This window comes from Pseudarthrobacter sp. CCNWLW207 (genome assembly GCF_037203945.1).
Lineage (GTDB): Bacteria > Actinomycetota > Actinomycetes > Actinomycetales > Micrococcaceae > Arthrobacter.
Map to the genome: position 1 here is coordinate 1 of NZ_JBBCBS010000006.1, position 384,458 is coordinate 384,458.

At 65.0% G+C, this 384,458-nt stretch carries 350 protein-coding genes, 1 tRNA gene and 2 pseudogenes; 201 read left to right on the forward strand and 152 right to left on the reverse strand.

Annotated elements, in window-relative coordinates; genetic code table 11:
* Positions 1-385: 385 nt before the first annotated feature.
* The 4 genes from V9L17_RS11515 to V9L17_RS11530 all read left to right on the forward strand — a co-directional run bounded on the left by V9L17_RS11515 (position 386) and on the right by V9L17_RS11530 (position 5,254).
* Positions 386-1,954, forward strand: coding sequence for an NCS1 family nucleobase:cation symporter-1 (locus V9L17_RS11515; protein WP_337351531.1), 1,569 nt, complete (start codon positions 386-388; stop codon positions 1,952-1,954).
* A gap of 32 nt (positions 1,955-1,986) precedes the next feature.
* A complete protein-coding gene (locus V9L17_RS11520; RefSeq protein ID WP_337351532.1) occupies positions 1,987-2,730 on the forward strand; it encodes an aspartate/glutamate racemase family protein in 744 nt (247 codons plus the stop codon).
* 27 nt (positions 2,731-2,757) lie between these two features.
* Positions 2,758-3,525, forward strand: a complete 768-nt coding sequence (locus V9L17_RS11525) for an SDR family oxidoreductase (RefSeq protein WP_337351533.1) — start codon at positions 2,758-2,760, stop codon at positions 3,523-3,525.
* A gap of 220 nt (positions 3,526-3,745) precedes the next feature.
* On the forward strand, positions 3,746-5,254 hold the full coding sequence (locus tag V9L17_RS11530; protein WP_337345953.1) for a cation:dicarboxylate symporter family transporter: 1,509 nt from the start codon (positions 3,746-3,748) through the stop codon (positions 5,252-5,254).
* A 90-nt stretch (positions 5,255-5,344) separates the two neighbouring features.
* Here V9L17_RS11530 and V9L17_RS11535 read toward each other — a convergent pair whose 3' ends face one another.
* The 3 genes from V9L17_RS11535 to V9L17_RS11545 all read right to left on the reverse strand — a co-directional run bounded on the left by V9L17_RS11535 (position 5,345) and on the right by V9L17_RS11545 (position 8,415).
* Positions 5,345-5,722, reverse strand: coding sequence for a sterol carrier family protein (locus V9L17_RS11535; RefSeq protein ID WP_337345954.1), 378 nt, complete (start codon positions 5,720-5,722; stop codon positions 5,345-5,347).
* Positions 5,723-5,761: 39 nt separating this feature from the next.
* Positions 5,762-6,778 (reverse strand): asparaginase, encoded by a 1,017-nt coding sequence (locus V9L17_RS11540; protein ID WP_337345955.1) that lies wholly within the window; start codon positions 6,776-6,778, stop codon positions 5,762-5,764.
* Positions 6,779-6,843: 65 nt separating this feature from the next.
* Positions 6,844-8,415, reverse strand: coding sequence for a molybdopterin-dependent oxidoreductase (locus tag V9L17_RS11545; RefSeq protein ID WP_337351534.1), 1,572 nt, complete (start codon positions 8,413-8,415; stop codon positions 6,844-6,846).
* 103 nt (positions 8,416-8,518) lie between these two features.
* On the opposite strand from V9L17_RS11545, the gene purD reads away from it, so the two are divergent.
* Positions 8,519-9,835: a phosphoribosylamine--glycine ligase gene (gene purD / locus V9L17_RS11550; protein ID WP_337351766.1), complete on the forward strand. Its 1,317-nt coding sequence runs from the start codon at positions 8,519-8,521 to the stop codon at positions 9,833-9,835.
* Between the two features lies 1 nt (position 9,836).
* Positions 9,837-10,790 (forward strand): phosphoribosylaminoimidazolesuccinocarboxamide synthase, encoded by a 954-nt coding sequence (locus tag V9L17_RS11555; protein WP_337351535.1) that lies wholly within the window; start codon positions 9,837-9,839, stop codon positions 10,788-10,790.
* Positions 10,791-10,886: 96 nt separating this feature from the next.
* Here the strand turns inward: V9L17_RS11555 and V9L17_RS11560 are convergent, their stop codons facing one another.
* A complete protein-coding gene (locus V9L17_RS11560) occupies positions 10,887-12,161 on the reverse strand; it encodes a helix-turn-helix domain-containing protein (RefSeq protein ID WP_337345959.1) in 1,275 nt (424 codons plus the stop codon).
* 132 nt (positions 12,162-12,293) lie between these two features.
* Between V9L17_RS11560 and V9L17_RS11565 the strand changes: the two genes are divergently transcribed.
* Entirely contained in the window at positions 12,294-12,512 is a 219-nt protein-coding gene (locus V9L17_RS11565) for a hypothetical protein (protein ID WP_337345960.1), read from the forward strand.
* A 203-nt stretch (positions 12,513-12,715) separates the two neighbouring features.
* On the opposite strand, the gene V9L17_RS11570 is transcribed toward V9L17_RS11565, so the two are convergent.
* The 6 genes from V9L17_RS11570 to V9L17_RS11595 form a co-directional block, all read right to left on the reverse strand.
* A tRNA-Pro gene (locus tag V9L17_RS11570) sits at positions 12,716-12,792 on the reverse strand.
* Positions 12,793-12,868: 76 nt separating this feature from the next.
* Complete coding sequence (locus tag V9L17_RS11575; RefSeq protein WP_337351536.1) at positions 12,869-13,585, reverse strand: GntR family transcriptional regulator; 717 nt, start codon at positions 13,583-13,585, stop codon at positions 12,869-12,871.
* Positions 13,586-13,689: 104 nt separating this feature from the next.
* The gene (locus tag V9L17_RS11580; protein ID WP_337345962.1) at positions 13,690-15,558 is read right to left on the reverse strand and encodes an ABC transporter ATP-binding protein; all 1,869 of its coding nucleotides are present in this window, start codon (positions 15,556-15,558) and stop codon (positions 13,690-13,692) included.
* A complete protein-coding gene (locus tag V9L17_RS11585) occupies positions 15,555-17,375 on the reverse strand; it encodes an ABC transporter ATP-binding protein (RefSeq protein WP_337345963.1) in 1,821 nt (606 codons plus the stop codon). Before V9L17_RS11585 ends, V9L17_RS11580 begins: the two co-directional genes overlap by 4 nt.
* A gap of 144 nt (positions 17,376-17,519) precedes the next feature.
* On the reverse strand, positions 17,520-18,467 hold the full coding sequence (locus V9L17_RS11590) for a metallophosphoesterase (RefSeq protein WP_337351537.1): 948 nt from the start codon (positions 18,465-18,467) through the stop codon (positions 17,520-17,522).
* Positions 18,468-18,473: 6 nt separating this feature from the next.
* Complete coding sequence (locus tag V9L17_RS11595; RefSeq protein ID WP_337351538.1) at positions 18,474-20,741, reverse strand: transglycosylase domain-containing protein; 2,268 nt, start codon at positions 20,739-20,741, stop codon at positions 18,474-18,476.
* A gap of 37 nt (positions 20,742-20,778) precedes the next feature.
* Here V9L17_RS11595 and V9L17_RS11600 point away from each other — a divergent pair, with 37 nt between their 5' ends.
* Genes V9L17_RS11600 through V9L17_RS11610 form a run of 3 tightly spaced genes read left to right on the forward strand, consistent with a single transcriptional unit; the run spans position 20,779 to position 22,397 of the window.
* Positions 20,779-20,934, forward strand: coding sequence for a DUF4177 domain-containing protein (locus V9L17_RS11600; protein ID WP_011693223.1), 156 nt, complete (start codon positions 20,779-20,781; stop codon positions 20,932-20,934).
* Position 20,935: 1 nt separating this feature from the next.
* Positions 20,936-21,469, forward strand: coding sequence for a RidA family protein (locus V9L17_RS11605; protein ID WP_337345966.1), 534 nt, complete (start codon positions 20,936-20,938; stop codon positions 21,467-21,469).
* A 16-nt stretch (positions 21,470-21,485) separates the two neighbouring features.
* Positions 21,486-22,397, forward strand: coding sequence for an NUDIX hydrolase (locus tag V9L17_RS11610; RefSeq protein ID WP_337345967.1), 912 nt, complete (start codon positions 21,486-21,488; stop codon positions 22,395-22,397).
* 6 nt (positions 22,398-22,403) lie between these two features.
* On the opposite strand, the gene V9L17_RS11615 is transcribed toward V9L17_RS11610, so the two are convergent.
* On the reverse strand, positions 22,404-22,601 hold the full coding sequence (locus V9L17_RS11615; protein ID WP_337351539.1) for a hypothetical protein: 198 nt from the start codon (positions 22,599-22,601) through the stop codon (positions 22,404-22,406).
* Positions 22,602-22,837: 236 nt separating this feature from the next.
* Positions 22,838-23,515 carry a Crp/Fnr family transcriptional regulator gene (locus V9L17_RS11620; protein ID WP_131135058.1) on the reverse strand — a complete coding sequence of 226 codons (678 nt, stop codon included), beginning with the start codon at positions 23,513-23,515 and terminating at the stop codon, positions 22,838-22,840.
* A gap of 274 nt (positions 23,516-23,789) precedes the next feature.
* On the opposite strand from V9L17_RS11620, the gene V9L17_RS11625 reads away from it, so the two are divergent.
* Entirely contained in the window at positions 23,790-24,974 is a 1,185-nt protein-coding gene (locus V9L17_RS11625) for a MarP family serine protease (protein ID WP_337351540.1), read from the forward strand.
* Between the two features lie 24 nt (positions 24,975-24,998).
* Here V9L17_RS11625 and V9L17_RS11630 read toward each other — a convergent pair whose 3' ends face one another.
* The 6 genes from V9L17_RS11630 to V9L17_RS11655 all read right to left on the reverse strand — a co-directional run bounded on the left by V9L17_RS11630 (position 24,999) and on the right by V9L17_RS11655 (position 32,282).
* On the reverse strand, positions 24,999-26,009 hold the full coding sequence (locus tag V9L17_RS11630; protein WP_337351541.1) for a DUF2332 domain-containing protein: 1,011 nt from the start codon (positions 26,007-26,009) through the stop codon (positions 24,999-25,001).
* A gap of 2 nt (positions 26,010-26,011) precedes the next feature.
* Complete coding sequence (gene aroQ, locus V9L17_RS11635; RefSeq protein ID WP_337351542.1) at positions 26,012-26,494, reverse strand: type II 3-dehydroquinate dehydratase; 483 nt, start codon at positions 26,492-26,494, stop codon at positions 26,012-26,014.
* Positions 26,495-26,645: 151 nt separating this feature from the next.
* On the reverse strand, positions 26,646-28,841 hold the full coding sequence (locus V9L17_RS11640) for an alpha-galactosidase (protein ID WP_337351543.1): 2,196 nt from the start codon (positions 28,839-28,841) through the stop codon (positions 26,646-26,648).
* Positions 28,842-29,009: 168 nt separating this feature from the next.
* Positions 29,010-30,353, reverse strand: a complete 1,344-nt coding sequence (locus V9L17_RS11645; RefSeq protein WP_337351544.1) for an ABC transporter substrate-binding protein — start codon at positions 30,351-30,353, stop codon at positions 29,010-29,012.
* A gap of 51 nt (positions 30,354-30,404) precedes the next feature.
* Positions 30,405-31,331: a carbohydrate ABC transporter permease gene (locus V9L17_RS11650; RefSeq protein WP_337351545.1), complete on the reverse strand. Its 927-nt coding sequence runs from the start codon at positions 31,329-31,331 to the stop codon at positions 30,405-30,407.
* A gap of 9 nt (positions 31,332-31,340) precedes the next feature.
* Positions 31,341-32,282 carry a carbohydrate ABC transporter permease gene (locus tag V9L17_RS11655; RefSeq protein ID WP_436478137.1) on the reverse strand — a complete coding sequence of 314 codons (942 nt, stop codon included), beginning with the start codon at positions 32,280-32,282 and terminating at the stop codon, positions 31,341-31,343.
* A 212-nt stretch (positions 32,283-32,494) separates the two neighbouring features.
* On the opposite strand from V9L17_RS11655, the gene V9L17_RS11660 reads away from it, so the two are divergent.
* Together V9L17_RS11660 and V9L17_RS11665 are read left to right on the forward strand one after the other, a co-directional pair.
* Positions 32,495-33,697: a Gfo/Idh/MocA family protein gene (locus tag V9L17_RS11660; protein ID WP_337345975.1), complete on the forward strand. Its 1,203-nt coding sequence runs from the start codon at positions 32,495-32,497 to the stop codon at positions 33,695-33,697.
* Between the two features lie 14 nt (positions 33,698-33,711).
* Complete coding sequence (locus V9L17_RS11665; protein WP_337351546.1) at positions 33,712-34,731, forward strand: LacI family DNA-binding transcriptional regulator; 1,020 nt, start codon at positions 33,712-33,714, stop codon at positions 34,729-34,731.
* 10 nt (positions 34,732-34,741) lie between these two features.
* Here V9L17_RS11665 and V9L17_RS11670 read toward each other — a convergent pair whose 3' ends face one another.
* Both V9L17_RS11670 and acs read right to left on the reverse strand, forming a co-directional pair.
* Positions 34,742-35,527 (reverse strand): DeoR/GlpR family DNA-binding transcription regulator, encoded by a 786-nt coding sequence (locus V9L17_RS11670; protein WP_337351547.1) that lies wholly within the window; start codon positions 35,525-35,527, stop codon positions 34,742-34,744.
* Positions 35,528-35,703: 176 nt separating this feature from the next.
* Complete coding sequence (gene acs, locus V9L17_RS11675; RefSeq protein WP_337351768.1) at positions 35,704-37,725, reverse strand: acetate--CoA ligase; 2,022 nt, start codon at positions 37,723-37,725, stop codon at positions 35,704-35,706.
* A gap of 416 nt (positions 37,726-38,141) precedes the next feature.
* Here acs and V9L17_RS11680 point away from each other — a divergent pair, with 416 nt between their 5' ends.
* The 3 genes from V9L17_RS11680 to V9L17_RS11690 all read left to right on the forward strand — a co-directional run bounded on the left by V9L17_RS11680 (position 38,142) and on the right by V9L17_RS11690 (position 41,076).
* On the forward strand, positions 38,142-39,527 hold the full coding sequence (locus V9L17_RS11680) for a hypothetical protein (RefSeq protein ID WP_337351548.1): 1,386 nt from the start codon (positions 38,142-38,144) through the stop codon (positions 39,525-39,527).
* A gap of 107 nt (positions 39,528-39,634) precedes the next feature.
* Positions 39,635-40,402: an endonuclease III gene (gene nth / locus V9L17_RS11685; RefSeq protein WP_337351769.1), complete on the forward strand. Its 768-nt coding sequence runs from the start codon at positions 39,635-39,637 to the stop codon at positions 40,400-40,402.
* Positions 40,399-41,076, forward strand: a complete 678-nt coding sequence (locus V9L17_RS11690; RefSeq protein WP_337351549.1) for an NUDIX hydrolase — start codon at positions 40,399-40,401, stop codon at positions 41,074-41,076. Before nth ends, V9L17_RS11690 begins: the two co-directional genes overlap by 4 nt.
* A gap of 31 nt (positions 41,077-41,107) precedes the next feature.
* Here V9L17_RS11690 and V9L17_RS11695 read toward each other — a convergent pair whose 3' ends face one another.
* Positions 41,108-41,302 carry a YegP family protein gene (locus V9L17_RS11695; RefSeq protein WP_337345980.1) on the reverse strand — a complete coding sequence of 65 codons (195 nt, stop codon included), beginning with the start codon at positions 41,300-41,302 and terminating at the stop codon, positions 41,108-41,110.
* A 208-nt stretch (positions 41,303-41,510) separates the two neighbouring features.
* Positions 41,511-43,229 carry a bifunctional 3'-5' exonuclease/DNA polymerase gene (locus V9L17_RS11700; RefSeq protein ID WP_337351550.1) on the reverse strand — a complete coding sequence of 573 codons (1,719 nt, stop codon included), beginning with the start codon at positions 43,227-43,229 and terminating at the stop codon, positions 41,511-41,513.
* Between the two features lie 151 nt (positions 43,230-43,380).
* Here V9L17_RS11700 and ssd point away from each other — a divergent pair, with 151 nt between their 5' ends.
* From ssd to V9L17_RS11735, 7 genes are all read left to right on the forward strand, one after another.
* Positions 43,381-44,583 (forward strand): septum site-determining protein Ssd, encoded by a 1,203-nt coding sequence (gene ssd / locus V9L17_RS11705; RefSeq protein ID WP_337351551.1) that lies wholly within the window; start codon positions 43,381-43,383, stop codon positions 44,581-44,583.
* A 140-nt stretch (positions 44,584-44,723) separates the two neighbouring features.
* Positions 44,724-45,887 carry a TadA family conjugal transfer-associated ATPase gene (locus tag V9L17_RS11710; protein WP_337351770.1) on the forward strand — a complete coding sequence of 388 codons (1,164 nt, stop codon included), beginning with the start codon at positions 44,724-44,726 and terminating at the stop codon, positions 45,885-45,887.
* Positions 45,884-46,741 (forward strand): type II secretion system F family protein, encoded by an 858-nt coding sequence (locus V9L17_RS11715; RefSeq protein WP_337351552.1) that lies wholly within the window; start codon positions 45,884-45,886, stop codon positions 46,739-46,741. Before V9L17_RS11710 ends, V9L17_RS11715 begins: the two co-directional genes overlap by 4 nt.
* On the forward strand, positions 46,738-47,415 hold the full coding sequence (locus tag V9L17_RS11720) for a type II secretion system F family protein (RefSeq protein ID WP_337351553.1): 678 nt from the start codon (positions 46,738-46,740) through the stop codon (positions 47,413-47,415). The genes V9L17_RS11715 and V9L17_RS11720 overlap by 4 nt, the downstream gene beginning before the upstream one ends.
* A 252-nt stretch (positions 47,416-47,667) precedes the next feature.
* The gene (locus V9L17_RS11725) at positions 47,668-48,006 is read left to right on the forward strand and encodes a DUF4244 domain-containing protein (RefSeq protein ID WP_337351554.1); all 339 of its coding nucleotides are present in this window, start codon (positions 47,668-47,670) and stop codon (positions 48,004-48,006) included.
* The gene (locus V9L17_RS11730; protein WP_337351555.1) at positions 48,003-48,698 is read left to right on the forward strand and encodes a TadE family type IV pilus minor pilin; all 696 of its coding nucleotides are present in this window, start codon (positions 48,003-48,005) and stop codon (positions 48,696-48,698) included. Before V9L17_RS11725 ends, V9L17_RS11730 begins: the two co-directional genes overlap by 4 nt.
* Positions 48,695-49,054 carry an Rv3654c family TadE-like protein gene (locus V9L17_RS11735; protein ID WP_337351556.1) on the forward strand — a complete coding sequence of 120 codons (360 nt, stop codon included), beginning with the start codon at positions 48,695-48,697 and terminating at the stop codon, positions 49,052-49,054. Before V9L17_RS11730 ends, V9L17_RS11735 begins: the two co-directional genes overlap by 4 nt.
* A 136-nt stretch (positions 49,055-49,190) precedes the next feature.
* On the opposite strand, the gene V9L17_RS11740 is transcribed toward V9L17_RS11735, so the two are convergent.
* Complete coding sequence (locus V9L17_RS11740) at positions 49,191-51,554, reverse strand: DEAD/DEAH box helicase (protein ID WP_337351557.1); 2,364 nt, start codon at positions 51,552-51,554, stop codon at positions 49,191-49,193.
* 28 nt (positions 51,555-51,582) lie between these two features.
* Positions 51,583-52,275, reverse strand: a complete 693-nt coding sequence (locus V9L17_RS11745) for a GNAT family N-acetyltransferase (protein WP_337351558.1) — start codon at positions 52,273-52,275, stop codon at positions 51,583-51,585.
* A 95-nt stretch (positions 52,276-52,370) separates the two neighbouring features.
* Here V9L17_RS11745 and V9L17_RS11750 point away from each other — a divergent pair, with 95 nt between their 5' ends.
* The gene (locus tag V9L17_RS11750) at positions 52,371-52,838 is read left to right on the forward strand and encodes a hypothetical protein (RefSeq protein WP_337351559.1); all 468 of its coding nucleotides are present in this window, start codon (positions 52,371-52,373) and stop codon (positions 52,836-52,838) included.
* A 44-nt stretch (positions 52,839-52,882) separates the two neighbouring features.
* Positions 52,883-53,776, forward strand: a complete 894-nt coding sequence (trhO, locus tag V9L17_RS11755) for an oxygen-dependent tRNA uridine(34) hydroxylase TrhO (RefSeq protein WP_337351560.1) — start codon at positions 52,883-52,885, stop codon at positions 53,774-53,776.
* Between the two features lie 35 nt (positions 53,777-53,811).
* Here the strand turns inward: trhO and V9L17_RS11760 are convergent, their stop codons facing one another.
* The 4 genes from V9L17_RS11760 to srmL all read right to left on the reverse strand — a co-directional run bounded on the left by V9L17_RS11760 (position 53,812) and on the right by srmL (position 56,803).
* Positions 53,812-54,417, reverse strand: coding sequence for a hypothetical protein (locus V9L17_RS11760; protein WP_337351561.1), 606 nt, complete (start codon positions 54,415-54,417; stop codon positions 53,812-53,814).
* A 97-nt stretch (positions 54,418-54,514) separates the two neighbouring features.
* On the reverse strand, positions 54,515-55,114 hold the full coding sequence (locus V9L17_RS11765) for a hypothetical protein (protein ID WP_337345993.1): 600 nt from the start codon (positions 55,112-55,114) through the stop codon (positions 54,515-54,517).
* Between the two features lie 60 nt (positions 55,115-55,174).
* On the reverse strand, positions 55,175-55,612 hold the full coding sequence (locus V9L17_RS11770) for a hypothetical protein (protein ID WP_337345994.1): 438 nt from the start codon (positions 55,610-55,612) through the stop codon (positions 55,175-55,177).
* Positions 55,613-55,645: 33 nt separating this feature from the next.
* Positions 55,646-56,803, reverse strand: a complete 1,158-nt coding sequence (gene srmL / locus V9L17_RS11775; RefSeq protein WP_337351562.1) for a PheS-related mystery ligase SrmL — start codon at positions 56,801-56,803, stop codon at positions 55,646-55,648.
* 291 nt (positions 56,804-57,094) lie between these two features.
* Between srmL and V9L17_RS11780 the strand changes: the two genes are divergently transcribed.
* The 7 genes from V9L17_RS11780 to proC all read left to right on the forward strand — a co-directional run bounded on the left by V9L17_RS11780 (position 57,095) and on the right by proC (position 65,873).
* Complete coding sequence (locus V9L17_RS11780; protein WP_337351563.1) at positions 57,095-57,874, forward strand: MerR family transcriptional regulator; 780 nt, start codon at positions 57,095-57,097, stop codon at positions 57,872-57,874.
* Between the two features lie 35 nt (positions 57,875-57,909).
* Complete coding sequence (locus V9L17_RS11785; protein WP_337351564.1) at positions 57,910-59,580, forward strand: DUF7059 domain-containing protein; 1,671 nt, start codon at positions 57,910-57,912, stop codon at positions 59,578-59,580.
* Between the two features lie 82 nt (positions 59,581-59,662).
* Positions 59,663-60,304 (forward strand): ArsR/SmtB family transcription factor, encoded by a 642-nt coding sequence (locus tag V9L17_RS11790; RefSeq protein WP_337351565.1) that lies wholly within the window; start codon positions 59,663-59,665, stop codon positions 60,302-60,304.
* A 132-nt stretch (positions 60,305-60,436) separates the two neighbouring features.
* Positions 60,437-63,166, forward strand: coding sequence for a type I DNA topoisomerase (gene topA, locus V9L17_RS11795; protein WP_337351566.1), 2,730 nt, complete (start codon positions 60,437-60,439; stop codon positions 63,164-63,166).
* A 46-nt stretch (positions 63,167-63,212) separates the two neighbouring features.
* Complete coding sequence (locus V9L17_RS11800) at positions 63,213-63,665, forward strand: SseB family protein (RefSeq protein WP_337346000.1); 453 nt, start codon at positions 63,213-63,215, stop codon at positions 63,663-63,665.
* Positions 63,666-63,718: 53 nt separating this feature from the next.
* Entirely contained in the window at positions 63,719-64,735 is a 1,017-nt protein-coding gene (locus V9L17_RS11805) for a Ppx/GppA phosphatase family protein (protein WP_337346001.1), read from the forward strand.
* A 304-nt stretch (positions 64,736-65,039) separates the two neighbouring features.
* Positions 65,040-65,873, forward strand: a complete 834-nt coding sequence (proC, locus tag V9L17_RS11810) for a pyrroline-5-carboxylate reductase (RefSeq protein WP_337351567.1) — start codon at positions 65,040-65,042, stop codon at positions 65,871-65,873.
* 54 nt (positions 65,874-65,927) lie between these two features.
* Here the strand turns inward: proC and V9L17_RS11815 are convergent, their stop codons facing one another.
* Positions 65,928-66,614, reverse strand: a complete 687-nt coding sequence (locus V9L17_RS11815; RefSeq protein WP_131135094.1) for a potassium channel family protein — start codon at positions 66,612-66,614, stop codon at positions 65,928-65,930.
* Positions 66,607-68,040, reverse strand: coding sequence for a TrkH family potassium uptake protein (locus V9L17_RS11820; protein WP_337351568.1), 1,434 nt, complete (start codon positions 68,038-68,040; stop codon positions 66,607-66,609). Before V9L17_RS11820 ends, V9L17_RS11815 begins: the two co-directional genes overlap by 8 nt.
* A 104-nt stretch (positions 68,041-68,144) precedes the next feature.
* Between V9L17_RS11820 and V9L17_RS11825 the strand changes: the two genes are divergently transcribed.
* A complete protein-coding gene (locus V9L17_RS11825) occupies positions 68,145-69,356 on the forward strand; it encodes an acetoin utilization protein AcuC (protein ID WP_337351569.1) in 1,212 nt (403 codons plus the stop codon).
* A 12-nt stretch (positions 69,357-69,368) separates the two neighbouring features.
* Here V9L17_RS11825 and V9L17_RS11830 read toward each other — a convergent pair whose 3' ends face one another.
* The gene (locus tag V9L17_RS11830) at positions 69,369-69,872 is read right to left on the reverse strand and encodes a hypothetical protein (RefSeq protein WP_337351771.1); all 504 of its coding nucleotides are present in this window, start codon (positions 69,870-69,872) and stop codon (positions 69,369-69,371) included.
* A gap of 155 nt (positions 69,873-70,027) precedes the next feature.
* Here V9L17_RS11830 and V9L17_RS11835 point away from each other — a divergent pair, with 155 nt between their 5' ends.
* Positions 70,028-70,573, forward strand: coding sequence for an ArsR/SmtB family transcription factor (locus V9L17_RS11835; protein WP_337351570.1), 546 nt, complete (start codon positions 70,028-70,030; stop codon positions 70,571-70,573).
* 28 nt (positions 70,574-70,601) lie between these two features.
* Here the strand turns inward: V9L17_RS11835 and V9L17_RS11840 are convergent, their stop codons facing one another.
* Positions 70,602-71,936, reverse strand: coding sequence for an alpha-hydroxy acid oxidase (locus tag V9L17_RS11840; RefSeq protein WP_337351571.1), 1,335 nt, complete (start codon positions 71,934-71,936; stop codon positions 70,602-70,604).
* Positions 71,937-72,050: 114 nt separating this feature from the next.
* On the opposite strand from V9L17_RS11840, the gene V9L17_RS11845 reads away from it, so the two are divergent.
* Complete coding sequence (locus V9L17_RS11845) at positions 72,051-72,740, forward strand: FadR/GntR family transcriptional regulator (protein WP_337346008.1); 690 nt, start codon at positions 72,051-72,053, stop codon at positions 72,738-72,740.
* 7 nt (positions 72,741-72,747) lie between these two features.
* On the opposite strand, the gene V9L17_RS11850 is transcribed toward V9L17_RS11845, so the two are convergent.
* Positions 72,748-73,782 (reverse strand): LacI family DNA-binding transcriptional regulator, encoded by a 1,035-nt coding sequence (locus tag V9L17_RS11850; protein WP_337346009.1) that lies wholly within the window; start codon positions 73,780-73,782, stop codon positions 72,748-72,750.
* A 342-nt stretch (positions 73,783-74,124) separates the two neighbouring features.
* Between V9L17_RS11850 and V9L17_RS11855 the strand changes: the two genes are divergently transcribed.
* The 5 genes from V9L17_RS11855 to V9L17_RS11875 are packed head-to-tail and all read left to right on the forward strand — an operon-like array spanning position 74,125 to position 80,127.
* Positions 74,125-75,609, forward strand: a complete 1,485-nt coding sequence (locus V9L17_RS11855; RefSeq protein WP_337346010.1) for a Gfo/Idh/MocA family oxidoreductase — start codon at positions 74,125-74,127, stop codon at positions 75,607-75,609.
* A 32-nt stretch (positions 75,610-75,641) separates the two neighbouring features.
* Positions 75,642-76,610 carry an NAD-dependent epimerase/dehydratase family protein gene (locus V9L17_RS11860; RefSeq protein WP_337346011.1) on the forward strand — a complete coding sequence of 323 codons (969 nt, stop codon included), beginning with the start codon at positions 75,642-75,644 and terminating at the stop codon, positions 76,608-76,610.
* Positions 76,607-77,512, forward strand: coding sequence for a 5-dehydro-4-deoxyglucarate dehydratase (locus V9L17_RS11865; RefSeq protein WP_337351572.1), 906 nt, complete (start codon positions 76,607-76,609; stop codon positions 77,510-77,512). Before V9L17_RS11860 ends, V9L17_RS11865 begins: the two co-directional genes overlap by 4 nt.
* Positions 77,512-78,621: a mandelate racemase/muconate lactonizing enzyme family protein gene (locus V9L17_RS11870; RefSeq protein WP_337346013.1), complete on the forward strand. Its 1,110-nt coding sequence runs from the start codon at positions 77,512-77,514 to the stop codon at positions 78,619-78,621. Before V9L17_RS11865 ends, V9L17_RS11870 begins: the two co-directional genes overlap by 1 nt.
* A 54-nt stretch (positions 78,622-78,675) precedes the next feature.
* Positions 78,676-80,127, forward strand: coding sequence for an aldehyde dehydrogenase (NADP(+)) (locus V9L17_RS11875; RefSeq protein WP_337346014.1), 1,452 nt, complete (start codon positions 78,676-78,678; stop codon positions 80,125-80,127).
* Positions 80,128-80,255: 128 nt separating this feature from the next.
* Here V9L17_RS11875 and V9L17_RS11880 read toward each other — a convergent pair whose 3' ends face one another.
* From V9L17_RS11880 to V9L17_RS11895, 4 genes are read right to left on the reverse strand one after another with little or no spacing between them, the layout of a single operon-like run.
* Complete coding sequence (locus tag V9L17_RS11880) at positions 80,256-81,395, reverse strand: M24 family metallopeptidase (RefSeq protein ID WP_337346015.1); 1,140 nt, start codon at positions 81,393-81,395, stop codon at positions 80,256-80,258.
* The gene (locus V9L17_RS11885) at positions 81,392-83,515 is read right to left on the reverse strand and encodes a DUF6807 family protein (protein WP_337346016.1); all 2,124 of its coding nucleotides are present in this window, start codon (positions 83,513-83,515) and stop codon (positions 81,392-81,394) included. The genes V9L17_RS11880 and V9L17_RS11885 overlap by 4 nt, the downstream gene beginning before the upstream one ends.
* Entirely contained in the window at positions 83,512-84,702 is a 1,191-nt protein-coding gene (locus V9L17_RS11890) for an acetylxylan esterase (RefSeq protein ID WP_337351573.1), read from the reverse strand. Before V9L17_RS11890 ends, V9L17_RS11885 begins: the two co-directional genes overlap by 4 nt.
* A gap of 46 nt (positions 84,703-84,748) precedes the next feature.
* Positions 84,749-86,044, reverse strand: a complete 1,296-nt coding sequence (locus V9L17_RS11895; RefSeq protein WP_337346018.1) for an ABC transporter substrate-binding protein — start codon at positions 86,042-86,044, stop codon at positions 84,749-84,751.
* A gap of 369 nt (positions 86,045-86,413) precedes the next feature.
* On the opposite strand from V9L17_RS11895, the gene V9L17_RS11900 reads away from it, so the two are divergent.
* The 3 genes from V9L17_RS11900 (at position 86,414) to V9L17_RS11910 (ending at position 89,944) form a co-directional block, all read left to right on the forward strand.
* The gene (locus V9L17_RS11900) at positions 86,414-87,358 is read left to right on the forward strand and encodes a carbohydrate ABC transporter permease (protein WP_337346020.1); all 945 of its coding nucleotides are present in this window, start codon (positions 86,414-86,416) and stop codon (positions 87,356-87,358) included.
* A complete protein-coding gene (locus V9L17_RS11905; RefSeq protein WP_337346021.1) occupies positions 87,348-88,289 on the forward strand; it encodes a carbohydrate ABC transporter permease in 942 nt (313 codons plus the stop codon). Before V9L17_RS11900 ends, V9L17_RS11905 begins: the two co-directional genes overlap by 11 nt.
* Before the next feature lie 293 nt (positions 88,290-88,582).
* Positions 88,583-89,944, forward strand: a complete 1,362-nt coding sequence (locus V9L17_RS11910) for an ABC transporter substrate-binding protein (protein WP_337346022.1) — start codon at positions 88,583-88,585, stop codon at positions 89,942-89,944.
* Positions 89,945-90,004: 60 nt separating this feature from the next.
* Here the strand turns inward: V9L17_RS11910 and V9L17_RS11915 are convergent, their stop codons facing one another.
* The 3 genes from V9L17_RS11915 to V9L17_RS11925 form a co-directional block, all read right to left on the reverse strand.
* On the reverse strand, positions 90,005-90,589 hold the full coding sequence (locus V9L17_RS11915; protein ID WP_337351574.1) for a GNAT family N-acetyltransferase: 585 nt from the start codon (positions 90,587-90,589) through the stop codon (positions 90,005-90,007).
* 150 nt (positions 90,590-90,739) lie between these two features.
* Positions 90,740-92,629: an HNH endonuclease signature motif containing protein gene (locus V9L17_RS11920; protein ID WP_337346024.1), complete on the reverse strand. Its 1,890-nt coding sequence runs from the start codon at positions 92,627-92,629 to the stop codon at positions 90,740-90,742.
* 66 nt (positions 92,630-92,695) lie between these two features.
* On the reverse strand, positions 92,696-94,711 hold the full coding sequence (locus V9L17_RS11925; protein WP_337346025.1) for a beta-galactosidase: 2,016 nt from the start codon (positions 94,709-94,711) through the stop codon (positions 92,696-92,698).
* 178 nt (positions 94,712-94,889) lie between these two features.
* Here V9L17_RS11925 and V9L17_RS11930 point away from each other — a divergent pair, with 178 nt between their 5' ends.
* Genes V9L17_RS11930 through V9L17_RS11950 form a run of 5 tightly spaced genes read left to right on the forward strand, consistent with a single transcriptional unit; the run spans position 94,890 to position 100,101 of the window.
* Complete coding sequence (locus V9L17_RS11930; protein ID WP_337346026.1) at positions 94,890-96,179, forward strand: ABC transporter substrate-binding protein; 1,290 nt, start codon at positions 94,890-94,892, stop codon at positions 96,177-96,179.
* Between the two features lie 47 nt (positions 96,180-96,226).
* Positions 96,227-97,180 carry a carbohydrate ABC transporter permease gene (locus tag V9L17_RS11935; protein WP_337346027.1) on the forward strand — a complete coding sequence of 318 codons (954 nt, stop codon included), beginning with the start codon at positions 96,227-96,229 and terminating at the stop codon, positions 97,178-97,180.
* Positions 97,177-98,094, forward strand: a complete 918-nt coding sequence (locus V9L17_RS11940) for a carbohydrate ABC transporter permease (RefSeq protein WP_337346028.1) — start codon at positions 97,177-97,179, stop codon at positions 98,092-98,094. Before V9L17_RS11935 ends, V9L17_RS11940 begins: the two co-directional genes overlap by 4 nt.
* An 8-nt stretch (positions 98,095-98,102) precedes the next feature.
* Positions 98,103-98,795: a Poxvirus protein I5 gene (locus V9L17_RS11945; RefSeq protein WP_337351575.1), complete on the forward strand. Its 693-nt coding sequence runs from the start codon at positions 98,103-98,105 to the stop codon at positions 98,793-98,795.
* Positions 98,796-98,835: 40 nt separating this feature from the next.
* Positions 98,836-100,101: an MFS transporter gene (locus V9L17_RS11950; RefSeq protein ID WP_337346030.1), complete on the forward strand. Its 1,266-nt coding sequence runs from the start codon at positions 98,836-98,838 to the stop codon at positions 100,099-100,101.
* A 40-nt stretch (positions 100,102-100,141) separates the two neighbouring features.
* Here V9L17_RS11950 and V9L17_RS11955 read toward each other — a convergent pair whose 3' ends face one another.
* Positions 100,142-103,612, reverse strand: coding sequence for a family 78 glycoside hydrolase catalytic domain (locus tag V9L17_RS11955; RefSeq protein ID WP_337351576.1), 3,471 nt, complete (start codon positions 103,610-103,612; stop codon positions 100,142-100,144).
* Positions 103,612-104,871, reverse strand: coding sequence for a Gfo/Idh/MocA family protein (locus V9L17_RS11960; RefSeq protein ID WP_337346032.1), 1,260 nt, complete (start codon positions 104,869-104,871; stop codon positions 103,612-103,614). Before V9L17_RS11960 ends, V9L17_RS11955 begins: the two co-directional genes overlap by 1 nt.
* Positions 104,872-105,207: 336 nt before the next feature.
* Here V9L17_RS11960 and V9L17_RS11965 point away from each other — a divergent pair, with 336 nt between their 5' ends.
* The 6 genes from V9L17_RS11965 (at position 105,208) to V9L17_RS11990 (ending at position 110,962) form a co-directional block, all read left to right on the forward strand.
* Positions 105,208-105,927, forward strand: a complete 720-nt coding sequence (locus V9L17_RS11965; protein WP_337351577.1) for a YesL family protein — start codon at positions 105,208-105,210, stop codon at positions 105,925-105,927.
* Between the two features lie 215 nt (positions 105,928-106,142).
* Positions 106,143-107,672 carry an extracellular solute-binding protein gene (locus V9L17_RS11970; protein WP_337351578.1) on the forward strand — a complete coding sequence of 510 codons (1,530 nt, stop codon included), beginning with the start codon at positions 106,143-106,145 and terminating at the stop codon, positions 107,670-107,672.
* Positions 107,673-108,647 carry an ABC transporter permease gene (locus V9L17_RS11975; protein ID WP_337351579.1) on the forward strand — a complete coding sequence of 325 codons (975 nt, stop codon included), beginning with the start codon at positions 107,673-107,675 and terminating at the stop codon, positions 108,645-108,647.
* Entirely contained in the window at positions 108,647-109,519 is an 873-nt protein-coding gene (locus tag V9L17_RS11980; protein ID WP_337346036.1) for a carbohydrate ABC transporter permease, read from the forward strand. Before V9L17_RS11975 ends, V9L17_RS11980 begins: the two co-directional genes overlap by 1 nt.
* Before the next feature lie 42 nt (positions 109,520-109,561).
* Positions 109,562-110,290 carry a rhamnogalacturonan acetylesterase gene (locus V9L17_RS11985; protein ID WP_337351580.1) on the forward strand — a complete coding sequence of 243 codons (729 nt, stop codon included), beginning with the start codon at positions 109,562-109,564 and terminating at the stop codon, positions 110,288-110,290.
* Positions 110,291-110,962: a DUF1961 family protein gene (locus V9L17_RS11990; protein WP_337351581.1), complete on the forward strand. Its 672-nt coding sequence runs from the start codon at positions 110,291-110,293 to the stop codon at positions 110,960-110,962.
* Here V9L17_RS11990 and V9L17_RS11995 read toward each other — a convergent pair.
* The 4 genes from V9L17_RS11995 to V9L17_RS12010 all read right to left on the reverse strand — a co-directional run bounded on the left by V9L17_RS11995 (position 110,959) and on the right by V9L17_RS12010 (position 113,155).
* Complete coding sequence (locus V9L17_RS11995) at positions 110,959-111,417, reverse strand: GNAT family N-acetyltransferase (RefSeq protein WP_337351582.1); 459 nt, start codon at positions 111,415-111,417, stop codon at positions 110,959-110,961. The genes V9L17_RS11990 and V9L17_RS11995 overlap by 4 nt on opposite strands.
* Before the next feature lie 53 nt (positions 111,418-111,470).
* Complete coding sequence (locus V9L17_RS12000; RefSeq protein ID WP_337351772.1) at positions 111,471-111,956, reverse strand: GNAT family N-acetyltransferase; 486 nt, start codon at positions 111,954-111,956, stop codon at positions 111,471-111,473.
* A 35-nt stretch (positions 111,957-111,991) separates the two neighbouring features.
* Complete coding sequence (locus tag V9L17_RS12005; RefSeq protein WP_337351583.1) at positions 111,992-112,342, reverse strand: ArsR/SmtB family transcription factor; 351 nt, start codon at positions 112,340-112,342, stop codon at positions 111,992-111,994.
* A gap of 72 nt (positions 112,343-112,414) precedes the next feature.
* A complete protein-coding gene (locus V9L17_RS12010) occupies positions 112,415-113,155 on the reverse strand; it encodes an MIP/aquaporin family protein (protein WP_337346040.1) in 741 nt (246 codons plus the stop codon).
* A 45-nt stretch (positions 113,156-113,200) separates the two neighbouring features.
* Here V9L17_RS12010 and V9L17_RS12015 point away from each other — a divergent pair, with 45 nt between their 5' ends.
* The 7 genes from V9L17_RS12015 (at position 113,201) to V9L17_RS12045 (ending at position 118,677) form a co-directional block, all read left to right on the forward strand.
* Complete coding sequence (locus V9L17_RS12015; RefSeq protein ID WP_337346041.1) at positions 113,201-113,872, forward strand: arsenate reductase/protein-tyrosine-phosphatase family protein; 672 nt, start codon at positions 113,201-113,203, stop codon at positions 113,870-113,872.
* 100 nt (positions 113,873-113,972) lie between these two features.
* Entirely contained in the window at positions 113,973-114,395 is a 423-nt protein-coding gene (locus V9L17_RS12020; protein ID WP_337351584.1) for an arsenate reductase ArsC, read from the forward strand.
* A gap of 28 nt (positions 114,396-114,423) precedes the next feature.
* A complete protein-coding gene (gene trxB, locus V9L17_RS12025; protein WP_337351585.1) occupies positions 114,424-115,413 on the forward strand; it encodes a thioredoxin-disulfide reductase in 990 nt (329 codons plus the stop codon).
* A gap of 206 nt (positions 115,414-115,619) precedes the next feature.
* A complete protein-coding gene (locus V9L17_RS12030) occupies positions 115,620-117,002 on the forward strand; it encodes an FAD-dependent oxidoreductase (RefSeq protein ID WP_337351586.1) in 1,383 nt (460 codons plus the stop codon).
* A 38-nt stretch (positions 117,003-117,040) separates the two neighbouring features.
* Complete coding sequence (locus V9L17_RS12035; RefSeq protein WP_337351587.1) at positions 117,041-117,700, forward strand: arsenate reductase ArsC; 660 nt, start codon at positions 117,041-117,043, stop codon at positions 117,698-117,700.
* Positions 117,697-118,131, forward strand: a complete 435-nt coding sequence (locus V9L17_RS12040; protein WP_337346046.1) for an arsenate-mycothiol transferase ArsC — start codon at positions 117,697-117,699, stop codon at positions 118,129-118,131. The genes V9L17_RS12035 and V9L17_RS12040 overlap by 4 nt, the downstream gene beginning before the upstream one ends.
* A gap of 42 nt (positions 118,132-118,173) precedes the next feature.
* The gene (locus V9L17_RS12045; RefSeq protein WP_337351588.1) at positions 118,174-118,677 is read left to right on the forward strand and encodes a universal stress protein; all 504 of its coding nucleotides are present in this window, start codon (positions 118,174-118,176) and stop codon (positions 118,675-118,677) included.
* A 24-nt stretch (positions 118,678-118,701) separates the two neighbouring features.
* On the opposite strand, the gene V9L17_RS12050 is transcribed toward V9L17_RS12045, so the two are convergent.
* From V9L17_RS12050 to V9L17_RS12060, 3 genes are all read right to left on the reverse strand, one after another.
* On the reverse strand, positions 118,702-120,096 hold the full coding sequence (locus tag V9L17_RS12050) for an FAD-binding oxidoreductase (RefSeq protein ID WP_337351589.1): 1,395 nt from the start codon (positions 120,094-120,096) through the stop codon (positions 118,702-118,704).
* A gap of 110 nt (positions 120,097-120,206) precedes the next feature.
* The gene (locus V9L17_RS12055; RefSeq protein WP_337351773.1) at positions 120,207-120,599 is read right to left on the reverse strand and encodes an iron chaperone; all 393 of its coding nucleotides are present in this window, start codon (positions 120,597-120,599) and stop codon (positions 120,207-120,209) included.
* A gap of 154 nt (positions 120,600-120,753) precedes the next feature.
* A complete protein-coding gene (locus tag V9L17_RS12060) occupies positions 120,754-121,779 on the reverse strand; it encodes a LacI family DNA-binding transcriptional regulator (protein ID WP_337346281.1) in 1,026 nt (341 codons plus the stop codon).
* 151 nt (positions 121,780-121,930) lie between these two features.
* Here V9L17_RS12060 and V9L17_RS12065 point away from each other — a divergent pair, with 151 nt between their 5' ends.
* The 9 genes from V9L17_RS12065 (at position 121,931) to V9L17_RS12105 (ending at position 132,974) form a co-directional block, all read left to right on the forward strand.
* Positions 121,931-122,278 carry an L-rhamnose mutarotase gene (locus V9L17_RS12065; protein WP_337351590.1) on the forward strand — a complete coding sequence of 116 codons (348 nt, stop codon included), beginning with the start codon at positions 121,931-121,933 and terminating at the stop codon, positions 122,276-122,278.
* 78 nt (positions 122,279-122,356) lie between these two features.
* Complete coding sequence (rhaI, locus tag V9L17_RS12070; RefSeq protein ID WP_337351591.1) at positions 122,357-123,523, forward strand: L-rhamnose isomerase; 1,167 nt, start codon at positions 122,357-122,359, stop codon at positions 123,521-123,523.
* A 2-nt stretch (positions 123,524-123,525) separates the two neighbouring features.
* Positions 123,526-125,577, forward strand: coding sequence for a bifunctional aldolase/short-chain dehydrogenase (locus V9L17_RS12075; RefSeq protein WP_337351592.1), 2,052 nt, complete (start codon positions 123,526-123,528; stop codon positions 125,575-125,577).
* Positions 125,574-127,097: a rhamnulokinase gene (locus V9L17_RS12080; protein WP_337351593.1), complete on the forward strand. Its 1,524-nt coding sequence runs from the start codon at positions 125,574-125,576 to the stop codon at positions 127,095-127,097. Before V9L17_RS12075 ends, V9L17_RS12080 begins: the two co-directional genes overlap by 4 nt.
* Positions 127,098-127,281: 184 nt before the next feature.
* Complete coding sequence (locus V9L17_RS12085; protein WP_337351594.1) at positions 127,282-129,831, forward strand: glycoside hydrolase family 95 protein; 2,550 nt, start codon at positions 127,282-127,284, stop codon at positions 129,829-129,831.
* Between the two features lie 51 nt (positions 129,832-129,882).
* Positions 129,883-130,902 (forward strand): acetylxylan esterase, encoded by a 1,020-nt coding sequence (locus tag V9L17_RS12090; RefSeq protein WP_337351595.1) that lies wholly within the window; start codon positions 129,883-129,885, stop codon positions 130,900-130,902.
* 309 nt (positions 130,903-131,211) lie between these two features.
* Complete coding sequence (locus V9L17_RS12095; protein ID WP_337351596.1) at positions 131,212-132,369, forward strand: 3-deoxy-7-phosphoheptulonate synthase; 1,158 nt, start codon at positions 131,212-131,214, stop codon at positions 132,367-132,369.
* A gap of 142 nt (positions 132,370-132,511) precedes the next feature.
* The gene (locus V9L17_RS12100) at positions 132,512-132,724 is read left to right on the forward strand and encodes a helix-turn-helix domain-containing protein (RefSeq protein ID WP_058931377.1); all 213 of its coding nucleotides are present in this window, start codon (positions 132,512-132,514) and stop codon (positions 132,722-132,724) included.
* 151 nt (positions 132,725-132,875) lie between these two features.
* Positions 132,876-132,974 carry a 30S ribosomal protein bS22 gene (locus V9L17_RS12105; RefSeq protein WP_003792170.1) on the forward strand — a complete coding sequence of 33 codons (99 nt, stop codon included), beginning with the start codon at positions 132,876-132,878 and terminating at the stop codon, positions 132,972-132,974.
* A gap of 122 nt (positions 132,975-133,096) precedes the next feature.
* Here the strand turns inward: V9L17_RS12105 and V9L17_RS12110 are convergent, their stop codons facing one another.
* Positions 133,097-133,915, reverse strand: coding sequence for an HAD family hydrolase (locus V9L17_RS12110; protein ID WP_337346056.1), 819 nt, complete (start codon positions 133,913-133,915; stop codon positions 133,097-133,099).
* An 89-nt stretch (positions 133,916-134,004) separates the two neighbouring features.
* Here V9L17_RS12110 and V9L17_RS12115 point away from each other — a divergent pair, with 89 nt between their 5' ends.
* Together V9L17_RS12115 and V9L17_RS12120 are read left to right on the forward strand one after the other, a co-directional pair.
* Complete coding sequence (locus V9L17_RS12115; RefSeq protein WP_337351597.1) at positions 134,005-134,259, forward strand: glutaredoxin family protein; 255 nt, start codon at positions 134,005-134,007, stop codon at positions 134,257-134,259.
* An 88-nt stretch (positions 134,260-134,347) separates the two neighbouring features.
* Positions 134,348-135,067, forward strand: coding sequence for a redox-sensing transcriptional repressor Rex (locus V9L17_RS12120; protein WP_337351598.1), 720 nt, complete (start codon positions 134,348-134,350; stop codon positions 135,065-135,067).
* An 86-nt stretch (positions 135,068-135,153) separates the two neighbouring features.
* On the opposite strand, the gene V9L17_RS12125 is transcribed toward V9L17_RS12120, so the two are convergent.
* The 3 genes from V9L17_RS12125 to V9L17_RS12135 form a co-directional block, all read right to left on the reverse strand.
* Positions 135,154-135,999: a Yip1 family protein gene (locus V9L17_RS12125; protein WP_337346059.1), complete on the reverse strand. Its 846-nt coding sequence runs from the start codon at positions 135,997-135,999 to the stop codon at positions 135,154-135,156.
* A 231-nt stretch (positions 136,000-136,230) separates the two neighbouring features.
* Positions 136,231-136,908, reverse strand: coding sequence for a hypothetical protein (locus V9L17_RS12130; RefSeq protein ID WP_337351599.1), 678 nt, complete (start codon positions 136,906-136,908; stop codon positions 136,231-136,233).
* Positions 136,909-137,125: 217 nt separating this feature from the next.
* The gene (locus tag V9L17_RS12135) at positions 137,126-137,674 is read right to left on the reverse strand and encodes a YceI family protein (protein WP_337351600.1); all 549 of its coding nucleotides are present in this window, start codon (positions 137,672-137,674) and stop codon (positions 137,126-137,128) included.
* A 202-nt stretch (positions 137,675-137,876) separates the two neighbouring features.
* On the opposite strand from V9L17_RS12135, the gene V9L17_RS12140 reads away from it, so the two are divergent.
* From V9L17_RS12140 to V9L17_RS12185, 10 genes are all read left to right on the forward strand, one after another.
* Positions 137,877-138,557 (forward strand): histidine phosphatase family protein, encoded by a 681-nt coding sequence (locus V9L17_RS12140; protein ID WP_337351601.1) that lies wholly within the window; start codon positions 137,877-137,879, stop codon positions 138,555-138,557.
* Positions 138,558-138,637: 80 nt separating this feature from the next.
* A complete protein-coding gene (locus V9L17_RS12145; RefSeq protein WP_337346282.1) occupies positions 138,638-139,216 on the forward strand; it encodes a TlpA family protein disulfide reductase in 579 nt (192 codons plus the stop codon).
* A 15-nt stretch (positions 139,217-139,231) separates the two neighbouring features.
* Positions 139,232-139,987, forward strand: coding sequence for a cytochrome c biogenesis CcdA family protein (locus tag V9L17_RS12150; protein WP_337346063.1), 756 nt, complete (start codon positions 139,232-139,234; stop codon positions 139,985-139,987).
* On the forward strand, positions 139,987-141,756 hold the full coding sequence (gene resB / locus V9L17_RS12155; protein ID WP_337351602.1) for a cytochrome c biogenesis protein ResB: 1,770 nt from the start codon (positions 139,987-139,989) through the stop codon (positions 141,754-141,756). Before V9L17_RS12150 ends, resB begins: the two co-directional genes overlap by 1 nt.
* Entirely contained in the window at positions 141,756-142,871 is a 1,116-nt protein-coding gene (ccsB, locus tag V9L17_RS12160) for a c-type cytochrome biogenesis protein CcsB (protein WP_337351603.1), read from the forward strand. The genes resB and ccsB overlap by 1 nt, the downstream gene beginning before the upstream one ends.
* A 156-nt stretch (positions 142,872-143,027) precedes the next feature.
* Positions 143,028-145,109, forward strand: a complete 2,082-nt coding sequence (locus V9L17_RS12165) for an Hsp70 family protein (protein WP_337351604.1) — start codon at positions 143,028-143,030, stop codon at positions 145,107-145,109.
* 174 nt (positions 145,110-145,283) lie between these two features.
* Complete coding sequence (locus tag V9L17_RS12170; protein WP_337351605.1) at positions 145,284-147,269, forward strand: LuxR C-terminal-related transcriptional regulator; 1,986 nt, start codon at positions 145,284-145,286, stop codon at positions 147,267-147,269.
* 164 nt (positions 147,270-147,433) lie between these two features.
* Positions 147,434-148,606: an IniB N-terminal domain-containing protein gene (locus V9L17_RS12175; RefSeq protein ID WP_337351606.1), complete on the forward strand. Its 1,173-nt coding sequence runs from the start codon at positions 147,434-147,436 to the stop codon at positions 148,604-148,606.
* A gap of 141 nt (positions 148,607-148,747) precedes the next feature.
* Positions 148,748-150,778 carry a dynamin family protein gene (locus V9L17_RS12180; RefSeq protein WP_337351774.1) on the forward strand — a complete coding sequence of 677 codons (2,031 nt, stop codon included), beginning with the start codon at positions 148,748-148,750 and terminating at the stop codon, positions 150,776-150,778.
* Positions 150,778-152,256, forward strand: a complete 1,479-nt coding sequence (locus V9L17_RS12185; RefSeq protein WP_337351607.1) for a dynamin family protein — start codon at positions 150,778-150,780, stop codon at positions 152,254-152,256. The genes V9L17_RS12180 and V9L17_RS12185 overlap by 1 nt, the downstream gene beginning before the upstream one ends.
* 18 nt (positions 152,257-152,274) lie before the next feature.
* Here V9L17_RS12185 and V9L17_RS12190 read toward each other — a convergent pair whose 3' ends face one another.
* Positions 152,275-152,781 carry a hypothetical protein gene (locus V9L17_RS12190; protein ID WP_337351608.1) on the reverse strand — a complete coding sequence of 169 codons (507 nt, stop codon included), beginning with the start codon at positions 152,779-152,781 and terminating at the stop codon, positions 152,275-152,277.
* Positions 152,782-152,981: 200 nt separating this feature from the next.
* Positions 152,982-153,446 carry a PLD nuclease N-terminal domain-containing protein gene (locus tag V9L17_RS12195; RefSeq protein ID WP_337351609.1) on the reverse strand — a complete coding sequence of 155 codons (465 nt, stop codon included), beginning with the start codon at positions 153,444-153,446 and terminating at the stop codon, positions 152,982-152,984.
* 60 nt (positions 153,447-153,506) lie between these two features.
* Here V9L17_RS12195 and V9L17_RS12200 point away from each other — a divergent pair, with 60 nt between their 5' ends.
* Entirely contained in the window at positions 153,507-153,860 is a 354-nt protein-coding gene (locus V9L17_RS12200) for a DUF4229 domain-containing protein (RefSeq protein ID WP_337351610.1), read from the forward strand.
* On the opposite strand, the gene V9L17_RS12205 is transcribed toward V9L17_RS12200, so the two are convergent.
* The 4 genes from V9L17_RS12205 to V9L17_RS12220 form a co-directional block, all read right to left on the reverse strand.
* Positions 153,857-154,738 (reverse strand): 1,4-dihydroxy-2-naphthoate polyprenyltransferase, encoded by an 882-nt coding sequence (locus V9L17_RS12205; RefSeq protein ID WP_337346073.1) that lies wholly within the window; start codon positions 154,736-154,738, stop codon positions 153,857-153,859. The genes V9L17_RS12200 and V9L17_RS12205 overlap by 4 nt on opposite strands.
* Before the next feature lie 80 nt (positions 154,739-154,818).
* The gene (locus tag V9L17_RS12210) at positions 154,819-156,027 is read right to left on the reverse strand and encodes an AMP-binding protein (RefSeq protein ID WP_337351611.1); all 1,209 of its coding nucleotides are present in this window, start codon (positions 156,025-156,027) and stop codon (positions 154,819-154,821) included.
* A 12-nt stretch (positions 156,028-156,039) separates the two neighbouring features.
* Positions 156,040-156,993: a 1,4-dihydroxy-2-naphthoyl-CoA synthase gene (locus V9L17_RS12215; protein WP_337351612.1), complete on the reverse strand. Its 954-nt coding sequence runs from the start codon at positions 156,991-156,993 to the stop codon at positions 156,040-156,042.
* Positions 156,994-157,014: 21 nt separating this feature from the next.
* Positions 157,015-157,455, reverse strand: a complete 441-nt coding sequence (locus tag V9L17_RS12220; protein WP_337351613.1) for a VOC family protein — start codon at positions 157,453-157,455, stop codon at positions 157,015-157,017.
* A gap of 238 nt (positions 157,456-157,693) precedes the next feature.
* Between V9L17_RS12220 and V9L17_RS12225 the strand changes: the two genes are divergently transcribed.
* From V9L17_RS12225 to V9L17_RS12240, 4 genes are read left to right on the forward strand one after another with little or no spacing between them, the layout of a single operon-like run.
* Complete coding sequence (locus V9L17_RS12225) at positions 157,694-158,968, forward strand: ABC transporter substrate-binding protein (protein ID WP_337351614.1); 1,275 nt, start codon at positions 157,694-157,696, stop codon at positions 158,966-158,968.
* Positions 158,969-158,971: 3 nt separating this feature from the next.
* Complete coding sequence (locus V9L17_RS12230) at positions 158,972-159,916, forward strand: carbohydrate ABC transporter permease (RefSeq protein WP_337346078.1); 945 nt, start codon at positions 158,972-158,974, stop codon at positions 159,914-159,916.
* A 3-nt stretch (positions 159,917-159,919) separates the two neighbouring features.
* Positions 159,920-160,837: a carbohydrate ABC transporter permease gene (locus tag V9L17_RS12235; protein ID WP_337346079.1), complete on the forward strand. Its 918-nt coding sequence runs from the start codon at positions 159,920-159,922 to the stop codon at positions 160,835-160,837.
* A 12-nt stretch (positions 160,838-160,849) separates the two neighbouring features.
* Positions 160,850-162,661 carry a hypothetical protein gene (locus V9L17_RS12240; RefSeq protein WP_337351615.1) on the forward strand — a complete coding sequence of 604 codons (1,812 nt, stop codon included), beginning with the start codon at positions 160,850-160,852 and terminating at the stop codon, positions 162,659-162,661.
* Here V9L17_RS12240 and V9L17_RS12245 read toward each other — a convergent pair.
* Positions 162,658-163,419, reverse strand: a complete 762-nt coding sequence (locus V9L17_RS12245) for a CPBP family intramembrane glutamic endopeptidase (RefSeq protein ID WP_337351616.1) — start codon at positions 163,417-163,419, stop codon at positions 162,658-162,660. The two genes, V9L17_RS12240 and V9L17_RS12245, sit on opposite strands and share 4 nt — an antisense overlap.
* A gap of 150 nt (positions 163,420-163,569) precedes the next feature.
* Between V9L17_RS12245 and V9L17_RS12250 the strand changes: the two genes are divergently transcribed.
* The 9 genes from V9L17_RS12250 (at position 163,570) to V9L17_RS12290 (ending at position 174,643) form a co-directional block, all read left to right on the forward strand.
* Positions 163,570-164,583 (forward strand): metal ABC transporter substrate-binding protein, encoded by a 1,014-nt coding sequence (locus V9L17_RS12250; protein WP_337351617.1) that lies wholly within the window; start codon positions 163,570-163,572, stop codon positions 164,581-164,583.
* Positions 164,580-165,413, forward strand: a complete 834-nt coding sequence (locus tag V9L17_RS12255) for a metal ABC transporter ATP-binding protein (protein ID WP_337351618.1) — start codon at positions 164,580-164,582, stop codon at positions 165,411-165,413. The genes V9L17_RS12250 and V9L17_RS12255 overlap by 4 nt, the downstream gene beginning before the upstream one ends.
* A 3-nt stretch (positions 165,414-165,416) precedes the next feature.
* Complete coding sequence (locus V9L17_RS12260; RefSeq protein WP_337351619.1) at positions 165,417-166,292, forward strand: metal ABC transporter permease; 876 nt, start codon at positions 165,417-165,419, stop codon at positions 166,290-166,292.
* A 268-nt stretch (positions 166,293-166,560) separates the two neighbouring features.
* Entirely contained in the window at positions 166,561-168,240 is a 1,680-nt protein-coding gene (locus V9L17_RS12265) for an ABC-F family ATP-binding cassette domain-containing protein (RefSeq protein WP_337351620.1), read from the forward strand.
* A gap of 238 nt (positions 168,241-168,478) precedes the next feature.
* Positions 168,479-168,826 (forward strand): molybdopterin oxidoreductase, encoded by a 348-nt coding sequence (locus tag V9L17_RS12270; protein WP_337351621.1) that lies wholly within the window; start codon positions 168,479-168,481, stop codon positions 168,824-168,826.
* Positions 168,826-171,342, forward strand: coding sequence for a nitrite reductase large subunit NirB (nirB, locus tag V9L17_RS12275; protein ID WP_337351622.1), 2,517 nt, complete (start codon positions 168,826-168,828; stop codon positions 171,340-171,342). The genes V9L17_RS12270 and nirB overlap by 1 nt, the downstream gene beginning before the upstream one ends.
* Positions 171,339-171,680, forward strand: coding sequence for a Rieske (2Fe-2S) protein (locus V9L17_RS12280; protein ID WP_337351623.1), 342 nt, complete (start codon positions 171,339-171,341; stop codon positions 171,678-171,680). Before nirB ends, V9L17_RS12280 begins: the two co-directional genes overlap by 4 nt.
* A gap of 180 nt (positions 171,681-171,860) precedes the next feature.
* The gene (locus V9L17_RS12285) at positions 171,861-173,321 is read left to right on the forward strand and encodes an amino acid permease (protein ID WP_337351624.1); all 1,461 of its coding nucleotides are present in this window, start codon (positions 171,861-171,863) and stop codon (positions 173,319-173,321) included.
* A 251-nt stretch (positions 173,322-173,572) separates the two neighbouring features.
* Positions 173,573-174,643, forward strand: coding sequence for a DNA polymerase IV (locus V9L17_RS12290; RefSeq protein WP_337351625.1), 1,071 nt, complete (start codon positions 173,573-173,575; stop codon positions 174,641-174,643).
* Between the two features lie 117 nt (positions 174,644-174,760).
* Here V9L17_RS12290 and V9L17_RS12295 read toward each other — a convergent pair whose 3' ends face one another.
* Positions 174,761-174,937: a CsbD family protein gene (locus V9L17_RS12295; RefSeq protein ID WP_337346091.1), complete on the reverse strand. Its 177-nt coding sequence runs from the start codon at positions 174,935-174,937 to the stop codon at positions 174,761-174,763.
* A 133-nt stretch (positions 174,938-175,070) separates the two neighbouring features.
* On the opposite strand from V9L17_RS12295, the gene V9L17_RS12300 reads away from it, so the two are divergent.
* The 6 genes from V9L17_RS12300 to V9L17_RS12325 all read left to right on the forward strand — a co-directional run bounded on the left by V9L17_RS12300 (position 175,071) and on the right by V9L17_RS12325 (position 179,856).
* Positions 175,071-175,529 (forward strand): SRPBCC family protein, encoded by a 459-nt coding sequence (locus V9L17_RS12300; RefSeq protein WP_337351626.1) that lies wholly within the window; start codon positions 175,071-175,073, stop codon positions 175,527-175,529.
* A complete protein-coding gene (locus tag V9L17_RS12305; protein WP_337351627.1) occupies positions 175,529-176,191 on the forward strand; it encodes a pentapeptide repeat-containing protein in 663 nt (220 codons plus the stop codon). The genes V9L17_RS12300 and V9L17_RS12305 overlap by 1 nt, the downstream gene beginning before the upstream one ends.
* 133 nt (positions 176,192-176,324) lie before the next feature.
* Positions 176,325-177,554, forward strand: coding sequence for a thiolase family protein (locus V9L17_RS12310; RefSeq protein WP_337351628.1), 1,230 nt, complete (start codon positions 176,325-176,327; stop codon positions 177,552-177,554).
* On the forward strand, positions 177,554-178,348 hold the full coding sequence (locus V9L17_RS12315) for an enoyl-CoA hydratase/isomerase family protein (protein ID WP_337351629.1): 795 nt from the start codon (positions 177,554-177,556) through the stop codon (positions 178,346-178,348). The genes V9L17_RS12310 and V9L17_RS12315 overlap by 1 nt, the downstream gene beginning before the upstream one ends.
* 2 nt (positions 178,349-178,350) lie before the next feature.
* Complete coding sequence (locus V9L17_RS12320; protein WP_337351630.1) at positions 178,351-179,211, forward strand: 3-hydroxyacyl-CoA dehydrogenase family protein; 861 nt, start codon at positions 178,351-178,353, stop codon at positions 179,209-179,211.
* A 36-nt stretch (positions 179,212-179,247) separates the two neighbouring features.
* Positions 179,248-179,856 (forward strand): GNAT family N-acetyltransferase, encoded by a 609-nt coding sequence (locus V9L17_RS12325; protein WP_337351631.1) that lies wholly within the window; start codon positions 179,248-179,250, stop codon positions 179,854-179,856.
* A 24-nt stretch (positions 179,857-179,880) separates the two neighbouring features.
* On the opposite strand, the gene V9L17_RS12330 is transcribed toward V9L17_RS12325, so the two are convergent.
* A complete protein-coding gene (locus tag V9L17_RS12330) occupies positions 179,881-180,708 on the reverse strand; it encodes an SGNH/GDSL hydrolase family protein (protein ID WP_337351632.1) in 828 nt (275 codons plus the stop codon).
* 155 nt (positions 180,709-180,863) lie between these two features.
* Between V9L17_RS12330 and V9L17_RS12335 the strand changes: the two genes are divergently transcribed.
* On the forward strand, positions 180,864-181,583 hold the full coding sequence (locus V9L17_RS12335) for a tyrosine-protein phosphatase (RefSeq protein WP_337351633.1): 720 nt from the start codon (positions 180,864-180,866) through the stop codon (positions 181,581-181,583).
* 26 nt (positions 181,584-181,609) lie between these two features.
* Positions 181,610-183,490, forward strand: a complete 1,881-nt coding sequence (locus V9L17_RS12340) for a S1 family peptidase (protein WP_337351634.1) — start codon at positions 181,610-181,612, stop codon at positions 183,488-183,490.
* A gap of 64 nt (positions 183,491-183,554) precedes the next feature.
* On the opposite strand, the gene V9L17_RS12345 is transcribed toward V9L17_RS12340, so the two are convergent.
* The gene (locus tag V9L17_RS12345) at positions 183,555-184,001 is read right to left on the reverse strand and encodes a PaaI family thioesterase (RefSeq protein ID WP_337346101.1); all 447 of its coding nucleotides are present in this window, start codon (positions 183,999-184,001) and stop codon (positions 183,555-183,557) included.
* Between the two features lie 138 nt (positions 184,002-184,139).
* Between V9L17_RS12345 and paaZ the strand changes: the two genes are divergently transcribed.
* Both paaZ and V9L17_RS12355 read left to right on the forward strand, forming a co-directional pair.
* The gene (gene paaZ / locus V9L17_RS12350; RefSeq protein WP_337351635.1) at positions 184,140-186,248 is read left to right on the forward strand and encodes a phenylacetic acid degradation bifunctional protein PaaZ; all 2,109 of its coding nucleotides are present in this window, start codon (positions 184,140-184,142) and stop codon (positions 186,246-186,248) included.
* 156 nt (positions 186,249-186,404) lie between these two features.
* Positions 186,405-186,812: a VOC family protein gene (locus tag V9L17_RS12355; RefSeq protein WP_337346103.1), complete on the forward strand. Its 408-nt coding sequence runs from the start codon at positions 186,405-186,407 to the stop codon at positions 186,810-186,812.
* A 102-nt stretch (positions 186,813-186,914) separates the two neighbouring features.
* Here the strand turns inward: V9L17_RS12355 and V9L17_RS12360 are convergent, their stop codons facing one another.
* From V9L17_RS12360 to V9L17_RS12380, 5 genes are all read right to left on the reverse strand, one after another.
* On the reverse strand, positions 186,915-188,027 hold the full coding sequence (locus V9L17_RS12360; RefSeq protein WP_337351636.1) for a S1C family serine protease: 1,113 nt from the start codon (positions 188,025-188,027) through the stop codon (positions 186,915-186,917).
* A gap of 81 nt (positions 188,028-188,108) precedes the next feature.
* Positions 188,109-188,993, reverse strand: coding sequence for a DUF427 domain-containing protein (locus V9L17_RS12365; protein WP_337351637.1), 885 nt, complete (start codon positions 188,991-188,993; stop codon positions 188,109-188,111).
* Positions 188,994-189,001: 8 nt separating this feature from the next.
* Positions 189,002-189,625 (reverse strand): TetR/AcrR family transcriptional regulator, encoded by a 624-nt coding sequence (locus V9L17_RS12370; RefSeq protein ID WP_337346106.1) that lies wholly within the window; start codon positions 189,623-189,625, stop codon positions 189,002-189,004.
* A gap of 82 nt (positions 189,626-189,707) precedes the next feature.
* Positions 189,708-191,069: a phenylacetate--CoA ligase PaaK gene (paaK, locus tag V9L17_RS12375; RefSeq protein WP_337351638.1), complete on the reverse strand. Its 1,362-nt coding sequence runs from the start codon at positions 191,067-191,069 to the stop codon at positions 189,708-189,710.
* Between the two features lie 7 nt (positions 191,070-191,076).
* Positions 191,077-191,538: a hotdog fold thioesterase gene (locus V9L17_RS12380; RefSeq protein ID WP_337351639.1), complete on the reverse strand. Its 462-nt coding sequence runs from the start codon at positions 191,536-191,538 to the stop codon at positions 191,077-191,079.
* A 252-nt stretch (positions 191,539-191,790) separates the two neighbouring features.
* Between V9L17_RS12380 and pta the strand changes: the two genes are divergently transcribed.
* Entirely contained in the window at positions 191,791-193,878 is a 2,088-nt protein-coding gene (gene pta, locus V9L17_RS12385; protein ID WP_337351640.1) for a phosphate acetyltransferase, read from the forward strand.
* A gap of 67 nt (positions 193,879-193,945) precedes the next feature.
* On the opposite strand, the gene V9L17_RS12390 is transcribed toward pta, so the two are convergent.
* The 3 genes from V9L17_RS12390 to V9L17_RS12400 form a co-directional block, all read right to left on the reverse strand.
* Positions 193,946-194,206 carry a hypothetical protein gene (locus V9L17_RS12390; protein WP_337351641.1) on the reverse strand — a complete coding sequence of 87 codons (261 nt, stop codon included), beginning with the start codon at positions 194,204-194,206 and terminating at the stop codon, positions 193,946-193,948.
* 96 nt (positions 194,207-194,302) lie between these two features.
* Complete coding sequence (ykgO, locus tag V9L17_RS12395; protein WP_133409460.1) at positions 194,303-194,425, reverse strand: type B 50S ribosomal protein L36; 123 nt, start codon at positions 194,423-194,425, stop codon at positions 194,303-194,305.
* A 49-nt stretch (positions 194,426-194,474) separates the two neighbouring features.
* Positions 194,475-195,608 (reverse strand): GTP-binding protein, encoded by a 1,134-nt coding sequence (locus tag V9L17_RS12400; protein ID WP_337351642.1) that lies wholly within the window; start codon positions 195,606-195,608, stop codon positions 194,475-194,477.
* A 147-nt stretch (positions 195,609-195,755) separates the two neighbouring features.
* Here V9L17_RS12400 and V9L17_RS12405 point away from each other — a divergent pair, with 147 nt between their 5' ends.
* The 3 genes from V9L17_RS12405 (at position 195,756) to V9L17_RS12415 (ending at position 198,790) form a co-directional block, all read left to right on the forward strand.
* Entirely contained in the window at positions 195,756-196,916 is a 1,161-nt protein-coding gene (locus tag V9L17_RS12405; RefSeq protein ID WP_337346112.1) for an acetate kinase, read from the forward strand.
* Positions 196,917-196,923: 7 nt separating this feature from the next.
* Positions 196,924-197,484: a GNAT family N-acetyltransferase gene (locus tag V9L17_RS12410; RefSeq protein ID WP_337351643.1), complete on the forward strand. Its 561-nt coding sequence runs from the start codon at positions 196,924-196,926 to the stop codon at positions 197,482-197,484.
* Between the two features lie 121 nt (positions 197,485-197,605).
* Positions 197,606-198,790 (forward strand): metallophosphoesterase family protein, encoded by a 1,185-nt coding sequence (locus V9L17_RS12415; RefSeq protein ID WP_337351644.1) that lies wholly within the window; start codon positions 197,606-197,608, stop codon positions 198,788-198,790.
* Between the two features lie 83 nt (positions 198,791-198,873).
* Here the strand turns inward: V9L17_RS12415 and V9L17_RS12420 are convergent, their stop codons facing one another.
* The gene (locus V9L17_RS12420) at positions 198,874-200,073 is read right to left on the reverse strand and encodes an NAD(P)/FAD-dependent oxidoreductase (protein WP_337351645.1); all 1,200 of its coding nucleotides are present in this window, start codon (positions 200,071-200,073) and stop codon (positions 198,874-198,876) included.
* Positions 200,074-200,284: 211 nt separating this feature from the next.
* Here V9L17_RS12420 and V9L17_RS12425 point away from each other — a divergent pair, with 211 nt between their 5' ends.
* The gene (locus V9L17_RS12425; RefSeq protein ID WP_337346116.1) at positions 200,285-200,752 is read left to right on the forward strand and encodes an SRPBCC family protein; all 468 of its coding nucleotides are present in this window, start codon (positions 200,285-200,287) and stop codon (positions 200,750-200,752) included.
* A 9-nt stretch (positions 200,753-200,761) separates the two neighbouring features.
* Here V9L17_RS12425 and V9L17_RS12430 read toward each other — a convergent pair whose 3' ends face one another.
* Complete coding sequence (locus V9L17_RS12430) at positions 200,762-202,996, reverse strand: S9 family peptidase (protein WP_337351646.1); 2,235 nt, start codon at positions 202,994-202,996, stop codon at positions 200,762-200,764.
* A gap of 766 nt (positions 202,997-203,762) precedes the next feature.
* Between V9L17_RS12430 and V9L17_RS12435 the strand changes: the two genes are divergently transcribed.
* On the forward strand, positions 203,763-204,185 hold the full coding sequence (locus tag V9L17_RS12435) for an Hsp20/alpha crystallin family protein (RefSeq protein ID WP_337351647.1): 423 nt from the start codon (positions 203,763-203,765) through the stop codon (positions 204,183-204,185).
* Between the two features lie 170 nt (positions 204,186-204,355).
* Here the strand turns inward: V9L17_RS12435 and V9L17_RS12440 are convergent, their stop codons facing one another.
* From V9L17_RS12440 to V9L17_RS12450, 3 genes are all read right to left on the reverse strand, one after another.
* Positions 204,356-205,435 carry an NAD(P)H-hydrate dehydratase gene (locus tag V9L17_RS12440; RefSeq protein ID WP_337351648.1) on the reverse strand — a complete coding sequence of 360 codons (1,080 nt, stop codon included), beginning with the start codon at positions 205,433-205,435 and terminating at the stop codon, positions 204,356-204,358.
* Entirely contained in the window at positions 205,410-206,174 is a 765-nt protein-coding gene (locus tag V9L17_RS12445; RefSeq protein WP_337346284.1) for a histidine phosphatase family protein, read from the reverse strand. The genes V9L17_RS12440 and V9L17_RS12445 overlap by 26 nt, the downstream gene beginning before the upstream one ends.
* A gap of 146 nt (positions 206,175-206,320) precedes the next feature.
* A complete protein-coding gene (locus V9L17_RS12450) occupies positions 206,321-207,997 on the reverse strand; it encodes an alkaline phosphatase D family protein (RefSeq protein WP_337351649.1) in 1,677 nt (558 codons plus the stop codon).
* Positions 207,998-208,158: 161 nt separating this feature from the next.
* On the opposite strand from V9L17_RS12450, the gene V9L17_RS12455 reads away from it, so the two are divergent.
* Positions 208,159-208,578 carry a hypothetical protein gene (locus tag V9L17_RS12455; protein ID WP_337351650.1) on the forward strand — a complete coding sequence of 140 codons (420 nt, stop codon included), beginning with the start codon at positions 208,159-208,161 and terminating at the stop codon, positions 208,576-208,578.
* A gap of 17 nt (positions 208,579-208,595) precedes the next feature.
* Positions 208,596-209,405: an SDR family oxidoreductase gene (locus V9L17_RS12460; RefSeq protein WP_337351651.1), complete on the forward strand. Its 810-nt coding sequence runs from the start codon at positions 208,596-208,598 to the stop codon at positions 209,403-209,405.
* Positions 209,406-209,411: 6 nt separating this feature from the next.
* Here the strand turns inward: V9L17_RS12460 and V9L17_RS12465 are convergent, their stop codons facing one another.
* The 7 genes from V9L17_RS12465 to V9L17_RS12495 form a co-directional block, all read right to left on the reverse strand.
* Complete coding sequence (locus V9L17_RS12465; RefSeq protein ID WP_337346123.1) at positions 209,412-210,542, reverse strand: LCP family protein; 1,131 nt, start codon at positions 210,540-210,542, stop codon at positions 209,412-209,414.
* Between the two features lie 18 nt (positions 210,543-210,560).
* The gene (locus tag V9L17_RS12470) at positions 210,561-211,673 is read right to left on the reverse strand and encodes an LCP family protein (protein WP_337351652.1); all 1,113 of its coding nucleotides are present in this window, start codon (positions 211,671-211,673) and stop codon (positions 210,561-210,563) included.
* Between the two features lie 97 nt (positions 211,674-211,770).
* On the reverse strand, positions 211,771-212,427 hold the full coding sequence (locus tag V9L17_RS12475; protein ID WP_443198033.1) for an arsenate reductase/protein-tyrosine-phosphatase family protein: 657 nt from the start codon (positions 212,425-212,427) through the stop codon (positions 211,771-211,773).
* 204 nt (positions 212,428-212,631) lie between these two features.
* Complete coding sequence (locus V9L17_RS12480; protein ID WP_337351653.1) at positions 212,632-213,255, reverse strand: DUF305 domain-containing protein; 624 nt, start codon at positions 213,253-213,255, stop codon at positions 212,632-212,634.
* A 138-nt stretch (positions 213,256-213,393) separates the two neighbouring features.
* Positions 213,394-213,873 (reverse strand): hypothetical protein, encoded by a 480-nt coding sequence (locus V9L17_RS12485; protein ID WP_337351654.1) that lies wholly within the window; start codon positions 213,871-213,873, stop codon positions 213,394-213,396.
* 25 nt (positions 213,874-213,898) lie between these two features.
* Complete coding sequence (locus V9L17_RS12490; protein WP_337351655.1) at positions 213,899-215,980, reverse strand: heavy metal translocating P-type ATPase; 2,082 nt, start codon at positions 215,978-215,980, stop codon at positions 213,899-213,901.
* 32 nt (positions 215,981-216,012) lie between these two features.
* Entirely contained in the window at positions 216,013-216,321 is a 309-nt protein-coding gene (locus V9L17_RS12495) for a heavy-metal-associated domain-containing protein (RefSeq protein WP_337346129.1), read from the reverse strand.
* A 392-nt stretch (positions 216,322-216,713) separates the two neighbouring features.
* Between V9L17_RS12495 and V9L17_RS12500 the strand changes: the two genes are divergently transcribed.
* The 4 genes from V9L17_RS12500 to V9L17_RS12515 all read left to right on the forward strand — a co-directional run bounded on the left by V9L17_RS12500 (position 216,714) and on the right by V9L17_RS12515 (position 219,705).
* The gene (locus tag V9L17_RS12500; protein ID WP_337351656.1) at positions 216,714-217,385 is read left to right on the forward strand and encodes a PAS and ANTAR domain-containing protein; all 672 of its coding nucleotides are present in this window, start codon (positions 216,714-216,716) and stop codon (positions 217,383-217,385) included.
* Positions 217,386-217,486: 101 nt separating this feature from the next.
* Positions 217,487-217,906, forward strand: a complete 420-nt coding sequence (locus tag V9L17_RS12505) for a YciI family protein (protein WP_337351657.1) — start codon at positions 217,487-217,489, stop codon at positions 217,904-217,906.
* 3 nt (positions 217,907-217,909) lie between these two features.
* Positions 217,910-219,160, forward strand: coding sequence for an RNA polymerase sigma factor (locus V9L17_RS12510; protein ID WP_337351658.1), 1,251 nt, complete (start codon positions 217,910-217,912; stop codon positions 219,158-219,160).
* A gap of 77 nt (positions 219,161-219,237) precedes the next feature.
* On the forward strand, positions 219,238-219,705 hold the full coding sequence (locus V9L17_RS12515; RefSeq protein WP_337346133.1) for an SRPBCC family protein: 468 nt from the start codon (positions 219,238-219,240) through the stop codon (positions 219,703-219,705).
* A 265-nt stretch (positions 219,706-219,970) separates the two neighbouring features.
* Here V9L17_RS12515 and efeB read toward each other — a convergent pair whose 3' ends face one another.
* The 9 genes and pseudogenes from efeB to V9L17_RS12560 all read right to left on the reverse strand — a co-directional run bounded on the left by efeB (position 219,971) and on the right by V9L17_RS12560 (position 229,130).
* The gene (efeB, locus tag V9L17_RS12520) at positions 219,971-221,353 is read right to left on the reverse strand and encodes an iron uptake transporter deferrochelatase/peroxidase subunit (RefSeq protein ID WP_337351659.1); all 1,383 of its coding nucleotides are present in this window, start codon (positions 221,351-221,353) and stop codon (positions 219,971-219,973) included.
* On the reverse strand, positions 221,350-222,510 hold the full coding sequence (efeO, locus tag V9L17_RS12525; protein ID WP_337351660.1) for an iron uptake system protein EfeO: 1,161 nt from the start codon (positions 222,508-222,510) through the stop codon (positions 221,350-221,352). Before efeO ends, efeB begins: the two co-directional genes overlap by 4 nt.
* A gap of 215 nt (positions 222,511-222,725) precedes the next feature.
* A pseudogene (locus V9L17_RS12530) lies at positions 222,726-222,944 on the reverse strand (high-affinity Fe2+/Pb2+ permease); the annotation flags it as partial.
* Between the two features lie 122 nt (positions 222,945-223,066).
* Positions 223,067-223,840: an ANTAR domain-containing protein gene (locus V9L17_RS12535; protein WP_337351661.1), complete on the reverse strand. Its 774-nt coding sequence runs from the start codon at positions 223,838-223,840 to the stop codon at positions 223,067-223,069.
* Positions 223,841-224,004: 164 nt separating this feature from the next.
* The gene (locus V9L17_RS12540; protein ID WP_337346138.1) at positions 224,005-224,406 is read right to left on the reverse strand and encodes a VOC family protein; all 402 of its coding nucleotides are present in this window, start codon (positions 224,404-224,406) and stop codon (positions 224,005-224,007) included.
* Positions 224,407-224,416: 10 nt separating this feature from the next.
* A complete protein-coding gene (locus V9L17_RS12545) occupies positions 224,417-224,902 on the reverse strand; it encodes a helix-turn-helix transcriptional regulator (protein ID WP_337351662.1) in 486 nt (161 codons plus the stop codon).
* Positions 224,903-224,911: 9 nt separating this feature from the next.
* Complete coding sequence (locus V9L17_RS12550; RefSeq protein ID WP_337346140.1) at positions 224,912-225,646, reverse strand: GAF and ANTAR domain-containing protein; 735 nt, start codon at positions 225,644-225,646, stop codon at positions 224,912-224,914.
* Positions 225,647-225,698: 52 nt separating this feature from the next.
* Complete coding sequence (locus V9L17_RS12555; protein WP_337351663.1) at positions 225,699-227,144, reverse strand: TrkH family potassium uptake protein; 1,446 nt, start codon at positions 227,142-227,144, stop codon at positions 225,699-225,701.
* A gap of 3 nt (positions 227,145-227,147) precedes the next feature.
* Positions 227,148-229,130 (reverse strand): amino acid transporter, encoded by a 1,983-nt coding sequence (locus V9L17_RS12560; RefSeq protein WP_337351664.1) that lies wholly within the window; start codon positions 229,128-229,130, stop codon positions 227,148-227,150.
* Positions 229,131-229,355: 225 nt separating this feature from the next.
* Here V9L17_RS12560 and V9L17_RS12565 point away from each other — a divergent pair, with 225 nt between their 5' ends.
* The 5 genes from V9L17_RS12565 (at position 229,356) to V9L17_RS12585 (ending at position 232,665) form a co-directional block, all read left to right on the forward strand.
* Positions 229,356-229,685: a PadR family transcriptional regulator gene (locus V9L17_RS12565; RefSeq protein ID WP_337351665.1), complete on the forward strand. Its 330-nt coding sequence runs from the start codon at positions 229,356-229,358 to the stop codon at positions 229,683-229,685.
* Between the two features lies 1 nt (position 229,686).
* Positions 229,687-230,052: a DUF1048 domain-containing protein gene (locus V9L17_RS12570; RefSeq protein ID WP_337346144.1), complete on the forward strand. Its 366-nt coding sequence runs from the start codon at positions 229,687-229,689 to the stop codon at positions 230,050-230,052.
* The gene (locus tag V9L17_RS12575) at positions 230,049-230,885 is read left to right on the forward strand and encodes an ABC transporter ATP-binding protein (protein ID WP_337351666.1); all 837 of its coding nucleotides are present in this window, start codon (positions 230,049-230,051) and stop codon (positions 230,883-230,885) included. The genes V9L17_RS12570 and V9L17_RS12575 overlap by 4 nt, the downstream gene beginning before the upstream one ends.
* Complete coding sequence (locus V9L17_RS12580) at positions 230,882-231,646, forward strand: ABC transporter permease (protein WP_337346146.1); 765 nt, start codon at positions 230,882-230,884, stop codon at positions 231,644-231,646. Before V9L17_RS12575 ends, V9L17_RS12580 begins: the two co-directional genes overlap by 4 nt.
* Positions 231,647-231,828: 182 nt before the next feature.
* The gene (locus V9L17_RS12585) at positions 231,829-232,665 is read left to right on the forward strand and encodes an alpha/beta fold hydrolase (RefSeq protein WP_337351667.1); all 837 of its coding nucleotides are present in this window, start codon (positions 231,829-231,831) and stop codon (positions 232,663-232,665) included.
* A 43-nt stretch (positions 232,666-232,708) separates the two neighbouring features.
* Here the strand turns inward: V9L17_RS12585 and V9L17_RS12590 are convergent, their stop codons facing one another.
* From V9L17_RS12590 to V9L17_RS12605, 4 genes are all read right to left on the reverse strand, one after another.
* Complete coding sequence (locus V9L17_RS12590) at positions 232,709-233,482, reverse strand: GAF and ANTAR domain-containing protein (RefSeq protein WP_337351668.1); 774 nt, start codon at positions 233,480-233,482, stop codon at positions 232,709-232,711.
* Between the two features lie 76 nt (positions 233,483-233,558).
* Complete coding sequence (locus V9L17_RS12595; protein ID WP_337351669.1) at positions 233,559-233,885, reverse strand: hypothetical protein; 327 nt, start codon at positions 233,883-233,885, stop codon at positions 233,559-233,561.
* 170 nt (positions 233,886-234,055) lie between these two features.
* Positions 234,056-235,069 (reverse strand): WxL protein peptidoglycan domain-containing protein, encoded by a 1,014-nt coding sequence (locus tag V9L17_RS12600; protein ID WP_337351670.1) that lies wholly within the window; start codon positions 235,067-235,069, stop codon positions 234,056-234,058.
* A 104-nt stretch (positions 235,070-235,173) separates the two neighbouring features.
* Positions 235,174-235,752 carry a hypothetical protein gene (locus V9L17_RS12605; RefSeq protein WP_337351671.1) on the reverse strand — a complete coding sequence of 193 codons (579 nt, stop codon included), beginning with the start codon at positions 235,750-235,752 and terminating at the stop codon, positions 235,174-235,176.
* Between the two features lie 379 nt (positions 235,753-236,131).
* On the opposite strand from V9L17_RS12605, the gene V9L17_RS12610 reads away from it, so the two are divergent.
* From V9L17_RS12610 to galU, 10 genes are all read left to right on the forward strand, one after another.
* On the forward strand, positions 236,132-236,563 hold the full coding sequence (locus V9L17_RS12610; protein WP_337351672.1) for a DUF309 domain-containing protein: 432 nt from the start codon (positions 236,132-236,134) through the stop codon (positions 236,561-236,563).
* 123 nt (positions 236,564-236,686) lie between these two features.
* Complete coding sequence (locus V9L17_RS12615) at positions 236,687-237,124, forward strand: VOC family protein (RefSeq protein WP_337351673.1); 438 nt, start codon at positions 236,687-236,689, stop codon at positions 237,122-237,124.
* A gap of 188 nt (positions 237,125-237,312) precedes the next feature.
* Positions 237,313-238,293, forward strand: a complete 981-nt coding sequence (locus tag V9L17_RS12620; protein WP_337351674.1) for a hypothetical protein — start codon at positions 237,313-237,315, stop codon at positions 238,291-238,293.
* Positions 238,294-239,419: 1,126 nt separating this feature from the next.
* Entirely contained in the window at positions 239,420-240,463 is a 1,044-nt protein-coding gene (gene paaA / locus V9L17_RS12625; RefSeq protein ID WP_337351675.1) for a 1,2-phenylacetyl-CoA epoxidase subunit PaaA, read from the forward strand.
* Complete coding sequence (gene paaB, locus V9L17_RS12630) at positions 240,460-240,846, forward strand: 1,2-phenylacetyl-CoA epoxidase subunit PaaB (RefSeq protein WP_337351676.1); 387 nt, start codon at positions 240,460-240,462, stop codon at positions 240,844-240,846. Before paaA ends, paaB begins: the two co-directional genes overlap by 4 nt.
* Before the next feature lie 50 nt (positions 240,847-240,896).
* Positions 240,897-241,805, forward strand: a complete 909-nt coding sequence (gene paaC, locus V9L17_RS12635) for a 1,2-phenylacetyl-CoA epoxidase subunit PaaC (RefSeq protein ID WP_337346285.1) — start codon at positions 240,897-240,899, stop codon at positions 241,803-241,805.
* A gap of 5 nt (positions 241,806-241,810) precedes the next feature.
* Positions 241,811-242,353 carry a 1,2-phenylacetyl-CoA epoxidase subunit PaaD gene (gene paaD / locus V9L17_RS12640; protein WP_337351776.1) on the forward strand — a complete coding sequence of 181 codons (543 nt, stop codon included), beginning with the start codon at positions 241,811-241,813 and terminating at the stop codon, positions 242,351-242,353.
* Positions 242,354-242,362: 9 nt separating this feature from the next.
* The gene (paaE, locus tag V9L17_RS12645; RefSeq protein WP_337346157.1) at positions 242,363-243,604 is read left to right on the forward strand and encodes a 1,2-phenylacetyl-CoA epoxidase subunit PaaE; all 1,242 of its coding nucleotides are present in this window, start codon (positions 242,363-242,365) and stop codon (positions 243,602-243,604) included.
* A 98-nt stretch (positions 243,605-243,702) separates the two neighbouring features.
* A complete protein-coding gene (locus tag V9L17_RS12650; RefSeq protein WP_337351677.1) occupies positions 243,703-244,482 on the forward strand; it encodes an enoyl-CoA hydratase/isomerase family protein in 780 nt (259 codons plus the stop codon).
* A gap of 39 nt (positions 244,483-244,521) precedes the next feature.
* Positions 244,522-245,412 (forward strand): UTP--glucose-1-phosphate uridylyltransferase GalU, encoded by an 891-nt coding sequence (gene galU, locus V9L17_RS12655; RefSeq protein ID WP_337346159.1) that lies wholly within the window; start codon positions 244,522-244,524, stop codon positions 245,410-245,412.
* A 19-nt stretch (positions 245,413-245,431) separates the two neighbouring features.
* On the opposite strand, the gene V9L17_RS12660 is transcribed toward galU, so the two are convergent.
* The 4 genes from V9L17_RS12660 to V9L17_RS12675 all read right to left on the reverse strand — a co-directional run bounded on the left by V9L17_RS12660 (position 245,432) and on the right by V9L17_RS12675 (position 250,271).
* Positions 245,432-245,830 (reverse strand): VanZ family protein, encoded by a 399-nt coding sequence (locus V9L17_RS12660; RefSeq protein ID WP_337351678.1) that lies wholly within the window; start codon positions 245,828-245,830, stop codon positions 245,432-245,434.
* A gap of 327 nt (positions 245,831-246,157) precedes the next feature.
* Positions 246,158-246,754 carry an LPXTG cell wall anchor domain-containing protein gene (locus V9L17_RS12665; RefSeq protein WP_337351679.1) on the reverse strand — a complete coding sequence of 199 codons (597 nt, stop codon included), beginning with the start codon at positions 246,752-246,754 and terminating at the stop codon, positions 246,158-246,160.
* Between the two features lie 181 nt (positions 246,755-246,935).
* On the reverse strand, positions 246,936-248,726 hold the full coding sequence (locus V9L17_RS12670; RefSeq protein WP_337351680.1) for a DUF4012 domain-containing protein: 1,791 nt from the start codon (positions 248,724-248,726) through the stop codon (positions 246,936-246,938).
* A 117-nt stretch (positions 248,727-248,843) separates the two neighbouring features.
* Positions 248,844-250,271 (reverse strand): sugar transferase, encoded by a 1,428-nt coding sequence (locus V9L17_RS12675; RefSeq protein ID WP_337351681.1) that lies wholly within the window; start codon positions 250,269-250,271, stop codon positions 248,844-248,846.
* A 345-nt stretch (positions 250,272-250,616) separates the two neighbouring features.
* Here V9L17_RS12675 and V9L17_RS12680 point away from each other — a divergent pair, with 345 nt between their 5' ends.
* The 6 genes from V9L17_RS12680 (at position 250,617) to V9L17_RS12705 (ending at position 257,792) form a co-directional block, all read left to right on the forward strand.
* A complete protein-coding gene (locus V9L17_RS12680) occupies positions 250,617-251,396 on the forward strand; it encodes a WecB/TagA/CpsF family glycosyltransferase (protein WP_337351682.1) in 780 nt (259 codons plus the stop codon).
* Positions 251,397-251,454: 58 nt separating this feature from the next.
* A complete protein-coding gene (locus tag V9L17_RS12685) occupies positions 251,455-252,663 on the forward strand; it encodes a hypothetical protein (RefSeq protein WP_337351683.1) in 1,209 nt (402 codons plus the stop codon).
* A gap of 545 nt (positions 252,664-253,208) precedes the next feature.
* Positions 253,209-253,745 (forward strand): nitroreductase family protein, encoded by a 537-nt coding sequence (locus V9L17_RS12690; RefSeq protein WP_337351684.1) that lies wholly within the window; start codon positions 253,209-253,211, stop codon positions 253,743-253,745.
* A gap of 182 nt (positions 253,746-253,927) precedes the next feature.
* Positions 253,928-255,106 (forward strand): polysaccharide pyruvyl transferase family protein, encoded by a 1,179-nt coding sequence (locus V9L17_RS12695; RefSeq protein WP_337351685.1) that lies wholly within the window; start codon positions 253,928-253,930, stop codon positions 255,104-255,106.
* A gap of 165 nt (positions 255,107-255,271) precedes the next feature.
* A complete protein-coding gene (locus V9L17_RS12700) occupies positions 255,272-256,621 on the forward strand; it encodes a hypothetical protein (RefSeq protein ID WP_337351686.1) in 1,350 nt (449 codons plus the stop codon).
* Between the two features lie 37 nt (positions 256,622-256,658).
* Positions 256,659-257,792, forward strand: coding sequence for an acyltransferase family protein (locus tag V9L17_RS12705; RefSeq protein ID WP_337351687.1), 1,134 nt, complete (start codon positions 256,659-256,661; stop codon positions 257,790-257,792).
* 22 nt (positions 257,793-257,814) lie between these two features.
* Here the strand turns inward: V9L17_RS12705 and V9L17_RS12710 are convergent, their stop codons facing one another.
* From V9L17_RS12710 to V9L17_RS12735, 4 genes and pseudogenes are all read right to left on the reverse strand, one after another.
* The gene (locus V9L17_RS12710; RefSeq protein WP_337351688.1) at positions 257,815-258,315 is read right to left on the reverse strand and encodes a transposase; all 501 of its coding nucleotides are present in this window, start codon (positions 258,313-258,315) and stop codon (positions 257,815-257,817) included.
* A gap of 33 nt (positions 258,316-258,348) precedes the next feature.
* Positions 258,349-259,443, reverse strand: a pseudogene (locus V9L17_RS21315) (transposase).
* 463 nt (positions 259,444-259,906) lie between these two features.
* Positions 259,907-261,391: a polysaccharide biosynthesis tyrosine autokinase gene (locus V9L17_RS12730; protein ID WP_443198034.1), complete on the reverse strand. Its 1,485-nt coding sequence runs from the start codon at positions 261,389-261,391 to the stop codon at positions 259,907-259,909.
* A gap of 290 nt (positions 261,392-261,681) precedes the next feature.
* Positions 261,682-262,146: an Lrp/AsnC family transcriptional regulator gene (locus tag V9L17_RS12735; RefSeq protein ID WP_337351691.1), complete on the reverse strand. Its 465-nt coding sequence runs from the start codon at positions 262,144-262,146 to the stop codon at positions 261,682-261,684.
* Between the two features lie 160 nt (positions 262,147-262,306).
* Between V9L17_RS12735 and pdhA the strand changes: the two genes are divergently transcribed.
* The 3 genes from pdhA to V9L17_RS12750 are packed head-to-tail and all read left to right on the forward strand — an operon-like array spanning position 262,307 to position 266,141.
* The gene (gene pdhA / locus V9L17_RS12740; RefSeq protein WP_337351692.1) at positions 262,307-263,524 is read left to right on the forward strand and encodes a pyruvate dehydrogenase (acetyl-transferring) E1 component subunit alpha; all 1,218 of its coding nucleotides are present in this window, start codon (positions 262,307-262,309) and stop codon (positions 263,522-263,524) included.
* Entirely contained in the window at positions 263,521-264,633 is a 1,113-nt protein-coding gene (locus V9L17_RS12745; protein ID WP_337351693.1) for an alpha-ketoacid dehydrogenase subunit beta, read from the forward strand. Before pdhA ends, V9L17_RS12745 begins: the two co-directional genes overlap by 4 nt.
* Before the next feature lie 2 nt (positions 264,634-264,635).
* Positions 264,636-266,141, forward strand: coding sequence for a dihydrolipoamide acetyltransferase family protein (locus tag V9L17_RS12750; RefSeq protein ID WP_337351694.1), 1,506 nt, complete (start codon positions 264,636-264,638; stop codon positions 266,139-266,141).
* Positions 266,142-266,231: 90 nt separating this feature from the next.
* Here the strand turns inward: V9L17_RS12750 and V9L17_RS12755 are convergent, their stop codons facing one another.
* Positions 266,232-269,030 carry a hypothetical protein gene (locus V9L17_RS12755; RefSeq protein WP_337351695.1) on the reverse strand — a complete coding sequence of 933 codons (2,799 nt, stop codon included), beginning with the start codon at positions 269,028-269,030 and terminating at the stop codon, positions 266,232-266,234.
* A gap of 790 nt (positions 269,031-269,820) precedes the next feature.
* Between V9L17_RS12755 and V9L17_RS12760 the strand changes: the two genes are divergently transcribed.
* The 5 genes from V9L17_RS12760 to V9L17_RS12780 are packed head-to-tail and all read left to right on the forward strand — an operon-like array spanning position 269,821 to position 282,228.
* On the forward strand, positions 269,821-275,901 hold the full coding sequence (locus tag V9L17_RS12760) for an Ig-like domain-containing protein (protein WP_337351696.1): 6,081 nt from the start codon (positions 269,821-269,823) through the stop codon (positions 275,899-275,901).
* Positions 275,902-275,959: 58 nt separating this feature from the next.
* Positions 275,960-276,931, forward strand: a complete 972-nt coding sequence (locus V9L17_RS12765) for an AAA family ATPase (protein WP_337351697.1) — start codon at positions 275,960-275,962, stop codon at positions 276,929-276,931.
* A gap of 47 nt (positions 276,932-276,978) precedes the next feature.
* On the forward strand, positions 276,979-278,190 hold the full coding sequence (locus tag V9L17_RS12770; RefSeq protein WP_337351698.1) for a DUF58 domain-containing protein: 1,212 nt from the start codon (positions 276,979-276,981) through the stop codon (positions 278,188-278,190).
* The gene (locus V9L17_RS12775; protein ID WP_337351699.1) at positions 278,187-280,601 is read left to right on the forward strand and encodes a transglutaminase-like domain-containing protein; all 2,415 of its coding nucleotides are present in this window, start codon (positions 278,187-278,189) and stop codon (positions 280,599-280,601) included. The genes V9L17_RS12770 and V9L17_RS12775 overlap by 4 nt, the downstream gene beginning before the upstream one ends.
* 1 nt (position 280,602) lies before the next feature.
* Positions 280,603-282,228, forward strand: coding sequence for a serine/threonine-protein kinase (locus V9L17_RS12780; RefSeq protein WP_337351700.1), 1,626 nt, complete (start codon positions 280,603-280,605; stop codon positions 282,226-282,228).
* 18 nt (positions 282,229-282,246) lie between these two features.
* Here V9L17_RS12780 and V9L17_RS12785 read toward each other — a convergent pair whose 3' ends face one another.
* From V9L17_RS12785 to V9L17_RS12795, 3 genes are all read right to left on the reverse strand, one after another.
* The gene (locus V9L17_RS12785; RefSeq protein ID WP_337346181.1) at positions 282,247-283,158 is read right to left on the reverse strand and encodes a hypothetical protein; all 912 of its coding nucleotides are present in this window, start codon (positions 283,156-283,158) and stop codon (positions 282,247-282,249) included.
* Positions 283,159-283,280: 122 nt separating this feature from the next.
* Complete coding sequence (locus V9L17_RS12790) at positions 283,281-284,045, reverse strand: hypothetical protein (protein WP_337346182.1); 765 nt, start codon at positions 284,043-284,045, stop codon at positions 283,281-283,283.
* An 89-nt stretch (positions 284,046-284,134) separates the two neighbouring features.
* On the reverse strand, positions 284,135-284,275 hold the full coding sequence (locus tag V9L17_RS12795) for a hypothetical protein (RefSeq protein WP_337346183.1): 141 nt from the start codon (positions 284,273-284,275) through the stop codon (positions 284,135-284,137).
* A gap of 168 nt (positions 284,276-284,443) precedes the next feature.
* On the opposite strand from V9L17_RS12795, the gene V9L17_RS12800 reads away from it, so the two are divergent.
* Complete coding sequence (locus V9L17_RS12800; RefSeq protein ID WP_337346184.1) at positions 284,444-285,259, forward strand: MBL fold metallo-hydrolase; 816 nt, start codon at positions 284,444-284,446, stop codon at positions 285,257-285,259.
* 62 nt (positions 285,260-285,321) lie between these two features.
* Positions 285,322-286,182, forward strand: coding sequence for a hypothetical protein (locus V9L17_RS12805; protein ID WP_337351701.1), 861 nt, complete (start codon positions 285,322-285,324; stop codon positions 286,180-286,182).
* On the opposite strand, the gene V9L17_RS12810 is transcribed toward V9L17_RS12805, so the two are convergent.
* Positions 286,179-286,793 carry a hypothetical protein gene (locus V9L17_RS12810; RefSeq protein WP_337351702.1) on the reverse strand — a complete coding sequence of 205 codons (615 nt, stop codon included), beginning with the start codon at positions 286,791-286,793 and terminating at the stop codon, positions 286,179-286,181. The two genes, V9L17_RS12805 and V9L17_RS12810, sit on opposite strands and share 4 nt — an antisense overlap.
* A gap of 208 nt (positions 286,794-287,001) precedes the next feature.
* On the opposite strand from V9L17_RS12810, the gene V9L17_RS12815 reads away from it, so the two are divergent.
* From V9L17_RS12815 to V9L17_RS12825, 3 genes are all read left to right on the forward strand, one after another.
* A complete protein-coding gene (locus V9L17_RS12815) occupies positions 287,002-287,145 on the forward strand; it encodes a hypothetical protein (RefSeq protein WP_337346187.1) in 144 nt (47 codons plus the stop codon).
* A gap of 110 nt (positions 287,146-287,255) precedes the next feature.
* Positions 287,256-287,405 (forward strand): hypothetical protein, encoded by a 150-nt coding sequence (locus V9L17_RS12820; RefSeq protein WP_337346188.1) that lies wholly within the window; start codon positions 287,256-287,258, stop codon positions 287,403-287,405.
* Between the two features lie 214 nt (positions 287,406-287,619).
* Positions 287,620-288,987, forward strand: a complete 1,368-nt coding sequence (locus V9L17_RS12825; RefSeq protein WP_337351703.1) for a MinD/ParA family ATP-binding protein — start codon at positions 287,620-287,622, stop codon at positions 288,985-288,987.
* A 599-nt stretch (positions 288,988-289,586) separates the two neighbouring features.
* Here the strand turns inward: V9L17_RS12825 and V9L17_RS12830 are convergent.
* From V9L17_RS12830 to V9L17_RS12840, 3 genes are all read right to left on the reverse strand, one after another.
* The gene (locus V9L17_RS12830) at positions 289,587-289,898 is read right to left on the reverse strand and encodes a hypothetical protein (RefSeq protein WP_337351704.1); all 312 of its coding nucleotides are present in this window, start codon (positions 289,896-289,898) and stop codon (positions 289,587-289,589) included.
* Between the two features lie 156 nt (positions 289,899-290,054).
* The gene (locus V9L17_RS12835; RefSeq protein WP_337351705.1) at positions 290,055-290,468 is read right to left on the reverse strand and encodes an Hpt domain-containing protein; all 414 of its coding nucleotides are present in this window, start codon (positions 290,466-290,468) and stop codon (positions 290,055-290,057) included.
* Positions 290,461-290,586, reverse strand: coding sequence for a hypothetical protein (locus V9L17_RS12840; RefSeq protein ID WP_337351706.1), 126 nt, complete (start codon positions 290,584-290,586; stop codon positions 290,461-290,463). Before V9L17_RS12840 ends, V9L17_RS12835 begins: the two co-directional genes overlap by 8 nt.
* A gap of 467 nt (positions 290,587-291,053) precedes the next feature.
* On the opposite strand from V9L17_RS12840, the gene V9L17_RS12845 reads away from it, so the two are divergent.
* A complete protein-coding gene (locus tag V9L17_RS12845) occupies positions 291,054-291,836 on the forward strand; it encodes a response regulator transcription factor (protein WP_337351707.1) in 783 nt (260 codons plus the stop codon).
* A gap of 36 nt (positions 291,837-291,872) precedes the next feature.
* Here the strand turns inward: V9L17_RS12845 and V9L17_RS12850 are convergent, their stop codons facing one another.
* The 5 genes from V9L17_RS12850 to V9L17_RS12870 form a co-directional block, all read right to left on the reverse strand.
* Positions 291,873-292,334: an Hpt domain-containing protein gene (locus V9L17_RS12850; protein WP_337351708.1), complete on the reverse strand. Its 462-nt coding sequence runs from the start codon at positions 292,332-292,334 to the stop codon at positions 291,873-291,875.
* Positions 292,335-292,429: 95 nt separating this feature from the next.
* Positions 292,430-292,702: a hypothetical protein gene (locus V9L17_RS12855; RefSeq protein ID WP_337351709.1), complete on the reverse strand. Its 273-nt coding sequence runs from the start codon at positions 292,700-292,702 to the stop codon at positions 292,430-292,432.
* Positions 292,703-292,965: 263 nt separating this feature from the next.
* On the reverse strand, positions 292,966-293,583 hold the full coding sequence (locus V9L17_RS12860) for a signal peptidase I (RefSeq protein WP_337351710.1): 618 nt from the start codon (positions 293,581-293,583) through the stop codon (positions 292,966-292,968).
* 7 nt (positions 293,584-293,590) lie between these two features.
* Positions 293,591-294,130, reverse strand: a complete 540-nt coding sequence (locus V9L17_RS12865) for a hypothetical protein (RefSeq protein ID WP_337351711.1) — start codon at positions 294,128-294,130, stop codon at positions 293,591-293,593.
* A gap of 156 nt (positions 294,131-294,286) precedes the next feature.
* Entirely contained in the window at positions 294,287-294,829 is a 543-nt protein-coding gene (locus V9L17_RS12870; RefSeq protein WP_337351712.1) for an alternate-type signal peptide domain-containing protein, read from the reverse strand.
* Positions 294,830-295,156: 327 nt separating this feature from the next.
* Between V9L17_RS12870 and V9L17_RS12875 the strand changes: the two genes are divergently transcribed.
* From V9L17_RS12875 to V9L17_RS12885, 3 genes are read left to right on the forward strand one after another with little or no spacing between them, the layout of a single operon-like run.
* A complete protein-coding gene (locus tag V9L17_RS12875; protein ID WP_337351713.1) occupies positions 295,157-297,631 on the forward strand; it encodes a sensor domain-containing protein in 2,475 nt (824 codons plus the stop codon).
* A 31-nt stretch (positions 297,632-297,662) separates the two neighbouring features.
* Positions 297,663-298,271, forward strand: coding sequence for a TetR/AcrR family transcriptional regulator (locus V9L17_RS12880; protein ID WP_337351714.1), 609 nt, complete (start codon positions 297,663-297,665; stop codon positions 298,269-298,271).
* Positions 298,271-299,518, forward strand: coding sequence for a glycosyltransferase (locus tag V9L17_RS12885; protein ID WP_337351715.1), 1,248 nt, complete (start codon positions 298,271-298,273; stop codon positions 299,516-299,518). Before V9L17_RS12880 ends, V9L17_RS12885 begins: the two co-directional genes overlap by 1 nt.
* Before the next feature lie 250 nt (positions 299,519-299,768).
* Here V9L17_RS12885 and V9L17_RS12890 read toward each other — a convergent pair whose 3' ends face one another.
* The 7 genes from V9L17_RS12890 to V9L17_RS12920 form a co-directional block, all read right to left on the reverse strand.
* The gene (locus tag V9L17_RS12890) at positions 299,769-300,515 is read right to left on the reverse strand and encodes an SDR family oxidoreductase (RefSeq protein ID WP_337351716.1); all 747 of its coding nucleotides are present in this window, start codon (positions 300,513-300,515) and stop codon (positions 299,769-299,771) included.
* Between the two features lie 33 nt (positions 300,516-300,548).
* Positions 300,549-301,895 carry a glycoside hydrolase family 32 protein gene (locus V9L17_RS12895; RefSeq protein ID WP_337351717.1) on the reverse strand — a complete coding sequence of 449 codons (1,347 nt, stop codon included), beginning with the start codon at positions 301,893-301,895 and terminating at the stop codon, positions 300,549-300,551.
* A gap of 28 nt (positions 301,896-301,923) precedes the next feature.
* Positions 301,924-303,288 (reverse strand): DUF2961 domain-containing protein, encoded by a 1,365-nt coding sequence (locus V9L17_RS12900; RefSeq protein WP_337346201.1) that lies wholly within the window; start codon positions 303,286-303,288, stop codon positions 301,924-301,926.
* Between the two features lie 27 nt (positions 303,289-303,315).
* The gene (locus tag V9L17_RS12905; protein ID WP_337351718.1) at positions 303,316-304,221 is read right to left on the reverse strand and encodes a carbohydrate ABC transporter permease; all 906 of its coding nucleotides are present in this window, start codon (positions 304,219-304,221) and stop codon (positions 303,316-303,318) included.
* Positions 304,214-305,170, reverse strand: coding sequence for a carbohydrate ABC transporter permease (locus V9L17_RS12910; RefSeq protein WP_337346203.1), 957 nt, complete (start codon positions 305,168-305,170; stop codon positions 304,214-304,216). The genes V9L17_RS12905 and V9L17_RS12910 overlap by 8 nt, the downstream gene beginning before the upstream one ends.
* Entirely contained in the window at positions 305,167-306,471 is a 1,305-nt protein-coding gene (locus tag V9L17_RS12915; RefSeq protein WP_337351719.1) for an ABC transporter substrate-binding protein, read from the reverse strand. The genes V9L17_RS12910 and V9L17_RS12915 overlap by 4 nt, the downstream gene beginning before the upstream one ends.
* Positions 306,472-306,563: 92 nt before the next feature.
* A complete protein-coding gene (locus V9L17_RS12920) occupies positions 306,564-307,568 on the reverse strand; it encodes a LacI family DNA-binding transcriptional regulator (RefSeq protein WP_337346205.1) in 1,005 nt (334 codons plus the stop codon).
* Positions 307,569-307,789: 221 nt separating this feature from the next.
* On the opposite strand from V9L17_RS12920, the gene V9L17_RS12925 reads away from it, so the two are divergent.
* The gene (locus V9L17_RS12925) at positions 307,790-308,308 is read left to right on the forward strand and encodes a hypothetical protein (protein WP_337351720.1); all 519 of its coding nucleotides are present in this window, start codon (positions 307,790-307,792) and stop codon (positions 308,306-308,308) included.
* On the opposite strand, the gene V9L17_RS12930 is transcribed toward V9L17_RS12925, so the two are convergent.
* Positions 308,305-309,324, reverse strand: a complete 1,020-nt coding sequence (locus V9L17_RS12930) for a LacI family DNA-binding transcriptional regulator (protein ID WP_337351721.1) — start codon at positions 309,322-309,324, stop codon at positions 308,305-308,307. The genes V9L17_RS12925 and V9L17_RS12930 overlap by 4 nt on opposite strands.
* A gap of 371 nt (positions 309,325-309,695) precedes the next feature.
* On the opposite strand from V9L17_RS12930, the gene V9L17_RS12935 reads away from it, so the two are divergent.
* On the forward strand, positions 309,696-309,914 hold the full coding sequence (locus V9L17_RS12935) for a hypothetical protein (RefSeq protein WP_337346208.1): 219 nt from the start codon (positions 309,696-309,698) through the stop codon (positions 309,912-309,914).
* A 90-nt stretch (positions 309,915-310,004) separates the two neighbouring features.
* On the opposite strand, the gene V9L17_RS12940 is transcribed toward V9L17_RS12935, so the two are convergent.
* Together V9L17_RS12940 and V9L17_RS12945 are read right to left on the reverse strand one after the other, a co-directional pair.
* Positions 310,005-310,328, reverse strand: coding sequence for a hypothetical protein (locus V9L17_RS12940; protein ID WP_337346209.1), 324 nt, complete (start codon positions 310,326-310,328; stop codon positions 310,005-310,007).
* 149 nt (positions 310,329-310,477) lie between these two features.
* Complete coding sequence (locus V9L17_RS12945; protein WP_337346210.1) at positions 310,478-310,831, reverse strand: hypothetical protein; 354 nt, start codon at positions 310,829-310,831, stop codon at positions 310,478-310,480.
* 156 nt (positions 310,832-310,987) lie between these two features.
* Here V9L17_RS12945 and V9L17_RS12950 point away from each other — a divergent pair, with 156 nt between their 5' ends.
* The 3 genes from V9L17_RS12950 to V9L17_RS12960 all read left to right on the forward strand — a co-directional run bounded on the left by V9L17_RS12950 (position 310,988) and on the right by V9L17_RS12960 (position 313,538).
* Positions 310,988-312,205 carry an MFS transporter gene (locus tag V9L17_RS12950; RefSeq protein ID WP_337346211.1) on the forward strand — a complete coding sequence of 406 codons (1,218 nt, stop codon included), beginning with the start codon at positions 310,988-310,990 and terminating at the stop codon, positions 312,203-312,205.
* Positions 312,206-312,240: 35 nt separating this feature from the next.
* Entirely contained in the window at positions 312,241-312,939 is a 699-nt protein-coding gene (locus V9L17_RS12955) for an esterase/lipase family protein (RefSeq protein WP_337346212.1), read from the forward strand.
* A 368-nt stretch (positions 312,940-313,307) separates the two neighbouring features.
* Positions 313,308-313,538, forward strand: a complete 231-nt coding sequence (locus V9L17_RS12960; protein ID WP_337346213.1) for a zinc-ribbon domain-containing protein — start codon at positions 313,308-313,310, stop codon at positions 313,536-313,538.
* A 30-nt stretch (positions 313,539-313,568) separates the two neighbouring features.
* Here V9L17_RS12960 and V9L17_RS12965 read toward each other — a convergent pair whose 3' ends face one another.
* The 6 genes from V9L17_RS12965 to V9L17_RS12990 all read right to left on the reverse strand — a co-directional run bounded on the left by V9L17_RS12965 (position 313,569) and on the right by V9L17_RS12990 (position 318,541).
* Entirely contained in the window at positions 313,569-314,015 is a 447-nt protein-coding gene (locus V9L17_RS12965; protein WP_337349942.1) for a hypothetical protein, read from the reverse strand.
* Positions 314,008-314,640 (reverse strand): signal peptidase I, encoded by a 633-nt coding sequence (locus V9L17_RS12970; RefSeq protein WP_337346215.1) that lies wholly within the window; start codon positions 314,638-314,640, stop codon positions 314,008-314,010. Before V9L17_RS12970 ends, V9L17_RS12965 begins: the two co-directional genes overlap by 8 nt.
* Positions 314,641-314,724: 84 nt before the next feature.
* A complete protein-coding gene (locus tag V9L17_RS12975) occupies positions 314,725-315,327 on the reverse strand; it encodes a TasA family protein (RefSeq protein WP_337346216.1) in 603 nt (200 codons plus the stop codon).
* A 461-nt stretch (positions 315,328-315,788) separates the two neighbouring features.
* Complete coding sequence (locus V9L17_RS12980) at positions 315,789-316,697, reverse strand: phosphatase PAP2 family protein (RefSeq protein ID WP_337346217.1); 909 nt, start codon at positions 316,695-316,697, stop codon at positions 315,789-315,791.
* Between the two features lie 117 nt (positions 316,698-316,814).
* Positions 316,815-318,002 (reverse strand): MFS transporter, encoded by a 1,188-nt coding sequence (locus tag V9L17_RS12985; RefSeq protein ID WP_337351722.1) that lies wholly within the window; start codon positions 318,000-318,002, stop codon positions 316,815-316,817.
* Complete coding sequence (locus V9L17_RS12990; RefSeq protein WP_337346219.1) at positions 317,999-318,541, reverse strand: Chromate resistance protein ChrB; 543 nt, start codon at positions 318,539-318,541, stop codon at positions 317,999-318,001. The genes V9L17_RS12985 and V9L17_RS12990 overlap by 4 nt, the downstream gene beginning before the upstream one ends.
* Positions 318,542-318,772: 231 nt before the next feature.
* Here V9L17_RS12990 and V9L17_RS12995 point away from each other — a divergent pair, with 231 nt between their 5' ends.
* From V9L17_RS12995 to V9L17_RS13010, 4 genes are read left to right on the forward strand one after another with little or no spacing between them, the layout of a single operon-like run.
* Positions 318,773-320,191, forward strand: a complete 1,419-nt coding sequence (locus V9L17_RS12995) for an extracellular solute-binding protein (RefSeq protein WP_337346220.1) — start codon at positions 318,773-318,775, stop codon at positions 320,189-320,191.
* A complete protein-coding gene (locus V9L17_RS13000; RefSeq protein ID WP_337351723.1) occupies positions 320,188-321,144 on the forward strand; it encodes a carbohydrate ABC transporter permease in 957 nt (318 codons plus the stop codon). The genes V9L17_RS12995 and V9L17_RS13000 overlap by 4 nt, the downstream gene beginning before the upstream one ends.
* An 8-nt stretch (positions 321,145-321,152) precedes the next feature.
* Positions 321,153-322,037, forward strand: a complete 885-nt coding sequence (locus V9L17_RS13005) for a carbohydrate ABC transporter permease (RefSeq protein WP_337351724.1) — start codon at positions 321,153-321,155, stop codon at positions 322,035-322,037.
* Positions 322,038-322,066: 29 nt separating this feature from the next.
* Entirely contained in the window at positions 322,067-323,521 is a 1,455-nt protein-coding gene (locus V9L17_RS13010) for a glycoside hydrolase family 32 protein (RefSeq protein ID WP_337351725.1), read from the forward strand.
* A 29-nt stretch (positions 323,522-323,550) separates the two neighbouring features.
* Here the strand turns inward: V9L17_RS13010 and V9L17_RS13015 are convergent, their stop codons facing one another.
* From V9L17_RS13015 to V9L17_RS13025, 3 genes are all read right to left on the reverse strand, one after another.
* On the reverse strand, positions 323,551-324,642 hold the full coding sequence (locus V9L17_RS13015; RefSeq protein ID WP_337351726.1) for a LacI family DNA-binding transcriptional regulator: 1,092 nt from the start codon (positions 324,640-324,642) through the stop codon (positions 323,551-323,553).
* Positions 324,643-324,788: 146 nt separating this feature from the next.
* Positions 324,789-325,295 (reverse strand): SRPBCC family protein, encoded by a 507-nt coding sequence (locus V9L17_RS13020; protein ID WP_337351727.1) that lies wholly within the window; start codon positions 325,293-325,295, stop codon positions 324,789-324,791.
* Positions 325,296-325,311: 16 nt separating this feature from the next.
* A complete protein-coding gene (locus V9L17_RS13025; RefSeq protein WP_337351728.1) occupies positions 325,312-325,647 on the reverse strand; it encodes an ArsR/SmtB family transcription factor in 336 nt (111 codons plus the stop codon).
* Positions 325,648-325,740: 93 nt separating this feature from the next.
* On the opposite strand from V9L17_RS13025, the gene V9L17_RS13030 reads away from it, so the two are divergent.
* The 8 genes from V9L17_RS13030 (at position 325,741) to V9L17_RS13065 (ending at position 336,198) form a co-directional block, all read left to right on the forward strand.
* Positions 325,741-326,742 carry an ABC transporter ATP-binding protein gene (locus tag V9L17_RS13030; protein WP_337351729.1) on the forward strand — a complete coding sequence of 334 codons (1,002 nt, stop codon included), beginning with the start codon at positions 325,741-325,743 and terminating at the stop codon, positions 326,740-326,742.
* A gap of 1 nt (position 326,743) precedes the next feature.
* On the forward strand, positions 326,744-328,366 hold the full coding sequence (locus V9L17_RS13035; RefSeq protein WP_337351730.1) for an ABC transporter permease: 1,623 nt from the start codon (positions 326,744-326,746) through the stop codon (positions 328,364-328,366).
* Positions 328,363-328,872 (forward strand): GbsR/MarR family transcriptional regulator, encoded by a 510-nt coding sequence (locus V9L17_RS13040; protein WP_337351731.1) that lies wholly within the window; start codon positions 328,363-328,365, stop codon positions 328,870-328,872. The genes V9L17_RS13035 and V9L17_RS13040 overlap by 4 nt, the downstream gene beginning before the upstream one ends.
* A complete protein-coding gene (locus V9L17_RS13045) occupies positions 328,869-329,885 on the forward strand; it encodes a magnesium and cobalt transport protein CorA (protein WP_337351732.1) in 1,017 nt (338 codons plus the stop codon). Before V9L17_RS13040 ends, V9L17_RS13045 begins: the two co-directional genes overlap by 4 nt.
* Before the next feature lie 39 nt (positions 329,886-329,924).
* Positions 329,925-330,932: an o-succinylbenzoate synthase gene (locus V9L17_RS13050; protein ID WP_337351733.1), complete on the forward strand. Its 1,008-nt coding sequence runs from the start codon at positions 329,925-329,927 to the stop codon at positions 330,930-330,932.
* 159 nt (positions 330,933-331,091) lie between these two features.
* Positions 331,092-333,161, forward strand: a complete 2,070-nt coding sequence (locus V9L17_RS13055; protein WP_337351734.1) for a PhoX family protein — start codon at positions 331,092-331,094, stop codon at positions 333,159-333,161.
* A gap of 135 nt (positions 333,162-333,296) precedes the next feature.
* Complete coding sequence (gene menD / locus V9L17_RS13060; RefSeq protein WP_443198035.1) at positions 333,297-335,057, forward strand: 2-succinyl-5-enolpyruvyl-6-hydroxy-3-cyclohexene-1-carboxylic-acid synthase; 1,761 nt, start codon at positions 333,297-333,299, stop codon at positions 335,055-335,057.
* Between the two features lie 490 nt (positions 335,058-335,547).
* Positions 335,548-336,198 carry a hypothetical protein gene (locus tag V9L17_RS13065; protein ID WP_337351735.1) on the forward strand — a complete coding sequence of 217 codons (651 nt, stop codon included), beginning with the start codon at positions 335,548-335,550 and terminating at the stop codon, positions 336,196-336,198.
* Positions 336,199-336,238: 40 nt separating this feature from the next.
* Here the strand turns inward: V9L17_RS13065 and V9L17_RS13070 are convergent, their stop codons facing one another.
* From V9L17_RS13070 to V9L17_RS13085, 4 genes are all read right to left on the reverse strand, one after another.
* On the reverse strand, positions 336,239-337,042 hold the full coding sequence (locus V9L17_RS13070; protein WP_337346234.1) for an amino acid ABC transporter ATP-binding protein: 804 nt from the start codon (positions 337,040-337,042) through the stop codon (positions 336,239-336,241).
* Positions 337,043-337,053: 11 nt separating this feature from the next.
* Complete coding sequence (locus V9L17_RS13075) at positions 337,054-337,845, reverse strand: amino acid ABC transporter permease (protein ID WP_337351736.1); 792 nt, start codon at positions 337,843-337,845, stop codon at positions 337,054-337,056.
* Between the two features lie 125 nt (positions 337,846-337,970).
* Positions 337,971-338,774 carry an ABC transporter substrate-binding protein gene (locus V9L17_RS13080; protein ID WP_337351737.1) on the reverse strand — a complete coding sequence of 268 codons (804 nt, stop codon included), beginning with the start codon at positions 338,772-338,774 and terminating at the stop codon, positions 337,971-337,973.
* 249 nt (positions 338,775-339,023) lie between these two features.
* Positions 339,024-340,430 carry an isochorismate synthase gene (locus V9L17_RS13085; RefSeq protein ID WP_337351738.1) on the reverse strand — a complete coding sequence of 469 codons (1,407 nt, stop codon included), beginning with the start codon at positions 340,428-340,430 and terminating at the stop codon, positions 339,024-339,026.
* Positions 340,431-340,554: 124 nt separating this feature from the next.
* Between V9L17_RS13085 and V9L17_RS13090 the strand changes: the two genes are divergently transcribed.
* The 4 genes from V9L17_RS13090 (at position 340,555) to V9L17_RS13105 (ending at position 345,074) form a co-directional block, all read left to right on the forward strand.
* The gene (locus V9L17_RS13090) at positions 340,555-341,331 is read left to right on the forward strand and encodes a demethylmenaquinone methyltransferase (RefSeq protein WP_337351739.1); all 777 of its coding nucleotides are present in this window, start codon (positions 340,555-340,557) and stop codon (positions 341,329-341,331) included.
* A gap of 4 nt (positions 341,332-341,335) precedes the next feature.
* On the forward strand, positions 341,336-342,667 hold the full coding sequence (locus V9L17_RS13095; protein ID WP_337351740.1) for a geranylgeranyl reductase family protein: 1,332 nt from the start codon (positions 341,336-341,338) through the stop codon (positions 342,665-342,667).
* Positions 342,664-343,764 (forward strand): polyprenyl synthetase family protein, encoded by a 1,101-nt coding sequence (locus V9L17_RS13100; protein WP_337346240.1) that lies wholly within the window; start codon positions 342,664-342,666, stop codon positions 343,762-343,764. The genes V9L17_RS13095 and V9L17_RS13100 overlap by 4 nt, the downstream gene beginning before the upstream one ends.
* A gap of 473 nt (positions 343,765-344,237) precedes the next feature.
* Entirely contained in the window at positions 344,238-345,074 is an 837-nt protein-coding gene (locus V9L17_RS13105) for a type IV toxin-antitoxin system AbiEi family antitoxin domain-containing protein (protein WP_337351741.1), read from the forward strand.
* Positions 345,075-345,221: 147 nt separating this feature from the next.
* Here the strand turns inward: V9L17_RS13105 and V9L17_RS13110 are convergent, their stop codons facing one another.
* Positions 345,222-345,647 (reverse strand): hypothetical protein, encoded by a 426-nt coding sequence (locus V9L17_RS13110; protein WP_337346241.1) that lies wholly within the window; start codon positions 345,645-345,647, stop codon positions 345,222-345,224.
* A gap of 13 nt (positions 345,648-345,660) precedes the next feature.
* Positions 345,661-346,380 carry a trimeric intracellular cation channel family protein gene (locus V9L17_RS13115; RefSeq protein WP_337346242.1) on the reverse strand — a complete coding sequence of 240 codons (720 nt, stop codon included), beginning with the start codon at positions 346,378-346,380 and terminating at the stop codon, positions 345,661-345,663.
* A gap of 61 nt (positions 346,381-346,441) precedes the next feature.
* Here V9L17_RS13115 and V9L17_RS13120 point away from each other — a divergent pair, with 61 nt between their 5' ends.
* From V9L17_RS13120 to V9L17_RS13175, 12 genes are all read left to right on the forward strand, one after another.
* Positions 346,442-347,197, forward strand: a complete 756-nt coding sequence (locus V9L17_RS13120) for a sirohydrochlorin chelatase (RefSeq protein WP_337351742.1) — start codon at positions 346,442-346,444, stop codon at positions 347,195-347,197.
* 144 nt (positions 347,198-347,341) lie between these two features.
* Positions 347,342-349,087 carry a nitrite/sulfite reductase gene (locus V9L17_RS13125; RefSeq protein ID WP_337351743.1) on the forward strand — a complete coding sequence of 582 codons (1,746 nt, stop codon included), beginning with the start codon at positions 347,342-347,344 and terminating at the stop codon, positions 349,085-349,087.
* The gene (locus V9L17_RS13130; RefSeq protein ID WP_337346245.1) at positions 349,084-349,806 is read left to right on the forward strand and encodes a phosphoadenylyl-sulfate reductase; all 723 of its coding nucleotides are present in this window, start codon (positions 349,084-349,086) and stop codon (positions 349,804-349,806) included. The genes V9L17_RS13125 and V9L17_RS13130 overlap by 4 nt, the downstream gene beginning before the upstream one ends.
* Positions 349,803-350,750: a sulfate adenylyltransferase subunit CysD gene (gene cysD / locus V9L17_RS13135; protein ID WP_337346246.1), complete on the forward strand. Its 948-nt coding sequence runs from the start codon at positions 349,803-349,805 to the stop codon at positions 350,748-350,750. Before V9L17_RS13130 ends, cysD begins: the two co-directional genes overlap by 4 nt.
* Positions 350,751-352,190 (forward strand): sulfate adenylyltransferase subunit 1, encoded by a 1,440-nt coding sequence (locus tag V9L17_RS13140; protein WP_337346247.1) that lies wholly within the window; start codon positions 350,751-350,753, stop codon positions 352,188-352,190. It abuts the gene before it with no gap.
* A gap of 109 nt (positions 352,191-352,299) precedes the next feature.
* A complete protein-coding gene (locus V9L17_RS13145; RefSeq protein ID WP_337351744.1) occupies positions 352,300-353,466 on the forward strand; it encodes an RtcB family protein in 1,167 nt (388 codons plus the stop codon).
* 120 nt (positions 353,467-353,586) lie between these two features.
* The gene (locus V9L17_RS13150; protein ID WP_337351780.1) at positions 353,587-354,717 is read left to right on the forward strand and encodes an ABC transporter substrate-binding protein; all 1,131 of its coding nucleotides are present in this window, start codon (positions 353,587-353,589) and stop codon (positions 354,715-354,717) included.
* Positions 354,718-354,771: 54 nt separating this feature from the next.
* A complete protein-coding gene (locus V9L17_RS13155; RefSeq protein WP_337346249.1) occupies positions 354,772-355,497 on the forward strand; it encodes an ABC transporter ATP-binding protein in 726 nt (241 codons plus the stop codon).
* Positions 355,487-356,452, forward strand: coding sequence for an ABC transporter permease (locus V9L17_RS13160; protein ID WP_337351745.1), 966 nt, complete (start codon positions 355,487-355,489; stop codon positions 356,450-356,452). The genes V9L17_RS13155 and V9L17_RS13160 overlap by 11 nt, the downstream gene beginning before the upstream one ends.
* A 200-nt stretch (positions 356,453-356,652) precedes the next feature.
* Positions 356,653-357,117 carry an SRPBCC family protein gene (locus V9L17_RS13165; RefSeq protein ID WP_337351746.1) on the forward strand — a complete coding sequence of 155 codons (465 nt, stop codon included), beginning with the start codon at positions 356,653-356,655 and terminating at the stop codon, positions 357,115-357,117.
* A 165-nt stretch (positions 357,118-357,282) separates the two neighbouring features.
* A complete protein-coding gene (cobA, locus tag V9L17_RS13170; RefSeq protein ID WP_337346252.1) occupies positions 357,283-358,545 on the forward strand; it encodes a uroporphyrinogen-III C-methyltransferase in 1,263 nt (420 codons plus the stop codon).
* A 98-nt stretch (positions 358,546-358,643) separates the two neighbouring features.
* Entirely contained in the window at positions 358,644-360,110 is a 1,467-nt protein-coding gene (locus tag V9L17_RS13175) for an FAD-dependent oxidoreductase (protein ID WP_337346253.1), read from the forward strand.
* Between the two features lie 110 nt (positions 360,111-360,220).
* Here V9L17_RS13175 and V9L17_RS13180 read toward each other — a convergent pair whose 3' ends face one another.
* Genes V9L17_RS13180 through V9L17_RS13190 form a run of 3 tightly spaced genes read right to left on the reverse strand, consistent with a single transcriptional unit; the run spans position 360,221 to position 361,803 of the window.
* Complete coding sequence (locus V9L17_RS13180; protein ID WP_337351747.1) at positions 360,221-360,661, reverse strand: SRPBCC family protein; 441 nt, start codon at positions 360,659-360,661, stop codon at positions 360,221-360,223.
* 20 nt (positions 360,662-360,681) lie between these two features.
* A complete protein-coding gene (locus V9L17_RS13185) occupies positions 360,682-361,509 on the reverse strand; it encodes a DUF1206 domain-containing protein (protein ID WP_337351748.1) in 828 nt (275 codons plus the stop codon).
* Between the two features lie 3 nt (positions 361,510-361,512).
* The gene (locus tag V9L17_RS13190; protein ID WP_337351749.1) at positions 361,513-361,803 is read right to left on the reverse strand and encodes a hypothetical protein; all 291 of its coding nucleotides are present in this window, start codon (positions 361,801-361,803) and stop codon (positions 361,513-361,515) included.
* Positions 361,804-361,958: 155 nt separating this feature from the next.
* Between V9L17_RS13190 and V9L17_RS13195 the strand changes: the two genes are divergently transcribed.
* The gene (locus tag V9L17_RS13195) at positions 361,959-362,495 is read left to right on the forward strand and encodes a hypothetical protein (protein ID WP_337351750.1); all 537 of its coding nucleotides are present in this window, start codon (positions 361,959-361,961) and stop codon (positions 362,493-362,495) included.
* An 86-nt stretch (positions 362,496-362,581) separates the two neighbouring features.
* On the opposite strand, the gene V9L17_RS13200 is transcribed toward V9L17_RS13195, so the two are convergent.
* From V9L17_RS13200 to V9L17_RS13210, 3 genes are all read right to left on the reverse strand, one after another.
* On the reverse strand, positions 362,582-363,793 hold the full coding sequence (locus tag V9L17_RS13200; protein ID WP_337351751.1) for an AI-2E family transporter: 1,212 nt from the start codon (positions 363,791-363,793) through the stop codon (positions 362,582-362,584).
* 131 nt (positions 363,794-363,924) lie between these two features.
* Entirely contained in the window at positions 363,925-364,605 is a 681-nt protein-coding gene (locus tag V9L17_RS13205; RefSeq protein WP_337351752.1) for a FadR/GntR family transcriptional regulator, read from the reverse strand.
* A 6-nt stretch (positions 364,606-364,611) separates the two neighbouring features.
* Positions 364,612-365,832: an MFS transporter gene (locus V9L17_RS13210; RefSeq protein WP_337351753.1), complete on the reverse strand. Its 1,221-nt coding sequence runs from the start codon at positions 365,830-365,832 to the stop codon at positions 364,612-364,614.
* A 150-nt stretch (positions 365,833-365,982) separates the two neighbouring features.
* Here V9L17_RS13210 and V9L17_RS13215 point away from each other — a divergent pair, with 150 nt between their 5' ends.
* Complete coding sequence (locus V9L17_RS13215) at positions 365,983-367,563, forward strand: CYTH and CHAD domain-containing protein (RefSeq protein WP_337351754.1); 1,581 nt, start codon at positions 365,983-365,985, stop codon at positions 367,561-367,563.
* A gap of 81 nt (positions 367,564-367,644) precedes the next feature.
* On the opposite strand, the gene V9L17_RS13220 is transcribed toward V9L17_RS13215, so the two are convergent.
* Entirely contained in the window at positions 367,645-369,081 is a 1,437-nt protein-coding gene (locus V9L17_RS13220; protein WP_337346261.1) for a PucR family transcriptional regulator, read from the reverse strand.
* 157 nt (positions 369,082-369,238) lie between these two features.
* Here V9L17_RS13220 and V9L17_RS13225 point away from each other — a divergent pair, with 157 nt between their 5' ends.
* Together V9L17_RS13225 and gabT are read left to right on the forward strand one after the other, a co-directional pair.
* A complete protein-coding gene (locus tag V9L17_RS13225; RefSeq protein WP_337351755.1) occupies positions 369,239-370,669 on the forward strand; it encodes a gamma-aminobutyraldehyde dehydrogenase in 1,431 nt (476 codons plus the stop codon).
* A gap of 70 nt (positions 370,670-370,739) precedes the next feature.
* Positions 370,740-372,110 carry a 4-aminobutyrate--2-oxoglutarate transaminase gene (gabT, locus tag V9L17_RS13230; RefSeq protein WP_337351756.1) on the forward strand — a complete coding sequence of 457 codons (1,371 nt, stop codon included), beginning with the start codon at positions 370,740-370,742 and terminating at the stop codon, positions 372,108-372,110.
* A gap of 96 nt (positions 372,111-372,206) precedes the next feature.
* Here the strand turns inward: gabT and rarD are convergent, their stop codons facing one another.
* Positions 372,207-373,154: an EamA family transporter RarD gene (gene rarD, locus V9L17_RS13235; RefSeq protein WP_337351757.1), complete on the reverse strand. Its 948-nt coding sequence runs from the start codon at positions 373,152-373,154 to the stop codon at positions 372,207-372,209.
* A gap of 177 nt (positions 373,155-373,331) precedes the next feature.
* On the opposite strand from rarD, the gene V9L17_RS13240 reads away from it, so the two are divergent.
* From V9L17_RS13240 to V9L17_RS13275, 8 genes are all read left to right on the forward strand, one after another.
* Positions 373,332-374,330 (forward strand): DNA topoisomerase IB, encoded by a 999-nt coding sequence (locus V9L17_RS13240; RefSeq protein WP_337351758.1) that lies wholly within the window; start codon positions 373,332-373,334, stop codon positions 374,328-374,330.
* Positions 374,331-374,460: 130 nt separating this feature from the next.
* A complete protein-coding gene (locus tag V9L17_RS13245) occupies positions 374,461-375,903 on the forward strand; it encodes an FAD-dependent oxidoreductase (protein ID WP_337351759.1) in 1,443 nt (480 codons plus the stop codon).
* Positions 375,904-376,023: 120 nt separating this feature from the next.
* Positions 376,024-377,436 carry a helix-turn-helix domain-containing protein gene (locus V9L17_RS13250; RefSeq protein ID WP_337351760.1) on the forward strand — a complete coding sequence of 471 codons (1,413 nt, stop codon included), beginning with the start codon at positions 376,024-376,026 and terminating at the stop codon, positions 377,434-377,436.
* Positions 377,437-377,567: 131 nt separating this feature from the next.
* Complete coding sequence (gene exaC / locus V9L17_RS13255) at positions 377,568-379,091, forward strand: acetaldehyde dehydrogenase ExaC (protein WP_337351761.1); 1,524 nt, start codon at positions 377,568-377,570, stop codon at positions 379,089-379,091.
* 59 nt (positions 379,092-379,150) lie between these two features.
* Positions 379,151-380,173, forward strand: coding sequence for an alcohol dehydrogenase AdhP (gene adhP / locus V9L17_RS13260; protein WP_337346268.1), 1,023 nt, complete (start codon positions 379,151-379,153; stop codon positions 380,171-380,173).
* Between the two features lie 16 nt (positions 380,174-380,189).
* Positions 380,190-380,639, forward strand: coding sequence for a DUF779 domain-containing protein (locus tag V9L17_RS13265; protein WP_337351762.1), 450 nt, complete (start codon positions 380,190-380,192; stop codon positions 380,637-380,639).
* 175 nt (positions 380,640-380,814) lie between these two features.
* Positions 380,815-382,371 (forward strand): amino acid permease, encoded by a 1,557-nt coding sequence (locus V9L17_RS13270; protein WP_337346270.1) that lies wholly within the window; start codon positions 380,815-380,817, stop codon positions 382,369-382,371.
* Between the two features lie 192 nt (positions 382,372-382,563).
* Positions 382,564-383,169: a TetR/AcrR family transcriptional regulator gene (locus V9L17_RS13275; protein ID WP_337351763.1), complete on the forward strand. Its 606-nt coding sequence runs from the start codon at positions 382,564-382,566 to the stop codon at positions 383,167-383,169.
* Between the two features lie 16 nt (positions 383,170-383,185).
* Here the strand turns inward: V9L17_RS13275 and V9L17_RS13280 are convergent, their stop codons facing one another.
* Together V9L17_RS13280 and V9L17_RS13285 are read right to left on the reverse strand one after the other, a co-directional pair.
* Positions 383,186-383,821 (reverse strand): DUF2461 domain-containing protein, encoded by a 636-nt coding sequence (locus V9L17_RS13280; protein WP_337351764.1) that lies wholly within the window; start codon positions 383,819-383,821, stop codon positions 383,186-383,188.
* Positions 383,822-384,017: 196 nt separating this feature from the next.
* Positions 384,018-384,458 (reverse strand): catalase-related domain-containing protein (locus V9L17_RS13285; protein WP_337351765.1); only part of this gene is annotated, 441 nt, incomplete at its 5' end.

Consider the following 384,458-nt stretch of genomic DNA (forward strand, 5'->3'; position numbering starts at 1 on the left):
TCTTCCGGATCACGATCAGGCAGCTGGTTAGTCAACCCGCTGAGGATATGGGAGGTATCTTCTCCTGCAGCCACGTCAGCCTCGTTTCATCTTTGAATGTAGGGCTTATGTTTTCGTATTGTGAGAAAACAATTTTACGATTCGAGATTATCGAGGGAACCGCGCCATGGTCAACACGACCAGGCCGGGCCCGCTCGCCTTGGGGCGATGGCTGCGCTGCGGACCGATTGTGACCGCTGGCCCAGCCTCCCAGCCTTGACCCGGGGTGATGCAGCTCATACTCTTATTTCACTATTCAATAACTTCATTTCGCGATGTGGAATAACAGCAGAGATCGTCAGATCAGGGGCTCACCACCGCGGAAATCCCAGAACTGGAGATACAGATGCAGACGACCCCACCAGTCGGCGTCGAACCGGCTCCCGCCCCGACAGCGTTGTCGGGCCAGCCGATCCACCCGGCCACCGGCATCGACGTCCTGTGCGAAACCGCAAGCGCCGCCTCCGGCCAGGCCATCAGCCCGAGCCTGTACAACGTGGACCTGGCCCCGACGAAGCGGCAGGGCCGCCGTTGGACCGGCTACAGCATCTTCACCCTGTGGGCGAATGACGTACACAGCCTCGGCAACTACGCGTTCGCCGTCGGACTTTTCTCGCTGGGCCTTGGCGGCTGGCAGATCCTCGCTGCCCTGGCCATCGGCGCCGTCCTGCTCTTCGCGCTGCTGAGCTTCTCAGGATTCATGGGCCAGAAGACCGGCGTGCCCTTCCCCGTCATGAGCCGGATCAGCTTCGGCATCCGCGGCGCCCAGCTCGCCAGCCTGCTGCGCGGGGCGGTGGCCGTCGCCTGGTTCGGCATCCAGACCTTCTTGGCCTCAGTGGTGCTGCGGGTCATGCTCGTGGCCATGGTTCCGTCGCTGCATGAGCTGGACACCAACTCCATCCTCGGCCTGTCCACGCTGGGCTGGATCGCTTTCGTAGCACTGTGGATCGTGCAGCTCGTGATTGTCAGCTTCGGCATGGAGATGATCCGCAAATATGAGGCATTCGCCGGACCCGTCATCCTCCTGACCATGGTGCTCCTCGCGGCCTGGGTCTTCATCGAAGCGAAGGGCGCCATCCAGTGGACGGGTATCCGCGGGCTCGAAGGCGGCGAGATGTGGCGGACCATCTTCGCCGGCGGCGCGCTGTGGGTGGCCATCTACGGCACGTTTGTCCTGAACTTCTGCGACTTCACCCGCTCGGCTGTCTCCAGGAAGTCGATCGTCCGCGGCAACTTCTGGGGTATCCCCATCAACATGCTGCTGTTCGGCGCCATCGTGGTGGTCCTTGCCGGCGGGCAGTACAAAATCAACGGCACCATCATCGAAACGCCGTCGGACATCGTGGAGAGCATCCCCAACACGCTATTCCTGGTGCTGGCGTGCCTCGCCATCCTGATCCTGACCATCGCCGTGAACCTGATGGCCAACTTTGTGGCGCCCGTCTACGCCCTCACCAACCTGTTCCCCAAGCGACTCGACTTCCGGAAGGCCGCCTGGGTGAGCGGCACCATTGGCCTGGTGATCCTGCCGTGGAACCTTTACAACAACCCGCTGGTGATCGTGTACTTCCTGGGCGGGCTCGGTGCACTGCTGGGGCCGCTGTTCGGCGTTGTCATGGCCGACTACTGGCTGCTCCGCCGCGGAAAGGTCAATGTGCCAGAGCTCTACAGCGAAAGCCCGGCAGGAGCGTACTTCTACACGAAGGGGGTCAATCCCAAGGCGATCATCGCGCTGCTCCCGGCGTCCGCCGTCGCGATCCTTATTGCCTTTGTACCAGCGCTGGAAGCCGCGGCGCCGTTTGCCTGGTTCTTCGGCGCGGGCCTGGGCGCCCTGACGTACTACCTGATCACTGACCGCAAGCAGCAGTTCGACGACGTCGACGGCGAACCCATCGCCGTGGCCAGCACGCACTGATTCGCCTTCCACGCTATGAACCACGGAGAGAGATGCGCATCCTCGTTGCCAACGTAAACACCACGCAGTCCATGACCGATTCCATCGCCGCCCAAGCCAGAAGCATCGCCGCGCCCGGCACGGAAATCGTGGGGCTCACGCCCAGGTTCGGTGCGGATTCGTGCGAGGGGAACTTTGAAAGCTACCTTGCTGCGATCGCCGTGATGGACCGGGTCCTCAGCTACCCGGAACCGTTCGACGCCGTCATCCAGGCAGGCTACGGCGAGCACGGCCGGGAGGGCCTTCAGGAACTCCTGGACGTGCCGGTCGTCGACATCACCGAGGCGGCTGCCAGCACTGCGATGTTCCTAGGCCATAAATACTCGGTCATCACCACCCTCGACCGGGCGGTTCCGCTGATCGAGGACCGGCTGAAGCTGGCCGGCCTCGACGCGAGGTGCGCGTCCGTGCGTGCCAGCGGAATGGCCGTCCTGGAACTCGAGGAGGAGCCGGAACGGGCTGTCGAAGCGATCATCGAGCAGGCACTGATCGCGGTCCGGGAAGACAAGGCCGAGGTTATCGTCCTGGGCTGCGGCGGGATGGCCGGGCTGGACGAGGCGATCCGGCTGCGCGCCGGCGTTCCGGTGGTGGACGGTGTGGCCTCGGCGGTCACCATCGCCGAAGGCCTGGTCCGGATGAGGCTGTCCACGTCCAAGGTCCGCACTTATGCGGCGCCGCGGCCAAAGACTGTCATAGGCTGGCCCTTGTTGTCCGGGGCACCCGAGGCTGTGCGCTGACGGCAATTCCCTATGAAAGGCCCCAACATGACTGACTACAGCCCGCCAGTAGAATTCCGGGTCGCCGTCGTCACCGGTGCCGGGTCGGGCATCGGCCGGGCAGTGGCCCGGCTGATGCTCGCCGATGGCTACCGCGTGGCGCTGGCAGGGCGCCGGGAAGCCCAGCTTCGCGAAACTGCGGATGGGCACCGGAACGCGCTTGCGGTGCCCTGCGATGTCACGGTTCCCGACGACGTCGAACGGCTTTTTGAAGCCACCCGCCGGCAGTGGGGGAGAGTGGATGTGCTTTTCAACAATGCCGGCGTGTTCGGGCCCGCGGCGTCCGTTGACGAGATCAGCCTGGCCGACTGGAATGCCACGGTGGCGGTCAACCTTACGGGTTCCATGCTGTGCGCCGCCGCTGCTGTCCGCGCTATGAAGGCGCAGCAGCCGCAGGGTGGGCGGATCATCAACAATGGCTCTATTTCGGCGCATTCGCCCCGGCCACGGACCGTGGCCTACGCCGTGACCAAACATGCCATGACGGGACTGACCAAGAGCATTGAGCTTGACGGCCGCGCTTTTGGCATCACCTGCGGCCAGATCGACATTGGCAATACCGCCACCGAGATCATGGACACCATAGGGGTGGGCTCGGGCGCGCTCCAAGCCGACGGCAGCCGACGGGTTGAGCCCATGTTCCCCGTGGAGGATGCCGCACGCGCGGTCCTGCTTATGGCCAACATGCCGGCGTCGGCCAGCGTGGGCTCCGTGGTCATCACCGCCGCGGGCATGCCTTTCATCGGCCGGGGCTGAGCGCACCTTCTTCTTCTCACCGCTGCGTTTTCGGATATCCGCCGCCGGGCTCCCGGGGGCAGATGCCGGAATTCGTGGCGGCCTTTTTTCGTGCCCACCCGCCTTCCAAAGATTTCGCAATGTGGAAATTGATTTTCCTCTTGCGGAATTATGGGACCGGGGTTACGTTTGAAACAGACCCCGATTTCCGGGGCTGTTCCCGATTGATAGGTACAGATCAATGAAGATCCCAGATTCCGCGGCGCTGAAGGCGAGTTCGGCGCCGTCGAAGAAGAAGCCCCTGTATAGGTCGCTCTTCTTCCAAATTCTGATCGCCGTCGTGGCAGGTGTTCTTATCGGACATTTCTGGCCGAACCTCGGCTCACAGCTGAGGCCTCTCGGTGATGGCTTCATCCAGCTCATCAAAATGATCATCGCGCCGCTGATTTTCCTGGTGATCGTCACGGGCATCTCAGCCGTAGGCGACGTCAAGGCGGTCGGAAGGGTCGGAGTCAAAGCCCTTCTCTACTTCACAGCAGCCACGCTTTTCGCACTGGTTTTCGGCCTGGTGGTAGGAAATATCGTCCAGCCCGGTGCCGGGCTGAACATCGATCCCAGCACCCTCTCCCAGGAAGCGCTGAATGCAAAGACCGGCAACGCCCCGCCGAAGGATGCGGCAGCCTTCATCCTGGATGTCATTCCCACCAGCGTCATCGGCGCCTTCGCCAATAACAGCCTCCTGCAGGTCCTCTTCTTCTCGGTGTTCTTCGGCGCGGCCATCGTGGTCATCGGACGTGAACGCTGCATGCCGGTCATCAGCCTGATGGAGACCGTCCTGGAGCTCATCTTCAAGATCATGTCCTGGATCATGAAGGTGGCACCGATCGGCGCCTTCGGTGCCATGGCGTTCATCATCGGACAGTACGGCCTCGACACCCTCAGCACGTACGCGCTGCTCATCGCCGCCTGCTACGGTGCGGCCATCGTCTTCATTGGACTCCTGTTCCTGGTGGCATGGGGCTTCGCCCGCGTTCCCCTCTGGCAGTTCCTGAAGTACACCCGCGAAGAGTTCCTGCTGGCCCTGGGCACCGCTTCCACCGAGGCCGTGATGCCGCGCATCATGACCAAGCTGACCAACGCCGGCTGTTCCCGCGCCACCACCGGGCTGGTGGTCCCCACCGGTTACTCCTTCAACCTCGACGGCGCCGCGATCTACCTTTCCATCTCCCTGCTCTTCCTGGCGCAGGCGTTCGGGCACAACCTGGACCTCGGCCAGCAGTTGGCCGCACTTGGCGTGCTGCTGCTGACGTCCAAGGGTATGGCAGGCGTCCCCGGGTCATCCTTCCTGGCGCTGTCCGCCACCGCCGCCGCCCTGGGTATCTTCCCCGTGGCCGGCGTCGCCCTCCTTCTCGGCGCTGACCGGCTGATGGACTCCATGCGCGTGGTTGTCAACCTGCTGGGCAACTGCGTGGCCACTTTCGTGGTCTCCAAGTGGGAAGGCCAATTTGACCGCAGCGTGATGGTCCGCGCGTTCCGTGGCGAGATCACCAACCACGACTCCGCGATCATGCTCGGGGTGGAGGAAGTCTTCGAGGACCAGGAGCTTGAGCGGATCAGCGGCGGCCAGGAGCCGTCCCCCAAGTTCCGCGGCGGCCCGAACCCTGGTGACATCCCGGGCTTCCAGATGAGCCGGCCCGGCGCCCACGCCGCCCCGGCCAAGGAGAGCCCAACACCCGCAGTCCACGAATAGCGGCCAACGCCGCCCAGTTCGCAGGCCCCGTCCCGGAAGACCCGGAGCGGGGCCTGCGCTTTAACGGGTTACAGGCCCTGGGCCGACTGGCTACAGCGGCAGGAGGGCGGAGAGGTCCGCCCGCAGCCCGGAGGCCGCCACCCGGCCCGCCGCGACCGCGTCTGCCCAGCTCAACTGGCCAGTGACCATGCCCAGCCAGGTGGCGGCGTCGCACTCTATGACGTTGGGCGGGGTGCCTCGGGTGTGCCGCGGACCCTCTACGCACTGGGTGACGCCGAATGGTGGCACCCGCACCTCCACCGAGTTGCCCGGGGCCCGGGCCGTTACTTCCTCCAGCGTGTATCGCACCGCGGTGGCGGTCACAGCGCGGGGGACAGGAACGTCCGACGCCGACGCGGAACCTTCCCGCCACGCGGCCAGCGCCGCTGTGCCTTCTTCAATGCCAATACGACGGCGCGCTACAGCCATGCGGCCGGCCTCCTTAATGCAGGTGGGGAAGGGAAAACGTCAGTCGAGGAGGGCCGACACGGCCGGTCCCAGCCGAATCCGGCCCACGGGCCGACCGCCGCCCATCACGGGCTCAACCACCTTTTCCAGGACACTGGAGACGCCCGGGATGTCCACTGCCCCGGCGGCGGCGAGCATGGTCAGGCCCACCAGGGACGTGGCACGCAGGTTGCCGTCCAGCATCTTGATGGCCACGGCGACGCCCTGCGGGGTGGCCATCACCAGCACTCCCTCGGCGCCGATCTTGGCGATGATTTCGAGTTCGTCCATCACGATCGTGTTGGCCTCGCCGCGGCCCTGTACAGCCCACGGGTAGTCCAGCATGGAGGTGGTGATGGTGGCGGCCCGGGCATTGGAGTTCTTGTCCCCCGGAGCCTTGGCCAGCAGGGAAAAGGCGCGGGCCAGGCCGGTCAGCGAGACCGCGGCCACCGGAGCCCCACAGCCGTCGATCCCCAAGTGGGCGATCTGTTCCCCGGTATACTCCTCGATCACGCTGCGGACACCCTGCTGGAGCGGATGGTTGGGTTCGAGGTAGCTGTGCGTGTCCCAGCCGTTTTCCGTGCAGGCCCAGAGGAACGCAGCGTGTTTGCCGGAGCAATTGAAGGCTAGCTTGGACTTGCCGCGCTCGGAGCGGACCAGCCAGTTGCGGGCAGTCTCGTCTTGGGGCCACGCGGCCGGACACTGGAGCTGTTCTTCCTTGACTCCGGCAGCCTTGAGCATTCCTTCGACCACGTCCATGTGATCGAGGGATCCCACGTGGCTGGCGCAGGCCAGGGCCACCTGGGCGCCGCGCAAAGGCACACCTGCCTGCATGGACGCCAGGGCTTGCAGCGGCTTGAGCGCGGACCGGGCATAGATGGGGGTGGTGATGTCGCCGAGTTCAGTCACCACGGTGCCGTCGGTGGCCAGGAGTACCGCGGAGCCGATGTGCCGGGATTCCACGAAGCCGCTGCGCTCAACGACGGCCAGTTCGACGGCGGAGTCCACAGTGAAGGTGGCATGCGGGTTGTGCGGCATGTTGCCAGTCTAGGGCCCCTGAAGGGAATGTCCGGGGAAGCCCATGGACGCCCGGGGAATGCCGGCTACTCCACGGTGACCATCACGGACTGCCAGCCGGAGGCACCGTCAGGTACGGGCTCGGCGCGCTGGTCTGTCTGCATCTCGCCAGTTCCATCCGTGGCGCGGACCTTGATGTAGTGCGGTCCCGGGGTGGCTTCCCATGCGTAGGACCACTGGCGCCACGTAATCACGGACGCCTCCGCTGAGAGCGTGGCCTCGGCCCAGTCCCCGTTGTCGATCTGGACCTCAACCTTGGTGATGCCACGGGTCTGCGCCCAGGCGGTGCCTCCGATGGCCACGCGGCCGGCCGGCACCTTGGCGAAGGATTTGGGCACCTCCACCCGGGCCATCGTCTTAATGGGGCCGCGCTCGGACCAGCCGCGCTCCGTCCAGTAGGCCTTGCTGTCCGAAAAACGGGTGACCTCAAGATCCACCACCCACTTTGTGGCCGAGACGAAGCCGTACAGCCCGGGCACCACCATGCGCACCGGATAACCGTGCTCCAGCGGCAGGGGCTCACCGTTCATGCCGATAGCCAGCATGGCGTCGCGGTCGTCCTGCAGCACTTCCAGTGGCGTGGAGGCACTAAAGCCGTCGATCGAGGTGGACAGAACCATATCCGCCCCGTCGGTGGGGCGCGCCCGCTTGAGGACCTCGCGGATGGGCAGCCCCAGCCATTTCGCGTTGCCGGCGAGGTTGCCGCCCACGGGATTGGAGACACAGGTGAGGGTGACGTGCGATTCGATCAGGTCGGCGTCGAGCAGGTCCTGGAAGGTGAGGCGCACCTCTTCCTCCACGAGGCCGTGGACGCGGAGTTCCCAGTCGTCGGCGTTGATCTCCGGAACGCTGAGCGCGGTATCAATCCGGTAGAAGTCCCCGTTGGGGGTGATCCAGGGGGTCACGCCGGCCACGGGGGACTGCACGCCGGCAGGTATGGCCGCTGCCGCCTTCACCGGCGCGGGCAGCTGAAGGGCGTTGCGTGCCTGGGCGATGTTGCTTCGGGCCGCGCCCAGGAGCCTGCCGCCGGTGGCGGCGATGCCGGCGGCCGCTGCCGTGATGCCCGCGGCGGCGAAGAACCTGCGGCGGCTCGTCCCCGGCTCCGCCGTCGGGGTTTCCGACGGCCGAACCGGGGGCCCGGTCCTGACCCGCCACGCCAGTACGATCAGCAGCCGCAGGACCACCAAACCGGCCAGTGTTCCCAGGACGGTGGGGATGGCATCCAGGGGTTTGACGCCGGCGCGGGTCACCACGCTGGCAACGATCACGGTGCCCATCAGCGCAACTCCGGCCACACCCAGTGCCCATTTGCGGTAGGCCACCACGCCCAGCACGCAGGCGAGCAGGAAGATGGTCAGGCCCATCCCCACAAACAGTGCCGCCTTATCGTTGGTGCCGAACGTGGCGATGGCGAAGTCCTTCATCCAAGGCGGCGTGAAGTCGATGAACGTGGACCCCAGGGCAATCACCGGGGTGGCCCGCGCCGTAAAGAACGCACCAATCAGTTCGGCGACGGCAAGTACGACGGCGGCTGCCACGGCACCGGCAAGCGCAGCCATGGCGGTTGGACCCTTGAGCCACTTCAGGAGCTTCTTCATGCCGTTGGTTCGTAGCGGACGGCGTTGGGGATTGTTCCACCGAGGCCCTCGCAGCTGACACAGCTTAGGAGCCTTCCGGGTTCACGAAGTACCCTTGGAGACTGTGAAGGTACTCGTCATCGGCCCCGGAGGCCGCGAACACGCCATTGTCCGCTCCCTGCTCGCCGACCCCAACGTGTCCGAGGTCCATGCAGCTCCCGGCAATGCCGGCATCAGCAAACTGGTCCCCACCCACAACATTGACGGCAATGATCCCGACGCCGTCGCGGCCCTGGCAACCAAGCTGGCCGTCGACCTCGTAGTGGTGGGCCCGGAGGCGCCGCTGGCCGCCGGTGTTTCCGACGCCGTCCGCGAAACCGGCATTCCGGTGTTCGGACCCAGCAAGGCCGCGGCCCAGCTCGAGGCTTCCAAGGCGTTCGCCAAGGAGATCATGGCTGAGGCCGGTGTGCCCACGGCTATGGCCCTGGTGGCCACCAATGCCGAGGAAGCCGCCTCCGCCCTGGACACTTTCGGCGCGCCCTACGTGGTGAAGGACGACGGCCTCGCCGCAGGCAAAGGCGTAGTGGTCACCAAGAACCGCGAAGAGGCCCTCGCGCACGCGCAGACCTGCTTCGACGCCGGCGGCACCGTGGTGATCGAGGAATTCCTGGACGGCCCCGAAGTGTCGCTCTTCGTCCTGTGCGATGGCCGCAACACCGTGGCACTGTCCCCGGCGCAGGACTTCAAGCGCATCTTCGATAACGACGAAGGCCCCAACACCGGCGGCATGGGTGCATACACGCCCCTGGAATGGGCACCCGAAGGCCTGGTGCAGGAAGTCATCGATCGCGTAGCCCAGCCCACGGTCAACGAGATGGCGCACCGCGGCACACCCTTTGTGGGCGTGCTGTTCGTGGGCCTCGCCCTGACATCGCGCGGGACCCGGGTCATCGAATTCAACGTCCGCTTCGGCGATCCCGAGACACAGGCCGTCCTGGCCCGCCTCAAGACCCCCCTCGGTGCGCTGCTGCTGGCAGCCGCCAAGGGCGAACTGGACAAAGCCGAAGAGCTGCGCTGGTCCAAGGACACCGCCGTCGCCGTCGTCGTTGCTTCCGAGAACTACCCGGACACGCCACGCACCGGTGACCGCATCCGGGGGCTCAAGAAGGTGGACGAGCTCGAAGGCGTGCACGTGATCCACGCCGGCACCAAGCTCGACGACGAAGGCAAGGTGATTTCCGCAGGCGGCCGCGTGCTCGCCGTGGTTGCCCTTGGCAGCGACCTCGTGGAGGCCCGCGAAAGGGCGTACGACGGCGTGGAGCTGGTTCAGCTGGAAGGCTCCCAGTTCCGGACGGACATCGGCCGCAAGGCAGCCCGCGGCGAGATCAAGGTGTCCTCCAGCGCCACCGGATCCCTGCCCGTGACGAAAGCGAAGGCTTAGCATGACCGAGAACTCCCCGCAGGAACCAGAGCAGAAGCGCGGCCTCAGCACCGCAACCCTGGACCTCCCCGGCTGGACGCACGTCTACTCGGGCAAGGTCCGTGACCTGTATGAGCCCGCGGACGACTCCATGCGCGAACAGGTGGGCCAGGACTGTGTCCTGGTGGTGGCCAGCGACCGCATCAGCGCCTACGATCACGTCCTGACGAGCGAGATCCCGGACAAGGGCCGGATCCTTACCCAGCTCAGCCTGTGGTGGTTCGACCAGCTCGGCGTGGAGCACCACGTCTTGGCCTCCACCGTGGAAGGCGGGGTTCCCGCTGCGGTGGAAGGCCGCGCCATGATCTGCAAAAAGCTGGATATGTTCCCCGTGGAATGCATCGCCCGTGGATACCTCACCGGTTCCGGCCTGCTGGAGTACCAGGCGTCCGGCACAGTCTGCGCCATCCCCCTGCCCCCGGGCCTGGTGGACGGGTCCCGGCTGGAGCGCGCTATCTTCACGCCGTCAGCGAAGGCCGAGGTGGGCCACCATGACGAGAACATTACCTACGACGCCATGGTGGGCATGGTGGGCGACGACATCGCGGGGCGGCTGAGCGAACTGACCCTGAAGATCTACACCACCGCGGAGAAGATCGCCCGCGAACGGGGCATCATCCTGGCTGATACGAAGGTGGAGTTCGGCTACGACGCCGTGTCCGGCACCATCACCCTGGGCGATGAGGTGCTCACCCCGGATTCCTCCCGGTTCTGGGATGCAGCCACGTACCAGCCCGGCCAGGCGCAGCCATCCTACGACAAGCAGTACGTGCGGGACTGGCTCACGTCAGCCGAATCAGGCTGGGACCGGTCCTCGGACGTTCCCCCGCCCGCGCTACCGGCAGATGTCGTTGCCCGTACACGCAGCCGCTACGTTGAGGCGTACGAAAAGCTCACGGGCCAGGCCTTCGCCTAGGTTTGTTCACTGGCCCGTTCCAGGTGGGCCCGGCTACCGGCTGGGCCCGCTGGGAGCGGGCCTTGCCGGTATTGCCTGCGTTGCTGGACTAGCCGGCTAGCTTGCCTTGCTGGCCTTGGCCGCCTTCGCGGCACGCTGCTGCGCCAGCCGGATCTCCAGGACGGCGTCGAGTGCCTGCTGGACGCGGTCCGATGCGCCAGCCGCGCTGAATGCCTTCTGTGCTTCCTCCAGGTAAACCAAGGCCTCCTCCGACTCGCCAGCGGCTTTCAGCGACTTGCCCAGCAGGAGCGAAACTTCGCCGGCGGTGTGCTTGGCCAGTGCGTCTGATTCGGCGTGGATTTCCCGGAGCTTGCTGATCGCAGCCATGATGTCGCCGGTGAGGTAAAGCCACCGCGCGCGGATGAAGGCCACTTCCAGCTGGTCCGTCTTGTTGCCGCCCACGATGGACAGCGCCAGTTCGGCACGCTCGATGGAGGACAGCGTTTCCGGCTCCACAATTCCCGAGGACAGGCGCACTGCTGCGGATGCCTTGTTGAACCGCGCCCAGAGTTCGATGTCGTTGGCGGGGGAGAGCATCCGGGCAGCGCGTTCGTGGTACTTGATGCCCTCCGCGTAGTCATGCCGCATGAACGCCACATTGCCGATCACCCAGGCCACCTCGCCGGCGAGCTGGGACATGGAGTGCTCGTCCACTTGGTCGTTCATGTCCTGGCAGAACTTCCAGGCCTCGTCCAGCCGGCCGCTCTCTGCCAAGGCCCCGATCAGGGCCCGGTGGGCGCCGATGATGAGGGTGGAACCTTTGGGCAGCTTCGCGCAAAGTTTCACGGCCTCCATGGCGTGATCGACGGCGGTACTCAACTGGCCCTGTCCCTGGCAGATCCCTGCGAGCATCTGCCGGGCACGCACACCCAGACCCACTGACTCGGTGGCCATGGGGTGCTCGAGCAGGTGCTGCATGATCTTCTGGCACTCCTGCCAGTTGCCCTGCTTGATCAGGCACTCGGCCTGCATGTAGGTCATGTTCCACCAGGCGCTGGTGTTCTTGCCTTCCAGCGCTATTTGTGCCGCGGTGGCGGCGTGTGTGGCGGCCAGGGGGTAGTCCCTGAGGTCCCAGGCCTGGCGTGCGTAGAGCCCGGCGAGGACGTATTCGGCGTCGCTGACCGAGATGGGTTGGCTCCAGGCCTCCAGCGCCTTGGGCGCCAGTTCCAGCCTGCGGGCCAGTTCCTCGATAACTTCGGCCGTCGGTTCCCTCCGGCCGGTCTCGAGGAGGGAAATATAGCTGGGGGAATACAGGTCCTTGCCCAGTTCAGCCTGTGTCAGCCCACGTTCGAGACGCTCCGCCCGGAGCTTCTCCCCGAATCCGTTGCCCACGGGATTTCCTCCTAATTCCGGACAGTCTTTGTACTCAATGCTTGACAGTCCCTGTGGAAAACATTTTACAATGTATGTCAACAAGGACAGTGCTGACTTTGTAACGAATCCGACTCGTATTGAGGAACTTATATGTTGAAGAAGATTGCAGCCGCAGCCGTTCTGGCCGGGGCCCTGGCGTTTTCTGCGGCGGCTCCGGCCGTCCTGTCGGCTGGTTCCATTGCTGACACCACGGGGGTATCCGTTGCCGTAGGTAACTGGCCGGATCCCATGTCCAAGAAGACCAAGGACACCAAGGACAGCGACACCACGTACACCACGAACGTGGGCAACTGGCCTGACCCGATGTAATCACTCCTCACCAAAGGGAGGCGAGGCCCCGGACCATGCGAACCATGGTCCGGGGCCATTCCTTTGCCCGCATCACACCCCGGCCTCGATGACACCCCGGCCTCGATGACACAACGCGACGAATGCTTATGACAGAAGGTAACAAATTGGCATCATGGGGGAACAAAAAAGAGGGCCTCCCTGGGGGGAGACCCTCTTTGTTTTGGTCGGGATGACAGGATTTGAACCTGCGACCTCTTCGTCCCGAACGAAGCGCGCTACCAAGCTGCGCTACATCCCGATCCGCTGCAAAAGCAACTTTACAAGGATAGCCGATCCGGGGACCGGATGCGAAATCCGGTTGCTGGCCCGCCGCCTCAGCGCGCGCGCCGGCGGTTGCGCCCTGCAGAGGCGTCCTCGCTGGCCGGAAGGCGTTCGGCCAGGACCGGAAGTGAATCGTGACGCCCGCGCTCCACGTGGGCGGACGCCAGGGCGGCGGCCAGCGCCGGCTGGCCCTCGACGATGGCCTGGACCAGTTCGGCGTGCTCCTGCCACATCTTGGGAGTGTCACGCTCCGGCGTCAGGCGGAAGAGCCACCGCACACGACCGTTCATCAGGCCTGTCATGCGCCGGAGAAGGTGGTGGTCGGAGAGCTTCACGATCTCCTCATGCAGGTCCGAGTTACGTCCGGACGCCTGGACGCCGCTGACCCCGGTGCGGGCAGATTCCAGGGCGTCCAGCAGCGCCGCAGGGCTGGCGCCCTCGGAAACCCTCCGTGCAGCGCATGACGCGGCCAGGGGTTCCAGCTGCAGCCGCAGGTCAAAGACCTCCTGCGCGTCACGGTAGGTGAACGAATGGACGACGGCGCCGCGGCGGGGTTCGGTGGAAATGAAGCCTTCAGCCTCCAGCAGGGGCAGTGCCTCACGCAGGGGAATCCGGGACACTTCAAGGTCTGCGGCCAGTTCCCGTTCGTTCAGTTTTCCGCCGGCCGGCAGTTGGCCGGAGATGATCCTCTCGCGCAGCACCTCGGCAACGCGCTCGGACAATGGCTCCGCGAGGAGTTCAGCCGCGCCGTTTTCCATCTCATCTCCCATGGGGTTCAGGCTATCCCAGCCGGGTCCCCAGCCGGGTCCCCAGCCGGGATCCCCAGCCGGTCCCGGCGGCCCAGAGCCCGGCGTCCGGCACCGGCACCGGCCGGTCAGACCAGCGAGTCCTTCCAGGCGCCGTGGAGGTCGGCGAACCGCCCGCCGCCGCCGATCAGGTCCGCCGGTGTGCCGTCCTCCACCACGCGGCCGTCGTGGACCACCAGCACGCGGTCGGCGGTTTCGACGGTGGACAGCCGGTGCGCGATGATCAGCGCTGTGCGGCCCCCGCCCGCAGCAGCGGAACCGGGGGCACCTGCGGCAGTGCCGGCGTCGGCCGTTGCCTTCAGGAGGCGCGCCAAACCAGTCTGGACGAGCCGCTCCGAAGGGATGTCCAGGGAGGAGGTTGCCTCGTCCAGGATGAGTACCGCCGGCCGGGCCAGGAATGCACGGGCGAAGCTGATGAGCTGGCGCTGGCCTGAGGAGACGCGCCCGCCACGCTTGTTGACGTCGGTGTCGTAGCCCTCGGGCAATTCGGTGATGAACTCGTGGGCTCCGACGGCCCGGGCGGCCTCTTCGATCTCCTCGCGGGAGGCCTCCGGCCGGCCCAGTGCGATGTTGTCCGCCACGGAGCCGCTGAACAGGAACGCCTCCTGGGTCACCATCACAATGTTCCGGCGCAGGTCCGTGGTGCTGAGGTTGCGGAGGTCCACGCCGTCCAGCGTGAGTGAGCCGGCGGAGACGTCGTAGAAACGGGCGATCAGCTTGGCCAGGGTGGACTTGCCGGCGCCCGTCTGGCCCACCAGCGCTACGGTCTGGCCGGCCGGAATGTGCAGGTCCATGGTGGGGATGACCACCGGGCCCTCGCCATAGCGGAACTCCACGCCCTTGAAGTCGACCGTGCCCTTGGCATCCCGCAGCGCCACCGCGTTCTTGGGCGGGCGGACTGTGGGGACCTCCTCCAGCAGGCCGGACACCTTCTCCAGGGCGGCCTGGGCACTCTGGAAGGAGTTGTAGAACATGGCCATCTGGTCCACCGGCTGGAAGAAGCGCTTGGTGGACAGGATCAGGGCCAGCAGCACCCCCACGGCGAGGTCTCCGCCAAGGACCCGGAATCCGCCGAACAACAGGACCGCTGCCACGCAGATGTTGCCGATCAGCACCAGGCCGGGCTGGAAGATTCCGTTGAGGTTGATGGAGCGGACGGTGACCCGCCGGTAGTCCTCGGCCAGCTGGCCGTACTGCTCGGCGTTTTCGCGTTCCTTGCGGAAGGCCTTCACGGCGCGGATCCCGGTCATGGTCTCCACGAAGTGCACGATCAGCCGGGCGGACACCACCCGGGATTCACGGAAGGCGATCTGGGAATGCTTCTGGTACCACCGCGAGAGGAAGTACATGGGCACGCCCGCGGCCAGGACAATCAGCCCGCTCCGCCAGTCCAGGGCGAACACCGTAACGGCGGTGAAGACCATGAACAGCATGCCCGAGGCGAGGGAACTCACGCCCGAATCGAGGAGTTCGCGCAGCGCCTCAAGGTCCGAGGTCTGCCGGGCGATGATCCGGCCCGAGGTGTACTTTTCGTGGAATTCCAGGCTGAGGCGCTGCGTGTGCCGGAAGACCCGCACCCTGAGGTCCAGGAGCATCGCTTGGCTGAGCCGCGCGGTGGAGGTGACGTAAAGGGCCGTCAGCGCGGCGGTTGCTACCGCGGCGGCCAGGTAGCCGACGCCGGTGAGCACCAAGGGGAAGTTGTCGCCTGCCTGCAGGGCGGGCAAAGCGTGGTCGATGCCAAAAGCGATCAGCGCCGGCCCCGCCACGCGGGCGGCCTGGGACAGCACTACCGTGGCGATGGTCAGCCAGAACCTGAGCCGCACCGGACGGATCAGTGACCGCAGCAAGGCGAGCGACCGCCGTCGTACGGCTTTGCTGTCGCTTTTGCTGAGGTGGGCGTTGTCCTCGTTGGCTGTGCCGAACGTTGCAGTGCTCATCGGATGATTTTCCCGGCTTCGACGTTGGCCTCTTCCTCAAGTTCGGACAGTTCCGAATCCAGGTCCCGGGGTTCCTGGTCCAGGCTGGCGATGACATAGCGGTAGTGCGGGTTCTCCGCCAGCAGTTCCGTGTGCGTTCCGACGGCGGCAATGCGACCGTCCTCCAGCAGGGCCACCCGGTCCGCCAACGCCACCGTGGAAGGCCGGTGGGCGACGATCAGCGTGGTGGTGTCCTTCAGCACCGAACGCAGCCGAGCCTCCACCAGCTCTTCGGTGTGCACGTCGAGCGCGGAGAGTGGATCGTCGAGCACCAGGACGCGTGGCCGGGCGGCGATGGCCCGGGCGAGGGCAATCCGCTGACGCTGCCCTCCGGAGAGGCTCAGGCCCTCTTCGCCGATGAGCGTGTCCACGCCTTCCGGGAGGGAGTACGCGAAGTGTGCCTGGGCCACGTCGAGGGCCTCATCCAGTGCTTCCTCGCTTCGGTCCTGCGCGCCGAGCAGCACGTTGTCGCGGACGGAATTTGAGAACAGAGTGGTGTCCTCGAACGCGACACCCACCACGCGGCGGAGCTCCTCGACGTCGAACTCGCGTAGGTCTACGCCGTCAATGCTGATGGAGCCGTCCGTGACGTCGTACAGCCGGGGGACCAGCTGGATCAGGGCGCTCTTACCACTGCCCGTGATACCCACCACGGCCATGGTTTCCCCTGGCAGGACCTCCAGGTTGATGTCCTTGAGGATGGGCCGGTCCGGCGCGTCCTCAAAGGCGAAGGTGGCGTGGTTGAACCGCAAGGCCCCTCGGAGCTCGGAGGGCCGGCGTGGCTCCGGGGGACTGGTGATGGTGTTGGCCGAATCCATCACTTCGAAGTGGCGGTCGACGGCGGTCTTGGCAGTGAGTGCCATGGCGAGCAGCATGCCGGAGAACTCCACCGGGGACGCGATGACGGCGGCAGTGGCGAAGAAGGCAACGAGGGCGCCGATGCTTAGTTGGCCGCTGGCGCACAGCATGACGCCTACCACCAGCCCGGTGCCCAGCGCGAGTTCGGGCAGCAGGGTGACCACCATGGTGAAGGTGGCCTGGTGCCGGGCCTTGGAGATCTCGGTCTGGCGGAGTTCCTCGGCCTGCTCGTTGAAGTTCTCCAGGGCCTCCCGGCTCCGGCCGAACGCCTTGAGGACGCGAATGCCATGAACGGATTCCTCCACCGTGGTGGCGAGGTCGCCGGCCTGGTCCTGGCTGCGCCGCGCCACCTTGCTGAAGCGGGTCCGGAACCGGAAGCCGTAGGCCATGATGGGCACCGCGGCAGCCAGGAAAATGAGGGCCAGTTGCCAGCTCATCGAAAACATGACTGCAATGCCGATGACGACGGTGAGGGTAGTCACCACCAGCATGATGGCGCCGAAGGCCATCCAGCGGCGCAGGAAGTTCAGATCGGTCATGGCACGGGAAAGCAACTGCCCGGAGCCCCACCGGTCATGGAAGGACACGGTCAGGTCCTGCAGGTGCCCGTAAAGGGAGACGCGCATCCTGGTTTCAACGGTAGTTGCCGGGTTGATGACAAACTGCCGGCGCAGGGCCACGAGCACAGCCTCGGCAATGCCCAGGACCAGGATAATGACGGCGGCAATCCAGACGGCGTCCGTGGCGCCGCCGGCCTGGAGCGAGTCGTTGATCAGGACCCGGAGTACCTGGGGGATGGTCAGGGCGACCACACTGGCCAGGAGTGCACAGAGGAGCCCCATGATGAGCCGGGGGATGATCGGCCTGACGTGAGGATAAAGACGGCTAATGGATCTGAAAAATGAAGTCTGCTTGGCCATGCCCGCTTCTCAAGCTCTAAATCGAATGTAGTTTCCCGTAGCAACTACCTTATGCCATGGCGTGATTCGATTCACAGGATTCGTGCGGGCTGGGAACGATTGTCCAGTTATCACGTTCCGCAATGCCGCCCTGAGGCTGGAGAGCTACTCTGGAGCCGTCAGGGTCAGCAGGACGGCCTCGGGCCGGCAGGCGATCCTGATCGGCGCGAAACGCGAGGTGCCGATGCCGCCGGAGACGTTTACCGGAGTCGTGGATCCGTTGCTCTCCCAGTTGTTGAGTCCCTTGGCCCGCCACGTGGGGAGGTCGCAGTTGGAGACCAGCGCGCCATAGCCGGGGATACAGAGCTGTCCGCCATGCGTGTGGCCGGCAAGGAGCAGGTCCGCCCCGTCCTGGGTGAAGTGGTCCAGGACGCGCTGGTAGGGGGCGTGGATAACGGCCACCCGGAGGTGCGCGTTATCGTCCTGGTTCTTGGTTCCGCGGGGCCAGCCGGCGTAACGTTCGCGATTCAGGTGGGGGTCGTCCACGCCGGAGAAGTCGAACCGCATCCCCCTCAGGACTACAGACTGGTTCCGGTTGGTCAGGTCAATCCAACCGCCCATGCCGAACCCGGCCCGAAGCCGCGGCCAGTCCAGTTCGATGTTTTCGCGCTTCACCTTGGACGGACCCAGCAGGTACGACGCCGGGTTCCGCAGGCTCGGAGCGTAGTAGTCGTTCGAGCCGGGGACAAAGACGCCGGGGAACTCGAGCAGCGGCCGGAGCGCCCTAAGCAGCGGGTCTACGGCCTTCACATGGCTGAGGTTGTCTCCCGTGTTCACCACGAGGTCCGGCTCCAGCGATGCCAGCGATTGGAGCCATGCAGCCTTGGTGTCCTGGCCCGGGACAAAATGGATGTCGCTCAGGTGCAGGATGGTGAAGGGCTGATGGCCGGCAGGCAGGATCGGAAGGGTTTCCTCGCGGAGGACGAACTGGTTCTTCTCCCACAATCCGTAGCCGACGGCGGCCAGCCCGGCCGCTGCTCCGGCAGCAGTGGAGACGGCAAAGCCGCGCCCAATGTTCCGGACGCGGCTGGCCAAAGCAGGGCTGACCGCCATAGGTAGCTAGTCCTTCTTTTCGCTGTTGCCCGGACCCGGTGCAGGGGCCGGCGGGGTGGTTGGCTGTGGCGCCGTGGTGGCCGGTGCACTCGGCGTAGTAGTCCGGGCCGGTGTGCCGCTCACCATGTTGGTTGGCGGGGCATTGAACGGGGCGGTGCCGTAGGCAGGGGCTATCTGGAGCATGTACTTGGAGAACATCGGGCCAGCGATCATGTAACCGTCCACTGCCGGGTAGAACTTGCCGTTTACCGTCAGGTTCCGGCCCGGGCGGCTCTGGTCGCCGAAGGGGTCGCCGAACCATGCGGCGGTGGCCAGGCCGGTGGTGTAGCCCACCACCCAGGTGGAGCCGTTGGTGTCGTTGGTGCCGGTCTTGGCTGCCACGGGGAAGTTGGTCCTGGTGGACAGCCGGGGCTGGATCAGCGAACCGGAGCCGCCGTTCAGCACTTCCTGCATGGCGTAGGCGACGCCACGGGCCACTTCGGGTTTGACGGCGTCCTTGCAGTTGGAGGACTGGGCGGGAAGCTGTGCGCCGGTCTGGTCCGTGACGGACGTGATGGCAATGGGCTCGCAGTACTTACCGTCGTTGGCGAACGTGGCAAACGCGGCGGCCATGGTCAGCGGGGCCGTCTGGGTGGAACCGATCAGGTTGGCCAGCGTGGTCATCTTGACCTGCGGGTTGGGGTCCTCAGCCGTGGGCAGGCCGCCGTGGATGCCCACGGCGTCCACGATCTTCTGGATGCCGCACAGGTCAACCTGGGCCGCGGACGCGAACGTTGCCGTGTTGATGGAGTTCATCAGACCGTAGAGGACGGTCATGTTCCGGTAGTAGCCCTCGTCCGAGTTCTGCAGGTCGAAGCTGCCGGGAATCCCGGCGTCATACCAGCCGACCGTGGGGTCCGGGCAGGTGTTCCTCCAGGGGAAGTTCTGCGGATACTTCCGAACCGCCGCGTTGATGTTCGTGTTCATGGACTTGCCCTCGTTGAGCCATTCAGCGAAGGTGAATGGCTTCATGGTGGAACCAGGCTGGGCGCCACCCATGCCGTTGAGGTCGTTGCCGTCCTTGTCCAGTTTGTCCACGTTGAAGTTGATTTGGGTATCGAACTTGCCGTCAGCGGGCAGGAACGAGGTGTTCTGGGCCATGTTGATGATCTTGCCGGTGTTGGGCTGCACCGAGACGATCGCCGAGCCCCACTTGTCCGGGTTGGCGCCGGCCGCCGCGTCGGACTCGGCCTGCGCCGCGTTCTGTGCGTTGGGATCAAGGGTGGTGGTAATGGTCAGGCCGCCGCGGAAGACACTGTTGATGCGCTCCTCGGAGGTGGCGCCGTAGGCAGGGTTGTTCAGCAGCAGGTGCAGGACGTAATCGCAGAAGTAGGGCGCGGTGGCGGCGTAGGCACAGCCCTGGCGGGCGGGGGTGACCTTCGGCTCCACTGGCGTGGCCACGGCGGCGTCGTGGTCGGCCTGCGTGATCTTGCCCTGGCTCAGCATGAGGCCGAGCACCAGGTCGCGGCGCTGCTTGGCGTTGTCCGGGTTGGAGATCGGGTCAAAGGCGGAGGGGCTGTTGACCAGGCCTGCCAGCAGGGCGGCCTGGGGGAGGGTCAGGTCCTTGGCAGTGGTGCTGAAGAAGAATTTGGAGGCGGCTTCAATGCCGTAGGCGTCCCGGTTGAAGAAGACGATGTTGAGGTAGCCCTCAAGGATCTGCTCCTTCGAGAACTCCTTCTCCAGGGCGATGGCCAGCTTCATTTCGCGGAGCTTGTCGCCCACGCCTTTGTTGACGCCGTTGAGCTTGATCTGCTCCTCGTTGCCCTCAGCGGCGAGGTTCGCGTTGAGGACGTTGTTGACATACTGCTGGGTGATGGTGGAGGCACCCTGCTTGTTGCCGCGGGCGGTGCTCACCAGGGCTCGGAGGATACCGGTGGTGTCCACGCCGCCGTGATCGTAGAACCGGCTGTCCTCAACGGCGATGACCGCTTCCTTCATGAAGGGGGAGATCTGGTCCAGGGAGACCTTGGTCCGGTTCTCTTCATAGAGGTTGGCGATGAGGCTGCCATCCGCGGCCAGGATCTTGGTGGACTGGCTGGGCGGGTCTACTTTCAGCTCCGCCGGGAGGGTGTCGAAGAACTCGATCGAACCGCTTGCTGCGCTGCCCGAGACGGCGGCAGCGGGAACCAGCAGGCCAGCCACCAGGACACCGCAAATAGCGCTCACGCCAAGGAAACCTAAAATCTTTCCGAGGGTAGTGGCTGTGTCGAAAATGGGGTTCTTACGAGTCACCATGTTTTCCACTTTACCGGCAAGGACTAGTCTTTCTCTCATGACCAAATGGGAGTACGCGACGATTCCGCTCATTATTCACGCCACCAAGCAGATCCTGGACCAGTGGGGAGAGGACGGCTGGGAGCTCGTCCAGGTCGTCACTGGTCCCGACGGCAACGGCCTTGTTGCCTACCTCAAGAGGGAGAAGCAGTAACGTGAGCACCCCCGCAAACACCACGTCCGGTGCGGAAACTGCGCCGATTTCCGCCGTTGAACAGCGCCTCTCCGAGCTCGGGCTGACGCTTCCAGAGGTGGCCGCTCCCGTGGCCAGCTACGTGCCGGCAGTGATCTCCGGCAACTACGTTTACACCTCCGGTCAGCTGCCGTTTATTAACGGCAAACTCGAAGCTACCGGCAAGGTGTCCACCGGCACCGAAGGATACGCCGACGAAGCCACGGTGTCCCCCGAGGACGCCCAGCGCTTTGCGGCCATTTGCGCCGTCAACGCCCTGGCCGCCGTCAAGAGTGTCATTGGCGATCTTGACCGCATTACCCGGATCGTGAAAGTAGTGGGCTTCGTGTCCTCGGACCCCTCCTTCACCGGCCAGCCGGGTGTCATCAATGGTGCCTCGGACCTGCTGGGACGCGTCCTGGGCGACGCCGGCAAGCACGCCCGTTCCGCCGTCGGCGTTTCAGTGCTGCCGCTCGACTCGCCCGTCGAGGTCGAACTGATCGCTGAATTCAGCTAAGGACCGGTCACCTCTTTTGCCTCAACTCGCCCGACGCCTGTTTGTCCTTCCCCCTGATCTCGAAGGGGCGGCACGAAGCTGGCTCGATCACGGCGAGCGGACGCCACGTGCTGCCCGCTTCGCCTCATCCGTGGTTCTGCTGCGCGATTCACCCACCGGCCTGGAGACCTGGCTCGGCTACCGTCCGGGCTCCTCGCCGCTGGGGGTCCTCGCCTTCCCGGGAGGTTCCCTGGACGCGTCCGACGACGACGCCCTGGGTTGGCTGGGCCCCTCACCCCAGCATTGGGCTGAGCAATTGGGGACGGACGACGTCGGGCTGGCGCGGCGCCACGTGGTGGGCGCCATCCGCGAGCTTTTTGAGGAGACCGGTGTGCTTCTGGCCGGACCCGACCCCACTAGCACGGTGGAGGCCACGTCCACTCCGGAGTGGATGCGGGCACGGGAACTGGTGGCGAACCAGGAGAAGTCGTTCGGCGACGTCCTGGCCAAGCGGGGACTCTCGCTCCGAACGGACCTCCTGAAGCCGCTGGTGAACTGGCGCAGTCCGGACTTCGCGCACCATCGGTTCGACACCCGCTACTTTGCGGCGACCGTACCGATGAACCAGCAGCCCACCCTCCTGGAAAGCAAGGGGGTCTGGGGCCGATGGGTCAATGCAGCCACAGTTATCGCTGATCGGGACACCACAGCACTGGGCGACGAAGTGGGGGTGGAGAACACTGTGGGCCTCACCCTCGGCCAGCTCCTCGTTCCCGGTTCCGAGATCATGCTCGAAAAGATGGCCGCCGCCAACGGCTGCATCGCGTACCTCAGCTATAAGCGCAAGGCCCACGTGTACCAGCCCCGGCTTGTTGAAGAGGACGGCAAGCTCATGCTCGAAGTCGAGGCCGCGAAGACGGTGGCGGGCGACCCCCAGCGGGAGCGCTAGGGTGTTTTAGCGCCGGCCGTGCAACCGGATGGTGGCGTACGGGCGGCTGGGGAGATTACCCGCCGTCCAGGACTCGTCCGAGGGCTCCAGCGGTATCTGGCCACGGCCGTCACGGATCACCAGGGCGACCGTACCGATCATGGCCGCCACACAAGCCCAGCCCAGCAGGATCAACACAACAGCCGTAGCCACAGACATCGCCATGCACCTCGCCACTTAGTTTTACCGCCGTGGCTTGGGCGCGGCGCTGGCTGTGAGAGTGGGTTTGACGGCGCAAAAAGGCCCGAGGTCCGGCATCCGGAAGCGTGCTTCAGAGCGACGAAGGAGCAGCACGCGTGGGCCCACGCCGTCAGGGATCCCCGCGGCCGAGCTTGCGAGGATGGGGGGACGGTGGGGAGGATGCCGGCCTCGGGCCGGACGCTTCTTGGGACTTTGCGGGGTTAGCGGGAGCGCTGGCGGAGGCGCTGCATGTCCAGGATCACTACGGCGCGGGCCTCCAAGCGGAGCCAGCCGCGCTGGACGAATTCGGCCAGGGCCTTGTTAACTGTTTCGCGGGATGCGCCCACCAGTTGGGCCAGTTCTTCCTGGGTGAGTTCGTGCGCCACCAGGACGCCGTCCGTGGCCGGGCGGCCAAAGCGGTCGGCCAGGTCCAGAAGGGCCTTGGCGACGCGGCCGGGAACGTCGGAGAAGACCAGGTCCGAGAGGGAGTCGTTGGTGCGGCGCAGGCGGCGGGCCAGTGCCTGCAGCAGCTGGGCCGAAACCTCGGGGCGGGTGCGGAGCAGTGTGTTCAGACTCTCGTTCTTCAGTCCGGCCAGGCGGGTTTCGGAGACGGCCGTGGCTGTCGCGGTACGCGGGCTCGGATCAAAGAGGGCCATTTCGCCGAAGAGTTCGCCCGGGCCAAGGATGGCCAAGAGGGATTCCCTGCCATCCGGAGACGTGCGGCCCAGCTTCACCTTGCCGGAGACGATGAAGTAGAGCTGGTCACCCTGGTCGCCTTCGCGGAAAACCGAGGCTCCGCGGGAAAGGTCCACCTCGGTCAGCTCGTCCGTCAGCAGACGGAATGCTTCGTCGTCGAGCGTGGCGAAAAGGGGTGCTCGGCGCAGTACCTCGATGTCCATAAAATCTCCTGAATAAAAAGTGTCGGCTGTGGCGCTTGTGCCATTGTTTCAGAATTTTCAACGTTCTGTGACGTACTTGGCAGCCGAAACGCCCTGAAGCGCTGGGCCGGAAGCCGATTTGAGCCGTGCAAGGCAACTGAAGCCGCATTCCTCCGGAGCTTATCCGGAGGATCTGCGGATAATGCGGAAGCAGAATCCGAGCCGGTGGGGACGCACAGAATAATGTCAGCCGACGCCACTAGAATTGGGGTTCAACTGTTTATAAGGAGCCTTAGTGTTTGGCCTGACTGTTCTGGACCTGGTACTGATCCTGGCCCTGCTGTCGTATCTGGGCTACGGCCTGCGCAACGGGTTCCTGGTGACATTGGGCGGAATCGCCGGGTTCGCCGCTGGCGCCGTGGCCGCCTTTTTCGCCGTACCCCTGGTCAGCGGCTTCGTTGATGATTCCGGGTGGAGGCTGACCGCCATCGTAGCCGCCGCCGTCGTCCTGATCGCCGTGGGGCACGGAGCAGGCACCATGATCGGCCGGAAAATCCGCGGCACCGTGCGGATCAGGCCGCTTCGTGCCGTCGACCGGCTGATCGGCGGGGCCGTGAACGTTGCGGTCTCAGCGCTGATCATGTCCATGCTCGCCTTTAGCGTCAGCTCCCTCGGCGTCCCCTTGGTGTCCCAGCAGTTGGCTGAATCGAAAGTCATCCGGTTCATCGACGGCATGACGCCCACCCCGGTCAAAGCCACTATGGCGCAACTGCGTTCAACGGTGATCGGCAACGGCATCCCCACCCTCCTGGAGGGCCTCGATCAGGGCCAGCCGGTGGTAGTGCCCGACGCCAGCACGGACACGCCCGCCCTGAACCGCGCCGCAGAATCAGTCCTTAAAATCGCCGGGACCGCCTTCGAATGCGGCCAGAACCAGACCGGAACCGGATTTGTCGTCTCACCCGGAAGGGTTGTGACCAATGCCCACGTCGTGGCGGGCGTGTCGCAACCCGTTGTGGAGGTCCCTGGCGGCAGTGCCATGCCTGGACGGGTGGTCTATTTCGATACCAGGCACGACCTCGCTGTCCTGGCAGTTGATGGACTTCCCGCCGAGCCGCTGGCCCTGAGCCCGGACCTTCCCAACGGCAGCCCGGCGGCCTTCGCCGGCTATCCGCACGGCGGTCCATTCCTGTCCAAACCGGCCACCGTGCAGGACATCACCACGGTGCTGGTGCCGGACATTTATGGAAACAGCCCAGCACCCGAGGAGATCTACCGGCTCGCTGGGGACATCCAGCCCGGCAACTCGGGCGGGCCGCTGCTGACCACGGAGGGCTTGGTGGCCGGTGTGATCTTTGCCAAGGCGACATCAGACACAGAACTGGGTTTCGCCATCACTATGGATGACCTCAACCCGGTGGCGTCCCAGGCTCCCGGCCTCAGTGCGCCGGTATCCTCCGGGCAGTGCATCCAGAAGTAACAGTGCATCCAGTAGCTGCAAGGGTCAGAGCCACTCCAGGCTTTGGCCGTGCGGGCCGGTGATGGCCACCGGGCTGCCGTTATGAGTCAGCAGGAACCTGCCAAGGATCCGCTGCGCGTCAATCTCGGGGACCACGTTTGAACCGTCCTCCTGGTAAATGACCATGTGCCCCTCGTTGCTGAGCCAATGGACGCCCCGGCTGGCGGCGAGATGCTGCATGGTCCGCCGGAATTCGGTCCGGCCGGCGGCGGTCAGATAACCCATCACCGCGCTGTGGAAGACCACCAGTGCTGCATCGTCCGGCGCCTGTGTGGCGAGTTCCAGCAACCGCTCGTTCAGGTCGCCGGCAACGAGGTGTGGCGGATCCTGCCGGGCGATGGCGACGGCCTGCTGGAGCCGTGCGCGCCGAAACTCCTGCTCCGGCCACACCAGTGCCTCTAGCCACGCGACGTCCCCAGGATCCCCCACGTCCAAGGGATTCAGGTCGATGCCGGCCCGCCACACCACGGACGGGAGCGAGGCCGGCAAAGGTACCGGGCCGGTGGTGGCGCAGTTCAGGATGGGGACCCCGGCCGGGGCTCCAACGTCCGGGCCGGGAGATAACCGCGTGACTGTGGTGCCGTCGTCGTACTCGTAGCCGTACCGGTCCGGGTACAGCACCAGGCCCGCTGAGGCGCCCACCTCCAGCAAAGCCAACGGCTTACCCTCAGCCTCCGAGATGGCCGCCAGCGACGGCAGCAGCGTGGCGCAGCGGCCTGCCTCGTTGGTCTGCGTGGACCGGGAGAGCACAATCCTGCTGACATCGTCCCAGCGGGCGTTGAGGAAGTCGCGGAACTGTTCAAAGGGGCCCGGCACAGCTCCGAGGTACCGGGCGGCGGCAAGGAGCAGGTTGGGCTGGCGTTTGTCATGCGGCCACCGGTCAATGCGGGCGATGATCTCCGGGTCGTCGGCGATCCCCAGAGTCCATTCGGCGTAGCAGGGAGAGGAACCGGGCGCTTCCACGCTGCCAAAATGCCGGTACCACGCGGCGGTCATGGCTACAGCACTTCGGCCAGGTAGTCGATGGCGAGCTTGTAACCGAACACTCCGGCGCCCACGATGACAGCAGCGCAGACGGGGGATAGGAAGGAATGGTGCCGGAACTCCTCGCGCTGGTGCACGTTGGTGATGTGGACCTCGACGGCAGGAAGCTGAACCGCTGCGAGGGCGTCACGCAAGGCCACGGACGTGTGGGTGAAGGCACCGGCGTTCAGCACAATGCCGACGGCGGTGCCGCGGGCTGCGTGGATGGCGTCAAGGAGCACGCCCTCATGGTTGGACTGGACGCATTCCACCGTGAATCCATGGGCCTCAGCGGTGGCACCGGCCAGCTGCTCGACGTCGGCGAGGGTGGAAGTGCCGTACTTTTCCGGCTCTCGGGTTCCCAACAGGTTGAGGTTGGGGCCGTTGATCACGAGGATGGTGCCACGCCCGGCGGTCTTGGTACTGCCGCCTGGGAGGCTCTGATCGGATTCGTTCATGCTGCCAACTTTAGGTGATGACGGCTGGCGACCCGTTGGCGCCAGCCTGAGCGCCGGATTCTGCACCATCATTCGTCCGGTGTGGTTCCACCGTGCCGCCATTCCAGGAGGCGTGGGACTGGGCCAGCAAATGATGGAGCAGAATCCGACACTATAGTGCGGTGAACCTCAGCACGAGGGCATGTTCCGGGTTCAGGATGGGCATCGGCAGGCCCACTTCGGCCAGGAAGCGGCCGCCGGCGACTGCTCCGTCGGCCAGCCATGACGGCGGCCTTACTTGCGTGTAGGTGTGGGCGTAGTCAGCGTCTCCAGGTGTCGGGAAGATGGCCTCCACCCGGTAGGTGCTTTCAGGTTCGAGCCCGGGGATGGTGATGCGGCCGGTCTGCTCAGCGAACGCGGTGCGCGTGCTGACCAGGGCGAACAGAGCCGCCGTTGTGCCCTGTGCAGGTCGGGCCGAATCGGTTCCGGAGGCCACTACGCCGTGCAGGAGCAGGGAGCCGTCGGCAACGTCCGCGCGCACCATGCGCCCGGAGTGGATGAGATCGCGATGTTCTTTGTACAGCCCAATGAAGCGCTTGAGCTCGTCGCGCTGCGCACCCTGCACCTCCCGGACGTCCCACTCCATGCCGAAGTGGCCAAACAAGGCCGTGATGGCACGGAAGGACAGGTCGTGGGTGCGGGCTGTGGTGTGCGAGGTGGTGGGGCCGACGTGGCCACCCACCAGTTCGGGCGGGACCACCAGCCCGGTCCAGCGTTGGATGGTCTGCCGTTCCAGGGCATCGTTGCAGTCCGAGGCCCAGATCCGGTCCGTGCGTTCCAGGATCCCCAGGTCAACGCGGGCGCCGCCGGAGGAACAGCTTTCAATCTCGACCCCGGGATGGGCCTTCTTGAGTTCGTCAAAGAGCCGGTAGGCGGCCAGGGTTTGCTCGTGGACGGAGGAGCGTCCGGCGTGGCCGTGCTCCAGCAGGTCCCGGTTCTGGTCCCATTTGAGGTAGCTGATGTTGTTCTCGCGCAGGAGCGCGTCCACGCGGTCGAAGATGTACTGCCACGCTTCGGGGTTCACGAGGTCGATCACATGCTGGTTCCGCCACTCGATCGGCAGGCGGCCGCCGTCCTTGTGCGATATGGCGGCCGGGCCGACGATCCATTCGGGGTGGGCGCGGGCTATGTCGGAGTCGAGGTTGATCATCTCCGGCTCAACCCAGAGCCCAAATTCCATTCCGCGGGATGTCACGGCGTCGATCAGCGGCGCGAACCCGTCCGGCCACAGCGCCTCGTCCACGTACCAGTCGCCAAGCCCGGCGTTGTCGTGGCGTCGCCCGCGGAACCAGCCGTCGTCGAGGACAAATCGTTCCACCCCGAGCTCGGCGGCGGAATCGGCGAGCTCGATCAGGGTGGGCAGGTTGTGGTCGAAGTAGACAGCTTCCCAGGTGTTGAGCACCACGGGGCGGGGCTTGCCGCCGCCCGCGGCGGGGAGCACGTGGTGGGGGCGGGAGCGGAACCAGCTGTAGAACGCTTCGCTGATGCCGTCCAGGCCGCGGTCGGAGTAGGCGGCGAACAGTGCGGGAGTGGTGTAGCTGGCACCTGGCTCGAGGATCACTTCGGCAGGGCCGAGGAGCTCCGAGCCGCCGATCATGGTGCGGCCGTCGCCGATGCTGTCTGCGAACTGCTCGTGGTTGCCGCTCCAGGCAAGGTGCGTGGCCCAGACCTTCCCGTGGCGGTTGCCGAATCCAGCGGTGCCGGCGGCGAAGAGCAGCGAGGAGTCGTGTCCGGTGCGGCCATGCCGGCCGGCGCGGACCCAGGTGCCTTGCTGGATGGGGCGGCGCTGCGGGTGGCGTTCCCGGCACCAGCGCCCGGTCAGGTCAAGGAGTTCGACGGCGTCCGGGGCCACCGGGAGGACAGTTGCCAGTTCGTCGAGCTGATAGGGCGTGGTGCCGTCGTTGGTGACGGTGTGACGCAGCTCCAGCAGGCCGCCGTCGTGCAATGTCACCGAGGACAGGACGCTGAGGCCGGCCTCGGGATCGGACTGGACGATGGCAGCGGAGTTACCCTCGGCGGTCGTTGTGACGACGCGGAGGCGGGCTGAGAAGTCGAGGCCGGAGACGCCGTCGGCGACGCGGTGACCGCGGAGGGCGGGACGGCCACGCCAGCTGGAGGACGCCTGCGGCAGGAGGCCGGCGGGTACGGTGGCGTCGATGGCGGAGTGCGGGATCGGTTCGCCGAGGATGGCGAGGTCCGGAAGTGGGGCGTCACCCAAATCGGCGCCCCAATGGATAATCTCGGCCTCCCCGCTGTCGAAGCTGATCACCAGGCTGGTGCCGGCGGTACGGAGGTGGAGCGAATCCATAGATATATCTCTTTCGGTAATCATGGTGTGCGTTCACTGACGCAGGACGGTGGTGGTGCTGTGTTGGGTGTGTGGAGTCCGGATGCCGCCGCCGCGATGAGGGAACGGCGGCATCCGGAGCCGATGACTGCGGCCACATCCGCAGGCACGTTTTTTGGTGGACCAGGCCTACTTGAAGAGCGCGTTGACCTGTTCGTTGGCCTGGGTCAGGGAGCTGGCGGGCGCCTTGCCGGACACCACGGCGTCCATGGCGGGCTCCATGATGCCCTTGACCTTGGCTGTGTTATCAGTGATCGGGTACAGGAAAGTGGTCTTGTTCTTGACGTGCTCGGTGAAGGCCGTCACGTCCACACCCTTGGCTTTGAAGGCTTCGGCGGCCTTGTCGGAGGAGGTCTTCAGCGCCGGGAAGACCACGGCCTTCGAGGCCACAACGTCCTGGCAGTCAGCGGAAGCGAGGTACTCCACCCACTTGATGGAGGCGTCCTTCTTCTTGGTGCCTGCCCAGATCGAGTCAGCCAGGCCGTTGAACATGGAGGCGCGCTCGCCTTCCGGACCAACGGGAGTCGGGGCGATGCCCACCTCGATGCCCTTGTAACTGATGTACTGGCCGGTCATCCACGACCCGTGGGCGTTGATGGCAGACTTGCCGGCTGCGAAGGTGTCTGCCATCGCGGCGCCGACCGTGGTCTCCAGCTTGGGCATGTAGCCCTTCTGGGCCAGTCCGGCGAACCAGCCCATGCTTTCCTGGAACTTGGGGTCGTCGTAGTTGTAGTGCGTGCCCCACGGGTTCTTGTCCGTGTGGGACCAGCCCGTGGTGTTGGTGAGGTAGCTCCACTCCGTCTGGCCGGAGGAATCTCCTCCGCCATTGAGGCCCAGGCCGTAGACGGCGACATTGTTCTTGTCGAAGCCGGCCTCGTCGCCGCGCTTGCCGTTCTTGTCAACGGTCAGGTGGGCGATGACCTTTTCGTAGCTTCCGCCATCTTCGGGGTTCCAGGTGAGGTCTTTCATCTGGTCTTCGGTGATGCCGGCGCTGGCGAGCATGGCCTTGTTGTAGAACAGGCCGATGGTGTCCCAGTCCTTCGGCAGGCCGTAGCGCTTGCCGTCCTGGCCGACCCAGAGGTCCGCGAGGCCCTCGTTGTAGGCGGTGAGGTCTACGTTGTCTTTCTCGACAGCGTCGTCGATGGGCAGCAGCTGCTTGTTTGCGGCGAGCTCACCGTAGCGTCCGAGGTGGTTGGTGAAGACGTCCGGGGCTGTGCCGCCGACAAAGCCGTTGGTCAGGGTGCTCCAGTAGTCGTCCCATCCGCGCTGGGTGATCTTGACCTTGATGTCCGGGTTGGCTTTGGTGAAGTCGTCTGCGCACTGCTGGTAAGCGGGCAGCTGGTTGGCGTCCCACAGCCAGTAGCTGATCTCGCCCTTGGCAGACTCTGCCGAGGACGATGAGCCGCCGCCACAGGCGGACAGGGACAGTGCCACGGTTGCGGCGACGGCAACGGCGCCGAGGGTTTTCTTCATGGTTCTACTTTCCGTTCGGGGGATGCGATGGGCTGTTTGGGGTGGGGAAATTTACTTGATGCCGGAGAAGCCGATGGAGTTGACGATCTTCTTGCCGAAGGCGGCGAAGAGGATCAGGACGGGCAGGGCCGAAATGAGGGTGGCGGCCATCAGGCCGGACCAGTCCGGGGCTCCCTGCGGGGACTGTGATTTGAAGACACCGAGGCCCACCTGCAGGACCCGCACGTCATCCTGGGAACCGACCAGCAAAGGCCAGAAGTATTCGTTCCACTGGCCGATGAAGGTGAGCAGTGCGAGGGTGGCGATGGGGGCAGCGGCGTTGGGGAGAACGATCTGGAAGAAGATGCGCAGGTGCTTGGCGCCGTCGAGCATTGCCGCCTCTTCGACTTCCCGGGACATGTTCAGGAAGAACTGGCGCAGGAAGAAGATGGCGAACGGTGTCATAAAGACGTACGGCAGGACCATGCCGAGCATGGTGTTGAGCAGGTCCAGGTTCTTGATGAGCAGGAAGTTCGGCAGGGCCGTGAAGATCGGCGGGACCAGCATGGTGCCGAGGAACAGGCTGAACACCAGGTTCCGTCCCTTCCAGCGCAGCCGGGCAAAGGCGTACGCAGCCATCGAACTGAAGAACACGGCTCCGGCGGTGGTGATGGAGGAGAAGATGATGGAGTTCCGCAGGTAGAGCCAGAAATCGATGGCGGCACCGGAACCGCCTTCCGCGACGGCGTCGGCTGGGCTTTGCAGCCCGAATACCCGCATAAAGGCGCCGAAAGTGAATTCCGCGGGAAGCAGGCTGGCCGAGTTGGAAGCCAGTGCCGAGTTGGTGGACAATGCCGTGCGCAGCACCCAGAGGAAGGGCAGGACGGAGACCGCGATGGCCAGGACCAGGAGGGCCCAGGCACCTGCCCGGCGGGGGTTGAACGGACGACGGCGGCGGGTTGAGGCCGGCAGCGGTGCGCGGCTGGTGGTGGTGGTCATGCGGGGCTCCTAGTCCAGGTCCGACTCGTTGCCCTTGAGGAACTTCATTTGGATGAAGGCCACGAGGGCGAGGATGAGGAAGAGAATGACGGCAATTGCAGATCCGTAGCCGAAGTCCGACTCGGTGAAGGCACGCTGGTAGATGTAGTACTGGATGACGCGGGTTGCGTTGACCGGCCCGCCGGCGGTGGTCACGGCAACGGTGTCAAATACCTGGAACGAGCCGATCACCGTGACAACCAGGACCAGGACCAGCACCGGCCGCAGCAACGGAATGGTGATTTTGCTGAAGGTCTGGAACGGTGACGCGCCGTCGAGTTTGGCCACTTCGTAGACGTGGCCAGGGATGGCCTGGAGCCCGGCGAAGATCAGCAGGGCTGTGTAGCCCATGTGGCGCCACGTGTTGATCAGAGCCTGGGTGGGGATGGCCCACTCCTCGCTTCCGAAGAAGGCGACCCTGGGGAGGCCGGACCATTCGATGAACTGGTTGACCACACCGATCTGGTAGTCGAGCATCCAGAACCACAGCAGCGCCGCGATGACGTTTGACATCAGGTAAGGCAACAGCAGTGCGCCGCGGATGAGCGTGGACTTTGCCACCTGGTGCATCAGGAGGGCCAGGCCCAGGGCCAGGGCGGTCTGGAGGACGATGTTGAGGAAGACGTATTGGCCCGTGACCGCCAGGGAATTCCAGAACAGCGGGTCTTTGGCGATGGCCGTGTAATTGTCCATCCCCACCCATTCCGGGTCACCCAGGATGTTGTACTCCGTGAAGCTCAGGTACACACCGCGGATGGTCGGGACAACGTAGAAGAAGACGAACCCGATCATGGCCGGGGCGATGAAGAGGAGGGCGATCTTGAGGTCGCCCAGCTGGCGGTAGCCGCCGCGCGGCATGGGGGCTCCGGGCTTGGGCGGGGCGGATCTCGTGTGCTTGGCAAGGGTGGTCATCGTCGACCCTTTCCTGACTGTGATGTGGATAACAACTGGTGAGAAATCTACACGAGTAGATTGAATGTGGCAAGAAGTATTTCTTGGCTTATTTGACAGGGATTAATCCAGTCGCTAGCCCATTGACTCGAGTAGATCCCAGTGTAAGACTGGGATTCCTGATGGACAGCGCTTGCCCGGCGCTCCTGCAAGCACCCGTGGAAAGAGGGACAATGGCGTTTTCAATCGGCGTAGTAGGAGCCGGCCAGTTCGGCGGCCAGTTCGCGCACCTCTTCAATCTCCACCCCGGCGTGAGCTCGGTGTATGTGGTGGATGAGCTTCCGGAGCGTGCCGCTGAGGCAGTGGAGCGCTACCACCTGGTGGGGGCAAAGGCGAGCTTCGAGGAACTTCTCGCCTCCGACGTCGATGCCGTGGCAATCTTCACCCAACGCTGGACGCACGGTCCCCTGGTGGAGCAGGCGCTTCGTGCCGGCAAGCACGTCTACTCGGCCGTCCCCATGGCCATTTCCGAGGACGAAATCGCCCGGATCATCGACGCCGTCCGTGAAACCGGCCTGGTTTACATGATGGGGGAGACCAGTTACTACAACCCCGCCACCGTCTACGCACGCAAGCAGCTTGCCGCCGGCCGCTTCGGGCGGATCTTCTACGCCGAAGGGGACTACGTCCACGACATGGATCTAGGGTTCTACGACGCCTACCAGTACAGCGGCGGCGAGCGTTGGAAGGAAACCGCCAGCTACCCACCCATGCTGTACCCCACGCACGCAGTCGGCGGAGTACTCGGCGCCGTCCCCGCCCATGCGGTCAGCGTCAGCTGCGTAGGAGTGAAGGATGACCGCAATGACGGCGTCTTTGACAAAGAAGTCAGCATGTTCGGAAATGACTTCTCCAACGCCACGGCCCTCTTTGAACTCAACGACGGCGGCGTGATGCGCACCAACGAGATGCGCCGGGTGGGCTATCCCTCGCACATCAGGGAGTCCCGGTTCCGGTTCTTCGGTACGGAGGCCAGCTTCGAGCAACTCGCCAAAGTCACAGTGTGGCAGGACAAGGAAAACGTCCACGATATTTCCGAGCAGTTCGAAACCCGTCCCAGCATGTCCCTGGACGACCCGTCCCTGGCGAACGTTGCCCCGGAACTGAGGGACGCGTTTGTCTCCGGGCTCTCGCCAGTCCACGACGCCGAACGGCTCCCTGAGGAGTTCCGCGGCGCACCAAACGGCCACGAGGGCAGCCACCACTTCCTGGTGGACGACTTCGTGACGGCCGTCAACACCGGGACGCTGCCACCTGTCAATGCCTGGGTTGCCGCGCGGTTCACCCTTCCCGGCATTGTGGCCCACGAGTCAGCCCTCCGCGGTGGGGAACGGCTGCCCATCCGTGACTTTGGCGATGCCCCGGAAATTCGATAGCTAGCATTGACATCATGACGATTCCAGCAGTGCAGGCCCCGCGCGGCCCGGTGACGCGCAAGGACGTTGCCCGGTACGCCGGCGTCAGCACCGCCGTCGTCAGCTATGTGGTGAACGGCGGGCCAAAGAAGGTGGCCCCCGTCACCGAAGCGAAGGTCAAGGACGCCATCCGCGTCCTGGGCTACCGCCCCAACGCGGCGGCCCGCGCCCTCAAGCTGGGCTCCAGTGAGACCCTGGGGCTTGTGGTCCCGGACATTTCAAATCCTTTCTTCGCTCTGTTCTCCCACGCGGTGGAGGATGCAGCGGCCGACTTGGGCTATGCCCTGGTGCTGAGCAACTCAGACGGGAACCTCGCCAAGGAGCGGCGAAATATCCGCAACTTGGCTGCCCGGCAGGTGGATGGGGTGCTGTTGGCCAGCGTCCTCTTTGAGCCCGATCTGGAGGTCCTGGAAACGGCAGACATCCCCTCCGTACTGCTGAACCAGGAACGGGATGCCCCCGGTTTCAACAGCATCGGTGTTGATCTCGCAGCCGGCGCCCGGATCGCAGTCCAGCATCTGATCAGCCACGGCCACACCAACATCGGCCTGGCAATGGGTACCAACGTTTCCGACAGCACAGATGGCCGTGAGGTCGGTTGGCGGGAGGCCTTGCAGGAAGCGGGCCTGCCGGAGGGGCCCATCGTGTACAGCTCATTCACTCGGCCCGGCGGTTATGTTGCCGGGCAACGCCTTTTGGCGTCGATCAACCGGCCAACAGCCATCTTTGCCACCTCTGACATGCAGGGGATCGGTCTGTTGCGGGCGATCCATGAGGCTGGCCTCTCGGTGCCGGGCGATATCGCAGTCGCCTCGTTCGACGGTTCCATTGAGGCCGAATACTCATGGCCACCGCTAACTACGGTCGAGCAGCCCGTGGCCGATATGGCAGAGGCCGCCGTGGCCGCCCTCGTGGCCGCCCGACGCGGCGAGAAGCCCCGGCACCGCATCTTCGCTACTAAATTGCACGTCCGCCAGTCCTGCGGCTGTCCCTAGGGAAGTTCGGCTAACCCGCGATCCGAAGCCTGCCGGTCCGCTCGCCCAGGATCCGACGAGCTTCGGGGCTGAGGCCAGCATCGCTGATGACCTCATCGGCCTCGTCCAGGGCCGCTATGGTGCTGATCCCCAGCATTCCCCACTTGGTGTGGTCAGCCAGCACGACGACGTTGCGCGCCGCGGCCACGAAGGCTCGGTCCGTCTCGGCTTCCAGCAGGTTGGGGGTGGTGAAGCCGGCGTCCGCGTCCATGCCGTGCACACCCAGGAACAGCACATCCAGGTGCAGCTGCTTCAGGGCCGCCGTCGCGATGGGCCCAACAAGGGCGTCCGACGGCGTGCGTTCGCCGCCGATGAGGATCACCGTGGAGCCGTAACGGGCAGAGCCGGCGGATGCGCCGTGATGGAACAGGTCCGCGATGCGCACGGAGTTTGTGACCACGGTGATGCGCGGACCGTTGACCAGTTCCTTGGCAAGCGCCCACGTGGTGGTCCCGGCGCTGAGGCCCACTGCCATGCCTTCGTGCACCAGGCTGGCTGCCTCCAGGGCGATGGCCTTTTTCTCGGCCGTCAGCTGGGTGGATTTGAGCTCGAAGCCGGGTTCGTGGGTGCTGACATCACCGGGGATCTTGGCGCCGCCGTGGATCCGCTCCAGCCGGCCGCCCTCCTCCAGCACTTCAATGTCCCGGCGCACGGTCATCAGCGAAACGCCCAACTGCTGCGCCAAGTCGGACACGCGAACAACCCGCTCACGCTGGACGGCGTCCACAATCGCCTGATGTCGAGCAGCGGGAAGCATCTAAAAACCATCCTTAAAGCCAGCGGACAGGGGCTGCACCAAGCATACGGCGACGGCGCCGCCCACAGTGGTGGGAAGCGCCGTCGACGAGGAGCGGGAGTTATCCGGCAGCGCGCGTCAGAGCGAGGAACGAGCAGCGCGCAGAGGATGACTGCCGCTCCTCGCCCTGCCACGCATTACTTCCGCAGGGATGCCGCGATCTGCTTCATGATGGTCGGGTCCGACAGGGTGGTGGCGTCACCTACTTCGCGCCCTTCTGCGACGTCCTTGAGGAGGCGGCGCATGATTTTCCCGGAGCGGGTCTTGGGCAGTTCGGGTACCACGAGGATGGTTTTGGGTTTGGCGATGGGGCCGATTTCCTTGCCCACGTGGTTGCGGAGTTCCTGGACGATGTCATCTCCGGAGTCCACCACGTCGCCGCGGAGGATGACGAACGCGACGACGGCCTGGCCGGTTGTCTCGTCCGCAGCGCCCACCACGGCGGCTTCGGCCACGGACGGATGCGAGACGAGGGCGGATTCGATTTCGGTGGTGGAGAGCCGGTGCCCGGAGACGTTCATGACGTCGTCCACGCGGCCCAGTAGCCAGATGTCGCCGTCCTCATCCTTCTTGGCGCCGTCGCCTGCGAAGTACATGGTCTCGAAGCGGGACCAGTAAGTGTCCTTGAACCGTTCGGGGTCGCCCCAGATGCCGCGGAGCATGGCGGGCCAGGGCTCACGGATGACCAGGAACCCGCCGTGCCCGTTCGGGACGGACTGGCCGAGTTCGTCCACGACGTCCACGGCGATGCCGGGCAGCGGCACCTGTGCCGAGCCGGGCTTGGTGGCAGTGACGCCGGGCAGCGGGGCGATCATCTGGGCGCCGGTTTCGGTCTGCCACCAGGTATCCACGATCGGTGCCTTGTTGGAGCCGATGACGTCGCGGTACCACATCCAGGCCTCGGGGTTGATGGATTCACCCACCGACCCGAGGACCCGGAGGGAGGAGAGGTCGTACTCGTCCGGGATATCCCGGCCCCACTTCATGAACGTGCGGATCGCGGTGGGCGCGGTGTAGAGGATGGACACCTTGTACTTCTCCACGATCTCCCACCACCGGCCCTGGTGCGGGGAGTCCGGGGTGCCTTCGTACATGACCTGGGTGGCGCCATTGATGAGCGGGGCGTAGGCGACGTACGAGTGCCCGGTGACCCAGCCGACGTCGGCCGTGCACCAGTAGACGTCCGTGTCGGGGTGCAGGTCGAAGACTGCCTTGTGGGTGTACGCGCCCTGGGTAAGGTAGCCGCCGGTGGTGTGGAGGATGCCCTTGGGCTTTCCGGTAGTGCCGGAGGTGTACAGGATGAACAAAGGGTGCTCGGAGTCATGCCCGACGGCGGTGTGCTGGGCGGATGCCACACCGACGGTGTCGTCCCACCAGTGGTCGCGGCCCTCGTGCCAGTCCACGTCCTGGCCGTTGCGCTTGACCACTACCACGTTCTGCACGCTGTGGCCGTTGCCGTCACCAGGACGGGACAGGGCGTCGTCGACCGCCGGTTTGAGGGCGCTGGGCTTGCCGCGCCGGTAGGTGCCGTCGGCGGTGACCACCAGCTTGGCTTCGGCGTCGTCGATCCGGGACCGGAGTGCGTCGGCGGAGAACCCGCCGAACACGACAGAATGCACAGCACCGATGCGGGCGCAGGCCAGCAGGGTGATCACGGCTTCGGGGATCATGGGCAGGTAGACGGCCACGCGGTCGCCCTTGGCCACGCCGAGGGATTCGAACGCGTTCGCGGCCTTCTTTACTTCCTCGGTGAGCTGGGCGTAGGTGTAGGTGCGGGTATCGCCGGGTTCGCCTTCGAAGTAGATGGCCACCCGGTCCCCGAGCCCGTTCTCCACGTGCCGGTCCAGGGCGTTATAGGCGGCGTTGACCTCCCCGCCTACGAACCACTTGGCGAAGGGCGGGTTGGACCAGTCCAGGGCCTTATCGAAGTCCTTGGACCAGGTGAGCAGTTCACGGGCCTTCTTGGCCCAAAACGCCGGCCGGTCGGCGTCGGCCTCGGCGTAATCGGCTGCGGTGACCACGGCGTCGGCAGCGAATTCCGGGGTTGGCGCAAACTTGCGGTTCTCGTGCAGCAGATTTTCGAAGGCATCGCCCTGCTGGTCGCTCTGCACGGAAGCTTCGGGAGCGGTGGCGGTGGAGCCGGGAGTGTCCTGGGACATGGTGAACCTCATCATTCATCGACCTTTGCTGCGCGGCATGTGCCGTGGCCCGGGCGGCACCCCACCGCTTTGCGCGGCATTGGGCAACGGCCGGTCACGGACATTCCGCAAAGAGCTGTTCCGAAATCAAGACTAATGCTTGAGTCCGCAGCTGTGTGTGCCCTGTCACAGAGGTGCCCGTGAGCGGCGTTTATTAAGCGGTGAATGGTTTCGCCCACTCGCCGGGGACGCCACGCAGCCAACCCTTCGGCTAGTGATCGCCAAGGCTGTTGGCTAGGCTGAGATTGAATTGTGACTTTCGACGGAACCGTCCGGCCGGGTAACAGCGTTGCGGGTGACCCGGCCGGCAACACCGTTTCAGACGGCACGGTTTGTGGGACCGCAAGGTCCCGTGCCGCCACGCTAAGGAGAACAGAATGAACCAGCAGAGCTTCGGCCAGACAACCGGCCGTGCAACAGCGGCCGGACCTGACGGATCGTCCGGGAGCAGCGCGGGGAAAGGCCAGCCGGAGCCAGCCATCGGGAAGGCCGGCTCCCGGCACCAGGCAGTTCTGGGGCACTTCACAGTCCGTGACCTCACCGTCTTCGCCGCCACCCTCATTCTTTTTGTCACCTCCCTGCTGCCGGTCTTCCTCACCAGGTTCAATCTCTGGAACGTGGGTAACCTGTTCTTCCTCGGGCTGGGAATCGTCCTGCCGCTGATCGTCAGCGCACTCTTTGCGGCCCGCAGGCTTGCGCCCGCCACGAAGGTCCGGATCGGATCGCTGTCCGTCGACCAGTTCGCGTCCGTGGTGGCGTCCTTCGCGGTTGCGTTCTTCTTCCTGTCCGTCGCCGGCGACTACCACCCCGCCCTGCTGGCAGGACTGATCGGCTCCGTCATCCTGTTTGCGGCCACCGTGCTGGGCCGGTTCATTCCGTACTTCGCCAGCGACTTCGAAGGACGCCAGGAGGTCCCGGCCCACGTGGTGGCCCGCGAGTCTGCCGTTCCGCTGCCTAAACCGCGCATGCCCAAGGCCCCGAAGGAACCCACTGCCCCGGAGGAAGCTAAGCCTGTGTCAGGCGCTTCACCGGACAAGGATCATGCCGCTGTGCCCGGTGCCGCCGCTGGTGCAACAGGATTTTCCACCGGTCCGGCTGCTGCAGCCGGTTCTTCGGCTGTTTCCAGTTCCATTGGACACACAGGACCCCAGACGGTGACGACGCCGGGCACCTCGCCATACGCGCCTGTACAGCCGTCCCTGCAGGAGGCGCAGCCAGCACAGCAGGTGCCGCAGCCAGCACAGCAGGTGCCGGCGCCCGCGCAGAAAGCACAGCCTGTGCAGTCCCGCGCCGCCGATACGGCAGCCGTCTCGTCGGCCCCGGAGGTATCCGAATGGCCTTCAGAAGGTGACTTTGGGCCCCCAACCCAGGCAGCCGACGTCGTACCTCCCGCAGTGGTTGCCGCAGCAGATGAGGCCCACGGGAGCGATACCCCGGCGGTCACGCCGGCCCGCCAGGCGTCCGATCCCATTCCAGCCACGGCCGTCCACCCGCAGGTTCGCAAGGAAGAGCCCATCGGCGCCACGGTGGATCCGGCAAGCCGCCCCGAGGAATCCGAGGAGCACCCCGTCCACGAGGCCTTCTGGTTCGCCGTCGCACAGCACCGGACGGCCGTTGATCCCCGGACCGGTGCCCCCGCCTTCGTCATTGAGCCGGGCGGCTGGGTCCTGGCACTCGAGGATCGGGGCCACGAGTTCCTGGTCCAGCACACCGACGGCCGCGTGGGCGTGCTGCGCGACCTGAGCAACATCGAGCGCGGTTAGCCGGCCCGGTGGCCACTTCACGTACTTCAAGGAACGGCGCGGCCCGGGGGGCTGCGCCGGGGCCAGCGGCGCCGGCGTCCGGACCCAAGGTCTCGAACGAGTCCCTCCTGGCCCTGAAGCGCCGCGCGCGGCGCATCAACAAGGCTCTGGCTGAGAAGTACCCCTACGCTCACGCGGAGCTCGATTTCCGGAGCCCCTTTGAGCTGCTTGTGGCCACTGTCCTGTCCGCGCAGACCACCGACGTCACCGTCAACCAGATCACCCCGGTGCTGTTCGCCAAGTACCCCGACGCCCGCGCAATGGCCGAGGCAGACCCGGCCGTCATGGAAGAAATCATCAAACCCACCGGGTTCTTCCGGGCAAAAACCCGGAGCCTGATCGCGCTGGGCACGCGCCTGGTGGATGAATACAACGGTGTGGTGCCGTCCAGGCTTGAGGACCTCGTGACCCTCCCGGGGGTGGGTCGCAAGACGGCGAACGTGGTGCTGGGCAATGCCTTTGGTGTCCCAGGCATCACGGTGGACACGCACTTCGGGCGCCTGGCACGCCGCTTTGGCTGGACCGCCTCCGAGGATCCCGTCCAGATCGAATTCGACGTCGGCGAGCTGTTCGAACCCAGGGACTGGACTATGCTCTCGCACCGTGTGGTCTTCCACGGGCGGCGGGTCTGCCATTCGCGGAAGCCGGCCTGCGGGGCCTGCCCGGTGGCCAATTGGTGCCCCAGCTACGGCCTGGGCGAGACCGACCCCGCGAAAGCCGCCAAACTGCTGAAATACGAGCTTGCTCCCGGCAGCGAACAGCTGCTCGCCCAGTTGCTGGCAGAGACGCACCGCGCCGCGGAAATCCGGATGGAATCACAGAAACGGGTTCCGTGAGCGCACGTGAGGACCTGATCCACCTCGTACAGCGGACCGAAGCAGGCAACGCCCCCGAACCCGATGCCCTCTGGGCAGCGCTGACTGTGGATGAACGCATTGCGCGCAAGGCGGCCGTACTGATGCTCTTCGGTGTTTTGGACACCGTCCCCGCATCGTCCGGCAAGCCCCTCGCCCCGGCCGACCTCGACGTCCTGCTGCTGGAGCGCGCACACACCCTGGAGTCGCACCCCGGCCAGGTCGCGTTTCCAGGTGGCAGCATCGATCCCGGTGAAACGCCAGTGGAGGCGGCGCTGCGCGAAGCCGAGGAAGAAACCGGCTTGGACTCCGGAGGGGTGGAAGTCCTTGGCACGCTGCAGGAACTCGGGCTGGCACGCAGCAACTTCCTCGTGACGCCGGTGCTGGCCTGGTGGGCCTCGCCGTCGCCGGTGCGGGTGGTGGACTACGGGGAATCCGCACAGGTTTTCCGGATCCCGGTCCGGGACCTGCTGGACCCGGACAACCGGGTCATGTCCACCGTCAGCCGCGGCGGGCACACGTTCAATAGCCCGGCCTTCACCGTCAACGGAGTGGTGGTGTGGGGCTTCACAGGCATTGTGCTCAACGGGCTCTTTGAGCAGTTGGGCTGGGCCGTCCCTTGGGACCGGTCCCGCCTGCACAACATCATGATCTGACCGGCGCCACCCTTGCCGCCGGTCAGATCGACTAAGACTGGGGCTGCTGCCGGAGATCCACCACGATTCCGGTAGCTGCATTCTCGCGGACGGCCTTGATGCCCTCGAGCAATGCTCCAACGTGCCTGAAATTCGGCGAAACCGCCACAATGTTGCCGTCAGCGTCGGTGAGACGGAGCCTGTAGGCCTCGTCACCCACGCGATGTATTTCGAACCTGCCCGCCATGTGCCGGACCTCCCCTGGGAATGCATCTTTGCATGTAGTGCTTGACCCGCCTGCTTGAGTCAGTTAATTGACTGTAACGCCGCTCACAGGGCATGGGCCAACTACTCCCGGGTAGGTTACTCCGCGGGGCGCGCTGTGACGGTTCCGTGGCCTGTGACTGGAGGTGCGGCCACCAGGCCGCTAAGGTGCCGGAATTCCGTTGGGCGGCCTACTTGGCGTTGTCGTAGGAGTCCACCACGGCCACGCTGACCGGGAACTCCACCGGGATGGACCCGAACAAAAGCTCCTTGGCGGCGCTGGCCGCGTCTTCAATTGCCGCGATGCACCCGTTGACCTGAGCTTCAGGCGCATGGACCATCACCTCGTCGTGCAGGAAGAACACCAGCTCCGCGTGTCCGAAGCCTTCCGCGCGCATGGCTCGCAGCCGCCGTCGTAATTCCGCGAGCCAGCAGGCTGCCCAGTCCGCCGCCGACCCCTGCACCACGAAGTTCCGGGTGAACCGGCCGCGGGAGCGGGCGATCGATTCGGCGCGGCGCTGTTCCTCTGCCGTGCTGGATTGCTGGCTCTGGAACCACTGCCGTGAGGGTGGCGGGCTGCTGCGGCCCAGCCTGGTGGTGACCGTCCCGCCGGCTTCACCGTCCCGCGCCGCCTGTTCCACGAAGCCCACGGCGCGCGGATAGGTCTTCGCCAGCTGGGGCATCAGCCGCCCGGATTCGCCCGTGGTGGCACCGTAGATGGCGCCGAGGAGGGCCACCTTGGCTTTTGCGCGGTCACCGCCGAATCCTTGGGCGGCGATGCCGGCGTACAGATCCTTGTCCCGCGCAGCCTCGGCCATTTTGGCATCCTGCGCCAGTGCGACCAGGACGCGGGGCTCCAGCTGGGAAGCATCCGCCACAATGAGCTTGTAGCCCGGATCGGCATGCACCGCGCCGCGGATCTGCCGCGGAATCTGGAGCGCCCCGCCGCCGCGCGATGCCCAGCGGCCCGAGACAACCCCGCCCACTACGTACTCAGGCCGGAACCGCCCATTGTCCACCCATGCGTCCAGCCAGGTCCAGCCGTTAGCGGTGTGCAGGCGGGAGAGCTTCTTGTAGGCCAGCAGCGGTTCAATGGCGGGGTGGCTGGATTCCTTCAGCTCCCACTGCCGTGTGCTCTTGACTTCGATGCCGTTACGGTGCAGGGCGCGCATCAGTTCCTGCGGCGAATCCGGATTCAGCCCGGGTGCGCTGAGCAGGCCCCGCAGCTCGGTGTTGAGGGCTTCGAGCTTGGCCGGACGGTGGCCGGATGGCGGGCGCGGCCCCAAGTAATCGGTGAGGATATTCTCGTGCAGGTCCTCCCGCCAAGGGACGCCGGCATGCTGCATTTCGGCGGCGATCATCGCGGCGGCGGATTCGGCGGCGAGGAGGAGCTGGAGCCGTTTGGGGCGGTTCTCACCGGGGGTTGCGGCCGCCAGGGCTGCCTGCTGGGCGGCGTATTCGGCCCGGAGTTCCTCGGCTGTGTGCCTGGGCGCTGCGCCGTGGCCCAGGTCTTCGAACAACGCGCCCTGCTCTGCGGGCGGTGCGGGCGGCTGGAGGGCCCGGGGAGGCTGGAGGTCCTCCTCCGGCGTGATTTTTTCGGCGTTTTGGGCGTAGCCCGTGTGCGCCGTGAACTCGGAACAGGCGAGGATGTTGCCGCAAAGACTGAGGTCGTAACAGCGGTCCAGCTCGACGCCGGACGCCAACAGGGCGGGGTACCAGTCCTGGGTGCGGTGCCAGATCCAACGTGGCGGCGGACCGCCGTTCGGCCGGCTTTCGAGGTGACGTACGACGGCGGCGAGCTCGGCCGTGCCGATCACGCGCGGTTCCGGGGTGTTGGGGTGAGGGTCTCCAGCCTGGGTGAGTTCCTGGAGGGCTGCGCCTTGGGGGTGGGCGGCGAGCAGCAGGTACATACGACAATTCTGCCCTGTCGCGGGGCTGCACTTTTGCCGGGTGTCCTGTTGCCGCCCGCGGTTGTCCTCCACAGGGGCCTTCAGCGCGCGTTTGTCCACATAAGGCCGATCACTGGTTACGGTTTTGCGCGCGGCCCATGAGAGTTGCCCTATGAGCAGGCATCAGCAAGCACCGGCACCGTCAGGTTCGGCCAGCGCCGTCACGGCCGCACGGCGCAAGGCAGCGGGGGAGCGGGCCGGGCCGGACGGCCACGCGGCCCCTGTCCGCGGCCCCGCTCCGGACGCATGGCTGCCGGAGGAGGCTGCGGAGGTTCTGCTCGTGACTGGATTCGACTTTCTGCAAGGTGAGGTGGAGCGCATCGTCGCGGCCGCAGGCGCCCGGCTGAGGGTGGTGGCCGGTGTCGTAGAGGCTGCCAGGTACTGGGATTCCTCCTCTGCCGTACTCGTCGGCAGCGATGTCCGCGAACTGCCGCCCAGGCGTCGGGCTCCCGCTGTGTTGGTGGGCCTTAGCGGAGAAGGCGACAGCCTGTGGCACCTGGCGGCGGCCCTCGGCGCGGAACGTGTAGCCGTCCTGCCCGATGCCGCGGCTTGGCTGGCCGAGTACCTCAGCAGGTCACGTTCGCCGCAGGCCGGAGGCCTGGTGCTCGGCGTCACCGGCGGATGCGGCGGGGCGGGGGCAACCACAGCAGCCGTCTGGATCGCCCAGGCGGCCGCCGGAATGGGCGTTCGCGTGCTTCTGGTGGACGGTGACCCGTGGGGCGGGGGCCTTGAGCTGGCACTGGCTGCCGAGGAACTGCCGGGACTCCGTTGGCCGGACTTGTCCGAGGCAAGCGGCAGCATCGATCCCGGTCAGCTGGCGGATTCCCTTCCCGTAACAGGTGGTTTCTCCTTCCTGTCCTGGCCCGGGAGCCGGGACCGTCCCGCGCCTGTGGACGCCGCAGCCACCGGCGGAGTTGTCGATGCCGCCCGGCGCGGCTACGAGCTGGTGGTGGTGGACATCGGCCGCGGCGCCGAGCCGTTGCACACCTTCGCCTGGGACTGTGACCGGATCCTGGTGGTGCTCCCTGCCCAGCTGAAGGCTGCGGTGGCTTCAGCCCGCCTGCTTCAGGAGCTTCCGCCCGTGGAGGCTGCCCTCCTGGTCCGCGGAAAACCCGGCGCGGCCCTGGACAGTGCACTGATCTCCGATGCCGTCGGGCTGCCCGTCCACGGCCGGGTCCCTGACCTCCGCGGCGTCACGGGCGCATCAGAGAGCGGACGCCTCCTTGAGCTGGGCAAACGCCGCAGCGTGAGGCACTTTGCTGCCTCTGTCCTGGACCTGCTCGACGGCGAACTCGCAGCAGGCGGTTTGGCGTGAGCGGGCCGTCCTCCTTTTCTGCTGCGTCCGCTGCGTCCGCCGCGTCCAGAGCATCCGCCGCAGCACCCGCGGTCGCACGGCGCCAGGCACGCGTCCGGAATTCACGGGTCCTCGATTCACGGGCCGGCGTCTCCCGGGGACTGGACTCAGGCCTGCTGGAGTCGGTCCGCGAATCAGTGATGGCGGAGTCGGGGCCGTTGACGGCTTCCCGGGTGGCCGCAGCTGTCCAGGCCACCGGGAAAATGCTGGGAACGGCAGGCGCCCTCGCCGCCGCGGAACGGATCAGCGCCGAGCTCAACGGCCTGGGCCCGCTTCAGGAGCTCACCCGGGACCCGGCCGTGACGGACATTTTGGTCAACGCACCCGACTCCGTGTGGCTGGACCGGGGAAACGGGCTGGAACGCTCTGCTGTGGCCTTCGCCAGTGAGAGCCAGGTGCGGGCATTGGCGTCCAGGCTGGTCGCGGCCGGCGGGCGGCGCCTTGACGACGGCTCGCCCTGTGTGGACGTCAGGCTCGACGGCGGCTACCGCGTCCACGCGGTCCTCCCGCCGATCTCCACAGCGGGCACCCTGTTGAGCGTCCGCATCCGGCGGGAGCAGGTGTTCACTATGGACGAGTTGCGGTCCGGTGGCATGTTCGACGAGACCGTCCAGGAAGTACTGGAACGCGTGGTGGAGCACCGGCTGAGCTTCCTCATCAGCGGCGCCACCGGCTCAGGCAAGACCACGCTGCTGTCCACGATGCTCGGCCTGTGCTCCCCCCACGAGCGCATGGTCCTGATCGAGGACGCCTCCGAGCTGAACCCCGTACACCCGCACATTGTTTCCCTGGAGTCCCGACACGGAAACCTCGAAGGCAGCGGGGAAGTGGACCTGGGCGAGCTGGTCCGCCAGGCGCTACGGATGCGGCCCGACAGGCTGGTGGTAGGCGAATGCCGCGGCGCCGAAGTGCGGGAACTGCTGACCGCGATGAACACCGGCCACTCCGGCGGCGGTGGAACAATTCACGCGAACACAGCTACAGCCGTCCCTGCCCGCCTGACTGCACTTGGGGCGCTGGCCGGGCTGGGGCAGGATGCGGTACGGCTTCAGGCATCCAGCGCCCTCGACGTTGTCATCCACGTGGACAGGCAGCCCCGGGGACGTCGGGTGGCGTGCATCGGCCTGATGGCAGAGAACCAGGGCGTCCTAACCGTCCTTCCTGCCCTGGAGATACGTCACGGAGAAGCCACTCCGGGCCCGGCGTGGCGCCTGTTGGCCAGCCGGCTGGGGCTGGATGAACCCCACACCGGAACCCCGGCGTGACTGCCCTCCTTGCCGGCTGCCTCTTCCTGGCTGTGTGGCTGTTCCTGCGGCCGGCCCGGACTGCAGCAGCCCGGTTCCACCGTGCCGTAGGCCGCGCTTCCGGCGGGGCTGCGAGTGGCGCAGTTGTGTTCAGGGTCCGCGGCCGTGCAACGTCAGCAAGCGATTTTTACGCAGGCCGCGGTGCGCTGGCGGGGCTCATGCGTCGGAAAAGCAAGACCCCGGGCAGTATCTCGATGACCCTTCTTGTTCAGCAGCTGGCGGCGCTGCTCACAGGTGGCAGGGTCCCGGCGCGGCTCTGGGACGAGCTGTGGTCCCTGTACTCCGCGCAGCCGGATCCTGCCCGTCTCGGTGGCAATGAAGCGGGTGCTTGCCAGGGCCCCGGCCTCAACCCAGGCTCCGTTGCCGTGCTCGGTACGGCACGCGCAGCCGCCTTGCGCGGCGCGCCGGTGTCAGACGCCATCAGGAGTGCTGTCCCCGTGGCCTTTGGGCGCGCAGGAGGCAGGGAACCACAAATCTGGGTCCAGCTCGCCGCATGCTTTGACATGGCTGAGGCCAGTGGTTGCCCGCTCGCTGACGTGATGACTCGGTTTGCCGCCCAACTGGAGGTTGAGGACGACGCCGAAGCGGCCCGCCAGACGGCACTGGCCGGTCCCAGGGCAACGGTGAGCCTGTTGACCTGGCTTCCACTGATGGGACTTGGGCTGGGCACCGCCTTGGGAGTGGACCCGGTGGCCATTCTGGTAGGGACACCTCTGGGCCTGGCCTCCTTGGCGGCCGGACTGGTCCTCACCGTCGCCGGCCGGATCTGGTCCGCCAGGCTGGTCCGGGCGGCCGCCGGAGCGGGCGTGTCATGACCGATTTTTTGCCGGCCGCTGTGGTGCTGGGATGCCTGGCCGCCGCGGCGGTCCTGGCATTCGCCGGGCCGGGGCGTGCTGGGAAACGGCTCAGGAGCCTCGGCCCGGTGGCCGGAACGGGACCGCGCCCGGCGGCTTTGGACGGACGAGGAAGTGAACGCGTCGAGAACGGCGGCAATTCGGGTGGAATGACGGGCGGCGGCAGGCCCCGGGAAGGCTCCTTCAGCTCCGTTGGCGGCAGCGATGGCTTGCGGGATACCGCCATGATGCTGGAACTGGTGGCCGCCATGCTGGACGCCGGCTCCGGAGTGGGACGTTCACTGGAACTCGTGGCCGCGGCAGCTTCCCCGGCGTACCGCCTTTCGCTACAGCCCGTCGTCTCTGCGCTCGCCATTGGGGCGGACTGGGGAACGGCCTGGCGCAGTTCGCAAGCCCACCTGCCGGAGATCCTGGAAATGCGGGATGCACTGGGATTCGCCGCACTGACCGGCGCCCCGTCCTCGGCCATCCTCTATGCCCAGGCGGCAAGGATCCGGCGTGAGCGCTTCCGCGCCGCAGAGAAACGCGCGGCGTCGCTCGGCGTGAAACTGGTCATTCCCCTCGGCCTGTGCTCCCTGCCCGCTTTCATCTGCCTTGGAGTTGTTCCAGTCCTCCTCGCACTGGTGCCCTCCTGAACGCCCAGCCTTTCCGGCCATCGCACCCTCCCGGCACGACAGGGCTTCGTCCTATCCTGCCGGACGATCGTCTTTTGAACCGTCACTCATTGTGCTCCCGGCCTGGTGGCGCCAGTCGGAACCTTTCCTCCACAACGGGGACACTCTCTTGCTTATCCACTTAGGGCAGCCGGTCCCTTACCGGCGCCGTCCCGGCCCGGAAGAGTCGGAAGTGCCGGCAACCGGGCCGGACAACCTGAAGGGAAAAACACCATGTTGATGAACAAAAGCTCTGCCGTTGATGCCACGGAACACAGGGTCTCGGCCGACGAAATCACTGTCGAGGCGGGGCCCGCGGCACAGGAGCCGGGTACCGGGGCCGAGGTGACCAGCAACGTCGTTGAGCTTTTCCCGGGTGCCGGGAGGGGCAGGGGATACCGCCGCCGCCGCATGCGCCACCTCGGATCGGACGCGGGCATGGCTACCGCCGAGTACGCCATCGCCACACTCGCAGCCGTGGGATTCGCCGGTCTGCTGGTGTTCATCCTGCGGAGTGACGAAGTGCGTGGCTTCTTGCTGAACCTTATCCGTACGGCGCTGGCCTTGCCATGACCGGCGTAGGGCCCCGGTTCCGGCCCGACCCCTGGTTCGGCTGCTGCCTCCCTGGCCCGGGGAACTCCCGGGGTGCAGTGACTGCGGAATTTGCCGTAGCGCTCCCGGCCGTGCTGCTGCTCTTGGCGCTCCTATTGGCGGGTGCAGCCGCGGGGGCCACCCAACTGCGGCTTGAAGAGGCAGCGCTTGCCGGCGCCAGGGCACTCGCCCGCGGCGAAAGTCCGGCAGCGGCCGAAGCGATCGTGAGGCGGCTGGCCGGGGCTTCGGCCACAGCGGCCATTGTTGCCGACGGCGAATGGGTCAGCGTCACCATCGCCGACAGAGTGGCTGGACCGCTGGGATCAATGGTGCCGTGGACATTAACTGCCCGTGCTTCGGCCCGGAACGAAACGGCGGGCTCCCGTGGGTCGGATACGCCTGGTCCGGCTGCAAGGGGGAGGACTATTCGGGACGTGATTGCGGGAGGGTCAACTTCACGGGACGTGATCGCATCTGGGCCGCCGCCTACGGGGGATGTGATCTCAGGAGGGTCGACTTTACGGGACGTGATCGCACTTGGGCGGCCTGCAGGGGAGGCGATCGCACTTGGGCGGCCTGCAGGGGAGGCGATCGCACCAGTGCCGCCTCCACGGGCCCCTGACAGGCCAAGGCCTCTCTGGCACAAGCCGCGTTGGTTGGCGGATATGGCATGAGCCGGAGCTTCCTGGACCAGCCTGAGCGCGGATCCGGAACGGTCCTGGCAGCCGGGCTGGCGCTGGTGGTGATCATGGCCATGGCATTGGTGCTATTGCTGGCCCAGTCCGCGGTGATGGCCAGCAGGGCCGCAGCAGCGGCGGACCTTGCCGCTTTGGCCGCGGCCGACGCCCTCCGCGGCCTCGTGGTGGGGGAGCCGTGCGTAGTGGCCGAGCAAGTGGCCAGCCGGAACGCCGCCAGAGTGGTCAGCTGCAGCGAAGGCGCGGGCCAGACCATCGAAGTGAGGACCGAACTCATCGCAAGGACCATGCTTGGGACGGCCACCGGCCGCGCGAGGGCGGGGCCGCCGCCCTAGAACTGCCGGAGGACCCAACGTTTGGAGTACTCACAGCCCCGAATGCTCACGATCCCGAAAGCTCACAACCCCGAAAGCTCACCCTTGAGGGCCCGGCGGTTGGGCGCTCCACGGCGAACGGCTACGGCGAGAAGGGCTACACGGGGAGGGAAAGCGACTCGCTGGCGTCCTTGAGCAGGACATCGATGAGAGTGATCGCAGCCGTCTTGTCCAGCGGATTGTTCTTGTTCCCGCATTTGGGAGACTGCACGCACGACGGGCAGCCGGCCTCGCATTCGCAGGCTTCGATGGCGTCCCGGGTGGCGGAGAGCCACACCTTGGCCTTGTCGAAGCCGCGTTCAGCGAAGCCTGCACCGCCGGGGTGCCCGTCATAAACAAAAATGGTGGGCACGCCGGTATCGGCGTGGATGGCAGTGGAAACCCCGCCGATATCCCAGCGGTCGCTGGAAGCCACCAGCGGCAGGAGCCCGATGGCGGCGTGTTCGGCAGCGTGGAGGGCGCCAGGGAACTGCGCCTCGATGAGCCCGGCACCGGTCAGGGAGCGGTTGTCCACAACGAACCAGACGGCCTTGGTGAACAGGTCCCGGGCTCCCAGCTCCAGGGGCTCCTCACCCAGGATTTCATTCGAGATCAGTGCTTTCCGCTGGAAGGAGACCACCTGCGTTGTCACTTTCACATCGCCGAAGTGCACGGCCACGTCGCCCCACTGAGCGGTGCGCAGCGTCTCCAGCACTTCGATTTGGGTCACGTCACGGGCGGTTGTGTAGTAATCGGGATTTGCCCGCCGGACAATCACGCAGTGCTCATCCTCGTTCAGGTCCTCCACCACGTAACTGTCACCCTGATGGACGTACACGGCTCCGGTGTGTGCTTGGTAGTGCGTTTGCGGGGAGTCCATCGTTCCCAGAAGGGAGCCGGTGTCCGCGTCGACAATGCTCACTGGGCCGCCACCATCGGCTCGAAGGTTCACCATGGCGGCGGCGCTTTGCGAGTGCGTCCAGAACCAGCCTGCGGGCCGGCGCCGCAGATAGCCCTGGGTCACTAGCTGACCCAGCAGTTTCTCCGCCGTGCCGCCGAAGAGGCCTAGCTCGGACACACCCAGTGGCAGCTCCGCCGCCGCAGCGCACAGGTGCGGCCCCAACACGTAAGGGTTGGAAGGATCGAAAACCGTGGCTTCAACCGAAACATCAAAAATTGCCTCGGGATGGTTCACCAGGTAGGTGTCCAGTGGGTCGTCGCTTGCCACAAAAGCGGCAATGGCGTCCTGGCCCGCGCGGCCAGCCCGGCCGATCTGCTGGAACAGGGAGGCTCTGGTGCCCGGCCAGCCCGCCACCAGCACCGCATCCAGTCCCGAAATGTCGATCCCGAGCTCCAGCGCGGAGGTGCTCGAGACTCCCAGGAGTTCTCCGGACCGGAGGGCCATCTCCAGGGCGCGCCGTTCTTCGGGCAGGTAGCCGGAGCGGTACGCCGCCACACGCTGCGGCAGGCTGGGGTCCACCTCGTCCAGGAGGCGTTTCGTGATCGAGGAGATGGTCTCCGCGCCACGCCGGGACTTGATGAAGGCGATGGTCCGGATCCGTGCCGAGACGAGGTTTGCCAGCAGGTCCGCCGTTTCGGCAACAGCGGTCCGGCGCTCCCTGGCGCCGTTCTCACCCTTGAGTTCCGTCAGCGCCGGCTCCCAGAATGCCACGGTGGTGGCGCCGTGCGGGGAACAGTCCTGGTCGACGGCTCGGACCGGGGCCCCGATCAACCGCCCAAAGGACGTCCCCGGCTCCGACGCGGTGGCGGAAGCGGCGATAAACACAGGCTCGGGCTGGGAGGTTCCAGCACCGTAGTACGCACAAACTCGGCGCAACCTCCGCATCAGGTTGGCCACGTGGGAGCCGAACACGCCCCGGTAACTGTGGGCTTCGTCCACGATCACGTACCGCAGCCGCCGGAAGAAGCTTGCCCACCAGGCATGGTTGGGCAGGATCCCGAAGTGGAGCATGTCCGGGTTCGCGAGAATCACGTTCGCATGGTCACGGATCCAGCGGCGGGACGCGGGGTCGGTGTCGCCGTCATAGGTTTCAGCCCTGACGGTGGGCAGCTTCAGGGAGCGGATGGCAGCCAATTGGTCGGCCGCCAGGGCCTTGGTGGGGGAGAGGTAGAGCGTCACGGCGCCGTCGTCGTGGATTTTTCCGGGCTCGGACAGGACCCGGAGTTCGGAGCGGTGGATGGCATCCAGTGCCGGCAGCTGGTACGCCAGCGATTTCCCGGAGGCTGTGCCGGTGGCTATAACAACGTGTTCGCCGCCATGGGCAAGGTCGGCGGCCTCAACCTGGTGCCGGTAGGGTTCATGAATCCCCAAGGAGCCATAAGCTGCCACCAAGTCCGGATGAGCCCAGTCCGGCCACGGCGCATGGACAGCCTTCCGCGCAGGAATCGTACGGACATGACGCAGCTGTTCCGGGTCCGGGCCGCGGCCCAGTAAGGGAATCAGGGAGTCATGGGGGATCACCCACAACATTCTGTCACTCGGGGAAAAATTACCCGACCGACAAGTCAGCCCCTTCATTCGACCTGGACAACATCAGGACCCGGCACACGTTGGACCAGCCCAGGTGCGAATACAGTTTCTGCCCATCACGCGAGGCGAGCAGCAGGCCATTCTCCACGTCATGCTCGAACGCCTGCGCCGCCAGCGCCTTCATGATGAAGCTGCCCAGGCCGCGCCGCTGGAAGGCCGGTTCGGTCACGATCTTGTCGAAAACCGCGGTGTCGCCCACTACGAATACCCTGCCGCTGGCGGCAACCCTCTCACCGGAACGGACCACGGCGTGGTGCACCCGATCCAGTTCGGACGTTGACAGGGAGAGATCGTCATCTGAGAGCCAGGGATCCTCGGCGTCCTGGGTCTCCATGTCCACGATCATCATGGTTTGGGAGTCGGAGGTCACGTTCAGGCCGTGTTTTTGCGCCAGGTTTGTGTAGCGCGCGACGTCGTTCGTCAGGACGGTCAGGATCCTCGCCGGAGCTTCGACCGTCTTGGCCACCAAAGCCGCAAACTCATCGTCCGACGGATCGTGGGCGAAGTATTCCCAGTCCCCGGTGGTGTCTTTTCTCAGGGCCGCAGGAAACCTCCCTTCGGTGGCAGTCTGGTAGCCCCGGCAGCCGGCCCAGCCGGCAACCCAGACTTCAAGAAGGTGTGTGATGTCTTCAACCAAGGCGTCCGGACTCATGTGATGAGAGTATTCCAGCGCTGTCACAAGTAACAGGGGGTGCAGTACCCCGATATGACTTGCTTATGCAATTGTGATGAGACAACACTGACCGGATGCTGCCGGAAAATGACCACCCCACCTCGTCAAGGCTGCCACTGTCCGTGCTCGTGTGCATCGGCGCGACCATCGCAATTGTGGGGAGCGCCCGGTACTGGGAAGCAGCCACCGGCCTCAGCTACTGGGCCTGGCTTGCCTGCGGGATCATGCCGCTGGTCGCTGGCGCCCTTATCCACCGGAAACTGAAGCGGCCTGTGGACTTCCTGGGATCCCGCCCGGATCCGGAAGGCGTGGAACGGCCAGGACTGGACGGACTGCTGGCGGCGCTGGTCCTTTTCCTGGTGCCGTATCTTGTGGGAGGCGGGGCCGCAGCCGTCGCAGCCAGCAGCGGGGCCCACACCTTCGCCGTCTCTGCGTCGGCAACCGCGGTGAGCTTCGCCGTCGTCGTTCTCTGTTACCGGGTGGCCGAAACCGCACTGAACAGGCGTGATGCCGCATTGGCAGCCCGGCAAGGCAACCCCTAAGCTCCGGAACGGCCTGGCGCGGTGAAGCCAGTACCCTTAAATACGTGGCTTTGAACCGAATTGTGCTCTTTTATGGCTTTACTCCGCTCGCTGATCCGGACGCAGTGCGGCTCTGGCAGCGCGCCCTCTGCGAGAAGCTGGGGCTGACCGGACGCATCCTGATCTCCAAAGACGGCATCAACGCCACCGTGGGTGGCGAGATCGGCGCGGTCAAGCAGTATGTGAAGACCACCCGCGAGTACAAAGGCTTCCACGACATCGACGTTAAGTGGTCCGACGGCGGTGCGGACGATTTCCCCCGCCTGAGCGTGAAGGTCAGGGACGAGATCGTCTCCTTCGGCGCCCCCGGCGAGCTAAAAGTGGATGAAAAGGGCGTGGTGGGCGGCGGCACCCACCTAAAGCCGGAGGAACTGCACGAACTTGTCGAAACCAGGAAGCAGGCAGGGGACGACGTCGTGTTCTTCGATGGCCGGAACGCCTTCGAAGCCCAGATTGGCCGTTTCAAGGACGCGATTGTTCCTGACGTAGCAACCACCCACGACTTCATCAAGGAACTCGACTCCGGCAAGTATGACGAACTTAAGGACAAGCCAGTGGTCACTTACTGCACCGGCGGCATCCGGTGCGAGGTGCTCTCCAGCCTGATGGTGAACCGCGGCTTCAAAGAGGTGTACCAGCTCGACGGCGGCATCGTCCGCTATGGCGAAACGTTCAAGGACCAGGGCCTCTGGGAAGGCTCGCTTTACGTCTTCGACAAGCGCATGCACCTGGAGTTCAGCGAGGACGCCAAGACCATCGGTGAATGCGTCCGCTGCGCCGCCCCCACCAGCAAGTTCGAGAACTGCTCAAACCCGAGCTGCCGCACGCTGACCCTGTATTGCGCCGAATGTGCCGCCAGCCCGGAGACGCTCCGCTGCCCCGAGGGCTGCACTGCCTGAAACTCACTGCCTGAAGCTGCACCGCCCGAAGATGCTCAGCCCGGAGCGCCAAGCCGGGTCAGCCGATACGCATAGTTGGCCAGCGACCTGGGCTCGACCCGGAAACTGAGGGCTGAATCTTTGGACAGGTAGATCACGTTCTCCCGGGTGGAACCGCAGCGCAGGCTGAGCTCCACCAGGGTGAACTCGTCGCTGCGGACGGTAAAGGTAACCCGCCGTTGGCTCCGGCACACCAAAGCCAGGGCATACGTTCCGGCAGGGAGCCCCGCCGCAGTATCGGACTTGATTTCGCCTCCGGTGAGGATGCCGAAATCCGTGTGGACTACCGGCCGCTCGGTGTAAGGAAGTTCCTCCTCCACCCAGTCCTCCAGTTCGGCTTCGGTGACCGGCTCATTGCGCAGCGGATCCCTTGGGAAGCTCTGGTCCGTGATGGCCGGAGCGGGGACGGAATCGGGCGGCCGCCAGCCTTCGTCGTAGGTGTATTCGCAGCCGGTCAGTGAAGCGGCCGCCATCAGAGCGGCTGAAGCCCACAGCACGACGGCGGCCCTCGCCCGGGTGCGCAGTGGCGCCTTCCGGGGCGGGTTGGGGCCCGGAAGAGATTCCGCATTTTGGCGAGGCGGCGCCCCCTGCATCGCGGGCATACTCTGACTCTAGGCCCAGCCCAACCGGTAAGCCAGAGGCCCCATCGGGCCAAACCGGGACAAGCTGCGGCGGCGGTGCCCAGCCGGGTCCTGGACGTCAGTTCCGCGGCACGCCTGGGGACAGTTTACGTTCCAGGGGAGCCTCCAATCGGGCGGCGCCGCCAACGAGGCCGTCGCCAATCGGCTCAAGTGCCGCCGAAACCTCGCCGGCCTGGAGCTGAACCACGGCGTTGTAGGGCGTTCCGCATTCCAGGGTCTGCGTGAGGAGCACCGCCCCGTCCTGGCGGATGGTAAGTGTAGCCCCCGGCCCTTCCACACAGGCGGCGTGGACCGGGTAATTGCCAGCGTCCGGTACAAGGCCCATGCTGCTGATGCCGGATCCTCCCCGCATCCCACCTGCAAAGCCAAAGAAATGCGTGTCTGGTTGGGGACCCATGAGGGCATCAACTTCCGCCATCAGCTCCGACTGGCGTGCGGCTTCCTCCTCGCTGATGCCTGTCAGCGGAGGAACGGACGGCGCCGCAGATGAGCTGGCCTCCGGCAGGGGGTCAGTACCGGCGTACTCGCACCCGCCCAGCATGGCCATGGCCAACAGCGCTCCCATGGCCACGTTGACGCCCCGCAGGGCGGGCCCTTGCGCCTTACCTCGCCGCAACGTGGATCTGTTACCAACGGACGTTCCCCCAAGAAGTGCCATGGCCCGAGCCTACTGATGCACGCGGCGGCCGCAAGTCACACGGACGCCGGCTCCCCAAAACTAGCCGGCGGACACCAGCTGGTAGGCGTAGAGCAGAGGTGCGTCAACGCTTGAGGCGCTCAGTTCCAACGGACCGTCTTGGGCAAGGGTGAGCTTCACGGACTCCCGCGTGCCGTAACAGGCCGCTCCGAGGTCGGCCAGTTCCTTGCCCCCGGACCGCACCGCGAGGAAGGCCTTGCCGCCGCCCTCGCAGACCAGCGTCAGGGTGTAACTGCCGGCAGGAACTTTCTCGGTACGGTCCACCGGCTGGGCGTTGAGGATCTTTCCGGCGTCCTCAGCCACAACGCGGCTGGCCGACGGGAGGGCAGTGGCCTTCCAGGCCGGCACATCCGCGTTCTCCACCGAAAGCTGCTGAGCGCAGCCGGAAGCGCCCAGCACGACGGCGGCGGCGGCCGCCGCGGAAAGGGCACGCGGAAAGGATGGAGGAAGAACAGCCATACCTCCAACTTACCCGGCGGGCCGAGGCCATCCTTACCCCGCAATCAGCTCCAGGGCCTCGCCGCGGTGCAACGCCAGGTAGACCCTGTCCCGCAGCACGTTGGCCTCCCGGTCAGTCAGCGTCCGGTCCAGTGGCTGCAGCACCAGCCGCAGCAGTACGTTGACTTGCCCGGCACCCATCCTGAGGCGTTCGACGGCGGCCGGCGGCAGCTCCGCCGTCGTGGTCACCGCCACCACCTCCAGGGCCGCCAGGACGTCGGCGTCTGGCCCCAGGGCGGTACGGGCGAGGTCGCCCAGGAGTTCGACGTCGGCATCGGCTCCGGAGTCCAGCACGAGGGAGAGGTCGCGCCGGATTTCGGGCAGGGCAGAGACGGGACGGTACGGAGATAGGTCCAGCATTTGAGACTGGACCTCCGGCTCCCCGGACCGCAGCAGCCGGATGTCCGTGATCCCCTTCCGCAGCATCAGCGCCCGGTCCAGCCCCATGCCCAGGGCCAGGCCTGCCCAGCGCCGTGGGTCCAGGCCGGAACCGCGGAGCACCGGAGCGGCCACCAGCCCGCACTCCGCGAGTTCGAGCCATTCCCGGCGGCCATCGGGCTGGGTCACGAGCACGTCCAGCTGCCGGCCCGCCGCCGTATAGCTGTGCCTTGCCGGCGTGGCGCGCCACTGCACGTCAGGGTGCAGGGGCGCCGGAAGGACCGCCTCCACCACTGCGGCCATCATGGCCTCGAGGTCTGAAGTCCCCAGTAGCCCGCGCGCCTTGAGCCGCCACAGGTCCAGTTGGTGCGGGGCGCCCACGTGCGTGCGGTCAATCGCATCACGGCGGTAGACGAGTCCGGGCAGGACGTGGAGTTCGTCGTAGTGCCCCAGCTCGCCCCGGAGCGAATCCAGCAGTGCCGGAATGCCCGCTGAAGTGTGGCTTCGGAGCATCACCGTAGGGCTGACGTGGCGGGAATAGCGCGAATTCCGGGTGACGTCGTCAGGCGAGTATCCCAGCCGGTCGTAATTGTCAGCGGTGGCCACGAGGGGGTTGAGCCGGTGGGTCCGGGACGGCACGGCCCACAGCCGCTCCAGCGCCGCGACGACGTCGGCCAGGAGCAGTTGCATGGCGTGCGGGCCGGACGCGGGATCGGACAGGTCACGCAGGGAAAGGGCAGAGTTGAGTTGGGCCAGGGAAAGGTAGTTCTTCATGTCGGGGGTCCTTGATGCATCAGATACGGGAGGGGGAGTACACCCTCAGCCGCTGCGCCGGACGGACCCCGGCAGCGTCAGGCGCGCGATGGGAAGCCCGTGCGGCCAATGAACGGCCGAGGGCTGATAAATCGCTGCTGCGTTTGCATGGGTCCATGATACGCCGCACGCCCAAAGCCCTTGACCTTGACGCTACGTCAACCTCTATCGTCGAAGTAATCAGCCACGGAGGCGCACGGAGGCCCATGGAAGCCAACGGAAGCCCACGGAAGTCACGGAAAGGAGGACGCCATGGACTGGTCCATCCAGGACATCGCCCGGATCGCCGGCACCACCAGCAGGACACTTCGGCACTATGACGACATCGGCCTGCTCAAGCCCAGCCGCACCGGGCACAACGGCTACCGCTACTACAACCAGGATGCGCTCGTGCAGCTCCAGCGCATCCTGCTCCTCCGCGGACTGGGGCTGGGCCTTCCGGTCATCAGCCAAGTGCTCGACGACGAAGCAGACGCAGCCAAGGCGCTCACCGGGCACCTCGAATGGCTGAAGCAGGAACAGGACAGGCTGGCGCGGCAGATCGCGTCGGTCACCCAAACCATCGAAGCAGTGAAAGGAGGTGGCGAAATCATGGCAGAAGACATGTTCAACGGTTTCGACCACACGCAGTACAAGGACGAAGTCGAAGAACGCTGGGGCAAGGATGCCTATGCCAAGGGGGACTCCTGGTGGCGCGGCATGAGTACCAGCGAGAAGGCCGCATGGAAGCAGCGCTCGCAGAAACTGGGCGAGGACTGGATTGCTGCCGCACAGGCCGGCGTAGCCCCGGACAGTACTGAGGCGCAGGCGATCGCGAAGCGGCACGTCGAATGGCTGACCGGTATCCCGGGCACCCCCGCGGCGGACGCCCGCGGCAAGGGAGAGGCGGGCAAGGATGACGTCAAGGCCTACGTCACCGGTCTCGGTGAGATGTACGTGGCCGACCCCCGGTTTGCCAAGAATTACGGCGGGACGGAGGGGGCCAGCTTCGTCCGTGACACGCTGAAGATCTACGCGGAGCAGAACCTGTAAACGTCAGCGTGGGGGCCTGCCAATAGACTTGACCGGTGACTGACTCCACCCTTTTCCTAGCCGGCAACACCCCCGAGGCCCCGCGCAGCGACCTCCCCGGCCTGTTGACCACTCTCGCCGCGGATCTCCGCAGCGTGGGGTACACGCTCGACGGCGTGGCCGGGCTGGTGGGCGAGTCGGCCTACCTCGCGCTGAACCGGGACCAGCTCATCCCGGCGCTGCTGGCGACCGAAACTGCCGCGCAAGGTGACCCCGCCGGTGGCGGATCAACAGACGCGGCCCTTGCCGCCGTCGTACGCCTTTGGCTGCTGGCGGAGCCGCAGACACGGGCAACGCTCGACGCCGCCCTGCCAGGGATCCGCGCCGCGGGCCTCGTGGAGCTGGGGCTGGCTGAGCCCGTGCCCGGCTCTGGCCAGTCCGGCTCTGGGGAGCCAGCTGCGGACCTGCTCCAGGCCAAGGCCGATCTGCGCCCGTACGGCTGGGAAGGCGCCGAACTCTGGGTGGCCAGCGACCTCGCCGCGCACCAGCAGGCCGGCGTGCTGCGGCACGACCACGTACTGGGGATCGGGCAGGCCTCCACCACTTTGGTGCAGACCACCATCCGCCGCCAGGTCGCCAAGGCCCTGGACCTGGGAACTGGCTGCGGCATCCAGTCCTTCCACCTACTGCACCATGCCGAGCACGTCACGGCCACGGACATCTCAGAGCGGGCACTGGCCTTCACCCGCTTCAACCTGCTCCTGAACGCCGAGGCGCTGCGCCTGGACCCGGACCGGCTCGAGGACCGCGTCAGCCTGCGGCGGGGGTCGTTGCTGGAGCCGGTGGCCGGGGAGGAGTTCGAGTTGGTGGTGTCCAACCCGCCGTTTGTCATCACGCCCCGGACTCTTGGCGAGGACGCATCCGGACAGTTCACATACCGGGACGGCGGGCTACCGGGCGACGACATTGTAGCCTCGCTCGTCAGGGCACTTCCCTCGGTCCTCGCCCCGGGCGGAACAGCCCAGCTTTTAGGCAATTGGGAAGTCCCGGCGGGCTCGCAGTGGCAGGAAAGGCCGCAAAGCTGGGCTGGTTCGGACGTGGATGCCTGGTTCATCCAGCGGGAGCTGGTGGCGCCGGAGCAGTATGCCGAAACCTGGCTGCAGGACGCTTCCGAATCCCGCGACCGGCAGCACTACCGGGACGCCTACGCCGCCTACCTTGCAGATTTCGCGTCGCGGAACGTGGCTGGCATCGGCTTCGGCATGGTCTGGTTGCGCCGGCCCCTCAACTCGGAACCGCACTCCGCGGTCATCAGCCGGTTCGAGGAAATCACGTACCCCATCGAACAACCCATCGGCCCCCACCTGGGCGCCGCCGTCGAACGTGCAGACTGGCTGGCTGCCAACAGCCTGGAGGACGCGCACCTGCTGGTCGCGGACGATGTCACGGAGGAACGCCACCAGCGCCCCGGAGCCGAGCACCCGGGCGTGATCCTGCTCCGCCAAGGCGCCGGGCTGCGCCGGACCAACCTGCTAAGCACGGAACTTGCCGGATTCGTGTCCGCGTGCGACGGCGACCTGACCGTGGGACAGATCGCGGGCGCCTTGGAGGCCCTCCTGGGCGGCAGCCTGTCAGGAGAGGACGGGTTCGACGCCGGCGCGTTCCACAGTGGGCTGCTCGCCGATGTGGCGAACCTGGTGCGGGACGGCTTCCTGCTGCCCGCCTGACCTTCGCCTGGACGAGTGAAGTCACCGGCGCCGATATCAAACGGTTCCTTCACAGCTGGAGGACGCTGGATACACTGGAGCCGTGAATACGGAACCTGCAGGCAGCCGCGCCCGCCTGGAGAAAAAGGTGGAAATCACCGATCCAAGGGCGATCCGGGCCCTGGCCCATGCCGCCCGGCTGGAGGTCATTTCCGAGCTGTATTCCACCCAGGTCAGCCGGACGGCCACCGAACTGGCCGCGCAGACAGGCCTGACTCCCAGCGCCATGAGCTACCACCTGCGCGCCCTGCAGAAATGGGGCATTGTGGTCCCGGCGCCCACCGAGGGGGATGCCCGGGAACGGCGCTGGAAGGCTGCCGGCACAGACTTCGCCATCAACTCCGGTGGGGGAGCGGCCAGCCCGGTCGTTGACCTTGAGCTGGATGCGTTCCGCCGCCGCGCTGCCGCGTATGCCAGGACGCGGGATGAGCGCCGCCGCGCCGGCGCACCTGCCGAGGCCCCCACCGCCGTCGTGCTTGCCAGCGAACTGCTTTACCTCACCCGCGAGCAGCAGGCCGATCTGACCCGGCGCCTGTTCGCCCTGCTCGGTGAATACGAACTGGACGATCCACACCGGATCCCCGAAGGAGCCGAGCGGATGGCCGCTATGTGGTCGCTGATCCCGGACGACCGGACGGTAGCTCGGATGGCCCCTGAAGTTGCATCCGGACCTGCGGAAACGTAGGAAAGCCGAGGCTCGGGACCGCACTTGGAGGGCGCACGTTTTTCACGCCGAATGCGCACGATTGTCCAAAATATGGTGAACTAGGCCAATATGGGCTCATCTGCCCGAGCAACCTTTTTCTGTAGGAGCACCGTGCCAAGCAAGGCCAAAACCGGCAAGAAACTCGTGATTGTGGAGTCTCCGGCCAAGAGCAAGACCATCGCCAAGTACCTCGGCGAGGGCTTCATCGTAGAGGCCTCCATCGGTCACATCCGCGACCTGCCGCAGCCGTCTGAGCTCCCCGCAGAACTGAAGAAGACCTCGGTCGGCAAGTTTGCCGTCGACATCGAAAACGACTTCAAGCCGTACTACGTGGTGTCGGCCGACAAGAAGAAAAAGGTCGCCGAGCTCAAGGCCCAGCTCAAAGATGCTGACGCTCTTTATCTCGCAACCGATGGGGACCGCGAGGGCGAGGCCATCGCGTGGCACCTGCTGGAAGTGCTCAAGCCCAAGGTCCCCGTGTACCGGATGACCTTCGGAGAAATCACCAAGGAAGCCATCCACCGCGCCATGGACAACCTGCGCGATGTTGACGCCGCCCTGGTGGACGCCCAGGAAACCCGACGCGTGCTGGACCGCCTCTATGGCTACGAGATTTCCCCGGTCCTCTGGCGCAAGGTGGCCCGCGGCCTGTCCGCCGGCCGTGTGCAGTCCGTAGTCACCCGGATGGTGGTGGACCGCGAACGCGAACGCATGGCGTTCAAAGCAGCTTCCTACTGGGACCTGACAGGCCAGTTCGGCGCCGGATCCGCCTCGTTCAAGGCGAAACTTGCCGCTGTAGACGGCGCCAAGGTGGCCAGCGGCCGGGACTTCAACGACGACGGCGTGCTCACCGCCCGCAACGCCGTTCACCTGAACGAGGAACTCGCTACGTCGTTGGCAGCGGGCCTGCAGGACGCGGACTTCCTGGTCCGCTCCGTGGAAACCAAGCCGTACACCCGCCGTCCGGCCGCGCCGTTCACCACTTCCACGCTGCAGCAGGAGGCCGGCCGTAAGCTGCGCTTCTCCTCCAAGAGCACCATGCAGATCGCCCAGCGCCTGTATGAAAACGGCTACATCACCTATATGCGTACCGACTCCTCGGCGCTGAGCGATGAAGCCGTAACGGCCGCCCGCCGGCAGGCCTCCGAACTGTACGGCCCGGAATACATCCCGGCGTCACCCCGCGTCTACTCCAGCAAGGCCGCGAACGCGCAGGAAGCCCACGAGGCCATCCGCCCCGCCGGTGACTCCTTCCGCACCCCGGCGCAGGTGGCCAAGCAGCTTTCCGGCGACGAATTCCGCCTGTACGAACTGATCTGGAAGCGTACCGTCGCATCCCAGATGGGCGACGCCAAGGGCTCCACTGCCACCATCCGCCTCGGCGCAGTGGCCACCGACGGGCGGGACGCAGAGTTCTCCGCCTCCGGCACCGTCATCACCTTCCCCGGCTTCCTGGCCGCCTACGAGGAAGGTAAGGACGAAAGCCGCGGCGACGACGACACCGAAGAAGCCCGCCGGCTGCCCAATGTGGCCAAGGGCGACTCTCTCTCGGCGTCAGAAATCGTCGCCGTGGGCCACGAAACCTCGCCGCCGCCGCGCTTCACTGAAGCGTCGTTGACGGCCGAGCTGGAGAAGAAGGGTATCGGCCGCCCGTCGACCTATGCCTCCACCATCTCCACCATCCAGGACCGCGGCTACGTCCGGAAGCAGGGCTCGGCCCTGGTGCCCAGCTGGATCGCCTTCTCGGTGATCCGCCTGCTGGAACAGCACTTCACCGACTACGTTGACTACGAATTCACCGCAGACATGGAAGGCGACCTGGACAAGATCGCCAATGGCCAGGCTGTTGGGTCAGCCTGGCTCAAGCACTTCTACTACGGTGAAGACGCCGACCCGGGCCTGCTGAGCATCGTCAACAACCTTGGCGAGATCGATGCCCGCGAGATCAACTCCATTCCCATCACGGACCAGATCACGCTGCGGGTTGGCAAGTTCGGCCCCTACCTGGAGAGCACCACCCCCACCGTGGACGCCAAGACCGGCGAAATCGTGGAGTCTTCCCGCGCCAACGTCCCCGAGGACCTGGCTCCTGACGAACTGACGGCAGCCAAGGCCATCGAGCTGATGGAGACGGCTGCGCCGGAAGAACGCGTGCTGGGTGCGGACCCGCACACCGGGCACACCGTGGTGGCCAAGAACGGCCGGTATGGCGCCTACGTCACCGAAATTATCCCGGAGATGACCGACGAACAGTTGGCCAACCAGCCCGTGGAGTACTACAAGAACGGCAAGCCCAAGCCACCGAAGAAGCCCGTCAAGGCTAAGCCGCGCACCGGTTCCCTGTTCGCTTCGATGACCGTGGACTCCGTCACCCTGGACGAGGCGCTCCAGCTGATGAGCCTGCCCCGGGTCCTGGGCGAGGACGCCGAAGGAAACCTTATTACGGTGCAGAACGGCCGCTTTGGCCCGTACCTGAAGAAGGGCACTGACTCCCGTTCCATCGGGTCGGAAGAGGAAATCTTCACCATCACGCTGGAGCAGGCCCTGGAGATTTACTCCCAGCCCAAGCAGCGCGGTGCCCGTGCCGCTGTGCCGCCGCTGGCCGAGTTCGGTCCGGACCCGGTATCGGAAAAGAACATTGTGGTGAAGGAAGGCCGGTTCGGCCCGTACATCACCGACGGCATCACCAACATCACCGTTCCGCGCGCCACGTCCTTGGAGGAGCTGACGCGGGAACAGGCTGTGGAACTGCTCGCCGAGAAGCGCGCCAAGGGTCCGGTCAAGCGCACGACGACGGCCCGCAAGGCCCCGGCGAAGAAGAAGGCCGCCGCCAAGAAGTAGCAATCGGTGGTTTGCGGTGCCGGGCACAACGTGGTCGAGTAGATACATGACTGAACAGCCCGGCACCGCCGACACCACGCCCCTGAACGACCTCGAAGAGAAGCTCGCCCAGGGCGGACAGCCTGAGGCCAGCCCGGTGGACGTTATCCTGTCGTTCCTCAACAGCGAGGTCTACGTTGTCAGCACCGAGGGCATCGAAGGAGAGGACTCCCAGGTGGAGCCGCTCGTGCTGGCCAATGCCGACGGCGACCCCGTCCTGGCGGTTTTCTCCCACCCCAGCAGGGTAGACGAGCAGTACCTGGCCGCGGCCCCGAATATCCTCGGAACCCAGGGCGCGGCCATCATCGCCAACATCGGGGAGGAGCTGGGGATGGTCATCAACCCCGGCGCTGCATTCGGCTTCGAGATCAACCCCGAGGGTGTGGCCAACATCAAGCGCGACTTCAAGCGGGCCGATGAGCTCCCGGACGGCGCCCCGGCGGATCCCAGCGCCAACTGACATGTTCCCGCTCCGTTTATAACCGACGGGCAGTGCGGGTGAATAATGGCAGGATGCGGCTAGGCGTCCTCGATATCGGGTCCAACACTGTCCACCTCCTTTTGGTCGACGCCCACCCTGGCGCGCGCCCCGTACCTTTTGCTTCGCACAAGCGGCCGCTCTCCCTGGTCCAGTACCTGGATGCCGATGGCAACATCACCGATGCCGGGCAGCACGAACTGACCGAGTTTGTTCTGGAAGCCTGGGAGTTTGCGGCCAAGCACAAGGCCGAGGACCTGCTGGCCTTTTGTACGTCGGCCATCCGCGAAGCCACCAACGGCCCGGAAGTACTGGCCCGGGTCAAGCACGAAACCACCGTGACCCTGGAGGAGCTGACGGGCAGTGAAGAGGCGTCCATGACGTTCTTCGCTGTCCGCCGCTGGTACGGCTGGGGAGCCGGACCAATCCTGAACCTGGACATCGGCGGTGGCTCCTTCGAAATGGCCTTCGGTCAGGACGAGCTGCCGGAGATGGCCACCTCCGTACCCTTGGGAGCCAGCAGGCTTACGCGGGATTGGCTGGCTGAGGATCCGCCGTCGGCCAAGAGCGTGAAGGAACTGCGCCGGTACATCCGTGCAACCCTCAAGCCCGCGGTCCGCCAGTTCGACGGACTGGGGCGTGCCAACCTCGTCGCGGGGACATCCAAGACCTTCCGGTCACTGGCCAGGATTGCCGGTGCGGCGCCCAGCATCGCCGGCCCCTACGTCAAACGCGAACTCAACGGGACGGACCTCGGCGTCTGGGCGCAGCGCATCTCGGCCATGAAAACCGAGGACCGGCTGCACCTGCCTGGCGTCTCCGAGGCCCGGGCCAACCAGTTGCTCGCCGGGGCGCTCGTGGCGGAGGCCGCGCTGGAACTGTTCAAATTCAAGAAGATTCGGATCTGCCCGTGGGCCTTGCGTGAAGGCCTGATCCTGCGGCGGCTGGACCAGCTGGTGTTTGCCGGGCCGCTGGAGCCGGCTCCGCACGTCAGCGCGCCCCAGGTAGGCGCCCCGTACATCGGGGATCCCCAGGCAGCTGTGCCCCTCTGAGTGTGCTTTTGCGCCCATGCGAAATGACTTCCGGCTCGAACGCCCCTTAACGCGAAAGCACCGGCGCCCGCAGCAGGAAAATGGGGGAAAACCTGCTGCGGACCACCGGTGCCTCGGGCAAACATCCCCATGCTTGCCGCATCACTCGCACCCTCAATGAGGTAATAACTACGTTAGGGCGCCAACTTGTGAAGTTCCTGCGCCGAACATGGGAGCCGCCTGTGAATCGCCGAGGGCGAGTTCCGCCGTCGTCCGTTCACTTGCAGTTTCGGCAGCGCAGGGTTCGAACTGCAATGATGGATCCATGAGCAACCGAATCGCATTCCTTGGCTGTGGGTCCATGAACGAAGCCATCCTGGGTGGCCTGATTGACGGCGGCGCCGACCCCGCTGACATCGTGGCAACAGTCCGGCGGGCTGAACGGGCGGCCGAACTGGCGGCCCGCCACCATGGAATCACCGCCATCGCGGGCGAAGAGGAACCGGAAAATAACAAGCAGGCTGCGAAGAGGTCCGACGTCGTCATCCTGGGAACCAAGCCGGTGGGCATCGCGGACCTCGCACGGGAGATCAGCGGATCGCTGTCGCCACAGACCATCGTGATCAGCGTGGCAGCCGGCGTATCCCTGGCGCAGCTGGAAGCGGCGCTGCCGACGGGGCAGCCGGTCATCCGGACCATGCCCAACGTTCCTGCCAAGTTGGGGCGCGGTGTGGTGTCGGTGTCCGCGGGAACCAACTGCTCACCAGAGCAGCTCCAGCTGGCTAAGGAGATCCTCAAACCGGCCGGCACCGTTGTAGAGGTGCCCGAGGAACAGGTGGATGCATTGTCGGCGATCAGCGGCTCCGGCCCTGCATATGCTTTCTACCTGGCCGAAGCAATGGCCGCTGCCGGGGTGGAGCTGGGCCTGGATCCGGAGTTGTCCTTGCTGCTGGCCCGGGAGACCGTGGCAGGCGCCGGTTTCATGCTGGCCGAGCCTGGCGCTGATCCCTCAGCCCTGCGTAAGTCTGTGACCAGCCCCAACGGCACCACCGAACGTGCCATTGCCACTTTTGACGAGCGCGGCATACCGGAAATCATCGCCGCCGGTGCCCGCGCGGCCGCGGACCGCGCCGCGGAGATCACCAAACAACTCAGCTAGTCCCACCCGCAGGGTTCCCTGGCCGAGCTTGCGAGGATAGGGAGCGGTTGGGGATTACGGCCGCGCGGCGAACCGTTCCAGCAGGTCCACGTGGCCGGACACGATCAGCATGTCGCGGGCGGAAACCTTGGTCTCCGGCCGGGCATAGGTGAAGTCCTCGCCCGGTGACTTCACGCCCACGATCGTGACCCCGTACTTGGAGCGGACCTTGGACTCATCCAGGGTGAAGCCGACTGTTTCGCGCGGCGGGTACATCTTGACGATGGCGAAGTCGTCGTCAAACTCGATGAAGTCCAGCATCCGGCCGGAGACCAGGTGTGCGGCGCGGACGCCGGCGTCAGCCTCTGGGTAGATCACGTGGTTGGCGCCGATCCTGGTGAGGATCTTGCCGTGCGACGGGGTGATCGCCTTGACCCATAGGTGTTCGATGCCCAGGTCCACCAGGTTCACCGTGATCAGCACTGAGGACTCGATGGACGTCCCCACACCCACCACGGCCGAGCTGAACTCCTGCGCGCCGAGCTGGCGCAGCGCATCAATGTTGGTGGCATCGGCTTCCACCACGTGCGTCAGGAGCGGCGCCCATTTCTGAACCAGGGTGCGGTCCCGTTCGATGGCCAGCACTTCGCGGCCCTGCTTGACCAGCTGCTCCGCCGTGGAGGAGCCGAAGCGGCCCAGGCCGATCACCAGGACCGGGGCGTTGTGGGCGGGCCGGTTGGGCGCGCCTGAGGAATTAGCCAATGATGGGCCTCTCTTCCGGGTAGTGGTACAGCTGGCTGCGCTGGCGCAGGGCCAGGCCAGCTGCAAGCGTAACGGTGCCTACGCGGCCTGCGAACATCAGCGCAGTCAGGACATAAACGCCCGACGGCGGCAGCTCGGCACTGAGGTTGGTGCTTAGTCCCACGGTGGCGAAGGCTGAAATGGTTTCGAAGAGCACACGGTCCAGGGACGCCCCGCTGATCTGCAGGAGCAGGAACGCGGAGACGGACACCAGCGTTGCGCCCGCCACGATCACCGAGATGGCCACCCGCATGGTGCCTTGGGGGATGGTCCGGCCGTAGACCTTGACGTCGGCGTCGCCGCGGGCCTCAGCAATGATGGCAAGGAACATCACGGCGATCGTGGTGACTTTGATGCCGCCCGCCGTGGATGCCGAGCCGCCGCCGGCGAACATCAGCGCGTCCGTCAGCAGCATGGTGGTGGACTCCATGTGGTTCTGGTCCACGAGGTTGAAGCCGCCGGACCTGGTCATGACGGAAGCGAACAGCGCGTGCGTGATCTTGTCGCCGAGGTCCATGTGGCCGATGGTCCGGGCGTTGTCCCACTCCATCAGACCCCATAGAACGGTCCCGGCCGCGAGCAGGATGAAGGAGACCTGGATGGTCAGCTTGGTGTGCAGGTTCCATTTCTTCCAGTTGAGCCCGTTCTGCTGCAGGACCATCACCACGGGGAACCCCAGGCTGCCTAGGAAAACGCCGAGCATGAGGGGGACCAGGATCCACAGGTCGGTCTCGTAGGGCACGATCCCGTCCGAATGCGGGGTGAAGCCGGCGTTGTTGAACGATGAGATGGCATAGAAGATGCCGTGCCACACCGACTGCCAGAACGGCTCGCCGAGTGTCATGAACCGGGGAATCAGTGCCAGGGCCAGGACCCCCTCGATCACCACCGAGGTGGTGATGACGATCCGCAGCAGCGTACCTACCTCGCCGAGGCGGCCGGCGTTGTTCATGGCTTCCTGGGCGATCAGCTTGCCGCGCACACCCAGTTTCTTGCTGACCATCAGGGCCAGCAGCGAGGCGAGGGTCAGTGTTCCCAGGCCGCCCACGAAGACGCCTATCAGGATGACCAGTTGGCCGAAGAACGACCAGTGCACCGCCGTCGAAACAACCGTCAGGCCGGTGACGCAGACGGCTGACACTGCGGTGAACATGGCCTGGTGCAACGGGGTGGCCGCACCGGCGGCTGAGGAGATGGGCAGTGACAGGAGGAACGTAAAGACCAGGCAGACAGCGGCGAACGCGCTCAGGGCAAGCCGGGCAGGGGAGGTGTTGGCGATGTCGTCAATGAAGTCGCGCAGCTGGGTGAAGATCCAGAGGCCTTCGCGCTCCGGTGCGGCGGGGTGCCAGCTGGCCGGGTTCCGGGGCCTCGACTGGCGTTGCGTCATGGGTGGCTTTTCCTCGGTTGAAACTGTTTCCTCCAGTAGTAAACCACTAAAGGTCGCGTAATGGCCGGGCTGGAGGGGCGGCATGCTCAGGTAGCCTGTGATTGATGACATACCTGCCCGGTCTCAGCCAGCCCGCGCCGCCAACGACGGTGGTGTGGAATTCCGCCATGACCGCCTACAATTTTGGCCCGGGGCACCCCATGGCGCCTGAACGGATGGACCTGACCGCCCGCCTGGCGCGGAGCCTGGGCCTGCTGGACCTCCCGCATGTTTCGGTGGCGGCCCCGGAGGTGGCGTCCGACGCCGAGCTGGAGACCGTGCACGCACCGGACTTCGTGGCGGCGGTGCACAAGGTCAGTGACGATCCATCCTCGCCGGACGAATCCCGGGGACTGGGCACCGAGGACGATCCCGCCTTTGCGGGCATGCACGAGGCCGCGGCGCGTTTGGCGGGCGGCTCGCTGCTCGCGGCCACGGCAATCCTGGACGGATCCTCGCTTCACGCGGTGAACTTCGGTGGCGGCCTGCACCACGCCGCCCGCGACCGGGCGAGCGGCTTCTGCATCTATAACGACTCAGCCCTTGCCGTCCAAAGACTGCTGGACGGCGGCATCCGGCGCGTGGCATATATCGACGTCGATGCCCACCATGGTGACGGGACGGAAAGCATCTTCTGGGACGACCCCCGAGTGCTCACCATCTCGCTTCACGAAAGCGGACTCACGCTGTTCCCGGGAACCGGATTCGCAAACGAGGTCGGCGGCCCGCAAGCGGAAGGGAGCGCCGTCAACGTTGCGCTGCCCTCAGGCACCGGAGACGCCGGTTGGCTGCGGGCGTTCCATGCCGTTGTGCCACAACTGGTGGGAGCCTTCGAACCCGAAGTGATCGTAAGCCAGCACGGTTGCGATTCGCACCGCACGGATCCGCTGACCCACCTCAACCTCAGCGTAGACGGCCAGCGCGAGGCCGCGACCGCCGTCGGAAATCTCGCCGCGCGCTACTGCGGCAACCGCTGGATCGCCACCGGCGGCGGCGGGTACAACGTCACGGATGTGGTGCCCCGGTCCTGGAGCCACCTGATCGCCATCGCCGCCGGCCGTCCGGTGCCGCTGCGGACGCCCGTGCCGGAGGACTGGCGCACTTATGTTGATGAGAAGTTCGGCGCCGCAACGCAGGGACTCATGGGGGATGACGTGGAAGTCTGGTGGCGTTCTTGGGAAGTGGGATTCGACCCCAACGACGCCGTGGACCGCTCGGTCATGGCCACCCGCAAGGCCGTTTTCCCGCTGCACGGCCTGGACCCCTGGTTCGACTGACGCCAGTTTTGGTCAGGTAGTTGGCTTCTCCGTCTGGAAAACCACGCCGGCGGCGCCGATCAGCCAGCCGAGCAGCGACAGCGCGAATGCCCCGATCAAGTCCGTGGACGCCGTTCCCTTGATCAGCCAGAGCAGCAGGACCAGCAGTCCCACCGCGAGGTAGACCACCACGGCTGCGACGATCCGTCCGGACAGCCGGGCGGTGACTTCGGACGGATTGAAGGCCATGGCGCCGCCGGGAGCCCCGGGTCCCGAAGGCCGTCGGGCTTCCTGCTCGCGCTCGTCGCGGCGGACTTCGGCGATGGTGAACCCCAGCGCCGACGCCGTCAGCGAACTCAGCGACGTGGCCAGCACGCCGGCCGCCGTGACCAGCGCTCCATTCAGGGGCGGTGCCACGGTCCTGCCGTCCGGTACCCAGAACCCGACGCGCAGCAAAACGGTGCCCCAAACCGCCACAAAGAGGCCCAGAAAAACAAACGCGATGATGTTGAACAGCTGCTGGCGCAGGAAATCCATAGCCACCCACTCCTCATCCCTGAGCGGCTGCCCCTGTTAGGTTGGGGGCAACCGTGGAACCGTTCTAGCACCGCATGGGAGCTTGGGCAATGGCGTTCGGATACGGGCCGAAATAGTTGATGCCTTCCGGCGTATATGTCGCTAGGGTGGGAGGCATGGTGACAGACGACGTATTTGCCGTCATTGCGGAAGCAACCCGGCGCGACATCCTCGTTTCCTTGCGTGCCGGGGATAAGGCCGTAGGGGAGTTGGTGGAGGAACTGGACGCGAGCCAGCCCACTATTTCGAAGCACCTGAAGGTCCTCCGCGAGGCCCAGCTCGTCAGCATGCGCGCGCAGGGCCAGAAGCGTTACTACGCGCTGAACCCAAAGCCCCTGGAGGGGATCGTCAGCTGGCTGGAAACGTTCAACGTCGGTCCGGCAGCCGCCGCTTCAAAATCGCCTGAGGTGCCGGCTTCGGAAGCCGGCAAACAGCATGCCGCCGCTACACCGGTGCCGGACAATGAAGCCGTGGCGGCTGTCCTGGCGCGCGAGGACGCCGAGCTGAGCCCCGCCGTCGTCATTCCGGGCGGTACCGCAGCCCCGCTCAGCGACGACACTGTCCCGCAGCAGATCGGCCGGACTGTGGGCCGCGCCGCCACCAAGGCCGCCGACCTGCTGGCGAACCTGCCGAACCTCCCGAAGTTCGGCCGCAAAAAGTAGCCCCTAATTACCCCGTTGGGCGGGCGGGCTACTTATTGAGCAGGCGCACGTGGTCAGGGGTCAGCTCCGAGATCTTGCTGACACCCAGCAGGGCCATGGTGCGGGCCATGTCCTTCTCCAGGATCTGGAGGGCACGGTCCACGCCGGTCCGGCCGCCGGCCATCAGGCCGTAAAGGTAGGCCCGGCCGATCAACGTGAAGTCCGCGCCCAGGGCCAGGGCCGCGATGATGTCCGCGCCGCTCATGATGCCGGTGTCCAGCATGATGGCCGCATCCGAGTTGTCCTTCGTGAAAGCTTCCTTCACGCCGGGCAGCAGGTGGAACGGGATGGGCGCGCGGTCCAGCTGGCGGCCGCCGTGGTTGGAGAGCACTACGCCGTCGGCGCCGTGGTCCACCACCTTGCGGGCGTCCTCCACGGTCTGGATGCCCTTGACCACGAGCTTGCCCTTCCAGGTCTCACGCAGCCAGTCCAGGTCCTCGAATGTCAGGGTGGGGTCGAACATCGAGTTGATGAGGTCCGCCACAGTGCCGGTGTAGCGGGACAGTGAGGCGAAGGTCAGCGGCTCATGCGTGAGGAAGTTGAACCACCAGGCGGGGCGGTAGGACGCGTCCAGGACCGTCTTGATCGTCAGTGCCGGCGGGATGGTCATGCCGTTGCGGACGTCGCGCAGGCGGGCGCCGGCGACGGCGGTATCCACGGTGACCATGAGGGTGTCGTTGCCCGCCTTGGCGGCGCGCTCGATCAGTTCCAGCGAGCGGTCACGGTCCGTCCACAGGTACAGCTGGAACCAGTTGCGGCCGTTCGGGGCGGCGGCGGCCACGTCCTCGATGGAGGCGGTGCCCATGGTGGAAAGAGTGTAGGGGATGCCTGCGGCTTCTGCTGCCTGGGAGCCCGCGTATTCGCCTTCGGACTGCATCATGCGGGTGAACCCGGTGGGGGCGATGCCTACCGGAAGCCGGGAGGACTTGCCCAGGATTTCAGTGCTTAGGTCGATCTTGGAGACGTTCCGCAGGATGCCGGGCCGGAACTCGATGTCCAGGAAAGCTTCGCGGGCGCGGCGCAGGGTGATCTCGGCTTCGGCGGCACCGTCGGTGTAGTCGAACGGCGCCTGCGGGGTACGGCGTTTGGCGATATCGCGCAGTTCCCAGATGGTGCTGGCGCGCTTGAGCCGGGCTTCCTTGCTGAACTCGGGCTTCTTAAACTGCATCAGCGGCGCCAGGTCCGAGTATTTCGGAATGCGGCGCTTCAGTGCTGCTGGTACAGCCGACGGTGCTGCGGGATGAGGTGTGGATGCAGCCGGGGTATCGGTGGCGTCCGGGGCGGGGGTGGTCTCGGGATTGTTCGGCTGGATCGTGTGGGTCATGGCTTCCTCCGTTGGTGGGCCGGACAGATCGCGGACATGCATTGATGGTCACGCTCGTGTGGTCTAACCACACTCTAGGGCATGTGGTCCAACCACATCAAGTAGGATGGCGGTATGCGTACCCACCAGCTTGTCCTGCACTGGATCGAGGGCCAGCTCTCCGAAGGCAAACTGGCCGTGGGCGGACGGCTGCCCGCCGAACGGACCCTCGCAGAGCAGTTGCAGGTCTCCCGCACCTCAGTGCGCGAGGCGATCCGCATTCTCGAGGCCATGGGGGTAGTCCGGGCCGGCGTCGGTTCCGGTCCGGAGGCCGGCACCGTGGTGATCTCGGATCCGACGGCGGCACTCGGCTCGGCCCTTCGGCTTCACGTGGCCACGCAGCACCTGCCGGTATCCGACATTGTCCAGACGCGTGTCTTGCTGGAATCCTGGGCTGCATCACATGCCCACCCCGACTCTCCGGAGCTCACCGGGGCGGCCCGTCTCCTGGAGGAAATGGATGTCGACGGGATGGCCGTGGATGACTTCCTCGCCCTGGACGTCCGCTTCCACCTTGCCCTGGCCGACGCCGCAGGTAACGCAGTGGTCAGTGCCATGATGGGTTCCCTGCGCGAATCCATTACTGGCTACGCGTCACAGCTCACGGGCAACCTGCCTGACTGGGATGCCACTGCGAAGCGGCTGCGGACGGAGCACCGCGAAATCCTGGAGGCCATCCGGAATAACGACGGCGAACGGGCGGCCAAGCTTGTGGCTGCCCATATCGAGGGCTACTACCGCGAAGCCGGCGTCAGGCGCTCCTGAAACTGCCTCAGCCGTGCGCTGCGGTGCGTGGAGCTTTGGCCGGCCCGCTGCTGGCCCGGATTTCAAGCCGTGGCTGGTAGCGGCTGCCCGGCGCGTCGTTTTCTTCCTTGCGGATGAGCGCACGCATCTGCTGCCAGGCGTGCTGGCCAAGCTCGGTGATGGGCACGGCGGCGGTGGTGAGGGTGGGCGTGGTGTACCGGGCGAACGGGATGTCGTCGAAGCCCGTGACCGAGATGTCGCCGGGCACGTCCACTCCGCGCTCGTGGAGTCCGCTCATCAGGCCCATGGCAACGAGGTCGTTGAACGCCAGAATGCCCGTGGCGCCGCTGTCCAGCACGGCGTCAACTGCTCCGTGCCCGGTATCGAAGTCGGAGCCGCCTTCGAGCATCAGGACCTCCACCTGGGGATGGGCGGCCTTAAAGGCTTCCAGGCCCTGGAGCCTGAGCCCGTTGGATGCGCTGCGCGGCGGACCCGCAAGGAACGCCAGGCGCGTATGGCCGAGTTCCACAAGGTGCCCTGCGAGGTCCTGGACCCCCTGCCCGTAGTCCACCACCAGGCTGGGAACGCCTGAGGCGGCCGTAGTCCTGTTGATCAGCACCAGTGGGTGCAGCGAAGGCACTAGCTCCTCCAGTTCGGCGTCGCTCATGCGCGGCGCGCACAGCACCAGGCCGTCACACCGACGTCGGGCCTCTCCGGCCAGGATTGCTTCCTCGCTGGAGACTTCGAAGGAATCAGCGATCAGGACGCGGTATCCGTCCTGTGCCGCGGCTCGGCTGAGCCCGCGCAGGATGGCCTGGAAGGTGGGGTTGGCGAGGTCCGGGACCACAATGCCAATGGTGTCCGTCTTTCCCAGGGCAAGACTGCGGCCGACCGGGTTCGGCTGGTACTTCAGTTCCGCTGCCGCGGCCCGCACGCGGGCTGCAATCTCCGGGTCGACGGTGAAGTTGCCGTTCATCACCCGCGAAACCGTGGCATGCGAAACGCCGGCCTTGACGGCAACATCCGCGATGCCGATCCTGCCGGTTGCCGATCTCCTGACCATGGTCTGCCTTTCGTAGGTCCCTCGGCCATTCTGCCGCCCGAGGGCTGGCGATGTTTCCGGCAGATGGCGGTGTCGTGAGAAAAAGCATATAACGCCTTCGGAAAGCGATTTCTATGCTGAGCCGGACGATCCGGAAAACCCGCGGAGATGCCGAACGGGGCAGCCACCTAGAAAACGCTTTCCCACAGGGAGGATAATGGTTGACGTGAGCAGGTTGCTCTTGATACAAATCATATAACGCTTCTGAGAAAACGCTTTCTCAGTACTGTCCAGCAACCGGCACATTGCGTCACACGAACGGCCGTCCTCCGGCCGGGTATTAAGCCTTTGAAAGGGACCCTCATGGTCAACACAGCCGAATCGAGTTCTGCTACCGCCGCTCCGCTGACCGGCACCGCCGCCGTTGGCGCCCAGGAATCACTCGCCCGTGAGCCACTTGCCCAGGAGCCCGGTGCGGGAACCAAGGCGCGCATTGCCCTGATCGGTACCGGTGGCCGCTCCGAGATGTATATCCGCGCGATCTTTGGCAAGCACTCTGACACCGCGGAACTCGTAGCGTTCTCCGACGTCAACCCCGGCCGGGTGGAGTTCTACCAGAAGCTCATCCAGGAACTCGGGGCCCCGGGGCCGGTTGCCTCGTTCGACCCCGCGGGGCTGAGCGCTTTCATCCAGGCCAACAACATTGACCGGGTTGTGGTGACCACGCCGGACTACACCCACGCGGACTACATCGTGGAGGCCCTCGAGGCGGGCGCCGACGTCGTCGTCGAAAAGCCACTGACCATCGACGCCGAAGGCTGCCGCCGCATCACCAAAGCCGTGGAAGAGACGGGCCGCAACGTGGTGGTCACGTTCAACTACCGTTACTCACCGCGCAACAGCGCCCTGAAGGAGATCATCCAGAGCGGCGTGATCGGCAAGGTCACCTCCATTGACTTCAGCTGGGTCCTGGACACGGTCCACGGAGCGGACTACTTCCGCCGCTGGCACCGCGAGAAGAAGAATTCCGGCGGCCTGCTGATCCACAAGGCATCGCACCACTTCGACCTCGTTAACTGGTGGATCAATGACGTGCCCGAGCGCGTGTTCGCCTCCGGCGGGCTGAAGTTCTACGGCGACAAGAACGCCGCGGAGCGCGGCTTGGGTCCCCGTCCGGAGCGTGGAACGCCCGACGTCGACAGCCCCGGCTTCGGGGACAAAACAGTCGAAAAGGATCCGTTTGCGCTGGACCTGCGCGACGATGAGCGCCTCAAGGCACTCTTCCTCGACAACGAGCACTACGACGGCTACCGCCGCGACCAGGACGTCTTCACCGGCGGCATCACCATCGAGGACAACCTGGCACTGGTGGTGGAGTACCAGGGCGGGCCACGGCTGAGCTACTCCCTGAACGCCCACAGCCCGTGGGAAGGCTACCGCGTTGCCGTCAACGGCACCGAAGGCCGGGCCGAACTCGAAGTAGTGGAGCGCGCCGCCGTACTCAGCAGCACCGACAAGAAGACCGTGGTTGACCCCAGCGCCACCCCTGTCGAGGAAGAGGACGCCATCCGGCGCAACGGTGAACGCCTGGTGGTCCAGCGCCACTGGGAAGCTGCCTACGAGGTGCCCATTGTCAACGGTGAAGGCGGCCACGGCGGCGGCGACGAGCTCCTCCTTTCAGACCTTTTCAACGGTCCCGGCGAGGACCCGCTGGGCCGTCCCTCCGGCTACCTTGACGGCCTCCGCTCCGTCTCCGTCGGCATCGCCGGCAACCGGTCACTGGAGTCTTCCCTTCCCGTCCGCATCGAGGACCTGGATCTCGGCGCCGACCTCCGCCGCGGCGCCTAGTCCGCTGCCCTGAAATCCTCAAGGAAACGATCATGAGCAGGATCTTTGTCACCGGCGGCTCCGGCCGGCTGGGACGCAGCGTGGTGGCCGGGCTGGCGCAAGCCGGGTACGAGGTCATCTCCGTGGACCGCGACGCCATCCCGTTGGACCAGCTGCCGGCCGGCGTCGTACAGGCAACCGGCGACCTCCTGGTCCCGGGAGAGGCCTTGCGCCTCCTGAAGGAAACCAAGCCCGACGCCGTCATCCACCTCGCGGCGATCGCCGTGCCGTTCAGTGCCCCGGAAGAGGTCATCTTCGCCACCAATACCCGGTTGGCGTTCGCAGTGATCAGCGCCGCCACGGAACTTGGTATCGGCAAGATCATCACGGCCAGCAGCCCCACCGCGCTGGGTTACGGCTGCCCGGCGGGCTGGCTGCCGGACAGTTTCCCGTTGGATGAGCGCACCACGCCCAAGCCGTGGAACGCGTACGCGCTGTCCAAGCTGATCGCCGAGCAGACCGTTCAGATGTTCGCCGCGGCCCAGGGGGAGAAGATCCGCTATGCCGCGTTCCGGCCCTGCTACGTAATCTCCCCGGAGGAGTGGGAAGGTGCGCCCACGCAGCAGGGCCATACCGTGGCCGAGCGCCTGGCGGACCCTGCCCTGTCGGCTCCGGCACTGTTCAACTACGTGGACGCCCGCGACGTCGCCGACTTCCTGGACGTGCTCCTGCAGAAGATGGACTCCATCCCGAACGGGGAAACCTTCTTCGTCGGAGCAGCTGACGCCCTCGCAACGGCGCCACTGGCAGAGCTGATGCCGCGCTTCCTGCCCGGAAGCGAAGCCCTGGCCGCCGGCCTGACCGGCACCAGCCCCGCCTTCTCCATCACCAAAGCCCGCGACCTGCTCGGCTGGGAACCCCAACGCAGCTGGCGGACCGAACTGAAAACCACCACCAACCTCAACGACGAGACAGCCGCCTCGCTGGTCACAGCCGGAGCCGGATCCAAGGAGACACCATGAAATTCGACGGCGTATTGTTTTTTCCCGTCACCCCGTTCACGCCGGAAGGTTTTATCGATGTGGAGCTCCTCAAGGAGCACATCGGCTCGCGGCTTCCCTTCGGGCCCGGCGGCGTTTTTCCCGCTTGCGGGACCGGTGAATTCCATGCCTTGAGCATCGATGAGGTGCGCACCGTGGTGACTGCCGCCGTCGAAGTTGTGGCAGGGAAGGTGCCGGTGGTCGCCGGAGCCGGCGGACCGCTGGGCCACGCCCTGGCCGCTGCCCGCGTGGCGGAGGAAGCCGGTGCCGACGCACTCCTGGTCCTGCCGCCGTACCTTGTCACCGGCCCCACCGACGGCCTGGTGGCGTACATCGAAGCAATTGCTGACGCCAGCAGCCTGCCAGTGATCGTCTACCACCGCGGCAACGCCAAGTTCACTGCTGCCTCCATGGCACACCTCGCAGCCAACCCTAAGGTGATCGGCTTCAAGGACGGCTTGGGAGACGTGGGCCTGGCCCAGGAGATCGTCTCCGCGGTCCGCGCCACCGGACGCGAGGACTTCGCCTTCTTCAACGGCCTGCTGACCGCCGAACTGACCCAGGGCGCTTACCGTGGCCTGGGCATCCCGCTCTACTCTTCGGCCGCGTTCGCCATGGCACCGGAGATCGCCAAGGCGTACTACGACGCCTACATGTCCGGTGACGAGGAGCGCCGCAACGCCCTTCTCGAGGGTTTCTACGCTCCACTGGTGCGGCTCCGTGACCAGACCCCGGGTTTCGGCGTCTCGCTGATCAAGGCGGGCCTGCGCCTGGGCGGCCTGGCTGTTGGGGGCGTCCGCCCGCCGCTGGTGGACCCCACCGAGGAGCAACTGGTCCAGCTGAAGTCCATCCTGGCCAAGGGCTACGAGCTGGCCGGCCGCTGATGAGCGCGCCCGCCGTCGAAAGCGTCCGGACCGCACCGCTCATCACCGGTCTGTCCACGCGGCTCCTGACCGTCCCGCTGCGCCGCAGCTGGGGAGTGGAAGCCCCGGAAAACCACGTGATCGTTACGGAAATCCAGACGGACGACGGCGGTGCGGGGCATGGTTTTTCCTGGACGCCCACCATTGGCCCGCAGGCCGTCAAAGCACTCCTCGACTACGACATCGCACCTTTCGTGACAGGTCTGCCCGCCAACCCCGAGACGGTGTGGGACGCACTGTGGAAGCGGCTGCATGAGGCCGGCGGCGGGGGACTGACCACCATCGCGATGGCCGGCGTCGACCTTGCCCTCTGGGACCTCCAGGCCCGCCGCGCACAGACCTCAGTCACCGGGCTTCTGGGCCAGCGGCAGGAGTCCGCGGAGGTGTACGGCTCCGGGGTGAACCTGCACTACACGCTGGAGGAGCTGGTGGCCCAGGCCGAACGCTGGGTCGCGGCCGGACACCGGGCCGTCAAGATCAAGGTGGGCAAACCCGATATCTGTGAGGACGCCGAACGCGTGGCCGCGGTCCGGACCGTGCTCGGTCCGGACCGCAAGCTCATGATTGACGCCAACCAGCGCTGGGACCTGCCCACAACCTTCAAAGCGTTGGACGTCCTCGCGGAGTTCGGCCTGGAATGGCTCGAGGAACCCATCCGCGCGGACGACCTCTGGGCCTACCGGAGGCTGCGGAAGCACTCGCCCGTCCCCATTGCCCTCGGCGAAAACCTGCACACCATCTACCGGTTCCGCGATTTCATTGAGGCGGAAGCGGTGGACATCATCCAGCCCAACATCATCCGGGTTGGTGGCATCACACCGTTCCGCCGGATCGTGGAACTGGCCCGGACCAACAGCATCCGCGTGATGCCCCACCTGCTGCCGGAACTTTCCGGCCAGCTGGCCCTCACCCTGGCGGAGCCCACGCTGGTGGAAGACGTGGAGGATGCTTCCTTCGAACGGCTGGGCATCCTGGCGGGGCCCTCACCGGTCCGCTTCAGCAACAGCCGCCTGACCCTGACGGATCAGCCGGGCCTTGGCTTCCGCTTCAAGGACACGCCCTCGCCCTGATGCAGATCCTATGACCGCCGATACGACACTTCCCGACGAAATACAGGTACCCCAGTGACTACTGCAACCCTTTCACTTTCCGAACTCACCGCTGCCGCCGCCCGGGCAGCCTCTGTCGCCGCTGCGGCGACGGACAAGGAGCGGGCAGGCTGGCTCAACGCCGTCGCCGACGCGGTTGACGCCAACGTGGCCGAACTGGTGGAGATCGCCGACTCGGAGACCCGGCTCGGCACGGTCCGGCTCACCGGCGAGGTGGCCCGCACGTCCGGACAACTTCGGCTTTTCGCCCGCGTGATCACCGAAGGCTCCTATCTTGAGGCGATCATTGACCATGCGGACCCGTCCGCCACCCCGCCCAAGCCGGACCTGCGCCGAATCCTGCGCCCCATCGGTCCGGTGGCCGTCTTCTCAGCCTCCAACTTTCCGTTCGCGTTCTCCGTTGCCGGCGGCGACACCGCTTCCGCCCTGGCCGTGGGTTGCCCGGTCATCGTCAAGGCCCACTCGGGGCACCTGAAGCTTTCCGAGCGGACGGCCGAGGTGGTCACGGAAGCCCTGCGTTCCGCCGGTGCCCCGGATGGCCTGTTCGCCCTGGTCAGCGGCCGAGAGGTGGGCACCGCGCTGGTGCAGGATCCCGCCATCAAGGCGGTGGGCTTCACGGGCTCCATCCCGGGTGGCCGGGCGCTCTTTGACCTCGCCGTCTCCAGGCCCGATCCCATCCCCTTCTACGGCGAGCTTGGCAGCCTGAACCCGGTGGTCATCACCGCTGCGGCGCTGGCCGAGCGCTCCAGCCAGCTCGCGGCGGGCCTCGCATCCTCGTTCACCATGGGTGCCGGCCAATTCTGCACCAAGCCGGGCCTGGTGTTCATTCCGTCGGGTTCGGGCTTCGCCGCAGAACTCGCAGAGGCCAGCAAGGACAAGCCGACGGCGGCCATGCTCACCACCCGCATCTCCGACGCCTACCCGGATGGCCTGCGCAGCGTGGCCTCGCTGCCCGACGTGACCATCGTCAGCGGCACAGCAGACCAGGACGCCACCCGCGACGGCGCCGCACCAGTGGTCTTCTCCACCTCCGCCGCCAACGTCCTGGAGCGCCCGGACGAACTGCTGGAGGAATGCTTCGGCCCCACCACGCTGCTGATCGAATACGCGAGCCAGGAAGAGCTGTCCGCTGTCCTGGCCAAGGTTCCCGGCAGCCTGACCGCCACGGTCCACGCCCAGCCGGGCGAGGATGTCGCAGAACTCGTGGAGCAGCTGTCCGGCCTCGCTGGCCGTGTCCTTTTCGACGGCTGGCCCACCGGGGTCGCAGTGAACTGGGCCCAGCAGCACGGCGGCCCGTACCCCGCCACCACATCGCTTTTCACCTCGGTAGGCGCGACGGCGGTCCGTCGTTTCCAGCGGCCCGTGGCCTACCAGGATGCTCCGGAAACGGTCCTGCACCCGGCGCTCCGCGAAAGCAACCCGCTGGGAATTCCGCGCCGCGTGGACGGTGAGCTGGTTCTTCCGTAAGAACGCTCTCGCAGATAACGTCGGTTTAAACGAAACGCTCTCTCCGTTGTGAACTGCTCCCCGGAAGTTGGACTGAGAAATTCAGTTCCGACTTCCGGGGAGCAGTTCTATGTGAGAGAGCGTTTTGCCTAGAGCTGCAGCGTGAGGGGGCGCTTGAGCCCGTTGACGGTGGTGGTGGGCCAGCGGTCATCAACGGTCAGGACCTTCATCCCCGACTCGGTGAGCTGGACCGTATCCTCGATCTTCACACCGGGCCCTGACGGGTTCCAGGTGAACGGCTGGTTGAGCACCACGGCGTCGGTGGCGGCGGCGGTGACGCGCGGGTCCCGCCCGGCATAGCCGGCCGGTCCGCCCTGGTGGTGCTGCTCCCACTGCTCCGAGCCGAAGCCGTGGCGGAAGTACGAGGCCTTAATCTCTCCGAAGATGCGGTCAAGCCGGGTGCCGGGGACGGTCGCGTCAAAGATGTCCGCCTCAACGGCAGCGATCCGGGACTCGGCGTCGAGCTCCGCGGGCGTGCCGCCGTCGAACCTTACCCAGCGGGTGATGTTGGCAACCAAGCCATCCCGTCGTGCGCACACCACTGCCATGGCCCGGCGGCCAAGCGGCGCGTGGGTAGCTAGCGGGTGGCGGAAATCGCTTCGCGAACTGCCGTTGCACAAGAGGACCAGCGGCTCCGCGCCGGCGGCCACCACACGGCCGGCGAGGGCGGACGCGAGCTCGAATTCAGTGGTTTCCGGCCGGGCGGTGGACAGCACGTCAGTCATGATGCCCGCCAGTTCCGCGCTGAGGTGGGCGTAGCGGGCGCTCTCGCCGGGGAGCAGCTGCTGCCGGGCAGCCCTCAGCTCGGTAGCCACCGCTGCCTCGGCGAGCGGAGTGCCCGCGCTGCTGCCAGCAGAACGTCCGACGGCGGCAGCGGCCTCGTGCAGGTTCCCGTACCAGGGGACGGTGTGTAGGGAAACTCCCGCCGGGAGTTCCTCGGCAGCTATGCGTCCGGCCTCATTGTTGAACGTGACCAGGTGGTCGCCTGCGCGGTCCACCAGCAGGGCGGCGATGGGATCTCCCGCCAGGCTGATATGCACGCGGCTGCCATCGAGGTACCAGGTCAGCGCGGTGTGGGTGGTCAGCAGGAGCGAGTCCTGGCCCTTCGCGTCGAGGATATCCAGCACGCGCCGTCGTTTGACCTCGCGGTCGGCTGTGGAGGCGGGTGCTGTCCGTTTGCCGGCGGGCGGCGAATGGTGTGGCGCGGGTGTGGCGGTGGTCTGGCTCATGAATTGTCCCCCTGCGTTTTGATCAATGTCTCAATGTCTTCCGTGCCCAAAATTCCGTCGGCGATGAACACGGTGACGCTGCGGCGCACCGGCGTGCCGGGCTGGGCAATCACCGGGGCGTCCCAGGCCAGTGACTGGCCAACACCCGGATAGCCGTCCACCCGGACAAACCACGGATCCGTGGAATCCGCCGCGGCGACGAACACGAGAGTGGCGGTACCGCCGCCCGCAGGTTCGGCCAGCGTGCCGCCGTCGTCAGTTCCCGAACTGAACCTGCCGGACCAGGCGAGCCACGGCGTGACGCTTCCGTGCACGGCGGCCTCACCGGTGCCCGATGGCGTCCAGACCGTTGCCCCGGAGCATTCCGGAAGGCGCCAGAAGAACCCGCCGTAGCCGCCCTGGTGGCGGCCGTTGGAGCCGGGGCTGCCCAGGCTCACCGGGTTATCGCCCGCGGGGGAGAGCGCAAAGTCGAGGCTGAGCTGCCAGGCGGAGGAGCCTGCCAAGGCCCACGTCCAGGTGCGCTGCTCGGTCAGGACGGGAGCGCCGTCGGGCCCGTTCCAGGACAGGGATTCGGCCAGCCGGCCGCCCGCCGGGGACTGTTCGACGGCGGTTCCGCCTTGCGTCTGGTCCGTGCGGACGATGGTGCCATGGTCCGGCCGCCAGACGTATTCGCCGGCTGCCCGGGTGTAGGTACGGCCGCCCCAGAAGTTGACGCCGTCCACGTCCTGCAAAGCCACGCCCACACCCAGGTGCCACACATGGTCCAGCGGCTGATGATCGGTGACGACGGTCCCGCTGAGGGTGCGGACCGGGTGGAGGTAGGGGCGGGGCGAGGAAACGGCGCGGATGTGGCTGCCGTCCTGGTACTCGGCCACAGGCCCACCGGCGAGGTCGAAGGTCTGCACCGGAGGCACACTGCGGGCCCAGGGGACGCCGAGTTCGGCGAACGTCGCCTGGGCCTTGGCCGCGCGCTCGATGAGTTCAGGGATGCCGGTTACTACGGGGTGTGCGTCCTCGCCGGCGCCTTCCCACGTGAGATGCGCGGCGGGAATCTCCTGCGGGTCGGGAGCCGTGCGGATGGCTTCGAGCACGGACGTGAAAGCACCGGTGTCCGGCAGGCTGCACAGCAGGGGAGCGCCGGTGCTGCGGGCATCGAGCAGGTTCTCCAGCAGGTCAGTCCGCCCGAAGGTCTCGCGGCGCTCGCCGGCTGCCGTGGTGGTGACTACCTCGTCCTCCGTGTAGAAGAACATGATGTCCCCCTGAGTGCCGTGGACCGTTACGGAAGGGTTCTGCTGCTCCGGGGCGCAGAGCGTCAGGCCGCACAGCAGGGTCTGCCCGGCCGCGGTGCGGACGCGGATCACGGAGGTGTCGTCGCTCTGGGTGTCATTGGCCCGGTAAAGGTCAGTCTCCACTGATGCGACGTCGGCAACGGTATGCGCGCCGGCCAGATGCAGCCCGGTTGCTACGGCATGCGCCAGGGCATTTGTGGCCACGCCGTCCACAACGTCGGTGCCATCGAGGCTGCGTTTCCCGGCCCAGCGGGACCGCTGGAAGTAGCCCTTGGTCCGCAGCCACATGCCCTGGGCGCTCAAACCGAGGACATCCCCGATCTCGCCGGAAGCGATCGACTCGCGGATCGCGGGCAGGGCCAGGGACCCCAGGCTCTGGAAGCCCACTTGGACCAGCTTTCCCGACGCATTGGCCGCATCCAAAACCTCCTGGAATTGCGCCATGGAAGCGACGGGGGGCTTTTCCACGTATACGTCCGCGCCTGCCGCCAGTGCAGTCAACGCCAGTGGAGCGTGGGTCTGGATCGGCGTGGCCAGGATGACCACATCCGGGGCCGTTCCCGACGCCAGCAACTGCTCCAGGGTGGTGAAGACCGCCACGGAAGCCCCCAGTGTCCCCTCCTGCGGCGGATGCGGATCAGCCACTGCCACCAGTTCGACGGCGTCGGCCGCCTCCAGCCGGGCCAGGTTGGCCAGGTGCCGCTCACCAAAGCCATGGACGCCCACCAGGGCTATCCGCGGACGGTCAGTTGGAGCTGAGTCGGTGCCGGGTTTCGCGGCAGAGTGCGGCGTTGTAGTGCCAGGTGCCGCGAAGGCGGATTGTTGAGTCATCGATGGTCCTCGGTGCCGATGGGAGTGGAAAGGGTTAGATGGTGCTGGGTGGCGGGGCTTTCGGCGCCTAGAGTTCTGGCTAAGTACCTGATGGCTTCATTCTGCATCCTGGCGGTGAAGACGTGACCGCCCGGCCAGAAACTTCCTGTGTAGGCGCCGGGCGGGTGCAGTGACTCCAGTATTAGGTGGGCCTCGCGCATGCCGCTTTCGGGGAAAAGCTGGTCCGTCAGGGCAAACTGCACCAGGAAACCCTCCGCTTCGGATCTTGCGGTGAGTTCCGGCCAGTCGCCCAGTTTCCAGAGCCCCGGCGTCTGGAGCAGCCAGGAGTGGGCGTCCAGGTAGGCGGGCAGGAGTGACTCGAACGTGGCCATCATGCAGGTCACCACGTAGTTCTTGATCCGCGGGCTCAGCGCAGCCAGCGCGAGCGACCGGCCGCCGCCGCCGGAGAAGCCAATGCAGCCCAGCCGCTCCGGATCAACCCCAGGCAGGGAGGCCAGGATCTCCAGTGCCGCGAGGTCGTCATGGGCAACCATTCCTGCCAGGCTGGTGCCCAGCAGGCCAGCGGCCTTGGCCACGGTGTCTTCATGGATGCCTGCGGCGGCGTTGTACAGGTCCGCATCGGTTGGTACGACGCCGTCCTCCCGCCATTGCGACTTCCTCGCGTCCAGCGCTGCGGCCGTTCGCCACGGCGGTACGGAGAGGTCGAACCGGCGGCTGCCCCACGCAAACGTGTCATGGGCCAGCACGGCAAAGCCGGCGCGGGCCACCTCCGTAGCCAGTGCCTGGCCGTCGTAGTGGCCCGCCCGCGCCGCCGCGGCGGAAGGATGGGACTGCGGAAGTTCCACCAGCCGGTCCGCTCCGCCGAACTTGTTTCCGCCGTGGCAATGCAGGGCGAGCACACCCGGCAGGGCACCGGAAGCCCCGTCCGGGCGCACGAGCCAGCCCGTACTGCGGGGGCCGAAGCCCAACTGCCAGCTGAGCTGGGAGGTGGTGACGCCGTCGTACGTTTCCTCCCAGTGGACGGTGACATCGGCCGGAGGGGCGGCGGCGGGGACGCCCAGGGCATCCGCGAGCTCCTGGGCTTCCGGGGTGGCGGCCTGGTGGCGGGGCTGGTGCCGGACATAGCCGGGCCAGTCCTCATAGCCCCCAATGGCGCTGGGCCGCGTGGGCTCCTCTGGTGTAGTCACTGGCCTGCCTGTTGTTCGATAGGGGACTGGTGGGCGTCGGCGGCGGTCAGCCGAGGTTCTGGTTGACCTCGGAAATCATGCCCTTGGCGGCGTCCCGCGGGGAAACCTTACCGAAGAGTACATCTGTATTGAATCGGTTCAAAACTTCGAGCGTTGCGGATGACCCTGCGGGGAACGGCTTCGGCGCTGCAATGTTCAACTCAGCGATCCGATCCAGGTAGGCGGCTTCCTTCTGCTGGGAATCCTTCAGGAGCGGGGTGATGCCGGCTTTCAGTTCGGTGTTGGCGGGCATTCCGCGGTCACTCTTGATCTTCTTGGCTGCATCCATGTTGTTCACCAGGTAGTTGATGAACAATGCCGCTTCCTTGGGGTGGGCCGACCTGGAGGAGATGGCGTACTCCATGGACGAGCGCAGCCAAGCACCCGGTTCCTTGCTTTCACCGGGCATCTTCATCATGACCAGGGGCGAGCCCGAGTAGGAGGTCATCTGGTTGCTCCAGGAGATCTTCATAGCCTGCTTGCCCTGGCCCATCAGGGTCAGTTCAGGCTGTGCGGATCCGTCTTCCACCGTCTGGGAGGCCGACGGCGCCCCGCCGGTTTCCATCAGGTTCTTGTTCAGCTCGAACCACTTGGCCAGCGTGTCCTCGCTGATGCCCATCTTCTTGCCGTCCTCGGTGTAGAGGTCTTCGCCGTTCTGGCGTGCCCACACTGCCAGGAACGAATCGTTGGCCATGGGGGTGGTGCCGAAAGTTCCAGCCGGCGATTTCCTGGTGATTTCCGCGGCGATATCCGCAAAGTCGTCCCAGGTCCAGGTCTCGTCATCCGGGAGTTCCACGCCGGCTTTTTCGAAGACCACGGGATCGATGACCATCGACATTGAGTTCACCCCGGCGGTGATGGTGTACTGCGTGCCGTCGATCTTCCCCAGGTCCACAGTGCCCTCGGCGAACTTGGAGGTGTCCAACTGGTCCTTGACTTTGTCCAAGTCCAGCAGGACGCCGCGGCTGGAGTACTCGCTGGGATAGGAACCGCTCATGGCGAAGACATCGGGGGTGGTGCCGCCAGCGATCTGCGTGGCCATCTTGTCCCAATACGAGCTGAACTCAGTGTTTTCGCCCTGGACCTTGATGGTGGGGTTGGCGGCTTCGAAGTCCTTGATGACTTCCAGGGTGGTCTTGGCGCGGGAGTCGTTCCCCCACCAGGCGAACCGGATGGTGACCGGATCTTCCACGGTGCCCACTTTTCCGGCTTCAGGGTTGCCCCCGCAGCCGGTGAGGACCAACGCGAGTGCCGCCGTCGTTCCGGCGATGCCCAGTAAAGACTTATTGAGACCAAACCGCATTGTTGTGCCCCTCGGGTGTCGAAGTGTGGATAGAGTGATCCTGGTAACAGAAAACGCTTTCTCAAAAGCTAACAAAGGGCTATACAGGAGTCAAGAAACCGTTTACTTTGGTACGGAGCCGCTTTTTACACGTCCCGCCCGGCGGCGGCGGAACCGGACCGCGGAAACAGCCTCAGCCGCTCCGCGCAGCACCCGAAGTCCGCCACCGGAGGCGGGACGCATCCCGATCGCCCCGGCGATCACACCCCCGACGTGGAGGGCCACGATGACCAAAGGAGACCACATGGCCGCTAAACACATCCCTAGGACGCCCCGGCCGGCAGGCTTGCCGGCACCGGCGGTCCTGCTGCGTGAAATGGAGTCGCCGCAATGAGCGCCATCAGTGAACTGAGCTCGATTTCCCGGCGTAAGGGCAAGGCCACTGCCGAAGAGAAGAAGGCCAACGGCCGGGACAATAAGGCCGCCTACATCTTCCTGCTGCCGTGGCTGGTGGGCCTGGTTGCCATCACCATCGGCCCGATGCTGATGTCCTTGTACCTGTCCTTCACGGACTACAACCTCCTCCAGCCGCCGGAATGGGTGGGCCTGGATAATTTCACCCGGATGTTCTCGGACGCCCGGCTGCACAACTCACTTGGCGTGACATTCACCTACGTCCTGGTCGGCGTTCCGCTCCAATTGGCCGTGGCGCTCCTGATCGCGCTGGTCCTGGACAAGGGCCTGCGCGGCCTGCCGTTCTACCGCTCGGTGTTCTACCTGCCGTCCCTCCTGGGCGGCTCGGTGGCTGTCGCTATCCTCTGGAAGCAGATCTTCGGCACCACCGGCCTGGTCAACCAGGTCCTGGCGATGTTCGGCATCCAGGGCCCCGGCTGGATTTCAGACCCCAGCACGGCGCTGGGCTCCATCATCCTGCTGCACGTCTGGACGTTCGGCGCCCCGATGATCATCTTCCTGGCCGGTCTGCGACAGATCCCGGTGATGTACTACGAGGCCGCGAAGGTGGACGGCGCCAGCACTCTTCAGCAGTTCTGGAAGATCACGATGCCAATGCTGAGCCCGATCCTCTTCTTCAACCTGGTCCTGCAGATCATCGGTTCGTTCCAGTCGTTCACCCAGGCGTTCATCGTCTCGGGCGGAAACGGCGGACCTTCCGATTCCACGATGTTCTTCACGCTGTACCTCTACCAAAAGGGCTTCGGCCAGTTCGACATGGGCTACGCCTCGGCCATGGCCTGGTTCCTGCTGGTCATCATCGGTGTGTTCACCGCCATCAACTTCATCGCTTCCAAGTATTGGGTTTTCTATGACGACTAAGCTGCAGACGCTGCCCGCCCCGGACAGGAAGACATCCGGCGCCGGCAAGCCTACGAATCACCGTAAACCCCGGGAATCCCGCGGGACCCTGGCCTTCAGCCGGAAACAGCGGACCAAAGCCCTGGGCAAGCATGCCATCCTGATCCTCGCCGGGGCCCTGATGATCTACCCGCTGCTCTGGATGGTGGTCTCTTCCCTCCGGGCCAACGAGCTGATCTTCCGCGAACCGGGACTCTGGCTCAACAGCCTGGAGATGAGCAACTACACCGACGGCTGGTCAGCCCTGACCCACCCCTTCGGGCACTACATGATCAACTCCGCGATTGTGGTCATTGGCTCCATCCTGGGCAACCTGATCTCCTGCTCGATGGCCGCGTACGCTTTCGCCCGGCTGCAGTTCACCGGCAAGAAGCTCTTCTTCGGCATCATGCTGCTGACCATCATGCTTCCGTTCCACGTGGTCATCGTGCCGCAGTACATCCTGTTCTCCCAGATCGGGTGGGTGAACACCTTCTGGCCGTTGATCGTCCCGAAATTGCTGGCCACCGAGGCGTTCTTTGTCTTCCTGATGGTCCAGTTCATCCGCGGTATTCCAAAGGACCTGGACGAGGCCGCACGCATCGATGGCGCAGGCCACCCCCGCATCTTCCTGCGCGTCATCCTGCCGCTGATGGTGCCGGCACTGGCCACGACCACTATTTTTACGTTCATCTGGACCTGGAACGACTTCTTCGGCGCCCTGATCTATCTCACGGACCCTGATATGTTCACTGTTCCGGTGGCCCTGCGCGCCTTCGTGGATTCGCAGTCCGCCACCAGTTGGGGTTCGCTGTTCGCCATGTCCATCGTGTCCCTGCTGCCGGTCTTCCTGGTCTTCCTCTTCGGCCAGCGGTTCCTGATCAAGGGCATCGCCACCACCGGCATCAAATAGCCCTCACCGGCGGCTGCCTCCTACCAGCCCGTCGCTCGAAACCGACTCGAACCGACGGCCCGTCCCGCCAAGGGGCGGGCCGTCGGCTGTTAGGGGTTGGGGCGCAGGCAGGCAGCCGCTCGTCCCTGCCTACGGAACATTCGACGTCGCGCTTTTCCTTATAGGAGAGGTCCCCAAGAGCTTCCGGGCAACCTCTTGTAATACAAGTATCCAACTTGTAGTATCAGACTTAAGAAAACGCTTCCTCGTTTTCACATCCCCAGCAACAAGATCAAAGAAGATCGGAGTATCCAGTGCCGCTTTTTCCCCGTTCTGAGTCTGCTGCCCGGAACCATTCGGCAGAGACACCCTCCAACGGCGCATACCGCAGGTTCCGCAAGACAGGCGTGGTGGCTGCTGCAGCCGCCGCCGTTCTTGCCCTGAGCGCCTGCGGCGGGGGAGCCGCTCCACAGAGTGCCGACGGCACCGTGGAACTGCGCTTTTCCTGGTGGGGCAGCGACAAACGCGCCCAGCTGACGCAGGCGGCAATCGCTGCCTTCGAGGCCGAGAACCCCAAGATCAAGATCAAGCCCGAGTACGGCGACTGGAGCGGCTACTGGGACAAGTTGGCCACCCAGGTAGCCGCCAACGACGCTCCGGACATCATCCAGATGGACGAAAAGTACATCACCGAGTACTCCAGCCGCGGCGCCCTGCTGGATCTCTCCAAGTACCAGATCGACACGTCGAAGCTGGACGAGGCCGCCCTGAATGCGGGCAAGAGCGAGGATGGACTGACCGGGATTGCTGCAGGCATCAACGCGGCCACGATCATCGCCAACCCCGCCGTGTTCCAGGCCGCCGGTGTGCCGCTTCCGGATGACACGACCTGGACCTGGGAAGACTTCGGCCGCATCTCCGCCGAGCTCACCGAGAAGTCCCCGAAGGGCACGTACGGCTCTGCCGCCTACGGCACGGACGAGGCATCCTTGGGCGTCTGGTTGCGCCAGAACGACAAATCCCTCTACACCTCCGACGGCAAGCTGGGTTTCGAGCCGGCCGATATTGCCCAGTGGTGGGAGTTCCTGAAGGAGCTTAGCGAGAAGAAGGCCGTTCCGTCGGCGTCGGAAGTTGTGGAAGCCGAAGCCGCGCCGCTGGACCAGAGCGGCCTGGCCACCGGCAAGAACGGGCTGGCCTTCTGGTGGTCGAACCAGTTGCCGGCACTCGAGAAAGCGGCTGGAAGCGACCTCCAGATCCTGCGGTTCCCCTCCAAGACCGGGAAGGCTGCCGACACACAGCTCTGGTACAAGGCATCCCAGTTCTGGTCCGCTTCCTCCCGGACCAAGCACCCTGAGGAAACGGCCAAATTCATTGACTTCCTGGCCAACAATGAAAAAGCCGGAGAAGCTCTCTTGGCTGACCGTGGCGTATACCCCAACACAGACGTCCGCGATGCCATTGAATCGAAGCTGACTCCCGCTGACATCAAGGTGGTCAAGTTCATCGACCAGATCAAGGGCGAGCTCGGTGAGGCTCCTGCCGCTCCGCCGAAGGGCGCCGGTGCAATCCAGGAGATCATCAAGCGGTACACCTCAGAGGTCCTCTTCAATAGGCTCTCAACGGATGAGGCCGGCAAGAAAGCCCACGACGAAATGAAGTCGGCAATCAGTAGCTAAAGCGCAGACCCGTCTAGTCCGCACACCGCCGTAAAGGCTCCGGAAGTCCTTTAGCATCCTCTAAGAACGTCCGACGGCGGGTGGCAGCTCCGTCCCGGCAGGAACCACTGGTTCCCTGCCGGGACGGAGCTGCTTATCATAGGCGACGTCTTTTTCCATCACTACGCGCGGCCACGCGCCCAACCCATGCCGGACTTCCTCCCGCACGATCTCCTTCAGACCGTTGGACCAGGCTTCTTCGGGCAATGTCCTGAAGCCAAGGCGCTCATAGTAGGGCGCGTTCCAGGGGACGTCGCTGAAAGTTGTCAACGTCATTCCGTGGAGGCTGCGTGCGGCGGCCCACCGTTCCACATGGTCGATGAGGGCGCTGCCGAGGCCTTTGCGGCTGTGCACCGGGTGGACGCTGACCTGTTCGATGTGGGCCCTGCTGTCAATAACGTCTACGAGGATGTACGCGATGGGATTGTCGGCCGGGTCTGTGGCCACCCAAGCCCTGCCATCGCGCAGGTAGGGCGCCAGATCGCTCTGAGACGGTGGGGCGTCGTCCGCTACGGCGTCCATCCCGAGCCCGCGAAAGAGTACTCCGGCGGCGATCTCAATGTCACGGATTCCGGAGATGTCTTCTGGCTTGGCCTCCCTGATCACCTGTCCAGTATCGCCCAGATGGCCTCTTCTGGGAGGCTCCGGATTTCCTTGGCGTGCGGAATCAGCTTGCCCGGCGTTACATCGACCTGGCGGCTCGACTGCGGGTACAGCCTTACCGGACAGCCTTGATCTGCGTTGGACGTGCGTTGCCTATGTTTGGTGGTGGTTGCGTTGGGGTTTTTGGTGGGGGTCGATGTGGGGTGGGGGGATGAACCAGGGGATGCCGGCTTTAACCTGGATTTGCCATTGTTCTTTGTGGACGAGGTGGTGGTGATGGGTGCAGAGCAGGGTGCCGTTGTCGGTGCTGGTGGATCCGCCGTGTGACCAGTAGGTGATGTGGTGGGCTTCGCACCAGGGCGCAGGGACGTTGCAGCCGGGGAATGCGCAGCCGTGATCGCGGGCGGTGATGGCTTTGCGGATGTGCGGCGGGAAGATCCGGGTGGTGCGGCCGATGTCCAGGATGCGTCCTTCGCTGCCGAGCAGGACGGGGATGATGTCGGCGTCGCAGGCGATTTTGCGGACCGTGGCGGGGGCGGCGGGGCCCGTGAACGCGAACGATCCGGTGCCGGGAATACTGCCGGGATCCGGGGGCCCGGTGCGGGGGACCCTGCCGGTGTCGCGAGTGTTGTGGTGCTTCAGGGTGGGGTTGGTTGGTTGAGGGCGGTAGCGGGGTCCTTGGGTGGTGGCGTGTTCGAGGCGGTCCAGGAGGTCGCGGTAATCGATGGTGACCATAACTTGGGGGCGGAGTCCGCCGGTTGCGGGGAGGGTGCCGGTGGCCAGTGCTGCCTTGCAGGCGCCGACGAGGCCGTCGAGAAGTTGTTGTGGCCGAGTGCGCCGGTCCAGGTCGGGTTGAGGGGCGGCACCGGTATCCCCGTTGTCCCTCTCGTCCGTGGTGCTGCCGGCCCCGCTGTCTGGGGTGCTGGTGGCGTCGCTGCCGCCGGTACCGGTGGTGGTGTGGGGATTGCCTGCCTGGGTGCGGGGGTTGGTGGCGGTGTTCATGACGGTGATGAGGTGTTCGTATTGGTCGGGGGTGGCGAAGATTTCCACATGGTGCAGTCCGCGGCGGGCCTGGCGGAGGAAGGCGCCCTGCCGGTGGCGGAGTTCGTGTTCGGTGGGTTCGGTGCCGTCCTGGTCGATCGCCTCGGTCCAGCGGCGGGCGATTCGGGTGAGGAAGTCGGTGTCGTTTTCTGCGGCGGTGCGGGTTAGGGCGTGTTCCATCCGGGTGGTGGTGTCCGCGGAGGCGTGGTGCCGGACGCGGTCCAGTGCCAGGGTAATGATGGTTGCGGGGCGGGACGCGACGGTCCCTGCTGCGACGGCGGTAGCGAGTTCGGGGCGTTCGGCGGGCTGGGTATCTCCGGTGATCCCGGTCCGGGGCAGCACCGCGGCGGCGAGACTGATCCGGCGGTGGGCTTCGGAGACGCTGATCCGGAGCCGGGCACGCAGGAACTCGGCGGTGTTCTTGCAACCGTCATCGGCCGGCGACACCGGAACAGGCGGAACAGACTGTGCGGTGAAGCCGGCGCGGCCAAAGGTGGCGGGATCGGCCGTGCCATGAGGCCAGGAAGCGTCGGTCTCATCAAGCGTTTCGGTGCCGTTATCCCACCCGGTGATCCAGGAACCGCCGTTCCGGGTCCGTGCGGTTGCTGCGTCGGCGATGGCCTGAGTGCGGGTGCGGTCCACTGCGCCTGCACCCAGGACCTGCAGGTACTCCACCGACCGGGAGAGGTCCTCGACTTGGCTGGCGTACTCGGCGGCTTCCGCGTAGCCCGCCATTGCCAGGAAGCCCGGCCCGGCCGCCGCGGCAGCTTTCACGACGGCGATGGCCTCCGCAAGCGCTGAAGCATCCGGCAGCCCGGCAGGGCTGGGCAGGCACGAAGCAGCTACCTCCGAGGTTGGAACGAACTGCTTGTCGGACCGGGCAGCCCTGATGCTGCCGTCGAACGCCCTGCCCCTGGAAGCGCCCCCAACAGGCGGCTCAGCCCGCGTGAGCAGGGCGGCTGCGCCGCCGTGCCCCACCCGCTGAACCCTAAGAGCTTCCATAGGAATACCCTGCCAAAGGGGTACGACAATCTTGCTGTCACTAGACCGCCAACGAAAAGAAGGGCCTTAGTCCTCCGCGATCACCGCCACGCCACCGCCCTCAATCGTGCCGCCAAATCGGTCTCCGCTGAGCAGGTCCGTTCCAGCGGCCCGGACAGAGGCGGAAGAGCGCGAGTGGTTGATGGCGAAGAGGAAGGAGCTGCCGTCAGCGGCGCGGCGGCGCGTGAGTTCCACCCCGGAATCTGCCTGCGTTAGAGGCGCAACTCCGGATTCAGCCAGCAGCCTGTCCACCACTGACTCGATACCGTCATGGTCGGGGAATGTGGCCAGGTACCACGCAGCCCCGGACCCTACAGCATGCCGGGTCAGCGAGGGCACACCCTCAAGGGGGTAATCGGTGAACGTCTGAAGCGCTTCCGCCCCGGCCAGGTGAAGGTGCTCGCTCCACACGGACGAGACACCGCCGTCGCTCAACTTCAGTTGGGAGTCCGCCAGCAGCGGGTGGAACTCCTCCACACGAATGCCCAGCAGTTCACGGAATGCGCCAGGATAGCCACCCAGCCGGATGTGGTCCTTTTCGTCAACTATCCCGCTGAAGTAGGTCACCAGAACGGTGGCGCCCGAGCGAGCGGCAGCCGCGATGTTGGTGGCCGCGTGGTTGGTGACGGAGTACAGGGTGCAGACGAGGACCAGGTCGTACCCCTCCAGCGAGGCGGAGGGGTGGACGATGTCCACGGAGATCCCGCGCAGGAACAGTGAACGGTGGAATGCGCGCAGGACGTCGAGGTACTTTACGTCTTGGCTTGGCTTGGAGTCGATCTCGCTGGCCCACCATGCCTCGTAATCGAAAACGATGGCAGCCTTGGACTCCACGCGGGAACCCCGGACTGGCGCGAGCCGCTTCAGTGCAGACCCCAGCTCCACCACTTCGCGCCACACCCGCGTATCCCGGCCGCCGTGCGGAACCATGGCCGAGTGGAACTTTTCCGACCCGGCAAAGCTTTGGCGCCATTGGAAGAACATGACGGCATCCGCCCCGCGTGCCACATGCGCCAGGGAGTTGCGCAGCATTTCCCCGGGCATCTTGGGCTGGTTGCGCGGCTGCCAGTTGACGGCCGACGTCGAATGTTCCATCAGGATCCATGGGTCGCCGCTGGCAATACCCCGGGTGAGGTCCGCGCTGAACGCGAGTTCGATCTGGCGCTCGGGATCGGCGGCCACGAGGTAGTGGTCGTTGGCGATGACGTCCAGGTCCTTGGCCCACTCGAAGTAGTCCATCGACTTGGTGGCGCTGGAGGCCATCAGGTTGGTGGTGGCCGGAATGTTGGGAGTGACTTCCCGCAGCACCGCCACCAGCTCGCGGTAGTAGTCCATCAGCGCCCACGAGTTGAAGCGCTGGAAGTCCAGTTGCTGGCCCGGGTTGAGGGTGGAGGGGGCGACGGCGGGCGGCAGGATTTCGTCGAAGGAACCGTAGTTCTGGGACCAGAATGCCGTTCCCCAGGCTGCGTTGAGGGCAGCTATGCTGCCGTAGCGGCGTTCCAGCCAGCTGCGGAACGCGGCGGCGTCCTCCGGGCCGTAGAACTCGGAAACGTGGCAGCCAAGTTCATTGTCTACGTGCCACAGCGCCAAGGCGGGATGGTTCTTGTAGCGTTCGGCGATGATGCGGGTGATACCCGTTGCATAACGGCGGAAAACGGCCGACGACGGCGAGTAGTGCCGCCGGGAGCCCGGTCCCAGCACGGTCCCGTCAGCCGTGACTGGCAGGATCTCGGGGTGCTTGCGGACCAGCCAGGCCGGGGGAGCGGCCGTTGCCGTTGCCAGGGCAACCTTGATCCCGTTGGCGGCGAGGTTGTCCAGGACTTCGTCCAGCCAGCCGAAGTCGTATTCGCCTTCGGCAGGTTCCAGCAGTGCCCAGGAGAAAATTCCAACGCTGAGGAAGGTGACGCCGGCTTCCTTCATCAGCTCCAGGTCTTCCAACCGGACACTGGCGGGCCACTGCTCAGGGTTGTAGTCGCCGCCGTAGGCGATCCCTTCGACAGCGTCCCAGACGCTCGCCGGGCCTGATCGTTCCTGCAAAGTCATGTGACTCCTTTGTCTGATGCTTGGAATAAAACGTACATGAAAACCGATGTTTGGAAAACGCTTGCCCGCTACCAATAATCCGGCTATTGTATCGTTTCAGAAGGTGTGTAAGCCAGCTCACTGCTCGCGTTGTAGATAAATGGGTATGGGCTTACACGGAACGAGCAAGGAGGCTCTCATGATCAACAGAAGGCATTTCCTCACCACCGTGGCCATCGGCACCGCATCTGCCGCTGCACTCGCGGCCTGCGGTACCGGCTCCACAACCGCCGGGGAAACCGGCTCCGCGGAGAACCCCGTCACCATCAACTACACCTGGTGGGGCAACGACGACCGTGCTGAGCGCACCCGTAAGGCCATTGCCCTGTTCGAAGAAAAGAACAAGGACATCAAGGTCAACGGCAACTTCACCGACTTCGCCGGATACTGGCAGAAGCGTGCAACCGAAGCCGCCGGCGGTGGCCTGCCCGACGTCATGCAGTGGGACCTGTCCTACATGCGGGACTACGGCCAGCGTAACCAGCTCCTGGACCTGGGCACGGTCAAGATCAACACGGACGCTTTCGACAAGTCGCTCCTGCCCTCGGGCCAGATCCGTGGCAAGACTTACGGCATTCCCACCAGCACCAACGCCTTTGCCGTGTACTACGACCCCGCCAAGCTCGCCTCACTCGGCATCGCCGAACCGGACGGCACCTGGACCTACAAGGAATACAACGCGTTCCTGGCCGAGGTCGGATCCAAGGGCAACGGCGCGCTCTTCGGCGGCACCGATTACACGTCCGTCTGGTGGATGTTCAACATCTGGCTCCGCCAGAATGACATCGCCGCCTTCACCGATGAGGGCAAGCTTGGCTTCACCAAGGATGACCTGAAGAAATGGTGGAACCTCACCGCCGACCTTCGCGGCACTCCCGCCATCGTTTCCGAGGAACGCACCACCCAGCTCGCTCCGAAGTCCCCGTTCGGCTCGAACGTCACCGCCACTGAGGTCACCTGGGATAACTTCATGGCCGGCTACCTCGCTGACAGCGGCGCCAAGGAGCTCAAGCTCGTACCGGTTCCCTCCGACGATCCGGATAACCTGGGCCTGTTCCTGAAGCCCTCCATGCTGATGGTCGCCAGCGCCAAGACCAAGTACAAGGACGCCGCTGCCCGGTTCATCGACTTCATGGTCAACGACCCCGAGGTTGGCCAGATCTTCAAGACCTCCCGCGGCGTTCCAGCCTCCAAGACCCAGCGCGACGGCACCACCTTTGAGGGCACCGACAAGCTGGTTGTTGACTACGAAAAGTCCATCGAGAAGTACCTCAAGGACGCCCCCGAGCCGCCCATCGTCGGCTTCGGCACGCTGGAAGCTTCCTTCAAGCGCATCAGCTCCGAGCTGAACTACGGCAAGGTCACCGTGGACGGCGCAGCGGACGCGTGGTTCAAGGAAGCCGAAGACCTCATCAAGCAGAACGCCTGAGCAGTTTTATTATCTGCCCTTGCGTTCCCAACTGACGGATTGAACTCGTGACTCAAAGCCCAACCCTGAGCAGGCGTTCGACGCAGTCCGCTCCCTCGCAGCCGCGCAAGTCGCGGCAGCGGGGGGCGGACGCCCGCGCCGGCTACACCTTCCTGCTGCCCTGGCTGCTGGGATTCATCGTCCTGACCATAGGTCCGATGGTTTCCTCGCTGTACCTGTCCTTCACCAACTACAACCTCTTCGATCCGCCCAAGTGGATCGGCCTGGACAACTACACCACCATGTTCCAGGACGAGCGGTTCCTGCAGTCGGTGGGCGTGACCGTCGGCTACGTGGTCTTCGGTACTCCGCTCAAGCTCGCCGCCGCGCTGGCCGTGGCGATGCTGTTGAACAGTGCGCGCAAGGGCCAGGGCTTCTACCGGTCCGCGTTCTACGCCCCGTCCCTGATCGGCGCGTCCGTTTCCATCGCCATCGTCTGGAAGGCGATGTTCGGTGATTCCGGTCCGGTGGACCAGGGCCTGTCCTTCTTCGGGATCAACCTCGGCGGCTGGGTGGGCAACCCGTCCATGACCATGCCGATGTTCATCCTGCTGACCGTCTGGCAGTTCGGTGCCCCGATGGTGATCTTCCTCGCCGGCCTCAAGCAGATCCCGGCTGACCTGTACGAAGCGGCCTCGATGGACGGTGCCGGCCCGGTACGGAAGTTCTTCAACATCACCTGGCCCATGCTCTCCCCGGTGGTCTTCTTCAACCTGCTGATGGAAACCATCCACGCGTTCCAGATCTTCAGCTCGGCCTACATCATTTCCAACGGTGAAGGCGGCCCCGCCGGCTCCACCCTCTTCTACACCCTCTACCTGTACCTGCGCGGCTTCAGCGACTTCCGGATGGGTTATGCCTCGGCGATGGCCTGGCTGCTCCTGATTGTCGTCGGCATCATCACCCTGATCATCTTCCGCACCTCCAAGTCCTGGGTCCACTACAGCGGAGACGCAAAATGACAACCATGGCAACCCCCACCCAGTCCACACCGGACGCGCAGGCGCCGCACTACAACCCCAAGGCCGAATCGGTCGGGACCAAACGCGCCAAGAGCGCAGCCTTCCACATCGTCGCCATCGCCCTCACGGCAATAGTCCTCTATCCGGGCCTGTGGATGATCGCCTCGTCCTTCAAGCCGAACTCCGAAATCGGCGGAACGAACACCTCGCTGTGGTCCAACAACTTCAGCTTCGACAACTTCATCACGGCCATGGATGGAATCGGCGGGGTGACCACCCTGCAGTTCTTCACCAACTCCCTGATCCTGGCCATCGGCGCCGTCGTCGGCACCATCCTCTCCGCGTCCGTCTCCGCGTACGCGTTCGCGAGGATCAAGTTCCCCGGCCGCAGCATCTTCTTCGGCATGATGATCGCCACCCTCCTGCTGCCCTTCCACGTGGTGATCATCCCGCAGTACATCATCTTCAACCAGCTCGGCCTCGTGGACACCTACATCCCGCTGCTGATCGGCAAATTCCTCGCCGCCGACGCGTTCTTCGTCTTCCTCATGGTCCAGTTCATGCGCAACCTCCCGGCCGAACTGGACGAGGCGGCACGCATCGACGGTGCAGGCCACGTGCGGATCTTCACCTCCATCATGCTCCCGCTGATGAAGCCGGCGCTGATCTCCACCTCGATCTTCTCCTTCATCTGGAGCTGGAACGACTTCCTCGGCCCCCTGCTCTACCTGAACACCCCGGAAAAGTACCCGTTGCCCCTGGCCCTGCGCCTGTTCGTGGACCAGACCCAGTCCTCGGACTACGGAGCCATGATCGCCATGTCCGTCCTGGCCCTGCTGCCCGTACTGATCTTCTTCCTGGTGTTCCAGCGCTACATCGTTGAAGGCGTCTCCACCCAAGGCCTCAAGGGCTGATAGAGAATATGAGCACTATGGACAGCACCACACCCGCTTCAGGCCGCAATGAACCAATCCCGGTAAACCGCTTCGCACTGTTTTCCGAGACCCTGCTGGCCGGACTGTTGGTGCTGGTGCTGTCCATTCCGCTTGTCACCATTCCTGCTGCCTACGCGGCCGGTATCGCCCACCTTGAGCGGCACCTCTCCGGGCGGGACGATTCCCTCCGCGGCCTCTGGGGCACCTTCAAGGCTGCCCTGCCCGGCAGCTGGAAACTGGGAATCACGACGGCGGCAGCCGCCGTCGTGATTGTCCTGAACCTGTTGCTCGCAACAGTTGGGCAACTGCCCGGCAGTGCCGTGGTCCTCCCGGCGACGCTCATCCTGGCAACGGCCGGTGCGGTCCTGCTCCTGCGCACCACCGCAGCCTGGTCCGACTTTGCCGGCCCTGCCTCCGCCGCCCGCAACACCCCGGCGGCCCCCGGCGCACCCGCTGAAGCGCCGCCGTCGTCCGCCTCCAAGTCCGCGTCCTGGTCCTCCGCCCTGGAAACCGCGAAGGCCCTGTCGCTCCGCGATTGGACCGGCTCCCTCCTCCTCGTGGCCGCACTGTTCGCCGCCGTTGTTTTCGTGTGGATGCTTGTAGCGCTCTTCGTGGTAGTGCCCGGCACGCTGATCCTGGCTGCGGCGTCGGTAAAAATGCGTTCCACCCGCGTCCAGTAATTCTCTGCCTTTCACCTTTTCCTACCGAGTTGAGTCCGACGTGTCTTCCGACCGCCCCCAGTCCGCAGAGTCCCTTCGTCACCCGAAAGGCCCGGTTCGCTGGTACTTTCCGCTGACGCAGCACAACTACCGCCTCTATATGGGGATGACCCTGGCCGGCAGCATGGGTGTCTGGATGCAGCGCCTGGCCCAGGATTGGCTGGTGCTCCAGCTGACAGGCAGCCCGGCTGCGGTTGGCGTCGCCGTGGCACTGCAGTTCCTGCCCATGCTGATCGTGGGTCCGCTCAGCGGCCTGCTAGTGGATATCTTCCCCAAGCGCCGCGTCATGATGGTCTGCCAGTCCGTGATTGTCCTCCTGGCCGCGGGACTGGCAGCCTCTGCCGCCACCGGCAACATCACCGTATGGATTGTTTATGGAAGCTGCATCGCGCTGGGCATCACCTCCGCGATCGACGGTCCTGCCCGGCAGGTCTTCGTCAATGAAGTAGTGGGCGACGCAGGCCTCCGGCCGGCAATCGGCCTCACCAACGCCATCGGCCAGCTCGGCGCCATGGCCGGGCCAGCTCTGGGCGGGGCGGTCATCGCCTACGCCGGATCCGCGGCGGCCTTCGCGTCGAACGCCTTCCTCGGCCTGCTGGTCCTGGGCATGATTGCCGGTATCCGGCCCGCCCTCCTGCACACGGACGCCCCGGCTGTCCGCGGACACGGCCAGCTCCTGGCCGGGTTCCGGTATGTCCGGGACAGGCCTTCGCTGCTGCTCATTATTGCCCTGGCAGGATTGCTGGGTGCCTTTGGCATGAACGGACCGGTAGTGCTGGCGGCCTTTGCGGAACGTGTGTGGCATAACGGCGTGGAAGGTTTTGGCCTGTTCAATACGGTGAGTGCCGTCGGTGCCCTGGCTGGCGCCCTGCTGGCCGCCCGCCTCCGGACTTTTGGGCGGAAGGGGATCGTGGCCGCTGCTGGCCTGTTTGGCCTGGCGCAACTCGTGGCGGCGCTGATGCCCAACCTGGTTCTCTTTACAGTGATGCTCGTGGTGGTGGGCCTGATGACCCTCCTGTTCCTGACCAGTGCCGCTACTGCCGTCCAACTTGAAGCCGGCCCGGAAGTCCGCGGCCGGGTCATGGCCCTGTACCTGCCGTTGCTGCTCGGCGGCCACGCACTGGGTGGCCTCCTGGCCGGCTGGCTTACTGAACAGTTCGGCGTCCGAACGGGCCTGGTGGTCACCGGCGTCCTGGGCATGTTCTCTGCCCTTGTCATTGGCTTCCTGCTGTGGAGGAATTCACGTCGGACTGGCCCAACTAGGTAGCAGTTGATGTCGTTTTGGACGGTCAAAACGACATCAACTGCTACCTAGTTGGGATGGGGGACGCTGGTGAGGATTCCTTGGCTGGCGTGAACGTCCACGTGCCACTGTGGATCCGGAAGTCACGCGGTGCCTGATTGCCAAGGTCAGCGGTTCCGCCCCCGGCGCCGTGGTGCGCGGGACCGCCTGGACCGGAACGCACGACGGCGGGTCCCGCCGTCGTGCCTTGGATTGCGTAGGTGCCGGCCGGCAGCCGTACGGTCGCCGTGACGCCGGCCGGAACCGTGCATTCGAGCTGCATGCCGGCGGATGTCCGCCGCCAACTGGCAAATACCGCGCCGTTGGGCACTGGGACTCGTCCTTTGGCATGTTCCAGCCGGCAGATCGGCGGTTCGATGAGCACCTCACTGCCTCCGGGTACGGTGACCCGGACGCCTAGCAGGAACTCCAGGATCTCCTTCACCACGGAGGCCGACCAGGCGTGGGACTGGCTGTAGTCGGTGCCGTCGACGAGGTCCCAGGCTTCCCACGTGAAACTTGCGCCCTGCTTGAGGAGCCGCGCCCACCCCGGCTGGTCCGCAGACGTGAGCAGGTCCAGGACCGCGTCGATCTGCCTCTGGGCCAGGAGTGCTCGGACCAGGCGGTGCACGGTCATGGGTCCCTGCCGCATGCCCTGGCCTGCGATCCTTTGCGCATCTGCGGCTGCGTGGGAAGGGTCGGTGATGCCGAGGGACAGCGGGAAGGACGTGGCGTGTTGGGAGGCGTGGGTGCTGGGGGTTCCGTCGGCGTGCAGCCCGTCAACCATCACGCCGTTCACGCGCAGGCGGGTGCGGATGGTTTCCGCGAGGGCGCCGGCGTGGCCGGCGTACCGGACGGCCGCGTCCTCCTGCCCGGCCAGGCTGCACAACCGTGCCGTGGAGATCAGCGCTGAGTAGGCTTGGGCGTTGACGGTGGTTTTGGCGGCGCAGTCCATGTCGTAGCCGAAGCGGCCGGGGGCTGGCCAGTCCACGATGCCGTGCAGGTAGGGGCCGGAGCCGCCGCCGAGGTCGGTGACCAGTCCCGCGGTCGGGCCCTCCGTGGCGAGGTATCGCAGGGCGTAGTCCGCGGTGTTCCGGAGGTGGGGGAGCAGTTCCGATACGAGGGCGAGGTCTGCGGTGCGGTGGTGGTATTCCTCGGCCCATTCGGGCATCATGAGCGAGAAGTCGGGGATGTCCCGTTTGCCGTCACCGTTGGGGTAGACGGCGTTGTAGCGGCCCAGGTCCTCGCTCTCGGTCCAGTAACGGGAGGCGGACCAGCCGAATTCGCGCAGTGCCTGGGCGGTGTAGGCGTGTTCGCCGAACAGGGCCATGGTGGCGTAGGAGATGTTGACGGCGTCGGCCAGGAACTGGCCTTTCTCCCGTGTGGGTGTGTCCACGAACTGTTCCTGGATCCCGTGCAGCGCGGAGTCGCGCAGCAGCCCGAACACCGAGTCCAGGGTTGGGTCGGAGCTGCTGAAGCTTCCCTCGTCCGGGTGCCGTCCGTGGACGACGACGGCGCCCACCCGGGACAGGTCCGAGGCCTCCACGCCGGGGAGTTCCAGATAGCGGAAGCCCAGATGCACGGTGGCGCGGAACTGCTGCAGTCCGTCTGCCTGCGTGTACGGGAAGGACATATCGGTGTTCTGGCTGGCCGTTTTGCCTCGGTCTACCCGGCCGTCCGCGTCCAGGCTGTAGCCGGCCCGGATGATCAGCGTCCGCCCGGACACGCCCGTGAGGAAGTCCACTTCCGGGCGGGCCGGGATGACCTTGCCGAAGTCAGCCACAAGCGTGCCGTCAGTGGCGGTCAAGAAGGACTGCGGGGCGACAAACGTCTCGGACACGGAGGTTCGCCGGGGGTGCAGCGCCGGAAACTGTGGGACCGGGTGGCGGCCGTAGCTCAGGGCCGGTGGCATGTCCTGGCCGGCATCCAGCGTTGCCGCGGCTTGCCCGTCGAAGTGTTCCACGGGATCGCCCTCATCGTTGCGGTAGCCGGCCTGCCGGTACGGCGCCTCGGTGGCCGTCCAGTCCGGGCCGGAGCCGAAGACTTCGCGGCGGCCGTCCGTGTAGTCCACGCTGAGCCGGACCAGCAGGCCGGGCAGGCCAGCGGCCCTGCCTTGGCCGGGGCCATACCAGTGCAGGAGGGCGGTCAGGGGAACCTCGACGGGTTGGTCAAGCGGGGCTGTCTTGTCGGACGGGTATTGCGTTCCGGCAGCTTCGGGCTGTCCCGGTGACTGCAGAGCGAGCAGCGCGGTGATATCGGCGGCGTCGTAATATCCCTCGCCGGGGTAGCCGAAGGAGGTGGTGCTGAGGCAGGGGGTGCCGTTCAGGGCGACCTGCGCGTGATGGCTGGCCGCTGCGAAAAGGCGTGCCCTGGCCACGGTCCCGGTAAGCCGGACCGTGCTGCGGAAGAGGGTCCATTCGTCTGGTTGCCGGTGTGCCGTGGTGCGGGCCCACTGCCCCAGGAACGCGCGGGCCTCGTCAGGGCTGTTGCTGAACTGGTGGTCCAGGAGTACTGCATCGCCAGGAATATCGTCAGTGACGGTGCCGCCAGCGCCAGCTGTATCCGGCCCGGCCGTGATCCGCAGCGAAGCGTACTCGGCCTGGCTACGCGGACCCTGGTGCAGGGCGAAACGGCCCTCAAACCCGGCGGGGAGCGGCTCATTAACGGTGAGCAGCTCAACGCCGTCGAGGGCAACGGTGATAGTGGTGCCGTCGTCGGCCACAGCCAGGTCCTGCCACGTGCCGGGGAACAGGTCCTTGCCGGGCAGCCTGTCCTGGCTGGCCACGGCTCTGCGGTCAAGCTGGGCGCTGGCCAGGACATCGGTAGGCGGAGTGGCGGCGGCGGGGATTTCCCAAGCGGGGGCGCGGCGGAGTACTACGTGGCCCGCGGTGTCCAGTTCCAGTAACAGTCCTGTCCCGGGGCCCGTGCTGCGGAGGAGGAGTCCCGCCCAGCCCATAACCGGCCGGAGGCGGGCTTTCAAGGTGAAACGGCGGACGGGAGGGCATGGAACCGGGAGGAACGGCGAGCCGGCAACGCGGAGTGTGCCTTCCAGGACCTCCAGCGGAGCCTGGCCGCCAGGTGCCCGGTGGATCCAATCGGCACCCCACGCACGGTCCGAAAGTCCGGTGCTGAATGGCTCTGCTTCAGACCATGGCCCGGGATTGCCTCCGGCGTCGCTCACGCGGACCCGCCAGGTGTAATCCGCATCCTCGGCCAGGTCCGGACCGCCATAAGGAACCCCGGATTGGCGGGCCGAGGGAACGGGGCCGGAGAACCAGACTTCGGCCCCGGCAGCATCCTTGACGGCAATTTCGTAGCCGGTTTGGCGGGCCGCGGCGGGATCGGCATCTTGCGGCTGGTTCACCCGCCACCCGAATACCGGCCGCAGGGAAGCAGTGAGGCAGGGGGTCAGGCCGTCAGTCAGCAAGCCGGAAGCCTGCAGTTCGCCTTGACGGGTAAGAGTCGGGGTTGGTTCCTGGACGGGGGAGAGGCCCATCAGGAAGCAGATCCGTACGCCGGAAGTGCCCAGGGAAGTCCGAGTTCGCTGAAGGTTGCGTGCTCTTGTGTGGCACGCTCCAGCGCGTCCTCGATTCCGACGACGACGGCGTGGGCGGCGTCGCCGTCACCTTCCCACTGGACATAGTCAGGGCTGATCAGGGCTGGCTGGGGTGCCGTCCGGATGGCTTCCAGCACCAGCATGAAGGCGCCGCTGTCCACGAGCGGGCTGATCAGTGCTGTGCCTTCGCGGCGGTGGGCGATGAGGTTCTCCGTGAGGTCGTCCCGGCCGAAGACCTGCTCGGTTTCCCCTGAGGGCGTGCGTACAGTGAGGCGGTCCTCGGTGTAGTGGAACACTGCCTCGCCCTGGGAGCCCTGCAACGTCACATACGGTTCCACAGATTCCGTGGCGCAGATAGTGAGCGCACACGTGACGGGCAGTCCCGTGTTGGTGCGGATCCGGATAACGGAGGTGTCGTCGGATTCGATGTCGTTGGCATGGTAGAGGTCCGTTTCCACGGAAGCAACGTCCTCGACCGTGCGGGCGCCGGCGATGCGCAGCGCGGTGGCCACGGCATGTGCCAGGGGATTAGTGGCCACGCCGTCTACCACGTCGACGCCGTCGATGCTTCGTTTCCCGGCCCAGCGGGAGCGCTGGTAGTAGGCCTTGTCGCGGACCCAGCGGCCGGTGGCAGAGATGCCCTGCAGCGTGCCGATGTCTCCGCTGGCCAGTAGTTCCTCAATGGCCTGCAGCGCGTGTGAGCCCAGGCTCTGGAAGCCGATCTGCACGCTCCGGCCTGATGCCCGTGCGGCATCGCAGAGGGTGTTGAAGTCGGCCAGGGACGCCACCGGCGGCTTCTCCAGGTACAGGTCGGCGTTGGCGGTGAGCGCGGCGAGGCCCAGCGGGGCGTGGGTCTGGATGGGGGTGGCCACAATGATCAGTTCCAGGCCTGATGTGGCGGCAAGCAAGTCGGTGAGCCCGGGGAAAACGGCCGCAGTGTCCGGAACGGATCCCGGCGCCGGAGGCTGGGGATCGGCAACCGCAACGAGTTCGACGACGCCGGCAGCCTGCAGTCGCTCAAGGTTGCGCAGGTGATGGGTGCCGAAGCCGTGGACGCCGACCAGCGCCACTCGGGCCGGGCGTAGAGGCCCAGCCGGGGTTTCGGGGCTCCATCGATGGGAGGGGGCAGGCTCGTCGGCCTGGACAGGCTCTTCATTTCGGGACTGTGACTCGGCGGCTGTGCCGGCTGGCTTTCCCATCGGTCTCCTTTTCTGCCCGCAGGCATCAAAACTCAGGTCCGGCGGCAGCATCGGGATGGCGCCGGAGCAGACGTTGCGCCGCTCCCTTCATGCCGGCGTTGGCACGCGGGAACGGGGCCGAAACGCCCTGGCCCTTGCAGGAGGTTTCCCAGCAAGCGCTTTCCAAGATCCAGTGTGGACCACGCCGGGGTGGTGAGTCCAGCAATGTAACGATTCAAAAACTAGCTTGACCTGCCCGGCATGGGGGGTCTAGATTGCGAGAAACCGATTACTCACGTGACGCCCGCCACTCTGGAAGCGTTTCTGCAACGACGGAGAACCGAAGGGAGCTTTGCCATGCTGGCTGGAAATTTCAGTTCACGCGCCTACTCGTTCTTTGACACCCTGCTGTGGATCGCCTGCCTTAACCTGCTGTGGATCCTTTTCACCCTGTTTGGCCTTGGCGTACTCGGGGCCGGACCGGCGACGGCTGCGGCGCAAATCCTGGTCCGGCGGAGGGCCCGGGGAGAAGCAGCGCCGTTGCTCAGGTCCTTTGCCAAGGAGTACTGCGCGAACTTCGTCCGTGCTAACGCGCTGGCGCTGCCCGTCATGGCGGTGGCCTTGGCCCTGGCCATGAACTGGAACTACTCGTCCGGCGGGAGGGACCTGATGTCCCAACTGGTCGCGGCCGGCACATTTGTGGCGGCTATCTTCCTTGCCGGTGCGGCCTGCTACCTCTTCCCCATGTATGCCCGCTACGAACTGCCTCTGGGCCAGTACCTGATGACCTGCTCCCGCTTCGCTATCCGCCATCTGGCGGGCACCGTGATCCTGCTGTTCGTCACGGCTGCGGCTGTCTACGCGAGCCGCGCGTTGCCGGGACTCATCCCGTTCTTCAGTATCGGCGCCTGGCTGTACGTGACCGGCTGGCTGTGCGACCGGTTCTTTGCCGCCAACGACGACTCCGTCGCGGCCCTTGCCCTGGCGGAGGAGGGGGCCGGGAATGCCGGGGCCCGCACGGGTGGCGGCAGCACCGCCGTCGGACATTCCAGGCCCCTGGGGGCACCCGTTGGATGAGCCGCACGCCACCGGGCTGCACCAAAGCGCGGCCTCCTTCGGAAGCCCCCCGGGATGTTGCCCTGCTCAGCGCAGGCAGAGTCCTCGTGAGTTGCAGTGAAACGTATCAAAAGCTGGCCCCAGCCTCACTGGCACCAAGTTACACCTGAACCGCACCAACTGATCCGCCGGGAAAAATCCCGGAACCAACCCCAAAGAAGTGGAAAAGGAACAACATGATCACTAGGAAATTCAGCCTGGCCGCCGCCGTCGTGACCGCCACCGCCCTGACCCTGACCGCGTGCGGTGCCGGGGAAACCCAGTCAGCGGACCTGGCCACCATTAATGTGATGGCTCCGTTCCTGGAAGCGCAGCCGCCCACACCTGATGGGGCCGTGCAGCAAAAACTGGAAGAACTCACCGGCAAGGACGTCAATATCACCTGGACGCCCAACGCCTCCTACGAGGACAAGATGAACATCACGCTGGCGTCCTCCGAGATTCCGCACGTCCTGGTGGTGCAGAGCAAGTCCCCGGGGTTCGTCAAAAACGCCGAGGCGGGGGCATTCTGGGACCTCACCGACAAGCTCGACGCGTACCCCAACCTGAAGTCCACCTTCCCGGAGGTGGAACAGAACGCCAGCATTAACGGCAAGGTCTACGGTGTCTTCCGTGCCCGGAATCCGATCCGCTCGGCCGTGATGTTCCGCCAGGACTGGCTGGACAGACTGGGCTTGGAGGCTCCTAAGACCACCGAGGACCTTTACAAGGTGGCTAAGGCCTTCACTGAACAGGACCCGGACGGCAACGGCCAGGCCGACACCTGGGGCATCACCATCCCGAAGTGGGGTGCCTTGGGCTCCAACAGCCCCTACGACATGATCGAGACCTGGTACGGCGCCGGCAACCGCTGGACCGAGCGGGACGGGAAGCTGATCCCGAGCTTCGAGACCGAAGAGTTCATCGAAGCCAACCGGTTCGTCAAGAAGATGGTGGATGAGAAGCTTATCAACCCTGACTTCGCCACTTTCGATGGCACCAAGTGGAACGAGCCGTTCTTCAACGGCAAGGGTGGGATCATCGTGGACGTCGACTCTCGCGTCAGCGTCCTGATCAACCTGTTCAAGCAGGCCAACCCGAACGACTTCGAGAACAAGGTGGGCTTTGTTGGTGGGCTCGAAGGCCCGGACGGTGAACTGAACACGCACCCCACTGACGGTTACTCCGGCTTCCTGGCCATCCCCAAGACCAGCGTCCGCACCGAGGCTGAGCTGAAGACCGTACTGGAGTTCCTGGACAAGATGAACTCCAAAGACACCGCCGTCCTGCTGAACAACGGGATCGAGGGCGTGAACTTCACCCTCGAAGACGGCAAGGCCGCCACCATCAAGCCTGAGACCCCTGAGGGCAAGGTAGTCAACACCGATATCAAGAGCTACGCCCAGTTGGGAACCAACGTCACGGGCAACAACTTCTACCCGGTCAAGCAGGCTTCCGAGTACGAGCAGGAAGTCTTCGACCGGCGTATTGAGGTCATGGCTGAGGACCTCAAGAGTGCCGTCTACAACCCGGCCGCTGCTTTCGTCTCGCCCACCTACGTGGCCAAGGGTGCGCAGCTGGACAATATCGTGGCGGACGCCCGCATCAAGTACCTGGCCGGCCAGATCGATGAGCAGGGCCTGAAGGACGCCATCAAGCTGTGGAAGACCAGCGGGGGCGACAAGGTCCAGGAAGAAATCAACAAGCTCTGGCAGGACAGCAAGTAAATGTCGGCCCCTGTCATCGACGCCCAGGCCGCGGAGCGGGGGCAGTCCCCTGCCCCCGCTCCGCGGAAGCGCGGCAAGTTTTCGGTCCATTTCGCGCACTACAAGTGGCTGTATCTGTTGCTGCTGCCGGGTGTGGTGTATTTCGCGGTGTTCCGCTACGCCCCGATGTACGGGGTGTCCATCGCGTTCAAGGACTACGTCCCGTTCCTTGGGGTGAACGGCAGCCCTTGGGTGGGGGTCCAGCATTTCCAGGACTTCTTCTCGAACCCTGACTTCGCCCGGTTGCTGGGCAACACCCTGATCCTGGCCTTCCTGAACCTGGGCATCGCCTTCCCTCTGACCATTGTGCTCGCGCTGCTCTTGAACGAGGTCCGGCTCTCCATCCTCAAGCGCACCGTCCAGACCCTGGTCTACATCCCGCATTTCCTGTCCTGGACCATCGTGGCGTCCCTGAGCTTCCTGCTGTTCGCCCTGGACTTCGGGCCGTTGTTCTTGTTCATCAACAACGTGCTGGGCACGGACATTGACTTCCTCTCCGACCCTGCGTGGTTCCGGCCGCTGATTGTGCTGCAGGAGATCTGGAAGAACACCGGCTGGGGGACCATCATCTTCCTCGCAGCCCTGGCCACCGTGGACCAGGACCAGTACGAGGCCGCGATCATCGACGGCGCCGGACGGTTCCGCCGGGTCTGGCACATCACGCTGCCCGGTATCCGCTCCACCATCATCGTGATGCTCATCCTCGCGATCGGGCAGATGCTCAACACCGGCTTCGAGCAGATCTACCTGATGACCAACGCCCTGAACCGCGATGTCGCCGACGTCTTCGACACCTATGTCTACTTCGTGGGCATCACCCAGGGCGCCTACAGCTACTCCACCGCGGTGGGCCTGTTCAAGTCACTGGTGGGCATCGTGCTGATCTTCGGCACCAACGCCCTGGCCAAGCGATTCAACCAGAGCGGACTGTTCTAATGAAGATCCACAACACCACGGGCGGGCGGATCTTCGACGCCGCCAACTATGTGTTCCTGACCCTGATCGGCGTCATCACGCTGCTGCCGTTCGTCTATGTGTTCGCCGGCTCCTTCGCCACCGAAGCCGAAATCACCCGGCGGGCCTTCTTCGTCTGGCCCGAACAGTTCTCCCTGGGCGCCTACGAATACATCTTCTCCACTCCGGCATTCATCCGCGCCCTGGTCACCACAGTCCTGGTCACCGCCGTCGGCACCGTGGTGCAGCTGATCCTGACCGTGACCATGGCCTATCCACTGGCCAAACGGAACCTCCGCGGCCGGCAGCTGATCCTGTCCCTGGTGGTCTTCGCCATGGTCTTCTCCGGCGGCATGATCCCCACCTTCCTGCTGGTCAAGGATCTGGGCCTGCTCAACTCCTACTGGGCGCTGATCCTGCCGGCGGCGATCAACCCGTTCAGCCTGATCATCATCAAGAACTTCTTCCAGGAGCTCCCCGCCGAGCTGGAAGAGTCCGCGAAGATGGACGGCGCCACCGAGGTCGGGATCCTCTGGCGGATCCTGCTCCCGCTCTCCAAACCCGTGCTGGCAACGTTCGCGCTGTTCTACGCCGTGGGGATCTGGAACGACTTCATGTCACCCCTGCTCTACCTGAGTGACAACTCGAAGTGGACCCTGCAGATGTACCTGCGCCAGGTCACCGCCTCCTCGGACCTGCTGGGTACCGGCAACGTGGACCCGAACTACATCCCCCCGGAGCAGGGCATCAAGTTCGCCGTGATCGTGGTGGCCACCCTGCCCATCCTGATCTTCTACCCGTTCCTGCAAAAGCACTTCGCCAAAGGCATGCTGATCGGCTCGGTCAAGGGCTGACCCCGCATCGGAGCGCCGACTCAAACCAACAGAAAGCACAGAATGAAAATCCTGCTCGCCGGAGATTCCACGGTGGCCAACTGTCCCACCCAGGAGTACCCCATGAGTGGCTGGGGGGCGCACCTGCCCCGGCACGTATACTCTTGGGCCGCTGTATACAACTTCGCCAAGGGCGGGGCCAGCACGGAGTCCTTCCGTGAGGAGGGGCTCTGGGGGCAGCTCCTGGAAACCGCCGCTGAGGGCGACCTGGTCCTGATCCAGTTTGGCCACAACGACCAGAAGAAGGTCCATCTCGCAGCCCGGACCGGTTATGCCGCCAACCTGCGCACCATGGTGGCGGAAGTCCGGGCCTTGGGCGCCGTGCCGGTGCTTTGCACCTCCGTGGAGCGCCGGCACTTCCTGGATTCGCCGCCGTCGGCTGCTGTCCTGGAAGAAAGCCTGGAGGACTACCCCGAAGTGGTGCGGGAGATCGCGCTCGAACTGCAACTGCCCGCCGTCGACCTTAACGCCTGGACACGCGGGCTGTACCTGGAGCTGGGGGTTGAGGAGTCGCAGTTCCTGTTCAGCCATTTCGGGCCGGGTGAGCACGCCTTCTGGCCAGCCGGGCTGGCAGACAACACGCACTTCTCCCAACGCGGCGCGTCCCTGGTGGCAGAGGAAGTTGCCACCCAGCTGGGACGGCTCGGCTTCGGCCTCGGACAGCCAGGCTTCGAGGAAAGCTCGACGGCGGGACTGACGGCTGAGGATTTCACGACAGCGGGAAGGGGCTAGGTGGGCGCGGCGCAGGCCGGTGTCGGACTGCTGTACAGCAACCCCCTCGCCGGACCGGCGGACGTTTCGGGCTGGGTGGCGGAAGGGCCGCTGAGCCTGGGCAGCCACAATGGCGCACTTGCGCTGTTTGGTGCGCTGGACGATGAGGAGTTCGGGGACCAGGCGCACTGGACGTTCTGGTGCCCGGAGGAGTTCCCGGACGGCATCCGGATCAGCTGGGAGTTCCTTCCCCTCGCCGAACCTGGCCTTGCCATGCTGTTCTTCTCGGCTGTGGGCCAGGGCGGGCGCGACCTGTTCTCGGCTGACCTGGCGCCGAGGACCGGTTACTACCCGCAGTACCACTCCGGCGATATCGATGCCCTCCACGTCTCCTACTTCCGCCACAAATACGAGTCCGAACGGGCCTTCCGTACCTGCAACCTCCGGAAAAGTGCCGGCTTTGAACTGGTAGCCCAGGGCGCGGATCCGCTGCCGCCCACCGAGGACGCCGTGGATTTCTACCGGCTGCAAGTGGTGAAGGACGGGCCGCTTGTGTCGTTCGCCATCAACGGGCTGCCCCTCTTTGAATGGTCGGACCCGTCCGGAAAAGTGCTGGGCGGCGGCCGCATCGGCTTCCGCCAGATGGCACCGTTGAAGGCCGCCTACCGGAATTTCAGAGTGGAGAAGATCTAGGGCCGCACCGCCTGGATAGCGCGAACCCTGAGTTCCTCTGCTGGTCCGAAGCCAAGCCGCCGATAGAAGCTTTGCGATTCGGAAGAAGGGGAGAGGACCATGCGCGCCGCACGAATGCGCTCAGAGAACTCGATGGATGCGTCCACCAGTCTGCCCCCGACGCCGCCGTTCCGGAAAGCCGGAACTACGTAGACATTGCCCAGATAGACCCAGCACGAAGCTTGCTTGCCGGGCTTGGGCATCCGCTGGAAGACCAGCAAATTAAGCATGCCGATCAACTGGTTATCCTGCTCGGCCACAAAGAACTTCCGCGGGTTCGCTTCCATCCAGTTGAGGTAGGCATCTTCAAAGTGTGGGTCATCGGGAGTGGTTGGATCCTGCTCAGCTGCCCAGGTGGCCCGCAGCGATGCGAGGCCCCTGGAATCGTCGGCCCGGGCTTCACGTATCATCACCATGCGTTGCACGATAGTCGTGCGGGCAGGCAGGAGCGACCACTGACGGGGCCTTCTCAGATGGCGGTTGACCGGCGTTCGATGAGGATTGTGTCGCGCCACTGCCCACTGAGTGGCCCGTGCGCCATCCGTGCGATGCGGTGCCTGCGTCCGACAACGACGTAGCCGTTCGCGAGGTGCAGCTTGAGGCTGGCCTCATTCTCGGGAAAAACGCTGGCCTGGATGGTCCAGATGCCGTCGCGCTCCGTGGATTCCGCCAGGGCCCGGAGCAGCGCTGCCCCCAGGCCGAGTCCGCGTGCAACGGCTGCGACATAAACAGAATGTTCCACCACGCCGGAGTAGGCGGGGCGTGCAGAGACCGGGGAGACGGCAGCCCAGCCAAGGATTCCACCTTCAGCGTTTTCGGCCACGAACCGGTGGCGGAGCAGTCTTGAGTTGTTGAACCGTTCCCAATCGGGCGCCTCTGATTCGAAGGTAGCGTGGCCGGTGGCAATTCCTTCGCTGTAGATCCGCTGGACATCCGGCCAATCGACGTCGCGCATGGGGCGTATCGCCACAGCGGACTGTTCAGGCACAGTCACAGGGTTGCCAGGATTCCGGCCGCCTCTTCCAAGGCCCCCGGTACCAGCGAGTAATAGGCCCACGTGCCACGCTTTTCGCGGTGAAGCAGTCCGGCCTCGACCAGAATCTTCAGATGGTGGGAGACCGTGGGCTGGCCGAGGTCCAATGGATCGGTGAGGTCGCACACGCAGGACTCGCCGGACGATTCAGCCTTCACGATGGACAGCAGCCGCAGCCGGTTCGGATCCGCGAGTGCTTTGAAGACCAGGGCTTTCTGCTTCGCTTCCTCAGCCCCCAGGGCAGGCGTCCCTGCCGGAGCGCAGCAGGAGTCATCGGTGGCCGGCTCAAGTACGGGCAGCAGGTTCATGTACCCATTATGCCCCAATATTGACGGTCATCAATGTAAGAAGGGCAGGGCCTGGTGCCTGGAATTGGCAGGCTATGAACCTGCGGCGCGGGAATCATGCGGAAGCACGACGTCGTCCGCAGCGCGGGCAGCGGAGGGGAAAAGGATGAGGAGAAGGCCAAGTCCGACGGCGGCGCCCACGAGTTGCGCCACGATGAAGCCGGGAACAGAGGGTGGGGCGATGCCGGCGAAGGTGTCGCTGAAGATGCGCCCGACTGTCACGGCCGGGTTCGCGAATGACGTCGAGGACGTAAACCAGTAGGCAGCTCCAATGTAAGCGCCCACCGCGGGGGCAGCAAGGACGCCGCGGGACGTGGCTGCCAGGGCGAAGATCAGCAGGATGAGCCCCGCGGTGGCGACAACTTCAGCCAGCAGATGCCCCGTGCTGACGCGATCCTTGGTGGAGATGGACGTGCCAACGTCAAACATGGCATTAGCCAGCATGCTGCCGGTGATCGCCCCCACGGTCTGGGCAGCTACATACGTACCGAGCTCAGGCAGCGTCAGTCCTGTGCCGCTGCGCCGACCCAGGACCCAGTCCACGAGGGAGACCACAGGGTTGAAGTGTGCACCGCTGACGGGGCCGAGCATCAGAATCAGCACAGTCAGCCCCAGCACGGTGGCAGTGCTGTTCTCCAGGAGTTGCAGGCCGACGTCGCCGGGGGAGAGCTGCTGGGCTGAGATCCCGGAGCCGACCACCACGGCCACAAGCAGGCTGGTGCCGAGCAGCTCGGCGATGGCGCGACGCCAAAGCGGCGGCTGGTGTGAAGTCATGGCAACAGCTTGACGGAAAGAATTCACTCAGTCAAAATTGAATCAATGTCTATTGAGGTGAACGAATTTCGCGAGCGGGTCGCCAAGTATGCCGCCCTTGCCGATCCTGCGCGTCTGCGCATCGTTGACTTGCTCACCCTGGGGGATTTCTCTCCGAAGGAATTGCAGGCAGAGCTGGGGATGCCGTCGAATCTGCTGTCCCACCATCTTCGCGCGCTGGAAGGGGCGGGGCTGGCAACTCGCCACCGCTCCGAGGCTGACAAGCGCCGCAGCTATGTGGGCCTTGCCGCCGGCGCCCTGGAAGGCCTCGTGCCGGGGGCTGGGTACGGCGCCCGCCGAGTGCTGTTCGTCTGCACCCGCAACAGCGCCCGGTCCCAGCTCGCGGCCGCGCTCTGGCGGCAGGTCAGCAAAATTCCGTCGATATCTGCGGGAACTCATCCTGCGGACCGCATCGCACCCGGGGCCATTGAGGTGGCCCGCCGGCACGGCGTGGAACTCGCGGAAGTTCCTCCGCGCCGGTTGGACCAGGTGGCGGAGGAGGGGGACTTCATGGTGACAGTGTGCGATAACGCCCACGAGGAGCTCGTTGGACTCGGTGATGCCCACTGGTCGGTCCCGGATCCGTTGCGCCTCAGCACTGAGAACGCCTTCGAGGACGCCTTCATGGATATCTCCCACCGCGTCAGTGACCTGGCGCCGCGGGTGCTGGCCGCCTGATTCCGCTCGATGCGGCCTTATTCAATCAAATATTGACAATCATCAATGTATGGCCCGATACTCACTGTATCGACGACTATCAATGTTCCAGGAGAACCGCGTGAGCACCGAAACTGCCAAGAAGCCTTCCGTTCTTTTCGTCTGCGTCCACAACGCCGGCCGCTCCCAGATGGCCGCCGCGTTCCTCACCACGCTGGCCAAGGGAGAAATCGAGGTCCGCTCCGCCGGGTCTCAGCCGGCAGACAAGGTCAACCCCGCTGCCGTCGAGGCGATGGCAGAGGTCGGGATAGACATGTCCGCGGAGATCCCCAAGGTCCTCACCACCGAGGCCGTCAAGGAATCGGACGTGGTGATCACCATGGGCTGCGGTGACGAATGTCCCTACTTCCCCGGCAAGCGCTACGAGGACTGGGTCCTGGAGGATCCCGCAGGCCAGGGCGTGGACGCTGTCCGCCCGATCCGCGACGAGATCAAGACCCGCATCGAGGGCCTTATCGATTCCCTCATCCCGGCTGCCAAGTAACCGCGTCCCCGAACCAGGAGGTACCTTCGTGAGCGACACTGCGAACAGGGAACAGCTGATCATCATCGGCTCGGGCCCCGCCGGCTACACGGCCGCCATCTACGCCGCCCGGGCAGGGTTGAAGCCGCTGGTCCTCGCCGGGTCGGTCACCGCCGGCGGTGCCCTGATGAACACCACGGAGGTTGAGAATTTTCCAGGCTTCCCCGGCGGCATCCAGGGGCCTGAACTGATGGACGGGCTGCAGCAGCAGGCGGAGCGCTTCGGCGCGCAGGTAATGTTCGACGACGTCACTGAGGTCACGCTGACCGGTCACCTGAAACGCGTGGTCACCGGCGCCGGCGAGACGCATGAGGCCCCGGCCGTCATCCTCGCCACGGGCTCCGCCTACAAGGAACTCGGCCTGCCGGAAGAGAAGAAGTTCAGCGGCCACGGCGTCTCCTGGTGTGCCACGTGCGACGGGTTCTTCTTCCGCGACCAGGACATCATCGTGGTTGGCGGCGGGGATTCGGCAATGGAAGAAGCGACTTTCCTGACCCGCTTCGGAAAGTCCGTGACCGTCGTCGTACGCAAGGGCGAGCTCCGCGCCTCCCGGATTATGGCCCAGCGGGCCAAGGACAACCCGAAGATCAGCTTTGCCTGGAACTCCGCCATCACCGCCATCCATGGCGATGGCAAGGTCACCGGCGTGACCCTGACCGACACGCGCACTGGCGAAACCCGTGAACAGGCCGCCACCGGCATTTTCGTGGCAATCGGCCATCTGCCACGGACAGAACTCGTGGCCGGCCAGGTGGAGCTTGACGCCGAGGGCTACATCAAGGTCGACTCGCCCACCACGGTCACCAACCTCACCGGCGTGTTCGGCTGTGGGGACGCCGTGGACCACCGTTACCGTCAGGCCATCACCGCAGCCGGAACCGGTTGCGCCGCGGCCCTCGACGCCGAACGCTACCTCGCCGCGCTGGATGACGCGGACAGCATTGCCACTGCGCTGGTGGAGGAACCCACCCACGCTTAGGCCCCAACCCGGGGGAGGAGGTGAGCTGAATGAACACCGGATGCTGCGGCGATGATTGCTGCGACGAAGATCAGGACTGCTGCTGACCTCCCCTCCCTCCACCCAACTAGGTAGCAGCAAGTGTCGTTATGGGCGCTCAAAACGACATCTGCTGCTACCTAGTTGGGAGAAGAACCGTCACACCCACAGATGGAACAGAGGACACCATGGATTTAGCGAAGAACCTTCCCGTTGCAGTGATTGGCGCCGGCCCCGTGGGACTGGCCGCCGCGGCGCACCTGCTCGAGCGCGGCCTCGAGCCGCTGATCTTCGAAGCAGGCCCGACGGCGGGTGCCGCCATCGCGCAATGGCGCCACATCCGGTTGTTCTCACCATGGCGGTTCAACCTCGACGCCGCCGCAGTCCGCCTGCTCGAAGCCGCAGGCTGGGCATCGCCCCGGCCGACGGCCCTTCCCTACGGTGGTGAACTCATCGACCATTACCTGGCGCCGCTGGCAGCTTTGCCGGCGATTTCCTCCCGGCTGCAGACCGGCAGCAGGGTCACCGCCGTGACCCGTGCCGGGATGGACAAGACCCACACGCGCAACCGGGAGGCCACGCCGTTCGTCGTCCGGGTGGAACATGAGGACGGCGAGACCCGCGAGCACACCGTAGCAGCGGTCATTGACGCCTCGGGCACCTGGTCCCGCCGTAACCCGTTGGGCACGTCCGGGCTGCCGGCCGTCGGGGAAGTTACCGCCGCAGATCGGATTTCCTCTCCACTACCGGACGTGACCGGCCGTGACCGTTCAGCGTTCGCTGGACGCCGCGTCCTGGTCGTCGGAGCTGGGCACTCCGCGGCCAACACCCTCATCAGCCTCGCCGACCTGGCTAAGGAAGACCCGGAAACCCGCATTTTATGGGCGGTCCGCGGCGCGTCTGCCGAGAAGGTCTACGGCGGCGGTGACGCCGACGGCCTGCCAGCCCGCGGCCAGCTCGGATCGCGACTGCGCCGCCTCGTCGAGGCAGGAACCATCGAACTCCACACCGGCTTCGGCATAGCTTCCTTCAAAGCACTCGATTCCGCGGTCACCGTCGAAGCCGTCGACGGCCGGACCCTTGACGCAGACGTCGTGGTCCCTTGCACCGGCTTCCGCCCCGATCTGGAGATCCTGCGCGAACTCCGCCTCGACCTGGATCCGGCCGTCGAGGCTCCCAAGGCGCTGGGCCCGCTGATCGACCCTGAATTCCACTCCTGCGGCACCGTCCCTCCGCATGGAGCCAAGCTGCTGGCCCACCCTGACCAGGACTTTTACATCGTAGGAATGAAGTCGTACGGCCGGGCGCCCACGTTCCTGCTGGCCACCGGCTATGAACAGGTGCGGTCCGTCGTCGCAGCCCTCGCCGGAGACCGCGAAGCGGCCGATACAGTCCAGCTCGAACTCCCCGAGACGGGCGTCTGCTCCACCGACGGCGGCACCAGCTGCGACGTCCCGGCTGTCTCCTCCGCAGGCAGTGCCGGCTCGGAGGCAGGCTGTTGTTCCGCCCCCGAACCGGTGCTGGTTGGCTTCCCTACCGGGTTGTCCCATGGACGCTCCGGCAATAACTGAACATCGTCCGTCGGAAACCACCATTTTGGAGTGATGTCATGACCGAACACCGCGAAACCAGCCTGGGCCTGCAGGACAACACTGAGCTCCTGCAGCGGATCAGCAGCCGCCTTGGGGAGAGGTTCGCCGGAGTCTTCGCCGTCGAAACCGTCGAACGCTACGTTTTCGAGTCCTACACCGCACTGGCCCGCACCGCGAAGATCACCACGTACCTGCCCGCCACCACCGAGCATTTCGCCAGCGACCGGCTCAACGCCCTGGCAAAATCCAAGGGCGCCATCACCGCCGAGGTTCCGGAGGCCCTGTTCGTCTGCGTGCAGAACGCCGGACGGTCGCAGATGGCCGCCGCTTTGCTCACGGTTGAAGCAAAGGGCAGGATCCACGTCCGCTCCGCCGGCTCCCTGCCTGCGGCGGAACTTGATCCCGCTGTGGTAACCGTGATGTCCGAGATGGGCCTTGACCTCTCTCAGAACTACCCCAAACCGCTCACCGACGACGTCGTGCGCGCCTCCGACGTGGTGATTACGATGGGCTGCGGAGATTCCTGCCCGATCTATCCCGGAAAGCGGTACGAGGACTGGGACCTTCCCGACCCGGCCGGCCAGCCCCTCCAGGTGGTCAGGGAGATCCGGGACCAGATCCACGACCTGGTCAAAGCCCTGGTCGCCTCACTCACAAAGGAAACCACCCACTCATGACCCAGGAAACGTCCGGCGCGACGAAGACCCCATCCGTGCTCTTTGTCTGCAGCAAGAACGGCGGAAAATCCCAGTTGGCCGCGGGCCTTATGAGTCAATTGGCCGGCGGGTCCATCATTGTCTACTCCGCCGGCACCAAACCCGGCAAGGCCCTGAATCCCCAGGCCGTTGAGTCCCTGACCGAGCTCGGCGTCGATATCACCGGCGAACACCCCAAGCCAGTCACCGATGACGTCCTGGACGCCGTGGATGCCGTCATCGTCCTGGGAACCGAAGCCAAGCTCGAACCCCGCGAAGGGACGCGCTTTGAGGTCTGGGAGACCGATGAACCCTCCGAGCGCGGCATAGAAGGCATGGAACGCATGCGCCTGGTCCGGGACGACATCAAAGCCAGGGTCCAGAAGCTCTATGCGGAGCTCTCCGGGAACTAGCGATGGCCGGCGCGGCGCTGACCCCGAGCCCAGGAACCACCCGTGCCCGATGATGGATGGCCGGAGGGGCCGCTCGTGCTTGGTGTCGGCTGGAATTTTCCGAAGCACCTGGTCCGTTCCGCCGCTGAGCTCGCGGGCGCCCTGGGGTTGCATCTTGTCTGCGCCTTCGTGGACCCAGCCAGTTACCTCACAGAATGGGAGCCTGAAGGCCAACTGACAGCCCTGTCGCTGGACCCGAACGTCAACGAGGAAACCGACTATCCCGCCAACCAGCTGCAAGGGAAACTCGAAATGCTACTCGGGCAGCCGGGGGAGACCTGGTCCTTCCGAGTGCTGAACGGCGACGTTCCCAAGGCACTAAGCCGCTTGGCCGAGAACACAGGAGCATCTTTGATCATCGTGGGCGCCGATAGGCCAGGGTCCTTGGCCTGGGTGGACCGCCTCCTCGAAGGATCAGTGTCCGCGTTCCTTGCCCGCCACCAGCAGCGGCCAGTCCTCGTTGTCCCCGACAGCCGCCCCGCACGTCCGATCCCAAGCGCTTCCTAGGCGGCTTCCGTCAGGAGAAAGGCGTCAGTCCGGCTTGATGTTCTGGTTCAAGGTGAAGAAGTTCGTGGGGTCGTACTTGCGCTTGAGTGCTTTGAGCCGGTCGTACTTCGCTGCGCCATAAGCTTGCCTGACCCGCTCCTCGCCCTCTTCCATCAGGAAGTTCACGTAGACGCTGGTGTGGTGGGGGGCGAGGGCCGACCAATAGTCCCGGGCCCACTGGCGCTCAGCGGCGAAGCCCTCGGCGGTCTTGCTGTTGCCGTTGATGTTGAAGGTGAATCCGGCCTGGCGGCCATTGAACGCGGTGGCACCCTCGTCGATGCGCCCCACCGCGCCGCCCATCTGCCAGAGGGCGATGCTGGTAACCGGCGAGGTGATGCGGCTGCCGTGCTCGACGACGATGTCAATGACGTCGTCGCTGAGCGCTGCGACGTCGCAGGACCTGACGTAGTAGTGCCAGCCGTGGGGGTAGGACGGATCGAATGTTTTCTGATGCTCCAGAAACGGCTTTGGCCGGCAAAGATCGAGAACCGGTGAACCAAATTCCTTGAGCGGCCGCAGGACCCGTTCGCCCTCCTCGACCGGTCCCGCATAGCATGCAGTGACCGCCAGGACGAGCTTGCCCACCAGTTCGGGCGGCACAATCGGAAGCGCCGGCGCCCTGCGCTGCACGGCAATCGTCATGAGTTCATCGGGGCAGTCCGCGAGCCAGTCGCGATAAAACCGCAGCACTTCCGGGGCATCTTCCATCGCCCAGAAGACCGGGCCCGCCATGACGTAGGGGCCCACAGGATTAAGGCGGAACTCGAACTCAGTGACGATGCCGAAGTTCCCGCCGCCGCCCCGCACCCCCCAGAAGAGATCGGAGTTCTGGTCCGCGCTGGCCCTGACCGCCTCGCCGTCAGCGGTGACCATGTCTACGGACAACAGCTGGTCGATGGTGAGTCCGTACTTGCGCATGACCCACCCGATGCCGCCGCCCAGGGTAAGGCCAGCCACTCCCGTATGAGTGACGATCCCGGAAGGAACCGCGAGACCGTACTCCTGCGTCTCGCGGTCGAGTTCACCAAGCAGCACACCGGCCTGGACACGTGCCGTTCGTGCCTCAGGATCTACTCGAATCCCCTTCATCGGCCCGAGATCGATGAGCATGCCGTCGTCGCACACTGACAGGCCAGGGAAGCTGTGACCCCCTCCCCGCACGGCGACGAGAAGATCCTGTGAGCGGGCGAGCCGGAGGGCGGCCCGGATATCTGCAACGCCGGTGCAGCGGGCAATCAAGGCGGGATGGCGATCAATCGATCCGTTCCACACCTTGCGATGCTCGTTGTAACCAGCATCATCCGGACGGACGAGTTCGCCCTGAAAGGATGCCTGCAGCTCGCCGACAGCGCCGTCGTCGATCTTCGCGCCCTGTGCCATGGACTCACGGACCTCTCTCTCCTTCGAGCAGAATCCCACCGTTGGGACGAACTGGCAAGAGAGAACTGAAGCAGCCCATGCAAGCCGCGCGAAGGACCGCCCCTACGTTTCTAGCTGATCGCCTTCTTCATGAGTCTGACGATCATCGCTTCATCGGCGGCGGTGAGTTCGGTCAGTGCGTAGGAAGTGGGCCACATGTTGCCATCGTCCAGGTTCGCGGGGTCGCTAAATCCCAGCGTTGCGTAGCGGGCCTTGAATTTGTCGGCGGGCTGGAAGAAGCAGACCACCTTGCCGTCCTTGGCGTAAGCAGGCATCCCGTACCAGGTTTTCGGCGCGAGTTCCGGTGCGTGTTCCTTGATGATGGCGTGGAGGCGCTCCGCGATGGCCCGATCCGGTTCCGACATTTCGGCGATCTTCGCGAGAACTTCGCCCTCTCCGTCTGCCTTGGCGCTGCGCGCACCCTTTCGCGACTCGGTCTTGAGCTCTTGGGCGCGTTCCTTCATTGCCGCGCGTTCTTCCGCATCGAAGCCTTCGTAGGGCTTGGTGGTGGCTGGTTTTTCCGTCACTTCGGGTTCCTTCCGTCATGGTCTGGTGGGACCCACGCTAGTGTCCGTACGCCTCAGTGGCTTCTCCAGAACTGCTCGAAGTGCTCGCTCCTCAGCCGGCGGTGGACCGCTCCGCCGGTCCGGTGCTTTGACGGACCACCAGTTCCGGAGTAAACACCACGGCGCGGTGCCTGGGATTCTCGGATTCCACTTCTTCGGCCAGTAGTTCAATGGCGGTTCGTCCCAGCGCCTCGGTGGGCTGGCGGATAGAGGAAAGCGGCACCACGGCTGAGACGGCAAAGTCGATGTCGTCGTAGCCGATCAGGGCGATGTCCTCGGGAATCCTCAGCGTGTGCGTCATGGTCAGCGACTGCATCACGCCCAGGGCGAGCAGGTCGTTGGCGCAGAAGATGCCATCCGGCAGGTCTCCGCGCTCCACGAGCATGTTGCCAACGCTCCGGCCGGCCAACACCGTCTGCCCGTCGGAATCAAGGACCTCAAGGGTGGCATCGGGTTCCTCCTTGACCGCCCGCTGGGCGCCTTGCAGGCGGTCGGCTACCTGGCGGATGGAGGTGGGGCCTCCCACAAAGGCGAGCCGACGGCGGCCGGTGTCCAACAGGTGCCGCGCAGCCAGGTAACCGCCGGCGTCGTCGTCCACGGAGACTGAACTGTACTTGCTCTCGTCGGCCAGGCGGTCCACCAGGACGGTGGGCACACCGCGTTCACGGAGCAGGTCCAGCCGGTCGGTAACGTCGCCGACGGGGGAGATGAGGAGGCCTTGGACGCGCTGTTCCTGGAAGAGGTCGATGTAGTTGGATTCGCGGCTGGCGTTGTGGCCACTGTCGCCGAGCAGCACGGCACTGCCAAGGAGCGCCGCGGCGTCTTCGGCGGCGCGCACCACGGATGTGAAGAACGGGTTGCCAACATCGAGGACGATCAGTCCGATGGTGCGGCTCTGGCCGGCGCGCAACTGGCGGGCGGCGTCATTGCGGACGAAGCCCAGCTCGTCGATGGCACGGAGCACACGCTCCTTGGTTCGCTGGGAAACCCTGTCCGGATAGTTCAGGACATTTGAGACCGTGCCCACGGCAACGCTGGCGTGGTTTGCGACGTCCTTGATGCTGGCTGAGCGATTCATCATTCTCCATGGCTTGTATGCCGCGTGCTGCACTTTTCCCGTAGTCCCCGATTGTGGTCTAGAAATTGCTTGACACCTACTTGCCTTCAAGAGTACTTTGAATCGTAACAATGAAACGATTCAAACAACGGAAAGTTCAGGAGAGTCGCAGATGAGGGTGTGTTTTCGCTCCTCGGTCCAGCCGGGACTGATCGACGAGTACCGGCGGCGGCACGCTGCCGTGTGGCCTGAGATGCTCCGTGCCCTGAAGGACGCCGGCTGGAACAACTACTCGCTGTTCCTGGGCGAGGACGGGCTTCTTGTGGGCTACGTGGAATGCGAGGACTTCGACGCCGTCCGGGCTCGGATGGCGCTGACCGAGGTCAACACCCGCTGGCAGGCCGAGATGGCCACTCTGTTCAATAACACGGACCAGGCACCCGACGAAGGGTTCCAGGTCCTCGAAGAAGTCTTCAACCTTGACGACCAGCTGGCGGCAGCGGAGTCCACCGCCCGCTGAACCTCACCGGCCCCAGCAGCGGGGCCGCTGCAACACCATCCAGACCACAGCAACACATAAAACCGGAAAGAACTCATCATGAATGACGTAGCAACGGCGCTGGGCAGGCTCGGGGAGCTTGCCATCGAGGTCCCTTCGTGGGCTTATGGAAATTCAGGCACGCGTTTCAAGGTGTTCGGTACGCCGGGCACGCCGCGGACGGTGCAGGAGAAGATCGCGGACGCCGCGAAGGTGCATGAGCTCACTGGCCTGGCCCCTACTGTGGCGCTGCACATTCCGTGGGACAAGGTGGATGACTACGCCGCCCTGAAGGAGTACGCGGAGGGCCTGGGCGTGGGTCTGGGCACGATCAACTCCAACACGTTCCAGGATGACGAGTACAAATTCGGCTCCCTGACCTCCTCCAACGAGACCGTCCGCCGCCGCGCGATCGCGCACCACCTGGACTGCATAGAGATCATGCACGCCACGGGGTCCAAGGACCTGAAGATCTGGCTGGCGGACGGCACGAACTACCCGGGCCAGGACGACCTCCGCGGCCGCCAGGACCGTTTGGCCGAGTCGCTGCAGGAGATCTACGCGGCCTTGGGCGATGAACAGCGCCTGGTGCTGGAGTACAAGTTCTTCGAACCCGCTTTTTACCACACCGATGTTCCGGACTGGGGCACGTCCTACGCGCAGACCCTTGCCCTGGGCGAGAAGGCTTTCGTTTGCCTGGACACCGGGCACCACGCGCCGGGCACGAACATCGAGTTCATCGTGATGCAGTTGCTGCGCCTGGGCAAGCTGGGTTCCTTTGACTTCAACTCCCGCTTTTATGCCGATGATGACCTGATCGTGGGGGCGGCGGATCCGTTCCAGCTGTTCCGCATCATGTACGAGGTCATCCGCGGCGGCGGCTTCGGCAAAGACTCCGGCGTCGCGCTGATGCTGGACCAGTGCCACAACCTGGAAGAGAAGATCCCGGGCCAGATCCGCTCGGTCCTGAACGTCCAGGAAATGACTGCCCGGGCCCTGCTTGTGGACACTGCAGCCCTGGGCGAGGCCCAGCGCACCGGGGATGTCCTGGCTGCCAACGCCGTGTTCAACGACGCCTTCTACACCGACGTCCGGCCCATCCTGGCCGAATGGCGTGAATCCCGCGGCCTGCCCGCGGACCCGATGGCCGCGTTCAAGGCCAGCGGTTACCAGAAACAGATCAACGAGGACCGCGTCGGCGGCCAGCAAGCCGGATGGGGCGCTTAGGCATGAACATGCAAAACACCAGCAACAAGACTGTTGAAGACCTGATTTCGCGTTCCAACCGCCTGGGCGCGGATAAACGGAACACCAACTTCGCCGGCGGCAACACCTCGGCCAAGGGCGCGGAGAAGGACCCGGTCACGGGCGAGGACGTCCAGCTGCTCTGGGTCAAGGGATCCGGCGGGGACCTCGGCACATTGAAGGCCCAGAACCTCGCGGTGCTGCGCCTGGACCGGCTGAACGCCCTGAAGAACGTCTACCCGGGCGTTGAACGTGAAGATGAGATGGTGGCCGCTTTTGATTACTGCCTGCACGGCAAGGGCGGCGCCGCGCCGTCGATCGATACCGCCATGCATGGCCTGGTGGACGCCGCGCACGTGGACCACCTGCACCCGGATTCCGGGATCGCCATTGCCACCGCGGTGGACGGCGAGGCCCTGACCACGAAGATCTTCGGCAACAAGGTGGTGTGGGTTCCGTGGCGCCGTCCCGGGTTCCAGCTGGGCCTGGACATCGCCGCGATCAAGGACGCCAACCCGCAGGCCATCGGCACCATCCTGGGCGGCCACGGCATCACCGCCTGGGGCGCCACGAGTGAAGAAGCCGAGCAGAACTCGCTGTGGATCATCGAACAGGCCGAGAAGTACATCAAGGACAATGGCAAGGCTGAACCCTTCGGTCCCAAACTCCCGGGCTACGGCGCACTGCCCGAAGCCGAGCGCCGCGCCAAGGCCGCCGCGCTGGCACCGGTGATCCGCGGCCTGGCGTCCACTGACAAGCCGCAGCTGGGGCACTTCAGCGATGACGCCGTCGTCCTTGACTTCCTGGCCGCGGAAGAGCACCCACGCCTGGGTGCGCTGGGTACGTCCTGCCCGGACCACTTCCTGCGCACTAAGGTCAAGCCGCTGATCCTGGACCTGCCGGCGGACGCCTCGGTCGAGGATTCGATCACGCGGCTGCAGGAGCTGCACGCTGACTACCGCGAGGACTACCAGGCCTACTACGACCGCCACGCCACCCCGGAGAGCCCGGCGTTGCGCGGCGCGGACCCGGCCATCGTCCTGGTCCCGGGCGTGGGCATGTTCTCGTACGGTGCGAACAAGCAGACCGCCAGGGTTGCCGGTGAGTTCTACATCAACGCCATCAACGTCATGCGCGGTGCCGAAGCGATCTCCACCTACGCCCCGATCGAGGAATCAGAGAAGTTCCGGATCGAGTACTGGTCGCTGGAGGAAGCCAAGCTGGCACGCCTGCCCAAGCCCAAGTCCCACGCCACCCGCATCGCACTGGTCACGGGTGCGGCGTCGGGCATCGGCAAGGCCATCGCCACCCGCCTCGCCGCGGAAGGCGCCTGCGTGGTCATCGCTGACCTGAACCTGGAGAACGCCCAGGCCGTAGCCGCCGAGCTCGGCGGGCCGGATGTCGCCATCGGGGTCCAGGCCGACGTCACGGACGAGGCCCAGGTCATCGCAGCGATCGACGCCGCGGTGCTGGCCTTCGGCGGGTTGGACCTGGTGGTCAACAACGCCGGCCTGTCGATTTCCAAGCCGCTGCTGGAAACCACCGAGAAGGACTGGGACCTGCAGCACAACGTCATGGCCAAGGGCTCGTTCCTGGTGGCCAAGGCCGCGGCCAGGGTCATGATCGCCCAGGACATGGGCGGGGACGTCATCTACATCTCCTCCAAGAACTCCGTGTTCGCAGGCCCGAACAACATCGCCTACTCCGCCACCAAGGCAGACCAGGCCCACCAGGTCCGGCTCCTCGCGGCCGAACTTGGCGAGTACGGCATCCGCGTCAACGGCATCAACCCCGACGGCGTGGTCCGCGGCTCGGGCATCTTCGCCGGCGGCTGGGGCGCCAAGCGCGCCGCCGTCTACGGCGTGGACGAGCAGGAACTGGGCAAGTACTACGCCCAGCGCACCCTGCTCAAGCGCGAAGTCCTGCCCGAGCACGTGGCCAACGCCGCCGCGGTCCTGACCAGCGCCGAGCTGTCCCACACCACCGGACTCCACATCCCCGTGGACGCCGGAGTGGCAGCAGCCTTCCTCCGATGAGCACACCCGTATCCCGTGCGCAGGGAGGTGTCGACGGCGGCGGTACTTCCGCCCGCGGCGTTTTCGCCGGCAGTGTCTTCGCCGCCGTCGATATTGGCGCTTCCTCCGGCCGGGTCATCCTGGGCCGGATCAAGGACGACGCAGGTCATCCCGGGAGCGCGCGGAGCGTTGAGCTGGAAGTGGTACACCGGTTCCCCAACGGTGTGGTGGAGATGGACGGCGGCCTCCGCTGGGATTTCGACGCCCTGTTCGCTGAGGTACTGGCGGGCCTCTCGGCGGCCGCCACCGTGGCAGCCGTGCAGGACGAAACGATCACGAGCATCGGGATCGACACCTGGGCGGTGGACTACGGCCTGGTCAACAAGGCTGGGGAACTCATCGCCCAGCCGTACAGTTACCGCGATGACCGCAGCCGGGCCGCCGTCGCCCCCGTGCACCGGAAACTGGACCCGGCGCGCCTCTACGGAACCACCGGGCTGCAGTTCCTGCAGTTCAACACCCTCTACCAGCTGGCCGCCGAGCCGGACTTGGCCGGGGTGCAGGCGCTGCTCATCCCGGACCTGATCGCCTACTTCCTCACAGGTCAGCGCCGCACTGAGGCGACCAACGCCTCCACCACCGGCCTGTTCGACGCCGTCGCGGGGGAGTGGGCCACGGAGTTCCTCGCCGCCCTGAGCCTGCCCCGGAAGCTGTTCCCGCCGCTGGTCCAACCGGGCGAAACCGTCGGCACGTTGCTGCCCGGGATCGCCTCACAGATCGGCCTGCCGGCCGGCACCAAGGTGGTGGCCGTCGGCTCGCACGACACCGCCTCCGCCGTCGCCGCCGTGCCCGCCCAGGAGGAGAACTTCGCCTACATCTCCTCCGGCACCTGGTCGCTGGTGGGGCTGGAACTGAAGCACCCGGTCCTCACTGAGGCCAGCCGGGAAGCGAACTTCACGAACGAACGCGGTGTGGACGGCACCATCCGCTACCTTCGGAACATGGGCGGGCTCTGGCTGCTCAGCGAATGCCAGCGGACCTGGGCCGCAGAAGGATTCACCCCGGACCTCCCGGCGCTGCTCACGGCCGCGGCGGCATTGCCCCCGGGCGGGCCGCAGATCAATCCGGACGACTCCTACTTCATCGCCCCGGACAACATGCCCGAACGCATCCGCGCAGCGGTCCGCCGCATCGGGGACATCCTCCCCGACGACCCCGCGGCCATCACCCGCTGCATCATGGACAGCCTCGCCATCGGCTACGCACGCACCATCCGAGACGCCGAGCGCCTCGCCGACCGCACCGTGGACGTGGTCCACGTGGTGGGCGGCGGCTCCCAGAACCGGCTGCTCTGCCAGCTCACGGCCGACGCCACGGGCAAGCCCGTGATCGCCGGACCCGTCGAAGCCACCGCCCTCGGCAACGTCCTGGTCCAGGCCAGGGCAGCCGGGCAGGTCACTGGTGGGCTGAGGGAACTGCGCAGTTTGGTGGGTGGTTCGCATGCGCTGCAGACGTTCAGCCCGGAGCTCTCGAGGCTTTAGGACCTGGTCCGCGACACTGACGCGAACGTACACTTGGGCCTTCCGGGCCGGGGCGTCAAGTGTACGTTCGCGCGCAGGGCGTGGTGCCCGTTTGCGCGTTCCCGCAGGACGCTGGAGCGGCGGCGGGAAATCGCTTGCCCAAACCCCTGTTTTCGTGTGATTTATTCCCCTAGGATCTAATCCCGTGCGTACAGAACATACCCTCGCCTACGATTCCCCGGCTGCGAACTGGCTCGAGGCACTGCCACTGGGAAACGGGCGGCTCGGAGCAATGGTGTTCGGCGGCAGGGCGCTCCCGGAAGGGGCAGCCGGCGGGGCGCGGGAGCATCTCTTCCAGCTGAACGACGGGTCCGCCTGGTCCGGATCGCCGCACAGCCAGGACCTCCAACCACACTTCAGCCGCGAACGGGCCGACCGTATCCTTGCCGAAACCCGGCGGCTGATCCAGGAGGGCGATTTCACCTCTGCCCACGAAACACTGAAAGAACTGCAGCACCGCCATGCGCAGTCCTACTTGCCCTTCGCGGACCTTTTCCTCACCATTGCCCTCTCCGGCGATCAGGGCAGCCCGGCTGCAGCGGACCAGGCAGGCTACAGCCGATCCCTTGACCTGGCCCGCGCCGTCAACTCCACCCGCTACGAAGTGGATGGCCGCACCGTCAGCGTGGAGGCCTTTGCGTCCCACGACCCGTCCGCGCTGGTGATTATGGTGGAAACAGAGGCACCGCAGGGCCTGGACCTGACCCTGCGCCTGGACTCACAGCTGCGCATCCTCCGGCGGACCGGGGCACCCACGGCGGGGCCGTCGTCGACAGGCCTTGAACTGAAGCTTCCCAGCGATGTCCCACCCTCGCACGACGGCGGCGCCGTGGAGTATTCCGACGACGATTCCCTGAGCCTCCAGGGCGCGGTAGTGGCGGCTTGGGAGCATAACGGCACCGAAGCAGCAAGGGACGACGGCGGCCTGGCCGCCATGGGGGCACGCCGCGCCGTCCTGTATGTCACCACGGAGACTACCTTCCGCGGGCTGGGCCGGCAGCCCGAGGGTACAGCGGCAGAGGCGGCGCACGCTGCCCACAAGACCCTCGCCACTGCCATGGCTGCGGGGCCGGAGGCGCTGCTTGCCCACCACGAAAACAGCCACGCGGAGCTCTACGATGCCTGCAGCGTCACCATCAATGGACCGGCTTGGGCGGGCGTCAACACCGCCCAACGCCTGGCCGCAGCCAACACCCACTCTGAAGGGCCCCTCGCCGCGGACCCCGGGCTGGCGGCGCTGCTCTTCAACTACGGGCGCTACCTGCTGATTTCCAGTTCGCGGACCGGGGCGGCGGGAGCACGCGGCGGAACGGCCTGGCGCGGGACGCCGGCCAACCTGCAGGGCATCTGGAACCACCAGCTGCAGGCCCCGTGGAGCTCCAATTTCACCACCAACATCAACCTGCAGATGAATTACTGGGGAGCCGAACCCACAGGTCTCGCTCCGTGCGCCGGGCCCTTGTTCGCACTCATCGAGGCGCTGCAGGAGACCGGCGTGGCCACCGCCAGGGAGTACTACGGCGCCCGCGGCTGGGCGGTGCACCACAATTCGGATATCTGGGGTTACAGCAAGCCCGTGGGCCATGGCTCGCACTCGCCGGAATGGTCGTTCTGGCCGATGGCCGGGCTGTGGCTGGTCCGACACCTGTGGGAGCACCTGCGTTTTGGCGCACCCGACAGCACAAGGCTCGACTCCGCAAAAGCCGACACCGCTGCCGGAGAACGCTTCGCCCGGGACACTGCCTGGCCCGCCATCCGGGGCGCAGCCGAATTCGCGCTGGATCTGCTGCTGGAGTTCCCGGACGGTACCTTGGGCACCAGCCCCTCCACTTCGCCGGAAAACAGTTTCACGGCACCGCGCCCGGACGGTAGCAATGCCCGGGCGGCGGCCGCGGAATCGTCCACCATGGACCTGACGCTGATCCGGGACGTGTTCCTCATGCTGGGCTCCCTCGCCGAGGACCTTGGACTGGAAGCGGACCCGGTACTGGCCGAGGCCAAAGCTGCCCTGTCGCGCCTTCCGGAGCCTGTACCCGGCCGTGGCGGCAGGCTCCGCGAGTGGCTGGCCGACCCGGAAGAGTGGGAGCCGGAACACCGCCACGTCAGTCACCTGTACCTGGCCTACCCCGGGGACACGCCCCTGACGCCGGCCCTCGAAGCCGCTGTGGGTACCAGCCTGGACGGCCGCGGCGACGAATCCACCGGTTGGTCGCTTACCTGGAAAATCCTGCTCCGGGCCCGCCTCCGCCAGCCGGACAAAGTCAGTGACCTCCTCAGGCTGTACTTCCGGGACATGGCAACGGACCGCGGCGGCCAAAGCGGCGGACTGTACCCCAACCTGTTCGGGGCGCACCCGCCCTTCCAGATCGACGGCAACCTCGGCTTTGTGGGCGGCTTGGCAGAATGCCTCGTCCAGAGCCACCGCACCTCGAACGGTATGCCGGAAATCGAGCTGCTGCCGGCGCTGCCCCGGGAACTGCCCGACGGCGCCGCGCACCGCCTCCGCGCACGCCCGGGTGTGGAGGTGGACCTGGAATGGCACGACGGCCAACTGACCGGCGCAGCATTGACCTCCCCGACGGCAAGAGACGTCCTGGTGCGCCATCGTGGGACTGCCCGCGAGCTTCATCTGGAGCCGCATCAGGCAACGATTCTGAACGTGGCGTCCTTTATCCCCGCGGGGGAGCCCGCATGACATACGATTCCCAAAAGTTCCAGCCAAACCAGATCTGACAGGACCTTCAGCATGCCCCTTTTCGACCTCCCCCTTGCCCAGCTCCGCGGCTACACCTCCGAGGTCACGCCGCCGTCCGATTTCCAGGAGTTCTGGGACGCCACCATCGATGAGGCCAGGACCTTCCCGCTCAACGCAGCCTTCGAGCCAGTAGAGAACTACTTGACGGTCATCGACACCTTCGATGTGACCTTCGCCGGATACGCTGGCGCTCCCATCAAAGGCTGGCTGCATCTCCCGGCGAACCGTCCGGCCGGAAGCCAGCTTCCCGTCGTCGTGCAGTACATCGGTTACTCGGGCGGCCGCGGCCTGGTCAACCAGGACACCAAGTGGGCGCAGGCCGGATACGCGCACTTCATCATGGACACCCGGGGCCAGGGCTACGGCGGGACGCTGGGGGAGACGGCGGATCCGCACCCCTCCGCGGGCGAGGTGGCGCACGCCGGCCTGATGACCAGGGGAGCGGGCAGCCGCGAGGACTACTACTACCGCCGCGTTTACGTTGATGCCTTCCGGGCCGTGGAAGCTGCCCAGTCCCATCCGGAGGTGGACTCCACGAGGGTGGTCCTGGCCGGCGTCAGCCAGGGCGGTGGCATTGTGGTGGCCGTCGCCGGGCTCGTGGCAGGACGACTCGACGGCGTCATCGCCGCGTTGCCCGACGTCCCGTTCCTGCAGGACTTCCCGCGCGCCATCGACATCACGCCCCGTGGGCCCTACCCGGAGATCGCTGCTTTCCTGGGCAGGCACCGGGACCGGTACGAGCACATGCTCGCCGTGCTGAACTACTTCGACGGCGTCAACCTGGCCCGTTCAGCCACCGCCCCGGCACTCTACTCGGCCGCGCAGATGGATGACATCTGCCCGCCCTCGACAGTGTTTGCCAGCTTCAACGCCTACGGCTCGGGCACGGCTGACTCCTCGGGCACCGGGGCGGCCAAGGACATCGAGGTTTACCGGTTCAACAACCACGAAGGCGGTCAGGAGTACCACTGGATTAAGCAGCTGCAGTTCCTGCGGAAGCTCGCGGGTTGAGCCGGTGTAAGCGGTAAATACTGAGCTTGTTCGCGGATCCTGACCCTCACGGTTCGGATCCGCGAACAAGCTTGGGAGCCCTGTATTACGGCACGATTTTGCGGCGGCCACCGGGTGCGGTTATGGTCTTGGCTATGACTAACCGTTGGTATGCGTATTTTTCGTTGGCTCTGGAGGGGCCCGCGTCTAACTGACACGCATCCAACTTTCCTTCAGAGCCAGCAGGGCAGAGATGATTCTCTGCCCTTCGCCATTTTCCCGGCGGGCTCTGATCTGGGTCCGCCTTCCTTTCCCGGAACAGGACCCACCATGAGCACCGCAACAGCCGCCACATCCACAGAGCCCTCACCACGCGCCGCCGCGCATGCAGGCGCGCCGGCCGCAAAAACCACGTCGAACTTGCGCGTCAGCGAGTTCACGGCCCTGCCCACTCCCCAGGAGCTCATCGCCGAGCTGCCACTGGACGCCCGGGTGACTGACGTCGTCGAACGCGGACGCGATGAAGTCCGGGCCATCATGGACGGCGTGGACGACCGCCTCCTGGTGATCGTGGGCCCTTGCTCCATCCACGACCCCAAGGCCGGCCTGGAGTACGCCCGCCGGCTGGTCAGCCAGGCCGAGAAGCACAAGGAAGACCTGCTGATCGTTATGCGGACCTACTTCGAGAAGCCCCGGACCACCGTGGGCTGGAAGGGCCTCATCAACGATCCGCGCCTGGATGGCAGCCATGACATGGTGACGGGGCTCCGGACGGCCCGCCAGTTCCTGCAGCAGGTCACCGCCCTTGGACTCCCCACGGCCACGGAGTTCCTGGAACCCATCAGTCCGCAGTACATGGCGGACCTGATCTCCTGGGGCGCGATCGGGGCACGGACCACGGAAAGCCAGATCCACCGCCAGCTGGCCTCGGGCCTTTCCATGCCGATCGGCTTCAAGAACGGGACCGACGGCGATCTGCAGGTTGCCATCGACGCCTGCGGAGCTGCCGCGGCGGCGCAGGCTTTCCTGGGCATCGACGGTGACGGCCGGGCAGCACTGGTGGCCACCGCCGGGAACCCGGACACCCACGTCATCCTCCGAGGCGGTCGCAAGGGGCCCAACTACTCGGCGGCCGACGTCGAAAGCGCTTCCGACAAGCTGGCCGGCAAGGGGCTGAACCCACGACTGGTCGTGGATGCCAGCCACGCCAACAGCGGCAAGAGCCACCACCGCCAGGCCGAAGTTGCACTGGAGATCGGTTCGCAGCTGGAGGATGGCGGACCCTCTGCCGACGCCATCGCCGGCGTAATGCTGGAGAGCTTCCTCGTGGGCGGTGCGCAGAACCTTGACGTCAACGAACACGCCGCCGGACGCTCGGAACTGGTGTACGGCCAGAGTGTCACGGACGCCTGCATGGAATGGGACGTCTCCGTGTCGGTGCTGGACCAGCTCGCCTCGTCGGCACGCAAGCGCCGTACGGGGAAATGATTACCCCCAGTGACTTTCACAATAGCCCCATGAACCTCTAGAGTATCTAGCACATGGTTGGTGGATGGCTCAGCATCGGCACACCGCAATGGCATAAACCTGGGGTCACTGTTGTCCATCCGTCAGCAAAGGAATAAGGGAAATGTCCGCAGAACAGAACTTCTCAAACGCGAAGTTCCTGACCGTGGCCGAAGTGGCCGAGGTCATGCGCGTCTCCAAAATGACCGTGTACCGGCTGGTCCACTCAGGTGAAATGCCCGCAGTGCGCTTCGGCCGTTCCTACCGGGTCCCGGAAAGCGCCGTTGAACAGTATCTTAAAGGCGCCGTTGTGGACGGCCACTCCGAGACCGCCTGAGCGGCCCTGTCAGTGGGTGCCCTGGATAAGCGGTACCCTGTTAAGGAACGTTTTACGTCATTGTAAGAATCTGTCGGTTGTTTCAGTCTGTAGCTCTGTCCACGGACCTTTCCATCAGACAGGTACTGCATCTAGTTTGTGAGGAACTTTCGTGGGTTCAGTTATTAAGAAGCGTCGCAAGCGTATGGCCAAGAAGAAGCACCGCAAGTTGCTTCGCAAGACGCGCCACCAGCGCCGCAATAAGAAGTAGAGATACTTCGAACTGCGTGAAATGCCCGTTGCCTTCCCGGCAGCGGGCATTTTGTTTTGCCCCCACCCAACTAGGTAGCAGCAGATGTCGTTTTGAGGGCCTATAACGACATCTGCTGCTACCTAGATGCGGGGGCCGCGGATGCGGGAGAAGCCGCGCCAGAGGCCGTACACGACGCCGCCGGCTGTGGCGGCTTTAAGGCCCAGGGTGGCGGCGCGGCGGCCGGAGCGGAAGTCATACACCGGCCAGTTATTGTCCCGGGCATGGCGGCGGAGCCTGGCGTCCGGGTTGATGGCGACGGGGTGTCCCACGAGGGTCAGCAGCGGTATGTCGTTGTAGGAGTCGCTGTAGGCCCAGCAGCGCCTGAGGTCCAGTCCCTCGGCGTCAGCAATGCCCTGGACGGCCACAGCCTTCGCAGAGCCGTGCAGGATGTCGCCCACAAGGCGTCCGGTGTACATCCCGTCCGCCACCTCACCGACGGTGCCCAGCGCACCGGTCAGCCCGAGTCGCGTGGCGATGACCGTTGCCACCTCGATGGGGGTGGCCGTGACCAGCCAAACCCGCCGGCCAACCCGCAGGTGCTGTTGGGCCAAGGCTTTTGCTCCCGGCCAGATCCTGGAGGCGATCATCTCGTCATAGACTTCTTCGCCGAGAGCCTTCACGTCCTCAACAGTGATTCCGGCGGCGAGGTTGAGGGCGGAGTCGCGGACCGCATGGACGTCATCCATGTTCTCGCCGCGCGTCACAAACTTGAACTGCTTCCACGCGAATCCGGCGGCCTGGACCAAGGTGAACGCTCCGCGCTGGTGCATCTTGCGTGCCACGTGAAAAAGGCTGGCGCCCTTCATGAGGGTGTTATCGACGTCGAAGAACGCCGCCTCGCCGGTCTGCGGTACCGCAGCCGGCTGTGTGAGAACTGCGACGTACTTCTCCTCGGGCATGTCCCCGAGTCTAGTCAATGCGTGCGGCCCCTCCTGCCGCGTGGCCGTGCGCCGCGCTGTCCGCCACTAAAGGGGGATACGGTTAAACCATGCCAAAACCGCAGGTTGTCCTGATCACCAAAGCCGACTGTCACCTGTGCGCGGACGCGCGCGACGCCGTCGGGCGGGTAACAGCCTCCTTGGGGCTTGAGTGGGCGGAACAGCCCGTGGACCAACTGCCCGAGTTGCGTGACCGCTATGCCGAGGAAATCCCCGTAGTGCTCGTGGACGGCATCCAGCGTGATTTCTGGAAGATCGACGAAGCCCGGCTGGAGCGCGCCCTGCGGCGCGCCATGGCGGAGTAGGGCTGGTTCCGGGCCATGGTTCAGGCTTTGTTGGCAGCAAGCGCAGGGCTCTAGAGTGGAGTCACAACGCGACGCAAGGGAGGGGATAGTGACTTCACTGGATTCATCTCCCCAGTCTGTCCAAGGCGATTCGGTTGCGCCGGGCGTACAGGACGACAAAACCGCTGCCAAGCAGATTCCGCCGGCGGCCGTGGCCAGGCTGACCCTGTACCTTCGGGCGCTTAATACCTTGCTGGCCGAAGGCGTGGAGCGCGTATCCTCGGAGTCGCTGGCGGAATTGTCCGGCGTCAGTTCCGCCACGTTGCGCAAGGACCTCTCGCATGTGGGCTCCTATGGCACGCGGGGCGTCGGCTACGAAGTCCAGTACCTCAGCCGCCACATCGCTGCAGCCCTCGGGCTGACCCACGACTGGAAAGTGGCTATCGTCGGCGCCGGTAACCTGGGCAAGGCGCTCGCCAGGTACGGCGGCTTTGAGTCCCGGGGCTTCGACGTCGTAGCCATCTTTGATGCCGACCAGATGGTGGTGGGCAATGAGGTGGGCTGGCTGCGGGTCAGCGACGTTGCAGACCTCGAAACCGTGCTGCAGCGGACGGGCGCCAACATGGTGGTTCTGGCTTTGCCCGCCGCAGTGGCGCAGGACGTGTGTGACCGCGTCGTCGCCGCCGGCGTCCATAGCATCCTGAGCTTTGCGCCCGTGATGCTCCAGGTGCCCGACACCGTAAACCTCCGCAAGGTGGACATGGCCACCGAACTCCAGATCCTGGCCTACCACGCGCAGCGGGCGCAGACCCCGGGCCAGACCGCCTAGCAATCCTGCGGCTCCGGGATCCACGCCCGCTGGGTGTGGTTTCTATGGTTGGTCAGCGCCGGCATGTCTTCCGGTTGACCGTAAGGCTAGCGGCCGTAGGGGTTTCCCGGCTGGCCGTAGGGGTTGGCGAACGGCTGCTGCTTGCGGAAGTACGGAGCCGCTGCCGGCAGGTACAGCAGGACGATGGCTGCGATGCCCATCAGCGTTCCCAGTGTTCCGATGTTCGGCACCTGGAAGAGCCCAAAGATGGACAGTGCCGCGAATACGGTTCCGAGGATCCGGGCCCAGTTCTTGCCCTTGCGGATGAAGATAGCCACCAATGCGTAGAGCGCGGCTCCGATGATGGCGAAGACCACCAGAGTGCCGGCAATAACGCCCTTGATGTCCTCGTAGGGGATCTCGCCGCCGGCGCCGCCACTTTGCATGGCATCTTCGAAGGTGCTTCGCATCAGCGGGTCATCCAGCTGGCCAACGCCGATCAGCATGCTAATGACGTAAATAACGCCCGAGGCGATCAGGAGCCAGAAGGAAATGTTGACCAGCTGGGGGACTCCGTTGCTGCTCGTAGCCGCCGGCTGTTCGGACGGGTACTGTGCGTACGGAGACTGCCCGTACTGCTGGCCAAATGGCTGCTGGCCGTAGGCCGGGGCCTGCGGCGGGTTCTGACCATACGCCGGCGGGTTCTGGCCGTACTGGGGTGCCGGTGTGCCCGTTTCGCCATACTGTGGGGTGTTTTGGCCGTACTGGGGTGCCGGTGTGCCCGTTTCGCCATACTGTGGGGTGTTTTGGCCGTACTGCGGAGCGTTCTGTCCGTACTGCGGGGCAGGGGGCGTGGGCTGGCCAAACTGCGGTGCGTTCTCGCCGTAGCGCGGAGTGGGGGGCTGGCCGCCGGATTCGGGCTCGTTGGGAGGCTGGACTGGGGGAGTACTCATGAGCGGTCCTTTGCAGGTCGAAGTGCGGATCGGCTGCCGGGATCGGTGCACTGGCCCTACCCCCAGCAAGGCTTACTTCCACCGTACCCCCGGGCGGCTCCGTAGCGGGTCATTCCGGAGAGGTATTCCGGCTTCATTCCGCCTTAGTCGGCGAGAGCGCGAAGCGCTGGGAAGGCCGCAGCCTGGCGGGTACGCCGGCCGCGGCCTTCAGTAAACAACATAACCGGCAGGTCAGGCGCGGCCCTTGACTGCGGTGAACCATGCCTGCGAGTTGGGCAGCCACATCAGAACGGTTGCCCCGGCGCTGATCAGGAAGCCGAGCCAGTTGTTGCCGATCCCATCGCCCACGCTGCCGCCAATGATGGCGAGGACCAGCGAGACACCGGCCACGATGGTGAGGGCCAGCCGGGCCCACTCCCGGCCTTCCTTCATCTTCAGCGCGAGGATAATTTGGGCGACACCGATGGCCAGTGCCACCAGGACCAGGAGGAGGACCAACATGGCCGCCGCGGGGGCAACCGTGAACAGTGCCAGCGCCCCGAAGAGTCCCAGGAGGCCGCCCAACACGCCCAAAATGCCGCCGATGAGCCAGATCCAGTAGGACACCTTGAGTTCGGTGGGCAGCCCTGTGACGTTGAACATGCCGGAGAACCCGCCCGTGGGCAGCACATCGTTGAAGTTTCGGGGGCCGTCAGTCGGCATCTCGAAGTGGAAGCCACCCTGCTGGCCCGGCTGGCTGTGGGGCTGGCCGGGTTGAGCGGGCTGCTGGTAGGCCTGGCCCGGGGCCTGGTATCCCTGTGGTGGCGGCTGGTAACCCTGCGGCGGCTGGTAACCGGCGGGAGGAACGTTGCTGGCAGGCGGCTGGGCGCCCGGCTGCTCAGGCTGCGGTACTTCACTAGGGTTGGTCATGGCTCTCACTGTAGACCGCAGGTTCCCTGTTATCTAGGAGATTTGCGGCGAAATCGCAGGGAACGGCAGGGGTTTTCCACAGGATAGACCTACGGGCACGAACGCCGGACACAGGGCATCCCCCACAGCCGCGGCACTCAGGTACGCCGGTTTAAACGCCACCGCCCGGCAGCTGGACCACTCAGTGGATCCGGCGGCCGGGCGGCAGCAGGCAAAATTATGCAGCGGGCGCGATGAACGCGAGCTCCAGGTTGATGGCAACCTTGTCGCTGACCAGCACGCCGCCGGCTTCCAGCACGGCGTTCCAGGTCAGGCCGAAGTCCTTGCGGCTGATGGTGGTCTCAGCGGAGACGCCGGCGCGGGTGTTACCGAACGGGTCCACGGCCACGCCGTTGAACTCTGTTTCCAGGGCCACCGGGCGGGTGACGCCTTTGATGGTCAGGTCGCCGGTCAGCTCGTAGGTGTTGCCCTTGGCCACCAGGCCGTTGGAAACGAAGGAGATTTCCGGGAACTTCTCCACGTCGAAGAAGTCCTCGCCGCGGACGTGGCCGTCGCGGTTCACATCGCCGGAGTCGAAGCTGGCCGTCTTGATGGTGGCGCTGATCTTGGAGTCCGCCACGTTCTCAGCCAGGTCCAAGGTTGCTGCGGCATCCTTGAACTGGCCGCGGACCTTGCTGATGCCTGCGTGCCGGACAGTGAAGCCGATTTCGCTGTGTGAGTTGTCCAGGGTCCAGGTGCCGGTGGTGATGTCTGCGGGAAGTGACATGGTGTTTCTCCTTGGGAGTGTGTCGGGTAGTACTGGGAATGGTTGACGCTTCATTTGTTGAAGTCTCAACTAACTGCTGCATTCAGTATAAACATGCATTTGCATCTTTTGTTCCCACTTCCGGAACATTTTTTGAGAATCTTCAGTTCTACTGGATGTAGAAGATTTCGGATAGCACGCCATCTTTGAGAAACTGGTAAACATGCCCCAAGCCACTGTCCATCTGCTCCGCCACGGCGAGGTCCATAATCCCGACGGCGTTCTGTACGGCAGGCTGCCCGAATTCCACCTCTCAGAGCTGGGACGGGAAATGGCACAGACGCTCGCCGCGCACTTCAGCGAGCGTGCGGCCCTTGGCGCACGGATTGTCTATCTCGCGGCGTCTCCGCTGACCAGGGCCCAGGAGACAGCAGTGCCCACGGCCGAAGCACTGCACCTTGAAATCCACACGGACGAGCGCATCATTGAGGCCGAGAACTACTTCGAGGGCATGAAGGTCACCAAGGCCGAGCTCCGCAAGCCCAAGCACTGGCCGCATTTGGTCAACCCGCTCAGGCCGTCCTGGGGAGAGCCCTACAAGGCGCAGGCGGCCCGTGTCCGGGCTGCGGTCCAGGATGCCAGGCTCCGCGCCATTGAGCTGGCCGGTGACGACTACGGATCCGATGGGCCCGAGGCCATCATGGTCAGCCACCAGCTTCCCATCTGGGCCACCCGCCTCAGCGCCGAGGGACGTCCCCTGTGGCATGATCCGCGCAAGCGCGAGTGCACGCTGACGTCCATCACCTCCCTGGTGTTCGACGACGACGGCTCCCTCCTGCGCGTTGTGTACAGTGAGCCCGCTGCCGCACTTCTTCCCGGTGCCGCCAGCACCCCGGGGGCCTGACCGTGGCACCCTTCCGTTCCCAGGACACCCGCGCCACCTCCGGCCAGACCGCCTCCGGCCTGGCAACGTCCCGCCGCGCTGTGCTTGCCGCGGGTGGCGCGGCCCTGACCGCCCTGACCCTGGGCCTGTCGGCGTGCGCGCAGGAGGATGCCTTGGCCAAGCAGGCCAAAGCAGGCGACAACAAGAACTATGTTGCCGGGGACGGTTCGGTCACCGAGTTCGCCGCAGCCGACCGCAAGGCCGCCGTCGCCATCAACGGCACGCTCTTCACAGGCACCGCGGTAACCCCCGCCGACTTCCAGGGCAAGGTGACGGTCCTGAACTTCTGGTTTGCAGCCTGCGCACCCTGCCGCGTGGAGGCACCCATCCTGGAGGAGCTGCACCAGGAGTTCAAGGAGCAGGGCGTGCAGTTCCTCGGCGTCAACCTCCGTGATGAAAAAGCCACCGCCGAGGCCTTCGACAAAACATTCAACCTGACCTACCCCAGCTTCGACGACAAGAACGGCGGCGTTCTCCTGGCCGTCTCCGGGCTGGTCCCGCCCGGCGCAGTCCCCACCACTCTGGTCCTCGACAAGCAGGGCCGGGTGGCCTCGCGCGTGCTGGGCGAAATCCAGAAGGGCACCCTCAAAGCCCTCATTACCGCTGCTGTGGCAGAGTAGCGGCGGCTCCGGACCGTGAACAGCCCCTTCGCCGAAGCCATCCTGAACGGCTCGCTCCTGCTTGCCATCCCCGTGGCGCTGCTGGCCGGCCTGGTCTCCTTCCTCTCGCCCTGCGTCCTGCCCCTGGTGCCGGGGTACCTGGGCTACGTCACCGGACTGAGCGGCGTGGACCTGCAAAAGCAGAAGCGCGGCCGGATGCTGGCGGGCATCGGGCTCTTCGTTCTCGGGTTCTCCCTGATTTTTGTGCTTTTGGGCGGTGCCTTTGGCCAGCTGGGCACGCTGATCACGGGCTCGCAGAACGCGTGGATCACCCAGCTCCTGGGCGTCCTGGTGATCATCATGGGCGTGGTGTTCATGGGCGGTTTCGGTTGGCTGCAGCGTGATGCGAAAATCCATGCCAAGCCGCCGGCCGGCCTGTGGGGTGCGCCCTTGCTGGGGATCACGTTCGGGCTGGGTTGGGCCCCGTGCATCGGGCCTACCTACTCCGCCGTGCAGCTCCTGAGCCTGTCAGGCGGTTCTTCCGCCGCCAAGGGTGCCCTCCTGGCCTTTGTGTACAGCCTGGGCCTGGGCATCCCCTTCCTGCTGATTGCCCTGGCGGTTCGCCGCGGCATGGGCGTGATGTCCTTCTTCCGCAAGCACCGGCTGGCCATCCAGCGCACCGGCGGCGGAATCCTGATTGTCCTGGGGCTGCTGATGGCCAGCGGTGTCTGGGGCACCTGGGTCACCGAACTCCAGTACTGGTTCCAAACCGATGTGAAGTTGCCGATCTGATGAGCGAGCGCGTGAAAGCAAACAAGTTGTCTCCGGCCCAGTCCCCGGCCCCCGTGGCCGCCGCCAAGGCCGAGGCAGCCCTGCCTGTCCTCGGGCCCGTGGGGATGCTGCGCTGGGCGTGGACGCAGCTGACCAGCATGAAGACGGCGCTGTTCCTGCTCCTGCTGCTCGCGGTGGCAGCGGTGCCCGGTTCGCTGTTCCCGCAGCGTCCTGCCAACCCGTCCATTGTGACGCAGTACATTAAGGACAACCCGGATTACGGCAAGCTGCTGGACACCCTGCAGCTTTACGATGTCTACTCCTCGGCCTGGTTCTCAGCCATCTACATCCTGCTGTTCATCTCGCTGATCGGCTGTGTCGTCCCACGCGCCATCGCCCATTACAAAGCCATGCGCTCCCAGCCGCCGCGGACCCCCAAACGTCTCTCCCGCCTGCCCGAGTACGGCACGCTGGTGGTTCCCGCCGACGCCGGCCTCCCGGCGTCGGACGCCATCCGCAGCGCCGCCGGGCTGCTGAGGAACCGCGGCTACCGGGTTGAGGTGAGGGACGACGACGGCGCGCGGCCGTCTTTGGGGGCCGAGCGCGGCTTCCTGAAAGAAGTGGGGAACCTGGTGTTCCACACCTCGCTGATAGGCGTCCTGGTCTCCGTGGCCGTCGGCGGCCTGTTCGGCTACAGCGGCCAGCGCATCCTGGTGGAGGGTGACACCTTCGTAAACACCCTGGTGGGTTACGACCAATTCACCCCGGGCACCAACTTCCAGTCCAGCCAACTGCAGCCGTACTCCATCCAACTGGACAAGTTCGCCGTCACGTTCGACCGCGAATCCAGGGGCAAGTTCGGCCAGCCCATCGATTTCACGGCGGATGTCACTACCAAGGAAACACCGGATGCGCCGGCCAAGCAGGAGGTCCTGAAAGTCAACGACCCTGTGACCCTGGGCGGTACCAGTATCTACCTCACAGGCAACGGCTACGCGCCGTTGGTCACGGTGCGTGACGGTGCTGGCAACGTGGCCTTCCAAGGGCCAGTAGTGGGCAGGCTGCAGGGTGAGAACTATTACTCGTCGGTCGTGATCAAGGTTCCTGACGCCAAACCGGACCAGCTTGGCTTCGCCGGCTTCTTCCTGCCCACGGCGTTCAAAACCGAGGAAGGCGTCTCGTTCAGCGGGGACCCTGAACTGATTAACCCGCAGTTGACCCTGAACTCGTTCTACGGGGACCTGGGCCTGGACGACGGCGCGCCGCAAAACGTTTTCGAACTGGACGTCAAGGACCTGACGCCGCTGAACGCCCGCAACCTGGACGCCGGCGGCATCACCCTGGCGCCGGGCATGAGCTACACCCTGCCGGACGGCAAGGGAAGCATCAGTTTCGACGGCGTGAAGCGCTACGTGGGCGTGGACATCCACCACAATCCCGGCCAGCTCTACGCCCTCATCTTCGCGCTGCTTGCCGTGGCAGGCCTCATCATTTCCCTCTATGTCAACCGCCGCCGGGTCTGGGTCCGCACGGGGACCCACGAGGACGGCCGGACCATGGTGGAGTATGGCCTCCTTGCCCGCGGCGAAGACCACCGGCTGGCCGCTGAAGCCGCGGCCATCCGGAAGCTCCTCGCCGAGGAGTGGAAGCTTCCACCATCCGCTGGAGCTACGGAGGACGCCACGGCTGACTCCGCCCGCACCCAGCAAACTCCCAGCCGCCAGGACCATAATGGCGCAGATTCGCTCACCTCCCCAGCTGGCCCCGTCGGGCCGAAAAAGGACCAGTAATGCCCTTCGCCATCAACGAAACCATGGGCCAGTACAGCGAGCTGTTCATGCTGCTCGCTGCAGGCACGTACACCGTTGCCTTCATCGCCTTCGCCTGGGACCTGGCGAAGAGCAGCAAGGCGCTGCGCGCCGTTGACCTCAAGGCGGCCCAGGCGGAGCAGGCACCGAAGATCCCTGTTGGCGCAGGAGTAGGCACTGCCGGCGCCGGGGCTGACAGGGGCGCTGACAGGACCGAGTCGCACCTCGCCGGGCCGGCTGGCAGGGCTGAGCGGCCGACGTCGGCCTCCGCCCGGCAGGCAGGGGGTGCCTCCGGCGCGGGACAGACCGCCGACGCCGACATGCGCTACGCCGCGGAACGGCGCGCCCCGGCGCGGGTCGCCGTCGCCCTGACCATCCTGGGAGTGCTGATCCACGGCGCCGCAGTCATCACCCGTGCCCTGGGCGCGGGACGCGTGCCGTGGGGCAATATGTACGAGTTCCTGACCACCGGTGCGTTTGTGGCCGTGGCTGTGTTCCTGCTGGTGCTGATCCACCGCGACCTGCGGTTCCTGGGCACCTTCGTGGTGGGCCTGGCCGTCATCATGCTGACGGCCGCCACCGTGGCTTACTTCACCCCCGTGGGCCACCTGGTTCCGGCGCTGCAGAGCTACTGGCTGATCATCCACGTCTCCATCGCAGTGCTGTCCTCGGCCCTTTTTACGCTCACGTTCGCCATGTCAGCCCTCCAGTTGGTGCAGGCGCACCGGCAGAAGACCGTAGCTGCCGGTGGCGCGGACAAGCTGGGCTTCATGCGGCTGGTGCCTTCGGCCCTGAGCCTGGAAAACCTCTCCTACCGGATCAACGCCATCGCCTTCATCGGCTGGACGTTCACGCTGATGTTCGGGGCCATCTGGGCGGAGAAGGCCTGGGGCCGGTTCTGGGGCTGGGACACCAAGGAAGTATGGACGTTCGTGATCTGGGTGGTCTACGCCGGCTACTTGCATGCCCGGGCCACCCGGGGCTGGACTGGGACCCGCGCAGCCTGGCTCTCGATCGTCGGCTACCTGTGCGTGATTTTTAACTTCACCATCGTGAACCAATTCTTTAATGGGCTGCATTCCTACTCAGGCCTCTGAACAGGGGTTTCTTCCAACCGCTCCCACGCTGGCCTGTCGATAGTAAATTCGGTGTATCAATAAGGGTTTTGCCATTGAATTGGTGGTGCTACCTTGGTGGAAGCTCGTCTGTGATGAAGCTCGCGGACGGCCTGCTGCGTTTTTTCCGAGGTACTTATGAGCTACGTTCTCGCCATCGATGTCGGGACCAGTTTCACCGCCGCCGCCATTGCCCGTATCGACCTGATTGCTCCGTCTGTTCCGGAGAGCCTCCCGTTGGGGCTCCGCGGAACGTCGGTGCCATCGGTGGTCTACTATCCCGAGGAAGGCCCCATCCTGGTGGGGGAGGCCGCCGAGCGGCGTGGGCTGGATTCCCCCGACCGGGTGGTCAGGGAATTCAAACGCCGGATCGGAGACGACGTCCCGATCGCCGTTGGGGCTCTGTCCCTGCCGGCGGAGGAAGTCTTCGCCACCATGGCCGGCTGGGTGGTTGACCGGGCCGCGGAACGCGAGGGCGAGCCTCCGTCGCAGATCATCCTGTCGCACCCGGCAGCCTGGGGCGGCCACCGGACCGCCATCATCCAGGAAGCCCTCAGTGCCCGGGGACTGCGCGGTGTCACGCTGATAACGGAACCGGAAGCGGCGGCCCTTCATTACGCCTCCCAAGTCAGGGTGGAGGATGGCAGTACCATCGCCGTTTACGACCTGGGCGGTGGCACCTTTGACACGGCCCTCCTCAGGAAGGCCGACGCCGACCGCTTTGAGTTCCTGGGCCGGCCTGAGGGGATCGAAGGCCTGGGCGGCGCCGACTTCGACGCAGCGGTCCTGCGCCACGTCGCGGCGCACACCGGGGAGGCTTTAGCTGCCCTTGACCCCGCCGACCCCGCATCGCTGGCGTCACTGGCCCGGCTCCGCCGTGAGTGCGTGGAAGCCAAGGAAGCGCTCTCGGCCGACAGCGCGGCCAGCATTTCCGTGTTCCTGCCCGGCATCCACCAGCAGGTACGGCTGGTCCGCTCCGAGTTGGAGGCCATGATCGAGGAACCCATCCGTCAGACGGTGGACGCCTTGGAACGTTCCCTCGATGAGCTCGGCCTGGAGGCGGATGACCTCACCGCGGTGCTGCTGATCGGCGGATCCTCGCGTATTCCCCTGGTGGCACAGCTGATTTCGGAACAGCTCGACCGGCCCATCGCCGTGGACGCCGATCCCAAGTCCTCCATTTGCCTGGGGGCCGCGGTGGCAGCAGTCCGCGCCCGGCAGGCGGCGGCTGCGGCCGCTGTTCTACCCGACGAGGCAGTCACCGCCGTTGGCACGGTTCCTTCCTCGACGACGGCCATGACGTTGACAGCTCTGACAAACGTTGAGCCGCACGGTGACAGCAGCCGTGCCAGCTGGTCCCGGAAGTCCGGCTCCGCTTTTGGCTCCTTGGCTGGCACCGCCGCCGCTGCTGCCGGCGTCGGTGCCAGGGGACATGCAGGCACTCACACAGGAGTCCATGGTCCGGCGGCCAGTTCCGGGCCGCATAGTCCGCGGCCATCCGTGCGGCTCACTGCCGTGGCTGCCGCTGCAGCGCTGTTCACGGTCCTGACCGCCACTGCTGCGCAAAGCCCCGAGGGACTGGGAAGCCTGACGGCGATGTTCGCGCCACAGGAGGCAGCCAAGGACTCCAGCGCCGCAGCCGCAGACCCCGGCACGTCAGCGCCTGACGGCACTGGCGGCGGTGCGCAAGGCGATGGCGCAGCGGATGCCACGGGCGACGGACAGGCTCCGATGAGGGGTATTGAGGCCAGCGCCAAGAAGACCAGTGGTAAGTCCGCAAGCACGCAGGGGATCGAGGCAGCGGCATCGCCCACCAGCAAGCCGTCCACCAGCGCATCCTCGCCAAACCTGGACAGTGGTGGAACGGCAGGCGCGGCCGCAGGTTCCGTGATGGGTGGAACAACCGGTACGACGTCCGATCCAACGCAGGGAACCAGCGGCTCCGGAGCGGCCGCCGGGACAACGCCGACTACGAATCCTGACCCCACCACGGACCCGGTTCCTAACCCGACCACCGACCCGCCGGCGCCTGATCCAACGACGGATCCACCTGCGCCGGTGCCGGATCCAACGACGGATCCGCCTGCTCCGGTGCCGGACCCAACGACGGATCCGCCTGCGCCGGTGCCGGACCCAACGACGGATCCGCCTGCGCCGGTGCCGGATCCAACGACGGACCCGCCCGCGGAAGATCCGATTCCGACTGAGCCGGCGGTCTGAGGCATGGTGGCCTATCATCAGCGGTCAGCCAGGGAGCTCCTCCACGGCCACGCAAGCGAGACAAACGTTGCGCCGCCTCACACCTACGGCACGGACGGAGCGGGACCTGAAGGGACGGGTACGCCTCACGTCGGCACCGAACCGCACGCGCTGGCGCCTGGCAGCCCCCAATACATGGCACAGCAGCTTCGCGGTGAGAACGCTGCAGTCCGGGAACTCCTCCTGGCACTGTCCGTCGGATTTTCCCTTCCCGGTCCGCTGCCGGCGGAGCTGGAGCGGAAGGTGGGCGGCGGGGACGTCGAAAGCCTCGATTCCCTCGTGGCCAAGGCCGAAGCCTCCGGGCTCCTCCTGCCGGACGGCACTGTTGTAGGAACGGCTCAGCACGCGCTCCTGACCCTGACACCCACTGCCCGGATCCACGCGCTCCAGCGCGAACTCGTGGGATGCTTCGCTGCCGAAGGCCGTCCGCTGGGCGACTTTGCCCGCGAACTGGCACGCGGCGGACTGGCTGACCTCCGCGTCGCGGCTGAGCTGGAAAAGGCCGCTAACAAGGCACTCGAACACAATCCAGGCCTGGCTGCGGAACTCTACGGCGAGGCGTTGTTGGCAGGCGCCGACGAATTGTCCACCGCCGCCCGCCGGGCTCACGCCGCAGCGGCCACCGGGGACCTGGATACTGCAGCCCGCATTGTCGACGGCGTGCTGGGATGCCCTGACCCACCCGACCTCCTGCTCGCTGTAGACGTCTCGGCTGCCGTATGGGCGCAGCGGGGGATGCTGGGCCGCAGCGCGGACGTCTACGCCTGGCTGGGCCCATCGCGCGTGGGTACATCCGCCCCAGCCGCCGCCGTCGCTATGATCGGCTGCGGCAACCGCGCCGGAGCCGAATCAATGTTCCCCGGCGGTTCCTCGCCGTCGTCGCCCACTCTTTTGGCTGTGGCGCAGGCCCAAACGGCGAAAGGCATTGTGGAGTCACTGGCCGGGGACCCCCATCAGGGGCTGCCGGTGCTGATCCACGCCTCAGACATGCTGAACGCCTCCGGTGCGACAAGTCCGCTGCCGGATACGCCCGGTGCACTTGCAGCCCTGGTGGCCCTGCACAGCGGCGAGCCGCACCTGGCGGAAACCATCGTTCGCGCCGCGGCCGCCGCAGGCCAGGGTGGCGATGCGGCCAAGCCCAGGCTGTTCCTGCTCCAGGCATGGTCGGCCATGCAGCAGGACAACCCGGAGGATGCCCGGCTGGCCATCAACGAAGCCTCAAAAGCGAACCACTGGCCACTGGTCCCGCGGGATGAATTCCTGTGCGCCGCCCTGGAAGTGGGGCTTGCACGCCGCAGCGGCGAAGTGCACGACCTTGTCCTGGCGTGGGAACGGGCACGGGAGGCCATGCTGCACACGTCCGTGGACCTCTACAACCTCCTGCCTTGGGGCGAACTGATGATCACGGCTGCACGGCTGCGGGAGACCAGGCGTGTCTCGCATTACCTTGACGAGGCATGGACGCTGCTGCATGAACTTGGCGACCCTCCACTGTGGGCGGTGCCGTTGCACTGGGCGGGCGTCCAGGCCGCGCTGCTGAACGAAAGCCCGGCAGACCTCGCGCCGCACGCCACGGCACTGGCTCGGGCAGCAGACCACAGCCACCTCGCATGGGTGCTGGCTGCAGCCGGAAAGGCCTGGGTCTCGGTCCTGGCGGCAAATTTCCAAGCCGCCGATGTGGAAGCAGCGGCCCGCGGGCTGAACGCCGTCGGAATGCCCTGGGAGGGTGCGCGGCTTGCCGGGCACGCCGCTGCCCGGGCAGACGAGCGTAAGGACATGGTGCGGTTGTTGTCCTGCGCCCGGGACCTTCATCCGCAGGGCAGTTCAGCCGGCACGGGAGCCTCCGGACCGTCGGAGCCGCGCGGCACTGCCGCCCCCGAGAACAACAACAGCATGCCCCCTGACGGCGGCTCAGGACTGAGTGAGCGCGAGAAGGAAGTGGCACGGCTGGTCCTTGAAGGCAAGACCTACCGCGAAATCGGGGAGGCGATTTACATCTCCCCGAGGACCGCGGAGCACCACATAGCCCGGATGCGCCGCCGGCTCGGCGCCGAAAACCGCTCCGACCTGTTGGTTCGGCTGCGCCTTGCCCTGGGACCGGAAAACCCCCAGCGGGAGTAGCCCCTAGTACCCCTAACGGGACTGCCGCCGATCCCCTAGCAGGGGGTACGACGGTACGGGGAAGTGACCCGATGCCCGGTCTTTGGGTGGGACCGTACGTTTGATTCAAGCCCGGTATCGACGCCGAGCCAGCCACAACTCAGAGAAGATTTGAGGACCATCCAATGCCTACACTCGCAAACGAGCTCGTCCAATTCCTGATGAGCCTTTTTGGAAACCCGCAAGCAGCGCAGGAGTTCCTGGAGGATCCTGAGCGGGCCCTGGACGATGCCGGCCTGGGCCACGTCTGCTCTGCAGATGTTGATGCGGCCATGCCGGTTGTTTTGGACTACGCTCCCATCACCCTCAACCATTCCTCGTTCGACCGGGAGTACAACACCGGCGGCAACGGCGCGGCAACCGGCCATCATGGCGGTGGCGGTGGCGGTGGCGGCCACACTCCTCCGCCTCCCCACAGCGGCGGACACGGTGGTGGCGGACACCACGACCACGACGACCATGCACATGCTGTCCAGCAGCTGCATCATGTAGTCAACAACTACTCCTACACGTCGACTGTGGATGACCGCGACACCATTACCGACCAGTCCGTAAACCAGAACATCTGGGCCGACGGCGACGTCAAGCAGTGGTTCGACAACGACTCGGTTGTGGCTTCCGGCGACCGCGCCATTGCCGCCGGCGATGACGCCGACGTTGAGGACTCCAACAACATCGAGGACTCCTACAACACAGACAACTCCACGGATAACTCGACCGACAACTCCATCAAGGCTGGCGGCGACGTCAACATCGGCAACAAGGAGACGGACATCGAGGACTCCTTCAACACCGACCTGGACGTGGACGTCGAGGATTCCTTCAACGACAACTCGGACAACTCCATCAACGATTCGTACAACGACAACTCTGACAACTCGACAGAGACCGACGTTGAAATCGACGTTGAGGATTCCTTCAACGACAACTCGGATCACTCGACGGACAACTCGGTGGAGATCGAGGACTCCTTCCAGGACAACTCCACTGACGTTGACGTTGAGGTGGAGGATTCGTTCAACACCGACAACTCCGAAACCACTGAAGTCGAGATTGAGGATTCCTTCAACGAGACCGAAACGGATGTTGAGATTGACGACTCCTTCAACGAGACCTCTACCGAGGTGGAGGTCGAACTCGAGGATTCCTTCAACGACAACTCAGAGACCACCGTCGTCGAGGACAACATTGTTGTTGCCGACAACGAGCTTGAGTTCACGGAGGACAACTCAATCAACACCGAGGTGGAGGTCGACGCCGATATCAGCGCCGAGGACGATTCGACAGTCATCCTCTAACGGCTGGTCCCGGGGTACCGGGAGTGCCCGGCAGGCGGCCCAGAACGCCTGCCGGGCACTTCTCGCGGCAACCCCAACGTCCCTATTTTCGAGACTTGAAGCAAAGGACTGGCTGTGGTTGAAACGCAACGCCCCGGGGGTCTGGCAAAGTCGACGGGACCGGCAAGGCCCTCAACGCCCCTTACGGCGGCGCAACTGACAAAACTCGTGGAACAGGGAATCGAGCTCGTCAGTGCCGGAGACCGCGCCGACCTGCGGAAACGCCTGGAGCAGACGTTGCGCAGGCTGCAGGATCCGAATGTCCGCGTGATCGTGGTGGGTGAATTCAAGCAGGGGAAAAGCAAACTCATCAACGCCCTGGTCAACGCTCCGGTCTGCCCTGTCGATGACGACATCGCTACCTCCGTACCCACGGTGGTCCGGCACGGTGATCCGGCCTCAGCCTCCATCCTCCTGCCCCCTGCGGATGCGGAGCCCGGTGACGAAACTGCACTTGAACGGCAGCCCATAAACATCGCTGATCTCGCCACCTACGTTTCCGAGCGCGGAAACCCCGGCAACGCCAAGAAACTCGTGGCCGCCGAAGTGTTCCTGCCCCGCAAGGTGCTGGCTGGGGGCCTCACCGTTGTCGACTCCCCGGGCGTCGGCGGCCTGGGGTCCACGCACACACTGACCACGCTTACGGCGCTGCCCTCGGCAGAGGCCATGCTTCTGGTTTCGGACGCATCGCAGGAATACACAGAACCTGAGATCAGGTTTCTGAAGCAAGCCATGCGGATCACGCCAAGCGTTGTGGGCGTGCTGTCCAAGACTGACCTGTACCCGGAATGGCGGAAGGTTGCCGAGCTTGACCGCGGCCACCTTTCCCGGGTCTCTGTGGACATCCCGCTTTTCCCTATTTCCTCAGATCTCCGCCTGGAAGCCGCCCGGCTGCAGGACGCCGAACTGAACGCCGAATCGGGTTTTCCCGGCCTGATCGGCCACCTCCGGAACGAAATCGTGGGGAAGGCGGAACGGATCCAGCGCCGTGCCGTCAGCCAGGACTTGCTTTCCGTGACCGAAAATCTTCGCCTGTCACTTCAGTCGGAACTGGCCGCGCTGCAGAACCCGGAAGGGACCCCACAGATGATTGCGGGGCTGGAGGCCGCCAAACTCGAAGCCGACGAACTCCGAAAGCGTTCCGCCCGGTGGCAGATCACGCTCAACGACGGCATCGGCGACCTCATCGCAGACATGGAATACGACCTCCGGGACCGGCTGCGGCGGATCCAGCGTGAGGCTGAGGCTGCCATTGACCTGGGCGATCCTGGTCCCACGTGGCCGCAGTTTTCGACGTGGCTGGAGGAATGCGCCGCGGCCGCGATCTCGGACACTTTTGTTTGGACCAGCGAACGCGCACAGTGGCTGGCTGCGCAGGTTGCTGAGCATTTCTCCGAGGACGAGGTTGCTCTTCCCGTCCTGCGCGTTTCCGATACGGGCGACGCCCTGGATCCCGTCGATGACATGCCCGGGCTGGACGATGGGAAGATCAATCCGATGCAGAAGGTGCTGATCGGGATGCGGGGATCGTACGGCGGCGTCCTGATGTTTGGTCTGCTCACCGGCTTGTTCGGGATGGCCCTGATTAATCCGCTCTCTGTCGGGGCCGGACTGCTGTTGGGGCGCAAGGCTTACCGGGAAGACAAGGAAGCAAGGCTCAAGAGGAGGCAGACGGAAGCCAAGGCCCTGGTTCGCCGGCAGTTGGACGACGTCGTGTTTCAGGTGGGCAAGCAGCTCAAGGACCGGCTCCGGCTGGTACAGCGCTCTACCCGCGACCACTTCACCGAAATCGCCGAGGAACATCACCGTTCGCTCTCCGACTCCGTGGCGGCGGCGCAGAAAGCCGCCACCACCTACAAGCTGGAAAAGGAGATGCGGATCCGGGACATCCAGGCAGAGCTTAAGCGCGTTGACGCCCTGCACCGTATCGCAGAATCGGTGGCGGCCGAGTTGTCAGGGGCCGAAGCTGTGGCGAAGGCAACCGCGAAGCCCATGACAGGGCCGGCCGCCAATCCACAGCCCGCCGGCCCTGGGCCAGGGGCTGACCATCCGGACGGAACCCACGACGGCCGTGACGCGGGCGGCCATCGCTTCGGGAGCGGGCAGAGCCCGCACGCGCTGGCGGCTGGCTGATGAGGGAGGCAACCAGCAGGGGAGTGTCAGAGCTGATCCAGGAGGCCCTCACGGTCTACCGGGATGACGCCACTGCGACGGCAGCTTTGGAAGGCTACTCCGCGAGGCTTGCCGAGCCTCTCCGGGTGGCCGTGGCAGGAATGGTGAAGGCGGGCAAGTCCACCCTGCTCAACGCCATCATTGGCGAAGAGATTGCGCCCACCGATACCGGTGAATGCACACGCATTGTGACGTGGTACCGGTACGGGCATACGCCCCGCATCACGCTCTACCCGATGGCGGGTGAGCCGCGCACGCTGCCACTCAAGCGCGTGGACGGGCGTCTGGTGTTCCTCGGCACGGAGCGCGCGGAAGACGTGGAGAAGCTGGTAGTGGAATGGCCCTCCGAGAGCCTCCGGAACGTGACGCTGATAGACACTCCGGGCATTGCTTCCTTGTCCACGGACGTTTCCGCCAGGTCCGCCAGCTTCCTCAGCCCCGCGGAATCAGCCTCCCAAGCTGACGCCGTCATATACCTTATGCGGCATATGCATGCCTCCGACCTCCGGTTCCTGGAATCATTCCGCGATACCGAGGCCGGACGGTCCGGCACCGTCAACGCCGTGGCAGTCCTGTCCCGGGCGGACGAGATCGGCGCGGGAAGGATCGACTCATTGCTCTCTGCCGGGGATATCGCGGAGCGGTATCGCCGGGACCACAGCCTGCGGAAGCTGGCATTGGGGGTGGTCCCGGTGGCGGGGCTCCTGGCACAGAGTGCCCGGACCATGCGCCAGGCAGACTTTGAATCCCTGGCCCTGCTAGCAGGCCTGGACCGCGCGGCCCGGGAGAAACTGTTGCTCTCGGCTGACAGGTTCCTGCGGGCCGGGGTGCCTGAGGGCCTCACTGCTGATGCCAGGGCATCATTGCTGGAGAGGTTCGGACTTTTCGGGATCCGCCTGGGCGTGGTGCTGATCCGGGCCGGCTTCACCGACCCCACCCCCTTGGCCCACGAACTTGCCAGGCGCAGCGGGCTTGACCCGCTGCTGGCCATGCTGGCCTGCCAGTTCCACGCCCGGGCCGACGCCCTGAAGGCGCGGACAGCACTGGTGGGTGTGGAATCCCTGCTTCGTGCGTCGCCGCGTGAGGGCTCGGGACATTTGTTGGCAGTACTGGAACGGCTTCAGGTAAATGCCCATGAGTTCCGCGAGTTGCGGTTGCTCGCCACCCTGCGGACCGCCGGATCTTCACTCGGCCCTGACTGGGCCCTCGAAGCTGAGAGGCTGACCGGTGGCTCCGGCACGGCGGCAGCCCTGCGACTCGGCCTGGAACCGGATGCCACTCCTGAGGAGATCACCGCTGAGGCCCGGGAGTGCCTCCGACGCTGGCGGGTGCTCTCGGAGAACCCTTTGACTGACCGTTCGGGGCAGGAAGTCTGCCGTGTGGTGATGCGCAGCTGCGAGGGTATCGTTGCCGAAAGCGCGGCCCTGCAGCTGAGCTAGGCCCCTGTTGGCAGGAACCTATTCCTGCTTCCGGGATCGGAGCCAGGCATTGCTGGCGGGCGTAAAGAGCAGAACCAAGCCCGCGAATGCCATCAGTAGCTGGGCTCCCCACAGCAGCCAGACGTAGCTGCCGCCATCGCCGTCGGGAACCAGGAACGCCGCCGCCACCAGCGCTGCGCCCACATGGACCAGCAGCAGCGGGATCATCAGCCAACGGACCCAGCCCTGCCGGCCATTGACGATGGCCAGCCCGGCCGCTTCGAGGAGGATTATCAGCAACATTGCGCCCATGCTGGCCCAGAAGACAATGGCCGAAGCAGCACTGAGGGCGTCCGTGTCGCCGCCGGGTGACATCCCGTCCACTACCGCCCGCAGCCGTTCCAGGTGTGAATCTCGCGTCAGGAATGAACCGACGAGGACGGCGAAGCCGGCAACGAAGCTAAACAGCCAGAGCGTCCGGGCCATACGGACGGAGCGGGGTGTCGGTGGCGCCACCACAATGGGCGCAGGCGAGGCGTAGGACAAGCCTGGCCGTGGCGGCGGCGCCGGAGGGCCGGAAGGCCGGGAAGAGGCACGGCTAGCCTCAGGCTGGGCAGGGGTAGGGGCAGGGGCAGGGGTAGGGGCAGGCCAGGAAGGAACGGGGGAAGCAGATGGCTCACCTGACGGGGGTGCGGGCCTGGTGGCCCGCAGTTGCTGTTCTCCGTCGGGGTCATGAGCCATCGGGATTACTTCCGGTCGTCGGTATCGTGCGTGTCCGCATCCCCGCTGCTGGCATCGCCGGCCCCGCCGTTCACGGTTCCCGTGCCAGTGGGCCCGTGGCCGCCGGTGTCCGGACCGGCGCCGGAGGCCCCGCCGTCGGCCTGCCCCTTCGCTTCCAGGTCATCCTTGAGCTTTTTCAGGCGCGCAGCCTCCGCCTGGTTGCGGCGGCGGACTTCGAGGTTGCGGAGGAAGTCGGGGTCGTCGTCGGGAGCGGTGGGGTGACTGTAGCTCTGCCGGACGGGGGGATTGCCCCGGGGACGGCCAATCAGGAGCCACAAAATGGCCCCCAGTACCGGCAGGACAATCATCACGACGATCCAGGCGGGTTTGGAGATGCCCCGGGTGAGGCGTCCGTCAGTGCGGATCACGTCCACCAGGCCATAAACAAAGATGGCAAGTACTGCGACGGCGAGAACCACACGGAAGAGCATGGCATTAAGTCTATCGTCCGGACGGGGCGGGCGTTCAGGGAGGGCGGCTAAACTTGGAAGGTGGCTTTCCTGAAATATTCCCTGATCCGGCTGGCGCTCTTCGCGCCGCTCTTTGTGCTGTTCCTTTTCCTGGGCCTCGGCGCGGTGATGTCCGTCATCTGCGCTGCAGGCATTGCCTTCGCGGTCAGCTACCTGTTCTTCCAGGACCAGCGCGACCAAGCGACTGAAGCGATGCGCCGCAGGTTCTCGGGCAAGGCCAAGCCCCTGCGCACCGCCGGCGAGGTTGACGACGCCCGGGCAGAGGACACCCTGGTGGACGCCAATCCGGACCTCACCATTCGCACCGGCGCCAAGCCGTCCGGCGGCACAGCAGCAGAATCCAAGCCCTCAGAAATCAAGGGCCAGAACAGCTAGAACCCGTGGCTGAGCACCAGTCCCAGTGAGAACAGCAGGCTGTAGCCGAGGTTGATCAGGCCGGTCTGCTTCAGCACCGGGATGAGGCTCTTGCGCTTGCGTCCGTTGATCATCAGCCAGGCGGGCATCAGGCAGGCGGGGATGAGCAGCAGGACGATCAGCATCCATGGGCGGCCCGGGGCCAGGATGATCACCAGCAGGATGGCGACGGCGAGCATCAGGACATAGCTTTCGCGGGCATGCTTGTCACCCAGGCGGACCGCCAGCGTCTTTTTCCCGGCCTGGATGTCAGTGGGGATGTCCCGGACGTTGTTGGCCATCAGCAGGGCACAGGCGATGAGCCCGGTGCCGATGGCGCCGATGATGGACGCGAGGTTGATTTGTCCGGCCTGCGTGTACGTGGTTCCCAGTGTGGCCACCAGGCCAAAGAAAACGAACACAAAGACATCGCCCAGGCCCATGTAACCGTAAGGGTTCTTGCCGCCCGTGTAGCCCCAGGCGGCCATCACGCAGCCCAGCCCCACCAGGATCAGCCACCAGCTCTGGGTGATCACCACCAGCACCAGGCCAACCACCATGGCGGCTGCGAAGGCGCCGAAGGCCGCGTACTTGACGTGTTCGGGGCGTGCAGCACCGGAGCCCACCAGGCGCAGCGGGCCCACACGGTCCTCATCCGTGCCACGGATGCCGTCCGAGTAGTCGTTGGCGTAGTTGACGCCGATCTGCAGGAGTAACGCCACCAGCGCGGCAAGGATCGCGTTGAAGATGAGGAACGAATCCATTTCAAAGGCTGCGGCTGTACCGATCAGCACTGGCGCGATGGCCGCCGGCAGGGTGCGGAGTCGAGCGCCTTGGATCCATTGTGCGGCTGTGGCCACGGTAAGTACCTCGTGTTGGGTCGGGGTTTGGCAAAACGGTGACGCACCTGCCGCAAAGCTCCGGCCGGTGCAGGTCTACTTTACTTTCCCTGGTGCAGGGAGTTGAGCCGGCCGGTCATGGCCAGGCGGTCCGGTTTGCCGTTGGGCAGCATCAGCAGCTCCGGCGCAGTGAACACGGTTTTCGGGGCGAGGAGTCCCAGCGTCCGGTGCCATTCCTGTTCAAGCACGACGGCGGGATCCCCGCCGGGCGCAGCATCGCCACCCGCTGCGGCCGGGATACCAGCCGCAAATCCCGGCGAGAGGGCCACATAGGCGGCCACGGCCTGGCCCCACTCCGCGGACGGTACGCCGGCCACAAAAGCCGCCGTGACGCCGTCGGACTTTTCCAGTTCTTCCTGCACATGCGCGGCGGAGACCTTGACGCCGCCGGTGATGATCACGTCATCGGCACGGCCCAGGATGGTGAGCCGACCGTCGGCATCGAGGCTTCCGAGGTCGCTGGTGCGGTACCAGCGGACGCCGTCCTCCTCGAAGAAAACATCCGCGCTTTGTTCGGGGGCATCCAGGTATCCGGCGGCAATGGTGTCACCGCCCAGCAGGATGTGGCCGTCTTCGGCGATCCGGACCGCAGAACCTTCCAGTGGATAGCCGTCGTAGATGCAGCCCCCGGAGGTTTCCGCGGAGCCGTAAGTGGTGAACACCCGGACGCCGGCCTCGCGTGCCGCGTCCAGGAGTTTGGCCGACGCCGGCGCGCCGCCGAGCAGGATGCCGTTGAAGCGCCGCAGCGCCGCCAAGGTTTCCGGCGACGGGTCCTCCAGGAGCCGCTGGAGCTGGGTGGGCACCAGGGAGGTGTACCGGAGTTTGTCGGTCAGTTCCAGGGCTGCCGCGGTAAAGGCCTCCGGGGTGAATCCATGCGACATGTCCATGACCCAGGGGCGGGTGCCGGCGAACAGCGAGCGAACCAGCACCTGCACGCCGGCCACGTACTGCACGGGCAGGGCGAGGAGCCACTGGCCCTCGCCCTTGAGCGCGAAGGCGGTGGCCATGGAGGAAGCAGCCAGGGCCTCCACCGTGAGGATAGTGGCTTTGGGGGTCCCGGTGGAGCCGGAGGTGCGGACCACTACCACGGCGTCGTCGCAGCCAGGGGTCTCCACATGGCCCACCACCAGGCCGCCGTCGTCGCTCACCGAAAGCTCGACGGCGGGGCCCTCGCCGTGGAGGGCTGCGGCCAGCGCCTTGAGGGCTGGGTCGATGTCTATGGGGCCGATATTCATGGGTCCGATGTTCATGGAGGTCCTGCCTTAGAAGTAGTGCGGGAAACGGGACCAGTCGGGGTCGCGTTTTTCCAGGAACGCCTCTTTGCCCTCCACAGCTTCGTCCGTCATGTACGCCAGGCGCGTGGCTTCCCCCGCGAAGACCTGCTGGCCGGCCAGTCCGTCATCAGCAAGGTTGAACGCGAACTTGAGCATGCGGATGGCCTGCGGGGACTGCCGGGCGATATCCGCGGCGTACTCCAAGGCCACTTCCTCGAGCCGTTCGTGGTCCACGGCTTCATTGACCGCGCCCATCCGGACCATGTCGTCGGCGGTATATTCGCGGGCCAGGAAGAAGATTTCGCGGGCGGTTTTCTGGCCGATCTGGCGGGCCAGCAGCGCCGAGCCGTAGCCGGCGTCGAAACTGCCCACAGTGGCATCGGTCTGCTTGAACTTGCCGTGCTGGCGGGAGGCGATGGTGAGGTCGGAGACGACGTGGAGGGAGTGGCCGCCGCCTGCCGCCCAGCCGTTGACCACCGCGATGACCACTTTGGGCATGGTGCGCATCAGGCGCTGGACTTCCAGGATATGGAGGCGTCCGGCGCGGGCGGGATCGATGGTTTCCTGCGTCTCGCCGTCGGCATAGCGGTACCCGTCCCGGCCCCTGATCCGTTGGTCCCCGCCGGAACAGAACGAGTGCCCGCCGTCCTTGGGGGACGGGCCGTTGCCGGTGAGCAGGACTGTGGCCACGTCCGGGGTCATCCGGGCGTGGTCCATCGCGCGGTAGAGCTCGTCCACGGTGCCGGGGCGGAAGGCGTTGCGGACTTCCGGCCTGTTGAAGGCGATCCGGACGGTGGGCAAGTCCCTGGTGACGGAGCCGTCTGCAGCCCGCTCCACCTGGCGGTGGTACGTCATGTCCTGGAAGTCGTCAAAGCCGGACACGGTGCGCCAGCGGGAAGGATCGAAAACGTCGGACACCTTGGCGGGGAATTGGTTGCTCACCGAACAAGTCTAGTAATCGGCTCAGCTGATGCAGAACTCGTTCCCTTCCGGGTCCGCCATGGTGTGCCAGGAGTGGGGACCCTGGCTGGCGCTCCAGAGGAACGTCGCTCCCCGGGCCTCGAGTGCCTTCCGGGCCTCGTCCTTATCCCGGCCGTCCAGGTCCACGTCCCAGTGCACCCGGTTCTTGACTGTTTTTTCCTCCGGTGCCGTCTGGAACAGGAGGCGCCGTTCCGGTTTGGATGCGTCGAGTTCCTCGGGCGGGCGGATGGCGCAGCCGTCCCGCCAGACGAGTTTGCCTTTGTGGATCAGGGTCTGGTCCTCGGTGGCGAATCCCTGGTCAATCATGGAGCAGATGAAGCCTTCGTCCTGCGGCTCCACTGCCCAGTCAAGGGTCTCGGCCCACCAGTCCGCAAGGGCGTGAGGGTTCTTGCAATCCGTGACAATCTGAATGTTCAGTCCCATGCCTCCAACCTACGACGGCGGCAGGCGGGCTGGTAGGGGGAGGCGCACCCTCTGCATCGCTTCTGCATCGTTGGAAAATGTGCGCACGTTATCTTGACAGATTGTCATGACATGGATCACAGTTGGGTTAGGAAAGGCTTTTCCGAAACGTGGGCAAGGCGGCCATCGAGTCCGCAGCCAACACCTTCCAGCCATGCCCCGCAGGCACGGAACGCATCGTCAGAGACAGGACAGAGCATTGTCAGAGCAGACAAGAATCTCCAGCATCAGCCGCAGGCAGTTCGGATTGACGGCCTTCGGCCTCTCAGCCCTCGCCGTCGGCCTTTCCGCTTGTGGGGGCGGCGGCGGTTCAACTGAAGGCGGAGCAAAAACCCTTCAGCTGGTCCTTTCCGGTGACACCAACCAGGGCGGGGCGTTTGCCGCAGCCGCCGCCAAGTACAAGGAAGCCACCGGCATCACCATCGAGGTGGTGGACGTTCCCACAGCGGACATCACCACCAAGCTCAAGAACGCCGCCACCGCGAACGACCTGCCGGCCCTGGCGCGCGTCACAGGCCTCGATCCGTTGTGGGTCAACCAGCTCCAGGACCTCGCGGACATCGCAAAGTCGCGGAACATCGACCAAAAGTTCCTGCAGGAAGCCCCGGACGGCACCATCCCGGCCATCCCGTCCGACCTCACGGCCGTGGGTCTGTTCGTGAACAAGAGCCTCTTCGAAAAGGCCGGCGTGGCGTTCCCCACTGCCATCGAGGAAGCCTGGACCTGGGATGAGTTCGTTGCAGCCGTCAACGAGGTCCGCGAGAAGGCCGGCGCCAAGTACGGCGTGGTCATGGACCGCTCCGGCCACCGCCTGCGCGCCATGATGTACGAGTTCGGCAGCACTGCCTTCGCCAAGGAAGGCGACAAGTACGCCTGGGACGACGAAGCCGTGGAGACACTCGAGTATTTCCAGAAGATCAACGACGACAAGACCATGCCCAAGTCCGTGTGGCTCAGCGGCGAAGACGGCAACGCCATGTTCAAGAGCGGCCAGGTTGCTGCGTATTACTCCGGCAGCTGGCAGGTTGCCGACTTCAACAAGAACATCAAGGACTTCGAGTGGATGTCCGTGCCGCTGCCCAAGAAGGAAGCCAACGCCACCAACCTAGGCGGCGGCTTCATGATCGCGTTCAAGGACACCGGCGCGGACGAGGAAGCCAAGAAGTTCATCGAGTGGTTCTATGACGACGCCAACTACACCGAGTTCGCCAAGCTCGGCGGTTACCTGCCCGTCAAGTCGGACCTCAAGGTCGAATACCCGTTCCAGCAGGCCTCGTTCGAGCTGTACCAGAAGCAGATCGCCGGCAACGAGGCCAAGGGCGACAACGCCATCAAACGCGTCGTGGCCGAGGCCTATGCCGAGACCCCGTTCTCAGGCGATCCGCTGCGTGAGGAAACCGTCAAGATGCTCGGCGGCAGCCAGGATGCCAAGACCACGGTGGAGAACATCGTGAAGCTCTACAACGGTGCCTGATCGGTGGCTAATCCAACATTGAGCTCCACGGTGACGCCGGGGACGCCCGGCACGGGCGCCGTGCGGAGCAAGTCCCAGCTGAGGCGCCACAACCGCTATGTCATCGCACCCCTGGTGCTGATCGGCGTCAACGTGGTGCTGTTCCTGGTGTTCTTCGTCTGGCCCGGTGCCCTCGGGCTGATCTACTCCTTCACGGATTACCGCGGCGTGGGCAGGCTGAACTTCATCGGCCTGGCCAACTTCCAGAAGCTCTTTGCGGACAGCACGTTCTATGCCGCCCTGAGCCGTACCTTCCTGTACACACTGTTTTCGGTGCCGCTGGTCTACGTATCATCGCTGGGCATTGCGGCGCTGTTGGTCAGTAAGGCAACCAGGGGACGGACTGCCGCGAAGGTGATCATCTTCCTTCCCTGGCTGATCTCCCCGATCGTGGTGGGTGTCATCTGGAAGTGGATGTTCGGCCAGGACTTCGGCTTCGTGAACTTTGTGATCTCGACGCTGGGCGGAGCCCCGGTGCAGTGGTCCAGTAACGGCAACCTGGCCCTGACGGTGGTGATCTTCGCTTCCGCCTGGGGCGGCACAGCCTTCAACATGCTGTTGTTCATCGCGGCGCTGAAGAATATTCCAGAAGCGCTGCTGGAGGCAGCCGAACTGGACGGGGCCAATGCATGGCAAAGGTTCCGGCATGTCACGCTGCCAGGCATCGCGCCGACGTCGTTCATGGTCATCCTGCTCTCCACCATCCATGCCATGAAGGAATTCGCAATGATCCAGGCGCTGACCAACGGCGGGCCGGGCACGGAGAACACGCTGATCGTCCAGTACATCTACAAGACCGGCTTTGAGCAGTCCAAGGTGGGCTACGCCAGTGCCGCGTCCATGGTGCTGATGGTGGTCCTGCTGGCCATTGCGCTCATCCAGTTGCGCTTCAACAAGAAGAAGGGCTGACCCATGGCAACCGCTGCCAACCTGCCCCCCGCCGTGGCGGAAGAATCCGCCCTCGGTGCCGAGAAGGCAGCCGCAGGCGCCATCAAACGGAACGGCCGCGAAGGCCGGACCAAGCTGTCCGCGCCCCTGACCGGGGTGCTATGGCTGATTGTGGCCATCTATGCGCTGCCGCTGCTGTGGTTCATCCTCAGCTCGTTCAAACCGGGCAGTGAACTGTTCAGCTACCCGTTGTCCATGATTCCCCGGGAATGGACGTTCCAGGGCTTCGTTGACGCGTGGGAGCGGGTGGACTTTGCCCGGTACTTCCTGAACACCGCCACCGTGGCGCTGGTGACCACGGTGCTCACCGTGTTCTTCAGTGCGTGCACTGGCTACGCGCTGGCCAAGTACAACAACAAGGGCACCCGGCTCTTCTTCGTCTGCATCCTGGCCACCACAATGCTGCCCACCGAAGTGATCCTGAACCCGACCTTCTCGGTGATCCGTGACCTCGGCCTGTACAACTCGCTCGCCGGAATCATCGTGCCGTCCGTGCTGACGGCAACGGGTGTGTTTATGTTCCGTCAGTTCTTCCTGACCGTTCCGGATGACCTGCTGCATTCGGCCCGAATCGACGGCGCCAGCGAGCTGGCCATCTTCTTCCGCATCATGCTGCCGCTGTCCAGGCCCATCCTGTTCACGCTGGCCATCTTCTCCTTCCAATGGCGCTGGAACGACTACATCTGGCCGCTGATCGTGCTCAACGATCCCAAGTGGTACACCCTCCAGGTGGCGCTGCGGAGCATCGTTGGCGCCGAAAACATCGACTGGCCGGTCCTGCTGGGCGCGTCGGTGATCTCCATCCTGCCGCTGGTCCTCGTGTTTGCCGTGTTCCAGAAGTACGTACTCAACGCCGACGTCTCGGCCGGGCTGAAGGACTAGATGGAGGCCTTTGTGAGGGATGGGATTGAGAGCCAGCCGCCGGCAACTTCCACAGATGCCGTGTTCCTTGACGGCCTGGTGCAGGCTGCGGACACGTACGTTGGCACGCTTCTGACGGCGACCGACGGCGACGTGGCGGCTCTTCCGCATCGCGCCGCCATGAGCCGGCTGCTGGCGTTGGCAACGGTGTACGCGGAGCCGGGCTCCGCCCACCGCGGTGCACCGGCGTTGCCGGACGCCATGGAAGCCTGCGTTGCGCGGCTGGAGCACCTGCAGGGCCCTACCGGCCTGTTCGACGGCACCAACCTCAGCTCACCGCCGGACTCAGCGTTCACCATCAACGACGCCTGCATGGCGCTGGAGATCATTGGCGATGCCGCACTGGCGGGCGTCCGACGGCGGCTGCGCGCCGTCGTCGGACGCATTACCGATGCGCTGGTTACCGGGGGAGTGCACACCCCCAACCACCGGTGGGAGCTGTGCGCGGCGCTGGCACGGATCCACGCCCTGCACGAACGCGAGGGCAGCGCCCGGCCGGACATTGTGGAGCGCATCGGGGAATGGCTGGCTGAGGGCATTGACCAACTGCCGGACGGCATGTACTCCGAGCGGAGCCCGCTGTACGCCACGGCTGTCACCAACCCCTCGCTGCTGGCCATCGCCGACTACGCGGGGCGGCCCGGGCTGCTGGAGCACGTCCGCGGCAACCTGGCGGCGTTCCTGCCCTGGTTCAATCCTGACGGCAGCATCGAGTCGCTGTTTTCGCGGCGCCAGGACCAGTGGAAGACGTTCGACGCAGAGGCATTCCAGTTGCTGTACCGCCGGCTGGCCAACCAGGACGGCCGGTCCGATTTCGCCTCCGCGGCGGCCTGGTTGCAGCAGTTCCCGCTGCTGGAACCGGCCAAGGCGCTGGCCCGGACACGGCTTGACCCGTGGCTGGGGCTGGAGCTTCCTGCTGCCTCCGTCACTGACCTGTCCGGGGATTCGGCTTCCACCGTGTTCGACGGCGGCCTCCCGCCGGTGATGGCGCCGGGCCACGCCGCGCTGGGCAGCTGCGGGATCCACCGGTTCCGCCGAGCCGGAAACGTGGTGACCGTCTTCGGCGGCTGCGACCCCTTGGAGCCCGGCGTGGTGTCCGGGCTCGCCACCAACCCCACATTCCTGCGCCTCGCCCACGGTGACGCGGTACTCACTGACATGAGGCTCTCACGCAGCTTCTTTGACCTTGGGCCGTTCCGCAGCCAGTCGGTCAGCACTGATGCCGGAGCGGTCCGCCTCGCTGAGGAACTGAGGGCGAACTTCTACCTCCCGCTGCCTCCCGAAAAGCACCGCAAGGACGGCATCTACGCCCTGGTCCATGAGGGCCGGTTCAGCGCCAGCATGGACTTCGGAAGCCGCCCCACGGTGGAGCATCGGCTGGCGACGGCCCTCACCATTCGTCCCGGCGTTGGCGCCGAGGGCGACGCCGCGGAGTTGGAATTGGAGTTCGACGGCGCGGACACATCGTTCGCGCTGGAGCTGACTTTCCGCCCTGGCGGCGAGCTGGCCGGAGTGGAGCCCCTGGCCAGCCAGCTCCCTGGCTCAAACACGGGCCAGGGGGCGTTCCAGCTGACCTCGGGCACGGGAACCTACCGGGTGGGGAACGATGTGATCGAGTTCGGTCCGGGCCTTGCTGCGGACCCCGACAACCCGCCGGTGTACAACCCGGGCGAGGCCTACCGCTACCTTGCCGGGACCAATGCCGCGGACGGCGTCAAGGTCTACATCACGGGCCGGACCCAAGGCACCCATCGCTTCACGCTGCGGGGCCGGAGCGTGGTTTAGGGCTGGACCTGCTGGAGCTGCTCGAACAGCTCAGGCGGGATGGCGTAGATGAACACGGCAGCCAACAGGTTCTTGGTGGCGTGCACAAAGTAGGAGAACATCAGGTTCTTCCCGGTCCACACGTAGACGAACACCAGCGTGGCGCCCATGGCCAGGTAGGGAAGCAGGGCGGTGAGCGTGATCGCTTCCTGGCCTGCGATGTGGATGGCGGCGAACAGGAGCACGGAGAGCGCGCAGCACAGCCAGATGTTGAGGCGGCGGCTGAGCTTGCCGATCAGCAGGTGCCGGAAGATGTACTCCTCCACAAAGGGGCCGATCACCACCAGCACGGGAATCATCAGCCAGGCGGGAACCTGTTGCATGAGGGCCTGCAGCCCAGCCTGGTTCGCGGACGTTTGGACCGCCCCGCTGGCCGCCACTACCAGGGCGGTCAGGATCATCATGGCCACCACTGCGGCCGGTACCATCATCAGCGTGAACCACGGACGGGTGGCAAGGACGCGGAGATCGCGGGCCACCACCCGGCGCGCGGCGAACAGCGCCAGTACGCCGATGCTGCCGTAGTAGATGAGGTTGACGCCGTAAGATGCCGCTGCAGGGCTGGGGGCCAGCTGCCGCAGGAATGGCAGGAGCAGGTCTCCCGCCAGGGCGAAGAAAGCCGCCACTGCCACATAAAGGCCCACGGTGCCGAAATCGAGGCCGGTGAACCGGTACAGCTCGGGCTGCGGAGCAGGTGGTCGCCGGTGCGTTGTGGTCATACGTTCAGCCTAACTCCACCCAACTAGGTAGCAGCAGATGTCGTTTTGGCGCCTCAAAACGACATCTGCTGCTACCTAGTTGGGTGGGACGGGGATAGTAGACGGGCGTCACATTGCGGGCCCGGTGCGCCGTCCCGTAGAATGTTCGGCATGCCTAACTTTCTGTTTCGGCGCGCCAAAGTAGCCGCCCGAACTTTCGCCCGGAAATCGGCGGCGTTTCGAGCTGCCGGAGCCTCCGCCGTCGTCCTTTTGTCCCTTTCCCTCGCTGCCTGTGGCGGTGATGCCGGCGGTGGTGCCGCCGGCAACAGCGACGGCGACAAACCGGTGGTCCTGACCACCTTCACCGTGCTGGCCGACATCGCCCGGAACGTGGCGGGGGACAAGCTCACCGTGGAGTCCATTACCAAAGCGGGCGCTGAGATCCACGGCTACGAACCCACCCCCGGCGATATCCGCAAGGCAGCCAAAGCGGACCTCATCCTCGACAACGGGCTGAATCTCGAGGCCTGGTTCGCCCAGTTCGTGGAGGGCCTGGACGTGCCCCACGCAGTGGTGAGCGAGGGTGTGGAGGTTATGTCCATCAGCGAGGACTCGTACCAGGGCAAGCCAAACCCGCACGCCTGGATGTCGCCGGTGAACGTGCAGATCTATGTCGACAACATGGTGAAGGCCTTCAGCGAGCTGGACCCGGACAACGCCGAAGCCTTCAAAGCAAACGGTGACGCCTACAAGACCGGACTGCAGGCTGTGCAGGACGAGATGAAAGCCAGCCTCGCCGGCCTCCCGGAGAACCAGCGCGCACTGGTCACCTGCGAAGGCGCCTTCTCCTACCTTGCCCGCGACGCCGGACTCAAGGAGGTCTACATCTGGGCCGTCAACGCCGAGCAGCAGGCCACACCGCAGCAGATCACCCGGGCCATCGAGTACGTCAAGGCCAACCAGGTTCCCGCTGTCTTCTGCGAATCCACGGTCTCCGACGCCCCCATGCAGCAGGTCGTGGGCGCCACCGGATCCAAGTTCGGCGGCATCCTGTACGTGGACTCGTTGTCTGAGGCCGATGGACCGGTGCCCACGTACCTGGACCTGATCAGGCACGACGCCGACGTCATCACCAAAGCGCTGGCCGGCGCCTCAGCGGGGGCTTCTGCAGGGTCAAAGCCGTGAGTACTCCAGCCATCCTGGTTGACAACGTCACCGTCCACTACGGCGAGGTCCTGGCGCTCGATTCTGCCTCGCTCAGCCTGGATGCCGCCAGGATCTGCGGCCTGATCGGCATGAACGGCTCAGGGAAATCCACGCTGTTCAAAGTGATCATGGGAATGGTAAAGCCCGACGCCGGCAGCGTACTGATCGGCGGACAGTCACCGTCCAAGGCGCGCAAGGAAGGCGGGATCGGGTACGTGCCGCAAAGCGAGGATGTTGACTGGCAGTTCCCGCTGTCCGTCCGCGACGTAGTGATGATGGGGCGCTACGGGCACCAGGGATTCACCCGGCGCCCATCCAAGGCGGACCGCGCCGCCGTCGACGAAGCCCTGGACCGGGTGGAACTGGGCGAGTACGCCGGCCGCCAGATCGGCCAGCTGTCCGGCGGGCAGAAGAAGCGCGCCTTCGTGGCCCGCGGCATCGCCCAGGGTGCCACGATGATGCTCCTGGACGAACCCTTCGCCGGGGTGGACAAGCGGTCCGAAGCAACCATCAGCCGCCTCCTGCGCGAACTTGCCTCGGACGGCTGCACCATCCTGATCTCCACCCACGACCTCCACGCCATGCCGGCCCTCTGCGACGAAGCCGTACTCCTCATGCGCAGGGTCCTGATGCACGGCGCCCCCGAGTTGGTGCTGCAGCCCGAAAACCTGGCCATGGCCTTCGGACTGGACGTGCTGAACCGTGACCTCCCGGAAGCAGATGCCGCTCGCGCTGATGCCGCTCGCGCTGATGCCGCTCGCGCTGATGCCGCTCGCGCTGATGCCGACCGCGCCGAGAACAGGGGCTGACCCATGGACCTTCTGGAACTCCTGCTCGAACCGCTCAGCTACGACTTCATGGTCCGCGCCATCGTCACCACCGCGCTGGCCGCCGTCGTCTGTGCCGTGCTCAGCTGCTGGCTGGTGCTGATCGGCTGGTCCCTCATGGGCGACGCAGTCTCCCACGCGGTGCTGCCCGGCGTCGTACTGGCCTACATCGTAGGGGCACCGTTTGCCCTCGGCGCCCTCGTCTTCGCCCTGATCGCGGTCACCCTGATCGGCGTCGTCCGCAGCACCAGCCGGGTGAAGGAGGACGCCGCCATCGGTATCGTGTTCACCTCTTTGTTCGCCCTGGGCCTGGTGCTCATCTCCGTCACACCCAGCCAGGCGGACCTGAACCACATCATCTTCGGCAACCTCCTGGGCGTCAGCGTCCCGGACCTCATCCAGGTGCTCGTGCTCGGCGTGGTGGCGTTCGCCATCCTGATCCTGAAGCGCCGCGACCTGACCCTTTACGCCTTTGACCCCACCCATGCCCATGCCATCGGGCTGTCCCCGAAGCGGCTTGGCGCGCTGCTCCTGGGGCTGCTGGCACTCACCTCCGTGGTGGCGCTGCAGACCGTGGGCGTCGTGCTGGTCGTGGCCATGCTCATCATTCCCGGAGCCACCGCCTACCTCCTGACAGACCGGTTCAACCGCATGCTCGTCATCGCGCCAGTGGTCTCGGCCGTGTGCTCCATCGCCGGAATCTACTTGAGCTACTACCTGGACACGGCCTCGGGCGCCATGGTGGTGCTGACCCAGGGCGTGGTGTTCGCCGCCGTCTACCTCTTCAGCCCCCGCCAAGGACTGATTGGCACCCGGCTGGCGAAGGCGAGGCGCAGGAAGGCCGTGGCCCTCGCGGTGTAGCTGTCCCCTTTTTGTAATGCCCGACGGCGGCACTCGGCCTGGGTGCCGCCGTCGGGCGCTGTTGTCCTTGTCCGCCATGGAGGGCCTGCTTGACGCCGCGGCGTCGGCCGGGGCAGGCTGGAGCGATGAAGTCCTAACCAACAGCCCGGCCGCGCCCGGGCTGTTCCCCGAAAACCACGGCCGCCGTCGAGCGCTGGATGAATCGAGCTGCCTGAATCGGCCGGTTCAGCCCCGGCGGCCACACTGCGGAACTTTGCGAGGACTTCTCTTGACTGAACACCTGAACCTTTCGGGCGTCTCCCATGGCTACGGCGACCGACAACTCCTGGACAACATCAGCCTGGTCATCAACGCCGGCGAGCACGTCGCGATCGTTGGCGAAAACGGCGCCGGCAAATCCACGCTGCTCCGGATCCTCGCCGGCCTCGAAGCTCCCGATGAGGGCGCAACGGTGATCCAGGGACGGGTGGGCTACCTAGCCCAGACCCACGGCCTGCCTGAAGATTTCACCGTAGGGGCCGCCATTGACGCCTCGCTGGCATCGCTGCGCGCCCTCGAAGCGGAACTCGACCGGCTGGAAGCGGGCCTGGCCGACGCCGGCGACGACGAACTGGAAACCTATGGCAGGCTGCAGACCGAATACCAGCTGCGCGAAGGCTACGCCGCCGAATCCCGGGTTGAGGCCGCTCTGGACCGGCTGGGGCTGGGCGGGCTCGATAGGAGCCGGGTGCTGGGGTCGCTGTCCGGCGGGGAGCAGGAACGCGTGGCGCTGGCCTGCGTCCTGGCCGACCCGGCGGACATCCTGCTACTGGACGAACCCACCAACCACCTCGACGCGCGCGGAACAGCCTGGCTGGAGGATCGGCTGGCGGCCCATCGCGGCACCGTAGTGGTGGTGTCCCACGACCGCGTCCTGCTCCGCAAGGTAGCCGCCACCATCATCGAAGTGGATGCCGAGCGCCAGGCCGTGACCCGCTACGGAAACGGCTACGACGGCTACCTCCGCGAGAAGGCAGCCGAGCGCCAGCGCTGGGTCCAGCAGTACCACTCCTGGATCGATGCCATGGAGTCCGAAAAGCGCCAGGCCGAGACGGTGGCGGGGACCATGGGGTACGGCCGCAAGCGCGACGGCGACAAGATGGGCTTCGACTTCAAGGCCGGCACCTGGCAGAAAGCAGCCAGCAGCCAGGTACGGAACGCCCAGGAACGGCTGCGCCGGCTCGAAGCCAGCCCAGTGGACCGTCCGCCCGTGCCGCTGCGGCTCAACGCCGAGCTGGCTGTCGACTCCGCTGTCCTGTCCGGGGCTTCCGAGGACGGCGAACCAGTGCTCGCGGCCCGTGGCGTGAGCGTGCCCGGCCGGCTGGGAACCACTGACTTCCGCGCTGCCGCAGGCGAGAAGATCCTCATCACCGGACCGAACGGCGCCGGCAAGTCCACCCTGCTCTCCGTACTGGCAGGAACCCTGGAACCCGTTGCAGGCACTGTCAGGCGGCCCGAACGCATCGGCTACCTGCAACAGGAGCTGGAACTGCCCCAGCGGCCCACCCTCCGGCTGTTGCCGGCCTTCGCTGCCGGCCTGGGCGGCAATATCGACGAGCATGCCGAGGCCCTCCTTCGGCTGGGCCTGTTCCGCACCAGCGAGTTCCACGTGCCAGTGGGCAGCCTTTCCGCGGGCCAGCAGCGCAGGCTCGCCCTTGCACGGCTGCTGCTGGGCGGCTACGGCACCCTGATCGTGGACGAACCGACCAACCACCTGGCGCCTGTGCTGGTGGAACAGCTTGAGGCGGCGCTCGCGGACTTCGCCGGGACCCTGGTGATGGTCAGCCACGACCGCGCGCTCCGGGAATGGTTTGCCGGGTGCGCGCGGAAGAGCGAAAAGTCGCGGACAGACGAATCTGGCCGCTGGATCAGGTATTCGATGGACAAGGGCGTGCTTGCTCCGGCCTGAAGGGCGGGCTTCCTGACCAAAATGCGTAACTTTCAGCCGGGCCGCGAAGGAAGTTCCTTGGATTTCCGGGCTACTCCGCCGTCGGAGCCGGCATAAATCACGCATTTTGGCCGGCCTATGGCACGGGAAACGGTGAGGTTTGCGTTAAAGGAAAGTTACGCAGGGACCGGCAGGCGGAAACATCGGCGGCGGAAGATAGGCCCATGCCAGTCTTCCCGCCGGTCGAAAGGATCTGTCCGTGATCACCAAGAACCTTTTCCTGCAGGGCATCTTCCCGTTTGAGGGCACGGGGCTGGAAAAACCTGTCCCGATCCACAGCGAACTCTCCCATTACGTTCCCGACGGCGTCATCAACCAGACGCTCTACTTCAGGGGCGGCAATTCCAGCAGTGAACTGATCACCGTGGTCCTGATGCGGAATGGCGTGCCCATGCGCTATTTCCCCATTGGCGCCAAGAACGATGTCCATGTGCCCCTGCGGGTAGTGGAGGACATCGAAGGCGGCTCGGTGGTGGAGCTGTATCTCGCCGCTCCGGATGGTGTTGGGGGATCCGTGGTGGTGGACCTGGGCATGGTGGAGCACTGATGACCAGCGTGCTGGACCGGCCGCAGGGGAGGCACGCAGGCACCGCGCCGCGCCGTCGGCTGGTGGTTGTTGGCAACGGTATGGCCGGCGCCCGGGCAGTGGAGGAAATCCTGGCCAGGGGCGGCGCGGAGCTGTTCACGATCACCATGTTCGGCGACGAGCCGTACGGCAACTACAACAGGATCATGCTCAGCCACGTCCTCTCCGGGGAGGAAAGCGACGCCGACATCTTCCTGAACGCCCTGTCCTGGTACCGCGAGAACAGCATCACGCTGCACGCAGGCGTCCGCGTGGACCGGATCGACAAGTTCACCAAGCACGTCTTCTCCAACGACGGCAGGGTGACTCCCTACGACACACTCATCATCGCCACGGGGAGCAGATCCCACATGCCGCCGATGGACGGGCTCTATACCCCGGGCGGGTCCGTCAAACACGGCGTTTTCGGATTCCGCACCATTGACGACACGCGGAAGATGGTCCAGCACGCCCAGCAAGATCACCACCGCCGCGCCGTGGTGATCGGCGGCGGCCTGCTGGGACTCGAGGCTGCCTATGGCCTGAAAAGCCACGGGATCGAGGTGGAGGTGGTGCACTCGGGCGGGCATCTCATGAATGCGCAGATGGGGCCCGACGGCGGTGCCATCCTCCGTCGCAGTGTTGAAGCGCTCGGAATCAGGGTGCATACGTCCAGCCGCACCACAGCTGTCCTCGGCACGGACCGGGTAAGCGGCGTCAGCCTTAGGGACAGGGACGACATCGAGTGCGACATGGTGGTGGTGGCCGCCGGGATCCGGCCCAATGTGGACCTGGCCGTCCTGAGCGGCCTGCCGGTGGAACGGGCCATCGTGGTGGATGACCGGCTAAGGGTCCAGGACGAAGACGACATCTACGCCGTGGGGGAGTGCGTCCAGCACCGCGGCGAGGTCTACGGCCTGGTAGCTCCGTTATGGGAACAGGCCGTGGTGCTCGCCAACCACGTGACCGGCGCCGATACGTCGTCGGCGTACCTCGGCTCACGGACCGCCACCAAGCTCAAAGTGGCCGGTGTGGAAGTCGCATCCATGGGGCTGCACGGCCCCGAGCTCGACACGGACGAGCACATTGTGTTCTCTGAGCCCAGCCGTGGTGTCTTCAAGTCCATCGTGGTCCGCGACAACAAGATGGTGGGCGCCACGCTCCTGGGCGACAGCCGGAAGGTGGCCTACCTGACGCAGGCCTATGACCGCGGGCTGCCCCTGCCGGAGGAACGGATCTCCCTGATGTTCGACGTCGGCGGGCCGGGTGGGGACGCAGGTGTGGCAGAGCTCGACGACGGCGCCCAGGTCTGCAACTGCAACGGCGTTTCCAAGGGGGCGCTGGTGGATGTTGTGAAGGGCGGCTGCACCACGGTTTCCGGCGCCATGGACGCCACCCGGGCCGGCAAGGGCTGCGGTTCCTGCAAGCTCCTGGTCAAGCAGGTGGTGGAGTGGGCAGCCGACGGCGCGGTGGAGGAGGACCCTGCCGCAAGCTACTACGTGCCCGGCATCCCGCTGGACAAAGCATCACTGATGGCCGCCATCCGGAAGCAGGGCCTACGCTCCGTCTCCCAAGTATTCGCAGCTCTGGCCCCCGGCAGCGCGGAGGACGCCAAATCCAAAATGGGCCTGGCCTCACTGTTGAAAATGATGCTCGCGGACCAGTACATCGACGAGCGCGACGCCCGCTTCATCAATGATCGCGTGCACGCCAATATCCAGCGGGACGGGACCTTTTCCGTGGTCCCGCAGATGAAGGGCGGCGTGACGTCCGTGCAGCAGCTGCGCCGGATTGCCGACGTCGCCGAGAAGCATAAGGTCCCGCTGATCAAGCTGACGGGCGGGCAGCGGATCGACCTGCTGGGCATCCCCAAGGAGGACCTCCCTCAGGTCTGGGCCGACCTGGACATGCCCTCCGGCTACGCGTACGGCAAGAGCTTCCGCACGGTGAAGACCTGTGTGGGCAAGGATTTCTGCCGCTACGGCACTGGCGACTCCACCAAGCTGGGCATCGAGATCGAGTCCCGGTTCCAGGGCATCGAGTCGCCGGCGAAGCTGAAGCTGGCGGTGTCCGGTTGTCCGCGGAACTGTGCGGAGTCCCTGGTCAAGGATGTGGGTGTGGTGGCTGTGGAAGGCGGCCGCTGGGAACTCTACGTCGGCGGCGCGGCAGGGGCGCATATCCGCAAGGGCGACCTGCTGGCCACCGTAGATGACCCTGAGGATGTCAAGCTGCTGACGGGCAGGTTCATGCAGTACTACCGTGAAAACGCCAACTGGCTGGAACGGACCTACTCCTTTGTGCCGCGGGTGGGCATCGAACACCTCCGCGCAGTGATCGTGGAGGATTCGGAAGGCATAGCGGCGGCCTTGGACGAGGCCATGCAGGCATCTGTGGATAGCTACGTGGACCCGTGGAGCGAGCGCGCGGACCCCCTCACGCCGGGCCAGTTCCGGACCTCCCTGCCGCTCACGGTCCTGCCCCAGGTGCCGGTCCGATGAGCGCCGGCCACAACCTGGGCCCCGTGGACCAAATCCCCTTCGGCGAGGGGCGGGCGTTCGGCATCGATGGCGAGCAGGTGGCGGTTTTCCGGTTGAGGGACGGAACTCTACGTGCCCTGTCCGCTGTCTGCCCCCACCGGGGCGGCCCCATCGCGGACGGAACCATCGACCGTCAAGTGGTCCTTTGCCCGCTGCACCAGCACGCCTTCGACCTTGAAACGGGATGTTCCAGCACTGGCGCCGAACCTCTGCGCGCCTACAGCGTCCATGAGGACTCTGAGCAGAATATTCTTCTGCAAAATCCCGGCAAAGGTGGCAATGGTTCGGCTTATCTGTAGGACGGTGTATCGCTCGTCACTTGCCCCGGTTTGTGTCTTGTAGGATAGAAAGGCCGCGCGAACTTCGACGTACTGTGACTTTCCATACAGAAAATTCCTTCAAACATCACGAAGCCGAATTTTCAGTATGAGAGTCCGCTGCCAAGGTGCCGGCCAATCCCCTACCCACAAGGAATTGTTGTGCCTCAAAGTACCCCCACAGAACTCGTGAGCCCCTCGGCGCAATCCGCCGTCGTCGACTCCACCCTCAGCGCCGAGGGCTACAAAAAATCCCTGAGCGGCCGCCAGGTGACCATGATTGCCATGGGCGGCGCCATCGGCGTCGGCCTCTTTATGGGTGCCGGCGGACGCCTGGCCTCCACAGGCCCGGCACTGATCTTCTCGTACGCCATTGCCGGCGTCATCGCCTACCTGCTGATGCGCGCCCTGGGCGAACTGATCATGTACCGCCAGACGTCGGGCTCCTTCGTCAGCTATGCCGGCGAGATGTTCGGCAAGAGGGGGGCGTACCTCTCCGGCTGGATGTACTTCATCAACTGGGCCATGACCGGCATTGCGGAGCTCATCGCGATCGGACTGTACTTCCAGTTCTTCTTCCCCAACGTGCCTGTTGAACTGTCCGCCATCGCGGCGCTCCTGCTGCTCGTGGGCGTCAACCTGATGAGCGTCAAGGCGTTCGGCGAATTCGAATTCTGGGCCTCCTGCCTCAAGGTCGGTGCCATCGTGATCTTCCTGGCCGTGGGCACCTTCATGGTGGTTACCAACGCGCAGGTGGGCGACGGCAACGCCTCCGTGAACAACCTTTTCGCAGCCGAGGGCGGCATGTTCCCCAAGGGTGCGCTGGTGATGATCCTGGTCCTCAATGCCGTGATCTTCGCGTACAACGGCATCGAGCTGGTCGGCATCACAGCCGGTGAAATGCAGGATCCCGCCAAGGAAGTGCCCAAGGCAATCCGCGCCGTCGTCTTCCGCATCGTGGTGTTCTACGTCGGCTCGGTGACCCTCCTCGCGATGCTGTTGCCCTCGGACCAGTACGTGGCCGGCACCTCGCCGTTCGTTACCGTATTCGGCCAGATGGGCCTTGGCTGGATGGGCGATGTCATGAACATGATCGTCATCACCGCCGCACTGTCCTCCTGCAACTCTGGCCTGTACTCGATCGGCCGGATCTTCCGCACCATGGCCAACAACGGACATGCTCCGGAGTGGCTGACCCGGATGTCCAAAAACCATGTGCCGTACGCCGCCATCCTGGCCATCGGCGCCGTCTACCTCGTGGGTATCCTGCTGAACATCTGGCTGGGCGGCTCACACGCCTTCGACCTCGCGCTCAACTCGGCGTCGATTGGCGTGATCTTCACGTGGGGCGCGATCTTCGCCAGCCAGATCGCGCTTCGCAAGCAGAAGGGCAAGGTTTCCTCCCTGCCCGCCCCGGGCGGAACCTGGAGCAGCTGGGCCGGCCTGGTGGCCCTGCTGGCCATCACCATCCTGATCGGCTTCGACACCATGACCAGCAAATCCGGTGAGGTCTTCCATCTTGGCCTCTGGACCCTGGCCACCATTCCATTCTTCGCGCTGGTCCTGTGGCTGGGCTGGCAGAAGGTTCGGAACAACGAGCCCAAGAACGCCCTCTTCAGCTAGGGCTTTGCACGCAAGCAGTACCTGCGACGGCGGGATCCCCACGGAGGGGGTCCCGCCGTCGTCGTTATTCCCCGTGCGTTCCCGCCCACTTACTTTGTACGACGCGCCCAGGAACCCGGCGCGTCGTGCCTGGTGGACGGGAATCCGGGGGAGTAACTGGGCAGGAGCGCCCAGCAACGGGTGCGGGCTATGCAGGGGCGACGCGGGGAAATGGTGGTGCGGAGCAGCCGATTGGGGGCACACTGGGGCGTGTGATCGAACCGTGGGTACTGCATGTGGACCTTGACCAGTTCATCGCAGCTGTCGAAGTGCTCCGCCGGCCCGAGCTCGCCGGCAAGGCGGTGATCGTTGGCGGCCGCGGTGACCCGACAGAGCGGGCGGTGGTTTCCACGGCCTCCTACGAGGCCAGGGTGTACGGCGTCGGCTCCGGAATGCCGCTGCGCATCGCCGCACGGAAAGTACCTGACGCCGTCATCCTGCCCGTTGACCAGGAAGCCTACCTCGCTGCGTCCGAAGAAGTCATGGCCGTGCTGCGCTCGCAACCGGGGGCAACTGTTCAGGTGCTCGGCTGGGATGAAGCCTTTATTGGCGTGCAGACCGACGATCCGGAGGCATATGCGCGGCAACTGCAGCGCGACGTCCTCGAGGAGACCCGCCTGCACTGCAGTGTCGGCATCGGTGACACCCTGGTCCGGGCCAAAGTAGCGACGTCGTTTGGCAAGCCGGCCGGCGTCTTCCGGCTCACGGAAGAGAACTGGCTCGAAGTGATGGGCAGCCGGCCGACTATCGAGCTGTGGGGCGTGGGAACGAAAGTCTCGCGCCGCCTTGCCACCCTCGGTATCCGGACGGTAGCCGATCTCGCGGCGTCCAAAGACGATGATTTGGTCCCCGAGTTCGGCCCGAAGATGGGCCCTTGGTATGCCCAGCTCGGGCGGGGTGACGGTTCGCGGACCGTCGATGACACACCTTGGGTGGCACGCGGGCATAGCCGGGAAACCACCTTCCAGCGCGATCTGACTGAGCAAGGCCAGGTTGACGACGCCGTCAGGGAGTTGGCGGCGCACGTACTGGAGGATGTCGCTGCTGAAGGGCGGCCGGTGATCGGGCTGACGCTCAAGGTCCGATACGCTCCGTTCCTGACCAAGACGTACGCCCGGAAGATTCCCGAGACCTCGGATCCGGCAGAAGTGCTCGCCCGCGCCCTCGACCTCGTGGCCAAGATCGAGCCGGGCCGTCCCATCCGATTGCTCGGGCTGCGTGCCGAAATGGCGATGCCCGAGGATTCCCGGCAGGGACACACGCCGACGCGCAGCGGCTGGTGACGGGTCCTGCCGTCGATTGCGGGGCGAGGGAGCTGGGGGGAGCAATCGATGGGGGAAGGCACAAAAAAGCGGCGGCGGATCCCCCATGGGAATCCGCCGCCGCGCGCCTATGGCTGACTAGTCGCGCTTGAACTCGTCCTTGATGTCTTCGCCGACCTTCTTCGCGTCGGCCTTGACCTGGTCCTTCTGGCCTTCGGCCTTGAGGCGGTCGTTGTCGGTGGCGTTTCCGGCTGCTTCCTTGGCCTTGCCGCCCATGTCTTCTGCTGCGTTACTGATCTTGTCTCCGAGGCCCATGGTAGTGCCGCCTTTCGTTTCCGATGGATCAAACAATGCCTTTTCACCATAACACGAAGCATGCTTACTATTTCAAGTCGTTGAGATGCCCCGATATCTGTTGATTGTCATTGCCCCCGACTAGGCTCGAACCATGGATCACAGCACCAGCCTTACACAGCACATCCACGCTTCGCCGGAAAAGGTCTGGTCCGTCATTTCGGATATTCCGGGTTCGGCGGCCACCCTGTCCGGCATTGATTCCATCCAAATGCTGAGCGAAGGCCCGTATGGCGAGGGCACGCGCTGGAAGGAAACCCGCACCATGATGGGCAGGTCCGAAACCGTGGAAATGTGGGTGGCCCAGGCTGATCCGCCGCGCAGCACCACGGTCAAGGCCCTGCAGGGCGGCGCTGACTACACCTCCCGGTTCAGCCTGGCGGAGCGCGACGGCGGCACGGACCTGACGCTGACCTTCGGCGCCGACGTCATTAAGCCCACGGTGTTCAGCAAGATATCAATGGCCCTGTTCGGGAAAATCGGCATGAGCATGACGCGCAAGGCGCTGGCCAAGGACCTGGCGGAGATCGCGGCCAAAGCGGAATCGCTCTAGTGGCGGCCAGGCCGCCCAAGGTTACCGGCCCGCGGCTCTCGCCGATTCTCCTTGAGGAACTTACGGACGATCCCGCGCCGGACTTCCAGCGCGGAGTTCGGTACGACGGCGTGCGGTACAGTCGCGCGGCGGCGGACGGTCGCGAGCTCAGCGGCACTGACTTCGCCGAGTGCGAATTCCAAGGCGTCTCGTTCAATGACACGCAGCTGCGCGGCGCCACGTTCCGCGACTGCATCCTGGCCGAGCTGTACGCGCCCGTCTTCACTGCGGCCCGCACCACTTGGCGGGACGTGCGCATCGAAAATCCACGGCTCGGGTCCGCTGAAGTGTACGAAAGCGGGTGGCAGTCCGTCCGGATCGACGGCGGAAAGCTGGACTTCCTGAACCTCCGCGGCGCCAAGCTGATGGATGTCCTGATCACCGACTGCATCATCAATGAACTGGACCTCGGTTCCGCGGCAGTCACCCGGGTAACTCTGAAGAACTGCACCATCGGCACCCTGGACCTCACCGGCGCCAAGTTGAAGGACTTCGACCTCCGCAGCACTGACTTTCGCACCATCAGTGGCCTGGGCAGCCTCTCCGGAGCCATCATCGACGACTACCAGCTCAGCCTCCTGGCCCCGCTCCTGGCGGCCCACCTCGGCCTCGTGGTTCTCTGACCCCTCCGGGGGAGGGTCTTGGTGCCCCTTGCGCGTGCAGTGTAGTCTTTACAGAACGAACGGTCGGTAAGTGGATAGCATCCCCTGAGCCGCCGACGATGACAGTGCCGTTAATCGCGTGAAGGGTGTTTCCATGGCGTCAGCTACCGCAGGACCGCAGGCTTTTCTCGTTGGCGGTGTCCGCACCCCGGTGGGACGATACGGCGGGGCGCTGTCCTCGGTCCGCCCGGACGACCTCGCCGCGCTGGTCATCCGGGACGCGGTTGCCCGGTCCGGCCTGGATCCTGACACCATCGATGAGGTCATCCTGGGCAACGCCAACGGGGCCGGGGAGGAAAACCGCAACGTAGCCAGGATGGCCACTTTGCTGGCAGGACTTCCCCTCCACATCCCGGGGATCACGGTCAACAGGCTGTGTGCATCAGGCCTGAGCGCCATCATCCAGGCCAGCCAGATGATCAAGTCCGGTGCCGCGGACATCGTGATCGCCGGCGGGGTGGAGTCCATGAGCCGTGCGCCGTGGGTCCAGGAGAAGCCGGCTACCGCCTTTGCGAAGCCCGGCCAGATCTTCGACACCTCCATTGGCTGGCGGTTCGTAAATCCCCTGTTCCAAAAGGGCGAGCTGGCGCGCGAGGGCAAGATGACCTACTCCATGCCGGAAACCGCCGAGGAAGTCGCCAGGGTTGACGGCATCACGCGGGACGACGCCGACGCCTTTGCCGTCCGGTCCCACGAACGTTCCCTGGCCGCCATCGCCGCAGGGCGGTTCAAGGACGAGATCGTCCCGGTGACGGTCAAGTCCCGCAAGTCCGAAACCGTTGTGGACACCGATGAAGGCCCCCGCGCCGGCACTACCATGGACGTCCTGGCCGGCCTGCGCCCGGTTGTCCCGGGCGGCTCCGTGGTCACCGCGGGAAACTCCTCCACCCTTAACGACGGCGCCTCGGCCATCATCGTCGCGTCCGAGGCCGCCATCGAGCGGCTGGGCCTGGTACCCCGCGCCCGCATCATCGACGGCGCCTCCGCCGGCTGCGAGCCCGAAATCATGGGCATCGGCCCGGTGCCGGCCACGCAAAAGGTCCTCAAGCGGAGCGGCCTCAGCGTCGGTGACCTGGGCGCCGTCGAACTTAATGAAGCGTTTGCCACGCAGTCGCTGGCCAGCATGCGCCGGCTCGGCCTGGACCCGGAGATTGTGAATAACGACGGCGGCGCCATCAGTTTGGGGCACCCGCTGGGTTCCAGCGGTTCCCGGCTCGCCATCACCCTGCTGGGCCGGATGGAGCGCGAGGACGCCAGGATCGGCCTGGCCACCATGTGCATCGGCGTGGGCCAGGGCACTGCGATGCTGCTGGAGCGCGTGTAATGGCGGCCCAGGACCTAGCGAACGAACACTTCAGTACCCTGCTGGTCGAGGAGCGGGAGGACCGCGTGGTTGTCCTCCTCAACCGCCCCGAGGTGAGAAATGCCATCGACCAGCAGATGGTGGACGAGCTGCACATTATCTGCGCGGCGCTGGAGCAGAATCCCAGGATCCTGGTCATCGCCGGCGTGGACGGAGTCTTTGCCTCCGGGGCGGACATTGCCCAGCTGCGCGAGCGGCGCCGGGATGATGCGCTGCAGGGTATCAACTCCACGATTTTTGTCCGCATTGCCAAGCTGCCCATGCCCGTCATTGCCGCCCTGGATGGCTACTGCCTGGGCGGCGGTGCCGAGCTCGCCTACGCGGCTGATTTCCGGATTGGAACGCCGAGTGTACGGATCGGCAACCCCGAGACAGGGCTCGGCATCCTGGCCGCGGCCGGAGCCAGCTGGCGGCTGAAGGAACTCGTAGGCGAACCCTTGGCCAAGCAGATCCTGCTCGCAGGCCTGGTGCTCCGGGCCGAGGACGCCCTGGCTGCGGGCCTCATCACGGAAATCCATGAGGCGCCGGAACTGATGGCCGCCGCGCACAATCTCGCGGACAGGATCGCCCGCCAGGATCCGCTGGCCGTGCGGATCACCAAGTCCGTGTTCCACGCCCCTGCCGATTCCCATCCGCTGATCGACCAGCTTGCCCAAGGGATTCTTTTTGAATCCCAGGCCAAATTTGACCGCATGCAGGCGTTCCTGGATAAGAAGCTGGACAAGAACCTCGATAAGAAGACAGAGAAGAAATAGCCATGGCCACTTCGAACCTTCCTTCCACCGTCGGCGTCCTCGGCGGCGGCCGCATGGGCGCAGGAATAGCCCATGCCTTCCTCATCAAGGGGGCCAACGTCCTGGTCGTGGAGCGCGATGAAGCCTCCGCCGAAGCCGCCCGTGAGCGGGTGGAATCCGCCGCTGCGAAGAGCATCGAACGCGGTGCCACCGACGGCAACCTGGACGAGATCGTCTCGCGGCTCGCTGTCACGGTGGACTACGACGACTTCGCCGACCGGCAACTAGTGGTCGAGGCCGTGCCCGAAGACTGGGACCTGAAGGTTACCTCGCTCCGCGGCATCGAGGAGCGGCTGGCGGACCATGCCTTCCTGGCCTCCAACACCTCATCGCTCTCGGTCAACGGGCTGGCCCGTGAACTCAAGCGGCCGCAGAATTTCCTCGGACTGCACTTCTTCAACCCCGTCCCCGCCTCCACGCTCATCGAGGTGGTGCTCGGCGAACAGACGTCGCCGGACCTGGCCGCGGCCGCGAAAACGTGGGTCGAGGCACTCGGCAAGACCGCCGTCGTCGTCAATGATGCCCCCGGCTTTGCCTCGTCACGACTTGGCGTGGCTATCGCGCTGGAAGCGATGCGCATGGTGGAGGAGGGCGTGGCCTCCGCGGAGGACATCGACGCCGCCATGGTGCTTGGCTACAAACACCCCACCGGCCCGCTCAAGACCACCGATATCGTGGGGCTCGACGTGCGGCTGGGGATCGCCGAGTACCTGCACTCCACGCTGGGGGAGCGTTTCGCGCCGCCGCAGATCCTCCGGGACAAGGTGGCAAGGGGCGAGCTGGGCCGCAAATCGGGCAAGGGCTTTTTCGACTGGCCCAGCTAAGGCTGCTCTAGCACCGCGTGGGCCTAGGCTGGTGCAGTGAGCTTTCTTGAACCCATCACCCTGACCGGCCGGCACGTCATCCTGGAACCCTTGCGCCCGGCACACCACGACGGCCTGGTGGAGGCGGCACGCGATGGCCAGTTGTGGAAGCTTTGGTACACGTCCGTGCCGACGCCGGAGGAGATGGCCGCTGAGATCCGCCGACGCCTGGGCCTTCAGGAGCAGGGGTCCATGCTGCCGTTCACCACGCGACTGATCGATCCGGCCACCGGCGGACCGGGGCGGATCATTGGCATGACCACCTACATGAATATCGATCCCGGCACACCCCGGGTGGAGATCGGCTCCACGTGGAACGCGGCGTCAGTGCAGGGCACGGGCACCAACGCTGACTCCAAGCTCCTGCTCCTGAGCCATGCTTTCGACGTGCTCGGCTGCCCCGCGGTCGAGTTCCGGACACACTGGCTCAACCACCAGTCCCGGGAGGCGATTGCCCGCCTGGGCGCCAAGCAGGACGGCGTGCTGCGCAACCACTCACGCACCAAGGACGGCGTGCTCCGGGACACCGTGGTGTTCTCGATCCTGGAGCACGAGTGGCCCATGGTCCGGAACGGGCTGGAGCACAGGCTCGCCAAGCGCCGGTAGGGGCGCTCGGCGGGCCGGCTGGCTCTAGTTCAGGACAAATGCGTCCTGGCTGACCAGGGAGGCAAAGTAGCCGTGCCGGTAGCCTTCCGCGGTTGGATGGAAATTCGCCGGATCCCGCAGGTTATCAGGGTTGAAGTTGATCCATGGGTCGGCCGAGCCGACTCCATGTCCAATGAAGGCTCCCGTGACGTCGACGTACTGGACATCGCCGAACTGGGCATTGGTGAAATGAGCGACGCCGGCAATCACGGCGTTGAGTGCACCAGCCAAGGAATTCACTTCGGCGGCTAAGGGGTGACTTGGATCCAAGGGTAAAGGGTATCCCGTAAGGACAATCTTCGCCTCAGGTGCGATCGTATGGATCGTAGTCACCAAGGCCGCCAGCTCCATTGCAAAGCTTCCGTCCGTCAGCATGGTCTCCACACGCGTACGCTCGGCGATGCATTCTTCGGATGTCGGCGCTGGAAGGCATGCGAACAGGAGGCTGGTGGAGTTCAAATCGTTCGCTCCTACGGTGAGCGTGACAATTTCCGCTTCCCGCAGAGCAGCGACGGGAAGATTGGCCAACACCTGGTCCATGGTCCATCCAGAGCACGCGGCGTTGGATGTCAGCTGCACGTCCCGGAGTTTGTCCGCGATGGCCGGATATCCCTTTTGGCTCACGAAACAGTTGAGGTCTCTGTATGGGAGTGCGCCGTGGCCGGACGCATAAGAGTCCCCAAGCGCAACATAGTCCAGCTGCGGTGGCGGTGCCGCGTCCGCCGGAACGGCCGTGAAGCCCAGTGCCATGGCCAGGGTGGCGAGGCCTGCTGCAAAAGCCGGGCGCCGCCGTCGTCCTGTTGGAAGTGTCATTGGTTTCCCCTTAGCTGATCGAATGCACGGGTGAGGTATGTGACACGGTACGCCTGGACGCGGCGGCGGTCACTGGCCCGGAGTACCCTATTTTGCTGGCCCGGCTACCTATTAGGGGACGTGCGGCGTTCGCCGGCGTGTGGTTAGCTGTCCGGATGAAGAAACCTGGCGGACCCCTGGACTGGGACGGGGCTGTGAACGCCTGGCACGTGGCCGGCGCCGTCTACCGGATGGGCCGCCGCGAATGGCTTACAGCGGCCGGCTGGCGTACCGCTTACGACGACGGCGTCCGCACTGTGGTGGACCTCCGTAACTCCCATGAGGCCCGGCGCCGGGACACAGACCCAGCTGTAACGGAAACGGCATGGTCCGGCATACGGATGGTGTCCGCCCCCACCGAAGACCCGGACGATCCGCGGTTCACTGCAGTCTGTGGACCGTACCTGCACGATCCTGCCCACTATGTCCACAATGTCCGGCTGTTCCCGGCGAAATTGGTGGAAGTCTTTCGCGTCATTGCCGAAGCCTCGCCCGCCGGCGGGGTGGTGGTCCACTGTGCAGCGGGCCGGGACCGCAGCGGCATGGTGGCTGCAATGCTGCAGGACCTGGCCGGCGACACGGACGAGCAGATCGCCGCCAGCTACGCCCGGGCTGCCCGCGCCATCAATGAGCGCTACCGCACGCACGGGCCGCCGCACGACCGCGAACGCTACGTTGGGGAAACCGAATTGGCGCCGCTGCTGGAAGAGCGGGGCCACATCGTGGTGGCTTTTGTCCGGGACCTGGCCACAGAGGACTTCCTGCTGCGGCACGGTCTCACCGACGCTGAGCTGACCGCTGTGCGGTCCGTGCTCGGCGCCACGGTGGCTCGATGAAATCTGGACCAAGCCAGGGGGCTGGGATGAAGCGGATTCTTACGCTTGGTGCGGCGGCAGGGCTGTTGCTGGGTTCTGTGATGCTGGCAGACCCTGCTTCGGCAGAATCCACGGAACCGCCCGCGATCGGCGAGGGACTCCAAACCGCAACGCCTTCCACGCCGGCTGTGAGCGGCGCTGGCCTGGCGGACGCCGTGTCCCGCGATTTGGGCCTCACGCCTGGGGAGTTCAACGCCGCGGGTGAGCTCGGCAGGCAGGCCGCAGCAGCCGCTGAGGCCCTCCGCGGAACACCCGGCTACACCGGGACCCGGCTGCACAACGGCCGCATCCTGGTCAGTGGCTCCGGACCTGAACTGGAGGCCCGGGTTTCGGAGCTCACTGCCACCATTCCCGCACTGACCCTTGAGGAACCCGCCCCGGAGAACGCTGTTAGTGCCCCCGGGACCGAGTTGGCGGTCAGTGCGCATCAGCTTTTCCAGGCCTACGTCCGGGAGGTGGGCCCTCAGGGGCTCCAGGCCGTGGCCTACTCCGACGGTCGGTTTGTCATCCGTACAGGCGGAACCAACGCACCCGAATCGACTCCCGAAGGTCCTTCGGCTCCAGCTCCGGATGCCCCGACCGCGGCGCCCGGGAAAGTGTCGGCCGAGGACTTTGTGGCCCGGTTTGCCAATGTGGAGCTCGACGCCGGCACGGACCTTGCGCCGGAAGCGGACGTAGTGGGCGGCCAAGGCTACATCGCCGACACCTGGGAAGTCTGCTCCACCGGGTTCTCGGCGTTCGATCCCGCCGGCCTGCCGTCGGTCCTCACTGCGGGGCACTGTTCGAACGACGATGCCGCGCAGCAGGCCAGCCTGGAGTTTCCGGCCTGGACGCCGGCCGGACCGCTAGGGACGTTCGGGTTCAGCCAGTTCGGCGGCCCCGGCAACACGGGCATCGTCGGCAACGAGGACAACCCTGGCAATGTGGGGACTGACGTGGCCGTGATCGGCTCCATAGCCCCCGGACTCGAACCGCAGCCTGCCGCGAGCACCTGGAACAACCCCTCCCAGACGGGCCCCGACGTCAAGGTCGTCGGCGTCGCCGCGCCCGTGGAGGGGCAGCCGGTCTGCCGCTCAGGACGGACCTCCGCGTGGTCCTGCGGGATCATCGATGAGGTGGGCATCTACGTGGTCCAAGGGCGTTCGGGTAACCTAGCGGACCTGAGGGCGTTCAGCGGGTTCCTGTCCTTCGCGGTCCAGTCCAGTGGTGGCGACTCCGGCGGCCCCTGGCTCAGCGGCAATTACGCCGTGGGCATCCACGCCGCCGGCGAGGGCGCCGGCGCGCCGGTGAACTTCGCGGTGGCCGCCACGCTGCAGGACGCCCTGGCGGTCCTGCCCGGCTACCAGTTGGAACTCTTCCTCAACAAGCCGGCGGTGACGTCACCCGCGCCCGGCAGTACCTACGAACCAGGACAAACCATCACCGGGAACGTGCCTGCCGCCCCTGCGTCGGCCGTGGCCGCAGGGTCCTCTGTCATGATCACCGTTGCCGGGCACAAGCCCGTCGAGGTGCCTCTGGATAATGAGGGGAACTGGCAATTCACGGCCCCCGAAGCCGTGCCCGGTGCGGTTCCCGCAGCGCTCAGCTTTACGGCCGAGACTGTCAATGGGTTCAGCGCTTCCGGGCCCGGTGCCTTCGAATTTGCGCCGCCGAGAGGGGCAACGCGGGACGATTCCGCCGAGGACGTAGCGGCACCCGTCGTCGAACCCCCGGCCGCCAGCCCGCCGGACAGAAACCAATCGGTCACCAACCTCGCGGACACCGGAGCCGACGGCGTGCTGACCGCAACCGGCGCGGCGTTGGCGGCGATCGCCGTCGGCGGTGTCCTGGTGCTGCTGGCCCGGCGCCGGAACTGGCATCCCAACTAGGTAGCAGCAGATGCTGTTTTGAGCCCTCATAACGACATCTGCTGCTACCTAGTTGGGAGGGGGGCTAGTTCTTCCGGTCCATCAGCAGGTTGGTGATGCGCATGGTGCAGAGCCGCTGGCCGGAGCCGTTGGTGATCAGCACTTCGTGCGTGGTGAGCGTACCGCCCAGATGGATGGGCGTGGCCGTGATGGTGATCTGGCCCTCGCGGGCGGAGCGGTGATGGGTGGCGGAGACGTCCACACCTACGGCCGTCTTACCCAGGGTGCTGGCGTGGATGACCGCCGCCCAGGATCCCACGGCCTCGCCCACGGCCAGGGACGCGCCGCCGTGGAGCAGGCCGAAGGACTGCCTGTTGCCTTCCACCGGCATTGTGGCCACCACGCGCTGGACGGATTCCTCCACGATCTTGACGCCCATCTTCTCGTCGAGTTCGCCCAGGGTGATTTTCCAAAGGGTGGCGTCGGTGACCTCAGGGGCCGGGTCGGTGCTGTCCTGGGATGGGGCGGTCATGGCTCTCCTTTGTGGCAATGCTGGAAGTTCTAGTGTGCAGCACGGAACATTCATGTACTGTAGGTATATTACCGAACGTACGGTCAGTAATGATCTGGCCGTTATTGTTTGTCCCCGTGTTGGAAGGACCCGTCAACGATGACCACCACCGCAACAGCTGAAGCCACAGTCGACACTGTAGAGACCGTCCCCAGTTTTGTGCAGGACTCCTGGTGGACTCCCGACGCCGGTTCCACGGCATCCGCCGTTCCCGTCCGGGACGCGAGCACCGGCGAAGTCCTGGCCAAGGTGAGCACGGACGGCCTGGACCTTGCCGCCGTCGTTGATTATGGCCGTACCACCGGCCAGGCGGAACTGGGCAAACTCACCTTCCACCAGCGCGCGCTCAAGCTCAAGGAACTGGCGCAGTACCTGAACGCCCGCCGCGAACACTTCTACATGTTCTCCGCCCAGACAGGCGCCACGAAGATCGACTCGATGATCGATATCGACGGCGGCATCGGCGTGCTGTTTACCTTCGGGTCCAAGGGCCGGCGCGAGTTGCCGAACTCCCAGGTGGTGGTGGACGGTCCCATGGAGGTGCTGTCCAAGGACGGTTCGTTTGTGGGCGAGCACATCTACACACGCATTCCCGGCGTGGCCGTGCAGATCAACGCGTTCAACTTCCCCGTCTGGGGAATGCTGGAGAAACTCGCCCCCGCCTTCATCGCCGGCGTCCCCACCATCGTCAAGCCCGCCACACCAACCGGGTACGTGGCCGCGGCCGTGGTGAAGGCGATCATCGAATCCAACATCCTGCCCAAGGGCTCGCTGCAGCTGATTTCCGGCTCAGTCCGTGGCCTGATGGATGTGCTGGATTACCGCGACCTCGTGGCCTTCACCGGCTCAGCGTCCACGGCGCTCTCGCTGAAATCGCACCCCAACGTGGTCCAGGGCGGGGTCCGCTTCACGTCCGAGACGGACTCACTCAACGCAGCCATCCTCGGCCCCGACGCCGTGGAAGGCACGCCGGAGTTCGACGCCTTCATCAAGTCCGTAGTCACCGAAATGACCGTCAAGGCCGGGCAGAAGTGCACCTCGATCCGCCGGACCATCGTCCCGCAGGAGCTGGTGCCCGCTGTCACCGCCGCAATCGGCAAACGCATCTCCGAACGTGTCGTTCTTGGGGACCCGCGGGCAGACGGCGTCACCATGGGCGCCCTGGCCTCGGTTGAACAGCTCGCCGATGTCCGGGCCGCGGTGCAGTCCATGCTCGACGCCGGCGGCGAGCTGGCGTACGGAACGCTCGATTCGCCGTCGGTCACGTCCGCGGACGGGACCACCGGCGTGGTGGACGGCGGTGCGTTTATGTCGCCAATCCTGCTGAGCTGGGACAACCCCGAAGCGGAGGCAATCCACTCGCTGGAGGCCTTTGGCCCGGTATCCTCCGTGATTGGGTACAAGGATCTGGCCGACGCCGTCCGCCTCGCCGCCCGCGGCGGCGGCTCCCTGGTGGCTTCGGTCTGCACCAACGATCCGTCCGTGGCGCAGGAACTTGTGATGGGGATCGCGGCCCACCACGGCCGTGTCCTGATGCTCAACCGTGAGGACGCCCGCAGCTCCACCGGCCACGGATCCCCGGTCCCGCACCTGGTCCACGGCGGTCCCGGCCGGGCCGGGGGTGGCGAGGAACTGGGCGGCATCCGCTCGGTGATGCACCACATGCAGCGCACCGCCATCCAGGGTTCGCCCAACATGCTCACCGCCGTAACAGGCGTCTGGCACGCCGGCGCTGACCGGAACTTCACCCTTGAGACCGAGGGGGCGCACCCGTTCCGGAAGTCCCTGGAAACGCTGCACATTGGCGACGCCGTCCGCTCCGACCTGCGCCAGGTCACCCTTGAGGACATCACAGCGTTCGCCAACTCCACCGGCGACACCTTCTACGCGCACACCAACCAGGAAGCCGCGGAAGCCAATCCGTTCTTCCCTGGCATCGTGGCGCACGGCTACCTGCTGCTGGCCTGGGGTGCGGGACTGTTCGTGGAACCCGCTCCGGGCCCGGTCCTGGCCAACTACGGGCTGGAGAACCTGCGCTTCATCACCCCTGTTGCCGCCGGAGATTCCATCCGGGTGACCCTCACCGCCAAGAAAATCACCCCGCGTGAGACCGACGAGTACGGCGAGGTTGCCTGGGACGCCGTCCTGACCAACCAGGACGACGACATCGTGGCCACCTACGACGTCCTCACCCTCGTGGAAAAGTAACCCACCCCCGGACGCTCTCTCACTTATTGCAGGTTTTCCCCCAACCCTCTCTCACATGCGAGAGAGGGTTGGGGGTTTACCGACCGGATGTGCGAGAGGGTTTCGGCTCTTTCCGAGCCATCAAGGCGTAAAATTTCCTCCGTAGGAGGTGGCCAAATGAACCTAGCCCTGAGCACAGCCACAACCATCCTGCCAGTCGATGATGCAGCGCGGGCCCACAGTTTCTACACCGAAAAACTGGGACTACCGCACCACGGAATGACAGACGATGGAAGCGAATTACTCGGTACCGACGGCGGCCCGATGCTGCAGTTGATGCCTGTCTCGGACGGAAAGCACTCCGAGCACACCGCCCTCAGCTTCGAGGTGCGCGACATTGAGCGGATCGTCCAGGACATGGAGGCCAAGGGCGTCCGGTTCCAGGATTACGACCTTCCGAACCTGAAGACAGAGAACCACATCTGCACCACGGATTCCGAAAAGTGCGCGTGGTTCATGGACACCGAACACAACATCCTCTGCGTCCACGAGACCTTGGGCACGCAGATGGAGTACCAGCTCTGACCCGTAGGCGGCAACTGCCAGCCGCTTGCCAGACCGCAGGAGGGGCGTCCCAGCGAACGGGGGCTCCCCTTCTGCCTCGTTAAAACACGCCTTGGACGGGCTTTAAGGGGCCACCGGCCGTTCGGTGAGTTCCACCTTGATGTCCAGGCTCTCGTCGCCCCGCTTGACTTTGAATCCCACCGTATCGCCCGGGTTGCGGTTCCTGAGCTCGGCCAGCAGCTTCTCCGGCGCGGCAAGGTCCACGCCTTCCATCGACTCCAGCACATCGCCTGGCCGGATCCCCGCAGTGCCGGCCGGGCCGTCGTCGTCAACGGACAAAACCACGACGCCGGTGCTCGCGTCGATGCCCAGCTGCTCGGCGATCTGCCGGGTCAGTTCGCCCGGGGTGAGCCCCACGTAGGCGTGCTCCGCCGAGCCATCCGCCAGCAACTCCTCGGCCACCTCGACGGCGGTGGCCGCCGGAATGGCGAAGCCCAGCGCCACAGCACCGGACGACGGAGGAATGTAGGCCTCGCTGATGCCCACCACCTCGCCGCGCATGTTAATCAGGGCACCGCCGGAATTGCCGGGGCTGATGGGCGCATCAGTCTGGATCAGGTCCACCAACGACAGGCTGTTCTGTGCGGAGCCGGGGATGGAGCGGTGAAGGCCGGAGATGATCCCTGCGGTGGCCGTGTTTTCGAAGCCAAGCGGCGAACCCAGCACCACGGCCCCTTCACCCACCTTGGGCAGCGAGGTCTGGTAGGTGGGCTTCGGCAGGCCGGTCCGGTCCGCCTGGACGAGCGCAAGGTCAGTCACGGGGTCGGTTGCCTTGACGGTGCCGGAAACGCGCTGGCCATCCGCGAAGGCCACCTCCACCTCGGTTTGGCCGCGGATGACGTGCTCATTGGTGAGGATCAGGCCGTCCTCGGAGTAGACCACCCCGCTGCCCAGGCCGCCGTCGGTGAAGATCGTGACGACGGAGGGGGACAGGTTTTCCACAATCTCGGTAATGCCGCCCGCTACGTCGGGAGCTGCCGGGGCCTCGGCGTTGGGGGTGCTGGTACCGCCAGGGGTTGCGGCGGCAGAAGTGGCCCCGGCTGTGGATTCGCTGGGACCCGGCGGAACGGGTGAGCCTGTGCATGCGGCAACTGCCAGGATGACGGCCGTCAGGATGCACCAGGGCGCTGTCCGGAAACCGGCTGAAGGGCGTGTTGGACTCGCTGACGGCTTCATGGGCAACCTCCCCGGGGACGCTGGCTCTTACCTCCTACGGTAGCCGTGCACAGGACTGGCAGGCCAGTAGTGTCTGCCCCTTCAGTGCGCCCGGGAGGGAGCGTGAGAACCCCCTCCGCCCGCGCCTGTCGGCGGCGTGGACCACGGCGTCACCGGCCGTTCCTGGAGGACGCCGTCCACCGTGATGTCCACCCTCTCGTTATAGAAACTCACCAGCCCGTGGATCTGGCCGGCGTCGCGGAAGGTCCGGTTGTACGCCCACGCGAGGTTCTGCCCATTCTCGGCCGGCGGGTAGGACCAGTAGCTGGCGGTCCCCTTGTAGGGGCACACTGTCCGTTTGGTGCTGGCTTCCATCAGGTCCAGCCGGACGTCGGCCGGAGGAAGGTAATAGCGCACCGGGAGCATCGTCTCGTACAACAGTTGGGCGCCGTTGGTGGCGGCCAGCGTAACGCCGTCGGCTTTGACCTCCACCGTGAGTGAGGACGCCCGGATATCCACCCGGTGGAAGGGGTCGCGGGGATGGCCGATGATCTCCTCATCGTCTTCCAGCCAGTCGAAGGCCTTGAAGTCCAGCACCACATAGCCGGCGAGGTCCGGATCAGCCGGCCGGAAAGCCGCCCGGGGGAGCCTCGCGGCGGAGGTGACGACGTCGAGCTCCTCGCCTGGTGCGGTATGCCTGCCGAAACCGGTGCGCGGATCCAGCGAGGGCGGCGCGTCCAGCATGATCTTCACGCCGAATTCGGGGACGTCGCCGGCCTGATGCTCTGGCGCCGCAAGCTCGGCGCGAAGGTCCGCGACGGGGACCGCAAAGACGGGGGTGATGCGTTGGGGTTCCCAGACCAGGAGGGCGTGGAACGTGTCGACGACGGCGTTCCCGCCTGTCAGGGCCCGGACCCGTTTGGCGGTGGGCTGGTAGCGGAGCTTACCGAACGTGCCGAAGAGCACTTCGGACAGTTTGATGGCCATAACTCATGCTAGGGCTGCGCGTGGAGCCCGTCGAACGCGATGGTGATGACGTCGTCGGCCAGCTTTTCGGGGGAGAGCGAGCCGCCCGGTTTGTACCATTCGACGATCGAGTTGATGGTGCCAAACAGAAGCCGGGTCACCGTGCGCGGGTCGATGTCCTGGCGCAGCGAGCCCTCATCGCGGGCGGCGGAGATGAGCGCGGCCACCTTGTGGTCGAAGGCGCGCCGCCGCTCCAGGGCGTCCCGTTCGATCTCCGTGTTGCCCCGGAGGCGCAGCAGCAGCGTGACAAACGGCAGCCGTTCCACCAGTACGGCCACCGTCTGGCGGAGCACAAATTCAAGCCGCGCGTCGGCGGCGCCGGACTTCGCCTCGGGCCGCTCCAGGATGGCCTCCAGCCCGCCCAGGGCGTGGTCCAGGGCGAGCTTGAGGAGATCGCCTTTGGACGGCACGTGGTGGTAGATCGCTGATTTGGAGATGCCCAGGTTCTCGGCGAGGATGCCCATGGACGTGGCGTCATAGCCGTGCCGGTTGAAAACGTCGACGGCGATGAGCAGGACCGACTGCTGGTCGTAGCCGGGACGGCCGCGTTTGGCGGGGGCTTCGGGGCTGGATACTTCGCTGGTGCTGGGCATAGTGGCTAGTTTCTCATGAACGGTCGGTCAGTCTCGTGAGGTGGGGGCGGCGCGGCCAGGAGCTGCGCCGCCCATCTGGGCCCTAGCCCTTCGGCCGCAGGTCGTAGATCCGGCGCAGCTTGCCGTTGGAACGCTCCAGCGATCCCGGCTCCACCACGTCCACGGCGCACGAAGAACCCACGTGGATCTTGATCTGCTCCTTCAAGGCGCGTGCCGCCGTCGCACTTTGTTCGAGTGTCACGGCGTCACGGCGCTCGATCCGGACCGTCAGCTGGTCCATCCGCTGGCCCTCTGGCCGGGTGAGTTCGAGCTGGAAGTGCGGGCTGAGTTCCGGGATCCGCAGCGCGATTTCCTCAATCTGGGACGGAAACAGGTTCACGCCGCGGAGGATGATCATGTCGTCGCTGCGGCCAGTGATGCGGCCCATCCTGCGGTGCGCGGGGCGGGCGGTGCCGGGCAGAAGCCGGGTGAGGTCCTTAGTGCGGTACCGGATGATCGGCAGTGCTTCCTTGGTCAGCGAGGTGAACACGAGTTCGCCATGTTCACCGTCGCCCAGCACGTTTTCCTTGCCCACCGCGGGGTTGAAGGCGTCGATGATTTCGGGGCGGAAGTGGTCCTCCCAGATGTGGCTGCCGTCCTGCGTCTCCACGGCCTCGCCGGCGACGCCCGGGCCCATCACTTCGGACAACCCGTAGATGTCGCAGGCCTTGATGTTCATGGTGACTTCGAGCTCGTGCCGCATCTCTTCTGTCCACGGCTCAGCGCCGAGGACTGCGTACTTGAGCGACGTGGAGGCGGGGTCGATGCCCATGTGTGCCATGGCGTCGGCGATGGTCAGCAGGTACGTGGGCGTGGCCAGGATGGCATCGGGCTGGAAATCCTGGATGAGCTGGATCTGGCGTTCGGTCTGGCCGCCGGACATGGGAATCACCGTGCAGCCGAGCGCTTCGGCGCCGGCGTGGGCGCCCAGGCCGCCGGTGAACAGGCCATAGCCGTACGCGTTGTGGACCTTCATGCCGGGGCGGACGCCGGAGGCGCGCAGCGAGCGGGCCACGAGTTTGGCCCAGTCGGCCAGGTCCTGCTTGGTGTAGCCGACGACGGTGGGCCGGCCGGTGGTGCCGGAGCTGGCGTGCACGCGGGCCACTTCAGTCTGCGGCACCGCGAACATGCCGAAGGGGTACTCGGCACGCAGGTCTTCCTTGGTGGTGAAGGGGAAGTTGCCGAGGTCGGCCAGCTCGCGCAGGTCAGTGGGGTGGATGCCCGCGTCGTCGAACTTGCGCTTGTACAGCGGTACGCGGTCGTAGGCGTAGGCCACGGTGTGCTTCAGGCGGCTGAGCTGGAGCGCCTCGAGTTCGTCGCGGGAGATGGTTTCCTCGCGGTCCAGGACGGCGTCGGTGGCTGTGGTTGCCTGTGGCATGGGGGTTTCCGGGGCGTGGAGGGTCATGGGTTTCCTACTTCTTGGGGATGGTGCGGCTGCGTCCGCGGAACTCGGCGATGAGTTCACCAAACTGCTGGGGATCGGGCTGCGTGGCGGCGTCGGATGCGAAGATCTGGATGTCGTAGAGCCCGCTGCGGCCCGCGCTGGAGCGGCGGTCGGCGACGGCGGTGATCACTTGGCCGCGGTAGGCCGGCTTGAGGAAGTTGATGTCGACGCCGGCAGCAACGGTGATGCTGTCCGCGTCGCCGGGGCCCGGGTTCACGGGGTTGCAGGCAAGGGCGAAGGCGGTGTCGGCGAAGGCGAAGATCATTCCGCCGTGGGCCATGCCGAACCCGTTGAGCATTTCCTGCCGGAGCGTCATGCGGATGGTGGCGTGGCCGTCGCTGAGGGCGAGGACCTTGATGCCCATCCATTCGGAGGCGTAGTCGTTTTCCAGGATGGGGTGGGTTGCCCCGGAGAGTGTTGCTTCAGCCATGCGTCATTGCCTCCAGCTTTATTTACCGAATGTTCATTAGGTAATCCCATGGAAGGGGTCGGTGTCAAGAGTGGGGCGGTTGCGGTCGTCCCAACTGGGTAGCAGCAGATGTCGTTTTGGGGCGTCAAAACGACATCTGCTGCTACCTAGTTGGGCGGGCACGGAGCAATCGGTGCCGGACGGGGTGCCCGGTGCGGCGCCGGGAGGTGACAGGATGGGAAGACCTGCACCAGCCAAAGCAAAGGGCGGACCATGGCCAAAGGCATCTACGTCAGCGCAACCACTCCGGGGTCGGGCAAGTCGCTCGTGGCCCTGGGCTTGGCGGACACGCTGCACCGGCACGCGGACAGGATCGGCTTCTTTAAACCCGTGGTCCATGGCCCGGACGCGGCAGACGATCCTATGGTGGCCTTGATGAAGTCCCGCTTCCAGCTCGATGACGACCGGTGCCGCGCCGGCCTCACCGGCGCTGAAGTCCGGGCCCTCCTGGCCGAAGGGAAGCGTGCCGACATCGATGCGCGCTGCGTGGAAATCTTCGCCGAAATGTCCCGTCACTGCGATGTGGTGATAGTGGAAGGCACCGACCTCACCGGCCAGGATGCCGCCGTCGAATTTGACCTCAATGCGCGCCTGGCCAACAACCTGGCTGCCCCCGTGGTGGCTGTGGTGGGCGCGAAGGGCCTGAGCGTCGCCGAGACGGCGGCCGCCGTCGAGGTGGCCCGCAAGGAATTGTCCGCGGAAAGGTGCGTGCTGCTGGCCATCATGGTGAACCGTGCGGACCCGGACCTGGTGGACTCGATCGCAGCCGAGGTGAAGCTGGGGGCATCCGGCCGTCCGGTGTACGTCCTTCCGGAGCTCGAGGAAATCGCCCGGCCCACCACGGGCGAGGTGGCCACGGCCCTCGGTGTCCGGCAGATTGCCGGACGCGCCGACATGGAGCGCGACGTGAAGGACATCAAGGTGGCGGCCATGAACGTGGGCAACTTCCTGAATGTGCTGGACGAAGGCGCGCTGGTGATTGTGCCGGGCGACCGGGCGGATGTGATGGTGGCATGCCTCGCCTCGTCCTTCTCTCCCGAGTTCCCGGTGCCCTCCGCGCTCATTCTCACGGGCGGGCTCGCGCCGGACGCCAACATCTATCCGCTGCTGGCGCAGGCTCCGTTCCCCGTCTTCGCCTCGGTGGAGGACACCTATACCACGGCCCGGCGGGTCTCCGAGGTCCGCAGCGAAATCTGGTCCGGGCACAGCCGCAAGGTCGCTTCCGCCCTGGGACTCTGGTCCCGCCGCGTCGATGAGGCCGAACTGGTGGAGCGCCTCCACCTGCCCCGGGCCGAGCGGATGACCCCACTGCGCTTCCTGCACGACCTCATCGAACGAGCCCGGTCACAGCGCCGGCATGTGGTGCTGCCGGAGGGAACCGACGTGCGGATCCTCCGTGCCGCCGAGATCCTGCACCGCCGCGACGTTTGCGACCTTACAGTGCTCGGCCCCGAACCGGAGGTCCGCGAACTGGCCGCCGCCCGCGGCATCGACCTGTCCGGCATCAACATCGTTGACCCGGCCACCTCGGACCTGCGCCAGAAGTTCGCCGAAAAGTACGCGGAACTGCGCGCGCACAAGGGCGTGGACCTGGCGAAGGCGCTGGAGATCATGCAGGACGTCAGCTACTTCGGCACCATGATGGTCCAACTCGGAGTGGTGGACGGCATGGTGTCCGGTGCAGCCCACACCACGGCCCACACCATCCGGCCTGCCCTGGAGTTCGTGAAGACGCGCGAGGGCGTCAAGATTGTGTCCTCGGTGTTCCTGATGCTCATGCCGGACCGGGTACTGGTGTACGGCGATTGTGCGGTCAACCCTGACCCTAACGTGGAGCAGTTGGCGGACATCGCCCTCGCTTCGGCTGAGACAGCCGCGCAATTCGGGGTGGAGCCGCGGGTGGCGATGCTGTCTTACTCCACGGGCGGATCCGGGTCCGGGGAGGCCGTAGACGAAGTCCGGCAGGCCACCGAACTGGTGCGGGAGCGCCGCCCGGACCTCGCCGTCGAAGGCCCCATCCAGTACGACGCAGCCGTGGACGCCTCGATTGCCGAGTCCAAGATGCCCGGTTCCTCGGTGGCCGGGCAGGCCACCGTGTTCATTTTCCCGGACCTCAACACCGGCAACAACACATATAAGGCTGTGCAGCAAAGCTCCGGAGCGGTGGCTGTGGGGCCAGTCCTGCAGGGGCTGCGGAAGCCGGTCAACGACCTCTCCCGCGGCTGCACGGTGGAGGACATCGTCAACACCGTCGCCATCACGGCCATCCAGGCGCAGGCTCCGGTTCCGGCTACGGTTTAGGCGCCCACTTCCTGGGTTAACGCACGACGGCGGCACTCACGTGAGTGCCGCCGTCGTGCGTTATTGGCTAACTGTTTTCGGGCTTGGCGAAGCTTTCCGGGTCCTCCTGCTTGGCGGGCTCGTCGGACAGGCCTTCCGGCGTGAGGTCCAGGTCCTCCAGATCCTTGGGGGGCTCGGGTGCTTCCCCCACCTCTTCCGCCTTGACCTTCCCGGTGTCGTCCAGCGCCGGATTCGCGCCTTCGACGCCGGTGGGATCCTTCGTGCCTGCACCCGTAGTGCTGGTGGTATCAGGCTCGTCGTTGTAGGGCTGAGTGGTGCCGTTCGTCATGGAAGTCCCTCTCTGCGTGGTGCTGCCTGTCCGCCGACTCTAGGCGCCTGCCGCCACGAACGCAACGGCAGGCGCGGGGTGAGTCGGGCTGTGGACTCAGCCCTGACGGGCCTTCATGCGCGGGTTCTTTTTGTTGATCACAAAGGTGCGGCCCCGCCGCCGGACGACCTGGGCGCCGGGGATCTTCTTCAGCGCACGGAGTGAGTTTCTGACCTTCATGGTGATGCTCCTTCTGATTGGGTTGGGGTGGTTAGTCGGGGATCGGAAGTCAGTTCGAGTGCGGTGCCAGGTTCGCTGACGGATCAAGCTGGAACGGGTCGGGCAACCCTGCGAAACCGGCGTCCATTTCGGCGTCCGTGAGTTCGCAGCCCGAGAGCAGCCCGGCGATTTCGGCCGCATTGATTCCGTCGCCGGTCGCTGCGATCACGCTGCAGCGGTCACCGTGCTCCGGGTGCCAGTCCAAGTGGGCGTCCACATAGTTCATGGGATCGGGCTTTGCCCCTGCATTCTGGTCTGCCAGCCACGGGCCGGTGTTCTCCAGCCAGACGCGGGGGCCGATGCCTTGGATGGCGATCCTGCAGCGGGGCGCGGCGGCGATCCACAAGCGGCCGCGCAGCCAGCAGCAGCCTTCCGCCAGGGATGTCAGGGCGTCCCGGAACCGTTCCGGGTGCAGCGGCCGCTCGGCCCGGTGCGTGACGGTGGTGAAGGGCGACGCCGAGACGGCGGCCGGGATCCGCACGGAACCTGGAAGTGTCCTGCATAGTGCCTCCTGGTAGTCGTGGCGGCCGGGGCGGATCTCGCCGGGGTCCGCAACCACGTCCGCATGCGGTGCCAACTCCTGGATCAGCTGGACGCCGCGGCGGCGAACAGCAGGGTCCACCGGAACAAGGGCGGGTTCGGCCAGCAGGACGGTGTCGTTGAAGCTCAGCTCGCCCACCAGGAACTCACCGGGCGTCCGGTGGTCCTCGGGGACCGGGGTGAATCCGGACTCGAACAGAGTGTGGCGGTCCCAAAGATGGTCCTCCAGCGTGTCCGGCGCGCAGGCCAGGACGGCGGAATCGATGGTGACGCTTTCGGGCAGCCCGCGCCGCAGCGCTCCGATGGCCGCTTCGGATGACACTGCCGGTGGGAGCCCGATGATCACGCACTCTTCGCCGCGCTCCAGCAGCCTTTCCACCGTGGGAACCACGTCCAGCCGGACAGTGCAGCTCAGGCAGCCGTGCTCCAAGTGCGTCTCGTCGCGTTCCAGAAGCCCTGCCGGGCTGAACACCCGGCGGATGACCAGGCCGTTTTCCAGGAGGTCGTGGAGGACCACCACGGCCCGGGGATTTGCGGCCGCGGCGGCTTCGCAGGCCTGCTGGCGGCACAGGGCGTCGAGGGAGCTGATCACAGTGAGATGCATGCGATCAGTCTAATGAGAATCATTCTCAAATACAAACCGCGCGAGCAGCTCTGTACCTGGACAAAAACTCGAAGGAGGGGGTGTTCGGGAAGCTAAGGTAGTTGAACCGTCAGGTGCAACCGCCACAGCAAGGCTCAGGAGGCCCCTATGCTCGTGCTCGTCATCAATTCCGGCTCGTCCTCGCTCAAGTACCAGGTCCGCGATGTCGCGGCCGGCAGCGTTCTGGCGGAGGGGCTGATTGAAAAGATCGGCATGGGCAACGGCGGCGACGGAGACGGCGAGATCGAGGGCCCGCGCGACCACGCCGAGGCGCTGGAGCAGGTGGACGCCGCCATCCACCAGGAACTCGGCGACCTCGAACTTGCGGCGGTCGGACACCGCGTGGTGCATGGCGGGGAGCGCTTCGCCGAGCCCGTGCTGATCGACAACGAGATCACCCGCGCCATTGAGCGGCTCAACCCGCTGGCGCCGTTGCACAATCCGGCCAACGTCCTGGGCATCCGCGCCATCACCAAGAAGTGGCCGGACCTGCCGCAGGTTGCCGTCTTCGACACCGCCTTCCACCGCACCTTGCCCGAGCACGCCTGGCGCTACGCCGTTCCGGACGAGCTCTACACCAACCATGGCATCCGCCGCTACGGCTTTCACGGTACCTCGCACGAATACGTGACGCACCAGGCTGCCGCGCTCCTTGGCCTCCCCCTGGAAGAGTTCGACGGCGTCATCGCCCACCTGGGGAACGGCGCCTCCGTCACTGCGATCCGGGGCGGCAAGTCCGTGGATACATCCATGGGCTTCACCCCGCTGGAGGGCCTGGTGATGGGCACCCGCTCGGGAGACCTCGACCCCTCCATCCTGGTGTTCCTCGGCAGGGCAGGCTGGAACCCAGAAGATATCGACACAATGCTCAACCGCGAATCGGGCCTGAAGGGCCTCGCTGGCAACAACGACATGCGCTCGGTGGTGGAAGCTTCCGAGGCCGGCGACGCCAGGGCTGAGACGGCGCTCGCGGTCACGTCCTACCGGCTGGCAAAGTACATCGGCGGGTACCACGTGGCCGTCGGCGGCGCCAAGGCGCTCGTGTTCACGGCAGGCATCGGCGAGAACTCACACCAATTCCGGGCTCTGGTGGCGGAGAAGCTGGGTGCGCTGGGCGTGGAGCTCGACGCCGGCCTGAACAGCCAGCGGTCCAAGGAACCACGGGTGATTTCCACGGCGGAGTCCGCGATTCCGGTGCTGGTGGTTCCCACTGACGAGGAGCGCGCCATCGCGGAGGCGACTGCCGCCGTCGTACGCCCTGCCGGCTGAGCGCAGCATGCCGGACATCACCCTGCCACTCCGTACCGAGAGGCTGGTCCTGCGCCGCTTCGACGGCTCCGACCTGGACGCCTTCCATGCCTACCATTCCCTGCCGGAGACGGCCAGGTTCCTCCCGGGGCCGGCCAAAACGTACACCCAGTCCATGGAACGCGTGGGCAGGTACGCCAACTTCGTCTTTGAAAAGGAAGGGGACTGGGTGTGCCTGGCCATCGAGGCCAAGGGCCAGCCCGGCCTGATGGGTGAAGTGGTGCTCAAATGGCTGCCAGGCCGAGGACAGGCAGAGGTGGGCTGGACGCTTGCGCCGGCAGCGCGGGGCAAGGGCTATGGCACCGAAGCGGCCGCGGCCGTGATGGAGCTGGGGTTCGAGGAACTGGGATTCCACCGGATCGAGGCGCGCCTCGATGAACTCAATACGGCGTCGGCCAGCCTGTGCGAACGGCTTGGCATGCGGCTTGAAGCCCGCTTCGTGGAAAAGTGGCATTACAAGGGCCAGTGGGCCACCGAAGTGGTTTACGCCGTCCTGGCCAACGAGTGGCGCGCCACCCGGTCCCGGTGAGTCCTCCCGGGCCGGGCACTTTGTGTTCACTGCCTGTTTCAGGGCCGGATGCCTCCTTCCCCTACTCTCTCGGCAGTAAGGCGGCGCGATCCTGAGGCCGCCACCCTGACGAGAGGTAGCGATGACTTCAAGCATTAACCAGCCCAAACTCAGCCGTCGGGCGGCCCTGGCGGCTGCCGGAACACTGGGGGCACTGGGAATCACCATATCCGCTGCTGCGGCAAGCGTGGCGGCACCTGGCACGAAGGCGCCGAAGCCCACCTTTGCCTTCCGCCCGGAAGGCAAGTTCAAGGTTGTTCAGTTCAACGACACCCAGGACGATGAACAGACGGACCGTCGCACCATCGAACTCATGGACCGGACCCTGGACGCGGAAAAGCCGGACTTTGTGGTGATCAACGGCGATGTCATCAACGGTGGCTGCGACACCGAACTGGACGTCAAACAGGCACTCAACCACGTGGTCAGGCCCATGGAGAGCCGGCAGATTCCGTGGGCAGTCACCTTCGGCAACCATGACGAAGATTCCGCCCAGCAGACAGGAATGACTGAAGCCAAGATGCTTCAGTTCCTCCAGAGCTACCAGTACAACGTCAATGCCGACTCCACTCCGGGCCTGACCGGTACGTCCAACTCGCAGCTCCTGATTCAATCCTCCCGCTCAAATGCTCCGGCTTTCGGACTGTGGCTCATCGACACCGGCCGGTACGCCCCGGACGCCATCAACGGCCAGGACTTTGAGGGCTACCCGGACTGGGACTGGGTGCGCATGGACCAGGTCAACTGGTACCGGAACCAGTCCATCGCCACAGAGCAGAAATACGGTGCGAAAATTCCATCCCTCATGTGGGGCCACATCGCCCTGCACGAGCACCGCAACATGTGGTTTGCCAGCCTGGACTCCCGGACGGAGGCGGACCACGCCCGGGCCGTGGCGAAGCACAACATTGTCGGCGAGCGGAACGAGGATGAGTGCCCCGGACCCATCAACTCTGGCTTGTTCAACGCCTTCCTTGAACGCGGGGACGTGCTCGGCTACTTTGTGGGGCACGACCACGTCAACACATACGTCGGCAACTACTACGGGGTTCAGCTCGGCTACGCACCGGGAACGGGATTCGGCGCCTACGGACTGCCGGGCGCGGAGCGGAACCGACTCCGCGGTGCGCGCGTCTTCGAACTGGACGAAAACCACCCCGGAATCTACAAGGACACTCGACTTGTCTTCGCGAGCGATTTTGGCATCGACCTGACGGCCAACGACCAACCGATTGTCCCGCTCCCGCTCGATCCGGCGCAAAGCTAACGCCGACGCGTCGCTAGTGGTTGGGCTTGTCGGGCTCCGGGCTGGGCAAGCCGGGTTCGACAAGCTCAACTGCAGATCTGTGCTTAGGCCCGGCCCTTGAGGATCAGGTTCCAGTAGACCCGAGGGAAAACATCGCGGTCCACCACCCAGGAGGCACGGCTTTCCTTCCACGTGGGCACCCTGGGGACGGAGGGCATCGGCCGGTAGTCGGCGTCGAACTCGGCGAACACCACCGTGGAGCGGGACACCGTGAACGGGCAGACCGCGTAGCCGTTGTATTTTTCCGTCAGCGGCGCTCCTCTGCGTGCCGCCACCAGATTCTTCGCAAGGACCCTGGTCTGCTTGCGCAGCGCGCCGCCGCACTTGGAATTGGTGGTGCCCGCAGCGTCGCCGAGCGACCAGACGTTGGGATAGCGCACATGCCGGAGGGTTTCCGGATCCACCTGCACGAAGCCGCCCTCATCGCCCGGGGCTGGCAAGTCCGTGGCCTTGAGCCAGTCCGGCGCCGACTGCGGCGGGACCGCGTTCAGCACGTCATAGCGGAGTTCCTCCGTGGTGCCGGCGGCGTTGTCCCTGATCAGCGCCACCTGTCCCGCCGGATCAACCGAAGCCAACTCGCTGTTCAGGCGCAGCTCGATGCCATATTCGGCGATCTTTCGGTTCAGTTCCTCATCTACGCCTTCAACGCCAAACACGGTGGGGTACGGCTGGTCCATGACTACGCGGATGTCACCGAGGACTCCGTGTTCTTTCCAGTAGTCGCATGCCAGGTACATGGGTTTCTGGGCTGCGCCCGCGCATTTGGCCGGTCCAGACGGCATGGTGAACACGGCAGTCCCTGACTTGAGGCTGCTGAGCAGTGTCCAGGCTTTGGGCGCCAGCTCGAACTCGTAGTGCGAGGCGCCGTGCGGGGAGTGGACCGCGGCCGCGAGTCCGGGCACCCTGTCCCAGTCCAGCTGCAGCCCGGGGCACACCACCAGGTGGCCGTAGGTGATCTCGTCGCCCGAAGCCAACGCCACGGTGGTGTCCGCCGCGTTGATGCCTGTGGCCCCGTCCCGAATCCATTCGACGCCCGGCGGGATGACTGAAGACTGCGCCCGGATCGCCTCACTCGCCTTCGCCCGTCCGCCCGCGATGTGGGAGAACAAAGGTTGGTAAAGGTGGTGGTCTTTGGGTTCGACGACGGCGATGTCAGTGACGCCGTAACGGTGCAGTCGTGCCGCCAGGGAAATGCCGGCGTTGCCGCCGCCAATGATGAGGACGTCGTGGTGCCTGGTGTTCACAGGACGATTCCTTTCCTGGAAAGGCGGGCGCCACCACGTGGCCACCCGCCGTTGCAGCCGGTTAGGCTTCGACCCTACCGGGACGATTCCGGGGCGGGAACCCTTCGGGCCCCTGGCCCTTGACGCGCTCCGGCCGCCGGGCCACACTGGCGCTGTGCCTAGCTGCCGGCCAAGCCGGGCTGGCAACAGGTGTGTCCAAGGAGCGCTCGCCATGCCCGTCGTCGAAGACAGCGTATACATCTCCCGTCCGCCGCAGGACGTCTTCAATTTTGTGTCGAAGAACGAAAACATTCCGGTATGGGATTCGTCGGTCCTGCACGCGGAAACCATCGGCGGTGTTCCCGAAGGCCTGGGCACCCGCGCCCAGGGCACCAGCAAGGTTGTGGGCAGGAAATTCGACTGGACCGCTGAGATTACGGAGTACCAGCCGCCCAGCCGCATTGTGTCCCGGTCGGTGGATGGGCAGCTCGAGTTCACCATCACCACCACCCTGGAACCCGAAGGCGACGGGACCCGGCTCAATTACCGGATCGACGCGGCTTCCGGCCTGGGCGGCATTTTCGGGAAACTTGCCGACCGCCTGGTGGAAAAAGCCCAGGCCAGGACGGTCCGCGCCAACCTTGAGACGTTGGCGGAACTGCTGGCCGAGCATCCCGAACTGGGCCGCAGCGACGCCTGACCGGGGCCGCTAGGAATACTTCAGGCCGGCCCCCGGCAGCAGTTCCGTGGCGCCTACGGAATCGGCGATGAACGCGTAGTCCCACGCTCGTTCACGCCACTGGACGTACCGGCCGGAGGCGCCGCCATGGCCGCCGTCCATCTCGATCTTCATCACGATGGGCTCAGTGCCGGTGGTCTTGTTGCGCAGTTCCTGAACCCACTTGGCCGGCTCCACGTACAGGACGCGGGTGTCGTTGAAGGACGTCACCGCGGCCACCTTGGGGTAGGCCACGTCGCGCACGTTCTCGTAAGGGGAGTACGACCTCATGTAGGCGTACACCTCAGGGTCCGTGATGGGGTTGCCCCACTCCTCCCACTCCAGGGCCGAGAGCGGAAGTTCGGGGTCCAGGATGGTGCTGAGGGCGTCCACGAAGGGCACCTGCGCCACAACCGCGGCATACTTTTCCGGCGCCAGGTTGGCCACAGCTCCCACCAGCAAGCCGCCCGCCGAACCACCCAGCGCCGCGATGCGGGACGGGTCCACCCAGCCAGAGCCAGCCAGCCAGTCGGTAGCGTCCACGAAGTCAGTGAAGGTGTTCATCTTCGTGAGTTTCTTGCCGTCCTCGTACCAGTGCCTGCCCAGTTCGCCGCCGCCGCGGACGTGCGCAATCACAAACACGATGCCGCGGTCCAGCAGCGACAGCCGTGCGATGCCAAAGCCCGGATCCATGCTCAACTCATAGGACCCGTACCCGTAGACCAAGCCAGCCGCCGTCGAATCCTGTTTGATGTCCTTGTGCCGCAGCAGGGACAGCGGGATCCTGGTGCCGTCGGTGGCGGTGGCCCATTCGCGGGTGGCGACGTAGTCGTTGCCGTCGTAGCCGCCCAGCACCGGGCTTTCCTTGCGCAGCAGCAGTTCGCCCGCGGGCTGCGCCGGGGTGGGCAGTACGAAGTCGTACACGCGCGAGGGCGTGAAGTAGGACGTGTACCCCAGACGAATGACCGGGGCCTCGTAGTCCGAACCGCCGACGCCGGCCGTGTACAGCTCTTCGTCGAACGCGGGCTCCACAGGGTCTTCCTGTGCCGGTGTCCCCAGGCCCACCAGCCCCATCACCTGGACGCGTTCGATAGTGTCCTTGCGGATGGAGACGATGAGGTGGGTCGAGGTGACGCCCGCGCCATTGACGCGGACGTCGTCGGAATGCTCGACGACGGTGCTCCAGTGCTGCTCGGCCAGCGGTTTGGCGAGCTCGGCGGGGTCAACCAGCGAAACCATGGAGTTGACGGCGTTCCGGTTGTGGGTGATGACGATGCGCTCTTGCTTTTCGCCGTCAGGGCCGGTGAGCAGGAACGGCTCTGCCTCGTAGAGCACGTGTTCGTCGCGGGAGATCACGGTGGTGAGTGTCGCCGTCGGGTCATTAAAGCGCAGCAGCCGCGTTTCGCTGTATTCGGAGCAGCCAATTCCCAGCACGAGGTGACGCCTGTCAGAGGAGAGCTCAAAGCCCAGCCACATGGCGACGTCGTCCTCCTGGTAAATCACCTCATCGTCGGCGACGGGCGTGCCGAGGACATGGGATTTGACCTGGTACGGGCGCCACGCATCGTCCACCACGGTGTAGAAGATGCGGGTGCCGTCGGGCGAGAAGCTGACGCCGTAGAAGATGTTCTCGATGACGTCGGGCAGGAGTTCTCCGGTGCGGAGATCCTTGATCCGGAGGGTGAAGCGCTCGTCGCCCGCGTTATCCACAGCGTAGGCGTAGAGGTTCCCATCGACGGTGACGGCCGAGCCGCCCACGGAGAAGAATGGCTTGCCTTCGGCTTCAATGTTGCAGTCCAGCAGCACCTCTTCGCCGGGAATTTCGACGCCGGCCTCCACTGCGGGGGGAGTCCAGTCCGCCACGGGGTTACCGGTGTCCTGGGCGCGGACGCGGCACTGGATGCCGTATTCCTTGCCTTCAACCGAGCGGCTGAAATACCACCAGCCGTCCTTCCGGTTCGGGACAGACAAGTCTGTCTCCTGCGTGCGGCCCTTGATTTCCTGGAAGATGGCCTCGCGCAGCGGCTCTTGGTGCGCAGTGATCGCTTCCTGGTAGGCGTTTTCTGCCTTTAGGTGCTCAATGACCTCGGGGGATTCCTTCTCACGCAGCCACTCGTAGTTGTCCACGAACGTGTGGCCATGGTGCGTCCGCTCAATCGGCACCTTCTTGGCAACTGGCGGCGTAAGCGAAGTGGTAGCGGAATCCTGCAGCGGAGTCTGGGTCATTCCTTCAATATATAGACCCCTCCGGGCAATGGGGCGGCCCGTTCGCTACCGGGGGAGCGCCCCACCCAGTTGCCCTATCACCTTTGGTCGCTCTGGGCCCCAAATGGGGACCAAAAGTGATAGAGCAACTGGCTTCTGGAGGGGACAGGGTGGCGGGCGTATCCTGAAACGGCAAAGTCACACCCGCCACGCGTGAGAGGGGAAGCAAATGACCATCCCGCCAGTGCACGAACCTGAGCCATTCCCGCCTGAACCCGGCCCGGACCCCATGAACCCTGACCCCACTTCGCCGGGCCATCCCGGTCCCGCCAGGCCCAGTCCTGTGCCGTCGCCGGAGCCTCCTGGCCCGCTGCCGGTGCCGGATCCGGGACCCGCACCGCTGCGCCCGGATCCCACCCGGAGCTAAGTTACCCGTCGGAACCCCTTGTATTGGGTCGCAACCCAGTGCTAAAACGGCAGTACCGGGAGGATCCGAACGCGTTGTATATCTGCCTCTTCTGGGCGATTTGCCACTAAGGAACGCCACAGCGCCAGATAGCGCATCGGCAGTTGCGGGTGATCCCCTCCGATAATGATGGCCCCCGGCATTGCGCCGGGGGCCATCCCTATGCCCGGACGCCCACTCCTCGAAGCCGGGAAATTTAGGAAAAATTCTTGCCCCAAGTGCTTGCGACTGCTTCCAGCTGGTGCTATAAAAAATCTATATCAGCGAATATAGATCTCGCTGGTATGGATATGTTGGACCATCTCTCAAGAGGAGGTAGCCATGTTGATGCGAACCGATCCATTCCGCGAGCTGGACAGGCTGGCCCAGCAAGTCCTCGGTACGGCAGCACGCCCGGCGGCAATGCCCATGGATGCGTGGCGGGAGGACCAGGAATTCGTGGTGGCCTTTGACCTGCCCGGAGTCGACCTGGACTCGGTAGACCTGGACGTGGAGCGGAATGTCCTGACAGTGAAGGCAGAGCGGCCCGACCCGGCCGGCAAAGACACCGAACTGATCGCCGCCGAGCGCCCGCGCGGTGTCTTCAGCCGCCAGCTGATCCTCGGAGATACCTTGGACGCGGATAACGTCAAGGCATCGTACGACGCCGGTGTCCTGACGCTGCGGATTCCGGTCACCGAAAAGGCCAAGCCGCGCAAGATTGCGATTGAAACCAAGGAGGCCAAGCACGAGATAGCCGCCTAGGTTCACCGATGGCCCGGGAGGTCCGGCCCGCTTAATGTTGACTGCCTTTTTGGGGCGATTAGCCATTCTGTGCACGCCACAGCGCCAGACAGCGCACCGGCAGCGAGCGGCCGCATCTCCCGCAACGATGGCCCCCGGCATTGCGCCGGGGGCCATCCCATGTGCCTGTGCTACGTGGCGAGTTCGACCATCAGTGCGGGCAGTTCGTCGGCGAGTTCGCGGGCCAGGAAGCCCAACGGTCCCAGCCTGCTGGCAAGGCGGTCCGCGGCAGCAGCATGGAGATGGCTGCCCCAGCAGGCTGCTTGGGCATCGCTGGTTCCGCGGGCGCGCAGCCCGGCGATGGCACCGGCCAGGACGTCTCCGCTGCCGGATGTCCCCAGCCCGCCGTAGCCGGTGGTGATCTCCCACAGGTCGGGACCCTCCGGCGTATCGGCTTCCCCTTGCCTGCCCACAGGCCGGGCCACAAATCCCTGACAGCTGACCACCGCCTGATATCGTGCCGCGATGGATGCCACGGCAGGTTCCAGTTCGTCCAGGTCCCGGCCCAGCAGGATTTCGGCCTCGTGGGGGTTCGGGGTCAGGATCAGCCGGCCCCGCCACGGATCCAGGGAATCTTCCAGCCGGGGCAGGCATCCCAGCGCGTAGGCGTCCAGGATGATGGTCGCGTCGCCGCTGACCAGGCCGCGGCCTGCGACGCCGTCGGCATCCTGGTCCAGCAGTGTCCGGAGGAGCTCCTCGGTGAGGTCGATGTCGTCCAGCCCGGGGCCGATCAGGACGGCATCGGCGCCGCCAAGCTCGGAAAGGATGGGCTCCAATCCGGATCCCAACACGGACCCCCGTGCCGTCTCGGGAAGTCCCGTGACGCCTGCTTCGGGAAGGGCCACCGCCAGCTGCATGGCCACGGATTCGGCCACTGCCATGGTCAGCCTTCCGGCGCCGGCCCGGAGCGCGGCAGTGCCGGCCAGCAGCGCGGCGCCGGGGGTGGCCCGGGCGCCGCCGATCACCATGACGGCGCCGCGCGAATACTTGTCCTCACCGGCGGACGGCAGCGGCCAGGCGCGCAGCAGCGAAGGCGTGACCGGCGTGGCCCGCGAACCGTTGGAGCCCGGACCATCAGCCCGCGAACGGTTCGCCCGGGACCCGTTGGATTCCGAAGCCGGCCCCTGGCCGCCCTGCCCCTGGCCGCCCGGCCCCTGGCCGCCCGGCCCCTGGCCGCCCTGCCCCTTACCGCCGCGGGTGGACACTGGCATCCCCGGCATGTTCGGTGACTTCGACGCCCTGGGCGGTGAGGTGGTCCGCCACATTGAAGCTTTCCAGCGTCCACGGGCCCTGTCCCTCGGGGCGGACGTAGCGGGTGATAGACGCGTTCAGGACCGAGGTGCTTGCGGCGAGATCCAGGATTTCTGCTTCGCTCATGCCTTCGAGGATGTAGCGGAAGAGCAGGACCACGGCGTCGTGGCACACCAGGATCACCCGGTGCCCGCTGCCCAGGTTGTTCAGTTCGCTGAGCACGGAGCGCAGCCGCAGGGCCACATCGGCCCAGGACTCGCCGCCCGGGGGACGGTAGTAGAACTTGCCCAGCCACAGCCGGCGCTCGGCCTCATCCGGATGCCACCGGTCCACGCCCTGGCGGGTGAGCATGTCCAGGATGCCCAGTTCACGGTCCCGGAGCCTCTCGTCGGTGCGGACCTTGACCGGCCAGCCAGCGGTTTCCACCGCGATCTCCGCCGTCTGCCTGGCCCGGACATAGGGGGAGGCCACTACGGCGTCGGCCCGGCGGTCCTCGGGAGTTGTGCCCAGCGCCCTGCCTAAGGCGAGTGCCTGGTCCTGGCCGGTGGAGGAGAGTCCGACGTCGGCGTCCCGGGCCGGAACCTCAATGATGTCGGCGCCGGCCAGGCCCGCCTTCGTCGCAGCAACGTTGCCTTCGCTTTCGCCGTGCCGGATCAGGACGAGCTCCACGGCACCGGCCTCCCGCACCGCCTGCGTCATTCCGCTGTTCTCCACGACCAACACCCCGTCCAGTACTCGTAATGCCTGCTGACCGCCGGATGCGGAAAACAGGGACATTACTTGCGGCGTACCCAGATTCGCGGTCGGATAACGCCCGACGGCGGCAGTTAGGTAGGGTGCATGCCCTAACGTTCCGGGGTCAGCACCTTGGAGAACACCACGGCGCCGTTGGCGTTGCGGAGGCTGGCGGTGAACGTGCCGTCCTCGCCGAGCTGGACATGGCCAAAGAACTGGTTCTCGCCGTCGCGCGGCGATTCGCCCGGGAAGCGGCCCGCCTTGGCGAACACCACCTCCGGGCCGAAGGTCCCGTCCATGGCGTTGGGCCCGAAGGACCCGGCGGCGATGGGTCCTGCCACGAACTCCCAGAACGGGTCGAAGTCGGTAAAGGCTGCCCGCTCGGGGGAGTAGTGGTGGGCTGCGCAATAGTGCACATCGGCCGTCAGCCACACGACGTTCCGGACCCGGTTCCGCTTGAAGGCACTGAGGACACCGGCGATCTCAAGTTCGCGACCAAGCGGCGCGCCGGGCTCCCGGTTGGCCAGGCTTTCCTGGTTGACTGTGCCGTCCGGAACGATAATGCCCAGCGGCAGGTCCGCGGCGATCACCTTCCAGGTCGCCTTGGAACTGGATACCTCACGGATCAGCCAGTCCACCTGTTCCTGGCCCAGGATGGAGGTGGCATACGGCTCCTTGCCGTCCGTGTTGGGCGACTTGAAGGTGCGCATGTCCAGGCAGAAAACATCCAGTTGAGGGCCGCGGGTGATCTTCCGGTAGATGCGCGCGGGCTGGTACTGCCCGCCGTCGTCGAACGTTCCCGGCCGCCACAGCGCGGCACCGTCAGCAATCGGCATGTTTTCCTGCCAGGCCTGCCGGCCCCGGGCAGCGAGCGTGTTGACGTCGCGGACGGTGTAGCGGGGGTCGTCCAGGATCTCGCCGGGATACCAGTTGTTGGTGGTTTCGTGGTCGTCCCAGTTGGCGATCAGCGGGACGTCGGCGAGCATGGCGCGGATATTGGTGTCGAGGGAGTTGTAGCGGTGCCGCCCGCGGAATTCGGTGAGGGTTTCGGCCACCTTGGAGACTTCCTCTGTGACCAGGTTCCGCCAAACCTGCCCGTCTTTCTCCACCACGGATTCTGCGATGGGGCCGTCGGCGTAGACAGTGTCGCCGGAGTGGATGAAGAAGTCGGGCCGGGTGCTGTGCATGGCCCGGTAGCCGCGCATCCCGCCGATTTCCTCGTTGATGCCCCAGCCCTGCCCGGCGGTGTCGCCGGTCCACACAAAGCTTTGGGCGGACGACGGCGGGAGGTCGCCGCCGCTGCGTCCCTTACCGTTGGTGCTTCCGGCGTCGGGCGCCGTCCGGAAGGTTCCGGTGATCGTCTCGCCCGCCGCGCCGCCGTCGTCCTCGAAGCTGATTTCCAGGGCGAAGCGTGTGTTGGCGGGGAGGTGGCCGGCGTGGATCTTGGCGGTGAAGTCGGACCCCTGGGTGGCGCGCGGTCCACGGAGGGTTCGTGCGAAGGCTCCGCGGCCGCTCAGCACAGTGCCGCCGTCGTCAACTGCCCTGAGGGTGGCGATCATCCGGCCTGCGGCGGAGGAGCGGGACCAGAGCACGGCGGAGTCCGAGGTGACGTCCCCGGTGGCGATGCCGCTGGGCAGGGTGAGGCGGTTCCTGACAAGGGGGATCCCGGTGCGGAGGGGGCTTCCGGGGACCGGGCCGCTGGCGGCGTTGGCGGCCGCCGGGACTGCGGCCAGGGCTGCGGCGAGGACGGAACCTTTGACAATGGTGCGGCGTGAAATTTCAGTCATGGCATCCACTGTGCACGGGGCTCGAACACGCTCCGTGGAGCCTGGATTAACGCCGGGCATGGGCTGGGTTAACTGATGCCAATCTGTCATCCGCAAACCACTTGACAGGGCGTCACTAACGCGCGCTAATTGTAAGCACACTTATCAAATTGGGGTCTGAGATGCGCAATATAATTCCGAAAGGCACCCTCCGGCAGATGCTTCTGCCGCCCACTTTTGGCCTGCACATGGCCGGGAACGCGGAGTTCACGGTGCTCTCCGTGGAGGTCTGGAGCAGGTGCCTGGTGGTCAATATCCACGTAAAGTCGGCCATCGGCAGGCCGGTTCCCCGCATCACCATCGAAGACCATTGGGGCACTCCGTACAGGTTCCGCGACTCCGCCAGCCTCGGTTCCCGGAACCTGCAGGTCTTCACCCCCTCAGTCCCGTACGGCACCAGGAGCCTGACCATTAGGTCGGTGGACGATGCGGACGCCCGCCTAGTGGTGACTTTCGCCGTCCCGCTGATGCTGGAGGAGGACGAAACGGGCCAGGCGGAGGAAGCTGTTTCAAGGGCATCCCGTTTGCAGCGGCCGGCATAGCGGGCTGAAAGGAAGGCATGGAAGACACCACGCGCTTCGAACCGGCGACGGCGATCGTCACAGGATCCGACTCGGGCATCGGAAGGGCCACTGCGGTGGCCCTTGCCGCGTCCGGGATGGACATTGGCATCACATGGCACACGGACGAAAAGGGTGCCGAAGAGACCGCCGACGAGGTCCGGCGCGCCGGGCGCAACGCCGTCGTCCGCCGGCTGGACACCACTCGTCCGGCACAAGCGGCAGCGGTCCTTGACTCGCTCGCCGAGGAACTGGGCGGCGTGGACGTCTTTGTGAACAACGCCGGGACAGGTGACGGCACTCCGTTCCTGGACCTTGACCTACAGACGTGGAAAACCACGGTGGACACGAACCTCACGGGGGCTTTCGCCTGCCTGCAGGCCGCCGCCCGGCGCATGGTCAAAGCCGGCAGGGGCGGCCGCATCGTGGCGGTCACCAGTGTCCATGAATTCCAGCCGCGCGTGGGCGCCGCTGCCTATGACGCCTCCAAGCACGGCCTGGGCGGACTCATCAAGACCATGGCCCTGGAGCTCGCGGAGTTCGGTATCACTGCCAACAGCGTGGCACCAGGGGAGATCGCAACGCCCATGACGGGCCAGACGGACGAGGATCCTACGACGAAGGACCGTCCCGGCGTTCCGCTCGGCAGGCCGGGGGACGCCCGCGAGGTGGCGGCTGTCATTGCGTTCCTGGCCTCGCCGGCTTCAAGCTACGTGACCGGTGCATCCTGGGCGGTTGACGGCGGCATGCTGCAGATGGGGCCGCAGGCCGGCTCACACATCACCGGCCACGACTGGCGCAAGCCCTGACTGTGCCTAGCGCGCGTACTCGGCGATCCGGCCATCCCGCAGGGCCGTCGCCAGCGCATTGATCCCGCCATAGTCGGGCAGAACCACCGAAGCGCCGCCGATGGTGCCCACGCCCGCGGTGGGAAGCGTGACGAACCCCGCGGCATTGGGGTCGGTGTTGCGCAGCGCGTAGGCCAGGATGGCCACGGACACCGGATCGAAGCCGTGGTCCACCGTGAGGTATCCCCCGGCAAAGTTCACCAAGGCCCGCACCGCGTTGACATCGTTGAGTGCCCCGCCGCTGGTCAGCTTCGCAAGGACGGCCCGGAGGAAGGTCTGCTGGTTGCGGACCCGCTGGTAGTCGCCGTCCACAAAGGCGTAGCGCTCGCGGACGAACTCCAGGGCAGCCTGGCCGTCGAGATGGTTCACGCCGGCGGTGAAGACATGCTGGGTTTCGTGCGTCGACTGGAAAGGTGTGGTGACGTTGACGTCGATCCCGCCCAGCCCGTCCGTCAGGAGCTTGAAGCCGTGGAAGTCCAGCATCACAGTGTGGTCGATGTGGGTGCCCAGCACGGATTCGACCGTCCGCGTCGCCAGGTCGATCCCGCCCACCTCAAGGCTGGTGTTGATCTTTGCCCCGCCGTAACCTGGGATGTCGACCCACAGGTCCCGCATCAGCGAAATAACGTAGAAAGTTCGGCGGTCTGCCGGGACGTGGACCAGCATCAGCGTGTCCGCCCGGTGGTCTGACGAGGCGCCTGTAGCCATAGTGTGGGCGGCCTGTTCCCGGGCGTTGCCGCGGCTGTCACTGCCGATGAGCAGGATGTTCATGGGCACCGGCGGCAGATCGGCGATCGGCTCCGGGGGTGGGGGAGCTGCCGGCGCCGGCGGAGGGGTGGTCTGAGTGGGCGTCGGCGTGGCGGTCTCGCTGGGGGTGGCCGTCTGCGTCACCACGGGCGCCTGGGATTCGGAACCGCTGCGGTTGAAACTGAAGACGGCGACGACGACCCCCGCCACCAGCACCAGTGCCAGGACAGCGGCTATCACCAGCCGCCGTCGTTCGGTCCACGGCAGCTGTGCCGGGTGGGCTGCAGGGTTGGTCCCGCCAGGAACCGAAGGTTCGGGGCTGCTGGGACCGGAACCGGATGGGGTGCTCATCGTTGTGCCTCCATGGCATCAGTTTCCGCCCTCTAGGCCGTTGTGCGCTACATAGTCTCCCAGCGTGTCGGTGGCCATGGCCGCGGAGATAGCGTCGATGGCCGCGAGGTCCGGGAGCACAATCGACTGGCCGTCGGTGGTGGTCCCCGTGCCCCGTGTCGGTAGCGTGAACATCACCATGTCCTCGGGCTGGACATCCTTCAGCTCCCTCGCGAGCCTGATCACGGTGGCCGCATCGAGTCCACTGTCGACGCTGACGAACGGTGACATGGCGCTCACCACGTTGTGGACTTTGAGGGGATTCAGGACCGTGTCCTGGCTGAGGTTCTTTGCCAGGAGGGCCTTGACGAATGCCTGCTGGTTACGCACGCGCTGGTAGTCGCCGTCAGCAAAGGCGTACCGCTCACGGACAAACTCCAAGGCGTGTACACCGTCCAGGGTGTTCGGGCCCGCGGGGAAGGATATCCGGTCGTGGCGGGACACAAATGGCGCCGGGATGTCCACTTCCACCCCGCCCACGGCATCAGTCATCCCCACGAAGCCTTCGAAGTCGATCATGGCGACATGGTCTACGCGCTGGCCAAAGATGGACTCCACGGTGTGGACCATCAGCGGGACGCCGCCGAATGCCAGCGCAGCATTGATCTTGGCGTGGCCGTGGTCCTTGATTCCCACCCAGAGGTCACGCATCAGGGAGATGGAGTAGACCTTGGTGCGGTCCGCGGGAATGTGGACCAGCATGAGGGCATCAGCGCGCTGGTTGGAGGCGGCGCCGGCGGCAGCCTTCTCACTGGAGGCCGCGCGCCTGTCACTGCCCATCACCAGAATGTTCAGGGAGCTGCGGGTGTTCGACGGCGGGGCCCCCGCCGCTGCTGGATTGGCTGCGGTACCGCCTACGGCCGCCCCAGGGATGGACGGCTGCGGTCGGGTGGATTCTGCCGGGAAGGCTTGTTCGATCTTGGTGGTTTCTGAGTCGAAGATCCTGCCGAGATTGAATAGATACGCGTCCTTGAGCATAGGAACGAGGACTGCGAGCAACAGCAGCACCTGGAGAGCAACGATGACGGGACGATGAAGGCGTGCGGCATTGGCGCGGTTGGTCGACCTTGGATCCGCGGCATGGGTGCCCATTTCCGAAAATTAGCACCGGCGATCCGGCGTTACATCGGGGAAATCCGCAGAAAACCCGCACAATCAGCCGCAGTCAGGGACGACGGCGGCAGTCCGGTCAGGCGGGGGCGTTCAGCCGTGCATGGCGCAGGATGGATACGATGGCCGGGGCCAGTTCGTCCTCCATTTGGCGGTAGATGTCCAGGCCACGGCGGTAGGGGTCGATGACGTCGTTCTCTGACGAGTCCGACGGCAGGGACAGGTGCCGGACCGCTGCGGCCCTGGCGGGGAGGCCGCGCCAGACCTCGGCGTTCGCTGCCAGCCGCTTGCCGGCGTCGTGCGTTGCTTCTGTTGGTGTTTCCGCTGTTCCAGGGGCGGTGGCGGCGCGGTCATCCAGGACGTCGAGCATCCGGGCGAACTCGCGGATGGTGAAGGTGCGCTTCAGGACGGACGCGTCCAGCTTCAGGACCTCACCGCGGTGGCCCGACGTCATGGTGAGCACCAGATCCACGCCGCGCAGGATCCTGCTGGTCAGCTGACGGGCGGCGAAACCTTCTGCGTTGCCGCCAAATGCGCGCACGATGTCCGCGGACGGCGGCTGGATGGGATCGCCCACCATGGCATGCGTGCCGGCGCTGGTGACCACAAAACCGCCCGGAACCGCCTGGTCCAAGCCTGCCTGCAGGAGCCGCTCGGCCACGGGGGAACGACAGATGTTGCCCGTACAGACGGTCAGTATTCTCACTTGCGCGGAGGCAGGGTCGGGCAGTTGCAACAGGGGTACTCTTTCCAGCCGGTGCGCCGGACCGGTCGGTCCGCACATTTCAACTTAACACGGGAAGGCGCCGCCGCCGCCGTCGAAACGCTTTCTCACCTTTCGCGACAACTCCAACGATGCTCTATCACTCTTGGTTGCTAAACGTGGCTGGTAGGAACCGGAAGTGATAGAGCATCGCGAGGGAAAGCGGTCAGGCGGTTGTCACACTGCGGCGAGCAACTCCTTCATCTCCTCGATTTCCGCCTGCTGCGAGGTGATGACCGCGTTGGCCAGCTCGATGGTTTTGGTGAACTCGCCGGACTCGACCTCGGTTTGGGCCATGGCGATGGCGCCCTCGTGATGGGCGATCATCTGCGTCAGGAACAGCTTCGCAGCTTCTGTGCCCTGGGCGGCCTTGAGCTTGTCCAGGTCCTCGGCGCTGACCATGCCGGCCATGTCCCCGCCATGCATGGCGTGCCCGGTCATCATGCCGGTGGGCTGGTTCCAATCCTCGAGCCAGTCCGTCATCTGCTCGATTTCGGGAGCCTGCGCCGCCTTGATTCGGGTGGCCAGGGAGGCTACTGAGGCCGGAATGCCAGTTTTCGCCAGCATGATCTCGCTCATTTCCACGGCCTGTGCGTGGTGGGGGATCATCATCTGAGCGAACATGATGTCCGCGGCGTTGTGGTCCGCCGAGGCGTCCGGCATCATGCTGGACATCGGGCTGGAACTGCCATGGTTCACGCCGTGCGACGGCGTAGTGCCGGTGCCAGCGCCGGCGGCGCATCCGGTGAGTGAAAGGGCGGCGGCGAGTGCGGCTGCCACGCCAAGTTTCTGGGTGTTCATGGGAAATCCGTCCTTCAGGTTGTGTTCGGCGCTGGGGGCGCCGGAGTCTTGGCATGCCGCGCAGTTGGCGCGGCGGACGGCCCGATGGTGCACATCGGGCAGGCAGATCGCCGGACTGTGGGCCCGGCGTCGTGCCCTTTACGTCCGGCTGATGGAGAGATCTCCCGGGGACGGGCCATCGGGCAGGTAAGGATAGAACCGCATGGTTTCCACGCCCGAGCTGACCCGTGCGTCCGCAAGCTGCCCCGCGCTGCCCGGTTCGGGGGCAACAAGGGAACCGGCCTTGGCCAGGGGAGTGCAGGCCACGGCCGGGGACTCCGTGCTGCCCAGAGTGCCGCTGCACGCCACGGCGGATGCGCCGTAGGCGGCGGGCTCGCCCCGCACCACGCGGCTGGGTGCGCTATGGCTGTGCCCGCCGTGGGTGTGCGTCATGTGAGCCTGCCCGCCGGGCGTGGCTGTGACGGACGACGGCGGCGCCCCGGCTCCCAGCGTGTGCGCGGCGTGGTTGCCGGTCAGGGTGTGCATCCCCAGGATTCCCGCCACGATGGCCAGGATCCCGGCGAGCAGCACGGCACGCCCCATCAGGGTTGCCAGCCGGCGTCGGGCTGCAACGTTCATGCCGTCGATCCTCCCTGCCTCAGCGTCAACGGACCTGCTCCGGGTTCAGCCTAATCCGACGAAGCAGTTGGGCGTTCAGTGCCACCACAATAGTCGAGGCGGACATCAGGACAGCGGCCGTCGCCGGGGAGAGCACCACCCCGGCGAACGCGAGGACGCCGGCGGCCAGCGGGACGGAAATGATGTTGTAGCCGGTGGCCCAGACCAGGTTCTGCCACATCTTCCGGTAGCTGGCGCGGGAGAGGTCCACCATGGACAGCACGGCCCGGGGATCGTTGCCGGCCAGCACAACGCCTGCCGATTCCATGGCGACGTCGGTGCCCGCCCCGATCGCGATACCCACTTCTGCCCGGGCCAGCGCAGGGGAGTCGTTGACGCCGTCGCCCACCATGGCCACCTTCAGCCCTCGGGCCTGCAGCTCGGCCACTTTCTTGTCCTTGTCCGCCGGCAGGACTTCGGCGAAGACCTCGTCGATGTGCAGCTCGGCCGCCACGGCCTCCGCAACCTGCCGGGCATCGCCGGTAACCATGGCGACCTTGATGCCCCGGTCCTGCAGCGCCGCTACGGCTTGGCGCGATTCGGTTCGGACCGCATCCTCCAGGCTGACGGCCCCCAGGATCCGGTCACCGTCGACAACGTGCAGGACCGCAGCCCCGCGTGCCATCCACCCCGCGGTCGAGGAAGCCACCGAGTCAGGTTCCGAAAGGCCCAGTTCGCGCAGTAGGGCCGGGCCGCCCACCTGGATGGTGCGGCCGTCCACGCTGGCGCGGACTCCTCGTCCGGTCAGGGAAGTGAAGCCGGTGGCGTGCGGGATGTTCAGGTTCCGCTGCCGCGCCGCCCTGACGATGGCACGGGCAACCGGGTGTTCGCTGTCCGCCTCCACGGCGGCGGCGAGCGCAAGCAGCCCGTCCCGGCTGCCGCCGTCGGACGTTGCGATGTCCTTGAGCTCCGGCTCACCCGTGGTGAGCGTTCCGGTTTTGTCGAAGAGGACGACGTCGATGGTGCGCATCCGTTCGAGGGCCATCCGGTTCTTGATCAGCACACCTGCCCGTGCCGCCTGTTCGGTGGAGATCGCGATGACCAGTGGGATCGCCAGGCCGAGGGCGTGCGGGCAGGCAATCACCAGCACCGTGACGGTGCGGGCCACGGCTTCCGGGACGCTGCCAAGCAAGGTCCAGGCAACGAAGGTGAGCACACCCGCTCCAGCGGCAAAGTAGAACAGGAACGCTGCTGCCCGGTCGGCGAGCGCCTGGGCGCGCGAGGAGGATGCCTGGGCCTCCGCCACCAGCCGCTGGATGCCGGCCAGGGCGGTGTTGTCGCCGACGGCGGTCACGCGGACGCGCACGGAGTTGTCGGTGGCCACCGTTCCGGCCACGACAGCGTCGCCTGGCGAGCGGGGCACTGTCTTGGACTCACCTGTGATCATGGACTCATCGAACTCGGCCTGCCCCTCAAGGACCCTGCCGTCAGCAGGTAACCGGGCGCCGGAGCGGACCAGGACGATGTCGCCTTCGCTCAGTTCGGAGACGGGAACGGTCTCGGTGCCGGTGGGGGTTACGCGTTCAGCCTCGTCCGGGAGCAGCGCGGCAAGGGCGTCCAGTGCGCCCTGCGCGGAGCCGAGGGCACGCATTTCAATCCAGTGGCCCAGAAGCATGATGGCCACCAGCAGGGCCAGTTCCCACCAGAAGTCCAGGTCGAAGCCGCCGATGCCCAGCGTGGTGACCCATGAGGCAACAAAAGCAACGCTGATGGCCATGCCGATCAGCAGCATCATGCCAGGGCGCCGGTCTTTCAGTTCCCGCAGCCCGCCCTTCAGGAACGGCTGACCCCCGTAAAGGAAGATCACCGTTCCCAGGACTGGTGGAATCCAGGCGGATCCGGGAAACACGGGCGGCATGTAACCCAGAAGGTGGCCCACCATGGGGCTGAAGTAGACCACGGGGATGGAGAGGGCGAGGGCCATCCAGAACCTGTTTTTGAACATGGCCGTGCTGTGGCCGGCGTGCTGACCGGAGGTGTGGACGGTGTGGGCGTCCTGGGTGCTGTGCCCGGTGGACGCGTGGTTTTCGTGGTGGTGATGTTCGGCGGTGGGGCTGTGGTGTTGCATGATTCCTCCCTGGTGAGGACGCGGTGGCCGGTTCAGCGGCTAATGGTGTACCCGGCAGTGGAAACTGCCTCACGGATCGCGACGGGATCGGCCGATCCGGAAATCAGGAGGCGCGACGTCCCGCCTGCTACCAGTTCAACGGTGGCGGCGGTGACGCCTTCGACGGCGGTCGCGGCCCTCTGCACAGTCTCAACGCAGTGTCCGCAGGTCAGGCCCTCAACGGAGTATTCGGCGTCGGCCGAGTTCCGCTGGGGGTGAGCCGAGGCGCCGGTCGAGCAGCAGCTGCAGCCGACGGCGGAGGTGGCCTGAGGCAGTTCGGTGCGGTTTCCAATACCAGGCATGTCAGTTTCCATTCGTTGCGAAGGTCCAATGGGCGCTGGGGTTGAACGGCTGTGATGGCGGGTGCGGGGCACCGGGCCTGGACATACCACTTCACTGACAACACTGAAAATATACCCCCAGGGGGTATCTGCGTCAACCCTGCCCGCACTTAAAAGGCGGCGGCCGCCGGGTGCCGCGTCCAGCAGGAGGATGCGTTGCTCTATCACTTAGGGTCCTTCTGGGGGCCTTTTGGGGACCACAAGTGATAGAGCAACGGACCGGCGAAGGGAGGAGAGGGTTCGACGGCGGGACGTCACTGTGGGGATACAAACGTCTCAAATGCGGGATTCCTTGCCATAATGGGGTGACCCGCCCAGGGGAGGCGGCCTACGGAACGCCTGGAGGTGCCCAATTGTCGGATTTGAGCAGCCCCTACACGTATTCGAGTGCTTTGGGGACGCGGAATTGCCCAGCCGGAACCTACCACATTGACCTGGTCAGCGGGACCGTGGAGTTTTCTGACGGCCTGTTTGAGCTGCACGGCTACAAGCGGGGCGAGGTGGTGCCCTCTATCGAGCTGATCTTCGCCCACAAGCATCCTGACGACAGGCCGCGGGCCCAGGAAATCATCGCTGAGATCTGCTGCCATGGCGGCCATTTCTCCATCTATCACCGGATCATCGACGCCCACGGACGCCTTCACCAGGTCCTGACTTCCGGCGAGGGGACTGTTGACCCGGCAGGAACGGTCACCACGATCGACGGGATGATGGTGGACCTGACCGCCACCCTCCAGCGGGAGACCGAAGTGGCCGCCCGCGAAGCCGTGGAGCGTGCCACCGCCACCCGCAGCGTCATCGATCAGGCCCGGGGACTGCTGATGGGCAGGCTGGGGATCGGCGCGGAGGAGGCGTTCAAGCTGCTGATCGGCCACAGCAGCCGCAGCAACCTCAAGCTGGCGGTCGTAGCGGCGGAGCTTATGGCCCTGGCAGACGCCAAAGGCACCCTGGACCGGCTGGATGCGGCTGTCCGGACGATCGTGAACGGGAAACCCAAGCGTCAGCGGCGGGACACCCGAAGCTAGCCAAAAGTTTTTCTTCAGTTGTGTCGATCTGCGGTGGTGCCGTTCGACCTATGGGTGAGAAGGTCGAAGGGCGACCTTCCACACTCAAGGAGAAGATTGAAATGGCCAAGTACATGCTGATCATGCGGGCAACCGACGAGTCCCTCGCCAAGTTCACGGACGTCGACTTCACCGAGGCCCTGACCGCCATGGGCAAGTTCAACGACGAACTGATCCGCGCCGGCGTCCTCCTGGCAGCCGAAGGCCTCGATGATCCCAAGGAAGGCGTCGTGGTGGACTTCACCGGCGAGCAGCCGGTAGTCACCGACGGTCCCTACGGCGAGACGAAGGAACTTTTCAACGGCTTCTACCTCCTGGACGTCGCCTCCAAGGAGGAAGCGGTCGAGTGGGCCAAGCGGGCGCCGATGACGGAAGGCAGCAAGACCGAGATCCGGCGCGTGCCCACCATCGACGAATTCCCGCAGGACAACGAATGGATCCAGAAGGAACGCGCCTGGCGCGAGCAGACCGGGCAGCTCTGACCGGTGGGATCCACTGCGGCGAGGGGCGCCGTCGAAGCTGTGTGGCGGATGGAAGCCGCACGAATCGTCGGCGCCCTCGCCCGCTTCACTGGCGATTTCGCCCTCGCCGAAGACCTGGCGCAGGAGGCGCTGGCCGAGGCGCTCGTCTCCTGGTCCGTTAACGGCGTCCCCCACGAACCGACGGGCTGGCTCCTGACCACCGGCCGCCGTCGTGCCATAGATGCCTTCCGGCGCCGCTCCGCAGCGGACGAACGATACGCAATGCTGGCCCGGGACCTGTCCCCGGAGGAACCCGGTCCGGATGCCTTGTTCGACCCTGAAGCCATCGACGACGACGTCCTGGCGCTGATGTTCATCTCCTGCCACCCGGTGCTGTCCAAGGAGGCGCGCATCGCGCTGACCCTGCGCGTGGTGGGCGGGCTGGGGAGCGAGGCCATCGCGAAAGCGTTCCTGGTGCCGGTGGCAACGATCCAGGCCCGCATCACGCGCGCCAAGAAAACCCTGGCCGCCGCCAACGTGCCCTTTGCCGTGCCCGAGCCCCGGGAGCGGGCAGAACGGCTGGGTTCCGTGCTGCAGGTGGTCTACCTCATCTTCACGGAGGGGTCGTTTGCCTCCGGCGGGGACTCGTGGATCCGGCGGGACCTCGCCGGCGAGGCGCAGCGGCTGGCCCGCACGCTGGTGCGGCTCGATCCGCAGCCGGAGGTCTTCGGGCTGCTCGCCCTGATGGAGTTGACCGCCGCCCGCTTTCCCGCCCGCCTGGACAAGTCCGGCCAGCCGGTCCTCCTCGAGGACCAGGACCGGCGGCTATGGGACCAGGCGGCGATCCGGCGCGGACGTGCGGCGCTGGCAAAGTCCGACGGCGGCCGCGGGCTGGGTGCCTATGGCCTGCAGGCGTCCATCGCCGAATGCCATGCGGTTGCGCACTCGGTGGCGGAGACTAGCTGGCCCCGGATCGTTGGACTGTATGAGGCACTCGGCCAGCTCACGCCGTCGCCCATCATTGAACTCAACCGGGCGGTGGCGGTAGCCATGGCGTCCGGCCCGGCCGACGGGCTGGCCCTGGTGGAGGAGATCGCCGGGCGGGGCGAACTCAACGGTTCGCACCTTCTTCCGTCCGTCCGTGGCGAGCTCCTCACCCGGCTGCGCCGCGTCGACGAAGCCCGACACGCCCTGCTGCAGGCCCTGGAGCTGTGCGGGAACGCGGCGGAAAGGGCCGCGCTGGAGCGCAAAATCAGCGCCCTTAGCCCGTCGTGACGCCGGAAGTGCCACCGGGTCGGGGGCGCCGGGGCCGGGCACTCCCGGGCAGGACGGCCCCGCACTATGCTGGCAGCATGTCTACCTATGAAGTGACCCGCAGCGCATTCATTCCGGCTCCGGCCGAGGCAATCTTCCCCCTCATCAACAACTTCCACGAATGGACCCAATGGTCTCCCTGGGAGAAGGTGGACCCCGCCCTGGAACGCCACTATTCCGGCAACGCTGCCGGCGTCGGGGCGAAATACTCCTGGAGCGGCAACCGCAAGGCCGGCAGCGGAAACATGGAAATCGTGGAGTCGACGGAGCCCCGATTGGTCAGGGTCCGGCTCGAGTTCACCAAGCCGTTCAAGGCCGTGAACCCGACCACCTTCACGCTGACCCCGGTCGACGGCGGCACCAACGTGAAGTGGACCATGACGGGCGAGAACAAGGGATTGGCCAAGGTCTTCGCCCTGTTCATGAACATGGACAAGATGGTGGGCGGCGACTTCGAAAAGGGCCTGCAGGCACTCTCGGCAGCGGCGTCCGCGCGTACTCACTAGGGCGGCCTTGTCCCGCATGAGCTGCCGTGGGCCGCATGAGCGGTGTTGGGCGGCACCGTTCATGCGGGCCCGGGCCGCGGAAGCCGGCAACGGTGTTCGGGCTGTGAGGATGCGGACAGTTCGAAGTCCGCGTTCAGTCCTCGTATGGATGGACCGGGAACGCTGAGGCAGCCCTGGAACTCGCCAAGCAGCACCAGGATCTGAACCTGCCGGGCAGCCGAATCGTGGTCCACCAGGACCAGCAGGTCCCCGGAATGCAGGGCGCCTACGTAAAAAGCCCTTCGCCGATGTATCCTCCCGGCTGGACGCCGGGAGGGACCGCTGCCAGGGCCGAGCCGGTGTGTTTGAGGTATTCCACGGCCAGGGTGTCCTGCTTGGCCATGGCCATCTGCATCGGGACGTAGTGCGTGCGGGGATCCCTGACGAAGGCAACGAAGAACAAACCGGCGTCGAGGTGCCCCAGCCCGTCGGAGCCGTCGGTGTAGTTGTAGCCTCGGCGGAGCATCCGGACTCCGTCGTTCTGGTCGGCGTGGGCCATTCGGACGTGAGCGTCCATACCAATCAAGGGTTCGCCGTCCTTGCCTTTAAGGGCAAAATCAGGGGCGCTGAATTCCTTGCCTCCGGATAGCGGGGACCCTTCGGACTTGGTCCGCCCGATCAAGCCCTCCTGTTCGCGGAGCGAGGTGCGGTCCCAGATCTCGATGTGCATACGGATCCGGCGGGCCACCAGGTAGCTGCCGCCCTGCATCCATGCTTCCTCTGGACGGGAGCCTGCACCCGCCCACACGTGTTCGTTCAGCAGGGCTGTATCTTCGGCTTTGATGTTGTTGGTGCCGTCCTTGAATCCGAAAAGGTTGCGTGGGGTCTGCTGGCTCCGGGACGTCGAGGAGGTGCGGCCAAAGCCGAGCTGGGACCAGCGCACCCGGACCGTGCCGAAGCCGATGCGGGCGAGGTTGCGGATGGCGTGGACGGCCACCTGCGGATCGTCCGCGCAGGCCTGAACGACGATATCGCCGCCGCTGCGGTTCGGTTGCAGGTCATCGCCGGGGAAATGTGGCAGGTCGATCAGGGCTTCGGGGCGGCGGCCTTCCAACCCGAAGCGGACTTTGCCGTCCTTTTCGAACAGGCCAGCGCCGAACCCGAAGGTCACAGTGAGCTTTGCAGCGCTGAGGCCTAAGGCTTCGCCAGTGTCCTCCGGCGGCGCGTCGTAGGGGCCGTCCGCCGCGCCGGTGGTGCCAGTTTGGCGGCCTTGGCTCATGGCCTCGGCGGCCGCCGTCCAGTCTCTCAAGAGCCGGATCACGGCGCCGCGGTCGTCCGTGGTGACGTCGAAGGCAGCCATATGCAGGCGGTCCTGAGCCGGTGTGGTGATGCCGGCCTGGATGCTTCCGTGGAACGGCACAACGTCTGCTTCGGCCGGGGTCGGAGCTGTAGCGGGAGCCAAAGCGTCATGGCTGAGCAGGCCTGCGGCCACGCCTGCAATGGCTCCTGCACCGCCTACGCTGGCCAGTGCCAGGAGGCCCCTGCGCGACATGCGCGTCGCCGGCGCCTCACTTTTGGCCGATTCGGCGGCGGAAGTGTCTGCACCGAGTGCGTCCGGTCCGGCAGCGTCTCTTCCCGCCTGGCCCCCGCCGTACGGGCAGCCGCTCACAGAACGACGGCGGCGGTCAGGTTGGACAGCGGCTCACCGAGGGCGTCCACCAGGGCGGCGAGCTTCTGTACCTGCTCCGGGGTTAGCTCGTCGTAGTACATGAAGCCTTCGCCGCGGGCGTGCTGCGTGAGTTCGGCCTGGAGAGCGGCGAACTTCGCCTCCAGCGACGTGGCGAGTGCCGGGTCTTTCTGCTCCAGGACGGGTTTGAGGTTCTCAAAGGCGATCCGGGCGCCGTCCACGTTGGCCTGGAAGTCCCAGAGGTCCGTGTGCGACCAAATTTCCTCTTCACCGGTGACCTTGCCGGTAGCAACTTCGTCCAGCAGTTCCTTGGCGCCGTTGCCCAACTTGTCGGGGGTGAGTTCAACGTTGCGGGTACGGCTGACCAGATCCTCGGTGTCGGCGACCAGTTGGGCGGAGAGCCTTTCGCGTTCGGTTGCACTCAGCGCAGCGAATCCGGCAGGCGGGAAGAGGTCCTTTTCGGCGCGGTGCCAGCCAGTCCATTCCTCGCCCGGCGCAAGGTCTGCCTCTCGGGCATCCAGCTTCGGGTCGAGGTCGCCGAAGGATTCCGCAATGGGTTCGATCCGCTCCCAATGCATCCGGGTGGCGGCGTAGAGGTCCCGGGCCTTGGCGGCATCGCCGGCGGCGTAGGCTGCGGCGAACTCCTTGGTGCCGGCCAGGAGCTGCTCGGCCTGGTCCTTGACGTACGCCATGTACTGGGCCGTCCCAGTGTCCGTGAGGGCCTTGATGCTGGTGTCCACTGCGGGCGTGTCCCCGGATTCGGTGATCTCGAAGGCGGAGCGGATGCCCTCGCCCTGCATGCCCGGCTTGCACGCAGTTATGTACTTGCCGGCGGGTGCAGTGGCCACCAGGTTGCGGGTCAGACCCGGTCCGATGTTCTCCACCTCGCCGATGATGCGCAGGCCGTCTTCGGCGAGGAGGTAGAACTCGGTGACCTGGTCGCCATCGTTCTGGATGGCGAACGTGATGTTGCCGCTCTTGGCGCTCGCGGTGGACAGCGAGCAAACGTCATTGGTGCTGGAAACCTTGATGGGGCCGGTGGCGGCCGGAGCGCTGTTGTTCGTGCAAGCGGCCAGTGCCAGCGGAAGGATAGCTGCGGCCAGCATGTAACGGAAATGCCGGTTGGCGAACTGAGGCATGGGGATATTCCTTTGGGGATGCGGTGGTGTGGAAGGGGAAGGCTAGGATTTTGACGCGAAAGTCGGCGGGCTCTGGGGCTCATCCACCGGGTCATGCGCGCGGTGATCGGTGCGGAGGATGAAAAACATCACCGGCGGGACGTACAGCAGCCAGGTAGTGTCGGGGGAGAAGTTCAAGGTGCCCTTGAGCAGCGTCCCGTACCAGGATGACGGCGGATGGACAGGCTACCGCCGATGGCCTCCTGCGTTTCGAACGTCAGTCCGCGGGGGCCGAAACTGAGGAGGGCCTCGAAGCCCTCGGCAACTCCCACGCCGGCCCACAGCTTGGGGAGCAGATGCGACCGGCCACTCTTGGACAGGTAGGCCATCAGCAGGACGATGATGAGGGTCGCCTCAAGGCCTTCGCGCAGGCCAAACAGATAGTTCGCGGTCATTCGCCAGTGCACCTCGCCTCGTGGAAGCCAAGGTTAGGCTTACCTAAGAAGGAAGAGTACCCAGCTGTGCCAATTAAGCAAAGTTTTTGTGAGCTATTTCCTATTGCAATAGGCGTCAAGCATCAGCTGTCGAAGTGGGGTTCGGGGGCGCCGCCGTAGCCTTCCAGGATTGATTCCGCGAGGAGGCGCAGCTTCACGTTCCGGTGGCTTGAGGCCCTGGCTAGGATGTGGAAGGCTTCGTCGTAGGAGCATCTGTTCTGCCCCATGATCACGCCGCAGGCGATGTCTATCGTCGTGCGGCTGATCAGGGCCGAGCGCAGCTGGTCTGTGAATTCGGACGCCCGCCGCACCTGCGTCGCCAGGCGCAGGCTCCTCGATCCAACATCCCGGAAGGCAAAAGCCTGCGACATGAGCTCAGTGGTGAAGATGTTGGGCTCGGCCGCGAAGAAAGACAATGCGCCCGCATAGCCGTGATTCACCTTCAAGGGAAGGCTCATAGCGCTCAAGTAGCCAGCCGCCTGCAGCCGTTGGCGGTAGTGGGGCCACCGCGGGTCCCGGGATTCGGCGTTGAGGAGGATGGCAACGCTGCCGTCCAGCGATTCCGACGCCGGGCCGTGCGAATGTTCCTGGTCCCACCTGGTGAGCGCCACGGCTGCGTCAGGCGCGCCGGCCGTGACCGGTTTCCGCTTCGGTGCCCGGAGGGTCACCGCACAGTCAAGGACCGCGTCGGCGGCCCTGGTCAGGGCCGCGGCCCCTAGGCCAGCGAGCACGTCCAGTGACGCGGCCTCCGTGGGTGCCACCAGATCGTAAAGGAGATCCGTGCCGTCCCAGCGCCAGTGGGTCGGCAGCTCAAGTTCGTCCGAGCCCCTGCCGGCATGTGTTTGACCATCGTTCACGTGATCGCCCCCATCAAGTGAGAAGGGCCGTCGCTACTGCAGCCAATCCCGAGCCTAGGGGGCTCACAACCGGGGCACACGAGTAGTTAGTACTCATATTTGATTAACCCCGGCACGGAGCGGCCCGGGTCCCGCAATGGGATCCGGGCCGTGTTCCGCCAGTGTCAGCCTTGGTTGATGCGGATCATATTGCCGGAGGGGTCCCGGAACGCGCAGTCACGCGGGCCCCACGGCTGGGCCTTCGGTTCCTGCAGGACCTCGGCCCCTGACGCGCGGAGCCTTTCGAACGTCGCATCGAGATCGTCCGTGTTGAACACCAGCATGGGCATGACGCCCTTGGTGAGGAGCTCCTGGATGGCGTCTCCGTCTGCCTGGGAGCGGCCTGCGTGGGGAGGCGAAAGAACGAGCTCAAGGTCGGGCTGGGCGGCACTTCCAAGGGTGACCCAGCGCTGTCCGTCCGAGCCGACGTCGTTCCGCACTTCAAAGCCAAGCGCGTCGCGGTAGAACGCGAGGGACTCGTCGAGATCGTTGACGGTTACGTGTGCGTATTTCAATGAAATGTTCATGTTTCACACGCTATTGCAGCTGTGGCGCGGGCGCTTCTTCAATCCTGCTCAGTGTTTCCCGTGCCACTCCACTGCCTGCTTTCTTGCTTGCTGCCGACGCCTTGCGGTCCGGCCGCGTGTGTTGTTTGGCGATGCAGTTGGGCATGGCCTTCACTGCGTGGTGTTCCCTGGAGCGGTACTCGCTGGGGGTGATGCCCACGACCTCTGTGAAGCGGGAGCTGAACGAACCCAGCGATGTACAGCCCACCTCCATACAGGCGTCGGTCACGCTGATGCCGGCCCGCAGCAGGGCCATGGCGCGTTCGATCCGCCGTGTCATGAGGTAGTTGTAGGGCGTCTCGCCATAGGCAGCCTTGAACTGGCGCGAGAAGTGCGCCGGCGACATCAGGGCGCCGGCAGCCATGGTTGGCACGTCGAGGGGCCGCGCATATTCGCGATCGATCAGGTCGCGGGCGCGGCGCAGGTGGGCCAGATTGGCCAGCTCCTGCGGTGTCATGCGGTCATTTTACGCGTCGAAGTGGGTGCTGGGCTTGTCGCCGGAGATCTTGATGACCATTTCCTCGGCCACGTCCCGGAGCTTCTGGTTCCGGTGGCTGGAGACGTTGGTCAGGATGGTCATGGCTTCGGCCTGGGTGCAGCGGTTCTGGCCCATGATGATCCCGCAGGCCAGGTTGATGGCTGTCCGCTTCTGCATCGCTGCGCTGAGGTCATCGGCGGCGCCCTGGGCGGTGCCCACTTTCAAGGCGAGGCGGACGGCGCTCCCGGCAAGGTCGGCGAAGCCGGCGGCTTCCTTGATGATGTCGTCAGAGAACACGCTGGTGGAAGTAGCGAAAAAATTCAGGGCGGCGGAAGAGTCTTCGCCGATCTCCAGCGGCACGCCCAGTGCGCTGAGGATGCCCTCGTCATACAGCGCTTTCTGGTAGCGCGGCCAGCGCGGGTCGGTGCGGACATCGCCCAGGAGGGTGGGCCTTTGGGTCTGGAGGGCTGTGATGCAGGGTCCCTCACCTACCTGCTGCTCGATTTTGTCCAGGTGGATGGCCTTGGGGCTGCTTCCGCCAACGGTCCTGGTGTGCTTGACGCGTTTCAGAGTCACGCCACATTCCACGGTTTCACCGGCGTTCCGGCTGATCACGTCGGCGGCGATAGCAGCGAAGCCTCCCAGGAACTCGGCTATTGAATCTGTGCCGATTATCAGGTCCTGGAGTTCAAGGAGGAGGTCGCGCTCCGGCGTAGTGGACATCTCCACAACCTATTCCCATCGGTTAGCGCCCGCAACTGGAAAGGGCTGGGGACTAACCGATGACGGGGCGCTCTTCCGGCAGGCTATAGAGCCTCGGCCGGGAGGAGAGGGCCAGCGCGGACGCTACTGTCACGGTGCCGATCCTGCCGAGGAACATCAGCGCCATGAGGACCCACTCGGCCGACGGCGGGAGGTTGTACGTGATACCGGTGCTCATCCCCACGGTGGCGAACGCGGAGATGGATTCGAAAAGTACCTTCTCCAGGCTGTAGTCCGTCAGCATCAGCAGCGCCAGGGTGCCGCCCACCACCGCGGCGACCCCCAGCAGCGCCACGGACAGAGCTTGGCGCTGCGACGAGGCGCTGATGGAACGGTGGGCGATGGTCACCTCATCCCTGCCGCGCACCTCGTTCCAGATGGAGAACGCCAGCACCAGGAACGTGGTGATCTTGATGCCGCCGGCGGTACCGGCGCTGCCGCCACCGATGAACATCAGGATGTTGGTAACCATCAGTGTCTCAGGAGCCGCGGCACCGTAGTCGATGCTGTTGAAGCCGGCAGTGCGGGGGAAGACGCCGCCGGCCAGTGAACCCAACAGCTTGCCCGTCAGTGACAGGCCGCCCAGGGTCTCGTTTCGCTTCCATTCGAAGGCTCCGAACAAGGCGATGCCGCCGGCGAGTAGCACTAGGGTGCCGTAGATGGTCAGGCGCAGGTGAATGCTCCAATTCCGGGGTTTCACGTCGCCCCGGAGCAGTTGGATGATTACCGGAAACCCCAGGCCGCCGGCAATGATGGCCAGGCAGACGGGGACGATGATCAGGGGGTCTTCGGCGAAGCCAACGAGGTTGTCGCTGTAGAGCGCGAAGCCGGCATTGTTGAAGGCCGACACCGCATGGAAGGAACCGTGCCACAGTGCCGTCAGGGGATTCTGGTCATAGGCCAGCCAAAATCGGACCGTCAGAATAACGGCTGTGACCGCCTCGATGCTGACCATGAGCCTGGCCACCCGCAGCAGCACGTGCCTGACATCGCCCAGGTTCAGGGTGTGCGTTTCGGACTGCGCCACCAGTTGCCCGCGCAGGCCTATGCTCTTACGGACCAACAGTGCCAGCAGCGTCGCCAGGGTCATGATGCCGAAGCCGCCCACCTGGATCAGGAACATGATCACAGCCTGCCCGAACGGCGTCCAGTACGTTGCCGTGTCCACAGTGATAAGCCCTGTTACGCAGACAGCCGACACAGACGTGAACAGGGCGGCCATCAGGGGGTCGCTTACCAGGTCGCTGCCGGTCCGGGCCATCGGAAGCATCAGCAGAGCCGCACCCAGTCCGATGACGGCCAGGAACGCCAGCGGGACCGAACGCACCGGGTGCAGGAGGGCTCGGCGTATGGGGTTATCGCTCCGCGGTTCGGGGATTCGTCCGCCCCTCAGGCCCGGCACTGCAGCGCCGTTCCGGGGTGGCGCCGGCGCGCCGTTCCGGAACCTGCTCAGGGACATGTCCTAGCCCACATGGATGCCAGGACGGCGACTCGGGTCGGGTTCATTTTCCCTGATGATCTCCCGGACCACGGGGGCCGTGTCACCGCGGCCCAGCAGCAGGTAGCGCATCAGGTGTGCCAGGGGGTTGCCTTCCGCCCACTCAAAATAAGCGTGTGGCCGGACTCCCGTGGCGTCGCGGAGGGCCAGCAGGATGGCGGCGATGGCGTTGGGAGCGGCAGGGCTCTCGGCGCGAAGGACGCGGTGTCCGTCCACCTCGATTCCACGCACCTCCAGCACATCACTGAAGCCCGAGGGATCGGTGACGTCGATTTCCAGGAAGATCACATCAGCCGTTCCAGGCACGGGATTGTTCTCACGCTGCTGGGCTTCCTTCGCGCTGTATTCCGCTGCATCGCGGGCCTGCGGGCGGTTGGCGATCAGGTTGATCCGCCCGTCGTAGTCAATCGTGTCGGTGATAAAGCGGCGGGCGTCGTCGTCGAACTCGATTTTATGAACCCTGAGTTCGGTGGTGCGGCTGACCCGGGACACCAGCGAGACCACAATGATGCCCACGATGAACAGCCCGGAGATCGCCAGGCCGTCCGGTTTGGCGATCACGTTGGCGGCCAGTGCGTACAGCAGTATCAGGGTCAGGACAGAGAACCCGACGGCGGCGCTCCGCCTTTTGCTGCGCGCCGCGGAGATGCTGACGGCTACCGCCCCGGAAACCATCATGGCCAGGATCCCGGTGGCATACGCGCCGGCCTGGGCATTGACGTCGGCCTTGAACCCTATGGTGATCAGGATGCTAATGGCGGTGTAGACTAGGACCACCGGCCGCACGGCCCGCGACCAGTCTGGGGCCATGCCGTAGGACGGCAGGTAGCGGGGAACGATGTTGATCAGACCGGCCATGGCGGAGGCGCCGGCGAACCACAGGATCAGGATGCTGCTGACGTCGTAGACGGAACCGAAACCGTTGCCCAGCAGCTCGTGGGCCAGATAGGCAAGGGCGCGGCCGTTGGCTTCACCGCCGGCCTCGAAGGCGTCGGCGGGGATCAGCACCGTGGTCACGAAGCTGCTGCCCAGGAGGTAGACGCTCATGATCAGGGCGGCCGTGGTGAGGAGCTTGCGCGTGTTCCGGACGCGGGCGGCAAGGCGTTCCTCCGCGGTGGCGCCATCGGCCGCGACCAAGGGCATCATGCTGACGCCGGTCTCGAAGCCGGAGAGGCCCAGGACCAGCAGGGGGAAGGCGAGTAGGGCGGGACCGGCGATGTCCCCGAAGCCCATACCGGAGGAGGTGAGCGCGGCGGTCCAGGCGGACAGCGCACCTGGCTGCGTGACGGCGTCGAACATTCCCACGCCGATAATCACGGCGTTGAGCAGCAGGAAGATGGCCACCAAGGGGATGGCGACTGCAACCGCTTCAGAGAAGCCAAGAAGGAACACTCCGCCCAGGATCAGCAGGAGCGCCACGGTGATCAGGACGGCCTGGCCGTCCAAAAAAGGCGGCAAGTAAGGGTTCTCCAGCATGTGGACGGTGGCGTCGGCGGCGGAGAGGGTGATGGTGATGATCCAAGACGTGGCAACGAAGCCGAGCAGGATGAGGACAAAAATCTTTCCCCGCCAGAACGGCAGCAGCTTCTCCAGCATCGCCACCGATCCCTGACCGTGAGGGCTTTCATGCGCGACCCGCCGGTACATCGGCAGCATGCCCAGCAGTGTCAGGCCAACAATGAGCAGGGTGGCAAGCGGGGAGAGCGCCCCGGCGGCGAGGGCGGCGATGCCAGGCAAGTAGGAGAGGGTCGAAAAGTAATCCACTCCCGTGAGGCACATGACCTTCCACCAACTGTGGGCCGGTGCGTGGTCCTCCGCGGCTTCGGGGCCTACCGGCTGGTGGACTGTATGTTCCAGCAGCCACCTGGTCAGCCGGTTTCCAGGGTCGCCGTCCCGCTCCGGATTCGGAACACTGGCGGGGATGCAGAAGCGGGTGGGTGCAGTCAACGGGTTACTTTCTCTACCCGCGCAGGCGGGATCGGCGTGAATAACCAACGGAGCGTAGCACCGGGCCAAGGGCGCCCAGCGGCGGAACCCGGGATCTTAACGCGTTCTTAACGCCGGCCCCACAGCACCTCCAGACGGATCATTTTGAGGCCTTGCACTTCGGCTACTTAGCGCTACTATGTACTAGTAGCTAGTAACACTGAGTAGTGGATGAGAAGGTGTCCGGTGGGTAAGCAAATGACGGAGATGCTCAAGGGGACACTGGAGGGCATTGTTCTTGCCCTCCTGACCGGGAGCCCGGCCTACGGGTACGAAATCACCACGCTGCTCCGGGCGCAGGGGTTCACCGAAATCGCCGAGGGGACCGTGTACGCGCTGCTGGTCAGGATCGAGCAAAAGGGCCTGGTGGACGTCGAGAAGCGGCCCTCCGAGAAAGGGCCGCCGCGCAAGGTGTACACGCTCAACACACAGGGCGAAAAAGAACTGGACGAATTCTGGAAAACATGGAGCTTCTTGTCCGAACGGCTTGAACAGCTCCGCACGGGAGGAAAGTGATATGGCAGCCAAGTGGATCGAGCTGGTGACCGGCTCGCTCGAGCAGAAGAAGCAGTACAAACAGTCCAAGGCGCGGCTGGAAGCCCTGCCCGAGCCCTACCGCGCCGTGGCGACCGCCTTCAACCGGTACTTCATGTACTACGGCGGGGTCACCGAGGGGGACACCATCGTGCAGATGTTCTCGGACCTGGCGGACCTGTGGGAACGCGCTGCCATCGACGGCACGCCAGTGGTGGAGATCGTCGGCGAGGATCCCATCGAGTTCGCCGAGAGCTTCGCTCAGGCCTACGGCGGAAAGCGATGGATCGACAAGGAACGGGCCCGTCTCATCGAGGCGGTCGATAAGGCGAAAGAGGCAGGATCGTGACAACCGCCGCTATCCGGGTGCAGGGCATCGAGAAGTCCTTCAAGGACGTGCACGTCCTGCGCGGTGTGGACTTTGACGTGGCCGCGGGGAGCATCTTCGCGCTGCTCGGTTCGAACGGCGCGGGCAAGACCACGCTGGTGCGGATCCTGTCCACGCTGCTGAAGGCCGACGCCGGCACCGCCATGGTGCACGGCTTCGACGTCACCGCGGAGCCCGGCGACGTGCGCGAGTCGATCAGCCTGACCGGCCAGTTCGCCGCGGTCGATGAAGTACTAACCGGCCGGGAAAACCTCGTGCTCGTAGCCAAATTGCGTCATCTAAAGGACCCGGGGGCGGTCGCCGATGGGCTGCTTGCGCAGTTCAACCTCGCGGATGCGGGTTCCCGCAAGGCGTCGACGTACTCGGGGGGCATGCGACGCCGGCTCGACATCGCGATGAGCCTGATCGGGAACCCGCCGGTCATCTTCCTCGACGAACCAACAACGGGGCTCGACCCCCAGGCTCGCATCGAGGTGTGGCAGACCGTTAAGCGACTCGCCGGCCAGGGCACCACGGTGCTACTGACCACGCAGTATCTCGACGAGGCAGAACAGCTCGCTGACCGCATCGCGATCCTGCACAAGGGCACGATCATCCAGAACGGGACGCTCGCCGAACTCAAGCAACTCCTCCCGCCCGCCAAAGTCGAGTACGTGGAGAAGCAGCCCTCCCTCGAGGACGTCTTCCTCTCCCTCGTCGGTACCACCAGCGAGCGCCCTACCGCCGACGACGGCCCGACCACCGACGGCGGTCACGCTGCCGGCTCGGTCCCAGCACGAAAGGAAGTCCGATGACCGCTCACGTTCTCGGCGACACACGCGTCCTGACCAGCCGCTCGCTGCGCCACATCCTCCGCAGCCCCGACACGATCATCACCACCGCTGTCACCCCGATCGCGCTGATGCTGCTGTTCGTGTACGTCTTCGGCGGTGCGATCAACACCCGATCCGACACGTCGTACATCAACTACATGCTCCCTGGCATCCTGCTCATCACGATCGCGTCCGGAGTCGCGTATACCGCGTACCGGTTGTTCCTGGACATGCAGGGCGGCATTTTCGAACGCTTCCAATCCATGCCGATCGCGAGGTCGAGCGTGCTCTGGGCCCACGTCCTCACCTCCCTGGCCGCGAACCTGGTCTCGGTAGGGCTCGTGATCGGCGTCGCCCTCGTCATGGGGTTCCGCACGGGGGCATCCGTGGCTTCCTGGCTTGCCGTCGCCGGCATCCTGGTCCTGTTCACCCTGGCGCTGACCTGGATCGCCGTGATCGCCGGGCTCTCGGCGAAGACTGTTGACGGCGCGAGTGCGTTCAGCTATCCACTGATCTTCCTGCCGTTCATCAGCTCGGCATTCGCGCCCACCGATTCGATGCCGGGCCCGGTCGCATGGTTCGCTTCGAACCAGCCCGCCACCTCCATCGTGAACACCATCCGGGCCTTATTCGCCGAGGAACCGGTGGGCAGTGACATTTGGATCTCCCTCGCCTGGCTCGTCGGTATCCTGGTTCTCGCCTATGCCTTCGCGACCGCCATTTACCGTCGCAAGATCTCCTAGGGTTTTGTCGGGCAAGCTCCCTGTCAGGCACGACGGCGGTGCCGCCGTCGTGCCCCAGGTTGCAGTGTGGCGTGTGCCTCAATCAGTCCGCGGAAGAATTTGTGCCGGCCGTGCACTGGCTGTGCAGCGGGTGCAATGTCAGGATTGAAGGCAGGCACGCAGAGGCCAGAGGAGGCTCACGGATGACCGATGGGACGACAGCCGCCCGCGAGACCGGATACGCGTCGGTCAATGGGCTCCAGATGTATTACGAGTTGCACGGGGAGGGCGGCACTCCGCTGTTGCTCCTGCACGGCGGGCTATTCGACATCGAGCAGCAGTTCGGTGCGCTGATCCCGAGTTTGTCGGGCGGGCGCCGGGTGATCGCCGCGGACTTCCAAGGGCATGGACGCACTAACGACATCGACCGGCCGCTTGGCACTCACGCCCTGGCGTCTGATGTCATCGGGCTTCTTGAGCACCTCGGTGTCGGCAGCGTGGATGTGTTCGGGTTCAGCGTCGGCGGTGCGGTCGCGCTGGACCTGGCGATCCACCACCCGGAACTTGTGCGCAAGCTCATCGTTTCGTCGGTGTCGTTCCGGCCAGAGGGGGATCGCGGCGGCAACGAGGAAGCTGTCGCGGAGATGACGGTGGACATGATCGCGGGAACCCCAATGGAGGAACGTTACCTCACAGTGTCCCCGCATCCCGATCGCGAGCACTTGCAAGGCCTGCTCGATAAGCTCTCACACTACGGCTCGGGCGAAACCGGATGGAGCGATGATGAGATCCGCGGAATCGCTGCCCCGACGCTCTTCACGGTGGGTGACTGCGACATGGTCAAGCTCGAGCACGCGGTGAAGTTCCTCAAACTGCGAGGGGGAGACGTGAACGGCGACTTCGAGGGCGTGCCCGCTTCGCAGCTCGCGGTATTCCCCGGAACGACGCACTTTTTCGGGCTCGCGCGGACCGACCTCGTGCGCGAGGTAGTTACCACGTTCCTCGACGCTCCCGCGCCCACCGGCTGGGCCGACCGGTAAGGGCGCCGGCCAACAACCCCCGTATCACCCCAGCAAGTCCGCTTTAGGACGCCTTGCTCGCCGTACCTTTGCCGCCCACGGAGTCCACCACGGTGGAGGCCACCTCGCGGAGTTTCACATTGCGGCTGTTGGACGCCCGGGTGAGGATGCTGATGGCCTCGTCCTGGGAGCTGCCGTTCTGCGCCATGACCACGCCCACCGCCATGTCGATGATGGTCCGTGACTGCATCGCTGCCAGGAGGTCCTCGTGTACGCCCTTAAGGTGCGCCATGCTGAGCGCGAGCTGTATGGATCGTGACGCGTTGGCCACGAAATTTTCAGCGGTCAGGACGTCCAGGTCCGAGAATCCGTTGGGTTGTCTGGAATAGAGGTTTGTCACCCCGTGCGCCTCGCCCGCCAGGTTCAAGGGGACGGCAAGTACGGAGCGAACGCCGTTGTCCAGTGCGGCCTCCGTGTAGCGGTGCCACCGTTCCTCGACAAGAAGGTCGGGGATCAGGATGGTGGTGTTCCCATGTAAGGCCGTGAGGCATGGCCCCTCGCCGAAGCCGTTCTGCAGCTCATCCAGGGACGCCGCCCGCGCATCGCTGCTGGCTGCCACCGCGGGCTTTTTCTCCCGCAGTACGGTCACGCCGCAATCAATAATGTTGTCCTGCGTCGAAAGGCACGACGCCGTCATGATGGCCAGTTCGGTGAGGAAAGAAGTGATCTCTGGGCTGTCCAAGACAAGCCCCAAAAGTCTGTGTTCATCCTCGGCCGCTGCCACATGGCCCGCCGTTCGGCCCTCGCCTTTGGTAGCCCCCAGCTGATTGTGGTCCAAAATGTTCCGCCTCCTTCGCCGAAACCAAGTCCCCTTCCGACGTTACCCCCGTCGGAAGGTGGTGGACATCCCTAATTCATGCGGATAACGGCTCCGCGTTAGGGGTTCTGTTCGGCCCTCCCGCTGGGTAGTTACGGGGTGTGCCGCTGCCGGCTGCCGTGTCCTCGCGCCGGATGATCTCCATGGCCTCCGGATCCAGCAGCCTGCGGGTGCCGGTCCGGGCGTCCAGGATCCAGAACAAATCCAGTTTGGGAACGACGTCGGTCACCCGGCCCTCGTGGAAGAGCTTGCCGTTGTGCCACGCCTCGATGTAGTCGCCGGCCTGCAGCCGGTCGGTGTTGACTCGTTCGGTCTGGACCGGTTCGGTGTGGATCCGGCCAGTGCTAATACGTTGAGTTCCCATGTGAGCCGCCTCCAACTCGTTGTGTCCCCGTACGGCCAAGCTTGCCGTGGCGACGTTGCCGGAGTGTTTCGCGGGGATGATTTTCCTGTGTCGTCGACCCGGGGGCGTGCGTGGCCGGCTGTAACCCGGGGCGGGAAACAGGCACATCAGAACTTCGCTGCGAAAAGGGGTTAGAGTCCGGGGACAGTTTCCGGATCTCGGGTTTCGCGTTCTTTTGCGGTGACCTGGGCGATGGCGTGCCGGGCGCGGCGGACAAATCGGGCCGTCCGCCATGCGCCGTAGGTGGCGCCTAGTACAAGGAAAAGCCCGGCGATGAGGAGTGGCCAGGGTGCGTAGGCGATGCTCGTCTCGGAATGCTCTGTGCCCGCTTCGGAGGTGACGGTGGCCGCCGCGGTGCCGGACTGAATTGCGGGTGCCTGTGGCAGGCTGGCGTGAAGTTCGAGCGTGGAGCCGGGCAACATGCCTTCTGGTGTGTCGAACTTAAGCTGGGTGTTCGCTCCGACCCAGCTGCTGACATCGAGCGTGCCGGACGGGTGCAGGATGGTATTGCCGGTGTTGTCCAGGGGCAGGGCGAACGTGACTGTGTCCCCGGTCTTCTCCCAGCTCAGGCCGCCGTGTTTGAGTGTGCTGACAGCGGTGCCTGCGACGTTGAGGTAAATGCGGACTCCCTGGCGCTGGATGACGTCTAGGCGGACGGCTGTGTCTCCTTCCACGGTGGAGGTCTTGCCTTGCACCGGGGGGCTTTGGATGATCAGCCCGCCGGCGTAGTCTCCCGGTGGGGTTTCGGCGGGGACGCTGATCCTGAAGGGGACTCTTAGTTCAGAGTTCGCCGCAAGAGTGATGTGGTCGTTGGCCAGTTGCACCCAGCCGCCCACGCCGGGACGCGGCTCGTCCTGGTTGGCCAGCGCGAAGGCGCCTTGCGGTGTGCTGGTGGCGTCTACGGGATAGTTCAGCAGCGTCACGGCCGTTTCAGTGTGGTTGGTGACGATCGCGGTAGCCTCTAGCGCTGCCCCGGGGTAGAGGGAGATGTGGAAGAAGTCGGATTCGTTCGCAGGCCGAATTCCCAGCGCCCCGTTGTCGACCGCAGCTACCGGTCCGGAACCGGCAAGCAGGCAAAGGGCCAACGCCGCCGTGATCAGTGCAGTGCTCAGGGCCCGGTGGGGCCGGGAAAAGGGAATGGTCATGGAGGGTCCTTAGATCAGCAGCCGCATTGCCCGTTGTTCGGGTAGGGGCGCAACCCGCCGTCCGTTCTCCCCGGGAGAGAACATCCGGCGGGTGCGCAAGGGCTCTAGGAGATGGTGTACGTGAGCGTGGAGACGTAGGGCAGGAGAGCAGTCGACCCAACGGCGCCAAAATAATTCGACCGGTAGGTGTTTGCCGGGACGGCCAGGCTGTAGGTGGGTGTTAGCGCGTAGGTTCCCCTGTTGGCTCCCCCGGACGTAACGAGGGCCTGGGCCGACCCCGACATTGCCAGGGCCGGTGCAGTGATGCCGGCGACAGGGTCGGCGCCCGACCCCGCGGTGACCGTGCCCGGGGTGATGGTCAGGTTGGAAACGGGGATGGTGCGAGCCGTTGTTTCAACGGTTCCGGCCGCGCTGGTGGGGACCGTGGCGGTAACTGACAACGTCCATGCTTGGCCTGTGCCGCGGGAGTCTGAAATGCTCCACGGGGACGAAGATGTTCCCGTGGCGGCTTTGTCTGTTCCGTCGAGTGTCACACCGCTCAGGTTCGCCCCGGACGTTGTGGAGGTCAGGGATCCACCGGAAATGGTGGAATCGACCGTGTCCGCCGTTGCCGCCGGCAGGACCGTAGTGAGCAGGATTCCGGCGGCGGCAAGGACGCCTGCGGCCTTGATGAATTTGCGCATGGGATTTCTCTCCAAAGGTTGTGGGCACGCCAAGAGCACGGCCGCGATGTGGCACGACGAAGTGATTGAGATACGCAAGACCGTGCAGGGTGAAGGTCCAACGGGATAACGAGGATCCGAGGGCGGGTTGAACAACCCGCAGCTTCCCACATCCGGCCCGCAGATAGGCACTGGTCTTGCGTGAGAGCAATAAGGAATTCGTTCTGTAGCCCCCACCATGAACGAACATCACCAAACGATGTGGTGTGTATGTGTCACTGTACGCTAGTCGCCGGCCGGCACTCCGGACAGGGACGGCGGAACAGATGTTCACAGGCGGGTCATAGCATGGGGGTATGAAAGTTGGGATGATCCGGGGACGCTCAGGGCGGAAACTGACATGACCGCTGACAGGGACAGGGATGCTTCACAGCGCCCCCGGCAGGCGCGGCCGCGTGACGCCCTTGGGCGGCCGCTGCCGTACGGAAGCGTCGGCGTCGAACCGGTCTCGGAGGAGCCGCTGCCGCCGGCGCAAACGTTGGTCACGGCTCGGAGCCTGGTGGAGGCTGGCCGGCCCTTCGCCGCCCATGAGGTACTCGAGGCCCGCTGGAAAGCCGGGCCAACCGAAGAACGCAACCTTTGGCAAGGACTCGCCCAAATCTGCGTCGGTCTCACGCACGCCGCCCGGGGCAACAATGTTGGCGCGCTCCGGCTCATCGAGCGCGGCGCGGCCCGACTCGCCGAGTACGGTTCCGGCAGCGGCCCGACCTACGGGCTCGACTTGGAGGCTGTTGTCAATTGTGCACGTGACCGGATGCGCACTGCCCCCTGAACTGACGGCCGCGGTCAGCCGGCATTTTCCTTGGAGGCAAGCCACCGGTTCAGCGCTTCTTGCCCCACACCCAGAACGGACGTGACGCTGGAGCTATGCGGTCGGCCTTGGTAGCTTCAACGCATGGCCATCAAATTTGAGAACGTCGGCATTGCAGTTCGGGACCTCGAAGCAGCCATCGCTTTTTTCACAGATCTCGGTCTTACGGTTGTCGGCCGTGACACCGTCAGCGGCGAGTGGGCCGATACTGCGGTCGGACTTGATGGCAACCACGCGAAAATTGCGATGCTCCAAACCCCCGATGGTCAGGGTCAACTGGAACTCTTCGAATACATCCACCCTGAAGCGATCGAGACGAACCCAACTCGTCCGAACGACATCGGAATGCACCGCGTTGCCTTCTCGGTTGACGACATCGACCAAGCCCTTGAAATAGCTGCGAAGCACGGATGTACTCCGCTGCGCGGCGTGGCGACCTACGGTGACGTCTACAAGCTCACGTATCTCCGCGGACCCAGTGGAATCCTCGTCATGCTCGCTGAGAAACTGACAAAGGACTGACGCCGGGGTCTGGCCGATGAGGGAGGCCTGCGCCCCAACCGCGCAATAACGCCGTAGTAACGGCCAGCGTGAGCCAATAACTAAAGCGACCTTCGCACTTTCTTGTGAACAACGCCGGTCAGAGAATTGAAGATGACGGAAGTCCGCGCTGCAGCAAGGGAATGAGCAGAGGATCCAGGTGAACGCCGGTGAGTTCGCGCAACACTGTGGGACGAAGGCAAACCTCGAAGCTCAGTCATGGGTTTCGCACTTCTGCCACTGGGCGGCTTCGCTCGTCTTCGGGGAAGCGTGATGTAAAAACCGCGAGCGGAGCCGATCTCAGTCACTCGGTTTTACAATGGTTTGCCATTATTGCGCCCCTCACCACCGTTGCCACCGCTTTGGCATTTTGGTTCGGCTGGACCATGACGGCTACTCGGACAGCCTATTTTGGCATTGATCAAAGTATCCTTGGGTATTCCACGGTCGATTATCTCCTGCGCAGTGCAGATGCGCTGATTGTTCCTGCCATTTTTATTCTGCTCATCACGGTTGTATGTGTTGGAATTCATGCGGTGACCGCTGCAATTATCAGGCGGGAAGTTGGTCTTGGGTACGTCCAAATCGGGGCCGTATTCGTGTTGTTGGCCGGGACATTCGTCACCTCGCTTGGAGTCTGGACGATGTTCGAGGATCTTCCCTTTGCCACTCCCTTCCTTTTCGAACCTTCCGCGCTGGGAGGTGGAATCGCAGTCAGCGCCTACGCTTTCTGGGTGCTCCGACGAACGGCCCTCGGCGCGAACACGGTAAGGCGCCTGCCAATGTGGGAAAAGCTCGGCTACGTTGCCGTAGTTCTCCTCGTGGTGGTGGCACTCTTCTGGGCCTGCTCTTCCTATGCGGGAGCCCTTGGCACCGGCAGGTCCCGGGAGTACGCCCAGGATCTGGAGCGGCGTCCAGCGGTGACTGTCTACAGCATGCAGTCGCTCGCGCTGGGATCCTCCGTGACAGAGGAAAAAATCTCAACCCCCGGCTCGAAGTACGGCTTCAAGTACACCGGGCTCAGATTCGTGACACTCAGCTCCGGCAAATACTTCCTGCTGCCAGCGGACTGGTCACGGAGCGCCGGCGTGGCGATCGTTTTGGATGAAAGCTCCGAATACAGGGTTGAGTTCGAGCCGGGAAGGGGATAAGCAGTGCAGCGGAAAATAATAGCCCTAGGAACCAGTTGTCTGATAGCCGTTGCCGCGCTCAGCGCCTGCGTCGCGGAACAGCCGACAAACGGCGAAACATCTGAGCCGGCCGCGGTGGATAACCGCGTCAAAGTGGGCGGAAACAACTGGATATATGAACCTGGGGCTAATGCTGAAGTTGTCAGGGTCGGCGCGGTTGAATCTTTTGAAATTGTCAATGAGACCGATGAGGACATTTCACCTGAAGTTGGATTTGGAAATGTCCTGTTCAGGGAGATCTCGAACGGATGCACAAACATTGTTCTCAAACCTGGCCAGTCCTGCCGGGTTCTTGGAGAGTGGGTGCAAGGGGGTGTCAGAAAAGCAACCTTGGACGTAGCGGTCACCAAGCAGAGTACGCCCGGCGCTACGAAGGAAAAAATCTCCATTCCGCTTGAGGCGACTTCACGTTCGGAGGTGCCAACAGGAAAAACCGTCTCACCTACACCGGCTTCTACCACTGCGTCGCCGTCGCCTTCAGAGACTTCGACAACGGGCACTCCCACACCATCGACCTCGACCTCGGGGACGTCAACACCTTCGAGTTCACCAACGGGGACGTCAACGGGTTCGGCTCCGCTGGGTCAGACGCCGTCTCCAAGCGCAACGCTGGGTGGTCTATAGCGTTGGTGACCCTGGTGCCTGGACAGCGGGAAAATTCGAGCAGCTGGTCAGGCGTGGGCATGGAGGAAGTGCTCGATGCCGTTCTCTCCCAGGGAGAGCCCGGTTTGGGCGAAGTCAGGTAAGTGGCAACCAACCCGAAATTGAGACTTTTTGTGCAGTGACGGCTCAGTCCGCTGCTGTCGCGCGCGCTCCTGCCCAGTTGCTCCCAGGTGGTCGCCATCCTGATGCCGGGACGCGCCGACGTCGTGGCGCGCCTTCGTGAAGGCAGGAAGAGTAACTGGGCGGGGACGTACGACGGCTGCCCGGCAGGCAGTGGGCCGCGTTCCCGGTCAGGGTGTCGCCGGCTCGCAGGAGCAGCATCCACCACGCCCCGCTGCTTGACGCCCTCCAACGCTTCCGCATATCCTGAACGAACGGTCGGTAAATAAATTAGTCCAATGAAGGCCTTTGCATAGGAGCAACCATGGCAGCGCATAATCTGCAGTCAGTGCCCGCTGAACAGTCCCCGGAAGGAACGGCGGCGTCATCCGCAGAAGCAGCACTCGCCCAGCGTGAGGCGGACGGTCAGGCGAACTTTGACCGCGTCATGGCGGAGGATTCCCGCATTGAACCCAAAGACTGGATGCCGGACGCTTACCGCAAGACCCTCCTGCGCCAGATCTCCCAGCACGCCCATTCTGAAATCATCGGCATGCAGCCCGAAGCTAACTGGATTTCGCGAGCCCCCAGCCTGAAGCGCAAGGCCATCCTCATGGCCAAGGTCCAGGACGAGGCCGGCCACGGGCTTTACCTCTACTCCGCCGCCGAGACCCTGGGCCAGCCCCGGGACAAGATGACGGCGGACCTCATCGCCGGCAAGGCCCGTTACTCCTCGATCTTCAACTACCCTGCCCTGACCTGGGCGGACATGGGTGCTATCGGCTGGCTGGTGGACGGCGCCGCCATCTGCAACCAGGTGCCGTTGTGCCGCGCCTCCTACGGCCCCTACGGCCGTGCCATGGTCCGCATCTGCAAGGAAGAGTCCTTCCATCAGCGCCAGGGCTTCGAAATCCTGCTGGAACTCTCCAACGGCACCCCGGAGCAGAAGCAGATGGCCCAGGACGCCGTGAACCGCTGGTACGCCCCGGCGCTGATGATGTTCGGCCCGCCGGACGACGATTCGCCCAACTCCCGCCAGTCCATGGCGTGGAACATCAAGCGCTTCAGCAACGATGAACTCCGCAGCCGTTTCGTGGGAATGATGGTGGAGCAGGTCCGCGTCCTGGGCCTCACGCTCCCGGACAGCAAGATTCGTTTCAACGAGGAAACCAAGAAGTGGGAGCACGGCCCGCTGGACTGGAACGAGTTCAAGGAAGTCCTCGCCGGCCGCGGCCCCTGCAACGCGCAGCGGCTGGAACGCCGCAGGGAAGCGCACGACGACGGCGCTTGGGTCCGCGAGGCAGCAGCCGCCTATGCAGCAAAACAGCACGCAAAACAGTCAATGAAGACGAAGGAATACGCAGCATGAGTCCCCACGGCAACCCGGAAGCCCCGGCCAGCTCCGCCACCGAGATCAACCGGGAGGCTCCGAAAGCGAGCCCTGAGGTCGGGCCCAAGGAAACGGAAACGGGCAACGCTTGGGGCCTGTGGGAGGTCTTCGTCCGGTCAAGCCGCGGGCTGAGCCATGTCCACGCCGGGTCCCTGCACGCGCCGGATGCCGCCATGGCCCTGCGCAACGCCCGCGACCTCTACACCCGCCGCAACGAAGGCGTGTCCATCTGGGTTGTCCCGGCCGATGCCATTGCCGCCAGCGATCCGGACTCCAAGGGCTCGTTCTTTGAGTCCCCGCAGGGCAAGGATTACCGGCACGCCACGTACTACACCAAGAGCGAAGGGGTGAAGCACCTGTGATCCCCACCGGCTCCCACAGCTCGCAAGCTCGCAGCGGGTCCCTCGCCGGCGTGGCCCCAACCACGGAAGGCCACGGCGACATCTCCACCGGCGTCCCCAATGCAGCCGGAGTGGCCGGCGGCGACAGCAACGCCAGCGCCACCCGCATCACGCCCGGCAACGCCCTGCGCCCGGAGGATATTGCCCTTGAGGTCCGCACCGGCCTGGTCAAACCCACCGAGGACGTGGCCGAGTACGCGCTCCGCCTCGGCGACGACGCCCTGATCCTGGCCCAGCGCCTGGGCCACTGGATCTCCCGCGCCCCCGAACTGGAGGAGGACGTGGCCCTGGGCAACATCGCCCTGGACCAGCTGGGCCATGCCCGGAGTTTCCTCACCTACGCCGGCGGCGCCTGGGAGAAGAGTGAGGATGACCTCGCCTACTTCCGGCGCGAGCACGAGTTCCGCTCCGCCCACCTCTTTGAGCAGCCCAACGGCGACTTCGCGGTGACCATCGCCCGGCAGTTCGTGGTGAGTTACTACCAGTTCGAGCTCTACCGCCGGCTCACGGAGTCCACCGATGCAACGCTGGCCGCCATCGCCGCCAAAGCCGTGAAGGAAGTGGACTACCACCGGGACCACAGTGCCCAGTGGATCCTTCGTTTGGCCGGCGGCACAGACGAATCCCGCAAGCGGATCATCCACGGCCTCAAGCTCGTCTGGCCCTACGTCGGCGAACTTTTCGAGGATGACGCCCTGGTGACCCGCCTGGCGGAGGCCGGTGCCGCCGTCGTGCCTTCCTCCATCAGGGAAGACTTTGACCGGCTTATCGGCGGAGTCCTCCAGGAGGCCGGGCTGGAGGTGCCGGACGTTCCGGCAGCACCTGGCGGCGGCCGGTCCGGCAAGCACTCCGAGCACCTGGGCTATGTCCTCGCGGAGATGCAGGTGCTGGCCCGCGAGTATCCCGGAGCAAGCTGGTGACGGTGATGGAAATGTACGTCGCCGGCTTCGAGGCCAAAACCAAGAGCGCCGAGCAAAAGGCGTGGGACATCGCCGCCACGGTGTGTGACCCCGAAATCCCCGTGCTCACCATCGCGGACCTGGGCATCCTCAGGGACGTGAAAATGGTCGACGACGGCGGGATAGTTCCCGCTGTCCAGGTCACCATCACGCCCACGTACTCGGGCTGCCCGGCGATGGACGCCATCCGCGACGACCTGAAGACCGCGTTCGCCAAGGAAGGCTACCCAAGTGTCCATGTGGACCTGGTGCTTGCGCCCGCGTGGACCACTGACTGGATGACGGACGCCGGCAAGGCCAAGCTGCGCGAGTACGGCATCGCCCCGCCCTCCGGCAGGGCTGCGGCCGCCAGGCACGCGGGCCCCATCCGTCTGCAAATGGCCGTCAAATGCCCGCAGTGCTCGTCGCTGAACACCAAGGAACTCACCCGTTTCGGTTCCACCTCCTGCAAGGCGCTGTACGTCTGCCAGGACTGCAAGGAACCGTTCGACTACTTCAAAGTCCTGTAAGGAAGCCCCATGCCTGTTGTCCGCCAGACCGCCGCCGAATCGGCGCAGGCCACCGGCCGCCGTCGTCCGTCCTTCCACACCCTCACCGTGGCGGAGGTGCGCCGGCTCACCGAAGACGCCATCGAGGTCACCTTCGGAGTACCCCAAGAGCTCGCCGGCCAGTTCGACTACCTGCCCGGCCAGTACGTGGCCCTGCGCACTACGCTCCCGGATGAGAACGGCGAGCCGCATGAGGTGCGCCGCAGCTACTCCATCTGCGCTGAGCCGCGCAGCTTCGAGGACGGCAGCAGCGAGATCCGCGTGGCCGTCAAGAAGGACCTGGGCGGCCTGTTTTCCACGTGGGCCAACGCGGAACTGAAGGCCGGCGACACCCTGGAGGTCATGAGCCCCATGGGCGCGTTTGTGTCCAAGCACGGGCGGGATGGCAAACCGGTGGACCAGAACGTCATGAATTCCATGAACCATCCGGAAGATCTGGCTGGGGAAACTGCCTCCATTGGGGGAGGCAGCTTCGTAGCCATTGCGGCCGGATCCGGCATCACCCCGGTTATCGCCATCGCCCGTACGCTGCTGGCCGCGAACCCGGAGACCCGGTTCGACTTGATCTACGCCAACAAGGCCGCCATGGACGTGATGTTCCTGGAGGAACTCGCGGACCTGAAGGACAAGTACCCTCAGCGGCTGGCCATCCACCACGTTCTGTCCCGCGAGCAGCGCATCGCGCCACTGCTGTCCGGCAGGATCGACGCCGAGAAGCTCCAGCAGCTCCTCGGCACCGCCATCCACGCGGACGACGTTGACGAGTGGTTCCTGTGCGGGCCGTTCGAACTGGTGCAGCTGTGCCGGGATACCCTGGCCGAGCGCGGCGTGAAGCCCGAGCATGTCCGGTTCGAGCTGTTCACGTCCGGGAAGCCGGACCGGCCGGAGGGCCACGCCGGCCGTCCCGTGGTGGTGGACGAGTCCAAGGAAACGTACAAGATCACGTTCAAGCTGGACGGGCTGCAGGGCGAGGTGGCCAGCCCCACGCACGCCCGGGAGTCCATCCTCAACGCCGCCCTGCGGGTCCGCCCCGATGTGCCATTCGCGTGCGCCGGGGGAGTGTGCGGCACGTGCCGGGCCAAGGTGGTCACCGGCAGCGTCACCATGGACGAGAACTACGCGCTGGAGCAGGATGAACTGGACAAGGGGTACGTGCTGACCTGCCAGTCTCACCCCACCACCAAGGAAGTCACCGTCGACTTCGACGTCTAAACACTAACGATTGAGTCCGGGGCCACGCCCGCAGGGTTCCCTGGCCGAGCTTGCGAGGATAGGGTGCGGGTGGGGACCCGGACGAACCAAGGAGCCCCATGATTTCCCTCTCCATCAGCAACGGCGTCGCCGAGGTAGTGCTGGATGCGCCGAACAAGCTGAACTCGCTGGACGAGCAGGCGCTCAAAGAGCTGGGCAAGGCGTACGACGACGCCGCTGCCGCCGCCTCGCGCGGTGAGGTCCGGGCGCTGCTCCTCAGGGGAGAGGGCCGGGCCTTCTGTGCGGGCCGGGATATATCGGGCGTATCGCCGGAGAGCGACGACGCGGCCGCGTACCTGGCGGGGCTGGTGCAGCCACTCCTCAAGAAGATGGCCGGCTTCCCGGCGCCGACGTTCGCTGCGGCGCAGGGAGCGTGCCTGGGGGTGGGGTTGGGCCTGCTGCTGGCCACCGACGTGGTGTACGTGGCGGAGAACGCGAAATTCGGATCGCCGTTCGCCAAACTGGGCGCCACGCTGGATTCCGGCGGTCATTGGTACTTTACCGAGCGGCTGGGCATGCACCGGACGCTGGACCTGATTTACACTGCGGAGCTGATGAGCGGCTCGGACGCCGTGGCCCAGGGTCTCTTCAGCCGGGCCATGCCGGCAGATGAACTCTTGGACAACACGCGGGCAATTGTGGCGAAGGTGGCGGTTGGCGCCACCGGCGCCTTCAAAGCAAGCAAGGAACTGGTGGCGCACATCAGGGACCAGCGGCTGGGCCTGTGGGACGCCATGAAAGAGGAAAATGCCGAACAGGCACGGCTCTGTAAAACCGACGATTATGCCGAAGGGTTCAGGGCATTTCAAGAGAAGCGAAACCCAGAGTTTACGGGCTAGCAATTGCTATCCCTAGGCCTTGATTTGTAAGGTTCACCTATGACTATGGGGAAATCTGTGACCAAAGCCGTCATTCCTGCTGCCGGATTGGGAACTCGTTTCCTGCCCGCCACCAAGGCAATGCCGAAGGAAATGCTGCCGGTGGTAGACAGGCCGGCCATCCAGTACGTGGTGGAGGAAGCCGTCAACGCAGGCCTGACCGATCTGCTGATGATCACGGGCCGGAACAAGCGGGCCTTGGAGGACCACTTTGACCGGGAACCCGGCCTGGAAGCCGCACTGGAGAAAAAGGGTGACAAAGAGCGCCTGGCGTCCGTTCAGTACGCCTCCCAGCTGGGCCCCATCCACTACGTCCGCCAGGGTGAAGCAAAAGGCCTGGGGCATGCTGTGCTGTGTGCCAGCCAGCATGTGGGCAACGAGCCCTTCGCGGTCCTGCTGGGTGACGACCTCATCGACGAGGCCGAGTGCCTGCTCACCACCATGATGGAGGTGCAGCAGAAGACCGGCGGTTCGGTCATCGCCCTGATCGAGGTGGACCCCACCCAGATCAGCGCCTACGGTTGCGCCGACATCTCGCCCGTTGAAGGCGAAGAGTTTGTCCGCGTTAAGAGTCTGGTGGAGAAGCCGGCCGCGGGCGAAGCACCGTCCAACCTGGCCGTCATCGGCCGGTACGTGCTCCACCCGTCGGTGTTTGGCGTCCTCGAGAACACAGCGCCGGGCCGCGGCGGAGAGATCCAGCTGACCGACGCCCTGCAGACCCTGGCCGCCGGCGAGGGCGAAGGCTCCGGCGTGTACGGCGTAGTGTTCAAGGGCCGCCGCTACGACACCGGCGACAAGCTCAGCTACCTCAAGGCAGTCATCACCCTCGCCTCAGAGCGTGTGGAGTTCGGCGAGGACCTGAAAACCTGGATGAAGGGCTTCGTCAGCTAGCTGCTGTTCTTTCTGCTCCCTACGGGCCCGCCGCTGACAAAGTGGTGGCCCGTAGGCGTTTAATGACTGCCTTCGCAAGGAGGGCGCCAATTACAGCCCCCCCAGTGTTTGTGACAAGGTCCACGGGACTCGCGAAACGGTGGTCAAGAAACAATAGTTGGCCCACCTCCATGCAACCGGAAACGGTGAGCCCGAATGCCCCGACCTGCCACCAGGATTTCCTCGTGAAGGCCAGAGTTGCCACGAAGCCCACTGGAACAAACAGCAAAACATTTGCGGCGGCTTCGACGAATTTGTAATCGAACCACCTCGGAATCCCGTGGGCGTGAAGGAATCTCAAGAGCCTGGCGAGGTCGCCCTGGAAGGGTTGATCTATGGGACTTGGCCAGAATGCGACGAAGGCGAGCGGGACCAGCATGGCAATGAGGATCCATCGCCATAACCGCTGGGCTTCCAGGTATTTCAAAAAGGCCTCAGGACGTCTTGAGAATGGCTAGAAATGCTGTGCCAAAGGCAGCGGCTGAGAGGAGGCACAGGAGGAGGTAGGGGAGGGCCTGGGGGCCCGGCAGGGGCATGGAGAAGTCGAACTGCCACCGTGTTCTGCGCCAATGTCTCCCCATAGCTCTAATAAATACCACGGACAAAGTCAGTTCGGGAGACGTTCTTGGCTTAAATGCAGAGGGTGGGTGCTTCCCCGGTTTCCCGGAGAACCACCCACCCTCTTTGGTGCTTGTGGGTGTTGCGGTTACGCAGCTACCTCGGTCTTGGCGCGGCGACGAACAACAACTACCGAAGCGGCACCGGCGGCAAGTGCGCCAGCGCCGACGATGGTCCAGAGAACCAGTCCGGAGTCAGCACCGGTGTTAGCCAGGCCAGCACCGCCACCCGTGGTGGCGAGCGGAGCGCCCGAGCTAGCGAACGAGGGATCCACAACAACCGTGACAGGACCGACGGTGACGCCGGAGGTGTTGCCAGTTGCCGTGATGGAGTACGTGCCTGCTGCGCTGATGGAGATCGGGAAGGCAACTGCACCCTGGGCGTCAGCAGTTGCGCTGAACGTCTGCGGTGCCAGGAAGACAGGGATCTTGGCGGAGAAGGAGGTACCGCCGGCGATGTTGGCGCCGGACGCTGCCGGCGGGTTGCCCGGCGTAACGGTGATGGTCAGTGATTCGCCGGCAAGGAAGCCCTGGCCACGGAAGACGAACGTTTCGCCAGGACCAACGGTGCCGTCAGAAACGGCTGCCTGCGGCGGAAGAGGCGGGTAGGTGGCTGCGACTGCCGGCGCTGAGCCGATAAGTGCGATGGAACCAGCCAATGCGAGTGCTGCGAGTGTCTTTTTCATGTGTGTCCCCCCGGAGACGTTTAAGTTTTTTAGATGTACCCGAATTGAGGAGGTTTCCTCGACCGCACGAGACCTGTGCAGAAATGCCGGATAGATATCCCAAAAAGACGTTACCATTCGGCATGTGCTGTGAGCAACGTCAATCCAGTCGGTTTACATAGTGTTAACGCGCCGTCCATAACTACGGCTGGCAGGGCGCAATTTCCGTGTCGAGTATCACATCCTTTACAGCCTGAGCGGTGGGTGTGACAACAAGTTCAGGCTCGGTGTGCTGGACAATCTTACCGAATGTGAATTCCACGGTCCGGCTTTCGCCCGGAGCAAGTCGAACGGCAAGAACGCCCACGGGCCGGTTGCCGTGGAGATAAGGCGCGAACTCAGTCTTTGCGCCGTCCACCTTCGCCGTCTCTACATTTGCCTGGATCGGACCATAGGCCACGATGTTTGTCTGCACAGATCCAGCGGGCACGCCGTAATTCCCGTTCCCGGTCACGTAAGCCGGGAGGGACGTGGCTGCATCAGCCGGAGCTGTGTTCATGCTTGTTATTCGAACGGTCGTCTGTTCGTAGCCATCTTTGGCACATTCCTTCACCAGCTGGACTGTCCGCTTCACGTAGTAGTCCATCTTGGCGCCCGTACCGTCGTTGAAGTAGACGCCGAACTCTGCAGGAGAGACGCTAGGTCCACTCACCGAACCGCTGACTGCATACTTCGCGAGAATCTTCTGCTCTGCCGACGACGCCGACCATACGAGTACTCGCCCTTCAGCTGTTGCCTCCACAACTCCATCCAACAGGGCGCCGGGATCGGCGCTCGAGGTGGAGAACGTTTTGAAGATCTCGCTGGCTATACCGGCAAAGTAAACGTCTTGAAGTTCCGGGAGGGCAATCTCGGAGTAAACGTCCGATAAAAGCGTTTTGACAACATTTGCGCCGCTGAGTTCGGTAGGTAGCGACGGTCCGGCTAGTGCCAGAACCTCTGGATTAGTCAGTTTTACCGGTCCGGTCGCATTCAGAATGTGCTGCAATGCGACCGGATCCATTGACATCACGCCATCGAGGCGTTCGCCGGTCTTTTTTTCCCAGATGGAATGTGCAGCTTTTGCGGCACTTGGAAAGTCTGGCGTCAGGTTCACATCCTGCATGAATTTTCCAATTCGCCCAGAATAGATCTGCTGCTGCTCTAGATCCACCGACACCGGCGGCGCCATCGCTCCCAGCGCTGTGGCGCTGGTCTGCTCGCTGAGACTGAGACGGCCTTCGTCGAACGTCAATACTGCCAGGGCACCTGGTATGCCGCCCGAAGCACGCAGTTCCGCATTGTTCTGGATCATCAGGAGGTAGCGTTTGGGGCCGTCTGCCCCCATCATGGCCGGAATCGCAGTTGACGCGTCGGAGGCGATGCCGAGTTCGGCGCTGAGACCTCTAAGCTCGCTCCGAGCGTTATTTAGCGGTTCAGCGACTTGGGGGAGTAGTCCCTCAACGCTAATGTCGTCGAGACGATTTGACGACTCCTTGACAGCGTGGGCGGCAGACACGACTTTAGGTTCTGCTTCACGGACTGCCGCAATATCGACAGCTCCATCTTGCGGAGTGAGCGTCTCCCAATCCAGTGACTGAAAAACTTCCACGAGCGGTGCAGCCCCAAGTTGAGCCACATCGTCGGCCGCTGTGGCGACTTCCGTGGCTGCCTGAAAGTTAGGTCCTAGCCACGGAATAGCACCCGCGAGTGTCCATAGCGGATCTCCCGCTGTACTGCGCGCCGCTGCCGTGTGAATGCGGAGAGCGTCAACTGTTTCGCTTGCCGCCAAAGGATCCTGGGCCACGATGGCGGCTTTGAGCTCCGGAACTAAACTGATCGCGGATGCTAGCTCTGACTTTAGATCGGTTGCCTTTACGGCTAGCCACGCTGCGCAGCCCACAGCGGACGCCAGAACCAGTGCGCCGGTGAGCAGGACGTAAGTAAGGCGCACGCGTCTGGGTCTGCGCTTATTTCTCTTGCTTTCCCGCGCAGGACTTGACTCAGGAGCATAAGACATGAGTTTGGGGTTCCCTTTCCCGGGGATGATGAGCAGCGACTGTGGTCGTGGTCAGTACGCACCGGTGCTGTGGAAGACAGCTCTTGCGGTGCGCAGAATAATGACTAAGTCGCCCGCGAGGGACCAGTTTTCCACGTAGTAGAGGTCGAGACGTACAGAGTCCTGCCAAGACAGGTTTGAGCGTCCACTGACCTGCCATAGTCCAGTTAAGCCAGGCTTGACCAGGAGCCTTCGTCGTACTTCTTGCTCGTAGGCTTCGACCTCACGTGGAAGAGGAGGGCGTGGGCCCACCAGACTCATCGAGCCCGCAAGGACGTTAAAGAGTTGAGGTAATTCGTCCAGGCTGTATTTGCGAAGAACCGCACCGACTCGGGTCACACGCGGATCATGTTTCATCTTGAAGAGCAATCCGCTGCCTTCGTTTCGATGCTCCAGATCGCGCAGACGCGCTTCGGCGTCTTCCACCATGGAACGGAACTTCAGCATTGCGAACCGGCGCCCTTCAATCCCGACTCGTTCTTGCCTGAAGAATATCGGGCCCTTGCTATCCAACTTGACGAGCACGGCGATGACTGCCATGACTGGCAGAGCCAGGATTAATATGAGGCCGGACGCGGCGACATCGAACAAACGCTTGGCGACCCTCTGGCCGCCTTCCAACGTCGGGGTTGTTACGTGAATCAGTGGCAGGCCAGCGACTTGCTGTGTGTGGATTCTCGGACCAGCTATGTCCGTCAACGCGGGGGCCATGATGAGACCAACGTTGCGCGCAGCCAACTCCCAGCCTAATTCCCGAATTGTTTTGGGATGGAGTTGGACGCCTGCAGATACGGCGACTGCGTCAGCGTTGCATAGGTCAATCGACTGAAGGATCGAGGTCACGCTCGCTTCGTTGCCTACGATCGGTAAGCCAGTGTCTGAATCGTCTGCATTCGATCCCGGCATATGGGCGGCGACGGCCACATAGCCCGCATGCCGGGCTCCCGCCAGGGATTTACTAAGATGCTGGATGGCCCCCGGGCCACCTAGCAGCAACAACCGAGACATACTGTCGCCTCGGCCGCGGTTGACACTCAGGTGTTGTCTGAGGAACCAGCGTGCGAGCAGAAGCCCAATTAGACCGGCTGGCAGCGCCACGCCGACGTAACCCCGAGCGGTGTCAATGCGCAGAGCGTAGGACACTATCGCGACAAGCCCAAAAAGCCAGAGCGAAGCCGCTGCTACCCGCTTGTACTCATCGGGGCCGGCACCTAGGACTCGGCTCTGCCTGCTGTTCCATGCTCCAAGCATCAGCCACCATGCGACGGCAAGGACCACTGATAGCCAGGCGTATGTAAATTCTTGGCCAGAAATCACGAAGCTGGGATCGAGACCAAACCTCACAACGAAGGCTCCAGCCACCGCCCAGACGATGACAAAGGCATCGACGATGCCTAGGATGCGGGACGTCTTTACTCGCCAATCAGAAACCGTGTCCACGCTGCATCCCCAAAATTATTCCCAAGTTGACTAGGTTGTCCGCCGCCAGAATACAGTGGGCGGCAGCGTCAACATAATCGTTCAGGGCATCAAAGTCGATTCAGTATCGACGCATTCGACCGCTACTTGACACGTCGATGTGGCGCTCGCGCATGGCGTCATAATGGACGAAGTCCGGTCACAAACAAGTTACGAGATGCTCCTTCATCGGCTTGGTCGGGATTGATTCTCTCCAGTACCATGGCCATCAGGCTGTCCTACGGCGCGCAGGCCGCGATACCGGCTGGGTGGGCTGCAAAGTCCAAGGTCTCTCAGCGGAACCACTAATTCTCCGGGGGGAGTATTTTGACGAGCATAAATTTCGACGTTGACGAGACTGAAGGCTATCGCCTTAACGGGATGCCGATTTTTACGGACAGCATGGACCGATTGGTTGAAGAAGTAGCAGCCTTGTCGGACGTCAGTGAGCCGGCGCTCATCGTGACTCCAAATGTAGATCAGATACTGATTCTCCAGGAATCTGAACTATTTTCGGAGGCCTTCAGCCATGCATCACTCCGCATTGTGGATGGAATGCCTCTGAAAATATTGGCCAGACTGCTCGGTCAGAAGAACGTGCACCGCAACACCGGCGCTGACCTGCTACCGGCGGTATGCGCATCTCCGTTGTTTTCAGGCAGGTCGATTGTTATTACCGGTGGACGCGACGACGTCTTGGCGGAAGCAGCTGAGAAACTTTCCCGGGATAACCCTCATGCCAAAATAGTTGGCATACCGTTTCCGCTTTTGGACGGGGTTGATGATCCGCGAAGCTTGGACACCATTGAAGCTCTGACGAGCGCGGAGCCTGACGTCGTATTTCTCTGCTTGGGCGCTCCGAAACAGGAAACGTGGTTCATGCACTGGCGATACTCACTTCCACCTGCTGTGTACATCGGCACCGGGGCGGCAGTCGACTTTGCCGCGGGGAGTGTTAGACGTGCTCCGCAGTGGATGCAGAACTCAGGACTTGAGTGGCTGTTCAGACTCTCGGATGATCCGAGTCGTCTTGCCAAGAGATACCTCGTGAGGGGACCGCGTGTTCTTCCGATATTCGTTCGGTCTTTGCTGCCGCGTCGCCGGTAATGGCATTTGGTCTGCAGCCGCACGTTGTGATACTCGACGTGTTTGGTATTGAGCTCCGGTGCTGAATAAGCTGGCGAAGGTTTTCCTAGGCATCCTTACTCAGGGAATTGCGAGTATCGCCACGATGGTCTTGTCCATCATCGTTGCGAGGTCGGTGCCGCAAGCTGATTTCGGTATTTTTGCCATCACCATATCTACCTGGATAGTTGTGGTTGGCTCGATTAGAGCCAGCACAGCCGAAGTTTTTCTCTTTGACCACTCTGTCGGAGAGCGACATCAGGTAAGTATCCGGATTTCCCAGTCTGCCTCGGCTGGTTTGATGCTTTCTTTAATTGCCGCGCTTGGGCTCGTGGCTTTGGGCTTCATAGTGCCCTCGGCCGCTAATGCTTTCGGGATTTTGGCAGTTGGCATCCCCGCCCTCTTTTTACAGGATGCCAATCGCTTTTACCTGATCTCCGAGGGGCGGCAGCTTGTTGCGCTAGCTGTCGACGTAACTTATGTGATCTCGATCGTCCTGACCATGGTGTTTCTGTTCACACCCGGCAGCCTCTCTGGGTTCTTATGGTTGTGGGTCGCCTGCTCATGGGTTGCGGGCGTAAGTGGTGTTGTTCTGGCTCGCTATGGGATCAGTTTGCGGGGGGCGACAGACTGGTTTTCTGGTCAAAGTCGCACGATTGTGCACTTTTTTGGCGATTTTGTAGTAGCAAACGGCGTCGCGAATGCAGCGGTCTATTTTGTGGCGGCATGGGGTTCGCTGGCAGACGCTGCAGCAATCCGCGGGAGCCAGGTCCTGCTCGTCCCGATCCTGCTGGTCATGCGCGGCGCCAGCGTCGCCCTTGGGGGCGAATTGGCCCGTCTTGCCTCGGTCGGCAAGCGTCGGCGTGTCCTGCAAGCCGTAGGTGTTCTTTCACTCGTCCAGGTTGTTGCAGTGGGGGCCGCCGGACTAGTAGTTTCCGTTGTGCCGAACGACATAGTCAGAACGTTGCTCGGGGAAAGTTCAGATGTAACTCTTAGAGTCTTCCCCTTCGCGGCCGCTGCCACTCTGGCCCTGGGACTAGCGACAGTAGCAATGATTGGGCTGAAGGCGGCTGGAGATGTTCGCCAATCCTTGAGCTTAAAATTGATCACTGCCCCGCTAACGTTGGGAATGATGACGGTAGGAGTTTTTACAGATGGTGCAGCTGGTTCCCAGGTTGGATTGGCTGCAGGCGAGAGTTTGCGTACAGCGCTACAGTGGCGTCGCCTGCTCATCTGGCAGAAAAACTAGGCTCGAATCGAATACTGTATACCTTGGACACGCGTGTGGCACTGGTCCTGCAGCACACTGGCGTAGCCCACTCAGAACTCCCACTTCTCAGAACGTGGGCCAATTAACGAATATGGACGGGGGCCCAGATGAAGCGTTACCTCAAGAGTGTCTTGCCAAGGCCAATCATTAGAGCCGCGGGACACTTGTTAGCTCCCATTGAGCATGCAGTCGAATTTTCCATCGACGCTATTCGTTACATGAGGCACAGCTCTCCTCGTGATGGAGTAGTGGGTCGCGGAGATTCAATAAGCAAACTAGAGGCACAAATAACGAAGGATTACCATCGGGTAGAAAAGGGACTGACCCTTCCGAATCCGAGACGGCCGTTCGGCATAGATGTTCATGAGCGTCTCACAACTCTGGTTCCCGAAGCTAGACGCCGGCATCCAGACGCCGCTTACGTAGGCTACGCCGAGGATGCTTTGCGTGCACTTTCTGAATGGAACGAGACCGGGCGCATCGATGACCTTGTGAGCCCTTCCATACCGAATAGTGCCCTTAGGGTGGATCAAGACGAGTTGGAGGAATTCTTCACCACTCGTCGAAGTGTCCGTAATTTTGATCCCGCCAGGTCTGTTGCTAAAGAGCAGTTGGCTCTCGCCACGACATGGGCCCTCAACACTCCGTCTGTATGCAATCGCCAAGCGGGCAGGGTCTATTACTTCACTGAGCAGTCCGACGTTGAGAGAGTCTTGCGGTTGCAAAACGGCAACGCTGGGTTCCGATCCTCCGTCAGCGCGGTCGCCGTAGTTACAGTCGACTCTCGACTCTTCACCGGGGCGACAGAGCGCAACCAACGATGGGTCGATGGCGGTCTTTTTGCCATGACATTGGTTTGGGCCCTCCACGGAGTCGGCTTACAGACTTGCATGCTGAACTGGTCAGCCACTAACAAGAGCAGCCAAAGGTTGCGGCGTGAAACTGGCATCGACGGTCACGAGGATATCGTCGTGCTGATTGCAGTTGGTCACGCGGATCAAGGCCACCGAGTTGCGCGTTCAGAGCGCCGCGGTCTTGAACAAGTTATGAAATTTATCTAGCGGCGGAGCCGATTTCAAGGCCTGCATAAATGCCCCGGTCGTTGGCCTTCCTGCCAGGTCTAAGGAGAGAAATGAACCTGCGAAGTCTCGCTCGAGTTATTAGAGATTCGAAGTTGTATGAATCTGTGGTTAGTAGCACTCTTTATTACCGCCTGCATTGCCTGTCAGACGGAGCCTCATTCATGATCGCGAAGTTGCTGCGATCGTCCTCAGGCTCCATCCAGTCGCCAAGCCACATCATTATGGCCCCGACTGGCGGTGGGAACATCGGCGATCAGGCGCTGATTGAGGCAGCATTTAGAGCACTCAAAGGCAACATCACAGTTGTTGGCACTACGGCAGACTCTTTGACTATCCCTCTTGCCGACCGCGATCGTGTGAAATTTGAATCCGCTAGCGGCTTCATATATCTGCCCCCTGTCTTGCGGTTCGGGAATGCACTCAAGCTTGCTCGATTGATGTCTACCGCAAGAACTTTTAGCGTCGTAGGGGCGGACCTCATGGACGGCGCCTACAATCCCGGTGCATCACTGGCACGTAGCTCAGCGCTATGGCTAGCAGCCAAGCACCACATCCCCAGTGTTCTTCTAGGATGCAGCTGGGCAAACTCAGCCGTCGGCTCCTGCGCTAGTGCCTTGGCGCGTGCTGGCCGCGCTGGTGCGCAATTGAACTTTCGCGATGCCACGTCGCAGGAGCGAGCACTTAACCAAGGCATTGTCACCGCTCTTCTGACTTCGGACATCGTTTTCAGTGACGACACCATGGATGCTCAGCACGGGCTGTCCGCTTTCTGCAAGGCCGCGCGCAAGGAAGGCCGCAACGTGGCGCTGGTGAACGCCAGTGGTCTGGTTGCCAAGAAAGTGCCGCAAACTGAAGAGTACGTAACCATAGTCAACGAACTCCTGCAGAACAACTTCTCGGTGGTTCTTTTGCCGCATGTTTTTAGGGCAACAGGGGATGATCTGGAGCAATGCAGGACGATTCTGGAGATGTTTTCCCCTTCCACCAACGTGACACTGGTCGACTCAATGCTGCCTCCAAGTACGATCAGAAGCCTCTGTCGAGATGCCGATCTAGTCATCACGGGACGCATGCACCTGGCTGTTATGGCTCTGGGCCGTGGGGTAGTTCCAATTACGCTGGGAACTCATGGCAAAGTGGAGGGGCTCTACAGGCATTTTCAAGGTCTTGATTTCTATGTTGATCCACAAGTTGGTTTTGGACACGAAGTAGCGAAGCTGATACCCCGAGCTATGAAACAGAATTCAGAGTGGAAATCCTCGCTCCCTGCCGTAGAGTCGCTTTCGAAGGCAAACTTCAGGCTCCTCACTGATACTGCGCTGCCTGCGCAGGCTTCTTGACGGCTCATGTCGATCTCCGCAACACATCCCACTGGGATTCTACGAAGAGGGAACCGAGGCCAAACTAGGTCTTGGTCAGGGTTAGCATCCTTTTTCCTTGCGTTACTTGGCACTAACATCACCTACGGTGCTCCGGTTGTGCTGAGTACGTTCTTAGACCCTGTAATGACAGCCTTCGTAAGTGTTGCGCTACTCGTTATCGTCACTTTTTCTTTTTTGTTTGCTGATGCGCGACACTTTTTCATGTATTGGCTGCACCTCGTAATACTTCAGAATGTAGTCAGCGGACTTTGGTTTTCTGATGCTGAGGGATCTGTGCCCTTGGTAGTCACGGAGGCCAAAACTATTGCCATTGTTCTGGCTCTAATTTTCCACATTCCGAAGATTGTAAAGATCGCCTCAACCGACAAATTACTTCTTTCGGGAATCGTGGTCTACGCTATTGGGCTTCTGTCGAACATCACCAGCTTTAGTCCTGTTGCTATTGCAACATTGCGTAATTTCACGGTTACCATCGCTGTTCTCTTTGTAGCGCTTGCCTGTTCTGCAAGCACAGAATTGAAAGAACGAGCAAACTTTCTGCGCGTAATTCTCGCTGCCACGACCTTTTGGCTCGTAACGGGGGCAATTGGCGAATTCTTTGTGACAACTGGGGATTGGCGTGACTTTTTCAACGCCGACGCCCTCGGGGGCCTGAACTCACTTTCCGAGACGACCTCACTGTTTGGGGTTGAACTTGCAAGAATAGGTGGCTTTCTTCTTGAACCGGTCAACGCGGGTTACATGGCTGCATCGGTTCTCGTGGTCTTATGGGTGCTGCGCTTCGCAGAAAGAGAAAGACTGCATTCCACAACGGATATTCTTTGCTTCGCAGGGTCCTTGTTCGCGTTGGCGTCTGCAGCGACAAAGAATGGCTTGATGATGTTCTTCATCGCGGCCATCGCCAGGCTCCTTCTTTCTAGATCGATGAGTCCGCGGTTAGTCGTGCTGTGGTCCGGTGCAGCCGCATTCGTAGTAACACTTGGATATGCAACCTTGGTAAAGGGGCCGGCTTACCTTCAAGCCGTGTTCACCAATCCCGTGGCTGCATCGGGTGGCGAGAGCACGAGCATACACATGGCCGGACTCGTTAGTGGATTCCAGAGTCTTATAGCCACACCCTTTGGGCACGGACTCGGAACTGGGGGCAATTTCCTAAAGCTCTTTGACCCGACCGTCACAAGAGTCGCATGGCTGTCTACAGGAAGTGAGAGTGCCTGGGGGACGCTCGCCTATCAGGGTGGCATCCTATGCGTAGCGGGTCTTGTCGTGATTGTCCTTCAAATGGCTAGGTCTCTAGGGCCCGGCTCGACCGTTCTCCTCGCTGTTTGGGCGTCCGCAGCACTCTTCGCGGAATCGTTCTTCGGTCCAATCGCCTCATCGGTACTAATGATTGCTGCGGCTTACGTAGGTGTTCATTCCGAACGGCTGGAGTTAGTTCAACCGACGAAAATGGTTCAAAGATTGCGAAACTAATGAGTTTCTATAACCGTTTATTGAAGGGGGAAATGTTGTGACGCAGCGATTGGGTGAATTCGGAACCGATACGTCGACAAGAAGAAGTTCGGCCCGGTTCAAACACATTGATGCATTGCGCGCACTAGCCGTATTGCTCGTGGCCGTCTCTCATGCCGGACTTGGAACCATTGTGCCGGGGGGTGCCGGTGTAACGATATTTTTTACCATTTCGGGTTTCATCATCACCCACATTCTCATACGTGAAAGAATGCGAACTGGATCTTTTGATCCCCGACAATTCTATATAAAACGAATTCTCAAACTCGCGCCACCCCTATTTGTGGTCATTGTGATACCAACTTTCGTCTACTCTTTTTTTGCGCGAATAGACTGGTACGCTTTTCTAGGCCAGATTTTTTTCTTCTACAACTGGGTCCGCATTTCTGCAGATGGGGCCGTCTTGCCTGGTTCCGGTGTCACATGGAGTTTGGCCATCGAAGAACAGTTCTACATTGGCTTCTCGATATTTTGGATCTTTGCTTCGCGGTTAAATGCCTATATGCGCACCTTGCAGGTCCTAGCCGTGGCGGCCATCGGTTGGGCCTTAGTTACTCGGTTCGTTCTGGCCGCTGCTGGGGCTTCTGAGTATAGAGTTGAGTTTGGGACGGACTCTCGCTTGGACTCTATTGCCTTGGGGATATTGTCAGCCACGATTTACGCTTCTGTGTCGGAGCGCGTTGGAAAAGTGAGTGTATTCGGAGCGCTGACCACCTTCGCGGCCAAGTCTTGGGTGTTTGTATCAGCAGTTTTGCTCTTCCTTGTTGCCACGGCCATTCCGAATGAGTTTTTCAAAGATACCCTTCGTTACTTTTTGCAATCTCTTGCTATCGCTTTAATCCTTATATATGGCATGCAGCGACCGCGAGATATCCTCAGTCGAATATATTCTGGTTTTTGCGAAATGAGGTTCCTGCAGATTATTGGCTTGTCAAGCTACAGTATTTACCTCGTTCATGTACCTCTTTATCATCTTATTGACTGGGTAGACTTAGGGATCGATGGTCCCATCCTGATATCGCTGAAGCTTGTCATCAGCGTGGTGCTGGGCTCGCTAGTTTGGAGAATCCTCGAGGTACCCATTGAGCGATACAAGACGCGGCTGTTTAGCCGAGGAAGGCCGCTTGGCTGAGAATATCTGCCCCAAGTGGCTGTCAATCGTGGATCGCAAGGGTATTTCTCAGCCCGCTCCTTGAAAGTAGGGCATCTAGCTTCCCTCCAGCACGTCTGTTCTCCAGCAAGCCTAGCCAACGCTTGTATCCGGACGATATCGGCTCTTCGCGGTTGGTGGTGATCCACGTCCGAAGTTGTAAACGCTTAGGGGGTCGGCGCTGACGAGGCCGTCCCGGAGCTGGCTGGTGGGTGCATGCCGCGGTGGGAGTTGGCCTATCTCCCTGGACGAGGTACGGCCGGCTACACCAGCTGGTCGGTCCGTCCGCAGCATTGTAATTGTCGGGGTTGCGGTAGCCGCGCGCGGTGCGTTTGATGTGTTTGATGCCGGTGTTGTTGGCCTCGACCTTGCCGGTGGTGGCGCCGGCGACGATGAGGACTTCGATCTCTTTCCACCACCGGCACCCGGTCCGGTAGAGCTTGTTCGTCTCCGGCTTCGCGGCGGCCTCACCAGGGCTTTGAGGTCCACTTTCGCGGCTCTTCACGGTTCGTGGTGAATTTTCTGCCGTGATGAATGTTCATGCCGCTGTTCTGGCGGCAAAGCGCAACAGGATACGCGTTGTGTAGTTGCGTGCGTTGGTGAATCCCCGGCCCGTCCGTTTGATGTGCTTGATCGCGGTGTTGTTGGCTTCCACTTTCGCCGTTTTCGCGCCGGTGACAATGAGAACTTCGATCTCTTTCCACCACCGGCAGACCGTCCGCCAGAGCCGGTTGGTTTCCGGCTGAGTGGCTTGTCCTACCAAGGCCTGCATGCGGTCTTTCTCGGCAGCCGCGTCGGCGCCCAGACCGGGTCGATGGAGCGTCCCCGCCGGCCATGCACCTGCTGGGTTAGCCGCTGCCGGACTTCGGTGAGCATATCGTTGCCGAGCTTGACCAGGTGAAACGCGTCGACCGAGACAGCAGTGCGCGGGAGCCACATCCGCAACGCCTGCGGAACGCCGCTGACGGGCCGATCGCGACGACCTAAACGCCCAGGCGCCACTGGAGCGGCCGGGCGAATAGCCAGTCTCCGACGCCTTCGCTGTCGCGGCCGTCCACGATCCCGAGGACCTGGCCGGTGTCCAGATCCACGATGGTGGTCATCCACGGTTCGTAGCGTTTCCAGACCTTGGTCGCTGGGTCGCGGAAAACCGCACGGACCGGTAGCGGTGTTCATCGATGCCGAGCATCCGCGGTGCCAGGGCGTCAACGTTAGGCAGCGTCAGCGCCGCCGGATCCAAAGCCCGCTGGACCAGCCACCACGAGACACCGAACGAGGAGGCAGCCTCCGCGGCGGCCCTTCCGGAACCGATCACGGCGGCCACGAGGGCGTCGCGGAGCCGGCGGGTAGACCGAGCGCGGCGCGGGACCCGGGCGGTCTCCTCCGCGAATCTCCGCTTGGCCCAGATCACCTCAACCGGGCCAGCGACAGGGATATCGCGCAGACGTTGTGGCCGGCGGGAATGCACGCGGGCGCTGATCACACCACAGGCGGGGCAGCCGGACTCGGCGGTGGCATCGATGCTGATTCGGCGCTGCCCGAAAGTGAGGATCGCAGTGTCTGTGACGCGGTAGTCGGGCAGGTTGAAGATGGCGGTGGCAGCATCGGGGCGCGGGGAAGTAGGCTCGATCAAGGCTCGTAGCTCCTGACTCTTGATGAATGCGTAGAGAACATCCATCACAGCAGGACTTCGAGCCCTTCAGCTTTCAAGACACGGAATCCGTTTCACCACGAACCACGGAGAACCTCTTTGTCACCAGGAAGGTGCAGGCGGGCTGGTTGGTCAGAGAGCAAGTTCCAAGAACTGCTCAGGATCGGGTCACTAGCCGACGCGGCGATCGCGAAGGACCGCCAGCAGGGCCGTGTCGAACAATTCGCCCAGCCGAATCCGAACCGTCTATGGCGAACCTCTCAATGCGGTGCAAGAATTCGAAGGTCTCATCGTCACTGGCGCTACGATTCCGAAGATCGAAACGAACAACATTGCGACCAAGCACATCAAACGGAGCGGAACCTAAAGCTGTTCGCATCAGCCAATCCTCCAGGGGCGTGCAGCGGCTGCTGCCGGTTCGGCAGAATGCCTCAGGCGAGCTTCCCTAGTGTGTGTGGTTCACCCTCTCGGATGGAAAAGACGAGGCGGGTCGCGGTGCAGCAGTATCTGCAGCACGCCCTCGATCATCCGTTTGCCTGCCGTGTCCTGAAAGCGGCATGTCATCCGATTTACGGCCCTTGGACTTGGCGCCGTGGGTCGGGGTTTCGTCGAGATTGTAGTAGCCGTAGGTGTAGGCGTCAGGACCCTTCGCGGGGAGTCGGTTCATGACGACGCCGAAGACGTTGGCACCAACCATCTCAAGGGCTGTGAGGGATTTCTCAAGATCTTGACTTCTAAGCTTGTGAGATCCTACAACGACGACCACGCCTCCGACATGGGGTGAGAGCACCGCAGCGTCCGTGACCGGGAGAAGGGGCGGAGCATCGATAATGACGACGTCGAACGCCCGCTCTAGCTCTGCGAGAAGTGCCGCCATAGCTTGAGATCCGAGGAGTTCGCTCGGATTTGGTGGAATCTGACCAGAAGCAAGCACATATAGATTGTCATCGCCCCAAGCCTGGAGCAGATCATTGACATCAGCCGCGCCTAACAGGGCTGTTGTCAATCCTGCATTCCGGTCCAAACCAAGATAATCGTTGACCATGGGTCGTCGGAGATCTGCGTCGATTAGGCAGACACTTTGTCCCGACTGAGCAAGCGCGATGGCGAGGTTCGTCGCTGTGGTGGTTTTACCTTCGCCCGGAAGGGACGAGGTCATGAGGACGCTATTTGACTTTCCACCAACATTCGCGAATTGGAGGTTGGTGCGAAGCTGGCGAAAGGATTCGGCTCGAGGGCTTTGATGTGCAGCTTGAGTTAGGAGTGGCTTGCGTGTGGCGTCCTGATCGAACGTGATTCCACCAAGCATCGGGAGATCGGTAATTCTTCGGAGGTCGGCTTCGCCACGGACGCGATTGTCCAAAGTGGAGCGCAATACGGCGATGCCTACACCCAGGCCAAGGCCGACAACGACCCCAAGTAGCAGGTTAACTCGCGTATTTGGAGCAAATGGCGCCGACGGTGCAGTCGCAGGTTTGATAACTGAAAGGCTAACCGGTGAAGCCCCACCGTTCTTTGGCGTCTCAAGGGAATCGACTGCCTTTATCATGCTATTGGCCACGGCCTGAGCTATTGCTGCTGCCTGAACAGGGGACGTGTCTTCCACTGCAATGTTGATCAGAACTGTGTTGACGTCGGTCGTGGCCTTCACTTTAGAAGCCAGTTCTTGCGCGGTGGTGTCCAGCCCAAGGGCGTCGATTGCCGGCTGCAACACGATCGGCGAGTCGACAGTCTGGACATAGGACTGCACCCGCGCCTGGCTGAACGTATTGCCCTGAGCCAACTCTTGCACCGTGCCTGAGCTCTGAATCGCAACGAAAAGCTGAGTTTCGCTCCTGTATGTCGGCTTGGCAAGGACCGAGATGGCTCCGCCCATAAAAAGGCAGATGAGGGTAGATGCGGCAATTATGATCCAGTTTCGGCGGAACATGCGCAAGTAGTCTCGTAGGTCCAAAGCCGGGTCCCCCTGGGTTGATTGCCGGGCAGCCGGATTGGCATGCCACCAGAACGGCAATATTCGTACGGTTACGGCCAATACTACCCGTCAATGTGAGCAGGAATTTCAAAAAGACGCAGTGCCACAGATCACTTCGTGTTGCCGAGGATCCTCCACGCGAGGGCGTCTTGGCGCCTGTGTGAAGGGCGCGTAATGAATTGATGTGCTAGTCACGAAGACTGTAATTAGATGTATTGCTTAACCTGAAGGGCATATTGCATCCCCTACCGCGTATCAACGTCCTCAAACACCAGAAACGTCTGCGTATCCAACACTCCCGGCATGGACTGCAGCTGGTCAAAGATGACCCGGCGCAGGTCGATGTTGTCCACAGCCCGCACTAGCAGAATCACATCAAAGTCGCCGCCCACGAGCGCGATGTGGTGCACCTCGGGGATGGCGCAAAGCTGTTCGCGGAGCTCGCGCCACGAATGTTGGCTCACCTTGAGGGTCACATAGGCAGATGACCTCAGCCCCGCCTTGATCGGATCGACCAGCGCCGTGAACTTCGTCAGAACGCCGTCTCCGGTGAGCCTGGCGATCCTGGTGTATGCATGCGCCCGGGAGATATGGACGTTCTCGGCCACCTGGGTGACAGACATCCGGCCGTCCCTGGTCAGCTCCGAAATGATCCTGCGGTCGATGTCGTCCAGCGGCGCTGGTTCCGTACTCGCATCCGATGCTGCCATTCTGTCCACTACCCCTGCCCGTATTCTGCGTCACAATTGCCATTCGTCTTCCAGAGTAGGCCTGCGGGCCGTAGTTCTCCATAATTTCAAAAGAAGCTAGATACGAAACCTGTCCCGGGACGATACTGGGGATGAATAGTGGCTACAGAAGGACGGACCAATGACGATCTCCGCAGACCACACTGCACCGGACCAGGCCAGCAGGGCGCCCGCAGAGGACGCCCTCACAGAAGCTGCCAAAAAGTTCGGCATCACCGCCGAGGACTACATGCTCCCGGCCCGGCACCAGATCCAGATGGTGGACCCGGACGGCCGGCTCAAGCCGGAAGGTGAGCAGGGCACCGAACCCGGCCACGAGTACCCCCTGCCCGGCGACGAGGAACTTCTGGCCTCCTATGAGCAGCTCGTCGTCGGACGCCGGGTCAATGACCAGAACTCTGCACTCGTCCGGCAGGGCCGTATGGCTGTGTACCCCTCCAGCTACGGCCAGGAAGCCTGCCAGGTGGCCGCTGCCCTGTGCCTGTCCGAGGGCGACTGGATGTTCCCCACCTACCGCGACGCTGTCGCGGTGATGGCGCGCGGCGTGGACCCCGTCCAGGTGATGACCATTTTCCGCGGCGACTGGCACGGCGGCTACGACCCCGCCAAGCACAAGGTGGGCATCCAGTGCACCCCCCTGACCACCCAGTTGCTGCACGCCGTCGGCGTCGCCCACGCGGCCAAGCTCCGGGGTGAGGACACTGTGGTGCTGGCCATGTGCGGCGACGGCGCCACCAGCGAAGGCGACTTCCATGAGGCCCTGAACTTCGCCGCCGTCTTCCACCTGCCGGTTGTCTTCTTCGTCCAGAACAACAAGTACGCCATCTCGGTTCCGCTGTCGCACCAGTCCGTAGCGCCGTCGCTCGCGCACAAGGCTGTGGGCTACGGCATGGCCGGCGAACGCGTGGACGGCAATGATGTCGTCGCGCTCCTCGCCGTCCTGGACCGCGCCGTGAAACTCGCCCGGGAAGGTTCCGGGCCGCTACTCGTAGAAGCCAACACCTACCGTATGCAGGCCCACACCAATGCCGACGACGCCACCCGCTACCGGCAGGACAGCGAGGTCGCCGAGTGGCTGGCCAAGGATCCTGTCAATCGGATGCGGACCTACCTGACGCACCGTGGCCTGCTGGACGACCAGGCCGAGGCCCGGATCGCTGAAAAGGCTGAAGCCGTGGCCGCCCAGCTGCGTGAGGGGCTTGGCGAGGACGTCCCGGTTGACCCGCAGGAACTCTTCCGCCACGTCTTCGCCACGCCCACGCCCCAGCTGAAGGAACAGTCCGCCCTGCTCGCCGACGAACTCGCCCGCGACGCATCATCCCAGGAGGCCGCACAATGAGCCCCACCGTCACCACCTCATCCGAGGCGAACGGCAACGTCAGCGCCGCCACCGCCCGCGCCGCAGCTTCAGCCGCAGCCACCGCGGAAGCCGCCGGCCCACAGTCGGTCACCATGGCCAAGGCGCTCAACACTGCGCTGGCAGATGCCATGCAGGCTGATCCCTCCGTTCTGGTCTTCGGTGAGGATGTGGGCACGCTGGGCGGGGTCTTCCGCATCACCGACGGCCTTACCAAGACCTTCGGCGAGCAGCGCTGCTTCGACACCCCGCTGGCCGAGTCCGGCATCGTAGGAATGGCCGTGGGCATGGCCATGAACGGGATGCGCCCGGTGATCGAGATGCAGTTCGACGCCTTCGCCTACCCGGCCTTTGAACAGATCGTCAGCCACGTGGCCAAGATGCACAACCGCACCAAGGGCGCCGTGAAACTGCCCATGGTGATCCGGGTTCCCTACGCCGGCGGTATCGGGGGAGTGGAGCACCACTGCGACTCCTCCGAGTCGTACTACGCTCACACGGCCGGCTTAAAGGTCTTCACCCCGGCCACCGTGGCGGACGGCTACCGGATGCTCCGCGAGGCCATCGACTCGGACGACCCCGTGATGTTCATGGAGCCGAAGAAGTTGTACTGGTCAAAGGACATGGTGGACCTGGAAGACCTCCGGGAACAGCACTCCGCCAATGCGAAGGCGGGCCGGTCCTCGGAGGGCCGCGCCGCCGTTGCCCGTCCGGGCACCGACGCGACGCTGATCGCCTACGGGCCCTCAGTCCCAACGGCGCTCGCCGCTGCCGAGGCAGCCGCCTTGGAGGGACGCTCGCTGGAAGTCATCGACGTGCGCACCATCGTCCCGTTCGACGACGAGACCGTATCCGCATCTGTCCGCAAGACCGGCCGGGCCGTGGTGATCGCGGAGGCCCACGGTTTCGCCTCGGTGTCTTCCGAAATCGTGGCACGGGTGCAGGAACGCTGCTTCCACCACCTGGCAGCCCCCATCCGCCGCGTCACCGGATTCGACATTCCCTATCCGGCACCGAAGCTTGAGAAGTATTACCTGCCCGGCGTGGACCGCATCCTCGACGCCGTCGACGACCTGCAATGGGAGAACTGACCATGAGTGAACCGAAAGTATTCCTGCTCCCGGACCTGGGCGAAGGCCTCACCGAAGCCGAACTCGTCAACTGGCTGGTGTCGGTAGGCGACGAGATCCGCGTGGACCAGCCCATCGCAGAAGTCGAAACAGCCAAGTCGATGGTGGAGGTCCCTTCCCCGTACGCCGGGACTGTTGCTGAGCTACACGGTCAGCCCGGCGAGACACTTGACGTGGGCAAGCCGCTGATCTCCGTGACGCCAGTCGGGGCGGCTTCGGTTGCCGCCGCGGATGATGCCGCCCCCGCCGGACCGGTGGTTGAGCCTGTCGAAACCGAATTGGGAGAAGCCGCCGCTGCCACTGAACCGGCGAACGCGGAGGCAGAGGCGTACCGCGAGGAGGAGAAGGCCGGGTCCGGGAATGTGCTCATTGGGTATGGCACTCCGGGCGGGCACGGCGTTGCACGGCGGATGCGACCGCGGAAGCCCTTGCCGATCTCTGTGGCTGAGCCGGTCACGTCCGTAACGGAGTCTGAGCCTTTGTTGATTGAGCCTGTCGAAATTCCCGACGCGGACCCTTCCCTTCTCCGAACGCGGGTCCCAGGCAGGCTGGGTGCCGTAATTTCTCCGCTGGTTCGGCGTATGGCTCGTGAACACGGCGTCGACCTTGGTGAGGTCCGCGGCTCCGGGGACAGCGGCCTGATCATGCGGCGGGACGTTGAAGCCGCCATCAAAACCCCGGAGCCAGTTACGACTGGTCAGCGAAACAGGAGGCTGGAGGCTGAGCCTGACGAATCCCAAAACCGCGTTGACTCGCGGACTGGGCTGACCATCGCGTCCCGGACTCCTGTCAGGGGCGTGCGCAAGGCTGTGGCTGCGAACATGACACGCAGCCGGTCGGAGATCCCGGAAGCCACTGTGTGGGTGGACGTTGATGCGACCGCCCTTGTGGAGCTTCGCGCCGGCCTTAAAAAGAACGGAGCACATGCCCCTGGCCTTTTGGCCTTCATTGCCCGCTTCGTCACGGCGGGCCTGAAGAAGTATCCGGAGCTGAACACACGCATCGAAACTGCTCCCGATGGATCCCAAGAGATTATTGCGTTTGAGGGAATCAATCTCGGCTTTGCAGCGCAGACAGACCGCGGATTGATGGTGCCGTCGATTCGGACGGCGGAAAGGCTGACCGCACGCCAGCTCGACGCAGAAATCCGACGTCTCACAGACGTCGTTCGCCAAGGGAAGGCGAGCCCGAGCGAACTTGGAAGCGGCACCTTCACGCTGAACAACTACGGAGTGTTTGGAGTAGACGGTTCCGCTGCAATCATCAATTATCCCGAGGTAGCCATTCTTGGTGTCGGCCGGATTATCGACAGGGCGTGGGTTGTCGATGGCGATCTGGCGATTCGCAAGGTCACAGAGCTGACGTTGACATTTGACCACAGAGTTTGTGATGGAGGAACGGCGGGCGGCTTCCTCCGGTTTGTTGCGGACGCAATTGAGAATCCGCACCTCGCGATCATTGACTTTTAGCACACACAAGGCGCAGGTAACCCCTCTGGATCGTGGTCCAGCCCAAGCACAGAGTTCCTGTCAGCAAAGTCTTCCCGGACGGTTCTTCTTTCACGCCAAGTAGGCCTCCGCGGTGAGGTTGTAAAGCGTGAACTGTCCAACGGAGACTGGGCCAACTCCAACTAGCTGAAGCTCTAACTTCAGGCCGGTGACGCCGATGGGGACTGTGAAATCCTTCGTAATCGTCGAAGGCGGTATGTCAATTGCGACGTGCTTGAACTCCAACACTTGGTTTCCAGCCTGATCCTTGATGCTAACGGCGAAGCTGCCACCCCCGCGTGCCAGCAGTGCCTCTACTCTTGCTGAGAAGATTAATCGGTTCCCGGCAACAAATCCCGTTGACACCAGTGGGCCGGTTGTCGTCTGAACGACGGGCACTGTTGCCATTGCTGTGAGCGCATATCCAGCGAAACCGTTGCGAGGCGCCCTGGTGTTCGTCACCTTGGCACTGTCGTAGGACGGAGATGTAACCGCGGTAAAACCTGCCGGGAATTGGGCGTCACCGCTGACGAACGTGCCGTTGGCTACGAGATTTAGGGGATCGCGAGCGGAAGTTACAATGATGGGCGGGGCCGGCTTGATCAAGGGTGCCAGTGTCGCCCACACCTTTTTGCCGATGATCGCATTAGCTTCGCCGTTAGGATGCGTCCCGTCGTACGTGAGGCCGGTTTTCCACATACCTGTATCTGAATCCACTAGTTCGGAGTAGACGTCCACTAGCGGGACGGACTCCCTCGCAGCGAACGAAGCAAGCCATGCGTTATTCTTTGCCCTCTCCGATGCCGCAGACAACGGATACGCGGTTGTGTTTGACGTAGGAGGCCGGACTCCCGGAGAGATCGCCGCCGTCTGGATGAATCTGCAAGTACCGAGGAATGCGGGAGCGGCTGACGGCGCAACGGTGCCGATCAAGCCATACACTCCAGACCCATCACTTGTCTCCTTGTAGACCTTGTACCAGTTGGCTCCTCGTACATGCGTCCAGTACAACCGGACGCAATACGTGGACGTGGGTGTAGTAACTGCCGCGGGTGAGCTCGGAAGCGTTTCTCCGGTCTGAGTTGTCACCGAACCATTGCCGGCCGTAACCACATATCGGTGCGTTCCAGCGGGCAGGCTGCCGGCTGTAGAAGAACAAATTTCCGAAGTCAAAGTAGGGGCAGAGATTGCGGATTGTCCCTGCGGGACCGTATTCACCAGGAAGACGCCGATACCTTTGGCTCTGCATTTTGCTACTGCTTCGGTCACATAATCGATCATGTTCTGGGGCACACCGCCGACAAGCCCATCGTTACGGCCCGGCATAAGGCCAACGAGGGTAGGGTTCTGGGCGAGCACTTCGCCGTCGAAAAGCTCCCTTAGTTGACTGGACGTATGTCCACCTCGAGCAGCATTCCAGTGCGGGCGCATTGTCCCGTCGGAGGCGACACAAGCGTTCATGAACCAGGAAGATCTGAAGGAGGCTATGAGTTTCGAATCGAAGGATTCAGTCAGTGAGTCACCTTGAACTACTGTCTTAGTCGCGTCGAGGAGCGCCCCTGCAGTCGACTTTGCGACTTTTGCTGCTGTGTTGAACTGTGCGAGGAGGCCAGTGCAGCCGATGAACTCAATGCCTGTCGTGGACCCAGTAACTCCCTTAGCGGTGGCGGTGCATGCTATGAGTGAGAGCCCTGTTTGCGTGCCCACGAAGTTGTAGGCATTTGAAACGTTGCCTTCATTATTGGATGAACATCCAATAAGGCTGGTCTCAACAGCACCGGAGATGAGCCAGTTGTGGTTGGTTCCCCCCGCTCTTCCGTTCTTGAAGGACCAACAATCGGTGAACCTCGCGTTGTTCGGAGTGGTGATGTGGAACCCGTTGTTACCACTTGTGTCGGCGTGGCAGCCGTAAAACTGGGAAGAGCCTGGACCAACAAGATAGAAACCGTGGCTGATGCTCTTAATCGCATGAACGTGAACGGCAGTGATGCTTCCGCCGGTCGATCGGAAGCCATGGAGACAGTTGTCAGTGGATACATCCAGCCAGAATGAATCCGGGACGTTTTGTACGTATGCGCCCGCACCTGAGCAGTCCTTAACGCTGACGTGCTCGAAACGCGACTCAAGGCCGCCTAAGAGGTTAATGCCGTGAAAGCCGCCGAGGATCTGCGTGTGTCCGATGTAGGGTTCGTAGTCTGCCTCAACACGTACAACGTCAGGAGTGCTGGTGAGGCGCGCATCAATGACTAGGTGTTCGATGCTGGCATTTGTGCCAGTCATCTGGACGACGGACGGGTAAGTCGCTGTGTCCCAGTCGGCAGAGGCGACGATCTTGGCCGCGTTTTTTCCTCCACCTCCTACGAGCCTGTGGTTGCTGCCGAGGACAATTCGGCGAGAGATGTTGTAGGACCCTGGGGGTATCGTGATGTTGCGACTGGCCGCGAGCGCTTGCTCAAGTGCGGTCGTAAAATCCAACGAATTCGTCGCCGCATACTTCTTGACATTGATCCACTCTTCGCCTGCCAAGACGGTTGTGGCCGATAGATCGGGAATCTGGCTGATTGGGAGTCGGGCTCCACTGTCCAGCGTGGCGACACCGGACGCAACACCCTTCTCCGCACTCGGTATGTACGAGGTCGATGGGTTCTTATCCGTCCCCGGAGCGGCATTCGCACTTCCAGCGACCAGCGATGCGCCAGTGAGGGCAGCCGCAAGAGTCCCGAACCTTATGATTCCGCGGCGTTTGAGCCCGCCGATAATGGTCGTGCGTGCCGCTGCCTCATCCCGCATCAAGACGACCTCCCGGCGGGGGGGGATTGACGACTTTCCAGGGGCCACGTACCTCTCGCTGGGCAGGGCGGTATAAGACAATCGGGTCTCCTCATGGCAATTTGGAATGAGGACGCTGCGGGTCGGGCTGACATAAAAGAAAAGTAGGCCGCCGGGGAGGTGTGGGCGACAGTAGTGAGTACTCGACTATCGGCACTTGGTTGTAAACGCTTCACTCGCGGTACCTATATTTAATGACGTAGTACTTGGAAGCGGCGAGGTGCTGAGCGCGTAACGGCGCAATTTACTTCGAAAAATCGACATGTCCAAGCCATCGGCTGAGCGCACCGGACATTGAGTTGAATTCACCACGTTGCCCGCTTTCACCTTCGGTCAGCTGGATAGCCTGATAATCGTGACAGCGCCGCCGCACTTGGGTTCCGGTAAGCTCATTTCCCCTTTTGACCGCTTCCTTAGTCCAGCCGTCAGATCGTGAACCGACGCACGGGTACCCCCGTGAAATTGTCGCCCAGCAAGGAGTCGCCCACTTGGTTTGCCTTGCTGCTAACACTCCAGAGGGCAGTGAGAATCGGCGACTGATCTCGTTAGATTGTGTGCAAATTGTGTCAAATGTATTTTTCCCATCATCATTGATTGACAGGGATCGTCAAATCCTTTGATTCTACTGTCGTAGACAAGTTTCAATCAGTTGCTCGTCACTGATTCCCGTTGGGTCGTCGTCCGAATGTAATGGCGCGGAAACATCAGTAGTTGGACCATTTATTACAAGCATTGGATGAATTTTTCCCCCACCGCTAGGTTGTGAATTCCATCTCCCTATAGCATTCAGCTACTTATGAGATGGGGGACCCAAATGGGGGGTCGTTCTTGGGTGGAACGAAAAAGGCGTGTCCTTGCCTCGGCAGCCACGTTTTCATCACTGGCAGCCGTCGCCGCGGCAGCCGTCATTTATCCCGGATTCACGGTCACTCAGGTGGACCTGAATGACGGCGGCGTCTGGGTCACCAACACCAGCAAAAACCTGGTGGGCCATCTGAACTACCAGTCCAAACTCCTGGACGGCGGCCTCCTGGCCGCCAGCCCTGACTTCGACGTCCTGCAGAACGCCCGCACCGTCTTCCTCTCGGACCGGAGCAAATCCTCGCTCAGCCCGGTCAGCGTCACGGACGTGATCCTGGGCCAGGCCACGGCGGTGCCCTCCCCGGCGGCTGTGAGCTTCGGCCAGAAGTCCGTTGCCCTGGCCAGCCAGGACAAAGGCACCCTGTGGGTCACCAGCAGCAGCGCCCTGGGCTCGTTCAATGCCGCCTCCGCCGAGCCCGCCCTTACTGATGCGAAAGGCGTTGTTGCCACGGTAGGCACGGATGACGTTGTGTACGCAGCCAACCCCGCCAAGGGGGAACTGACCACCCTCAAACTGGATTCCGCCGGCACGGTCGCCTCCCAAGAGTCGGCGCCGGTCGAGCCCCTCCGCAACATCGAAAACGCCCAGATCACCGCCGTGGGGGACAAGCCCGTGGTGCTGGATCCGGCCACCGGATCGCTGTTCCTGCCAGGCGGCAAGAAGGTGGCCCTGCCGGACCCCGCCGGAGCCAAGCTCCAGCAGAGCGGCCCCGCTGCGTCCTCCGTGGCCATCGCCACGTCCAAGGCACTGATCAAGCAGCCGCTGGACGGCTCGGCCGCCACTGTCACAGACCTTGGTGCCGCCGGAAACGCTGCCGCCCCCGTACGCCTCGGCTCCTGCCTCTACGCGGCCTGGGCCGGCTCGGGCAAATACCTCCGCGACTGCGACAACCCCAACGACAACACCCGCCAGGACATCCCCACCACCGGGTCCCGGGCCGACTTCGTCTTCCGCGTCAACCGCAACGTGGTGGTCCTGAACGACATCTACTCCGGCGACGTCTGGCTGGTCACCGAAAACATGCGCCTGGTCTCCAACTGGGACGACGTCATTCCGCCGCCGGACAAATCCGATGATCAGGACGAGGACGCCGCGGACAACAACCCCGTCAACACGCTGCCGGACCGCACCAAGGAAAACCGGCCCCCGGCCGCCGTGGATGACCAGTTCGGCGTCCGGCCCGGCCGCACCACCCTGCTGCCGCTGCTGGACAACGACTCCGACCCCGACGGCGACGTCCTTACCGCCCGCCTCCAGGGCGAGGCGCCCGCCGTCGGAACCCTGCAGAACGTCTACAACGGCACCGGCATGCAGGTGACCGTCCCCGCTGACGCCAGCGGAACGGCGTCGTTCCAGTACCAGGCCAACGACGGCCGCGGCGGAACCGCCACCGCGAAGGTCACCCTCACCGTCAAGGACCGGTCCACCAACGATGGACCCGCCCAGAAGCGCGTCCCCACCATCCTGCTGGAGCAGGGCAAGAGCATCAGCCAGAACGTCCTCACCGACTGGACAGATCCCGACGGCGACGACCTCCTCCTGATGGCAGCCAGCACGTCCAGCGAAGGGGACCAGGTCCGGATCCGCCCGGATGGCCAGCTCAACTTCCAGGACGTCGGCACCAGCCTGGGCCGCAAGGAAGTGCAGCTGGTGGTCTCCGACGGCCAGCTGCAGACCGAAGGCAAGCTCATCGTGGACGTCCGCGCCAAGGGCAGCCTCCCGCCCAAGGCCAACGCGGACCACGCGGCCGGGATCGCCGGGCAGGACCTGGTGGTGTCCCCGCTGGGCAACGACGTTGACCCCACCGGCGGCACGCTGCGCCTCACCCGCGTGGACACACCGCCGGACCTCACCGTCACCGCGGACTACCAGTCCGGCACCTTCCGCTTCCGCGCCCCGAATCCCGGCACGTACTACCTCACCTATCTGGTCACCAACGGGCCGGAAAGCTCCGAAGGCCTCATCCGGATCGAGATCAGCCCGGCCGGCGGCACCGCCGAGCCCCCGGTGGCGGTCGCTGACCTGGCCCTGCTGCCCGTGGGCGGCGAAGTCCTCATCGACGCACTGGGCAACGACTCGGACCCCGCCGGCGGTGTCCTGGTAATCCAGTCCGTCAGCCAGCCCAAGAACTCCGCTATCGGCGTGGCCGTGCTGGACCACCACATCCTGCGCATCACGGATATCCGCGGCCTCACGGCCCCCATGAGCTTCACCTACACCGCGTCCAACGGCGTGGCCAGCGCCACCGGCGAAGTGACGGTTGTCCCGGTTCCGGCCCCCAGCAAGCTGCTGCCCCCGGTGGCCGTGGCGGATGAGATCACCGTCCGCGCCAACGACGTCGCCACCATCAGCGTCCTGGCCAACGACAGCCACCCTAACGGCGCCAAGCTGCAGCTCAACCCCGTCCTCATCCAGGACGTGGACCCCGGCAAGGGACTCCTGGCCGTCTCCGGCGACGTGCTGCGGTTCAAGGCCGGGCCCACCCCCGCCACCCTCCACGCAATCTACGCCGTGACCGGCCCTGACGGACAGGAGGACTCCGCCCAGGTGACCATCCACATCCGCGGTGGCGGCGCCGAACAGAACTCCCGCCCGTTGCCGCAGAAGGTCACCGCACGGGTCATCGCCGGCAAGACCTCACGCATCAGCATCCCGCTGGACGGCATCGACCCCGACGGCGACTCCGTCAGCCTGATCGGCCTGGAACAGGCGCCGGGCAAGGGCACCGCAACAGTGGGGGCCACCTACATCGAGTACACGGCCTCCCAGAACGCCTCCGGCCAGGACCTCTTCTCCTACGTGGTGGAGGACCGCTTCGGGGCCCGTTCCACCGCGTCCGTGGTGGTGGGCATCGCCCCCGCCCCCGGCAGCAACCAGACCCCGGTGGCCGTGGAGGACACCATCATTGTGCTGCCCGGCCGCCACGTTGCCGCCGACGTGCTCTCCAACGACTCCGACCCCGACGGCGACACCGTCAGCCTCACCGGCGACGGCCTCGAGGCTGCCGCCGAACTGGCCGCCGAAGTGAAGGACGGCCGCGTCCAGCTGACCGCGCCCTCAGCCCCCGGCACGGTGATTGTCTACTACGGCGTGACGGACGGCCGCGGAGGCACCGCCGTCGGGACCCTCAAAGTGGTGGTCCGCAGTGACGCGCCCCAGCTGCCGCCCGTTGCCCGGGATGACAGGGTGACGTTCGCCGAAACCCTCGGCAAGACCGCCGTGGACGTGCCCGTCCTCAAGAACGACGAAGACGCCGACGGCGTGGCCAGCCAACTGGCCATCAGCTTCCCGCAGTCGGCACCCACCGCCCGCGTTTCCGGCAGCGGGACGGTCAGCGTCACGCTGACTGACGGCCCGCAGCTGATCCCGTACACGGTCACCGACGTGGACAACCTGTCCTCCACCGCATTCATCATGCTCCCCGGGCTGAAGGACCAGAGCCCCGCCCTGAAGAACAGCGCGCCGCTGGAGGTGGTCAGCGGACAGCAGCTGACCCTGAACCTGGCGGACCTAGTGGTGGTGCGGGCCGGCAAGGCCGCACGCATCACCCAGGACACCAAAGTCCAGGCTGTGGCGTCCAACGGAGCGCCGCTGGTGAAGGACGCCACAACCCTGGTATTCACCTCGGCCGATGACTACTCGGGACCCGCGGCCGTGACCTTCGAAGTGACGGACGGCGCCAGCGTTGACGATCCGGACGGACGGATGGCCGTGCTGACCGTCAGCATCCGCGTGCTTCCGGACCCCGCCCGCAACCACCCGCCCGTTTTCCCCGGCAGCAGCCTCGAGACGGCTGTGGGGGAGGAAACCGCCCTGGACCTGCGCCAGGTGGCCACAGACGTGGACGAGGCGGACCGGGACAAACTGGCGTTCGCCCTCTCCGGAGCTGTTCCTTCCGGGATCAAGGTCACCCTGGACGGCGGCACGCTGAAAGCCACGGCCGACGGCGGCGCCCCCAAGGGTGCCACCCTCCCCGTTGGGGTGACGGTCACCGACGGCCGCAGCGCCCCCGTAGGCAGTACAGTCACCGTCCAGGTAGTGGCCTCCAAGCGGCCGCTCGCCGGCGTGAACGACGACGTAGTGGCCATCGCCCGGGCGGGCCAGCCCGAGCGCGTCAGCGTCCTCGAGAACGACAGCAACCCGTTCCCGGACTCACCGCTGAAGGTCCTCAGCGCCATCGTGGAAACCGGGACCGGCACGGCCACGGTGGAAGGCGACGCCGTCACTGTGACACCGGCGGAGAACTTCGTGGGCACCCTGGTGGTCCGGTACCGGGTCCAGGACAAGACCACGGACACTGAACGCGAAGTGGACGGCCGCGTCCGGCTCACGGTCAGGGACAAGCCGGACGCCCCCACCACCCCGACGGTCAGCGAAGTGCGCGATCGGACCGTGGTGTTGAACTGGGCCCCGCCAGCGAACAACGGTGCCGCCATCACCGGCTACAAGGTGACCGGCAGCAGCGGCTTCTCCCAGCAGTGCCCCGCCACCACGTGCACCCTCAACGGCCTGACCAACAACGTGGAGTACACCTTCACCGTGGTGGCCACGAACGAGGTGGGGGACTCCGCGGCGTCACCCGCCTCCGCCCCGGCACGCCCGGACGCCAAGCCGGACGCCCCGGCGCCGCCCACCCTGGTCTTCGGGGACAAAGAGCTCAGCGTCACCTGGGCCGTGCCCAACAGCCCGGGCTCGCCCGTGGAGAGCTACAACCTGGAGATCTCCCCGGCACCGCCCGGCGGCAACGTGCGGACCAGCAACGTGGCCGGCACGTCGTTCCAGTGGACCGGACTGGCCAATGGCACCCCGTACCAGGTGAGGGTCCAGGCATCGAACAAGGCGCCCGAACCGTCCGACTGGAGCGCGTACTCGGCCAGCGAGATCCCGGCAGGCCTTCCCGGAGCGCCGGGCAAGCCCAGCACCACACGGTCAACGTCCGGCGGGTCCGAATCCATCATGACCGTCAGCTGGGCGGCAGCACCCGAGAACGGTGCCGCCATTGACACGTACACGGTGACGGCCCAGCAGGGCGGCGCCGCCGTTGCCAGCAGCACCGTCTCCGGCAGCCAGCTGAGCGTGCCCATGACGGTGGGCAACTCCGCCACCGACTACACCTTCTCGGTGGTGGCCAGGAACAAGGCAGGGGACTCCGCGGCCAGCCCGGCCTCGGACCCCAAGCGTGCCTTCGGCGCTCCGGGGGCGGTGCCGGCCGTCCAGGCGGATCCTTTGGACAACGCGGTGCAGCTAGCCTTCCAGCCGGCGGCCGGGAACGGGGCCACGCCGAGCTACCAGTACCAGGTCAACGGCGGGGCGTTTATCGCCCTCGCCGCTGACAAGGTGGTGCGCAACGGTGTGCCCAACAACGGCAACTACACGATCGGCGTGCGGGCGGTGAACAGCCTCGACGGCGCCACGTACGAGGGGCCGGTCACCAATTCCAACCAGGTGGCACCCTACGGCAGGCCCTTCGCCGCCAGCGTCAGTGCCTCGCAGAACGGCCAGCAGGTGGTCTTCAACGTGGGATCCGTTCCACCCAACGGCCGTCCGGTGACGGGGCTTCGTTACACCGCCTCGGACGGCCGGAACGGCACAATGCCTGCGGGCGGCGGGCAGATCCCCGTGGGCAACGACTACGAGCAGGACGTGTGGCTGGACGTGGTCACTGTGGACAGCCTTGACCAGACCACGGCTGCGCCCAGGGCCTCCGGTCGGACGGCGAACAGGCCTTCGCCGACGTACTCCATCTCCAACCCCGACGTGAATGGCCGGACCGTGACCCTCCACGTGGCCAACTTCGGTTCCTGGCGGCCGTCAGTAATCCACTGCTGGGGTGCCACCAACGTGGGCGGCTCCGATCCGCACCGCGGTGGTTGGGCCGGCAACACGCACGGCGAGAACCTCGGTAACGGGGAGTACACCTGGCCGTCCAGCGGCACCGGCAGCTTCACTGTGCGTTGCCCCGGTGGTATTACGAACCCCAACCCGGGCAGGAACTACTTCTCACTTGACCTGGTCTCGGGCTATTGGACCAACGAGCTGCGGACCAAGTGAGCCATCTCCCTTCAAAGAATTTTCCTGCAAAGAACCGACGTCGAAAAGGACTTACTCCATGACAATGACCACTGAGCAGGCCGAATGGTTTGCAGGCACCTTCGAGAAGCTCGTTGCCAATGTGGGGCAGGCGGTGCTGGGCAAGGAACATGTCATCCGGCTGACCTTCACGGCGATGCTGGCGGAAGGGCACGTGCTGTTTGAGGATGCTCCGGGGACGGGCAAGACCATGCTGGCGCGGGCCATGGCGGCCACAGTGCAGGGTTCCAATAACCGCATCCAGTTCACTCCTGACCTGCTGCCGTCGGACGTGACGGGTGTGACCATCTACGACCAGAAGACGCAGAAGTTCGAGTTCCACAAGGGGCCGATCTTCAACAACATCGTCCTGGCCGATGAGATCAACCGTGCCTCGCCGAAGACGCAGTCGGCGCTGCTGGAGGTCATGGAGGAATCCAGGGTCACCGTGGACGGCGTCACCTATGAGGCGGGACGGCCGTTTATGGTGATGGCCACGCAGAACCCGATCGAGCAGGCGGGTACCTACCGGCTGCCTGAGGCGCAGCTGGACCGCTTCCTGATCAAGACCTCGATCGGCTATCCGGACCACGCCTCCACGGTCAGGCTGCTGGGCGGCACGAACCTGAAGGACCGCTCCAAGGAGCTCTCCGCGGTGATCACCACCCAGGCCGTGGCGGACATGGCTGACCTGGCCGCGACGGTGCACGTGGACACTGCCGTGCTCGAATACATTTCCCGGCTCTGCGAGGAGACGCGCAACGCGCCCGAGTCCCGGCTGGGTGTCTCCGTCCGGGGAGCGATCGCGATGGTCCGTGCCGCCAAGGTGTGGGCTGCGGGACAGGGGCGGAACTTCGTGCTGCCCGACGATGTCAAGGAACTCGCTGCCGTGGTGTGGACCCACCGGTTCGTGATGGATCCTGAGGCTGAGTTCTCCGGGGCCACGCCCGAGGCGGTCCTGGCCCGGGTCCTGTCCGACGTCGCAGCCCCCCAGCAGCGCGCCACCACCTAGAACTCGCCCGGCCCGCCCTTTCCCGGCCCGTCTGAAAGATGACCTCCATGCCCACAACCCCTCCCGCCGTCGTCGGACGAGCCCGGACGCTGCTGCCCGCCCGGCCTGCTGCCCTTGAAGTGGTCACCGCCCTGGGCTGGCAGGTCCTCGCGGCTGGCCTGGGGTTCTGGATCATCGGCGCGCTCCTCGGCTGGGAGGAGACCATCACCGCCGCGGCCGCAGCTTTGGCGCTGCTGCTGGCCGCCGCGGGGTTCGTTATCGGCCGGACCTCCTACGGGGTGGAAATGGACCTCGCGAAGACCCGGGTGGAAGTGGGGGACATGGCCGTGGGCAGCCTCACCGTATCCAACACCTCGGACCGCCCGCTGCTGCCGGCGTCGATCGAGCTCCCGGTGGGTGCGGGCACCGCCTTCTTCGCCGTCCCGCGGCTCGGGGCCGATGACGTGCACGAGGACCTGTTCACCATTCCCACCGCCGTCCGCTCCGTCATCAAGGTGGGGCCGGTCCGGTCCGTGCGGGCAGACCCGCTCCGGCTGCTGAGCCGCCAGGTGGTCCTCACGGACGCCGTGGACCTGTACGTCCATCCCCGCACCGTATCCCTGGCCGGATCCGCCGAGGGCCTCATCCGCGACCTTGAGGGACTGCCCACCAAGGACCTGTCCAGCGCCGACGTGTCCTTTCACGCCCTGCGGGACTACGTCGCGGGTGACGACCGTCGCCACATCCACTGGAAGACCACGGCCCGGACCGGCAAGCTCATGGTCCGCCAGTTCGAAGAGACCCGGCGCTCGCACCTGGCCATGGCCCTTTCCACCAACCTGGCCGAATACGCCGCCGACGAAGACCTGGAACTGGCCATCTCCGCCGCGGCGTCCATCGGCAAGCAGGCCATCCGCGAGCAGCGCGAAGTCAGCGTCCTGACCCAGGACGGCCGGCTCCGCACCGACACAGCCCGCGTCCTGCTGGACGGCATGACCCGGCTGGCGGGGGAGGAGTCCCGGGTAACGGCAACCGACGTCGCCAGGCTCACCGGTGACGCCGTCCCCAACGCGTCCATCATGTTCTTGGTGGTTGGCACAGCCGTCACACCCGCGCAGCTCAGGACCGCGGCGGCGTCGGCCCCTCCGGGCGTCCGCTGCCTGGCCATCCGATGCCAGGCCGGCGCACCGCTGGACCGCCGGGCCATCGGGGACCTCACGGTCCTGACGCTCGGCGAACTTACCGAACTGCCCCGCCTGCTGGTCAAGGCCGCGGCATGAGCCGGGCAGCAGCGCGGGAAGTGCGCTCCTTCACTCATCTCTGGCCCGACGTCGCTGCCCTGGCAGCGCTGTTGGCCGCAGGAATTCTCGGCTTCTACTCGACGTTCGCGGGGGACTGGCGCTTCGTCCTTGCAGGGTGCGGCGGCATTGCGCTCGGCCTGGGACTGGCCTACTTCGCGGCACGGCACAAATTGGGTGTCCTGCTGACCATGGCCACGGCTGTCCTTGTCTATGTGGTGTTCGGCAGCGCCCTTGCCGCCCCGGACCAGGCCATCGCCGGGGTGGTGCCGTCGCTCGAGTCGCTGCGGACCGTCGTCGCCGGCGTGGTGCTGAGCTGGAAGCAGCTCCTCACCAGCGCCGCCCCGGTGGGCACCGGAAACGGAATGCTGGTGGTCCCGTTCCTCGGCGCCTACGTGGCAGCCCTCCTCGCCGGAACCATGGCCTGGCGCCTGAAGAGCCCGGCCTGGGCAGTCTTGCCCGCCGCCGGCCTGCTCCTGCTGGCCACCGCCATGGGAACCCACGAGGCTTCCCAGGCGGCCCTCCGCGGCGCCGTCTTTGTCGCCCTGGCTGTGGCTTGGCTGGCGTACCGCCGTCGTGCATCGACCGCCCCCGCGGCGGTGGTTACCGGCCAGGGTCCGACGGCGGGACACTCCGCGGCGCGTGGGCGGCGGGCTGCTTTGGCGGCCTTTGTCCTCGCTCTTGCCGGCGGGGTGGCCGTGGCGGCTTCCCCGGCGCTCACCGCCGGCGCCACCCGGCAGATCCTGCGGGACGTGGTGGTCCCGCCACTGGACCTGCGGGATTACGCCAGCCCTCTGGCCAGCTTCCGGGACTACGTCAAGAACCAGAAGGACAGCAAGCTGCTGGCCGTGACCGGCCTTCCCGCCGGTGCCAGGATCCGGCTGGCCACGCTGGACTCCTACGACGGCGTGGTGTTCGACGTTTACGGCAGCGGCTCCAGTAACTACTCACCGATCAGCAACACCGCAGCGATTGGGGCCTCGGGGACATCCGCTGCCCCTGCCGCCGAACCCGCGGCGACCGCGGATGTGGCGGTGACGGTGGACGCATATAAGGGGGTCTGGCTGCCGTCCACCGGAAGCCTGCGGGGCGTCGACTTCGACGGCCCACGGGCGTCCCTGCTGGACGGTTCGTTGTTCTTCAACGCTGCAACAGGCACGGCCATCGCCACTGCCCGGCTCCAGGCCGGCGATACGTACAGCCTCAGCGCGGCTTACCCGTCCCTGCCGACGGACGCGGAGCTGGCCCAGTCGGACTTCGCAGCGGTGCAGCTCCCGCCCGCGGAAAGCGTGCCGCAGATCGTGGCGGCCAAGGCCAACGAGTTTGTGGGTGACTCGTCACTGCCCATCGAACGGGTCCGCAAGCTGGAGGCGGCGCTGTCCAAGCAGGGCGCCTTCAGTAACGGGCTCGACGGCGAGGCCAGGAGCGTGTCCGGCCATGGCGCGGCGCGGATCACGTCCCTGCTGGGCGCCAAGCAGATGGTGGGCGATGACGAACAGTATGCGGTGGCCATGGCACTGATGGCCCGCGAGCTAGGCATTCCTGCGCGCGTGGTGATGGGTTTTTATCCGGATCCCAAGGAACCCCAGGAATCCGGGACGGTGGAGCTGACCGGCAACGACGTGCACGCGTGGGTTGAGGTGGCCTTTGCCGGTGCCGGCTGGGTTCCGTTCAACCCGACGCCGTCCGAGGACAACGTGCCCATCCCGCCGGATCCGCAGCCCAAGTCCAAGCCCCAGCCGCAGGTCCTGCAGCCGCCGCCGCCACCGCAGGCCCCGGCCGAGCTGCCGCCGGATTCTGCCCCGGACGCCCAGGATGCCGAACAAAACCAACAGGGGTTCTGGGGTGTCCTGGGACCCATCCTGATGGCAATCGGCATCGGCCTGATTTCTGTAGCCGTCCTGCTCCTGCCGCTGGTGCTTATTGCGTGGCTGAAGCTGCGGCGGCGGAAGCGGCGGGCCACCAGTGGCTCGCCGACGGACCGTATCAGCGGCGGCTGGAGTGAAGTCATGAGCGCCGCCACCGATCTGGGTACCACCATCCCGGCAGGCGCCACCCGCCGGGAGAACGCCGCCAACCTCGCGGAGGCTTTCCCCGCCAGCGGCACCACCACTGTGCTGCTGGCACACCGTGCAGATGAGGCGGTCTTCGCGCCAGGGAACCCCAGCGACGATGACATCCGGGCGTACTGGGCGGACGTTGAGTCTTCGCTGAACCAGATGACCGGATCCGTGGGGTTCTGGCGGAGGCAGCGGGCCAGGTTCTCGCTGCGCTCGCTGGCTGCAGGAGGGGACCTGCCGCTGGTGCGGCGCTCCGCCGCTTCGCTGACGGCCTCGCTGTGGGGCCGTGTGGCCCGGATGACGCCGCTGGCCCGATTTACAAGGAAGAACTGACATGAGCGCAAAACGCGGAACCGCCGCACCGCCGGCCATCGAGGGCTACCAGTATGTGCAGCCCCTTGGATCGGGCGGCTTCGCCGACGTGTACCTCTACGAACAGGACAGGCCGCGCCGCAAGGTGGCCGTTAAGGTGCTGGTCTCGGACCTGAAGACCGACGGCGCGCGCCGCCGCTTCGAGTCCGAGGCGAACCTCATGGCGCAGCTTTCCACGCACCCCTTCATCGTGACCATCTACGAGGCCAACGTCACGGCATCCGGCCACTCCTACCTGGCCATGGAGTACTGCTCCAAGCCCAATCTGGACGCAAGGCTCAGGCGGCAGCGGTTCAGTGTGGACGATGCCCTTGCCATCGGCATCCAGGTAGCGTCCGCCGTCGAAACCGCACACCGTGCAGGCATTGCGCACCGGGACATCAAGCCCGCCAACATCCTGGTGACCGACTACAACCGCCCGGCGCTGACCGACTTCGGGATTTCCGGAACCACGGACTCTGCCGGAGACGACGACGGCGGGATGTCCATTCCCTGGTCGCCGCCGGAATCACTCCGAAACTCCGAGGCCAACGGCGTGATGGTGGACGTGTGGGCCCTCGGCGCCACCGTCTACACACTGCTGGCCGGACACTCGCCCTTCGCCATTCCTGGGGGCAACAATTCGCCGCGGGAGCTGATGTCCCGGATCGCGTCCATGCCGCTGCCCGGCCTGGGCCGCATCGACGTTCCGCAGTCACTGCAGCAGGTCCTCGCTACGGCCATGGCCAAGCAGCCCGGCTCACGCTATCCCTCGGCCCACTCGTTTGCGCTGGCGCTGCAGCGTGTCCAGGTGGAGCTGAGCCTCGCGGTCACCAGCTTTGAAGTGCTCGACGACGGCCATGACGCCGAGGACCCCAACGACGGCGGCGAGGACGCGACCCGGATCCGCGGGGTGGTGTCCATCGACCCGCGCGCCAACACTTCGGATGCGCCCACCGCCGTCCGGGCCTCTGTGGCCACGTGGGCGCAAAAGCCCACTATTCCCAGGCCTGCCCCCGACGCCACAGTGATCAGGGCTTCGGCACCGCCCGCCGCCTCCGAATCCTCTGTGTCGGGGGCGCGGACAGCCTGGGAACGCCCGGCCCCGTTCACGCCACTGCCGATGGAGGAGACCCAGCTCCGGCCGGCTGAACCAGCGCCTGAGCCCGAGGCCGCGGCGGAACCCGAGTCCCGGCGTCGTCCCGGGTGGCTGCTGCTGGCGGCCGGAGGAGTGCTCGTGGCTGCGGCGGTGGGCGGGCTCTTGGTGGTGAACGGCGCCGGAACGCCGAGTGCGCCCAAGACGACGCCTGCGGCGGACGGACCGCTGGACGCGGTTGCGCCGGGCTCCGCGGTGCCGGCCCCCGCCAACCTGGCGGGCAGCAGGGACGGCGCCAACGTGGCGTTCACCTGGGAGAACCCGGCCCCGGTGGAGGGGGACGTGTTTATGTGGCGGCCAGTGTCAGTCATGCAGACGGGTGACTACACCACGTCACAGGAGCCCCGGGCAGTGGTGGCGGCCAGCCCCGACTCCCAGACCTGCCTGGAGGTGGTTATCCGGCGCAGCAACGGCCAGGCGACGCCGGAACCCGCGAAGGCCTGCGTTCCCTGACCGTGTGTTGAAGCTCGGCTACGCCGCGTCCGCCATGCTCACGCGGTCGGTCAGGTCCTGCCACAGCGCCCATTCGTCCTCCATGGCGCCGGGGCAGGCCAGTGCCAGTTCCATGAGGCCGTCGCTGCTGGTGGTGGCACGGACAGCCATCCGGTAGACCACATCCGCGTTGCTGTCGTTCTTGAACCGGAGTTCTGCTTCCTGCAGTTCAATCTCCTTGCTTCCGTCGCGCAGGTTGACGTACACGGAGCCGGCATCATCCACGACCTCGACGGGTTTGCCCACAGCCTGCTTGACGCCGCCGATCTCGGAGGCCATGGCCGCGGCCGTCGCTGCTTCGTCTCCGTCCCCACCGGTACCTGGAAGGACGGCCTGGTAGATGGTAAACGTGCACTGAAGGCTGGCGTTGCGGTAGTTAACCTCGCCATCTTTCACCGGTTCCCTGGTCCAGCCTTCCGGATCCCGGATGGACCACACCGGCGCGCTGGTGAAATCGGAGTCGTCAAAAAGGTAAACAGCGCCGCCGGCTTCGTCCGAGGCGGCCGCGTCCTCTGACTTTTCCGGGTCTGCCGATTCGCTGACGCTGGGTTTCGGGTCCGGGATGGCGTCGGGCTGTTTGCTGCCGCTGGCCAGGCCGTTGAAGACCATTATGCCGGCCACGGCGATGACGGCCACCGCGCCCACGCCACCCGCGATCCAGCCCCAGACGGGCATACCGGTCTTGGGCGGTGGCTGCGTGAACATTGCAGGCTGGCCGTACTGCTGGCCGGCCTCGCCGAACGGCGGCTGGTCCTGCTGCGGTGCGTAGGGAGGGAATGGCGGCTGCCCTCCGTGGGCCGGGGCAGGCGGAACGGGCGGATGTAGGGGACGGTTTTCAGGGTGCTGGTTGTCGGGTTGCTGTGGCCACCCGGGCTGCTCGTTGTTGTTCACTGGTTCCCCCAATACTTGACGCGAAAAGTGCAAGCACCATCATGTCGGGTCCGCGGAGCATGCCGCGATGGGGAGCACTGCCCATCAGGTCAGCAGCGCACGATCGGTGCTCAAAGCACTGGTCAGGGCGCGTCGACTACTGTCACCCGGTCGGTCAGGTCCCACCACAGGATCTCTTCGGTTTGCAGCCCTGTGGGGCAGGCCAGGGACAGTTCCAACAGGCCGCTGCTGCTGCTGGTGGCACGTACGGCCATACGGTAGGTGACGTCCGCGTTGTAGTCGTTCTTGAACTGGAGCTCTGCCTCGCGCATTTCGATGTCCCCGGTACCGTCGCGGAGGGCGACGTAAACGGATCCGGTCTGATCCATGACCTCAACGGGCTTGCCCACCGACTTCTTGACGGTGTCGATCTCGGCGGCCAAGGCAGCTTCGGTGGCTGCCTCGTCGGCGGTTCCTCCTGTGGCCGTGCCCTGATGCACCGTAAACGTGCACTGCAGTTTGGCGTTGCTGTAATTCACTGTGCCCTCATCGACCTGATCCACGCGCCAGCCCTCAGGCTCCTTGACGGACCACACGGGCGGGCTGGTGAAGTCGGCGTTTTCGAAGATGAAAATGTTTGCCCGGTTCGAATCCACCTCCATTGACTCCTCCGGCCCTGCAGTTTCGGTGATGCCCGGGTCCGGAATGGCGTCCGGCTCCTTGCTGCCGCCGGAGAGGCCGTTGAATACCATCATGCCGGCCACGGCGATGACCGCCCCTGCACCCGCACCGGCGGCGACCCATCCCCAGGCCGGCATGCTCTTCGAAACGGGCGGGTACGACGAGCCGCCAGCAGGTTGTTGGTTGTCCGGCTCCTGCGGCCATCCGCGCAGCTCGTTGTTGTTCACGGCTTCCCCCACAATTTGACGCGAAAAGTGCAAGCACCATCATGTCGTATCCGCGGCGCCTGCCGCGATGAGGAGCCGTTCCCGTTAGGTCAGCGGCGTACATCCGAGTGCTCAAAGCACTGGACAGTGGCAACCAGAGAGCCGCCGTCGTCGGCTTTCTGATAGACGGTGACGTGGTTGGTGGTCTTGCCGCACGCGGCGCAGAAAGTCTTATGCTGTTTAGTCCCCATGAGGGAGATGATACCCAGTATCAGGTTTCAGCACGGTAAACATTGCTGATCAGCACTGTGGCTGCGACGGCACCCCAAGCCCGTTCCGCGTCCCGGAAACTCCAAGGCCCCGTGGGTAGAATCGAGGCCAAGACGAACGTAACTGCTTGCCGGAGGTATGGAGAAACAATGTCAGAATGGCTCGAAGTCGGCGCGGACAACTATGTGCTGGTCACCGAAGGTTCGCTGCTGAACACCGGCCTGATTGTTGGATCCGAGCGGGCCATGGTGATCGACACCGGCTGCGGCCCGCGGCAAGGACGCGAGATCCTGGCCGCCGTGCGGGAGAAGACCCAACTGCCGCTCGTCGTGGTCAACACCCACGCCCACTACGACCACTTCTTCGGCAACGCCGTGTTCGCCGAGGAGGGTGCCACCGAGTTCTGGGCGCACGAAAACTGCGCCGCTGAAATTGAGGAGCGCGGAGACCTGCAGCGCCGCTTCGTTGGCACGCTGGAACCTGAGATGTCCACTGGCGAAGGCGAGAACGTCGAACTGGTGGTGCCGAACGCCATCGTCAAGGACCAGCCCGTGCTGGTGGACCTCGGCGGGCTGACCGCCACCCTCTTCTACCTGGGCCGCGGCCACACCGACGGCGACCTCCTGGTGGGCACGCCCACCACCCTGTACGTGGGGGACCTCGTGGAGCAGGGCGCGCACCCGTCCTTCGAAGACTCCTTCCCGGAGGAATGGGCCGATTCGCTGCGGCACATCTCCGCGCTGCGCCACCGTTACGAATTCCTGATCCCCGGCCACGGCCAGCCGTGCAGCGACCAATTCGTCAAGACGATGGCCAACACCATGACCACCGCCGTCCGCCAGGCTCGCCAGTCCATCCGCGATACCCCCTCTGACGCCACCAAGGCCATCCCCGTCCTCCCGTACGGGCCGGAACAGTCGCGCTGGTTCATCAAGCGCCTGCAGGAGACCCGCCCGCAGCACTAGCGTCGCGGGGCTGCGGCCGACTCGCTGCGCGCTGCCTCCTCCCATTGACCAAGGTGGCGTTCATGGCCACCATGGAGCTGTCCGGCATCCTGTTACCGTACGGCCGGGCATGGATGAGGGAGGCTGTTCTCATGGCCGACGCTGCAGCAGCAAAGACCAAAATCCACTTGCCATCGCGCCTCCGGGCCGCCCGAATCGTGGCCTGGGTGATGGTCCCGGTGGCCCTCTTCGGATTGTTCGGACTCGCGGACCTGATGACGCTGCCTGGCTGGGTGGACCAGCAGTATGAATGGTCGGTGCCGCTCGAGGCGAGCTGGGGCAGCCTGTTCACCTTCGTCGTCGGCGGATCATTTGTCAGCGTCGCCCGGAATCCGGGGCAGCCCTGGCCCGGGTTGGTGTTGCTTTCCATCGCCATAGGAGCCCTGCTCCTCGGAGCAGGGCTCGGGCTGGACGCGGGGCCGACGCCAGTTGCCTTGCTTCTCGCTGCGGTGGCGGCCCTGCTCGTCTGGCTGGTCCGGCCTGAGGCTGCGCCGCTATCTTTTGTCTGGGATCTGAGCCGGCAATATCTGCTGATAGCGGCGACTGGCCTGCCGCTCTGGACGCTGTACGCCGCGCATGCGTTCGAAGTTTCCCGGCTTCGCCAGGACACCGGCCATCTGACCTGGGACATTGAGCACTGGCCCGTGCAGGGTTCCGTCGGGATAGTCCTGTGCCTGACTGCGCTGGCCATGGCCTTCTGGCCTCCAGGCCGCCCGCTGATGCGGGTGGCCACGAGCCTGTCCGCCACCTATATCGGTGCGGCCATGCTCGCCTTTCCTGATCGGGCCGGTGCCATGGACGGTCCCATGTGGGGCGTGGCCATGGTCCTGTGGGGAACGGTGGCGGCTTTGCCCGTTCCGCAGCGCGACATTTCTTCTACCTAGGGGGCTCCCTCAGGCGCAGGCACATTCGCCTCCCGTCCTCGACCGCGAGGTTCGCTGCTGAGTATGAATGCAAGCGCAACCCATCCCGCACCGAACACCGCAAAAACGGCCGTCCCGACTGCCATGGGCAGCAGTGCCAAGGCATACATCAACGGCTGCACGGGCAGTGTGAACATCCCGAGAAGCCCTGTGAACACCAGGAGCCGGGATTGTCCCTTGCGGTTGCCGTCGCTGCCGACAGCAAGCCCTGCCATGGCCAGGGCCAAACCGAGGCTCGGTACTCCAAAGCTGATGCTGCCGGTCGTCGGGGGAACGAAGAGAACGGCAACGCCAATCGCAGCGACCAGACCAAAGAGAATTGCCAGCGTTGCCAGGATTTGCGCTGCACGTTGGAAGCCGGGGCGCGTGCGGGGAAGGCCTCGCAGATACGAAAGTGCTGTCCAGGCGCTGAGCAGCAGAGCGAGCACGCCCGGTGCGTTGTACAGCAGAAACAGTTCAGTGCTGATGATCGGTGAGTAATTGAGATCCTCCCGCCATACGGCGTCGGGCCCGTAGGGCATGACGAACCGGAAGTAGCCGTGGACTATCCAGAGAAGGCCGCCGGCAACCATGCCCCACAGTAGACCCGGCCGAGGCCTGATCATGCGGGCGTGAGAGGCTGAGTTTTCCCTGCTGGAGTTTTTCATCGGAACCTCCGCCGTAGGTTACCCGCACCGCCGTGAACTGATGGTTGAGTTTACGGCGGACACACCTCAAAGGCACAGGTCACATACAGCTTGACTTGATCCGCCGGAAACATTGTGCGTGTACCGTCGCGGCATGGGTAATTTCGGGGGCACACAGCACGCACGCGACTCACAACGGGAGCTTCGACGGCGCCGGTTCCAGCGGATTTCCTATGTTCTGTTTGGCGCGTTGGCCGTGGTCACTGCGGGCGTGGTGATGCTGGCGCTCACGCGCTAATTGCAGGGACTCAGAGGATGGCTCTGATGTGATTTGTATTGCCGGGCACATACAGGTAGCGTCCTGCTTGATCTGACATGGGGAAATGCTGCTAACCAATGGAGGTTTGTATGGCCCTGGCCGACTATGCCCTGGCGCTCTGTGCGCTGCTGGGCACGCTGTTGATCCCCTTTCTTGTCCTGCTCCAGATGCTGCGGATGAAGCGCCGCGCCATCCGGGTCACCGCACGCCCCACCGCACCCCGAGGTAGTCACCGCTAGCATGCCGTACGTCGACATCAACCCCCACAAAGGCCGTCCCAAGTGGCAGGGCTACACCGTCCTTGCCATCCTGTTGATCCTCACCGCCAGCGTGGTGGCCGCCGCCCTGACGCGCGTCTGACACCCGGATTCTGTGCCAGCACCTAGACTTGCTGTTTGAACCGAACAGTAAAGTGCCGCAGAACTTTTTGCCGAACGTCCTGGGGGGACAGACATGCCCGATCCGGCGGATAAGAACGAACGCGCCAATGCACAGGATGCAGGGCAGCCGCAGCCACGCCGACGCCGTGACCTCCGTCGCGCCGACGGCAAACTGACGGATGCCCGGACAGGAACCATGCCAGCCGTAACACCGAACCCTTCCAGCCCGGCCGACGCCGGCCAGCCGGCCGCCCGCCGTACCTCATGGGCTGAGGCGGCAGCCGCGGCAGATGCAGCCAGCCCCATCACGCACGTTCCGGCACCCACGCGCCGCCCCGCCAAGCCGCCTGCGACGCCTCAGCCCGAGACCGGCCAGCAGGATGTTCCGGAGTCCGGCGCCGCCACACAGGCGCGTCCCGGCGTCGAACCTTCCCTGCCCCCGGCCCCCGAAGCGGCCCCGGCCTTCCGCCGGGTCCGCCCCACCACTGCAGACGTCATCGCCGACACTCCTATGCCGGACTTCATCAGCTCCCCGGGGCTGTTCGTCAAAGAGCAGAAGCCCCGCCCGGTGGGCGGAATCCGCGGCGCTATCTACTCCCTGACCGGCGGAGCCTTGAACATGGGCCCGGGCCCGAAGCAGCGCCAGGAAGACGAGCTGGGCCGGCGCATCTCCCGCCAGCTGCAGGGCAGCTACAACACCGCCATCCTCAGCCTGAAGGGCGGTATCGGCAAGACCTCCACCACCGTCGGCGTTGGCCTGACCCTCGCCGAATTCCGTGGCGACGCACCTTGCGCCATCGACGCCAACCCGGACTCCGGTGACCTCGTGGAACGCGCGCTGGGGGAGGGTATCTACCAGCAGGCCAGCCCCCGAACCATCACCGACCTGCTCCGGAACATTGACACAGTCGACTCCCTTACTGCCCTGGCCCGGTACATGCACCACGCCGGCCGGCTGCACCTGATCGCCGGTGAGCAGGACCCGGAGGTCTCGGACTCGCTCACAGCCGCCGAGTACCTGCAGATCCGCAAGCTCATCTCCAACTACTACTCCGTTGCGCTGACCGATTGCGGCACGGGTGTTACCCACAACGCCATGAGCGGGATACTGCAGTCAGCGGATAACCTGGTCATCGCCGCCGGCTATGCGGTGAGCGGCGCCAAACGCGCCCGGAGCACCCTGCACTGGCTGGCCAGCCACGGCTACGAGGACCTTGCGAGGAACGCCATTGTGGTGATCACGGACAAGGACGAGGTTTCTTCCCGCGTGGACAAGGACGCCATCGAGGAACACCTTTCCGGCATCTGCCGCCAGCTGATCGCCGTCCCGCACGACCGCGGTGTGGCCGACGGCGACCTGGTCACCTTGGATGTGCTGAAGCCTGAGACCCGTCGCGCCTACAAGGAAATCGCTGCCGCGATCGTGGACGGGTACCAGTAAAGGGTCTTCGCTATCCAGCCCGACCGCCTGACTCCTGAATCTTGATCAAACACGCCGGTATTCCTTCAGAGATCCTGAGCCGCGAGCAATAGCATCAGTGCATCAGCCATATGGAAGGTGCGTCCACGATGACCATTCTTGAATACTTCTCAGGCGTTGCAATCATCCTCGGGTCCCTCGTAGGAGCTATGGCACTCTCAGCGGTCGTCCTGCGGTTCCGGCGGGGCCACTAGTCTTCCTTCGCAATCAAGCTAGTGACGGGCATGGCGCCGTGATGAGACTCGCGCACTCCGAACGCCACAAGCGGCCAGAAGGTAGGAACAACGCAGCTCGGCGGTGTCATCGTCCAGTTTCATCAAACGATCAAGGGCCTTGGAACCAGCCGCTGCACCGTCAAAGCCGGGCGGGGCCCTGGCGTTGACAGCCTCACCGGGCACGTCACTGCCGATCCTGCCGTCTTCCTCGACTGAGGCCGGGTCGCCTAGTGGGACGCCCAACAAGTCCTTCCACAAAAAGGGGCGCTCGTCCTGAGCGCGCCGGCGTCTGTCGATGAGCTATGCGCGAGCCCCTCCCAGAAAGGGGCCGTGCATTCTGTTTGCCTAATGTCCAACCTGCCCGCATACACCGTTGAGCTTGAAGTCAGACCAGGCCGGGCTCGTGAAGTCCGTGAAGTCCTCGGTTGTGGCAGCGAGCGATGCTAGGTCACTGTTCGTCGAGTGGTTGCCGTGGCCTGGTGTCACACCGGGCGGTTCGGCGACGTCTCCCAGTGGATGATTGGCAAAAGCGGTGGCGCTGGCGCAGTCAAAGGATTCCACGATGGGGTGGATTGTTGCTGACGCTGCGGGCGCGAATCCCAGAGTTCCGGCAAAAACGATAATGGAAATCGCGAGTGATTTCCTGGTCAGGGTCATGGTTCTCTCCTTACTAGCAGGAGCGACGGCCTGCCGCTCCAAGCATCATTAAGCTCTCGTGGCTGACGACATGCAATAGCGCCGGCATTCGCAACAGTCCACTAAGAGGCGGAGATTACGTCATTGTCCGTTTGTCGATTTTCGGGTATCTGGAACCTACTGCCGAGAACTTCCAACCGGCTGAACGTCCGGATTATCCAGGTCTGACCGCGCCTCGAGCAGCAGCTCAGGACCCGCCGCCATCAGTGCCGTAACAATGCCGCGGAGGATCTGCGCGGTTTCGGCTGCTTCCTCGAACTTTTCGCAGCGGATCAGGGACTCGATGTGCCGGCAACAGGACTCTGCTTCCACTGCGCCGGTCATGGCCGAGGTGATTTTCAGGCTGAGGGTTGCGTCCATGGCGCGCTTGGCATCACGTTCGGCGAGGGTGTCGAGGATGCGGGTGATCCGCCCTGGCAGCATGGACAGGAAGTCTCCGAGGAAGTTCAACGCGGCAGTGGGGTTCTCAATGTCCTCGGCCAGGTGCCGGATCCGCTTGCGTTCCAGCCGGGCCGGGCCGCACTCAGGCAAGGAGATCCGCCGGGATGGTGGAAGCCCCGGCGCCGCGGCGGGGGGTGCCTCGGCGCCGGGACGGAATGACCGCGGCGGCGGTCTCTGCCGCCGCGGAAGTTTCAGTTGGTGCGCTCATATCTCCTGCCCTGCGAAGCGTCCGGAAGTACGTCAGGAGGTCTGCTTGGCCGTGCTGGCTTCATAACACCGCCAAGCGCTTGAGACCGTCGGTACTTCCCCGACGAAAGCCCCTTGCGCCACGGGCCGACCCCAGTCTTACCCCGTTGATACAGCGCTCCGGGCCTCACGAAAACTACTGTGCCCGGCCGGGATCAAGGACCGCCGTAGGTAACGGTCAAGAATCACGAAAGAGTTCCCCAAGACTAGAAATTTCGGTCAGGTGTCCCGTTCGGCGGCCGGGGGCCGCGGGATGCGACATCCTCGCCCTCGGTGATTGACGCCGTGGGGCTCGCCTATAGGGTGGGCCCGCCGCTATGCGGCCAATGACTTGATTAAAGTGCCCTCGTCTTGGGTAGGTTGGAACTATGCCGGATTTCCGCACCGGCGCTGGGCGGGTGCGGCGAGTTAGGCGGCACAGGGGGAACTATGAGCGATTTGGGCGTAGCCGTAGTTATTGAAGATGACACCGACATGCGGAACCTCCTTGAGGGGGTGCTTGTTCAATCGGGTTTTCACGTCCACGTTGCCAGCAGCGGGCGCGAGGGTGTGGAGCTCGTCCGCGACAAGGCGCCGGAGGTTGTCACCCTGGATGTGGGGTTACCGGACATCGACGGCTTCGAGGTTCTGCGTCGCATACGTGGATTCAGTGACACCTACGTGGTGATGCTGACCGGCCGGACCGAGGAGCCCGATCTGCTGACGGCGCTTCACTCCGGAGCGGATGACTACATCACCAAACCCTTCAGGCCGCGGGAGATGAGGGCGAGGATCTTGGCGATGCTGCGAAGGCCCCGCCAACAGCTCACCGGCGGATCGCAACCGGCACCCCAGCCGGAGCCAGTTTCGCCTGAAGCCCCACGCCAGGACACTGTCCTTCGGCACAACGGGTTGGCCCTCGACTATCGGATGCGGACCGTCACAGTGAGTGGTGTGGGGCTGGAGCTGACACGAAGCGAATTCGATCTTCTGCACGAGTTGCTTCGCGGCGGCGGGGCGGTCCTTTCGAGGACTCAGCTGGTTTGGACCCTCCGCGGCGAATACTCGGGCGGAGGCACCTATGTAAGCGAATCCGACGAACGCGCTGTAGAAGTCCACATCGGCAATCTCCGCCGTAAGCTCAGGGATGATCCGGTACGTCCACGCTGGCTGCAGACGGTCCGTGGTGTGGGCTACTGCTTGGCCAAGGAGAGCCAAAAACGATCCGATTGACGACGCACGGCGGCGCAGGAGCTGGGCGCCGCAGGCCTATTCGTCGACTCCCGCGTATCGGAAGCGAAGCTCTCCCACAGTTGCACGGCAGGTTTCTGCCACCGAGGCCATGACCCGCTCCCTGTCGTGAAGGACGCCAGCCCGGATGGCGGCTTCCAGCGTCTCTGCGAGCCGTGCCAAGCGCAGGCCGCCTATCATCGCGGATGAAACTTTCAGGCTGATTGCCGCATCAAGAGCCGCTGCCCTGTCCTGGTATCCCAGCGCGGCAGAGAGTCGATCAAGGCGCTGTTCCCACATCGAGGCGTAATCCACAGCGAAATTGCGGGCGAGGTCGGTCTGAGCGAGTTCTGTTTCGAGGTCGTTGAGGACTGTCGCATCCAAAACCGGCAGTTCCAGCCCGTCGAGGCCCAGAACCGTCCCCGAGTTTTCTCTGGAACGAACCTGTGCGCCTGCGTGGCTTCGGCGTGAGCCGTTGGGGCGGGGGAAGATTCTCGACATCTGTTAAGGCTAGGCTACTGAACCCTTGAAAAGGACTTTCTTTGCTGATCCTGCGCAAACCTAAAGACTTCCTTGAGCGGAGGCACGCGAAGCCCCTACGGACAGGAGATGTCGCCTTCTGCCAGGACTACTTTCGTGGCAACGATGCTGTTCTGGACTGCTGGTCCGGCTTGCCAGGTGCCGTAGTTTGCGGTGACCGTGACGGCATACGTGTACGAATAGGCGAGGTTCGCCAGGCCGCCCGGGGCTGTGATCGTTTCAGACGTCACATTGGGCAGGTAGGTAGTTGACTTCTGTGTGCTTCCGTCCCGGGCGACAGTGACGTCGTAGCTGGTGACCCCGGACCGTTGAGGGGTCCAGGTGACCACAACCGAGGGCTGATTGGCTATTTCTGCACAGCTAATCGTCGGGGAGGGCAACGTCTCCGCCTTAACCTGTATGGCCAGTGTGGCGCGTTGGTTCCACAGCGCCAGGGCATGGCCCCCTCCCGTACCCATCAGTACCGTCAGGCAGAACCCCAGAACGACGGCGACGTGCGGCTTCCCGCGAAATGTTGTTCCTGGTGCGGCTGCACCGCGTCGGGTGGCCGCGGATGCGACAGGATCACCCTTCGTCCGGGACAAGTCTCCGGTCATGGCCTGCGTGCCGGCACCGAGGCCGCGTCCATCTCATCTACGGCCGGATAGCTCGCAGAAGGGCTGCGTTTTCTGCTGGCGGCCCAGCCCCGGACGAGGGTGATCACTCCGTATCCCACTAGGCCGATGGCGATGTAACGCAGCACGTCATCGCGGCCGCTCTGGGCCGCGGCAGTGGCGAGGAAACCGACATGGGGGACAGCGTAGGACAGCTTGCCCCTGACCTGTACTTCGAGCACGGGTTTGTCGTCCTCAAGGGAGTTGTTGTCGCCTTTAGTGATGAAGGTCCGTTCGCCTTTCTGCGTTGAGCTGACGGCAACGATGCGGTGTGTGATCACCTCAGGTCGGCCGGATTCCATTTGGTACGTGATGACATCACCCACCCGCAGGGACTCAAAAGGGGCTGGCCTGACTACCAGAAATGTTCCCGGTGAGTAGGCGGGCGCCATGGAGCTGGTGAGCACGGTGTAGGTGTAGGAACCGCTCGCTCGGGGAACGACGATGAGGACCAACGCGGCAAGAACCGCCAACGACAGCCCAACCAGCCCAAGTGCCTCAGTGGAGCGGGTGAGCCAGGGGCGGCTGTTTATCCCCGGGTTCCTGTGCCTGGCCATCGGACTCCTAGAGAATCTGTTCAACGAACAACGGAACGGCAACGGACGCAGACTGGCCCTGCAGTGTAGATGGAGCCTGCGGTGAAAGCTGGATACGGAAACAGATCACAGCGGAGGTACCTTTCGGGATCTGCACTCCGGAGAAGCCGGCCTGGTACTCGCCGGACGGAACCGAGGCGCACTCCGCCAGATCTGTTGCCGTGGCTGCGTGAACTGACAGGTGGCTGGAGAGGCCTGTACCTGGGCCTGCATCCGTGATGATCGCCGGGTCAGGCAGCGTAGCCAGGACGGTGAACGCGGATCCGGCCGCCGTCGCGTTGCGTACGGAAACCGCGGCATAAACGGGGACGCCCGGAAAAAGCTGGTCCAATGGCGCTGCGGTGCTCGTGAGGGCAACCGTCGCCGGGGTGCCATCTGCCAGGACCATGTCATGCGTTCCGGAGCTATTCGATCCCGTCAGGGTGACGAGGAAGTCTGCGGACCTGACGGTCCCGACGCCGGCTGGCGCCAGGCTGTTCCACAAAGCGTAGGAGCCTCCGACGGTCACGAGGCCTAGGATCACCCCGGCAGATACCAGCCCAGTAACTTTTGCTGCCCGTGCTGGTCGCATCCTTACCGTCCCTCCCTGTTAACCCGTGCCTGCGCCCGCGGAGCCTGAGGACTCCGCGGGCGCTGGCCTCACTGTGGTGCCCGTGTGGACCTCTTACGGCTCCACGGGATCTGCGGGAGCGATCTGCACGAGCTTGAACGCCACAGCGCTGAAGTCGTACGTCGCATCGACGCTGTCCCGGCCGTCCGTCGCGGGCAGGAAATCGAACGTTACTGAAGCAACCGCATCAGTGACGTCGTCATTCTCCGAAAGCGGGTTCTCTACGGGCTCGCCGTCCTTTGTCAGGGCAACTGCGGACGTGGTGAACGTGCCGTTGTCGAAATCGGTGTTGACACCACCTGCGTTCTCAATCGACAACGCAGCTGAGATGTTGTCACCGTCGAGGGTGATGTCCACGTTCTGGGTGTAAGTGAGCGTGTCACCGGGAACAATCCGGTACTCGTTGATGTCTGGGATGGTGACGGGACCATTTACGCCCGCGACCGTCCACACACCAGCCTCGGCAACGAGGTTGAGATCACCTGATGCCACCGTGCCGGCCTGGGCATTTTGTTCGACGTTCCATACGGCCAGAGTGCCGCCGCCACCGATAAGAAGCATTACGCCAGCAGCGGTAACGATGGCGCCCTTAGTCATTTTCTTCAAAGTTCTTTTCCCCTCAAAAGCAACGGAATTTCCGGATAGACAAAATGATCCGGCCGGTTCCACAGGTTTCCCGGCGGTATTCGCGAAGGCTATCCATAGGAAAATCCAAGGAAAATGTGGTCAATCCTGCGTGGAGGGACAGAAATGGCCACGACACAGGTGCTGAAAGGCCGAGATTCAGCGCCTCAGTAACGGTCGCAGCGGGCGTTCCCGGTTGTAGTCTTCTCACAGGTTTGGGCCGTGCAATCTTGGGGTACACCAAGATGAAGCATCCAGATCACTACATGCCGTGCCGTGGCATGGAGGGGGGAGGGGCTGATGGCTGAAGAGGTTGACGATGATCTGGTCATGCAGTCGCTGCTGCTGGACGAGATCGGGCAGTCGGTGATCGGCATGGACAGCGCGTGGCGGGTTACGTACTGGAACCGGGCTTCAGAGCGGCTATACGGCGTCAGTGCTTCGGAGGTGCTGGGTGCGCGGATCGCGGATGTGGGTATTGTCGGCGGCGATGACGCGCAGAGGGAAAGCGCTGGCCGTGAGATCACGCGAAGGCTCGCCAGTGGTGGCGACTGGGCGGGGGAACTCTGGATGCGCCACCGGTCCGGGACGGAATTCCCGGTTCATGCGACGGTCAGTCCTATCCGCGGAAGGCACACAGTACCTGTGGCGGTGGTGGCGATTTCCAAGGACATCACGGACAGGAAGCACAGTGAGGCCATCCTGCGCAGATTCTCGGCGATGGTGGAATCCTCGGGAGACGCCATCATCAGTGCGGACCTGGCAGGAACGATTACCAGCTGGAACGCTGGGGCGGCGAGGATGCTCGGCTGGAGCGCGCGGGAAGCTGTTGGACAGGACTATCGGCTTCTGACCGTTAGTGAGGCGGCGGGCTTCGATGCTGAGGTCGCGGCGAGCATTGGCAGTGGGAAATTTGTCACTGGCCTGGAAGCACGGTGGGCGTGCAAGGACGGTTCGTTGATTGATGTCGAGTTGACCGTATCGCCTGTTTTCGGCCCTGACGGTGACCAGGTGGGCGCGTCCGCCATTGCGCGCGACATCACTGAGATCCAGCGGTTGAGGGCGGCTGCTGCGGTGGAACGGGAGAAGCTCCTGGCGGCTCAGGAGATGGCCCACGTTGGAAGCGTGGAGCACACGCTGGAGACGGGTGAGACCTGGCATTCGGAGGAATTCTCCCGGATCTTCGGCCTGGACGCAGGGCAGGAGGTTTCCCGGAAGCTGATGCTCGAGCTAACGCACGCGGAAGACCGGGACCTGGTCCAGCAGGTATGGAAGACCCTGGATGAGGGCGTTGAGTTCGCGGATTTTGAGTACCGGATTGTCAGGGCCGATGGTCAGCAACGCTGGTTGCATTCGCGGATCCGAAGCGTGGACAACGAGGGCGGAAAGCCTTCCCGGTTCCTCGACACAGTTCTGGACATTACCGAACGAAAGAACGCCGAGCAGATCCTGGAGTGGCGGGCCCGCCACGATGCCCTGACCGGCTTGCCCAACAGGTATGTGATCACGGAGGTCCTTCAGGACCTGCTGGACCGGGATTCCCGCGCTGTGGTGATGTTCGTTGACGTCGACCGGTTCAAATTGATCAACGACGGCATAGGCCATGGAGCCGGCGACACCATTCTGATGCTCCTGGGCGAGCGGCTGAAGACCTTTCTCCGGAGCGGTGACACAGTGGGCCGTTTCGGAGGCGATGAATTCATCATTGTGTGCGAGAACCTGATGCTGCGCGGAGCCAGGACGCTGGCCGAACGGATCAGGCAATCCACCCGGCGCCCCTTTGAAGTGGACGGACGGAAGATCTACCTCAACGTCAGCGTCGGCATCGCTTTGGCCGGACCGGACGATACTGCTGAGTCGATGCTCCGGGGAGCGGATACCGCCATGTACCGGGCAAAGTCAGCCGGCGGGGACTCCTCCGCCGTGTACGACGTTCGGATGACCGGAAGGGCTGCCGGGCGGCTGGATCTGGAATCCGACCTGCGGCTTGCCTTGAAACGAGGAGAATTCTCCCTGGACTACCAGCCCATCGTCGAATTGGGCACCGGGGCCACGGTCGGTTTCGAAGCGTTGCTACGTTGGCACCACCGCGAACATGGCCTGATAACGCCCGACACGTTCATTCCCATCGCCGAGGAGACAGGCCTGATTGTTCCCATCGGCACGTGGGTGCTCCAAGAAGCACTCCGGCAGGTGCAGAGCTGGCGCAGTCAGCTGAATCGGGCCAAGGGAATTTCAGCAGCAGTGAACATTTCCGGTCGCCAGTTCGTGGCCGCAGACTTCCCGGAAATCGTGGAGGCAGCCATTCAAGCCGCCGGCATAGACCCAGGTGTCGTCCACCTGGAAATCACCGAGACGGTCCTTATGGATCAGCCTGACCTGCCCAAGGAGACGCTGCAGCGACTCCATGCCTTGGGCGTAGGGCTCTCGATCGATGACTTCGGCACAGGGTACTCGTCCTTGAGTTACCTTAAGTGGCTCTCAGCCCGAACCCTGAAAATCGACCGGACCTTTGTCGAAGAACTGGGAAGGGGGCCACACGGAGCGACCATCATCGAACTCGTACTCGGCATGGCGGACACCCTCCATCTGGACGTGATAGCTGAGGGCGTCGAAACCGTGGACCAACTCACTGAACTTCGCCGCCTCGGCGTACGCTACGCCCAAGGATTCCTGTGGAGCCAACCCCTGCCCCCGGACGGCATCCCGGCCTGGCTGGAAAGCCGCTCCGGACCGGCTCCGCACCACGAGCCGGCAGTTCGGGCACCTTCTTGACCGCATCAAATTTAGGGTTAACGTAGTTAACATGAAAGTGGCCGACGACGAGGCCCGCCGTCCTTATCGGATGGATACAAGGGCACGCGCTGCCGCCGCCACGGGTGAGGCAATTCTCGACGCCGTGACGGAACTCTTTTGGGAGCACCCATCGGACCAGATCCGGCTGGAGCAAGTGGCGGCGCGCTCGGGCGTGACAGTGCAGACCGTGATCCGCCGCTTCGGCAACAAGGACAAGCTCTTCGCCGCGGCAGCCGAACGCCAGTCGGGGCAGGTCATGGCGGCCCGGTCACACGTAGTGCCCGGCGATGTCCACGGGGCGGTGGCCAACCTGGTGGAGCATTACGAGCTGATGGGTGAGCGCGTGCTGCGGATGCTTGCCGAAGAAGGGCGCCTGCCGGCGCTCAAAGTGCTGGCCGACGGCGGCCGGCGGTTGCACCGGGGATGGTGCGAAAGTGTGTTTGCACCGTTCTTGGCGGGCCAACATGCGGCGGTCCGCAGGCGGCGGCTTGCCCAGCTGGTGGCCATCTGCGACGTCTACACCTGGAAGCTGCTGCGCCGCGACAGCGGGCTCAGCAGACAACAAACCGAGCGGGCGCTCGTGGAGATGCTCGTTCCCTTCACCAAGGATGTGCCCTGATGTCCACGATACTTGCCTACACGTCGCCCGCCCGCGGACACCTGTTTCCCCTGACACCACTGCTGCTTGATCTGCGGGACCGCGGCCACCAGGTGCACGTCCGCACCCTGGGCAGCGAAACGGATCTGATGCGGAGCCTCGGACTGGCGGCTGAGGCCATCGACCCCCGCATCGAAGCCCTGGCCATGAACGATTACGCGGCCCGCGGCCCGAAGCGCGCTTTGGCGGCCGCTGCGGAGGTGTTCGCCGCCCGCGGCGGCTATGATGCCCCGGACTTGTCGGCCGCGATCGCCGAAGTGCGGCCCCATGCCTGCATTGTTGACATCAACAGCTGGGGAGCCGGCTTCGCCGCTGAAGCCTGGGGCGGGCCGTGGGCATCGTTCTCGCCCTACACGCCTGCCCTTGATTCACCTGGTACCCCGCCGTTCGGCCCGGGACTGCCCCCGATGCGCGGCTTCCTGGGAAAGGCCCGGGACGCGCTGGCCCGCAAGGCAGTGCTGGGGGCTGTGGAGCAGGCGATGCTGCCCAAGCTCAATGCGTTGCGCACGGACCTGGGGCTTCCGCCCGTGGCGTCGGCCGACGAATTTCTCCGGAAAGCCCCGCTGATGCTGGTGGCCACTGCCCGGCCATTCGAATATGCAGCCACCGACTGGGGCCCGGATGTCCTCATGACGGGGGCCTCCATCTGGGATCCGCCGGTGGACGGGGCAGCCTGGCTCAGTGCCATCGAACGGCCCATCGTCCTGGTCACCACGTCCTCCGAGTTCCAGGACGATGGCATCCTGGTCCGCACTGCACTGGAGGCGTTCCGGGATGAGCCGGTGCACGTCGTCGCCACTATTCCGGCGGGAATCCCCGACGGGCTGCAGGTCCCGGCAAATGCCACCGTCAAGGAGTTCGTTCCCCACAGTGCGGTGCTGGGACGGGCAGCGGTGGCGGTGACCCACGGCGGAATGGGCTCCACCCAGAAGGCACTGGCCAATGGCGTGCCGGTGTGCGTTGTCCCGTTCGGCCGTGACCAGCTGGAGGTGGCCCGTCGGGTGGAAGTGAGCAGGGCTGGCACGCGACTGCCCGCCCGCCGGCTCTCGGCGGCACGGCTCAAGAGAGCCGTGAAGGCCGCAATGGCTATGAAGGAAGGGGCCAACCGCGTTGCGGCCGGGTACAAGGCCGCCGGGGGAGCGCCCGCCGCCGCTGATGCCGTCGAAGCCCGCTTGCTCAGCCTTCCACAGCATCGGCGGGAAACCTGACGGCGTGCAGCTGCCCTTCATCCTTGGCGGGGTCATGCTGTTGCTGATTGCCGGGAGGGGCCTGCTTGGCGGTGCCACCGTAATGGCACCGCCAAGGGCTCGAGACCCGTCGGGTTTCCCCGACGAAAGGCCCTCGCACCATGGGTGGCTGACCCAGTTTCGCAACCCATGGCCTCAGCGCGCGGAGCCTTATGCCAACTACTGTGCATGGCCTGGATCAAGGACTGCCGCAGGAAAACTCAAGAATCCATCAAGATTCCCGGGACTCCAGCCACTCGTCAAAGCTCTGGCGTCCGACGGCGGCACCCGCCGCCGGGAGCAGGGCACCGCTGCGCATGGCTTTCCACAGGACCCCGGGGGCGCTGACCTCCAGGACCAGTCTTTTCTTCCCGCTCTTGCGGAGATACTTGTCCACCATGTCCCGGAGCCGCTCGGGCCTGGGTCCGCCCAGGTCCGGGAGGAACCCCTGTGGGCCCGCCTCTGCGGCGTCCACCAGTGCCTCGGCCACCTCGGCCGCGGCGATGGGCTGGGTCTTGAACCTGGGCACCAGGACCGTGGGTCCGAGTGACGCCCGGTCCAACACCTGCTCCACGAATTCGTGGAACTGGGTAGCGCGCAGGATGGTCCAGGGCAGGTCGCCGTGGCGGACGGCTTCTTCCTGTGCCTGCTTCCCCGCATAGAGTCCGGCAGGCGCCTTATCCACGCCCACGATGGAGAGCACAACATGGTGCTGGACGCCTGCGGCCTTGCCATACTGCTGCAGGCTTTCGGTGGTGGCCATGAAGAAGTCCACCGACTTCTTGGTATGCATGGACCGGAGGCCGGACACATCGATCACCGTGCCCACGCCTTTCAAGGCTGAGCCCACGCCCTCGGCTTTGACCAGGTCCACACCCTCGCGCCGGCTCAGGCTCCTGACCTGATGACCGCGTTCCTTAGCGATGCGGACCACATGGCGGCCAACAATTCCGGTTCCCCCAGCAACGGCAATCTCCATGCCTTATTCTATGGCGCACCGCTCAAGACGAACTCAAGAGCCGCTCAAGAGGAAGCGCTGTGACCCTGCTCCAGTGGTTGCCGGGTTTGTGACCGTGCGGAGCCGGGGTGTCCCGGTGGCACCGGCCACCGTCAGCGTCACCGAAACGTCCACAACCGGTAGCGGAACAGCCATGATTCCCTGGCGGCCGGAAAGCTCCAGCAGGCCGGCGTCAATGATGACCCGCAGCCCGGATCCCTCATCGGCAGGGAAGAACACATCAGTGAAATCAGCGTTCCCTGGCACCGTCACCTCGATGCCGTCCCCGTCGTGGCGGAGGGTGGCCAGGGACCCCTGTGGGGTGGCCAGGCTGATGACTGTCCCGGCGGTGACGGAGCACTCAAGGTCCGCGCCGGCGTCGAGCATGGCCTCAAAAACATCAGGGCCGGCCAGCTCCAGGTGGCCGGGCCCGGAGTACCCGGCGAGGTCGGCATGCGGGGCAGCCACCAGGGTGTCGCCGTCGAGTGTCAGTGTGTGCGGAATGCTCAGGGCGCTGGCCCACTGCCCCTCCGGGCTGATGACGCCCCTGACCCAGAAAATCAGCGACGGCGCGCCGTCCTTGTCCCGGAAGAACGAGGGGGCGTAGTAGCTCTTGCCGTAGCTGAGCTGCCCCCAGGAACGTGCGCTGAATCTGCCGTCGGAGTAGCTGCCCACTCCGTACGCCACGTAGTGCAGCACATCGTCCTCCCAGATGGAGGTCACCAGTACGTGGGAACCGCCGATCTCGAACAGCTGCGGGCATTCCCACATGGTGCCGGTCCACACCGGTTCCGTTTCAGTGCCGGAGCGCTGCGCGGCAATACCGTCCAGGGTCCACTGCGACAGGTCCGGGGAACTGTACGAAACCGCCGCGGCAGTGCCGCCCTCCAGCCCGGCCCCGACGAACATTCGCCACTGTCCGCCGTCGCGGAAGACGAACGGATCCCGGTAGGCCACGACGCCAAGGTCCGGTGCAGTCATCAGTTTCGGGCCCTTGGTCCATGAGTTCCAGGAAGCGTCATCGGGGGTGGCGGTCCGGACGGTGTCGATGCCGAGTTCCGGTTCGGTGACCGAGGTGTAGAACATGGTGGCGGCACCGCCGGCGCCGGTGGCGATGGAACCTGACCAAACGCCGTCGTCCCCTTCACCCGGCGCGACTGCGACGCCCTGCTCCGTCCAGGCGATCATGTCCGGGGAGGTGGCATGCCCCCAGTGGCAGTTGGACGCCCACGTGGTGCTGCCGGGGACGTACTGGTAGAAGAGGTGGTACTGGCCGTCCTTCCAGGTGACGCCGAGAGGATCATTGATCCATCCTTCGGTGGCGGTGAAGTGGAAAGCCGGGCGGAGTTCCTGCGCGTTCATGCTGATCCTTTGATTTAGCTGGAGTGGGTTAATTCACCGGGACGCTGTTGGCGGCCAGGAACCGCTGCCGGACCTCCCGGGCCTGCTCCGCGTTGGCCTTCTCCCACTGGTCGATTTCTGCCCGGCGGGCATTCCGGACTGCGTCCCGCGTCTCAGTGAACTGCTTCATCCGTTCGGCGGAGGCCTCGCGTGCGGCCTGCTGGGCCGGGCTCAGTTCCGGCAGCGGGCGCTCTTCCACCTGGTCGCGGGGCCGCAGCGGCAGGCGCTCCTCGACGGCGTCGATATCCAGCACGGGGGAGGGGAGGCTCTGGTACCAGTAGGCGGTGGAGGACCAGTCATCGGAGAGATGGTTGGCGTGTCCGTGTTCGAACGTGACCTTGATGCGCTTCTGGAACCTGATGGGATCGGTCATGTGGAAGCGGTAGCTGTGGTGGAAGCCAGGCACGTTTTCCTCGTGGACCATGGTGCCGTTCATTAGGAACGCGTTGTGCTGCATGCCCCAGGCATGGCCGAAGTAGTCTTCCATGCCGGTGCCGTGCAGGCTGGGCGGCCAGGTGTCGTCGTCGATGAAGATCATGTCATCGCCCTCGCCCCACCAGGAGCCCTGGAAGTGGCGCACAGCCAGGTTGCAACCCACGTAGTGGCCCTGGCCCTCAGTCTCCAGGACCACGTAGTTGTCCTCGCCGGACAGGTTGGGGATGGCCACCTCGATGCTGTTGGTCTGCAGGTCCGGGCCCCAGCCTGCATTGGGCTTCTGCCGGCGCCAGTGGGCATGGAAGTACGCGGTGTCCTCCGGCAGGGGCTCGGTGTAGAGCTCGTAGTCGATGTAGAAGTACTGCAGGTAGGGGATATCGTTCTGGTTTTCGACCGTGATGCGGGCCCGGGAGTTGAAGGGCATCTCGAAGTAGCTGTTGAACGCCGCGCTGCCGCCGAAGGTGTTCAGTTCCCCCTCTTTGGCCGAAACGGAGAGCGGCAGAGAATCATAGGAGCCGGACAGCGAATTCAGCAGGCCGAAGAAATCACCCAGGGGCGCGATCACGCTGGGGGTCTCCTGGTCGTCCCAGTACATCCTGATCACGATCTTGCGGTAGTAGTCCGGGTCCACCACTTCCCAGCTGACGCCCAAGGCATTGTGGATTTCCAGCATCGGCACGCCCACCAGCTCCGGGGAGATCTGGCCGGGGCCGGGCTGGATGCGGCAGGACTGGGTCATCCAGATGTGCGTGATGGAGCCGGGGCCCTCGATGTCTGCCAGGACGCGTTCCTCGCCGGGCATAACAATCCAGTTGTCGCGGTTCCGGCCGGTCTGGTCCCAGCTGGAGGCGCGGGCCGTGCGGGCTGTGGAGAGCTTGGTCAGGCTGGAGAGCAGGCCTGAGCGGGGCGATGTAGCCATGGTGGTTTGTACCTTTCGGGAAGTTGGTTAGCCCTTGACGGCTGATTGGGTGAGGCTGGCGATGATCCACCGCTGGGCCACCAGGAAGACGATGAGTGCCGGTGCGATGGCGATGGTGGTGGCTGCCATGACCTGGGCCACGTTGCCGGCGCCGTACGGGCCCAGCATCAGAACCAGGCCCAGCGGGAGGGTGGCGGTGTCCGTGCTGTTGAGGAAGATCGACGGGGCAAAGTAGGCGTTCCAGCTGCCCAGGAACGTGATCACGCCCAGGGTGCTGACCGCGTTCTTGGCCAGCGGCAGGGCGATCAGCCGGTAGGTCTGCCAGGCCGTGGCCCCGTCCATCCGGGCGGCGTCGATGATCTCCTGCGGCAAGCCGAGGAAGAACTGCCGCAGCAGGAAGACTCCCAGGGCTCCGGTGATGCCGGGCAGGATCAGGCTAAGCGGGTTGTCCAGCAGGCCGAACGTTCGCATCAGGAGGAACAGGGGAATGATGGTCACCTGCGCCGGCACCATCAGCGAGGACAGCAGGCCAACAAAGATGGAGTTGCGGCCGGGGAAGTTCAGCTTGGCGAACGCGTAGCCGGCCATGGGGGCGGTGATGATCATGCCGATGCTGACGGCGATGGCGATGACCGCGCTGTTGAACATGTTCCTCAGGATCGGCACGGGTCCGCTGACCGCCGCCGCGTAGTTGGACCAGTCCCATTCGGTGGGAAGCCACTGTGGCGGCAGGTCGTACGCCTGGCTGGCATCCCGGAGCGAGGTGGTGAACATCCACAGGAACGGTGCGATCATCCCAATGGCGCCCAGGACCAGCAGCACCACCGAAATAGTCTTGCCGACGCCGGGGCGGGGCCGCCGCCGTCGTACGTCTTTTGTGGAGCCTCGGCTTCCGGCACCTGGCCGGGACCAGAGGGCTGTGGCGTTACTCATTGTTCACCCATGACTTCCGGAGGCGGAACTGCACCATGGTCACCAGCATGATGATGACGAACAGTGTGACCGCGATGGCTGAGGCGTAGCCCATATCGAACTTATTGAAGGCAACTTCGGCGATGTACATCACCACGCTGCGGCTGGCATCGCCCGGGCCGCCCCTGGTGAGGACGATGATCGATTCGTAGATCTGGAACGCACCGATGATGGTGATGGTGATGTTGAAGAACGTGGCCTGGCTGATCATCGGCAACGTGATCCGGCGGAAGACCTGCCACTCGTTGGCCCCGTCCATCCGGGCGGCCTCCACCATGTCCTTGGGGACTTCCTGCAGGGCTGCCACGAAGATCAGCATGGCGAACCCCACGTTCCGCCACGTATCCACGATGATCACCGAGACTTTGGAGAACTCGGAACTGTTGAGCCAGTCGATCCGCTCCCCGCCCATGGCCGTGAGGTAGTAGTTCAGGATGCCGGTGTCCTTCTGGAACAGTGCCTGCCAGATGATGGACACGTACACCAGCGCCACCAGGTACGGAAAGAAGTACGCGGAGCGGAACACATAGGTCAGGGCCCGGGGGAGGCGTTGGTTGATCAGTACGGCGAACAGGAGCGCGAACCCGTTGATCAGTACGACGGCGGCGCCCACGTAGAGGACAGTGTTGCCGTACGTCGTGGCCAGCCGCTCGTCCCGGAACATGCGGGCGTAGTTGTCCAGCCCCACAAACTTGGGGGCAGTGAGGATGTTGTACTTCGTCAGGCTCAGGTAGAGGGCGGCAACCAGCGGGCCAAGGATGAAAACCAGGAAGCCGATGACCGTGGGGGCGGTGAAGAGGTAGCCGGTGAGGGCTTCCCGACGCCGGGCGGCGCTTTGGTGCCCGGGGCGCCCCCCGCGCCCGGTAGCGGGCGCGGGCGGCAGCGCGGTTTTGGGGGCAGTCAAGGTCACTGCTGCAACGCCTCCTCAACATCCTTCTGGGCCTTCTCCAGGGAGGAGCCGATGTCCTGGCCGGACATGATCTCGTCCATGGCCCGCATGAATGCCGGATCCAGCACGTTGTAGACGCCCGGGGCGGCTACCGGCTTGGCGTAGGACAGGGAGTTGTAGAACTCTTCAGCGTGCTCGGGGGAGGCCAGGAATTCCGGTGAGGAAGCTGCGGTCTTCGTGGACGGAACGGCGGCACCGGCGTCGGCCCACTTCTTCTGCGTCTGCTGGTCGGTCAACATCTTGATGAACTCCCAGGACAGCTCCTGGTTCTTGGAGGCCTTGGAGACGGCGAACGCTCCGGCGCCGAAAACGGTGGACTTGGTGGTCCCCTTCGGCCAGGGCAGGATGTCGTAGTCTTCGAAGCCGGCCTTTTCGAAGCCGCCGGTGACGAAGTGTCCGGCACCGGTCATGGCTGCCTTGCCAGCGGGGAACAGCTGGTAGGGGTCCGATCCCTTCGGTTGCGGTGATACTCCATGCTTGGTGACCAGGTCGCGGACCCAGCCCACGGTCTCCTCGACCTTCCCGTCCGTGAGCTGGGCCTTCTCCAGGTCATCGCTCATCATCGACGTGCCGTTGGAGTACAGCCACGGTGTGATGCCGAAGGAGTAGTAAGGCATGGCGAACCCGTAGACCTTGTCCGCGCCGTCGCCAGTGGTCAGCTTCTTGGAGATTTCCAGGAACTCGTCCCAGGTCCAGTCGTCGCTGGGCCGCTCGATGCCGGCTGCCTCGAACATCTTGGTGTTGTAGAAGATGACCATCGTGTTGAACGTGTTCGGCATCAGGTAGGTGGAGCCGTCCTTGCTGAATCCCGCCAGCAGTTTCGGATCGATGTCTTCGCGCAGGGACTTGGCTTCGGGGTCGTTCTCCAGGAAGCCGTCCAGGGGCGTGAACAGCTCGTTGGCCAGGCCCAGTTCCACACCCTCGGTGGCGATATTGATGACGTCCGGAGCCTGCCCGGCGGCGGCCTGGGTGACCAACTTGTTGACGTACTCGGTCCACGTAGTGATCGGGGTGAAGTTGTTGTTCACCGTGACGTTCGGGTACTTCTCCTTGAAGCGTTCGGCCACGCCGTCGTACACGGCCTTGTCGCCGGGGTCGCCCCAATTGGAGACGGAGATGGTGGCGGTGATGTCCTTGGCCGGGGCTGTGTAGGGCCCGTCTGCCGCCGGTGCTGCGGTTTCCGTGGCGCTCCCGCAGGCGGTGAGTGCCAGAAGTGCTACGGCTGCCACCGTGGCGAGGGACGTGCGGACTGTTTTTCTCATGTGATGCTCCTTTGCATGGTGCGACCGGGAGAAGGTGCGCTGGTGGGATGCGAAACGCGGATTGAAAGTGTGTTTATGGGGGTGTGGTGCGTTCATTCTGTGGAGCGGCGGAATTCGATCTGGGAGTCGAGCCGAAGGACCTTGGCCGGAGCGTCCGGGGTTTCGAGGCGCCGCAGGAGCAGGCTCACGGCGCTCTCGCCCAGTTGGAAAGCCGGTTGGCGGACGGTGGTGATCTGGGGTTGGAATAGGTCCGAGTAGGTGAAGCCGTCGAACGTGGCGAAGGCCATGCTTCCCGGCACGCGCAACCCTTCATGCTGCACAGCCCGCAGCGCACCCGCCGCCAGCAGCGTGCTGCAGGCGAGGATCGCCGTCGGGCGTTCCCCGTTCCGGGAGGAAGCGCGGAGCAGCGCCTGCACAGCGTCAAAGGTGGCTGCGGCCGTCACCGTGCCTTCGCACAACAGCGCCGCCGGCACTTGGAGGCCCCGCTCCCGCATGGCGGCGCGGAAGCCGTCATAGCGCTCGCGGAGCGAGGAAACCCGCAGGTCACCGGAAACCAGCATGATCCGTTCGTGTCCGCGGGTGGTGAGGTGATCAACCAGGGCTGCCATGGCGGCCTGGTTATTGACGCCCACCTGGTCCACGTCCAAGTCCGCGAGGCGGTCAAGGAGGACCAGGGGCTTCTTCTCCTCCCGGATCCGCTCAAGCAGCACGGAGCTTGAGCCGGCTGCCCGCGCGAGGATCAGGCCATCCACGCGGCGGTCCAGAAGGGCCTCCACGGCCGCGCGCTCCCGGGCGGGATCTTCCGCCGAGTTGGCCAGCAGCAGGGACAGGCCGTGTTGTGCCGCGGCTTCCTCCACCCCGTGCACCATGTCTGCGAAGGCCGGTTCCCCGGCATCCGAGACCACCAGGCCGATGGAGTCGGTCCTGGCGCGGCGCATGGAGCGGGCGAGGACGTCCCGCCGGTATCCGGTGGCCTTCACAGCGCTCATGACGCGCTCCTTGGTCTCCGGTTCGACGTGCCTGGTGTCGTTGAGGACGTGCGACACAGTGGACGTCGAAACGCCTGCAAGTGATGCGACATCGACGATGGTTGCCACTGCGACTCCTTCTAGCGAAACGATTGCGCGAACGTTTCGATAGTAGAGACAAACGTTTCGATGTGCAATGGGTCACAGGAAAGATTCTTTTCCACCCCGCGGTTGCCCTATCACTCCTGGTCGCCAAAACCCGCGAATGACAGCCATAAATGGCAGGGCAACCGGGGCGGGCGCGGCCGGTGTAACCTACAGGCAGACCAACCAGCCTGAGGGGGCAGCGCATGGACAATCACCGGCCTTACCGCGTGACGGGGATGTGGAAACTGATCATCGCCTTCGCAGCTGTTGTGGGCGTTGGCACCTGTGTTGCCTTGGGCTTTCTCTGGGCGGCGCTATTCGTCGTTCAGCCAGGCAGCCTTCAAGTGCTGGACACAGCCCCAGCCGATCAGGACGTGCCGGCCGGAGACTACGCTTCCCTCACGGACGCGCGGATGGAAGGTGCCCGTTTCCTGGGCACCTACAGCAACAGCAACTACTTCGCGGCTCCAAGCACTTACGACGAGAACAGCTTTTGCCTCATCACTGAACCGGTTGCGGACGACGGCGTGTGGGAAGCAACCTGCAACAGGCTGATCGACGGCAGGGGCGTGCTGACCAGTATTTCCGACACCGAAGGCAGATGGGCAATACTTGTTCCTGACCAATTCGACCACGGAGAGCTGGAAGCTGAAGGGTGGGTCTCGGTGCACCGGAACCTGCTGGTCCAGCCGATGATGCGTCAAGTCGAAGAGACGCCCTAGGAGGCGGGAGCTGTGCCCGAGGGCGCAGCTCCTGTGGAAGCGCGGTACTCAATGGTGGGCGCCAGGCGGACAACCGAGGGTTCCGCGGACTTGTCCGCGATCCTCTTGGCCAGCAGTTCGGCTGCCGTGGCGCCCACCTGGAAGGCCGGTTGCCGGACGGTGGTGAGCTGCGGCTCGAACAGGTCAGCGTAGGCGAAGCCGTCAAACGCCGCGAAGGCGATGTCCTCCGGCATCCGCAGGCCCCGCTTCTGGATCTGGCGGAGCGCTGCGGCGGCCAGGACGGTGCTGCAGGCGATAACGGCCGACGGCGGTTTGGCACGTGACAGCGCTGCTGCAATCCCGGCGTCGGTTTCTTCAGGTTCGCCGGCGATGACTGTCAGCCGATCGGCTTCCTGTATTCCCGCCGTCGCCATGGCTTCCTGGAAGGCCTCGTGCCGTTCGCGCAGGGTTGCAACCCTGGTGTCCCCGGCAATGAGGAGGATGCGCTCATGGCCCTGCGATACGAGGTGTTCAACCAGTTCCATGATCGGCGCGCGGTTCTCGACTCCAACCTGGTCAAAGGGGTCAGCGGACAGCCGGTCCATCAACACCAGCGGGGTGTCCTGGTTGGTGAACTCCGCCAGGGCCTCCGAGCCGGAACCAGCCGCGCGGGCAAGAATCAGGCCGTCCACCCGGCGCTCGAGGAGTGCTTGGACTGCCCGGGCCTCGCGTTGTGGGTCTTCGGCGGAATTGGCCAGGAGCAAGGTGATGCCCTGGCTGGCGGCCGTTTGTTCCACGCCCCGGATCATTTCGGCGAAAGCCGGTTCCCCGCCGTCGGAAACAATGAGGCCTATGCTGTCCGTTCTTGAGCGGCGCATGGCGCGGGCCAGGGCGTCCTGCCGGTAGGAGGTTTCTTCGATGGCTTTCAGGACGCGCTGGCGTGTCTCATCGTTCACATGCCTGGTTCCGTTGAGAACGTGGGAAACGGTGGAAATGGACACGCCGGCAAGCTTGGCCACTTTTACCATCGTCGTCATCGGCGCCGCCCTCGGGGAATCGTTTACGCGAACGTTTCGCATAACCTCCGCCAGTTTACAGACGGGCGCCGTGCGGAGAGGGCAAGGCCTCGTCCTTCCACTCCAACTAGGTAGCAGCAGATGTCGTTTTCAGCGCTCAAAACGACACCTGCTGCTACTTAGATTTGGGCGGCCGCTCCAGGAAGGACGGGGCTTTGCTAGATGGCCGGCCGGCTCGGCCTGGGTGGAAACCCTGCCGGGCGCCAGCCATATTCGGGTCAAGAACACCGACGGGCACAACGAAGCGTTCCTCGTGGCACGCAGCGGCAGCCCTGTCACCGTTGGCCGCCTCAACTCCATCGAATTCAGGGACTTCTGCATTTTCGTACGGGGTGGCCACCCAGTACATCCGGCCTGCCGGCGCGGTGCCAACGATTGTGCTGGTGCGCGGCGGAACGCGGAACTACCTGGCTTCGAACAACATCGTCAGCAACGTACCGGCCCGGGTGGTGCTTGACGCGAGCACTGCCAAAACCAAGGTGATCTACTCCGCGGAAGACTCACGAATCCAGTCGTTCACTACTGACTACGTCAAAGTTCCCACTCCGTAGTCCGGGAAGATTCTGGTTCACAGGGACAGGCCCGGCATTCCGCAGTGGCGGTGTGTCGGGCCTGTCGTCTTTCTTGAATCCTGGAACGCCTCAGGCAGCGAGCAGTTGGCTCCTGTGGGGGGCCGCGGGCCTGGGAGGCAGGACGCTGAGTGTGCAGTGGGACTGGTGTGGATCAATTTTTGCCGGTAAGTGGTGCGTTTTGGAGCACGCCTCCAGCTGCTTCAGGGCCTCTGGATCCACATGGGCAGCCCGCATGTCCAGCTCCAGGTCGAGGCCTTCCTTCAGTGCGTTGGCGCGTTTCACCACGACATAGAGGGCCTGGACGTTGCGGACGGTGACGTGGCCCTTCGCCAAGACTTGGGCCTTGGCGTGATCGAGGTCAACCCGGACAAGAACGTTGAGCTTTTCGGTCAAGATGTACTGCCTTCCCCTTGAGGCTGCGACGCTGCAACCATTACCCTGGGCTCCTGCGACGCTGCAGTCGAACCCCGGGTGGCTGCGCCGTTGCAGCCTCGTCAAGCGTAGGCAATGCATGTGACCTAGGCAACACTTTGCCGAAGTTGTTACAAAGATGCCTCCAGCTTGGTGTCCAGGCCGCCGGCCAGTTCGGGCGCGGCCGCCATGGACCAGCGCTGGCTTTCCGGCTCGAAGCTGACCACCACGGAGGCCACGGCGATCCGGGCTCCGTCGATGGCGAGCAAAAGGGCGTCCTCCAAATGCCGCGCATACTCAAGCCGCTCAGACAGTGTGCCCTGAAGGTCACTGTCATCGATGAGGACGTGGCCCTTGCCATGCACGATGACCTTCAGCGAAAATCCCTGCTCCTCGTGCAGTGAACCGCGGGTTGATGCTATTTCAGTGACACTTTCCGCACGAACCAGGCTGTTGCTGATGGTGCGGAGCCATACGTCCCCCATGAAACCCTCCCTATTGGTTGCGGAGAACGGGTAGCAGCGTCCCCCCAAGGCAAACGGTAGTCCTCAAAGAGCCTCTTGTGACCCCCTAAATGTGCTTTGAATTACATTGCCGGGCCGGCGGAGCGGCTGTCCGGCCCGGGTCATAGGATAAATCTGATGACTTCGCCCGATGATCCCCAGCCGTTCAGCCTCCGCAGCATCGCCGTCCCCGCCTTTGGGCCTACCCTGCTGTTCGGGATCGGCACCGGCGCGGTCATGCCAATAGTCGCCCTGTCCGCCCGTGACCTGGGTGCGTCGGTGGCAGTTGCCGCACTGATAGTCACGCTGATCGGGCTGGGATCCTGGTTCTTCAACCTGCCCGCGTCCCTCGTGACGCTCAAGTTCGGCGAACGCGGGTCCATCGTTGGTGCCGCCGCTGCCGCCGCCCTGGCCCTCGCCGCCGCCGCGCTGGCCCCTCAGCTTCCTGAAGGCATCTGGCTGCTGGCGGCGGCAATGGTAGTAGTGGGCATGTCCTCCAGTGTGTTCGGGTTGGCCCGGCAGAAATACCTGACCGAAGCCGTGCCGCTCAACTACAGGGCCCGGGCGCTGTCCACCTTGGGCGGGGTGAACCGCATCGGCGTCTTCATCGGACCCTTCGCTGGTGCCGCCGTCATCCAGTTCGCCGGCCTCAGCGGCGCGTACTGGGTGGGCGTGGTGGCCATGCTGGGCGCCGCCCTGCTGTCCATCACCATCCCCGACCTCGAGGTTGCCGCTTCCGCTGCGGGCACCGACCAAGGCCCCCAGCCCACGCTCCGCAGCGTTGCTGTGTCCCACGCGGGGATCTTCCTCAGCCTGGGCCTGGGCATCCTGCTCCTGAGTGCACTGCGTTCCTCCCGTCAGGTGGTCATTCCGCTCTGGGCCGACCACCTGGGCATGGATGCCACGCAAGCGTCCCTCATCTACGGTATCTCCGGCGCGATCGACATGCTGGTGTTCTACCCCGCCGGCAAGCTAATGGACCGCCGCGGCCGGCAATGGGTGGCCATCCCGTCCACCGCGATCATGGGAACGGCTTTGCTGCTGATACCCCTGGCGGGCGGATTCATCGGCCTGCTGCTGGCCGGGATCCTCATCGGGTTCGGCAACGGAATCAGCTCCGGCCTGGTGATGACCCTCGGTGCCGACTTCTCGCCGGACCGCGGCCGCGGCCAGTTCCTTGGCCTGTGGCGGTTCATGGCAGACGCCGGCTCCACCGGCGGTCCACTGCTCCTCTCCGGGGTGACAGCGCTCGCGACGTTGGGCGCGGGGGTCTCAGCCACCGGCGTGCTGGGCTTCGCAGCGGCGGCCGTGTTCGCCGTCGTGATTCCCCGCCTCAAGCACCGCCGGAACTGTTGACACGGCAGCGCACCCAAAGCGGCTATCCTCAACAGATGGGTGACGACGCCGGTGTCAGCGGACCGCTGCAGAAGGCCCTGTGGTGGGCCGGGGACTACGCCTACGCCGCAGGGTGGCAGCTCCGCGGGATAGTCTCGCGCATCCAGCCGGGGTCTTTCCACCAAGGACACCTCAGTCCCGTTGTGATCATCCCGGGCGTTTACGAAAACTGGCAGTTTATGCTGCCTGTCATCCACGCCGTCCACGACGCCGGGCATCCCGTCCATGTGGTGACCATGCTGCAGCGGAACAAACTGGAAGTACCCGTCGCCGCGCGGCTGGTGGCGCAGCACCTCGAAGAAGCCGGCCTGACCGACGCGTCCATCGTGGCCCATAGCAAGGGCGGGCTGATCGGCAAATACCTCATGCTGTCCCTGGACCCCCAGCAGCGTGTCCGGCGCATGGTCACCGTGTGCACGCCGTTCTCCGGGTCGCGCTACGCGCGCTACATGCTGCTCCGCAGCCTGCGGATCTTCTCGCCCCGGAACGCCCTGACCCGGCAGATGGCGCGCGAGGAAGCCGTGAACAGCCGGATCAGCTCCATCTACGGCGTGTTCGATCCGCACATCCCCGAGGGCAGCGTCCTGCCCGGGGCCACGAACATCCAGCTCCCCAGCGCCGGGCATTTCCGGATCCTGGGCGAGCCTGAGACATCGCGGATCATTGTGGAGCAACTGAGGGCGCCCACTACCTGAAGAGGGTGCACGGGGGTGGTGGGACCGGCGGTGCTGGGGGAGGACAGCCCGGTCTCAGAGGCCATCCCACCGCCGGCCCCCGTATGAACCCGGCGGAGACGCCGCCGGGAAACGTGGGCATGACCGGTGCGGAAGGCCGGTGCCGACACCGCTGCGTTGTAGTGTCGGCCCGACCTTCCGTACCAGCCAGCATCATTCAAGCCGAATTGCCCTGGCCGGGCACGAGTAGCCGGTACTCGACTTTTGTTTGCCGGGGTACCCGCCTTACGGCGTTCTGTTCCGCGACGGGGATCGAAGTAGTCTTCTCGCTGACTTCCCGTAGAGTGGCTAATAACAAGCATGCTTACTATCACCGATTGGAAGGCGCAATGCTGCTGATTTTTGGACTCAAGACCGTCCTTCGCGCACTGCCTGGCAGGTCAGCCACCTGCCGGAACTGCGGACGCTTTTCCCAGCACTACCTCGATGAGGAGGCCCGGAAATTCACCCTGTTCTTCATCCCGGTCTTCACTACCTCCAAGGCCTACCGCATCACCTGCTCGAACTGCGGCATGGTTTCGAGCATCAATTCGCGGGAGAAGAAGGCATTGGTGGGGTAGGGAAGCAGGCTGAGTCGCCGAGCGAACGCCTTAGCACTGCAGATACTTAATGTAGGGCGGACCGGTCCACACATTCGTCGAACCGGGAACCTTGTACTGGCCCGTGATTTCCACCCGCCACGAACCTGCGAAGAGCATTGCCGAGGAGAACTTCCGCTGCGCAGGCTTGCTGAGGTCGCCGGTATAGACAGGAGTCGTGCTGGACCCGCTGTAAATTTTCAGCTCGTGGTAGTTGGCGTTGAGCACACGGTCGTAGCGAGTCACGGTGATGGTTGACAGGACGATGGCGCACTCAATCGTCACCGTCGTATGTTGAGCGGCCGGCGCGGGGAGGGTCGCAGCGCTGAATGGCGTCGCTACGCGGTTCATGCCCGAGAAAGCGGCGAATGCGGAGCCTGGGGCAAGCGTCACGCCCAAGGTCAGGGCCGTCACCACGCCCACGGCCCTTGCGACGGTACCCATTGCCGGCCTACTCACTGGCGGAGGGTTCCGGGTCCTTGCGCCAGATCGATCCCAACAACCCGATCAGCAGGACGGCGGGCGCCCCGTACATGAGCGTGTTGAGGACAAGTGGCTGGCGCAGGTACCGGATGGCTTGGCCCACGTAGGGCACGGTGAGGATGTGCTGGTCGACGGTTGTTCCTTGCAGGGTTGCGGTCCAAGGGTCTGCGCGCCTGTTGGCGTCCCCCTTGGTGCGTACCGCCATCGAACCGTCCGCATTGGTAAGGATCTCGGCGACCCTGTGGGTCTCCACCCGGTGGTCCTCAACGGGAATGTGGTACGTGATGATGTCTCCCACGCGGATCTCGCTGATGGGCGTGGGAACAGTGACCACCACGTCCCCGGGGTTGATCAGCGGGGACATGGAGCCGGTGAGCATGGTGGACGTCTGGTAGCCGAAAACCCGGGGCCCCAAGGCCAAAAACAGGAACGCGGCCATAGCGACGGCGACCATCACAGTGCTCAGGATGCTGATGGTCCTGCTCGCGATGGCTTTGGCCCTGGAGGCCCCGACGCCCCGTTGGGGGGTGTGGGGGCGCCGGGACGAGTGAGGAGCTGCTGCTGTGCCGTTTGCCGAGGCAAGGTCGGTTACTGTGCTCATCGCTATGCAGCCCCTAGGTTGGATTGCGTGATTCGGGAAGGTTGCCTGACGGTGCCGGGTTCACAGCACCGTCAGGTGGCCGTGCTAGTTGACGGTGCCGGTACGCTGCGTGGCGTTGAACGTGAAGTCGATGGTGCTGCTGGCGCCCTGGAAGGAGTTGCCCGCAGTGGTGGGCAGCGAGGTGGTGATCTTCAAGTGGTCTGCCGAGGCTGCGGTGAGGGAGGAAAGGCCGCTCAGGGCCTTGTCCGCGCCGATGACTGAACCACTGGCGAGGACAGACGTCTCCGTTCCGGAGCAGGTGTCAACGGCGTTTGCCACGGCGGTCCAGGCCACGCTGCACGCTGCGATGGTGAGCTGCAGGCCGTTGGTTGCGTCGCTGGTCAGGAGCGAGGGAGTCGCGGTGCTGACGGTGAGCTTGACGGCATTGAGGTTGGAGTCGCCGGTGTTGCTCAGGGTGGCAAACTTTTCCACCGAGTCGCCGGGGAGAAGGTTCGTGACGGGCACGCTCAGTGTGCCGGGATCGGTGAGGTCGATGACCACGGTGCCGGCCGTGACGGCCTGGTCCACAGTGGTGGTGCTGCCGGTAAATGCACCGTATGTCCCCATGCCCGCAACGGCGGCTGCAGTGCCCACCAGGGCCACCGAAGCGAGAATCTTGCCTGACGTGGTTTTGATGCTGAGACCCATGAGATTTTCCTTTACGTGAAGAGGGCCCACCCCCAAGCGGGCCGGCCGCCCCCCAGTGGGCCAGCCGTTCTGCCTAGCCCTTCCGGGCTGGCAACAACCACTCTTCACGTACTCGATCAAAGAACACCGGGGTAATTCCTCAAGCTTGACTCAAGAAATACTTGTGCCGTTTGTGCTTTCCACGCTTTCGCGGCGGGCTTGCAGGAGCAGCCGATGGTGTGGGTTCCCACATCAGCGCAAAGGGGAGCGGCTTTGTCCTGTTTGACGGTGCTATACATGAGCCATGCGCGTTACAGTGCCCGCCGGGGAAGACCGGGACTCAGTGGATTGCCCCCATCAGTTCGTTGGCCGCTGCGATGAGTGCTCCGGACGGATGGGGCGTGTCGAAGCGGACTTTAGGAGGGACGAGGGCGTTGAAGCCTAGCCAGCACGTCCAAGTCCAGGTCTCGAATGGGTGACCGTCAGCGCTCCGGTGAGTCCCGCCGTCGTGCGGCATACGCGAACAGCGACGTCGTGGCCACGGTCGCCAGATACCCGGCGATCACAATGAGCGCGATGCCCGCCCAGAAGTAATTCGTTGTGCTGGATTCCTGTGCCGGGCCGGGGGCGATCCTCGCCAGCGAGTACACAGCCACGGCAGCCGACACCAGGCCGATCAGCACCGGCAGCGCCAGCCAGATCTTGGCTGAACCCACATGCCTGCCGAAGCCGTCCCACACATTCCAGGACCCGTCGTGGCGCACGATCAGCCAGCCGGCCGGGATCATAAACGCCCCCACCAGCAGGAACGCGGCCACTACGTCGGCAGGCCGGTGCCACTGGTTGATCAGCGTGGATACGCCTGACGCGATCGCAAACGTGCCGCCCACGAAACCGGCCATCGGGCGCCAGCGCGGGGAAGCCATCAGGAACACTGCAGCGGCCGCGGACGCCGCCAGCGTGGTGTGCCCGGACGGCAGCGAATTCAGCTCCAGCGTCACCACGCCCTTATCCGGGCGGGCCGGCAGCACGTCCTTGAGCACCTGGGTGGCCACGTTCGCGCCGATACACGCGGCGATGGCGATCCCCGCGGCCGTCCAGCGGCGCCGGATCACCGTGACAAACAGGACGACGACGGCGGCCATCAGCAGGGAGATGGTGGGGAGCCAATCGAGGAACTCGGTGGCTGCCTTGCCGGCAGGGCCGTGGATGTCAACGGCTTCAACCAGGGCGGACTCATCGATGAACTGGCCCGTGGTGGTCTGGACGAAGTAGTAGTACGTGGCGATCAGTCCCACGATGCAGGCCAACGTGGCGAAAGCGAACATAAAGCCGGAGCCCGGGGCGGGGCGCAGCTGGGTCCGGGCCTGGGCCTGTCGTGAAAAGGTCATCAGTTAAGGGTGTCACAGAAATCTGGGAGCCCGCTTCACCCAACTAGGTAGCAGCAGATGTCGTTATGAAGGCTCAAAACGACATCTGCTGCTACCTAGTTGGGCGGGGGGTGGGCATTACGTGGATGGGGGTGCGTTCGCCGGGGCGAGCCGAGGGATGCTGGCCACTGCTATCAGCAGCGCCAGGGCACCGAGACCGAACGGCAGCGCGGTGAGGGTGGCCACCCCGCCTACCAGCAGCGGCCCGCCGGCGTCGCCCAGTTCCCGCCCGAGTTCGGCCGAGCCCATGGTGCGGCCCATGCGCTCCGGCGGCGTGGTGTCCGCCAGATGCGCGAAACCCAGGGGCGTGGCCGCCCCGACGCCCACTCCGATCGCTGCGGCGGCGATGAAAATCGTGACCGGTCCCGGGGCGACGGCCAGCAGTGTGACGCCTGCCGCGATGAGGAGGAGTCCCGCCGTCGTGCCCTTGTTGTCGCTGATGCCGTTCCGGTCCCGCATCCTGCCGATCCGCGACTGGGTCAGCACGGAGCCGAGCGCGAGGAGGCTGACGGCCGCCGTACCGGCCACGGCGTCCATGCCGTGCCGGGTGGCCAGTGCCGGAAGGAAGCCGACGGCGGCTCCGAGTGCCGCCGTCGACGCCGCCAGCACCAGTGTGGGGACGAGGAACCTCCGTTCCCCCACCTGCCGCGCGAGGTCCAGCACTGTGTAGCGCTGGCGGGGGAGTGGTTCCAGGTGCGGAACGGTCAGTAGGACCCACACCCCAGTGGCTGCCGCGAGTGCCGAGAGGGTGCCGAACAGCAGGGCGAAGCCGCCGGCCCAGATCAGCCCGGCACCCAGCAGCGGCCCGATGATGTAGCCAAGGCTCTTCCACGATCCGTACCTGCCGAAGTACGTGCCCGCCTTCCCGCCGCGGGCCATCCGGGCAACCATGGCCGACGACGCTGGGGAGAATGCGGACGCGGCGGCGCCCTGCCCGAGCCGGGCCAGCGCCAACATCAGCGGGTCTGCCGCCCAGAGGCCGATCAGCGACAATGCTGCAAAGGCCATGAGCCCGCCGACGATGACCGGTTTGGCGCCGATCCGGTCGCTGAGGGCGCCGAAAACTGGCTTGAGGAAGACCTCGGAGATGTCGTACAGGGCCAGGAGGATGCCCAGGTTGAGCAGCGTCAGGCCGATGTTGTCGCTCTGGGCGCCCAGGCCCGCGGCGATGCTGTGCGCGCCGAACGCAGTGACGAATCCGGCGGCGTACAAAGGGGCGGATGAAGCGCTCGTGGCGCGGGTCTGGGCGGTACCGGCAGGGGTCATGAATGCACCTCGCCGTAAACGAGGGCGGCGAAGGTGTCCAGGGCGTCAATGCAGGCAGCGAGGCTTTGGTCGGCGCTCGCCGCCGCGGGGCTGCCGAATACGTCCTTACTTCGGATCGCCCGGAACCAGCGCCGGAGCCGGTCCAGGCTCTGCTCTTCCTCTTCGAGCTCGGCAAGCGTGAATTTCTGCTTGGCGATCTCCTTGGCGATTTCGTCTGTGAACTTGCCGCAGTCGGCGGTGAACTCGGCCCACTCGTCCGCACGCGCGGCATGGAACAGTTGGCGCAGGCGGCCCGCGTCGTCGTCGGCCGGTCCGGTAGTGAGCAGCAGCAATTCGCCCTTGCCCGCCTGAGCCAGCTCCTTGGCCTTCATTGCACCCTCGCGGCAGGCGGGAACGTCTGGAGCGGTCCAAGCGCCCTGGCCGACGGGGACTGCGCCGAATCGCCTGAGCTCGCGCCACACTGCCACGCGATGCCGCGACGGCTCCGACGGAACCTGCACGAGCATTACAAGCCAGGAAACCTGTTCAAGTGAAGTCACACCTTGGAGTGTAACAACTGTTACAACGATAGGAGTGCAGTCTGCCTTCCATCCAACTAGGTAGCAGCAGATGCTGTTTTGGAGGCTCAAAACAGCATCTGCTGCTACCTAGTTGGGTGGGGGTGGCGGGGTCCCTCGGAGGCGGGCATGGGAACGTCACTTAACGTGATGCTTGACACGTGTTAGGTCAAGGATCTAAGCTACCTAACACGTGTTAGGAAGGAATTTGTTATGACCGGTGCCACCACTGGCCTGCGTGAAATCTCACGCCGGACCGCCCTTGGCGCCCTGGGAGTAGGAATTGTGGGAGCAACCGTGGCGTCGTGGCCACGGCTTTCCGGAACCGACATTCCCGGGCGAGGGGACAACAGCCTCAGCATTGCCATCTTGGGAACCGCCGCCGATGCCGCCGCCCGCCAGCGGGCCATCGACGCGTTCACCCGCCTCCACCCGGATATCCGGGTCAAAGTCCAGGCCATCCAGGCCGTGGACTGGAAAGACTTCTTTACCAAGATCCTCACCATGGTGGCCGCCGGCACACCGCCGGACGTTGTCTACGTCGCCACCGAAGGCGCGCAGCTCTTCGCCGACAAGCTGGCCCATCCACTGGACGAATACCTGCGCCGCGACGCCGCGGACATGACAGAGTTCTTCGCCGACGTCCACCCGAGCCTCGTGGAGGCCTTCATGTACAAGGGCAGCCTGTTCCAGCTCCCCATGGACTGGAACGCCGCCAACATGTACTACAACACCGCCGCCTTCGCCCAGGCGGGGCTGCAACGCCCGGCGGATGACTGGACCAACGTGGACTTCCGCAACGGACTCGCCGCCATGCGTAAAGCCCGGCCGTCAGATTTCACCCCTTATTACTGGACCAACAGGCTCTTCGGCGGCGTGGTGCCCTGGCTCTACGCCAACGACACCAGCTTCCTGAAGGAAACCCGGTCCGCCGGGGGTGACTGGCTTTGGGACAGCTTCTACGCCAACGATCCCTCCCGCAGCCTGCGCTCCGGCGGCTACCAGTGGCTCGAGCCCAACGCCGATGACCCACGCGTGTTCGAGACATTCGACTACCTGCGGGGCCTGGTCAAGGACGGGCTGGGCGTCCGCCCGGAGGAGGGCGGCGGCGGTTCCCTGGTGGGATTGTTCGCATCCAACCGGATCGGCACCACCCCGGCCGGGGGCTACTGGGTCCAGGGCCTGCACGAGGCAGGCATGAAGGAGAACGACTTCGACGTGGCCTTCTTCCCCAAATGGCGGACCCAGCGGCACCAGTTCGGCACGGCCGGATACGCCATCATGAAGACGGCCAAGGACAAGGACGCCGCCTGGGAATGGATCAAGTTCAGTGCCTCCCGCGAGGCCATGGAGCTGATCTTTCCCAATCCCGCGACCACGCCGGCCCGCCGTTCCATGGTCGACGAAGCCCTGTACGCGGGCAAGGGCCCGGCCCACTGGAAGGTCTTCTACGACACGCTGGACAAGTTCCCCACTACCGGGCCCATTCCGGCACCGCCCCAGCAGGCCGCCGTCGAAACGGCCCTGATGAAGAACGTCTCGCTGGCCGTCAGCGGGGACGAACGCCAGCTCAAACAGGCCCTCGAGTCCATGCAGCGCGATCTTGAAATTGCCCTGAGGAGGCAGTCATGAGCACCACCATCCCTCGCCGGGAGCGGCCAAAGCAGGCCGCCAGCCCGGCTTCCCCCGGGGCGGCGGCCGCTGCATCCGGACGGCACAGCCAACGCTGGCTGGCCTGGATCTTCCTTGCCCCCACCATCGTGGGCATGGGCCTGTTCACCCTGGTGCCCATCATTGCGTCGGTGGTCCTGGCGTTCTTCCGCTGGGACATCATTTCCGCCCCGACGTTCGTGGGCTTCGACAACTTCGCCGAAGTGGTCCAGGACCCCACGGTCCGGGTGTCCTTCCTGAACACGATCGCCTTTGTGGTGGTGGCCGTGGCCCTCCAACTGGGCCTGGCCCTGGCGCTCGCGGTCATGGTGCAGGAGAAGATGCCGTCGTGGCTGCGGACCGTCTTCCGCTCGGCGTTCTTCTTCCCGCTGATCCTCTCCGCCGCCTCGGTATCCATCTTCATGCGGTACCTCTTCAACGAGCAGTTCGGCGTGGTCAACTGGTTCCTGTCCCTCGCAGGCATCCCCGCGGTGCCGTGGCTGACCACCCCCGGCGGGTCCGCCGCCGTCGTCATCCTGGTCTATGTGTGGCAGAACTTCGGGTTCTCGTTCCTGCTGTTCATCGGCGGGCTGGCCTCCATTCCCGCCGAAACCTACGAGGCGGCGTCCCTGGATGGCGCCACCGGGTGGCGCAAGCACGTCTACGTCACCCTGCCGCTGCTGAGCCCCACCACCCTGCTGGCCTCGGTCATGGCCATGATCAGCGCGCTCCAGGTGTTCGACCAGCCGTACGTGCTGACCCGCGGCGGCCCCGGAGATTCCACCCGCACCGCCGTGATGGTGATCTTCGAGTCCGCGTTCCAGCGCCTGGAATTCGGCCAGGCCTCGGCCATCGGCGTGATCCTCACCCTGATCATCATGGCCATCACAGCCGCGCAGTTCCGGCTCAGCAAACGATTCGTCTTCTACCAGTAAGGCCAGCCATGTCTACCACTACAGCGCGGGTATCGGCCCGCACGGCCCCCGGTAATCCCACCCGGCCACGCCGCAAGCCGAACTGGAACCTGGCCGCCCGGGTTGTCCTGCTGACCTTCGCGGCAGCCCTGACCTTGGGCCCGGTTCTGTGGACCCTGTCCACGTCGCTTCGGACGCCGTCGGAATCGTTCAAGCTGCCGCCGTCGTTCTTCCCCCTGAACCCGGACTTCACGTCCTACGCGCAGGTCTTCCAGCAGTTGGACATCTATATCCTGGTGCTGAACAGTGCCCTGGTCACCGGACTCATCGCGGTCGGCCAGATGGTTACCGCCGCGATGGCCGGCTATGCCTTCGCCAACCTCAAGTTCCGCGGCCGGGGGGCTCTGTTCTCGATCGTGCTGGCCACCATGATGGTGCCGGTCCAGGTGACCATCGTGCCGGTGTTTATGCTGATCCGCGGCATGGGCCTCTCGGACACCCTCCTGGCCCTGATCCTGCCCGCCATTCCGACGGCGTTCGGCACCTTCCTGATGCGCCAGTACTTCCTGGGGCTGCCCACCGACCTCGCGGAAGCTGCGGCGATCGACGGCGCCACACCGTGGCGCACCTTCCGCTCCGTCTACGCGCCCCTGGCCGTCCCGGGCATGGCAATTGTGGGCATCCTGGCCTTCAACTTCCACTGGAACGAGTTCTTCCGCCCCCTCATCATGACCATCTCGGAGCGGAACTTCACCCTTCCGCTGGGCCTCGTCTCACTCCAGGGAAACCTGGGCACGGGCAGCATCTCGGTGGTCCTGGCAGGCGTGGTCCTTTCCATGATTCCGGCCCTGGTGGTCTTCATCTTCGGCCAGCGCGCGCTGCAGGACGGTCTCACCGCCGGCAGCGGCAAGTAACTTCTCCACCTTCTGAAAGGCTAACTTCCATGTCATCCCCGGACCTTGCCGCCACCAACTTCGCCAGCCTGGCCGCGGCCCACCCGGACCCAGCGTTCCCGCAATTCCACCCCCGCCCCGCCCAAGGCTGGATCAACGACCCAAACGGCGTCAGCCACATCAACGGCCGGTACCACGTCTTTTTCCAGTACAACCCCGAGTCCGCCCGGCACCACCGGATCGCGTGGGGCCACGTCAGCTCCGCCGACCTGGTGCGCTGGGTCGAACACCCGGTTGCTTTGAGGCCGCAGGACGGCGGGCCGGACGAGTACGGCTGCTGGACGGGTGTGGTTACGGACGACGGCGGTGTCCCCACCGCTGCGTACTCGGGCGTGCGTGGCGACGGTGGCCACTCCCAGGTGGTCATCTCCCGTGGTTCCGCGGACCTGGTGCACTGGACACAGGACGGGCACGTCGCCGCGTCCATGCCGGCCGACCCGCAGGTGACGGCAGTCCGGGACCCGTTCATCTTCCGCTTCAACGGCAAGCGCTACGCCATGCAGGGTGCCGGCCTCGCTTCCGGCCACGCGGCCCTGCTGCTGTACACGGTGGAGGATCTGTCCGACTGGAAATACCAGGGCATCTGGCTGACCTCCGAAAACCCGGTCGCTGCTGCCCACACTCCGGCCGAGATCTGGGAATGCCCGCAGCTGGTGCACGTGCCGGCCAGTTCCCGGGGAGACGATTCTTCCCAGGATGCGTGGGTGATGATGTTCTCGCTGTGGCTGGCCGGTGACCAGCACGAGCACGCCAACGGGGTGGGCCACTTGATCGGTTCGCTGGCCGAGGACCCCGCCACCGGGCTGCCCGTGTTTTCCCCGCAGACCGGCGGGAAGTCGGACCTGGGCCGGGACTTCTACGCGCCCCAGATCCTGCAGTTGCAGGATGGCCCTGCTGCCGGTGCTGCTGCCGAACCGAAGGCGATGCTGTGGGGCTGGGCCAACGAAGGGCCGGGTCGGGATGGCCGGCGCGGCCGGAGCCAAGACGAGATCGACGCTGCAGGCTGGGCAGGCGTGCTGACCCACCCGCGGCTGCTGTCGGTCGTGGACGGAGAGCTGGCCGTGGCACCGGCACCGGAAGTGGATGCCTACCGGGGCTCCCAGGTGGCTGTCCAGGCGGACGGGAGTGTTGTGCTGCCGCCGTTTGCCGAGGCTGTGGTGGCCGCCCACCCCGGCGGGCCGGCCGCGCTCGCTGCGGACGCCGTCGTCGAACTTTCCCTGGTGGCCGGGGACGGCACGGATGCCTCCCGCCAGGTGGTGTTCAGCGGTGAGCTGGCCGCAGGGGAGGAGCTCCGGGTGTTTGTGGACGCGTCGCTGGTGGAGGTTTACCGGACCGGTGCCGTGGCCACCACGCTGCGGGCGTACCCGGCGCCCGGCGAACGGTGGGTCCTGCAGTTGCCGGCGGGTGCTGCCGCCACTGTGTGGCAGCTGGAACAGCCAAAGTAGGGGCCGTTGGTGGTCCCTGCCGGTCGGCGTCAGCCCCGGCCGGCGGGGACCGGTCCCGTGGATTCGCGGACCACCAGCCGGCCCGGTACCAGGGTCTCGATCGGTTGGCGCCAGGCAGGCTTCACGTCCTCGTCTGGGGTGCCATCGTTGGGCTGGGGCTCCGCTGCCAGCTCCTGGAGCAGTCCGGTCATCGCGGCCTCCCCCATCTCACGCAGCGGCAGGGCCATGGTGGTGAGGGCCGGGACCATGGTTGAGGCAATGCGGAATTCGTCGTCGTAGCCCATGACTGAGAGATCCTGCGGGATGGAAAGGCCCAGCCGGTTGGCAGCGAGTACCACGCCGATGGCCAGCCGGTCGTTGGCGCAGACGATCGCGGTGGGGCGGTCCGCAGCGGCCACGCCGTCCAGGAGTTTCATGGCCCCGTGGAAACCGGCGTCGATGTCCCAGCCCACCTGGAGGATCCGGCCCGGAGGAACCGGCAGGCCGGCGGCCTCAAACGCGCCGCGGTGGCCTTGGATACGGCGTGGGGCAGCGGGCGTGAGGTTGTCGCCCGCCAGGAACGCGATGTCCCTGTGGCCCAACTCCAGCAGGTGCTTGGCCGCCTCCCGGCCGCCGCGGACCTCGTCGGGAATGACGGCGGGAACACCGGCGTCCGGGCGGTCATCGAAGCAGTTTGCCAGCACCGACGGCACGCTCAGCATGTTGGGCGGGACGTGCAGGGGGCGCAAGCCCACCGTGACATACATCAGCCCGTCCACCTGGCGGTCCAGCAGCGTGGCGACGGCCCCCTCGTCGCGGGCCTCGTCCAGCTCCGTGTCCATCACCACGGTGACAAAACCCTGGGTTCTGGCCACGGCGTCGGCGCCTGCGATGATGTTGCCGTCGAAGGGGCTGGTGACCACCTGGTCTGAGACGATCCCGATGATGCGCGACCGGCGGTTCCGGAGGCTCACGGCGATGGTGTTGGGCGTGTAGTTCAGGGCGGCGGCAGCTTCGCGGATCCGGTCCTGGCTCTCCTTCGCCACGTTCCCGTCGCCGCGGCCGTTGAGTACCAGCGACACAGCGCTGCGGGACACCCCAGCGAGTTTGGCGACATCCAAGGCTGTGGCTTTGCGATTCATGGAGGGGACCCTTCGGACTGCTGTGTTTCTCGCAGTCTACCTAACGCGTGTGAGGGATGCCCGGACCGCCCAACTGGGTAGCAGCAGATGTCGTTATGGGACCCCATAACGACATCTGCTGCTACTTAGTTGGGGTGCGGAGGGCGTCAGGTGAGGGACGCCGCCAGCTCCTCGATGATCTCGAATTGCTCGCGCACCCCGCCTTCCATGCCGGACTGCGCAATCATGTCCCGGACTTCCTTGCTGCCCGCGTCGGTGCGGATCCTGACCGTGGTGGCGCCGCCGTCGGCCTCTTCGAAGGTGACCGTGTTCACCACGGCTCCGTCTTCGCTGTCCCGTGCGGTGCCAGGCATCTCCATGATCTCCGTGTTCACGATCCGTTCGTTCGGCACTATCTCCCGGTACGTCCCGTGGAAGGCCACCTCGAATTCGCCGTGCGCCACCATGACGTAACGCCAGGCGCCGCCAACCCGGAAGTCCATTTCCATCACCGTCATCTCGCCCCGCCGGCCAGGCCACCACTTCCTGACAAGTTCGGGGGTGGTCCAGGCCCTGTAGACCAGATCCCGGGGTGCGTTGAGCGTGCGGGTGATGAGGATTTCCTCATCGCTGGGGAAGGTGACGTCCATGGTCCCGCTGCTTGCCTGTGCCATTGCCCTGCTCCTTTGCCTAGTTTTCTTCGTCTTTGAGATCCTCCAGCACGTCCTCCAGGAGATCGAACCGCTCTTCCCAGAGGTGCTGGTAGCTGGCAACCCAGTCGTGGATGGGCTTCAGGGCCTGCGGATTGAGCCGGTAGACCCGTTGCCGGCCTTCGTCGCGCACGTCCACGGCCCCTACCTCGCGCAGGACGCGCAGGTGCCGTGATACGTGCGGCTGGGCCAGGCCAAGCAGGTCCACAAGTTCGTTAACGGGACGCTCGCCCTGGGCGAGGGCGTCCAGGATCTCCCGACGGCGGGGCTCAGCCACCGCGTTGAATGCATCTGCCGTTGTTGCTGCCCGTGCCATACCGAAATTGTATACCCATATGGATATGCGTTGGAAGGATCTGGAGGTATTTGCAGCATTCACAAAATTGTGAATCTGAGTAATGTTCGAAGTATGGAAACCATCATCCAGACCGTTGATTTGCATAAGCACTTCGGCAGGGTCCGGGCCCTTGACGGACTCAACCTTGAGGTCCAGCGGGGCGAGATCCACGGATTCCTCGGACCCAACGGCGCCGGCAAGTCCACTACCCTGCGTATCCTGCTGGGCCTGGCCAAGGCCACGTCCGGAACAGCCAGCGTCCTGGGCCTGGACCCCTGGACGCAGTCCGTGGAACTGCACCGCCGCCTGGCCTACGTCCCCGGCGATGTGCGGCTCTGGCCCAACCTGTCCGGCGGCGAGACCATCGATCTTCTCTCGCGGCTGCGCGGCGGCACTTCAGGCGGCGCCTCCAGGGGCACGGCCTACCGGCAGCGCAAAGCGGATCTCTGCGAGGCCTTCGACTTCGACCCAGGCAAGAAGGGCCGCGCCTATTCCAAGGGCAACAGGCAGAAGGTGGCGCTGATCGCCGCCCTGGCCACGGACGCCGAGCTGTACCTCCTCGACGAGCCCACGAGCGGCCTTGACCCGCTCATGGAGGCGGTGTTCCGCCGCGAGGTCCTCGCCGCCGTCGAACGCGGTGCCACTGTGCTCCTCTCCAGCCACATCCTCTCCGAGGTGGAGGTACTGTGCCACCGCGTGAGCATCATTCGCGCGGGCCGGGTGGTGGACGGCGGGACGCTGGACTCGCTGCGACACCTCACCCGTTCCGATGTCTCGTTCGCCGCTGATGGCGTGAATACCCGCACCTTGGTGGAGCTGGGCGCCGTGCATGACCTGACGGCCGACGGCGGCAGGGTCAGGTTTGGTGCCGACTCGGACCGGATTGCTGAGGTGCTTCCGGCGCTCGGCGCCTTGGGCGTCAAGGGACTGACGATCACGCCGCCTTCCTTGGAGGAGCTGTTCCTGCGGCATTACGGTGACACGTCGGTGCAGGTCATCGGGGCGGGAAGAGAAAACGGGCATACCAGGCATGCCCGTCGGCGGCACCTGCTGGGCGCGAGGGGCCGTGATTAGGGTGCGCGAGCTGAGGATCCTCTGGGGCCAGCGCCTGCGGCGGGACCGCTGGCAGCTGGTCATCTGGGTGCTGGGCATCGGCGCCCTCGCGCTGTTCTCGGCCACAGCCATCCAGGAGACTTTCGGTGATGAGTCCAGCCGCGCCGAAATCCTGCAGCTGGCCATTGCCACTCCTGCCATCCTGATGCTTCGCGGCCTGGCGCGCGGGGCCAGCCTGGGCGCTTTCACGTTCTTCCAGATCTACGCCTTCCTTGCCCTGCTGGCCGGCCTGATGAGTACTTTCCTTGCAGTTCGCCACACCCGGGCTGACGAGGAAAGCGGCAGCGCCGAACTGGTCGCCGCCACCCCGGCCGGCCGCCTCACACCCGCCGTCGCCACGATCCTGCACGGTACGTCAGCCAACGTCCTGGTGATGCTGTCGGTGTTCACCGGCTACATGGCTGCCGGGCTGGATCCCGTCGGTGCCATGGTGGCGGGCGCCGCCGTGGGCGCGGTCGGATTGGCGTTCCTGGGCGTGGGCCTGCTTGTGGCCCAGCTGATGGGTACCTCCCGCGGAGCTAACGGATTCGCCTCGGCTCTGGTTGTTCTGGCGTACATCCTGCGGGGCATCGGGGACGCCACAGGCACGCCGAGCGCCGACGGGACGGTGATGACCGCGGGAACTGCCAGCTGGTTCTCCCCGATCGGGTGGGGACAGCAAACGTTCGCCTTCACGGGTGACCGATGGTGGCCGCTGCTCCTGCCGCTGGCCCTCGCCGCCGTCTGTGGAGCCGTTGCCTGGCTGCTCCTGAGACGGCGGGACAGTGGCGCGAGCGTCTGGGGGGCACGTCCCGGGCGGATGGCCGCACGTCCTTCGCTGAACAGCCCTACCGCGCTGGCCCTGCGGCTGCAGGCGGGTTCGATCATCGGCTGGGGCATCGGCGGGCTGGCCATGGGAATTTTGGCAGGATCACTGGGCAGCGCGATCGCCGCTGCCGACTTATCCAACAGCAACATCACCGCGGCGCTGCGTGCCATGATCCAGTCCCAGGGTGTATCACTGACCCAGCTGCTGATTTCGGCAATGTTCTCGATTGCGGGAGTGCTGGCCGCCGCGTGCGGGCTGCAGGCCGTCATCCGGCTGCGCCAGGAAGAGGCGGCCGGCACCGCGGAGCTCCTGCTCGCTGCTCCCATCAGCCGGTTGCACTGGCTGGCCAGCTACCTGTTGCTGGGCACCGCGTCGGTGTTGCTGGTGATGTTCCTCGCCGGGTTCGGGACCTGGGCCTCGCTGGCCGGTGCCGGTGACACCTCCGTGGAAGCGCGGGCCGTGTGGGAAACCGCCGTCGCCCAGCTTCCCGCGGCCCTGCTCTACCTTGCCGTTCCTGCGGTGGTGTTCGTCCTGTGGCCAGCGGCGACCATCACCGTGGGCTGGGCGCTCCTCGGGGCCGGGGTGGTGATGGGCATTTTCGGCGGCATGATCGGCCTGGACCAGAGCCTTCGGGACCTCTCACCGTTCACCCACACCCCCGTTCCCAACGGTACGACGACGGACTGGAGCGGCGCGTGGTGGATGCTGGCCACCGCTGTCCTCGCCGCCGCCGTGGCCGTCATTGGCATGCGGCGGAGGGAAACGGGGACCGCATGAGCGAGGAGGCCGCTGAGGCAAAGGCTGCGGCGGAAAAGGCTGCGGCAGGATTCGCTGCGGCCGGCTTCCCTAAGATGCCTGCCCGGGCGCTGATGGCCTTGGTCTCGTCCGAGGACGGTAGCCTCACTGCAGCCGAGCTTGGGGAGCGGCTGGGCGTGAGCGCTGCAGCGGTGTCCGGCGCCGTCAGGTACCTGCAGACCGTGGGCTTTGTCCACCGGGTCTCCCAGCCCGGCAGCCGCCGCGACCTGTACGCCCTCTACGACGACGAGTGGTACATCGTCTCCATGCGGAAGAGCCCTATCTACCAAAGCCTCGCGGCACTGACGGACGCGACTGCCGAGGCCCTGCCGGAAGGGTCCGCTGCCCGGTCCCGCGTAACGGAGATGGGCCGCTTCTATCGCTTCCTCGCCGCCAGGATGCCCGCGATCCTGGACGAATGGGAGCGGGAACGGGAAGGCTGGGAACGCGAACAGGACGACTCAAGGCTCAAAGGAGGCCTGCCGTGACCATCATCGACAACGCGGTGTATGTGGACGGGGTTCGGACCGCGGACCCCTACGGCCTGGAGGAGACGTACTTCGTCCTTCGCCAACGGGAGGGCATGGCGTGGATCGGGATGTACCGGCCGGACGCCGTCGAACTCCGCTCCGTGGCCGAGGAGTTCGACCTCAACTCCCTGGCCGTGGAGGACGCGCTCGCCGGGCATCAGCGCGCCAAGCTGGAGCACTATGGCGAATGCGTGTTCCTGGTGCTGCGCCCCGCCCGCTACCTGGACGACGTGGAGAAGGTGGACTTCGGCGAGATCCACGTCTTCGTGGGCGCCGACTATGTCATCACGGTCCGGCACGCCGAATCCCCGGACCTGGCCAGGGTCCGACGGCGGATGGAGGCCATGCCGGAGTTCCTCGCCCTCGGCCCGGACGCGGTCCTCTACGGCATCCTTGACCAGGTAGTTGACGAATACGAGCCTGTGGCCGCGGGCCTGGAAAACGACGTCGACGAGATCGAGGACGACCTCTTTGGCGCCGACCCGGACGTCTCCCGCCGGATCTACGAACTATCCCGGCAGGTCATCACGTTCCAGCGAGCCACGAGCCCGCTGGTGGGGATCCTGCAGGTCCTGATGACCGGGACACCGGAACGGACGCCGGGACCCGAACTGCAGGACCACTTCCGTGACGTGCTTGACCACGTCCTGCGGCTCAACGAGCGGGTGGCGTCCTTCCGGGCCCTGCTGCAGAACGCGCTGGCCGTCAACGCCGCCCTCGTGGCCCAGCGGCAGAACGACGAGATGCGCAAGCTCACCGAATCCAGCTTCGCGCAGAGCGAGCAGGTCAAACGGATCTCGTCCTGGGCCGCCATCCTGTTCGCGCCGACGCTGGTGGGCACGATCTACGGCATGAACTTCAGCTCCATGCCGGAGCTGGACTGGGTTTTCGGCTACCCGTTCGCGCTGGGCCTGATGCTGGCGATGGGGCTGGGGCTGTACTTCACGTTCAAGCACAACAAGTGGATCTAGCGGCCGGGGGCGCTCACCGGTCGCCGGTACAGTGAAGGCATGCCGCCTGCCGCCCTTCCCTCCTTGGACGAACTGCTCGCGTCTGCGTATGTAGTCAGCTTGCCCATGCGGGTGAAATTCCGCGGCATCATGGAGCGCGAGGCCCTGCTGCTTCGCGGTCCGGCCGGGTGGGGCGAGTTCTGCCCGTTCCCCGAATACGGGGACGCCGAGGCGTCCCGCTGGCTCGCAGCCGCCATCGAGGCCGGCTGGGACGGCTTCCCGGCGCCCCTTCGGTCAACGATTCCGGTGAACGCCACGGTTCCAGCCATTTCCGCGGACCGCGTCCCGGAACTGCTGGCCCGGTTCGGCCGGGTGGACGCCGTCAAGGTCAAGGTGGCGGAGCGCGGACAGACGCTCGACGACGACGCCGCCCGCCTCGATGCCGTCCGTTCCCTTCTGCCCCGGGCGGCCATCCGCGTGGACGCCAATGGCGCGTGGGACGTGCCGGCCGCCGTGCAGGCACTGACCCGGCTCGCCGCCGTCGGGCTCGAGTATGCCGAGCAGCCAGTACCCACGATTGAGGGCCTCGCCGAAGTTCGATCGCTTTTGCGGGCCGCCGGTATCCCCGTGCTGATCGCCGCCGACGAAAGCGTGCGCAAGGAATCCGACCCCCTCCGGGTGGCCCGGGCCGGCGCTGCGGATCTGATCGTGGTGAAGGTTGCGCCGCTCGGGGGAGTGCGGCGCGCGCTGGACATCGTGGCCCAGGCAGGGCTTCCCGCCGTCGTGAGTTCCGCACTGGATACCTCCGTGGGGATCCGCGCCGGGCTGGCCTTGGCGGCCTCCCTGCCGGAGCTTCCGTATGCGTGCGGGCTGGGGACGGTGTCCCTGTTTGCCTCTGACGTCACGACGGATCCGCTGGTGGCCGACGACGGCGCCATCCGCCTCCGCGATGTGTCCGCTGACGCCGGGCTGCTGGAGCGGTACGCCGCCCCCGCGGAACGCCGGGACTGGTGGCTGGCCCGGCTCCGCCGCGTCCACGCGCTCGTGGCTGCATCGATTGCTCCGTAAGCGCCGTTTTCAGGGCCCACAACGGCGCTTACGGAGCAATCGAAGGGGGTATCCCTGCAGGTCACCGGCGGTTCACCGGAGCTTCATCTGGCGGATGGCTGGGCGTTGGAACCGGCTGACAGGGTGGGAAAACCGCATCGATTTCCCCGGAAGGCCCCCATGTCTGAAACGACTGCCCGCAAATTCTCCCTGCTGCCGATGCTCGGCCATACCAAGGGCAAGCGCAGCGCCGTCACCTGCGCTCTGAAGTGCGACAACGCCTGCGCCGGCGACGTCTGCAACACCAGTTCCAACAGCTACTTCCGCGACATCGCCTCCGCGACCATGTCCCGCCGCGCCGCCCTGGGCTTCGGCGCCGCCGGTGCGCTCGCCGTCGTCCTCGGTTCTGCCGTCACGTCCGCTGAGCCCGCAGCCGCCGCCGGCCTGTCCAAGGCGGCCAAAGAGGGCTTCGGCAAGTCCAAGCTTCAGTTCACGGCCATCCCCTCGGTGGATGCCGCCGTCGACGCCGTCACCGTGCCGGAAGGCTTCACGTGGCAGCCGGTCATCCGCTGGGGCGACCCGATCTTCAACGACGCTCCGGCATTCGACCTGAACAACCAGACCGCCGCCGCACAGGAAAAGCAGTTCGGTTACAACAACGACTACACCGACATCCTTGAGGTTCCCGGCAGCAAGGGCCGCCGCGCGGTGCTGTTCTCCAACCACGAGTACACCAACGATGCCATCATGTTCCCGCCCACCATGCCGGCAGACCAGGTGCGCGCTGTGGGGGCAGCCGCGCACGGCCTGTCCGTGGTGGAGCTGGAGCGCAAGAACAAGACCAAGCCGTGGACCTACGTCAAGGGAGCGGAACTGAACCGCCGCTACCTCAACAGCACCGTCTACGAACTGACCGGTCCGGCCGCTGGCTCCGCCCTGGTCAAGACCGTGGAAGACCCCGCAGGCCGCTTTATCAAGGGAACCCTGGGCAACTGCGCGGGCGGCACCACCCCGTGGGGCACCATCCTGTCCGGCGAAGAAAACTTCCAGGGCTACTTCGTGGGCAACGGCACTTCCGCCGGCGACAAGCGCTACGGCATCACGTCCAAGCCCACCGCCCGCCAGTGGGAACTGGACGATCCCCGCTTCGACACCCGCAACGCTGGCTTCGAGAACGAGGCCAACCGCTTCGGCTGGATCGTGGAAGTTGATCCGTTCGACCCCACGTCCACGCCGAAGAAGCACTCGATGCTGGGCCGCTTCAAGCACGAGGGCGCCAACGTCATCATCGCCAAGTCCGGCCACGTGGTGGCGTACTCCGGCGATGACGAGCGCTTCGACTATCTGTACAAGTTCGTGTCGAAGGACACGTACCGCGAGGGTGACCGCAAACACAACATGACCCTGCTGTCCGCCGGCAGCCTCTACGTGGCCAGGTTCACCGGAAACTCACCCGCCGCCGAGATCACCGGCACCGGCTCAGTCCCCTCCGACGGGGCCTTCGACGGCACGGGCGAGTGGCTGCCGCTGGTGCTGGATGGCAAGTCCGCCGTGCCGGGCATGTCCGTGGAAGAGGTCCTGGTGTACACCCGCCTGGCCGCCGACAAGGTCGGGCCTACCAAGATGGACCGGGCCGAGGACGTGGAGCCGAGCCTGCACACGGGCAAGGTCTACGTGGCCTGCACCAACAACTCCAACCGCGGCACCGGTACGAATGAGGGCGCCAACGAGGTCAACCCGCGCAACCAGAACCGTGACGGCCACATTGTGGAAATCACCGAAATCGGCGACCAGACCTCCACCGCCTTCACCTGGAACCTGCTGATGGTCTGCGGCGATCCGGCCCAGGGTGACGTCACCTATTTCTCCGGCTTCCCGGTGGACAAGGTATCGCCCATCTCCTGCCCGGACAACCTGGCGTTCGACTCCGTGGGCAACCTTTGGATCTCCACCGACGGGGCTCCCTCAGGCATCGGCCGGGCGGACGGACTCTTCAAGGTCACCCTCGAGGGCGCCGAGCGTGGCAAGGTGGAGCAGTTCCTCGCGGTCCCGCGCGACGCCGAGACCTGCGGCCCCATCATCCACGACGACGAGCGCACCGTTTTCGTCTCGGTCCAGCACCCGGGCGAAGACGGCACTTTCGAAGCCCCGAACTCGTACTTCCCGGATTACGTCCCGGCAGGCACGACGCCGGCACCCGGCCAGGCGCGGGCCCCGCGTCCGTCAGTGGTCCAGGTGTTCCGCGGCTAAGTGCCTCGCTGCGCTCCTGCAGGTTTTGGCCGACGCTCTCTCACTTTTCGTTCCGGGCTGGGCGGCTAGTGGGAGAGCGTTTGGTTTTAACCGACAGGAAGTGAGAGAGCGTCGGTGGGGTGGCAGACTGGACCGGTGACTTCGCCGAACGACTCCACCCTCCATCCCGCATCCGACGACGCCTCCACGCCGTCCGAAACGCCATCCCTGGGCTCGGTTGAGGCGGCGCGGATCGCAGTGAGCGCGCTGATCGACGGCGGCGTCGAGTACGTGGTGGTCTCGCCTGGTTCCCGCTCAGCTCCCATGGCGTACGCACTGGCCGAAGCGTCGGCGGCGGGGAAAGTGGAACTGCTGGTACGCATCGATGAACGTTCCGCCGGCTTCACGGCCCTGGGCCTTGCCCTGTCCACCGGCTCCCCGGCAGCCGTCCTCACCACGTCCGGTACCGCCGTCGGGAACCTGATGCCCGCCGTGATGGAGGCCAACCACGCCGCCGTCCCGCTTGTGGTGTTGTCCGCCGACCGCCCGGAGGAGCTGCGCGGCACCGGCGCCAACCAGACCACCATCCAACTGGACTTGTTCGGCGAGCACGTGCGCTTCGCCGCCGACATCGAGGCCGGCACCAGCCCGCTGCGCGCCGTCGAGACCGCGATCTCCGCCGCTACCGGCGCGTTCTCCGACCTCGCTCCGGGCCCTGTCCAGCTCAACCTAGCGTTCCGCGACCCGCTGGTCCCCGCGCCGGGGGAGAAGCTTCCCGCGGCGACCGCCCGGCCTAAGTTCCGCATCGGCACAGACCCCCTCACCATGGACCTTCCGCCAGTCCCCGGTGGCCTGGAGGAACGGCGTACCGTGGTGCTGGCAGGGCACGACGCCGGTCCCGTCGCAGAAGCCTTCGCGCGCGCCCACGGCCTGCCGCTGCTGGCGGAGCCGTCGTCGAACGCCCGTTTTGGCCCGAACGCCGTGGGCCCGTACAGGCTGTTGTTGGAGCATTTCGGGCCGGATTCTTCGCAGCCGGTCGAACGCGTGGTGCTCTTCGGCCGGCCGACGCTGTCCCGGCCTGTTGCTTCGCTGTTGGCCCGGGCGGAGGTGCCGTCCGCGCTGTACCAGCCGGTTCCGGTGGCCTGGTACGAGCCCGGCCGTCGCACGGAACTGCCGCTGGAAAGCCTGGCCGAGCTCGCCGATTTCGCTGGCCGTGGGCCTTCGTCCTGGCTGGATGCCTGGCTCCTGGCAGGGTCGGCCGCGCAGCATGCCCTCGACCAGGTCCTGGCGGGGGAGGCCGCCGCCACGGGGCCGTCCGTGGGCGCACTCGTGTGGCAGCAGTCGCATGGTCAGCTGGTGCTCGGTTCCTCCAACGGCATCCGCGACGTGGACCTCGCAGGCCTGCCCGCAGCCGAACCTGCCGCAACCGTGTACGCCAGCCGCGGCCTCTCCGGGATCGACGGCACCATCTCCACTGCCACCGGAATAGCCCTCGGCGGCCGGCAGCAAACCACCCTACTGCTGGGCGACGTCACCTTCCTGCACGACGCCGGCGGCCTCCTTCTCGGTTCCGGGGAGGCCCAGCCGCCGCTCCGGATCGTGGTGCTTAACGACTCCGGCGGCGCCATCTTCGACCTGCTGGAGCACGGTGCAGTGCGCGAAGCAGGGACGTACGGGGACGCCGTCGAACGCCTCTTCGGCACCCCGCACACAGTGGACCTCGCGGCACTCGCCGCAGCGTACGGCGTCGGGCATTGCTCGGTAAGCACGACGGCGGCACTCGCCGAGGCGCTCGTCCCACCGATCGAGGGCCGCAGCATCATCGAGGTGCGGACTGACCGCCACAGCCTCCGCGCCCTCCACGCCCGCATCAAGGCAGTTGTGTCCGCTGCCGTCAGGGGAGTCCTCGCAGGGTAGTTTCCGCGACGCGGTTTCGGTCCACGGACGCGGATTAACGAGTGTCTTCGGACCGAACCTGCATCCGGCAGCGATGGCGGGTTGTCCACATACGGGGCTCGGCGCCTTACCCGGCCCTTCGCGGTGGTGCGACCGTTTGGGTATGAATTGTCTTCCCCGTCTTATCCTGACGCGACACTCGGCCGAGGTCGGCGCGAGTACCCGCCCGCTGCCTGCCGCAGTAAAGGCAGGTTCGTTGGTGCGGATTCGGCAGGGTGTCTACGTCGAGGCGTCTGCCTGGGCTGGGCTCGCCGTATGGCAGCGCTACCGGCTACGGATCGAAGCGGTAGCTGAAACTGCCATCCTCCCGGTAACCTTCTCGCTTCATTCCGCCGCCTCAGTCTGAGGTATTCCCACTATCCAGCGGGGCCAGCCCATCCACGCCCTTACGCTCTTCCGGGGAGGCGGCAGGTCCCGCGCGGGTGTTCGGAGGCATCTAATTGAACCGGGAATGCTCGACGCCGAAATCGTGGACGGTCTGTCCGTTACCTCGCGTCAAACCACGGTGCTCGATATTGCGGCAACCGTCCCGTTTGCCGAGGCTGCGGTTCCACTGGATTACGTGTTAAGGCCGCACCCGGCCCGGGGCCTTCCGGCGCTCACAAAGACTGAACTTCTCGCAGCCATGGCCGGGCGATATTCCGCTGCAGCTGAGCGGCGTGTCAGGTCGGCGGTGGAGTTTGCTGATTTCCGCTCCGGGTCTGCGGGCGAATCGTGTAGCCGCGGGCTCATTCATATGGCTGGCTTCGAGGCACCCATCCTGCAATATGAGGTTCGGACTTCCGTTGGCCGTGTGGCTTTCACTGACTTCTACTGGGAAGGCAGCAGGACCGTGGGGGAGTTCGATGGCATCGAAAAGTACCTCAAGCCGGAGTACCTCAAAGGGCGGACGCCCGGGCAGGTTGTGGTGGACGAAAAGCTGCGGGAGGACCGGATCCGGGCAACCGGACGGAATGTAGTGCGGTGGGTGTGGAATGACCTGTGGAGGGGAGGACTGGAAGGCATGCTGTCCCGCGCAGGCGTACCCCGACGTACACGGTCCTCATCAGGACGCGGTAAGGGACCCGGGACGCAGAATCGGCCCGGGGACACCCGAAAATGAGTGTCCGCGGGCCGATTCCGTGTCCTACGTTCAGGCGGGCCTACTCCTCGATCTCGATGTGCGTTGGATCCAGGACGCGGCGCAGGAATTCCTTGGTGCGGGCCTGGGTGGGGGCGGAGATGACCCGTTCGGCCACGCCCTCCTCCACCACGACGCCGCCGTCCATGAAGACCACGCGGTCGGCCACTTCGCGGGCGAAGCCCATCTCGTGGGTCACCACCAGCATGGTCATGCCTTCCTTGGCCAGGTTCCGCATAACGGAGAGGACATCGCCAACGGTCTCGGGGTCCAGCGCAGAGGTGGGCTCGTCGAAGAGCATCAGCTCGGGGTTCATGCTCAGCGCCCTGGCAATGGCCACGCGCTGCTGCTGGCCGCCGGAAAGCTGGTCCGGGAAACGGTCGGACAGGTGCCCCAGCCCAACGCGCTCCAGGTTGTGCTGCGCCACCTTGTCCGCCTCGGCCTGGGAGCGCTTGAGCACCTTGGTCTGGGCGATGGTGCAGTTCCGCTTGGCATCCAGGTGCGGGAACAGGTTGAACTGCTGGAACACCATGCCCACCTTGCGGCGCATCCTGTCGATGTCCACTTCAGGGTCCGTGGCTTCGAAGCCGCCCACGTGGATTGCGCCCTCATTGGGCTGCTCCAGGAGGTTGACGCACCGCAGGAGAGTGGACTTGCCGGACCCGGACGGGCCGATCAGGCACACCACTTCACCGGGCTTTACTTCCAGGCTGATGCCCTTGAGCACCTCGTTGGTGCCGTAGGACTTGCGCAGGTCCTTGATGGAGACACCTGCCGCGTTGACGGTGCCGGGGTTGCCGGCGGAGGAATTTACGACGTCGTTCATGGCTTCCCTGCCTATCGCTTGGTCCGCGCGGAGCGGCTTTCGAACTTCCGGGCCAGGAGGCTCAGCGGGATGGTGATGACCAGGTAGAAGGCACCTGCGACCAGTAGCGGCGTGAGGCCGGCACCCAGGCTGGAGATGCCGTCGCGGCCGAACTTGGTCAGCTCGTACTGCGATGCCGTGAGGCCCAGGACGTAGATCAGCGAAGAATCCTTGGTCAGCAGGATGACCTCGTTGGTCAGCGGCGGCAGGACGATCTTGAATGCCTGCGGGATGACGATGGAAACCATGGCCCGCCACTGGGGCATGCCCAGCGAGCGTGCAGCCTCCAGCTGACCCTTGGGCACAGCCTGCAGGCCGGCGCGCAGGGTTTCAGCGATATATGCCGAGGCGACCATACCCAGCGAAACCATGACCACGATAGTCACATTCCAGGAAACGCCGAAGGCCAGGGGCACACCGTAGCCGAAGGCGATGAACACCAGCAGGGCCGGGATGCCGCGGAAGAATTCGATGTAGCCCGTGGCGATCCAGCGGTACAGCGGGAAGCTGGAGAGCTTCATCAGGGCCAGCAGCAGGCCGCCGGACAGGCCGACGACGAAGCCAAGGAAGGTGTAGATGAGGGTGTTTTTCAGGCCCACCAGGAAGATGTCCGGGAACATCGGGCCGATTTTGCCGAAGTTGAAGACGCTGTTGCCGATGGTCTTCCAGTCCGTGGCGAGGACCAGTGCGGCCATGGCCACAATGAAGATGCCAATCTGGACATACAGGCTAACTCTGGCCCGTTGACGTGCGGTCATTGCCATGGGGTGCTCACATTCGTAGTGCGTGGCTGAGGCCCCGGACGTACTGCGGTTCAGCGTGTCCGGGGCCCCGGCGGCGTGGTTCTCAGGGCGGCGTTGGCCTCAGTTGAACGGGGCCGAAGCGCTGGCTACTTGGCGACTTCGCCGAACCAGGTGGTCTCGAACTTCTCGAGGGTGCCGTCGTCGGTCAGGCGCTTGAGCGTCGCGTTGACCTTTTCGGCCATGGCAGTGTTGCCCTTCTTGATGGAGATGCCCAGCTGCTCACCCGTGGCGAACTTCTCCACTGCCTTGAAGGAGGGGTCGTCCTTGATGGCGTAGCCCAGGACGGACTGGTTGCCCAGCGCGGCGTCGATGGTTCCGGCCTTCAGGGCCTGGACGAGGAGGCCGGTGTCCTCGAACTGCTGTGCGTCGAGGCCCTTCTCGGTGGCGTAGTCGGCGCCGGTGGTGGCCTGCTGCACGCCCACCTTCTTACCCTTGGCGTCGTCCAGGCTCTTGATGCCGGAGTCATCGCTGGCCACCAGGGCCAGGTCGTCGTCGAGGTATGGGGTGGAGAAGTCCATGACGGCCTTGCGGGTGTCCGTGATGGAGATGGAGGAGATGGAGACGTCGCACTGTGTGAGAGCCGTGCCGGTCTCGATAGCTTCGAAGGAGCTGTCCACTACATTCAATTCGGCGTTGAGGTCCTTGGCCACCTCAGCGGCGATGTCCATGTCAAACCCGACGATTTTGCCGTCCTTCTGGAATTCGAAGGGCTCGTAGGGGACGTCCGAGCAGACGGTGAGCTTACCGGCGTTGACGAGCTGGATGCTGCCATCGGAGGCTGCCGGGGTGGAGCCTCCGCCGCCGCAGGCCGTGAGGGTGAGGGCGCCGGCGGCGAAGATTGCTGCTGCCTTGGCGGTCATTTTGGCCGTGGCCAGGGACTTGAGCTGCATATTTCTTACCTTTTGTTGCAGGGGGAATGCCGTACTAAATCGGTTCATAGTGTAGCGCCGAAAAAGAGATTTGCATCACAGGAAACTTAGTTTCACTATTGGATAACTAAGTTACCGCTAATTTCAAGCCTAGACGAGGGGAAGGTGTCTCGGATTCCGGACACCCCGCCCAACTAAGTAGCAGCAGATGTCGTTCTGAGGCGTCAAAACGACATCTGCTGCTACTTAGTTGGGGAGCGGGGAGGGAACCTAGCTCCTGATGCCCAGCGACTCCAGCATCGGGCGGAACTTGGCCCAGGTCTCTGCCAGCTCAGCTTCGGGCTGGGAACCGTCCACTATGCCGCAGCCGGCATACAGGCGCACGGTGGTCGGCGACTCAATGACAGCCCCACGCAGCGCGATGCCCCACTCGCCGTTGCCGGCCGCATCCAGCCACCCCACGGGCCCGGCATACGGGCCTCGGTCCAGGTGTTCGAGCTTGCGGATCAGTGCACCGGCCACCAGTGTTGGCGTACCGCAAACGGCGGCCGTCGGGTGCAGCGCGTTGATCAGTGCCAGGCAGGTGGGCACGTGCCCTTCCACCTCGGTCAGCTCGGCCTTCACGTCCGACGCCAGGTGCCACACATTGGGCAGCTCGAGGATGAACGGCTCGTCGTGCGCGTTCATTGCCTCTGAGAACGGCGCAAGCTGTGAGGTCAGCGACTGGATGGCGATCTCGTGTTCGTGCCTCTGTTTCTCGGATCCGGCCAGCACGCGTTCGGCGTAGTCCATGGGGATGCCGGCCTCGCCGTGCGCGTCGCGGCGGTCCAGCGTTCCGGCCAGCACCCGTGCTTGGGCGGTCCGGCCCTCCACCTGGATCAGCATCTCCGGCGTGGCGCCCACCAGCCCGTCCACGCCGTACGTCCAGCACTCGCGGTACCGGGCCGACAGCTCCCGCAGCACCTTCGCGGCGTTCACGCCCGTGGGGACGGTGGCCACGATGTCACGCGCCAGCACGAGCTTCTCCAGCGCCCCGGTCCGGATCTCCTCCACGCCCGCGGCGACGGCGGCCATCCAGTCCTCTTCACTTAGCGACCCCGTGTGCAGCGTCGCACCGGCAGCCAACGGCAAAGGGCGGACGACGGCGTGACCCGCCTTGGCGGGAACGGCAGGGGAGGTGCCGTCCCCGGCCGCCGGAGTTGCCGGAGTCGGGCTGTCCGTAAAGGTGAGGGGGGCGCCAGGGTTGCCGCTACTGAGCCAGCGCTCCAGGGCAGCGAGGGCGCCCGCCTCGGTGAGCGCGACGTCGTCGAACGTTAACTGGGTGACCCAGAAGCGGCCGTCCCGGACGCCCACCACGATTTCCGGCACGATCAGCCGGGACTCGTGGGCGGACTTTTTGGAGAACGCGAACGAGCCGAAAGCCACCGGGCCCGTGCCAGGCAGTTCCACGGAGTCTGCGATCTCCGCTTCCAGGACCAGGTGGCGCCACCAGATGTCTGCCTCAAGGAAGCGCTCGGGACCAGTGGCGGTAAACCGGGCGATTTCGCCGAAGCCCACCAGTCCGGCTTCGCGGCGGGTCCAGCAGAGGACGTCGTCCCGGACCAGAAACTGAGGCAGCCCCCCGGGAGATGCTTTTTCATCCAGGGGGACTGTCAGAGTGCGGAACGTTCTCGTCATGATGGGTCCACAGTACTTGAAAGTACTTGGGCCCCTAAGTACTTCTAAGTATCGCAATTGCGCACCCAGCCCCGGGAACCGGCCGTGGTTAGGGGGCCTGCAGAACATTTGAGACAATGACTGGGTGAACCGAGCATCCTTGGATAAGCGTCCGGACGAAGTAGCCACGATGTTTGACGACGTCGCACCTAAATACGATGTCGTCAACGATGTCCTCTCCATGGGGCAGACCCGCCGCTGGCGCAAGGTTGTGGTGGAAGCCATGGAAGTCACGAAGGGCCAGAGAGTCCTGGATCTTGCCGCAGGAACCGGTACCTCAAGCGAGCCATATGCCGATGCAGGCATAGACGTAGTCGCGTGCGATTTCTCCCTCGGAATGCTCAAAGTTGGCAAGCGCCGCCGCCCCGACATCAATTTTGTTGCCGGTGACGCCACCAACCTGCCCTTCGCGGATAACTCCTTTGACGCCAGCACCATCTCGTTCGGGCTGCGGAACGTCAATGAGCCGAAGAAGGCCCTGGCCGAGATGCTTCGGGTTACCAAGCCGGGCGGCAAGCTGGTCATCGCCGAGTTCTCCCAGCCGGTGGTTCCGCTCTGGCGCACCATGTATACCGAATACCTCATGCGTGCCCTGCCGGCTATCGCCGTGAAGGTTGCCTCCAACCCGGACGCCTACGTTTACCTCGCCGAGTCCATCCGCGCCTGGCCGGACCAGGACCACCTGGCCGCGTGGCTGCAGGAATCCGGGTGGGAAAAGGTCACGTACCGGAACCTCACCGGCGGAATCGTGGCGGTCCACCGTGCCACCAAACCGGCTGAAACCGGCCCTGACGGAGCTGCCGCCGCCATCGCAGCGAATAAGGGCCCCGTGGCCAAGCTCCGCCGCAACATCGTCCGCTGACCGCGTGAAAGTACTGATCGTCGGCGCGGGGCCGGCTGGCTCCACCGCCGCGTATTACCTTGCCAAGTCCGGCATCAGCGTCACCGTCCTGGAAAAGACCAGCTTCCCTCGGGAGAAGGTCTGCGGCGACGGCCTAACACCGCGGGCAGTCCGCGAAATCCAGAAACTCGGCCTGCCGCATCCCGAATCCGATGGGTGGCGCCGCAACAAGGGCCTTCGCCTGATCGCCGGCGGGCGCACCATTGAGCTGCCCTGGCCCGAGGTTTCCGACTTTCCGCAGTATGGCCTGATCCGCACGCGTCTTGGTTTCGATGAGGAACTGGCGCGTCACGCCCGGGCGGCCGGCGCCGAAGTCCTGGAACGGCACAGCGTCACCGAGGTCCTGCGCTCGCAGGACGGCCGCGTGACCGGTGTCCGCGCAGCGCTCCTGGACGAGTCCGGACGCAAGACGGGACAGGCGCTCGACTTCAGCGCCGACGTCGTACTCGCCGCCGACGGAAATTCCACGCGCACCGCCGTGTCCGCAGGCCTCCAGAAGCGCGACGACCGGCCCCTCGGCGTCGCCGTCCGCACCTACTTCCAGAGCCCCCGCCACGACGACGACTGGATGGAAGGCTGGCTGGAACTCCCCGGGCGGGACGGAAGTCTGCTCCCCGGCTACGGCTGGGTCTTCGGCGTCGGCGACGGCACCTCCAACGTCGGCCTGGGTATCCTCAACTCCTCCAAGGAATTCGGCAAGCTGGACTATAAGCAGGTCCTGCGTGAATGGACCGCCGGCATGCCCGCCGACTGGGGCTTCACCCCGGAAAACCAAGTGGGCGAAATCCGCGGCGCGGCCCTCCCCATGGGCTTCAACCGGACGCCGCACTACTCGCCCGGCCTCCTGCTCCTGGGCGACGCCGGCGGCATGGTCTCCCCGTTCAACGGCGAGGGCATCTCCTACGCGATGGAGTCCGCGCGGTTCGCGGCCGAGTTCATTATCGACGCCTCCGCACGCTCTTTGGCGGCGGGCGGAACGTACGACACCGATGCTCATCTTTCACGGTACGCGGACTATGTGCGGGACCAGTGGGGATCGCACTTCACGCTTGGCCGCGCATTTGCCGCGCTGATCGGCAAGCCCGCCGTCATGAAGCTTGCGCTCCGGACCGGGATGCCTATTCCAGTCCTGATGCGCTTTGTGGTGCGGCTGCTGGCCAACCTCACCGATCCGTCCGCCAAGGGCTTCGAGGACCGGGCCATCCGCGTCCTGGAGTCGCTGGTTCCGGCCACGTCCAATACACCGTCGGCCTCGAATCAGCGGTATCCGCAACAAAAAGTTAGGGTTAACCCGTGACCAACTCCGCAGACCACAGCTGGACGCATGCCGGGCACGGCCTGCCGGACTCCGAACCCAGCCTCAATACCACCGCCATTGCCACGGGACTTCAGCTGCCCGCGGGCTTTGCGGCGATCGCGGAGGACGCCGAACTGGGCCCCGCCATCACCAACAACCTCGCGCGGGTGGAAAAGAAGCTGCGCGAAGCCATTGCCAACTCGGACCCCCTGGCTGACGCAACGTCGCGTCACCTGGTGGAAGCCGGCGGCAAGCGCATCAGGCCGCTGCTGACGCTGCTGTGCGCCCACCTCGGCGACGCATCCCTGCCTGCCGTGGTGCAGGCGGCCGTAGTGGTGGAACTGACCCACCTGGCCACGCTGTACCACGACGACGTGATGGACTCCGCCCCGTTCCGCCGCGGCGCCCCCACTGCCCACGAGGTCTGGGGAAACTCCGTGGCCGTCCTCACCGGCGACCTCATCTTTGCCCGCGCGTCCATCCTGGTGTCCGAGCTGGGCTCGCGCGCCCTGGGAATCCAGGCGCGCACCTTCGAGCGGCTGTGCCTGGGCCAGCTGCATGAAACCGTTGGTCCGCGCCCGGACGAGGACCCGGTGGAGCACTACCTCTCGGTCATCGCGGACAAGACAGGGTCATTGGTGGCTGCTTCCGGCCAGCTTGGTGCCATCTTCGCCGGCGCTGACCCCACGTACGAGTCGGTCCTGGTGGAATACGGCGAGAAGGTGGGCGTAGCCTTCCAGCTTGCCGACGACGTCATCGACGTCACCGGCATCAAGGTCAAGTCCGGCAAGTCCCCCGGGACCGACCTCCGCGAAGGTGTCCCCACACTCCCTGTCCTGCTCCTGCGCAAGGCTGCCGAGGATGGCGACCACGCCGCCGTCGAACTTTTGAAGCTGATTGACGGCGACTTGACGTCGGATGAGGCTTTGGCGGCTGCGGTTGCCGGGCTGCGCGAGCATCCTGTGACTGCCGAGTCCTGGGTTGTTGCACGCCGCTGGGCGGATGAAGCCATTGCAGCGTTGGCTCCCTTGCCGGAGGGCGTTGTTAAGACGTCGCTGTCTAATTTCGCCCTGGCTGTGGTGGACCGCGCCAGCTAGTCCTTTGAGGAGCCCGGGTCCTCTTCTTTCATCGACTGCTCCGTAACCGCCGTTTCGACACCTCAAAACGGCAGTTATGGAGCAGTCCATGGGGGTGCTTCTTAAACGGAATAGCCCCGATTCTCAGCAACGATACGAGTCATTCGTTGCGTCGAACCGGGGCCATTTCTCCGTTCGCATCAGACCCGCCGGAGGCGTTTAGCGGATCCGTGAACAGTCTATGACAGCCTTGTCACAAGATGCAAGTCTCTTGTTACTGAGCGTGTCACAGGCTTTTCCGGCGTTTCTGACCGGATTGCGTCACTTATGGGCGCTCTGCTGAGCGTGGCCCGCGTCATGGCGGGGTTTGCGGTGGCGAACGGCGTCAATAGTCACGCATCTTGGTCGCGGAGTCCGCTCATTGTGCTGGCGTGTTGTCCACATAGGTGTGATGTTCCCTCCCGCCCGCACGCCCACAGCGACACTCTGGGCTGATGGACATTATTGACTTCCTGCTGAGGCAGGGAGGCGCTGCGCGAACCGGGCAATTGACGAAGGCTGGATTTGGCAGGGCCGCGCTCGACCGAGCGGTAGCCGGAGGCCAGGTGGTGCGGGCGAGCCACGGAGTCTACAGCCTTCCGGCAGGCAGCAGTCTGCGCGATGCTCTCACTCACGGAGGCCTGCTGACGTGCGCGTCGGCGGCACCGATATACAACTTATGGGTGCTGACGGAAAGTTGCGCTCTGCACCTCTGCCGCAGCCATCCAGTTGCCACGTCCAGAATTGTGGAGCACGGCAGGCCCAAACACCCCCGGCATCGGTGGCTGCCTGTCGCAGGGCTGGCGGATGTGTTGCTGCACAGCCTCCGCTGCCTCCCCGAACTGGAATCACTGGTGATGGTGCAGTCGGCCGTGGGCAGGCGCGATATTGAGCTGGAATTCCTTTATGCCAGGTTGCAGGGGCGTCGCAATGGCAGGGCACGGGCCGTGCTGGACCTGGTTATTCCGCGTGCGGACTCAGTGCTGGAGGTCTTGGCCAACACGCACTTCCGGAGAGCCGGCCTTCGTTTGCGGAGGCATGTCTTTATCCCCGGCGTTGGTGAGGTCGACTTCCTTATTGAAGAGTGTTTGGTGGTTGAGACTGACGGGTCAACCCACTTCGAGCCCCAGGCTGTCAAACGCGATCAGCGACGAAACAACAGGAGCGTTCTTGGTGGCTATCTGGTGCTCCGCTATTACTACGCCGATGTGGTCTATTCGCCAGACGAGATGGTTGCAGAGGTCCTCGCAGTCCTTGAACTGAGGCGCAACGGCAAATTCGACGCCAGTTGATTACTGTCCTTGGCGTTCAGGCGGCAACCGTGAGCCAAGTTGCGTAACTTATACCGGACGCCGACAGCCTGAGCCCCGCAAAATCAAGGAAGTGAAGCTGCCGGGGCGCTAAAAGTTACGCATTTGGGGCGGGCGCACCCTGAGGACCTAGTCTTCCTCGTCGTTGAACGCCCACTCGAACATGTCAAAGACGAACTCCGAGAAGGTGCCTTCTTCGCTTTTCCACTGGCCGCGGGCGTTGTTGCGTCGGTAGACGATGGGGTCCGGGACGCCGAGGTCGCCCACGCGGAAGCCCCAGGTGAACTGCTCTTCCTCGTCCTCAAGGAACATCAGGAAGCCCTCGTCATCGACTTCGAGTTCTTCGGGGTCCCAGAAGTAGTGGTAGGCCTCCATCAGGTCCTCGCAGCCACCCAACGCAAGGTAGAACTCGCGCAGGACCAAGGGAACCTGGAATTGGTGTTCTTCGAGGGCCGCATCAAGCTCGTCGGCGGGCAGCCCGTCTTCTTCCTGCCATTCGTCTTCGAGATACTTCGGAACAAGCGCGCGGAACTTCTCGAGGAACATGTCAGTCATTGTCATATCGTAGCTAATTCCGGGGTGCTCCTGAGCCGCCGCCAGTCCCAGCAGTCCCACCGGCACCGCCACCGGGACCAGGGGAACCCTCCACGCCCCGCCGGTGCCAGCCATGCACCGCCAGCGGAACGTACCAGGCCCGACGCCAGGCGATGACGCGGAAGGCGAACACCACAGCCGCCACGGCGCACGCGGTCGCCGCGTTAAAGGAGCCGGTCACCCAGAGGAGCGTGGTCAGGGCCGCCCCGCTGAAGGCCGGCAGTGCATAGAGGTCCCGGGGGTCGAAAAGCTGCGGCACCTCATTGGCAGTAATGTCCCGCAGCAGGCCCCCGCCCACCGCCGTCGTCACTCCCAGCAGCACCGCGGCAATGGGGTTCATCCCCATCGTCAGGGCCTTCAGCGTGCCGGTGATGCAGAACAGGGCCAGCCCGCCGGCGTCGAACAGGGTCAGCAGCGAGGTGTACCGCTGGAAGCTGGGAAACAGGAAGTAGACCAGCACTGTGGCAAGGACCGGAGGTGCAAGGTAGGCAGGGTTGGTGAAGGCCGCCGGCGGCCCGGCAGAAAGGATGATGTCGCGGATCACGCCGCCGCCCAGGGACACCAGCGAGGCCAGGAGCAAGGAGCCAATGATGTCGAACTGCTTCCGCGCCGCCAGCAGGGATCCGGAGACCGCGAAGAAGAAGACGCCAGCCAGGTCCAGCCAGACCAGGGCGATGTCAAAAGGAAATGTCATGGAGCGTCCCGGCGGATTTCAAGAGGGCGGACAGGGCGGCTCCAACGTTACGCTAGCGGGTATGAACAGCCCCATCATGATCGCCTGTGCCCACGGGACATCCAGCGTGCAGGGAGCCGCCGAGGTCAACGCCCTCCGCGACGCCATCGCCGCCCTGCGCCCGGGACTCGATGTGCGCGAGGCCTATGTGGATGTGCAGCAGCCGGACCTCGTGGACGTGGTGGCGGGACTGCCGGAGGGGAAGTCCGCCGTCGTGGTGCCCCTGCTCCTGAGCGTGGGCTACCACGTCAAGGTGGACATCGCCCGGGCCGTGAAGAGCCGGCCGGGCAGCCTGGCCGCGGCGCCGCTGGGCCCGGATCCCAGGCTCGCAGCGCTCCTGGACCAGCGCCTCCGGGAAGCCGGCGTCACTGACCGGGACAGCATCGTTCTTGCCGCCGCAGGATCATCCAATCCCAACGCCGCCGTCAGTGTGGAGGAACTCGCCAGCCAGCTCGGTGAGCTCCGCAGCAACCGGATCGTGGCCGCCTATGGTGCCTCGGCCAAGCCTTCAGTGCCCGACGCCGTCGCCATGCTTCGCGAGGAAGCTGAAGGCGGTGCCGGGGCAGGGGAGTCCGCCGGAGCGGTTGACCTGGGCGGACGCGTGGTCATCGCCTCCTACCTCCTGGCGCCGGGCTACTTCCACGACCAGCTGGCCAAAGCAGGGGCCGACCTCGTCACTGAGCCGCTGCTGCCCTCGCCCGTGCTCGCCGAGATCGCGCTGGAACGGTACGACGCCGCCGTCGCCAAGGGCCGCGAGGACGCCGAAGCCGCGAAATAGGCAGCCCCGGAATGGGTTCCGGCGATGCACAGCGCGAAGGCATCTTCAAGGCCCTCCGGCGGTTCATGACGAAATATTTCCCTAGGTGACTTAGCGTTTCCGGGCCCTTTGTGACGCTATTCGGGTGGGACCTACAGTCGATGCATGACTGATACAGCTCTAGCCGGAGCGTCCGCGGACCCCGCTGCCGCCAAGCGCCCCGCTCGCCCTTCCCGCCCCGCCGCAAAGCCGCACGGGCAGTGGAAAGTGGACGGCAAAACCCCGCTGAACGCCAACGAAACCTGGAAACAGGAAGATGACGGCCTCAACGTTCGCGAGCGTATCGAGTCCATCTACTCCAAAGAGGGCTTCGATTCCATCCCCGGCCAGGACCTGCACGGCCGCTTCCGCTGGTGGGGCCTGTACACCCAGCGCAAGCCCGGGATCGACGGCGGCAAGACGGCAACGCTCGAACCGCACGAGCTCGAGGACAAGTACTTCATGCTCCGCGTCCGCATCGACGGCGGTGCGCTCACCACCGAGCAGTTGCGCGTCATAGGCCAGATTTCCGTTGACTTCGCGCGGGATTCCGCCGACCTCACCGACCGCCAGAACATCCAGCTGCACTGGATCCGCGTGGAGGACATTCCCGAGATCTGGACCCGTCTGGAAGGTGTTGGCCTGTCCACCACCGAAGCCTGCGGCGACGTGCCCCGTGTCATCCTGGGCTCCCCGGTGGCCGGCATCGCCAAGGACGAAATCATCGACCCCACCCCGCTCATCGCGGAACTGGGCGAGCGGTTCATCGGCAACCCGCTGCTGTCCAACCTGCCCCGCAAGTACAAGACCGCGATCACCGGCCACCCCAGCCAGGACGTGGTCCACGAGATCAATGACTTCGCCCTCGTGGGCGTTGAGCACCCCGAGCTTGGCGTCGGTTACGACCTCTGGGCCGGCGGCGCACTGTCCACCAACCCGATGCTCGGCAAGCGCCTCGGCGCGTTCGTCCGCCCGGAGGAAGCCGCCGAAGTATGGCTCGGCGTCACCAGCATCTTCCGCGACTACGGTTACCGCCGCATGCGCACCAAGGCACGCCTGAAGTTCCTGATGGCCGACTGGGGTCCGGAGAAGTTCCGCCAGATCCTCGAGGACGAATACCTCGGTTACAAGCTGGCCGATGGCCCCGCCGCCCCCAAGCCCACCTCACCGGGCGACCACATCGGCGTGCACGAGCAGAAGGACGGCAAGTTCTTCATCGGCGCCACCCCGCTGGCCGGCCGCCTGTCCGGCGGTCAGCTGGTAAAGCTCGCGGACACCCTCGAGGCCCGCGGCTCCTTCCGGCTGCGCACCACCCCGCACCAGAAGCTTGTGGTGCTGGATGTCGCCAAGGAACACGTTGAGCCGCTGGTTGCCGAGCTGGACGCCCTGGGCCTGTCCGCCCGCCCGTCCGTGTTCCGCCGCGGCACCATCGCCTGCACCGGCATCGAATACTGCAAGCTGGCCATCGTGGAGACCAAGGTCACAGCGGCCACCGCGGTTGCCGAGCTGGAACGCCGCCTGGCAGACCTCGCCGCTTCCGGCGAACTGCCCCACGCGCTGTCCCTGCACATCAACGGCTGCCCCAACTCCTGCGCCCGGATCCAGACCGCGGACATCGGCCTCAAGGGCATGATGCTTCCAACGCCCGACGGCGACCCCACCCCGGGTTTCCAGGTCCACCTCGGCGGCGGGCTGGCTTCCACCAGCCGCGAAGAGGCTGGCCTGGGACGCACCGTCCGCGGCCTCAAGGTCTACGTTGAAGACCTGCCGGACTACGTGGAACGCGTCGTCCGCACGTTTGTTGCCCAGCGCGCTGAAGGCCAGACCTTCGCCGAATGGGCGCACGCAGCAGATGAGGAGGCCCTCCAGTGACCGACACCCGACCTGCCACACTTCGCAGCCACGACGAGCTGAAAGCCCTCGCTGAGTCCGGGGCCGCCGAGCTCGGCTGGGACGCCCCGGCCCGCGACGTGATCGCGTGGGTGGAACGCAACTTTGACCTCTCCTCAGTGGCTGTCGCGTGCTCCATGGCTGACGCCGTCCTTCCGGCGCTGGTCGCGGACCAGATGCCCGGCGTCGACGTCCTGTTCCTGGAGACCGGGTACCACTTTCCGGAAACCTACGCCACGCGCGATGAAGTGGCAGCGAACCTCCGCGTCAACGTTGTGGACGTGTTGCCGGAAAACACCGTGGAACAGCAGGACCGGCTCCTCGGCAAGGATCTCTTTGCCCGCGACGCCGCCCAGTGCTGCGCCCTCCGCAAAGTGGCCCCGCTTCGCCGCACCCTTGCCGGCTACGAACTCTGGTTCACCGGCGTGCGCCGCGACGAAGCCCCCACCCGGACCAACACACCGCTGGTCACGTGGGACGCAGTCAACGGCCTGGTCAAGGTCAACCCGGTGGCAGCGTGGACCTTCGACCAGCTGGTCCAGTACTCCGACGACAACCTCCTGCCCGTGAACCCGCTGCTTTCCCAGGGTTACCCCTCCATTGGCTGCCAGCCCTGCACCCGGAAGGTGGCGCCGGGCGACGACCCCCGCGCCGGCCGCTGGGCAGGGACCGACAAGACAGAATGCGGACTACACGTATGAGCACTTTCCTAACTGAGGAGACTACCCAGGTGACTGAAGCCGCCGTATCCACGCGCCTCTCCAGCCTGGACGCCCTTGAGTCCGAAGCCATCCACATCATCCGCGAAGTTGTGGCCGAGTTCGAGAAGCCCGCGCTGCTGTTCTCCGGCGGCAAGGACTCCGTGGTGATGCTGCACCTCGCCACCAAAGCGTTCTGGCCGGGCAAGGTTCCGTTCCCCGTGCTGCACGTGGACACCGGCCACAACTTCCCCGAAGTCATCGATTTCCGAGACCGCACTGTCGAACGGCTGGGGCTCAAGCTCGTCGTCGGCTCCGTGCAGGAGTTCATCGACCGCGGCGAGCTGGCCGAGCGCGCCGACGGCACCCGCAACCCGCTGCAGACCGTCCCGCTGCTGGACGCCATCTCGAAGAACAAGTTCGACGCCGTGTTTGGTGGCGGCCGCCGTGACGAGGACAAGGCGCGCGCCAAGGAGCGCATCCTGAGCCTCCGCGACGAGTTCGGCCAGTGGGACCCGCGCAACCAGCGCCCCGAACTGTGGAACCTCTACAACGGCCGCCACACCGTGGGCCAGCACGTCCGCGCGTTCCCCATCAGCAACTGGACCGAGCTGGACATTTGGCGCTACATCGAGCGCGAGAACATCGAGCTGCCCGGCCTGTACTATGCCCACAGCCGTGAAGTCTTTGCCCGCGATGGCATGTGGCGCGCCGTCGGCGAGGTTTCCCAGCCGCTGCCGCACGAAGAAGTCATCACCAAGACGGTCCGCTACCGCACCGTAGGCGACATGTCCTGCACCGGTGCCGTTGAATCGGCCGCAGCCACCGTGAGCGACGTTGTGATCGAAGTTGCCGCCTCCACCATCACCGAACGTGGTGCCACCCGTGCAGATGACCGCATCTCCGAGGCAGCCATGGAAGACCGCAAGAAGGATGGTTACTTCTAAATGAGCACCGAAACTTCACTCCTGGCCGCGGAGCTGGAAACAGCCCTGCCCACCACGCTGTTCCGTTTCGCCACCGCAGGATCGGTCGACGACGGCAAGTCCACTTTGGTGGGCCGCCTTCTTCACGACTCCAAGGCGATCCTCGCTGACCAGCTCGACGCCGTCGCCCGCACCTCCGCGGACCGCGGCTTCGGCGGCGCGGGTGCCACCGGCACCCAGGCGATCGACCTGGCCCTCCTCACCGATGGCCTGCGTGCCGAGCGCGAGCAGGGCATCACCATCGACGTGGCCTACCGCTACTTCGCCACCGACCAGCGCAGCTTCATCCTGGCCGACTGCCCCGGCCACGTTCAGTACACCAAGAACACGGTGACCGGCGCGTCCACTGCGGATGCCGTCGTCGTACTCATTGACGCCCGCAAGGGTGTCCTGGAGCAGACCCGCCGGCACCTGTCCGTGCTGCAGCTGCTGCGGGTGGCGCACGTGATCGTGGCCGTGAACAAGATCGACCTCGTGGACTTCAGCGAGTCCGTGTTCCGTGAGATCCAGGCCGACGTGCAGCAGGTGGCCCGTGAACTGGGCATCGGCGCGGCTGCGCTGGGGACCGCGGACCACATCGATGACCTGCTGGTGATCCCGGTGTCCGCCCTCGAGGGCGACAACGTGGTGGACCGTTCCGAGCGCACGCCCTGGTATGACGGCCCGGCCCTGCTGGAGGTCCTCGAAACCCTGCCGGCCGCCGACGAAATCGATACGCAGCTGGAGAGCTTCCGCTTCCCGGTGCAGTTGGTCATCCGCCCGCAGGGTGCGCTGGCTCCGGACGCCGTGGCTGCCGGCCTGGATGTTGAGGCCTACCGCGACTACCGGGCGTACGCCGGCCAAATCACCGAGGGTTCCGTGAAAGTGGGGGACAAGGTTGCTGTGCTGACGCCCGGCCAGGCCCCCCGCACCACCACGGTGACCGGCATCGACTTCGCCGGGGAGTCACTGCAGGAGGCGTTCGCGCCGCAGTCCGTGGCGATCCGCCTGGCCGAGGAATTCGACGTCGCCCGCGGTGACACCATCGCCGCCGCCGGGACTGTCCGGGAGTCCTCCGCAGACCTCTACGCCGCGCTGTGCTGGCTTTCGCCCAAGCCTTTGCGGGAAGGTGCCAAGGTGCTGGTGAAGCACGGCACCCGCACCGTTCAGGCGCTGGTCCGCAACGTCAATGGCAAGCTGGACCTGGCTTCCTTCAAGCTTGAAGCAGCGTCCAGCCTGGAACTGAACGACATCGGCCACGCGCAGCTCCGGCTTTCCGCACCGCTGCCACTGGAGAACTACCTGCACCACCGCCGTACCGGCGCGTTCCTGGTGATCGACCCGCTGGACGGCAACACGCTGGCCGCGGGCCTGGTCAAGGACCACCCCGGCGACCACGAGGACGAGCGCTACTCCATCTGAGATTCTCCCGAAACCGCGGCTTGTTCGCAGATCCTGGCCTTCACGGGCCGGTTTTGCGAACAAGCCGCGGTTTTGTCGTTTTCGTATCCTTAAGGGTGGGAGGCGAAGCGTGGAGACCATCAACAGCAAGCTCATGAGCTGGGCCTCGATCCTGGACGCCAAGACCTTTGAGCAGGCGCTGGCCACCTCCACGCTGCCCTTCATCTACCCGCACCTTGCCCTGATGCCGGACGCGCACCTGGGCAAGGGCGCCACCGTGGGTTCGGTGATCCCCACCCTCCACGCCATCATTCCGGCCGCCGTCGGAGTGGACATCGGCTGCGGCATGATCGCCGTTCGGACCCAGTACTCCGTGAAGGAACTGCCCCGGGACCGGAAACGGCTGCGCGAGGACATCGAACGGGCCATTCCGCTGTCCGCCGGCCACAACAACCGGTCAGTCCAGGCCACCGCCGAGCCACGGATCGCCGAGCTCAAGAAACTGGCGGCGACGGCGGGCTTCAACCCAGCCCAGTACCTGGCGAAGTGGGAACTGCAGCTGGGCTCCCTGGGGTCCGGGAACCACTTCATCGAGGTCTCCGCAGACGAGACCGATGCCGTCTGGCTGTTCCTGCACTCCGGCTCACGAGGCGTCGGCAACAAAATCGCCCAGCATCATATCGGCGTCGCCCAGCAGGTGACCCGGAAACGGGGGACCAGGCTGCCCGACCCCGACCTCGCCTACCTGGAGGAGGGCACGTCCGAGTTCAGGCGGTATATCGAGGAGCTGCGCTGGGCCCAGCATTTCGCGCTGCTGAACCGCGAGGAAATGATGGACCGGGTCATCACGCAGTTCAGCCATTGGGTGGGCGGGCATGTCAGGGAACGCGAACGCATCAACTGCCACCACAACTTCACCCAGCTGGAGACGCACTACGGCAAGTCCGTGTGGGTCTCACGCAAGGGAGCTATCAGGGCAGAGCCCGGCGATCCGGGACTTATTCCGGGTTCCATGGGGACGGCGTCGTACGTTGTGGAAGGCCTGGGCAACCCGGTGTCGCTGAATTCCTCACCGCACGGTGCCGGCCGGGAGTACTCCCGGAACGCCGCCCGCAAGACCTTCACCCTCGCCGAACTGAAGGAGGCGATGCACGGGATCGAGTTCCGCGCCTCTGAGGCCTTCATCGACGAGATCCCGGCCGCCTACAAGCCCATCGATGTGGTGATGCGGGACGCCGCAGACCTGGTGAGGGTGCGGCACAAGCTGCGCCAGCTGGTCAACGTCAAGGGCAACTGAAGGCGCAGCTTGGGCAGCGAATGTGACGTCAGATGAACCTGCGTGACCCCCCGTTTCTGCTTCGTTGAACGGGCAATCGGCACTCCCTATGGTGAAACAATGACTAGTTCCAAGCCCGGGATGACCCGGATCGTGGCCGGTGAAAGCGCGGTGCCCAGGCGCAAGCGTGCCATTGAGGCTGCGTTGGCCATTGGGCTGGTCCTCCTGATCGCCGTCGGCGCCGTGGTGGCGTCCAGCATTTCGCGTAACACTGACGCCCAGGCCGCGACGCCGTCGCCCACCCCGGCTGAAGAACTGAAGCTCGGTTACTTCGGCAACATCACGCACGCCGCAGCGCTCGTGGGCATCAACCAGGGCTTCCTGGCCAAGGAACTGGGCACCACGAAGCTCAGCACCGAAACCTTCAACGCCGGGCCGGCTGCCATTGAGGCCCTGAACGCCGGAGCCATCGACGCCGCCTACATCGGCCCGAACCCGGCCATTAACTCATTCGTCAAGAGCCAGGGTGAATCCGTCAGCGTCATCGCCGGTGCTGCCGCCGGCGGTGCCCAACTGGTCGTGCGGCCGGAAATCGAGTCCGCCGCGGACCTGAGGGGCAAGACCCTCGCGTCCCCGCAGCTGGGCGGAACGCAGGACGTGGCGCTGCGCGCCTGGCTTGGTTCGCAAGGGTACGACACGAACGTTGATGGCAGCGGCGATGTGGCCATCAACCCCACCGAAAATGCCCAGACGCTCAAGCTCTTCCAGGACGGAAAGCTCGACGGCGCGTGGTTGCCTGAGCCGTGGGCCTCGCGCCTGGTGCTCCAGGCCGGAGCCAAGGTGCTGGTTGACGAAAAGGACCTCTGGGACGGTTCAGCGTCCGGTAAACCGGGGGAGTTCCCCACCACCATTCTGATCGTCAACAAGGCCTTCGCGGCGGCGCACCCGGACACGGTCAAGGCCCTCCTCCGCGGGCACGCCAAATCCGTGGCTTGGCTCAACGACACCCCGTCCGCGGAAAAGGCGGCCGTCATCAATGCCGCGCTGCAGGAATCCGCTGGCGCCGCCCTGCCTGCCGACGTCATCGACCGGTCCCTGAAGAACATCATTTTCACGGTGGATCCGCTGGCCGGAACCTACCCCAAGCTCCTGAAGGACGGGGTGGACGCCGGCACCACCAAGCAGGCGGACATCAACGGCCTGTTCGACCTCCGGGCACTGAACGAAGTCACCGGAAAGTCGATCTCCGCAGCCGGCCTCGGCCAGGACTGACCACGCACCAGCACACCACCCCAGCAACCGCACCACCAACGTAAGGACGGGACCATGCCAGTCGTACTGGAGAACCTGGGCAAGCGCTTCGGCGATGGCGCCCCGGTGCTGGACGACGTCAACGCCAACATCGCGTCTGGCGAGTTTGTCGCCCTCCTCGGTGCTTCCGGCTGCGGCAAATCCACCCTGCTGAACATCATGGCGGGACTTGAGCTCCCGACGTCGGGCGCCTTGGAGGTGCCCAGCGACGGCGCAGCCTTTATGTTCCAGGACGCCGCCCTGTTTCCGTGGCTCACGGCCCGGGAGAACATCGAGCTGGCCCTGCAGCTGCGGGGAGTGGGCAAGGTCGAGCGCCGCGCCAAGGCCAACGAGCTGCTGGAGCTGGTGCACCTCGGCGGAGCCGGGGACAAGCGCCCGCACGAGCTTTCCGGCGGCATGCGCCAGCGTGTTTCGCTGGCACGCTCGCTCGCCCAGGACCGTCAGCTGCTGCTGATGGACGAGCCGTTCGCGGCCCTTGATGCCATCACCCGCGACCTCCTCCACGACGAGCTGGAACGCATCTGGAAGGAAACCGGGCGGACCATCGTTTTTGTGACCCACAACGTCCGCGAGGCGGTGCGGCTGGGCCAGCGCGTGCTGCTGCTGTCCTCCCGCCCGGGCCGGGTAGTGGAGGAATGGGCCGTCACCGAGGAACACCGAACCGACGCCGGCCTGGCCGGACAGCTGACCGGGGTCATCACCGCCCGGCTCCGGGAGGAGATTCGCCGCCATGCCAAATAACCCCACACCCCTGGCCGAGAGTAACGCTGTGGTCGAGCCTGCAGAGACCCAGCCCGAGTTCCGGCACATCCACGCAGCCCTGACCCGGACCTCCACCGGTCGCGAGGACCTGCGCGAGCTGGAATCCGGCCTGGACTCCCTGCAGTCCGACGCCGCCCGCAAGGCACGCATCGACTGGAGCCGTATCCTGCTGCCGGTTGCCGCCCTGGTGGTCCTGGTCCTGATCTGGCAGTTCTATGTCTCCCTTGGCGTGAAACGCCGCGACCTCGTGCCCGGCCCGCTCGATGTCCTGGGCCAGGTCGGTGTCCTTTGGGGCGAAGGCAAACTCCAGGAAGCGGTCTGGACCTCGCTGCAGCGCGGGCTGGTCGGGTTCCTGATCAGCGTCGCCATCGCCACCCCGGTGGGACTCCTGCTCGCCCAGGTTGCTCCGCTGCGCCGGGCCTTCGGACCGCTGATTTCCGGGCTTCAGGTGCTGCCATCAGTGGCCTGGGTTCCGGCCGCGATTATCTGGTTCGGACTGACCGACGCCACCGTCTACTTCGTGGTGTTCATGGGCGCCATCCCGTCTATCATCAACGGCCTGATCTCCGGCGTGGACCAGATCCCGCCGCAGTACCGCCGTGTAGGCACGGTCCTGGGCGCGAACCGCCTCCAGATGGCCGTACAAATCATCCTGCCCGCGGCCCTTCCCGGCTACCTCGGCGGACTGAAGCAGGGCTGGGCGTTCTCGTGGCGGTCCCTAATGGCGGCGGAAATCATCGCCGTGGGCGGCACTATCGGCTTCGGCCTCGGCTCGCTGTTGGACCAGGGCCGCATCCTGTCCGACATGACCGTGGTGATGTCCGCGATCCTCCTCATCCTCGGCGTCGGCATCCTGATCGAACTGCTCGTCTTTGCACCGATTGAGAAGCGACTCCTCCGCAGCCGCGGCCTCCTCTCCGGCAGCACCCGCTGACCCTTCCGAAAACTGGACTGCAGGGCCCGACGGCGAGTACCGCCGTCGGGCCCTGCTGTTTGCCGCCACCCAATGGCGTAAGTTTTGGCCAGCCCGGATGCCCAGAGGCCCGGAAATCCGCGGGACCCAACGCCGGGCCGTCCCAAAAGTGACGCATTTGCGTCGCCGGGCACAAGCCTTAGGTCTGGCAGACTGGCGCCATGACTGTGAGCTTTGTGTGCCGCACTGAATCTTCCCTCCCCAGGGAGCGGCTTTTTGACCTGGCCCGCAGCATTGACGCGCATGTTGACTCGCAAAAGGGCGCCGGGGAACGTGCCGTCGGTGGCGTGGTGACCGGGCTGATCGGTGAGGGTCAGGAGGTGACCTGGCGGGCCCGGCATTTCGGCATCCTATTGACGATGACCAGCAGGATCACGGCCCTCGAGTTTCCAACCAGCTTCACGGACGAGCAGGTCAGCGGCCCGTTTAAGGCCTTCCGCCACGTCCATGAGTTCCAGTCCATGGCCACGGGCACCATCATGACCGACCGTGTGGAGTTCACGGCGCCGTTCGGGTTCCTGGGCCGGCTGGCGGAGAACCTGATCCTCCGGCGGTACCTGATGCGGCTGATCAGCAACCGCGGCCGGTTCCTGGCAGGCACCGGTAGCCGAAGTGGGGCGCATTGACACGGACACGGCGCGGATTGAGCCTGCCTAGGGCCGAATCGCCGCCAATGTGCCCCACAACGGCGCCTTTTTGAGGCCCTGCCCTATGTGACGCAGCGTTACCTTACGTGAACTGGTGTTTCCGCGCCGTTGTTGGCGAATGTGACGGCGCCCTACCGTTGATCCATGGCAATTCAGGATATTTACCCCACAGCACTGCGGCTGCTCGGCCGCCCCGTGCTGGTGGTGGGCGGCGGACCCGTTGCCGCGCGCCGCGCCAAGGGGCTGCTCGACGCCGGTGCTCGCGTTACCGTCGTGGCTCCCGTTGCCTGCCAGGCCCTGGTGGAACTGGCCGACTCCGGCCTCCTCACGTGGGAGCCGCGCACGTACCTTCCGTCCGACGTCGACGGCGTCTGGTTTGTCCAGACGGCCACGGGCAATTCCGCCGTGGACACCCAGGTTTCAGCCGACGCCGAGGCGCAGCGCATCTGGTGCGTCAACGCCTCCGACCACGAAGCCTCAGCCGCGTGGACCCCCGCCGTCGCCGTAGTGGACGACGTACAGATTGCGGTGAACGCCGGGGGAGACCCGCGCCGGGCCATGGCATTGCGCAACGCCGTTGCCACCGCCCTGGAAACGGGGGATCTCCCGCTGCGCCGCCGTCGGGCTCCGAAAAACGCAGGTTCCGTTGCCCTCGTGGGCGGCGGGCCGGGCGACACCGGCCTCATCACCGTCCGCGGCCGCCGCCTCCTGGGCCAGGCCGACGTCGTGGTGGCAGACCGCCTCGGCCCGCGCGAACTGCTTAACGAACTCGCTCCGGATGTCCGCGTCATCGAGGTGGGCAAGACCCCGGGGAATCATCCTGTGCCGCAGGCCGGGATCAACCGGATCCTTGTCGAAGAAGCCCTCAAGGGCCACCGAGTGGTTCGGCTCAAGGGCGGCGACCCGTACGTCCTGGGCCGCGGTGGTGAGGAAGCCGAATATTGCCGGCAGCACGGCGTCGAGGTTGAAGTGGTCTCCGGCGTCACGTCCGCGATCTCCGTTCCCGCCGCTGCAGGTATTCCCGTGACGCACCGCGGCCTGGCCAAGGGCTTCAGCGTGGTCACCGGCCACGAGGAACTTTCCGAAGTCCCGGCCCGTCCTGACCACACCGTAGTCCTGCTGATGGGAGTGGCCGCCCTCCGGGATTCCGCTGCCGCCCTGGCCGCCGCCGGTTTGCCTCTGGACACTCCAGTTGGCATCGTTGAGAACGGCTATCTGCCGAATCAGCGCGTGACCATCGGCACGCTCGGTTCCATCGCCGACCAGGCGGAAGCCACCGGCGTCGCGAATCCCGCAGTGATTGTGATCGGTGACGTGGTGCGCGTGAGCCCTTTCGCGCCTTCGCACTTCAAGACAGCCGACTACAGCACCACCAGCCCGAACAAGCCCCGAGTCCTCACCACCTAGCCCCCACCCAACTAGGTAGCAGCAGATGTTGTTTTGAGCCCTCATAACGACATCTACTGCTACCTAGTTGGGCCGGAACGAAGAAAAGGAACACAGCCGTGTCAACCAGCACCACCGTAGGATCTGCCGAGCGTCCGCTGCGCGTTGCCGTTGTGGGCTCCGGCCCGGCAGGCGTCTACGCTGCGGACATCCTCACCAAGAGCGAAGCCGTCAAGAGCGGCGAACTCACCGTGAGCATCGACCTCTTTGACCGCTACCCGGCACCCTACGGCCTCATCCGCTACGGCGTGGCCCCGGACCACCCCCGCATCAAGGGCATCGTCAACGCCCTGCACAAGGTCCTGGACCGGGGGGATATCCGATTCTTCGGCAACGTGGACTATGGCACGGACCTCTCCATCGAGGACCTCCGCACACATTACGACGCCGTCATCTTCGCTACGGGCGCCATCAAGGATGCGGACCTGAACATCCCCGGCATCGAACTGGACGGCTCCTACGGCGGCGCGGACTTCGTCTCCTGGTATGACGGCCACCCCGACGTCCCGCGTGAATGGCCGCTGGACGCGAAGGAAATCGCCGTGATCGGCAACGGCAACGTGGCACTGGACGTGGCCCGTGTCCTCTCTAAGCACGCCGATGACCTGCTGGTCTCCGAAATCCCGGACAACGTCTACGCCGGCCTGAAGAACTCGCCCGTCACGGACGTGCACGTCTTCGGCCGCCGTGGCCCCGCCCAGGTGAAGTTCACCCCGCTGGAGCTGCGCGAGCTGTCCCACTCCAAGGACGTGGACATCATCCTGTACGCCGAGGACTTCGAGTTCGATGAGGAATCGGATCGCCTGATCCAGAGCAACAACCAGGTCAAGACCATGGTGGGCACGCTCACCAACTGGATCGCCGAGCAGCCCGAGGACCTCTCCGAGCTCACCGCCTCCCGCCGCCTGCACCTGCACTTCCTGCACAGCCCGGTGGAAATCTACGACGACGCCGAGACGCCGGGCAAGGTGGCCGGCATGAAGTTCGAGCGCACGGAGCTGGATGGGACGGGTAACGCCCGCGGCACCGGCGAGTTCGTGGACTACCCGGTCCAGGCCGTGTACCGCGCCATCGGCTACTTCGGTTCGGCCCTGCCGGAGATCGAGTTCGACCACAAGAAGGGTGTTGTCCCGAACGACGGCGGACGCGTCCTGGATGCCGCAGGCACCCATGTGCCGGGTATCTACGCCACTGGCTGGATCAAGCGCGGTCCGGTCGGCCTCATCGGCCACACCAAGGGCGACGCCCTGGAGACGGTGACGTACCTGCTGGAAGACCGCGAAAACCTTCCGGTTGCCGCTGTTCCCGAGGCGGACGCCGTCGTTGAACTCCTCGACTCCCGCGGCGTAAAGTTCACCAGCTGGGAAGGCTGGCTGGCGCTGGACGCCCACGAGCTTGCGCTGGGTGCCGCAGCCACGGAAGCCGGCGGATCCCACGGTGTTGAGGTCAAGCGTGAGCGCATCAAGGTAGTGCCGCGCGAGGACATGGTGGCCATCTCCCGCGACGGCGTAGCCGCCAACGTCTGATTTCGGACCGGTTCCAGCTCCACACGGCGCGAACCGGCAGTTACCGACTCCAAACCGCAAGTTTGGAGTCATCCGCTGCCGGTTCGCGCTTTTGCGTTAACCCGGCTGGGCTAGCTCCCCGCCCCGCCGGCGGCCATCAGTTCCAGCCGGCTGAGGGTCTCGCGGTTCCGAACGTCGATCAGTGGGTCGCGCAGCACCTTGGGGACCAGCTTGCCAGGTCCGCGGATGGCATCCTCGGCGATGGAGACTCGACACTGGGTGCCCAGGTCCTCCAATGTGATCATCACTTTTGCTTCACCCAGCGGCCAGCCGCGGGCCACCAGTTCCAGGGAGCGGCCGGGCTCGACGGCGACAACGCGGGTGCTGTCGTTGATCACCAGCGGCCAGGCGCCCACTGAGTGGTGGAGCCTGGCGCCGGCCTCGGGCCATTGCGCATCCACGGCCCGGATGCGGGAGGCGCCCACTACCCAGCCCGAGTACAGCCAGCCGTCGGCGATCACCTTCCAGACGACGTCGGCAGGAGAGTTGAATAGACGGCTCACGGTTGACATGGGTTTTCCTCCATTGGTGGTTACATCCGGCCGAAACGCGCCCGGACCAGCGCGAACATGCCATAGCAAATGAAGCCCGCCCCGATCGCGACGAGCAGGTACGGGCCAAACGGGTGGTCGCGGAGCGCCTTGAGGCTTCCGTCCAGGCCGGTGGATTCTTCGGGGCTCTGTTTGCCGGCCGCGATGACAAACAGCAGCCCGGCCAGGTTCAGCGCCACGCCCTTGGCCACGTGGCCGGCAACCCCCAGCGAGTCGATCAGGCGGCCACGGCGCGTGCCTTCAAACCGGAAGAGCTCCTTCTTGAACCCGCGCCGCAGGCCCTTGACCACGAAATAGACGCCCACGCCCATGGTGGTCAGCCCTACGGCCACCAGCACAGGCAGCCCGAGCGGGGCGTTCAGGAGTGCGGTGCTGAAGTCCCGGGTGGTGTCTCCCGAGTCCCCGCGCATGCCGATGGCAAAGCCAGCAAAGCTTAGGCCAACGCTTCCGTAGGCAATTGTCAGGCAGCCTGACGAGATCAGCTTCCCGAACCGCTTCGTGCCGGGCCGGTGCCGTGCCCGCAGCGTTGCTTCACTCAGTTGCCACAGTGCCAGGCCGGTGCAGGCAATGACGCAGGCCCACAGTACCGCGGGGCCCCAAGGGTTTGCGGCCAACTGCTCTATGGCGCCGGTGGCCTCCGCCTGACCCGCCTGGCCGAAAGCGAGGGCAATGGCAATAGCGCCAACAATGATGTGAAGCAGGGCCATCACGGCAAATCCGGAGCGCGCCACGATGTCCAGCGCCTTGGTGTCCGACGCCTCCTCGACGGCGTCTGCCGCCTCGCTGATGCTGGATTCCCCGTCTGCCATGAGTCAGCCGTTCATGGGCCCTTCAGCATGCATCTTCCCGGCACCGGGGCCTTCCACGTGCACGGTGCAGCGGACCACGAGCTTGCCGGGAGCGTGGTCCAGCTCCACCAGGCTGTCATGGGCGCTGAGGGCCGTGAAGACTTCTGAGCCTTTAACCACCGTTACGCCTTTGGCTTTTGCTGTCGCCGTCGCGTTTTCCAACGCTTCCTTCTCCAGGCCTGCCAGGTACGACTCGTCATCTTGGCGGGCGGGGTCCCCGAATGCCCAGCCAAATAAGGTCCCAGTGTTCTCCATGGCGACGATATTACGCGTAACAGTGCTGGAAGTCGGGGTTTCGTAACATTAGTAAGTGTGCTTACCATAGCCTGACCATGACCTTTATTGGACACGGTTAATAAAGACCGCACCCGCGGCATTTCGGAACCAGTTCGACGTTAGGAAACCACATCATGGCAGGAAATCTTGTTGCCCGGTCCGTTCACGACCTGAGCGCTGCGGCATGGTTCGGCGGTTCGCTGATGGGAGCGATCGGGCTCAACGGGGCAGCCGCGGAAGCCAAGGATCCGGCGGAACGCACAAGGCTCTCCAGTTCCGGCTGGATGAAGTGGGCGCCCATCCAGACGGCAGCATTCGCTTCACACTTGGTGGCCGACCTCGCCATCGCCTGGGAGAACAAGGGCCGTATCGCCAAGCAGGAGGGTGTGGCCCGGGACACCGCGATTAAGACGGCGGTGACAGTCGCCGGCGCTGCAGTGACGCTCTATGCCGGCCTCCTTGGCAAGAAGGTGGACAAGCTCGCCGATGAGGGCGCGCGCGGCGCTACGGAGCCCGCGCCGGAGGCGTCCGAGGAGCTGAAGTCGGCCCAGCAGCAGCTCAAGATGCTGCAGTGGACCATACCGGCCTTCGCCGCAGTGGTCATCATCCTGGGTGCGAAGCACGGCGAGATGCAGCGGCCCAAGAACGTCTTCGCCGGCCTCCGCTCCTAAGCGGCACCGGGAAGTACGACGGCGGTCCGGCACCCAGGTGCCTGGCCGCCGTCGGGCGTTCCCCTGCGGAAGCCCTGGTGCCGGTGTCAGACGGGCTGGCTGTTGGGCGGTGGGAGGTCCGGGTTCATGTCCTGGAGGTCAGGGTCTTCCGCAGTCCAGACCTGGATGATGGCCCAGGCCACAGCGGCCAGCGGGACGGCCAGCACCGCGCCCACGATGCCCGCGAGGATGGTGCCAGCGGTCAGTGCCATCAGGATCACCAGGGCGTGGAGCTGGAGGGACTTGCCCATGACGACAGGCTGCAGGAAGTCGCCCTCCAGTTGGTTGACGGCCACAACCACCGCGACGACGATCAGCGCCACCACGGGGCCGTTGGCAACGAGGGCAACCAGTGCCGCGAGGATGCCCGCCACCGTTGCCCCCACCAGCGGAATGAAGGCGGTCATAAAGACGATGATGGCCAGCGGGAATGCCAGCGGTACCTGCAGGATGAGGAGCGCTGCGCCGATTGCTACTGCATCCACCAGGGCCACGATGGCGGTGCCACGGACATAACCGCCCAGCACCTCCAGGGTGCGGCTTCCCACGCGGCGGAGTTTCGCTTCGCGCTCACCCTTGAACGGCCGGAGGAAGAAATTCCAGATCTTGGCGCCGTCCTTGAGGAAGAAGAACAGGATGACCACCATCAGGATGGTCCCGGTGATGAACTCGGTAACCACGGACAGGCCGGTGATGGCGCCTGAGCGGACCTGGCTGCTCGTAGCGAATTGAATGATCCCCTCACGCGCCTGGTTTAGCTGCTCCTGGTCGATGGGCACGGGGCCATTGCGCAGGAAGTTCTCCAGTTCGTCCAGGCCTGAAGAGGCCTGCTGCGCCAGCTCTGTCCATTGGCTACGGACCGAGAAATAGATCACCGTGGAGACGCCGCCGAGCAAAATGAGGAGGGCAACAAAGGCAATGCCCGTTGCGGCGGCGCCCGGTATGCCTCGGCGCCGAAGCATGTTCACGAACGGGCCGATGGCGGCGGCCAGGATCAGCGCGATCAGGACCGGAATCACCAGGAGCTTAATCTGCATCAGGGCGTAGACCGAGACCACGGCGACGGCCAGAATCAGCAGGACCTGGGCGGAGCGGATGCCTACCCTGCCCAGTGAGTCGGCCCACAAAGCGCTGGCCGGTTTGGATTCCTTCACCCGGCTGACGGCTGCGGGCTTCGGCCGGGGCGCTTCATCGGTTGGCGCCGGCTGCGGGTTCTCACTGCCCGGCCCGCGTTCGGTCAGGCGTGGTGCTCGCGCCATGGGAACTCCTCATCGTCAAGCGGGGGCCTGGGTGCGGGGGCGCAACGCAGGCATAACTACCTCACTAGGATAGTAAGCCTACTGACCGATTAGGCGCCGACGAAACCCCGACGAAACCCCGTGCCGCCGGGCTACGCCCCGAGCCACTCCGCGCAGGAGTTCAGGTTCCGGTTGACACTGGCCACGGCGGCTTCCCCGTCGCGGGCCTCGATGGCGTCCACCAGGGCGCCGTGGCCCTCATGGGGAAGTCCTTCGAAGCCGGCGCGGCGCTGCTGGTTCAGGAGGTCGTCGTGGAAAACATCGCCGAAGCTGACGTACAGCTCATGCAAAAGCGGGTTCCGGGATGCCTGGGCCACACGCTCGTGGAAACCCCAGTCGGCGCGGGCCCACGCCGCGTAGTCGGCTGCGTGCCAGGCCTTGTCGCGTTCGGCGAGCAAAGCACGGAGGGCGGAGACGTCGTCGGCCGTTGCATGCCGGGCGGCGAGGCGCGCAGCCTGGGTGTCCAACCCCACGCGCACCTCAAGGATGTGCTCCTCGGTGTGATCCTGGTACATGCGCCGCGCCGCGCCGGACATTTCGCTGGTGGCGCGGACGTAGGTGCCATCCCCACGCCGGACTTCCAGCATGCCGCTGTGGGCCAGGGCCTTGATTGCTTCGCGGAGCGTACCGCGGGAGACGCCCAGCTTGGCCATCAACTCGGGTTCGGACGGGATCCGCTGCTGGAGCGGCCATTCGCCGGAGTGGATCATGGCCCGCAGTTTGGCGGTGATTTCGTCGGCAAGCGGCTGGCGGTGCGAGGTGCTCAGGGTCATGATGTCCTACTTCTTCTGAGCGGCCGGCCGGCCACTGATCAGGTGCGCAACAACGATCTGGACCAGGGCGAGGCCCAGCAGGATGGCCAGCGGCAGCGTCCAGCCGCCGGTGGCACTATGCAGCAGCCCTGTGCCGAACGGGCCTGCGGTAGCCAGCAGGTATCCAGTGGACTGGGCGAGGGTGGAAAGCGCCGTGGTCTCCGCCGTGCTCTCGCCGCTGCGGCTGATCATCACCATCACCAGCGGGAATATTCCCAAACCGAAGCCCAGCAGGACGGCAGGGACCACGGCGAGCGTGACGGGCAGGAACAGCAGCAGCGCCACGCCCACGGCCATGGTGACGCTGGCCAGGTAGAACGCCGGGCGGAGCATCCGGGGCCGGGAGCCGATGGCAATCAGGACCATCCCGGCGGGCACGGACACCAGCTGCATCAGACCGTACATCAGGCCGCTCGCGGAGGCGCTGAGCCCCATGGTGGTGAGCATGTACGGGAACCAGCTCAGCAGGGCATAAGCGAGCAGGGCCTGGAGGGTGAAGATCGCGGTGAGGAGCAGCCCCTTGCGGGTACGCAGCAGCGGCCATGGCGAGATGGGGCCAGCTTTGGTGCGCGTGCTGTTGCGGTGCGCGTGCAGGGCCACGGGCAGGAAGCCCAGGAACGCCGCCATGGCCATGATGCCGATCGCTCCGACGGCGGCCGAAGGCGAGCCGAGTGCCTGGGCGAGAGGGACCACGGCGACGGCGGTCACAGTGGCACCGGTGGTCATGGTCACCGTATACAGGGCGGTCATGAGCGAGGTACGGCGGGCGAAGTGCTCGCGGATGAAGGACGGCATGGCAACGTTGCAGACGGCCAGCCCGGACATGCCCAGGACCGTGCCGGCCACCAGTGCGCCCGTGGCCGGAATGCCACGGACCATCAAGCCGGCGGCCAGCATGGCCAGCGCCAGCAGGATGGCCTTCTCCACGCCCAGCCGCCCCGTGAGCCAGGACGTGCCCGCGCCCGCCACCGCGAAACACAGCGTGGGAATGGACGGAATGATCGATGCCACCAGCGGCCCGTAGCCGAGCACCAGCTGCAGATCGTGCAGCAGCGCCGACGCCCCGGTGATCCCGGCTCGGAGGTTCAGGCCAATCAGCACCAGCGCAATGACACCGAACGCGACGGCGGTGCGCGGTTTGGGTGGTGAAGCTTGCAGTGCTGAGGGGGCAGGGGCGGCGATGGGCATTTTCTAAGGTTAGACGTTAGACGTTTGATGTCTACGGTTTTGTGGTAAATCTCTCCCCGCCGTTAACTTCGGGGCAATAGACTCGTGGCCACGGCATGTCCGGGCAACCTGGTCCGGAGGCGTCGCACTGATGCGGAAGGACGGCCTGCAGTGGTTTCCGAGGGAGTCGAGATCGAAAAGAAGTACGACGTCGGCGCGTCGGCTGAGGTACCTTCGCTCACCGATGTGCCGGGGGTGGCACGCGTGGGGGAGCCGCGCACGGCAACCCTGGATGCAGTGTACTTTGACACGGGCCGGCACACCCTGGCTTCCCGGCGGATGACCTTGCGGCGGCGGACCGGCGGTGCCGATGCCGGATGGCACCTGAAACTGCCGCCCGAAGCCGCCCCGGAAGCGCCGGCGACCGATCCTGATTCAGCACCCCAGCAGCGGCGCGAGCTTCATGAACCGCTGGGCCAGCCCGACGTCGTGCCTGACAGGCTGATGGCGCACCTGCGCGCCTACCTGCGCGGTGACACTGTGGCACCTGTGGTCAGGCTGGAAACCGAGCGGACCACGCACCCGCTGTATGGCGAGGACGGCACGCACCTCGCGGACCTCCTCGATGACCGGGTCAGCGCCGCGTTGCTTGGTGCGGAGGACGGGCCGGGCAGTACGCAGCAGTGGCGTGAATGGGAACTTGAGCTCGTGCACGGCAGCCCCGACCTCTTCCCTGCAGCGGCGGCGGTCCTGGCCGATGCTGGAGCGAAGCCCTCGGAACACGTGTCCAAGCTCGCGCGGGCGCTCGCCGGCGCGCCGGGCCAGGGTGCCACTGACACAGCGGTTCCCGCCGTTCCGGTGCCGGGGAAGAAATCGCCTGCCACCGCCGTCGTTACCGCCTACCTTGCCGCGCAGATCCGGGAAATCCTGGTGCACGATGCGGGTGTCCGGCTGGAGGAGCCCGAAGCGGTGCATGACATGCGCTCAGCCGCCCGCCGGGCACGCTCGGCGCTCTCGGCTTACCGCCGGCTCTACGACGCCGTGACAGTCCGGCGGCTGCGGGATGAACTCAGACTGCTCGGCAGGCTCCTGGGGGAACCGCGCGATGCCCAGGTCATGCTGGACAGGCTCCGCGGGCACATCGGCGACCTTCCGCCAGAGGAGGCCGCAGCGGCAGGGAAGGGCTGGCTCGAAAAGGAACTGGGCGATACCCTGGATGCCGGCTACCGGAAGCTCCAGAAGGCCCTCCTTTCCGAGCGTTACTACAGGCTCCTTGACGATCTCGAAACCTTCCGCGACCACCCACCGGTCCGTCCGGAAGGTGCGTCTTCAGGACGCAAGATTTCGGGCAAGGCGGTCAACAAGGCTGCCAAACGCTTGCGCCGGTCGCACCGCGGCGCGAAGAACACGCGTCGGGGCGCCCCATACGAGACCGCGCTGCACCAGGTCCGCAAGAATGCCAAGAAACTGCGGCATGTGGCGGAATCGGCGGGCCCGGTCTATGGCAAGCGCGCGGCTAAGGTCGCCAAGGCCGCGCACCGGCAGCAGCAGGCTCTCGGCGATTTCCACGACAGCGTCATCGCCCGGGATCTCCTGGCTGGGTGCGCCGCCGCGTCCGGCGTGCCGGAACCGGTCGCGTCTGCGTACGTCACGCTCAAGACCCGGCAGGTACAGCTCGCCGCCGCCGCCGAGAAGAAGTACCTGAAGGTGCGCAAGAAATCCAAGAAGCGGCTCAAGGCGGGAGTGCTCTAGGCCCCAACTAAGTAGCAGCAGATGTCGTTATGAGCCCTCATAACAGCATCTGCTGCTACCTAGTTGGGCGGGGGACGGGGGCTACTTGCCTTGCCGGCCGCCGAGCCGGGCCACCGCCAGGGCAAGCCACAGCTGTACCCGGTCCGCCGTGACTGAGGGATCGTAGCCGGTCAGCTCGGTGATCTGGGCCAAGCGGTAGCGCACGGTGTTCCGGTGCAGGGTCAGGGCCTCGGCGACGGCGGCCACCGAACCGTTGTTGCTGAGGTAGCTCTCCAGCGTGGTCATCAGTTCCGCGCCGTGGGCGGAGTCGAAGGCCCGCAGCGGATTGAGGGACTCGTTGGCCATGTCCGCCAGCGGGACGTCCTCGCTGGCCAGCAGCAGCGAGGTCAGGCTGAGGCGTTCGGGCTCGTTCACCGGCAGGCCGTGGCTGGCCGCGTCGCGGGCCTCAAAGTAGCTCCAGCGCAGGCCGTTGGGCTTGGTGTACGCGCCGCCGATGCCGATTGTCGCATGGATGCCCGCCTCAGCCAGGTGATCGCTGAGTTTGCGGGCCAGCGCAGGTGCCGCGCCGCCGTCGTCGTTAATCACCACTGCCAGGTCCTTCCCGACGACGGCGGCCACCGCGTTCTCCAGGGGCTGCGGCACCGAGGTGCTCACCAAGGCCTTGTGGTGGGCGGCGGAGACAGCCAGGAGCACCACGTTCTTGCGCGTGCTGTTCAGCCCCACGCCGGCAAGACGGCGCTGGGCCTCGCTGGTTTCGAGGGCGCCGTGGATGACGTCCTCCAGTACCTGGCCGCACAGTGCGCGTTGGGCCTGGCGCTGCTTGACCATGTTGTTCAGCTCCACGCTGATCAGGTTCTGGGCGTAACCGATGATGCCTGAGTCCTCGAACGGCTGGCGTACCCACAGCGTGCAGGCATCGCGCCGGCCAGTAGGGATCGGGTAGGAGGCCCACGTGTCCGCGGAGGGGTGCTCCTTGCTGCTGTTGTAGAGCTGCGCCGTGAACTGGGTGAGTGCGATGTCGGTCCGGAGCATGCTGCCCAGGTGCTTCAGGAGCTCCGCCAGGCCGCCGCCGGTCAGGAGCGCACGGGCCAGGACCTGGTGCCCGGCGATCAGCCGCTCCAGTTTGGAGTAGTGGTCCGCGGACTGGGCATCCGCCACGAGCTTGCCGATGGCAATGAACGGGGTCTCATAGGGGACTTCCACCATCGGCAGGCCCCAGCGGTTTGCCTCGGCAATCATCGCTGGCGGGACGACGTCGTGCGAGAGGCCGATACCGAATCCGATCCCCACTGCCCCGGCGCGCTGGACCTGCCGGACAAACCTGCGCTGCTCCGGCGCTGACTTCAGGCGCAGCCCCGTGGTGAGCACCAGTTCACCGCCGTTGATGAACCGCTGCGGATCCTCAAGTTCGGTCACGGCCACCCAGTTGATGTCCTGGTGCCAGGTGGTCTCGGCGAGGCCTGCCTTGGACAGGTTCAGGGAGCTCACGCCAAGGAGAGCAGCGAGGGAAATGGCCATGGTTCCAAGGATAACCGGACGCTGGTCAACCGCACTAAACATTTCCCTCAAGGGTGTGCAGGTGGCTATTCCCTGGCCAAGGGCGCTGGCATAGGCTCAAAGCAGTCGCATCCATCCGCTTCGCAGCTGATGATTCCTATGAAAGAGGTTGCACACCGTGGTTCAAACCTTGCAGAACTTCATCAACGGTGAGTTCGTCACGCCCGCCGGCACCAGCCTGCTGGACATCGTCAATCCCACCAACGGCGAGGTCGTGGCGCAGTCGCCCGTCTCCATCCAGGCGGACGTTGATGCGGCCATGACAGCCGCCAAGGATGCGTTCAAGAGCTGGAAGCACGTCACCCCCGGCCAGCGCCAGCTCATGCTGCTCAAGCTCGCCGACGCCATCGAAGCCAACAGCGACGAACTCGTCGAAGCGCAGCACCGCAACACCGGCCAGGTCCGCTCACTCATCGCCTCCGAGGAAATCGCGGCCGGCGCCGACCAGCTGCGCTTCTTCGCCGGCGCCGCCCGCATCCTTGAAGGCAAGTCCGCCGGCGAGTACTTCGAAGGCCACACGTCCTACGTGCGCCGCGAGCCCATCGGCGTCGTGGCCCAGGTCGCGCCCTGGAATTACCCCTTCCTGATGGCCATCTGGAAGATCGGCCCCGCCCTGGCCGCCGGCAACACCGTGGTCCTCAAGCCTTCGGACACCACGCCGGAATCCACCCTCGTGCTGGCCCGCCTCGCAGGGGACATCCTCCCAGCCGGCGTGCTGAACGTGGTGCTGGGAACCGGCGAAACCGGCGCGATGATGGTGGACCACAAAGTCCCCGGGCTGGTCTCCATCACGGGCTCGGTCCGCGCCGGCATTGCCGTGGCATCCGGCGCTGCGAAGGGCCTCAAGCGCGCCCACCTGGAGCTCGGCGGCAAGGCCCCGGCCATCGTCTTCAAGGACGCCGACATCAAGAAGAGCGCGGCGGCCATTGCGGAATTCGCCTTCTTCAACGCCGGCCAGGACTGCACCGCCATCACCCGCGTGCTGGTGGAGGACTCGGTCCATGACGACGTCGTGGCGGCCATGGTGGAGCACACCAAGACCCTGCACACGGGCTCGCAGAACGATGAAGACAACTACTTCGGCCCGCTGAACAACGTGAACCACTTCAACGCCGTCACGTCCGTGGTGGAGCACCTCCCGGAGAACTGCAAAATTGTCACCGGCGGCCACCGTGCGGGGGAGAAGGGTTTCTTCTTCGAACCCACCATCGTCACCGGCGCGAAGCAGACGGACGACATCGTCCAGAAGGAAACGTTCGGCCCGGTCATCACGGTGCAGAAGTTCAGCACCGAGGAAGAAGCGGTGGAGCTGGCGAACGACGTCGACTACGCCCTGGCTTCCAGCGTCTGGACGTCCGACCATGGCACGGCCATGCGCCTGAGCCGCGACCTGGACTTCGGTGCAGTGTGGATCAACACCCACATCCTGCTCACCGCCGAGATGCCGCACGGCGGCTTCAAACAGTCCGGCTACGGCAAGGACCTTTCCATGTACGGCGTTGAGGACTACACGCGCATCAAGCACGTGATGAGTGCGCTTGATGCATAACCCAGCTGCCTAGTCCCCACTGGCCCCCCAACCTTTTCGCCTCACCCCAGCTTTGAAGAAAGGCTTCGCCATGACCACCACCGCAAGTGAAATCACCTTCCGCCTGGAGCAGAAGCGCCGCGTCCAGGCGGACTTCCCGGGTCCCAAGTCCGTGGCCCTGACCGAACGCCGCAAGGCAGTGGTCGCCGCGGGAGTTGCCTCCAGCGTTCCCGTCTACGTTGCGGACGCCGACGGCGGCATCATCCACGACGTCGACGGCAACTCCTTCATCGACCTCGGCTCGGGCATCGCGGTGACGAGCGTCGGCGCGTCCGATCCCGCCGTCGTCGGTGCCGTGAAGGAAGCCGTGGAGCACTTCACCCACACGTGCTTCATGGTCACCCCGTACGAAAGCTACGTTGCCCTCGCCGAGCAGCTCAACCGCCTGACCCCGGGCGAGCACGAGAAGCGCACCGTGCTGTTCAACTCCGGTGCCGAGGCAGTGGAGAACGCCGTCAAGGTGGCCCGCCTCGCGACCGGGCGTGACGCCGTCGTCGCCTTTGACCACGCCTACCACGGCCGCACCAACCTGACCATGGCGCTGACGGCCAAGGCCATGCCGTACAAAACCAATTTCGGCCCGTTCGCGCCCGAGGTCTACCGCATGCCCATGAGCTACCCGTACCGCGAGGAAAACCCCTCGATCACCGGTGCCGAGGCTGCCAAGCGTGCTATCACCATGATCGAGAAGCAGATCGGCGGCGACCAGGTGGCCGCCATCATCATCGAGCCCATCCAGGGCGAGGGCGGCTTCATCGTTCCGGCGGACGGCTTCCTGCCGGCGCTGGCCGACTGGGCCAAGGAGAAGGGCATCGTCTTCATCGCCGACGAGGTCCAGTCCGGCTTCTGCCGCACCGGCGAATGGTTCGCCGTTAACCACGAGGGCGTTGTCCCGGACATCGTGACCATGGCCAAGGGCATTGCCGGCGGCATGCCGCTGTCCGCCATCACCGGCCGCGCCGACCTGCTCGACGCCGTCCACCCCGGCGGCCTGGGCGGGACCTACGGCGGTAACCCGGTGGCCTGTGCCGCCGCACTCGCTGCCATCGGCTCCATGGAGGAGTACAACCTCGCCGGCCGGGCCCGCCACATCGAGGCCCTCGCAACCGGACGCCTGCAGGCACTCCAGGCCGAGCTGGCCGGCGCCGGCAACGCCGTGATCGGGGACATCCGCGGCCGCGGCGCCATGCTGGCCATCGAACTGGTCCAGGCCGGCTCCAAGGAACCCAACCCGGAGCTGACCAAGGCAGTGGCTGCTGCCTGCCTCAAGGAGGGCGTCATCATCCTCACCTGCGGCACCTACGGCAACGTCATCCGCCTGCTGCCTCCGCTGGTCATCACCGACGAGTTGCTGAACGATGGCCTGGACGTCCTGGCCGCCGCCATCAAGGCCAACGCCTAGGACGCACCGCTACAGAGTTAGCGCCCCCTCGCAACGGCGCGAACAAGCACGTGAGGCCCTGGAAACTGATGTTCCAGGGCCTCACGTGTCCGCGCTTCAGGGGGTTGAGGTGCGGGCCAGCTTCCTCGCCACGGAGTTCTTGCGGGTGGCGCGGAGCATGTCCACGGTGAGGACCAGCAGCGCGAGCCACACCACGCCGAAGCCGATCCAGCGCTCCAGCGTCATGGCCTCCCGGAACACCACAAGCGCCACAATGAACTGGAGGATGGGCGCGAAGTACTGCAGCAGCCCAATGGTGGTCATCGGCAGCCGCCGTGCGGAGGCGCCGAAAAACAGCAACGGCACGGCGGTGATGACGCCGGAGGCCAGCAGGAGCCAGAAGTGCCCGGGACCGTAGCTGGTCAGCGTGGCCGTGCCGCTGACGCCCAGCCACACCATGGTGGCGGCGGCCAGCGGGGTAAGGACCATGGTCTCCACGCTGAGGGAAGTCACGGCGTCGACCTTTGGCCCCACGCGTTTCTTCACAAAACCGTACAGGCCGAAGCTCACTGCCAGCGTCAGTGCTATCCATGGGAGCTTGCCGTAGGACACTGTCAGCACACCCACGGCAATAAACCCGATTCCGACGGCGGCCCACTGCAGGGGACGCAGCTTTTCCTTCAGGACGAACACGCCGAGCAGCACGGACACCAGCGGGTTGATGAAGTAGCCCAGGGAGGCTTCCACCGCCTGGCCGGTGGTCACGCCGTAGGTGTAGGTCAGCCAGTTCACGGCGATGAGGACGGCCGCAATGGTGAGGGTACCGAAGACCGAACGGTCGCGGAACGCTCCGGTGAGCGCCCTCCACGAGCGGGTGACGGTAATGAGGAGCGCGCAGAAGATCAGCGACCAGACCACCCGGTTGGCCACGATTTCCACTGCGCCCGCCGGCTGCAGCACAAAGAAGTACACGGGGAGCAGTCCCCACAGGCCGTAAGCGCCGATGCCGAAGGCGATCCCCGCCGTCGTCTCCTTGTCCACGGCCTTGGGCCCGGGAGCCGGCATGCCCTGCCTGGACGCGGCTGGCCGGGTTGAATTCAACCGGGCGCTGGGGGCGGGGGAGGAGACGGATCCGTCGGGAGTAGGCACCTAACCGATAACACCAGTCGGTGGACAGGTATTCCAAGAACTGGTCAGTATGCTTGCTTTTATGAGAAGGACGAATCCCCAGGAGGCCTCGGCGTGAGGCTCCGCCGCAGCAACGCCTCCGGACGCGGCTACCGCCGGGTTGCCGCAGGAAAAGGCTTCAGCTACCGCGATTTGGACGGCTCCACGGTGCCGCCCGGGCCCGTACGGGACAGGCTCGAAAGCATCGGCATCCCGCCGGCCTGGACTGACGTATGGATCGCGCCCTTCGACAACGGGCACATCCAGGCGACGGGCCTGGACGCCGTGGGCCGGCGGCAGTACATTTACCACCCAGAGTGGCGCGAGCGGAAAGACCGGGTGAAGTTCGACCGTGCCCTCCAGTTGGCGGAGTCACTCCCCACAGCCCGGCGCCTGGTTACCCTGGACCTGCGCAGCGAGGGGCATAGCCGCGAGCGCGTCCTGGCCGCGGCCTTCCGGATGCTGGACAGCGGATCCCTGCGGGTGGGCTCGGAGCGGTACACGAATGAGAACGGCAGCCACGGCCTGGCCACCCTCCTGTGTGCCCACGTGCACGTCCGCAAGGAGTGCCTGGAGTTGAAGTTTCCCGCCAAGAGCGGCAAGGACTGGGAATCGGAAATCCACGATGCCGACCTCGCCGCCCTGGTGCGCGCGCTCAAGCGGCGGGGCGGCAACGCCCGGCTGCTCGCCTACAAGAATGGCCGCAGCTGGCATCCGGTCACCAGCGCCGACATCAACGGCTACGTCAAGGAACGAACAGGATCGGACTTTACCGCCAAGGACTTCCGTACCTTGCGCGGCACGGTTGCAGCTGCAGTGAGCCTGGCCCGCAGCGGTCCGCAAAAGACCGTGGCGGCCCGGAAGCGGGCCATCAGCGTGGCCATGATGGAGGCGGCTGAGGTGCTTGGGAACACGCCGTCGATTGCGCGTAAAAGCTACGTCGATCCGCGGCTGCTGGACCATTTCGCTGCGGGGGAGACCATCGACCCCAAACGCGTGGACTCCGCCGAGGCGGAGTTGCGGGCGCTGCTGTACCGCGAAGGGGATGTAGTGCCGCTGCAGAAAAGCGGCTGAGGCCTGCGTCACGGGTTACCCCGTCCGGCCCCGTAGACATTTAGAATGGGGCATTGTGCGCTAACTGCGTGTGCGCTACCTGCATTGTGAGCCACCAACTCGCATCCTCCTCGTTCCAGAAGGGCTCCCGGTGTCCAACCCAGGCGAATCCAGCTCCAAACGTCCCCTCCGCGTCGCCATTGTGGGCGCCGGACCGGCGGGGGTTTACGCGGCGGACATCCTCACCAAGTCCAACGAGGTCAAAGGTGGCGACTTCGAGGTCAGTATCGATCTGTTCGAGGCCTACCCCGCGCCGTACGGCCTGATCCGCTATGGGGTGGCCCCGGACCACCCCCGCATCAAGGGCATCGTTAACGCCCTGCATAAGGTCCTGGACAGGGGCGACATCCGCTTCCTGGGCAACGTCACGTACGGGCGGGACCTGACGCTGCACGATTTCCGCGCCTTCTATGATGCCGTGATCTTCTCCACCGGCGCCATCAAGGACGCCCAGCTGGACATCCCCGGCATCGACCTCGACGGCTCATTCGGCGGCGCCGACTTCGTCTCCTGGTACGACGGCCACCCGGACGTTCCCCGCGAATGGCCGCTGGACGCCAAGGAAATCGCCGTGATCGGCAACGGCAATGTGGCCCTGGATGTAGCCCGGATGCTGGTCAAGCACGCCGATGAACTGCTCAGCACCGAAATCCCGGACAACGTCTACCAGGGCCTGAAAAACTCCCCGGTTACCGACGTCCACGTCTTTGGCCGCCGCGGTCCCGCCCAGGTCAAGTTCACCCCTCTGGAGCTGCGCGAACTGAGCCACATGAAGGACGTGGATATCGTCCTCTACCCGGAGGACTTCGAGTTCGACGAAGCGTCCGACGAAGCGATCCGCAGCAACAACCAAATCAAGACCATGGTGAACACGCTCACCAACTGGCTGGTCGAGGAGCACGCCGAATCGGAACAGCCCTCCTCCCGCCGCCTGCACCTGCACTTCCTGCACAGCCCGGTGGAGATCTATGACGACCCCGACAACGGCGGTGCCGGAAAAGTGGCAGGCATCAAGTTTGAGCGGATGCAGCTCGATGGCACCGGCAACGTCAAAGGCACCGGCGAGATGGTGGACTACCCCGTGCAGGCCGTCTATCGCGCCATCGGGTACCACGGCTCCGCGCTGGACGAGCTCGAGTACGACGCCAAACGCGGTGTGGTCCCCAATGAGGGCGGCCGCGTGCTGGACGCTGAGGGCAACCCTGTGCCGGGCATCTACACCACCGGGTGGATCAAGCGGGGCCCTGTAGGCCTGATCGGGCACACCAAGGGCGACGCGCTGGAGACTATCGGCTTCCTGCTGGAGGACCGGCTCACGCTGCCCCCTGCCCAGAACCCGGATCCGCAGGCGATCATCCACCTCCTGGAGGAGCGCGGAATCGAGTACACCACGTGGGAGGGCTGGAACAAGCTGGACGCCCACGAGGCAGCCCTCGGCGCGGCCTGGACCGGCTCTGAAGCCACCGACGGCATCGTCCGCGAACGCATCAAGGTGGTCCCACGCGAGGAAATGATCAGCATCTCCCGCGGCTGACTTCCAGTCCGCCGCTCATGGGTTGCTAGGCGGGTCTGCGGCCGCGGGGCTACACTGGTGGCCACACGCAGGCTGGAAGCGATGCCCCGTGCCTGCAGGCCGAGCGCAAGTGGGAGTTCGATGAGGAACCTGATCCACCCGGCAGCTCCCGGTAACGACTCCGAGGGGCTGATCCAGCGGAGTGCCTTGGCGGGCCATGAAAAGCTCGACGGCGTGGCACGCCTCGCCGACGCCAGCGCAGATTTCCCCGGCGCTGAGGAAATCCCGGGCCTGCGCAAGCTGATCCGGGAGTCCTGGCGGCGGTCCGCACAGCTGTTGGCCAACCCGGACAACCCCGAAGCGCCGCTCGCCCTGGACACGGACGAGTTGGAGGAATACCGCCGCCAGCACCCGCTCGCCAGCATCATGCCCGTGATCCACAAGCTGCTGGTCCAGCCCAGTCACGACAGCGGCCTCCTGGTGGCCGTGGGCGACGAAGTGGGCCGCCTCCTCTGGGTGGAAGGCGACCCGGTCCTGCAGCGGCGAGCGGAAGGCATGATGTTTGTGCCCGGGGCGGACTGGTCCGAAGCCACCGTAGGCACCAGCGCACCCGGGACTGCCCTGGCCCTGGGCCGCGGGATCCAGATTTCCGGAGCCGAGCACTACCAGCGGTCGGTTCACCCGTGGAGCTGCACCGCAGTGCCGTTCCACGACCCCGACTCCGGCGCATTACTGGGCGTTGTGGATATCACGGGCAAGGCCACCGCGGTGGCCCCGCATACCCTCTCGCTTGTCGAAGCCACGGTTGCCGCCGCGCAGGCGCAGCTCCGCGTTGAGCGGCTCCAGCTCGCTGCCGCCCTGGCAAGCAGGCCTGTACGACGGCGGAGCAACAGTTCCGCGGCCAGGGAGGGTTCGGCCGGGGGAGCGGGAGCCTCCGGTGCAAAGGAAGGCAGCCTCTACCGCAACAGCTTGCAGCTCCTGGGGCGAGACCAGGCCTTGCTGAGCATCGAAGGTAAAACCGTGGCTCTCTCCGCCCGGCACAGCGAAATCCTCGCCCTGCTCAGCACCCACCCTGACGGTCTGAACGCCGAGGAGCTGTCCGTCCTGCTCTACCCGGGCGACGGCTCCACGATGACCCTCCGCGCCGAAATGGTCCGGCTGCGCAAAATCCTCCAGCAGCTAAACCCCGCTGCGGTGCCCGAATCCCGGCCGTACAAGCTCAGCATGGACCTCGTGCCGGACAGCGGCCAGGTCCTGAGCTGCCTGCAACGCGGTGCCCACCGGATTGCCTTGGAGATCTACCGCGGCGCGGTGCTGCCGAGGTCCGAAGCCCCGGGCATCATCGACCTTCGCCAGAGGGTCTCTTCGCTGATGCGTGAGGCAGTGCTCACCGACGGCAGCGCCGAGACGCTGCTCAAGTACGCGGCCCTGCCCGAGGCGAGGGACGACGTCGGCGTGCGGCTTGCCGCCCTGAAGCTGCTGCCCGCGCGCTCGCCCAAGCGGGCCGCCGTCGTCGCCGACCTTGAACGGCTGGAAGCCGAGCTGAGCGCTTAACTGTCTGTGCAACCTTTGCTGTGAGCTGGCTCACGGCTGTGCAACCTGGCTGCAACCTTCACGCTCCTACGCTGAAACCAACGGCGGCCCCAGCATCAAGGCCCGCCCCATGCACAGCAAAGGAGCTAGCAATGACTGTTTACGCACAGCCCGGTACCGACGGTTCGAAGGTCACGTTCAAGGACCGCTACGAGAACTGGATCGGCGGCGAATGGGTTGCCCCCGTCAAGGGCCAGTACTTCGAAAACATCACCCCCGTCACCGGCAAGGTCTTCTGCGAGGTGGCCCGGGGCACAGCAGAGGATATTGAGCTGGCACTCGACGCCGCCCACAAGGTCGCGCCGTCCTGGGGCAAGACCTCGGTGGCCGAACGCGCGGCCATCCTGAACAAGATCGCCGACCGGATCGACGAAAACCTTGAAATGCTGGCCGTGGCCGAATCCTGGGACAACGGCAAGCCCATCCGTGAAACCCTGAACGCGGACATCCCGCTCGCCGCGGACCACTTCCGCTACTTCGCCTCCGCCGTCCGCGCCCAGGAGGGGCGGCTGTCCCAGCTGGACGACGACACCACCGCTTACCACTACCACGAGCCGCTCGGCGTGGTCGGCCAGATCATCCCGTGGAACTTCCCCATCCTGATGGCCGTCTGGAAGCTCGCTCCCGCCCTCGCTGCAGGCAACGCCGTGGTCCTCAAGCCGGCCGAGCAGACGCCGTCGTCCATCCTGGTCCTGATCGAACTCATCGGTGACCTGCTCCCTGCCGGTGTCCTCAACATCGTCAACGGGTTCGGCGTCGAGGCTGGCAAACCGCTCGCCTCCAGCCCAAGGATCCGCAAGATCGCCTTCACTGGCGAGACCACTACTGGCCGGCTGATCAGCCAGTACGCCAGCCAGAACCTGATCCCGGTCACCTTGGAGCTCGGCGGCAAGAGCCCCAACATCTTCTTCAACGACGTCGCCGAAAACAATGACGCGTTCTACGACAAGGCCCAGGAAGGCTTCGCGCTGTTCGCCTTCAACCAGGGCGAAGTCTGCACCTGCCCGTCCCGGGCCCTGGTCCAGGAGGACATCTACGAGTCCTTTATGGCCGACGCCGTGGCCCGGGTGGAAAAGATGATCCAGGGCAACCCGCTGGACACCGAGACCCAGGTGGGCGCCCAGGCCTCTAATGACCAGCTCGAGAAGATCCTCTCCTACATCGACATCGGAAAGCAGGAGGGCGCCAAGGTGCTCACCGGCGGTGCCCGTGCGGAGCTTCCCGGTGACCTGGCCGGCGGTTACTACGTCCAGCCCACCGTCTTCGAGGGGCACAACAAGATGCGGATCTTCCAGGAGGAGATTTTCGGCCCGGTGGTTTCCGTCTCCCGCTTCAGCGACTATGACGACGCGATGGAAATCGCCAACGACACCCTCTATGGCCTCGGAGCCGGCGTGTGGTCCCGCAACGGCAACGTTGCGTACCGCGCCGGACGCGAAATCCAGGCAGGCCGTGTCTGGGTCAACAACTACCATGCCTACCCGGCTGGCGCCGCGTTCGGCGGCTACAAGTCCTCAGGCATCGGACGTGAAAACCACTCCATGATGCTGGACCACTACCAGCAGACCAAGAACCTCCTGGTCAGCTACAACGAGAACAAGCTGGGCTTCTTCTAGAGTCCAGCCTGCGTTCCCTACCACCCCGACCACCCGCTAACAACGCAAGGATTTCGCCAATGACGACGACAATGCACGCAGCAGTAGTAACTGAATTCGGCAAGGATCTCCAGATCCAGGAGCTCGCCATTCCAACCCCCGGGCCGGGGGAGGCCCTCGTCAAGGTACTCACCACCGGTGTCTGCCACACCGACCTCCACGCAGCGGAGGGCGACTGGCCGGTCAAACCGACCCCGCCGTTCATCCCCGGCCATGAGGGCGTGGGCGAAGTAGTAGCCCTCGGCGAGGGCGTCACGGACCTCGCCATCGGCGATCTTGTGGGCAACGCCTGGCTCTGGTCCGCCTGCGGCGACTGCCAGTACTGCCGCACGGGTTGGGAAACACTCTGTGAGGTGCAGAAGAACGCCGGCTACAGCGTGGACGGCTCCTTCGGCGAGTACATGCTGGTGGACAGCCGCTTCGCCGCCAGGATCCCGGCCGGCACGGACCCTGTCGAAGTGGCCCCCGTGCTCTGCGCCGGAGTCACCGTCTACAAGGGCCTGAAAATGACCGAGGCCAAGCCGGGCCAGTGGGTCACCATCTCCGGCATCGGGGGCCTGGGGCACATCGCCGTCCAGTACGCGGTTGCTATGGGCCTGCGCGTTGCGGCCGTGGACATCGCGGACGACAAGCTCGCCCTGGCCAAGGCCCACGGAGCCGAACTGACCGTCAACGCCCTACACGAAGATCCAGCAGAAGTTATCCAGCGTGAAACCGGAGGTTGCCATGGAGTCCTCGTTACCGCAGTGCACCCGTCCGCTTTTGGACAGGCGATCGGCATGGCACGCCGCGGCGGGACGATTGTGTTCAACGGGCTGCCGCCGGGCGACTTTCCGGCGCCCATTTTCGAGATTGTGCTCAAGGGACTGACCGTGCGCGGTTCGATCGTGGGAACCCGGCAGGACCTGGAGGAAGCACTTGACTTCTACGCCCAGGGGAAGATCCACCCCACGGTGTCCACCAGGGAACTTTTCGAGGTCAACGCTGTCCTTGACGAAATGAAGCACGCCAAGATCGACGGCCGCGTCGTCATCAAGTTCTGATGAAGGACGCGTTCTGATGCCGGAGGCAAAGCTCGACGCTGCAGTGACGCTGCCCGGGGAGGACTTTTCCCGGGTAGCGCTCACCGCCGCAGCCGTGGAGTTGCTGCGGAAACTGTGGCTGCAGCACGGGCCGCTGATGTTCCATCAGTCCGGCGGCTGCTGCGACGGCTCCTCGCCCATGTGCTATCCCGCCGGGGAGTTCATTACCGGCGACTCGGATGTGCTGCTGGGCCTGTTCGACTTATCCGGAGCCGGGACCGGCGGCGGCGTCACGTCCGACCCGCCCTGCGGCCCCGGGAAAGGGCAGCCGCTGGAGTTCTGGATGTCGCGGGAACAGTTCGGCTACTGGAGCCACACCCACCTGACAGTGGACGTGGTTCCGGGCCGGGGTAGCGGATTCTCGGTGGAATCACCGGAGGGCAAGCGCTTCCTCATCCGTTCCACGCTGATGGACTGGCCCGCCTAGGCAGTTCGATGCTTTAGCCTTGAGGCCCTCCAAAAGGAGGGCCTCAAGGTGTTTTCCGCAATTAACTTCGGCATACGGCCCGTCTCACGATACGGGACAACTGGAACCGTCCAGTGGATGGACAGTAAAGTTGATAAGTCTGTTTCCATCCCCTATCAGGATTGTGGATCTCCTTATGAACCTCCTCCGGACCAAAACAATCGAGCAGTCAATGGCCGACGCCGATGAACCCGGACGTAAGCTCAAGCGGTCACTGAGCACCTGGGATCTGATGATCATGGGTGTGGCTGTCGCCGTCGGCGCCGGCATCTTCTCGGTCGGAGCCAAGGCAGCGGCCAACTTCGCCGGACCCGCCGTGACCGTCTCCTTCGCCATCGCCGCCGTCACCTGCGCGCTGGCCATCATGTGCTACGCCGAGTTTGCCACCGCCATCCCTGTCGCCGGGTCGGCCTACGTCTTCACGTACGCCACCATGGGCGAACTGCTGGCCTGGATCATCGGCTGGAACCTGATCCTGGAGCTCTTCACTGCCGCCGCGGTGATCGCCAAGTACTGGGGCATCTACCTCAGCAAGGTCTTCGCCCTGATGGGCGCCGACGTCCCGGCAGCACTGTCCATTGGCGGCGTTGACCTCTATTGGGGAGCCTTCCTGATCGTTGCGGTCTTCACCGTCCTTCTGGTGCTGGGCACTAAGCTCTCTGCCCGGGTAGGCAACATCTTCACGCTGATCAAGATCGCCGTGGTGCTCTTTGTCATTGTGGTGGGCTTCACCTACGTCAAATTCGAGAACTACAGCCCCTTCGTCCCTGCAGCTGAACCCACGGGTGTCAGCGGCACCGCTGATGTACTCAAGCAGTCCTTCTTCGGCTTCCTCACCGGAGCCGCCCCTGCACAGTACGGCACACTGGGCATCTTCGCCGGCGCTGCCCTGGTGTTCTTCGCCTTCATCGGTTTCGACGTGGTGGCCACTTCGGCAGAGGAAGTCAAAAACCCGCAGAAGACCCTGCCACGCGGTATCTTCGGCGGCCTCGCCGTCGTCACACTCCTCTACATCCTGGTGTCCCTTGCACTGACCGGAATGGTGTCCTATACGGACCTCGCGGAAGCCAAGAACCCCACCCTGACCACTGCCTTCGAGGCGGTGGGCGACACCACTGCCGCCAAGGTCATCGCCTTCGGCTCGCTGATCGGCCTGACCACCGTGATCATGGTGCTCCTCATGGGCCTGTCCCGCGTAGTCCTGGCCATGAGCCGCGACGGCCTGCTGCCCCGGGCCCTGTCCAAGACCAGTGAAAAGCGTTCGACGCCGGCACGCCTCCAGGTGATCTGCGGCGCCGCCGTGGCACTCGTCGCGGGACTCACCAACGTGGACCTACTCGAAGAGATGATCAACATCGGGACGCTGTCCGCATTCGTGATGGTGAGCCTGGGCATCCTGGTGCTGCGGAAGAAGCGCCCGGACCTCAAGCCCTCCTTCCGTGTGCCGTTCGGCAAGGTCCTGCCGGTGGTTTCGGCCCTGCTGTGCCTTTACCTGATGACCAACCTGGCGGTGGAGACCTGGATCTTCTTCGCGATCTGGCTTGTGATCGGCATCGTCATCTACTTCTCGTACGGACAGCGGCACTCACGCCTCAACGAGCGTTTCACCGAGGCCAAGGAAGCTGTCAACGGCCCCGCCGGACAGGCCGCCCCCAAGTCTGCCGACGATGAGGACGAGTTCAGCCGCGCCTAGCGGCCACCCTGGGCCGGCGGCAAGAGACCGGCCTGTCCCGCACTAGCTGCCCTGCCCGCTCAAGCGGTGCGGGGCAGCGCCGTCGGTGCGGGGCAGCGCCGTCCGTACGGGCAGCGCCGCTGCATGGTGACCGGCCCTTGGCGCAAGGCACCCACGGCAGGGTTGCCAGGCCCTGTTACCTAAGATGGATTCATGGCCCGCCCCGCAAAACCCGAACGCAAGGCAGAGCTGCTCTCCGCGATCCTGGACTACCTGATGGACAAGACGCTTGCTGAACTGACCTTCCGCAGCCTGGCCGAAGGTTTGGGCATCAGCGCCTACGTGCTGGTGTACCACTTCGGCAGCCGGGAGCAGTTGGTCAACGAGATCATCGGGTCCATCGAGTCACGGCTGGACAGCATGCGCACCACGGACGTGCACGACATCGACCGGGACGCCTGGAGGACCTACCTGCTGGAGTCCTGGCAGTGGACCATGGCACAGCGGAACCGGCATCTGGCCAGGCTTGAGTTCGAGGCCACGGCACAGGACATTGTGGCTGCCGAACCGCGCGGGACCTCTCAGGAAAACTTCCGCATGCTGCACCACAAAACCCGGGACTGGCTCATGGTTCAGGGCATCCCGGAGGACTTTGCGGATACGGACGCCCGGCTGTTCACGTCCACCTTCTACGGCCTGCAGTTCGATTTTGTGGTGATGAACCAGCCCGAAGCCGCCACCCGCGCTTTTGAGCTGATGCTGACTGTCTTTTTCAACAACCTGGAGGCCCGCCTGGCTGCGGTGTCCCAGGGAGCCTGACTTTCCGGCGAACGTTTTAGGGGGCTGCGTGCCGGCCCACCCACTCCACGAGCGGCCGCAGCTGGTCCCACATCGCGGATATCCTCTCGGCCGCTTCCGGTCCATGCACCCAGTCCGGCTGGCCAAGCTCAACCCGCGCGGACAGGGACTTGTGCTTCAGCAACTCCGCCCTGGGGTGGTCCTTGTCGAAGCCGCGCGGCACGGTCTTGAGTTTTTCGCCTTCCACCACAAAGCCGGCGGCGGCCGCTGATTCAACGATCTGCCGGAGCGCTTCGCCGGTGCCCGAGGCATCGACGGAATTCCGGAACCGGACCAGCTGGGCCGGTGTGCTGGTGTGGCATCCGCCGCCCACCAACAGCCCGTCAGCGCTCACCTGCACGTAGTAACCGACGCCCTCCTGAGTGGCCGCAAAGGCCCCCTGGGCGGTCTTGTAGGGCGATTTGTCCTGGGAGAACCTGATATCCCGGTTAGGCCGGAAGACTTTGCCCGGGCCGAACCGCGGTTCCAGTTCGGCCAGCAGGGCCGTGACCGGATCCCTGACCAAGGTGTTGTAGCGGTCCTTGTGGTCCAGCCACCACTCCCGGTTGTTGTTGTCCTCAAGTTCAGCGTAGAACTCGAATGCCCCTGCGGGGATGCCTTGGAATGTGCTCATGCAGTGATCCTAAGGACGGTAGGGTGCCTCCAGCCAGAGCCGGCATTCCCTATGTGGAAATCGCAGCAACGCAAAACAGTGTGGAAATCGCAGCAACGCAAAACACCCCGCCGCGGAAAATCCGCAGCGGGGTGTTCTCAGGTGCCGGGCCAACCAGTGGCATAAGCCAGCCGGTGGCACAGAACCGGTCGGCGGGTTAGCCGATTTTGTTGGCTGCTTCGGCGTCGGAGTCGGCGGCAGCGGCTGTGCCGAGGTTGGCGCGGAGTTTGGCGCCGAGTTCGGCGTCGACGTTGGTCCAGTATTGGATGGCGCGTTCCTTGATGCCGGGGCTCTTCACGCCGCCCACGGCGCCGGTGATGGTGTCGAGGAAGCGGGCTTTGGCGGCGTCGTCGTAGACCTCGCGGTAGAGTGTGCCGGCCTGGCCGAAGTCGCTGTCCTCGGCGTGCAGGGTGTGCGCGGAGAGGGTCAGTTCGCCGTCGTTCTCCCAGCCGCCGGCGGGGTTCTGCGGCTCCACGGCTGCCGGGCCGCCCACGGAGTTGGGGGCGTAGACCGGGGTGGTGGGGGCGTTGAACAGGTAGCGTCCGGCGCCGTCCTGGCTGTAGTTGTTGACCTGGTTCCTGGGCTGGTTTACCGGGAT

Coding starts and splice junctions, on each gene's coding strand:
- nirB (WP_337351622.1), top strand. CDS start 168,826: ATGACCAGCGTGCTGGACCGGCCGCAGGGGAGGCACGCAGGCACCGCG.
- V9L17_RS12425 (WP_337346116.1), top strand. CDS start 200,285: ATGCCCGTCGTCGAAGACAGCGTATACATCTCCCGTCCGCCGCAGGAC.
- V9L17_RS12365 (WP_337351637.1), bottom strand. CDS start 188,993: ATGGCCATCAAACTGTCCGAAGTGCTCTTCGGCACGTTCGGTAAGCTC.
- V9L17_RS12490 (WP_337351655.1), bottom strand. CDS start 215,980: ATGCAACACCACAGCCCCACCGCCGAACATCACCACCACGAAAACCAC.
- adhP (WP_337346268.1), top strand. CDS start 379,151: ATGACGACGACAATGCACGCAGCAGTAGTAACTGAATTCGGCAAGGAT.
- V9L17_RS13040 (WP_337351731.1), top strand. CDS start 328,363: ATGAGCGAGGAGGCCGCTGAGGCAAAGGCTGCGGCGGAAAAGGCTGCG.
- V9L17_RS11580 (WP_337345962.1), bottom strand. CDS start 15,558: ATGAGCACTGCAACGTTCGGCACAGCCAACGAGGACAACGCCCACCTC.
- V9L17_RS12360 (WP_337351636.1), bottom strand. CDS start 188,027: ATGAAGCCGTCAGCGAGTCCAACACGCCCTTCAGCCGGTTTCCGGACA.
- exaC (WP_337351761.1), top strand. CDS start 377,568: ATGACTGTTTACGCACAGCCCGGTACCGACGGTTCGAAGGTCACGTTC.
- V9L17_RS12380 (WP_337351639.1), bottom strand. CDS start 191,538: ATGGCTGAAGCAACACTCTCCGGGGCAACCCACCCCATCCTGGAAAAC.
- V9L17_RS12810 (WP_337351702.1), bottom strand. CDS start 286,793: ATGGTTGCCGGCGGCCTTCTCTGGATAGTCCACGGCTACTTCCGGTTC.
- V9L17_RS12280 (WP_337351623.1), top strand. CDS start 171,339: ATGAGCGCCGGCCACAACCTGGGCCCCGTGGACCAAATCCCCTTCGGC.
- V9L17_RS12295 (WP_337346091.1), bottom strand. CDS start 174,937: ATGGGCCTCGGAGACAAGATCAGTAACGCAGCAGAAGACATGGGCGGC.
- paaD (WP_337351776.1), top strand. CDS start 241,811: ATGGAAATGTACGTCGCCGGCTTCGAGGCCAAAACCAAGAGCGCCGAG.
- V9L17_RS11985 (WP_337351580.1), top strand. CDS start 109,562: ATGAAAATCCTGCTCGCCGGAGATTCCACGGTGGCCAACTGTCCCACC.
- V9L17_RS13200 (WP_337351751.1), bottom strand. CDS start 363,793: ATGGCGCGAGCACCACGCCTGACCGAACGCGGGCCGGGCAGTGAGAAC.
- V9L17_RS12770 (WP_337351698.1), top strand. CDS start 276,979: ATGCCCACAACCCCTCCCGCCGTCGTCGGACGAGCCCGGACGCTGCTG.
- V9L17_RS11765 (WP_337345993.1), bottom strand. CDS start 55,114: ATGGCACTTCTTGGGGGAACGTCCGTTGGTAACAGATCCACGTTGCGG.
- V9L17_RS12040 (WP_337346046.1), top strand. CDS start 117,697: ATGACCCAGGAAACGTCCGGCGCGACGAAGACCCCATCCGTGCTCTTT.
- paaE (WP_337346157.1), top strand. CDS start 242,363: ATGCCTGTTGTCCGCCAGACCGCCGCCGAATCGGCGCAGGCCACCGGC.
- V9L17_RS12915 (WP_337351719.1), bottom strand. CDS start 306,471: ATGAGAAAAACAGTCCGCACGTCCCTCGCCACGGTGGCAGCCGTAGCA.
- V9L17_RS11695 (WP_337345980.1), bottom strand. CDS start 41,302: ATGGCGGGCAGGTTCGAAATACATCGCGTGGGTGACGAGGCCTACAGG.
- V9L17_RS12845 (WP_337351707.1), top strand. CDS start 291,054: ATGAGCGATTTGGGCGTAGCCGTAGTTATTGAAGATGACACCGACATG.
- V9L17_RS12390 (WP_337351641.1), bottom strand. CDS start 194,206: ATGACGAACGGCACCACTCAGCCCTACAACGACGAGCCTGATACCACC.
- V9L17_RS11650 (WP_337351545.1), bottom strand. CDS start 31,331: ATGACCACCACCACCAGCCGCGCACCGCTGCCGGCCTCAACCCGCCGC.
- V9L17_RS11530 (WP_337345953.1), top strand. CDS start 3,746: ATGAAGATCCCAGATTCCGCGGCGCTGAAGGCGAGTTCGGCGCCGTCG.
- V9L17_RS11955 (WP_337351576.1), bottom strand. CDS start 103,612: ATGGGCCTCTCCCCCGTCCAGGAACCAACCCCGACTCTTACCCGTCAA.
- V9L17_RS11845 (WP_337346008.1), top strand. CDS start 72,051: ATGCGTACCCACCAGCTTGTCCTGCACTGGATCGAGGGCCAGCTCTCC.
- V9L17_RS12080 (WP_337351593.1), top strand. CDS start 125,574: ATGAGCACACCCGTATCCCGTGCGCAGGGAGGTGTCGACGGCGGCGGT.
- V9L17_RS11745 (WP_337351558.1), bottom strand. CDS start 52,275: ATGAGTCCGGACGCCTTGGTTGAAGACATCACACACCTTCTTGAAGTC.
- V9L17_RS12065 (WP_337351590.1), top strand. CDS start 121,931: ATGAGGGTGTGTTTTCGCTCCTCGGTCCAGCCGGGACTGATCGACGAG.
- V9L17_RS11945 (WP_337351575.1), top strand. CDS start 98,103: ATGAGCACTATGGACAGCACCACACCCGCTTCAGGCCGCAATGAACCA.
- V9L17_RS11540 (WP_337345955.1), bottom strand. CDS start 6,778: ATGCCGCACAACCCGCATGCCACCTTCACTGTGGACTCCGCCGTCGAA.
- V9L17_RS12315 (WP_337351629.1), top strand. CDS start 177,554: ATGGCGGCCCAGGACCTAGCGAACGAACACTTCAGTACCCTGCTGGTC.
- V9L17_RS13190 (WP_337351749.1), bottom strand. CDS start 361,803: ATGGAGAACACTGGGACCTTATTTGGCTGGGCATTCGGGGACCCCGCC.
- V9L17_RS13210 (WP_337351753.1), bottom strand. CDS start 365,832: ATGCCCATCGCCGCCCCTGCCCCCTCAGCACTGCAAGCTTCACCACCC.
- V9L17_RS12585 (WP_337351667.1), top strand. CDS start 231,829: ATGACCGATGGGACGACAGCCGCCCGCGAGACCGGATACGCGTCGGTC.
- V9L17_RS12465 (WP_337346123.1), bottom strand. CDS start 210,542: ATGAGCACCCCATCCGGTTCCGGTCCCAGCAGCCCCGAACCTTCGGTT.
- V9L17_RS12650 (WP_337351677.1), top strand. CDS start 243,703: ATGATTTCCCTCTCCATCAGCAACGGCGTCGCCGAGGTAGTGCTGGAT.
- V9L17_RS11655 (WP_436478137.1), bottom strand. CDS start 32,282: ATGACCACCCTTGCCAAGCACACGAGATCCGCCCCGCCCAAGCCCGGA.
- V9L17_RS12695 (WP_337351685.1), top strand. CDS start 253,928: ATGATCGCGAAGTTGCTGCGATCGTCCTCAGGCTCCATCCAGTCGCCA.
- galU (WP_337346159.1), top strand. CDS start 244,522: ATGACTATGGGGAAATCTGTGACCAAAGCCGTCATTCCTGCTGCCGGA.
- V9L17_RS13115 (WP_337346242.1), bottom strand. CDS start 346,380: ATGACATTTCCTTTTGACATCGCCCTGGTCTGGCTGGACCTGGCTGGC.
- V9L17_RS11920 (WP_337346024.1), bottom strand. CDS start 92,629: ATGGAAGCTCTTAGGGTTCAGCGGGTGGGGCACGGCGGCGCAGCCGCC.
- V9L17_RS12875 (WP_337351713.1), top strand. CDS start 295,157: ATGGCTGAAGAGGTTGACGATGATCTGGTCATGCAGTCGCTGCTGCTG.
- V9L17_RS11520 (WP_337351532.1), top strand. CDS start 1,987: ATGCGCATCCTCGTTGCCAACGTAAACACCACGCAGTCCATGACCGAT.
- V9L17_RS11850 (WP_337346009.1), bottom strand. CDS start 73,782: ATGGTCAGGAGATCGGCAACCGGCAGGATCGGCATCGCGGATGTTGCC.
- V9L17_RS12815 (WP_337346187.1), top strand. CDS start 287,002: ATGGGTAATTTCGGGGGCACACAGCACGCACGCGACTCACAACGGGAG.
- V9L17_RS13055 (WP_337351734.1), top strand. CDS start 331,092: ATGTCTGAAACGACTGCCCGCAAATTCTCCCTGCTGCCGATGCTCGGC.
- V9L17_RS11700 (WP_337351550.1), bottom strand. CDS start 43,229: ATGTACCTGCTGCTCGCCGCCCACCCCCAAGGCGCAGCCCTCCAGGAA.
- V9L17_RS12805 (WP_337351701.1), top strand. CDS start 285,322: ATGGCCACCATGGAGCTGTCCGGCATCCTGTTACCGTACGGCCGGGCA.
- V9L17_RS11545 (WP_337351534.1), bottom strand. CDS start 8,415: ATGAAGAAGCTCCTGAAGTGGCTCAAGGGTCCAACCGCCATGGCTGCG.
- V9L17_RS12195 (WP_337351609.1), bottom strand. CDS start 153,446: ATGCTCTTCCGTGTGGTTCTCGCCGTCGCAGTACTTGCCATCTTTGTT.
- V9L17_RS12955 (WP_337346212.1), top strand. CDS start 312,241: ATGGGTGACGACGCCGGTGTCAGCGGACCGCTGCAGAAGGCCCTGTGG.
- V9L17_RS11840 (WP_337351571.1), bottom strand. CDS start 71,936: ATGACCCACACGATCCAGCCGAACAATCCCGAGACCACCCCCGCCCCG.
- aroQ (WP_337351542.1), bottom strand. CDS start 26,494: ATGAACGAATCCGATCAGAGCCTCCCAGGCGGCAGTACCAAGACCGCC.
- V9L17_RS12170 (WP_337351605.1), top strand. CDS start 145,284: ATGGCACAGCAGCTTCGCGGTGAGAACGCTGCAGTCCGGGAACTCCTC.
- V9L17_RS11965 (WP_337351577.1), top strand. CDS start 105,208: ATGCTGGCTGGAAATTTCAGTTCACGCGCCTACTCGTTCTTTGACACC.
- V9L17_RS13050 (WP_337351733.1), top strand. CDS start 329,925: ATGCCGCCTGCCGCCCTTCCCTCCTTGGACGAACTGCTCGCGTCTGCG.
- rhaI (WP_337351591.1), top strand. CDS start 122,357: ATGAATGACGTAGCAACGGCGCTGGGCAGGCTCGGGGAGCTTGCCATC.
- V9L17_RS11525 (WP_337351533.1), top strand. CDS start 2,758: ATGACTGACTACAGCCCGCCAGTAGAATTCCGGGTCGCCGTCGTCACC.
- V9L17_RS12010 (WP_337346040.1), bottom strand. CDS start 113,155: ATGACTTCACACCAGCCGCCGCTTTGGCGTCGCGCCATCGCCGAGCTG.
- V9L17_RS11720 (WP_337351553.1), top strand. CDS start 46,738: ATGACCGATTTTTTGCCGGCCGCTGTGGTGCTGGGATGCCTGGCCGCC.
- ssd (WP_337351551.1), top strand. CDS start 43,381: ATGAGCAGGCATCAGCAAGCACCGGCACCGTCAGGTTCGGCCAGCGCC.
- V9L17_RS11730 (WP_337351555.1), top strand. CDS start 48,003: ATGACCGGCGTAGGGCCCCGGTTCCGGCCCGACCCCTGGTTCGGCTGC.
- V9L17_RS13010 (WP_337351725.1), top strand. CDS start 322,067: ATGTCATCCCCGGACCTTGCCGCCACCAACTTCGCCAGCCTGGCCGCG.
- V9L17_RS12840 (WP_337351706.1), bottom strand. CDS start 290,586: ATGAGCGCACCAACTGAAACTTCCGCGGCGGCAGAGACCGCCGCCGCG.
- V9L17_RS13080 (WP_337351737.1), bottom strand. CDS start 338,774: ATGCAGCTCAAGTCCCTGGCCACGGCCAAAATGACCGCCAAGGCAGCA.
- V9L17_RS12320 (WP_337351630.1), top strand. CDS start 178,351: ATGGCCACTTCGAACCTTCCTTCCACCGTCGGCGTCCTCGGCGGCGGC.
- V9L17_RS11835 (WP_337351570.1), top strand. CDS start 70,028: ATGGTGACAGACGACGTATTTGCCGTCATTGCGGAAGCAACCCGGCGC.
- V9L17_RS12730 (WP_443198034.1), bottom strand. CDS start 261,391: ATGTTCCGCCGAAACTGGATCATAATTGCCGCATCTACCCTCATCTGC.
- V9L17_RS12905 (WP_337351718.1), bottom strand. CDS start 304,221: ATGAGTAACGCCACAGCCCTCTGGTCCCGGCCAGGTGCCGGAAGCCGA.
- cobA (WP_337346252.1), top strand. CDS start 357,283: ATGGCAATTCAGGATATTTACCCCACAGCACTGCGGCTGCTCGGCCGC.
- V9L17_RS11975 (WP_337351579.1), top strand. CDS start 107,673: ATGTCGGCCCCTGTCATCGACGCCCAGGCCGCGGAGCGGGGGCAGTCC.
- V9L17_RS12340 (WP_337351634.1), top strand. CDS start 181,610: ATGAAGCGGATTCTTACGCTTGGTGCGGCGGCAGGGCTGTTGCTGGGT.
- V9L17_RS12260 (WP_337351619.1), top strand. CDS start 165,417: ATGGACCTTCTGGAACTCCTGCTCGAACCGCTCAGCTACGACTTCATG.
- V9L17_RS12605 (WP_337351671.1), bottom strand. CDS start 235,752: ATGCGCAAATTCATCAAGGCCGCAGGCGTCCTTGCCGCCGCCGGAATC.
- V9L17_RS11860 (WP_337346011.1), top strand. CDS start 75,642: ATGAGCAGGATCTTTGTCACCGGCGGCTCCGGCCGGCTGGGACGCAGC.
- V9L17_RS12925 (WP_337351720.1), top strand. CDS start 307,790: ATGGACAATCACCGGCCTTACCGCGTGACGGGGATGTGGAAACTGATC.
- V9L17_RS12555 (WP_337351663.1), bottom strand. CDS start 227,144: ATGTCCCTGAGCAGGTTCCGGAACGGCGCGCCGGCGCCACCCCGGAAC.
- V9L17_RS12345 (WP_337346101.1), bottom strand. CDS start 184,001: ATGACCGCCCCATCCCAGGACAGCACCGACCCGGCCCCTGAGGTCACC.
- V9L17_RS11660 (WP_337345975.1), top strand. CDS start 32,495: ATGGCGTTTTCAATCGGCGTAGTAGGAGCCGGCCAGTTCGGCGGCCAG.
- V9L17_RS13030 (WP_337351729.1), top strand. CDS start 325,741: ATGGAAACCATCATCCAGACCGTTGATTTGCATAAGCACTTCGGCAGG.
- V9L17_RS12975 (WP_337346216.1), bottom strand. CDS start 315,327: ATGGGTCTCAGCATCAAAACCACGTCAGGCAAGATTCTCGCTTCGGTG.
- V9L17_RS11870 (WP_337346013.1), top strand. CDS start 77,512: ATGAGCGCGCCCGCCGTCGAAAGCGTCCGGACCGCACCGCTCATCACC.
- V9L17_RS12610 (WP_337351672.1), top strand. CDS start 236,132: ATGACCGCTGACAGGGACAGGGATGCTTCACAGCGCCCCCGGCAGGCG.
- paaZ (WP_337351635.1), top strand. CDS start 184,140: ATGACCACCACCGCAACAGCTGAAGCCACAGTCGACACTGTAGAGACC.
- V9L17_RS12600 (WP_337351670.1), bottom strand. CDS start 235,069: ATGACCATTCCCTTTTCCCGGCCCCACCGGGCCCTGAGCACTGCACTG.
- V9L17_RS11930 (WP_337346026.1), top strand. CDS start 94,890: ATGATCAACAGAAGGCATTTCCTCACCACCGTGGCCATCGGCACCGCA.
- V9L17_RS12405 (WP_337346112.1), top strand. CDS start 195,756: ATGCTCGTGCTCGTCATCAATTCCGGCTCGTCCTCGCTCAAGTACCAG.
- V9L17_RS13085 (WP_337351738.1), bottom strand. CDS start 340,430: ATGACGAGAACGTTCCGCACTCTGACAGTCCCCCTGGATGAAAAAGCA.
- V9L17_RS12245 (WP_337351616.1), bottom strand. CDS start 163,419: ATGACCACAACGCACCGGCGACCACCTGCTCCGCAGCCCGAGCTGTAC.
- V9L17_RS11615 (WP_337351539.1), bottom strand. CDS start 22,601: ATGGCGATGTCTGTGGCTACGGCTGTTGTGTTGATCCTGCTGGGCTGG.
- V9L17_RS13000 (WP_337351723.1), top strand. CDS start 320,188: ATGAGCACCACCATCCCTCGCCGGGAGCGGCCAAAGCAGGCCGCCAGC.
- V9L17_RS11895 (WP_337346018.1), bottom strand. CDS start 86,044: ATGCGGTTTGGTCTCAATAAGTCTTTACTGGGCATCGCCGGAACGACG.
- V9L17_RS12820 (WP_337346188.1), top strand. CDS start 287,256: ATGGCCCTGGCCGACTATGCCCTGGCGCTCTGTGCGCTGCTGGGCACG.
- V9L17_RS11865 (WP_337351572.1), top strand. CDS start 76,607: ATGAAATTCGACGGCGTATTGTTTTTTCCCGTCACCCCGTTCACGCCG.
- V9L17_RS12665 (WP_337351679.1), bottom strand. CDS start 246,754: ATGAAAAAGACACTCGCAGCACTCGCATTGGCTGGTTCCATCGCACTT.
- ykgO (WP_133409460.1), bottom strand. CDS start 194,425: ATGAAGGTCAGAAACTCACTCCGTGCGCTGAAGAAGATCCCCGGCGCC.
- V9L17_RS12890 (WP_337351716.1), bottom strand. CDS start 300,515: ATGGAGATTGCCGTTGCTGGGGGAACCGGAATTGTTGGCCGCCATGTG.
- V9L17_RS11780 (WP_337351563.1), top strand. CDS start 57,095: ATGGACTGGTCCATCCAGGACATCGCCCGGATCGCCGGCACCACCAGC.
- V9L17_RS13155 (WP_337346249.1), top strand. CDS start 354,772: ATGCCAGTCGTACTGGAGAACCTGGGCAAGCGCTTCGGCGATGGCGCC.
- V9L17_RS12515 (WP_337346133.1), top strand. CDS start 219,238: ATGTCTACCTATGAAGTGACCCGCAGCGCATTCATTCCGGCTCCGGCC.
- V9L17_RS12870 (WP_337351712.1), bottom strand. CDS start 294,829: ATGACTAAGGGCGCCATCGTTACCGCTGCTGGCGTAATGCTTCTTATC.
- V9L17_RS12595 (WP_337351669.1), bottom strand. CDS start 233,885: ATGGGAACTCAACGTATTAGCACTGGCCGGATCCACACCGAACCGGTC.
- V9L17_RS13105 (WP_337351741.1), top strand. CDS start 344,238: ATGGACATTATTGACTTCCTGCTGAGGCAGGGAGGCGCTGCGCGAACC.
- V9L17_RS12220 (WP_337351613.1), bottom strand. CDS start 157,455: ATGGGACTGAACATTCAGATTGTCACGGATTGCAAGAACCCTCACGCC.
- V9L17_RS11830 (WP_337351771.1), bottom strand. CDS start 69,872: ATGGATTTCCTGCGCCAGCAGCTGTTCAACATCATCGCGTTTGTTTTT.
- V9L17_RS11980 (WP_337346036.1), top strand. CDS start 108,647: ATGAAGATCCACAACACCACGGGCGGGCGGATCTTCGACGCCGCCAAC.
- V9L17_RS11885 (WP_337346016.1), bottom strand. CDS start 83,515: ATGACTCAACAATCCGCCTTCGCGGCACCTGGCACTACAACGCCGCAC.
- V9L17_RS13140 (WP_337346247.1), top strand. CDS start 350,751: ATGAGCACCGAAACTTCACTCCTGGCCGCGGAGCTGGAAACAGCCCTG.
- V9L17_RS12540 (WP_337346138.1), bottom strand. CDS start 224,406: ATGAACATTTCATTGAAATACGCACACGTAACCGTCAACGATCTCGAC.
- V9L17_RS11995 (WP_337351582.1), bottom strand. CDS start 111,417: ATGGTGATGATACGTGAAGCCCGGGCCGACGATTCCAGGGGCCTCGCA.
- V9L17_RS12830 (WP_337351704.1), bottom strand. CDS start 289,898: ATGACCCTGACCAGGAAATCACTCGCGATTTCCATTATCGTTTTTGCC.
- V9L17_RS12115 (WP_337351597.1), top strand. CDS start 134,005: ATGCCAAAACCGCAGGTTGTCCTGATCACCAAAGCCGACTGTCACCTG.
- V9L17_RS12005 (WP_337351583.1), bottom strand. CDS start 112,342: ATGAACCTGCTGCCCGTACTTGAGCCGGCCACCGATGACTCCTGCTGC.
- V9L17_RS13125 (WP_337351743.1), top strand. CDS start 347,342: ATGACTGATACAGCTCTAGCCGGAGCGTCCGCGGACCCCGCTGCCGCC.
- V9L17_RS13070 (WP_337346234.1), bottom strand. CDS start 337,042: ATGAACGACGTCGTAAATTCCTCCGCCGGCAACCCCGGCACCGTCAAC.
- V9L17_RS12090 (WP_337351595.1), top strand. CDS start 129,883: ATGCCCCTTTTCGACCTCCCCCTTGCCCAGCTCCGCGGCTACACCTCC.
- V9L17_RS11725 (WP_337351554.1), top strand. CDS start 47,668: ATGTTGATGAACAAAAGCTCTGCCGTTGATGCCACGGAACACAGGGTC.
- V9L17_RS11515 (WP_337351531.1), top strand. CDS start 386: ATGCAGACGACCCCACCAGTCGGCGTCGAACCGGCTCCCGCCCCGACA.
- cysD (WP_337346246.1), top strand. CDS start 349,803: ATGAGCACTTTCCTAACTGAGGAGACTACCCAGGTGACTGAAGCCGCC.
- V9L17_RS12140 (WP_337351601.1), top strand. CDS start 137,877: ATGCCCCAAGCCACTGTCCATCTGCTCCGCCACGGCGAGGTCCATAAT.
- V9L17_RS13185 (WP_337351748.1), bottom strand. CDS start 361,509: ATGGCAGACGGGGAATCCAGCATCAGCGAGGCGGCAGACGCCGTCGAG.
- V9L17_RS12660 (WP_337351678.1), bottom strand. CDS start 245,830: ATGCTGGTCCCGCTCGCCTTCGTCGCATTCTGGCCAAGTCCCATAGAT.
- V9L17_RS12505 (WP_337351657.1), top strand. CDS start 217,487: ATGGCCAAGTACATGCTGATCATGCGGGCAACCGACGAGTCCCTCGCC.
- V9L17_RS12335 (WP_337351633.1), top strand. CDS start 180,864: ATGAAGAAACCTGGCGGACCCCTGGACTGGGACGGGGCTGTGAACGCC.
- V9L17_RS12460 (WP_337351651.1), top strand. CDS start 208,596: ATGGAAGACACCACGCGCTTCGAACCGGCGACGGCGATCGTCACAGGA.
- V9L17_RS12095 (WP_337351596.1), top strand. CDS start 131,212: ATGAGCACCGCAACAGCCGCCACATCCACAGAGCCCTCACCACGCGCC.
- V9L17_RS11970 (WP_337351578.1), top strand. CDS start 106,143: ATGATCACTAGGAAATTCAGCCTGGCCGCCGCCGTCGTGACCGCCACC.
- V9L17_RS11630 (WP_337351541.1), bottom strand. CDS start 26,009: ATGACCGCCGCGTGGTACCGGCATTTTGGCAGCGTGGAAGCGCCCGGT.
- paaA (WP_337351675.1), top strand. CDS start 239,420: ATGGCAGCGCATAATCTGCAGTCAGTGCCCGCTGAACAGTCCCCGGAA.
- V9L17_RS12355 (WP_337346103.1), top strand. CDS start 186,405: ATGAACCTAGCCCTGAGCACAGCCACAACCATCCTGCCAGTCGATGAT.
- V9L17_RS12430 (WP_337351646.1), bottom strand. CDS start 202,996: ATGACCCAGACTCCGCTGCAGGATTCCGCTACCACTTCGCTTACGCCG.
- V9L17_RS12075 (WP_337351592.1), top strand. CDS start 123,526: ATGAACATGCAAAACACCAGCAACAAGACTGTTGAAGACCTGATTTCG.
- V9L17_RS12615 (WP_337351673.1), top strand. CDS start 236,687: ATGGCCATCAAATTTGAGAACGTCGGCATTGCAGTTCGGGACCTCGAA.
- pta (WP_337351640.1), top strand. CDS start 191,791: ATGGCCAAAGGCATCTACGTCAGCGCAACCACTCCGGGGTCGGGCAAG.
- V9L17_RS12400 (WP_337351642.1), bottom strand. CDS start 195,608: ATGCATCTCACTGTGATCAGCTCCCTCGACGCCCTGTGCCGCCAGCAG.
- V9L17_RS11925 (WP_337346025.1), bottom strand. CDS start 94,711: ATGACTTTGCAGGAACGATCAGGCCCGGCGAGCGTCTGGGACGCTGTC.
- V9L17_RS11750 (WP_337351559.1), top strand. CDS start 52,371: ATGCTGCCGGAAAATGACCACCCCACCTCGTCAAGGCTGCCACTGTCC.
- V9L17_RS13180 (WP_337351747.1), bottom strand. CDS start 360,661: ATGTCAACCGTGAGCCGTCTATTCAACTCTCCTGCCGACGTCGTCTGG.
- V9L17_RS12825 (WP_337351703.1), top strand. CDS start 287,620: ATGCCCGATCCGGCGGATAAGAACGAACGCGCCAATGCACAGGATGCA.
- V9L17_RS12885 (WP_337351715.1), top strand. CDS start 298,271: ATGTCCACGATACTTGCCTACACGTCGCCCGCCCGCGGACACCTGTTT.
- V9L17_RS12860 (WP_337351710.1), bottom strand. CDS start 293,583: ATGGCCAGGCACAGGAACCCGGGGATAAACAGCCGCCCCTGGCTCACC.
- V9L17_RS11555 (WP_337351535.1), top strand. CDS start 9,837: ATGACCGAGAACTCCCCGCAGGAACCAGAGCAGAAGCGCGGCCTCAGC.
- srmL (WP_337351562.1), bottom strand. CDS start 56,803: ATGAAGAACTACCTTTCCCTGGCCCAACTCAACTCTGCCCTTTCCCTG.
- V9L17_RS12015 (WP_337346041.1), top strand. CDS start 113,201: ATGTCTATTGAGGTGAACGAATTTCGCGAGCGGGTCGCCAAGTATGCC.
- rarD (WP_337351757.1), bottom strand. CDS start 373,154: ATGCCGGCTCCCGGGCCCAAGGCCGTGGACAAGGAGACGACGGCGGGG.
- V9L17_RS12550 (WP_337346140.1), bottom strand. CDS start 225,646: ATGTCCACTACGCCGGAGCGCGACCTCCTCCTTGAACTCCAGGACCTG.
- paaK (WP_337351638.1), bottom strand. CDS start 191,069: ATGACCCTCCACGCCCCGGAAACCCCCATGCCACAGGCAACCACAGCC.
- V9L17_RS13150 (WP_337351780.1), top strand. CDS start 353,587: ATGACCCGGATCGTGGCCGGTGAAAGCGCGGTGCCCAGGCGCAAGCGT.
- V9L17_RS12445 (WP_337346284.1), bottom strand. CDS start 206,174: ATGACGCAGGCGGTGCGGGAGGCCGGTGCCGTGGAGCTCGTCCTGATC.
- V9L17_RS11825 (WP_337351569.1), top strand. CDS start 68,145: ATGACATACCTGCCCGGTCTCAGCCAGCCCGCGCCGCCAACGACGGTG.
- V9L17_RS11535 (WP_337345954.1), bottom strand. CDS start 5,722: ATGGCTGTAGCGCGCCGTCGTATTGGCATTGAAGAAGGCACAGCGGCG.
- V9L17_RS13025 (WP_337351728.1), bottom strand. CDS start 325,647: ATGGCACGGGCAGCAACAACGGCAGATGCATTCAACGCGGTGGCTGAG.
- V9L17_RS12480 (WP_337351653.1), bottom strand. CDS start 213,255: ATGAACACCCAGAAACTTGGCGTGGCAGCCGCACTCGCCGCCGCCCTT.
- V9L17_RS12580 (WP_337346146.1), top strand. CDS start 230,882: ATGACCGCTCACGTTCTCGGCGACACACGCGTCCTGACCAGCCGCTCG.
- V9L17_RS12895 (WP_337351717.1), bottom strand. CDS start 301,895: ATGAACGCGCAGGAACTCCGCCCGGCTTTCCACTTCACCGCCACCGAA.
- V9L17_RS11680 (WP_337351548.1), top strand. CDS start 38,142: ATGAACCAGCAGAGCTTCGGCCAGACAACCGGCCGTGCAACAGCGGCC.
- acs (WP_337351768.1), bottom strand. CDS start 37,725: ATGTCCCAGGACACTCCCGGCTCCACCGCCACCGCTCCCGAAGCTTCC.
- V9L17_RS12130 (WP_337351599.1), bottom strand. CDS start 136,908: ATGACCAACCCTAGTGAAGTACCGCAGCCTGAGCAGCCGGGCGCCCAG.
- V9L17_RS12185 (WP_337351607.1), top strand. CDS start 150,778: ATGAGGGAGGCAACCAGCAGGGGAGTGTCAGAGCTGATCCAGGAGGCC.
- V9L17_RS11960 (WP_337346032.1), bottom strand. CDS start 104,871: ATGGGAAAGCCAGCCGGCACAGCCGCCGAGTCACAGTCCCGAAATGAA.
- V9L17_RS11565 (WP_337345960.1), top strand. CDS start 12,294: ATGTTGAAGAAGATTGCAGCCGCAGCCGTTCTGGCCGGGGCCCTGGCG.
- V9L17_RS12775 (WP_337351699.1), top strand. CDS start 278,187: ATGAGCCGGGCAGCAGCGCGGGAAGTGCGCTCCTTCACTCATCTCTGG.
- V9L17_RS13265 (WP_337351762.1), top strand. CDS start 380,190: ATGCCGGAGGCAAAGCTCGACGCTGCAGTGACGCTGCCCGGGGAGGAC.
- V9L17_RS12995 (WP_337346220.1), top strand. CDS start 318,773: ATGACCGGTGCCACCACTGGCCTGCGTGAAATCTCACGCCGGACCGCC.
- V9L17_RS12175 (WP_337351606.1), top strand. CDS start 147,434: ATGCCTACACTCGCAAACGAGCTCGTCCAATTCCTGATGAGCCTTTTT.
- resB (WP_337351602.1), top strand. CDS start 139,987: ATGAGCGAGCGCGTGAAAGCAAACAAGTTGTCTCCGGCCCAGTCCCCG.
- V9L17_RS11645 (WP_337351544.1), bottom strand. CDS start 30,353: ATGAAGAAAACCCTCGGCGCCGTTGCCGTCGCCGCAACCGTGGCACTG.
- V9L17_RS12700 (WP_337351686.1), top strand. CDS start 255,272: ATGACAGCCTTCGTAAGTGTTGCGCTACTCGTTATCGTCACTTTTTCT.
- V9L17_RS12050 (WP_337351589.1), bottom strand. CDS start 120,096: ATGGCACAGGGCGCGAAGATCGACGACGGCGCTGTCGGCGAGCTGCAG.
- V9L17_RS13220 (WP_337346261.1), bottom strand. CDS start 369,081: ATGGCCATTTCCCTCGCTGCTCTCCTTGGCGTGAGCTCCCTGAACCTG.
- proC (WP_337351567.1), top strand. CDS start 65,040: ATGAGCAACCGAATCGCATTCCTTGGCTGTGGGTCCATGAACGAAGCC.
- V9L17_RS11900 (WP_337346020.1), top strand. CDS start 86,414: ATGAGCGCCATCAGTGAACTGAGCTCGATTTCCCGGCGTAAGGGCAAG.
- V9L17_RS12745 (WP_337351693.1), top strand. CDS start 263,521: ATGAGCCCCACCGTCACCACCTCATCCGAGGCGAACGGCAACGTCAGC.
- V9L17_RS11665 (WP_337351546.1), top strand. CDS start 33,712: ATGACGATTCCAGCAGTGCAGGCCCCGCGCGGCCCGGTGACGCGCAAG.
- V9L17_RS12455 (WP_337351650.1), top strand. CDS start 208,159: ATGCGCAATATAATTCCGAAAGGCACCCTCCGGCAGATGCTTCTGCCG.
- V9L17_RS11735 (WP_337351556.1), top strand. CDS start 48,695: ATGAGCCGGAGCTTCCTGGACCAGCCTGAGCGCGGATCCGGAACGGTC.
- V9L17_RS12750 (WP_337351694.1), top strand. CDS start 264,636: ATGAGTGAACCGAAAGTATTCCTGCTCCCGGACCTGGGCGAAGGCCTC.
- V9L17_RS12060 (WP_337346281.1), bottom strand. CDS start 121,779: ATGAATCGCTCAGCCAGCATCAAGGACGTCGCAAACCACGCCAGCGTT.
- V9L17_RS13120 (WP_337351742.1), top strand. CDS start 346,442: ATGAACAGCCCCATCATGATCGCCTGTGCCCACGGGACATCCAGCGTG.
- V9L17_RS11905 (WP_337346021.1), top strand. CDS start 87,348: ATGACGACTAAGCTGCAGACGCTGCCCGCCCCGGACAGGAAGACATCC.
- V9L17_RS12110 (WP_337346056.1), bottom strand. CDS start 133,915: ATGCCCGAGGAGAAGTACGTCGCAGTTCTCACACAGCCGGCTGCGGTA.
- V9L17_RS12960 (WP_337346213.1), top strand. CDS start 313,308: ATGCTGCTGATTTTTGGACTCAAGACCGTCCTTCGCGCACTGCCTGGC.
- V9L17_RS11575 (WP_337351536.1), bottom strand. CDS start 13,585: ATGGGAGATGAGATGGAAAACGGCGCGGCTGAACTCCTCGCGGAGCCA.
- V9L17_RS11820 (WP_337351568.1), bottom strand. CDS start 68,040: ATGACGCAACGCCAGTCGAGGCCCCGGAACCCGGCCAGCTGGCACCCC.
- V9L17_RS12945 (WP_337346210.1), bottom strand. CDS start 310,831: ATGGGGGACGTATGGCTCCGCACCATCAGCAACAGCCTGGTTCGTGCG.
- V9L17_RS12795 (WP_337346183.1), bottom strand. CDS start 284,275: ATGGGGACTAAACAGCATAAGACTTTCTGCGCCGCGTGCGGCAAGACC.
- V9L17_RS12985 (WP_337351722.1), bottom strand. CDS start 318,002: ATGACCCCTGCCGGTACCGCCCAGACCCGCGCCACGAGCGCTTCATCC.
- V9L17_RS11640 (WP_337351543.1), bottom strand. CDS start 28,841: ATGGATTCGCTCCACCTCCGTACCGCCGGCACCAGCCTGGTGATCAGC.
- V9L17_RS12235 (WP_337346079.1), top strand. CDS start 159,920: ATGGCAACCGCTGCCAACCTGCCCCCCGCCGTGGCGGAAGAATCCGCC.
- V9L17_RS12210 (WP_337351611.1), bottom strand. CDS start 156,027: ATGAACATCGGACCCATGAATATCGGCCCCATAGACATCGACCCAGCC.
- V9L17_RS13205 (WP_337351752.1), bottom strand. CDS start 364,605: ATGACCCTGAGCACCTCGCACCGCCAGCCGCTTGCCGACGAAATCACC.
- V9L17_RS11940 (WP_337346028.1), top strand. CDS start 97,177: ATGACAACCATGGCAACCCCCACCCAGTCCACACCGGACGCGCAGGCG.
- V9L17_RS12035 (WP_337351587.1), top strand. CDS start 117,041: ATGACCGAACACCGCGAAACCAGCCTGGGCCTGCAGGACAACACTGAG.
- ccsB (WP_337351603.1), top strand. CDS start 141,756: ATGCCCTTCGCCATCAACGAAACCATGGGCCAGTACAGCGAGCTGTTC.
- V9L17_RS12100 (WP_058931377.1), top strand. CDS start 132,512: ATGTCCGCAGAACAGAACTTCTCAAACGCGAAGTTCCTGACCGTGGCC.
- V9L17_RS12800 (WP_337346184.1), top strand. CDS start 284,444: ATGTCAGAATGGCTCGAAGTCGGCGCGGACAACTATGTGCTGGTCACC.
- V9L17_RS12880 (WP_337351714.1), top strand. CDS start 297,663: ATGAAAGTGGCCGACGACGAGGCCCGCCGTCCTTATCGGATGGATACA.
- V9L17_RS13160 (WP_337351745.1), top strand. CDS start 355,487: ATGCCAAATAACCCCACACCCCTGGCCGAGAGTAACGCTGTGGTCGAG.
- V9L17_RS11600 (WP_011693223.1), top strand. CDS start 20,779: ATGACCAAATGGGAGTACGCGACGATTCCGCTCATTATTCACGCCACC.
- V9L17_RS11595 (WP_337351538.1), bottom strand. CDS start 20,741: ATGGTGACTCGTAAGAACCCCATTTTCGACACAGCCACTACCCTCGGA.
- V9L17_RS12495 (WP_337346129.1), bottom strand. CDS start 216,321: ATGCCTGGTATTGGAAACCGCACCGAACTGCCTCAGGCCACCTCCGCC.
- V9L17_RS12440 (WP_337351648.1), bottom strand. CDS start 205,435: ATGCCAGTGTCCACCCGCGGCGGTAAGGGGCAGGGCGGCCAGGGGCCG.
- V9L17_RS12570 (WP_337346144.1), top strand. CDS start 229,687: ATGGCAGCCAAGTGGATCGAGCTGGTGACCGGCTCGCTCGAGCAGAAG.
- V9L17_RS12780 (WP_337351700.1), top strand. CDS start 280,603: ATGAGCGCAAAACGCGGAACCGCCGCACCGCCGGCCATCGAGGGCTAC.
- V9L17_RS12030 (WP_337351586.1), top strand. CDS start 115,620: ATGGATTTAGCGAAGAACCTTCCCGTTGCAGTGATTGGCGCCGGCCCC.
- V9L17_RS12765 (WP_337351697.1), top strand. CDS start 275,960: ATGACAATGACCACTGAGCAGGCCGAATGGTTTGCAGGCACCTTCGAG.
- V9L17_RS12415 (WP_337351644.1), top strand. CDS start 197,606: ATGACTTCAAGCATTAACCAGCCCAAACTCAGCCGTCGGGCGGCCCTG.
- gabT (WP_337351756.1), top strand. CDS start 370,740: ATGACCACCACCGCAAGTGAAATCACCTTCCGCCTGGAGCAGAAGCGC.
- V9L17_RS13075 (WP_337351736.1), bottom strand. CDS start 337,845: ATGGCAATGACCGCACGTCAACGGGCCAGAGTTAGCCTGTATGTCCAG.
- V9L17_RS13110 (WP_337346241.1), bottom strand. CDS start 345,647: ATGACTGACATGTTCCTCGAGAAGTTCCGCGCGCTTGTTCCGAAGTAT.
- V9L17_RS13270 (WP_337346270.1), top strand. CDS start 380,815: ATGAACCTCCTCCGGACCAAAACAATCGAGCAGTCAATGGCCGACGCC.
- V9L17_RS11590 (WP_337351537.1), bottom strand. CDS start 18,467: ATGGCGGTCAGCCCTGCTTTGGCCAGCCGCGTCCGGAACATTGGGCGC.
- V9L17_RS12470 (WP_337351652.1), bottom strand. CDS start 211,673: ATGGGCACCCATGCCGCGGATCCAAGGTCGACCAACCGCGCCAATGCC.
- V9L17_RS11585 (WP_337345963.1), bottom strand. CDS start 17,375: ATGGCCAAGCAGACTTCATTTTTCAGATCCATTAGCCGTCTTTATCCT.
- V9L17_RS12485 (WP_337351654.1), bottom strand. CDS start 213,873: ATGAACGTTGCAGCCCGACGCCGGCTGGCAACCCTGATGGGGCGTGCC.
- V9L17_RS12055 (WP_337351773.1), bottom strand. CDS start 120,599: ATGAAGGAACGCGCCCAAGAGCTCAAGACCGAGTCGCGAAAGGGTGCG.
- V9L17_RS12970 (WP_337346215.1), bottom strand. CDS start 314,640: ATGAGCACAGTAACCGACCTTGCCTCGGCAAACGGCACAGCAGCAGCT.
- V9L17_RS11670 (WP_337351547.1), bottom strand. CDS start 35,527: ATGCTTCCCGCTGCTCGACATCAGGCGATTGTGGACGCCGTCCAGCGT.
- V9L17_RS12125 (WP_337346059.1), bottom strand. CDS start 135,999: ATGAGTACTCCCCCAGTCCAGCCTCCCAACGAGCCCGAATCCGGCGGC.
- V9L17_RS11880 (WP_337346015.1), bottom strand. CDS start 81,395: ATGAGCCAGACCACCGCCACACCCGCGCCACACCATTCGCCGCCCGCC.
- V9L17_RS13065 (WP_337351735.1), top strand. CDS start 335,548: ATGCTCGACGCCGAAATCGTGGACGGTCTGTCCGTTACCTCGCGTCAA.
- V9L17_RS13250 (WP_337351760.1), top strand. CDS start 376,024: ATGAGGAACCTGATCCACCCGGCAGCTCCCGGTAACGACTCCGAGGGG.
- V9L17_RS12900 (WP_337346201.1), bottom strand. CDS start 303,288: ATGGCTACATCGCCCCGCTCAGGCCTGCTCTCCAGCCTGACCAAGCTC.
- V9L17_RS12435 (WP_337351647.1), top strand. CDS start 203,763: ATGTTGATGCGAACCGATCCATTCCGCGAGCTGGACAGGCTGGCCCAG.
- V9L17_RS12000 (WP_337351772.1), bottom strand. CDS start 111,956: ATGCGCGACGTCGATTGGCCGGATGTCCAGCGGATCTACAGCGAAGGA.
- V9L17_RS11760 (WP_337351561.1), bottom strand. CDS start 54,417: ATGCCCGCGATGCAGGGGGCGCCGCCTCGCCAAAATGCGGAATCTCTT.
- V9L17_RS12310 (WP_337351628.1), top strand. CDS start 176,325: ATGGCGTCAGCTACCGCAGGACCGCAGGCTTTTCTCGTTGGCGGTGTC.
- V9L17_RS12135 (WP_337351600.1), bottom strand. CDS start 137,674: ATGTCACTTCCCGCAGACATCACCACCGGCACCTGGACCCTGGACAAC.
- pdhA (WP_337351692.1), top strand. CDS start 262,307: ATGACGATCTCCGCAGACCACACTGCACCGGACCAGGCCAGCAGGGCG.
- V9L17_RS11800 (WP_337346000.1), top strand. CDS start 63,213: ATGACTGAACAGCCCGGCACCGCCGACACCACGCCCCTGAACGACCTC.
- V9L17_RS11855 (WP_337346010.1), top strand. CDS start 74,125: ATGGTCAACACAGCCGAATCGAGTTCTGCTACCGCCGCTCCGCTGACC.
- V9L17_RS12250 (WP_337351617.1), top strand. CDS start 163,570: ATGCCTAACTTTCTGTTTCGGCGCGCCAAAGTAGCCGCCCGAACTTTC.
- V9L17_RS12545 (WP_337351662.1), bottom strand. CDS start 224,902: ATGACACCGCAGGAGCTGGCCAATCTGGCCCACCTGCGCCGCGCCCGC.
- V9L17_RS12370 (WP_337346106.1), bottom strand. CDS start 189,625: ATGCCCAGCACCAGCGAAGTATCCAGCCCCGAAGCCCCCGCCAAACGC.
- V9L17_RS12165 (WP_337351604.1), top strand. CDS start 143,028: ATGAGCTACGTTCTCGCCATCGATGTCGGGACCAGTTTCACCGCCGCC.
- V9L17_RS13015 (WP_337351726.1), bottom strand. CDS start 324,642: ATGAATCGCAAAGCCACAGCCTTGGATGTCGCCAAACTCGCTGGGGTG.
- V9L17_RS12410 (WP_337351643.1), top strand. CDS start 196,924: ATGCCGGACATCACCCTGCCACTCCGTACCGAGAGGCTGGTCCTGCGC.
- V9L17_RS12300 (WP_337351626.1), top strand. CDS start 175,071: ATGGATCACAGCACCAGCCTTACACAGCACATCCACGCTTCGCCGGAA.
- V9L17_RS12950 (WP_337346211.1), top strand. CDS start 310,988: ATGACTTCGCCCGATGATCCCCAGCCGTTCAGCCTCCGCAGCATCGCC.
- V9L17_RS11805 (WP_337346001.1), top strand. CDS start 63,719: ATGCGGCTAGGCGTCCTCGATATCGGGTCCAACACTGTCCACCTCCTT.
- V9L17_RS13005 (WP_337351724.1), top strand. CDS start 321,153: ATGTCTACCACTACAGCGCGGGTATCGGCCCGCACGGCCCCCGGTAAT.
- V9L17_RS12330 (WP_337351632.1), bottom strand. CDS start 180,708: ATGACACTTCCAACAGGACGACGGCGGCGCCCGGCTTTTGCAGCAGGC.
- V9L17_RS13195 (WP_337351750.1), top strand. CDS start 361,959: ATGGCAGGAAATCTTGTTGCCCGGTCCGTTCACGACCTGAGCGCTGCG.
- V9L17_RS12930 (WP_337351721.1), bottom strand. CDS start 309,324: ATGACGACGATGGTAAAAGTGGCCAAGCTTGCCGGCGTGTCCATTTCC.
- V9L17_RS12450 (WP_337351649.1), bottom strand. CDS start 207,997: ATGACTGAAATTTCACGCCGCACCATTGTCAAAGGTTCCGTCCTCGCC.
- V9L17_RS13275 (WP_337351763.1), top strand. CDS start 382,564: ATGGCCCGCCCCGCAAAACCCGAACGCAAGGCAGAGCTGCTCTCCGCG.
- V9L17_RS12850 (WP_337351708.1), bottom strand. CDS start 292,334: ATGTCGAGAATCTTCCCCCGCCCCAACGGCTCACGCCGAAGCCACGCA.
- V9L17_RS13020 (WP_337351727.1), bottom strand. CDS start 325,295: ATGGCACAGGCAAGCAGCGGGACCATGGACGTCACCTTCCCCAGCGAT.
- V9L17_RS13165 (WP_337351746.1), top strand. CDS start 356,653: ATGACTGTGAGCTTTGTGTGCCGCACTGAATCTTCCCTCCCCAGGGAG.
- V9L17_RS11620 (WP_131135058.1), bottom strand. CDS start 23,515: ATGGACATCGAGGTACTGCGCCGAGCACCCCTTTTCGCCACGCTCGAC.
- V9L17_RS12980 (WP_337346217.1), bottom strand. CDS start 316,697: ATGACCTTTTCACGACAGGCCCAGGCCCGGACCCAGCTGCGCCCCGCC.
- paaB (WP_337351676.1), top strand. CDS start 240,460: ATGAGTCCCCACGGCAACCCGGAAGCCCCGGCCAGCTCCGCCACCGAG.
- V9L17_RS12735 (WP_337351691.1), bottom strand. CDS start 262,146: ATGGCAGCATCGGATGCGAGTACGGAACCAGCGCCGCTGGACGACATC.
- efeO (WP_337351660.1), bottom strand. CDS start 222,510: ATGCCTCAGTTCGCCAACCGGCATTTCCGTTACATGCTGGCCGCAGCT.
- V9L17_RS11770 (WP_337345994.1), bottom strand. CDS start 55,612: ATGGCTGTTCTTCCTCCATCCTTTCCGCGTGCCCTTTCCGCGGCGGCC.
- V9L17_RS13280 (WP_337351764.1), bottom strand. CDS start 383,821: ATGAGCACATTCCAAGGCATCCCCGCAGGGGCATTCGAGTTCTACGCT.